This is a genomic window from Streptomyces sp. HNM0574 (assembly GCF_012726235.1).
Classification (GTDB): Bacteria; Actinomycetota; Actinomycetes; order Streptomycetales; family Streptomycetaceae; genus Streptomyces.
In genome coordinates this window covers 227,265-677,946 of record NZ_JAASAH010000002.1, presented here as the reverse complement: position 1 = coordinate 677,946, position 450,682 = coordinate 227,265, and the positions used below count along the sequence as shown (strand labels likewise).

At 72.2% G+C, this 450,682-nt stretch carries 427 protein-coding genes, 5 tRNA genes and 5 pseudogenes; 278 read left to right on the top strand and 159 right to left on the bottom strand.

Translation table 11 applies throughout. The features are described 5' to 3' along the window. Positions 1 to 257: 257 nt before the first annotated feature. A complete protein-coding gene (locus tag HCC30_RS06780) occupies positions 258 to 746 on the bottom strand; it encodes a YajQ family cyclic di-GMP-binding protein (RefSeq protein WP_169441346.1) in 489 nt (162 codons plus the stop codon). 204 nt (positions 747 to 950) lie between these two features. Here HCC30_RS06780 and HCC30_RS06775 point away from each other — a divergent pair. Both HCC30_RS06775 and HCC30_RS06770 read left to right on the top strand, forming a co-directional pair. After that, positions 951 to 1,032, top strand: a tRNA-Tyr gene (locus HCC30_RS06775). A gap of 78 nt (positions 1,033 to 1,110) precedes the next feature. After that, positions 1,111 to 2,106 (top strand): YihY/virulence factor BrkB family protein, encoded by a 996-nt coding sequence (locus HCC30_RS06770; RefSeq protein WP_169441344.1) that lies wholly within the window; start codon positions 1,111 to 1,113, stop codon positions 2,104 to 2,106. 81 nt (positions 2,107 to 2,187) lie between these two features. Here HCC30_RS06770 and HCC30_RS06765 read toward each other — a convergent pair whose 3' ends face one another. Next, positions 2,188 to 2,853: an NAD(P)H-binding protein gene (locus HCC30_RS06765; RefSeq protein ID WP_169441342.1), complete on the bottom strand. Its 666-nt coding sequence runs from the start codon at positions 2,851 to 2,853 to the stop codon at positions 2,188 to 2,190. A gap of 88 nt (positions 2,854 to 2,941) precedes the next feature. Beyond that, a complete protein-coding gene (locus tag HCC30_RS06760; protein WP_169441340.1) occupies positions 2,942 to 4,297 on the bottom strand; it encodes an amidohydrolase family protein in 1,356 nt (451 codons plus the stop codon). 223 nt (positions 4,298 to 4,520) lie between these two features. Between HCC30_RS06760 and HCC30_RS06755 the strand changes: the two genes are divergently transcribed. From HCC30_RS06755 to HCC30_RS06730, 6 genes are all read left to right on the top strand, one after another. Next, positions 4,521 to 4,593: transfer RNA gene (locus HCC30_RS06755), tRNA-Thr, on the top strand. Positions 4,594 to 4,638: 45 nt separating this feature from the next. Further along, positions 4,639 to 4,711: transfer RNA gene (locus HCC30_RS06750), tRNA-Met, on the top strand. A gap of 123 nt (positions 4,712 to 4,834) precedes the next feature. Next, positions 4,835 to 4,999: a 50S ribosomal protein L33 gene (gene rpmG, locus HCC30_RS06745; protein ID WP_169441338.1), complete on the top strand. Its 165-nt coding sequence runs from the start codon at positions 4,835 to 4,837 to the stop codon at positions 4,997 to 4,999. Positions 5,000 to 5,296: 297 nt separating this feature from the next. After that, entirely contained in the window at positions 5,297 to 5,749 is a 453-nt protein-coding gene (locus HCC30_RS06740) for a MaoC family dehydratase N-terminal domain-containing protein (protein WP_169441336.1), read from the top strand. A 5-nt stretch (positions 5,750 to 5,754) separates the two neighbouring features. Then, entirely contained in the window at positions 5,755 to 6,189 is a 435-nt protein-coding gene (locus HCC30_RS06735) for a MaoC family dehydratase (protein WP_169441334.1), read from the top strand. A gap of 77 nt (positions 6,190 to 6,266) precedes the next feature. Continuing rightward, the gene (locus tag HCC30_RS06730; protein WP_169441332.1) at positions 6,267 to 7,322 is read left to right on the top strand and encodes a UDP-N-acetylmuramate dehydrogenase; all 1,056 of its coding nucleotides are present in this window, start codon (positions 6,267 to 6,269) and stop codon (positions 7,320 to 7,322) included. A 16-nt stretch (positions 7,323 to 7,338) separates the two neighbouring features. Here the strand turns inward: HCC30_RS06730 and HCC30_RS06725 are convergent, their stop codons facing one another. After that, positions 7,339 to 7,974, bottom strand: a complete 636-nt coding sequence (locus HCC30_RS06725; protein ID WP_169441330.1) for an SDR family oxidoreductase — start codon at positions 7,972 to 7,974, stop codon at positions 7,339 to 7,341. Positions 7,975 to 8,060: 86 nt separating this feature from the next. Between HCC30_RS06725 and HCC30_RS06720 the strand changes: the two genes are divergently transcribed. Then, positions 8,061 to 8,663, top strand: a complete 603-nt coding sequence (locus HCC30_RS06720; protein ID WP_169441328.1) for a TetR/AcrR family transcriptional regulator — start codon at positions 8,061 to 8,063, stop codon at positions 8,661 to 8,663. On the opposite strand, the gene HCC30_RS06715 is transcribed toward HCC30_RS06720, so the two are convergent. Both HCC30_RS06715 and HCC30_RS06710 read right to left on the bottom strand, forming a co-directional pair. Next, positions 8,656 to 9,777, bottom strand: coding sequence for an adenosine deaminase (locus HCC30_RS06715; RefSeq protein ID WP_169441326.1), 1,122 nt, complete (start codon positions 9,775 to 9,777; stop codon positions 8,656 to 8,658). The two genes, HCC30_RS06720 and HCC30_RS06715, sit on opposite strands and share 8 nt — an antisense overlap. 141 nt (positions 9,778 to 9,918) lie before the next feature. Continuing rightward, the gene (locus HCC30_RS06710; RefSeq protein ID WP_169441324.1) at positions 9,919 to 11,166 is read right to left on the bottom strand and encodes a pyridoxal phosphate-dependent aminotransferase; all 1,248 of its coding nucleotides are present in this window, start codon (positions 11,164 to 11,166) and stop codon (positions 9,919 to 9,921) included. Positions 11,167 to 11,458: 292 nt separating this feature from the next. Here HCC30_RS06710 and HCC30_RS06705 point away from each other — a divergent pair. From HCC30_RS06705 to truA, 46 genes are all read left to right on the top strand, one after another. Further along, positions 11,459 to 11,531: transfer RNA gene (locus tag HCC30_RS06705), tRNA-Trp, on the top strand. A 106-nt stretch (positions 11,532 to 11,637) separates the two neighbouring features. Continuing rightward, complete coding sequence (gene secE / locus HCC30_RS28450; RefSeq protein ID WP_169441322.1) at positions 11,638 to 11,922, top strand: preprotein translocase subunit SecE; 285 nt, start codon at positions 11,638 to 11,640, stop codon at positions 11,920 to 11,922. 75 nt (positions 11,923 to 11,997) lie between these two features. Beyond that, entirely contained in the window at positions 11,998 to 12,858 is an 861-nt protein-coding gene (gene nusG / locus HCC30_RS06695; protein WP_169441320.1) for a transcription termination/antitermination protein NusG, read from the top strand. A gap of 181 nt (positions 12,859 to 13,039) precedes the next feature. After that, entirely contained in the window at positions 13,040 to 13,474 is a 435-nt protein-coding gene (gene rplK / locus HCC30_RS06690) for a 50S ribosomal protein L11 (RefSeq protein ID WP_169441318.1), read from the top strand. A gap of 130 nt (positions 13,475 to 13,604) precedes the next feature. Next, a complete protein-coding gene (rplA, locus tag HCC30_RS06685; protein ID WP_169441315.1) occupies positions 13,605 to 14,327 on the top strand; it encodes a 50S ribosomal protein L1 in 723 nt (240 codons plus the stop codon). A 163-nt stretch (positions 14,328 to 14,490) separates the two neighbouring features. Then, a complete protein-coding gene (locus tag HCC30_RS06680) occupies positions 14,491 to 15,372 on the top strand; it encodes a hypothetical protein (protein WP_346776513.1) in 882 nt (293 codons plus the stop codon). A 320-nt stretch (positions 15,373 to 15,692) separates the two neighbouring features. Continuing rightward, on the top strand, positions 15,693 to 16,256 hold the full coding sequence (gene rplJ, locus HCC30_RS06675; RefSeq protein WP_169441313.1) for a 50S ribosomal protein L10: 564 nt from the start codon (positions 15,693 to 15,695) through the stop codon (positions 16,254 to 16,256). 85 nt (positions 16,257 to 16,341) lie between these two features. Next, a complete protein-coding gene (rplL, locus tag HCC30_RS06670; protein WP_169441311.1) occupies positions 16,342 to 16,728 on the top strand; it encodes a 50S ribosomal protein L7/L12 in 387 nt (128 codons plus the stop codon). A 498-nt stretch (positions 16,729 to 17,226) separates the two neighbouring features. Next, entirely contained in the window at positions 17,227 to 20,712 is a 3,486-nt protein-coding gene (gene rpoB / locus HCC30_RS06665; protein ID WP_169441309.1) for a DNA-directed RNA polymerase subunit beta, read from the top strand. Positions 20,713 to 20,842: 130 nt separating this feature from the next. Further along, positions 20,843 to 24,742, top strand: a complete 3,900-nt coding sequence (locus HCC30_RS06660; protein WP_169441434.1) for a DNA-directed RNA polymerase subunit beta' — start codon at positions 20,843 to 20,845, stop codon at positions 24,740 to 24,742. A gap of 196 nt (positions 24,743 to 24,938) precedes the next feature. Beyond that, on the top strand, positions 24,939 to 25,424 hold the full coding sequence (locus tag HCC30_RS06655) for a DUF1707 and DUF4190 domain-containing protein (protein ID WP_169441307.1): 486 nt from the start codon (positions 24,939 to 24,941) through the stop codon (positions 25,422 to 25,424). 364 nt (positions 25,425 to 25,788) lie between these two features. Further along, positions 25,789 to 26,160, top strand: a complete 372-nt coding sequence (gene rpsL / locus HCC30_RS06650; RefSeq protein WP_003948652.1) for a 30S ribosomal protein S12 — start codon at positions 25,789 to 25,791, stop codon at positions 26,158 to 26,160. 2 nt (positions 26,161 to 26,162) lie between these two features. After that, positions 26,163 to 26,633, top strand: coding sequence for a 30S ribosomal protein S7 (gene rpsG, locus HCC30_RS06645; protein WP_169441305.1), 471 nt, complete (start codon positions 26,163 to 26,165; stop codon positions 26,631 to 26,633). 39 nt (positions 26,634 to 26,672) lie between these two features. Beyond that, a complete protein-coding gene (fusA, locus tag HCC30_RS06640; protein ID WP_169441303.1) occupies positions 26,673 to 28,796 on the top strand; it encodes an elongation factor G in 2,124 nt (707 codons plus the stop codon). 222 nt (positions 28,797 to 29,018) lie between these two features. Continuing rightward, positions 29,019 to 30,212 carry an elongation factor Tu gene (gene tuf / locus HCC30_RS06635; protein WP_169441301.1) on the top strand — a complete coding sequence of 398 codons (1,194 nt, stop codon included), beginning with the start codon at positions 29,019 to 29,021 and terminating at the stop codon, positions 30,210 to 30,212. Between the two features lie 473 nt (positions 30,213 to 30,685). Further along, entirely contained in the window at positions 30,686 to 30,994 is a 309-nt protein-coding gene (gene rpsJ, locus HCC30_RS06630; RefSeq protein ID WP_016909683.1) for a 30S ribosomal protein S10, read from the top strand. 14 nt (positions 30,995 to 31,008) lie between these two features. Next, positions 31,009 to 31,653, top strand: coding sequence for a 50S ribosomal protein L3 (rplC, locus tag HCC30_RS06625; RefSeq protein WP_169441299.1), 645 nt, complete (start codon positions 31,009 to 31,011; stop codon positions 31,651 to 31,653). 8 nt (positions 31,654 to 31,661) lie between these two features. Beyond that, on the top strand, positions 31,662 to 32,315 hold the full coding sequence (gene rplD / locus HCC30_RS06620; RefSeq protein WP_169441298.1) for a 50S ribosomal protein L4: 654 nt from the start codon (positions 31,662 to 31,664) through the stop codon (positions 32,313 to 32,315). After that, on the top strand, positions 32,315 to 32,644 hold the full coding sequence (gene rplW, locus HCC30_RS06615) for a 50S ribosomal protein L23 (RefSeq protein WP_169441297.1): 330 nt from the start codon (positions 32,315 to 32,317) through the stop codon (positions 32,642 to 32,644). Before rplD ends, rplW begins: the two co-directional genes overlap by 1 nt. A gap of 39 nt (positions 32,645 to 32,683) precedes the next feature. After that, positions 32,684 to 33,520, top strand: a complete 837-nt coding sequence (rplB, locus tag HCC30_RS06610; RefSeq protein WP_169441296.1) for a 50S ribosomal protein L2 — start codon at positions 32,684 to 32,686, stop codon at positions 33,518 to 33,520. Positions 33,521 to 33,534: 14 nt separating this feature from the next. Continuing rightward, a complete protein-coding gene (gene rpsS, locus HCC30_RS06605) occupies positions 33,535 to 33,816 on the top strand; it encodes a 30S ribosomal protein S19 (protein ID WP_169441295.1) in 282 nt (93 codons plus the stop codon). 43 nt (positions 33,817 to 33,859) lie between these two features. Then, positions 33,860 to 34,207 (top strand): 50S ribosomal protein L22, encoded by a 348-nt coding sequence (gene rplV, locus HCC30_RS06600; RefSeq protein WP_169441433.1) that lies wholly within the window; start codon positions 33,860 to 33,862, stop codon positions 34,205 to 34,207. Further along, positions 34,207 to 35,034 carry a 30S ribosomal protein S3 gene (gene rpsC, locus HCC30_RS06595; protein WP_169441293.1) on the top strand — a complete coding sequence of 276 codons (828 nt, stop codon included), beginning with the start codon at positions 34,207 to 34,209 and terminating at the stop codon, positions 35,032 to 35,034. Before rplV ends, rpsC begins: the two co-directional genes overlap by 1 nt. A 5-nt stretch (positions 35,035 to 35,039) precedes the next feature. Then, the gene (gene rplP / locus HCC30_RS06590) at positions 35,040 to 35,459 is read left to right on the top strand and encodes a 50S ribosomal protein L16 (RefSeq protein ID WP_169441290.1); all 420 of its coding nucleotides are present in this window, start codon (positions 35,040 to 35,042) and stop codon (positions 35,457 to 35,459) included. Further along, positions 35,459 to 35,683 (top strand): 50S ribosomal protein L29, encoded by a 225-nt coding sequence (rpmC, locus tag HCC30_RS06585; protein ID WP_169441289.1) that lies wholly within the window; start codon positions 35,459 to 35,461, stop codon positions 35,681 to 35,683. Before rplP ends, rpmC begins: the two co-directional genes overlap by 1 nt. Beyond that, positions 35,683 to 35,970: a 30S ribosomal protein S17 gene (gene rpsQ / locus HCC30_RS06580; protein WP_169441287.1), complete on the top strand. Its 288-nt coding sequence runs from the start codon at positions 35,683 to 35,685 to the stop codon at positions 35,968 to 35,970. Before rpmC ends, rpsQ begins: the two co-directional genes overlap by 1 nt. A 115-nt stretch (positions 35,971 to 36,085) precedes the next feature. Beyond that, positions 36,086 to 36,454: a 50S ribosomal protein L14 gene (gene rplN, locus HCC30_RS06575; RefSeq protein WP_027738919.1), complete on the top strand. Its 369-nt coding sequence runs from the start codon at positions 36,086 to 36,088 to the stop codon at positions 36,452 to 36,454. A 3-nt stretch (positions 36,455 to 36,457) separates the two neighbouring features. Next, the gene (gene rplX, locus HCC30_RS06570) at positions 36,458 to 36,781 is read left to right on the top strand and encodes a 50S ribosomal protein L24 (protein WP_169441285.1); all 324 of its coding nucleotides are present in this window, start codon (positions 36,458 to 36,460) and stop codon (positions 36,779 to 36,781) included. Beyond that, positions 36,781 to 37,341: a 50S ribosomal protein L5 gene (gene rplE / locus HCC30_RS06565; RefSeq protein ID WP_169441283.1), complete on the top strand. Its 561-nt coding sequence runs from the start codon at positions 36,781 to 36,783 to the stop codon at positions 37,339 to 37,341. The genes rplX and rplE overlap by 1 nt, the downstream gene beginning before the upstream one ends. Before the next feature lie 2 nt (positions 37,342 to 37,343). Then, positions 37,344 to 37,529 (top strand): type Z 30S ribosomal protein S14, encoded by a 186-nt coding sequence (locus tag HCC30_RS06560; protein ID WP_028433259.1) that lies wholly within the window; start codon positions 37,344 to 37,346, stop codon positions 37,527 to 37,529. A gap of 276 nt (positions 37,530 to 37,805) precedes the next feature. Further along, entirely contained in the window at positions 37,806 to 38,204 is a 399-nt protein-coding gene (gene rpsH, locus HCC30_RS06550) for a 30S ribosomal protein S8 (RefSeq protein ID WP_169441280.1), read from the top strand. A 23-nt stretch (positions 38,205 to 38,227) separates the two neighbouring features. Further along, entirely contained in the window at positions 38,228 to 38,767 is a 540-nt protein-coding gene (gene rplF, locus HCC30_RS06545; protein WP_169441278.1) for a 50S ribosomal protein L6, read from the top strand. Positions 38,768 to 38,770: 3 nt separating this feature from the next. Further along, on the top strand, positions 38,771 to 39,154 hold the full coding sequence (gene rplR / locus HCC30_RS06540) for a 50S ribosomal protein L18 (protein WP_169441277.1): 384 nt from the start codon (positions 38,771 to 38,773) through the stop codon (positions 39,152 to 39,154). A 43-nt stretch (positions 39,155 to 39,197) separates the two neighbouring features. Next, a complete protein-coding gene (rpsE, locus tag HCC30_RS06535; RefSeq protein WP_028433263.1) occupies positions 39,198 to 39,800 on the top strand; it encodes a 30S ribosomal protein S5 in 603 nt (200 codons plus the stop codon). Continuing rightward, a complete protein-coding gene (gene rpmD, locus HCC30_RS06530) occupies positions 39,800 to 39,982 on the top strand; it encodes a 50S ribosomal protein L30 (protein WP_169441275.1) in 183 nt (60 codons plus the stop codon). Before rpsE ends, rpmD begins: the two co-directional genes overlap by 1 nt. Before the next feature lies 1 nt (position 39,983). Beyond that, positions 39,984 to 40,436 (top strand): 50S ribosomal protein L15, encoded by a 453-nt coding sequence (gene rplO, locus HCC30_RS06525; RefSeq protein ID WP_169441274.1) that lies wholly within the window; start codon positions 39,984 to 39,986, stop codon positions 40,434 to 40,436. Positions 40,437 to 40,663: 227 nt separating this feature from the next. Beyond that, positions 40,664 to 41,977, top strand: a complete 1,314-nt coding sequence (gene secY, locus HCC30_RS06520) for a preprotein translocase subunit SecY (RefSeq protein ID WP_169441272.1) — start codon at positions 40,664 to 40,666, stop codon at positions 41,975 to 41,977. Beyond that, a complete protein-coding gene (locus tag HCC30_RS06515; RefSeq protein WP_169441271.1) occupies positions 41,977 to 42,627 on the top strand; it encodes an adenylate kinase in 651 nt (216 codons plus the stop codon). The genes secY and HCC30_RS06515 overlap by 1 nt, the downstream gene beginning before the upstream one ends. Positions 42,628 to 42,870: 243 nt before the next feature. Beyond that, on the top strand, positions 42,871 to 43,707 hold the full coding sequence (map, locus tag HCC30_RS06510; protein WP_169441269.1) for a type I methionyl aminopeptidase: 837 nt from the start codon (positions 42,871 to 42,873) through the stop codon (positions 43,705 to 43,707). 226 nt (positions 43,708 to 43,933) lie between these two features. Continuing rightward, positions 43,934 to 44,155, top strand: coding sequence for a translation initiation factor IF-1 (gene infA, locus HCC30_RS06505; RefSeq protein WP_003948620.1), 222 nt, complete (start codon positions 43,934 to 43,936; stop codon positions 44,153 to 44,155). 65 nt (positions 44,156 to 44,220) lie between these two features. Further along, positions 44,221 to 44,334 (top strand): 50S ribosomal protein L36, encoded by a 114-nt coding sequence (gene rpmJ / locus HCC30_RS06500; protein ID WP_003956441.1) that lies wholly within the window; start codon positions 44,221 to 44,223, stop codon positions 44,332 to 44,334. Between the two features lie 217 nt (positions 44,335 to 44,551). Continuing rightward, positions 44,552 to 44,932: a 30S ribosomal protein S13 gene (gene rpsM / locus HCC30_RS06495; protein WP_169441268.1), complete on the top strand. Its 381-nt coding sequence runs from the start codon at positions 44,552 to 44,554 to the stop codon at positions 44,930 to 44,932. A 66-nt stretch (positions 44,933 to 44,998) separates the two neighbouring features. Next, positions 44,999 to 45,403 (top strand): 30S ribosomal protein S11, encoded by a 405-nt coding sequence (rpsK, locus tag HCC30_RS06490; RefSeq protein WP_169441266.1) that lies wholly within the window; start codon positions 44,999 to 45,001, stop codon positions 45,401 to 45,403. A gap of 245 nt (positions 45,404 to 45,648) precedes the next feature. Beyond that, complete coding sequence (locus tag HCC30_RS06485; RefSeq protein WP_169441265.1) at positions 45,649 to 46,671, top strand: DNA-directed RNA polymerase subunit alpha; 1,023 nt, start codon at positions 45,649 to 45,651, stop codon at positions 46,669 to 46,671. A gap of 221 nt (positions 46,672 to 46,892) precedes the next feature. Beyond that, positions 46,893 to 47,366: a 50S ribosomal protein L17 gene (gene rplQ, locus HCC30_RS06480; RefSeq protein WP_169441264.1), complete on the top strand. Its 474-nt coding sequence runs from the start codon at positions 46,893 to 46,895 to the stop codon at positions 47,364 to 47,366. 101 nt (positions 47,367 to 47,467) lie between these two features. Continuing rightward, positions 47,468 to 48,319: a tRNA pseudouridine(38-40) synthase TruA gene (truA, locus tag HCC30_RS06475; RefSeq protein ID WP_169441262.1), complete on the top strand. Its 852-nt coding sequence runs from the start codon at positions 47,468 to 47,470 to the stop codon at positions 48,317 to 48,319. An 88-nt stretch (positions 48,320 to 48,407) separates the two neighbouring features. On the opposite strand, the gene HCC30_RS06470 is transcribed toward truA, so the two are convergent. Both HCC30_RS06470 and HCC30_RS06465 read right to left on the bottom strand, forming a co-directional pair. Continuing rightward, the gene (locus HCC30_RS06470) at positions 48,408 to 49,646 is read right to left on the bottom strand and encodes a glycerophosphoryl diester phosphodiesterase membrane domain-containing protein (RefSeq protein WP_169441261.1); all 1,239 of its coding nucleotides are present in this window, start codon (positions 49,644 to 49,646) and stop codon (positions 48,408 to 48,410) included. A 245-nt stretch (positions 49,647 to 49,891) separates the two neighbouring features. Next, positions 49,892 to 50,743, bottom strand: a complete 852-nt coding sequence (locus tag HCC30_RS06465; protein WP_206323388.1) for a hypothetical protein — start codon at positions 50,741 to 50,743, stop codon at positions 49,892 to 49,894. A gap of 55 nt (positions 50,744 to 50,798) precedes the next feature. Here HCC30_RS06465 and HCC30_RS06460 point away from each other — a divergent pair, with 55 nt between their 5' ends. From HCC30_RS06460 to glmM, 4 genes are all read left to right on the top strand, one after another. After that, on the top strand, positions 50,799 to 52,448 hold the full coding sequence (locus tag HCC30_RS06460; protein ID WP_169441259.1) for an ATP-binding cassette domain-containing protein: 1,650 nt from the start codon (positions 50,799 to 50,801) through the stop codon (positions 52,446 to 52,448). 265 nt (positions 52,449 to 52,713) lie between these two features. Beyond that, positions 52,714 to 53,157 (top strand): 50S ribosomal protein L13, encoded by a 444-nt coding sequence (gene rplM / locus HCC30_RS06455; protein ID WP_169441257.1) that lies wholly within the window; start codon positions 52,714 to 52,716, stop codon positions 53,155 to 53,157. Positions 53,158 to 53,200: 43 nt separating this feature from the next. Beyond that, positions 53,201 to 53,704: a 30S ribosomal protein S9 gene (rpsI, locus tag HCC30_RS06450; protein ID WP_169441254.1), complete on the top strand. Its 504-nt coding sequence runs from the start codon at positions 53,201 to 53,203 to the stop codon at positions 53,702 to 53,704. 202 nt (positions 53,705 to 53,906) lie between these two features. Further along, entirely contained in the window at positions 53,907 to 55,265 is a 1,359-nt protein-coding gene (gene glmM / locus HCC30_RS06445; protein WP_169441252.1) for a phosphoglucosamine mutase, read from the top strand. A gap of 198 nt (positions 55,266 to 55,463) precedes the next feature. Here the strand turns inward: glmM and coaA are convergent, their stop codons facing one another. Then, positions 55,464 to 56,417: a type I pantothenate kinase gene (gene coaA, locus HCC30_RS06440; protein ID WP_169441250.1), complete on the bottom strand. Its 954-nt coding sequence runs from the start codon at positions 56,415 to 56,417 to the stop codon at positions 55,464 to 55,466. A 103-nt stretch (positions 56,418 to 56,520) separates the two neighbouring features. On the opposite strand from coaA, the gene HCC30_RS06435 reads away from it, so the two are divergent. The 9 genes from HCC30_RS06435 to HCC30_RS06395 all read left to right on the top strand — a co-directional run bounded on the left by HCC30_RS06435 (position 56,521) and on the right by HCC30_RS06395 (position 64,984). Further along, a complete protein-coding gene (locus HCC30_RS06435; RefSeq protein ID WP_169440546.1) occupies positions 56,521 to 56,778 on the top strand; it encodes a hypothetical protein in 258 nt (85 codons plus the stop codon). Positions 56,779 to 56,909: 131 nt separating this feature from the next. Further along, complete coding sequence (locus HCC30_RS06430) at positions 56,910 to 57,599, top strand: excalibur calcium-binding domain-containing protein (RefSeq protein WP_346776512.1); 690 nt, start codon at positions 56,910 to 56,912, stop codon at positions 57,597 to 57,599. 51 nt (positions 57,600 to 57,650) lie between these two features. Next, positions 57,651 to 59,501, top strand: coding sequence for a glutamine--fructose-6-phosphate transaminase (isomerizing) (glmS, locus tag HCC30_RS06425; protein WP_169441246.1), 1,851 nt, complete (start codon positions 57,651 to 57,653; stop codon positions 59,499 to 59,501). A gap of 2 nt (positions 59,502 to 59,503) precedes the next feature. After that, entirely contained in the window at positions 59,504 to 59,875 is a 372-nt protein-coding gene (locus tag HCC30_RS06420) for a holo-ACP synthase (RefSeq protein WP_169441244.1), read from the top strand. A gap of 49 nt (positions 59,876 to 59,924) precedes the next feature. Continuing rightward, positions 59,925 to 61,370 (top strand): NAD(P)H-hydrate dehydratase, encoded by a 1,446-nt coding sequence (locus HCC30_RS06415; RefSeq protein WP_169441241.1) that lies wholly within the window; start codon positions 59,925 to 59,927, stop codon positions 61,368 to 61,370. Positions 61,371 to 61,523: 153 nt separating this feature from the next. Next, positions 61,524 to 62,720, top strand: a complete 1,197-nt coding sequence (alr, locus tag HCC30_RS06410; RefSeq protein WP_169441431.1) for an alanine racemase — start codon at positions 61,524 to 61,526, stop codon at positions 62,718 to 62,720. Between the two features lie 4 nt (positions 62,721 to 62,724). Then, on the top strand, positions 62,725 to 64,014 hold the full coding sequence (locus tag HCC30_RS06405; RefSeq protein ID WP_169441239.1) for an alpha/beta hydrolase: 1,290 nt from the start codon (positions 62,725 to 62,727) through the stop codon (positions 64,012 to 64,014). A gap of 54 nt (positions 64,015 to 64,068) precedes the next feature. After that, positions 64,069 to 64,617, top strand: coding sequence for a tRNA (adenosine(37)-N6)-threonylcarbamoyltransferase complex ATPase subunit type 1 TsaE (gene tsaE / locus HCC30_RS06400; RefSeq protein ID WP_169441237.1), 549 nt, complete (start codon positions 64,069 to 64,071; stop codon positions 64,615 to 64,617). A 166-nt stretch (positions 64,618 to 64,783) separates the two neighbouring features. After that, the gene (locus HCC30_RS06395) at positions 64,784 to 64,984 is read left to right on the top strand and encodes a hypothetical protein (RefSeq protein WP_169440545.1); all 201 of its coding nucleotides are present in this window, start codon (positions 64,784 to 64,786) and stop codon (positions 64,982 to 64,984) included. 33 nt (positions 64,985 to 65,017) lie between these two features. On the opposite strand, the gene HCC30_RS06390 is transcribed toward HCC30_RS06395, so the two are convergent. After that, positions 65,018 to 65,575 carry a L,D-transpeptidase gene (locus tag HCC30_RS06390; protein WP_169441235.1) on the bottom strand — a complete coding sequence of 186 codons (558 nt, stop codon included), beginning with the start codon at positions 65,573 to 65,575 and terminating at the stop codon, positions 65,018 to 65,020. Positions 65,576 to 65,866: 291 nt separating this feature from the next. Here HCC30_RS06390 and HCC30_RS06385 point away from each other — a divergent pair, with 291 nt between their 5' ends. From HCC30_RS06385 to HCC30_RS06355, 7 genes are all read left to right on the top strand, one after another. Next, positions 65,867 to 67,123, top strand: a complete 1,257-nt coding sequence (locus HCC30_RS06385; RefSeq protein ID WP_240979338.1) for a DUF2993 domain-containing protein — start codon at positions 65,867 to 65,869, stop codon at positions 67,121 to 67,123. A gap of 185 nt (positions 67,124 to 67,308) precedes the next feature. Then, positions 67,309 to 67,980, top strand: coding sequence for a tRNA (adenosine(37)-N6)-threonylcarbamoyltransferase complex dimerization subunit type 1 TsaB (gene tsaB / locus HCC30_RS06380; RefSeq protein ID WP_169441231.1), 672 nt, complete (start codon positions 67,309 to 67,311; stop codon positions 67,978 to 67,980). A gap of 47 nt (positions 67,981 to 68,027) precedes the next feature. Then, positions 68,028 to 68,546, top strand: a complete 519-nt coding sequence (gene rimI / locus HCC30_RS06375; RefSeq protein ID WP_169441430.1) for a ribosomal protein S18-alanine N-acetyltransferase — start codon at positions 68,028 to 68,030, stop codon at positions 68,544 to 68,546. Further along, on the top strand, positions 68,539 to 69,678 hold the full coding sequence (gene tsaD / locus HCC30_RS06370; protein ID WP_169441229.1) for a tRNA (adenosine(37)-N6)-threonylcarbamoyltransferase complex transferase subunit TsaD: 1,140 nt from the start codon (positions 68,539 to 68,541) through the stop codon (positions 69,676 to 69,678). Before rimI ends, tsaD begins: the two co-directional genes overlap by 8 nt. Continuing rightward, positions 69,678 to 69,926: a hypothetical protein gene (locus tag HCC30_RS06365; RefSeq protein WP_169441227.1), complete on the top strand. Its 249-nt coding sequence runs from the start codon at positions 69,678 to 69,680 to the stop codon at positions 69,924 to 69,926. The genes tsaD and HCC30_RS06365 overlap by 1 nt, the downstream gene beginning before the upstream one ends. 137 nt (positions 69,927 to 70,063) lie before the next feature. Next, complete coding sequence (locus tag HCC30_RS06360) at positions 70,064 to 72,160, top strand: hypothetical protein (protein WP_169441224.1); 2,097 nt, start codon at positions 70,064 to 70,066, stop codon at positions 72,158 to 72,160. Further along, positions 72,150 to 73,451 (top strand): hypothetical protein, encoded by a 1,302-nt coding sequence (locus HCC30_RS06355; RefSeq protein ID WP_169441222.1) that lies wholly within the window; start codon positions 72,150 to 72,152, stop codon positions 73,449 to 73,451. Before HCC30_RS06360 ends, HCC30_RS06355 begins: the two co-directional genes overlap by 11 nt. Positions 73,452 to 73,460: 9 nt before the next feature. Here HCC30_RS06355 and HCC30_RS06350 read toward each other — a convergent pair whose 3' ends face one another. Further along, positions 73,461 to 74,648 (bottom strand): class I SAM-dependent methyltransferase, encoded by a 1,188-nt coding sequence (locus tag HCC30_RS06350; RefSeq protein WP_169441220.1) that lies wholly within the window; start codon positions 74,646 to 74,648, stop codon positions 73,461 to 73,463. A gap of 251 nt (positions 74,649 to 74,899) precedes the next feature. Here HCC30_RS06350 and groES point away from each other — a divergent pair, with 251 nt between their 5' ends. After that, positions 74,900 to 75,208: a co-chaperone GroES gene (groES, locus tag HCC30_RS06345; RefSeq protein ID WP_169441218.1), complete on the top strand. Its 309-nt coding sequence runs from the start codon at positions 74,900 to 74,902 to the stop codon at positions 75,206 to 75,208. Between the two features lie 111 nt (positions 75,209 to 75,319). Continuing rightward, positions 75,320 to 76,945, top strand: a complete 1,626-nt coding sequence (gene groL / locus HCC30_RS06340) for a chaperonin GroEL (RefSeq protein WP_169441216.1) — start codon at positions 75,320 to 75,322, stop codon at positions 76,943 to 76,945. Positions 76,946 to 77,055: 110 nt separating this feature from the next. Here groL and HCC30_RS06335 read toward each other — a convergent pair whose 3' ends face one another. The 4 genes from HCC30_RS06335 to HCC30_RS06320 all read right to left on the bottom strand — a co-directional run bounded on the left by HCC30_RS06335 (position 77,056) and on the right by HCC30_RS06320 (position 79,960). Beyond that, positions 77,056 to 77,826 (bottom strand): SDR family oxidoreductase, encoded by a 771-nt coding sequence (locus HCC30_RS06335; RefSeq protein WP_169441214.1) that lies wholly within the window; start codon positions 77,824 to 77,826, stop codon positions 77,056 to 77,058. A gap of 58 nt (positions 77,827 to 77,884) precedes the next feature. Beyond that, positions 77,885 to 78,538, bottom strand: a complete 654-nt coding sequence (locus HCC30_RS06330) for an MOSC domain-containing protein (protein WP_169441212.1) — start codon at positions 78,536 to 78,538, stop codon at positions 77,885 to 77,887. 44 nt (positions 78,539 to 78,582) lie between these two features. Continuing rightward, positions 78,583 to 79,497, bottom strand: a complete 915-nt coding sequence (locus tag HCC30_RS06325) for a LysR family transcriptional regulator (protein ID WP_169441210.1) — start codon at positions 79,495 to 79,497, stop codon at positions 78,583 to 78,585. A gap of 148 nt (positions 79,498 to 79,645) precedes the next feature. Then, positions 79,646 to 79,960, bottom strand: coding sequence for a WhiB family transcriptional regulator (locus tag HCC30_RS06320; RefSeq protein ID WP_169441207.1), 315 nt, complete (start codon positions 79,958 to 79,960; stop codon positions 79,646 to 79,648). Positions 79,961 to 80,334: 374 nt separating this feature from the next. On the opposite strand from HCC30_RS06320, the gene HCC30_RS06315 reads away from it, so the two are divergent. The 4 genes from HCC30_RS06315 (at position 80,335) to HCC30_RS06300 (ending at position 84,709) form a co-directional block, all read left to right on the top strand. Beyond that, positions 80,335 to 80,946: a response regulator transcription factor gene (locus tag HCC30_RS06315; RefSeq protein ID WP_003948568.1), complete on the top strand. Its 612-nt coding sequence runs from the start codon at positions 80,335 to 80,337 to the stop codon at positions 80,944 to 80,946. 342 nt (positions 80,947 to 81,288) lie between these two features. After that, positions 81,289 to 81,873, top strand: a complete 585-nt coding sequence (locus tag HCC30_RS06310; protein ID WP_277347949.1) for a sigma-70 family RNA polymerase sigma factor — start codon at positions 81,289 to 81,291, stop codon at positions 81,871 to 81,873. Between the two features lie 81 nt (positions 81,874 to 81,954). Next, positions 81,955 to 83,466 (top strand): IMP dehydrogenase, encoded by a 1,512-nt coding sequence (guaB, locus tag HCC30_RS06305; protein ID WP_169441202.1) that lies wholly within the window; start codon positions 81,955 to 81,957, stop codon positions 83,464 to 83,466. 133 nt (positions 83,467 to 83,599) lie between these two features. Further along, positions 83,600 to 84,709 carry a GuaB3 family IMP dehydrogenase-related protein gene (locus HCC30_RS06300; RefSeq protein ID WP_169441200.1) on the top strand — a complete coding sequence of 370 codons (1,110 nt, stop codon included), beginning with the start codon at positions 83,600 to 83,602 and terminating at the stop codon, positions 84,707 to 84,709. A gap of 88 nt (positions 84,710 to 84,797) precedes the next feature. On the opposite strand, the gene HCC30_RS06295 is transcribed toward HCC30_RS06300, so the two are convergent. Beyond that, on the bottom strand, positions 84,798 to 86,060 hold the full coding sequence (locus HCC30_RS06295; RefSeq protein ID WP_169441198.1) for a nucleotide sugar dehydrogenase: 1,263 nt from the start codon (positions 86,058 to 86,060) through the stop codon (positions 84,798 to 84,800). A gap of 406 nt (positions 86,061 to 86,466) precedes the next feature. On the opposite strand from HCC30_RS06295, the gene HCC30_RS06290 reads away from it, so the two are divergent. From HCC30_RS06290 to HCC30_RS06265, 6 genes are all read left to right on the top strand, one after another. Further along, the gene (locus HCC30_RS06290; protein WP_169441196.1) at positions 86,467 to 88,173 is read left to right on the top strand and encodes a glycerol-3-phosphate dehydrogenase/oxidase; all 1,707 of its coding nucleotides are present in this window, start codon (positions 86,467 to 86,469) and stop codon (positions 88,171 to 88,173) included. 417 nt (positions 88,174 to 88,590) lie between these two features. After that, a complete protein-coding gene (locus tag HCC30_RS06285) occupies positions 88,591 to 90,636 on the top strand; it encodes a serine/threonine-protein kinase (RefSeq protein WP_169441194.1) in 2,046 nt (681 codons plus the stop codon). Between the two features lie 226 nt (positions 90,637 to 90,862). Beyond that, on the top strand, positions 90,863 to 93,526 hold the full coding sequence (locus HCC30_RS06280; protein ID WP_169441193.1) for a serine/threonine protein kinase: 2,664 nt from the start codon (positions 90,863 to 90,865) through the stop codon (positions 93,524 to 93,526). Between the two features lie 76 nt (positions 93,527 to 93,602). Further along, positions 93,603 to 95,642, top strand: a complete 2,040-nt coding sequence (locus HCC30_RS06275) for a serine/threonine-protein kinase (RefSeq protein WP_206323386.1) — start codon at positions 93,603 to 93,605, stop codon at positions 95,640 to 95,642. Positions 95,643 to 95,755: 113 nt separating this feature from the next. Beyond that, positions 95,756 to 97,399, top strand: coding sequence for a succinic semialdehyde dehydrogenase (locus HCC30_RS06270; RefSeq protein ID WP_169441191.1), 1,644 nt, complete (start codon positions 95,756 to 95,758; stop codon positions 97,397 to 97,399). Positions 97,400 to 97,565: 166 nt separating this feature from the next. After that, entirely contained in the window at positions 97,566 to 99,488 is a 1,923-nt protein-coding gene (locus HCC30_RS06265) for a GMC family oxidoreductase (RefSeq protein ID WP_169441188.1), read from the top strand. Between the two features lie 780 nt (positions 99,489 to 100,268). Here the strand turns inward: HCC30_RS06265 and HCC30_RS06260 are convergent. Next, on the bottom strand, positions 100,269 to 100,616 hold the full coding sequence (locus HCC30_RS06260; protein WP_277347948.1) for a chorismate mutase: 348 nt from the start codon (positions 100,614 to 100,616) through the stop codon (positions 100,269 to 100,271). Between the two features lie 243 nt (positions 100,617 to 100,859). On the opposite strand from HCC30_RS06260, the gene guaA reads away from it, so the two are divergent. The 3 genes from guaA (at position 100,860) to HCC30_RS06245 (ending at position 103,389) form a co-directional block, all read left to right on the top strand. Then, positions 100,860 to 102,455 carry a glutamine-hydrolyzing GMP synthase gene (gene guaA / locus HCC30_RS06255; protein ID WP_169441184.1) on the top strand — a complete coding sequence of 532 codons (1,596 nt, stop codon included), beginning with the start codon at positions 100,860 to 100,862 and terminating at the stop codon, positions 102,453 to 102,455. Between the two features lie 125 nt (positions 102,456 to 102,580). After that, the gene (locus tag HCC30_RS06250) at positions 102,581 to 102,844 is read left to right on the top strand and encodes a helix-turn-helix transcriptional regulator (RefSeq protein ID WP_169441181.1); all 264 of its coding nucleotides are present in this window, start codon (positions 102,581 to 102,583) and stop codon (positions 102,842 to 102,844) included. Continuing rightward, a complete protein-coding gene (locus tag HCC30_RS06245; protein WP_169441179.1) occupies positions 102,841 to 103,389 on the top strand; it encodes a hypothetical protein in 549 nt (182 codons plus the stop codon). Before HCC30_RS06250 ends, HCC30_RS06245 begins: the two co-directional genes overlap by 4 nt. A gap of 72 nt (positions 103,390 to 103,461) precedes the next feature. On the opposite strand, the gene HCC30_RS06240 is transcribed toward HCC30_RS06245, so the two are convergent. Then, positions 103,462 to 103,938: a MarR family transcriptional regulator gene (locus HCC30_RS06240; protein ID WP_169441177.1), complete on the bottom strand. Its 477-nt coding sequence runs from the start codon at positions 103,936 to 103,938 to the stop codon at positions 103,462 to 103,464. Between the two features lie 159 nt (positions 103,939 to 104,097). On the opposite strand from HCC30_RS06240, the gene HCC30_RS06235 reads away from it, so the two are divergent. The 4 genes from HCC30_RS06235 to HCC30_RS06220 all read left to right on the top strand — a co-directional run bounded on the left by HCC30_RS06235 (position 104,098) and on the right by HCC30_RS06220 (position 108,064). After that, on the top strand, positions 104,098 to 105,327 hold the full coding sequence (locus HCC30_RS06235) for an MFS transporter (RefSeq protein WP_169441174.1): 1,230 nt from the start codon (positions 104,098 to 104,100) through the stop codon (positions 105,325 to 105,327). Between the two features lie 81 nt (positions 105,328 to 105,408). After that, positions 105,409 to 106,239, top strand: a complete 831-nt coding sequence (locus HCC30_RS06230; protein WP_169441172.1) for an aldo/keto reductase — start codon at positions 105,409 to 105,411, stop codon at positions 106,237 to 106,239. 206 nt (positions 106,240 to 106,445) lie between these two features. Beyond that, positions 106,446 to 107,288 carry a GntR family transcriptional regulator gene (locus HCC30_RS06225; RefSeq protein WP_169441170.1) on the top strand — a complete coding sequence of 281 codons (843 nt, stop codon included), beginning with the start codon at positions 106,446 to 106,448 and terminating at the stop codon, positions 107,286 to 107,288. Continuing rightward, positions 107,288 to 108,064 carry a sulfite exporter TauE/SafE family protein gene (locus HCC30_RS06220; RefSeq protein WP_169441169.1) on the top strand — a complete coding sequence of 259 codons (777 nt, stop codon included), beginning with the start codon at positions 107,288 to 107,290 and terminating at the stop codon, positions 108,062 to 108,064. The genes HCC30_RS06225 and HCC30_RS06220 overlap by 1 nt, the downstream gene beginning before the upstream one ends. A gap of 402 nt (positions 108,065 to 108,466) precedes the next feature. On the opposite strand, the gene ctaD is transcribed toward HCC30_RS06220, so the two are convergent. From ctaD to HCC30_RS06195, 5 genes are all read right to left on the bottom strand, one after another. Next, positions 108,467 to 110,182: a cytochrome c oxidase subunit I gene (gene ctaD, locus HCC30_RS06215; RefSeq protein WP_169441166.1), complete on the bottom strand. Its 1,716-nt coding sequence runs from the start codon at positions 110,180 to 110,182 to the stop codon at positions 108,467 to 108,469. 65 nt (positions 110,183 to 110,247) lie between these two features. Further along, a complete protein-coding gene (locus HCC30_RS06210; RefSeq protein WP_346776511.1) occupies positions 110,248 to 111,207 on the bottom strand; it encodes a lysophospholipid acyltransferase family protein in 960 nt (319 codons plus the stop codon). Next, complete coding sequence (locus HCC30_RS06205) at positions 111,204 to 112,031, bottom strand: GNAT family N-acyltransferase (protein WP_240979337.1); 828 nt, start codon at positions 112,029 to 112,031, stop codon at positions 111,204 to 111,206. Before HCC30_RS06205 ends, HCC30_RS06210 begins: the two co-directional genes overlap by 4 nt. A gap of 172 nt (positions 112,032 to 112,203) precedes the next feature. After that, positions 112,204 to 112,929, bottom strand: a complete 726-nt coding sequence (locus HCC30_RS06200; RefSeq protein WP_169441164.1) for a response regulator transcription factor — start codon at positions 112,927 to 112,929, stop codon at positions 112,204 to 112,206. Then, positions 112,929 to 114,338, bottom strand: a complete 1,410-nt coding sequence (locus HCC30_RS06195) for an ATP-binding protein (protein WP_169441162.1) — start codon at positions 114,336 to 114,338, stop codon at positions 112,929 to 112,931. Before HCC30_RS06195 ends, HCC30_RS06200 begins: the two co-directional genes overlap by 1 nt. Positions 114,339 to 114,504: 166 nt before the next feature. Here HCC30_RS06195 and HCC30_RS06190 point away from each other — a divergent pair, with 166 nt between their 5' ends. Together HCC30_RS06190 and HCC30_RS06185 are read left to right on the top strand one after the other, a co-directional pair. Beyond that, a complete protein-coding gene (locus tag HCC30_RS06190; protein WP_240979336.1) occupies positions 114,505 to 116,142 on the top strand; it encodes a PspC domain-containing protein in 1,638 nt (545 codons plus the stop codon). Then, positions 116,139 to 116,387: a hypothetical protein gene (locus HCC30_RS06185; protein ID WP_169441158.1), complete on the top strand. Its 249-nt coding sequence runs from the start codon at positions 116,139 to 116,141 to the stop codon at positions 116,385 to 116,387. The genes HCC30_RS06190 and HCC30_RS06185 overlap by 4 nt, the downstream gene beginning before the upstream one ends. Here the strand turns inward: HCC30_RS06185 and HCC30_RS28215 are convergent. The 5 genes from HCC30_RS28215 to HCC30_RS06160 form a co-directional block, all read right to left on the bottom strand. After that, the gene (locus tag HCC30_RS28215; protein WP_206323385.1) at positions 116,381 to 116,566 is read right to left on the bottom strand and encodes a DUF6126 family protein; all 186 of its coding nucleotides are present in this window, start codon (positions 116,564 to 116,566) and stop codon (positions 116,381 to 116,383) included. The genes HCC30_RS06185 and HCC30_RS28215 overlap by 7 nt on opposite strands. 2 nt (positions 116,567 to 116,568) lie before the next feature. Continuing rightward, positions 116,569 to 117,192 carry an XRE family transcriptional regulator gene (locus tag HCC30_RS06175; RefSeq protein ID WP_169441156.1) on the bottom strand — a complete coding sequence of 208 codons (624 nt, stop codon included), beginning with the start codon at positions 117,190 to 117,192 and terminating at the stop codon, positions 116,569 to 116,571. A gap of 61 nt (positions 117,193 to 117,253) precedes the next feature. Beyond that, positions 117,254 to 117,817 (bottom strand): DoxX family membrane protein, encoded by a 564-nt coding sequence (locus HCC30_RS06170; RefSeq protein ID WP_169441154.1) that lies wholly within the window; start codon positions 117,815 to 117,817, stop codon positions 117,254 to 117,256. A gap of 170 nt (positions 117,818 to 117,987) precedes the next feature. Continuing rightward, the gene (locus tag HCC30_RS06165; RefSeq protein WP_206323470.1) at positions 117,988 to 119,130 is read right to left on the bottom strand and encodes a hypothetical protein; all 1,143 of its coding nucleotides are present in this window, start codon (positions 119,128 to 119,130) and stop codon (positions 117,988 to 117,990) included. A 324-nt stretch (positions 119,131 to 119,454) separates the two neighbouring features. Further along, positions 119,455 to 120,252: a class II aldolase/adducin family protein gene (locus HCC30_RS06160; RefSeq protein ID WP_169441152.1), complete on the bottom strand. Its 798-nt coding sequence runs from the start codon at positions 120,250 to 120,252 to the stop codon at positions 119,455 to 119,457. 181 nt (positions 120,253 to 120,433) lie between these two features. On the opposite strand from HCC30_RS06160, the gene HCC30_RS06155 reads away from it, so the two are divergent. The 3 genes from HCC30_RS06155 to HCC30_RS06145 all read left to right on the top strand — a co-directional run bounded on the left by HCC30_RS06155 (position 120,434) and on the right by HCC30_RS06145 (position 122,523). Next, positions 120,434 to 121,339 (top strand): hypothetical protein, encoded by a 906-nt coding sequence (locus HCC30_RS06155; protein ID WP_169441150.1) that lies wholly within the window; start codon positions 120,434 to 120,436, stop codon positions 121,337 to 121,339. 14 nt (positions 121,340 to 121,353) lie between these two features. Beyond that, a complete protein-coding gene (locus tag HCC30_RS06150) occupies positions 121,354 to 122,061 on the top strand; it encodes a tyrosine-protein phosphatase (RefSeq protein ID WP_169441148.1) in 708 nt (235 codons plus the stop codon). A gap of 108 nt (positions 122,062 to 122,169) precedes the next feature. Beyond that, positions 122,170 to 122,523, top strand: a complete 354-nt coding sequence (locus HCC30_RS06145; RefSeq protein WP_169441146.1) for a hypothetical protein — start codon at positions 122,170 to 122,172, stop codon at positions 122,521 to 122,523. 88 nt (positions 122,524 to 122,611) lie between these two features. Here HCC30_RS06145 and HCC30_RS06140 read toward each other — a convergent pair whose 3' ends face one another. Further along, positions 122,612 to 123,772, bottom strand: a complete 1,161-nt coding sequence (locus HCC30_RS06140; RefSeq protein WP_169441144.1) for a C40 family peptidase — start codon at positions 123,770 to 123,772, stop codon at positions 122,612 to 122,614. Between the two features lie 511 nt (positions 123,773 to 124,283). Between HCC30_RS06140 and pcrA the strand changes: the two genes are divergently transcribed. After that, positions 124,284 to 126,821 carry a DNA helicase PcrA gene (pcrA, locus tag HCC30_RS06135; RefSeq protein ID WP_169441142.1) on the top strand — a complete coding sequence of 846 codons (2,538 nt, stop codon included), beginning with the start codon at positions 124,284 to 124,286 and terminating at the stop codon, positions 126,819 to 126,821. Between the two features lie 220 nt (positions 126,822 to 127,041). Here the strand turns inward: pcrA and HCC30_RS06130 are convergent, their stop codons facing one another. Further along, entirely contained in the window at positions 127,042 to 129,075 is a 2,034-nt protein-coding gene (locus HCC30_RS06130) for a M23 family metallopeptidase (RefSeq protein ID WP_169441140.1), read from the bottom strand. A gap of 457 nt (positions 129,076 to 129,532) precedes the next feature. Here HCC30_RS06130 and HCC30_RS06125 point away from each other — a divergent pair, with 457 nt between their 5' ends. Further along, a complete protein-coding gene (locus HCC30_RS06125; protein WP_169441138.1) occupies positions 129,533 to 129,943 on the top strand; it encodes a cobalamin B12-binding domain-containing protein in 411 nt (136 codons plus the stop codon). A 15-nt stretch (positions 129,944 to 129,958) separates the two neighbouring features. Here HCC30_RS06125 and HCC30_RS06120 read toward each other — a convergent pair whose 3' ends face one another. Continuing rightward, complete coding sequence (locus tag HCC30_RS06120; protein WP_346776510.1) at positions 129,959 to 131,563, bottom strand: DUF5691 domain-containing protein; 1,605 nt, start codon at positions 131,561 to 131,563, stop codon at positions 129,959 to 129,961. Positions 131,564 to 131,881: 318 nt separating this feature from the next. Then, positions 131,882 to 133,267: an SWIM zinc finger family protein gene (locus tag HCC30_RS06115; protein WP_169441136.1), complete on the bottom strand. Its 1,386-nt coding sequence runs from the start codon at positions 133,265 to 133,267 to the stop codon at positions 131,882 to 131,884. A gap of 165 nt (positions 133,268 to 133,432) precedes the next feature. Between HCC30_RS06115 and HCC30_RS06110 the strand changes: the two genes are divergently transcribed. From HCC30_RS06110 to sucD, 8 genes are all read left to right on the top strand, one after another. After that, positions 133,433 to 134,566 carry an AAA family ATPase gene (locus HCC30_RS06110; protein WP_346776509.1) on the top strand — a complete coding sequence of 378 codons (1,134 nt, stop codon included), beginning with the start codon at positions 133,433 to 133,435 and terminating at the stop codon, positions 134,564 to 134,566. Next, the gene (locus HCC30_RS06105; RefSeq protein WP_169441131.1) at positions 134,563 to 136,932 is read left to right on the top strand and encodes a DUF5682 family protein; all 2,370 of its coding nucleotides are present in this window, start codon (positions 134,563 to 134,565) and stop codon (positions 136,930 to 136,932) included. Before HCC30_RS06110 ends, HCC30_RS06105 begins: the two co-directional genes overlap by 4 nt. Continuing rightward, positions 136,929 to 138,110, top strand: coding sequence for a VWA domain-containing protein (locus HCC30_RS06100; protein ID WP_169441128.1), 1,182 nt, complete (start codon positions 136,929 to 136,931; stop codon positions 138,108 to 138,110). The genes HCC30_RS06105 and HCC30_RS06100 overlap by 4 nt, the downstream gene beginning before the upstream one ends. A gap of 283 nt (positions 138,111 to 138,393) precedes the next feature. Then, complete coding sequence (locus HCC30_RS06095) at positions 138,394 to 139,296, top strand: hypothetical protein (RefSeq protein ID WP_169441127.1); 903 nt, start codon at positions 138,394 to 138,396, stop codon at positions 139,294 to 139,296. A 189-nt stretch (positions 139,297 to 139,485) separates the two neighbouring features. Next, positions 139,486 to 140,853 (top strand): hypothetical protein, encoded by a 1,368-nt coding sequence (locus HCC30_RS06090; protein ID WP_169441125.1) that lies wholly within the window; start codon positions 139,486 to 139,488, stop codon positions 140,851 to 140,853. Positions 140,854 to 141,124: 271 nt separating this feature from the next. Continuing rightward, on the top strand, positions 141,125 to 141,580 hold the full coding sequence (locus HCC30_RS06085; RefSeq protein WP_169441123.1) for a hypothetical protein: 456 nt from the start codon (positions 141,125 to 141,127) through the stop codon (positions 141,578 to 141,580). Between the two features lie 398 nt (positions 141,581 to 141,978). After that, a complete protein-coding gene (gene sucC, locus HCC30_RS06080; protein ID WP_169441121.1) occupies positions 141,979 to 143,151 on the top strand; it encodes an ADP-forming succinate--CoA ligase subunit beta in 1,173 nt (390 codons plus the stop codon). Between the two features lie 21 nt (positions 143,152 to 143,172). Beyond that, positions 143,173 to 144,057 (top strand): succinate--CoA ligase subunit alpha, encoded by an 885-nt coding sequence (gene sucD / locus HCC30_RS06075; protein WP_169441119.1) that lies wholly within the window; start codon positions 143,173 to 143,175, stop codon positions 144,055 to 144,057. A 98-nt stretch (positions 144,058 to 144,155) separates the two neighbouring features. Here the strand turns inward: sucD and HCC30_RS06070 are convergent, their stop codons facing one another. After that, positions 144,156 to 145,124, bottom strand: a complete 969-nt coding sequence (locus HCC30_RS06070; protein ID WP_169441117.1) for a sigma-70 family RNA polymerase sigma factor — start codon at positions 145,122 to 145,124, stop codon at positions 144,156 to 144,158. A gap of 385 nt (positions 145,125 to 145,509) precedes the next feature. Between HCC30_RS06070 and HCC30_RS06065 the strand changes: the two genes are divergently transcribed. Further along, the gene (locus HCC30_RS06065) at positions 145,510 to 147,285 is read left to right on the top strand and encodes a DUF6350 family protein (RefSeq protein WP_169441115.1); all 1,776 of its coding nucleotides are present in this window, start codon (positions 145,510 to 145,512) and stop codon (positions 147,283 to 147,285) included. A 68-nt stretch (positions 147,286 to 147,353) separates the two neighbouring features. On the opposite strand, the gene HCC30_RS06060 is transcribed toward HCC30_RS06065, so the two are convergent. Then, positions 147,354 to 148,229 (bottom strand): hypothetical protein, encoded by an 876-nt coding sequence (locus HCC30_RS06060; RefSeq protein ID WP_169441113.1) that lies wholly within the window; start codon positions 148,227 to 148,229, stop codon positions 147,354 to 147,356. Positions 148,230 to 148,549: 320 nt separating this feature from the next. Here HCC30_RS06060 and purN point away from each other — a divergent pair, with 320 nt between their 5' ends. Beyond that, the gene (purN, locus tag HCC30_RS06055; RefSeq protein ID WP_206323466.1) at positions 148,550 to 149,167 is read left to right on the top strand and encodes a phosphoribosylglycinamide formyltransferase; all 618 of its coding nucleotides are present in this window, start codon (positions 148,550 to 148,552) and stop codon (positions 149,165 to 149,167) included. Between the two features lie 7 nt (positions 149,168 to 149,174). Further along, positions 149,175 to 150,761, top strand: a complete 1,587-nt coding sequence (purH, locus tag HCC30_RS06050) for a bifunctional phosphoribosylaminoimidazolecarboxamide formyltransferase/IMP cyclohydrolase (protein ID WP_169441109.1) — start codon at positions 149,175 to 149,177, stop codon at positions 150,759 to 150,761. 90 nt (positions 150,762 to 150,851) lie between these two features. On the opposite strand, the gene HCC30_RS28440 is transcribed toward purH, so the two are convergent. The 5 genes from HCC30_RS28440 to HCC30_RS06025 form a co-directional block, all read right to left on the bottom strand. After that, positions 150,852 to 151,472 (bottom strand): hypothetical protein, encoded by a 621-nt coding sequence (locus tag HCC30_RS28440; RefSeq protein ID WP_169440544.1) that lies wholly within the window; start codon positions 151,470 to 151,472, stop codon positions 150,852 to 150,854. A 40-nt stretch (positions 151,473 to 151,512) separates the two neighbouring features. Further along, positions 151,513 to 152,109: a hypothetical protein gene (locus tag HCC30_RS06040; protein WP_169440543.1), complete on the bottom strand. Its 597-nt coding sequence runs from the start codon at positions 152,107 to 152,109 to the stop codon at positions 151,513 to 151,515. Between the two features lie 160 nt (positions 152,110 to 152,269). Then, positions 152,270 to 153,046, bottom strand: a complete 777-nt coding sequence (locus tag HCC30_RS06035) for an RDD family protein (RefSeq protein ID WP_346776508.1) — start codon at positions 153,044 to 153,046, stop codon at positions 152,270 to 152,272. A gap of 726 nt (positions 153,047 to 153,772) precedes the next feature. Next, on the bottom strand, positions 153,773 to 155,530 hold the full coding sequence (locus tag HCC30_RS06030) for a protein kinase (RefSeq protein ID WP_169441105.1): 1,758 nt from the start codon (positions 155,528 to 155,530) through the stop codon (positions 153,773 to 153,775). A 28-nt stretch (positions 155,531 to 155,558) separates the two neighbouring features. Beyond that, a complete protein-coding gene (locus tag HCC30_RS06025; protein ID WP_169441103.1) occupies positions 155,559 to 156,299 on the bottom strand; it encodes an FHA domain-containing protein in 741 nt (246 codons plus the stop codon). 109 nt (positions 156,300 to 156,408) lie between these two features. Between HCC30_RS06025 and HCC30_RS06020 the strand changes: the two genes are divergently transcribed. The 5 genes from HCC30_RS06020 (at position 156,409) to HCC30_RS06000 (ending at position 161,145) form a co-directional block, all read left to right on the top strand. After that, positions 156,409 to 157,275 (top strand): bifunctional methylenetetrahydrofolate dehydrogenase/methenyltetrahydrofolate cyclohydrolase, encoded by an 867-nt coding sequence (locus HCC30_RS06020; protein WP_169441101.1) that lies wholly within the window; start codon positions 156,409 to 156,411, stop codon positions 157,273 to 157,275. An 83-nt stretch (positions 157,276 to 157,358) separates the two neighbouring features. Further along, entirely contained in the window at positions 157,359 to 157,817 is a 459-nt protein-coding gene (locus tag HCC30_RS06015; protein ID WP_206323382.1) for a DUF3017 domain-containing protein, read from the top strand. Between the two features lie 357 nt (positions 157,818 to 158,174). Beyond that, positions 158,175 to 158,966, top strand: coding sequence for a peptidoglycan-binding protein (locus HCC30_RS06010; RefSeq protein WP_346776507.1), 792 nt, complete (start codon positions 158,175 to 158,177; stop codon positions 158,964 to 158,966). Next, positions 158,963 to 159,844 carry an XRE family transcriptional regulator gene (locus HCC30_RS06005; protein ID WP_169441097.1) on the top strand — a complete coding sequence of 294 codons (882 nt, stop codon included), beginning with the start codon at positions 158,963 to 158,965 and terminating at the stop codon, positions 159,842 to 159,844. The genes HCC30_RS06010 and HCC30_RS06005 overlap by 4 nt, the downstream gene beginning before the upstream one ends. Positions 159,845 to 160,155: 311 nt before the next feature. Continuing rightward, complete coding sequence (locus HCC30_RS06000) at positions 160,156 to 161,145, top strand: malate dehydrogenase (RefSeq protein ID WP_169441094.1); 990 nt, start codon at positions 160,156 to 160,158, stop codon at positions 161,143 to 161,145. A gap of 120 nt (positions 161,146 to 161,265) precedes the next feature. Here HCC30_RS06000 and HCC30_RS05995 read toward each other — a convergent pair whose 3' ends face one another. Further along, entirely contained in the window at positions 161,266 to 162,141 is an 876-nt protein-coding gene (locus HCC30_RS05995) for a hypothetical protein (RefSeq protein WP_169441092.1), read from the bottom strand. Between the two features lie 472 nt (positions 162,142 to 162,613). Here HCC30_RS05995 and HCC30_RS05990 point away from each other — a divergent pair, with 472 nt between their 5' ends. The 6 genes from HCC30_RS05990 to HCC30_RS05965 all read left to right on the top strand — a co-directional run bounded on the left by HCC30_RS05990 (position 162,614) and on the right by HCC30_RS05965 (position 171,375). Further along, on the top strand, positions 162,614 to 164,116 hold the full coding sequence (locus tag HCC30_RS05990; protein WP_169441090.1) for an aldehyde dehydrogenase family protein: 1,503 nt from the start codon (positions 162,614 to 162,616) through the stop codon (positions 164,114 to 164,116). Positions 164,117 to 164,234: 118 nt separating this feature from the next. Beyond that, positions 164,235 to 165,788: a GMC oxidoreductase gene (locus HCC30_RS05985; RefSeq protein ID WP_169441088.1), complete on the top strand. Its 1,554-nt coding sequence runs from the start codon at positions 164,235 to 164,237 to the stop codon at positions 165,786 to 165,788. Then, entirely contained in the window at positions 165,788 to 167,083 is a 1,296-nt protein-coding gene (locus tag HCC30_RS05980) for a glycine betaine/L-proline ABC transporter ATP-binding protein (protein ID WP_169441086.1), read from the top strand. Before HCC30_RS05985 ends, HCC30_RS05980 begins: the two co-directional genes overlap by 1 nt. After that, a complete protein-coding gene (locus tag HCC30_RS05975) occupies positions 167,080 to 169,164 on the top strand; it encodes an ABC transporter permease subunit (protein WP_169441084.1) in 2,085 nt (694 codons plus the stop codon). Before HCC30_RS05980 ends, HCC30_RS05975 begins: the two co-directional genes overlap by 4 nt. Positions 169,165 to 169,235: 71 nt before the next feature. Continuing rightward, positions 169,236 to 170,213, top strand: a complete 978-nt coding sequence (locus HCC30_RS05970; protein WP_169441082.1) for an ABC transporter substrate-binding protein — start codon at positions 169,236 to 169,238, stop codon at positions 170,211 to 170,213. 205 nt (positions 170,214 to 170,418) lie between these two features. Then, positions 170,419 to 171,375, top strand: coding sequence for a glycine betaine ABC transporter substrate-binding protein (locus HCC30_RS05965; RefSeq protein ID WP_169441080.1), 957 nt, complete (start codon positions 170,419 to 170,421; stop codon positions 171,373 to 171,375). A 275-nt stretch (positions 171,376 to 171,650) separates the two neighbouring features. Here HCC30_RS05965 and HCC30_RS05960 read toward each other — a convergent pair whose 3' ends face one another. Both HCC30_RS05960 and HCC30_RS05955 read right to left on the bottom strand, forming a co-directional pair. Then, positions 171,651 to 172,388, bottom strand: a complete 738-nt coding sequence (locus HCC30_RS05960; protein ID WP_169441078.1) for an isocitrate lyase/phosphoenolpyruvate mutase family protein — start codon at positions 172,386 to 172,388, stop codon at positions 171,651 to 171,653. Continuing rightward, the gene (locus tag HCC30_RS05955) at positions 172,385 to 172,867 is read right to left on the bottom strand and encodes a carboxymuconolactone decarboxylase family protein (protein WP_240979335.1); all 483 of its coding nucleotides are present in this window, start codon (positions 172,865 to 172,867) and stop codon (positions 172,385 to 172,387) included. Before HCC30_RS05955 ends, HCC30_RS05960 begins: the two co-directional genes overlap by 4 nt. Positions 172,868 to 172,914: 47 nt before the next feature. On the opposite strand from HCC30_RS05955, the gene HCC30_RS05950 reads away from it, so the two are divergent. Beyond that, positions 172,915 to 174,396 (top strand): PLP-dependent aminotransferase family protein, encoded by a 1,482-nt coding sequence (locus tag HCC30_RS05950; RefSeq protein ID WP_169441076.1) that lies wholly within the window; start codon positions 172,915 to 172,917, stop codon positions 174,394 to 174,396. Positions 174,397 to 174,405: 9 nt separating this feature from the next. Here the strand turns inward: HCC30_RS05950 and HCC30_RS05945 are convergent, their stop codons facing one another. Together HCC30_RS05945 and HCC30_RS05940 are read right to left on the bottom strand one after the other, a co-directional pair. Then, positions 174,406 to 175,746: a metallophosphoesterase gene (locus HCC30_RS05945; RefSeq protein WP_169441075.1), complete on the bottom strand. Its 1,341-nt coding sequence runs from the start codon at positions 175,744 to 175,746 to the stop codon at positions 174,406 to 174,408. A gap of 8 nt (positions 175,747 to 175,754) precedes the next feature. Next, a complete protein-coding gene (locus tag HCC30_RS05940; RefSeq protein WP_169441074.1) occupies positions 175,755 to 176,087 on the bottom strand; it encodes a hypothetical protein in 333 nt (110 codons plus the stop codon). Between the two features lie 92 nt (positions 176,088 to 176,179). Here HCC30_RS05940 and HCC30_RS05935 point away from each other — a divergent pair, with 92 nt between their 5' ends. Beyond that, positions 176,180 to 177,562: a D-alanyl-D-alanine carboxypeptidase gene (locus HCC30_RS05935; protein ID WP_169441073.1), complete on the top strand. Its 1,383-nt coding sequence runs from the start codon at positions 176,180 to 176,182 to the stop codon at positions 177,560 to 177,562. Between the two features lie 3 nt (positions 177,563 to 177,565). Here the strand turns inward: HCC30_RS05935 and HCC30_RS05930 are convergent, their stop codons facing one another. From HCC30_RS05930 to HCC30_RS05885, 10 genes are all read right to left on the bottom strand, one after another. Beyond that, positions 177,566 to 178,579 carry a YihY/virulence factor BrkB family protein gene (locus HCC30_RS05930; protein ID WP_169441072.1) on the bottom strand — a complete coding sequence of 338 codons (1,014 nt, stop codon included), beginning with the start codon at positions 178,577 to 178,579 and terminating at the stop codon, positions 177,566 to 177,568. Between the two features lie 167 nt (positions 178,580 to 178,746). Next, the gene (locus HCC30_RS05925) at positions 178,747 to 179,397 is read right to left on the bottom strand and encodes a 2'-5' RNA ligase family protein (RefSeq protein ID WP_169441071.1); all 651 of its coding nucleotides are present in this window, start codon (positions 179,395 to 179,397) and stop codon (positions 178,747 to 178,749) included. Positions 179,398 to 179,474: 77 nt separating this feature from the next. Then, positions 179,475 to 180,491, bottom strand: coding sequence for a tryptophan--tRNA ligase (trpS, locus tag HCC30_RS05920; protein ID WP_169441070.1), 1,017 nt, complete (start codon positions 180,489 to 180,491; stop codon positions 179,475 to 179,477). 194 nt (positions 180,492 to 180,685) lie between these two features. Next, the gene (locus tag HCC30_RS05915; RefSeq protein WP_346776506.1) at positions 180,686 to 182,074 is read right to left on the bottom strand and encodes an acyl-CoA thioesterase/bile acid-CoA:amino acid N-acyltransferase family protein; all 1,389 of its coding nucleotides are present in this window, start codon (positions 182,072 to 182,074) and stop codon (positions 180,686 to 180,688) included. A 114-nt stretch (positions 182,075 to 182,188) separates the two neighbouring features. Then, positions 182,189 to 183,172 (bottom strand): trypsin-like peptidase domain-containing protein, encoded by a 984-nt coding sequence (locus HCC30_RS05910; RefSeq protein WP_169441069.1) that lies wholly within the window; start codon positions 183,170 to 183,172, stop codon positions 182,189 to 182,191. Positions 183,173 to 183,380: 208 nt separating this feature from the next. Next, positions 183,381 to 184,139: a succinate dehydrogenase iron-sulfur subunit gene (locus HCC30_RS05905; RefSeq protein ID WP_169441068.1), complete on the bottom strand. Its 759-nt coding sequence runs from the start codon at positions 184,137 to 184,139 to the stop codon at positions 183,381 to 183,383. After that, positions 184,139 to 185,902, bottom strand: a complete 1,764-nt coding sequence (gene sdhA, locus HCC30_RS05900) for a succinate dehydrogenase flavoprotein subunit (protein ID WP_169441067.1) — start codon at positions 185,900 to 185,902, stop codon at positions 184,139 to 184,141. The genes HCC30_RS05905 and sdhA overlap by 1 nt, the downstream gene beginning before the upstream one ends. Positions 185,903 to 185,936: 34 nt before the next feature. Further along, on the bottom strand, positions 185,937 to 186,419 hold the full coding sequence (locus tag HCC30_RS05895; protein WP_169441066.1) for a succinate dehydrogenase hydrophobic membrane anchor subunit: 483 nt from the start codon (positions 186,417 to 186,419) through the stop codon (positions 185,937 to 185,939). A gap of 6 nt (positions 186,420 to 186,425) precedes the next feature. Continuing rightward, complete coding sequence (gene sdhC, locus HCC30_RS05890; RefSeq protein ID WP_169441064.1) at positions 186,426 to 186,806, bottom strand: succinate dehydrogenase, cytochrome b556 subunit; 381 nt, start codon at positions 186,804 to 186,806, stop codon at positions 186,426 to 186,428. 153 nt (positions 186,807 to 186,959) lie between these two features. Beyond that, complete coding sequence (locus tag HCC30_RS05885; protein WP_240979373.1) at positions 186,960 to 187,493, bottom strand: 2-oxo-4-hydroxy-4-carboxy-5-ureidoimidazoline decarboxylase; 534 nt, start codon at positions 187,491 to 187,493, stop codon at positions 186,960 to 186,962. 474 nt (positions 187,494 to 187,967) lie between these two features. Between HCC30_RS05885 and HCC30_RS05880 the strand changes: the two genes are divergently transcribed. From HCC30_RS05880 to HCC30_RS05870, 3 genes are all read left to right on the top strand, one after another. Continuing rightward, a complete protein-coding gene (locus tag HCC30_RS05880) occupies positions 187,968 to 189,581 on the top strand; it encodes a family 20 glycosylhydrolase (protein WP_169441059.1) in 1,614 nt (537 codons plus the stop codon). A gap of 508 nt (positions 189,582 to 190,089) precedes the next feature. After that, a complete protein-coding gene (locus HCC30_RS05875) occupies positions 190,090 to 190,779 on the top strand; it encodes an RNA polymerase sigma factor (RefSeq protein ID WP_169441057.1) in 690 nt (229 codons plus the stop codon). Beyond that, positions 190,779 to 192,206, top strand: coding sequence for a hypothetical protein (locus HCC30_RS05870; RefSeq protein ID WP_169441055.1), 1,428 nt, complete (start codon positions 190,779 to 190,781; stop codon positions 192,204 to 192,206). Before HCC30_RS05875 ends, HCC30_RS05870 begins: the two co-directional genes overlap by 1 nt. Before the next feature lie 321 nt (positions 192,207 to 192,527). Here HCC30_RS05870 and HCC30_RS05865 read toward each other — a convergent pair whose 3' ends face one another. Then, complete coding sequence (locus tag HCC30_RS05865) at positions 192,528 to 193,409, bottom strand: L,D-transpeptidase family protein (protein WP_240979372.1); 882 nt, start codon at positions 193,407 to 193,409, stop codon at positions 192,528 to 192,530. A 322-nt stretch (positions 193,410 to 193,731) separates the two neighbouring features. On the opposite strand from HCC30_RS05865, the gene HCC30_RS05860 reads away from it, so the two are divergent. Together HCC30_RS05860 and HCC30_RS05855 are read left to right on the top strand one after the other, a co-directional pair. Then, positions 193,732 to 195,321, top strand: coding sequence for a methylmalonyl-CoA mutase family protein (locus HCC30_RS05860; RefSeq protein WP_169441051.1), 1,590 nt, complete (start codon positions 193,732 to 193,734; stop codon positions 195,319 to 195,321). A gap of 155 nt (positions 195,322 to 195,476) precedes the next feature. After that, positions 195,477 to 196,928 carry an amidase gene (locus HCC30_RS05855; RefSeq protein ID WP_169441049.1) on the top strand — a complete coding sequence of 484 codons (1,452 nt, stop codon included), beginning with the start codon at positions 195,477 to 195,479 and terminating at the stop codon, positions 196,926 to 196,928. Positions 196,929 to 197,343: 415 nt separating this feature from the next. Here HCC30_RS05855 and HCC30_RS05850 read toward each other — a convergent pair whose 3' ends face one another. Next, positions 197,344 to 198,786, bottom strand: coding sequence for an FAD-dependent monooxygenase (locus HCC30_RS05850; protein ID WP_169441047.1), 1,443 nt, complete (start codon positions 198,784 to 198,786; stop codon positions 197,344 to 197,346). 38 nt (positions 198,787 to 198,824) lie between these two features. On the opposite strand from HCC30_RS05850, the gene HCC30_RS05845 reads away from it, so the two are divergent. Further along, positions 198,825 to 199,469, top strand: a complete 645-nt coding sequence (locus tag HCC30_RS05845) for a TetR/AcrR family transcriptional regulator C-terminal domain-containing protein (RefSeq protein ID WP_169441045.1) — start codon at positions 198,825 to 198,827, stop codon at positions 199,467 to 199,469. Between the two features lie 335 nt (positions 199,470 to 199,804). Here the strand turns inward: HCC30_RS05845 and HCC30_RS05840 are convergent, their stop codons facing one another. Further along, positions 199,805 to 200,518, bottom strand: a complete 714-nt coding sequence (locus tag HCC30_RS05840; RefSeq protein WP_169441420.1) for an FCD domain-containing protein — start codon at positions 200,516 to 200,518, stop codon at positions 199,805 to 199,807. Between the two features lie 213 nt (positions 200,519 to 200,731). Between HCC30_RS05840 and HCC30_RS05835 the strand changes: the two genes are divergently transcribed. Both HCC30_RS05835 and HCC30_RS05830 read left to right on the top strand, forming a co-directional pair. Further along, on the top strand, positions 200,732 to 201,301 hold the full coding sequence (locus HCC30_RS05835) for a gluconokinase (protein WP_169441043.1): 570 nt from the start codon (positions 200,732 to 200,734) through the stop codon (positions 201,299 to 201,301). A 245-nt stretch (positions 201,302 to 201,546) separates the two neighbouring features. Beyond that, on the top strand, positions 201,547 to 202,950 hold the full coding sequence (locus HCC30_RS05830; protein WP_169441041.1) for a gluconate:H+ symporter: 1,404 nt from the start codon (positions 201,547 to 201,549) through the stop codon (positions 202,948 to 202,950). Between the two features lie 73 nt (positions 202,951 to 203,023). On the opposite strand, the gene HCC30_RS05825 is transcribed toward HCC30_RS05830, so the two are convergent. From HCC30_RS05825 to HCC30_RS05800, 6 genes are all read right to left on the bottom strand, one after another. Continuing rightward, positions 203,024 to 203,977 carry a hypothetical protein gene (locus tag HCC30_RS05825; RefSeq protein ID WP_169441038.1) on the bottom strand — a complete coding sequence of 318 codons (954 nt, stop codon included), beginning with the start codon at positions 203,975 to 203,977 and terminating at the stop codon, positions 203,024 to 203,026. An 80-nt stretch (positions 203,978 to 204,057) separates the two neighbouring features. Beyond that, positions 204,058 to 204,426 carry a peptidase inhibitor family I36 protein gene (locus tag HCC30_RS05820; RefSeq protein ID WP_169441036.1) on the bottom strand — a complete coding sequence of 123 codons (369 nt, stop codon included), beginning with the start codon at positions 204,424 to 204,426 and terminating at the stop codon, positions 204,058 to 204,060. A 226-nt stretch (positions 204,427 to 204,652) separates the two neighbouring features. Continuing rightward, positions 204,653 to 205,141 (bottom strand): glutathione peroxidase, encoded by a 489-nt coding sequence (locus HCC30_RS05815; RefSeq protein WP_169441034.1) that lies wholly within the window; start codon positions 205,139 to 205,141, stop codon positions 204,653 to 204,655. A gap of 35 nt (positions 205,142 to 205,176) precedes the next feature. Further along, positions 205,177 to 206,340 carry an acyltransferase gene (locus HCC30_RS05810; protein ID WP_169441032.1) on the bottom strand — a complete coding sequence of 388 codons (1,164 nt, stop codon included), beginning with the start codon at positions 206,338 to 206,340 and terminating at the stop codon, positions 205,177 to 205,179. A gap of 13 nt (positions 206,341 to 206,353) precedes the next feature. Continuing rightward, positions 206,354 to 207,712 (bottom strand): polysialyltransferase family glycosyltransferase, encoded by a 1,359-nt coding sequence (locus tag HCC30_RS05805; protein ID WP_169441029.1) that lies wholly within the window; start codon positions 207,710 to 207,712, stop codon positions 206,354 to 206,356. Next, positions 207,712 to 208,716: a glycosyltransferase family 2 protein gene (locus HCC30_RS05800; RefSeq protein WP_169441027.1), complete on the bottom strand. Its 1,005-nt coding sequence runs from the start codon at positions 208,714 to 208,716 to the stop codon at positions 207,712 to 207,714. Before HCC30_RS05800 ends, HCC30_RS05805 begins: the two co-directional genes overlap by 1 nt. A 198-nt stretch (positions 208,717 to 208,914) precedes the next feature. Here HCC30_RS05800 and HCC30_RS05795 point away from each other — a divergent pair, with 198 nt between their 5' ends. From HCC30_RS05795 to HCC30_RS05775, 5 genes are all read left to right on the top strand, one after another. Continuing rightward, positions 208,915 to 210,288 carry a DUF6716 putative glycosyltransferase gene (locus HCC30_RS05795; protein ID WP_169441025.1) on the top strand — a complete coding sequence of 458 codons (1,374 nt, stop codon included), beginning with the start codon at positions 208,915 to 208,917 and terminating at the stop codon, positions 210,286 to 210,288. Between the two features lie 300 nt (positions 210,289 to 210,588). Further along, entirely contained in the window at positions 210,589 to 211,914 is a 1,326-nt protein-coding gene (locus HCC30_RS05790; protein WP_169441023.1) for an acylneuraminate cytidylyltransferase, read from the top strand. Positions 211,915 to 211,932: 18 nt separating this feature from the next. After that, positions 211,933 to 212,868 carry an N-acetylneuraminate synthase family protein gene (locus HCC30_RS05785; protein WP_169441021.1) on the top strand — a complete coding sequence of 312 codons (936 nt, stop codon included), beginning with the start codon at positions 211,933 to 211,935 and terminating at the stop codon, positions 212,866 to 212,868. An 88-nt stretch (positions 212,869 to 212,956) separates the two neighbouring features. Next, entirely contained in the window at positions 212,957 to 214,363 is a 1,407-nt protein-coding gene (locus HCC30_RS05780) for a hypothetical protein (RefSeq protein WP_240979334.1), read from the top strand. A gap of 169 nt (positions 214,364 to 214,532) precedes the next feature. After that, positions 214,533 to 215,807 (top strand): amidohydrolase, encoded by a 1,275-nt coding sequence (locus HCC30_RS05775; RefSeq protein WP_169441019.1) that lies wholly within the window; start codon positions 214,533 to 214,535, stop codon positions 215,805 to 215,807. A 5-nt stretch (positions 215,808 to 215,812) separates the two neighbouring features. Here the strand turns inward: HCC30_RS05775 and HCC30_RS05770 are convergent, their stop codons facing one another. Both HCC30_RS05770 and HCC30_RS05765 read right to left on the bottom strand, forming a co-directional pair. Continuing rightward, positions 215,813 to 216,151 (bottom strand): hypothetical protein, encoded by a 339-nt coding sequence (locus HCC30_RS05770; RefSeq protein WP_346776505.1) that lies wholly within the window; start codon positions 216,149 to 216,151, stop codon positions 215,813 to 215,815. Continuing rightward, positions 216,148 to 216,462 (bottom strand): hypothetical protein, encoded by a 315-nt coding sequence (locus HCC30_RS05765; RefSeq protein ID WP_169441017.1) that lies wholly within the window; start codon positions 216,460 to 216,462, stop codon positions 216,148 to 216,150. Before HCC30_RS05765 ends, HCC30_RS05770 begins: the two co-directional genes overlap by 4 nt. Before the next feature lie 182 nt (positions 216,463 to 216,644). On the opposite strand from HCC30_RS05765, the gene HCC30_RS05760 reads away from it, so the two are divergent. From HCC30_RS05760 to HCC30_RS05740, 5 genes are all read left to right on the top strand, one after another. Then, entirely contained in the window at positions 216,645 to 217,490 is an 846-nt protein-coding gene (locus tag HCC30_RS05760) for a helix-turn-helix transcriptional regulator (protein WP_169441015.1), read from the top strand. Further along, entirely contained in the window at positions 217,469 to 217,684 is a 216-nt protein-coding gene (locus HCC30_RS05755) for a DUF397 domain-containing protein (protein WP_169441013.1), read from the top strand. The genes HCC30_RS05760 and HCC30_RS05755 overlap by 22 nt, the downstream gene beginning before the upstream one ends. A gap of 83 nt (positions 217,685 to 217,767) precedes the next feature. Further along, the gene (locus tag HCC30_RS05750; protein ID WP_169441011.1) at positions 217,768 to 218,064 is read left to right on the top strand and encodes a DUF397 domain-containing protein; all 297 of its coding nucleotides are present in this window, start codon (positions 217,768 to 217,770) and stop codon (positions 218,062 to 218,064) included. Positions 218,065 to 218,266: 202 nt separating this feature from the next. Beyond that, the gene (locus HCC30_RS05745) at positions 218,267 to 219,589 is read left to right on the top strand and encodes a Mur ligase family protein (protein WP_169441009.1); all 1,323 of its coding nucleotides are present in this window, start codon (positions 218,267 to 218,269) and stop codon (positions 219,587 to 219,589) included. Between the two features lie 300 nt (positions 219,590 to 219,889). Next, the gene (locus HCC30_RS05740) at positions 219,890 to 220,639 is read left to right on the top strand and encodes a nucleotidyltransferase family protein (protein ID WP_240979333.1); all 750 of its coding nucleotides are present in this window, start codon (positions 219,890 to 219,892) and stop codon (positions 220,637 to 220,639) included. Positions 220,640 to 220,672: 33 nt separating this feature from the next. On the opposite strand, the gene HCC30_RS05735 is transcribed toward HCC30_RS05740, so the two are convergent. The 3 genes from HCC30_RS05735 to HCC30_RS05725 form a co-directional block, all read right to left on the bottom strand. Then, positions 220,673 to 221,233 (bottom strand): hypothetical protein, encoded by a 561-nt coding sequence (locus HCC30_RS05735; RefSeq protein WP_169441007.1) that lies wholly within the window; start codon positions 221,231 to 221,233, stop codon positions 220,673 to 220,675. 91 nt (positions 221,234 to 221,324) lie between these two features. Beyond that, complete coding sequence (locus tag HCC30_RS05730; protein ID WP_206323381.1) at positions 221,325 to 222,263, bottom strand: hypothetical protein; 939 nt, start codon at positions 222,261 to 222,263, stop codon at positions 221,325 to 221,327. Between the two features lie 81 nt (positions 222,264 to 222,344). After that, complete coding sequence (locus HCC30_RS05725; protein WP_169441005.1) at positions 222,345 to 223,262, bottom strand: amidohydrolase family protein; 918 nt, start codon at positions 223,260 to 223,262, stop codon at positions 222,345 to 222,347. 95 nt (positions 223,263 to 223,357) lie between these two features. Between HCC30_RS05725 and HCC30_RS05720 the strand changes: the two genes are divergently transcribed. Both HCC30_RS05720 and HCC30_RS05715 read left to right on the top strand, forming a co-directional pair. Beyond that, complete coding sequence (locus tag HCC30_RS05720) at positions 223,358 to 223,600, top strand: hypothetical protein (protein WP_169441003.1); 243 nt, start codon at positions 223,358 to 223,360, stop codon at positions 223,598 to 223,600. A 175-nt stretch (positions 223,601 to 223,775) separates the two neighbouring features. Next, positions 223,776 to 224,426 carry a hypothetical protein gene (locus HCC30_RS05715; protein WP_169441001.1) on the top strand — a complete coding sequence of 217 codons (651 nt, stop codon included), beginning with the start codon at positions 223,776 to 223,778 and terminating at the stop codon, positions 224,424 to 224,426. 137 nt (positions 224,427 to 224,563) lie between these two features. Here the strand turns inward: HCC30_RS05715 and HCC30_RS05710 are convergent, their stop codons facing one another. Next, positions 224,564 to 224,815, bottom strand: a complete 252-nt coding sequence (locus HCC30_RS05710) for a hypothetical protein (protein WP_169440999.1) — start codon at positions 224,813 to 224,815, stop codon at positions 224,564 to 224,566. 686 nt (positions 224,816 to 225,501) lie between these two features. Between HCC30_RS05710 and HCC30_RS05705 the strand changes: the two genes are divergently transcribed. The 7 genes from HCC30_RS05705 (at position 225,502) to HCC30_RS05675 (ending at position 232,843) form a co-directional block, all read left to right on the top strand. Then, positions 225,502 to 226,533 (top strand): BMP family ABC transporter substrate-binding protein, encoded by a 1,032-nt coding sequence (locus HCC30_RS05705; RefSeq protein ID WP_169440997.1) that lies wholly within the window; start codon positions 225,502 to 225,504, stop codon positions 226,531 to 226,533. Positions 226,534 to 226,698: 165 nt separating this feature from the next. After that, entirely contained in the window at positions 226,699 to 228,270 is a 1,572-nt protein-coding gene (locus HCC30_RS05700; RefSeq protein ID WP_346776523.1) for an ABC transporter ATP-binding protein, read from the top strand. Next, on the top strand, positions 228,267 to 229,376 hold the full coding sequence (locus HCC30_RS05695) for an ABC transporter permease (protein WP_169440993.1): 1,110 nt from the start codon (positions 228,267 to 228,269) through the stop codon (positions 229,374 to 229,376). Before HCC30_RS05700 ends, HCC30_RS05695 begins: the two co-directional genes overlap by 4 nt. Further along, on the top strand, positions 229,373 to 230,638 hold the full coding sequence (locus tag HCC30_RS05690; RefSeq protein WP_169440991.1) for an ABC transporter permease: 1,266 nt from the start codon (positions 229,373 to 229,375) through the stop codon (positions 230,636 to 230,638). Before HCC30_RS05695 ends, HCC30_RS05690 begins: the two co-directional genes overlap by 4 nt. Beyond that, positions 230,635 to 231,054, top strand: coding sequence for a cytidine deaminase (locus HCC30_RS05685; RefSeq protein ID WP_169440989.1), 420 nt, complete (start codon positions 230,635 to 230,637; stop codon positions 231,052 to 231,054). Before HCC30_RS05690 ends, HCC30_RS05685 begins: the two co-directional genes overlap by 4 nt. A 38-nt stretch (positions 231,055 to 231,092) precedes the next feature. Next, on the top strand, positions 231,093 to 232,373 hold the full coding sequence (locus tag HCC30_RS05680) for a thymidine phosphorylase (RefSeq protein ID WP_169440987.1): 1,281 nt from the start codon (positions 231,093 to 231,095) through the stop codon (positions 232,371 to 232,373). Beyond that, complete coding sequence (locus HCC30_RS05675; protein ID WP_169440985.1) at positions 232,370 to 232,843, top strand: GNAT family N-acetyltransferase; 474 nt, start codon at positions 232,370 to 232,372, stop codon at positions 232,841 to 232,843. The genes HCC30_RS05680 and HCC30_RS05675 overlap by 4 nt, the downstream gene beginning before the upstream one ends. Before the next feature lie 217 nt (positions 232,844 to 233,060). Here the strand turns inward: HCC30_RS05675 and HCC30_RS05670 are convergent, their stop codons facing one another. Further along, positions 233,061 to 233,705, bottom strand: a complete 645-nt coding sequence (locus HCC30_RS05670; protein WP_169440983.1) for a LysE family translocator — start codon at positions 233,703 to 233,705, stop codon at positions 233,061 to 233,063. A gap of 159 nt (positions 233,706 to 233,864) precedes the next feature. Between HCC30_RS05670 and HCC30_RS05665 the strand changes: the two genes are divergently transcribed. After that, positions 233,865 to 234,383, top strand: a complete 519-nt coding sequence (locus HCC30_RS05665) for a VanZ family protein (RefSeq protein WP_169440981.1) — start codon at positions 233,865 to 233,867, stop codon at positions 234,381 to 234,383. Here HCC30_RS05665 and HCC30_RS05660 read toward each other — a convergent pair. Continuing rightward, a pseudogene (locus HCC30_RS05660) lies at positions 234,380 to 235,169 on the bottom strand (GntR family transcriptional regulator). The gene HCC30_RS05665 and the pseudogene HCC30_RS05660 sit on opposite strands and share 4 nt — an antisense overlap. A gap of 110 nt (positions 235,170 to 235,279) precedes the next feature. Here HCC30_RS05660 and HCC30_RS05655 point away from each other — a divergent pair. After that, the gene (locus HCC30_RS05655) at positions 235,280 to 235,687 is read left to right on the top strand and encodes an NUDIX hydrolase (protein WP_169441416.1); all 408 of its coding nucleotides are present in this window, start codon (positions 235,280 to 235,282) and stop codon (positions 235,685 to 235,687) included. Positions 235,688 to 235,732: 45 nt separating this feature from the next. Then, positions 235,733 to 236,188, top strand: coding sequence for an ATP-binding protein (locus HCC30_RS05650; RefSeq protein ID WP_169440979.1), 456 nt, complete (start codon positions 235,733 to 235,735; stop codon positions 236,186 to 236,188). A gap of 200 nt (positions 236,189 to 236,388) precedes the next feature. Here the strand turns inward: HCC30_RS05650 and HCC30_RS05645 are convergent, their stop codons facing one another. Next, on the bottom strand, positions 236,389 to 236,979 hold the full coding sequence (locus HCC30_RS05645) for a DUF2165 domain-containing protein (RefSeq protein WP_169440977.1): 591 nt from the start codon (positions 236,977 to 236,979) through the stop codon (positions 236,389 to 236,391). A 170-nt stretch (positions 236,980 to 237,149) separates the two neighbouring features. Further along, positions 237,150 to 238,499, bottom strand: coding sequence for an MFS transporter (locus tag HCC30_RS05640; protein ID WP_169440975.1), 1,350 nt, complete (start codon positions 238,497 to 238,499; stop codon positions 237,150 to 237,152). A 92-nt stretch (positions 238,500 to 238,591) separates the two neighbouring features. On the opposite strand from HCC30_RS05640, the gene HCC30_RS05635 reads away from it, so the two are divergent. Beyond that, positions 238,592 to 239,533, top strand: a complete 942-nt coding sequence (locus tag HCC30_RS05635; RefSeq protein ID WP_169440973.1) for a LysR family transcriptional regulator — start codon at positions 238,592 to 238,594, stop codon at positions 239,531 to 239,533. 103 nt (positions 239,534 to 239,636) lie between these two features. After that, positions 239,637 to 240,548: a class I SAM-dependent methyltransferase gene (locus HCC30_RS05630; RefSeq protein WP_169440971.1), complete on the top strand. Its 912-nt coding sequence runs from the start codon at positions 239,637 to 239,639 to the stop codon at positions 240,546 to 240,548. A 278-nt stretch (positions 240,549 to 240,826) separates the two neighbouring features. Here HCC30_RS05630 and HCC30_RS05625 read toward each other — a convergent pair whose 3' ends face one another. Continuing rightward, positions 240,827 to 241,582, bottom strand: a complete 756-nt coding sequence (locus tag HCC30_RS05625) for an alpha/beta hydrolase (RefSeq protein ID WP_169440969.1) — start codon at positions 241,580 to 241,582, stop codon at positions 240,827 to 240,829. Positions 241,583 to 241,730: 148 nt separating this feature from the next. On the opposite strand from HCC30_RS05625, the gene HCC30_RS05620 reads away from it, so the two are divergent. Both HCC30_RS05620 and HCC30_RS05615 read left to right on the top strand, forming a co-directional pair. Continuing rightward, positions 241,731 to 242,897 carry an adenosine deaminase gene (locus HCC30_RS05620; RefSeq protein WP_169440967.1) on the top strand — a complete coding sequence of 389 codons (1,167 nt, stop codon included), beginning with the start codon at positions 241,731 to 241,733 and terminating at the stop codon, positions 242,895 to 242,897. A 160-nt stretch (positions 242,898 to 243,057) separates the two neighbouring features. Next, positions 243,058 to 243,369: an ATP-binding protein gene (locus tag HCC30_RS05615; protein ID WP_169440965.1), complete on the top strand. Its 312-nt coding sequence runs from the start codon at positions 243,058 to 243,060 to the stop codon at positions 243,367 to 243,369. A gap of 90 nt (positions 243,370 to 243,459) precedes the next feature. Here HCC30_RS05615 and HCC30_RS05610 read toward each other — a convergent pair whose 3' ends face one another. From HCC30_RS05610 to HCC30_RS05590, 5 genes are all read right to left on the bottom strand, one after another. Next, positions 243,460 to 243,660: a PspC domain-containing protein gene (locus tag HCC30_RS05610; RefSeq protein WP_169440963.1), complete on the bottom strand. Its 201-nt coding sequence runs from the start codon at positions 243,658 to 243,660 to the stop codon at positions 243,460 to 243,462. A gap of 96 nt (positions 243,661 to 243,756) precedes the next feature. Beyond that, entirely contained in the window at positions 243,757 to 244,305 is a 549-nt protein-coding gene (locus HCC30_RS05605) for a VanZ family protein (protein WP_169440961.1), read from the bottom strand. Positions 244,306 to 244,361: 56 nt separating this feature from the next. Continuing rightward, entirely contained in the window at positions 244,362 to 245,021 is a 660-nt protein-coding gene (locus tag HCC30_RS05600) for a hypothetical protein (RefSeq protein ID WP_169440959.1), read from the bottom strand. Further along, positions 245,018 to 246,784, bottom strand: coding sequence for a HAMP domain-containing sensor histidine kinase (locus HCC30_RS05595; protein WP_206323450.1), 1,767 nt, complete (start codon positions 246,782 to 246,784; stop codon positions 245,018 to 245,020). The genes HCC30_RS05600 and HCC30_RS05595 overlap by 4 nt, the downstream gene beginning before the upstream one ends. Then, positions 246,682 to 247,359 carry a response regulator transcription factor gene (locus HCC30_RS05590; protein ID WP_169440955.1) on the bottom strand — a complete coding sequence of 226 codons (678 nt, stop codon included), beginning with the start codon at positions 247,357 to 247,359 and terminating at the stop codon, positions 246,682 to 246,684. The genes HCC30_RS05595 and HCC30_RS05590 overlap by 103 nt, the downstream gene beginning before the upstream one ends. 348 nt (positions 247,360 to 247,707) lie before the next feature. Between HCC30_RS05590 and HCC30_RS05585 the strand changes: the two genes are divergently transcribed. Together HCC30_RS05585 and HCC30_RS05580 are read left to right on the top strand one after the other, a co-directional pair. After that, positions 247,708 to 248,490, top strand: a complete 783-nt coding sequence (locus HCC30_RS05585; RefSeq protein ID WP_169440953.1) for a SigE family RNA polymerase sigma factor — start codon at positions 247,708 to 247,710, stop codon at positions 248,488 to 248,490. 312 nt (positions 248,491 to 248,802) lie between these two features. Next, complete coding sequence (locus HCC30_RS05580) at positions 248,803 to 249,288, top strand: YfbM family protein (RefSeq protein WP_169440950.1); 486 nt, start codon at positions 248,803 to 248,805, stop codon at positions 249,286 to 249,288. Here the strand turns inward: HCC30_RS05580 and HCC30_RS05575 are convergent. Further along, positions 249,285 to 249,935 (bottom strand): ATP-binding protein, encoded by a 651-nt coding sequence (locus HCC30_RS05575; protein WP_169441415.1) that lies wholly within the window; start codon positions 249,933 to 249,935, stop codon positions 249,285 to 249,287. The genes HCC30_RS05580 and HCC30_RS05575 overlap by 4 nt on opposite strands. 127 nt (positions 249,936 to 250,062) lie before the next feature. After that, the gene (locus tag HCC30_RS05570) at positions 250,063 to 251,376 is read right to left on the bottom strand and encodes a pyridoxal phosphate-dependent aminotransferase (protein WP_169440948.1); all 1,314 of its coding nucleotides are present in this window, start codon (positions 251,374 to 251,376) and stop codon (positions 250,063 to 250,065) included. 89 nt (positions 251,377 to 251,465) lie between these two features. On the opposite strand from HCC30_RS05570, the gene HCC30_RS05565 reads away from it, so the two are divergent. After that, complete coding sequence (locus HCC30_RS05565) at positions 251,466 to 252,113, top strand: helix-turn-helix domain-containing protein (RefSeq protein WP_169440946.1); 648 nt, start codon at positions 251,466 to 251,468, stop codon at positions 252,111 to 252,113. A 122-nt stretch (positions 252,114 to 252,235) separates the two neighbouring features. Beyond that, a complete protein-coding gene (locus HCC30_RS05560) occupies positions 252,236 to 252,694 on the top strand; it encodes a hypothetical protein (protein ID WP_169440944.1) in 459 nt (152 codons plus the stop codon). Positions 252,695 to 252,760: 66 nt separating this feature from the next. On the opposite strand, the gene HCC30_RS05555 is transcribed toward HCC30_RS05560, so the two are convergent. From HCC30_RS05555 to deoC, 3 genes are read right to left on the bottom strand one after another with little or no spacing between them, the layout of a single operon-like run. Next, positions 252,761 to 253,678, bottom strand: a complete 918-nt coding sequence (locus HCC30_RS05555; RefSeq protein WP_169440941.1) for an aldehyde dehydrogenase family protein — start codon at positions 253,676 to 253,678, stop codon at positions 252,761 to 252,763. Beyond that, positions 253,671 to 255,113 carry an aldehyde dehydrogenase family protein gene (locus HCC30_RS05550; protein ID WP_169440939.1) on the bottom strand — a complete coding sequence of 481 codons (1,443 nt, stop codon included), beginning with the start codon at positions 255,111 to 255,113 and terminating at the stop codon, positions 253,671 to 253,673. The genes HCC30_RS05555 and HCC30_RS05550 overlap by 8 nt, the downstream gene beginning before the upstream one ends. A 6-nt stretch (positions 255,114 to 255,119) precedes the next feature. Beyond that, positions 255,120 to 256,112, bottom strand: a complete 993-nt coding sequence (deoC, locus tag HCC30_RS05545; protein ID WP_169441414.1) for a deoxyribose-phosphate aldolase — start codon at positions 256,110 to 256,112, stop codon at positions 255,120 to 255,122. A gap of 133 nt (positions 256,113 to 256,245) precedes the next feature. Between deoC and HCC30_RS05540 the strand changes: the two genes are divergently transcribed. Together HCC30_RS05540 and HCC30_RS05535 are read left to right on the top strand one after the other, a co-directional pair. Next, positions 256,246 to 256,938, top strand: a complete 693-nt coding sequence (locus HCC30_RS05540) for a PH domain-containing protein (protein ID WP_169440937.1) — start codon at positions 256,246 to 256,248, stop codon at positions 256,936 to 256,938. 81 nt (positions 256,939 to 257,019) lie between these two features. Beyond that, positions 257,020 to 257,352, top strand: coding sequence for a helix-turn-helix transcriptional regulator (locus HCC30_RS05535; protein WP_169440935.1), 333 nt, complete (start codon positions 257,020 to 257,022; stop codon positions 257,350 to 257,352). Here HCC30_RS05535 and HCC30_RS05530 read toward each other — a convergent pair. The 4 genes from HCC30_RS05530 to HCC30_RS05515 form a co-directional block, all read right to left on the bottom strand. Beyond that, the gene (locus HCC30_RS05530; RefSeq protein WP_169440933.1) at positions 257,336 to 257,575 is read right to left on the bottom strand and encodes a PhdYeFM domain-containing protein; all 240 of its coding nucleotides are present in this window, start codon (positions 257,573 to 257,575) and stop codon (positions 257,336 to 257,338) included. The genes HCC30_RS05535 and HCC30_RS05530 overlap by 17 nt on opposite strands. Before the next feature lie 50 nt (positions 257,576 to 257,625). After that, a complete protein-coding gene (locus HCC30_RS05525; RefSeq protein WP_346776504.1) occupies positions 257,626 to 259,338 on the bottom strand; it encodes a phospho-sugar mutase in 1,713 nt (570 codons plus the stop codon). A 70-nt stretch (positions 259,339 to 259,408) separates the two neighbouring features. After that, complete coding sequence (locus HCC30_RS05520; RefSeq protein WP_169440931.1) at positions 259,409 to 260,230, bottom strand: purine-nucleoside phosphorylase; 822 nt, start codon at positions 260,228 to 260,230, stop codon at positions 259,409 to 259,411. 97 nt (positions 260,231 to 260,327) lie between these two features. After that, positions 260,328 to 260,765, bottom strand: coding sequence for a gamma-glutamylcyclotransferase (locus tag HCC30_RS05515; RefSeq protein WP_169440929.1), 438 nt, complete (start codon positions 260,763 to 260,765; stop codon positions 260,328 to 260,330). Between the two features lie 105 nt (positions 260,766 to 260,870). On the opposite strand from HCC30_RS05515, the gene HCC30_RS05510 reads away from it, so the two are divergent. Together HCC30_RS05510 and HCC30_RS05505 are read left to right on the top strand one after the other, a co-directional pair. Further along, entirely contained in the window at positions 260,871 to 262,319 is a 1,449-nt protein-coding gene (locus HCC30_RS05510; protein WP_169440927.1) for an NAD(P)H-quinone dehydrogenase, read from the top strand. Between the two features lie 146 nt (positions 262,320 to 262,465). Continuing rightward, on the top strand, positions 262,466 to 263,521 hold the full coding sequence (locus HCC30_RS05505; protein WP_169440925.1) for a DeoR/GlpR family DNA-binding transcription regulator: 1,056 nt from the start codon (positions 262,466 to 262,468) through the stop codon (positions 263,519 to 263,521). A 64-nt stretch (positions 263,522 to 263,585) separates the two neighbouring features. Here the strand turns inward: HCC30_RS05505 and HCC30_RS05500 are convergent, their stop codons facing one another. Then, positions 263,586 to 263,846, bottom strand: a complete 261-nt coding sequence (locus tag HCC30_RS05500) for a hypothetical protein (protein ID WP_346776503.1) — start codon at positions 263,844 to 263,846, stop codon at positions 263,586 to 263,588. Between the two features lie 175 nt (positions 263,847 to 264,021). Between HCC30_RS05500 and HCC30_RS05495 the strand changes: the two genes are divergently transcribed. Together HCC30_RS05495 and HCC30_RS05490 are read left to right on the top strand one after the other, a co-directional pair. Further along, positions 264,022 to 264,864: a helix-turn-helix transcriptional regulator gene (locus tag HCC30_RS05495; RefSeq protein WP_169440923.1), complete on the top strand. Its 843-nt coding sequence runs from the start codon at positions 264,022 to 264,024 to the stop codon at positions 264,862 to 264,864. Beyond that, on the top strand, positions 264,846 to 265,046 hold the full coding sequence (locus HCC30_RS05490; RefSeq protein WP_169440921.1) for a DUF397 domain-containing protein: 201 nt from the start codon (positions 264,846 to 264,848) through the stop codon (positions 265,044 to 265,046). Before HCC30_RS05495 ends, HCC30_RS05490 begins: the two co-directional genes overlap by 19 nt. A 125-nt stretch (positions 265,047 to 265,171) precedes the next feature. Here HCC30_RS05490 and HCC30_RS05485 read toward each other — a convergent pair whose 3' ends face one another. Next, positions 265,172 to 266,956 (bottom strand): biotin carboxylase N-terminal domain-containing protein, encoded by a 1,785-nt coding sequence (locus HCC30_RS05485; protein WP_169440919.1) that lies wholly within the window; start codon positions 266,954 to 266,956, stop codon positions 265,172 to 265,174. Between the two features lie 427 nt (positions 266,957 to 267,383). Here HCC30_RS05485 and HCC30_RS05480 point away from each other — a divergent pair, with 427 nt between their 5' ends. Continuing rightward, entirely contained in the window at positions 267,384 to 267,824 is a 441-nt protein-coding gene (locus HCC30_RS05480; RefSeq protein WP_169440917.1) for a hypothetical protein, read from the top strand. Between the two features lie 368 nt (positions 267,825 to 268,192). Here HCC30_RS05480 and HCC30_RS05475 read toward each other — a convergent pair whose 3' ends face one another. The 6 genes from HCC30_RS05475 to HCC30_RS05455 all read right to left on the bottom strand — a co-directional run bounded on the left by HCC30_RS05475 (position 268,193) and on the right by HCC30_RS05455 (position 273,792). After that, positions 268,193 to 268,381 (bottom strand): YbdD/YjiX family protein, encoded by a 189-nt coding sequence (locus HCC30_RS05475; RefSeq protein WP_169441411.1) that lies wholly within the window; start codon positions 268,379 to 268,381, stop codon positions 268,193 to 268,195. A gap of 71 nt (positions 268,382 to 268,452) precedes the next feature. Then, complete coding sequence (locus HCC30_RS05470) at positions 268,453 to 270,612, bottom strand: carbon starvation CstA family protein (protein WP_346776522.1); 2,160 nt, start codon at positions 270,610 to 270,612, stop codon at positions 268,453 to 268,455. Between the two features lie 242 nt (positions 270,613 to 270,854). Further along, on the bottom strand, positions 270,855 to 271,490 hold the full coding sequence (locus tag HCC30_RS05465; protein ID WP_169440913.1) for a Maf family protein: 636 nt from the start codon (positions 271,488 to 271,490) through the stop codon (positions 270,855 to 270,857). Between the two features lie 37 nt (positions 271,491 to 271,527). Beyond that, the gene (locus tag HCC30_RS28965) at positions 271,528 to 271,659 is read right to left on the bottom strand and encodes a hypothetical protein (RefSeq protein ID WP_277347945.1); all 132 of its coding nucleotides are present in this window, start codon (positions 271,657 to 271,659) and stop codon (positions 271,528 to 271,530) included. Between the two features lie 145 nt (positions 271,660 to 271,804). Further along, positions 271,805 to 272,017 (bottom strand): acyl-CoA carboxylase epsilon subunit, encoded by a 213-nt coding sequence (locus tag HCC30_RS28435; RefSeq protein WP_346776521.1) that lies wholly within the window; start codon positions 272,015 to 272,017, stop codon positions 271,805 to 271,807. A 176-nt stretch (positions 272,018 to 272,193) separates the two neighbouring features. After that, positions 272,194 to 273,792, bottom strand: coding sequence for an acyl-CoA carboxylase subunit beta (locus tag HCC30_RS05455; protein WP_169440909.1), 1,599 nt, complete (start codon positions 273,790 to 273,792; stop codon positions 272,194 to 272,196). A 290-nt stretch (positions 273,793 to 274,082) separates the two neighbouring features. On the opposite strand from HCC30_RS05455, the gene HCC30_RS05450 reads away from it, so the two are divergent. The 4 genes from HCC30_RS05450 to HCC30_RS05435 all read left to right on the top strand — a co-directional run bounded on the left by HCC30_RS05450 (position 274,083) and on the right by HCC30_RS05435 (position 278,625). Next, positions 274,083 to 275,000, top strand: coding sequence for a biotin--[acetyl-CoA-carboxylase] ligase (locus HCC30_RS05450; protein ID WP_169440907.1), 918 nt, complete (start codon positions 274,083 to 274,085; stop codon positions 274,998 to 275,000). Positions 275,001 to 275,217: 217 nt separating this feature from the next. Then, positions 275,218 to 276,387, top strand: a complete 1,170-nt coding sequence (locus HCC30_RS05445) for an adenylate/guanylate cyclase domain-containing protein (protein WP_169440905.1) — start codon at positions 275,218 to 275,220, stop codon at positions 276,385 to 276,387. Positions 276,388 to 276,522: 135 nt separating this feature from the next. Beyond that, positions 276,523 to 277,326: an enoyl-CoA hydratase-related protein gene (locus HCC30_RS05440; protein ID WP_169440904.1), complete on the top strand. Its 804-nt coding sequence runs from the start codon at positions 276,523 to 276,525 to the stop codon at positions 277,324 to 277,326. 90 nt (positions 277,327 to 277,416) lie between these two features. Then, the gene (locus tag HCC30_RS05435; RefSeq protein ID WP_169440903.1) at positions 277,417 to 278,625 is read left to right on the top strand and encodes a diguanylate cyclase; all 1,209 of its coding nucleotides are present in this window, start codon (positions 277,417 to 277,419) and stop codon (positions 278,623 to 278,625) included. Positions 278,626 to 278,644: 19 nt separating this feature from the next. Here the strand turns inward: HCC30_RS05435 and HCC30_RS05430 are convergent, their stop codons facing one another. Beyond that, positions 278,645 to 279,016, bottom strand: a complete 372-nt coding sequence (locus tag HCC30_RS05430) for a hypothetical protein (RefSeq protein ID WP_346776502.1) — start codon at positions 279,014 to 279,016, stop codon at positions 278,645 to 278,647. A gap of 126 nt (positions 279,017 to 279,142) precedes the next feature. On the opposite strand from HCC30_RS05430, the gene HCC30_RS05425 reads away from it, so the two are divergent. After that, on the top strand, positions 279,143 to 279,514 hold the full coding sequence (locus tag HCC30_RS05425; RefSeq protein ID WP_169440899.1) for a hypothetical protein: 372 nt from the start codon (positions 279,143 to 279,145) through the stop codon (positions 279,512 to 279,514). A 251-nt stretch (positions 279,515 to 279,765) separates the two neighbouring features. Next, complete coding sequence (locus HCC30_RS05420; protein ID WP_169440897.1) at positions 279,766 to 281,013, top strand: Ig-like domain-containing protein; 1,248 nt, start codon at positions 279,766 to 279,768, stop codon at positions 281,011 to 281,013. 81 nt (positions 281,014 to 281,094) lie between these two features. Here the strand turns inward: HCC30_RS05420 and HCC30_RS05415 are convergent, their stop codons facing one another. Further along, the gene (locus HCC30_RS05415; protein WP_169440896.1) at positions 281,095 to 281,529 is read right to left on the bottom strand and encodes an acyl-CoA thioesterase; all 435 of its coding nucleotides are present in this window, start codon (positions 281,527 to 281,529) and stop codon (positions 281,095 to 281,097) included. 113 nt (positions 281,530 to 281,642) lie between these two features. Here HCC30_RS05415 and HCC30_RS05410 point away from each other — a divergent pair, with 113 nt between their 5' ends. Next, positions 281,643 to 282,164 (top strand): hypothetical protein, encoded by a 522-nt coding sequence (locus tag HCC30_RS05410; RefSeq protein WP_169440895.1) that lies wholly within the window; start codon positions 281,643 to 281,645, stop codon positions 282,162 to 282,164. An 80-nt stretch (positions 282,165 to 282,244) separates the two neighbouring features. Continuing rightward, positions 282,245 to 282,643 carry a DUF1330 domain-containing protein gene (locus HCC30_RS05405; RefSeq protein WP_169440894.1) on the top strand — a complete coding sequence of 133 codons (399 nt, stop codon included), beginning with the start codon at positions 282,245 to 282,247 and terminating at the stop codon, positions 282,641 to 282,643. Between the two features lie 22 nt (positions 282,644 to 282,665). Here HCC30_RS05405 and HCC30_RS05400 read toward each other — a convergent pair whose 3' ends face one another. After that, the gene (locus tag HCC30_RS05400) at positions 282,666 to 283,142 is read right to left on the bottom strand and encodes a thioredoxin domain-containing protein (protein WP_346776501.1); all 477 of its coding nucleotides are present in this window, start codon (positions 283,140 to 283,142) and stop codon (positions 282,666 to 282,668) included. A gap of 670 nt (positions 283,143 to 283,812) precedes the next feature. Next, entirely contained in the window at positions 283,813 to 285,033 is a 1,221-nt protein-coding gene (locus tag HCC30_RS05395) for a helix-turn-helix transcriptional regulator (RefSeq protein ID WP_169440893.1), read from the bottom strand. Positions 285,034 to 285,161: 128 nt separating this feature from the next. Here HCC30_RS05395 and HCC30_RS05390 point away from each other — a divergent pair, with 128 nt between their 5' ends. After that, a complete protein-coding gene (locus HCC30_RS05390) occupies positions 285,162 to 285,365 on the top strand; it encodes a DUF397 domain-containing protein (protein ID WP_169440892.1) in 204 nt (67 codons plus the stop codon). 64 nt (positions 285,366 to 285,429) lie between these two features. Here the strand turns inward: HCC30_RS05390 and msrA are convergent, their stop codons facing one another. The 3 genes and pseudogenes from msrA to mca all read right to left on the bottom strand — a co-directional run bounded on the left by msrA (position 285,430) and on the right by mca (position 287,449). Beyond that, positions 285,430 to 286,092 (bottom strand): peptide-methionine (S)-S-oxide reductase MsrA, encoded by a 663-nt coding sequence (gene msrA, locus HCC30_RS05385; protein WP_169440891.1) that lies wholly within the window; start codon positions 286,090 to 286,092, stop codon positions 285,430 to 285,432. A gap of 273 nt (positions 286,093 to 286,365) precedes the next feature. Next, positions 286,366 to 286,557 (bottom strand): annotated as a pseudogene (locus HCC30_RS29130) (hypothetical protein); the annotation flags it as partial. 13 nt (positions 286,558 to 286,570) lie between these two features. Continuing rightward, a complete protein-coding gene (mca, locus tag HCC30_RS05375) occupies positions 286,571 to 287,449 on the bottom strand; it encodes a mycothiol conjugate amidase Mca (protein WP_169440890.1) in 879 nt (292 codons plus the stop codon). A 97-nt stretch (positions 287,450 to 287,546) separates the two neighbouring features. Here mca and HCC30_RS05370 point away from each other — a divergent pair, with 97 nt between their 5' ends. Further along, a complete protein-coding gene (locus HCC30_RS05370) occupies positions 287,547 to 288,023 on the top strand; it encodes a DUF4307 domain-containing protein (RefSeq protein ID WP_169440889.1) in 477 nt (158 codons plus the stop codon). A gap of 154 nt (positions 288,024 to 288,177) precedes the next feature. After that, positions 288,178 to 288,675: a transcription elongation factor GreA gene (gene greA / locus HCC30_RS05365; protein ID WP_169440887.1), complete on the top strand. Its 498-nt coding sequence runs from the start codon at positions 288,178 to 288,180 to the stop codon at positions 288,673 to 288,675. A 112-nt stretch (positions 288,676 to 288,787) separates the two neighbouring features. Here greA and HCC30_RS05360 read toward each other — a convergent pair whose 3' ends face one another. From HCC30_RS05360 to ilvA, 3 genes are all read right to left on the bottom strand, one after another. After that, positions 288,788 to 289,564 (bottom strand): ABC transporter permease, encoded by a 777-nt coding sequence (locus HCC30_RS05360; protein WP_169441408.1) that lies wholly within the window; start codon positions 289,562 to 289,564, stop codon positions 288,788 to 288,790. Positions 289,565 to 289,668: 104 nt separating this feature from the next. After that, positions 289,669 to 290,769 (bottom strand): ATP-binding cassette domain-containing protein, encoded by a 1,101-nt coding sequence (locus HCC30_RS05355; RefSeq protein WP_169440886.1) that lies wholly within the window; start codon positions 290,767 to 290,769, stop codon positions 289,669 to 289,671. 125 nt (positions 290,770 to 290,894) lie between these two features. Continuing rightward, entirely contained in the window at positions 290,895 to 292,169 is a 1,275-nt protein-coding gene (gene ilvA, locus HCC30_RS05350) for a threonine ammonia-lyase (RefSeq protein WP_169440884.1), read from the bottom strand. Between the two features lie 374 nt (positions 292,170 to 292,543). Between ilvA and HCC30_RS05345 the strand changes: the two genes are divergently transcribed. Continuing rightward, positions 292,544 to 293,128 carry a MarR family transcriptional regulator gene (locus HCC30_RS05345; RefSeq protein ID WP_240979331.1) on the top strand — a complete coding sequence of 195 codons (585 nt, stop codon included), beginning with the start codon at positions 292,544 to 292,546 and terminating at the stop codon, positions 293,126 to 293,128. A gap of 89 nt (positions 293,129 to 293,217) precedes the next feature. Here the strand turns inward: HCC30_RS05345 and HCC30_RS05340 are convergent, their stop codons facing one another. After that, positions 293,218 to 294,432 (bottom strand): cystathionine gamma-synthase, encoded by a 1,215-nt coding sequence (locus HCC30_RS05340; protein WP_169440881.1) that lies wholly within the window; start codon positions 294,430 to 294,432, stop codon positions 293,218 to 293,220. 100 nt (positions 294,433 to 294,532) lie between these two features. Here HCC30_RS05340 and HCC30_RS05335 point away from each other — a divergent pair, with 100 nt between their 5' ends. The 20 genes from HCC30_RS05335 (at position 294,533) to HCC30_RS05240 (ending at position 320,099) form a co-directional block, all read left to right on the top strand. Beyond that, positions 294,533 to 295,717 carry a hypothetical protein gene (locus HCC30_RS05335; RefSeq protein WP_169440879.1) on the top strand — a complete coding sequence of 395 codons (1,185 nt, stop codon included), beginning with the start codon at positions 294,533 to 294,535 and terminating at the stop codon, positions 295,715 to 295,717. Between the two features lie 65 nt (positions 295,718 to 295,782). Next, complete coding sequence (locus HCC30_RS05330) at positions 295,783 to 296,067, top strand: hypothetical protein (protein WP_206323378.1); 285 nt, start codon at positions 295,783 to 295,785, stop codon at positions 296,065 to 296,067. After that, the gene (locus HCC30_RS05325) at positions 296,064 to 296,384 is read left to right on the top strand and encodes a type II toxin-antitoxin system PemK/MazF family toxin (protein WP_169440877.1); all 321 of its coding nucleotides are present in this window, start codon (positions 296,064 to 296,066) and stop codon (positions 296,382 to 296,384) included. The genes HCC30_RS05330 and HCC30_RS05325 overlap by 4 nt, the downstream gene beginning before the upstream one ends. 319 nt (positions 296,385 to 296,703) lie before the next feature. Next, positions 296,704 to 297,642 carry a hypothetical protein gene (locus HCC30_RS05320; protein WP_169440875.1) on the top strand — a complete coding sequence of 313 codons (939 nt, stop codon included), beginning with the start codon at positions 296,704 to 296,706 and terminating at the stop codon, positions 297,640 to 297,642. An 82-nt stretch (positions 297,643 to 297,724) separates the two neighbouring features. Then, positions 297,725 to 298,087 carry a type II toxin-antitoxin system RelE/ParE family toxin gene (locus HCC30_RS05315; protein WP_169440873.1) on the top strand — a complete coding sequence of 121 codons (363 nt, stop codon included), beginning with the start codon at positions 297,725 to 297,727 and terminating at the stop codon, positions 298,085 to 298,087. Next, positions 298,084 to 298,401 (top strand): helix-turn-helix transcriptional regulator, encoded by a 318-nt coding sequence (locus tag HCC30_RS05310; RefSeq protein ID WP_169440871.1) that lies wholly within the window; start codon positions 298,084 to 298,086, stop codon positions 298,399 to 298,401. Before HCC30_RS05315 ends, HCC30_RS05310 begins: the two co-directional genes overlap by 4 nt. A 273-nt stretch (positions 298,402 to 298,674) precedes the next feature. Continuing rightward, the gene (locus HCC30_RS05305; RefSeq protein WP_169440869.1) at positions 298,675 to 302,034 is read left to right on the top strand and encodes an Ig-like domain-containing protein; all 3,360 of its coding nucleotides are present in this window, start codon (positions 298,675 to 298,677) and stop codon (positions 302,032 to 302,034) included. 176 nt (positions 302,035 to 302,210) lie between these two features. Continuing rightward, positions 302,211 to 302,627 (top strand): SseB family protein, encoded by a 417-nt coding sequence (locus HCC30_RS05300; RefSeq protein WP_169440867.1) that lies wholly within the window; start codon positions 302,211 to 302,213, stop codon positions 302,625 to 302,627. Further along, complete coding sequence (locus tag HCC30_RS05295; RefSeq protein ID WP_169440866.1) at positions 302,627 to 303,232, top strand: hypothetical protein; 606 nt, start codon at positions 302,627 to 302,629, stop codon at positions 303,230 to 303,232. Before HCC30_RS05300 ends, HCC30_RS05295 begins: the two co-directional genes overlap by 1 nt. Beyond that, positions 303,232 to 307,902 carry a putative T7SS-secreted protein gene (locus HCC30_RS05290; protein WP_169440865.1) on the top strand — a complete coding sequence of 1,557 codons (4,671 nt, stop codon included), beginning with the start codon at positions 303,232 to 303,234 and terminating at the stop codon, positions 307,900 to 307,902. The genes HCC30_RS05295 and HCC30_RS05290 overlap by 1 nt, the downstream gene beginning before the upstream one ends. A 134-nt stretch (positions 307,903 to 308,036) precedes the next feature. After that, complete coding sequence (locus tag HCC30_RS05285; RefSeq protein WP_169440863.1) at positions 308,037 to 308,396, top strand: hypothetical protein; 360 nt, start codon at positions 308,037 to 308,039, stop codon at positions 308,394 to 308,396. 54 nt (positions 308,397 to 308,450) lie between these two features. Beyond that, positions 308,451 to 308,813 (top strand): hypothetical protein, encoded by a 363-nt coding sequence (locus HCC30_RS05280; protein WP_169440861.1) that lies wholly within the window; start codon positions 308,451 to 308,453, stop codon positions 308,811 to 308,813. Between the two features lie 227 nt (positions 308,814 to 309,040). Beyond that, positions 309,041 to 309,832, top strand: a complete 792-nt coding sequence (gene fabG / locus HCC30_RS05275) for a 3-oxoacyl-ACP reductase FabG (RefSeq protein WP_169440858.1) — start codon at positions 309,041 to 309,043, stop codon at positions 309,830 to 309,832. 111 nt (positions 309,833 to 309,943) lie between these two features. After that, positions 309,944 to 310,318, top strand: coding sequence for an SseB family protein (locus tag HCC30_RS05270; protein WP_240979330.1), 375 nt, complete (start codon positions 309,944 to 309,946; stop codon positions 310,316 to 310,318). Continuing rightward, positions 310,315 to 310,923 (top strand): hypothetical protein, encoded by a 609-nt coding sequence (locus HCC30_RS05265; RefSeq protein WP_169440856.1) that lies wholly within the window; start codon positions 310,315 to 310,317, stop codon positions 310,921 to 310,923. The genes HCC30_RS05270 and HCC30_RS05265 overlap by 4 nt, the downstream gene beginning before the upstream one ends. Before the next feature lie 2 nt (positions 310,924 to 310,925). Next, entirely contained in the window at positions 310,926 to 315,596 is a 4,671-nt protein-coding gene (locus HCC30_RS05260; protein ID WP_169440854.1) for a putative T7SS-secreted protein, read from the top strand. Positions 315,597 to 316,158: 562 nt separating this feature from the next. Beyond that, the gene (locus tag HCC30_RS05255; protein WP_169440852.1) at positions 316,159 to 316,662 is read left to right on the top strand and encodes a hypothetical protein; all 504 of its coding nucleotides are present in this window, start codon (positions 316,159 to 316,161) and stop codon (positions 316,660 to 316,662) included. After that, a complete protein-coding gene (locus HCC30_RS05250; protein WP_169440850.1) occupies positions 316,655 to 317,071 on the top strand; it encodes a cadherin repeat domain-containing protein in 417 nt (138 codons plus the stop codon). The genes HCC30_RS05255 and HCC30_RS05250 overlap by 8 nt, the downstream gene beginning before the upstream one ends. Before the next feature lie 186 nt (positions 317,072 to 317,257). Continuing rightward, positions 317,258 to 318,004, top strand: coding sequence for a hypothetical protein (locus HCC30_RS05245; RefSeq protein ID WP_169440848.1), 747 nt, complete (start codon positions 317,258 to 317,260; stop codon positions 318,002 to 318,004). 46 nt (positions 318,005 to 318,050) lie between these two features. Then, positions 318,051 to 320,099 (top strand): thioredoxin domain-containing protein, encoded by a 2,049-nt coding sequence (locus HCC30_RS05240; RefSeq protein ID WP_169440845.1) that lies wholly within the window; start codon positions 318,051 to 318,053, stop codon positions 320,097 to 320,099. 476 nt (positions 320,100 to 320,575) lie between these two features. Here HCC30_RS05240 and HCC30_RS05235 read toward each other — a convergent pair whose 3' ends face one another. After that, positions 320,576 to 321,301, bottom strand: a complete 726-nt coding sequence (locus tag HCC30_RS05235; RefSeq protein WP_169440843.1) for a TetR family transcriptional regulator — start codon at positions 321,299 to 321,301, stop codon at positions 320,576 to 320,578. A 26-nt stretch (positions 321,302 to 321,327) separates the two neighbouring features. Beyond that, complete coding sequence (locus HCC30_RS05230; protein WP_169441406.1) at positions 321,328 to 322,839, bottom strand: MFS transporter; 1,512 nt, start codon at positions 322,837 to 322,839, stop codon at positions 321,328 to 321,330. A gap of 363 nt (positions 322,840 to 323,202) precedes the next feature. Here HCC30_RS05230 and HCC30_RS05225 point away from each other — a divergent pair, with 363 nt between their 5' ends. Further along, the gene (locus HCC30_RS05225; RefSeq protein WP_169440841.1) at positions 323,203 to 324,414 is read left to right on the top strand and encodes a pyridoxal phosphate-dependent aminotransferase; all 1,212 of its coding nucleotides are present in this window, start codon (positions 323,203 to 323,205) and stop codon (positions 324,412 to 324,414) included. A gap of 87 nt (positions 324,415 to 324,501) precedes the next feature. After that, on the top strand, positions 324,502 to 324,912 hold the full coding sequence (locus HCC30_RS05220) for a hypothetical protein (protein WP_169440839.1): 411 nt from the start codon (positions 324,502 to 324,504) through the stop codon (positions 324,910 to 324,912). Between the two features lie 96 nt (positions 324,913 to 325,008). Here the strand turns inward: HCC30_RS05220 and HCC30_RS05215 are convergent, their stop codons facing one another. Then, complete coding sequence (locus tag HCC30_RS05215) at positions 325,009 to 326,838, bottom strand: phosphoenolpyruvate carboxykinase (GTP) (protein ID WP_169440835.1); 1,830 nt, start codon at positions 326,836 to 326,838, stop codon at positions 325,009 to 325,011. Between the two features lie 400 nt (positions 326,839 to 327,238). Between HCC30_RS05215 and HCC30_RS05210 the strand changes: the two genes are divergently transcribed. Together HCC30_RS05210 and HCC30_RS05205 are read left to right on the top strand one after the other, a co-directional pair. Continuing rightward, entirely contained in the window at positions 327,239 to 327,943 is a 705-nt protein-coding gene (locus tag HCC30_RS05210) for a hemolysin III family protein (protein WP_169440833.1), read from the top strand. A gap of 111 nt (positions 327,944 to 328,054) precedes the next feature. Next, on the top strand, positions 328,055 to 328,777 hold the full coding sequence (locus HCC30_RS05205) for a hypothetical protein (protein ID WP_169440542.1): 723 nt from the start codon (positions 328,055 to 328,057) through the stop codon (positions 328,775 to 328,777). A gap of 3 nt (positions 328,778 to 328,780) precedes the next feature. On the opposite strand, the gene HCC30_RS05200 is transcribed toward HCC30_RS05205, so the two are convergent. Then, the gene (locus HCC30_RS05200; protein WP_169440831.1) at positions 328,781 to 329,494 is read right to left on the bottom strand and encodes a DUF998 domain-containing protein; all 714 of its coding nucleotides are present in this window, start codon (positions 329,492 to 329,494) and stop codon (positions 328,781 to 328,783) included. A 159-nt stretch (positions 329,495 to 329,653) separates the two neighbouring features. Between HCC30_RS05200 and HCC30_RS05195 the strand changes: the two genes are divergently transcribed. Beyond that, complete coding sequence (locus HCC30_RS05195; protein ID WP_169440829.1) at positions 329,654 to 330,007, top strand: hypothetical protein; 354 nt, start codon at positions 329,654 to 329,656, stop codon at positions 330,005 to 330,007. Between the two features lie 49 nt (positions 330,008 to 330,056). Here HCC30_RS05195 and HCC30_RS05190 read toward each other — a convergent pair whose 3' ends face one another. Both HCC30_RS05190 and HCC30_RS05185 read right to left on the bottom strand, forming a co-directional pair. Next, the gene (locus tag HCC30_RS05190) at positions 330,057 to 331,733 is read right to left on the bottom strand and encodes a D-aminoacylase (protein ID WP_169440826.1); all 1,677 of its coding nucleotides are present in this window, start codon (positions 331,731 to 331,733) and stop codon (positions 330,057 to 330,059) included. Positions 331,734 to 331,867: 134 nt separating this feature from the next. Further along, positions 331,868 to 333,163, bottom strand: coding sequence for an amino acid deaminase (locus tag HCC30_RS05185; protein ID WP_169440824.1), 1,296 nt, complete (start codon positions 333,161 to 333,163; stop codon positions 331,868 to 331,870). Between the two features lie 139 nt (positions 333,164 to 333,302). Here HCC30_RS05185 and HCC30_RS05180 point away from each other — a divergent pair, with 139 nt between their 5' ends. From HCC30_RS05180 to HCC30_RS05160, 5 genes are all read left to right on the top strand, one after another. After that, complete coding sequence (locus HCC30_RS05180; RefSeq protein WP_169440822.1) at positions 333,303 to 334,454, top strand: sugar kinase; 1,152 nt, start codon at positions 333,303 to 333,305, stop codon at positions 334,452 to 334,454. Then, entirely contained in the window at positions 334,451 to 335,221 is a 771-nt protein-coding gene (locus HCC30_RS05175; protein WP_169440820.1) for an IclR family transcriptional regulator, read from the top strand. Before HCC30_RS05180 ends, HCC30_RS05175 begins: the two co-directional genes overlap by 4 nt. Before the next feature lie 15 nt (positions 335,222 to 335,236). After that, complete coding sequence (locus HCC30_RS05170; protein ID WP_169440818.1) at positions 335,237 to 335,650, top strand: RidA family protein; 414 nt, start codon at positions 335,237 to 335,239, stop codon at positions 335,648 to 335,650. Positions 335,651 to 336,169: 519 nt separating this feature from the next. Next, positions 336,170 to 337,642: a gluconate:H+ symporter gene (locus tag HCC30_RS05165; protein ID WP_169440816.1), complete on the top strand. Its 1,473-nt coding sequence runs from the start codon at positions 336,170 to 336,172 to the stop codon at positions 337,640 to 337,642. Positions 337,643 to 337,772: 130 nt separating this feature from the next. Then, positions 337,773 to 338,762: a hypothetical protein gene (locus HCC30_RS05160; protein WP_169440814.1), complete on the top strand. Its 990-nt coding sequence runs from the start codon at positions 337,773 to 337,775 to the stop codon at positions 338,760 to 338,762. 7 nt (positions 338,763 to 338,769) lie between these two features. Here the strand turns inward: HCC30_RS05160 and HCC30_RS05155 are convergent, their stop codons facing one another. Further along, positions 338,770 to 339,240: a hypothetical protein gene (locus HCC30_RS05155; RefSeq protein ID WP_169440812.1), complete on the bottom strand. Its 471-nt coding sequence runs from the start codon at positions 339,238 to 339,240 to the stop codon at positions 338,770 to 338,772. Positions 339,241 to 339,607: 367 nt separating this feature from the next. Here HCC30_RS05155 and HCC30_RS05150 point away from each other — a divergent pair, with 367 nt between their 5' ends. Genes HCC30_RS05150 through HCC30_RS05140 form a run of 3 tightly spaced genes read left to right on the top strand, consistent with a single transcriptional unit; the run spans position 339,608 to position 341,396 of the window. Further along, the gene (locus HCC30_RS05150) at positions 339,608 to 340,456 is read left to right on the top strand and encodes a helix-turn-helix transcriptional regulator (RefSeq protein WP_169440810.1); all 849 of its coding nucleotides are present in this window, start codon (positions 339,608 to 339,610) and stop codon (positions 340,454 to 340,456) included. Continuing rightward, positions 340,432 to 340,710 carry a DUF397 domain-containing protein gene (locus tag HCC30_RS05145; protein ID WP_169440808.1) on the top strand — a complete coding sequence of 93 codons (279 nt, stop codon included), beginning with the start codon at positions 340,432 to 340,434 and terminating at the stop codon, positions 340,708 to 340,710. Before HCC30_RS05150 ends, HCC30_RS05145 begins: the two co-directional genes overlap by 25 nt. 2 nt (positions 340,711 to 340,712) lie before the next feature. Beyond that, on the top strand, positions 340,713 to 341,396 hold the full coding sequence (locus HCC30_RS05140) for a hypothetical protein (RefSeq protein ID WP_169440806.1): 684 nt from the start codon (positions 340,713 to 340,715) through the stop codon (positions 341,394 to 341,396). An 18-nt stretch (positions 341,397 to 341,414) separates the two neighbouring features. On the opposite strand, the gene HCC30_RS05135 is transcribed toward HCC30_RS05140, so the two are convergent. Further along, positions 341,415 to 342,068 (bottom strand): hypothetical protein, encoded by a 654-nt coding sequence (locus HCC30_RS05135; protein ID WP_169440804.1) that lies wholly within the window; start codon positions 342,066 to 342,068, stop codon positions 341,415 to 341,417. Between the two features lie 261 nt (positions 342,069 to 342,329). Here HCC30_RS05135 and HCC30_RS05130 point away from each other — a divergent pair, with 261 nt between their 5' ends. Continuing rightward, the gene (locus tag HCC30_RS05130; protein WP_169440802.1) at positions 342,330 to 343,229 is read left to right on the top strand and encodes a serine protease; all 900 of its coding nucleotides are present in this window, start codon (positions 342,330 to 342,332) and stop codon (positions 343,227 to 343,229) included. 109 nt (positions 343,230 to 343,338) lie between these two features. Here the strand turns inward: HCC30_RS05130 and HCC30_RS05125 are convergent, their stop codons facing one another. After that, the gene (locus HCC30_RS05125; RefSeq protein WP_240979360.1) at positions 343,339 to 344,346 is read right to left on the bottom strand and encodes a chitinase; all 1,008 of its coding nucleotides are present in this window, start codon (positions 344,344 to 344,346) and stop codon (positions 343,339 to 343,341) included. 353 nt (positions 344,347 to 344,699) lie between these two features. Here HCC30_RS05125 and HCC30_RS05120 point away from each other — a divergent pair, with 353 nt between their 5' ends. The 7 genes and pseudogenes from HCC30_RS05120 (at position 344,700) to HCC30_RS05090 (ending at position 352,649) form a co-directional block, all read left to right on the top strand. Next, positions 344,700 to 346,043 (top strand): Nramp family divalent metal transporter, encoded by a 1,344-nt coding sequence (locus tag HCC30_RS05120; RefSeq protein WP_169440800.1) that lies wholly within the window; start codon positions 344,700 to 344,702, stop codon positions 346,041 to 346,043. A gap of 296 nt (positions 346,044 to 346,339) precedes the next feature. Further along, a complete protein-coding gene (locus HCC30_RS05115; protein ID WP_169440798.1) occupies positions 346,340 to 347,293 on the top strand; it encodes a hypothetical protein in 954 nt (317 codons plus the stop codon). Continuing rightward, positions 347,290 to 348,027: a Flp pilus assembly protein CpaB gene (cpaB, locus tag HCC30_RS05110; protein WP_169440796.1), complete on the top strand. Its 738-nt coding sequence runs from the start codon at positions 347,290 to 347,292 to the stop codon at positions 348,025 to 348,027. Before HCC30_RS05115 ends, cpaB begins: the two co-directional genes overlap by 4 nt. A gap of 14 nt (positions 348,028 to 348,041) precedes the next feature. Next, positions 348,042 to 349,256 (top strand): annotated as a pseudogene (locus tag HCC30_RS28425) (P-loop NTPase); the annotation flags it as partial. Positions 349,257 to 350,389: 1,133 nt separating this feature from the next. Then, complete coding sequence (locus HCC30_RS05100; protein ID WP_346776500.1) at positions 350,390 to 350,824, top strand: TadE/TadG family type IV pilus assembly protein; 435 nt, start codon at positions 350,390 to 350,392, stop codon at positions 350,822 to 350,824. A 4-nt stretch (positions 350,825 to 350,828) separates the two neighbouring features. Next, the gene (locus HCC30_RS05095) at positions 350,829 to 351,215 is read left to right on the top strand and encodes a TadE/TadG family type IV pilus assembly protein (protein WP_169440794.1); all 387 of its coding nucleotides are present in this window, start codon (positions 350,829 to 350,831) and stop codon (positions 351,213 to 351,215) included. A gap of 51 nt (positions 351,216 to 351,266) precedes the next feature. Beyond that, a complete protein-coding gene (locus tag HCC30_RS05090; protein WP_169440792.1) occupies positions 351,267 to 352,649 on the top strand; it encodes a CpaF family protein in 1,383 nt (460 codons plus the stop codon). A 26-nt stretch (positions 352,650 to 352,675) separates the two neighbouring features. On the opposite strand, the gene HCC30_RS05085 is transcribed toward HCC30_RS05090, so the two are convergent. Further along, positions 352,676 to 353,200 carry a HEAT repeat domain-containing protein gene (locus HCC30_RS05085; RefSeq protein ID WP_169440790.1) on the bottom strand — a complete coding sequence of 175 codons (525 nt, stop codon included), beginning with the start codon at positions 353,198 to 353,200 and terminating at the stop codon, positions 352,676 to 352,678. Positions 353,201 to 353,264: 64 nt separating this feature from the next. Between HCC30_RS05085 and HCC30_RS05080 the strand changes: the two genes are divergently transcribed. The 7 genes from HCC30_RS05080 to HCC30_RS05050 all read left to right on the top strand — a co-directional run bounded on the left by HCC30_RS05080 (position 353,265) and on the right by HCC30_RS05050 (position 358,363). Then, entirely contained in the window at positions 353,265 to 353,495 is a 231-nt protein-coding gene (locus tag HCC30_RS05080) for a hypothetical protein (RefSeq protein ID WP_169440788.1), read from the top strand. 170 nt (positions 353,496 to 353,665) lie between these two features. Next, complete coding sequence (locus HCC30_RS05075; protein ID WP_169440786.1) at positions 353,666 to 354,631, top strand: type II secretion system F family protein; 966 nt, start codon at positions 353,666 to 353,668, stop codon at positions 354,629 to 354,631. An 18-nt stretch (positions 354,632 to 354,649) separates the two neighbouring features. Next, positions 354,650 to 355,549 carry a DUF5936 domain-containing protein gene (locus HCC30_RS05070; RefSeq protein ID WP_169440783.1) on the top strand — a complete coding sequence of 300 codons (900 nt, stop codon included), beginning with the start codon at positions 354,650 to 354,652 and terminating at the stop codon, positions 355,547 to 355,549. A 670-nt stretch (positions 355,550 to 356,219) separates the two neighbouring features. After that, positions 356,220 to 356,432, top strand: coding sequence for a hypothetical protein (locus HCC30_RS05065; RefSeq protein ID WP_169440781.1), 213 nt, complete (start codon positions 356,220 to 356,222; stop codon positions 356,430 to 356,432). A gap of 56 nt (positions 356,433 to 356,488) precedes the next feature. Then, positions 356,489 to 357,016 carry a hypothetical protein gene (locus tag HCC30_RS05060; RefSeq protein ID WP_169440779.1) on the top strand — a complete coding sequence of 176 codons (528 nt, stop codon included), beginning with the start codon at positions 356,489 to 356,491 and terminating at the stop codon, positions 357,014 to 357,016. Between the two features lie 32 nt (positions 357,017 to 357,048). After that, a complete protein-coding gene (locus HCC30_RS05055; protein ID WP_169440777.1) occupies positions 357,049 to 357,627 on the top strand; it encodes a hypothetical protein in 579 nt (192 codons plus the stop codon). Positions 357,628 to 357,634: 7 nt separating this feature from the next. Beyond that, on the top strand, positions 357,635 to 358,363 hold the full coding sequence (locus HCC30_RS05050; protein ID WP_169440775.1) for an OmpA family protein: 729 nt from the start codon (positions 357,635 to 357,637) through the stop codon (positions 358,361 to 358,363). A 61-nt stretch (positions 358,364 to 358,424) separates the two neighbouring features. On the opposite strand, the gene HCC30_RS05045 is transcribed toward HCC30_RS05050, so the two are convergent. Continuing rightward, a complete protein-coding gene (locus tag HCC30_RS05045) occupies positions 358,425 to 358,601 on the bottom strand; it encodes a hypothetical protein (RefSeq protein WP_169440773.1) in 177 nt (58 codons plus the stop codon). A gap of 103 nt (positions 358,602 to 358,704) precedes the next feature. Between HCC30_RS05045 and HCC30_RS05040 the strand changes: the two genes are divergently transcribed. After that, the gene (locus HCC30_RS05040; protein WP_169440771.1) at positions 358,705 to 359,274 is read left to right on the top strand and encodes a hypothetical protein; all 570 of its coding nucleotides are present in this window, start codon (positions 358,705 to 358,707) and stop codon (positions 359,272 to 359,274) included. 93 nt (positions 359,275 to 359,367) lie between these two features. Here the strand turns inward: HCC30_RS05040 and HCC30_RS05035 are convergent, their stop codons facing one another. Both HCC30_RS05035 and HCC30_RS05030 read right to left on the bottom strand, forming a co-directional pair. Beyond that, positions 359,368 to 359,592 carry a hypothetical protein gene (locus tag HCC30_RS05035; protein ID WP_169440769.1) on the bottom strand — a complete coding sequence of 75 codons (225 nt, stop codon included), beginning with the start codon at positions 359,590 to 359,592 and terminating at the stop codon, positions 359,368 to 359,370. 190 nt (positions 359,593 to 359,782) lie between these two features. Then, positions 359,783 to 360,688 (bottom strand): hypothetical protein, encoded by a 906-nt coding sequence (locus HCC30_RS05030; RefSeq protein WP_169440768.1) that lies wholly within the window; start codon positions 360,686 to 360,688, stop codon positions 359,783 to 359,785. 180 nt (positions 360,689 to 360,868) lie between these two features. On the opposite strand from HCC30_RS05030, the gene HCC30_RS05025 reads away from it, so the two are divergent. Continuing rightward, positions 360,869 to 361,636: an A24 family peptidase gene (locus HCC30_RS05025; RefSeq protein ID WP_346776499.1), complete on the top strand. Its 768-nt coding sequence runs from the start codon at positions 360,869 to 360,871 to the stop codon at positions 361,634 to 361,636. A gap of 162 nt (positions 361,637 to 361,798) precedes the next feature. Here the strand turns inward: HCC30_RS05025 and mgrA are convergent, their stop codons facing one another. Further along, positions 361,799 to 362,845, bottom strand: coding sequence for an L-glyceraldehyde 3-phosphate reductase (gene mgrA / locus HCC30_RS05020; RefSeq protein ID WP_169440766.1), 1,047 nt, complete (start codon positions 362,843 to 362,845; stop codon positions 361,799 to 361,801). A gap of 157 nt (positions 362,846 to 363,002) precedes the next feature. On the opposite strand from mgrA, the gene HCC30_RS05015 reads away from it, so the two are divergent. From HCC30_RS05015 to HCC30_RS05000, 4 genes are all read left to right on the top strand, one after another. After that, complete coding sequence (locus HCC30_RS05015) at positions 363,003 to 363,764, top strand: isoprenyl transferase (protein ID WP_169440765.1); 762 nt, start codon at positions 363,003 to 363,005, stop codon at positions 363,762 to 363,764. Positions 363,765 to 364,177: 413 nt separating this feature from the next. Further along, complete coding sequence (locus HCC30_RS05010) at positions 364,178 to 365,500, top strand: PhoH family protein (protein WP_169440764.1); 1,323 nt, start codon at positions 364,178 to 364,180, stop codon at positions 365,498 to 365,500. Between the two features lie 648 nt (positions 365,501 to 366,148). After that, entirely contained in the window at positions 366,149 to 366,832 is a 684-nt protein-coding gene (locus tag HCC30_RS05005) for a transglycosylase SLT domain-containing protein (RefSeq protein WP_346776498.1), read from the top strand. Positions 366,833 to 367,203: 371 nt separating this feature from the next. Next, complete coding sequence (locus HCC30_RS05000) at positions 367,204 to 368,700, top strand: AI-2E family transporter (protein ID WP_206323375.1); 1,497 nt, start codon at positions 367,204 to 367,206, stop codon at positions 368,698 to 368,700. A 79-nt stretch (positions 368,701 to 368,779) separates the two neighbouring features. Here the strand turns inward: HCC30_RS05000 and HCC30_RS04995 are convergent, their stop codons facing one another. After that, positions 368,780 to 370,441: an alpha/beta hydrolase gene (locus tag HCC30_RS04995; protein ID WP_346776497.1), complete on the bottom strand. Its 1,662-nt coding sequence runs from the start codon at positions 370,439 to 370,441 to the stop codon at positions 368,780 to 368,782. A gap of 486 nt (positions 370,442 to 370,927) precedes the next feature. Between HCC30_RS04995 and HCC30_RS04990 the strand changes: the two genes are divergently transcribed. From HCC30_RS04990 to HCC30_RS04965, 6 genes are all read left to right on the top strand, one after another. Continuing rightward, positions 370,928 to 372,376, top strand: a complete 1,449-nt coding sequence (locus HCC30_RS04990; protein ID WP_169440761.1) for a catalase — start codon at positions 370,928 to 370,930, stop codon at positions 372,374 to 372,376. Positions 372,377 to 372,531: 155 nt separating this feature from the next. After that, complete coding sequence (locus HCC30_RS04985) at positions 372,532 to 373,056, top strand: PadR family transcriptional regulator (RefSeq protein WP_169440760.1); 525 nt, start codon at positions 372,532 to 372,534, stop codon at positions 373,054 to 373,056. After that, positions 373,053 to 373,826, top strand: coding sequence for an ABC transporter ATP-binding protein (locus HCC30_RS04980; RefSeq protein ID WP_169440759.1), 774 nt, complete (start codon positions 373,053 to 373,055; stop codon positions 373,824 to 373,826). Before HCC30_RS04985 ends, HCC30_RS04980 begins: the two co-directional genes overlap by 4 nt. Continuing rightward, positions 373,823 to 376,195: an ABC transporter permease gene (locus HCC30_RS04975; RefSeq protein ID WP_346776496.1), complete on the top strand. Its 2,373-nt coding sequence runs from the start codon at positions 373,823 to 373,825 to the stop codon at positions 376,193 to 376,195. The genes HCC30_RS04980 and HCC30_RS04975 overlap by 4 nt, the downstream gene beginning before the upstream one ends. 205 nt (positions 376,196 to 376,400) lie before the next feature. Continuing rightward, on the top strand, positions 376,401 to 377,357 hold the full coding sequence (locus HCC30_RS04970) for an SPFH domain-containing protein (RefSeq protein ID WP_169440758.1): 957 nt from the start codon (positions 376,401 to 376,403) through the stop codon (positions 377,355 to 377,357). Positions 377,358 to 377,506: 149 nt separating this feature from the next. Then, positions 377,507 to 377,722 carry a hypothetical protein gene (locus HCC30_RS04965; protein WP_169441402.1) on the top strand — a complete coding sequence of 72 codons (216 nt, stop codon included), beginning with the start codon at positions 377,507 to 377,509 and terminating at the stop codon, positions 377,720 to 377,722. 10 nt (positions 377,723 to 377,732) lie between these two features. On the opposite strand, the gene HCC30_RS04960 is transcribed toward HCC30_RS04965, so the two are convergent. Continuing rightward, entirely contained in the window at positions 377,733 to 378,719 is a 987-nt protein-coding gene (locus HCC30_RS04960; protein ID WP_169440757.1) for a LysR substrate-binding domain-containing protein, read from the bottom strand. 154 nt (positions 378,720 to 378,873) lie between these two features. On the opposite strand from HCC30_RS04960, the gene HCC30_RS04955 reads away from it, so the two are divergent. Together HCC30_RS04955 and HCC30_RS04950 are read left to right on the top strand one after the other, a co-directional pair. Then, complete coding sequence (locus HCC30_RS04955; RefSeq protein WP_169440756.1) at positions 378,874 to 379,428, top strand: peroxiredoxin; 555 nt, start codon at positions 378,874 to 378,876, stop codon at positions 379,426 to 379,428. A 6-nt stretch (positions 379,429 to 379,434) separates the two neighbouring features. Continuing rightward, positions 379,435 to 379,968: an alkyl hydroperoxide reductase gene (locus HCC30_RS04950; RefSeq protein ID WP_169440755.1), complete on the top strand. Its 534-nt coding sequence runs from the start codon at positions 379,435 to 379,437 to the stop codon at positions 379,966 to 379,968. A 90-nt stretch (positions 379,969 to 380,058) separates the two neighbouring features. Here the strand turns inward: HCC30_RS04950 and HCC30_RS04945 are convergent, their stop codons facing one another. The 8 genes and pseudogenes from HCC30_RS04945 to HCC30_RS04910 all read right to left on the bottom strand — a co-directional run bounded on the left by HCC30_RS04945 (position 380,059) and on the right by HCC30_RS04910 (position 389,025). Then, a complete protein-coding gene (locus HCC30_RS04945) occupies positions 380,059 to 382,239 on the bottom strand; it encodes a SpoIIE family protein phosphatase (protein ID WP_240979329.1) in 2,181 nt (726 codons plus the stop codon). Positions 382,240 to 382,542: 303 nt separating this feature from the next. Beyond that, the gene (locus HCC30_RS04940; protein WP_169440753.1) at positions 382,543 to 383,223 is read right to left on the bottom strand and encodes a class I SAM-dependent methyltransferase; all 681 of its coding nucleotides are present in this window, start codon (positions 383,221 to 383,223) and stop codon (positions 382,543 to 382,545) included. Between the two features lie 490 nt (positions 383,224 to 383,713). After that, positions 383,714 to 384,316, bottom strand: a pseudogene (locus tag HCC30_RS28420) (DUF402 domain-containing protein); the annotation flags it as partial. Positions 384,317 to 384,598: 282 nt separating this feature from the next. Further along, entirely contained in the window at positions 384,599 to 385,993 is a 1,395-nt protein-coding gene (locus tag HCC30_RS04930) for a class II fumarate hydratase (protein ID WP_169440751.1), read from the bottom strand. A gap of 84 nt (positions 385,994 to 386,077) precedes the next feature. Continuing rightward, the gene (locus HCC30_RS28200) at positions 386,078 to 386,443 is read right to left on the bottom strand and encodes a hypothetical protein (protein ID WP_206323373.1); all 366 of its coding nucleotides are present in this window, start codon (positions 386,441 to 386,443) and stop codon (positions 386,078 to 386,080) included. Then, positions 386,440 to 386,715, bottom strand: a complete 276-nt coding sequence (locus HCC30_RS28415) for a hypothetical protein (protein ID WP_169440750.1) — start codon at positions 386,713 to 386,715, stop codon at positions 386,440 to 386,442. The genes HCC30_RS28200 and HCC30_RS28415 overlap by 4 nt, the downstream gene beginning before the upstream one ends. A gap of 324 nt (positions 386,716 to 387,039) precedes the next feature. Further along, on the bottom strand, positions 387,040 to 387,210 hold the full coding sequence (locus HCC30_RS28410; protein ID WP_169440541.1) for a hypothetical protein: 171 nt from the start codon (positions 387,208 to 387,210) through the stop codon (positions 387,040 to 387,042). 120 nt (positions 387,211 to 387,330) lie between these two features. Continuing rightward, a complete protein-coding gene (locus HCC30_RS04910) occupies positions 387,331 to 389,025 on the bottom strand; it encodes a fumarate hydratase (RefSeq protein WP_169440749.1) in 1,695 nt (564 codons plus the stop codon). A 184-nt stretch (positions 389,026 to 389,209) separates the two neighbouring features. On the opposite strand from HCC30_RS04910, the gene HCC30_RS04905 reads away from it, so the two are divergent. Together HCC30_RS04905 and HCC30_RS04900 are read left to right on the top strand one after the other, a co-directional pair. After that, positions 389,210 to 389,881, top strand: coding sequence for a DUF1707 and DUF2154 domain-containing protein (locus HCC30_RS04905; protein WP_169440748.1), 672 nt, complete (start codon positions 389,210 to 389,212; stop codon positions 389,879 to 389,881). A 287-nt stretch (positions 389,882 to 390,168) separates the two neighbouring features. Beyond that, positions 390,169 to 390,546, top strand: a complete 378-nt coding sequence (locus tag HCC30_RS04900; protein ID WP_169440747.1) for a WhiB family transcriptional regulator — start codon at positions 390,169 to 390,171, stop codon at positions 390,544 to 390,546. Between the two features lie 86 nt (positions 390,547 to 390,632). Here HCC30_RS04900 and glpX read toward each other — a convergent pair whose 3' ends face one another. Further along, the gene (glpX, locus tag HCC30_RS04895) at positions 390,633 to 391,664 is read right to left on the bottom strand and encodes a class II fructose-bisphosphatase (protein ID WP_169440746.1); all 1,032 of its coding nucleotides are present in this window, start codon (positions 391,662 to 391,664) and stop codon (positions 390,633 to 390,635) included. Positions 391,665 to 391,823: 159 nt separating this feature from the next. On the opposite strand from glpX, the gene HCC30_RS04890 reads away from it, so the two are divergent. After that, positions 391,824 to 392,423, top strand: coding sequence for a DUF4245 domain-containing protein (locus tag HCC30_RS04890; RefSeq protein ID WP_346776495.1), 600 nt, complete (start codon positions 391,824 to 391,826; stop codon positions 392,421 to 392,423). Positions 392,424 to 392,490: 67 nt separating this feature from the next. On the opposite strand, the gene HCC30_RS04885 is transcribed toward HCC30_RS04890, so the two are convergent. The 4 genes from HCC30_RS04885 to HCC30_RS04870 form a co-directional block, all read right to left on the bottom strand. Continuing rightward, positions 392,491 to 393,084: a malonic semialdehyde reductase gene (locus HCC30_RS04885; RefSeq protein ID WP_169440745.1), complete on the bottom strand. Its 594-nt coding sequence runs from the start codon at positions 393,082 to 393,084 to the stop codon at positions 392,491 to 392,493. A 160-nt stretch (positions 393,085 to 393,244) separates the two neighbouring features. Then, positions 393,245 to 393,511 carry an exodeoxyribonuclease VII small subunit gene (locus HCC30_RS04880; protein WP_169441399.1) on the bottom strand — a complete coding sequence of 89 codons (267 nt, stop codon included), beginning with the start codon at positions 393,509 to 393,511 and terminating at the stop codon, positions 393,245 to 393,247. 81 nt (positions 393,512 to 393,592) lie between these two features. Next, positions 393,593 to 394,807, bottom strand: a complete 1,215-nt coding sequence (gene xseA, locus HCC30_RS04875; RefSeq protein ID WP_169440744.1) for an exodeoxyribonuclease VII large subunit — start codon at positions 394,805 to 394,807, stop codon at positions 393,593 to 393,595. A 50-nt stretch (positions 394,808 to 394,857) separates the two neighbouring features. Next, positions 394,858 to 396,306: an APC family permease gene (locus HCC30_RS04870; protein ID WP_169440743.1), complete on the bottom strand. Its 1,449-nt coding sequence runs from the start codon at positions 396,304 to 396,306 to the stop codon at positions 394,858 to 394,860. A gap of 110 nt (positions 396,307 to 396,416) precedes the next feature. On the opposite strand from HCC30_RS04870, the gene HCC30_RS04865 reads away from it, so the two are divergent. Continuing rightward, complete coding sequence (locus HCC30_RS04865) at positions 396,417 to 397,457, top strand: 4-hydroxy-3-methylbut-2-enyl diphosphate reductase (protein ID WP_169440742.1); 1,041 nt, start codon at positions 396,417 to 396,419, stop codon at positions 397,455 to 397,457. A 99-nt stretch (positions 397,458 to 397,556) separates the two neighbouring features. Here HCC30_RS04865 and HCC30_RS28405 read toward each other — a convergent pair whose 3' ends face one another. Further along, positions 397,557 to 398,312: a DUF6542 domain-containing protein gene (locus HCC30_RS28405; RefSeq protein WP_240979328.1), complete on the bottom strand. Its 756-nt coding sequence runs from the start codon at positions 398,310 to 398,312 to the stop codon at positions 397,557 to 397,559. A gap of 186 nt (positions 398,313 to 398,498) precedes the next feature. Between HCC30_RS28405 and ychF the strand changes: the two genes are divergently transcribed. After that, a complete protein-coding gene (ychF, locus tag HCC30_RS04855; RefSeq protein ID WP_169440741.1) occupies positions 398,499 to 399,587 on the top strand; it encodes a redox-regulated ATPase YchF in 1,089 nt (362 codons plus the stop codon). 528 nt (positions 399,588 to 400,115) lie between these two features. Here the strand turns inward: ychF and HCC30_RS04850 are convergent. Further along, positions 400,116 to 400,529, bottom strand: a complete 414-nt coding sequence (locus HCC30_RS04850) for an arsenate reductase ArsC (RefSeq protein ID WP_169440740.1) — start codon at positions 400,527 to 400,529, stop codon at positions 400,116 to 400,118. A 102-nt stretch (positions 400,530 to 400,631) separates the two neighbouring features. On the opposite strand from HCC30_RS04850, the gene HCC30_RS04845 reads away from it, so the two are divergent. The 3 genes from HCC30_RS04845 to HCC30_RS04835 are packed head-to-tail and all read left to right on the top strand — an operon-like array spanning position 400,632 to position 403,140. Continuing rightward, positions 400,632 to 400,964, top strand: coding sequence for a metalloregulator ArsR/SmtB family transcription factor (locus tag HCC30_RS04845; protein WP_169441397.1), 333 nt, complete (start codon positions 400,632 to 400,634; stop codon positions 400,962 to 400,964). A 59-nt stretch (positions 400,965 to 401,023) separates the two neighbouring features. Then, a complete protein-coding gene (arsB, locus tag HCC30_RS04840) occupies positions 401,024 to 402,076 on the top strand; it encodes an ACR3 family arsenite efflux transporter (protein ID WP_346776520.1) in 1,053 nt (350 codons plus the stop codon). After that, a complete protein-coding gene (locus tag HCC30_RS04835) occupies positions 402,073 to 403,140 on the top strand; it encodes an ArsO family NAD(P)H-dependent flavin-containing monooxygenase (protein ID WP_169440738.1) in 1,068 nt (355 codons plus the stop codon). Before arsB ends, HCC30_RS04835 begins: the two co-directional genes overlap by 4 nt. A gap of 21 nt (positions 403,141 to 403,161) precedes the next feature. On the opposite strand, the gene HCC30_RS04830 is transcribed toward HCC30_RS04835, so the two are convergent. Next, complete coding sequence (locus tag HCC30_RS04830; RefSeq protein WP_169440737.1) at positions 403,162 to 403,512, bottom strand: metalloregulator ArsR/SmtB family transcription factor; 351 nt, start codon at positions 403,510 to 403,512, stop codon at positions 403,162 to 403,164. 98 nt (positions 403,513 to 403,610) lie between these two features. Here HCC30_RS04830 and HCC30_RS04825 point away from each other — a divergent pair, with 98 nt between their 5' ends. Together HCC30_RS04825 and HCC30_RS04820 are read left to right on the top strand one after the other, a co-directional pair. Continuing rightward, a complete protein-coding gene (locus HCC30_RS04825; RefSeq protein WP_169440736.1) occupies positions 403,611 to 404,966 on the top strand; it encodes an NAD(P)-binding domain-containing protein in 1,356 nt (451 codons plus the stop codon). A 290-nt stretch (positions 404,967 to 405,256) separates the two neighbouring features. Next, positions 405,257 to 406,483, top strand: coding sequence for a hypothetical protein (locus HCC30_RS04820; RefSeq protein WP_169440735.1), 1,227 nt, complete (start codon positions 405,257 to 405,259; stop codon positions 406,481 to 406,483). Positions 406,484 to 406,490: 7 nt separating this feature from the next. On the opposite strand, the gene HCC30_RS04815 is transcribed toward HCC30_RS04820, so the two are convergent. Both HCC30_RS04815 and HCC30_RS04810 read right to left on the bottom strand, forming a co-directional pair. After that, on the bottom strand, positions 406,491 to 406,934 hold the full coding sequence (locus HCC30_RS04815) for a VOC family protein (RefSeq protein WP_169440734.1): 444 nt from the start codon (positions 406,932 to 406,934) through the stop codon (positions 406,491 to 406,493). Between the two features lie 97 nt (positions 406,935 to 407,031). Next, positions 407,032 to 407,634 carry a TetR family transcriptional regulator C-terminal domain-containing protein gene (locus HCC30_RS04810; protein ID WP_346776494.1) on the bottom strand — a complete coding sequence of 201 codons (603 nt, stop codon included), beginning with the start codon at positions 407,632 to 407,634 and terminating at the stop codon, positions 407,032 to 407,034. 234 nt (positions 407,635 to 407,868) lie between these two features. On the opposite strand from HCC30_RS04810, the gene HCC30_RS04805 reads away from it, so the two are divergent. Further along, positions 407,869 to 409,242 (top strand): cytosine permease, encoded by a 1,374-nt coding sequence (locus tag HCC30_RS04805; RefSeq protein WP_346776493.1) that lies wholly within the window; start codon positions 407,869 to 407,871, stop codon positions 409,240 to 409,242. A gap of 50 nt (positions 409,243 to 409,292) precedes the next feature. Beyond that, entirely contained in the window at positions 409,293 to 410,954 is a 1,662-nt protein-coding gene (locus tag HCC30_RS04800; protein ID WP_169440732.1) for an amidohydrolase, read from the top strand. Between the two features lie 28 nt (positions 410,955 to 410,982). On the opposite strand, the gene HCC30_RS04795 is transcribed toward HCC30_RS04800, so the two are convergent. Together HCC30_RS04795 and HCC30_RS04790 are read right to left on the bottom strand one after the other, a co-directional pair. Further along, a complete protein-coding gene (locus tag HCC30_RS04795) occupies positions 410,983 to 411,510 on the bottom strand; it encodes an FBP domain-containing protein (protein WP_169440731.1) in 528 nt (175 codons plus the stop codon). 61 nt (positions 411,511 to 411,571) lie between these two features. Next, on the bottom strand, positions 411,572 to 412,108 hold the full coding sequence (locus tag HCC30_RS04790; protein WP_206323371.1) for a helix-turn-helix domain-containing protein: 537 nt from the start codon (positions 412,106 to 412,108) through the stop codon (positions 411,572 to 411,574). Positions 412,109 to 412,225: 117 nt separating this feature from the next. On the opposite strand from HCC30_RS04790, the gene HCC30_RS04785 reads away from it, so the two are divergent. The 5 genes from HCC30_RS04785 to HCC30_RS04765 all read left to right on the top strand — a co-directional run bounded on the left by HCC30_RS04785 (position 412,226) and on the right by HCC30_RS04765 (position 419,754). Further along, positions 412,226 to 413,653: an MFS transporter gene (locus tag HCC30_RS04785; protein WP_346776492.1), complete on the top strand. Its 1,428-nt coding sequence runs from the start codon at positions 412,226 to 412,228 to the stop codon at positions 413,651 to 413,653. A gap of 293 nt (positions 413,654 to 413,946) precedes the next feature. Continuing rightward, the gene (locus HCC30_RS04780; RefSeq protein WP_169440729.1) at positions 413,947 to 414,699 is read left to right on the top strand and encodes a GntR family transcriptional regulator; all 753 of its coding nucleotides are present in this window, start codon (positions 413,947 to 413,949) and stop codon (positions 414,697 to 414,699) included. Between the two features lie 116 nt (positions 414,700 to 414,815). Beyond that, positions 414,816 to 415,025 carry an SPOR domain-containing protein gene (locus HCC30_RS04775; protein WP_169440728.1) on the top strand — a complete coding sequence of 70 codons (210 nt, stop codon included), beginning with the start codon at positions 414,816 to 414,818 and terminating at the stop codon, positions 415,023 to 415,025. 86 nt (positions 415,026 to 415,111) lie between these two features. After that, positions 415,112 to 417,598 carry a SpoIIE family protein phosphatase gene (locus HCC30_RS04770; protein WP_346776491.1) on the top strand — a complete coding sequence of 829 codons (2,487 nt, stop codon included), beginning with the start codon at positions 415,112 to 415,114 and terminating at the stop codon, positions 417,596 to 417,598. Positions 417,599 to 417,903: 305 nt separating this feature from the next. Beyond that, positions 417,904 to 419,754, top strand: a complete 1,851-nt coding sequence (locus HCC30_RS04765; protein WP_169440727.1) for a SpoIIE family protein phosphatase — start codon at positions 417,904 to 417,906, stop codon at positions 419,752 to 419,754. 18 nt (positions 419,755 to 419,772) lie between these two features. Here the strand turns inward: HCC30_RS04765 and HCC30_RS04760 are convergent, their stop codons facing one another. The 4 genes from HCC30_RS04760 to HCC30_RS04745 form a co-directional block, all read right to left on the bottom strand. Next, a complete protein-coding gene (locus HCC30_RS04760) occupies positions 419,773 to 420,585 on the bottom strand; it encodes a succinate dehydrogenase/fumarate reductase iron-sulfur subunit (protein ID WP_169440726.1) in 813 nt (270 codons plus the stop codon). Further along, the gene (locus tag HCC30_RS04755) at positions 420,582 to 422,534 is read right to left on the bottom strand and encodes a fumarate reductase/succinate dehydrogenase flavoprotein subunit (protein WP_169440725.1); all 1,953 of its coding nucleotides are present in this window, start codon (positions 422,532 to 422,534) and stop codon (positions 420,582 to 420,584) included. Before HCC30_RS04755 ends, HCC30_RS04760 begins: the two co-directional genes overlap by 4 nt. Before the next feature lie 55 nt (positions 422,535 to 422,589). After that, positions 422,590 to 423,348, bottom strand: coding sequence for a hypothetical protein (locus tag HCC30_RS04750; RefSeq protein ID WP_346776519.1), 759 nt, complete (start codon positions 423,346 to 423,348; stop codon positions 422,590 to 422,592). A gap of 167 nt (positions 423,349 to 423,515) precedes the next feature. Beyond that, positions 423,516 to 423,806, bottom strand: a complete 291-nt coding sequence (locus HCC30_RS04745) for a hypothetical protein (RefSeq protein ID WP_169441393.1) — start codon at positions 423,804 to 423,806, stop codon at positions 423,516 to 423,518. A gap of 305 nt (positions 423,807 to 424,111) precedes the next feature. Here HCC30_RS04745 and HCC30_RS04740 point away from each other — a divergent pair, with 305 nt between their 5' ends. Beyond that, positions 424,112 to 424,552 (top strand): protein phosphatase, encoded by a 441-nt coding sequence (locus HCC30_RS04740; RefSeq protein WP_169440723.1) that lies wholly within the window; start codon positions 424,112 to 424,114, stop codon positions 424,550 to 424,552. Between the two features lie 53 nt (positions 424,553 to 424,605). On the opposite strand, the gene HCC30_RS04735 is transcribed toward HCC30_RS04740, so the two are convergent. Further along, positions 424,606 to 424,680 (bottom strand) — tRNA-Cys (locus tag HCC30_RS04735). 127 nt (positions 424,681 to 424,807) lie between these two features. After that, positions 424,808 to 425,692, bottom strand: a complete 885-nt coding sequence (locus HCC30_RS04730) for an alpha/beta hydrolase (RefSeq protein WP_169440722.1) — start codon at positions 425,690 to 425,692, stop codon at positions 424,808 to 424,810. 139 nt (positions 425,693 to 425,831) lie between these two features. Between HCC30_RS04730 and HCC30_RS04725 the strand changes: the two genes are divergently transcribed. From HCC30_RS04725 to HCC30_RS04685, 9 genes are all read left to right on the top strand, one after another. Further along, on the top strand, positions 425,832 to 427,337 hold the full coding sequence (locus HCC30_RS04725; RefSeq protein ID WP_169440721.1) for an MFS transporter: 1,506 nt from the start codon (positions 425,832 to 425,834) through the stop codon (positions 427,335 to 427,337). 56 nt (positions 427,338 to 427,393) lie between these two features. Then, positions 427,394 to 427,597, top strand: a complete 204-nt coding sequence (locus HCC30_RS04720) for an Arc family DNA-binding protein (RefSeq protein ID WP_169441392.1) — start codon at positions 427,394 to 427,396, stop codon at positions 427,595 to 427,597. Beyond that, positions 427,594 to 428,001 carry a type II toxin-antitoxin system death-on-curing family toxin gene (locus HCC30_RS04715; protein WP_169440720.1) on the top strand — a complete coding sequence of 136 codons (408 nt, stop codon included), beginning with the start codon at positions 427,594 to 427,596 and terminating at the stop codon, positions 427,999 to 428,001. Before HCC30_RS04720 ends, HCC30_RS04715 begins: the two co-directional genes overlap by 4 nt. A gap of 59 nt (positions 428,002 to 428,060) precedes the next feature. After that, the gene (locus HCC30_RS04710) at positions 428,061 to 428,966 is read left to right on the top strand and encodes a LysR family transcriptional regulator (RefSeq protein ID WP_169440719.1); all 906 of its coding nucleotides are present in this window, start codon (positions 428,061 to 428,063) and stop codon (positions 428,964 to 428,966) included. 82 nt (positions 428,967 to 429,048) lie between these two features. Then, positions 429,049 to 429,624, top strand: a complete 576-nt coding sequence (locus HCC30_RS04705; RefSeq protein ID WP_169440718.1) for a cysteine dioxygenase family protein — start codon at positions 429,049 to 429,051, stop codon at positions 429,622 to 429,624. After that, positions 429,624 to 430,721 (top strand): putative sulfate exporter family transporter, encoded by a 1,098-nt coding sequence (locus tag HCC30_RS04700; RefSeq protein WP_169440717.1) that lies wholly within the window; start codon positions 429,624 to 429,626, stop codon positions 430,719 to 430,721. The genes HCC30_RS04705 and HCC30_RS04700 overlap by 1 nt, the downstream gene beginning before the upstream one ends. 239 nt (positions 430,722 to 430,960) lie before the next feature. Beyond that, complete coding sequence (locus HCC30_RS04695) at positions 430,961 to 432,751, top strand: DEAD/DEAH box helicase (protein ID WP_169440716.1); 1,791 nt, start codon at positions 430,961 to 430,963, stop codon at positions 432,749 to 432,751. Between the two features lie 283 nt (positions 432,752 to 433,034). Continuing rightward, on the top strand, positions 433,035 to 433,676 hold the full coding sequence (locus HCC30_RS04690) for a helix-turn-helix domain-containing protein (RefSeq protein ID WP_169440715.1): 642 nt from the start codon (positions 433,035 to 433,037) through the stop codon (positions 433,674 to 433,676). Positions 433,677 to 433,768: 92 nt separating this feature from the next. Beyond that, entirely contained in the window at positions 433,769 to 434,545 is a 777-nt protein-coding gene (locus HCC30_RS04685; protein ID WP_240979352.1) for a S16 family serine protease, read from the top strand. A 26-nt stretch (positions 434,546 to 434,571) separates the two neighbouring features. On the opposite strand, the gene HCC30_RS04680 is transcribed toward HCC30_RS04685, so the two are convergent. From HCC30_RS04680 to HCC30_RS04660, 5 genes are read right to left on the bottom strand one after another with little or no spacing between them, the layout of a single operon-like run. Next, positions 434,572 to 435,561 (bottom strand): glycine betaine ABC transporter substrate-binding protein, encoded by a 990-nt coding sequence (locus HCC30_RS04680; protein ID WP_169440714.1) that lies wholly within the window; start codon positions 435,559 to 435,561, stop codon positions 434,572 to 434,574. Further along, entirely contained in the window at positions 435,561 to 436,406 is an 846-nt protein-coding gene (locus HCC30_RS04675; RefSeq protein ID WP_169440713.1) for an ABC transporter permease, read from the bottom strand. The genes HCC30_RS04680 and HCC30_RS04675 overlap by 1 nt, the downstream gene beginning before the upstream one ends. Next, on the bottom strand, positions 436,403 to 437,665 hold the full coding sequence (locus HCC30_RS04670; protein ID WP_169440712.1) for a betaine/proline/choline family ABC transporter ATP-binding protein: 1,263 nt from the start codon (positions 437,663 to 437,665) through the stop codon (positions 436,403 to 436,405). The genes HCC30_RS04675 and HCC30_RS04670 overlap by 4 nt, the downstream gene beginning before the upstream one ends. Then, the gene (locus HCC30_RS04665; protein WP_169440711.1) at positions 437,658 to 438,305 is read right to left on the bottom strand and encodes an ABC transporter permease; all 648 of its coding nucleotides are present in this window, start codon (positions 438,303 to 438,305) and stop codon (positions 437,658 to 437,660) included. Before HCC30_RS04665 ends, HCC30_RS04670 begins: the two co-directional genes overlap by 8 nt. Positions 438,306 to 438,359: 54 nt before the next feature. Continuing rightward, complete coding sequence (locus HCC30_RS04660; RefSeq protein WP_169440710.1) at positions 438,360 to 438,914, bottom strand: Lrp/AsnC family transcriptional regulator; 555 nt, start codon at positions 438,912 to 438,914, stop codon at positions 438,360 to 438,362. 134 nt (positions 438,915 to 439,048) lie between these two features. Between HCC30_RS04660 and hppD the strand changes: the two genes are divergently transcribed. After that, on the top strand, positions 439,049 to 440,194 hold the full coding sequence (gene hppD, locus HCC30_RS04655; RefSeq protein ID WP_169440709.1) for a 4-hydroxyphenylpyruvate dioxygenase: 1,146 nt from the start codon (positions 439,049 to 439,051) through the stop codon (positions 440,192 to 440,194). Between the two features lie 82 nt (positions 440,195 to 440,276). Next, positions 440,277 to 441,644: an FAD-linked oxidase C-terminal domain-containing protein gene (locus HCC30_RS04650; RefSeq protein ID WP_169440708.1), complete on the top strand. Its 1,368-nt coding sequence runs from the start codon at positions 440,277 to 440,279 to the stop codon at positions 441,642 to 441,644. Between the two features lie 51 nt (positions 441,645 to 441,695). Here HCC30_RS04650 and HCC30_RS04645 read toward each other — a convergent pair whose 3' ends face one another. After that, complete coding sequence (locus tag HCC30_RS04645) at positions 441,696 to 442,199, bottom strand: hypothetical protein (protein WP_169440707.1); 504 nt, start codon at positions 442,197 to 442,199, stop codon at positions 441,696 to 441,698. Positions 442,200 to 442,344: 145 nt separating this feature from the next. Continuing rightward, entirely contained in the window at positions 442,345 to 442,821 is a 477-nt protein-coding gene (locus HCC30_RS04640) for an SsgA family sporulation/cell division regulator (RefSeq protein WP_169440706.1), read from the bottom strand. Positions 442,822 to 443,103: 282 nt separating this feature from the next. On the opposite strand from HCC30_RS04640, the gene HCC30_RS04635 reads away from it, so the two are divergent. After that, on the top strand, positions 443,104 to 444,618 hold the full coding sequence (locus HCC30_RS04635; protein WP_169440705.1) for an RDD family protein: 1,515 nt from the start codon (positions 443,104 to 443,106) through the stop codon (positions 444,616 to 444,618). 108 nt (positions 444,619 to 444,726) lie between these two features. Continuing rightward, entirely contained in the window at positions 444,727 to 445,386 is a 660-nt protein-coding gene (locus HCC30_RS04630) for an RDD family protein (protein WP_169440704.1), read from the top strand. A gap of 103 nt (positions 445,387 to 445,489) precedes the next feature. Here the strand turns inward: HCC30_RS04630 and HCC30_RS04625 are convergent, their stop codons facing one another. Continuing rightward, entirely contained in the window at positions 445,490 to 445,801 is a 312-nt protein-coding gene (locus HCC30_RS04625; RefSeq protein ID WP_169440703.1) for a hypothetical protein, read from the bottom strand. 1,280 nt (positions 445,802 to 447,081) lie between these two features. Here HCC30_RS04625 and HCC30_RS28400 point away from each other — a divergent pair. Further along, positions 447,082 to 447,321, top strand: a pseudogene (locus HCC30_RS28400) (hypothetical protein); the annotation flags it as partial. 75 nt (positions 447,322 to 447,396) lie between these two features. Here HCC30_RS28400 and HCC30_RS04615 read toward each other — a convergent pair. Then, positions 447,397 to 447,984, bottom strand: a complete 588-nt coding sequence (locus HCC30_RS04615; protein ID WP_169440701.1) for a nicotinamidase — start codon at positions 447,982 to 447,984, stop codon at positions 447,397 to 447,399. Positions 447,985 to 448,068: 84 nt separating this feature from the next. Continuing rightward, the gene (locus HCC30_RS04610) at positions 448,069 to 449,397 is read right to left on the bottom strand and encodes a nicotinate phosphoribosyltransferase (protein WP_169440700.1); all 1,329 of its coding nucleotides are present in this window, start codon (positions 449,395 to 449,397) and stop codon (positions 448,069 to 448,071) included. 123 nt (positions 449,398 to 449,520) lie between these two features. Here HCC30_RS04610 and clpS point away from each other — a divergent pair, with 123 nt between their 5' ends. Both clpS and HCC30_RS04600 read left to right on the top strand, forming a co-directional pair. Next, positions 449,521 to 449,832 carry an ATP-dependent Clp protease adapter ClpS gene (gene clpS, locus HCC30_RS04605; RefSeq protein ID WP_169440699.1) on the top strand — a complete coding sequence of 104 codons (312 nt, stop codon included), beginning with the start codon at positions 449,521 to 449,523 and terminating at the stop codon, positions 449,830 to 449,832. Further along, positions 449,832 to 450,431, top strand: a complete 600-nt coding sequence (locus HCC30_RS04600) for a DUF2017 domain-containing protein (RefSeq protein ID WP_169440698.1) — start codon at positions 449,832 to 449,834, stop codon at positions 450,429 to 450,431. Before clpS ends, HCC30_RS04600 begins: the two co-directional genes overlap by 1 nt. Positions 450,432 to 450,682: the final 251 nt, after the last annotated feature.

Here is a 450,682-nt window from a genome sequence, read left to right as displayed (position 1 = left end):
TCTGCAGCTGCGGACATTACCGGCTGTTGAACGCCCCTTTAAGAGCTCGTGGCAAAGCGCGTATGTGCCATATCCCACCCTGTCCCCCCGGCGAAGGCCGCGAACCCCCGCGAACGCCCCGCCCCACGCACAGACAGTACACAGACATCGCACAGCTACCACAAAAGCAGCACCCCTCCGTACCGCACGGGGAGCCGGCGGGGGAGGGGTGAGGCGGTGCGCCGCGGCGGCGGGCCGGTGGCCGAACCGGCGCCGGGTCAGCGGTAGTTGACGAACTGCAGGGCGAAGTCGAAGTCCTTGCCCTTCAGCAGCGCGATGACGTCCTGCAGGTGGTCCCGGCTCTTGGAGCTGACCCGCAGCTCGTCGCCCTGCACCTGCGCCTTGACGCCCTTCGGGCCCTCGTCACGGATGACCTTGGCCACCTTCTTGGCGTCGTCCTGCGAGATGCCCTCCTTCAGGACGGCCGAGAGCTTGTACTCCTTGCCGGACGCCTGCGGCTCGCCCGCGTCCAGCGACTTCAGCGAGATCCCGCGCTTGACCAGCTTGCCCTGGAAGATGTCGAGGACGGTCTTCACCCGCTCCTCGGAGTTGGCCCGCATCTCGATGCTCTCGCCCGACCACGCGATCGAGGCACCGACGCCCTTGAAGTCGTAACGCTGCGAGATCTCCTTGGCGGCCTGATTGAGGGCGTTGTCGACCTCCTGCCGCTCGACCTTCGAGACGATGTCGAAACTGGAGTCGGCCATGGTGAGTTGGCTCCTCGTACGTAGAAGGTTCAGAGACTGGGAAAAGAGCGGCCCGCTCGCGCGCGGCCGTACCGCCAGCCTAGCCACCGGGCCGCCCCCGGGGCGCTGATCAACCGAGTGGCGAAGCACCCCCCTGGATCAGGTATGGTTTACACCGTTGCCACGGCGCACCGGGAAAAACCGGCGCCCGAGGCGGCAAACCCTGGCGGTGTGCCCGAGCGGCCAAAGGGAGCAGACTGTAAATCTGCCGGCTCAGCCTTCCTAGGTTCGAATCCTAGCGCCGCCACAGGAAAGCGAGAGGCCCCTGACTGCGAGAGCAGTCAGGGGCCTCTCGCTGTCATGACTGGAAATGGGGGAGCGACGGATGTCCGAGGGACGCGCGACGGCCACCTCGGCCCCCGGCCACCGAAGCGAACGCGAGCCCCGGGGCGTACCGGCCCCCCGGCCGCACTCCGCCACCTCGCCCGCGGCCCGGGCGGCGCGCCGCCGCTCCCGCCGCACCGAGGCGTGGACGGCCCTGCGCCGCACGCCCGGCCGTATCTGGAACGACGACGTCATGGACTGGGCGGCCGCGCTCACCTACTACGCGGTGCTCGCGATCTTCCCCGCGCTGCTCGTCTCCGTCTCCACGGTCGGCATCGCGGGCAAGGACGCGACGCGGGAACTCATCGACCAGCTGCCCGTCCTCCTCCCGGCCGACGCGGGCGACGCGATGGCGGCCGTACTGAAGGACATGGCCGGGCAGCAGACGGCGGCCTGGCTGCTGGCCACCTTCGGCACGGTCGGGGCGCTGTGGTTCGCGTCCAGCTATCTGAGCGTCTTCCGGCGCGCGCTGCACTCCATGTACGGGGTGAAGGACCACCGGCCGGTCTGGCGGACCACGCCGCGGATCGTGCTGCGGGCGCTGGCGCTCCTCGCGATGCTCGTCTCCAGCGTGTGCGTGCTGGTGGTCAGCGCCGAGGCGGCCCGGACGGTGGGCGAGTTGCTCGGGGTGGGCGAGGCCGCGGTGGATGCCTGGAACACCGTCAAGTGGTCGCTGCTGCCGTTCCTGGTGGCCGTGCTCGTCCTCATCCTCTTCCGCACCGGACCGCCGGTCACCGGCGGCGTCCGGCTGCGGGTGGCCGGCGGCGCGCTGGCGGTGGTGCTGTGGCTCGTGGCCTCGGCCGGATTCGCGCTCTACACCTCGCACGTGCCGACGTACCACCGGCTGTACGGCTCGCTCGCGGGCGTCGTCGTCTTCCTGGTCTGGCTGTGGATGACGAACCTGGCCTTCCTCGTCGGCGCCCAGTTCAATGCCGAGGTCGTCCGCCTCCGCCGCCCGGTCCCCCCGGACGAGGACGGTACGGACGCCGGGACCTGACGGCGCACGGCAGCACGAAGGGGCCGCCGCACGGGGAACTCCCCCGCGCGACGGCCCCTTTGACGTGCTCCCGGCCCGGGTTCAGCGCGCCGCCGCCACGGCCTCGGCCACCGGCGTGGTCCCGCCGATGAGTTCGAGCGTGCGCCCGGCGGTGCGCGGCTCGTCCAGCAGGGCGGCGAGGACGGCGGCGACGTCGTCCCGCGTCACCTCGTCCCGCCCCGTCGACTCGGCCAGGCGGACGAGCCCGGTGCCCGCGCCGTCCGTCAGCCGGCCGGGGCGCAGCACCGTCCAGTCCAGCGCCGCCCGCGCCCGTACCGCGTCGTCGGCCGCGCCCTTGGCACGCAGGTACGCGGCGAAGACCGGGTCCATGCCGGCGGGCGGCCCGGCAAGAGAGGCGTCCGCCGCCATCGCGGAGACCACGAGGAACCGCCGTACGCTCGCGGCCTCGGCCGCGTCCGCGAGGAGCAGCGCCGCGTCGCGGTCCACCGTCTCCTTGCGTTCCGCGCCGCTGCCGGGCCCGGCGCCGGCCGCGAAGACGGTCGCGTCGGCCCCCTCCAGGTGCCGCGCGACGTCCTCCACGGTCGCCGACTCCAGGTCGCAGACGACCGGTTCGGCTCCCGCGGCGAGGAGGTCGCCGCTCTGTTCCGGCCTGCGGATGATGCCCGAGACCTCGTCCCCGCGCGCGGCGAGCAACCGCTCCAGCCGCAGCGCGATCTGACCGTGTCCACCAGCGATGACTGTGCGCATGCCCCGACCGTACGCCCGTCGCCCCGCCCGCCGTCGCCGCCGGTCCGCCGACTGCCGTACGCCACCCGCAGGTTGACCGGCGCCGGCGTCAGCCCTGCGACTGGCGGGGCAGCCCGAGTTCGGGAGAGGCCGAGGAGCCGCCCTGGCCGCCGGAACCACCGGTGCCGCCCGAGGGCCCGGCGGGACCGTCCGGCCCGGCGGGCCCCGTGGAGTCGCAGTACTCCCGCACGGCACTCGTCCGCGCCACCACCCGCCCCCGGTGCACGACCACCCGGCTGTACGCGAGGGACAGCGCGGCCGAGATCTCCGCCCCGCGCACGGCGAGCAGTTCGGCCGGGAACCCGGCCTCCACCCGCACCTCCGCGAGCCCCATCGTCGCCCGCGCGCGGGAACTCACCGCCGCGTAGGCCGCCTCGGGCCGCGCCTCCCCGTGCGAGGCCAGCAGATAGGCGGCCTCCAGCGGATCGCCCCGGCCCACCGGGTTGGCCACGTCCCGCAGCGCCCCGCTCCCGGCCGCCACCGAGACCCCGGCCGCCGTCAGCATCCGCACCGGCGTGACGTGCGAGGCCCGGGTGCGCGAAGGGCTCGCCAGCGCACCGCAGTTGCCCTGCGGCAGGCAGACCACGGTGACGCCGGCCGCCGCCAGCTGCTCCGCCGTACGCGCCGCCGTTTCGTACGGGAGCCGCGCCAGCCCGCCGCACGGGCCGACCGCGACGCCGGGCCGCAGCCCGCCCGCGGCCGAGGCCAGCCGGGACAGCCGCGCCGGGTCCTCGCCGCTGGTGTGCAGGTCGACGGCGCAGCCGTGCTCGGCGGCGACGTCCAGCGCGGTCTCGGTGTACCCGGCCGGGTCGGCGTCGAGGTCGGGGCAGCCGCCGACGACGGCGGCGCCCATCTTCACCGCGTCCCGCAGCAGCACCCGCCCGTCCGACCCGGCGCGGCCGGTGAGCAGCCGGGGGACGGCGACGGCGGTCAGCTCCACCAGCCCGCGCAGCGCCCGCCGGGCGCGCAACACCGCCTCCAGCGACCGGAGTCCGGCCACCCCGTCGATGTGCACATGCGTGCGCAGCGCCGTCGCGCCCTGGCTGAGCTGGAGCAGCGCGGCCTCCGTGGTGCGGCGCTGCACGTCCTCGGGGGCGCCGCCGGGCGGCCCGCCGCGTCCGGGCGCGGTCAGCGCGGTGTCGTAGTGCGCGTGCGGTTCGGCGGGCGCGGGGAGCAGCAGGTAGCCGGAGAGGTCGACGCAGGTGCCCTCGCGCGGGCTGCGGTCCCGGGTGAGGCTGCCTGCGGTGCCGACGGCCTCGATCCGCCCGCCGCCGATCCGGACGTCCACGGTGCGGCCGTCGGCGAGGCGGGCGCCGCCGAGGACGAGGGTGCGGGCCCGGGGGCCGGTGCCGCTCGTGCCGTCGTCTTCCCGGGGCCACGGCTCCTGCGGCTGGCTGTCGGCCATCGGGCTCCCCACGTCGGCAAACGGTCAAGATCGCGCAGCGTGACCGAGCGTAGGACGCCGGATGTGCGCCTTCGCGGAGGAGCTCAATAGTCGTACCGGCGTGGTGCCAGGGGCGGTTGAGGCGCACGTCGGCGCGGTGTTGCGGAGGGAAATGGCCGTCGGGCGGGGGCCGCGGATACGGATTTCACCTTTGGCTGCCGGACGTGTAATGTCTTCATCGCTCGCCCCAATAGCTCAGTCGGCAGAGCGTCTCCATGGTAAGGAGAAGGTCAGCGGTTCGATTCCGCTTTGGGGCTCTGATGTGGGACTCCCGTCAACCGGCGGGAGATTCTCAACATCACGGCGGTGTAGCTCAGTCGGTAGAGCAAGCGGCTCATAATCGCTGTGTCACCGGTTCAAGTCCGGTCACCGCTACTTCACCGACAGTAGCCGATTGTGGGCTCGGTCCTTCGATCGGCTACTCTCTTTTGCGTTGTAAAGCCCATCCTTCCCCTCGGGCGGGCGCCCGGGGGAGGCCCACGGTCAAGGAGCACTCACGTGGCTGCCACAGATGTCCGCCCGAAGATCACGCTGGCCTGCGTGGAGTGCAAGGAGCGGAACTACATCACCAAGAAGAACCGGCGTAACAACCCGGACCGCCTGGAGATGGCGAAGTACTGCCCGCGTTGCAACTCGCACACCGCGCACCGCGAGACGCGCTGAATCAGGCCCTGGCACGAGGCCGTCCCCGTTTTTCGGGGGCGGCCTCGTGCTGTGTTTCCCGTCCGGCTCCGTAGCCTGGTCCCGGTCCGTCCGTCCCTGAAGCGCCCCGGGCGCTTCAGCCGCTCCGGACGCGGGTCCTCCCGCGACCGGCCCCGGCCGGGACGGCCGGCTCCGCCGGACCCCGGCGGCGGGCGGCCCTCCGCCTGCCCGCGCCGCCCGGTGTCCGGCCCCGCCCCGCTTCGTGGCCGCTGCCGTCTCCCGGCCGCGGCCTGCCCAGCCGCAGGAGGTTCCGCACCCATGGCGCTCGATCAGTCCTTCGTCGGACGGAGCTATCCGCCCACCCGGCCCTACGAGGTCGGACGCGAGAAGATCCGCGAGTTCGCCGAGTCCATCGGCGACGCCAACCCGGCGTACACCGACCCCGAGGCGGCGGCCGCGCTCGGGCACCCCGACGTGATCGCCCCGCCGACCTTTGTGTTCTCCATCTCCTTCAAGGCCGCCGGCCAGGTCGTGGAGGACCCGCAGCTGGGCCTGGACTACAGCCGCGTGGTGCACGGGGACCAGAAGTTCGCCTACACCCGCCCCGTGCGCGCCGGGGACCGCCTGTCGGTGGTCTCGACGATCGAGGCGATCAAGTCGATGGCGGGCAACGACATCCTGGACGTGCGCGGCGAGGTCCTCGACGAGACCGGGGCGCACGTGGTGACCGCCTGGACGAAGCTGGTGGCACGCGCCGCCGAGGGAGAGTGACGCCGATGACTGCGAAGATCGCCTACGCGGACGTCGAGGCGGGCACCGAACTCCCCGCGCAGACCTTCCCCGTGGACCGCGCCACCCTCGTCAAGTACGCGGGCGCCTCCGGTGACTTCAACCCGATCCACTGGAACGAGCGCTTCGCCAAGGACGTCGGCCTGCCGGACGTCATCGCGCACGGCATGTTCACCATGGCCGAGGCGGCGCGCGTCGTCACGGACTGGACGCAGGACCCGGCGGCCGTCGTCGAGTACGGCGTCCGCTTCACCAAGCCCGTCGTCGTCCCGGACGACGACAAGGGCGCGACGATCGAGGTCACCGGCAAGGTCGCGGCCAAGCTGGACGACGAGGCCAGGACGGTCCGGGTGGACCTCACCGCCGTCAGCGACGGCCGCAAGGTGCTCGGCATGGCCCGCGCCGTCGTCCGCCTCGCCTGAGCGGTCGCGCCTCCGCCTGCCGGGTGGTCAGCGGGGCGTGGGAACCGGCGCCGCGCGGCTCTCGTACGCTTGAGCGCGTGCAGGAACTCCACGACGCCCCCCTGGCCCCGCTGACCACCTTTCGGCTCGGCGGCCCCGCATCCCGCCTCGTCACCGCCACCACGGACGACGAGGTGATCGCCGCCGTACGCGAAGCCGACGAGGCGGGCACCCCGCTGCTGCTCGTCGGCGGCGGAAGCAACCTCGTCATCGCCGACAAGGGCTTCGAGGGCACCGCCCTGCGCATCGCCACCCGGGGCTTCGCGCTCTCCGGCACCGCGCTCGAACTCGCCGCGGGGGAGAACTGGTCGGACGCCGTCGCCCGCGTCGCCGACGCCGGCCTCGCCGGGATCGAGTGCCTCGCGGGGATTCCCGGCTCGGCCGGGGCGACCCCGATCCAGAACGTCGGCGCGTACGGCCAGGAGGTTTCGGCCACCATCCGCGAGGTCGTGGCCTACGACCGGCGCGCGGACGAGACCGTCACCCTGAGCAACGCCGACTGCGGCTTCGCCTACCGGCACAGCCGCTTCAAGGCCGACCCGGACCGGTACGTCGTCCTCCGCGTCCGCTTCCACCTGGAGGACGCGGGCGGCATGTCGGCCCCCATCAAGTACGCGGAGACCGCCCGCGTCCTGGGCGTCGAGCCCGGCGACCGGGTGGAGGTCACCACGGCCCGCGAGACGGTGCTCGGGCTGCGCGCCGGCAAGGGCATGGTCCTCGACCCGGAGGACCACGACACCTGGTCGGCCGGCTCCTTCTTCACCAACCCGGTGCTGACGGACGCCGAGTTCGAGGCGTTCACCGAGCGCGTCGCCGAACACCTGGGCGACGACGTCGCCGCGCCCGCCTTCGCCGCGGGGGAGGGGCTCACCAAGACCTCCGCCGCCTGGCTCATCGACCGCGCGGGCTTCACCAAGGGCTACGGCACGGGCCCGGCCCGCATCTCGGGCAAGCACACCCTGGCGCTCACCAACCGCGGCGAGGCCACCACCGAGGACCTGCTCGCCCTCGCCCGCGAGGTGCGCGACGGGGTGCACGCGGCCTTCGGCGTGACCCTCGTCAACGAGCCCGTGACGGTCGGCTGCTCGCTCTGACGTCCGACGCCGCGGCTCAGGCCGCGACGCCGACGGCCCGGCGCACCGTCTCCGGGTCGTCCCGCATGGTCAGCATCGCGTGCGCCAGGTCGGCCCGCGTGATCTTGTGGCTACCGAGCACGTTGCCGTCCAGGACCCGCTGGTAGCGGCCCGTCCCGGCGCCGTCCGTCAGCTGCGGCGGGCGGACGACGGTCCAGTCGAGACCGCTGGCGGCGATCACTTCCTCCATCACCGCCAGGTCGGCGTACACCCCCCGCAGCGCGCGCTTGACCAGCGGGTTCAGCACCGTACGGAAGAACAGCGACTCGCCCTCGGGCGTCGGCCCGAGCGGGGCCGCGCTCACCGCGAGGAAGCGCGCGACGCCCTCGGCCTCCATCGCCCCGACGATCGCCCGCGTCCCCCGCGAGGCGATCCCGGCCCCCTTGTTGGTCGGCGAGCCGAGCCCGGAGAGCACCGCGTCCCGGCCGGCCACGGCGGGGCGCAGCACGTCCGGGCCGGTCAGCTCGGCCGTCACCACCTCCAGCCTGGCGTGCCGGAGGGGGAGCCGGGCCGGGTCGCGGACCACCGCGGTGACCTCGGCACCCTCCTCCAGCGCCTGCCGTACGAGCTGCTGTCCCGTACCGCCGGTGGCGCCGAAGACCGTGAAGCGCATGACCTTCTCCCGTTCGCTCGTCCCGCGCTCCCTCGTGAGGCGGGCAGGTGGGTAAGTGTTCACTCACTCAGGATTAGAGTGGGTGAATGCCCACGCCCACGTCAACGCGCTCCCGGATTCTCGACGCGGCCGAGCGCCTGATGCGCACCATCGGCCTGGCCCGCACCACGACGAAGGAGATCGCCCGCGAGGCAGGCTGCTCGGAGGCGGCGCTCTACAAGCACTTCACCAACAAGGAGGAGCTGTTCGTCCACGTCCTGTGGGAGCGGCTGCCCCGCCTCAACCCCCTGCTCGACGAGCTCAACGCGGAGGGCGCGGGCGCCTCCAGGCCGGTCGAGGACAGCCTCGTCGAGATCGCCCGGCAGGCCGCGCTGTTCTACGAGCGGAGCGTGCCGATAGCCGCGTCCCTGCACGCCGAACCCGCGCTCAAGCAGCGGCACTACGCGGCCCTGCGCGAACTGGGCGCCGGACCGCGGCTCCCGCTGGACGCCCTCTCCCGCTACCTGCGCACCCAGCGCGACGCGGGCCGGCTCCGCGCCGACGCGGACACCGACGCGGCCGCCGCCCTGCTCCTCGGCGCCTGCGCCCAGCGGGCCTTCCTCCACGACTTCTCGGCCGACGAGCCTCCGCAGCCCCTCGACGACTTCGCCCGCGCCCTCGCCCGCACGCTGCTGACCGGCCTCACCTGAGCCCGGCGGCGGCTGGCGCCACACGTCCCCGGCCCGCCGGAACCGCGGCCTCCGGGGAGCTGTCGAGCCAGCCGTCGATGTCGGCGAGGACGCGGCCGCGCACCTCGTCCGGCATCGCCGCGCCGCGCACGGACTGCCGGGCCAGCTCGGCGAGCTGGGCGTCGGTGAAGCCGTGCGTGCCGCGGGCCAGCTCGTACTGCGCGGCCAGCCGGGAACCGAACAGCAGTGGGTCGTCCGCGCCCAGCGCCATCGGGATGCCTGCGTCCCACAGGGTGCGCAGCGGCACGTCCTCGGCCCGCTCGTACACACCCAGCGCCACGTTCGAGGACGGGCACACCTCGCAGGTCACCCCGCGTTCCGCGAGCCGCGTCAGCAGCCGGGCGTCCTCGGCGGCCCGCACGCCGTGGCCGACCCGCGCCGCGCCCAGGTCGTCCAGGCAGTCCCGGACGCTCGACGGGCCGCACATCTCGCCGCCGTGCGGCGCGGCCAGCAGTCCGCCGTGCCGGGCGATGGTGAACGCGCGGTCGAAGTCCCGTGCGAAACCGCGCCGTTCGTCGTTCGACAGCCCGAAGCCGACGATCCCGCGGTCCCGGTAGCGCACGGCCAGCCGCGCGAGGGTCCGCGCGTCCAGCGGGTGCTTCATCCGGTTCGCGGCGACGAGCACGCGCATGCCGAGGCCGGTGTCCCGCGAGGCGCGGTCCACGGCGTCGAGGATGATCTCCAGCGCCGGGGTCAGCCCGCCGAGCCGGGGCGCGTACGAGGTGGGGTCGACCTGGATCTCCAGCCAGCGCGAACCGTCCCGCACATCCTCCTCGGCGGCCTCCCGCACCAGCCGCTGGATGTCCTCGGGGGAGCGCAGGCAGGAGCGCGCGATGTCGTACAGCCGCTGGAAGCGGAACCAGCCGCGCTCGTCCGTCGCCCGGAGCCGCGGGGGCTCGCCCCCGCTGAGCGCCTCCGGCAGGTGGACGCCGTACTTGTCGGCGAGCTCCAGCAGCGTCTCAGGACGCATCGAGCCGGTGAAGTGCAGATGCAGATGCGCCTTCGGCAGCGTGCGGACATCGCGGGCTGCCGTGTGCGCGGTGGACGGCGGGCGTTCCCCGGAAGACTGCTCCATCCCGAGATCCTGCCGCATCCCGGGCCCGGTCCGGTAGTCACTTCGGCCCACAGGCCCGTTCAGGTGCGCGCCCGAACACGAGAACGGCCCCCGCTCCGGTACCGGAGCGGGGGCCGCGGGAATTCCCGGCGGGGGCGGACGTCAGTCGCGCGCCTCGCCCAGCAGCTTCTGCACCCGCGAGACGCCCTCGACGAGGTCCTCGTCGCCGAGCGCGTAGGACAGCCGCAGGTAGCCCGGCGTGCCGAAGGCCTCGCCCGGGACGACCGCGACCTCGGCCTCCTCCAGGATCACCTCGGCCAGCTCGACGCTGCTGGCCGGACGGCGGCCCCGGATCTCCTTGCCCAGCAGGCCCTTCACGGACGGGTACGCGTAGAACGCGCCCTCCGGCTCGGGGCAGACGACGCCGTCGATCTCGTTCAGCATCCGCACGATCGTGCGACGCCGGCGGTCGAAGGCCTCGCGCATCTTGGCCACGGCGTCCAGGTCACCGGAGACGGCGGCCAGCGCGGCGGCCTGCGCGACGTTGCTCACGTTCGAGGTGGCGTGCGACTGCAGGTTCGTCGCGGCCTTCACCACGTCCTGCGGGCCGATGACCCAGCCCACACGCCAGCCGGTCATCGCGTACGTCTTGGCGACGCCGTTGACCACGACGCACTTCTCGCGCAGCTCGGGCACCACGGCGGGCAGCGAGGTGAACTCGGCGTCGCCGTAGACGAGGTGCTCGTAGATCTCGTCCGTCAGCACCCACAGGCCGTGCTCGGCGGCCCAGCGGCCCACCGCCTCGACCTGCTCACGGGAGTAGACGGCACCGGTCGGGTTGGACGGCGAGACGAAGACGACGACCTTGGTCCGCTCCGTGCGCGCCGCCTCCAGCTGCTCGACGGAGACGCGGTACCCGGTGGTCTCGTCGGCGACGACGGGGACCGGCACACCGCCCGCGAGCTGGATGGACTCGGGGTAGGTCGTCCAGTACGGCGCGGGGACGATGACCTCGTCGCCCGGGTCGACGATCGCGGCGAAGGCCTCGTAGATGGCCTGCTTGCCGCCGTTGGTGACGAGGACCTGGGAGGGCTCGATCTCGTAACCGGAGTCCCGGCGGGTCTTCTCGACGATCGCCGCCTTGAGCTCGGGCAGCCCGCCCGCCGGGGTGTACCGGTGGAACTTGGGGTTCCGGCATGCCTCCACAGCGGCCTCGACGATGTAGTCGGGCGTCGGGAAGTCCGGTTCACCGGCGCCGAAGCCGATCACCGGGCGGCCGGCCGCCTTGAGGGCCTTCGCCTTGGCGTCGACGGCCAGCGTCGCGGACTCGGAGATGGCCCCGATACGAGCGGAAACGCGCCGCTCGGTAGGACCTGAGGGGGACTGTGCGGGTGAGGTTCCAGCGGTCATAGAGGCATGTTCCCAGACCGTCTCTCCGCCGGGCACCCGGGTTTCACGGGCTGGTCGGGACCCGTTGGCACCGCGCTCCGGCCCCGTGACGGCCCGGTTCTCACCCCCTCGCCGGGGGCGGTCACGGAGGGTGGCGAGGGGAGCCGTTCGACCTGACGCCGGGAAACACGTAGACTTCTGCGTCGTTGGCTCCCGTCGACCGGACAAGCGGCGCGCATTTCCGCCCGTACGTCCGTGCGGATGTGCGCACTCAAAGCACTCACGCGGATGCGGTAGGTTGGGAGAACCACAAAGGGTCGTAGCTCAATTGGTAGAGCACTGGTCTCCAAAACCAGCGGTTGGGGGTTCAAGTCCCTCCGGCCCTGCTACACACATAGTCACCTAGGTGTGTGCTTGCGTACGTACTGAAATGCACCGCCGTGCGGCCGGGCCGGACGCCGTACGGCAACGACCCGGATCAGGTGAGGACGAGTGACGGAGATCACGGACACCACCGAGGTCCCCGAACCCGGAGGGTCGTCGGGCGCGGGCAAGAAGCCCCGTCGCGGAGGCAAGCGCGGACGCAAGGGCCCGCTCGGCCGGCTGGGTCTCTTCTACCGCCAGGTTGTCGCGGAGCTCCGCAAGGTCGTCTGGCCCACCCGGCATCAGCTCTCGACGTACACCACCGTCGTCATCGTTTTCGTCGTCATCATCATCGGTCTGGTGACCGTGATTGACTACGGGTTCACCGAACTCGTCAAGCGCGTCTTCGGCTGACCTCCGCGGAGGCCGCGCACGGCGTGGTCCCTTTCCGCATGTTCGACCCCTTGAAGCCAGGAAGAAGCAGCCACCGTGTCTGACCCGAACCTGAACGACGCCGTCGAGCCCCAGCTGGGCGATGACACCGAGCGCGACATCGTCGAGGCGGCGGACGACAGTGTCGACCGGGCGGCAGCTGCCGACGCCGCGGCGGGCGAGCCGGCCGAGGAGGCCGCGCTGCACGTCGAGACGGACGCCGTCGCGGAGACCGCCGAGGACGCGGACGCCGCGGACGAGCAGGCCGCCGAGGCCGAGGAAGAGGAGCAGGTCGACCCGATCGCGGCCCTCCGCGACGAGCTGCGCTTCCTCCCCGGCGAGTGGTACGTCATCCACACCTACGCGGGCTACGAGAACCGCGTGAAGACCAACCTCGAGCAGCGCGCCGTGTCGCTCAACGTCGAGGACTTCATCTTCCAGGCCGAGGTGCCGCAGGAAGAGGTCGTCCAGATCAAGAACGGCGACCGCCGCACCGTCCGGCAGAACAAGCTGCCCGGTTACGTGCTCGTCCGCATGGATCTGACGAACGAGTCCTGGGGCGTCGTCCGGAACACCCCCGGCGTCACCGGCTTCGTCGGCAACGCGTACGACCCGTACCCGCTGACGCTCGACGAGATCGTCAAGATGCTCGCCCCCGAGGCGGAGGAGAAGGCCGCCAAGGCCGCCGTCGCCGACGAGGAGGCCAAGCCCGCCGGCGGTCCCAGCCGCAAGGTCGAGGTCCAGGTGCTGGACTTCGAGGTGGGCGACGCGGTCACCGTCACCGACGGTCCGTTCGCGACCCTGCAGGCGACGATCAACGAGATCAACGCCGACTCGAAGAAGGTCAAGGGCCTCGTCGAGATCTTCGGTCGCGAGACCCCGGTCGAGCTGAGCTTCGACCAGATCCAGAAGAACTGAACAGCCGCTCCGCGAGGAGCGCGCGAGAAGACTTCCGAAGAGGTCAGACGGGCTGCACGAAAGCCCGTCTGACCTCGACGGTTTCAGAGCACACCGCGGTACGGGCTATCGTGGTGCGGTATGCCTCCATCCGGATGATGGATGGAGGACGAATCACCTCTCACTAGGACCCGGAGAGAGCATGCCTCCCAAGAAGAAGAAGGTCGCGGGGCTGATCAAGCTCCAGATCCAGGCCGGAGCCGCGAACCCGGCACCGCCGGTCGGCCCGGCGCTGGGTCAGCACGGCGTCAACATCATGGAGTTCTGCAAGGCCTACAACGCCGCGACCGAGTCGCAGCGTGGCTGGGTCATCCCGGTGGAGATCACGGTCTACGAGGACCGCTCCTTCACCTTCATCACCAAGACCCCGCCGGCCTCGAAGATGATCCTCAAGGCCGCCGGTGTGGAGAAGGGCTCGGGCGAGCCGCACGTCAACAAGGTCGCCAAGATCACCCGCGACCAGGTGCGTGAGATCGCGACGACGAAGATGCCCGACCTCAACGCCAACGACATGGACGCGGCGGAGAAGATCATCGCCGGTACCGCTCGTTCGATGGGCGTCACCGTCGAGGGCTGACCACCAGGTCACCGCCGGGCGACCGGCAAGCCCCGCACCACCCCGCGTGGAAGGGCCGGGCGCGGCCCGTACCACCACTCCATACCTGTCTCGCGGCTGACGTCGTGAGACGCCGAAACCAGGAGCAGAAGTGAAGCGCAGCAAGAATCTCCGCAGCGCCGACGCCAAGATCGACCGGGACCGGCTGTACGCCCCGCTCGAGGCCGTGCGTCTGGCCAAGGAGACCTCGACGTCCAAGTTCGACGCGACCGTCGAGGTCGCCATGCGTCTGGGTGTCGACCCGCGCAAGGCCGACCAGATGGTCCGCGGCACCGTGAACCTCCCGCACGGCACCGGTAAGACCGCCCGGGTCCTGGTCTTCGCGACCGGCGACCGTGCTGCAGCCGCGGAGGCCGCTGGCGCCGACATCGTCGGTGCCGACGAGCTGATCGCCGAGGTCGCCGGCGGCCGCCTGGACTTCGACGCCGTCGTCGCCACCCCGGACCTCATGGGCAAGGTCGGCCGCCTCGGCCGCGTGCTCGGTCCGCGTGGCCTGATGCCGAACCCGAAGACCGGCACCGTCACCCCCGATGTCGCCAAGGCTGTCAACGACATCAAGGGCGGCAAGATCGAGTTCCGTGTCGACAAGCACGCGAACCTGCACTTCATCATCGGCAAGGCGTCCTTCGACGAGAAGTCCCTCGTCGAGAACTACGCCGCCGCCCTCGAAGAGGTGCAGCGTCTGAAGCCGTCCGCCGCCAAGGGCCGCTACATCAAGAAGGCTTCGCTGACCACCACGATGGGCCCCGGCATCCCGATGGACGCCAACCGCACGCGGAACCTCCTCGTCGAAGAGGACCCCGCCGCCGTCTGAGTGCCGCTCACGGCGCGAGGTTGACGTACCTCCCGCAGCACAGAGCCGGGCCCCGCATCTGTTCAACAGGTGCGGGGCCCGGCTTCTTTGTACGGCGGCGGCGCGATCGGGATACTGTCGCCTCTGCTCATCAGCTCAAGCCGAATATCTCTGGGGGAAACCCGTGCACAGGACTCGTATCGTCGCGGCGGCTGCCGGTGTCGTTCTCATGGCGGGCCTGACGGCCTGCGGAGGCGGATCGAAGGGCGACGACGCCAACGCCGGGGGCGGGGCCGACGGCGCGCTCGCCGCGCTGAAGAAGGCGTCCGAGAGCACGGGGAAGGAGCAGTCGGCGAAGGTCCGGGGCACCCAGAAGCAGCCCATGCCGCAGGGCGAGATCGTCACCGAGACCGAGGGCGCGATCGACTGGTCCAGCGGCAGCACGACGGGCGAGATGCAGATCACCGCCAAGGGCAGCTCGGCGAAGGCCCAGCCCGGCGCCGGCAAGCCCACCACGGTCCGCTACACCGAGGACGCGATGTACTCGGAGACGGGCGACGCGGCCAAGGCCATGGGCGCCAAGGCCAAGCCGTGGATGAAGATCGACTACGACAAGCTCGCCGAGAAGTCCGGTGCCCAGGGCGCGCTCGTCAAGGACCAGGCGCAGAACAACAACCCGACGCGTTCGGTCGACATGCTGATCGCCAGCGGCCAGGTCGAGAAGGTCGGCACCGACACGGTGAACGGCGAGCAGGCCGACCACTACAGCGGCACGGTCAAGATCTCCGACATGACGCGCATGCAGTCCAAGAACCTCAGCAAGAAGGAACAGGAGGAGCTCGTCGCGACGATGGAGAAGCAGGGCCTGAAGACGCAGACCGTCGACGTCTGGATCAACGGCGACGACCTCCTGGTGAAGAAGCGCGAGAAGGCCAAGAGCAAGGCCGGCACGATGGACTCGACCGTGACGTACTCCGACTACGGCACCAAGGTCACCGTCGAGGAGCCCCCGGCCGGCGACACCATGGACTTCGAGGACGCCCTGGGCGGCGGCGTCCCGCAGTGACCCGCAGCGGGAGACCCCGCCGGACGGTGTGACGAGCGGCTCCACAGCACGATTTGGTGCTTGTGGGGCCGCTCGCGTACTCTCACTACGAAGCCAAAGACCGCTGGTCGTCGTCCTGCTCAATCCGAGAGCGGACGACCGAAGGATCCGCAAGCTGCGGACGGCCCGTGCAGGTGCCCTGAGCAACAGCTCTCCTGGATTGACGCACGCCTTCGTGCGCGCGCTCCCTGTGAAGCCACGCCCCATGCGCCTGCGCTGGGGCGTTTCGTTTGCCCGGCCCTTCCGAGCGGTCCTCATCACCCGGAAGGAGGCCGAGGCTCATGGCGAGGGAGCAGGTCGCACCCGACAAGATCGTCGCCGTTGAGGAGATGACGGACAAGTTCCGCGCTTCCAACGCTGCCGTGGTCACCGCGTACACCGGGCTCTCCGTGGCTCAGCTCCAGCAGCTGCGCCGCTCGCTCGGTGACAACGCTCAGTACCGTGTGGTGAAGAACACGCTGACCAAGATTGCGGCCAATGAGGCCGGGATCAACGAGCTGGACGAGTTCTTCACGGGCTCGTCGGCCGTCGCCTTCGTGACCGGTGACCCGGTCGAGGCGGCGAAGGGTCTTCGTGACTTCGCCAAGGACAACCCCGCCCTCGAGATCAAGGGCGGCATTGTCGACGGCGCGCAGTACAGCGCGGCCGATCTGCAGAAGCTCGCGGACCTCGAGTCCCGCGAGGTGCTGCTCTCCAAGCTGGCCGGCGCCATGAAGGGATCCATGGCCAAGGCCGCGGCGACCTTCGAGGCTCCGCTCACGAAGTTCGTCCGCACCGCGGACGCGCTGCGCAGCAAGGTCGAGCAGGGCGGTGCCGATACTTCGGCTCCCGCCGAGGCCGAGTAACAAGCACCACTCGGTCGCAGCGGGCCCGTAAGCCCGCCGATACGGATAACCCGGCACCTGCCGAATTAGTGGAAGGACCACCACCATGGCGAAGCTCAGCCAGGACGAGCTGCTCGAGCAGTTCAGCGAGATGACCCTCATCGAGCTCTCCGACTTCGTGAAGAAGTTCGAGGAGAAGTTCGACGTCGAGGCTGCCGCTCCGGCCGCCGCCGTTGTCGCCGCCCCCGCGCAGGGTGGCGGCGAGGAGGCCGCTGAGGAGCAGGACGAGTTCGACGTCGTCCTCACCGGCGCCGGCGACAAGAAGATCCAGGTCATCAAGGTCGTGCGTGAGCTGACCTCCCTGGGTCTGAAGGAGGCCAAGGAGGTTGTGGACAACACCCCGAAGCCGATCCTCGAGAAGGTCGCCAAGGACGCCGCGGAGAAGGCCAAGGAGGCCCTCGAGGGCGCCGGCGCCTCCGTCGAGGTCAAGTGACCCGCTGAGTCCCCGGACTCTTCAGCCAAGGGCGATCACCCACTCGGGTGGTCGCCCTTCGGCGTATCCACGACGGTTGCGTCGCTCGCCCGTGCGGACGGGTAGGGTGATCTTCGTTGACCCCCGGGGGCCTTGACGTACGGCACGCAGCGCGTAATTCTCGGGACGCGTCGTCACATCGGTCCGGGTACCGAGGCATGGATCGGTGACGAAGCGGGAAGTGTTGCGGCAAGCACACTCCGGTCCGGCGTACCGAGGCCGCCGGCCGGGGACCGTCGCGATGAAGAACAAGTTGGGGAGATCTCTTCCCGGAGGACGGATTGCCACCGGCAGGAGGCGGGGACGATAGCGATATCAAGGTCTCCGGAAATCTGCTCTGGACATCAGTGGGCCCAGTGGCTACACTGACCCTTTGCGCTGCCTGTTAGCTGCTCCCTGCCCGTCACCAGGGGCACCGGTATGCGCGTAGAGAGTCCGAGCCCTCGGAAGGACCCCCTCTTGGCCGCCTCGCGCACCGCCTCGACTGCCAATTCGAACAACGGCGCCAGCACCGCCCCGCTGCGTATCTCTTTTGCAAAGATCAAGGAGCCCCTCGAGGTTCCGAACCTTCTTGCGCTCCAGACCGAGAGTTTTGACTGGCTACTCGGCAACGACGCCTGGAAGCACCGGGTCGAGACCGCGCTGGAGAGCGGGCAGGACGTCCCCACGAAGTCCGGTCTGGAAGAGATCTTCGAGGAGATCTCCCCGATCGAGGACTTCTCCGGGTCGATGTCGCTGACGTTCCGCGACCACCGGTTCGAGCCCCCCAAGAACTCCATCGACGAGTGCAAGGAGCGCGACTTCACGTACGCGGCTCCGCTCTTCGTCACCGCCGAGTTCACGAACAACGAGACCGGCGAGATCAAGTCCCAGACGGTCTTCATGGGCGACTTCCCGCTCATGACGGACAAGGGCACCTTCTGCATCAACGGCACCGAGCGTGTCGTCGTCTCGCAGCTGGTCCGTTCTCCCGGTGTCTACTTCGACAGCTCCATCGACAAGACGTCCGACAAGGACATCTTCTCCGCCAAGATCATCCCGTCCCGGGGTGCCTGGCTGGAGATGGAGGTCGACAAGCGCGACATGGTCGGCGTCCGTATCGACCGCAAGCGCAAGCAGTCGGTCACCGTTCTGCTCAAGGCGCTCGGCTGGACGAACGAGCAGATCCTCGAGGAGTTCGGCCAGTACGAGTCGATGCGCGCGACCCTGGAGAAGGACCACACCCAGGGCCAGGACGACGCGCTGCTCGACATCTACCGCAAGCTGCGTCCGGGCGAGCCGCCGACGCGTGAGGCCGCGCAGACCCTGCTCGAGAACCTCTACTTCAACCCGAAGCGCTACGACCTGGCCAAGGTCGGCCGGTACAAGATCAACAAGAAGCTCGGCGGCGACGAGCCGCTGGACTCCGGCGTGCTCACCACCGCCGACATCATCGCCACGATCAAGTACCTGGTGAAGCTGCACGCGGGCGAGACCGAGTCGACCTCGGCCGAGGGCGATCTGATCGTCATCGAGACCGACGACATCGACCACTTCGGCAACCGCCGTCTGCGGAACGTCGGCGAGCTCATCCAGAACCAGGTCCGTACGGGTCTCGCCCGTATGGAGCGCGTCGTCCGTGAGCGGATGACCACCCAGGACGTCGAGGCGATCACGCCGCAGACCCTGATCAACATCCGGCCGGTCGTCGCCTCCATCAAGGAGTTCTTCGGCACCAGCCAGCTGTCGCAGTTCATGGACCAGACGAACCCGATCTCGGGTCTCACCCACAAGCGCCGTCTGTCGGCGCTGGGTCCGGGTGGTCTGAGCCGTGAGCGCGCGGGCTTCGAGGTCCGTGACGTGCACCCCTCGCACTACGGCCGCATGTGCCCGATTGAGACCCCTGAGGGCCCGAACATTGGTCTGATCGGTTCGCTCGCCTCGTACGGCCGGGTCAACGCCTTCGGCTTCGTCGAGACGCCGTACCGCAAGGTCATCGAGGGTGGCGTCACCGACGAGGTGCACTACCTGACGGCCGACGAAGAGGACCGCTTCGTCATCGCGCAGGCGAACGCCCCGCTGAACGACGACATGTTCTTCGCCGAGGACCGCGTCCTCGTCCGTCGTCGTGGCGGCGAGGTCGACCTCATCCCCGGCACCGACGTGGACTACATGGACGTCTCGCCGCGCCAGATGGTGTCGGTCGCGACCGCCATGATTCCGTTCCTCGAGCACGACGACGCCAACCGCGCGCTCATGGGCTCGAACATGATGAGGCAGGCCGTGCCGCTCATCAAGGCCGAGTCGCCGCTGGTCGGCACCGGCATGGAGTACCGCTGCGCGGTCGACGCCGGTGACGTCATCAAGGCCGAGAAGGACGGTGTCGTCCAGGAGGTCTCCGCCGACTACGTCACGGTGGCCAACGACGACGGCACCTACACGACGTACCGCGTCGCCAAGTTCACCCGCTCCAACCAGGGCACCTCCTTCAACCAGAAGGTGCTCGTGGACGACGGCGCCCGCGTCGTCGAGGGCCAGGTGCTGGCCGACGGCCCGTCCACCGACGAAGGTGAGATGGCGCTCGGCAAGAACCTGCTCGTGGCCTTCATGCCGTGGGAGGGCTACAACTACGAAGACGCGATCATCCTCAGCCAGCGGCTGGTTCAGGACGACGTCCTCTCCTCGATCCACATCGAGGAGCACGAGGTCGACGCCCGTGACACCAAGCTCGGCCCGGAGGAGATCACCCGGGACATCCCGAACGTCTCCGAGGAGGTCCTGGCCGACCTCGACGAGCGCGGCATCATCCGCATCGGCGCCGAGGTCGAGGCCGGCGACATCCTCGTCGGCAAGGTCACGCCCAAGGGTGAGACCGAGCTGACCCCCGAGGAGCGGCTGCTCCGCGCGATCTTCGGTGAGAAGGCGCGCGAGGTCCGTGACACCTCGCTCAAGGTGCCGCACGGTGAGACCGGCAAGGTCATCGGCGTCCGCGTCTTCGACCGCGAGGAGGGCGACGAGCTGCCCCCGGGCGTGAACCAGCTGGTCCGCGTCTACGTCGCGCAGAAGCGCAAGATCACCGACGGTGACAAGCTCGCCGGCCGTCACGGCAACAAGGGCGTCATCTCGAAGATCCTGCCGGTCGAGGACATGCCGTTCCTCGAGGACGGCACCCCGGTCGACATCATCCTCAACCCGCTGGGTGTCCCGTCCCGAATGAACCCGGGACAGGTCCTGGAGATCCACCTCGGCTGGCTCGCCAGCCGCGGCTGGAACGTCGAGGGCATCGACGAGGAATGGGCGAACCGCCTCTCCGCGATCGGCGCCAACGACGTCAAGCCGGGCACCAACGTCGCGACGCCGGTCTTCGACGGTGCGCGTGAGGACGAGATCGCCGGTCTGTTCAACGCCACGGTCCCGAACCGTGACGGTGACCGCCTGGTCCAGCCCTCCGGCAAGGCGCAGCTGTTCGACGGCCGATCCGGTGAGCCGTTCCCGGACCCGATCTCCGTCGGGTACATGTACATCCTGAAGCTGCACCACCTGGTCGACGACAAGCTGCACGCGCGCTCGACCGGCCCGTACAGCATGATCACCCAGCAGCCGCTGGGTGGTAAGGCCCAGTTCGGTGGCCAGCGATTCGGTGAGATGGAGGTGTGGGCCCTCGAGGCGTACGGCGCCGCGTACGCGCTGCAGGAGCTGCTCACCATCAAGTCCGACGACGTCACCGGCCGCGTGAAGGTCTACGAGGCCATCGTCAAGGGCGAGAACATCCCCGAGCCGGGCATCCCCGAGTCCTTCAAGGTGCTCATCAAGGAGATGCAGTCGCTCTGCCTGAACGTGGAGGTGCTGTCCTCGGACGGCATGTCCATCGAGATGCGTGACACCGACGAGGACGTCTTCCGCGCCGCGGAAGAGCTCGGCATCGACCTGTCCCGGCGCGAGCCGAGCAGCGTCGAAGAGGTCTGACGGAGCTGGCCGGGGTGCTGCCACCAAGCACCCCGGCCTCCCCCTCGGCCCTGGGGGCCTGGGAGGCGTCCCGCCTCCGCGACCCCGTTCAGACCATCGATTGACACGACCCTGAGAGGGATTGACGAGAGTGCTCGACGTCAACTTCTTCGACGAACTGCGGATTGGCCTGGCCACCACTGACAACATTCGTCAGTGGTCCCACGGTGAGGTCAAGAAGCCGGAGACCATCAACTACCGCACGCTCAAGCCCGAGAAGGACGGACTCTTCTGCGAGAAGATCTTCGGTCCGACCCGGGACTGGGAGTGCTACTGCGGCAAGTACAAGCGCGTCCGCTTCAAGGGCATCATCTGTGAGCGCTGTGGCGTCGAGGTCACGCGCGCCAAGGTGCGCCGTGAGCGGATGGGCCACATCGAGCTTGCCGCGCCCGTCACCCACATCTGGTACTTCAAGGGCGTTCCCTCGCGCCTGGGTTACCTGCTGGACCTGGCGCCGAAGGACCTCGAGAAGGTCATCTACTTCGCGGCGTACATGATCACGTACGTGGACGAGGAGCGTCGTACCCGCGACCTGCCCTCCCTCGAGGCCCACGTCGGCGTCGAGCGTCAGCAGATCGAGCAGCGCCGTGACTCCGACCTCGAGGCCCGCGCCAAGAAGCAGGAGACGGACCTCGCCGAGCTGGAGGCCGAGGGCGCCAAGGCCGACGTCCGCCGCAAGGTGCGCGAGGGCGCCGAGCGCGAGATGAAGCAGATCCGCGACCGCGCGCAGCGCGAGATCGACCGCCTCGACGAGGTGTGGAACCGCTTCAAGTCGCTCAAGGTCCAGGACCTCGAGGGCGACGAGCTGCTCTACCGCGAGCTGCGCGACCGCTTCGGCACCTACTTCGACGGCTCGATGGGCGCCGCTGCTCTGCAGAAGCGCCTGGAGACCTTCGACCTCGACGAGGAGGCCGAGCGCCTCCGCGAGATCATCCGCACCGGCAAGGGCCAGAAGAAGACCCGCGCGCTCAAGCGCCTCAAGGTCGTCTCCGCGTTCCTGCAGACGAGCAACAGCCCCAAGGGCATGGTGCTCGACTGCGTGCCGGTCATCCCGCCGGACCTGCGTCCGATGGTGCAGCTGGACGGTGGCCGCTTCGCGACCTCCGACCTGAACGACCTGTACCGCCGCGTGATCAACCGGAACAACCGTCTGAAGCGGCTTCTCGACCTCGGTGCCCCCGAGATCATCGTGAACAACGAGAAGCGGATGCTGCAGGAGGCCGTCGACGCGCTGTTCGACAACGGCCGCCGCGGCCGCCCGGTCACCGGTCCCGGTAACCGTCCGCTGAAGTCGCTGTCCGACATGCTCAAGGGCAAGCAGGGCCGCTTCCGTCAGAACCTGCTCGGTAAGCGCGTCGACTACTCGGCCCGTTCCGTCATCGTCGTCGGCCCGCAGCTGAAGCTGCACCAGTGCGGTCTGCCGAAGGCCATGGCGCTGGAGCTCTTCAAGCCGTTCGTGATGAAGCGCCTGGTGGACCTCAACCACGCGCAGAACATCAAGTCGGCGAAGCGCATGGTCGAGCGCGGCCGCACGGTCGTGTACGACGTGCTCGAAGAGGTCATCGCCGAGCACCCGGTGCTGCTGAACCGTGCGCCCACGCTGCACCGTCTGGGTATCCAGGCGTTCGAGCCGCAGCTGGTCGAGGGCAAGGCCATTCAGATCCACCCGCTCGTCTGCACCGCGTTCAACGCGGACTTCGACGGTGACCAGATGGCCGTGCACCTGCCGCTCTCCGCGGAGGCGCAGGCCGAGGCCCGCATCCTGATGCTGTCCTCGAACAACATCCTCAAGCCCGCCGACGGCCGTCCCGTGACGATGCCGACGCAGGACATGGTGCTGGGCCTGTTCTTCCTCTCCACGGACGAGGAGCAGCGGGAGACGATCGGCGACGGCCGCTCGTTCAACTCCACCGCCGAAGCGATCATGGCCTTCGACGCCGGCGAGCTCTCGCTCCAGGCGAAGGTCGACATCCGCTTCCCGGCCGGGACGACCCCGCCCGCGGGCTGGACGCCGCCGGAGCCGGCGGAGGGTGAGCCGGAGTGGCAGCCGGGCGACGGCTTCCGCCTGCACACCACCCTGGGCCGCGCGCTCTTCAACGAGCTGCTGCCCGAGGAGTACCCGTACGTCGAGTACACGGTGGGCAAGAAGCAGCTCTCCCAGATCGTCAACGACCTGGCCGAGCGCTACCCGAAGGTCGTCGTCGCCGCGGCGCTCGACAACCTGAAGTCGGCCGGTTACTACTGGGCGACCCGCTCGGGTGTGACCATCGCGTTCTCCGACATCGTCGGTCCGCCGGAGAAGCCGCAGATCCTGGAGAACTACGAGGCCCAGGCCCTCAAGGTTCAGAAGCAGTTCGAACGCGGTCTGATGACCAAGGACGAGCGGACCCAGGAACTGGTCGTCATTTGGAACAAGGCGACCAACGAGGTCTCCGAGGCGATGCAGAAGAGCTTCCCGCGCACCAACTCGATCTTCATCATGATCGAGTCCGGCGCGCGAGGAAACATGATGCAGATGCGTCAGATCGCCGGTATGCGTGGTCTGGTGGCGAACGCCAAGAACGAGACCATCCCGCGTCCGATCAAGGCGTCCTACCGCGACGGTCTGTCCGTGCTCGAGTACTTCATCGCCACCCACGGTGCGCGTAAGGGTCTCGCGGACACCGCTCTGCGTACCGCCGACTCCGGTTACCTGACGCGTCGTCTCGTCGACGTCTCGCAGGACGTGATCATCCGCGAGGAGGACTGCGGCACCGAGCGCGGTCTGAAGCTGACGATCGCCTCCAAGGGCGCCGACGGCGTGCTGCGCAAGGCCGAGGACGCCGAGACCAGCGTGTACGCGCGCTGCCTCGCCGAGGACGTCGTCGTCGACGGCAAGGTGCTGGCCCCGGCCGGCACCGACCTGGGCGACGTGCTCATCGACGAGCTCGTGCGGCACGGCGTCGAGACGGTCAAGACCCGCTCGGTCCTCACCTGCGAGTCGGTCGTCGGCACCTGCGCCATGTGCTACGGCCGTTCGCTGGCCACCGGCAAGCTGGTCGACATCGGCGAGGCCGTCGGCATCATCGCGGCCCAGTCCATCGGTGAGCCCGGTACCCAGCTGACGATGCGTACCTTCCACACCGGTGGTGTGGCGGGTGACGACATCACCCAGGGTCTGCCGCGTGTCGTCGAGCTCTTCGAGGCCCGTACGCCGAAGGGTGTCGCGCCGATCTCCGAGTCCGCGGGCCGTGCCCGTATCGAGGAGACGGAGAAGACCAAGAAGGTCGTCGTCACGCCGGACGACGGTTCGGACGAGACCTCCTACCCGGTCTCGAAGCGTGCCCGTCTGCTGGTGGGCGAGGGCGACCACGTCTCCGTCGGCCAGCCGCTGACGCAGGGTGCGGTCAACCCGCACGACGTGCTGCGGATCCTCGGTCAGCGTGCGGTCCAGGTCCACCTGGTCGGCGAGGTCCAGAAGGTCTACAACTCGCAGGGCGTGTCGATCCACGACAAGCACATCGAGATCATCATCCGGCAGATGCTGCGCCGCGTGACGATCATCGAGTCCGGTGACGCCGAGCTGCTGCCGGGTGAGCTCGTGGAGCGCACCAAGTTCGAGGGTGAGAACCGTCGGGTCGTGGCGGAGCGGGGCAACCCGGCCTCCGGCCGTCCGCAGCTGATGGGTATCACCAAGGCGTCGCTGGCCACCGAGTCGTGGCTGTCGGCGGCTTCCTTCCAGGAGACGACCAGGGTCCTGACCGACGCGGCGATCAACGCCAAGTCGGACTCCCTGATCGGCCTCAAGGAGAACGTCATCATCGGTAAGCTCATCCCGGCCGGTACGGGCCTGTCCCGCTACCGCAACATCCGGGTGGAGCCCACCGAGGAGGCGAAGGCCGCGATGTACTCGGCCGTCGGTTACGACGACATCGACTACTCGCCCTTCGGTACCGGCTCCGGCCAGGCGGTCCCGCTGGAGGACTACGACTACGGTCCGTACAGCGCCTGACCGGCTCCCGGCCGATCCGGCTCAGCTCACAGGGCGGTCACCCCTTCGGGGGTGGCCGCCCTGCGGCGTTTCCGCGCGCGGGCCCGCGCAGGGCTGTGCGCTGGGCCGTCGCGTGTCCGGAGCCGGTAACAGTCCACGCTGCGAGTTGGGAATTCAGCGGGGAGTCAGTGCAGTATTGCCGGGAGGGGTGATGCGGATGCTGGCTGCGAACGCGGACCGCGAGCGGGCGGCTGATGTGCTCAGGGCGGCGTACGCCGAGGGCAGGCTGACCAAGGAGGAGTACGACTACCGCGTGGGCAAGGCCATGTCGGCGCGGACGGTCGAGGAGCTCCAGCAGTTGACGGGGGACGTACCGCACGGGCCGATGCCGGGGCCGCCGCTGCCGCCGTCGTATCCGGGGCGGCCGGTGCCGTACCAGGGGAACGCGGTGGTGCCCTACAGCGCGCCGCCTCCGCCGGCGCGGCCGTACAACTCGGCGTCCGTGGCCTCGCTGGTGCTGGCGATCGGTTCCCCGTTCACCTGCGGGGTGACGTCGCTGCCCGCGGTGATCCTGGGGCACAAGGCGCGGGGGGACATCCGGAGGTCGGGGGACCAGGGGGACGGTCTGGCGATCGCGGGGCTCGCGCTGGGCTATTCGGCGATCGGCGTGGTATTGCTGTTCTTCCTGCTGGCGGTCGTCTAGCGTACGGGCTCGCAACTTCCGTGGGTCCGCGGGGAGTTGGAGGCGTCGGAGCAGGGTAGGTCTGGAGACGGTCGTCCGTGGGCGTGAGGGTTCCGCCGCGGACGGCGACCGCGTGGGCACTTGTTTTGACCGGGGACGACGCGGTAGGTACGCTCTGACCTTGTGCCTGGGGTATCCCCTGCGCTCCCGTAAAACGGCCAGCAGCTGCTCAGCCGCCCGGGATGCGAATGCAGGCGACGCCGAATATCCGCACGTTCCCCCGCCTTCGCGGGATGCTGCGGTCTTCGACACACCCGACCACGTGGGTCGGGGCTGTGGCCCGGGTTAGCTTTACCGAGATCGGCACACAGAAACCGGAGAAGTAGTGCCTACGATCCAGCAGCTGGTCCGGAAGGGCCGGCAGGACAAGGTCGAGAAGAACAAGACGCCCGCACTTGAGGGTTCCCCCCAGCGTCGTGGCGTCTGCACGCGTGTCTTCACCACCACCCCGAAGAAGCCGAACTCGGCCCTGCGTAAGGTCGCGCGTGTGCGTCTGACCAGCGGGATCGAGGTCACCGCGTACATTCCGGGTGAGGGCCACAACCTGCAGGAGCACTCCATCGTGCTCGTGCGCGGTGGTCGTGTGAAGGACCTGCCGGGTGTTCGCTACAAGATCATCCGCGGCTCCCTCGACACGCAGGGCGTCAAGAACCGCAAGCAGGCTCGCAGCCGCTACGGCGCCAAGAAGGAGAAGTAAGAATGCCTCGTAAGGGCCCCGCCCCGAAGCGCCCGGTCATCATCGACCCGGTTTACGGTTCTCCTCTGGTGACCTCCCTCATCAACAAGGTGCTGCTGAACGGCAAGCGCTCCACCGCCGAGCGCATCGTCTACGGCGCCATGGAGGGCCTGCGCGAGAAGACCGGCAACGACCCGGTCATCACGCTGAAGCGCGCGCTCGAGAACGTGAAGCCGACCCTGGAGGTCCGCTCCCGCCGCGTCGGCGGTGCGACGTACCAGGTTCCGATCGAGGTGCGCCCCGGCCGCTCTTCCACTCTCGCACTGCGCTGGATCGTGGGTTACTCCCGCGCCCGCCGCGAGAAGACTATGACCGAGCGTCTGATGAACGAGCTGCTCGACGCCTCCAACGGCCTCGGCGCTGCCGTGAAGAAGCGCGAGGACACCCACAAGATGGCCGAGTCCAACAAGGCCTTCGCGCACTACCGCTGGTAGTCGCTAACCCCATCGAGACCGAGAGAAGACTGAAGCCTTATGGCTACCACTTCACTTGACCTGGCCAAGGTCCGAAACATCGGGATCATGGCCCACATCGACGCGGGCAAGACGACGACCACCGAGCGGATCCTGTTCTACACCGGTCGTAGCTACAAGATCGGTGAGGTCCACGACGGCGCTGCCACGATGGACTGGATGGCCCAGGAGCAGGAGCGCGGCATCACGATCACGTCTGCCGCGACGACCACGCACTGGCCGCTCAACGACGTCGACTACACGATCAACATCATCGACACCCCGGGCCACGTCGACTTCACCGTCGAGGTGGAGCGTGCGCTGCGCGTGCTCGACGGTGCTGTGACGGTGTTCGACGGTGTGGCCGGCGTCGAGCCGCAGTCCGAGACTGTCTGGCGGCAGGCGGACCGCTACGGCGTTCCGCGCATCTGCTTCGTCAACAAGCTGGACCGCACCGGTGCCGAGTTCCACCGCTGCGTCGACATGATCGTCGACCGCCTCGGTGCGCAGCCGCTGGTCATGCAGCTGCCGATCGGCACGGAGTCCGACTTCCGTGGCGTCGTCGACCTCGTGACGATGAAGGCGTTCGTCTGGTCCGCCGAGACCAAGCTCGGCGAGGCCTACGACATCGTCGACATCCCGGACACGCACCTCGAGACCGCCGACGAGTGGCGCGGCAAGCTGCTCGAGGCCGTCGCCGAGAACGACGAGGAGATGATGGAGCTCTACCTCGAGGGCCAGGAGCCCACCGAGGAGCAGCTCTACACGGCGATCCGCCGCATCACCCTCGCCTCCACCGGCGCCGAGGGCACCACGACCGTCACCCCGGTGTTCTGCGGTACGGCGTTCAAGAACAAGGGCGTTCAGCCCCTGCTCGACGCGATCGCCCGTTACCTGCCGTCGCCGCTCGACGTCGAGGCCATCGAGGGCCAGTCGCCGAAGGACTCCGAGGAGATCCTGAAGCGCAAGCCCTCCGAGGACGAGCCGATGTCGGCGCTCGCCTTCAAGATCGCGAGCGACCCCCACCTGGGCAAGCTCACCTTCATCCGGGTCTACTCGGGCCGCCTGCACACGGGCACCCAGGTCCTGAACTCGGTGAAGGGCAAGAAGGAGCGCATCGGCAAGATCTACCGGATGCACGCGAACAAGCGTGAGGAGATCGAGTCGGTGGGTGCCGGTGACATCGTCGCCGTCATGGGTCTGAAGCAGACCACCACCGGTGAGACCCTCTCGGACGCGAGCAACCCGGTGATCCTGGAGTCCATGGAGTTCCCGGCCCCGGTGATCCAGGTCGCCATCGAGCCGAAGTCCAAGGGTGACCAGGAGAAGCTCGGTGTCGCGATCCAGCGGCTCGCCGAGGAGGACCCGTCCTTCCAGGTGAACACCGACGAGGAGACCGGCCAGACCATCATCTCCGGCATGGGCGAGCTGCACCTCGATGTGCTGGTCGACCGCATGAAGCGGGAGTTCAAGGTCGAGGCCAACGTCGGTAAGCCGCAGGTGGCCTACCGCGAGTCGCTTCGCAAGAAGGTCGAGAAGGTCGACTACACCCACAAGAAGCAGACCGGTGGTTCCGGTCAGTTCGCCAAGGTGCAGATCGACGTCGAGCCTCTTGAGGGCGACGGCTACGAGTTCGTCAACTCGGTCACCGGTGGCCGCATCCCGCGGGAGTACATCCCGTCCGTGGACGCGGGCTGCCAGGAGGCCATGGAGTTCGGCGTGCTCGCGGGTTACCCGCTGACCGGCGTCCGCGTGACGCTGCTGGACGGCCAGTTCCACGACGTCGACTCCTCGGAGATGGCGTTCAAGATCGCCGGTTCCATGGCGTTCAAGGAAGCCGCCCGGAAGGCGAGCCCGGCCCTGCTGGAGCCGATGATGAAGGTCGAGGTGACGACGCCCGAGGAGTACATGGGTGACGTCATCGGCGACATCAACTCGCGCCGTGGCCAGGTTCAGTCCATGGAGGACCGCAGCGGCGCCAAGCTGGTCACCGGTCTGGTCCCGCTGTCGGAGATGTTCGGCTACGTCGGCGATCTCCGCAGCAAGACCTCCGGTCGCGCGAACTACTCCATGCAGTTCGACTCCTATGCCGAGGTTCCCAAGAACGTCGCAGAGGAGATCATCGCGAAGGTCAAGGGCGAGTAACACCTCGTTGCTCACCCCTTAGGCTGGAGCAAAGGCATTCGGGGCGCTTCGGCGCACAGCGGTCAGGTCACCTGATTCCGTGCGCCGGGGCCCCCGCAGCCGGCCCCCAAAGCGAACAGGTCAAGGGCGTCCCCCTCGGGGTCCTGGCCGGTTCGGTACGACCACCTGAACCCCTCCGCACAACGTGGAGGGTGTACAGCACCAGTCCACAGGAGGACCCCAGTGGCGAAGGCGAAGTTCGAGCGGACTAAGCCGCACGTCAACATCGGCACCATCGGTCACATCGACCACGGTAAGACCACTCTTACCGCGGCGATCACCAAGGTGCTGCATGACAAGTACCCGGACCTCAACGAGGCCTCTGCCTTCGAGAACATCGACAAGGCGCCGGAAGAGCGCCAGCGCGGCATTACGATCTCCATCGCTCACGTTGAGTACCAGACGGAGAACCGCCACTACGCGCACGTCGACTGCCCGGGTCACGCGGACTACATCAAGAACATGATCACCGGTGCCGCCCAGATGGACGGCGCCATCCTCGTGGTCGCCGCCACCGACGGCCCGATGCCGCAGACCAAGGAGCACGTGCTCCTCGCGCGCCAGTCCGGCGTTCCGTACATCGTGGTCGCCCTCAACAAGGCGGACATGGTGGACGACGAGGAGATCATGGAGCTCGTCGAGCTCGAGGTCCGTGAGCTGCTCTCCGAGTACGAGTTCCCGGGCGACGACCTGCCGGTCATCAAGGTCTCCGCGCTCAAGGCGCTGGAGGGCGACGAGGACGCCGCTCAGGGCATCCTCAAGCTGATGGACGCTGTTGACGAGAACGTTCCGGCTCCGGACCGTGACACCGACAAGCCGTTCCTGATGCCCATCGAGGACGTCTTCACGATCACCGGTCGCGGCACGGTCGTCACCGGCCGTATCGAGCGCGGTGTCCTGAAGGTCAACGAGAACGTCGACATCATCGGTATCAAGGAGGAGAAGACCTCCACCACCGTTACCGGTATCGAGATGTTCCGTAAGCTCCTCGACGAGGGCCAGGCCGGTGAGAACGTCGGTCTGCTCCTCCGCGGCATCAAGCGCGAGGACGTCGAGCGCGGCCAGTGCATCATCAAGCCGGGTTCGGTCACGCCGCACACCGAGTTCGAGGCCACGGCCTACATCCTGTCGAAGGACGAGGGTGGTCGCCACACCCCGTTCTTCAACAACTACCGTCCGCAGTTCTACTTCCGGACGACCGACGTGACCGGCGTCGTGACCCTCCCCGAGGGCACCGAGATGGTCATGCCGGGCGACAACGCCTCCATGACCGTCCAGCTGATCCAGCCGGTCGCGATGGAGGAGGGCCTGCGCTTCACCATCCGTGAGGGCGGCCGCACCGTCGGCGCCGGCCAGGTCACCAAGATCATCAAGTAATTGTTGATCAGGGTCACTTGACCTTTCGGGAAACCCCACTCGCCACTCGTGGTGAGTGGGGTTTCCCTTGCCTGGCGGCGAGTTGGGGCGAGGGCTCAACCAGCCTCGCGCCGAGCCGCTATTGACAACTGCACCCGATTGGCCTTGCCGTGCTGGCCTGTGGCACACTGTCCAGGTTGCTCGGTTGAGTGCCGATGCCGCGCGCCTCCCGCCGGGAGGACTGGAAGCGAGTCCCAGGTATTCGTCACCCCTGATCAGGGGTGGAAGTACGGGAATCTTCCGGGAAGTGCGGGAGGGGCTTCCAGCCAGGCACCCGGTGGGCTCTCTCCCCCCAAATCCCTCTGTGGAAACTCCCTTTGGAGAATCTCGGGAGGATGACGACACGCCCGACCGCGTGGGTCGGTTCGAGTCGTGGGTGGAGCGGACGAGCCCGGGTTCCAGAGCGTTACGAGAGACAGGACTACGAAGTAGCCATGGCGGGACAGAAGATCCGCATCCGGCTCAAGGCCTACGACCACGAGGTCATCGACAACTCGGCGAAGAAGATCGTCGAGACGGTGACCCGCACTGGTGCGTCGGTCGCGGGCCCGGTGCCGCTGCCCACAGAAAAGAACGTGTACTGCGTCATCAAGTCGCCGCACAAGTACAAGGATGCGCGCGAGCACTTCGAGATGCGTACGCACAAGCGTCTGATCGACATCCTCGACCCGACGCCCAAGACCGTTGACTCGCTGATGCGCCTGGACCTCCCGGCCGGCGTCGACATCGAGATCAAGCTCTGAGGGGCGGGAAGAAGATGGCTAAGCAGATCAAGGGCGTCCTGGGCGAGAAGCTCGGCATGACTCAGGTCTGGGACGACGAGAACCGCGTCGTGCCCGTGACCGTCGTCAAGGCCGGTCCGAACGTCGTGACCCAGGTCCGCACCGCTGACAGGGACGGCTACGCCGCCGTCCAGATCGCCTTCGGCGAGATCGACCCGCGCAAGGTGAACAAGCCCCTCAAGGGTCACTTCGCCAAGGCCGACGTCACCCCGCGCCGTCACCTCGTGGAGCTGCGTACCACCGACGCCGGTGAGTACACGCTCGGCCAGGAGATCACCGCCGAGACCTTCGAGGCCGGCATCAAGGTCGACGTGACCGGCAAGTCCAAGGGCAAGGGCTTCGCGGGTGGCATGAAGCGCCACAACTTCCGCGGCGGCAAGGCTTCGCACGGTGCGCACCGCATCCACCGCAAGCCGGGCGCCATCGGTGGCTGCGCCACTCCGGGCCGTGTGTTCAAGGGCACGCGCATGGCCGGCCGTATGGGCAATGAGCGGGTCACCACACAGAACCTGACCGTCCATGCCGTTGACGCGGAGAAGGGCCTGCTGCTCATCAAGGGCGCAGTCCCCGGTCCGAACGGCGGCCTCGTCCTGGTCCGTACCGCGGCCAAGGGGGCCTGAGGTAACCGATGAGCACCATTGACATCCTTTCGCCGGCCGGCGACAAGACCGGGACCGTCGAGCTCCCCTCGGAGCTCTTCGACGCGCAGGTCAGCGTTCCGCTGATCCACCAGGTCGTTGTCGCCCAGCTGGCCGCTGCCCGTCAGGGCACGCACAAGACCAAGACGCGCGGCGAGGTCCGCGGCGGTGGCAAGAAGCCGTACCGCCAGAAGGGCACCGGCCGCGCCCGTCAGGGTTCGACCCGTGCGCCGCAGTTCGCCGGTGGTGGCGTCGTCCACGGCCCCGTGCCGCGTGACTACTCCCAGCGGACCCCGAAGAAGATGAAGGCCGCCGCCCTGCGCGGTGCCCTCTCCGACCGGGCCCGTCACGGCCGCGTCCACGTCGTCTCCGGCGTGGTCGAGGAGGCCGTCTCCACCAAGGCAGCCAAGACCCTCTTCGGCAAGATCAGCGAGCGCAAGAACGTGCTCCTGGTCGCCGAGCGCGCTGACGAGAACGCCTGGCTGTCGGCCCGTAACCTGCCGCAGGTCCACATCCTGGAGCCGGGGCAGCTGAACACGTACGACGTGCTCGTCTCCGACGACGTGGTCTTCACGAAGGCCGCCCTCGAGGCCTTCGTCGCTGGCCGGCAGGCCGGGGCTGAGCTCGAAGGGAGCGAAGCCTGATGAGCGAGGCAACCGCCACGGTCACCAGCAAGACGTTCACGGACCCCCGTGACATCTTGATCAAGCCGGTGGTCTCGGAGAAGAGCTACGCGCTGCTGGACGAGAACAAGTACACGTTCATCGTCGACCCGCGTGCCAACAAGACCCAGATCAAGCAGGCCGTCGAGACGGTCTTCTCGGTCAAGGTCACCGGGGTCAACACGATCAACCGGCAGGGCAAGCGCAAGCGCACCCGCACCGGTTACGGGAAGCGTGCCGACACGAAGCGCGCCATCGTGACCCTCGCTGAGGGCGACCGTATCGACATCTTCGGCGGCCCGGTCTCCTAACGGAGTCCGAGTCGTCCGATATCGGACGAGGACTGAGAAATGGGTATCCGCAAGTACAAGCCGACGACTCCTGGCCGTCGTGGCGCCAGCGTCGCCGACTTCGTCGAGGTCACGCGGTCCACGCCGGAGAAGTCGCTGGTCCGCCCGCTGCACAGCAAGGGCGGCCGTAACAACGCCGGTCGTGTGACCGCCCGTCACCAGGGTGGTGGCCACAAGCGCGCCTACCGCGTGATCGACTTCCGTCGTCACGACAAGGACGGCGTGCCGGCCAAGGTCGCGCACATCGAGTACGACCCGAACCGCACTGCGCGCATCGCGCTGCTCCACTACCGGGACGGCGAGAAGCGCTACATCCTGGCCCCCGCCGGCCTGAAGCAGGGCCACGTCGTCGAGAACGGGCCGAACGCGGACATCAAGCCGGGTAACAACCTGGCCCTCCGCAACATCCCGGTCGGTACGACGATCCACGCCATCGAGCTCCAGCCGGGCGGCGGCGCCAAGTTCGCCCGCTCCGCCGGTGCTTCGGTGCAGCTGCTCGCGAAGGAGGGCCGCATGGCCCACCTCCGCATGCCGTCCGGTGAGATCCGCCTGGTCGACGTCCGCTGCCGCGCCACTGTCGGCGAGGTCGGCAACGCCGAGCAGTCGAACATCAACTGGGGCAAGGCCGGCCGTATGCGCTGGAAGGGCGTCCGCCCGACCGTCCGTGGTGTGGTCATGAACCCGATCGACCACCCGCACGGTGGTGGTGAGGGTCGTACCTCCGGTGGCCGCCACCCGGTGTCGCCGTGGGGTCAGAAGGAGGGCCGTACGCGCTCGCCGAAGAAGGCCAGCAACAAGTACATCGTCCGCCGCCGCAAGACGAACAAGAAGCGCTAGGAGGCGGGTTTTAGATGCCGCGCAGTCTCAAGAAGGGACCCTTCGTCGACGACCACCTCATCAAGAAGGTGGACGTCCAGAACGACGCGGGTTCCAAGAACGTCATCAAGACCTGGTCTCGCCGCTCGATGATCGTCCCGGCCATGCTGGGCCACACGATCGCGGTGCACGACGGCCGCAAGCACGTCCCGGTGTTCGTCACCGAGTCGATGGTCGGCCACAAGCTCGGCGAGTTCGCGCCGTCCCGCACCTTCCGCGGCCACGTCAAGGACGACCGCAAGTCGCGTCGTCGCTGATGGCGGGGGTGTGAAGACTATGACTGACACCGAAGGGACAACCATGGAAGCCAGGGCCCAGGCGCGCTATGTGCGCGTCACGCCCATGAAGGCCCGCCGGGTGGTGGACCTTGTCCGTGGCATGGCCGCCACGGAGGCGCAGGCGGCCCTGCGTTTCGCTCCGCAGTCCGCGAGCGAGCCCGTGGGCAAGGTGCTCGACAGCGCCATCGCCAACGCCGCGCACAACTACGACCACACGGACGTCGACAGCCTCTACATCTCCGAGGCGTACGTCGACGAGGGCCCGACCCTGAAGCGGTTCCGGCCGCGCGCCCAGGGCCGTGCCTACCGGATCCGCAAGCGGACGAGCCACATCACCGTGGTCGTGAGCAGCAAGGAAGGAACCCGGTAATGGGCCAGAAGGTAAACCCGCACGGGTTCCGGCTCGGCGTCACCACCGACTTCAAGTCGCGCTGGTATGCCGACAAGCTGTACAAGGACTACGTCAAGGAAGACGTCGCGATCCGCAAGATGCTCACGCAGGGCATGGAGCGGGCCGGCATCTCCAAGGTCGAGATCGAGCGCACGCGTGACCGCGTCCGCGTCGACGTCCACACCGCCCGGCCGGGCATCGTCATCGGCCGCCGCGGCGCGGAGGCCGACCGTCTCCGGGGCAACCTGGAGAAGCTGACCGGCAAGCAGATCCAGTTCAACATCCTCGAGGTCAAGAACCCCGAGACGGATGCGCAGCTGGTGGCCCAGGCCGTTGCCGAGCAGCTGTCCTCCCGCGTCTCCTTCCGTCGCGCCATGCGCAAGAGCATGCAGACGACGATGAAGGCCGGCGCCAAGGGCATCAAGATCCAGTGTGGTGGCCGTCTCGGCGGCGCCGAGATGTCCCGCTCGGAGTTCTACCGCGAGGGCCGTGTGCCGCTGCACACCCTTCGCGCGAACGTCGACTACGGCTTCTTCGAGGCCAAGACCACCTTCGGCCGCATCGGCGTGAAGGTCTGGATCTACAAGGGCGACGTCAAGAACATCTCTGAGGTCCGCGCCGAGAACGCCGCGGCGCGTGCGGGCAACCGCCCCTCGCGCGGTGGCAACGACCGCCCCCGTCGTGGTGGCGAGCGTGGCGGCCGCGGTCGTAAGCCGCAGCAGTCGAACCAGAGCGCTGCCGCTGAGGCCCCCAAGGCCGAGGCCGCCGCCGCTCCGGCTGCTGAGAGCACCGGAACGGAGGCCTGACCACAATGCTGATCCCTCGCAGGGTCAAGCACCGTAAGCAGCACCACCCCAAGCGCAAGGGCATGGCCAAGGGTGGCACCGAAGTTGCTTTCGGTGAGTACGGCATCCAGGCCGTCACCGGCGCGTACGTGACGAACCGGCAGATCGAGGCAGCTCGTATCTCCATGACCCGTCACATCAAGCGCGGCGGCAAGGTCTGGATCAACATCTACCCGGACCGTCCGCTGACGAAGAAGCCCGCCGAGACCCGCATGGGTTCCGGTAAGGGTTCTCCGGAGTGGTGGATCGCGAACGTCAAGCCCGGGCGCGTGATGTTCGAACTGTCCTACCCGAACGAGAAGATTGCCAAGGAGGCGCTCACCCGCGCCGCCCACAAGCTTCCGATGAAGTGCCGCATTGTGCGGCGCGAGGCAGGTGACGCGTGATGGCGGCCGGAACCAAGGCGTCCGAGCTGCGCGAGCTGGGCAACGAGGAGCTTGTCGCCAAGCTTCGCGAGTCCAAGGAGGAGCTGTTCAACCTCCGCTTCCAGGCGGCGACGGGACAGCTCGAGAACCACGGCCGGCTGAAGGCCGTCCGTAAGGACATCGCCCGGATCTACACCCTGATGCGTGAGCGTGAGCTGGGCATCGAGACGGTGGAGAGCGCCTGATGAGCGAGACGAATGTGACTGAGACTGCAAAGCAGGAGCGCGGCTTCCGCAAGACCCGCGAGGGCCTCGTCGTCAGCGACAAGATGGACAAGACTGCCGTCGTCGCTGTCGAGGACCGCGTGAAGCACGCGCTGTACGGCAAGGTCATTCGCCGTACCGAGAAGCTCAAGGCGCACGACGAGCAGAACGCTGCGGGCGTCGGCGACCGCGTCCTCCTCATGGAGACCCGGCCGCTGTCCGCGACCAAGCGCTGGCGCATCGTCGAGATCCTCGAGAAGGCTAAGTAACCAATAGCTCCTGGAGGGCTTCCTTCAGGATGAGTTCCGCCAGGCTCGGCGGGGAGTTGACCACGCTCCGTGGCCAACTCCCCGCCGGGAACCGGCAGACGATCAGGAGATAGACGTGATCCAGCAGGAGTCTCGGCTTCGCGTCGCCGACAACACGGGTGCGAAGGAGATTCTCACCATCCGTGTGCTCGGCGGTTCGGGCCGGCGCTACGCGGGCGTCGGTGACGTCATCGTGGCCACCGTCAAGGATGCGATCCCCGGTGGCAACGTGAAGAAGGGCGACATCGTCAAGGCCGTCATCGTGCGCACCGTCAAGGAGCGCCGTCGGCCCGACGGTTCGTACATTCGCTTCGACGAGAACGCGGCCGTCATCCTCAAGAACGATGGCGACCCCCGCGGCACCCGTATCTTCGGCCCCGTGGGCCGTGAGCTGCGCGAGAAGAAGTTCATGAAGATCATCTCCCTCGCGCCGGAGGTGCTGTAACCGATGAAGATCAAGAAGGGTGACCTGGTCCAGGTCATCACCGGCAAGGACCGTGGCAAGCAGGGCAAGGTCATCGTGGCCTACCCCCGCGACAACCGCGTCCTCGTCGAGGGTGTCAACCGGGTCAAGAAGCACACGAAGGCCGGCCAGACCGCTCGCGGTTCGCAGACCGGCGGCATCGTGACGACCGAGGCCCCGATCCACGTGAGCAACGTTCAGCTCGTCGTGGAGAAGGACGGCAAGAAGGTCGTCACCCGCGTCGGGTACCGCTTCGATGACGAGGGCAACAAGATCCGCGTTGCCAAGCGGACCGGTGAGGACATCTGATGACTGCCACCACTGACGCACCGCGCCTCAAGCAGCGCTACCGCTCCGAGATCCAGGGCAAGATGCAGGACGAGTTCTCGTACGAGAACGTCATGCAGATCCCGGGTCTGACCAAGGTCGTGGTCAACATGGGTGTGGGCGACGCCGCCCGCGACTCCAAGTTGATCGAGGGGGCCATCAAGGACCTCACCACGATCACCGGCCAGAAGCCGGCCGTGACCAAGGCCCGCAAGTCCATCGCGCAGTTCAAGCTGCGTGAGGGCCAGCCGATCGGTGCCCACGTGACCCTGCGTGGCGACCGTATGTGGGAGTTCCTGGACCGCCTGGTGACGCTCGCGCTGCCGCGCATCCGCGACTTCCGCGGTCTGTCGCCGAAGCAGTTCGACGGCCGGGGCAACTACACCTTCGGTCTCACGGAGCAGGTCATGTTCCACGAGATCGACCAGGACAAGATCGACCGGGTCCGGGGCATGGACATCACCGTGGTCACCACGGCGACCACCGACGACGAGGGTCGCGCCCTTCTCCGTCACCTCGGCTTCCCGTTCAAGGAGAACTGATCATGGCGAAGAAGGCTCTGATCTCCAAGGCCAGCCGCAAGCCGAAGTTCGCGGTGCGTGCTTACACGCGCTGCCAGCGCTGCGGTCGTCCCCACTCCGTCTACCGCAAGTTCGGCCTGTGCCGCGTGTGCCTCCGTCAGATGGCGCACCGTGGCGAGCTGCCGGGCGTCACCAAGAGCTCCTGGTAATCCCGCTCTTCGCCCGGACCGCGTCCCGAGTGGCGCTGTCCGGGCGGGAGTTGGACCAGCCAGGACTCTCGGTAAGTACCGAGGCGAGCGGAGCCCGCACCACATGGCTTAGCCTTGTGGGGTTGGGCGCCGCCGCCCCGTGACCGCACGCGGGTCAAGCCCGCTCAAAGTCGCTTACTACGCCGTAGGTCCCCGCATCGCACCCGTCCCGGCACAGACCGGGGAGAGGGACGGAGCAGACAGGAAACCCCGGCGAGAGAGGCCGAAGGCCATCACATGACCATGACCGATCCGATCGCAGACATGCTGACGCGTCTGCGAAACGCGAACTCGGCATACCACGACTCCGTGTCGATGCCGCACAGCAAGATCAAGTCGCACATCGCGGAGATCCTCCAGCAGGAGGGTTACATCACCGGCTGGAAGACCGAGGACGCGAAGGTTGGCAAGAACCTCGTCCTCGAGCTGAAGTTCGGCCCGAACCGCGAGCGCTCGATCGCCGGCATCAAGCGGATTTCCAAGCCGGGCCTTCGGGTCTACGCGAAGTCCACCAACCTGCCGAAGGTGCTGGGCGGCCTGGGCGTGGCGATCATCTCCACGTCGTACGGGCTCCTCACCGACAAGCAGGCCAGCAAGAAGGGTGTGGGCGGGGAAGTCCTCGCCTACGTCTGGTAACGGAAGGGAACGGAGGCAAAGCAATGTCGCGTATCGGCAAGCTCCCCATCCAGGTTCCCGCCGGTGTGGACGTCACCATCGATGGCCAGACGGTCGCCGTGAAGGGCCCCAAGGGCAACCTCGCGCACACCGTTGCATCGCCCATCGAGGTCGCCAAGGACGAGGAGGGCGCAGTTGTCGTCACCCGTCCCAACGACGAGACACGGAACAAGGCCCTGCACGGTCTGTCCCGCACGCTGGTGGCGAACATGATCACTGGCGTGACCACGGGATTCACCAAGGACCTCGAGATCAACGGCGTGGGTTACCGCGTCCAGGCCAAGGGCTCCAACCTGGAGTTCTCCCTGGGCTACAGCCACCCGATCCTGATCGAGGCGCCGGAAGGCATCTCGTTCAAGGTCGAGTCGCCGACCAAGTTCACGGTCGAGGGCATCGACAAGCAGAAGGTCGGCGAGGTCGCCGCGAACATCCGCAAGCTGCGGAAGCCTGACCCGTACAAGGCGAAGGGCGTCAAGTACGCGGGCGAGACCATCCGCCGCAAGGTCGGAAAGGCTGGTAAGTAAGCCATGTCATACGGCGTGAAGATCGCCAAGGGCGACGCATACAAGCGTGCCGCCACCAAGCGCCGTCACATCCGCATCCGGAAGAAGGTCTCGGGTACGCCGGAGCGTCCCCGCCTTGTCGTGACGCGCTCGAACCGTGGGATCACGGCGCAGGTCATCGACGACGTCGCGGGCCACACGCTCGCGTCCGCGTCGCACCTGGACGCCTCCGTCCGCGGTGCCGAGGGTGGCAAGGGCGCCGCAGCGCAGAAGGTCGGCGAGCTGGTGGCCGAGCGTGCGAAGGCTGCGGGCGTCGAGACCGTCGTGTTCGACCGCGGTGGAAACAAGTACGCAGGGCGGATTGCCGCTCTGGCTGACGCCGCCCGTGAGGCCGGGCTCAAGTTCTGAGCCCGTCCCGAGCTAGCGGACGTAAACGAGAGAGGTAATTCCAATGGCTGGACCCCAGCGCCGCGGTGGCGGCGCCGGTGGCGGCGAGCGGCGGGACCGTAAGGGCCGGGACGGCGGCGCCGCCGCCGAGAAGACCGCATACGTTGAGCGCGTTGTCGCGATCAACCGTGTCGCCAAGGTTGTGAAGGGTGGTCGTCGCTTCAGCTTCACCGCGCTGGTCGTGGTGGGCGACGGTGACGGCACCGTGGGTGTCGGATACGGCAAGGCCAAGGAGGTGCCGGCCGCCATCGCCAAGGGCGTTGAGGAGGCCAAGAAGCACTTCTTCAAGGTCCCCCGCATCCAGGGCACCATTCCCCACCCGATCCAGGGTGAGGAGGCCGCGGGTGTGGTGCTGCTCAAGCCGGCTTCCCCGGGTACCGGTGTTATCGCCGGTGGTCCGGTGCGTGCCGTGCTGGAGTGCGCCGGCATTCACGACGTGCTGAGCAAGTCGCTCGGCTCGGCGAACCCGATCAACATCGTGCACGCCACGCGTGCGGCCCTGCAGGGACTTCAGCGTCCCGAGGAGATCGCCGCCCGTCGTGGTCTGCCGCTCGAGGACGTGGCGCCCGCCGCTCTGCTGCGGGCCCGTGCCGGGGTGAGTGCGTAATGGCTCGCATCAAGATCACGCAGGCTCGTTCCGTTATCGGGACGAAGCAGAACCACCGCGACACGCTGCGGACCCTGGGTCTCAAGCGTGTGAACGACGTGGCCGTTCGCGAGGACCGTCCCGAGGTGCGCGGCATGGTGCACACCGTGCGTCACCTCGTCACGGTCGAGGAGGTCGACTGAGATGGCGGACAATCCGCTGAAGGTCCACAACCTCCGGCCGGCTCCGGGCGCCAAGACCGCCAAGACCCGCGTGGGCCGTGGTGAGGCGTCCAAGGGCAAGACGGCCGGACGTGGCACCAAGGGCACGAAGGCCCGTTACCAGGTTCCCGCAGGCTTCGAGGGTGGGCAGATGCCGCTGCAGATGCGGCTGCCCAAGCTCAAGGGCTTCAAGAACCCCGCCCACAAGCACTTCCAGGTCGTGAACCTGGAGAAGCTGGCCGCGCTCTACCCGCAGGGTGGCGAGGTCACGGTGGCCGACCTGGTCGCCAAGGGCGCCGTTCGCAAGAACGAGCTCGTCAAGGTGCTCGGCGCCGGCGAGATCTCCGTGGCACTGCAGGTGACCGTCGACAAGGTCTCCGGCTCCGCCCAGGAGAAGATCACCGCAGCTGGCGGTACCGTCACTGAGCTCGTCTGAGTTCGTTGACTGACTGACCGGGGATGTCCCAACGGGGCATCCCCGGTCGGTCGTTCCACGGCTGGTCGTTTCTAGGGCGGTGCCGTCGCCGGTAAGGTGGCAGGCGCTGCCTGTGTCGTCGCGGGGCCCACCCGCGGCTCCAACCACCTGGCGGGCGGCCGGAATTAACTGTCGATCCTCAAGACCGTCACCTCTCGCGAGCCAACGCGGGGGGCGCAGGAGGCACCGTGCTCACCGCGTTCGCCCGGGCGTTTCAGACGCCCGACCTGCGCAAGAAGCTGCTTTTCACGCTCGGCATCATGGTGCTCTTCCGACTCGGGGCACACATCCCGGTGCCGGGCGTCAGCTTTGAGAACGTCAACCAGTGCATGAAGGACATGGAGGGCGGCCAGGGGCTGTTCGGGCTCGTCAACATGTTCAGCGGCGGTGCTCTGCTGCAGTTGACGATCTTCGCGCTCGGCATCATGCCCTACATCACGGCGAGCATCATCCTGCAGTTGCTGGTCGTGGTCATCCCGCGGCTGGAGGCCCTGAAGAAGGAAGGGCAGTCCGGGCAGGCGAAGATCACGCAGTACACGCGTTATCTGACGGTTGCCCTGGCGATCCTGCAGGCGACGGGTCTCGTCGCCACCGCGCGCAGCGGTTCGCTGTTCCAGGGCTGCCAGGTTGCCGACCAGATCGTTCCGGACCAGTCCATCTTCACCACCATCGTGATGGTCGTCACGATGACGGCCGGTACCTGTCTCATCATGTGGCTCGGTGAACTCGTCACCGACCGCGGTATCGGCAACGGCATGTCGATCCTGATGTTCGTCTCGATCGCCGCCGGGTTCCCCGGGGCCCTGTGGGCCATCAAGAACCAGGGCAAACTCGCGGGCGGCTGGATCGAGTTCGGCGCCGTCATCGTCTGCGGTCTCGCCATGGTGGCCCTCGTCGTCTTCGTCGAGCAGGCCCAGCGCCGCATCCCCGTGCAGTACGCGAAGCGCATGATCGGGCGCCGGAGTTACGGCGGTACGTCCACGTACATTCCGCTGAAGGTCAATCAGGCCGGTGTGATTCCCGTCATCTTCGCGTCCTCGCTGCTCTACATCCCGGCGCTGATCGTTCAGTTCAGCGGATCCCAGGCGGGATGGGCCCAGTGGATCCAGGCCCACTTCGTCAAGGGCGACCACCCGATCTACATCGCCACGTACTTCTTGCTGATCGTGTTCTTCGCGTTCTTCTACGTCGCCATCTCCTTCAACCCCGAAGAAGTTGCCGACAACATGAAGAAGTATGGTGGCTTCATCCCGGGCATCCGGGCTGGTCGTCCCACCGCGGAGTACCTGAGCTACGTGCTGAACCGCATCACGTGGCCCGGATCTCTGTATCTGGGTCTGATCGCCTTGGTGCCGACCGTCGCGCTGATTGCGTTCGGTGCTCAGCAGAACTTCCCGTTCGGCGGGACGTCCATCCTGATCATCGTGGGTGTTGGGCTCGAGACCGTGAAGCAGATCGAGAGCCAGCTTCAGCAGCGCAATTACGAAGGGTTCCTCCGTTGATGCGTATCGTCCTCGTCGGACCGCCTGGCGCGGGCAAGGGAACGCAGGCCGCGTTCCTCGCCGAGAATCTGTCGATCCCGCACATCTCCACGGGTGACCTCTTCCGTGCCAACATCAGCCAGGGCACTCCGCTGGGCAAGCAGGCCCAGGAGTACATGCGTGCCGGGCAGTTGGTGCCGGACGAGGTGACCATCGGGATGGCCAAGGACCGGATGTCCGCCCCGGACGCCGAGAGCGGTTTCCTGCTCGACGGCTTCCCGCGGAACCTCGCCCAGGCCCAGGCCCTCGACGGCGCGCTGAAGGAGGAGGGCCAGCAGCTCGACGCGGTCCTCGACCTGGAGGTGCCCGAGGACGAGGTGGTCAAGCGGATCGCCGGCCGCCGGATCTGCCGCGCGGACAGCAGCCACGTCTTCCACGTCGAGTACAGCGCCCCGAAGCAGGACGGCGTGTGCGACGTGTGCGGCGGCGAGCTGTACCAGCGCGACGACGACCGTGAGGAGACGGTGCGCAAGCGCCTCGCCGTCTACCACAGCGAGACCGAGCCGATCATCGACCACTACCGGGCCCAGGGCCTGGTGACGACGATCTCCGCGCTCGGCGAGGTGGCCGAGGTCACCGCACGCGCGATGCGCGCGCTCGGCCGCGACTGACGGTCGAGGGGCCGGTACGCGGGCGGCGCAGCCGCCGCCCGGTCCGCGAGCCGAATTCGTGACGGCCGCGGTGCTCTTCGGGGCACCGCGGCCGTATCGTTTGAAACAGCCTCTTCCGGCGCACCGCGTCCGGGGGAGACGGCCCGGGAGGCACGGACTCCCGGTGGGCCGAGCACAGCCGAGTACATCCGATTCACAGCCGAGCAGCAGCTAGCCGCACTGGGCAGGGAAGGCGTCGTCCGCATGGTGGAGATCAAGACTCCGGAGCAGATCGCAAAGATGCGCGAGGCCGGGCTGGTCGTCGCCGCCATGCACCGGGAGTGCGCCGCCGCCGCCGTGCCGGGAGCGACGACGAAGGATCTCGACGAGGTCGCCGCGAAGGTCCTCGCCGAGCACGGCGCGAAGCCGAACTTCCTCGGGTACGGCGGCTTCACGGGCAACATCTGCACGTCCGTGAACGAGGTCGTGGTGCACGGCATCCCCGGCACCGACACCGTGCTGAAGTCCGGCGACATCATCTCCATCGACGCCGGCGCCATCATCGACGGCTGGCACGGGGACGCCGCGCTGACGGTCTTCGTCGGCGAGGGCCACGCGCCCGAGCTGCACGAACTGAGCCGGGTCACCGAGGAGTCGATGTGGGCCGGCATCGCCGCGATGCGCAAGGGCAACCGGCTGGTCGACATCTCGAAGGCCGTCGAGGGCTACATCCGGCGGCAGCCCCGTCCGGCCTCCGGCAAGTACGGGATCATCGAGGACTATGGCGGCCACGGCATCGGCAGCCAGATGCACATGGACCCGCACCTGCTGAACTACGTCGAGCGCCGGCGCGGCCGCGGGCCGAAGCTGGTGCCGGGCATGTGCCTGGCGATCGAGCCGATGGTGAGCCTCGGCACGGCGAAGACGCACGTGCTGGACGACGAGTGGACGGTGCTGACCAACGACGGCACCTGGTCCAGCCACTGGGAGCACTCCGTCGCGCTGACCGAGGAGGGGCCGCTGGTGCTGACGGCGCCGGACGGCGGCAAGGCGAAGCTCGCCGAGCTCGGGGTGACCGCGGCGCCGGACCCGCTGGGCTGAGCCCGGCTCGTAAGCGGGGCCGGTTTTCGCCGTCGCGCGGCTTTCCTGCCGGGCCGGGACGCACCGGAAGGTGCCGGTTCCTGGCGTAAGGATCTTGAAAGTCGGGGATGCTCCACGGATTCGTCTTTCCGGGGTGGCGTCGCGTAGGATGGCTCGTCGGTCCCGGTGTACACGTATGCCTGGGACCACCCCAGGTAGCCGATCCCGGAAGGTGAAGCTCTAGAGCATGGCCAAAAAACAAGGGGCCATCGAGATCGAGGGCACCGTTGTCGAGTCTCTGCCGAACGCAATGTTCAAGGTGGAGCTCCAGAACGGGCACCAGGTCCTCGCGCACATCAGCGGCAAGATGCGGATGCACTACATCCGTATCCTTCCCGACGACCGGGTCGTGGTGGAGCTGTCTCCGTATGACCTCACGCGCGGGCGGATCGTCTACCGCTACAAGTAGATCGTCAGATCGCGCCGTGTCCTCGCTCCCGTGAGGTGCGGCCAGACCCGGAGAACCTCAATTCCATGAAGGTCAAGCCGAGCGTCAAGAAGATCTGCGACAAGTGCAAGGTGATCCGCCGTCACGGCCGGGTCATGGTGATCTGCGACAACCTGCGCCACAAGCAGCGCCAGGGCTGAAGTCCGTTCCGGACTTCCGCGTTTCACCAGCTTCGCACCTCGCAGACTTCGCGCGACGCAAGCGACAAGTACACAGCAGTCACCCGACCCCCCGCCGTGACCCGTCATGTCGGTGGGGACGACACCCCCGGTCGGAGGCCGGGGACCTGACCGTGCAGAGCACGGATCAGGGCAGGTGCTGCTGAAGACCTCCGATACAGCATCAGGAGCCACATCAATGGCACGCCTCGCAGGCGTCGACCTCCCGCGTGAGAAGCGCGTCGAGGTCGCCCTCACCTACGTCTTCGGCATCGGTCGCACCCTTGCCAAGCAGACCCTGAGTGAGACCGGGGTCAGCCCGGACACCCGCGTCCGTGATCTCGCCGAGGAAGACCTCGTCAAGATCCGTGAGTTCGTGGACAACAATCTCCAGGTCGAGGGTGACCTCCGCCGTGAGATTCAGGCCGACATCCGCCGCAAGGTCGAGATCGGCTGCTACGAGGGTCTGCGGCACCGCCGTGGTCTTCCCGTCCACGGCCAGCGCACCAAGACCAACGCTCGTACCCGCAAGGGTCCGCGTCGCGCGATCGCCGGCAAGAAGAAGCCGGGCAAGAAGTAGTCCTGACCGGACGCTTTTCAGCGGTCCGTGTTTCAGGACCGACCACCTCCACGGGAGTAGATCCATATGCCTCCGAAGGGCCGTACGGCGGGCGCCAAGAAGGTGCGCCGCAAGGACAAGAAGAACGTCCCCGCCGGGCACGCTCACATCAAGAGCACGTTCAACAACACCATCGTTTCGATCACCGACCCCACGGGCAACGTGATCTCCTGGGCCTCCGCCGGCCACGTCGGCTTCAAGGGCTCGCGCAAGTCGACGCCGTTCGCCGCGCAGATGGCCGCCGAGAACGCGGCCCGTCGTGCGCAGGAGCACGGCATGCGCAAGGTCGACGTCTACGTCAAGGGTCCCGGCTCCGGCCGTGAGACCGCGATCCGTTCCCTGCAGGCCACGGGCCTCGAGGTCGGCTCCATCCAGGACGTGACGCCCACGCCGCACAACGGCTGCCGTCCCCCGAAGCGCCGCCGGGTCTGACCCGCGTCCGGCCTCCGGCTGGTTTCGCCGCTCCCGCGGTCACGCGCCGCGTGGCCCGGGGGCGGCTCTCGCCCCGTTCCGTCCCGAAGTGGCGGAGCGGGGCGGTATGGGTCCTGCCGCACGGAAATTCCGTCCTCGACGGGGTGTGTCCGGTGGCGTCGCCCGTACCCTTGCAGTAGTGACACCGGGTCCGCCCGGTGGATCGGCATCAAATAGTGGTTGCCGAAGACTGGAGGAAAATCCCCATGCTGATCGCTCAGCGCCCCTCTCTGACCGAAGAGGTCGTCGACGAGTTCCGCTCCCGGTTCGTGATCGAGCCGCTGGAGCCGGGCTTCGGCTACACCCTCGGTAACTCCCTGCGTCGTACGCTCCTCTCCTCGATCCCCGGTGCGGCTGTGACCAGCATCCGGATCGACGGTGTCCTGCACGAGTTCTCCACCGTGCCGGGCGTCAAGGAGGACGTCACCGACCTCATCCTGAACATCAAGAGCCTGGTCGTCTCCTCCGAGCACGACGAGCCGGTCGTGATGTACCTGCGCAAGCAGGGCCCCGGCCTGGTGACCGCCGCCGACATCGCGCCGCCGGCCGGTGTCGAGGTGCACAACCCGGACCTCGTCCTCGCCACGCTGAACGGCAAGGGCAAGCTGGAGATGGAGCTCACGGTCGAGCGCGGCCGCGGCTACGTCTCCGCCGTCCAGAACAAGCAGGTGGGCCAGGAGATCGGCCGTATCCCGGTCGACTCCATCTACTCGCCGGTGCTCAAGGTCACGTACAAGGTCGAGGCGACCCGTGTCGAGCAGCGCACCGACTTCGACAAGCTGATCGTCGACGTCGAGACCAAGCAGGCCATGCGTCCGCGTGACGCGATGGCCTCCGCCGGTAAGACGCTGGTCGAGCTCTTCGGCCTGGCCCGGGAGCTGAACGTCGACGCCGAGGGCATCGACATGGGCCCGTCCCCGACGGACGCCGCGCTCGCCGCCGATCTGGCCCTGCCGATCGAGGAGCTGGAGCTCACGGTCCGCTCGTACAACTGCCTCAAGCGTGAGGGCATCCACTCGGTGGGCGAGCTCGTGGCCCGTTCCGAGGCGGACCTGCTCGACATCCGCAACTTCGGCGCGAAGTCCATCGACGAGGTCAAGGCCAAGCTGGCCGGCATGGGTCTGGCGCTCAAGGACAGCCCGCCCGGATTCGACCCGACCGCCGCCGCCGACGCGTTCGGCGCGGAGGACGACGTGGACGCGGGCTTCGTCGAGACCGAGCAGTACTGAGGGCTCGGCGCCCTGCAGTGCCGACAGCGCTGAGCATGTGCGCTGTGCTGTCGTAGGGGAGCTGCGGGCCGGCTGTGGCCGGTCGCGCAGTTCCCCGCGCCCCTGACGGGGCGCACCCCGTGCGGGCACCGGCCCGCCGCGGGAAGTACCCCGGTACCTGATACGGCCGGGACTGTTCCGGTACCTGATACGGCCGGTGCAGGAAACCCAAGGAGAGAGACATGCCCAAGCCCACCAAGGGTGCCCGTCTGGGCGGCAGCGCCGCGCACCAGAAGGCCATGCTGGGGAACCTGGCGACGGACCTTTTCGAGTACGGTCGCATCACCACCACCGAGGCCAAGGCCCGCCGCCTGCGCCCGGTCGCGGAGCGTCTGATCACCAAGGCGAAGAAGGGTGACCTTCACAACCGCCGCCAGGTCATGCGCACGATCCTGGACAAGAGCGTCGTCCACACGCTCTTCACCGAGATCGGCCCGCGCTACGAGAACCGCCCGGGTGGCTACACCCGCATCACCAAGATCGGTAACCGCCGTGGCGACAACGCCCCGATGGCGGTCATCGAGCTGGTCGAGGCCCTGACCGTGCAGCAGCAGGCTGTCGGCGAGGCCGAGGCGGCGACGAAGCGCACCGCCAAGGACGCCGAGGCCGCCGACGCCGCCGCGTCGGAGTCCGAGGGCGAGTCCAAGGACGCCTGAGGCTCTTCGAGCCTGGTGAGCGGGTCCGTTCCCTCCGGGGAGCGGGCCCGCTCTCGTTTTTCCGTGTACTGCTCCCAGCTGATCGTTTCGAGGAAGTCCTGATGAGTGATGCCCCTGAGCCCGGCTTCGTGCGGGTGCGGCTCGACCTGAGCTACGACGGCCGGGAGTTCTCCGGCTGGGCCAAGCAGCGCGGGCGGCGCACGGTGCAGGGGGACCTGGAGGACGCGCTGCGGGTGGTGCTGCGGCTGCCGGACCCGGTGGAGCTGACCGTCGCGGGGCGTACGGACGCGGGGGTGCACGCGCGCGGGCAGGTGGCGCACGTGGACCTGCCCGAGGAGGTGTGGGCCGAGCACGGGGACCAGCTGCTGCGGCGGCTGGCCGGGCGGCTGTCGATGGACGTGCGGGTGCACCGGGTCAGCCGCGCGCCCGAGCACTTCAACGCCCGTTTCTCCGCGATCTGGCGGCGTTACGCGTACCGGGTCTGCGACGATCCCGGCGGGGTCGACCCGCTGCTGCGCGGTCATGTGCTGTGGCACAACTGGCCGTTGGACGTCGACGCGATGAACGCGGCGGCCGTCGCGCTCGTCGGCGAGCACGACTTCGCCGCCTACTGCAAGAAGCGGGAGGGCGCCACCACGATCCGTACGCTGCAGCGGCTGCACTGGGTGCGTCGCGAGGACGGGGTGCTGGAGGCGACGGTGAAGGCGGACGCGTTCTGCCACAACATGGTGCGTTCGCTGGTCGGCGCGATGCTGTTCGTCGGGGACGGGCACCGTCCGCCTCAGTGGCCGGGACGGGTGCTGGCCGCGGGTGTCCGCGACTCGGCGGTGCACGTGGTGCGGCCGCACGGGCTGGTGCTGGAGGAGGTCGGCTACCCGGCGGACGAGGACCTGGCCGCCCGCAACCTCGCCTCGCGCAACAAGCGTTCGCTGCCGGGCGCCGGCTGCTGCTGAGGCGCGGCCCCTCAACGGCTTGGCCCGGCCCGTGAGTTGGGCCCCCGCTGCCCGGCCCGGGCGTGCTGCCCGGGCCGGGGCAGCGGTGTCAGGGGGCGACGGGGCGGTGCGGGGGAAGGCCCGCGGCGGCGGCGAGGTTGAGGTCGAAGCCCTCGTTCCTGATCCGCATGTCGACGTACAGCAGCGTGGCCGTGAGGTGGGAGAACGGCAGCGTCAGCACGGACACCACGGCGATTCCGCCGAAGAGCAGCGCCATGGCGACGACGGCCACGCCGAGGCTCGGTTCACCGTCCGGGCCCTGCGAGGCGGCCATGGACAGCATCGTCACGAGCATGATCGCGTACTGCAGCATCTGCTGGACGATCGCGACCAGGATGCCCATCAGCAGCGTGATGCCCAGGACCCGCCACCAGGAGCCGCGCACCAGCCGCCAGGAGCGGCCCATCGCCGTGGCGGGGCCGAGGCCCTCCAGGACGGCGGCGGGCGAGGAGATGCTGAGGCGGACGTAGAGGAAGGCGGCCGTGCAGGCGAGGGCGATGCCGACCAGCACGGCGACGAGCACGCCCAGTACGGTGCCGGCGCCGTCCCCGCCGCCGGCGACGGCCGCGAACACGGCCCCCGCCATCACGGCGTACCCGACGAGGACGATCCCGGCGATGATCAGGCCGGTCAGCAGCTGGGTGCCGATGACGGAGAGCACGCGGGGGCGGGCCTGCCGCCAGATCCGGCCGGCGTCGGCCCGTTCGCCGGTGACCGCGTGGGAGGCGGTGACGGCGTTGACGGCGTGCAGTGCCGCCGTCGTGTAGAGGCCGACGAGCATCCAGACGAGCAGGACGCCGATGCCGGTGGCGACGAGGACGCCGATCTGGCCGCCCGCGGCCCGCGGGTTGTCGATGTCGGCGAAGACCTCGCTCAGCGTGCCCCAGGCGATGGCGAGGCCGATGCCGGCGGCGATGGCGCAGACGAGCAGGGCGGAGCCGAGGACGGCGAGGGTGAGCCCGTAGATCTGCCGCCAGTAGCGGCCGATGGTGGTGAAGACGCCGCCGAGGATGTCACCGACGCCGAGCGGCGCCAGCGGGATGACGCCGGGCTTCGGGGGCGCCATGACCGGGGGCATGCCCGGCATCCCGTGCATGGCCGGTCCTGGCATCCCCGGCATCCCGGGGGGCTGTCCGGGGTGGCCGGGGTGTCCGCCTGGGTAGGGGCCGCCGTAGCCGGGCGCGTGGCCCGGTGGGGGCGGGGGTATGCCGGGTCCCGGGGTGCCCCAGCCCGTGGGCTGCTGTCTGTTGCCGTCGTCCGCGCCTTCGTGCGCGTCTCCTGCCGCCATGGCGGCTTCCCCCTCCGTCGTGGGCCCGGCGCGTGGTGCTCGCGCGCGGGGTTGGTGCTGGTCGTGGCCGCCGGTGCGCTGCGGCCCGGACGGCCGGGGTGGCCGGGGCGGCCGGGGTGGTCGGCCCCGTTCCGGTGGTTCTGCTGCCCGCTCCGGCCGTACCGGAACCGGAATCCGGCGGACCGGAACCCGGCACGGACCGGAACCTTACGGAACCGGTCCGGTGGACAGGGACGCGCGCCGCGTCAGCCCGAGTTGCGCTTCTCCGTCTGTGCGTCGACCCATTCCTGGGACTGGAGCTTGCCGCGCTGGAGGATGCGCGCGTAGGCGTAGTTCGAGCCGTCGAGCCCGGCCCGCGTCGCGGCCTTGTCCTGCTCCGTCGACTCCTTGCCGTCGGTGCGGCCCGAGATGGTGAAGTAGGCGTACCGCCCGAGGGAGTTGACGGTGGTGCGGCAGGAGACGGTGCGGCAGAAGTCGGGGACGCCGTTGCCCGGGAGGGCCTTGAGGTTCGGCTTGTACTGCGACTTCACCTTCGTCGCCGTCTCCGCGTCGTCGAAGACCGCGATGCCGACGGTGACGGCGAGGTCCTCGCGGGTGAAGGTGGCGCGGTAGAGGCCGTCGCAGCCGTTCTTCGTCAGGACGGGGCCGAGCCCGGAGTGCGCCCCGGAGGCGCACTTCTTCGCGGCGCTGACCGCGCCCTTCTTGTACGCGCGGCCGTTGATGGTGGCCTTGTCGCCGGGGAAGAGCGACTCCTGCGTGAGGGGCGCCTTGTCGCGTTCGGCGGTGGCGATGAAGTCGCGGGGCGGGGGCGGCGGCGGGGGCTCGTCGTTGAACGTCGGCTGGGGCTGGCCCGGGGTGCTCGACGGCAGGTCGGGGGAGGCGCCGCCGCCGGCGGACGGTTCGGAGCCGCCGCCCTGGCCGATCACCGCCGTCGCGACGATGCCCGCCACGACGACCGCGGCCAGCGCGCCGCCGCCGATCAGCCACCAGCGACGGCGGCGTCCGCGGTCGTGCTCGGCCTCGTCCGCGAGGGCCGACCAGTCGGGTGTCGAGGAACCTCCGGGACCCCAGTCGGGTCCCCCTTGCCCAAAGCTCATGGGGCGCATCTTATTCGGTTGTCCCTCGTTCGATGCCAGGGCGACAATCCCCGCCATGGGACACCTGGAGGCGGCGCATCTCGACCACTACCTTCCCGACGGCCGGCTGCTGCTGGCCGACGTCTCGTTCCGGGTCGGGGAAGGCACGTCGGCGGCGCTGGTCGGTCCCAACGGGGCGGGCAAGACGACCCTGTTGCGGCTGCTCACGGGTGAACTGACGCCGCACGGCGGCACGGTGACGGTCAGCGGCGGCCTCGGCGTCATGCCCCAGTTCATCGGCGTACGGGGAACGGGCGGGCAGGAGGCGGACGGTCCCGAGGAGGAGACCGTGCGGGATCTGCTGGTGTCCGTCGCCCCGCCGAAGATCCGCGAGGCGGCCCGCGCCGTGGACGCCGCCGAGCTGGCGATCATGGAGAACGACGACGAACGGGCCCAGCTGCGGTACGCGCAGGCCCTCGCCGACTGGGCCGAGGCCCGCGGGTACGAGGAGGAGACCCTCTGGGACATCTGCACCACGGCCGCGCTCGGCGTCCCGTACGAGAAGGCGCAGTGGCGGCGGCTGTCCACGCTGTCCGGGGGCGAGCAGAAGCGGCTGGTGCTGGAGGCGCTGCTGCGCGGCGGCGACGAGGTGCTGCTGCTGGACGAGCCGGACAACTTCCTGGACGTCCCCGGCAAGCGCTGGCTGGAGGAGCGGCTGCGGGAGACCCGCAAGACCGTGCTGTTCGTCTCGCACGACCGGGAGCTGCTGGCCCGCGCCGCGGACCGGCTGGTGAGCGTCGAGCCGAGCCCGGGCGGCAGCGACGTGTGGGTGCACGGCGGCGGGTTCGGCACGTACCACGAGGCGCGGCAGGAGCGCTTCGCCCGCTTCGAGGAGCTGCGCCGCCGCTGGGACGAGAAGCGGGCGCAGCTGAAGAAGCTGGTGCAGGACCTCCAGCAGTACGCGGCCCGCAGCGACGAGATGGCCTCCCGCTACCAGGCGGCGAGGACGCGGCTGCGGAAGTTCGAGGAGGCGGGCCCGCCGCCCGAGCCGCCGCGCAAGCAGCGGCTGACGATGCGGCTGCGCGGCGGGCGCACCGGCGTCCGCGCGGTGACCTGCGAGCGGCTGGAGCTCACGGGCCTGATGACCCCCTTCGACCTGGAGGTCTTCTACGGGGAGCGGGTCGCGGTCCTGGGCTCGAACGGCTCGGGCAAGTCGCACTTCCTGCGGCTGCTGACCGGTGAGGACGAGGTCGCGCACACGGGCGCGTGGCGGCTGGGCGCGCGGGTGGTGCCGGGGCACTTCGCGCAGACGCACGCGCACCCGGAGCTGCGCGGCCGGAAGCTGCTGGACGTGCTGTGGACGGAGCACGCGCGGGACCGGGGCGCGGCCATGTCGGCGCTGCGCCGGTACGAGCTGACGCACCAGGCCGAGCAGCCCTTCGACCGGCTCTCGGGCGGGCAGCAGGCGCGCTTCCAGATCCTGCTGCTGGAGCTGGCCGGTACGACGGCGCTGCTGCTGGACGAGCCGACGGACAACCTCGACCTGGAGTCGGCCGAGGCGCTCCAGGAGGGCCTGGAGGCGTACGAGGGGACGGTGCTGGCGGTGACGCACGACCGCTGGTTCGCCCGCTCCTTCGACCGTTTCGTCGTCTTCGGCGCCGACGGCACGGTGCGCGAGGTGCCGGAGCCGGTCTGGGACGAGGGGCGTGTGCTGCGGCAGCGCTGAGCGGGCGGTTCCCGGCGGAGACCGGACCCGGTTTTGACCCGTGTGGGGGCCCGCCGGTATTCTGCGAGGTCGTTGTGTGTATTGGCTTGCTCATTCTCACGTGAGGGGCCCTTACACCGGCTACCGACGATCACCAGTGACCAGCGGCGGGCCCGCGTCAGCCGCGCCGTGGTCGAGCTGATGTGTCGCCTCGGTGGCCTTGTCAGGACCCTTCCTCCGGTGCTCCGTGCCGGGGACATCCAATACTGAAGCGAAGGCTACGACCGTGCGTACGTACAGCCCCAAGCCCGGCGATGTTCAGCGCCAGTGGCACGTCATTGACGCGCAGGACGTCGTCCTGGGCCGTCTGGCCTCTACGGCTGCCTCCCTTCTCCGGGGCAAGCACAAGCCGGTTTACGCGCCTCACGTCGACACCGGTGACTTCGTCGTCATCATCAACGCCGACAAGGTGCACCTCTCCGGCAACAAGCGGATCCAGAAGATGGCCTACCGGCACTCCGGTTACCCGGGTGGTCTGCGCTCCGTCCGCTACGACGAGCTGCTGGAGAAGACCCCCGAGAAGGCCGTCGAGAAGGCCGTCAAGGGCATGCTCCCGAAGAACTCCCTGGGCCGTCAGATGCTCTCGAAGCTGAAGGTCTACGCGGGGGACCAGCACCCGCACGGCGCCCAGCAGCCGGTGCCGTACGAGATCAGCCAGGTCGCGCAGTAAGTCCGGCCACCCCGTAAAGACTGAAGAGAAGCTGAGGAGAATCGTGGCCGAGACCACCGCCGAGACCCCCGTCGAGGGCGTCGAGGAGTACACGACCGAGACCCCCGAGGCGCCGGAGGAGTACACCTCCGAGTCCCTCGCCTCCCGCTTCGGCGAGCCGCAGCCGGCCGCCGGCGTCGGTCGCCGCAAGAACGCCATCGCCCGCGTCCGGATCGTTCCGGGCAGCGGTCAGTGGAAGATCAACGGCCGCACCCTGGCCGGGTACTTCCCGAACAAGGTGCACCAGCAGGAAGTCAACGAGCCCTTCAAGGTGCTCGAGCTGGACGACCGTTACGACGTCATCGCCCGCATCTCCGGCGGCGGCATCTCGGGTCAGGCCGGCGCGCTGCGCCTGGGCGTCGCCCGTGCGCTGAACGAGGCGGACGTCGACAACAACCGTCCGTCCCTGAAGAAGGCCGGCTTCTTGACCCGTGACGCTCGCGCCGTCGAGCGCAAGAAGGCCGGTCTGAAGAAGGCTCGTAAGGGCACGCAGTACAGCAAGCGTTGATCTCGCCTGCTGGCTGAATCATTCAGCGGCGAATCGCCCCGGCGGCACAACCGTGCCGCCGGGGCGTTCGTCTACCAGGAGGAGCGGCCGGAGAGGCCGGTGAGGGAACCCGTCCCCGGGCGGGAATACTGCCGCAGATACGCCGGGGCCGAGGGCAGAGGGCTCCGGGGCGGCAATGCGCGGAATCTCGGAGGATGCACAAGTGGGACGACTCTTCGGTACCGACGGCGTACGCGGTGTCGCCAACGACGGCCTGACGGCGGAGATGGCGCTCGGCCTGTCGGTCGCGGCGGCTCATGTCCTGGGCGAGGCCGGTCAGTTGGACGACCACCGTCCGGTGGCGGTCGTCGGCCGGGATCCGCGGGCCTCGGGGGAGTTCCTGGAGGCGGCCGTGGTGGCGGGCCTCGCGAGCGCGGGTGTGGACGTGCTGCGCGTGGGCGTGCTGCCGACTCCGGCCGTCGCGTATCTGACCGGATCGCTGGGCGCCGACCTCGGCGTGATGCTCTCCGCGAGCCACAACCCGATGCCCGACAACGGCATCAAGTTCTTCGCGCGCGGCGGCCACAAGCTGGCCGACGAGCTGGAGGACCGGATCGAGTCGCTGTACTCCGGGCACCGCTCCGGCGAGGTCTGGGAGCGTCCGACCGGCGCCGGCGTCGGCCGGGTGCGGGACTACGACGAGGGCTTCGACAACTACGTCGCGCACCTCGTGGGCGTGCTGCCGAACCGGCTGGACGGGCTGAAGATCGTCATCGACGGTGCGCACGGCGCCGCGGCCCGTGTCTCGCCGGAGGCCTTCGCGCGCGCCGGGGCCGAGGTGTTCACCATCGGCACCGATCCCGACGGGCTCAACATCAACGAGGACTGCGGGTCCACGCACCTGGAGGGCCTGCGCGCCGCCGTCGTCGAGCACGGCGCGGACCTCGGCATCGCGCACGACGGGGACGCGGACCGCTGCCTCGCCGTCGACGCGCAGGGCAGGGAGATCGACGGCGACCAGATCCTGGCCGTCCTCGGTGTCGCGCTGAAGGAGGCCGGGCGGCTGCGGCAGGACACCGTCGTGGCCACCGTGATGTCGAACCTCGGCTTCAAGCTGGCCATGGAGCGCGAGGGGATCGCGCTGCAGCGCACGGCGGTCGGTGACCGGTACGTCCTGGAGGAGATGAAGCGCGGCGGCTACGCCCTCGGCGGCGAGCAGTCCGGGCACGTCATCGTCCTCGACCACGCGACGACCGGCGACGGCACGCTCACCGGTCTGATGCTGGCGGCGCGGGTCGCGGCGACGGGTGAGTCGCTGGCCGAACTGGCCGCCGTGATGGAGCGGTTGCCGCAGATCCTGGTGAACGTCCGGGACGTGGACAAGACGCGTGTCGACAGCGAGCCGGAGATCGCCGCCGCGGTCGCCGACGCCGAGCGGGAACTCGGGGAGACGGGGCGGGTTCTGCTGCGTTCCTCCGGTACGGAGCCGCTGGTGCGGGTCATGGTGGAGGCGGCGGACAGTGAGCAGGCGGGAGCTGTCGCGGGGCGGCTGGCGGATGTGGTGAAGAGCGTTCTGGGCTGACGCCCGGGCTGTGCTGGGGTCTGCGCCGTCAGGCGCAGGCCCGGGCCCCGGTGCGGGGTGCGCTTGTTGTTCGGGCTGCGGGGCTGTCGTGGCTGGTCGCGCCGTTCCCCGCGCCCCTTTTTTCGGGCGCTTTCGTGCGTCGTCAACCTGCGGCGCCGTCTTGGTTGTTCGCGCAGTTCCCCGCGCCCCTTTCGGGCGTTACAGCTTGCGGAGGGAGAGGCGTTCGACCGTGTGGTCGGGGCCCTTGTGGAGCTGGAGGGTCGCGCGGCCGCGGGTCGGGGCGATGTTCTGCTGCAGGTTGGGCTTGTTGATGGTGCGCCAAGTGTTCCTGCCGTACTCCAGCGCCTCCTCCTCGGACACCTTGGTGTACGGGTGGAAGTACGAGCGCGGGTCCTGGAACGCGGTCTCGCGGAGTTTGCGGAAGCGGCTCAGGTACCAGCGTTCGATGTCGTCGGTGCGCGCGTCGACGTACACCGAGAAGTCGAAGTAGTCCGCCACCCCGAGCCGGGTGCGGCCGTCCTTGCCCGGGAGCGCGGGCTGGAGGACGTTGAGACCCTCCACGATGAGGATGTCCGGGCGGTGCACGGTGAGCCGTTCGCCCGGGACGATGTCGTAGATCAGGTGTGAGTAGACGGGTGCCGTCACCTCGTCCTTGCCCGCTTTGACGTCGGCGACGAAGCGGGTCAGCGCGCGCCGGTCGTAGGACTCGGGGAAGCCCTTGCGGGACATCAGCCCGCGCTTGTGCAGTTCGGCCTTGGGCAGCAGGAAGCCGTCGGTGGTGACGAGTTCGACGCGCGGGTGCTCGGGCCAGCGGGAGAGCAGCTCCTTCAGCAGCCGGGAGACCGTCGACTTGCCGACGGCCACGCTGCCCGCGACGCCGATGATGAACGGTGTGCCGCGCTGCGCGCCGCCGCGGGAGCCCACGTCGCCGAGGAAGGTGTTGAGCGCGTTGCGCAGGCCGTGCGTCGCGCCGACGTAGAGATTCAGCAGCCGGGACAGCGGCAGGTAGATGTCGCGGACCTCGTCGAGGTCGATCACGTCGCCGAGCCCGCGGAGCCGCTCGACCTCGTCGGCGGTGAGGGGCAGGGGCGTGCGCTCCCGGAGGGCGCTCCACTCCGCGCGCGGGAGATCGACGTAGGGCTTCGTTGACACGGGGCCATTCTGCGCGGCGGCGCGAGGGCGCTCACGCCGGGGGTGGGGGAGCGCATGTGTCCGGCAGGTGTACGTGTCGTGTGTTTCCCGCTACATTCCCGTCATGTCGCATCGCACGAGCCGCATATCCCGCACTGGTCGTGGACGTTTCGGGCGGAAGCGTTCCGTACCGCCGCCGCTGACGGACATCCCGGGCCAGGTGCACAGCGCCCTCGCCGTCGACCTCCCGGACGAGGATCTGACGGAGGACCTCACGGACGCGCTGGAGCTGTACGTCATGGGCAGCAAACCGCGCTGCGAGGAGGCGGAGTACCTGGAGCTGATGGAGGACGCCATCGACCGGATAGCGCGCGAGAGCTGAACCGGCCCTTGACGGGGCCGCGTTGGGCACCGGGGCGTTCCCGGCCGGGGCCTGCGCCGGTGATCGACGGGCGCGGGGGACGGGGCGGGTGCACGGTCGAGGGGTGAGACCTGCCTCGTGAGGTGATGACGGTGAGTCGCCTTCTCCGTGCGCTGCTGTACGTGCTGCTGACGGCCGGGCTGGTGGCGGGGGTGGGCAGCTGTACGGGCGACCCGGACCCACCCGCGCCGACACGTACGGTCACCCAGACCGAGCCCTCGCCGGACGGGACGGAGAGCGAGGCGCCGCCGCCCAGCCCCGAGTCGCCGGAGGAGACCGAGGCGCCGGAGGAGCCGCCCGAGGAGGACTCGGCGGCGGCCGGCACCGTCCGTGCCTACTTCGCGGCGCTCAACGACCAGGACTACCGCCGGGCTTGGGAGCTCGGCGGCAAGAACCTCTCCGGCTCGTACGAGGAGTACGTGGACGGCTTCGACACCACCGAGCACACCGAGGTCGTGGTGCTGGGCACGGAGGGTGACACCGTCTCGGTCCAGCTGGCGGCCCTGCAGAGCGACGGGTCCGTGAAGGAGTTCAGCGGCACGTACACGGTCCGTGACGGGGAGATCGCGAGCGCGGACATCCAGGAGGGGCCGGGCGCGGAGCCGCCGGAGGACAGCGGGACGTCGCCGATGTACAAGAACTGCGCGGAGGTGCGGGAGGCGGGCAAGGACCCGCTGCTGCCCGGTGACCCCGGCTACTCCGACGAGCTCGACGCGGACAATGACGGCAAGGCATGCGAACCCCCGCCGCCCGGAGAGGGCGAGACCACCCCCGGCTCCTGACCGTCGCCGCAGTTCTGGGAGCCCGCCCCACCCCGGCGTAGGCTGCTGGGCATGTGCGGAATCGTCGGTTACGTGGGTGGGCGTTCGGCTCTCGATGTCGTCATCTCGGGGCTGCGGAGGCTGGAGTACCGGGGCTACGACTCGGCCGGTGTGGCCGTGCTCGCGGACGGCGGGCTGGCCTCGGTGAAGAAGGCGGGGAAGCTGGCGAACCTGGAGAAGGCGCTGGACGAGCATCCGGTGCCCGCCGGTCCGGCGGGGATCGGGCACACGCGGTGGGCCACGCACGGGGCTCCGAACGACGTCAACGCGCACCCGCACCTGGACTCCGCGGGCCGGGTGGCGCTGGTGCACAACGGCATCATCGAGAACTTCGCCCAGCTGCGCGCCGAGTTGGAGGAGCGCGGCCGGCACCTGTCCTCGGAGACGGACACCGAGGTGGTGTCGCATCTGCTGGCCGAGGCGTTCTCCTCCTGCGCCGATCTGGCCGAGGCGATGCGGCAGGTGTGCCGCCGGCTGGAGGGCGCGTTCACCCTGGTCGCGGTGCACGCGGACGAGCCGGACCTGGTCGTCGGCGCGCGCCGCAACTCGCCGCTGGTGGTGGGGATCGGGGACGGCGAGGCGTTCCTGGCCTCGGACGTCGCCGCGTTCATCGAGCACACCAGGGAGGCGGTGGAGCTCGGCCAGGACCAGGTCGTGGAGCTGCGCCGGGACGGGGTGTTGGTCACCGGCTTCGACGGCGTCCCGGCCGAGGACGTGCGCGCGTACCACGTGGACTGGGACGTCTCGGCCGCGGAGAAGGCCGGTTACGACTACTTCATGCTGAAGGAGATCGCCGAGCAGCCGCGTGCCGTGGCGGACACGCTGCTGGGCCGGATCGGCTCGGACGGCGCGCTGTCGCTGGACGAAGTCCGCATCCCCGCCGCGCAGTTGCGGGAGGTCGACAAGATCGTGGTGGTGGCCTGCGGCACGGCGTACCACGCGGGGATGATCGCCAAGTACGCGATCGAGCACTGGACGCGCATCCCCTGCGAGACGGAGCTGGCCAGCGAGTTCCGCTACCGGGACCCGATCCTGGACGGGCGCACGCTCGTCGTCGCGATCAGCCAGTCCGGGGAGACGATGGACACGCTGATGGCGCTGCGGCACGCGCGCGAGCAGGGCGCCAAGGTGCTGGCCGTGTGCAACACCAACGGTTCGACGATTCCCCGGGAGTCGGACGCGGTGCTGTACACGCACGCGGGTCCGGAGGTCGCGGTCGCCTCGACGAAGGCGTTCCTCACGCAGCTGGTGGCCTGCTATCTCGTGGCGCTCTACCTGGGCCAGGTGCGCGGCACGCAGTGGGGCGACGAGATCGCGACGGTGATCCGTGAACTGGCCGACATCGCCGGTGCGGTCGAGGACGTCCTCGGGACGATGGAACCGGTGCGGGAGCTGGCGCGCGGCCTGGCGGGGAAGAACACGGTGCTGTTCCTGGGACGGCACGTGGGCTACCCGGTGGCGCTCGAAGGGGCCCTGAAGCTCAAGGAGTTGGCGTACATGCACGCCGAGGGCTTCGCGGCGGGCGAGCTGAAGCACGGGCCGATCGCGCTGATCGAGGAGGACGTGCCGGTCGTGGTCGTGGTGCCCCCGCCGCGCGGGCGTTCGGTGCTGCACGACAAGATCGCCTCCAACATCCAGGAGATCCGGGCGCGGGGCGCGCGCACCATCGTCATCGCGGAGCGCGGGGACGAGGCCGTGCGCGCGTACGCGGACCATCTGATCGAGGTGCCGCCGACGCCGACGCTGCTCCAGCCGATGGTGGCGACGGTGCCGCTCCAGGTGTTCGCCTGCGAGCTGGCGACGGCGCGGGGCAACGAGGTCGACCAGCCGCGCAATCTCGCCAAGTCCGTGACGGTGGAGTGACCGTGGCGATCGTGGGAGTGGGGATCGACGTCGCGGGCATCGACCGGTTCGGGGAGGCGCTGGAGCGCACCCCGTCGCTCGCGGGGCGGCTGTTCACCGGCGGCGAGCTGTGGCTGGAGAGCGGGGAGCGGCGCGGCATCGCCTCGCTCGCCGCCCGCTTCGCCGCGAAGGAGGCCCTGGCCAAGGCGCTGGGCGCACCGGCCGGGCTGCACTGGACGGACGCGGAGGTGGTGACGGCGGGCACGGGGCAGCCCTCGCTGACGGTGCGGGGCACGGTCGAGGCGCGGGCGCACGAGCTGGGCGTCACGGGCTGGCACGTCTCGCTCTCGCACGACGCGGGCGTGGCCTCGGCCGTGGTCATCGCGGAGGGCTGACGGGCCGGTTGGCCGGGTGCGGGGCGCCGGTCTCCGTGAGACTGGGGGCATGAGGACTGCCTACGACGTGGAGACGGTACGGGCCGCCGAGCGGGAGCTGATGGCGCGGCTGCCCGAGGGTGCGTTGATGCGGCGGGCCGCGGCCGGGCTGGCCGCCGCCTGCTCCGGGATGCTGGGCCGCACCTCGGGCCGCCGGGTGGTGCTGCTCGTCGGCAGCGGGGACAACGGCGGGGACGCGCTGTACGCGGGGGCGAGGCTGGCCCGGCGCGGCGCGGGCGTCACGGCCGTGCTGCTCGCGCCCGCGCGGGCGCACGCCGGTGGGCTGCGCGCCCTGCGGAGCGCGGGCGGGCGCACCGTCCGGCACGACAGCGCCGACGCGGGGCCCGCCGTGGACGCGGCCCATCTGGTCGTGGACGGGATCGTCGGCATCGGCGGCAGCGGTGGACTGCGGCCCGACGCACGGGACTTGGTGCGCCGGGTGCGCGCGGCGGGCGTGCCCGTGGTGGCCGTCGACCTGCCCAGCGGCGTCGACGCCGACACCGGTGAGGTGGCGGGCGAGGCGGTCGTCGCGGACGCGACGGTGACCTTCGGGGTGTACAAGCCGGGGCTGCTGGTGGACCCGGCCCGGGAGCACGCCGGGGCGCTGCGGCTGGTCGACATCGGACTGGAGCCGGAGGGTCCGCCGGTGCTGGAGGCGCCGCAGCACGCGGACGTGGCGGCGCTGCTGCCCAGGCCGCAGGCGGAGAGCGACAAGTACCGGCGCGGTGTCGTCGGCGTCGTCGCGGGCTCGGGCCGCTACCCGGGGGCCGCCGTGCTGGCCGTCGCGGGCGCGCTGCGCGGGGGAGCGGGCGCGGTGCGGTACGTGGGGCCAGGCGCGGAGGCGGTCGTCGCGGCGTACCCGGAGACGCTGGTCTCGCCCGGTCCGCCCGGGAAGGCGGGGCGGGTGCAGGCGTGGGCGGTGGGGCCCGGCATCGGGGACGGCCGGGAGTCCCGCGAGGCGCTGGAGGAGGTGCTGGACTCCGAGGTCCCGGTACTGGTCGACGCGGACGGGCTGCGGCTGCTGGACCAGGACCGGCTGCGCGGCCGTACGGCGCCGACCGTGCTCACGCCGCACGCGGGCGAGGCCGCCGCGCTGCTCGGCCGCACCCGCGAGGACGTCGAGGCCCGCAGGCTCGACGCGGTGCGCGAACTGGCCGCGCGGACGGGGGCGACGGTGCTGCTGAAGGGCTCGACGACGCTGGTCGCCGACGGGCGGGAGCCGCGGCTGCCGGTGCGCGCCAATCCGACGGGTACGCCGTGGCTGGCGACGGCCGGCAGCGGGGACGTGCTCTCGGGGCTCGTCGGGTCGCTGCTCGCGGCGGGGCTGTCCGCGCGGGACGCGGCGGTCGCGGGGGCGTATGTGCACGGGCTCGCGGGGCGGTTGGCGGCGGAGCCGCCGGGGGCGTCGGACGTGGCGGGGGCGTTGGTCCGGGCCTGGAGGGATGTGGCGGGGTGAGGTGCTTTCGGGGGCGGGGCTTTGCGAGGTGAGGTGCTTTGCGGGGTGCGGGTCCGTCGGGGCTGGTCGCGCCGTTCCCCGCGCCCCTTCTCGGGCGCTCGTGGGGGCTTCGGGGTGGGGGCTGCGACACTGGACGCTGTGAACGATCAGGACATGCCGACCGCTTCCGGGGCCGCGCCGCGGCCGCACCGTGCCCGTGCCGAGATCGATCTCGGTGCGCTGCGCGCCAACGTCCGCTCGCTGCGGGCCCGGGCGAGCGGTGCCGAGCTGATGGCCGTGGTGAAGTCGGACGCGTACGGGCACGGCGCCGTGCGCTGCGGCCGCGCGGCCCGCGAGGCGGGGGCGAGCTGGCTGGGTACGGCCACGCCGGAGGAGGCCCTCGCGCTGCGCGCGGCCGGTGACCGGGGCCGGATCATGGCCTGGCTGTGGACGCCGGGCGGCCCCTGGCGGGAGGCGATCGAGGCGGACATCGACGTCTCGGCGAGCGGCCGCTGGGCGCTGGACGAGATCGTCGCCGCGGCCCGCGCCTGCGGCCGCACGGCCCGGGTGCAGCTCAAGGCCGACACGGGCCTGGGCCGCAACGGCTGCCAGCCCGCCGACTGGCCCGGGCTGGTCGCCGCGGCCAGGTCCGCCGAGGCGGAGGGCGCGCTCAAGGTGACGGGCGTCTGGTCGCACTTCGCCTGCGCCGACGAGCCGGGCCACCCCTCGATCGCGGCCCAGCTGCGCCGCTTCCACGAGGCGCTGGACGTCGCGGCCCGCGCCGGACTCGACCCCGAGGTGCGGCACCACGCCAACTCGCCCGCCACGCTGACCCTCCCCGAGGCACACTTCGACCTCGTCCGCACCGGCGTCTCGGTCTACGGCCTCTCGCCGTCCCCCGAGCTGGGCACCCCGGCGGACCTGGGGCTGCGTCCGGTGATGACGCTGTCGGCCTCGATCGCGCTGGTGAAGAACACTCCCGGCGGCCACGGCGTCGGCTACGGCCACACCTACCGCACGCCGGGCGAGACGACCCTCGCGCTGGTGCCGCTCGGCTACGCGGACGGCATCCCGCGTCACGCCTCGGGCACGGGCCCGGTGCTGGTCGCGGGGAAGTGGCGGACGATCGCGGGCCGGGTGGCGATGGACCAGTTCGTCGTCGACCTCGGCGGCGACGCCGCGCGGGTCGGTGAGGAGGCCGTGCTCTTCGGCCCCGGCGACCGCGGCGAGCCCACCGCCGAGGACTGGGCCCGCGCCGCCGGCACCATCGGCTACGAGATCGTCACCCGCATCAGCACCCGCGTCCCCCGCGTCTACCGCGATCCGGAACACGAGCCCGGCGGCGATGCGGAACCCGGCCCGGGGGAGTGACGCCATGGTGCGGGCGGGCGGGGCGAGTTGGGGCCGCAGGGCGGGTCTCGCGGGCGCCGCGATAGGGGCCGTCGCGGCGGGCGTCGCCGTCGAGCGGCTCACCGTGCAGCGGGGCGTCCGCCGCAGCGCCCGGCTCACCCTCGACGCGGCGGGCCCGTACGGGACGCTGCGCGGCACCCCCGCCACCGTCGAGGCCGAGGACGGCACGGCGCTGTACTACGAGACCGAGGAGCCCGCCGACGGCGAGCGGACCGCGGCGGCCGCGGGCGACGGCGTCGGGGGCCCGACCGTCGACCCGGTCCGCATCGGCGGTACCGGAACCGCCACCGCAGCCCGGGGCGGAAGCGGACGTGACGGCTCTGCCCCGGACCGGCTGCGGCGTCTGCTCAGGCTCCGCCGTGCCGCACCCCCGCAGTCCCCGGCCCCGACCGTCGTCTTCACCCACGGCTACTGCCTCGACCAGGACTCCTGGCACTTCCAGCGCGCCGCGTTCCGGGGCGCCGTCCGCTGCGTCTACTGGGACCAGCGCAGCCACGGCCGCTCCGGCCGCGGTCCCGTCGGCGAGGAGGTCTCCGTCGACGACCTCGGCCGGGACCTGAAGCGGGTGCTCGACGCGGCGGTGCCCGAGGGCCCCGTGGTGCTCGTCGGGCACTCGATGGGCGGCATGACGGTGATGGCGCTCGCCGCGCAGTACCCGGAGTACGTCGCGGAGCGGGTCACCGGCGTCGCGTTCCTCGACACCAGCGCGGGCGGGCTCGACGGGACGAGCTACGGCCTGCCGCTCCCCGCCGCCGGGGTGCGGGCGGTGCGCAGGGCGGTGCCGGGGGTGCTGAAGGCGCTGGTCGCGCAGGCCGAACTGGTCGAGCGGGGGCGGCGCGCGGCGGCCGACCTGTTCGCGGGCCTGGTCAAGCGGTACTCCTTCGGCAGCGTGCGCGAAGTCGACCCGGGGGTGGCCAGGTTCGCGGAGCGGATGATCGAGGCGGTGCCGGTCGACGTCGTCGCGGAGTTCTACCCGGCCTTCGAGGCGCACGAGAAGACGGCGGCGCTGGCCGCGTTCGACGGCGTCCCCGCACTCGTCCTCGCCGGCGACCGCGATCTGCTCACCCCGCACGCGCACAGCGAGACCATCGCCGCCGCGCTCCCCGCGTCCCGGCTGGTCACCCTGGAGCGCACCGGACACCTGGCCATGCTGGAGCGCCCGGCGGAGGTCAACGACGCGCTCGCGCACCTGATCACCCGTGCGGTCACCGGGGACGACGGGCCGCCCGACGAGGACCGGGACGAGCGCGCCTGAACCCGCGCTCCCGCCGGAGCGGACAGGCGGGGCATCCGCGTACCATCCGGACCCATGGAAGCACCACTGTCCTCCACCCTCGACGAACCCGTCCGGCACACCGTCACCGTCCCGGTGCCCGAGGAGATGCGGGAGGTGGGGCGGCGGCTGGCCGGGCTGCTGCGGCCCGGCGATCTCGTCCTGCTCACCGGTGAGTTGGGCGCCGGGAAGACGACGCTGACGCGCGGGCTCGGTGAGGGCCTCGGCGTGCGCGGGGCCGTGACCTCGCCGACCTTTGTGATCGCCCGCGTCCACCCGGCCCTCGACGCGGGGCCCGCGCTGGTGCACGTCGACGCGTACCGGCTGGGCGGCGGGCTCGACGAGATGGAGGACCTCGACCTGGACGTCTCGCTGCCCGAGTCGGTGGTGGTCGTCGAGTGGGGCGAGGGCAAGGTCGAGGAGCTGTCCGAGGACCGGCTGAGCATCGTCATCGAACGCGCCGTCGGCGGCGAGAGCACCGGTGGCGCGGAGGGCGAGGAGGAGAGCGACGTGCGGACGGTGACGGTGACGGGGCTGGGCGCCCGCTGGGCCGGTGCCGATCTCTCCGTGCTCTCCGTCGCGTAGGACCGGGCAGGTCAGACGGGCCGGGAGGGGCAGCGCCGCGCGGCCGCGCCGGTTCCGACAGCCTGTCGGGAAGATGTTGCGCTCGTCGTGCCGGGCATGGTCCTATGGAGGCCGAGACGTGGGTTAGGTGTACCTAACCACGCCCCAGGAGCCCCGGGAGGGACCCATGACGGCCCAAGAGCGTGAGCGGAAGCGGGGGACGGCGCAGTCCCCTCAGGTGGTGCCGATGCACGAGCTGCTGGCGTCCTGCGCCGCGGCGGACGCGGTGTCCAAGCCCCCGTCCGCGCCGGAGGCGGAGCAGGACGTCCCGCGCGTGCCCGGCGCCCAGGACGGCGAGGAGCCCCACCAGGAGCGGGACGCGGCCTGAGGGTCTGAGCGCGGGCCCGGCCGACCGGCCGGGTCAGGGGGCGACGACGACCTTGGTGCCGATCGGGGCGAAGAGCCACAGGGCCTCGCCGTCGGCGCGCTTCTCGCGGATGCCGCCGGTCTTGCGCGCCGGATCGCCCTCCGGCATCGAACCGTCCAGCGCGGCGCTGAACCCGATGGTGGTGCCGCCGACGGTGGTGAACCGTACGACGTTCTCGATCGGTATCCCGTCCGAGCCCGTGACGTGCGCGGCCCGCGAGGTCACCTGGTAGGTGCCGGGCTCGGGGCTGACGGTGCTGGGGCCGACCTCGTAGGTGCGCTTGACCTTCCCGGCCGCCGTCACCAGCCAGACGCGCTCGCGCTTCAGCGAGTACACGACGCGCTCGCCCTGGCCGGACTGCTTCGGCAGCGCCTCCAGCTGCCGCTGCCGCTCCTCGGCCGAGGGCTTCGAGGGGGCCGAGGCGGCGGGCTTGCGCTTCTCGGCGCGCTCCTGTGCGGCGTCGGCCTGGTAGGCGAGGAATCCGACGACGGCGAAAGCCGCCGCTGTCAGCCCGGTCACCACCACACCCGCGCTGCTGCCGCTCCGTGCCACCGTGCGCCGCCACCTCTCCTGATGTCCGCCCTGCGCTGCCGCCGACGGTAGCAGTCGCGGGCGTGACCGGGTCCCGCGGAGCAGGCCGGGGCCGCCCCGGAAGGCGCGACCTGGACGTCCGATCTGCCCGCCTGTGCGGGGGTTTTCCGGTCACGAACCCGTAACACCCGAGCTGTCCGGCAGGACTTGGAGAGAGCGCCGGGCCTGTGGTCGCATATGGCGATGACCCCCCACGGCTCATCGACAAGTTCCACACCTCACATACCTGGTACACGGAATCCTTACGAGGAGTTGGCCTCGCCCGAGGCGGCGGACCCCCACGAGCCGCCCCGGCCGAACCCCTACGAGGAGCTGGCGGCCGGCCCCGGGCCCGAGCCGTACGACACCCCCCGTGCCGGTGCGTACGACGGGCCCAGGGACGGAGACACCGGGCCGCTCGACGTGGTCGGCGCCGCGCTGCGCTCGGACTACGACGAGCCGGAGCAGGAGGAGTCGGCGGCCCGCGACCGGCTGGTGCGCCGGCGGCGCCGCTCCCGGCTGCGGCGGGGTGTGAAGGTGGGGGTGGCGCTCGTCGTCCTGCTGGCCTTCCTCGCGGTCGGTGACCGCTGGGCCGCGCTCTACGCGGAGAACAAGGCGGCCGAGCAGATCCAGAAGGCCGCCAAGCTGCACGCCGAACCCGAGGTGCACATCAGAGGGTTCCCCTTCCTCACGCAGCTCGCCTCGGAGCGCCTCGACAGCGTCGACGTGGCCATCCCGGACATGCCCGCGGGCCGGATCTCGGTCGCGCAGGTCAAGGGCACCGTCGAGGACGTGAAGATCGTGGGGGACGGGCCGACGTCGATCAAGGGCGCGGTGCTCGGCCGGATGCAGGGCGACGTCCTGCTGGACTTCGACGACCTGGACCGCGAACTGGGCACCTCCCAGGTGAAGTTCACCCACGGCGGCGCCAACACCGTGATGGCGGACGGCCGGCTGCCCGTCGCGGGCAAGGAGGTCAGGGTCAAGGCCAGGGCGCAGGTGGAGCGGATGAGCGACCACGGCGTCGGCACCACGGTCGACCGGATGAGCATCGAGGTGCCGGGGCTCTTCGCGTACGTTCCGGGCGAGGACGGCGGGCTGCGGCTGGCCCGTCCGATGGCCGAGCGGATCCAGCGGGACGCGGAGAAGGCGAAGGCGCTGTTCCGGGTCGGGTCCGTCGCGGAGCGTTTCGGGCTGACGCCCGAGCACGCGCAGCGGGTGCGGTCGAGCGAGGCGGAGCTGGCGCGGGTCACCGGCCAGCCGAAGTTCCTCGACCGGCTGATGCGGGTCAACATGCTGGACGTGGCGCTGGAGCACCCCTGGCTGCTGGAGAAGGTCGGCATCGACCCGTCCGTCGTCGACGGGATCAAGAACCTGCGGGTGCCGAAGCTCGCCGACAAGCTCTCGCTCGCGGTCAAGCTGCCGGAGATGCCGGGCGACGTCCGCCTGAAGCGGATCGAGGTCGAGAAGGAGGGCATCCGCGCCAAGATGACCGGCGCCGGCATCCCCTTCGGCGAGGCCGCGAAGTAGCGCCCGGAAGGGGCGCGGGGAACTGCGCGAGCAACCCGGCGCGCACCCGCGCTCCGCGACGTACCTGCTGGGGCACTCCCTCCCGGTATGCGTACCCCGCGCCGGGGTGCTGCGCTTGCCGGCCCTGCGCCTCGGCGCAGACCTCCCAAGCCCAGCGAGGTGCGCAGCACCCGTAGGCTTGGGGCGTGCTGCTGCTCGCTCTTGACACCGCAACCCCCGCCGTCACCGTCGCCCTGCACGACGCGGACGCGGACCGCACCCTGGCCGCCTCGGACCAGAACGACGCCCGCAGGCACGGCGAACTCCTGCTGCCGGCCGTCGACCGCGTCCTCGCCGAGGCGGGCCGGGCGCTGGCCGACGTCTCCGCCTTCGTCGTCGGCGTCGGCCCCGGCCCCTACACGGGGCTGCGCGTGGGCCTGGCGACGGCCGAAGCCTTCGGCGCCGCGCTCGGCACCCCGGTGTACGGACTGTGCACCCTCGACGGCATCGCGTACGCCTCCGGTCTGGACACCCCGTTCGTCGTCGCGACGGACGCCCGGCGCAAGGAGGTGTACTGGGCGCGGTACGCCGACTCCCGCACCCGCGAGGGCGAGCCCGCCGTCGACCGGCCGGCCGACCTCGCGGAGCAGGTCGCCGGCGTCCCCGCCGTCGGCGCGGGCGCCGTGCTCTACCGGGACACCTTCACGGGGCTGCGCGAGGAGCTCCCGGCCGACCAGTCGGCCACCTCGCTCGCGCGGCTCGCCGCCGAGACCCTCGCCGCCGAGGGCCCGGCCGGGTTCCTGCCGCCGCGTCCGCTCTACCTCCGCCGCCCGGACGCGCAGGTGCCCGCCAACTACAAGGTGGTCACCCCGAAGTGACCTCCCCGTCCGGTGCCCCGGCGCCCCCTCTGCCCCGGCTGCGCGAGATGCGCTGGTGGGACATCGAGGCGGTGCTCGGGCTCGAACACGAGCTGTTCCCCGAGGACGCCTGGACCGCGGGGCTGTTCTGGTCCGAACTCGCCCGCACCCGCGGCCCGTCGGCCACCCACCGCTACGTCGTCGCCGAGGCCGAGGACGGGCGCCTCGCCGGGTACGGCGGGCTCGCCACCACCGCGGGCACCGGCGACATCCAGACCATCGGCGTCCTCCCCGCGTACCGCGGCACCGGGCTCGCCGGACGGCTGATGGACGAACTCCTCGCCGCCGCCGTCCGGTTCGGCTGCCACGAGGTGCTGCTGGAGGTGCGCGTCGACAACGCCCCGGCCAAGCGGCTCTACGAGCGCTACGGCTTCCGCGCGATCGGCGTCCGCCGCGGCTACTACCAGCCGGGCAACGTCGACGCGCTCGTCATGCGCCGCGCACTCGACGACGGCGGCACCCCCGAGTCCTCTTCCTCCACGTCCCTCTCCACGCCCCCCGCTCAAGGAACGCACACCCATGGCTGACTCACGCGACGAGCCGCTCGTTCTCGGCATCGAGACCTCCTGCGACGAGACCGGCGTCGGTATCGTGCGCGGGCACACCCTGCTCGCGGACGCGGTCGCCTCCAGCGTCGACGCGCACGCCCGGTTCGGCGGCGTCGTCCCCGAGATCGCGAGCCGCGCCCACCTGGAGGCGATGGTCCCCACGATCGACCGCGCCCTGCGCGAGGCCGGCGTCTCCGCCCGCGACCTCGACGGGATCGCCGTCACCGCGGGCCCCGGGCTCGCCGGGGCGCTGCTCGTCGGCGTCTCCGCGGCGAAGGCGTACGCGTACGCGCTGGGCAAGCCGGTCTACGGCGTGAACCACCTGGCCTCGCACATCTGCGTCGACCAGCTCGAACACGGCGCGCTGCCCGAGCCGACCATGGCCCTGCTGGTCTCCGGCGGCCACTCCTCGCTGCTGCTCGCGCCCGACATCACCGCCGACGTGCGGCCGCTGGGCTCCACCATCGACGACGCGGCGGGCGAGGCGTTCGACAAGGTCGCCCGGGTCCTCAACCTCGGCTTCCCCGGCGGCCCCGTCATCGATCGGTACGCCCGCGAGGGCGACCCGGAGGCCATCGCCTTCCCGCGCGGGCTCACCGGGCCGCGGGACGCGCCGTACGACTTCTCCTTCTCCGGCCTGAAGACGGCCGTGGCCCGCTGGATCGAGGCGAAGCGGAACGCGGGCGAGGAGGTGCCGGTGCGGGACGTCGCCGCGTCCTTCCAGGAGGCGGTGACCGACGTGCTGACCCGCAAGGCCGTCCGCGCCTGCCGGGACGAGGGCGTGGACCACCTGATGATCGGCGGCGGCGTCGCCGCCAACTCGCGGCTGCGGGCGATGGCCGAGCGGCGCTGCGAGGACGCGGGCATCACGCTGCGCGTCCCCCGCCCGAAGCTGTGCACCGACAACGGCGCGATGGTCGCCGCGCTCGGCGCCGAGATGGTGGCCCGGAACCGGAACGCGTCCTCCTGGGACCTTCCGGCCGACTCCTCGCTGCCCGTCACCGAGCCGCACCTCCCGGCGGAGCCCGGCTGGGACGGCGGCCACGGGCACGGCCACTCCCACGATCACGACCACGTGCACGAGCTGAGCAGGAAGAACCTCTACGCCTGATGACCGTCGCCCTGATGTGGGAGGCCAAGTCGGCCCCCGGCCGCGGCCCCGAGCTCCTCGACTGGGCACGCGCCTGTGAGCTCGCACCAAAGCCGCTGCGCCGCGAGACCTTCTCGGCCCCCGGCGGCCGCGTCCTCGTCATCACCTGGTGGGACGCGGCCTACGACGCCGAGCTGCCCGAACTCCCCGACCCGGAAGCGGAATTGATCGCGCGGCCCGTGCACCGCTGGCGCTTCGAACAGGTCTGACGCCTCGCGCACCGCCCCGTAACGGGCCCTGGGGCGCGCGCTGTCAGTGGCACCGGGCAGGATGGTCGGACACCACAGCCACCGGCGCGGGCCCGTCACGGGCCGAGCAGCGCAGCACCGTTCTCGGGGGAGACGTCATGAGCCGTTCCGGCGCACAGCGCGGCGGGTTCCGCCGCGCCCCGGCCCGCGTGACCGCGGCCGTGGCCCTGCTGCTCGCGGCCCTCACCCTGCTCTCCTCGGGCGCCGCCACCGCGGCGCCCGGCGCGGGCCCGGACGAGAGCCAGACCGCCTATCTGGCCGAGCGGTTGCGCGAGAACCCGGTCTACGTCACCGACCAGGCCCCGCGCGTCACCCCGCGCTCCTCGGCCCCCGCCTTCGCCGAGCAGGCGAAGCGGACGGGCGTGCCCACGTACGTCATGGTGCTGCCCAGCGGCGTCACGGCGGGCCAGACCGATCTGCTGCCCGCCGTGCACGACCGGCTCGGCAAGGACGGCCTCTACCTGCTGCTCAACGACCGCGGGTACCAGACCGAGGCGGCCGCCTTCGGCGTCGACGTGCCGTACGAGGAGGCCGGCCGCGCCGCGCTCTACGAATCCCCGCACGACGCCACGTCGTTGGAGTACCTGACCCGCTTCGTCGACATCCTGCGGCTCGGCCCCGCCGGTGCCGAGGCCCGCGCCGAGAGCGCGGAGCGGAAGTACGGCGTCGACTCCGGCAACGAACCCGAGCGCGCCTACGTCACCGCCTGGGAGCGCGAGGAGCAGAGCAGGCTGACGGGGCTGCTGCTCGGCGGTGTGCCGGTGCTGGTCGTCGGCCTCGGCTGGTGCGTCCGACGGCGCGGCCGCCGGGTGCTGCACCCGCTGCTGCTGGTCGGCGTCGCCGGGGCCTCGGCGCTCGCCATCGGCTTCGGCGCCTCCGCCGCCTTCGACCAGAAGCGGGGCACCGGAGCGCCGCCCCCGACGGCGGAGGACATGCGGGCGCGGACCGACCGGGTGGTGGCCGGGCTGCGGGAGAGCCCGGTCTACGTCGATCCGGAGTCGCCCCGCCCGTTCTCCGGCGCCCAGTTGCGCACGCTGACCGCGCACGCGGAGAAGTCCCGCGTCCCGGTCCGCGTCGTGGTCGTGCCCTCCGCCTCGGACGATCCGGAGGGCGGCTCCGTCGAGTGGTTCGCCCGCGGTCTGCACCGGCAGCTGGCCGAGGACGGCGGCAGGGACGGCGCCGTGTATCTCCTGTCCGATCCGCGCCGGCCGCACGTCGAGATCGTCAACTTCGGCGTCCGGCTGGACGATTCGGGCCTCCAGAAGATCGACGACGCCGCCTTCGACGACGCCCAGCGGGAGTCCAGGAAGGCGGAAGCGGAGGGCGGCACCGGCGACGCCTCCGGCCTGTTCGCGCGGGTCGACGGCGTGATCGACGAGCTCGGCACCCTCGGTTCGGGCCCGCCGGGAGAGCCCTACCTGGGCCTCCCGCCCGAGACCCCGGACGAGGAGAACTACGTTCCCTCCCTCTTCTCCGGCGATCTGACGAGCGCCGCCTGGGAGGGCGCGGCCTGGGCCGCGGCGCTCAGCGGGCTGGTCGCGGCCGTGTCCGCGGGCGTCCGCAGGTCCCGCGCCGGGACGGGGGAGAAGCGGGGCCCGGCCGCCCCGAGCGGGCCCCGGGCGCCCGGCGCCGGATCGCTGCGCCGTACCGCGCGGCGTGAACTCGCCGAGCTGCGCGAGGAGTTCGACCGGCAGGGCGAGCACCTGCCGGACGCCGCGCGGGTGCGGGCCTGGGACTGCCTCGACGCGGCGTCCCTGCTGGCCGACCGCGACGCCGACGGCGCCGTCGACAAGGACGCCGACCAGCCCACCCTCATCGCCGCCGTCGCCCTCCTCCGCGTCGCCCGCGCCGCCCTGAGCACCAAGCCGTCCGACGAGGCCGCGCTCCCGCCGTACTTCTGCGGCGTCGACCCGCTGCACGGCCCGGCCACCGGCACCCGGAACGTTCGGCGTACGCGGGGCAAGCGGCGGGGGCAGCGGCGTCAGGTGTGCGCCGAGTGCGCGGCCCTGGCCGACGACCCGGGCACGGCCCGCACGCTGGGCGAGACCCGGCTGCTGCTGGTCGCGGACCCGGCGCGCGCGGGCAGGACGGTTCCGTACAACGCCGTTCCCGGGCCGCTGACCGGCAAGGGCGGCGCGTTCCTCGGTATCGACGAGGTCGTCAACAGCGTCCGGGAGGCCGCCGGTGTCCACTGATCCCCGCACGTCCCCGCCGGCCGCCCCGGCGTCCCGCGCGCTGACGCTGCTGCTCGCGGCGCTCCTCGCCTGGTGCCTCGCCGCCCCGGCGGCCGTCGCGGCGCCCGCCGAGAGCCCGGGGGAGCGGATCGCGAAGGCGCTGCGCGAGTCCCCGGTCTACGTCGACCCGGCGTACGAGAGCGTCGTACGCCCCGCCGAGCAGCGGGAGTTGGCGCAGCGGATCGAGCGGACGAAGATGCCGATCAAGGTGATCCTGGTGCCGCTCGCCACCGGCGACGAGTGGGGCGGCAAGTCGGACCAGCTCGCCGAGGCCGTACGCGACCGCCTCGGCGGGAAGGCGGGGTCCGGCGAGGAGGCCGCCTTCGTCACCATGAGCGACACCAGCGCCGACGCCCTGTCCGGCCACGACTGGCCGTTCGACAGGTTCCACGCGCTGGACGCCGTCGCCGCCGTCGACCACCAGCCCGACATGCGCGGCAAGCGGCTCGCCGCCCGCGTCGAACGCGCCGTCGACAACATCGCCTCCGGCGACGGCGACGCGATCTACGACAAGGCCACCGCCCACCTGGAGGACGGCACCGGCCGCGACGACGGCCCGGACGCGGGCAGCGGCTGGGCCCTGCCGCTCGCGCTGGGCGCCGCGCTCGTCGCCGTGCTCGGCACCGCCGGGTTCCTCCTGGTGCGCCGCCGCAGGTCGGCCGCGGCCGCGCCGTTCGCCGCGCCCCGGGCCGTGCTCGCGGCCGCGCGGGAGGCGGACGAGGCGAGCGTGCGGCGCCGCGCGCAGGAGGAAGTGGTCGCCTTCGGCGAGGAGTTGAGCACCGCGGAGACGGGCGACGGCGGCGATCCGGAGGCCCTGCGCCGGGCGCTCGACGCGTACACCGCGGCGGGCAGCGTGCTCGACCGCGCGGACGGTATCCCCGATCTCGCCGGTGTGCTCGCGCTGGTCGCCGAGGGGCGCGACGCGCTCGCCCGGGCGCCCCGCGCGTCGAGGAAGCGCCGCCCACTGCCGCTGTGCTTCTTCCACCCGCTGCACGGCCGCGCCCAGCGCCGCATCCGCTGGCGCCCCCTCGGCCGCCGGGACGCGCTGCACGTCGCCGTCTGCGCCGAGTGCCGCACGGCCGTCGCGGAGCGCCGGGCCCCCGCGGTCCTCACCGCACAGCACGAGGGCCGCGACGTCCCGTACTTCGAGGTCCCGGCCGAGCACAGCCTCTGGGCCGCGACGGGCTACGGCTCCCTCGGCGACGAACCGCTCGCGGACCGCGTGGCCCGCGGCGACTTCACCCGCGGCTGACGCTCGCGCTCACCGCAGCGGGTGCCCCAGCAGCATCGACGGGGCGCCCGCGACGCGGGTGAGGAAGACGGTGCACGCCTGCGGCCCGGACAGCTTGAGCTTCTTCCGCAGCTCCTCCGGCTCGACGGCCGAACCGCGCTTCTTCACCGTGACGACGCCGACCTCGCGCTCCCGCAGCAGTGCCCGCAGCTTCTTCACGTGGAAGGGCAGCACATCGGTGATCTCGTACCCGGTCGCGAACGGCGAGCTGCCCGGCTCGTCGGCCGTCACGTACGCGATGGTCGGGTCGATCAGCCGCCCGCCGAGCTCCTCGGCGACCTCCGCCACCAGATGCGCCCGGATCACCGCCCCGTCCGGCTCGTACAGGTACCGCCCCACGGGACCGGGCTCCGGATCGGGCAGCCCGCGCCCGGCCAGTGACCGCGGCCCGGGCAGCAGCGTCGCCCGCACGGCCCCGTCCGTGGCGCCGGAGCCGAACCAGAGCACCGCCTCCTTCACGTCCCCGCCGTCCGAGACCCACTCGGCCTCGGCGCCCTCCGGCACCGCCTCGTGCGGAATGCCGGGCGCCACCTTCAGCGCCGCACAGCGCGTCAGCCGGGCGGCGCCGACCGCCCAGGACAGCGGCGGCGAGTACGCCTCGGGGTCGAAGACCCTGCCCTTCCCGCCCCGCCGCGCCGGATCCACGAACACCGCGTCGTACCCGGTGACGTCGACGTCCGCGACCTCGGCGCGGCGCACCTCGATCAGCGAATCCAGGCCCAGCGCCCGCGCGTTGGCCTCCGCCACGGCGCAGGTCAGCGGGTCCCGGTCGACGGCCAGCACCCGGACTCCCGCGCGGGCCAGGGCGATCGCGTCCCCGCCGATCCCGCAGCACAGGTCGGCCAGGCTCCGTACGCCCAGCCCGTCCGCGAACCGTCCGGCGCGGTACGCGGCGACGCTCGCCCGCGTCGCCTGCTCGACGCCGTTCGGGGTGAAGTACATCCGGGCCGCGTCCTCGGCGCCGAACTTCGCCACCGCGCGCTGCCGCAGCCTGGCCTGGGCCAGTGCGGCCGTCACCAGCCCGGCGTCGTGCGAGCGCCGCAGCCGGGTGGCGACGGCCAGCTCCTGACCGGGGTCGTAGTCGTGCAGCGAGGCAAGCAGGGCCTGCCCCTCGTCGGTCAGCAGCCGGGAGAACGCGTCGAGATCCACGCGGCCCATTGTTCCCGCCCGGGTCCGCTCCCGGCGGGCGAGGGGCCCGTCACCGGAGGGGCTGACGCGGCGAACTGGCACTCTGGTTGACGGAGTGCTAACCGCGGCATAATGTCGACCCTGGCACTCTCCAGGTGGGAGTGCCAACCCTAGCGACGGGGCAGATCCGGCACCCGCGACGACGGATCTACCAGGTCGCCACCCCAGACATAAGACCCCGTGTTCCACGGATTGAGATCTCCGAAGGGGGAGGTCGGATCGTGACGACCGCCAGTTCCAAGGTTGCCATCAAGCCGCTCGAGGACCGCATCGTGGTCCAGCCGCTCGACGCCGAGGAGACCACGGCCTCCGGCCTGGTCATCCCGGACACCGCCAAGGAGAAGCCCCAGGAGGGCACCGTCCTGGCCGTGGGCCCGGGCCGGTTCGAGGACGGCCAGCGTCTGCCGCTCGACGTCAAGGTCGGCGACATCGTGCTGTACAGCAAGTACGGCGGCACCGAGGTGAAGTACAGCGGCGAGGAGTACCTCGTCCTCTCGGCTCGCGACGTTCTCGCGATCGTCGAGAAGTAAGTCACCGAAGCCGGAAGACATCTGCTTCTGTTCCGTGCCCCGTTCCCGCTGTGCATCTGTCAAGCAGCCGGGGCCGGGGCGCGGTTCGTTTGAGAGGACTTGAGCGCTCACATGGCGAAGATCCTGAAGTTTGACGAGGACGCCCGTCGCGCCCTCGAGCGGGGCGTCAACAGCCTTGCCGACACCGTCAAGGTCACCATCGGCCCCAAGGGCCGGAACGTGGTCATCGACAAGAAGTTCGGTGCCCCGACCATCACCAACGACGGCGTGACCATCGCCCGCGAGGTCGAGGCCGAGGACCCGTACGAGAACCTCGGCGCCCAGCTGGTGAAGGAGGTGGCGACCAAGACCAACGACATCGCGGGTGACGGCACCACCACCGCCACCGTGCTGGCCCAGGCCCTGGTCAAGGAGGGCCTGCGGAACGTCGCCGCCGGCGCCTCCCCGGCCGCCCTGAAGAAGGGCATCGACGCCGCGGTCAAGGCGATCTCGGACGAGCTGCTCTCCGCGGCCCGCCCGATCGACTCCAAGGAGGACATCGCCTCCGTCGCCGCCCTGTCCGCGCAGGACAAGCAGGTCGGCGAGCTCATCGCCGAGGCGATGGACAAGGTCGGCAAGGACGGTGTCATCACCGTCGAGGAGTCCCAGACCTTCGGCCTGGAGCTGGACTTCACCGAGGGCATGGCCTTCGACAAGGGCTACCTCTCGCCGTACATGGTGACCGACCAGGAGCGTATGGAGGCCGTCCTCGACGACCCGTACATCCTGATCCACCAGGGCAAGATCAGCTCCATCCAGGACCTGCTGCCGCTGCTCGAGAAGATCATGCAGTCCGGTGGCTCCAAGCCGCTGCTGATCATCGCCGAGGACGTCGAGGGCGAGGCGCTCTCCACCCTCGTGGTGAACAAGATCCGCGGCACCTTCAACGCCACCGCGGTCAAGGCCCCCGGCTTCGGTGACCGCCGCAAGGCGATGCTGCAGGACATGGCGACCCTCACCGGCGCCACCGTCATCGCCGAGGAGGTCGGCCTCAAGCTCGACCAGGCCGGTCTGGACGTGCTGGGCTCCGCCCGCCGCGTCACCATCACCAAGGACGACACCACGATCGTCGACGGTGCCGGCAAGGCCGACGAGGTCGAGGGCCGCGTCGCGCAGATCAAGGCCGAGATCGAGGCCACGGACTCCGACTGGGACCGCGAGAAGCTCCAGGAGCGTCTGGCCAAGCTCGCCGGCGGTGTCTGCGTGATCCGCGTCGGTGCCGCGACCGAGGTCGAGCTCAAGGAGAAGAAGCACCGTCTGGAGGACGCCATCTCCGCGACCCGCGCCGCGGTCGAGGAGGGCATCGTCTCCGGTGGTGGCTCCGCGCTCGTCCACGCGGGCAAGGTCCTCGACGGCTCCCTCGGCAAGCAGGACGACGAGGCCACCGGTGTCGCCGTCGTGCGCCGCGCGGTCGTCGAGCCGCTCCGCTGGATCGCCGAGAACGCGGGCCTCGAGGGCTACGTCATCACCTCGAAGGTGGCGGAGCAGGAGGCCGGCCACGGCTTCAACGCGGCCACCGGCGAGTACGTCGACCTGGTCAAGGCCGGCGTCATCGACCCGGTCAAGGTGACCCGCTCCGCGCTGGAGAACGCCGCCTCCATCGCCTCGCTGCTGCTCACGACCGAGACCCTGGTCGTCGAGAAGCCCGCCGAGGAGGAAGAGGCCGCCGCCGGTCACGGCCACGGCCACGCCCACTGAGGCACTCAGGCACGGAAGAGGCCCGGCACCCCCACGGGGGGAGCCGGGCCTCTCGGTTTTCCGGAGGGCGGGTGCGTGAACAGCCCGCCGCGCGGCCGCGGTTGGCCGCGCTAGTCCCGGAAGCGCCGCCCCGCCCCGTTCGAGGCCCGCGCGATGAGCGACGAGGGCACCAGCTTGGAGACCCCGGTCAGTGCCTTGTAGCGCGGGTCAGGCACGGACAGGTTCCGCCCGCGCGCCAGGTCCTTCATCGCCGCGTTCACCAGCTTGTCCGCGTCGAGCCACATCCAGCCCGGGATCGAGCCGGTGTCCATCTCGGCCCGCGAGTGGAACTCCGTCCGCACGAACCCGGGGCACAGCGCCATCAACCGCACGCCGGTGCCCGCCAGTTCCTGCGCGGCCCCCAGCGTGAACTGCACGACCCAGGACTTGCTCGCCCCGTACGTCCCGCGCGGCACGAAGGCCGCGACGGAGGAGACGTTCACGACGCCGCCCCGGCCGCGCTCGCGCATCACCTGGGCGGCCGCCGTGGTCAGCCGGAGCACGGCCTCGCAGTGGACCTTGAGCATCTTCAGCTCCTCGTCCATCGGCACGTCCGGATAGGTGCCCTTGTGCCCGAACCCGGCGTTGTTGACCAGCAGTTCGACGGGCCGCGCCGGGTCCCGCAGCCGGTCCTCGACGGCCTCGATGCCCGCGTCCGTGGCCAGGTCGGCGGCGAGCACCTGAGCCTCGATGCCGTGCCGGTCGTGCAGTTCCGTCGCCTGTTTCCGCAGCCGGTCCGCGTCCCGGGCGACGAGCACCACATCGTGTCCGTCGCGGGCCAGCCGCCGGGCGAACGCGGCGCCGATACCGGCGGTCGCTCCTGTGATCAACGCAGTCGTCATGGGGGGCACGGTATCGGGGCCGCACGCCCCCTCCCGACCCGGACCGACGCGAGGAGCCCTAGCCGCTCGTCCGGTTGCCGACCTTCCGCCACACCTCGGGATGCAACGCCTCCCGCCCGGCGGCGGCGACCCGGGGCAGCAGCCCCGGCTCGGTCGTCACCGCGCGGAAGACCAGCGCGACGGTGACGTCGTGCCCGGGCCGGTGCTCGACGGCGATCGCGTCCCCGGCGCGTACCTCGCCGGGCTCCAGCACCCGCAGGTACGCGCCGGGCAGCGCCGCCGCGGTGAACCGCTTCACCCAGCCGCGCTCGCCCAGCCGCCCCGCGAAGGTCCGGCAGGGCACCCGCGGCGAGGTGACCTCCAGCAGCACGTCGGCACCGATCCGCCAACGCTCCCCGACGAGGGCGCCGTTGACGTCGATTCCGGAGGTGGTGAGGTTCTCGCCGAAGAGGCCGGGCGCCAACTCCCGCCCCAGCGCCCGCTCCCATTCGTCCAGGTCCTCGCGGGCGTAGGCGTACACGGCCTGGTCGTCACCGCCGTGCCGGCGACGGTCCCCGATCGCGTCCGTCACCAGCCCGCTGCCGCCCTCGCCCTTCGGGCCGGGGGCCCGGACGGCGACGGGCCCGCCCGCGGGCCGCTTGTCGATCGCGGTGCGGGCATCGGCGTACGCCGGATCCCGTAACGGTCCGGTGTTCACGGAGACCAGCTGCATGCCTCCACGCTAGCCCCGGCCGTGCGCCGGCGGCAGCTCGCGGCTCAGGAAACTCCGGGCCCCGCGGCCGACTCCAGGTGCCCCAGCATCGCCCCGACCGCGGGCACCCGCTCCAGGTCGGGCAGCGTCAGCGCGACGACCTCGCGCCGCACCTCGGGCGCCAGCCGCACCGTCCGCGTCCCCTTCGGCCGCACCGACTCCACGGCCAGCTCGGGCAGGACGGCCACCCCGAGCCCGGCGCCGACGAGCCCGACGACGGCCGGGTAGTCGTCCGTCGCGAAGTCGATGCGTGGCGTGAACCCGGCCCGCTCGCACACCTCGACGAGATGCCGCCGGCACCGCGGGCACCCGGCGATCCACGGCTCCCCGGCGAACGTGCCGATGCCGATCCCGTCGCCCGCTTCGTCACCCCCGCCGTCCGCGAACGGGTGCCCCTCCGGCACGAGTCCGACGAGCCGGTCGGTGAGCAGCGGCCGGACCACCAGGTCGTCCCACTCGGGCGAGGCGTCGTAGCGGAAGGCCAGCGCGATCTCGCACTCGCCCTCGCGCAGCATGTCCACCGACCGCGGCGGCTCCGCCTCCACCAGCGAGACCCGGGTGCCGGGGCTCCCGGCGCGCATGGCGGCGACGGCGGTGGGCACGAGCGTGGAGCTGCCGCTGGGGAAGGAGACGAGCCGGACGCGTCCGGTGCGCAGCCCGGCGATCGCGGCGACCTCGTCCTCGGCCGCCGTCAGCCCCGCCAGAATCCCGGCCGCGTGCCGCACCAGCGCCTCACCGGCCTCCGTGAGCCGCAGCGCCCGCCCGGTACGCACCACCAGCGGCGTCCCCGCGGACTGCTCCAACGCCTTCATCTGCTGGCTGACCGCGGGCTGGGTACAGCCGAGCTCGCGGGCGGCGGCGGCGAAGGAGCCGCTCTGCGCGACGGCGCGGAGCACACGGAGATGGCGGGCCTCGAACATGCTTCGAGCATAAGCGGAGCTTGGGGGCAACCGGAAAATCCCGGCCACGACTTTGCCCGGAGCTCCGGACGCCCCACGCAGAACGCCGCCCCGGATACGGCCGGTTGGCCGGACCCGGGGCGGCGCCCTCCAGGGTGAACGTTTCTGCCTATCCGCCCGACGCGCTCTTGGCCGTCACCAGACGGCTGCGCGCGCGTCCCATGAGCTCCTCGCGTTCGTCCTCCGTGAGGCCGCCCCATACGCCGTACGGCTCCCGTACGGCCAGTGCGTGTGCCGCGCACTCGGCGCGGACCGGGCACCGCATGCACACCTCTTTCGCTGACGCCTCGCGCGCGCTGCGGGCCGCTCCCCGCTCTCCCTCGGGGTGGAAGAAGAGGGAGCTGTCCACGCCGCGGCAGGCAGCGAGCAGCTGCCAGTCCCACAGGTCGGCGTTGGGGCCCGGGAGGCGGGAGAAGTCTGCCATTGCGCGTCCTCTCGATGGCGTGCTGAGGCTCACGAGTCATGCGTACGTAAATATGACTCATTGCGAATCTAGTCACATGTGGAGCGAAACGGAAGGTTCTCCGGCTAATACGACCTAAATAGGGCAAATCGGTACAGGTGGGGAGTAGTGAAACCGAGTCCCGCGAGGTGGCTGAACTGTGTACGGCCAATCACGTAGAGTGCCGATCGCGACGGCTGAAAGCCGTAACTCTTTTGGGTGACCGTCGTTGAGAGTGCGTAGGCGGTTGGCGGAAACGGCTCGGAGCCCTGCCTCCGGAGCCCGCAATCGCCCAGGTGACGACTTGTAACAGCCTGGAGGCTCAAGGTGATGCGCAGCAGCTGCGGAGGGCGGTCATGACTTCCGTCCTCGTATGCGACGACTCCCCGCTTGCCCGAGAGGCGCTCCGCCGCGCGGTCGCGACCGTGCCCGGTGTCGAGCGTGTGACGACGGCGGCCAACGGCGAGGAAGTTCTCCGCCGCTGGGGTGCCGACCGTTCCGACCTGATCCTGATGGACGTACGGATGCCCGGCCTGGGAGGCGTGGAGACCGTGCGGCGGCTGCTGTCCGCCGACCCGGGCGCGCGCATCATCATGCTGACCGTCGCCGAGGATCTCGACGGGGTCGCGCTGGCCGTGGCCGCGGGCGCGCGCGGCTATCTCCACAAGGACGCCTCGCGGGCCGAGCTGCGCGCGACCGTCACGCAGGCCCTGGCCGACCCGACCTGGCGGCTCGCCCCCCGGCGGCTGCGTTCGGCCGAGATGGGCGCGGCCCCGACGCTCACGGCGCGCGAGATCCAGGTGCTGGAGGGCATGAGCCACGGCCGTTCCAACGCCGAGATCGGGCGCGAGCTGTTCCTCTCCGAGGACACCGTGAAGACGCACGCGCGGCGGCTGTTCAAGAAGCTGGGCGCTTCGGACCGTGCGCACGCCGTCGCACTCGGCTTCCGCTGGGGCCTCGTCCGCTGACGGCGGTCCGTCCGGTACCTCACATCCGCCGGCTGCCCGCCCGTTCCCCGGCCCGCCCCTCTTCCGGCTCGCGGAAGCCGTTCGGGCCCGTCATCACCGCGTCGCGTACGCGGGCGGGCCGCGGGGAATCCCGTGGGGAGGGCGGGATGGCGGAACCGGGCGACGGGCACACTAATCTCACGCGTGCCGCATGCTTGAGGTATGGAGTTCCTCGGGGACCGTTCGGTCAGGCGTGAGGGGAGGGCACGGGACATGGGGACCGGTGCACCTGCTCATAACGCTTCGGTGCACAACCACGGGAGTGGTGCGGCGGATCGTCGGACCTCGGTGCACCATGGACCGATGCGCGACGACGGGCAGGAGGGCAGGACGAGTGTGAGCGCCCTCGTGCAGCGTGCCGTCGAGGGCGACGAGCAGGCCACGCACGACCTCCTCGCGCATGTGCACCCGCTGGCGCTGCGCTACTGCCGCACCCGTCTGACCCGTCTCCCCGGTGACGCCCGCCACTTCGTCGACGACCTCGCGCAGGAAGTCTGCATCGCGGTGCTGTGCGCGCTGCCGCGCTACCGGGACACGGGCAAGCCGTTCGAGGCGTTCGTCGTCGCCATCGCCCAGCACAAGGTCGCCGACCTGCAGCGGGCCGCGATGCGCGGGCCCGGGAGCACCGCCGTCCCCTCGGACGAGATGCCCGAGCGGCCCGACGACTCACTGGGGCCCGAGGAGCGTGCGCTGCTCAGCAGCGACGCCGAGTGGGCGAAGAAGCTTCTGGCCAACCTTCCCGAGCACCAGCGTGAACTGGTGCTGCTGCGCGTCGCCGTCGGGCTGACCGCGGAGGAGACGGGGCAAATGCTCGGAATGTCCCCGGGGGCCGTGCGCGTTGCTCAGCACAGGGCGTTGAGTCGACTCAGGGCGCTGGCCGAGCAGTAGGGGCCGGCGGCTGATACGGAAGCAGTCTTTCCGGGCCGTTAGCATGGACGTCCGCGCCAGGGCAAGCATTGGAAAGGTGTCATGACAGCAGACAGCCTCGGGGCAGACGGACTGCCCGCCAAATTCGCCATGCTCGGGCTGACATACGACGATGTGCTGCTGCTGCCCGGCGAGTCGGACATGGCACCGCAGGACATCGACACCAGCTCGTACATCTCGCGGAACGTCCGTGTGAACGTGCCGCTGCTGTCGGCCGCCATGGACAAGGTCACCGAAGCCCGCATGGCGATCGCCATGGCCCGTCAGGGCGGCGTCGGTGTGCTCCACCGCAACAGCTCGATCGAGGACCAGGCCGCGCAGGTCGACCGCGTGAAGCGGTCCGAGTCCGGGATGGTCACCGACCCGATCACCATCCGTCCGGACGCGACGCTGCGTGAGGCCGACGAGCTGTGCGGGCGGTTCCGGATCAGTGGCGTGCCGGTCACCGACGGCGCGGGCAAGCTGCTCGGCATCGTCACCAACCGCGACATGGCCTTCGAGCTGGACCGCGGCCGTCAGGTGCGCGAGGTCATGACGCCGATGCCGCTGGTCACCGGCAAGGTCGGGATCTCGCGGGACGACGCGATGGAGCTGCTGCGGCGGCACAAGATCGAGAAGCTTCCGCTGGTCGACGACAGCGGCGTGATCAAGGGTCTGATCACGGTCAAGGACTTCGTGAAGGCCGAGCAGTACCCGCTGGCCGCCAAGGACAGCGAGGGCCGGCTGCTCGTCGGCGCGGCCGTCGGTGTCGCGGGCGACGCGTACGAGCGGGCCCAGGCGCTGGTCGAGGCCGGGGTGGACTTCATCGTCGTCGACACCGCGCACGGGCACTCGAAGCTCGTCGGGGACATGGTCGCCAAGATCAAGTCGAACGCCGCCGTCGACGTCATCGGCGGCAACATCGCCACCAGGGACGGCGCCAAGGCGCTCGTCGACTCGGGTGTGGACGGCATCAAGGTCGGCGTCGGCCCCGGCTCGATCTGCACCACCCGCGTCGTCGCCGGTATCGGCGTCCCGCAGGTCACGGCGATCTACGAGGCCGCGCAGGCCGCCAAGGACGCCGGGGTTCCGGTGATCGGCGACGGCGGTCTCCAGTACAGCGGCGACATCGCCAAGGCGCTCGTCGCCGGTGCGGACACGGTGATGCTCGGCAGCCTGCTCGCGGGCTGCGAGGAGTCGCCCGGTGAGCTGCTGTTCATCAACGGCAAGCAGTACAAGTCGTACCGGGGCATGGGCTCGCTGGGTGCGATGCAGACGCGCGGCGGCGCGAAGTCGTACAGCAAGGACCGCTACTTCCAGGAGCAGGTCAGCGGCGACGACAAGCTCATCCCGGAGGGCGTCGAGGGCCAGGTGCCCTACCGTGGTCCGGTGTCCGCGGTGGTGCACCAGCTGGTCGGCGGGCTGAAGCAGTCGATGTTCTACGTCGGCGGGCGGACCGTCCCCGAGATGAAGGACAACGGCCGCTTCGTGCGGATCACCTCGGCGGGGCTCAAGGAGAGCCACCCGCACGACATCCAGATGACCACCGAGGCACCCAACTACACGCGGCGCTGAGCGACCGCCTGGCATTCCGGACCCCGTCCGCCAGGTGCGGTGACGTGTCGGAGCCCGCGGCCGGACCCCCGGCCGCGGGCTCCGGCGTGTCGGCGATACTGGAGCGGCACACCACAGCGAAGGGCTTTCACACGTGACTGAGATCGAGATCGGGCGCGGCAAGCGCGGACGGCGGGCGTACGCCTTCGACGACATCGCCGTGGTGCCCAGCCGCCGTACGCGCGACCCGAAGGAGGTCTCGATCGCCTGGCAGATCGACGCCTACCGCTTCGACCTGCCGTTCCTCGCGGCCCCCATGGACTCCGTCGTCTCCCCGAAGACCGCCATCCGGATCGGTGAGCTGGGCGGACTCGGCGTGCTGAACCTCGAGGGCCTGTGGACCCGGTACGAGGACCCGGAGCCGCTGCTCGCGGAGATCGCCGAGCTGGACGACGAGACGGCGAACCGGCGGATGCAGGAGCTCTACGCCGAGCCGATCAAGGAAGAGCTGATCGGCCAGCGCATCCGTGAGGTGCGGGACGCCGGTGTCGTCACGGCGGCGGCGCTGTCGCCGCAGCGGACGGCCGAGTTCTCCAAGGCCGTCGTCGACGCGGGCGTGGACCTGTTCGTCATCCGCGGCACGACGGTCTCGGCCGAGCACGTCTCCGGTGCAGCCGAGCCGCTCAACCTCAAGCAGTTCATCTACGAGCTGGACGTCCCGGTGATCGTCGGCGGCTGCGCCACGTACACCGCCGCGCTGCACCTGATGCGTACCGGTGCCGCGGGTGTCCTCGTCGGCTTCGGCGGCGGTGCCGCGCACACCACGCGGAACGTGCTGGGCATCCAGGTGCCGATGGCCACCGCCGTCGCCGATGTCGCGGCGGCCCGCCGGGACTACATGGACGAGTCCGGCGGCCGGTACGTGCACGTCATCGCGGACGGCGGCGTGGGCTGGTCCGGCGACCTGCCGAAGGCCGTGGCCTGCGGTGCGGACGCCGTGATGATGGGCTCGCCGCTCGCCCGGGCGACGGACGCGCCGGGGCAGGGCTACCACTGGGGCATGGAGGCCGTGCACGCCGACGTGCCGCGCGGCAAGCGCGTGCACCTGGGCGTCGTCGGCTCCACCGAGGAGGTCCTGCTCGGCCCCTCGCACACCCCCGACGGTTCGATGAACTTCTTCGGCGCGCTGCGGCGGGCCATGGCCACGACGGGGTACTCGGAGCTCAAGGAGTTCCAGCGCGTCGAGGTCACCGTCACGCGCTGACCCCCGGCCCACCGGGAAACGCGGACGAGGGGCCCGCGGCGTACGTTCTCGCGTACGCCGCGGGCCCCTCGTCGTGTGCGGGTGCCCGTCAGAGCCGGTGGGCCGCGCCCGTGGGGCTGGCGCCGCGGGTGTCGAGCAGCAGCTGGGCCTTGGCGGCGAGACCCTGCAGGTCGTAGGTGCGGTGGTGCTGGAGGAGGACGGTCAGGTCGGCGGCCGCGGCGGCCTCGTAGAGCGAGTCGGCGCGGGGCACGGGCTGGTCGGCGACGTGCCACTGCATCACGTAGGGGTCGTGGTAGCCGAGCTGGGCGCCCAGTTCCTTGAGGCGGGTGGCGACCTCGCGGGCGGGGGCGCCCTGCTGGTCGGCCAGGTCCGGCTTGTAGGTGACGCCGAGCAGCAGGACGCGGGCGCCGCGCGCCGACTTGCCGTGCTCGTTGAGCAGCGCGGCCGCGCGCTGGGCCACGTAGCGGGGCATCCGGGAGTTGGCCTCCTGGGCGACCTCGACCATGCGCAGCGGGTAGCCGAGCGAACGGCTGCGGTACGCCAGGTAGTTGGGGTCGACGGGCTCGCCGTGGCCGCCGACGCCGGGTCCTGGGCGGAACGCCTGGAAGCCGAACGGTTTGGTCTCGGCGCAGCGGATCACGTCCCACAGGTCGACGCCGATGTCGTGGCAGAAGACCGCCATCTCGTTCACCAGCGCGATGTTGACCTGCCGGTAGTTGATCTCCAGCAGCTTCGTCGTCTCGGCCTCGCGCGGGCCGCGGGCGCGGACGACCTTGTCGGTGAGCCGCCCGTAGAAGGCCGCGGCCGCCTCGGTGCAGGCGGGGGTGAGGCCGCCGATGACCTTCGGGGTGTTGGCGTAGCCGTACCTGCGGCTGCCGGGGTCGGTGCGCGCGGGGGAGCAGGCGAGGTGGAAGTCGCGGCCGGCGCGCAGGCCGGAGCCGTCCTCCAGGATCGGGCGGAGCACGTCCTCGGTGCTGCCCGGGTAGACGGTCGATTCGAGGATCACCGTCGTACGCGGGCGCAGCCGGGAGGCGAGGGTGCGGGCCGCCGCGCGTACGGCGCCGAGGTCGAGGGCGCGGTCGGCGCCGAGCGGGGTGGGCGCGCAGATCACGGCGGTGCGGGAGCGGCCGAGGTGCGCCGGGTCGCTGGTGGCGCGGAAGCCGCGGGAGAGCATGCGGCGCAGTTCGGCGGCGGTCAGCGGGGCGTCGGCCGGCGGGCGGCCCGCGTTGAGCCCGGCGACGGTCTCCTCGTCGGGGTCGTACCCGAGGGTGCTGATGCCGGCGGCCACGGCTGCCTGCACCACCGGGAGACCCGAATGACCGAGTCCGTACACGGTGAGATCTGCGGGCATGACGGACATCCTTCTCCTAGCGCACCGAGGAGGGCTTCGCTCTGCGTCACCTGGGAGGCCCGGCCTCCCGTCCCCCGGGAAGCCCCGTCCGCGCGCCCGGTGGGGCGAGAGCGGTGCTCCCGGTGGGCGTCGCGAGTTGTGCGCGACGCGATTTCAGGTTAAGGGCCTATATGACAGTTATGCGGTATTGCGTCCCTGGCAGGGCCGACGCACGGCCAAAGTCGCGGGAATGGGGGACCATCGGCAGGGGAGCGGGTACGACGAGGGCACCGGCGACGGACGGGCAGCAGGACACCGGCGAGGGCGCGGCGGCGGGCACGGCCACGGAGCGTCCGGCGGCCACCGGGCCGCGGCGGCCGCGCCGGGACATCCGAGCAAGCGACACCACCCCGAGCAGGAGGCAGCGTTGAGGACACCGACACTGGGACCCGAGCAGCGTGCCGAGGCGCTGGCCCGGATGGCCGAGCGCGAGCTGGACGTGCTGGTCGTCGGCGGCGGAGTCGTCGGCGCGGGCATCGCCCTGGACGCGGCGACGCGCGGTCTGTCCACCGGAATCGTGGAGGCGCGGGACTGGGCCTCCGGCACCTCCAGCCGGTCCAGCAAGCTCATCCACGGTGGGCTGCGCTACCTGGAGATGCTCGACTTCGCGCTGGTACGCGAGGCGTTGAAGGAGCGCGGGCTGCTGCTCCAGCGGCTGGCCCCGCACCTGGTGCGTCCGGTGCCGTTCCTCTACCCGCTGGAGCACCGCGGCTGGGAGCGGCTGTACGCGGGCACGGGCGTGGCCATGTACGACGCGATGTCGGTCTCGTCCGGGCACGGGCGCGGGCTGCCGACGCACCGTCACCTCTCGCGCCGGCACGCCCTGCGCGTCGCGCCCTGTCTGCGCAAGGACGCGCTGGTCGGCGCGCTCCAGTACTACGACGCGCAGATGGACGACGCGCGGTACGTCACGACGCTGGTGCGGACCGCCGTCAGCTACGGCGCCGAGGCGGCGAACCGGGCGCGGGTCGTCGGCTTCCTCCGTGAGGGGGAGCGGGTCGTCGGCGCCGAGGTGGAGGACCTGGAGCAGGGCGGCCGGTTCGAGGTGCGCGCGAAGCAGGTCGTCAACGCCACCGGCGTGTGGACCGACGACACCCAGGGACTCATCGCGGAGCGCGGCCAGTTCCACGTCAAGGCGTCGAAGGGCATCCACCTCGTCGTACCGCGGGACCGGATCAACTCCACCACGGGTCTGATCCTGCGCACCGAGAAGAGCGTGCTGTTCGTGATCCCGTGGGGCAGGCACTGGATCATCGGGACGACCGACACCAGCTGGGAGCTCGACAAGGCGCACCCGGCGGCCTCCAGCGCCGACATCGACTACCTGCTCGACCACGTCAACTCGGTGCTGGCGGTGCCGCTGACGCGGGACGACGTCGAGGGCGTCTACGCGGGTCTGCGGCCGCTGCTGGCGGGGGAGTCGGACGCGACGAGCAAGCTCTCGCGGGAGCACACCGTCGCGCATCCCGTCCCCGGTCTGGTCGTCATCGCGGGCGGCAAGTACACGACGTACCGGGTGATGGCGAAGGACGCCGTCGACGAGGCGGTGCACGGGCTGGACCACCGGGTCGCCGAGTGCTGCACGGAGGACGTGCCGCTGGCGGGGGCCGAGGGGTATCCGGCGATGTGGAACGCGCGGGCCCGGATCGCCGCCAGGAACGGGCTGCACGTGGCGCGGGTCGAGCATCTGCTGGGCCGCTACGGCTCGTTGGCCGACGAGCTGCTGGAGCTGATCGCCGAGGACCCGAAGCTCGGCGAGCCGCTGCCGGCGGCGGACGACTACCTCAAGGCGGAGATCGTCTACGCCTGCACCCACGAGGGCGCCCGGCACCTGGACGACGTGCTGACCCGGCGGACGCGCATCTCCATCGAGACCTTCGACCGGGGCACGCGGAGCGCGCGGGAGTGCGCCGAGCTGATGGCGGGCGTCCTCGGCTGGACGGCGGACCAGGTGGACCGCGAAGTCGCGCACTACGAGAAGCGGGTGGAGGCCGAGCGCGAGTCGCAGCGGCAGCCCGACGACCTCACGGCCGACGCGGCACGACTGGGCGCGGAGGACATCGTTCCGCTGTAGCGCCGGATGTGCGGGGGTATGCGCGGTCCGGTGCGGACGCGTTCGTCACAGGTCTGTGACGGTGTCGGGCGCGTGACGGGCTTTCCGGGGCGCGGCGTGCGGGTGCGCGCGCCGGTGTGTGCGCGGCTCGACGTTGAACATGGCGGAAGTGTGGGCAAGTTGTGAACAGCGGCTCCGTCCGGGACCCTGTGGGGCGTCCCGGGCGGAGCCGTCCGGCGTCCCGTCGCGGACCGCCGGGGGCCCGCACCGACGGGCATCGGGAGGGGTGGGGGAGCACCCCTGTGTCTCCCGGTAACCACGGGCACGGATGTGGGGCAGCTGTGGAGCCCCCGTACGTGACTTGTCAGAGCCATAGTCCACAATGAAGGCTCTGCGAGGGCGGCTTGGGCTCGACGCAGAGGGGACACAAGGGGATTCATGAGCGAGGACGCAGGACGGCTGGTAGGGAAGCGCTATCGGCTCGGGGGTGTCCTCGGCCGCGGCGGTATGGGCACCGTGTGGCGTGCGGAGGACGAGATCCTCGGCCGCACGGTCGCGGTGAAGGAACTGCGTTTCCCGGCGAGCGTCGACGAGGACGAGAAGCAGCGCCTCGTGACGCGAACGCTCCGTGAGGCCAAGGCGATTGCCCGCATCCGCAGCGGCAGCGCCGTCACCGTCTTCGACGTCGTCGACGAGGACGGCCGCCCCTGGATCGTCATGGAACTCGTCGAGGGCCGCTCCCTCGCCGACCAGATACGGGAGGACGGTCCGCTGGAGCCGCAGCGCGCGGCCGAGGTCGGACTCGCCATCCTCGACGTGCTGCGCGCCGCGCACCGCGAGGGCATCCTCCACCGGGACGTCAAGCCGTCCAACGTGCTTCTGGAGGACGGCACCGGCCGGGTCGTCCTCACCGACTTCGGCATCGCGAAGGTCGAGGGCGACCCCTCCGTCACCAGCACCGGCATGCTCGTCGGCGCCCCCTCGTACATCTCGCCCGAGCGGGCGCGCGGCAAGCCGCCGGGCCCGCCCGCCGACCTGTGGTCCCTCGGTGGCCTGCTGTTCGCGGCGGTCGAGGGCCGTCCGCCGTACGACAAGGGCTCGGCGATCTCCACGCTGACGGCCGTGATGACCGAGCCCGTCCCCGAGCCCGAACGGGCCGGCGGGCTGCGCGAGGTCATCTTCGGGCTGCTCGCCAAGGACCCGGACGAGCGGCTGGACGTGGCCGCCGCGCAGGCGCTGCTGCGCCCCGTCGCCGCAGGGGAGAAGCCGGGCGACGCCGCCGGGGCCCCGGCGGACGCCACCCGCAGCATGCCGGTGCCGCCGGAGCCGGAGGGGGACGGTGCCTCGTCGGCAGGGGCCAAGGGGGGCTCGGCGAAGGGGAGTTCAGGCAAGAGCGGGGGCTCCCGGAGCGGGAAGAAGGGGGCCGCTGCGGCCGGGGTCGCCGCTGTCGCGGGTTCGGGCTCCGGTTCGGGCTCCGGTGGTTCGGGGGCCAAGTCCGGTGCTTCGGGGGCGGCTTCCTCGGGTTCCGGTTCGGGTTCCGCTTCCGGTGCGGGCAAGGGGAAGAGCGCCGGTGCCGCCGCGGTGAGTGGCGGGCTGCCCGCCGAGGCGCCCGCGGCTGCCGCCGGGACGTCCGGGGGCGGGACGGCCTCCGGCAAGGGTTCCGGTGCGGGAGCGTCCGGGGGTGGCGCGGCGGCCGTCGAGTCGGTGCGCGCCTTTGTGACGGGGCTGCCGCGCAGGGCGGTCGGGATCGCGGCCGCGGTCGTCGTGGCCGTCTGCGTGCTGGTCGGTGCCGTCGCGCTGTCGACGGCCGACGGTGACGACAAGGGCGGCAGCGCGCGGCAGGAGAGCGGCGCGGGCGGCGAGAAGCCCTCCGGCGCGAGCGGGAAGGGGGACGACGCGAAGGCCCCCGGCGACGGCGGCAAGGACGAGGACGCCTCCGGTTCCGACGACGCGGCCGAGCCCGCCCCCGAGAAGGACGACAAGGGGGAGAAGGACGAGAAGGAGGACAAGGGGGACGGCGGAGAGCTGCCGGAGGCGTACCGGAAGGTCACGGACAACCGGTTCCACTTCGCCCTGGGGATGCCCGACGGGTTCGAGCACGTCGGCATAGCGGGCCAGAACTCGGGTGCCCGGTACGCCGGTTCGGACGGGCTGCCCAAGATCCAGATCGACTTCAACGCCCGCCCGCTGTCGGACGCCGCCTCCGCCTGGCGCCAGCTGGAGCCCTCCGTCCGGGCGAGCAGCAACGGGTACCAGCGGCTCAGTCTGAAGTCGGTTGACTGGCGGGACTATCCGACCGTCGCCGACTGGCAGTTCCTCCGCGAGGAGGACGGCAAGAAGGTGCGGGTGCTCAACCGCGGCTTCAAGGTGGACGACTCGCACGGCTACGCGATCATGATCACCTGCGCGGCCGACAAGTGGGACGAGAAGGAGTGCAAGACGCTCCGCGAGACCGCCTTCAAGAGCTTCAAGCCGACCGACTGAGGTGACCGGACGGGTACGTCCGGGGCTGCCACGTCGAACTCACGGTCGGATCACGGGCGTTGGGAGCCCGGCGGAAAGGGGAAAGCTGCCCGAGGGGGCTCCGGTCGCCGGTGGGGCGGCGCGGGAACGCTCGGGCACGTATCGTGAATGAGTGTGGGCCGTATACGTCCGCAATGGTGCGGACGTAGCGAGGAATTGACGGCTCGCGCCGCTTTGGGGAGGCGTCGTGAACGACAACGCGGGCTACGGGGACCGCCTGCTCGCCGGTCGCTACCGCCTGCCTCCCCTCCTCCCCGGTGACTACGCCGGAGGTATCGCCTACGACACGGCCAGTGGGCAGGACGTGTCCGTGCGGCAGGTTCCGCTTCCCGAGGTCGTCGAGGCGGAGTTCCTCGACGGTGCCGCTCCTTCCGGGTACGGCGCGGACGGGCGCGGGCACGTCGATCCGGCCGTGGGGCGTGCGGTGGAGGCCGCGGCGGCCGCGTCCCGGATTCCCGACCATCCCCGTCTCGATCAGGTCTACGACGTCTTCGTCGAGGGCGACGGGCTGTGGATCGTCAGCGAACTGCTCCCGGCCCGGCCGCTCTCCGCGCACCTCGCGGAGCGGCCGCTGAGCGCGCACCGCGCCGCCGAGATCGCCGCCGACCTCCTCGCCGCGCTCCGGGTGGTGCACGCGTACGGCTGGACGCACCGCAACATCACCGCCGACTCCGTCTACCTCTGCGAGGACGGCCGCGCCATCCTGACCGGCCTCGCCCTGGGCGCGGCCCAGGAGACCCTGTGCGGTTACGCCGTCCTCCCGGGGACGGACCCGGGCCCGATACCCGAGGAAGACGGCGACGACCGTACTGCCGGGCCCGTAACGGAAGTCGAGCCCGAGCCCGAAGCGGACGACGGCGCCGGGACGGTGGCGATCCCGGGGCCGCGTGCGGGCGAGGAGCCGGGCGCGGCGGGGGAGTTGACCCCGGCGGGGCCCGGCGGGCTCCCCGCGTGGTCGGACATCCCGCTGCCCGAGGGCTTCTCCGCGGCGCGTACCGGCTCCGGTGACGACGGGCACGGGGCGCCGGACGCCGAGGCCGAGGCGCGGGCCGCCCGGCGCGGCGCCGTCGCCGCGTACCGGGACGGGGCCCGCCGCGCCGCCGCCGAGCGCGCCGGACGGCCGGCCCCCGGCGAGGCGGTCGCGGCCCCGGACGACGGCCGTACACAGGCGAGTTGGTGGTCCGCGCCCGGCGAGGAGCGGCCCCGGGACGGCGCGGCCCCCGGCGACGAGGTGGGCCCGGCGTCCCTCCCGGGCGCCCGCCGCCCCGACAGCCGCCCCGTACCGCTGACCTGGCCCGAGCACGACGAGGCCACCCCGCCCGCGACGGCGCCGGAGCACGCCGAGGGGGCCGCACCAACGGCCGACCCCGGAACCGGAACCAACACGGCACCCGGAACCGGAACCTCCCCCCGGACCGAACCCGCCCCCCACCACGACGCCTACCAGGGCCCCGCCAGCGCCCTGGCCGCGGAGCGGGCGCGGCAGGCCCGGATGACGGTGGTGGGCGCGGTGACGGAGCGCTGGGCTCCGGAGCAGGCGGGGCCGGTGTACGAGAACTGGCGGCTGGCGCCGCCGGTCGGCCCGGCGGCGGACCTGTGGGCGCTGGGCGCGCTGCTGTTCCGTTCCGTCCAGGGGCACTCGCCGTACCCCGAGGACGGGGTGGCCGAGCTGGTGGGCCTGGTGTGCGCGGAGCCGCCCGCGTTCGCGGAGGACTGCGGTCCGCTGCGTCCGGTCGTCGAGTCGCTGCTGCGCCAGGACCCCACGGAGCGGCCGGACTTCGAGGAGCTGCGCGGCTGGCTGCGTTCGCTGGTGCGCTCGGCGCCGGAGCCGGAGGTGGGGCGGCGTACCGTCCTCGGCCCGCCGGCCCTGGACCCGGGGGAGCGGTCCGACCCGCGGCGGCTGCCGATCCTGCGGCGCCGGGGCGAGCTCGTACGGCGCCGCCGTGCGGCGAAGCGCCCGCGCGGGGAGCGTACGGCCGGCGCCCCGCAGGCGGCACGCGCCGGGCGCACGCGTGAACGGAAGCGTCCGAAGGCGCCGCCCGCGCCGCCTCCACCACCTCCGCCCGCCCCGCCGGCCGAGAGCGTCACCCCGCACGCGGGAGCCGCCGCCGCGTCCTCGAAGCGGTCCGCCGCGCGGGAGCGGAAGGCCGGGAGCCCGCAGCGGCTGGGGCGCTGGCTGCTGGCGTGCGTGCTGCTGGGGCTGGGTGCGGCCGTGCTGTACGCGGTGCTGCTGATGCCGAAGGGCGGCGGCGTGGACGCCGGGGGCGAGCAGCGCCGGGGCGAGGTCGGCGCCGGCCCCGAGACGACCGCGCCGGACGGGGACGCCGCCGGGCGCCCGAAGGACCCGGGCAAGGGCGGCGACGCGGGAACGCGGCATCCGCAGACCTCCGCGCCGGCCGTCCCCGACGGATACAAGACGGCGAACGACCCGGCGGGCTTCACCGTCGCCGTGCCGGAGGAGTGGGACCGGCGGTCCACGCACGGGGCCCAGGTCCGGTACAACGGCGGGCAGGTGGAGATGGTCCTCGTGCCGGGCCGGGACACGGTGCGGAAGTACGGCAGGGACCCGATGTCCTACCAGAGCGACGACGAACCGGAGTTGAAGGCGTACCGCGCCTCGGACTGGGCCACCACCTCGGGCCTGCGCCGGATCGACGTCGGCGCCTCGGCGATGGCGGAGGGCACCTTCACCTGGCGCGACGGCGGCCGCGACGTCTACGCGCGGAACCGGGCGATGGTCCTCGACGGGCGGTACCACGTGCTGCTCGTGATGGGTTCTCAGGAGAAGCGGAAGGAGATCGACCGGCACTTCGAGGCGGTCGCCGACACCTACCGCGTGACCGGCGGCTGAGCCTCACGCAGAAGCGGAATGACGCGCACCGGCCTCCGCTCGCGGGCCGTACGCGGCGCTGCGGCATGATGTGCGCATGGCGGTCAACGGGGATCACGGGGAACAGCGCGCGCGCCCGCTCGGGGAGGTCCGCGAGGCGGAGCGCGGGGAGCCGGAGTACGCCGCGCCCGCGCAACGGGCCCGCGACGTGCGGGAGTTCGAGGAGCCGGAGTACGACGGCTTCAGCACCTCGGCGGAGCACGTACCGTACGCCGCCGACACCCCGGAGTACGGACCGCACGGTTTCGGCCGCTTCGGCGACTCCTGGCCCGGCGCGGCCGAGCGGGGTACGTACCTGCTGGCCGGGCGGTACCGGCTGGGCTCGCGGCTGGGCCGGGGCGGCATGGGCACCGTCTGGCGGGCCGAGGACGAGCTGCTCGGCCGGGAGGTCGCGGTCAAGGAGCTCCACCTGGACGAGGGCCTGTCCACGCAGGCGGCGCGCGGCCTGCGGGACCGTACGCTGCGCGAGGCCCGCACCGTGGCGCAGGTGGTGCACCCGCACATCCTCGTCGTCCACGACGTGGTGGAGGAGGACGAACGGCCCTGGATCGTCATGGAGTTGATCGAGGGGCGGTCGCTCTCGGACGTGATCGCCCACGACGGTCCGCTCGGCGCGCGGGAGGCCGCCCGCGTCGGTCTGGCGCTCACGGGCGCGCTGCGCGCCGCGCACGCGCGCGGGGTGCTGCACCGCGACCTCAAGCCCGCGAACGTGCTGCTGGAGTCGGGCACCGGCCGGGTCGTCCTGACGGACTTCGGGATCGCCCGGGTGCCGGGGGCGACGACGATCAGTGAGACGGGGGCCTTCGTCGGGTCGCCGGAGTACACGGCTCCGGAACGGATGGAGGGCAGGCCCTCGGACGGCGCCTCCGACCTGTGGTCGCTGGGCGTGCTGCTGTGCGCGGCGGTCGAGGGGACGACCCCGTTCTGGCGCGACAACCTCGCCGGGGTGCTGCACGCGGTCGCGCTGGCCGAAATCCGCCTGCCCGCCAGCGCGGAACCTCTCCGTCCGGTCGTCCGCGGCCTGTTGGAGCGCGATCCGGAACGCCGGATGCCGCTCACCGCCGCCGAACACCTGCTCCGCACCTACGCCGAGACGGGCACCATGCCGGAGGCCCCGGCGCCCGTCGCCGCCCCGTCCGCCCCCGCGCACGCCGCCGTCCACGAGGCGACGCCGACCACCAACAACCGCGCCACCCTCGACGGCCCGGGCTCCCACCCCGACGTCGACGCCCCGGCCCCCGCACCCCCGAAGCCGGAAGCCCCCGCCCCCGAGGAGCCCCCGACCCCGGAACCCGCCCCCGCCCCGCAGCCCGCCGAGCCCACCCCCGCCCCGCAGCCCCCCGAGTCCACCCCCAAGGAGCCGCTCGCGCGCCCCCGCCGCCCCGGCCGAGCCCGGCTGCGGCTGCTCGCCGCCGTGCTCGTGGCCGCGGTCGTGGGCGGCGGCGTGGCCGTCGCGGTGGTCCTCGGCACCGGCGGCAAGGGCGGGACGGACGGCCCGTCCGGCACCCGGAAGCAGGCGGACAGCGCGGCCGACAGCGGACGCACGGACCCCGGCAAGGACGCCGAGGCCTCCGGCAACTCCGGTACGGCGGAGGCCGGTTCGGCGACAGCCCCCGAGGGCTACCGCACCGTCCGGGACCCGGCGGGCTTCCGCCTCGCGGTGCCGCACGGCTTCACCCGCTCCTACGAGCCGCCGCGGGTCTACTACTACTCGCCGGGCAAGACCTACCGGATCGGCATCCATCTCCAGGAGCGCGAGCCCGGCGGCGCGGCGGCGGCGATGGGGGAGGCGCACGCCGAGGGCCCCGAGCAGTACTCGGGCTACCGGGACGGTTCGGTCCGCTCCCGGTCGTTCGAGGGCGCGCCGGGCGCGGTCTGGCAGTTCGCCTGGGACGGGACGGCGGCGGACGGCGGCCCCCGCTACACCTTCGACCAGAGCTGGGACGAGGGCGACACCATGTACGACGTGTGGGTCTCCGGCCCGGAGAGCCGCAAGGCCGTGGTCGAGGAGCAGTTCGACACCGCCCTCCGCACCTTCACCCGCACCTCCGCCGCCTCCCCGGCCCCGGCCCGCTGACACCGGGGCCGTGCCCGGGCGGGCCCGTCGCGCCAGCAATCACTGGCGGATTCCGTGAAAAGTGGTTACCGCTGGGTATGCGCGGGTGCACCCGCAGTCGTAGTCTCGGCGGCATGACGGACTCGCAGGACTCGCAGGCTCCGGTGCCCACCAAGGACAATTCCGGCGCCGCGGACGGAAATCCCATCGCCACCGCCCCCTCCGGGGTGCGTACCGCCGCCGACGTGGTCACCCGTGACCTCGTCGCCCGCCTCACCCAGGGGGTCACCGGCAGCGGGAAGACGGAAAACCACAGCCCCTTCACGGGGGAGCGGCTGGCCGAGCTTCCCGAGTCCACGCCCGAGGACGTCGAGACGGCCTTCGCGCAGGCGCGCGAGGCGCAGGCCGCCTGGGCCGCGACGCCGGTGCGGCAGCGCTCCGCCGTCCTGCTGCGCTTCCACGACCTGGTGCTGCGGCGGCAGAGCGAGATCCTCGACCTGATCCAGCTGGAGACGGGCAAGGCGCGGCTGCACGCGCACGAGGAGGTGCAGGCCGTCGCGATCGCCGCGCGGCACTACGGGCGCAAGGCGGCCTCGTACCTGCGCACCAAGCGGCACACCGGCGCGATACCGGTGCTGACGAAGGTGTCCGAACTGCGGCACCCGCGCGGGGTGATCGGGCAGATCGCCCCGTGGAACTACCCCTTCGAGCTCTCCGTCGGTGACGCGCTCCCCGCCTTCGTCGCGGGCAACGCCGTGGTGATGAAGCCCGACACCGAGACCGCGCTCAGCGCGCTGTGGGCCCGCAGGCTGCTCATCGAGGCCGGGCTGCCCGAGGGCGTGTGGCAGGTGGTGCTCGGCGAGGGCCCGGTCGTCGGCCCCGAGGTCGCCGAGCGCGGCGACTACGTCTCCTTCACCGGCTCGACCCGTACCGGACGCCAGGTCGCGCAGCAGGCCGCCGCCCGCCTGGTCGGCTGCTCGCTCGAACTCGGCGGCAAGAACGCCATGCTGGTGCTGCCCGACGCCGACCTGGACAAGGCGGCGGCCGGCGCGGTGCGCGGCGCGTTCTCCTCCGCGGGCCAACTGTGCATCTCCATCGAGCGGTTGTACGTGCACGAGGCCGTGGCCGAGGACTTCCTGGAGCGCTTCACCGCCCGGGTGAAGGCGATGCGGCTCGGCGCGAGCCTGGCCTACGGCGCCGACATGGGCTCCCTCGTCTCGCAGCGCCAGCTGGACACCGTCACCCAGCACGTCGAGGACGCCGTCGCCAAGGGCGCGAAGGTGCTCGCGGGCGGCCGCCCGCGCCCGGACATCGGCCCGCTGTTCTACGAGCCGACCGTGCTGGAGGGCGTCGAGTCGCCGATGTCGGTGTGCGGCGAGGAGACCTTCGGCCCCGTCGTCTCGGTCTACCGCTTCTCCGACGAGGACGAGGCCGTCTCCCTGGCCAACGCCACCCCGTACGGGCTCAACGCGAGCGTGTGGACGAAGGACGGCCGCCGGGGCCGCGCCGTCGCCGCCCGCCTGCACGCCGGCACCGTCAACGTCAACGAGGGCTACGCGGCGGCCTACGGCAGCGCGCAGTCCCCGATGGGCGGCATGGGCGACTCCGGGCTGGGCCGCAGGCACGGCTCGGAGGGCATCCTCAAGTACACCGAGCCGCAGACCGTCGCCCACCAGCGGGTGCTGCCCATGGCGCCCTCGTTCGGGATGACCGACGAGCAGTACGCGGCGTTCATGAGCACCTCGCTCAAGGCCCTGAAGCTGCTCCGCCTCCGCTGAACTCCCGCCGCGCGGCGGCCCGTTCGCAGCGCGGCCGGGGAGCGCCCCTCCCCGGCCGCGCGCCCTGTGGTGCACCCCTGCCGCACCACGCCCGTACCGCACGACCAGCCGCACCCGTGGCGCCCCTGACCTGAGCCGCCCGTCACCCACCGAACCGGAGGTCCCCGTGCCGCAGGAGAAGACTGCCCGGAAGCAGGACACGTCGCAGCGCTCCCCGGACGCGCCCGAGCAGGACTACGACTACGACGTGATCGTGATCGGCTCCGGCTTCGGCGGCTCGGTGTCGGCGCTGCGCCTGACGGAGAAGGGGTACCGGGTCGCGGTGCTGGAGGCGGGGCGCCGCTTCACCCGCGAGACGCTGCCCAAGAACTCCTGGGACATCAAGAACTACCTGTGGGCCCCGGCGCTCGGCCTCTACGGCATCCAGCGCATCCACCTGCTCAGCAATGTCATGATCCTGGCAGGCGCCGGCGTCGGCGGCGGCTCCCTGAACTACGCCAACACCCTCTACGTCCCGCCGCCCGCGTTCTTCCAGGACCGCCAGTGGGGCCACATCACCGACTGGCAGCGCGAACTGGCCCCCTTCTACGACCAGGCACAGCGCATGCTCGGCTCCCGCCTCAACCCGACGATGACGCCCTCGGACGTCCATCTGAAGGCCACGGCCGAGGAGATGGGCGTCGGCGACACCTTCCACATGGCCCCCGTCGGCGTCTTCTTCGGCGACGGCCGCGACGCGGTGCCCGGCCAGAACGACGCCTCCGAGGGCGAGTCCGGCACGGCCGACGGCCCGCGCGCCGAGCCGGGCGGCGAGGTGCCCGACCCGTACTTCGGCGGCGCCGGCCCCTCGCGGCGGGCCTGCGTCGAGTGCGGCGAGTGCATGACGGGCTGCCGCAGGGGCGCCAAGAACACCCTGAACGAGAACTACCTCTACCTCGCCGAGAAGGCGGGCGCCGTCGTCCACCCCATGTCAACGGTCGTCTCCCTGGAGGAACTTGAGGGGGACACGGACGAGGGCGTCGCCGTCGGCGTCGTCCGCACCGACCGGCGCAAGGCCGCACCGCGCCTCCTCCGCGCCCGCCGCGTCATCCTCGCGGCCGGCACGTACGGGACGCAGACGCTGCTGCACCGGATGCGCGACGCGGGCCGCCTGCCGCGCCTCTCGCCCCGGCTCGGCGAGCTGACCCGCACCAACTCCGAGGCGCTGGTGGGCGCGCAGACCGTCGACCGCCGCTACCGGCACAAGCAGGGAGCCGACGCGAAGCTCGACTTCACCCGCGGCGTCGCCATCACCTCGTCCATCCACCCCAACGACCACACGCACATCGAGCCCGTGCGCTACGGCAAGGGCTCGAACGCGATGAGCGCCCTCACCACGCTCCAGGTCAACCACGCCACCAAGCTGCCCAAGGGCCTCGGACACGTGCTGACCTGCCTGCGCCAGCCGGTGCTGTTCGCCCGCTCGCTCTCCGCGCGCAAGTGGTCCGAGCGCATCATCATCGGCCTGGTCATGCAGACCTCGGACAACTCCCTCACGACCTTCCGCAAGGACAAGGGCCTCGGCAAGGGCCTGCTCACCGCCAAGCAGGGCCACGGCGCCCCCAACCCCGTGCACATCCCCGAGGGCGCGGAGGCGGCGCGGATCCTCGCGGACGACATCAACGGCTTCGCCGGCACCAACATCGGTGAACTGATGGGCACTCCGCTGACCGCGCACTTCCTCGGCGGCTGCCCGATCGGCTCGGACGCGGACACCGGCGTCATCGACCCGTACCACCGGCTGTACGGTCACCCGGCGATCTCGGTGGTCGACGGCGCCGCCGTCTCGGCCAACCTCGGCGTCAACCCCTCGCTCACGATCACGGCGCAGGCGGAGCGCGCGATCGCGCTGTGGCCCAACAAGGGCGAGGCGGACACGCGTCCGGCCCAGGGCGAGGAGTACGCGCTGCTCTCGCCGGTCGCCCCGCGTCAACCCGCCGTCCCCGAGGGCGCGTTCGGCGCCCTCCGCCTGCCGGTCCTCCCGGTGCCGTCCGTCCCGCGCCGGCGCGCGGGCGAGGGCGCCGAGGACACCGAGTCGGCCGGGCGCTGAGGTCCCACTGCGAAGGGCCCCGGGGTGCCTGCCGGTGAACCGGCGGCGCCCGCGGGGCCCTTGGCGTTCAGCACGGACGTCAGGGCAGCGCCCGTACTGAGAGGCGGCGCCGGGGGGTAGCGCCGCGCGCATTGGTTGAACCAATGGCAGCGGGCGGGGTCACGTCCGTCACGGGGGACGACGGACGGGGCCCGTCGCCCGCTTCCTGTGTGCATCGTGGTGGATGCGACTCGTGCCGCGCAAGCGTTTCGACGTACTTCGGTCCGACTCGGGCACGCCGTGGCCCGCAGCGCCCCGAACCGGGCCCCACCTCGGGCAAATGGTTTCTGCGGAAGACCAGTTGACGCCCCGGTCCACCACTGAGAGCAACAGTGCGAGTACGGTACGGGTACGCTGGCTCCTGCCGAAGTGCGCGGCACCCCAGGGAGCCGCGGAGCGGCCGGTCCGGGCGTCCCCGGAACCGACCGCTGTCCCCCCGCCGTGACGGGAGGGAATCGTGACCGGGCTGCTGTCCCCTGCTGTCCGGTCACTCGCACCGGAGCGAGGTCCCACGACGCTTCCGCCTCCGCCGCCTCATGGGGGAGGCGGGCGTCTCATCGCTCCGGTGTCGCTGCCCCCTGGCCGCCTGGCGCCGTGCGGCATCGGGAACACCGGGTCCAACGAAGCCCTCCCTGGGCGGTCACGGGCCGTACGGGTGACCAGCCCTCGCGCACCCCGCGGACCGCCCCCTTCCGCACGCCTGCCCGCACCCGGCACGCGCGTACGGGCGGACCGGACGCCTCACAGCGTCCCGCGGCACAGGCCGAGCAGGGTCATGCCGAGCTGGGTGCCGTGCCGGCCCAGCGCCTCGCGGTAGTGGTCCAGGATCTCCATCTCGCGGGTCAGGTGGACGCGGCGTCCGCCGGAGCCGATCCGGGCGCGCTGGATGCTCTCGGAGACGGCCATCCGCTCCTGGACGAGCGCGATGATCCGGGCGTCGAGCGCGTCGATCCGCTCGCGCGCACCGGTGATCATCTCGGCGGCCGGTGCCTCGTCGGTACCGGTCGTGGTGCTGCTCATGTGATCTCTCCGTCCGTTTCGGGGATCACCAGGCGCTCCGCCCCGCCCCGGCCCGGGCGGCGCCGACAACAGCAGACGCCCCGGGCCGACCGGGCCCGGGGCGTCTGGTGAGGTCTGAAGATGTGTGGTTCAGGAACCACCGACGGACCCACAGCAGCCGGCCGGGCCGGTGCCATAGGTAAACCAGAAGGTGGTGTGCTGGAACATGCGGGTCAGTATGCACCAGCCCCGGACGACGTCCAAGCCGGGCATCCCCCGGAGCCCGTTAGAATCGGAAAACACACCCCCGCTCCACCGCCGGAAGGCAGCTTCGTGGTTTCAGTGCCCCCCGCCGCGCCGGACAACGCCCCGGACACCGTCCTCGTTGTCGACTTCGGCGCGCAGTACGCCCAGCTCATCGCACGCCGCGTGCGCGAGGCCCGGGTCTACAGCGAGATCGTCCCGTCCACCATGCCGGTGTCGGAGATGCTCGCGAAGAACCCGAAGGCCGTGATCCTCTCCGGCGGTCCCTCCTCGGTGTACGCGGAGGAGGCGCCCTCCCTGGACCGCTCCCTGTTCGAGGCCGGGGTCCCGGTCTTCGGCATGTGCTACGGCTTCCAGCTCATGGCGCAGCTCCTCGGCGGCACCGTCGACAACACCGGCAGCCGTGAGTACGGCCGCACGGACCTGACGGTCGGCAAGACCGACTCGACGCTCTTCGAGGGCACCCCGGCACAGCAGCAGGTGTGGATGTCGCACGGCGACGCCTGCTCGGCCGCGCCCGAGGGCTTCACCGTCACCGCGTCGACGGAGCTCGTCCCCGTCGCCGCCTTCGAGAACGACGAGCTGAAGCTGTACGGCGTCCAGCACCACCCCGAGGTGATGCACTCCACGCACGGCCAGCAGGTCCTGGAGCACTTCCTCTACCGCGGCGCGGGTCTGACCCCGTCGTGGACGACGGAGAGCATCGTCGACGAGCAGGTCGCGGCGATCCGCGAGCAGGTCGGCGACAAGCGCGCCATCTGCGCCCTCTCCGGGGGCGTCGACTCCGCGGTGGCGGCTGCGCTGGTGCAGAAGGCCATCGGCTCGCAGCTCACCTGCGTGTACGTCGACCACGGTCTGATGCGCAAGGGCGAGACCGAGCAGGTCGAGAAGGACTTCGTCGCGGCCACGGGCGTCCAGCTCAAGGTCGTCGACGCCGCCGAGCAGTTCCTCGTCGCGCTGAACGGGGTCTCCGACCCCGAGGAGAAGCGGAAGATCATCGGCCGCGAGTTCATCCGCGTCTTCGAGCAGGCGCAGGCCGAGCTCGTCGCGGAGGGCAGCGAGGCCGGCGCCGAGGTGCAGTTCCTCGTGCAGGGCACCCTCTACCCGGACGTCGTCGAGTCCGGCGGCGGCACCGGCACGGCGAACATCAAGTCGCACCACAACGTCGGCGGGCTCCCCGAGGACCTCGAGTTCGAGCTCGTCGAGCCGCTGCGCAAGCTCTTCAAGGACGAGGTCCGCCTCGTCGGCCAGGAGCTGGGCCTGCCGGACGAGATCGTCCAGCGCCAGCCCTTCCCCGGCCCCGGGCTCGGCATCCGGATCGTCGGCGAGGTCACGCGCGAGCGGCTCGACCTGCTGCGCGAGGCCGACGCCATCGCCCGCGAGGAGCTGACCAACGCGGGCCTGGACCGCGAGATCTGGCAGTGCCCCGTCGTGCTCCTCGCCGACGTGCGCTCGGTCGGCGTCCAGGGCGACGGCCGGACGTACGGCCACCCGATCGTGCTGCGTCCGGTCTCCTCCGAGGACGCGATGACGGCCGACTGGTCCCGCCTGCCGTACGACGTGCTCGGCCGGATCTCGACGCGCATCACCAACGAGGTCTCCGAGGTCAACCGCGTCACGCTGGACATCACGAGCAAGCCTCCGGGCACCATCGAGTGGGAGTGACCGCCGGGTCCTCCTGAGGCGTACCGCGCCGCCGCTCCCTTCGGGGAGGGGCGGCGCGGTTTTTTGTTCCCTGGCCGCTGCCCCCTGCGTTGCCAACCTGCTCTCGAATGTAGTACTTCTTATACATGAGCGAGCAGGTGCACAACAGGTTGGCCGTGGTGCGGGCGGAGCGGAAGGTGAGCCGTCAGCGCCTGGCGGAGGCGGTGGGCGTGCATTACCAGACCATCGGCTACATCGAGCGCGGCCAGTACAACCCCAGCCTCGACCTGGCCCTGCGGATCGCGGCGCACTTCGCGCTGCCGGTGGAGGCGCTCTTCTCGCTGGAGCCCTTCCCCTCGCTCACCGACGAGGTCTACGGAACCAGGCCGTCCACGGGGAGGACACGATGAACTCGACCGCGCAGCCCACGCGTTACGACCGCTGGATGTTCGGCACCATGAACGATCCGCGCGTCACCAAGGTCCACGCCACCCGCGGCAGGCGCCGTGCCCTCGTCGTCGCGCACATCGCGCTGACGGCGGTGATGGTCACCGGGTTCGTCGCGCTGTTCGTCACCGAGGGGCGCTGGTGGCTCGCCGCGCTGCTGGCGCCGATGGTCGCCTGGATTCCCGTCACGGGCGTGCTCAACGCGAGCACCCGCGGCCTGCTGGAGCTGCGCTCCCGGATGCTCGACGAGCGCCAGCTCGCCGAGCGCGGCGAGGTCTACACCCGGGCCCACCGGCTGACGCTGCGGGGGATGCTCCTCGCCCTGGCCGGCCTCTGGGCCGCCGGCCTCGCGGGCCTCACGGCGGACGGGATGCTCGCGCCGCTGGGTGCGGCGGCCTTCGCGCTGCTGGTGCTGCACTGGCTGGCGCCGCTGTGGATCGCGGCCCTGCGCGCCGCGCCGGACGCAGAACTGCACGCCGGTGACGAGGAGTTCGACGACGCCGGATAGCGGACGCGGGACGACGGTACGACGAGGCGGGCGGGCCACGGCCCCGCCCGCCTTTCGTGTGTGCTGCCCGGGTCAGTCGGAGGTGGCTGCGGGGGACTCGGCCTGGAGCGTCTCGACGGTGCTGACCAGCGGGGCGAGCTCGGGGACCTCGGCGGCGTCGTCCAGCGCCCCGCGCAGCGCCTCGTTGTTCGTCGGCCTGGACTCCTCCAGCAGCCGCATCCCGGCCTCGCTGACGTTGGTGTAGATCCCGCGCCGGTCGGTGGGGCACAGATAGCGCACCAGCAGGCCGCGGTCCTCGAGCCGGGTGACGAGCCGGGTCGTGGCGGACTGGCTGAGCACGACGGCGTCGGCCACCTGCTTCATCTGCAGGTGTCCGCCCTCGCCGTCGTGCTGCCTGCTCAGCACGTCCAGCAGGGAGTACTCGCGGACGCTCAGGCCGTGGTGCTTCTGCAGCTCCCGCTCCAGGTGCTGCTCGATCCTGCTGTGCAGCAACGACAGGGCGCACCAGCTCTGCGCGAGGGCGGTCATGGCCGGGTCCGTGGCAGTCATTCAGGGCCTCCTTGGGTGCGCCGCGGCGTCGGCGCCGGGTCCGGGTCTCCATGGTACGACGCACACACGAAAATCCGGCGCTTGCCATTATCGCGCGTCTGCAATTATTGTGAACGCACGCTACGCGCCACTGCACCCGTCCGGGAAGGTCAACCCCTCATGCCTCTCGCGCTCCTGGCCCTCGCCATCGGGGCCTTCGGGATCGGCACCACCGAGTTCGTGATCATGGGCCTGCTGCCCGAGGTCGCCGCGAGCTTCGACGTGTCGGTGCCGACCGCCGGATTCCTCGTCACGGGGTACGCGCTCGGCGTCATGGCCGGTGCGCCGCTCATGACGGTCCTGGGCACCAAGATCTCCCGCAAGCGGATGCTGATGCTCCTGATGGGGCTGTTCATCGCGGGCAATCTGCTCTCCGCGCTCGCCCCCGCCTTCGGCGTCATGCTCGCCGGACGGGTCGTCGCCTCGCTGGCGCACGGCGCGTTCTTCGGCATCGGCTCGGTCGTCGCGGCCGAGCTGGTCGCGCCGCAGAAGAAGGCGGCCGCGATATCGATGATGTTCACCGGCCTGACGGTCGCCAACGTCGTCGGGGTCCCGCTGGGCACCTTCGTCGGCCAGGCGGCGGGCTGGCGGGCCACGTTCTTCATCGTCGCGGCGCTCGGTGTGGTCGGCCTGGCCGGCATCGCCCGGCTCGTGCCGGAGGTGCCGAAGCCGGAGGGCGTCCGGCTGCGCCACGAACTGGCGGCCCTCCGGAACGTCCAGGTCGTCCTGGCCATGGCGATGACGGTGCTCGGCTTCGGCGGCGTCTTCGCGGCGATCACCTACATCGCGCCGATGATGACGGACGTCGCCGGGTACGCGGGCTCCTCGGTCACCTGGCTGCTGGTCCTGTTCGGCCTCGGCATGGTCCTCGGCAACCTCACGGGCGGGCGCTTCGCCGACCGCAGGCTGATGCCGATGCTGTTCGTCGCGCTCGGCTCGCTGACGGTCGTGCTGGCCGCCTTCACCGTCACCGCACACGACAAGACCGCCGCCGCCGTCACCGTCTTCCTGATCGGAGCGCTCGGCTTCGCCACGGTGCCGCCGCTCCAGAAGCGGGTCCTCGACCAGGCCGCGGGTGCCCCGACGCTCGCCTCCGCCCTGAACATCGGCGCCTTCAACCTCGGCAACGCGCTGGCCGCCTGGCTCGGCGGTCTCGTCATCGCCGCCGACCTCGGCTACACCTCGCCCAACTGGATCGGGGCCGCGCTGGCGGCCTCCGCGCTCGTCCTCGCCCTGTTCTCCGCAGCGCTGGAGCGCGGCGCCTCCCGGGGGAGCCGTGTCGTCACGGGTTCCGGGGCCGCAGACCCGGACGCGGGCGGGGTCACGGCCGGCGTCACCTCCGGCAGCTGACCGTTCCGCCCCAGGCCGCCCAGGCATCCGCGTCCGGCCCTCCCGGCCGAGCGTGCACACGAGAGAAAGAGCACAGACAGCATGAGCACCACCCCCGTCCCGAACGTCACCCTCAACAACGGCGTCACCATTCCGCAGCTCGGTTTCGGGGTCTTCCAGGTCCCGGACGAGGAGACCACCGCCGCGGTCGGCACGGCCTTGGAGTCCGGGTACCGCAGCATCGATACCGCCGCCGTCTACGGCAACGAGGCGGGTGTCGGCCGCGCCCTGGCCTCCTCCGGCGTCCCCCGCGAGGAGCTCTTCGTCACCACGAAGCTGTGGAACGACGACCAGGGGTGCGACGCGACCCTCGCCGCCTTCGACGCCTCGCTGGAGAAGCTGGGCCTGGAGTACGTCGACCTGTACCTCATCCACTGGCCCACCCCGGCCCGTGACCGGTACCTCGACACCTACCGGGCCATGGAGAAGCTGCTGGCCGACGGCCGGACCAGGGCGATCGGCGTCTCCAACTTCCAGCCCGCGCACCTGCGCAGGCTCCTGGACCACACCGGAATCGTCCCGGTGCTCAACCAGGTGGAGCTCCACCCGGGGCTCCAGCAGCGGGAGTTGCGCGCCTTCCACGCGGAGCACGGCATCGCCACCGAGGCGTGGAGCCCGCTGGCGCAGGGCGCCCTGCTGAAGGACGAGGCGATTGCGGGCATCGCCGAGCGGCACGGCAAGACCCCGGCCCAGGTGGTGCTCCGATGGCACCTCCAGGAGGGCACGATCGTCATCCCCAAGTCCGTGACCCCGGAGCGCATCCGGCAGAACCTCGACGTCTTCGGCTTCGCCCTCACGCAGGCCGACATGGACGCCGTGGCCGCCCTCGACAGCGGCATGCGCACCGGCCCGGACCCGGACACCCTCAACTGACCCCGGGCGGTCACCGGGGGGGGCGGGGCCGCCGGGGCGGCGGAGCTCCAGCGTTGTGCCGCGGGGTGGGGGCATCCGGGCTGGTCAAGCGTTTGCGCAGGTCAGGAGGTGTGGCGTAACTCTGGCGTAATGCTGGGCCGCTACCGTTCCGGGGACGGGCCGGGCGGTCCAGCCGCCCGCCGGAACCGGCTGGGAGAGGCGGATCGATGGGCGAGCACGGTCACCACGGGAGCGATACGGGGGACGACTCCGCGGGGGAGCGGGGCCGCTGGGTCTCGTCCTGGCCGAGGGCCGAGCGGGCCCGGCAGGTCGCGGACGTACTGCGGCAGCAGGTCGTCTCCGGCGCCTTCCCGGAGGGCACCCTGCCCGACGAGCGCGAGCTCGGCCGACGCCTCGGCGCCTCGCGCAACGCGGTACGGGAGGCGCTCGGCCTGCTCCGCGACGAGGGGCTGGTCGCCCGCCGGCGCGGCATCGGCACCACCATCGTCACACCCAAGTACGGGCACGGGCTGGACCGTCTGACGGGGCTCGCCGAAACCCTCACCGGCTACGGCGCCGTCACCAACGAGGTGCGCGCGGCCCGGATCGTCGCCCGCCCGCCCGGCGTCATCGCCGAGCGGCTCGGTCTGGCCGAGGGCACGGAGGCCGTCTACCTGGAACGGCTCCGCCGGCTCGGCGGCGAACCGCTGTCCGTCGACACCACCTGGCTCGCACCGGACATCGGCCGCCCCCTCCTCGACGCCGACCTCGCCCACCGCGACGTCTTCGCGCTCATCGAGGAGACCACCGGAGGGCCGCTCGGCAGCGCCGAGGTCACCGTCCACGCCGTCAACGCCGACGCGGACACCGCCGCGCTGCTCGGCATCGCCGACGGCGCGGCCGTGTTCGCCATCGACCGGCTGACGCGGCTGCCCGACGGCCGCCCCGTCGACGCCGAGTCCCTGCGCGTACGGGCCGACCGGCTCGCCCTGCACGCCTTCCTGCCCCGCGGCTCCGCCACGGCCACCGCGGACAGGACGGGCCGGGCGGGCGCGGAAGAGGAGCGGTGATGGACAGCGAGCCGGTCGTGCTGGTGCTGCTGGCCCTGTTCGGGCTCGCCGGGGGCATCGGCATTACCGCCGTCGGCCCCGGCGGCGTCCTGCCGACGATGGGGATGTTCCTGCTCACGGGCCTCTCCCCGGCGGGCGTCGCGGGCACCGCGATCGTCACCCACGTCGCCACCGGCATCGCGGGCACGGGGGTCTACGTCCGCTCGGGCCAGCTGCGCGAGCCGGCCACGCGCCGCACCGCCCTCGTCCTCGCGGGCACGGCGCTGGTGGGTACGCCGCTGGGCGTGCAGTTCAACACCGCTGTCAGCGGCCGGGTGTTCGGGCTGCTGCTCGCCGCCGCGGTCGCCGTCACGGGCCTGCTGGTGCTGCTCCGCGAGCGGCGCATCGCCCGTCGGGACGCGGCGGCGGACGGGGGCCGGGAGCCCGGGCCGCTGACGGCGGGGGCGGTCGGCCTCACCGTCTCGGTCGCCGCGGGGCTGTTCGGGCTGGGCGGCCCGATGCTGAGCGTCCCGCTGCTGGTCCTCTGCGGGCTGCCGCTGCTGCCCGCGCTGGCCGCCGCGCAGGCGCAGTCCGTCGTGATCGCGAGCGTGGGCACGCTCGGGTACGCGTGGCACGGCTCCGTCGACTGGATGCTCGCGCTGATCGTCGGCGTACCGGAGCTGGCGGGCGTGTTCATCGGCTGGCGCATCGCCCACGCCGTCCCCGTCCGCCACCTCAAGTACGCCCTGGCCGCCACCCTTCTCGCCCTCGCCCCGTACCTGGCCTTCCACAGCTGAGCGCCGCCGGGCGGCCCGGCCACCATCCCGGCGCAACCGGCTGTCGACGGACGCCTTCCGGGCCGTCGGCCGCAGCCGCGGGACGGCCGAACGGGCGGCCGCCGCGTCGCTCAACTTCGGGGTCTACGACGCGGCGGCCGCCCAGGTGGGATACGCCCGGGTGGTCACCGGCCACGCGACCTTCGCCTGGCTCTGCGACGTCAGCATCGCCCGCGGGCACCGCGGCGCGGGCCTCGGGTCGTGGGTGGCGCAGGTCGTGCGGGACACGCGCGCGCCGTACCGGCTCAAGCGGGTGCCGCTGTCGACGCTGGACGCGCACGGGGTACGAGAAGGCGGGCTTCGCCCCGTTCCCGGACCCGGGGAAGCTGATGACGCCGGCCTCCCCGCAGGGCTGAGCCCGGGTCAGGGGGCGACGGGGGCGTTCCGGGCGCGGTCGAGTTCCGCGATGCCGGGGTGCCGGTGGTCGAAGGCCGGCGACTCGGAGCGGATGCGGGGGAGGGCCGTGAAGTTGTGGCGCGGGGGCGGGCAGGAGGTGGCCCACTCCAGCGAACGCCCGTACCCCCAGGGGTCGTCCTCGTGCACGCGCGTGCCGTACTTCGCCGTCGTCCACACGTTGTAGAGGAACGGCAGCATCGAGGCGCCGAGCAGGAACGAGCCGAAGGTGGAGACGGTGTTGAGCGCGGTGAAGCCGTCGGCGGCGAGGTAGTCGGCGTACCGGCGGGGCATGCCCTCGGCGCCCAGCCAGTGCTGGACGAGGAAGGTGAGGTGGAATCCGGTGAAGAGCGTCCAGAAGTGCGTCTTGCCGAGCCGTTCGTCGAGCATTTTCCCGGTGAATTTCGGCCACCAGAAGTAGAACCCGGCGAACATCGCGAACACCACGGTTCCGAAGACCGTGTAGTGGAAGTGCGCGACGATGAAGTACGTGTCGGACACGTGGAAATCGAGCGGCGGGGACGCGATGAGGACGCCCGTCAGGCCGCCGAAGAGGAAGGTGACGAGAAAGCCGATCGACCACAGCATCGGCGTCTCGAAGGAGAGCGAACCGGTCCACATGGTGCCGATCCAGTTGAAGAACTTGACGCCCGTCGGAACGGCGATCAGGAACGACATCAGGGAGAAGAACGGGAGCAGGACCCCGCCCGTCACGAACATGTGGTGCGCCCAGACGACGACGGAAAGTCCGGCGATGGTGATGGTCGCGCCGACGAGTCCGATGTAGCCGAAGATGGGCTTTCTGGCGAAGACGGGGATGACTTCGGAGATGATGCCGAAGAAGGGCAGCGCGATGATGTAGACCTCGGGGTGCCCGAAGAACCAGAACAGGTGCTGCCAGAGCAGACCACCGCCGTTGGCCGCGTTGTAGACCTGGGAGCCGAATTTCCGGTCGGCCTCCAGCGCGAACAGCGCGGCGGCCAGGACGGGGAAGGCCAGCAGCACGAGCACGCCGGTGAGCAGCACGTTCCAGGTGAAGATCGGCATCCGGAACATCGTCATGCCGGGGGCGCGGAGGCAGATGATCGTCGTCAGGAAGTTGACCGACGAGAGAATCGTGCCGAATCCGGAGAGCGCAAGTCCCATGATCCACAGGTCTGTTCCCACGCCGGGGGAACGGACGGCGCTGTTGAGCGGGGAGTACGCCGTCCATCCGAAATCGGGGCCGCCCTGCGGGGTCAGCAGGGAGCCGACGACCATGAGGGAGCCGAAAAGGTAGAGCCAGTAGCCCAGCATGTTCAGCCGGGGGAACGCCACATCGGGGGAGCCGATCTGCAGCGGCATGATCCAGTTGGCGAATCCGTTGAAGAGCGGCGTCGCGAACACCAGCAGCATGATGGTGCCGTGCATGGTGAACGCCTGGTTGAACTGCTCGTTGGAGATCAGCTGCATTCCGGGGCGGGCGAGTTCCGCGCGGATCAGCAGGGCCATCACGCCGCCGATGAGGAAGAACGCGAACGACGTGATGATGTACATCGAGCCGATCGTCTTGTGATCGGTGGACGTCACCCAGCTGATGACCAGCCGGCCGCCGCGGTGGGGCCGCGGCCGCCGCGCCCATTCCGCGTCGGCGGCCGCTGTGCCGGATTCGGATGCGACGGTCTGCTCGTTACTGGCATCCCTCATGCCGACGCACCATTCCACGGGCCGCAGCGCCGACGCGGGGTGCCACGCCGACGGCCTGGGTGAACTCAGACCCCGCGCACACCCCGCTCCGGCCCGCCCGCGCGCGCCGCCCGAACCAGCCCCGGCGCGGTCCCCGGAACCGGACGCCGGACCGGAACCACCGCCGCGGCAGGCCCCGTTGGGACGGCAGCACCCGCCGCGCCGGAACGTACGGGTACCCGGCCCGCGGCCTCCGCGACCGCCTGCCGGGCCGCCGCGGCCAGGGCGCGGCGCCGCTGCGGCGCGGGGCCCGGCGGCGGGGCCGCCAGGAGCGGGCCCGTACGGACGTGCACCGTGAGCCCCTCCGTCCGGGCCACCCGGTGCAGGGACGGCAGGAAGGCGTCGTCGCCGACGAAGGCGGGCGCCGTGGTCGGCCGCCCGTCGCGGGTGTAGACGAGGGCGACGGGGCGGACGGGGGCGCCCGCGCGCAGCGCCGCCTCGAACGTGGCCCTCCGGAAGGCGCCGCCGGGCGCCGAGCACCACGTCGTGCCCTGCGGGAAGACCACCAGCGGGGCGCCGGTGCGCAGATGGTCCGTCACATCGGCGACGGTGCGGGGCAGCCGGCGCAGCCCGTCCCGGTCGATGAACCGGGTGCCCGCGCGCCGGGCCAGCGGGCCGACCACCGGCCAGTCGCCGACCTCGCGCTTGGCCAGCAGCGGCGCCGGGGCGACGGCGAGCAGTGCGACGACGTCCAGCCACGAGACGTGGTTCGCCACGATCAGCGTGCCGGGCGCGTCCGCGGCCCGGGGTTCCGGAAGCGGCTCGGGGGCGTCGAGGGTGACGGCGAGGGCTGCGAGGACGGCGCGGGCCGCCGCGCTCAGGCGTACGGGGTCGGTGTCCAGGCGCCCCGGGCGGGCCAGTACGCCGGCGACGGTGGCGGCGAACGCCGCGTACCGGCGCAGCACTTCGCGCGGGGACGCGCCGCCGGCGTCGGGGCCCAGGCAGCGGGTGGTGGTGCAGGGGGACGCCGGGGACCAGGCGTTCACCGGTCCTCGCCGAGGAAGTAGCGGCGGTAGCGGTCGTTCATGCGTTCCATGTCGAGCAGGACGAAGAAGTCGGCGTCGCCGAAGTCCCGTTCGTAGGCGGGCGGTCCGCAGAGCCAGGCGCCGACGCGCAGGTAGCCGCGCAGCAGCGGGGGCAGGTCGGCGTACCGGGGCGTGCCCTCCAGCGGGCCGGCGGGCAGCCACGGGTCGTGCGGGAGGACGCGGACGCCGGGCGGGGAGGCGTGCTTGCCCCGCGCCAGCAGCCAGGCGCTGACCGCGGCCCGCTCGTCGGCCCCGCCGTGCGCCGCGGCGAGCGGTACGGAGGCGCAGCCCGCCAGGTAGCGGTGGCCGGAGAGCAGGACGTAGCGGGCGAGGCCCGCCCACATCGCGTTGATCACCGCGCCCGAGCGGTGGTCCGGGTGGACGCAGGCGCGTCCGGCCTCGACCATCGACGCGCGGATGTCCGCCGGGAGGCCGCCGAGGTCGAACTCGCCGTCGGAGAAGAGGCGTTCGGTGCGTCCGGGCGGGGTGAGCCGGTAGGTGCCGACGACGGTGCCGTCCGTCCGGTCGGTGACGACGAGGTGGTCGGCGGTCTCGTCGAAGGCATCGACGTCGTGGCCCGCGACCGGGGTGTGCAGCCGGGCGCCGCGCTCCTCGGCGAAGACCCGGTGGCGCAGCCGCTGCGCGGCCCGGACGAGCTCCGGCGTGCTCGCGATCGAGGTGACGTACGCGCTGCCGGAAGCGGAAGCGGCTGGGGCGGCGGAACCGGAATCGGGGGCGGCGCGTGGGACGTCGGTGGTGCCGGGCATGCTGGGAACCGCGGACATGAGGGGTCTCCCTTCACGGTGCACAGGGCGTCGCCCGCGTGCGCCCGTGGTCGGCCGGGCTCCACGCGGGGCCGTGCAGCCATTGACGCGCCCCCTCATGTGCGGTGCGGAGCCGCCGAGTTACCGCTCGGCGGCCCTTGCGCGTCGGGACGGTGCCGCCCCGCGGCGGGCGTCAGACCAGGCGGCGGGCCGTCGCCCAGCGGGTGAGCTCGTGCCGGTTGGAGAGCTGGAGCTTGCGCAGCACGGCCGAGACGTGCGACTCGACGGTCTTGACCGAGATGAACAGCTGCTTGGCGACCTCCTTGTACGCGTAGCCGCGCGCGATGAGCCGCAGCACCTCGCGTTCGCGCTGCGTCAGGCGGTCGAGGTCCTCGTCGACGGGCGGCGCGTCGGTCGAGGCGAAGGCGTCCAGCACGAAGCCGGCGAGGCGGGGCGAGAAGACGGCGTCCCCGTCGCCGACCCGGAAGACCGCGCTGACCAGGTCGGGCCCCGTGATGCTCTTCGTGACGTAGCCGCGCGCGCCGCCCCGGATGACGCCGATGACGTCCTCCGCCGCGTCCGAGACCGACAGGGCCAGGAACCGCACCGGACGCTCCGGGTCGGCCGTCAACGCCGCGCTCCGGCGCAGCACTTCGACCCCGCCGCCGCCCGGGAGGTGGACGTCGAGGAGGACGACGTCCGGGCGGGTGGCGGTGATGACCTCGACCGCCTCGTCGACGTCACCGGCCTCCCCGACGACGTCGACGCCGGTCGTCTCCGTGCCGCCGATCTCGGCGCGCACGCCCGCGCGGAACATCCGGTGGTCGTCGACCAGGACGACCCGCGCCACCCGGCCGGTGCCCTCCGGGCTCTTGGGTGCCGCGCCCTCGTGCTCGTTCTCGTGTCCGTGCTGCGTCATCAGTCCGTCGTCCTCTTGTCGGCCCTGCCGGCTTCCCGCTCCATCTCCAGCTCCACCTCGGTCCCCTCGCCCGGTGCCGAACGCAGCCGCGCCGTCCCGCCGTTGCGGCGCATGCGGCCGATGATGGACTCGCGTACGCCCATCCGGTCCTCGGGCACGGTGTCCGGGTCGAAGCCGGGGCCGCGGTCCCGTACGGAGATGAAGACGCTCTCGCCCTCCACCTCGGCGTACACCTGTACGGTCCCGCCCTCGCCACCGTACTTGGCGGCGTTCACCATCGCCTCGCGTGCGGCCTGGACCTGGGCGCCGAGCTTCTCGTCGAGCGGGCAGTCGCCGACGGAGACCACCTCGACCGGCACCCCGTGGTAGTCCTCCACCTCGGCCGCCGTGCGGCGCACCGACTCGGCGAGCGTGGCCGGTTCCGCCTCGGCGTCCTCCGGGCCCGCGGCGGTGCCCGGCTTGTACAGCCAGGTGCGCAGCTCCCGCTCCTGCGCGCGGGCGAGCCGGGCGACCTCGCGGGGCGACTCGGCGTTCCGCTGGATCAGGGTGAGGGTGTGCAGCACCGAGTCGTGGACGTGCGCGGCCAGTTCGGCCCGCTCCTGCGCGCGGATGCGCATCAGCCGCTCCTCCGACAGGTCCTGCATCATCCGCACCAGGTACGGGCCGGAGAGCAGCGCGATGCCGACGACGATCGCCAGCGCGGCCTGGAGCGCGGGCCCCAGATGCCCCGCCGAGCCCTGGACCACGACGATCCCGGACACGCCCACGGCCACCAGCAGCACACCGACGGCGCTGCGCGCCAGCGGCAGCAGCCGGCTGCGGCGGGTGACCTCGGCCCAGTGGGCGCGGCGCGCGTCGTCCGCCTGGCGCCAGACGAGCGCCGCGCCGAGGCCGATGAGGAGCGCGGGCACGAGGTAGGTGTTGGCGCGCCCGAACTGGAAGTTGTCGGCGAAGACGAACATCGCCAGCAGCAGCGTCAGGAACGCGAAGACCTGGCCCTTGTCCGGCCGCCGCAGGCGTCCGCGCCGCCGCGCCCCGTCCGTGCCCTGGTCACCGCCGGTGTGCGGATGCGGGCGCAGGTGCGGCGCGGGGGCGGACGGCGGGGCGCCGACGCCGCCCGTACCGAGCGGCACGGTGATCCAGAACGCCGCGTAGAGCAGCACCCCGAGGCCGTTGGCCAGGGCCAGCGCGACGAAGACGGTGCGGACCCAGAAGACCGGCAGCCCCAGGTGTCCGGCGAGCCCGCGCGAGACGCCGCCGAGCAGCCGCCCCTCCGAGCTGCGGTAGAGCTTCCGCAGCGGCGGCTCCTCCCCGGGGTGCGGGGGCGCGGCGCCGGGGCCCGGGCCGGACGCTCCCGGGGAGCCGCCGCCCGCCGTCCGTGCGCTGTTCTCGGTGGGGGAGGCGGTCATGCTCCGATCGTCACACGGGTCCGGGGCGTCGGGCATCAGGGTCGGCCCCTGATGCTTCCCCCACCCGGGACGGGGCCGCGGGGGCCGGGGCGGGGCCGGATCTCAGGGTCGCTTCCGGGGCGGGCCCCGATGCCGGAGCGGGGTGCGGGAGGCGACGATGGAGCCCATGAGCGAGGAGAACCAGCCGCAGGGCACGTCCGGCCCGGGGGACGCGCGGCACCCCACCGGCGCGGACGACGGGCCCGCTCCTGCGGCGGGGCACGGAACCGGCACCGACGCGGACTCCGCCCGCTGGCCCCTGTGGGGACCCGACGAGGGTGCCGCCGAGCGGGGCGACGGCACCGAGCCGCGGCGGGTGCTGCGGAGCAGGCAGCACAAGGTGGTCGGCGGGGTGTGCGGCGGGCTCGGCCGGTACTTCGACCTGGACCCGGTGCTGTTCCGCGTCCCGCTGGGTGTGCTGTCCGTGGTGAGCGGCATCGGGCTGATCTTCTACGGGCTGGCCTGGCTGCTCATCCCCGCCGAGGGCGACCGGGAGAACGAGCTGCGGCGGCTGCTCTCCGGCCGGGTCGAGGGGGCTTCGCTCGCGGCCGTGCTGGTCGCGCTGGTCGGCTGCGGGCTGTTCCTGGCGTCGATGGGGACCCGGAGCACCTCCGTCTCGCTGGTCCTCGCGGGCGTGGTGACCGGCGCGGCGTACTGGTCGCAGCACCGGCGCAGGTCGGAGGCGGGCGAGGCGGCGGGGGTGCCGGCGGACCCGGCGACGGCGCACGCGGTCGCCGAAGCGCCCCCGGAGGCGCAGGCTCCGCCCGTGCCCTCGGGACCGTCCTGGTGGCGCGCCCCGCTCACGAAGGGTGAGCCCGGCCAACCGGCCGCCGGGGAGCCGTACTTGTGGGGACCCGACGACGCGGTCCTCACCGACGCCGAACGCGCGGCCAGGTACGCCTGGCCCGGACGTCCCCTCGGCGACCCGGGCGACGGCACGACGCCCCCGTCCGGAACCGGAACCGCGCCCGGCAGCGGGCGCCCGCGGAAGCGGCGGCCGGCGGCCGGGCCCGCGCTCGGCGGGCTGGTCTTCCTGTGCGCCCTCCTCGCGGGCGCGGCCGGGATCGCGCTCACCTGGGGCGACCAGCCGTTGCGGACGAGCCTGCTCACCGGCTTCGCCTGCGCCCTCGCCGTGTTCGGGACCGGGCTGCTGGTCAGCGCCTTCGTGGGACGTCTCGGGGTCGGCACGGTGCTGGCCGTGGTGCTGACGGCGCTGCTGCTCGCCGGGTCCTCGCTGGTACCGGCCGGGATCGGCACCGAGTGGAAGACCCGGACGTGGACGCCGTCCTCGGTCGCCGACACCAGACCGGCCTACCGGCTCGACAGCGGCGAGGCCGAACTGGACCTGCGCCGGCTCCGGTTGAAGGAGGGCCAGACCGTGCGGACCGGCGCCGAGCTGGGCGCGGGACGGCTCAAGGTCGTCGTCCCCCGCAACGCCACCGTCGAGCTGGAAGCGCGCTCCGACGTGGGCGACGTCCGCGTCCCCGTACGCACCGACGAGGACGGCCTCGTCGTCTTCTCCTCGTCCGGCGGCCTGGACCGGCGGATGCGGACGACGCTGGAGCCGTTCGGCGGCGCCGACGCGAAGGGCACCGTCCGGCTGGAGCTGGGGGTGGACGTCGGGCAGGTCGAGGTCGTCCGCCAGCTCCCGTCCGGCGAGCGCTCCGACGGGACCGGGCAGCGTGCCCCCGGCGGCTCGGGACCCCCTGGTCCTGAAGAGCACGCCCCCGACCGGCCCGCGTCCCACGAGGAGCCCGCACGATGAACGACGTCACCGACAACCCCGGTCCGGCCGGGCGGAAGCGGGGCTTCGCGCCCGCGCGGTTCGTGCTCGGGGCGGCGCTGCTGGTCGCGGCGCTGACGTACCTGATGGACGCGTACGGCGGGTGGCGGGTGCCGGTGTGGCTGCTGCTGGTGCTCGTGCCCCTCGCGCTGCTGCTGGGCGGGCTCACCTCGCTGACGGCGTCCTGCGTCCGCCGCCTCGGCCGGGCTCGCCCCGGGCCTCACTGACTCTCGGCGCCGAGCGCGAACAGCAGCCAGAGGAAGCCGGCGAAGACGTGTCCGACGACGAGGTAGACCACGAGGCGGATGACGAGCCCGCGCGGAATCCGCTCGGTCACGGAGGCGAGGGAGCGCCCAGTGCGCCCGCCGTCCTGCCGGGCGTGGTCGCTGGTCCGGTGGTCCGGCATGGTCAGGGCCGCCTTTCGTCGGGCACCGGGCGGGCGTCGCCCAGGCACATCTCGGACGCGGGGCTGCGCAGCAGCGTGTGGACGAACAGGAGCTCGGCCGGGGCGCTGCCGACGGCGGAGATGCGGTGCGCCGTCATGGAGTCGAAGTGCGCCGAGTCGCCGGGCTCCAGGACGTAGGAGCTCTCGCCGAGGTCGAGCGCGAGCCGTCCGGTCAGGACGTGCAGCCACTCCTCGCCCGGGTGCACCCGCACCAGGTTGTTCTGGGTGTCGCTCGGCACCCGCACGCGCAGCGCCTGCATGGCACGGCCGGGGTTCCCCGCGGGCCGGTACGTCCAGCCGCCGGCCCGCGCGGTCTCGCCCGCGCCGGCCCGTACGACGGGGGAGGCGGCGGGCGGGGTCTCGCCCAGCAGGTCGGAGACCGTCGTACCGTAGGAACGCGAGAGCGTGAGCAGCACCGGCAGGGACGGCTGCCGCTGTCCGGTCTCCAGCCGCGACAGGTGCGCGGGGGAGAGGCCGGTGCGGGCGGCCGCCGCCTCCAGGGTGAGGCCCACGGCGCGGCGCCGCTCACGGAGTTGAGGGGCGACGGAAGGGACGGCTTCCGCACCCTCGGGGGACGAGTTGGCCATGGGGCCATTAACGCCGGTCCTTGCCTCCCGGGCAACAAATTTGCCCCAGAGGCAAACCGGCTCAGCCGAAGATCTGCCGCCCCCGGCGCCGCCGCCGGAGCGCGAAGGCCGCGTCGAGGGAGTGGCTCGGCGTCCCCGCGAGCAGCAGCGGCACCCAGGCCATCAGGTACGGCAGATCGTTGCCGTAGTAGTACGGCGAGCTCGACCAGCTCACCGTCAGCCACAGGCACAGCGAGATCAGCAGCCCGCCCAGCGCCGCCAGCCGCCCGAGCAGACCCGCCAGCGTGCCGAGCCCGACGGCGATCTCCCCGGCGGCGAGGGCGATCCCGAAGCCCGTCGGTCCGGTCTGCGCCAGCTCGACCAGGGCCGGCAGGGCGGCGGACTGCCCTGCCCCGTCCAGGACTTGGGCCAGCGACCCCGGACCGTCCCCGGAGAGGAACGCGGGGTCGGTGAGCTTGTGGATGCCGGCGTACAGGAAGGTGCCGCCGAGGAAGAGCCGCAGCGGCAGCAGTGCGTGACGTGCGGCGGAGGCGCGCAGGCCGCCGCCCGCGCCCACCGGTCCCTCGAATCCGCCGACGGCGTGCGCTCCGCCGCCGACGCTGCCCGTGCGATCGCCGAGTGCCATGCGTGTCCCGCCTTCCGACCCGCCGTGAGCCGCCCGGGGGCGTCGTGGGTGCCCACGGCCGGGTCCGTGGGTGTGCGTGGGTGTCCGTGCCCGGGATTCTTCCCATCCGGGCGCGGTACCGGGCAAGTGCGGTGCCGCGATCGGGAGTTGCGCCGTCCTCCGCGGGCGGGTCAGTCGACGATGTCGACGGTGCAGCGGTTGGTCTCCACGCCCGCCGCCGTGACCACCTGGACGTCCACCCGCCCCGGTTCGACCTCCACCGGGACCGGGACCGTCAGCGTGTGGTCCGTCGGGCTGGCGAAGCCGCCGGGCCTCGGGACCAGCGGGACGTGCACGTACACCGTGCCGATCCGGACCACCATCCGGGCCAGCCGGTCCGGGGTGCCCGCGCCGGGCGGGACGAAGCCGGTGCCGCGGATCTCCAGGTCGTCGCCGGTGCGGACGGGCGCGTGCAGGTCGCCGATCTCGCGGGCCCGGACGACGGAGAGGATCACGGCCGGCCCGCCCTCGGCGAACTTGCCCGCGAGGTACGTCCCCGCCGAGACGGCCGCCAGCAGCGCCAGGCCCCAGGGCAGATCGGGCAGTTGCTCCGGCTGCCCGGCGAGCCGGACGGCGGCGAAGACCACGGCCACCGCGTGCACGACGACGTACTGCACATCCGTGAAGCTGCCGCGCCCCGCGTCGTCCGTGAGGAGATCGCGGGCCCGGGGACGGTCGGCCGGCACCTTCTGCAACCGCTGCGCCCGCACCCGCCGCGCCACGGTACGGCTCACCAGCGCCGCCACCGCACACGCCAGCGCGACCACCGTCACCAGCCCCGCGCCGCGCTGCAACTCCAGCCCCGCGAGCAGGACCCGGCGTTCCCCGGCGCCGCCCGCGCCCGCGAGCCGCAGCGCGAGGAGGAGCACGGCGTACGCGGCCAGGAGGACCCAGGCGGCGGCGACCGTGCGGGAGGTGGAGAGCCGGTTGTCCTCGCCGATGAACGGGGCCAGCGCGCCGCCGCGCCGCCGGTGCGCGTACGCCGCGGCCGAGACCGCCGCCGCGGTCACGACGGCCGCGAGCAGGCCCGCCGTACGCGCCGCGGTCCACCCCGCGCCGAGCGCGGTGACCAGCTGGAGCAGCAGCAGGACGCCGGCCGCCGACCAGGCGGCGGTCACGGTGTGCCGCCACAGGCCCGCGAGCCGGGCGGCGCCCTCCTCGCGGGCGCGGTCGGCCACCGTACGGGCGCAGAGGGCGAGTTCGTCGGAGATCCACTGGCGGGAGGCGCCGGCGGAGTGCGCCAGCGCGGCCGGGATCTCGTCGCCGGAGATCAGCGCCTCGCGGCGTTCGCGGAAGGCGGCGAGCGCCTGCCGGTGGCGTTCCCTGGCCGCCTGCGTCCGGCCGTCGTCGTGGGCTGCCGCCCCGGTGCCGGGTTTCGTCGCCGTCGCCGTTCCCGTCCGGGTTCCGCTTCCGGTCAGCGGCCTGCTGCCGCCGTCGTCTGTGCCGCCCACGCCGCGCTCCCCGGGGCGCGCCTCGCGCCGCCGTCCCCGAGCGGCTGCCGCGTGCGACCCCTCTCTTGCCGGCGTCCCGCCCGTTCCTCGTGCGGGACGCTCAACTGACTATCAGTGGAAGGGAATTGTGCCTCATCGGGGGCGGTCTCAGCGCATCAGGTCCGGTTCCTCCCGGACCACGGCGGAGTGCAGCGGCTGGTAGCTGATCCACGCGGCGAGATCGCCGCCGATCTGCTCGCGGATCGCGAGCGCCTCCTTGCGCCCGATCGGCACCGGCTTCCCCGCCGCCCGCGCCGCGAGCTGGATGCCGCAGGCGCGCTCCATCTGGTGGAACCACCAGGCGGCCGCGTCCACCGTCGTGCCGACCGTGAGCAGCCCGTGATTGCGCAGGACGAGACCCTTGTGCGGGCCCAAGGCCTCGGCGACGCGCCGCCCTTCGGCCGGGTCGACGGCCACGCCGGTGGCGGCGTCGAGCAGCGCGTGGTCCTCGTAGAAGGCGCAGGCCTCCTGGGTGATCGGTTCGAGCAGCTCGCCGAGCGCGGCGAGCGCGCGCCCGTGCGGGGTGTGCGCGTGCGCCACGGCCACGACGCCGGGGCGGGCCCGGTGCACAGCTGAGTGAACGGTGAACGCGGCCTGGTTGACGTGCCGCCGCCCCTCGACGACCCGGCCCTCGCCGTCGACGAGGATCAGGTCCCCGACGGTGACGTGCCGGAAGGGCACGCCGAAGGGGTTGGCCCAGTAGCAGTCGGTGAACTCCGGGTCCCGCGCCGTCAGATGGCCCTCCACCCCCTCGTCGTAGCCGAGGCGGCCGAACACGCGCAGCGCGGCGGCGAGCCGCTCCAGCCGGTGCCGGCGTTCCTCCTCGGGCGAGGTGTGCTCGGGCGGCAGGGGGAAGCGGAGCCGGTCTGCGGGGACCGGCGCGGGCGGCTGGGCGGGGTACGGCATCGGCTGCTCCTCGCGTCCGGGCCGACGGGTGGCGGGAGGCGGAAGCTACCTCCGCGTCCCGCAAGTGGCCAGGGTCATGAACAGCACGGGCCGTTGTCGGCGGGCCTCGTTATGCTTCCCGTCGATTCCCCCGGACCGAGCGCACCCGAAGCCGTACAGGCAGCAGAAGGAAGGCTGGATTGTGAGCAGCCGCCAGGTCAGCCAGATGCTCCAGGCCATGGCCACCCACCACGAGGTCACCGTCTCCGCGGTGTGGGCCCCGGTCACGAAGCTCGCCAAACTCACGCTCGTCGCCGAGCAGTTCGGCTTCATGTACGGCGACGCGAGGAGCGGCGGCCGCGACAACCGCTCGGTCGCCCTGCTCCAGCGCGACCCGTCCCCCGAGGCGCAGCAGCGCGCCGCCGCCACCTGGGCCCGGTACCCGCAGGCCGGCCAGGGCGGCGACCTGCCCGGGATGCGGCCCGGCGGCGGGCTCGAACCGCTGCCCGAGGCCGCCGCGCACCTCGAACTCCTCAAGGCCCGCATCAACTTCGACGTCACGGGCCCGCAGGCACAGAAGCGGATGGGCGTCGTCGCCGCCGGCCTCACCCTGCTGCTGATCTTCCAGCTGCTGGTCCGGGCGGACTCGCCCGCCGAGTACTACGGGTACGGCTCGTTCTACGCCCTGCTGATGCTGATCCTGGCGGGCGGCTTCCTCTGGACGCGCAACCGGAACGCGAAGGCCGCCGCCCTGCTGGAGAAGTCCGGCCTGGTCAGGTTCACCGACGACACCGGCCGCACCCGCTACCTCCCCCCGAACCACCCCGCCCTCACAGCCCCGCAGCAGCCGCACGCCCCCGGCCGGCCGGGCCCGTACGCTCAGCCCGGTCCGTACGCCCAGGCCGGTCCGTATGCTCAGCCCGGTCCGCAGGCCCAGCCCCAACAGCCCCCGCAGCCGGCCCCGTACGGCGCCCCGCAGCCGGGCCCCGGCGCCCCGGGCCCGTACCAGCCGCAGCCCCAGCCGTACGGGCAGCAGATGCCCCCGCAGCCGCACGCCTACGGCCAACACCCGCCGCAGCAGGGCGGTTTCGGTCCGGCCGGGCAGTGACGGGAGGGGCCGGGATGCGGCGCACGCTGGCCTGGGACGGCTGCTTCAACGTCCGTGACCTCGGCGGCATACCGACCCGGGACGGCGGCGCGCTGCGCACCGGCGCCCTCGTCAGGTCCGACGCCGTCGACCGGCTCACCCGGCGGGGCTGGGAGGCGCTGTGGGCCCACGGCGTCCGCACCGTCATCGACCTGCGCAACGACGACGAACTCCGGCCCGACGCGGCTCCCCGCCCGAGCGCCCTGACCACCCTCCACCTCCCGCTCGACGGCGTGGAGGACCGCGAGTTCTGGGACCACTGGGGCGACGGCAGGCACGGAACCCCGCTCTACTACCGCCCCTTCCTCGACCGCTTCCCCGAGCGCACGGCCCGGGTCGCCGAGGCCGTCGCGCACGCGGAGCCCGGCGGCGTCCTCTTCCACTGCCGCATCGGACGCGACCGCACGGGCCTGATCGCGCTGCTCCTGCTGCTGCTCGCCGGCGCCGGACCGGAGGCCGTGGCCGAGGACTTCGAGCGGAGCACCGGCCGCCTCGCCGCCTACTTCGCCGCGCAGGGCGTGCCCGACCAGGCCCCGGACGTGGCGGCCGCGCTGCGCAGGGCGGGCACCACGGCCAGGGAACAGATCCTCGCCCTGGCCACGGACTTCGACGCGGCGGCCCACCTGCGGCAGGGCGGCCTCGACGAGCACACCCTCCGGGCCCTGCGCGCCCGCCTGCGCTGACGCCTCCCCGCCCGGCCCGGCGAATCCGGGATTCTCTCACCCGCCGTGCACGGAACCGGGGCACCCTGGTGCACAGCGGGTGCGGGAGCCCCGGCTACGCTCCGGGCCATGCAGCTCCTCATCCACATCTTCGTCGCCCTGCACATCATCGGTATCGCGTCCCTGCTGGGCGGTTTCCTCGTCCAGGTGAAGTCGATGCGCACCGGCGAGGCCCGGATGGTGCCCGCGATGCTGCACGGCGCGCTGACCATGCTGGTGACGGGCGTGGCCCTGGTCGGCCTGAACCAGGCGGCCGGCAGCTCGGTCGACAACATCAAGATCGGTGTGAAGCTCGCGCTGCTGGTGGTGATCCTCGGCCTCGTCTACGTGAAGCGGGACGAGGAGAAGGTGGCCCCCGCCGTCTTCGGCACCGTCGGCCTGCTCACCACCGCCAACATCTTCATCGCCCTGCTCTGGACCTGAGCCGCGGCGGCACGAGACGCACGAGAGGGGCCCGGACGGGGGTGGTGTCCGGGCCCCTCCCGCATGCGCGGGGCGGCGGGGCCGCCCGTCAGGCGGGACGTACCGCCGAGTGGAACGGCATGTAGTCCACCGACTCGTACTTCACGTCGTCGCCCGGCTTCGAGGCGTGGATCATCTGCCCGTCGCCGACGTAGATGCCGACATGGCTGATGTCGTCGTAGAAGAAGACGAGATCGCCGGGGCGCATCGCCGACTTCTCGACCTTCGTACCGACCTTCACCTGGTCGTACGTCGTACGCGGCAGCGAGATCCCGGCCGCCTTCCAGGCGTCCTGGGTGAAGCCCGAGCAGTCGTAGGAGCTGGGCCCGGTGGCGCCCCAGACGTACGGCTTGCCCAACTGCTGCTCGGCGAAGGCGAGGACCTTCTCCACCTGGCCGCTGGGCGCGCCGCCCGAACCGGAACCCTGCCCGGCGCCCTGGTCCGCGTCCTCGCGCTGCCGGCGCTCCTGCTCGGCCTGCCGCCGCTCGGCCTCGGCCCGCTCCGCGCGCTCGGCCGCGACGCGGCGCGCCTCTGCCTCCTTCTGCCGCTCGATCGCGGCCAGCCGCGCCTTCTCCTCGGCCGTCAGCTGCGACAGCAGCTGCCGCGCCTCGGCCAGCTTGGCCTGCACGTCCCGCTTGTCGGCGCGCAGCGAGGACTGCGCCTCGGACAGCGCGGCGAGCTCCTTCGTGGCCTCGCGCCGCTGCCCGGCGGCGGCCCGCTGCTCCTCCTCGTACGCGGTGAGGGCGCGCTCCTGCCGTCCGGTCATCCGCTCCAGCAGGTGCGTCTGCCGGAAGAAGCCCTGCGGGTCCTGGGTGAGCAGCAGCGTCGCCGTCTGGGACATGCCGCCGGTGCGGTACTGGGCGGTGGCGTAGCTGCCGAGGACGCGGCGCGCGTCGTTGAGCTTCTCGGTACGCGCGGCGACCCGGCCGAGGATCTTCTCGACCTTGTCCCGCTGCGCTTCCGTCTTCTCCTTGGCCGCGTTGTACTGCTGGGTCGAACTGCCCGCCTCCCGGTAGAGCTTGTCGACCTGCGCCCTGACGTCCTCGACGGACGGTCTCCCGGCGCCGCCGGGGCCGTCCGCCGGCGCGGCGTTCGCGTTCTGGGAGAGCAGGGTGACCGAGGCGAGTGCCGCGGTGGTGACGGAGGCGGCACCGCGCCGGGTCGCGGCGGACCGGGACAGCGGGGTGCGCGGCTTGCGATGCGACGCCAAGACCGGCGGCTCCTTCCGTGGACCGCCTACCGAGGTGCCCCTTTGCCACAGGGGCGAGCCCACTGTCGGATTCGGGCGTCGGAAGGCTGCCCTACGGTCGGTGCGCCCGCCGCTCGGCATCCGCTGCCGGCGCGGCCGCACGTTCCGATTCACCCCGGGTGCGCACGCGGTGCGCGGTGTGGGTCCCGGCTCCGGCGCTTCGCGCGGTGTGCCTGCGCGGGGCCGGACTCGGCGGAGGCCGCCCGTGCCGGCGCTTTCGCCGACGGATCTGCGGGCCGCCCGGCACGCACCGTAGCGAAGCTGTGGTTCTCCTGTGAAGGCTGGTGTGCGATAGGTCCGATACGTGACGCCGCCGTCACACAGCAGCACAGGTCAGCGACGGGCAAGTGGCGTATGTCACGGGCCTGTTCGCCCCGCGCCCCGGCCGCCGCGGCCGTACCGGGCCCGTCCTTCCCCGGGTCCCGGCATCCGGCTCCCCGCTGTCGGCGCGGCCGCCTAGACTCGGACGACGATGAGCAGCCTCTTCGACGACAGCTTCCTGGCGAGCCTCGACCCCAAGGGCGGGCCCGGCCCCACGCCTGCCCCGGAGGAGGAACCTCCGCCCCCCGAGGCGTACGAGGAGCCCCGCCCCGAGGAGGACATCCCGGACGACCTGTTCGCCGGCACCTTCATGGGCGGCCCCGGCGCGGCGGGCGTCGCCCCGTCGTACCACCGGGACGGCGCCCCGCGCTCCGTCGTCGACACCGCCGCGCTGCTGGACGGGATGAACGAGCAGCAGCGCGCCGCCGTCGTGCACACCGGTTCGCCGCTGCTGATCGTCGCCGGCGCCGGCTCCGGCAAGACCCGCGTGCTCACGCACCGGATCGCGTACCTGCTGGGCGCCCGCGGGGTGCACCCGGGCCAGATCCTCGCGATCACCTTCACCAACAAGGCCGCGGCCGAGATGAAGGAGCGCGTCGAGCAGCTCGTCGGCCCCCGCGCGCAGGCGATGTGGGTGTCCACCTTCCACAGCGCGTGCGTGCGCATCCTGCGCCGCGAGAGCAAGAAGCTCGGTTTCACCTCGTCGTTCTCGATCTACGACGCGGCCGACTCCAAGCGCCTGATGGCCCTGGTCTGCAAGGACCTGGAGCTGGACCCGAAGAAGTTCCCGCCCAAGTCCTTCACCGCCAAGGTCTCGAACCTCAAGAACGAGCTGGTGGACCCGGAGGACTTCGCACAGCGCGCCGCCGACGGCTTCGAGAAGACCCTCGCCGAGGCGTACACGATGTACCAGGCCCGGCTGCGCGAGGCCAACGCGCTGGACTTCGACGACATCATCATGACGACGGTCCACCTGCTCCAGGCCTTCCCGGACGTCGCCGACCACTACCGCCGCCGCTTCCGGCACGTCCTCGTCGACGAGTACCAGGACACCAACCACGCCCAGTACACGCTCGTACGCGAACTCGTCGGCACCGGCGAGGAGGACGAGGAGTCCGGCCCCGTCCCGGAGCGCGGCGAGCTGTGCGTCGTCGGGGACGCGGACCAGTCCATCTACGCGTTCCGCGGCGCCACGATCCGCAACATCCTCCAGTTCGAGGAGGACTACCCGGACGCGACGACGATCCTGCTGGAGCAGAACTACCGCTCCACGCAGACCATCCTCAGCGCCGCCAACGCCGTCATCGAACGGAACGAGAACCGCCGCCCGAAGAACCTGTGGACGCAGGCCGGCACCGGCTCCCCGATCACCGGGTACGTCGCCGACACCGAGCACGACGAGGCCCAGTTCGTCGCCGACGAGATCGACCGGCTGACCGACGCGGGCGAGGCCCGCGCCGGTGACGTCGCCGTCTTCTACCGCACCAACGCCCAGTCCCGGGTGTTCGAAGAGGTCTTCATCCGCACCGGCCTGCCGTACAAGGTCGTCGGCGGCGTCCGCTTCTACGAGCGCCGCGAAGTCCGCGACGTCCTCGCCTACTTGCGCGTCCTGGCCAACCCCGAGGACGCGGTGCCGCTGCGCCGGATCATGAACGTCCCCAAGCGCGGCATCGGCGACCGCGCCGAGGCGATGATCGACGCGCTGGCCGCCCGCGAGAAGATCACCTTCCCGCAGGCCATGGTCCGCGTCGACGAGGCGTACGGCATGGCCGCGCGCTCCGCCAACGCCGTCCGCCGCTTCAACGTGCTGATGGACGACCTGCGGACGGTCGTCGACTCCGGCGCCGGACCGGCCACCATCCTGGAGGCCGTGCTGGAGCGCACCGGCTATCTCGCCGAACTCCAGGCGTCCACCGACCCGCAGGACGAGACCCGCATCGAAAACCTCCAGGAACTCGCCGCCGTGGCCCTGGAGTTCGAGCAGGAGCGCGGCGAGGACGAGCCGGGCACCCTCGCCGACTTCCTGGAACGCGTCGCGCTCGTCGCCGACTCCGACCAGATCCCGGACGAGGAGGAGGGTGACGACACCGGAGTCGTCACCCTCATGACCCTGCACACCGCCAAGGGCCTCGAATTCCCCGTCGTCTTCCTGACGGGCATGGAGGACGGCGTCTTCCCGCACCTGCGTGCGCTGGGGGACACCAAGGAGCTGGAGGAGGAGCGCCGCGTCGCCTACGTGGGCATCACCCGTGCCCGCGAACGGCTCTACCTCACCCGCTCCACCCTGCGCAGCGCCTGGGGCCAGCCCTCGTACAACCCGCCCTCCCGGTTCCTGGAGGAGATCCCGGACACCTACCTGGAGTGGAAGCGCACCGGCGCGTCCTCCGGCGCGGGCGCCGGCGGCACCAGCCGCGGCGGCATCGGTTCCGGTTTCGGCGGGGGCGGCTCGCTGGCCACCTCGGGCACCGCGGCGCGACGGAGCGGGCCGAGCGGCTTCGCGACGCGGCGCGGCGGGGACAAGCCCGTGGTCCCGCTCTCCGTGGGCGACCGCGTCACGCACGACAGCTTCGGCCTCGGCACGGTCGTCGGCGTCAAGGGCAGCGGGGACAACGCCGAGGCGACGATCGACTTCGGCGCCGAGAAGCCGAAGCGGCTGCTGCTGCGGTACGCGCCGGTCGAGAAGCTGTAGCCGCTGCGTTTCCCCCGCCGGGTGCGGGGCTGCGCCTATCGGGGTGCGTCGCCGGGTGCGGCGCCGTCGTGGCTGTTCGCGCAGTTCCCCGCGCCCCTTTTCGGGGTCGCAGCACCCCGGTGCGGGGTTCGTTCCCTTGCCGGGGTGCGGTGCTGTTGTCGGGTGCGGCGCCGTCGTGGCTGTTCGCGCAGTTCCCCGCGCCCCTTGAGGGGCGGGTCCGTCAGGTGGGGTCGAGGCCCTTGCCGCGGAACCAGGGGAGGGGGTCGACGGCGTCGCCGCCGCCGGGGCGCACCTCGAAGTGGAGGTGCGGGCCCGTGGAGTTGCCGGAGTTGCCGGAGTACCCGATGGTGTCGCCCGCCTTGACCTCACCGGAGCGGATCTTGGTGCTGCTCAGGTGGCAGTACCAGGTCTCGGTGCCGTCGGGCGCGGTGACCACGGCCATGTTGCCGTAGGAGATGTCCCACTTGGTGGTGATCGTCCCGTCGGTGGCGGCCATGACGGGGGTGCCGTAGCTGACGGGGAAGTCGATACCCGTGTGCACGGACATCCAGTTGACGCCCGCCGAGCCGAACTGGGCGCTCAGACCGTGCTGTTTGACCGGCAGCGCGAACTTCGGCCGCATGGCCTCCTTGCGCGCCGCCTCCTCGGCCTTCCGCTTCCGCTCCTCGGCCTGGCGCTTCTTCAGGTCGATGCGCTCCTGCGTACGGCTGGCGCGGTCGGCGAAGTCGTCGGCGTCGGCGGAGAGTCCGGCGAGCTGGGTGTCCAGCTTGCTGTTCGCCTTCGACGGCTTGACCGGCTGGCCCTCGCTCGCGCTGTCCGCTGCCTCGGTGGTCTTGTCGTCGTCCGTGCCGCTGCCCATCACCGAGGCGGCGGCCACACCCGTCACACCCAGCACGGCGACCGACGGCACCGCGACCGTCATCAGCGCCGAACGCCGCGGCTTGGGCGAACGCCGCCGCCCGCGCGAGGACGGCACCACGACGGACGGGGAGACTCCGGACGCGCCGGACCCCACACCCTCGTCGGCGGCCTCACCCGGGACGTCGTCCTGGTGCGCGGCGTACAGCGAGTCGAAGTCGGCGCCGGGCACGGCGGTCTCGCCGGGGACGGCCTCGAAGGCCGTCGTCTCGAAGGCGCCGGTCTCGAAGGTTCCGGTCTCGAAGGCGGCGGGGTCGAAGACGGAGGTCTCGTCCAGCGGGCCCTCGGCGGCGCCCTGTTCGGGAACGTTCGCGAGCGGCTGCTCGGTCAGCCCCGTGTCCCAGGCGCCCTGGTCCTGCGGCAGCCCGCCGTCCCACTGGCCCGTGTCCCAGGAGGCGCTGCTGAAGTCGTCACCGGTCTGCCACTGCGCCTCGCCGTACGAGGCGGCCCCGTCGAACCCGCCCGCGTAGGCGCCGGTGTCGAAGGCTCCCGTGTCGAACGAGCCGGTCTCGAACGCTCCGGTCTCGAAGCCGCCCGTCTCGAAGGAGTTGGCGTCCGGGGAGCCGGCGTCGAAGGTGCCGAAGCCGGAGGTGTCGGCCCCGGTGGTGTCGTAGGCGCCGGTCTCGAAGCCGGTGCCGAAGTCGTACGCGCCGGTGGCATAGGCACCGGTGTCGTAGCCGACCGTTCCGTACGTGCCGGTGTCGTAACCCGAATCGGCGTAAGCCGCCTCGCCGTAGCCGGAGTTGCCGTAGCCCTCCGGGCCGGAGGTGTCGAAGGCGGACGCGTCGAAGGTGCCGGTGTCGAAACCGGAGGTGTCGAACGAGCCCGTCTCCCAGGCGGATTGCCCGGCCGGGACGCCGTAGTCGGCCGCCTGCTCGGGGCCCGGCTGCGCCGGGATGCCGCCGGTGACGTCCGGGTAACCGGCGTATCCCGGCTCCGCGTACCCGGCCTGGGCCCAGGCACCGGTGGTGTCGTAGCCGGTGCCGCCCTGCGCGTACGCGTCGTACGACTCGGGGCCCGGGTACGCGTCGTGCGCGCCGTAGGCGTCGAAGGTGCCGCTCGCGTACGTGCCGGTGTCCTGTCCCGGACCCGGCATGCTGCCGAAGAGGGGGTCGCCGCCGCCGAAGGAGGCGGCGCCGTAGCCGTCGGCGAGGTTGTCGTAACCGCCGGAGGGGTAACCGTCGTACGAGGGCGCGTACATGGCCTCGGGGGCCTGCTGGGCATACGCGTCCGTGCCGTACGGGGACGCCTCGTACCCAGCGCCGTGGGATGCGTACGAGAAGTCCTGGGAGCTATCGGCCGGGTTCGTACTTCCCGACGGGTGACGGTCGTTCACCACCAACTTCTCTTTCGCCTCGACAGCAAGGGCGGAGCAGTTCGGCGACTGTACCCGGCGGTATGCGACGACGACAATCTTCAACAGGTTTTGCAACTCCGGGATCCGGGCAATCAGCCGTCTTTCGGCGGACTACGGACCGGTAGTTGGCCAGGCGTTCGAGAACTGTTCGACCTTGTGCAGATTTGCCGGAGATGCCGTCGCTCCGGAAGCAGGTGAAGAACCGTGTGCAGCCGTCCGGTTCGGGCCGGGGGGCGCCGTCATGCCCGCGCGGGGCCGCATGGCTGCGTACCGTGTGTGCGGCAGCTACCGGGTGTGATTTCCCCCTCCCTTCAGGACACGGAACGGTCGGGTGCGGGATGCTGTGGATAACGTTCGTTCACTCCGGCACTCGACGATGCCGGTCAGGCCGTCGCAGAGCACCGGCTCCACGGAGCCGCCGCGGATGGAGGCAGTGATGGGTGTGTCGGGTCCGATCCGAGTAGTGGTCGCCAAGCCGGGTCTCGACGGCCACGACCGGGGGGCGAAGGTCATCGCGCGGGCGCTGCGCGACGCCGGTATGGAGGTCATCTACACGGGGCTGCACCAGACCCCCGAGCAGATCGTGGACACCGCGATCCAGGAGGACGCCGACGCCATCGGCCTCTCCATCCTCTCCGGCGCGCACAACACGCTCTTCGTGAAGGTGCTGGAGCTGCTGCGGGAGAAGGACGCGGAGGACATCAAGGTCTTCGGCGGCGGCATCATCCCCGAGGACGACATCGAGCCGCTCAAGCGCCAGGGAGTCGCCGAGATCTTCACCCCCGGCGCCACGATGAACGAGGTCGTCGACTGGATCCGCACCCACGTACGCCAGCTCGCCGCCTGACCGATCCGGGCCGGCTCATCCGGCGGCCGCCGGGACGCCCAGTTCGGTGCGGATCTCGGCGCGCAGGCGCAGGGTCGCCACCAGGCGCTGGAACGCCTCCGCCCAGTACGCGCCCGCGCCGGGCGAGCCGTCTGCCGGTTCCTCGGGGACGGCCGCCAGCGGGGTGAGCCGCTCCGTCTCGGCCGGGTCGAGGCAGCGCTCCGCGAGGCCCATCACGCCGCTGAAGCTCCACGGGTAGTTGCCCGCGTCCCGGGCGATCTGCAAGGCGTCGACCACCGCCCGGCCCAGCGGCCGCGCCCACGGGACGGCGCACACCCCGAGCAGCCGGAACGCGTCCGACAGGCCGTGCGCCTCGATGAACTGTCCGGCCCAGCGGGCCCGTTCGTCCTCCGGCAGGACCGTCAGCAGCTTCGCCGGATCGCCGGGGCCCTCGGCGGGCTGGTCGCGCGGGGCGCCCAGCAGGGCACGGGCCCAGGCGGCGTCCCGCTGCCGGACGGCTGCCCGGCACCAGGCCGCGCGCAGGTCCCGCGCCCAGCCGTCGGCCACCGGCAGTGCCGTGATCTGGGCCGGGGTGCGGCCGCCGAGGCGGCTGGGCCAGACGGCCAGCGGAGCCGCCGCCACCAACTGGCCCAGCCACCACGACCGTTCGCCGTGCCCCTGCGGCGGCGTCGGCACGACGCCGTCCCGCCGCATCGCCGCGTCGCACGTCTGCGGGGCGTCCACGGTGAGGTACGCGGTGTCCGGCGCGGCGGCGAGGGTGACGTGCGCCGTGGCGCGGTCCGCCATCCTCGCCGCGAGCGCCGACCCGGGGAGCGTGGCGAGCAGCTCGGCCGCCGTCGCGCGGACGTTCCGGCTGCGGTCGGCGAGGGCCTGCTCCAGGAATGGCTCGTCCGCCGGGGAGAGCCCCTCGCGGAGGGTGTCCAGCAGCATCAGCCGGTCCTCGGCCCGCTCCGACGGCCAGGTGGAGGCCAGCAGCTCGCGGCCCTCGCCCGGGGAGCGCCGGCGCAGCTCCGTCAGCAGTGCCGCGCGCTCGGCGAAGAGGCCCTCCTGCCACAACTCCCGTACGGACGCCTGGCCGTGCACGGAGGCGTGGTTGTCGTCCCGGGAGGAGGCGCAGCGCGGGGCGGAGGAGCGGTTCGCGCCGCGGAGGGCGAACTTCCAGTCCGGGTTGAGCCGGGCGAGCCAGCGGGCGAGCGGGCCGCCGAAGGCCAGCGCGTCCTGCCGCAGGTCGGTACGGGCCCGGGCCGCGTCCAGCAGGGCCGGGACGAGGTCGGAGGGGGCGCGGTAGCCGGCGGCGCAGGCCAGGGTCAGCCACTGGGGCAGCAGTTCGGCGAGGTCGGGGGCGCTGCCGCGCCTGCCGCCCGCCGCGCCCGTGCCGCCGGACCGTCCGGCCAGCAGTGCCCGCAGCCGGGCCTCGGCAGCGGCGGGCAGCGGCGGGCGCCCGTCCTCGGCGGCCGGCTCGGGGCGCGGTGCGGCGGGTGCCGGGCGCAGTCCCGCGCGGCGGCGTACCGTCTCGGCCGCCGCGGCGTCGAGCAGCGCCGTGGTGCTGCCGCCGGGCGGCGTGCGCCGCTCGGCGCCGAGCAGCGCGGAGGTGACCAGCTCACTCCAGGATGCGTTCACCGTGTCCCCGTTCGTCGTGTGCGTGCGGTGCGTGCGGTGGATTCGGGTGCTGTGCGGGCGGTGGGTGTGGTGCGGGCGGTGGGTCGGGCTCTGGCGGGTGCGGTACGTCGTGCGGACGCCGGTGCTCCTGTCTGCTCGGGAATGGGACGTGGCCGGCCGTGCGGCGGGCCGTGGGGTGGTGCGTCGGTCATGGACGGGCGGCGCGGGGCCGAGGGCATGACGGGGTAGCGGGGCGGCCTGTGCGGTCCGGCCCGTTCGGGCGCCCTCGGTGCGGGGCGCGGTGCCGTCGTGGTGGGTTCGTGCGCGGGTGTCCGCGGTTCAGAGCGGGATGGTGTGGCCTTCGCGCCAGGTCGTGCAGGGGGTGAAGCCGCGGTGACCGCAGAGGCCGAACACGGTGACGGGCCTGCCGCCCGACACCGCGGCCAGCCGCCACAGCCGGGACGCTTCGCCCGGGGCCACCGGAAGGGCCGACTCGCCCTCGGCGTCCGCGAGTTGCCGTATCGCGCCGTCCTCGCCGGGGACGGGGAAGACGGAGGCCAGCACGGCCGGATGCCGTTCCAGCCACGGGTCCTCGCGCAGCGCCGCCGCGTACCCGGCGAGGGCGTCGGACGTCGTGCCGCCCTCGGGGACGAAGCCCGGCACGGGTGGCCGGTCCGGCGCCGGGGCCGCCGACGGGTCGTGCGGTGCGGTGTGGTGTTCGGCGACGAGGGCGCGCAGCGCCGGGGCGCCCGGGTAGAAGCAGAGCGTCGCGTCCAGCGCCGAGCCGACGGGCAGGGCGGTGCCGGGGGGCCGGCCCGCGGCGCCGAAGGACAGCAGCAGCGCGGGCCGGCCCGTGCGCCGTCCGTGCAGCCAGATCCGCCGGGCGGTCAACCGTCCCTCCTCCGTGTCGTGCTGGGCGAGGACGAGCCACTCGTCCCGCACCGGTGCCGGCGTCGCGGCCGTCTCCCCGGCGGCCAGTACGTCGGCCGTCCCGACGGTGAGGCCCGCGTGGGCGCGGACCGTCGAGGCGAGCGGCTCGGGCAGTGCGTCGAGCCGCAGCAGGGCGCGGTTGAGCAGGTGGAGCAGCGCGCACTCCTCCAGCAGACGCTCCGGCCAGCCGCTGCCCGAGAACGGTATGGCGCCCAACTCCCGTACCCGCGAGGCGAGTCCGGGCGCCTGGGCGTCGACCATGCGGGCCGCGATCTCGTCCCACTCCGTGTGCCCGGCGCGGTCGGCGCCGGCGAGGCCGCCGTGCAGCAGGTCGGCCAGGCGCTGTTCCAGCTCGGCGGCGCCCGCGGCCATCCGCCGCGCCCGCCGCTCCGCGCTGGACGTCCCGTCCCCGCCCGCGCCGGCCCGTCGCCTGCGGCCGGTCAGCCACTCCCGCGCCCACCCGGGCGGCTCCTGCGTCTCCGGGACGGCCGTGCGCGCGCCGGCGTCCGCGGCCCAGAGCAGCAGCAGGCCCAGCGCGTGCTTGCAGGGGAGCTTGCGGCTCGGGCAACTGCACCGGTATCCGGGCGCGTTGGCGTCCACCCCCTCCAGATCCACCACCGTCCGGTACGGCTCCCCGCCGCCGCCCTCGCAGCGGCCCCAGACCGCGCCGCCGCCCGTACCGGCCGCCGACCACGGACCGGGCGCCGCGAGCCTGCTCCCCGCCCGGCCCGACGCCGCGTCGGGCGCCAGGGCCAGCACCTCTTCCGCCGTCCAGCGGACCCCCACTCCAGTCATGCCGAAGACGTTACGAGGCACCACTGACAACGGCCGCCGCACAGCGCGTCGTTGCAGCTCACAGCGGTGTCCGGAGCGATTGTCAGTGCCGGGGTGCAGGCTGTTGCACACGTCGGAACCACCGGTCCCGGCGTGCGGAACCACCGCGTGTGGAGGGGGACACCTGTGACCGATTCCCGTACTGCCGAAGCAAGCGAGACCGCCGAAGTCGCCGCCGCCCCGCAGGCGTTGCGGCCGCACGCCGAGGAGAGCTTCGCCGGGGAGCTGCGGGCGCTGGCCGCCGTCGACGACCGTCCGCGGCCGGAGCGCTGGCGGCTGTCGCCGTGGGCCGTGGCCACGTATCTGCTGGGCGGCGAGCTCCCGGACGGCACCGTGATCACGCCGAAGTACATCGGCCCGCGCCGCGTCGTCGAGGTCGCCGTGGCGACCCTGGCGACGGACCGCGCCCTGCTGCTGCTCGGCGTCCCGGGCACGGCGAAGACCTGGGTCTCCGAGCATCTCGCCGCCGCCGTCAGCGGCGACTCGACGCTGCTCGTGCAGGGCACGGCCGGCACCGCCGAGGACGCCGTGCGGTACGGCTGGAACTACGCGCGGCTGCTGGCCGAGGGCCCCAGCCGGGACGCCCTCGTGCCCAGCCCCGTGATGCGCGCGATGGCCCGCGGCGCGACGGCCCGCGTCGAGGAGCTGACCCGGATGCCGGCCGAGGTGCAGGACAGCCTCATCACCGTCCTCTCGGAGAAGACGCTGCCCGTTCCCGAACTCGGCGAGGAGCAGCAGGCGGTGCGCGGCTTCAACCTCATCGCCACCGCCAACGACCGCGACCGCGGCGTCAACGACCTCTCCAGCGCCCTGCGCCGCCGGTTCAACACCGTCGTGCTGCCGCTGCCGGGCACGGCGGAGGAGGAGGTCGGCATCGTCGCCCGCCGCGTCGAGCAGATCGGCAGCTCGCTCGGCCTGCCCCCGGCGGCCGACGGCACGGACGAGATCCGCCGCGTCGTCACCGTCTTCCGCGAGCTGCGGGACGGTGTGACCGGTGACGGCCGGACGAAGGTCAAGTCCCCCTCGGGGACGCTCTCCACGGCCGAGGCGATCTCCGTCGTCACCGGCGGCACGGCGCTCGCCGCGCACTTCGGGGACGGGGTGCTGCGCGCGGGGGACGTCGCCGCCGGCATCCTCGGCGCCGTCGTCCGCGACCCGGCCACGGACGGCGTGGTCTGGAAGGAGTATCTGGAGACGGTCGTCCGCGAGCGCGACGGCTGGCAGGACTTCTACCGCGCCTGCCGCGAGGTCTCCGGATGAGCGCCGCGCCCGGACGTCCGGCCGGGCAGCCGCTGCTGCTCGGGGTGCGGCACCACGGCCCCGGCTCGGCGCGCGCGGTACGGGCGGCGCTCGCGGCGTACGAGCCGGGGGTGCTGCTCGTCGAGGGGCCGCCGGAGGCGGACGGCGTGGTCGCGCTCGCGGGCGAGGAGGAGATGCGCCCGCCGGTGGCGCTGCTCGCGCACGCGGTGGACGAGCCGGGCCGGGCCGCGTTCTGGCCGCTGGCGGCGTTCTCGCCGGAGTGGGTGGCGATCCGCTGGGCGCTGGAGCGGGACGTCCCCGTCCGCTTCATCGACCTGCCCGCGGCGCACACCCTGGCCATGACCGGAGAGGCAGAGGCGCAACCCGACGTCCGCACCGACCCGTTGGCCGTGCTCGCCGGGACCGCCGGGTACGACGACGCCGAGCGCTGGTGGGAGGACGCCGTCGAGCACCGCACCGGCTCCGGCGGCGGTCCGTACGCGCCGTTCGCCGCGCTCGCCGAGGCGATGACCGCCCTCCGCGAGAGCCAACCGGACGCCTCCGCCCGGGACTTGGTGCGCGAGGCGCACATGCGCCTGCGGCTGCGGGAGGCCCGCCGCGCGTACGGGGACGAGGCCGTGGCCGTCGTCTGCGGCGCCTGGCACGTACCGGCCCTGGCCGCCCGGTCCACCGTCACCGCCGACCGCGCCCTGCTCAAGGGCCTGCCCAGGGTGAAGACCGAGGTCACCTGGGTGCCGTGGACGCACCGCCGGCTCGCCCGGCGCAGCGGCTACGGCGCCGGCATCGACTCGCCCGGCTGGTACGGCCATCTGTTCGCCGCGCCGGACAGGCCCGTCGAGCGCTGGCTGACGAAAGTCGCGGGGCTCCTCCGCGCGGAGGACCACCCCGTCTCCTCGGCGCACGTCATCGAGGCCGTTCGGCTCGCCGGGGCGCTCGCCGCGCTGCGCGGCCGCCCGCTCCCCGGCCTGGGCGAGACGACGGACGCGGTGCGCGCCGTGATGTGCGGGGGCTCCGACGTACCGCTCGCGCTCGTGCGGGACGGGCTCGTCGTCGGGGACGTCCTCGGCGCCGTGCCCGAGGGCGCCCCGGCCGTCCCGCTCCAGCACGACCTGCACCGGCAGCAGCGCAGGCTGCGGCTGAAGCCCGCGGCGGCCGGGCGGGACCTGGAGCTGGATCTGCGCGGCACGAACGACGCGGCGCGCAGCCGGCTGCTGCACCGGCTGCGGCTGCTCGGCGTCGACTGGGGCGTCCCCGCCGTCTCGCGGACGCACAGCACGGGGACGTTCCGGGAGAGCTGGCGGCTGTGCTGGGAGCCGGAGCTGTCGGTGCGGGTCGCCGAGGCGGGGGTGTGGGGCACGACGGTGCTCGCCGCGGCGACGGCCCGGGCCGCCTCCGGCGCCGCGGAGGCGACGGCGCTGTCCGAGGTCACCGCGCTCGCCGAGCGCTGCCTGCTCGCCGAGCTGCCCGAGGCGCTGCCGGTGGTCCTGCGGGCACTCGCGGACCGGGCCGCGCTGGACACCGACGTCGGCCATCTCGCCGAGGCCTTCCCGGCGTTGGTGCGCTCGGTGCGGTACGGCGACGTACGCGGCACCGGCGCCGCCTCCCTCGCGGACGTCGCGGAGGGCCTCGCCGAGCGGATCTGCGTCGGCCTGCCGCCCGCCTGCTCCGGCCTCGACGCCGAGGGCGCCGCCCGGATGCGGGAGCACCTCGACGCCGTCCACCGCGCCACCACCCTCCTCGCGCACGGCCCCGGAGCGCACGGCCCCGGAGCGCACGGCTCCGATGCGCACGACCCCGGAGCGGGCGGCGGCGCGCGGGTGCGGGAGCGCTGGCAGCAGGTGCTGCGCACGCTCGCCGTACGGGAGCGCGCTCCGGGGCTGATCCGCGGCCGGTGCGCCCGACTCCTGCTGGACGACGGCCGGTTGGCCGCCGACGAGGCGGAGCGGCTGATGAGCCTGGCGCTCTCGCCGGGCACCGCACCGGCGGAGGCGGCTGCCTGGGTGGAGGGGTTCCTCTCCGGCGGCGGCATGCTGCTCGTGCACGACGAACGGCTGCTCGCGCTGATCGACGGCTGGCTCACGTCCGTCCCCGCAGAGGCCTTCACCGACGTCCTGCCCCTGCTGCGCCGCACCTTCGCCGAGTACGAGCCGGGCCTGCGCCGCACCCTCGGCGAACTGATCCGCCGCGGCCCCGGCCGGTACGCGGACGCCGGGGGCGGGGACGGCCGGCCGTCCCCCGGCTTCGGCCCCGGCCTCGACCTCGTACGCGCCGACGCCGTCCTCCCCACCCTCCACCTCCTGCTCGGCCCCGGGGCCCCCGGAGCCCCGAGGCCCGAACCGTCCGCGACCGAAGGAGCAGTGGCATGAACGCACCCTCCGCACAGCCGGCTTCGGCACCCGTGGACACCGGGGAACGGCTGCGCCGCTGGCGGCTCGTCCTCGGCGGCGGCCAGGACGTCGACGGCACCGGACGCGAACTCACCGGCACCGACGCCGAGATGGACCGCACCCTTCAAGCGCTGTACGGCGCGACGGAGGGGCGCCCGCGCGGCCGGGAGCGCGGCGCCGGCCTGGGCGGTTCCGCGCCGGAGGCGGCCCGCTGGCTCGGCGACATCCGCAGGTACTTCCCCTCGTCCGTCGTCCAGGTCATGCAGCGGGACGCCGTCGAACGGCTCGGGCTGTCCACGATGCTGCTGGAACCGGAGATGCTGGCGGCGGTGGAACCGGACGTCCATCTCGTCGGCACACTCCTCTCGTTGCAGGCCGCCATGCCCGAGACCAGCCGGGAGACGGCGCGGACGGTCGTGCGCAAGGTCGTCGCCGAGCTGGAGCGGAAGCTGGCGGAGCGCACCCGTTCCACGCTCACCGGCGCCCTGGACCGCTCGGCGACGGTGCGCCGTCCCCGGCACCAGGACATCGACTGGAACCGCACGATCCGGGCCAACCTCGGGAACTACCTGCCGGAGCACCGCACCGTCGTCCCCGAGCGCCTCATCGGCCACGGCCGCGCGGCCCGGGGCACGAGGAAGGACGTCGTCCTCTGCGTCGACCAGTCGGGCTCGATGGCCTCCTCCGTGGTGTACGCCTCGGTGTTCGGCGCCGTCCTGGCTTCTCTGCGGGCGCTGCACACCCGGATCGTCGTCTTCGACACCTCCGTCGTCGACCTCACCGAGGAGATCGACGACCCGGTGGACGTGCTGTTCGGCACCCGGCTCGGCGGCGGCACGGACATCAACAGGGCGCTGGCGTACTGCCAGTCGAGGATCACCCGCCCCGCGGAGACGGTCGTCGTCCTCGTCAGCGACCTCTACGAAGGCGGCATACGCGAGGAGATGCTCGGCCGGGTCGCCGCGATGAAGGCGGCGGGCGTGCAGTTCGTCACGCTGCTCGCGCTCTCCGACGAGGGCGCCCCGGCGTACGACCGCGAGCACGCGAGCGCCCTGGCCGCCCTCGGCGCCCCCGCCTTCGCCTGCACCCCCGACCACTTCCCCGAGGTGATGGCGGCCGCGATCGAGAAGCGCCCGCTGCCCGTACCGGAACCCTGATCCGCGCGCTCCGGCAGGCCGGAGGAGTGCTTGACCGGGATGCCGGAGTGCGCCCGTTTCCGCACCTCCCGGCGCCGCCGAGACGTCACGTGAACAGTTTGTGACGGGAGTTGCGCCGGGGGCAGGTCGTCGTGCAAGGATCAGAGCCATCGCCGAGAGGCGTGGCGCCGGCGCGGTGAACACACCCCTGCGCAGCCCCTCGGTTCCTTCCGGCAGGCCAATCGCCTGTCACCACCCTCGTGTTCGCACTCGTCGCTTCCGTTCCGTTCGGGAAGGTCCCCCCTTGTCCGCAGTGTTCGCTGTTCCCGCCGCCGTGCGCATGCCGCGCTCGGCCGGTGCGCGGCGCGCGCTGCTGACGGCGCTCTTCCTCGGCGCCCTCTTCGCGCTCGGCCTCCTCTTCGGCGGCAGCGCGCAGGCGGCCTCGACGACCTCGGCGCTCCCGGGGTCCGACGGCACGTCCCTGGTGGACACGGAGGCCGACACCGCGCCGCGGCAGGTACGTCCCGTGCAGGCGGTGCGCGAGGCCGACGAGCGGACCACGCGGGAGATCGGCGCGCACCGGCAGCGGTCGAGCGCCGCCGCGGGTGAGGCCGTCGACGAGGTCACCGAGCCGGTGACCGAACAGACGGACGGCGCCCGGCGCGTGACCCGTCCCGTGGGTGAGGCCGTCAACGGCGTCGTGGAGCGGGCTGACCTGGGCGAAACCGTCGACGGCGTCCTGCCCGGCGGCGACGCCGAGCACGCCGAAGGCGGCCACCGGGACGACCGGCACGACCGTGCCGCCAAGCCCGCGCACAAGGACGCACCGGACCGTTCCGCCGCCCACGACGGCGCGTTCGGCCCGCACGCCGGCGCGGACGCGGCCACCACCCTGCCCGCCTCCGCGCTCCCGGACGGCACCGCCGTCCAGGCGGTCGCGGACGACGGCCGGTCCGGTCCCGGCGGCCCGCTGCCCGGACCGCACCTGCCCTCCGGGCAGACCCCCTGCCTCCCCGGCCAGCTGTCCACCTCGTCCGGCCAGAGCGCCGGCGACGGGCACGGCGGCTCGCGGGGCGGCGTCGACCAGCTCGCCGCGTATCTCTCCGACAGCGAGCGTTTCGGCCTTCCGCAGCCCGGTGCTGTGCGGGCCGCCGACGGCACGCCGACGCGTGAGCGTGCCGCCGAGATCCTCGAATTCCCCGGCTAGGGCGGACCGTTCCCCCGGTTCGCGGTGACTGACGGCGCTTCGCGCCCGTACCGCCGCGACTGCTGCCGACTCCACCGCGCCGCACCGACGCGCGCTCCGTTCCGGCAGCACCGCTGTGACCTGCCACGCGGGGGTGGCCAGGTCCGCCCGTAGCCGAAACTCTTCCGAACTTCGAAGGATCCCCCTCCCATGCGCAAGAGCATCCGCCGTTCCGTCGCCGTCGCTGCCGCCGCCTCCGGCATCTGGGCGCTGGGCGCCGCCTCCGCCTCCGCCGCCGAGCTGCCCACCGACCTGGGCACCGGCACGGTCACCGACACCGTCGACAGCGTGCGCGGTACGGCGCAGGACACCACGCAGGACGTGACCGAGAAGCTGCCGACGAAGAGCGTTCCCGAGAAGCAGCTCCCGGTCGAGGACGTCACCGGCACCGTCACCGGCACCCTTGAGGGCGCCCAGGACCAGCTCCCCGCGACCGGCGACGTGACCGGCACCGTCGAGGGCGCGACCGGCAAGGTCCAGGGCGCCAAGGGCAAGATCGACGGCGTCACCGGCAAGGCCAAGGGCGTCGCGGGCAAGGCCAAGGGCGCCGTGCGGGACGCCGACGCCACCAAGGCCCTCGGCGACGTGCAGGAGACCGCCGGCAACACCCTGCCCGCCCTCCCGGGCGCCGGCCTCCCCACGGCCCCGCTCGTCGGCGCCGTCCCCGGCATCCCGAACCTCGACAGCATCTCGGCCGACCAGCTGCCCGTCTCCGCTGACCAGCTGCCGGTCTCGGCCGACCAGCTGCCGGTGTCCGCTGACCAGCTGCCGGTCTCGGCCGACGAGCTGCCGGTGTCCGCTGACCAGCTCCCGGTCTCGGCCGACGAGCTGCCGGTGTCCGCTGACCAGCTCCCGGTCTCCGCCGACCAGCTCCCCGTCTCCGCCGACCAGCTCCCGGTCTCGGCCGACCAGCTCCCGGTCTCCGCTGACCAGCTGCCCGTCTCGGCCGACCAGCTCCCGGTCTCCGCCGACCAGCTCCCCGCCGGTGTGAGCCCCGAGCAGGTCACCGGGCTGGTGCAGGACGGTGTCGCGCAGCGCACGCTCGCCGGCGCCGACGAGCGCACCGCCGCCGTGCAGCCGGTGCTCGCCCGGGCGACCGCCGGCACCCTGCCGCCCGTCGCGCAGAGCGTCGTCGGCAAGGTCCTGCCCGTCGCCGGTCAGGCCGGTGACGACGCGGCCGTGACGGTCGACAACGCCGCCGCCACCACCGCCCCGTACGCCGAGGGCGTCGCCCGGGAGACCTCCGCGCTCGGCCAGGGCGTGGCCACCGACGCGGTCGCCTACGGCTCGGGCCTCGGCCAGAGCGCCGTCCCGTTCGCGAGCGGCCTGGGCTCCGGCGCCGCCCGTGACGGCCAGGCCCTGGCGGGCAACGCGGTCTCCGGTCTGCAGAGCGCCGCGACCCTCCCGGGCACCGGCGACCTGACCGACGCCGCCAACATCCCGGCCCTGCCCGTCGCCTCCACCCTCCCGGCGACCAGCCTGCCGGTCTCCCTGCCCGCCGGCGTCCCGGCGGTCTGAGACCGGACGCGGAAGGGCGACGGCTGACCCGGCCCGCCGCTCCCGGCCGGCGGGCCGGGGCCGGGCCGGAGCGCCGTCCGGCATGAGGACCGTCCGGCAGGGGCGGCCGTCCACCAGGGACGGCCGCCCGGGGCCGGACAAGGGAGGTGCGGGGTGGCCTGCCGTGGGGGGCGAGCCACCCCGCACTCCCGACTCACCGTTCCCGAAGGGCTGTTGACGCCCTACCGTGCAACCGCGACCGACCGTTCACCGCAACCGAATCGAGGCAGCCATGCGCAGCAGCACGCGCTCACGCAGCAGCTCACGTACCCGCGCGCGGGTGACCGCGGGCGGCGTCCGCCGCGGAGCGGCCGTCGTCGCGGTGGCCGCCGGGCTGCTGGCCGCCGGTGCCGGTACGTCCCAGGCGGCCGGGACCGGCGCGGCCCACCAGGCCGCCGGTCAACGGGCACTCACGAACCACATCGAGGCAGCAGGCGATGGCAAGAAGGAAGCCGCGGAAGACGTGCCGGGGGCCGCGACTGGTGCTCCGCTCCCGTCCGTGGGCACCGTGCGCGGGCTCGCGCACGAGGCCCCCGTCACCCTGGCGCGGGCGCTGCCGGAGGACGGGGTGATCCCGGAGGGCACCGAGATCGGGGTTCCCGAGGTCGTGCCGGGCGTGCCGAGCGTCGGCGTCGTCCCGCTCGCCGTCCCGGAGCTCCCGGTGACCCCGACCGTCCCCGTCCCCTGACGCCACCGACCCCGTCCCCGGGGCCCCGAGTCCCGCCGCCACGCGGCCACTTGGGGCGGTACGGGGCCGCGGGCGGCGCGCGGCCACCGCTCGGCCGCGTCCGTACCCCGCCGCCCCGGCGCACGTGCTCCGCACGGTGCCCCGGCCCCGTACCACACACCGGCCCCCGCGCCCGTCGCACGCTCCCGAGGAGGAGCTGCGGCGGGGCGGGGGCTGCGGATTTCGCAGGGCGTTGTGACTGTTGTCACCGCTCCGGTGTGAGCTGCGATTTATGAAGCGCTCACGCACAGAGCTAACCTGCAAGGCGGACATGCCGCGCGTTACCGCCGACGCCGCGGCCACGCGGCACGCCCACGCTGACAACGACCGCGATACCACTGATTAAGGGGACGCAGCGCGTGGACCTGTTCGAGTACCAGGCGAGGGACATCTTCGCCAAGCATGACGTACCGGTGCTGGCCGGTGAAGTCATCGAGACGCCCGAGGCGGCGCGCGAGGTGACCGAGCGACTGGGTGGTCGCGCGGTCGTCAAGGCGCAGGTCAAGACCGGCGGCCGCGGCAAGGCCGGCGGCGTGAAGCTGGCCTCTGACCCGGCGGACGCTGTCGAGAAGGCCGACGCCATTCTGGGCATGGACATCAAGGGCCACACGGTCCACAAGGTGATGCTCGCCCAGACCGCGGACATCGAGGAGGAGTACTACGTCTCCTTCCTCCTGGACCGCACCAACCGCACCTTCCTGGCCATGGCCTCCGTCGAGGGCGGTGTCGAGATCGAGGAGGTCGCGGCCACCAAGCCCGAGGCCCTCGCCAAGATCTCCGTCGACGCCATCGAGGGCGTGACCGAGGCCAAGGCGCGCGAGATCGTCGAGGCCGCCAAGTTCCCGGCCGAGCTGCACGACCAGGTCGTCAACGTCCTGATCAAGCTGTGGGACGTCTTCATCAAGGAGGACGCCCTCCTCGTCGAGGTGAACCCGCTGGTCAAGACCGGCGAGGGCAAGGTCATCGCGCTGGACGGCAAGGTGTCCCTGGACGCCAACGCCGACTTCCGCCAGCCCGACCACGAGGCGCTCGAGGACAAGGCCGCGGCCGACCCGCTGGAGGCGGCGGCCAAGGCCAAGGGCCTCAACTACGTGAAGCTCGACGGCCAGGTCGGCATCATCGGCAACGGCGCGGGTCTGGTCATGTCCACCCTCGACGTCGTCGCGTACGCCGGTGAGGCGCACAGCAACGTCAAGCCCGCCAACTTCCTCGACATCGGTGGCGGTGCCTCCGCCGAGGTCATGGCGAACGGCCTGGAGATCATCCTCGGCGACCCGGACGTCAAGTCCGTCTTCGTCAACGTCTTCGGTGGCATCACCGCCTGCGACGCCGTCGCCAACGGCATCGTCCAGGCCCTGGAGCTGCTCAAGTCCAAGGGCGAGGACGTCAACAAGCCGCTGGTCGTGCGCCTGGACGGCAACAACGCGGAGCTGGGTCGCAAGATCCTGACCGACGCCGCCCACCCGCTCGTTCAGCAGGTGGACACCATGGACGGTGCGGCCGACCGTGCCGCCGAGCTGGCTGCGAAGTAAGGGACGAGGAACCGACACACCATGGCTATCTTCCTCACCAAGGAAAGCAAGGTCATCGTCCAGGGGATGACCGGCTCCGAGGGCCAGAAGCACACCAAGCGCATGCTGGCCTCCGGTACGAACATCGTCGGCGGCGTGAACCCGCGCAAGGCGGGCACGAACGTCGACTTCGACGGCACCGAGGTCCCGGTCTTCGGCAGCGTCAAGGAGGCCATGGAGGCCACCGGCGCTGACGCGACCGTCATCTTCGTCCCGCCGAAGTTCTGCAAGGACGCCGTCGTCGAGGCCGTCGACGCGGAGATCGGCCTCGCGGTCGTCATCACCGAGGGCATCGCGGTGCACGACACCGCCTACTTCTGGGACTACGCCTCCCAGAAGGGCAACAAGACCCGCATCGTCGGTCCGAACTGCCCCGGCCTGATCACCCCCGGCCAGTCGAACGCGGGCATCATCCCGTCCGACATCACCAAGCCGGGCCGCATCGGTCTGGTCTCCAAGTCCGGCACGCTGACGTACCAGATGATGTACGAGCTGCGGGACATCGGCTTCTCCACCTGCGTCGGCATCGGCGGTGACCCGGTCATCGGCACCACGCACATCGACGCGCTGAAGGCGTTCGAGGCCGACGCCGACACCGACCTGATCGTGATGATCGGCGAGATCGGCGGCGACGCCGAGGAGCGTGCCGCGGACTTCATCAAGGAGAACGTGTCGAAGCCGGTCGTCGGCTACGTCGCGGGCTTCACGGCGCCCGAGGGCAAGACCATGGGCCACGCCGGCGCCATCGTCTCCGGCTCCTCCGGCACCGCGCAGGCGAAGAAGGAGGCCCTCGAGGCCGCGGGCGTGAAGGTCGGCAAGACCCCGTCCGAGACCGCGCGTCTGGCGCGTGAGGTCCTGGGCGGCTGAACCCCGCCTCCGGCCGCCCGGCGGCCGAACGGCCGAGAACGAAGGGCCCGCTCCCCTGTCACGGGGGAGCGGGCCCTTCGGCGTTTCCCGGCGGGGTGTCACCACTGGCCCGGCGGCCCCGTCAGGTTGTCCTCCTTCTTGTCGACCCAGGTGAACTCGGCGAGCTCACGGTGCTCGTTGGCCGACCGCAGCATCGGCAGGTACGCGCTCTCGCCGTCCGTCGCGGCCCGGCCCGCGCTCATCGGCCCCGGCAGCGGCTGCCCGTCGGGCCCCGGCACGAACGTTCCGCCGTTGCCCGGCCGGCGGGGCGGGTCCGTCGGGTGATCGACGGTCAGCGCGGTGAGCGTGGTGGCCGTCGCGACGAGCGCGGTGAGCGCCACGGCCGCCTGCGTCCGCCGCCGCGTACCCCGCTCGCTGCCCTTGCGTACGGTCGCGGCCGCGGACACCGGCACCGGCTGCGCGGCCCCCAACTCCCGCAGCCTGCGCCCGATCCGCTCGCCTAGCAGCGCGGCCGGCACCTGGCGCAGCTCGTCCGCGCGCGCGGCGAGCGCCTCCCGCGCGTGCGCGAGCCGCCCCTCCGCCGCGGGCAGGCTGGCCTCGGTCTCCTCGGCGGTCTCGGACACGGAGAGCCCGAGCCCGTCGTGCAGCAGCAGCGTGGCCCGGTACGTACGCGGCAGCGCCGTCATCGCCTCGACGAGGGCGCGGTCGGCGGGCGGCCCCTGGTACGGCTCGGGCCGCCGTCGCCCGGGGTGCAGCCGGTGCCAGGGGGAGAGGGCGTAGGAGTAGGCCGCCGCGCGTACCCAGCCCGCCGGTTCGGGGGAGGTGGCGACCTCGGGCCACTTCTCCCAGGCGGAGTGGAAGGCGTACGCGACGGCGAGCCCGGCGGTGTCGCGGCGGCCGCTGAGCAGGAACGCCTGCCGGGTGAGCGAGCGCGCGTACCGCGCGTACAGCAGGTCGAAGGCCTGGCCGGGGGAGTCGGTGGTGTGCAGCGGGGTGCGCGCGGGACGCGGGGCGAAGGCGTCCGCGACGGCCGCCTCCCCGTCCTCCTCCGGCTCGTCGGCGGCCATCCGGCCGTCATCCGGTGGGCTGTCGTGCGCGGCTGACGGGCCGTCGGCGGGGGCGGGTCCGGGCGCCTGGGCGTGCTCGGGCTCCGGGGTCCGCGCTTCGGCGGGCTCGGCGGAAGGGGACGGTCCGGTGTGCTGGGGGAGGTGGGGCGGGCCGCCGCGCACCGGGGTCGAGCGGTGCGCCTTTCGCGGTCTGCGTGGGTGGCGCGCGGTGCGCGCGGCCTGTTTCCGCTTACCCGTCATCAGAGCTGCTTCCTCTCCGCACGGCGGGACGCGGGCGGAGTGACGTCGGCAATCCTGTGAAAAGGTGCAAATACGTATGTACTGCGACACAGCGACTATATGCGCGATACCCGGAGGAAACGGGTGTTGTTGGCAGCATGTCGACGTGAGCCAAGTGACGTATCGCAGCTGGACGTCGGACGTCGGCAGGACGCGTGCCCGGCACGGCGGACCCCCGGCACTCCCCGCGGCGGGCGCCTGGCTGCTCGGCGGGATGGTGGCGGCGGGTCTGGGGCTCGGGGCGCTGGCGGCGCTCGCGACGCTGCTGTGGATCACCTCCCCCTATCCCGACAGCGGCGCCGACGGAGCCCTGCACGTCGCGGCCGATCTGTGGCTGCTCGCGCACGGCGTCCAACTCGTGCGCAACGAGACGCTGTCCGGCGCCCCCGCGCCGCTCGGCATGACGCCGCTGCTGCTGTCCGTGCTGCCGGTCTGGCTGCTCTACCGCGCGGCGCAGCACGCCTTCGACGAGGCCGATCTCCGCGTCGACGACCGCGGCCGCGCCGCTGTCGCCGGGTGGGTGTGCGGCGGGTACCTGCTCGTCGGCGGACTCTCCGTCATCTACGCGGCCCGCGGCCGGGCGATCGGCGTGGACGTGCTCAGCGCCGCGTTCCAACTGCCGTTCACCGCCGCCTGCGTGACGGGCGTCGCCGTCTGGACCGCCTGCGAGCGTCCCGTCCCCGTCGGCGGGGCGTGGCTGTGGCGGGTGCTGACGCGGGCGCGGGTGCTGGCGGTGCTGCGGTCCTCGGGGCTGGCGCTGGCCGTGCTCCTGGTCGGCGGGAGCCTGCTGTTCGGGGCCGGGCTGCTGTGGCACGGGGACGCGGTGACCTCGGCGTTCCCGCAGCTGACGGCGGACTGGCCGGGGCGGTTCGCGCTGCTCCTGCTCGCCTTCGCGCTCGCGCCCAACGCCGTGGTCTGGGCCGCCTCGTACGGGCTCGGGCCCGGCTTCACGATCGGCGGCGGCAGCGTCGTCAGCCCGCTCGGTGCGCACGGCTACCCGCAGCTGCCGGACTTCCCGCTGCTGGCCGCCGTCCCCGGTGAGGGGCCCGGCGGGCCGGTGCTCTGGGGTGTCGCCGGGGTGTGGCCGGTGGCCACCGGTGCGGCGTGCGGCTGGTGCGTGGCGCGGGCCGCGGTGCCGGTGCGCGGGGAGCGCGCGGGGACGGCCGGGCCGCGCGGGACGGCGTTGACGGCGGGGCTCGCGGCGGGGGCGTGCGGCGCGGCGACGGCTTTCCTCGCCGCCTCGGCAGGGGGCGCGATGGGGACGGGCACCCTCGCCTGGTTCGGGCCGAGTTGGTGGCTGACGGGGCTGGCCGCGTTCGCCTGGACGGCGCTCGTCGGCGTCCCCGCGGCCCTGACCGTCCGCGCCTGGCGCCTGCGCGAGCGCCGCGTCCGCGAGGAGCCCGTCACGGAGCCCGCCCCGGAGCCGGACGGGACGGCGGAGGAGGCGGAGTCGCGGCGGGAGCGGCGGCGGAGGAAGCGGGCGGAGCGCCGGGCGGCGAAGGGCGGAACCGGAGCCGGGGCCTCCGTGCCGGGGCAGGCCGGGGCGCCGGACGGGGGCTCCGCGACGGGCGCGGAGCCGGAGGGGAAGCGGAGCCGGCGGAGCGAGCGGGCCGAGCGGAAGAGCGCGGCGAAGCTGGCGAAGGCCGAGCGGAAGGGCGCGAAGCAGCGCGAGAAGGCGGAGCGCAAGCGGCGGGACCGGGCGCCGGTGCACGTCGATCTCGCGCTGCCCGCCGAGTCCGACGGCGCCACCGGTACGGGGGACGGGCCCGGTCCGGACTGGCACTCCACCGGGGCCCGCCGCACCCGCTGGGCCGCGCTGAAGGAGTCCTCCGGCGACCTCATGGGCGACGTCGAACCCCCGGACCGGCCCGGCGGAAGGTGATCCGGAAGCACGGAGCCCCTCGGCGATCGGGATCGCCGAGGGGCTCCGTCGTGCGGGTGCGCCGGTGATTACTCGGGGGTGCGCTGTTCCAGCAGCGGGCGCAGGTTCTCGGGCAGCAGGTTCTCGCACTGGTCGCGCGAGGTCTGGGTGAGCGCGTCCTGGCGGCACGTGTAGTAGTCGCTGTAGACGAGCTGGACGGTGAAGGTCGCCGCGACGACCACGAGCCCGAGGCTCGCCGTGACGAGTCCGCTGATCGCCGCCGTGGCCTGGGCCTTCGCCGCCTGCGCCGGGGTGACGGCGACCTGCGCGGACAGCTGCTTGGCCGCCTCGCTGCGCTCGTCGGCCGCCGGGTGCGGGGCGCTCGTCGCGCTGCGGTCGCTGCCCGCGACGTCCTCGGCGGTGGCGCGGGTGCCGCCGCCGGACGCGCGGCCCTCGGTGCCGTCCTTGGCGCCGGCCGCGCCCGCGCGGTTCCGCGCGCGCAGCGAGGAGATGCCCCAGTACAGGGAGAGCGCGCCGAGCAGCAGCGCCACCGGGGGCAGGCTGAACAGGGCGAAGAACAGCGCCCAGATCCCGGAGTGCAGGGCGTACCGGGCGCGGCGCTGCATCGGGTCCGTCGGGTCCCAGCGCAGTCCGCGGCCGGGGCCGGGGCCGCCGGGGCCCTGGCCGTCGCCCTCGCCGCCGGGCCTGCCGAAGCCGCCGCTCTGGCGGCCCGGCTGGCGGCTGCTCCACTGGCTGCCCCAGGAGGAGCGGCCGTCGGAGCCCTCGCCGTCGTTGCCGTTTCCGCCGTCGCCGGAGCCGCCCGTGCCCTTGCCGCCGCCCTGGCCGTCGGCGGGACGGCGGGGCTGCCACGGCTGGTCCGGGGTCCCCTCGGGCGGTGGCGCGAAGGGGTTGTCCTCGCGCGCTGAGGTGTCGGAGGGGGCCGTGCGGCGGCGTCGGTCGGTCATGTGATGGGTGTCTTCCCCTGTTGTTGCCGTGGCACCTGCGGATCCGTTTCCCTGACGCTACCTTCCGCTTGTGCCCCCGTCCCGTGGGGGCCGTCCGAGGTGCCGGTATCGTTGCCGACGGTCGAGCGCTTCGTAGAGTTCCCCGGAAATCTCCGCTCCACGTACTCGTACGACCGCACAAATCCCGATCTCCCGTGAGAGAGAGCCTTGTCGTGGCCGCGCATTCGAGCCCACTCCCGTCCTCCGGTACTTCGGGTTCGCTCGATCCCGGCCCTGCGGGCTTCCCCGGCCGTGCGGAGCGCGGTGGCCGGCCCGCCCGGCTGGTGGTGCTCGTGTCCGGCTCGGGCACGAATCTGCAGGCGCTGCTCGACGCCGTCGAGGCCGGGGGCGTCGAGGGCTACGGCGCCCGGATCGTCGCCGTCGGCGCCGACCGCGCCGGTATCGAGGGGCTGGCCCGGGCCGAGCGGGCCGGGATTCCCACGTTCGTCCGGCGGGTGCCGGAGTACGCCTCGCGCGCGGAGTGGGATCTGGCGCTGACGGAGGCGACGGCGGCCTACGAGCCCGATCTGGTCGTCTCGGCGGGCTTCATGAAGATCGTGGGCCAGGAGTTCCTCGCCCGGTTCGGGGGGCGGCTGATCAACACGCACCCCGCACTCCTTCCCAGTTTTCCCGGGGCACACGGCGTGCGTGACGCGCTCGCGTACGGCGCCAAGGTCACCGGGTGCACCGTCCACTTCGTCGACGAGGGCGTCGACACGGGACCGGTCATCGCCCAGGGCGTGGTCGAGATCCTGGACGAGGACCACAACGACGGTGGTGCCGCTCTGCACGAGCGGATCAAAGAGGTCGAGCGACGGCTGCTCGTCGACGTCGTGGGCCGCCTCTCCCGCGACGGCTACCGCATCGAGGGGCGAAAGGTACGACTGCGAGATGAGTGAGGGCGGCATGAGCACCCCGGGAACGGACGACGTGGTGGCACCGGAGACGAAGCGGCCGCTGCGCCGCGCCCTGGTCAGCGTCTACGACAAGACCGGCCTTGAGGACCTGGCCCGCGGGCTGCACGCGGCGGGCGTCGAGCTCGTCTCGACCGGCTCCACGGCGAAGAAGATCACGGAGGCCGGGGTTCCGGTCACCCCCGTCGAGGAGCTGACCGGGTTCCCCGAGTGCCTCGACGGCCGGGTCAAGACCCTGCACCCGCGCGTCCACGCGGGCATCCTGGCCGACCAGCGGCTGGAGGCCCACCGGTCGCAGCTGGAGGAGCTCGGGGTCGCGCCGTTCGAGCTCGTCGTCGTCAACCTGTACCCGTTCGAGGACACGGTCGCCTCCGGTGCCGCGCCCGACGAGTGCGTGGAGCAGATCGACATCGGCGGCCCCTCGATGGTCCGCGCCGCGGCGAAGAACCACCCCTCGGTCGCGGTCGTCGTCGACCCGGAGCGGTACGAGGACGTGCTGAAGGCCGCCGCCGAGGGCGGGTTCGACCTGGCCACGCGGAAGCGGCTGGCCGCCGAGGCGTTCCAGCACACCGCCGCGTACGACGTGGCCGTCGCGGCCTGGTTCGCCTCCGGGTACGCGGCCGTCGACGAGAGCGAGTTCCCCGACTTCCTCGGCGTCACCTACCGGCGTGAGCAGGTGCTGCGCTACGGCGAGAACCCGCACCAGGCGGCCGCGCTCTACAGCGGCGGCTGCGGCGGGCTCGCCGGGGCCGAGCAGCTGCACGGCAAGGAGATGTCGTACAACAACTACACCGACACCGATGCCGCGCGGCGGGCCGCGTACGACCACGACGAGCCCTGCGTCGCGATCATCAAGCACGCCAACCCCTGTGGCATCGCGGTCGGTTCGGACGTCGCCGAGGCGCACCGCAAGGCGCACGAGTGCGACCCGCTGTCCGCCTTCGGCGGCGTCATCGCCGTCAACCGGCCGGTGTCGCGGGAGATGGCCGAGCAGGTCGCGGAGATCTTCACCGAGGTCGTCGTCGCCCCCGGTTACGAGGACGGCGCCGTCGAGGCGCTGACCAGGAAGAAGAACATCCGGGTGCTGCGCTGCCCCGAAGCGCCCTCGCTGCTGGCCGAGTTCAGGCCGATCGACGGCGGCGGCCTCGCGCAGATCTCCGACACCCTCCAGGCCGAGGGCGACGACCCGGCGCACTGGACGCTGGCCACCGGCGAGGCGCTGAGCGCGGACGAGCTCGCCGATCTGGCCTTCGCCTGGCGCGCCTCCCGTGCCGTGAAGTCGAACGCGATCCTGCTCGCCAAGGACGGCGCGACCGTCGGCGTCGGCATGGGCCAGGTCAACCGGGTCGACTCGGCGAAGCTCGCCGTGGAGCGGGCCGGTGCGGAGCGGGCGCGCGGTGCGTACGCCGCTTCCGACGCGTTCTTCCCGTTCCCGGACGGTCTGGAGGTGCTCACCGAGGCGGGCGTCAAGGCCGTGGTGCAGCCCGGCGGTTCGGTGCGGGACGAGGCCGTGGTCGAGGCGGCGAAGAAGGCCGGCGTGACGATGTACTTCACCGGCACGCGGCACTTCTTCCACTGAGCCGCGCCGGTCGGGTGCGGAACGGGCCGGGGCCCGGGCGGAGTTCTCCGTCCCGGGCCCCGGCCCGTTCCCGTACGTGCGTCAACTCCCTCAGGGGCGGGGGCGGTTGAACCAGGCGCCGGTCTCGCGCTGGGTCAGGAGCGCGATGACGGCGATGTAGACCGCGAGCCAGAGGCCGTTGACGACGATCGCCATCGGCAGGGCCGGCGGCATCGTGCCCATCGCGGCGCCGATGATCATGACCGAGGCCCAGACGATCGAGGACGCCCGCAGCGCGGCCTGGCCCTGGGGGAAGCGGACGGCCAGGAGTATGCCGGTGAGCGCCACGATGAACCAGAAGGCGGCGAGGAGATAGCGGTAGGCGAGGAAACCGACCGGGCCGTCGGAGAGTTCGCTCGTGACGCTGATCAGGCTGATCAGGGCCCACACCTGATTCAGCGCCTGCCCGATCCCGCCGACCAGTATCAGCAGCCGCGCCGCCTTCGCCTTCCCCGGCATCGGCGCCTGCGCACCCTGCGGCATCCCGGGCCCGCCGTACGGGCCGGGGGCCTGCTGCGGGAAGCCGTAACCCTGCGGCGGCCCTTGGGGCGCGCCCTGCTGCGGTGCGCCGTACGGCTGTTGCTGCGCGAACGGGTTCGGCGCCTGGCCCGGCTGCTGCCCGTAGGGCGGCGGCGCGGCGGGACCGGGGGAGCCCGGGGGCGGGTAACTCATGGCGTGTGTTCCGTTCTTGGGGCGTCGTGGGCGGTGGGCGTCAGTACCGCGGGCGGTTGAACCAGGCTTCGCCGTCCTTGTTCACCAGGAAGATGACGACCATGGTGCCGAGGGCCAGCGGGACGATGCCGACGAGGCTGAAGATGCTGATCAGGCCGCCCAGCGCCATCAGCGAGCCGTAGATGATGCCGCCGACGCGCACGCCGTTCCCGCCCTTGGGCACCTGCGCGCCGAGGACGAAGCCGGCGGCGGCGATGACGACCGCGATCAGGCCCTGCACGATGGCGACTCCGGTGGTCACGGCCATCGCGCCCGAGGTGTCGTACTCGGAGCGGCTCGCCGAGGCGTTCAGGAACACCGTCATGCCGATGACGAGGAGCAGCGTGAGGACGCCGAGCCCGCCCAGCACGAAGAGCATCACCCGGGCCGCCTTCACGGTGCTGGGCATCACCGTGGGCGCGGCGTGCTGCGGGGGATACCCGCCGGGCTGCTGCGCGTACGGGGACGGGGCCTGCTGCGGGTAGCCGTAGGGCTGCTGCTGCGCGTACGGGTTCGGCACCTGGCCCGGCTGCTGCGCGTACGGGTTGGGGCCGGGGGTGCCGGGGTTGCCGGGGCCGGGCGGCGGCGGGTAACTCATCTGTCTCTTCCGGGTCTTGTGGGTGGCGGGGCGGCTCGTACCACGACGAAGACCGCGCCTCCGTTCGGCCGGGGCGCGGTCTTCGTCGTGGTGCGGAGCGCTGGTGCGCCCCGGGTGCGATGTGTGGCGGGTGCGGCGGCGCGCGGCCCGCTTCGCGGGGTTACTTGGTCTTGATGACGACGGTGCTCGCCGCGCGGTCGTGCCAGCCCTGCGACTTGCCGCTGTTGTCGAAGAACGGCGACAGGTAGACGACGATGCCGAGGCCGCACACCAGGTTCGCGGCCATCGGGACCAGGTAGCGCAGGAAGCCGGAACCGGGGCCGGGAACGTTGCCGTCGGCCTCCTTGACCACGCGCAGGCCCATGGCCATCTTGCCGAAGGTCGCGCCCTTGAAGGAGATCATCAGCCACTCGTAGAGCAGCATGAAGACGGCGAAGGCCAGCAGCAGCATGAAGAAGCCGCCGACCATGCCGGAGGCGGCGTCCTGCTGCTCCTGGATGCAGCTGTTGTAGCCCGGGTCGGTGTAGGTGCCGCAGTCCTCGACGTCCGAGGCGATGCCCAGCGCGCTCGCCATGCCGAGGCCCATCAGGAGGCCCATGATGACGGAGGTGATCAGACCGTCGATCAGACGCGCGGCGAACCGCTGGCCCATGGTGGCGAGCAGCACGGGGCCGTGGTGGCCGATGCTGATGTAGCCGTTGTTGGCCTGGACCGTGCCGGGCGGCGGCTGCTGGCCCTGCTGCGGGTAGCCGTAACCCTGCTGGCCCGGGACCTGCTGGCCGTACGGGTTCTGCTGCGCCTGCTGCGGGTAGCCGTAGCCGGGCTGCTGCGGCTGCTGGCCCTGCTGCGGGTAGCCGTAGGGCTGCTGCGGGGGCTGCTGCGGCTGCTGCCCGTACGGGTTGTTCGGGTTCTGGCCGGGCGGCGGTGGGTAACTCACGAGCGGATTCCTCCGGGCGTTGCGCATGGACGGATGGGGACGGACGGGGCCGAAAGGCTCCGGGGCAGGGCGCATCCGATCCCGCGCATGCCGCACGCGGTCAGCGTGAGGTACGTCAGACGCACGGTGTTCCTCCCCCGATAGATCCGGCGCCGTACCGTCGGCCCTCCCGTACGGGCGCGGCGCCGCCGCACAATGGTGCGCGGTGCAGTGTGACTGTGTCCAGCCAAGATCCTCAAATGTGGCGAATCCGCAACGCGCGTACGGCGCCCCCACGCGGGGTGTGACGCGCTGATGCGCGAGGCGTGCGGGAACGGTGTCGGCGGGGTGTCGGCAGGGTGCCCGCGCCGAGTGGCCACCCCGGCAGGGGAGTTGACGGTCCGCCGTCAGGCCCCCGGACGCGCCGAGGCCCGCGACCGGTCGGTGACCGGTGCGGGCCTTGGCAGCGGCAGCCCGTGACCGGGGCCCCCGTTCCCCCGTGTCCCCCGTGCTTCCCCGGGGCTGCCCCTCGTCGGCACCGGCCGTCCGGTGGTGTCCTGTTCGGGACGGCCCGCCGGAACTGTGTGGCTGGTGCCGGGAGTTTCTGTATGGGTGTTGTTGTGCGTGCCCGCCGGGAGGTGCTCCGGCGGGCGGTACGGCCGGGCACCGCCTCGGTGGAGAGGGGTGCCCCGCCGATGTTCACTCTCGCCGAGGACGGGCCCGCGCGGAACCTGAAGATGTATAGGGTCACCGGGCCCCGGCGGGGGTGTACTCCTTGAGGTGCCGCTCGATGCGGTCCGCGTAGCCGCGGTGCCGGTCCGGAACTCCCCCCTCCCGGTTCACGGTCGTCGCCGATGTGCGGTACGAGGCGGCGATCAGGACGCGCGGGTCGCCGTCGAGTCCGGGCCGCAGGCGCGGCGCGATCTGGCACAGGTAGCGGCCGACGGCCGGGATCGAGACCTCGGGCGGGAACGGCGGTTTCGGCGGACCGCCGTTCGCGGGACGGTCCTTCTCGTCGAGGTAGTGGAGCAGCACGTGCGGGGACCAGCGGGCGATGCCGTACTCGCCGCTCCGGCCGGTGCCGGGATCGCTCAGGTGCGGGTCGAAGCCGCTCTCCGTCTTCAGGAGCGCGGCGATCAGCGCCGGGGTGACGTCCGGTTCGAGGCAGGAGTGTGCGGAGTCGACGATGAGCTTGCGGTAGCGGACGGGTACGCCCGCGTCCACGCGGAGTTCCGCGGCGCCGTAGCGCGGCCCGCCGCGGCCCTTCTCCGCCGGACCGCCCGTCGTGCCCGCGCTGTTGCCGCCCTCGCGCCCTTCAGGACCGAACAGGGCCGCCGGTCTCTCGCCCGCGACATAGCCGAGCGCCCCGGCGAGCACGGCGGCAGCGGCGGCCCCGGCCACCAGGACGTTCCGCCGCCGGTGCGGGCGGGCGGGCGGGGGCGCGGTGTCCTCGGACGGGGCGGACGGAGCGGCGGGAGTGGCCGGGGTGGCCGAAGGGGGCTGGGTGGGCGCGTCGTCGGTGCCGGGCCCGGCGGCGGTAAGGGTGCGGAGCGCGGCGAGGTGCCCGGGGTCGGGGCCGTCCTCGCCGGCGAGCGGGCGGAGGCGTTCCAGCAGCCGCGTCGCCTCGTGCGCGGCCCTCGGCGCGTGCGCGGGCGCCAGGCAGTCGGTGACGATCTGCTGCCAGGCGTCGGGCAGTTCGGGGGAGAGGCGGAGCGCGTCGGTGCCGCGCGCGTAGCGCAGCGCGGCGTCGCGGCGGGCCGAGGGGGTGCCGCCCGGCCAGGGCAGCGAGCCGGTCAGGACGAGGTGGGCGAGGACGCCGAACGCCCAGATGTCCGCCGTCGTCCGGATGCGCTGGCCGCGCTCGTCGATCTCGGACCAGAGGAGTTCGGGCGGGGTGTAGTCGGGGGTGGCGAAGGCGGGCGCGTACGCGTGGGTGCCCTCCAGTTCGGAGGCGAGGTTGAAGTCGCCGAGGCGCGCGCCGCCGTCCGGCATGAGCAGGACGTTGCTGGGCTTGAGGTCGCCGTGCACCCAGCCCGCGGTGTGCAGTTGGGCCAGCCCCTCGCAGATCTGCGCCAGCAGCGCCGGTCCGGCGGCGGGCGCGGGGGAGGCGGCGAGCAGCCGGTCCAGGGAGGTCTCGGCGCGTTCCAGGACCAGGACGGTGGAGCCGTCGAGCTCGGGCGAGGCCGCGTCGTCGACGGTCAGGGCCTCGAACATGCGGATCAGGCGCGGGCGCCGGAGCGTCCGGTGCAGCTGGAGTTCCCGCTCGGCGAGGTCGCGCAGGTGCCGGAGCTGGCGCGGGGTGCGGGTGCCGGTGGCGAGGAACTTCAGCGCGGCGACGTCCGGTACGTCCTCACGGCCCGCGCCGGGCACGCGGACCGCCTCGTACACGCTGCCGAACGCGCCCGAGGCGAGCGGCTGCCGCACCTCCCAGGGGCCCACCCGGTAGCCGTGCGGGACGCGTACGGCGAAGCCGTCGGTGGCGGGGCCGCCCGCCGCGTGGCTCATCCGGACCGCCTCCCGCCTGCGGTGGTCATCACAACTGTCCCTCCAGTACGGACAGTTGCTCCTCCCGTACCAGGTCAAAGCGGAGCGCGAGGGAGACCAGGGCCTCCTTCTTGCCGTTCAGCCGCTGCCCCGAACCGGCCGCTCCCGCCTCCTCCGGCGGTGGCTTGAGCCGGAGTTTGACGGCGAGGTAGTCGATGTTCCAGTACACGGCGGCCCGGTTGGCGGCGGGCCACTGCGGCCGGAGCCGCTCGATGAGCTGCTCGACGGTGGGCAGCGGCGCGTACGGGTCGCCGCGCAGGCGGGGTTCGCAGAGCGCGGCCAGGACGAGGAAGTACTTCTTGCCCCGGTCGAGCGGGAACGGCAGCGCGGTGGCCTCGCCGCCGATGTCCGGGCCCTCCAGGTAGTCGTGGCGCGGCGCCCAGACGTCGAAGCCGAGCAGGTCCCCGCCGGCGGGCAGGACCATCCGGGAGAACTCGAAGGGGACGGGCGCTTCGGCGCGGCCGGGCGCCACCTTGATGTGCTCGCCCGCGCCCTCCGGGTTCTCGATCACGTACGTCTGCCGGCGGCTGAGGTTGGTGACCGTCCAGAACGCGCCGGTGGCGGTGATCTCGCCCGCGGCGCGGGAGATTCCGGGGTGCGGGATGGTGAGCGTTGTCCGGGACGTCCCGGTCGTGGCCACACGTCCGAAACGGAGGGTTTCGCCCGGTTCGAGGCGGAACTGCCCGTCCGGGCCCCCGCAGTTGTCAGGCACCACGATCACGCTGAACACGCCACGCAGCGTACTGAGCCGCGGCGCACCCCCACAACGGCGGACGTGAGGAGCCCGTGACGGCCGGACGGATTGGAGACCACGCGCCCGCATCCGCGAGAATGACCGCATGACGGCCCAGATTCTCGATGGCAAGGCCACCGCAGCAGCGATCAAGTCCGACCTGAGGGAGCGTGTCGCCGCGCTCAAGGAGAGGGGGAGCACGCCCGGTCTCGGCACGCTGCTCGTCGGTGACGACGTCGGCAGCCAGAAGTACGTCGCGGGCAAGCACCGCGACAGCGAGCAGATCGGCATCCACTCGATCCAGCGCGAACTGCCGGCCACGGCCACGCAGGAGGAGATCGAGGCCGTCGTGCGCGAGCTGAACGAGGACCCGTCCTGCACGGGTTACATCGTCCAGCTGCCGCTGCCGAAGGGCATCGACACCAACCGCGTCCTGGAACTGATGGACCCGTCGAAGGACGCGGACGGCCTGCACCCCACCAATCTCGGCCGTCTGGTGCTCAACGAGCCCGCGCCGCTGCCCTGCACCCCGCAGGGCGTCGTCACGCTGCTCCGCCGGCACGGCGTGGAGATCAAGGGCGCGCACGTGGTCGTCGTCGGCCGGGGCGTCACCATCGGCCGTCCGCTGCCGCTGCTGCTGACCCGCCGCAGCGAGAACGCCACCGTGACCCAGTGCCACACCGGCACCCGCAACCTCCCGGAGATGCTGCGCCAGGCGGACATCGTCGTCGCCGCCGCCGGTGTCCCACACCTGGTCAAGCCGGAGGACGTCAAGCCGGGCGCGGCCGTGCTCGACGTCGGCGTCAGCCGCGACGAGAACGGCAAGATCGTCGGCGATGTGCACCCGCGGGTGCGGGACGTCGCGGCCTGGCTGTCGCCCAACCCCGGCGGCGTCGGCCCGATGACCCGGGCCCAGCTGCTGGTGAACGTCGTCGAGGCCGCCGAGCGCGCCGCGGGCATCACCGCGGGCTGACGCCCCCGGCGAGCGCCCCGGGGCCGGGCCGCGGGGCGCACCGGGCGAGACGCACAGCGCGACCAGGAAAGGGATTCGCCGACATGGGCGGAGAGAAGGGCACGGAGCGTATCCGGGGCGCGATCAGCCGCGCCGCGGACAGCGCCTCGGCCGGTGTGCGCAAGTCGCGCCGGTTCCCCACGTTCACGCGGGACACCGCGCGCCCCGAGGGCGGCGGGCGCGCGATGGGCGCCGACTACCCGGCGCCGTACCGGCAGTGGCCGCTGCTGGCGGTGTGCTGCGGGGTGCTGATCGGCCTGCTGGTCACCATCGGCGCGTTCCGCGCCGGGCTGCTGATCATCGGGCTGTCGCTGCTGGGCGGCGCGGTGCTGCGCTGGGCGCTGGTGTCCGTCGGCATGCTGGCCGTGCGCTCGCGGTTCACGGACATGCTGACGTACGGCATCCTCGGTTTCATGATCACGATGCTGGCGCTGATGGCGCAGCCGAAGCCGGTGATCAGCATCCCGTTCCTCGACGACATCATGCACTTCTTCGTGCGCTAGCGCGGGCGCCCGTACCGCGCGGGCCCTGTGCGTGCGGCCCGTCCTCTCCCCCGGGGAGGGCGGGCCGTCGTCGTGTGCGCGGTACGGGAGCGGGGACGGCGCGGGGTGGACCGCGCCGTCCCCGCCACCGACCATGCGCCCCGGAGTGCGCCCGGCGCCAGCGCGGCCCCCGGACACCGGCCCGCCTGGGACGTCCCCGCCCCCGACCTGCGGGGACGCGCGCGGGGGAGAGGCGGCGCGGGGACGGGGCGGTTGGCCGGAACGCTGCGGATGCCCCAACTCGTGCGCAAGCATGGAGAATCGAGGCGCTGTCGGTGACGACGGCAGGCGCCTGCGCGCCTCGCAAACCACACGCGTATGGGGTGGAACATGCCGCGTTGGAAAGAGCTGCCGGACACGGTCGATCACCGGGTCCGGCAACTGGTCGTGCATCTGCGAAGAATGAAGGACCACAGTGGGCTGAGCCTCGCCGCGCTGGCGGCGAAGACGACGTACAGCAAGTCGTCCTGGGAGCGGTATCTGAACGCCAAGACCCTGCCACCGCGCGGGGCCGTGGAGGAGCTGGCCCGGGTGGCGGGCGCCGACCCGACCCGCCTCCTCGCCCTGCACGAGGTCTGCGAGGCGGCCCGCGAGTCCGCACCGCCGGCCGACCCGGCCCTTCCCGAACCCGAAGTCCCGGGTTCCGAGGACGTGTTGGACGGTACGGGGGACGACGGCGGCCGGCGGTGGACCCGTGCCCGGCTGATCGCCGTCGGCGCGGGTGCCGTGGCGGTGCTGGGTGCCGCCGGGTTACTCCTCGCCCTCGCGCCCTGGTCGGACGAGGCCGAGCGGGACCCGCGCATCACGGCGCACGAGGGCCCGTACGTCTGGGAGCCGGGGACGACGTACCGGTGCGACATCCAGCGCCACGACGGGCGCACCTACGCCGGACACAGCGTCACCCGCACGGCGTTGATGGAGTACAACAGCACCACCTGGGACGTCGTCGAGGCGCAGTGCCTGCTGCGCGCGGCGGGCTACCAGCCGGGCGCGATAGACGGCGTCTACCGGAACGGCACCGAACGGGCCGTCAAGCGGCTCCAGTCGGACGCCGGCATCCCCGACGACGGCAAGGTCGGGCCCGACACCTGGAAGGTGCTGCGCCGATGAGCACGCCCGAACAGTCCCCCGAGGGCGCCCGACTGGTGGCGGCGCTGCGGGAGCTGCGCGGGCGCACCGGGCTCAGCCTGGTCGCCCTCGCGGGCCGGACGACGTACAGCAAGTCGTCCTGGGAGCGGTATCTGAACGGCAAGAAGCTTCCGCCGCGGGACGCCGTCGAGTCGCTCTGCCGGATCGCGGGCGAACCGCCGGGCCGCTGCCTCGCGCTGTGGGAACTGGCCGAACTCGACTGGAGCGGCCGGGCGGCCCGGCAGGGAGCGGGCGAGCACACCCGGCAGCACGGCACGACGACGCTCGACACCCGGCCGGCGGCGGGGACTTCGGGGGCGGCCACGGAGCAGGCGGCGGAGGCGTCCGAGGTCCCGTCGCCGTCCGAGGATCCGCCGGAACCGCCCCGTCGCGGCCGGCGCCGGGCCGTGGTGCTGGCCTCGGCCGTCGGCGCGGTGGTGTGCGCGGCGGCCGTGGCGGGGGCGCTGGTGTTCTGGCCGGGGGAGGGCGAGGCGGAGGAGGGGATCGCGCCGGGCTGCCGGGGCGCCAAGTGCACGGGCGAGTCACCGGAGTTGATGCACTGCGGCATCGACCCGCGCAGCGTCGTCACCACCCGGCCCCGCGAGGGCCTGCGCGTCGACCTGCGCTACGGGAAGCGGTGCGGGGCGAGTTGGGTGCGGACCTGGGGCCACGAGGTCGGCGACGTGTTCGAGGTCTCGGCCCCCGGCGTCCGGACGCAGAAGCTCCGGATCGCCGAGCAGTACGAGACGGAGTACTGGGGGACCAGCCCCATGGTCGCGGTGCGCGACCCGCGGGACGTCACCGTCTGCCATCTCCCGGCCGACGGCGGCGAACGCACCTGCTTCGACGGCGGCGCGTGACGTCAGCCCCGTATCCCCGTCGTCCCTCGTCCGGGAGACCTCGGGACTTACGGAGGCATGGCGGGGCGAATCCGGGGCAGGCGAAGGCCAGGTACCCCCCACGGGTGCGCGGCACCGCACCCGGCAGCCGCCCGCTCTCCCCCTCCTGGAGCGGGCGGCTGCCCACGTCCGAGGTGCGTCGGATAGCCTGACGCGGGGTCTCTTGATGTAGAGAGACTTCACACAAGGGCAGGGCCGCCCCGTGGCGCGGAGCCACCGCTCCGCCGGCGCGGGCGACCCTCTAGCCAACGTCAGGTATTACGGAGACCGCCATGACCCGCACTCCCGTCAACGTCACCGTCACCGGCGCGGCCGGTCAGATCGGCTACGCACTGCTCTTCCGCATCGCCTCCGGCCAGCTGCTCGGCGCGGATGTGCCGGTCAATCTCCGCCTGCTGGAGATCACCCCGGCCCTGAAGGCCGCCGAGGGCACCGCCATGGAGCTCGACGACTGCGCCTTCCCGCTGCTGCGCAACATCGAGATCTCCGACGACCCGAACGTCGCCTTCGACGGCGCCAACGTCGGTCTGCTCGTCGGTGCCCGGCCGCGGACGAAGGGCATGGAGCGCGGCGACCTGCTGGAGGCCAACGGCGGCATCTTCAAGCCGCAGGGCAAGGCCATCAACGACCACGCGGCGGACGACGTCAAGATCCTGGTCGTCGGCAACCCGGCCAACACCAACGCCCTGATCGCCCAGGCGTCGGCCCCGGACGTGCCCGCCGAGCGCTTCACCGCCATGACGCGCCTCGACCACAACCGCGCGCTGACCCAGCTGGCGAAGAAGACCGGCAGCCAGGTCTCGGACATCAAGAAGCTGACGATCTGGGGCAACCACTCGGCCACCCAGTACCCCGACATCTTCCACGCCGAGGTCGCGGGCAAGAACGCCGCCGAGGCCGTGAACGACGAGAAGTGGCTGGCCGACGAGTTCATCCCGACCGTCGCCAAGCGCGGTGCCGCGATCATCGAGGCCCGTGGCGCCTCCTCGGCCGCCTCCGCCGCGAACGCCGCCATCGACCACGTCCACACCTGGGTCAACGGCACCGAGGAGGGCAACTGGACCTCCATGGGCATCCCCTCGGACGGCTCCTACGGCGTGCCCGAGGGCATCATCTCCTCCTTCCCGGTCACCACGAAGGACGGGAAGTACGAGATCGTCCAGGGCCTGGAGATCAACGAGTTCTCCCGCACCCGCATCGACGCCTCCGTCCAGGAACTCGTCGAGGAGCGCGACGCCGTCCGCGGCCTCGGCCTCATCTGAGCGGTCTGACGCGACGCGTCCACGGGCCCGTACGCTCCTCCGCCTTCCGGGCGGGGACGGAGCGCACGGGCCCGTGGTGTGTCCAACTCCCGGGTGTGCGCGGGCGGTTGGGGCCTCGCGTCAGACGCTCTCGGCCGGCGGGGCCTTGAGGGCCTGCTCCAGTTCCGTGACGCCGATCGTCTGCGCGGCGGGTGGGGTGCCGGCGCTGACGGGCCTGTTGAAGTCGTCCAGTTCGAGCTCGTCCTGGCCGGCCTCGGCGGAGCGGGTCAGCTTCAGCGGGTACGGCTTGCCCTCGTCGGCGACCAGCACGCTGACCCGGCCCTCGGGCACGCTGCGGCTGACCTCGACGGCCGGTGTCCCGTGCACCTCCTGGGTCTCGCCGCGCTGCCACTCGCCGGGCTTCCGGGAACCGGGGTCGCCCTGTGCGCCGGGCTCGGAGCCGGAGGCGTCGGTCATGCTGCGGCGCAGGGTCTTCAAGTCACAGGTGGCGGCCATGCCGTTCATCAGGCCGTCGGCCGTGGTGCCCTTGATGTAGCGGCCGTCGACGAAGTCGGCCACGGAGGCGCCGCGTTCGCCGCCGATCTGGCTCTTCCAGAAGGCGCTGTCGGGCTTGAGCCACACCGTCCTGCCGTGCTTGACGAAGGTGACGGTGCCCTGCGCGCCGCTGCCGCCGTTCTTCTTGCCCGAGCCCAGGGCGGCCTTGCCCGCGCAGGTGCCCTTCTCGTCGAGCGCGAGGTGGAGCGTCATGCCGGGGGAGCGCATCGTCAGCCGCACCGACTGCATGGACCCGGCCTGGGCGCGGGCGCGGTCGGCGATCTCGGCCGCGGAGAGCCCGTCGAGGTCCCCGCTCGCCGTCGACGGGCCGGGCGGCGCCGCCGGGGTGGCGGCCGCGGCCGTGGGCGGCGCGGTCATGGCCACGGCGACGGCCGCGATGCCGAGGGTGCCTGCCGCGCCGTACCGCCGGCCCCCTCCACGCCCCCTGTGCTGAATCCGCATGACTCCGGACCACCTCCGGACATTCGGTGCGTTACGGGTCGTATTCCTCGATCACGGTACGGGTGCCCCTTCCGGCCCGCACGTCCGGCCCGCACGTCCACCCTCGTCGGCCCCCGCCACGCGGAACAACCCCGGGTAACTCTCCCGCAACCCCTTGCACACGTGCCCCCGCGCTTGTACGTACACCCCGTGTCCGTAAAACCGAGGCGCCGATGCCTCCCGCGCGTCCGCACGCCGCCACCCGTTCCGCGCGCCGAGAGGCGGGTGACGGGCCGTGTTTGGCCGTACATCAGGTCCGGTATGGACCTCTTCATCCCTGTTTTGCGCCGTTGACAGAAGCGGTTGCAGTGAGGAAGGCCACTTATTCGCCACCTACAGACATGCAATCGCGAAGACGGGGCAGGGACGTCAGTTGCTGTGTCCCCCGGTGGGACCGCAAGGAACATTTCGGTAATGGAAGGCAGTACCCAAGGTGTCCGTAATCGAGAGCATTCATGTAGACGGCGTGTGGCGGACGGCCACCGCCGGCGGCACGCGGGAAATCCTCGACCCGGCCGACGCCACCACTCTCGCCGTCGTCGCCGAGGGTGACGCGGCGGACACCGACGCGGCGATCGCCGCCGCGCGCCGGGCCTTCGACGAGGGTGAGTGGCCGCGTACCACGACGGCCGAGCGCGTCGCCGTGCTGCGCAAGGTCGCCGACCTCCTCCAGCGGGACCGCGAGGAGATCGCCCTGATGGAGTCCCGCGACGCGGGCAAGACCGTCGAGGAGGGCCGGGTCGACGTCGACGACGTCACCTCCGCCTTCCGGTACTTCGCCGACCTCGTCACCAACGAGTCCGGCGGCCGGGTCGTGGACGCGGGCAGCGCCGACGTGCACAGCGTCGTCGTGCACGAGCCCGTCGGCGTGTGCGCGATGATCACGCCCTGGAACTACCCGCTGCTCCAGGCCAGCTGGAAGATCGCGCCGGCGCTCGCCGCGGGCAACACCTTCGTGATCAAGCCCAGCGAGGTCACGCCGATGACCACGATCCACCTGGTCAAGCTGATCGTCGAGGCCGGTGTCCCGGCCGGTGTCGCGAACATCGTGACCGGCGCGGGCGACCCGGTCGGTGCCCGCTTCGGCACCCACCCCGACGTCGACCTCGTCTCCTTCACCGGTGGCCTCGTCTCCGGCACGAAGGTCGGCCAGGCGGCCGTCGCGCAGGCCAAGAAGGTCGCGCTGGAGCTGGGCGGCAAGAACCCCAACGTGGTCTTCGCCGACATCTGCGCGACCGAGGAGGGCTTCGACCTCGCCGTCGACCAGGCCCTGAACGCCGCGTTCATCCACAGCGGCCAGGTCTGCTCCGCCGGTTCGCGGCTCATCGTCGAGGAGTCCGTCAAGGACCGCTTCGTCGCCGAACTCGCCTCCCGCGCGCGGAAGATCCGCCTCGGCCGCGGCACCGAGGAAGGCGTCGAGTGCGGCCCGCTGGTCTCCGCCCCGCAGCTGGCGAAGACCGAGAAGTACGTGGCCGGTGCCGTCGAGCAGGGCGCGACCCTGGTCTGCGGCGGCGCGCGGCCCGAGCCGTCCGACGTCCGTCCGGAGAGCGGCTACTTCTACCTGCCGACCGTGCTGGACAACTGCCACCGCGACATGACGGTGATCCGCGAGGAGACCTTCGGTCCGATCCTCACGGTCGAGACGTTCACGACCGAGGACGAGGCCGTCGCCCTCGCGAACGACACCGAGTACGGCCTGGCCGGCGGCGTCTTCTCCGCCGACACCGCGCGCGCCCGCCGCGTCGCCTCCCGGCTGCGCCACGGCACGATCTGGATCAACGACTTCCACCCCTACCTGCCGCAGGCCGAGTGGGGCGGGTTCGGCAAGTCCGGCATCGGCCGCGAGCTGGGCCCGCACGGCCTGGCCGAGTACCGCGAGACCAAGCACGTGTACGAGAACCTGCGGCCCGAGCCGGTCCGCTGGTTCGCGGGCTGACCCGCGCCACAGCGCACGACCCGCACGACCCGCACGACACATCGAGAAGAGATCAAGCATCCCCGACTCGCGTCCCCGCGCGAGTGCTTGAGCGAAAACCCCGAGGAGCAACATCCCCATGAGTGCTTACGACTACGTCATCGTTGGTGGTGGCACGGCCGGGTCGGTCATCGCGTCCCGGCTCACCGAGGACCCCGGAATCCGCGTCGCCGTGATCGAGGGCGGCCCCTCCGACATCGACCGTCCCGAGGTGCTGACCCTGCGCCGCTGGCTCGGTCTGCTCGGCGGCGAGCTCGACTACGACTACCCGACGACCGAGCAGCCCCGCGGCAACAGCCACATCCGGCACAGCCGCGCCAAGGTGCTCGGCGGCTGCTCGTCGCACAACACCCTGATCTCCTTCAAGCCGCTGCCGTCCGACTGGGACGAGTGGGAGGCCAACGGGGCCACCGGCTGGGGCGCGTCCGAGATGGACCCGTACTTCCACAAGCTGCGCAACAACATCGTGCGCGTGGCGAAGAAGGACCAGAACCAGATCGCCACGGACTGGATCGAGGCCACGAAGGACGCGCTGGACGTCCCCGAGGTCGTCGGCTTCAACGACAAGCCGTTCGACGAGGGCGTCGGCTTCTTCGACCTCTCCTACCACCCGGAGAACAACAAGCGTTCCTCCGCCTCCGTCGCGTACCTGCACCCGCACATCGAGGCCGGTGACCGCCCGAACCTCGACATCCTGCTGGAGACCTGGGCGTACAAGCTGGAGTTCGGCGGCGCGGACGGCAAGACCGTCACCGGTGTGCACATCCGCCGCAAGGACGGCACCGAGGAGCTGCTGGAGGCCGGCCGCGAGGTGCTGGTCTGCGCCGGTGCCGTGGACACGCCCCGCCTGCTGATGCACTCCGGCATCGGTCCCGCGAAGGACCTGTCGGCGCTGGGGATTCCGGTCGTGCAGGACCTGCCGGGTGTCGGCGAGAACCTCATCGACCACCCCGAGTCGGTCATCGTCTGGGAGACGGACGAGCTGCCGGGCAACTCCGCGATGGACTCCGACGCGGGTCTGTTCGTCAAGCGGGACCCCGAACACGCGGGCCCCGACCTGATGTTCCACTTCTACCAGATCCCCTTCACCGACAACCCCGAGCGACTGGGCTACGAACGGCCCCCGCACGGCGTGTCGATGACCCCGAACATCCCCAAGTCCCGCAGCCGCGGCCGGGTTTACCTGACCTCCGCCGACCCCGAGGTCAAGCCCGCGCTGGACTTCAAGTACTTCGAGGACGAGGGCGACTACGACGGGCAGACGCTCGTCGACGGCATCAAGATCGCCCGGAAGATCGCGCAGGCCGAGCCCTTCGCCAAGTGGATCAAGCGTGAGGTCGCGCCGGGTCCCGAGGTCACCTCCGACGAGGAGATCAGCGAGTACGCCCGCAAGGTCGCGCACACCGTCTACCACCCCGCGGGCACCTGCAGGATGGGCGCCGAGGAGGACGAACTCGCCGTCGTCGACCCCGAGCTGCGCCTGCGCGGGCTGAAGGGCATCCGCATCGCGGACGCCTCCGTCTTCCCGACGATGCCCGCCGTGAACCCGATGATCGGCGTGCTGATGCTGGGCGAGAAGGCGGTCGATCTCATCCGGCCCGCCGAGTCCACTACCCAGGGGGGTGTTGCGTGATGTCCGAGACCCCCAAGAGCGCGGCGCAGGCCGAAGAGGCCGCCACCACCGCGCAGCAGAACGAGTCCGAGCAGACCGCAACCACCGCGAAGGCAGCCGACGCCGTGACGAGTGCCGAGAAGTCCGCCGACACCACCAAGGGCCAGGAGGCGGAGGGCACCCCGGTGTTCTCCGTCCGCAACCTGTGGAAGGTCTTCGGTCCGAAGGCCCACAAGGTCCCGGGCAACAAGGAACTGGAAGCACTCTCCGGCCCCGAGCTGACCAAGGCCACCGGCAACACGGCCGCCGTCCGCGACGTCTCCTTCGACGTCCGCAAGGGCGAGGTCTTCGTCGTCATGGGCCTCTCCGGCTCCGGCAAGTCGACGCTGGTGCGCTGCCTGACGCGGCTGATCGAGCCGACCTCCGGCACGCTGGAGATCGACGGCGAGGACGTCATAGGCATGGACCGCAAGCGGCTGCGTGAGCTGCGCCGCCGCCGGGCCGCCATGGTGTTCCAGAACTTCGGCCTGCTGCCGCACCGCACCGTTCTCGACAACATCGCCTACGGCCTGGAGATCCAGGGCATGCCGCGGGCCGAACGCCGCACCAAGGCGCGGGAGATGCTGGAGAAGGTCGGCCTCGCCGGTCTCGGCCAGCGCCGCCCCGGCCAGCTCTCCGGTGGCCAGCAGCAGCGCGTCGGCCTCGCCCGCGCCCTGGCCGTCGACCCCGAGGTGCTGCTCTTCGACGAGCCCTTCAGCGCCCTCGACCCGCTGATCCGCCGGGACATGCAGGAGGAGGTCGTCCGGCTGCACGAGGAAGAGGGCCGGACGATGATCTTCATCACCCACGACCTCAGCGAGGCCCTGCGCCTCGGCGACCGGATCGCGCTGATGCGCGGCGGCGAGGTCGTGCAGTGCGGCACCCCCGAGGAGATCGTCGCCTCGCCCGCGAACGACTACGTCCGCGACTTCGTCCGTGACATCCCGCGCGAGCAGGTCATCTCCGTGCGCCGCGCGATGCGTCCGGCCGAGCCGGGCGAGGCGGAGACCGGCATCGCGCTGAAGCCGAACACCGTCGTCGCCGACGCCGTCGAGGCCGTCGCGCGCAGCGGCGAGCACGCCCGCGTCGTCGAGAACGGCCGCACCGTCGGCATCGTCGACGGTCAGCAGCTGCTCGGCGTCGTCGCCGGCGTGGACGGCCCGGAGGAGAAGGACGCGGCGAAGGACGCCGAGTCCGAGGCCAAGGCCGAGGTTCCGGCGCAGTCCGCGAAGTCCGCCGAGGAGCAGCCGGAGGAGGAAGAGGTGGCTTCCGCATGAGCACCGCCACCCCCGACACCGCGCCCGCGGCGAAGTCCGCGCCCGCGGTCGAGTCCGGCAAGCCCGCGACGTCCCCGGCGGGACCGTCCGGCGGCGCCCCCTCCGGCGACGAGCCCTCGCGTCTGGCGACCCGGCTGGTCACCGGCAAGCTGCCGATCTTCCTGGCCGCGCTGCTGGTGGTCGTGGTCAGCGCCGTCGTCACCGGCAACGGCGCCTGGCCGAGCGGGCTCGTCTACGACGTGAAGACCCCGCTGGACGAGGTCAGCAACTGGCTCACCGACCAGCGTGACCAGCACTGGCTGTTCCTGTACTTCCTGCTGCACATCAGCAACTCGGCCGAGGCGCTCGTCGACAACATCTACATGGTGCTGTCGACCATCGGCTGGATCGGCGTCACCGGCCTGGCGACGCTGCTGTCCTGGTACGTCGCGGGCGGCGGGCTGCACCGCCGGTCGCTGCGCGTCGCCGGGATCACCGTCGGCACCTTCGCGGTGTGCGGCGTGCTGAACCTGTGGGACTACGCGATGGCGACGCTCTCGCTGATGATCGTCGCCGTGGCCGTCGCCGCCGTCGTCGGACTGCTCCTCGGCATGATCGCCGGACTGTCCGAACGGGGCGACCGCATCCTGCGCCCGGTGTTCGACACCATGCAGGTCATGCCGGCCTTCGCGTACCTGCTGCCGCTGGTGCTGCTGTTCGGCATCGGCTCCCCGGCCGCGCTCGTCGCCACGGTCATCTACGCGGCTCCGCCGATGGCCCGGCTCACCTCGCTCGGCCTGCGCAACGCCAACCCGGCCGCGCTGGAGGCCTCGGCCTCGCTGGGCGCCACGCCCTGGCAGCGGCTGCGGACGGCCCGGCTGCCGCTGGCCCGCAAGGAGATGCTGCTCGGCCTGAACCAGACGATCATGATGGCGCTGGGCATGGTCGTCCTCGCGTCGATGATCGGCGCGGGCGGTCTGGGCGACAAGGTCTACCAGGGCCTGTCCAAGGACAACTTCGGCATGTCGCTGATCGCGGGCGTCGCGATCGTCCTGATCGCCATCTGGCTCGACCGCGCCACGGCCGCCGCCGGTGAGCAGCTGGAGTCCCCGGCCGCGCTGAAGAACGGCTCCGCCGACCCGGGCCCGCTCTCCAGGCTCCGCGGCTGGCCCGCGTGGACCGGGCTCGTCGTGCTCGGCGTCGTCGCGTACCTGAGCGGCCCGATCGCGGGGCAGCGCTTCTGGCCCTCCGAGTGGACGGTGCGGATCTCCTCGCCGATCACCAAGGGCATGGGCTGGATCACCGACCACGTCGGCTCCGGCGTCCCCGTCGTCGGCGGCACGGACGTCTGGGCCGCGAACATGACCACCTGGGTGCTCAACCCGATGCGGGACGCGCTCCAGGCCACCCCGTGGTGGAGCCTGCTGCTGCTCGTCGCCGTCCTGGCCTGGCTCGCCGGTTCCTGGCGCGCCGCCGTGACGGGCGTGCTGTCGCTCGGCGTCATCGGCGTCATGGGCACCTGGCCCAAGTCGATGGACACCCTGGCGCAGGTCATCGTCGCGCTGGTGCTGACGCTGATCCTCGGCGTCGCCATCGGTACCGTCGCGGCCCGCTCGGAGCGGTTCATGCGGATCATCCGGCCGGTGCTGGACGTGATGCAGACGATGCCGCAGTTCGTGTACCTGGTGCCGGTCGTCGCCCTCGTCGGCGTCGGCCGTCCCGCCGCCATCGCGGCCGCCGTGGTGTACGCGCTGCCCGCCGTCGTCCGGATCACCGCGCAGGGTCTGCGCTCGGTGGACCCGGCCGCCATGGAGGCGTCCCGTTCGCTGGGTTCGACCACCTGGCAGCAGCTGCGCCAGGTGCAGCTGCCGCTGGCCCGCCGCTCGCTGCTGCTGGCGGTCAACCAGGGCGTCGTCCTGGTCCTCGCGATCGTCGTCATCGGCGGTCTCGTGGGCGGTGGCGCGCTCGGTTACGACGTGGTCTACGGGCTCCAGAAGAGCGACCTGGGTGTCGGTCTCACCGCCGGCATCTCGATCGTCTGCCTCGGCCTGATGCTGGACCGGCTGACGCAGTCCGCCGGTTCCGGCAAGAGCGGCAAGTGAGGGGGGACCGCAGCGTGATGACCATCCGTGGCGCGGTCCGAGGGACCGTCCGAGGCAAAAGGAAAGCACCCATGCACTCCCCCCGCAGCACCCGTCGCCGCCGTACGGCGCTGATGGCGGGCGCCGGCGCGCTGGCGCTGGTGACCACCCTCAGCGCCTGCGGCAAGGCCGACCCGTACTACAGCGGAAGCGACAAGACCGTCGTGCTCCCGACCGCCTCCTGGGCGGGCGCGGAGGCCAACACGGCGGTGGCGAAGCAGATCCTGGAGAAGGAGCTCGGCTACCGCGTCAAGGCCACGCAGATGGACGAGCCCGTCGCCTTCGACGCGCTCAACTCCGGCAAGGCCGACGCGCTGATGGAGGACTGGCGCGGCGTACCGAAGAAGGAAGAGAAGTACGTCGAGGAGAAGAAGACCGTCACGTACGAGGGCCCCATGGGCGTGACGGGGCACATCGGCTGGTTCGTGCCCCGGTACTACGCCGAGAAGCACCCCGAGGTGCTGACCTGGAAGGGCCTGAACAAGCTGGCGGACGACTTCAAGACGCCGGAGAGCGGCGGCAAGGGCCAGCTGCTGGAGGGCTCGCCCTCCTACAGCACCTACGACGACGCGATCATCAAGAACCTGGGTCTGAACTTCAAGACGGTCTACGCGGGCAGTGAGGCCGCGCAGATCAAGGAGATCCAGAAGAAGTACAAGGCCAAGCAGCCGTTCATCACCTACTGGTGGACGCCGCAGTGGCTGAACGAGCAGGTCGACATGGTCGAGGTGAAGCTGCCGAAGCGGACCCCCGGCTGTGACGCCGTCGCCGAGAAGGTCGACTGCGCCTACCCGCACACGAAGCTGGCGAAGTTCATGAACGCCGACTTCGCCAAGAACGGCGGGGACGCGGCCGAGTTCCTCAAGAAGTTCAAGTGGTCCACCGAGGACCAGACCCAGGTCGTGCGCTGGATGACCATCGAGAAGATGGACACCGACGAGGCGGCGGCCAAGTGGGTCGAGGAGAACAAGTCCACCTGGTCGAAGTGGATGCCGGACAAGAAGAAGTGACGACCGGTCCGACGGCCGGCCACCGCACCCCGTCCCACCTCGGGTAACCCGGCGTCACCTCGCCAACGGGCCCGGAACGCACCGGCGTTCCGGGCCCGCGGTGTGTCCGCCGGGGGGCCGGTTCTCGGTCTCCGCCCACAGAACCGTCGTCTAAGATCGTGCTCACTCCCCCACGACTCTCGCGAAACCACAGGTCAGCACTGCCATGCGCACACTCCGTATACGTAAGGGCAAGGCCTTCCTCGCCGCCACCTCGCTCCTGCTGCTCACCGCCTGCGGAGGGGGTGAGGCGAGCTCCGGCGCGGACAAATCCGTCGTGCTCACCGTCCCCACCTGGGCGGGCGGCGAGGCCAACGCGGCCGTGGCCAAGTACCTCCTGGAGCACGAGCTGGGGTACGACGTCACGCTGAAGAAGATGGACGAGGCCGACGCGTGGAAGGCGATCGGCACCGGCAAGGCGGACGCGATCCTGGAGGACTGGGGCCGCAAGGAGGAGCGCCGCACCTGGGTCGACAAGAAGGGCACCGTCGTCCCCGCCGGTTCGCTCGGTATCACCGGCAAGATGGGCTGGTACGTGCCGAGTTACCTCGCCGCCGAGCACAAGGACATCACGGACTGGAAGAAGCTCAACCGGTACGCGGAGCTCTTCGCCAAGGACGGCAGCGGCAAGGGTGAACTCCTGGAGGGCTCCCGCGAGTTCCTCACCCACGACGAGGAACTCATCGACAACCTCCGGCTCAACTACGAGCCGTCCTACGCGGGCAGCGAGAAGGCCCAGCTCAAGGAGATCCGCGAACGGGCCGCCAAGCGCGAGCCGTTCCTCGCCTACTGGTGGCAGCCGCACTGGATCGGCGCCGAGGTCGAACTCACCGAGGTCCGGCTGCCGGCGTACTACGACGGCTGCGCGGGCGAGGACGTCAAGAAGGTCACCTGCGGCTACCCCGAGGACGAGCTGAAGAAGTACCTCAACGCGGACTTCAGCAAGAACGGTGGCGACGCGGCGGAGATGCTGCGCAACTTCCAGTGGAGCGAGGACGACCAGAACAAGGTCGCCAAGCGCATCACCGACGACGGGATCACGCCGGAGGGTGCGGCCAAGGAGTGGGTCGAGGACAACCGCGGCACCTGGAAGATGTGGCTCTGGGGGCTCGACGGGGAGTGAGGGGGCCTCTCGGGCTGCGCTTTTCCTCGTGCGGTACGTCGCGGGGTGCGGGTGCGTTTCGGCCCGGGCTTTTCGCGCAGTTCCCCGCGCCCCTTTTCGGGGCACCCCGCTTCGCGGGCTCACCCCGCTTGGGAGGTCTGCGCTGAGGCGCAGGGCTGGCAAGCGCAGCGCCTCAGCCCCGGCGCGGGGTGCCCGATGCGTTCAACGGGCTGCCCCCGCACCGCCGTTGACGGCCGCCCACGCCGTCGTGGCTGTTCGCGCAGTTCCCCGCGCCCCTATCGGGTGCGGAGTTCGTGGGCCAGGTCGTCGACTGTGGCCAGGGTGCGGAAGGCCAGGGCGCCGCCGAAGGTGACGCGTGCGGCGCCGGCCCGGCCCAGGTCCGCCGGTGAACGCTCCGGCGCGCACAGGGCGTTGACCGGGACGTCCACCGCGTCGGCGATCGCCCGCAGGTCCTCCGGCGGCGCCTTGATCGGGTAGACGCAGTCGGCGCCCGCCGCCGCGTACCGCCGCGCCCGCTCGACGGCGTCCGCGAGCGGCCCGGGCGAGCCCGGGGGAGGCGGCCGCAGGTAGCTGTCGATCCGCGCGTTGACGAACAGCCCGTCGCCCGCCGCCTCCCGGACCGCCGCCAGCCACGCGGCCTGCCGCCCGGCGTCCACCCGGCCCGCGCCCCGGGCCGAGTCCTCCAGGTTGCAGCCGACGGCGCCCGCCTCGCGCAGCCGGGCGACCAGCTCCCGGGGCGGCAGCCCGTAGCCGTCCTCGACGTCGGCGGTGACGGGTACGTCCACCGCCGCGACGATCCGGGCGACGGCGGCGAACATCTCCTCCGCCGGGGTCTCCCCGTCCTCGTACCCGAGGGCGAGCGCGATGCCCTGGCTGGGCGTCGCCAGCGCGGGGAACCCGGCGCGGACGAAGGACCGCGCGCTCGCCGCGTCCCACGGCCCGGGCAGGACGAGCGGATCGCCCGCGGCCCGCCCGTGGTGCAGCGCCCGGAACGCCGCGGCGCGGCCCGTCACGCCTGCTCGCGGAGCGCGCGGCGGACGCCGGCCGGGACGGTGCGGCAGGTGACGTTGAACTGGTTCCACGCGTTGATCGCCACGATCTGCGCGATGAGCTGGGCGAGTTCGGCCTCGTCGAAGTGCGCGGCGGCCCGCTCGAAGACCTCGTCGGGGACGAAGCCGTCGGTGAGCACCGTGATCGCCTCGGCCAGCGCCAGCGCGGCCTGCTCCCGCTCGGTGAAGATGCCCGTGGCTTCCTGCCAGGTGGCGACGAGGTCCAGTCGCAGCTGGGACTCGCCCTGGTCGCGGGCCTCCGTGAGGTGCATGTCGAGGCAGTGGGCGCACTTGTTGATCTGCGAGCAACGGATCTTGATCAGCTCGGCCACGACCTTGTCCAGGCCCTTCGCCGCCGCCTGCTGAAAGGCGGACATGCCCTCGTACACGGCGGGGGCGGTCTTCCAGATGTTCATCCGCGGGGTCGTCGCATGTGTCGTCATGGCCCCGAGACTAGGCCGGTTTAGCCCAGGGAATATGGTCCATTCCCATGCCGGAAGAATGGGCCAAGTCTCAGCAGCCGAGCCACGGTTCGGGCCACGACCTGCACCTCGACCTCGGGAGCGCCCTCGACGCGCGCACCGGCGGCCTCCGCACCGCCCTCGTCCGCGCCCTGCGCGAGGCCGTCCGCACCGGCCGGCTGGCGCCCGGTACCCGGCTGCCCTCCTCCCGCCAGCTGGCCGCCGATCTCGGGATCGCCCGCAACACGGTGGCCGAGGCGTACAGCGAGCTCGTCGCCGAGGGCAGGCTCACCGCGGCCAGGGGCGCGGGCACCCGCGTCGCGCGCCGCGCCGAACCCCCGGGCCCGCGGCCCGGCCGGCCCGCCCCGTCCGGCCCGGAGGCCCCGTTGCGGACGCACACCCGGATGCCGGTGCGGCCCGCGCACGACCTGCGCACCGGGATACCCGACGTCTCCGCCTTCCCGCGTACCGCCTGGGCCGCCGCCTCCCGGCGGGCCCTGGCGGCCGCGCCGAGCGAGGCCCTGCGCAACGGCGACCTGCGCGGAAGCCCCGGACTGCGCCGCGCCCTGGCCGACTACCTCGCCCGCGCCCGCGGCGTACGCGCCGACCCCGAACGCATCCTGGTCGGCGCGGGATTCGCGCAGCTCCTCACCGTCCTGGCCCGGGTGCTGCCGGGCGAAGCGGCCGTCGAGACGTACGGACTGCCGTACCACCACCGGCTGTTGGCCGACGCGGGCGTGCGCAGCCGTCCGCTGCCCCTCGACGCGCACGGCGCCCGCACCGGAAGCCTGGCCGAGGCCGCCGGGGTGCGGGCCGTGCTGCTCACCCCGGCCCACCAGTTCCCCACCGGCGTCCCGCTGCACCCGGACCGCAGGGCCGCCGTCGTGGACTGGGCGCGGCGCGGGGACGGGCTGGTCGTCGAGGACGACTACGACGGGGAGTTCCGCTACGACCGCAAACCGGTCGGCGCGCTCCAGGGCCTCGACTCCGAACGCGTCGTGTACTGCGGCACCGCCAGCAAGGCGCTCTTCCCCGCGCTCCGGCTGGCCTGGGCGGTGCTGCCGTCCCACCTGCTCGGCCCGGCGCTGGCGGCGAAGGCCCCGGGCGAGTGGACCACCGGCGTCCTCGACCAGCTCACCCTGGCCGACTTCCTGGAGTCCGGCGGCTACGACCGGCACGTGCGGGCCATGCGCCAGCGCTACCGGCGCCGCCGCGACCGGCTCGTCGCCGCGCTGGAACGGCACGTTCCGCAGGCCAGGGTGACGGGCATCGCCGCGGGCCTGCACGCCATCGTCGAACTCCCGCCCGGCGCCGAGGAGTCCGCCGTCCTGGCCGAGGCGGACCGCCGCGGCATCGCGCTGGAGGGCCTCGCCGGGTTCCGCCACCCGGCCGCGGCCCCGGACGGGCCGCACGTGCAGGCCCTCGTCGTCGGCTACGGCGCCCCGCCCGAACACGCCTTCCCCGCGGCCCTGGACGCCCTGACCGGCCTGCTCACCGACACCGCGCGCTGAGCGCGCCGGTCAGGTCTGCCGGGAGGCGAGCCGGACGAGCGTCACGTCCGACTCCGCGCCCACGCGCACCGGCGGACCCCAGGCGCCCGCGCCGCGCGTCACGTACAACTGCGTGTCCCCGTACCGCTCCAGCCCCGCGACGGTGGGGTTGGCCAGGCCCGCGAGGTACTCGCCCGGCCACAACTGGCCGCCGTGGGTGTGCCCGGAGAGCTGGAGGTCCACGCCGTGGTCGACGGCCTCGTGGATCTGCACCGGCTGGTGCGCCAGCAGCACCGAGGCGCGCGAGGTGTCCCGGTCGCCGAGCGCCTTGCCGAAGTCGGGCCCCTCGCCCTGCTCCTCGCCCTGGACGTCGTTCACCCCGGCCAGGTCGAAGTACGGCATCTCCAGCCGCGCGTTCTCCAGCGGCCGCACCCCGAGCTCCCGGACGTGGTCGACCCACTCGCCCGCGTCGCCGAAGTACTCGTGGTTGCCGGTGACGAAGAACGAGCCGTGCCGCGAACGGAGTCCGCGCAGCGGCTCGGCCGCGGGCGCGAGATCCTCGACGGTGCCGTCGACGAGGTCGCCGACGATCGCGACCAGGTCCGGCTGCGCGCTGTTGATCGTGTCGACGATCCGCTGCGTGTGCGCCCGGCCCAGGATCGGCCCGAGGTGCACATCTGAGACGACCGCGATCCGGTACCCGTGCGCGGCCCGCGGCAGCTTCGTGAGCGGCACGGTGACGTGCTTCAGCGTCGGCCCGTTGAGCACCCCGTACGCGCCCGCGCCGACCGTGCCCGCACCGGCGACGCCCGCGCCGACCGCGAGCGTCCGCGCGAGGAACACCCGCCGCGAGGCGGCCGGCTTCGGCGCCTCGCCGCTCCCGGCCGGGGCCTCCTCGGCCTCGGCGGTCTCCTCGGCCGTGACCGTGGCCACCGCGCCGTCGTCACCGCCCGCCACGTCCCGCACGTGCCCGGCGGAACCCGCACCGGCACCCTCGCCTGCTCCGGCCTCGGTCTCCGCCTCCGCGTCCCCTCCGGCACCCGCCCGGCGCCGCTTCCGCACGTACAGCAGGGCCGCCCCGCGCAGCAGTTCACCCGCGACGAGGGCGAGCAGGAGGTACAGCATCAGCGCCAGCCACAGGTACCCGGGCCAGGCCAGGACCTGGGTGACGCCGAAGGGCACGCCCGCGCGCGAGAGCACGAAGTTGGCGACGGCGACGACGGGCAGCAGCACCGCCAGTACCGTCCCCGTACGCCGCCACGGCCCGCCGGGCACGGACACGTCCCGGACGAGCCGCTTCCACAAGTACCAGTGCACACAGCCGATCACGCCCAGCATCAGCAGGGCGACCAGGGCGAAGACCGCTCCCATGCGCGTCGTCACCCGGCCCGGGTGCCGGAGCCGGGATCACTCTCCGTGTCGTCGCCCCGGGCCCCGCGCAGCGCGCGCAGTCCGCGCAGTCCGATGACCCCGATCGCGGTGCCGAGCAGGAAGGAGGTGATGGCCAGCACCAGATGGACCCAGAAGTAGCCCGTCGGGTCCCCGGCGTCGTCGAAGGCGAGCCCGCTGCCGTCCTTGAACAGGTTCTTGACGAACGTGATCCAGACGAACCAGGACCACACGCCGAAGGCGAGCAGGAACCAGGAGACGGGACGGCTGAGCGTGAGCGGGGACGGCCGACGGCGCCCCTCGGCTGTGGAGGTCCGGTGCATGGTCCTCAGTATGGCTAGTTGGGGGATCGGGGTCGCCGGGAGGGGTTACCGTGCGGCCGGTTTGCGGCCCCCGCACTGTCCCGCTGGGGGCCATGGCGCTGTACGTTCGATTCGTGCCCACTTCTTCTCGTGCCTCTCGTGCTTCGCGCGCCTCCCGTCTCCTGCCTGTTCCCCGCCGTGGCGCCGGTGTTCGGACCGCGGCGGCGGCCGCCGGTGCCGCCGTGCTGCTGGTCCCCGTGCTGGGCGCCGCGCCCGCGATGGCGGCCGACCCGCCGGACGGGAAGGAGGAGAAGAAGAAGGCCGAGCCGCCCGCCCGCATGTCGACGGTCGGCGGCAGCCAACTCGGCCTGCCCGGCACGCAGGTGAGCCCGCGGAAGGGGGCGCCGGAGCTGCCGAAGAAGCTGAGCGCCCGCTCCTGGATCGTCTCGGACGCCGAGTCCGGCGAGGTCCTGGCCTCGCACAACGCGCACTGGAAGCTGGCCCCCGCCAGCACGCTCAAGATGCTCTTCGCGGACACCGTGCTGCCGAAGTTCCCGAAGTCGGCGGAGCGGAAGGTCACGCACGAGGACTTGAAGGACGTCGGCGAGGGCAGCAGCCTCGTCGGCGTGAAGGAGGGCCAGAGCTACAGCGTGCACGACCTGTGGCGGGGCGTGTTCCTCCGCTCCGGCAACGACGCCGTGCACGTCCTCGCCGCGATGAACGGCGGCGTCGAGAAGACCGTCGAGGAGATGAACGCACAGGCCGAGAAGCTGCACGCGGACGACACCCACGTCGTCAGCCCGGACGGCTACGACCAGCCGGGGCAGGTCTCCTCGGCGTACGACCTGACGCTGTTCGCGCGTTCCGGCATGCAGAAGAAGGACTTCCGGGAGTACGCGGCGACGGCCACGGCGAAGTTCCCCGGCGATTTCAAGAAGAAGAAGAAGGGCGCCGACGAGGGCGGGGAGAACGGCGACGACGGCAAGAACAGCCCGAAGGAACGCGAGTACTTCGAGATCCAGAACACCAACCGGCTGCTCACCGGCGACCTGGACCTCGACCCGTACCCGGGCATCGCCGGCGTGAAGAACGGCACGACCACCAACGCGGGAAGCACCTTCACCGGCGTCGCCGAACGCGACGGCCGCGTCCTGCTGGTGACCGTCATGCACCCCGAGAAGGACGCGTCCCTGGAGGTCTACAAGGAGACCGCGAAGCTCTTCGACTGGGGCTTCGAGGCGGCGGACAAGGTCCGCCCCGTCGGCCACCTCGTGGAGCCGGGCAGCGCCGGCGAGCACGCGCACTCGGCGGGCCAGGCCGGGGGAGCGGGCGAGCCCAAGGAGCAGAAGCCGAGGGACGCCGACGGCGGCGTCGGCATCGCCATCGGCGTCACGGGCGGCGCGCTGGTGCTGCTCGCGGTGGTCGGCTACGGCGTGCACCGCCGCTGGCCGCTCCCGGACCTGGCCCGCTCCCGCCGCCGCACCCCGCGCGACTGACCGTCAGCCCTTTCTCCCCGGCGGCCCGTCCGCCTCGGTCGCCCCCGGCGCGGGCTCCGCATCAGGAGCCCGCGCCGCCGCGTTCTCGTCCGACTCCGCCTCGGTCTCCGTCTCCGCCGATGCCGCCTCCTCCTCGGCGACGGCCTGTTCGGAGGCCGTGCGGCCGCCGCGCAGCGGCTCGGTGGCCGTCCAGGCGGAGCAGAACAGCAGCAGCTTGGCCATGAAGCTGATCCACAGCAGCAGCGCGATCGGCACGCCGAAGGCGCCGTACATGTTCTTCGCGGCGACGCCCTGGAGGTAGCCGCCCAGCAGCGCCTTCAGCAGCTCGAAGCCGACGGCGCCCATCAGCGCCGCCCACACCGTCGCGCGCCGGGGCGGGCTGACCCGGGGGAGCAGCGTCAACACGTAGCACAGCAGCACGAAGTCGACGGCGACGGCGGCCGCGTACCCGGCGAGCCGGAGCAGCACCGTGCCGACGCCGCCCTCGACGAGGCCCATCCGGCTCGCCGTCCAGTTCACCGCCGAGACCGCGAAGGTGGAACCGGCCATGGAGAGCAGCCCGATCGCGCCGAGCCCGACCAGCACGCCGAGGTCGCGGAGCTTCAGCACGACCGGGTTGCCCGGGTCCTCCTCCAGGTCCCACATGGCGCGCAGGCATTCGCGGAGCGTGCCCGCCCAGCCGACGCCCGTGACGAGCAGCAGCACACCGGCGACGACCCCGACGGTGCCCGCGTTGTCGACCAGCGACTGAAGGTCCAACTGGTCGGAGATCCCCGGGACTTGGTCGGCCATCCAGTCCTGCACCGTCTTCATCCGGGACGGGGTCAGGGTGGCGGCGCCGATCGCGGCGCCGACGGCGAGTATCGGGAACAGCGCGAGGAAGCTGGTGAAGGTCAGCGCGGCCGCGAGCCGGGTCCATTTGCGGGCGTCGAGGTGCAGGTAGACGTGCCACAGCCGGGTGCGGAAGAACCAGGCCGCGACGGGCCCGATCACCGGAAGTCTGGTGAGCCAGTCCATGGTCACCGCCTGCCCGGGGCAGCGTCGGCCGACGCCAGTGTGATCAGCATGGGGCGCAGCGTAAGACGGGTGGAGTACCCGGTGCACGCAGGCGGGTGACCCACGGCGCGCCGGTCACCGGGCCACGACGGGCTCAACCGGCCGTTCCCGTACGGCAGTTGGGGCCGTCAGGCGAGCGGGGCCACCGAGGGGGAGCTGCCGCCGCAGGCCGGCGAGCCCTGCGGGACCTGGCGCGGGACGGCCGACAGCGGTGGCGCCGCCTCCTCAGCCGCCGGCCCGGTAGGAGGGACGGCGGCGCCGCCGAAGGTGAAGTTCCGCCGCAGCCGCCAGACCTCGTCCTCGCCCTGCTCGTACAGCGCGAAGCCGGAGCACGTCCAGGCCGCCTCGAAACCGGCCAGCCCCGCCTGGGCCGCGTCCATCTCCGCCTCGGAGGTGTGGTGCGCGACCGTGACGTGCGGGTGGTACGGGAACTGGAGCTCGCGGACCAGCGGGCCGTCCTCCGCGCGCACCCGCTCCTGGAGCAGCGCGCACGCCTCGCCGCCCTCGGCGACGTTCACGAACACGACGGGCGACAGCGGCCGGAAGGTGTCCGTGCCGGAGAGCCGCACCGTGAACGGCCGGCCCTGCTCGGCGACCCGCGCCAGGTGCGCCTCGATGACGGGGCGCAGCGCCGGGTCCGACTCCGTCGGCGGGAGGAGCGTGATGTGGGTCGGGATCGCGTACGCCGCCGGGTCTCCGTAACCGGCACGCCGCTCCTGAAGGAGGCTGCCGTACGGTTCCGGGACCGCGATCGATACGCCCAGGGTGACGGACCCCACCTCGGTACTCCCTTCCGCGCTCCCGCGCTGCCTGCCCCGTCGCGTGCCGGGCCCGCCCTTCGGGCCCGGCCTTCTCGTCAGTGCTTCGCGGGCAGGAAACCCACCTTGTCGTACGCCTGCGCCAGGGTCTCCGCCGCGACGGACCGTGCCTTCTCCGCGCCCTTGGCCAGGAGCGAGTCCAGCGTCTCCGGGTCGTCGAGGTACTCCTGGGTGCGCTCCCGGAAGGGGCCCGCCCAGTCGGCGACGATCTCGGAGAGGTCGGTCTTCAGCGCACCGTAACCCTTGCCCTCGTACCGGGTCTCGAGTTCGGCGATCGAGGTGTCGGTGAGCGTGGAGTAGATCGTCAGCAGGTTGCTGATGCCGGGCTTCTCCTGCTCGTCGAAGCGGATCTCCGAACCGGTGTCCGTGACCGCGCTCTTGATCTTCTTCGCGGAGACCTTGGGCTCGTCGAGGAGGTTGATGATGCCCTTCGGCGTGGAGGCCGACTTGCTCATCTTGACCGACGGGTCCTGAAGGTCGTAGATCTTCGCCGTCTCCTTGAGGATGTACGGCTCGGGGACGGTGAACGCCTTGCCGTAGCGGCTGTTGAAGCGTTCCGCGAGGTTCCGCGTGAGCTCGATGTGCTGGCGCTGGTCCTCGCCCACCGGCACCTGGTCGGCCTGGTAGATGAGGATGTCGGAGACCATCAGCAGCGGGTAGGTGAACAGGCCGACGGAGGTGCGGTCCGAACCCTGCTTCGCCGACTTGTCCTTGAACTGCGTCATCCGGGACGCCTCGCCGAACCCGGCGATGCACTCCATGATCCAGCTGAGCTGGGTGTGTTCGGGGACGTGGCTCTGCAGGAAGATCGTGCAGCGCTCCGGGTCGAGCCCGGCGGCCAGCAGCTGGGCCGCGGCCTGACGGGTGTTGGCGCGCAGCTGCTCCGGCTCCTGCTGGATCGTGATCGCGTGCAGGTCGACGACCATGTAGAACGCGTCGTGGGTCTCCTGCATGGCAGACCACTGGCGCACGGCGCCGAGGTAGTTGCCGAGGTGGAACGAGCCGGAGGTCGGCTGGATACCGGAGAGCACACGAGGACGACGATCGTTGACCATGTCGTCATTGTCTCAGGTCCGCACCGCGCCCCGCGCCCGGTTTCGCAGTGACCTCGGGCACCGGATCACCCCTCCCGCACGGCTTCCCGGCCCTGCCCGGCGGCCCGCCGAAGCAATCCGGCCACGAACGGGAAATCCGGCGCGTACCGGCGTCATTCCATACGGTGACGCCGGTACGCGGTGCCGCCCGGTGGTCAGCGATCCAGCAGCTTCAGCACGCGCGGCCAGCTGTCCGCCCGTGCCCGCTGATCCGCTGCCGAGGTGGAGACGACGGCGCCGTCGGCCCCGCCCTCCTGCCCCGGCTGCCCGTACGGGAACCAGTTGACGTGGTGCCCGGCGCCCTCGTACGTCAGCTGCCGGTGCCGCTGGCCCGAGGCGCCGTGCTGGCCGGCGATGTCGCGGGCGGAGGCGGCCGAGCCCCACATCTTGTCGTTGTCCCCGGCGACGGCGAGGACGGTGCCGCGCACCTCGTCCAGCCGGATCGGCCCCTGCGGCACCGGCTTCCCGTGCTCGGCCCAGGCCCCGGGACCCGCCCCGTCGAGCGGGCCGTTGACCTTGGACGAGGGGGCGTACGCGATCACGTCGCGGACCAGTTCCGGGTGCCGCTGGCCCAGCAGCTGGGCGACCTCGCTGCCCCGCGAGTTGCCCATCACGGCGAGCTTGCGCGGGTCGGCGGAGGGCTCCTGGTTCAGCCGCTTCGCGGCGCGCGTGAAGTAGCCCAGGTCGATCATGTCGATGCCGTCCGGGCGGTCGGCGCCCTTGCCGTCCGAGGAGGTCCCGCCGCAGTCGAAGTAGCACAGGGACATCGCCGGGTGGCCGTGCGAGGCGAGCAGCGCGGCGGTGTACTCGCCGGAGTTGCCGCCCTCGGAGCCGCCGAAGACGAGCACCGGCGCCTTCTTCGGCGAGCCCTCCGGCGGGGTGTACAGCTCCCCGTCGATCTTGTCCTTGCCCAGCGTGAGCCGCTCGTGCCCGACACCGTCGGCCAGCCATTCCCGGGTGAGGCTACGGTCGGCCAGCTCCTCGCCGTCCTCCTTGCCGCCCTCGGCGGTCACCGTGAGCCGCACCGGGAAGGAGCGGTCGAGCGCGGGCGCCGGCGGGTGGTACGAGAAGGCGTCGCCGCTGCCGATCTTGCGGGCCGCGCGCGGGTCCTGCGGGAGCATCGACGAGACCAGGCCCATCCCGTCGGCCCGGGCGTACGGCTCGCCGCCGCGCGGCCCCTGCTCGCCGAGGTCGACGACGCCCTTCGCGTCCGCGGTGAACCGGCCGCTCGCGGACCAGGGCAGTCTCCGCTGGTCCTTCGCGCCGGCGGTGACCGTCACCTCCTGGTGCGGGCGCAGGCCCGTGACGCGGACGCCGGTCGGGCGGTCGGCGAGCGCCGTGCCGTGCTCGGCCTCGACCCGGACGCCCGCGCGGTCCCGGTCACCCGCGGGCGAGCCCGAGCCCGCCGGCGAACCGGAGGGGCCGGGCCCGGAACACGCGCCGGCCCCGGCCAGCACGGCGAGCGCGGCGGCCGCCGCCGCTGCCCGCCTGCGTACCGCTGGTGTGCTTCGTACCGTTCGTGCCTTGCGTGCCGTAGGTGCCACGCGCCGCACCCTACGCACCCGCGCACCGCGTACCCCAGCGCGCCGGACGAGACGACTCTCACCGGTGAGTCAGGCGCGGTGCGCGGGTAGGAGGGGCGGCCCCTCCGCGCCGGGTCAGGCGCTCTGGGCCTTCTCGTACAGGGCCTTGGCGTCGTCCCCGAAGTACGGGCCGAACATGGTGTCCGGCAGGAACACGTAGCCGAAGCTGTTCACCGAGGACTGGAGCCCCTTGCCGGTGGACTCGTCGAACTTCGTGAACCACGGCCCGCCGCTCGAACCGCCCGTCATGTCGCAGGACATGGCGTGGTCCTGGGTGAGCAGCACGTCCCGGAAGGTGGTGCCGCTGCAGTAGGTCAGCTTCTCCCCGTCGTACGGGTCGGCCGCGGGGAAGCCGAAGGCGTACATGTCCTGGCCGTAGCCGGAGTTGAACGCCAGGCCCTGGCCGCCGACGGCCTCGGTGAGCCGCTTGCCGTCCTGCGGCTGGACGACGGCCGCGCCCACGTCGTAGTTCATGTCCTCGCTCGCCTCCCACTGCGGGGTGGTGAGCGTCTTCGTGGCGGGCCACTTGCCGTGCGGGGCCTGGCCGTCGTGGTAACCGGGCACGAAGACCCAGTTCTTGTGCCAGCTGCCCTCCATCTTCACGCAGTGGCCCGCGGTGATGACGGTGCTGGCGTTGTCGCTGGTGACGGCGTTGCCCGAGCAGGACGCCTGCTTGCCCTGGTACTCGAAGAACACCCGGCCGGAGGTCTTCACGACCTCGCCGCCGCCCGTCCAGGAACCGCCGGTCTCGGGCAGCGCGTTGCCGATCCCCTTGCCCACCGAGGGCGGAACCGTCAGCTCCTCGCCGCCGGGCACGGCCTCGCGCACCTCGTCGACGGCCCGCTTGCCCACGTCGAGCAGGTCGAGCGGCTGGGCCGACCGCATCCGCTCCGCCGTCCAGAACTCCTTTGCCTGCGCGGGCCGTTGGACCGACGAGACGGGCGAGGGGGCGGGCTCGGCGGACGCCGGGCCCGCCGTGGCGAGGGCCGAGGCGAGCAGCGCGGTGGTGCCCGCGAGCGCGCCGAGCGCGGTGCGTATGCCGGATCTGGTACGTCTCACGCGAACTCCTGACGACGAGTGCCGCGCGGGCCCGCGCGGACAGCCGGACAGTGCGTGGTGCGGGGGCCCGTGGCGGGCCCGGTCACCCCATACCCCGGATGCGGCCGTCCCAACTCCCCCGGGCCGGGCGGCTGTTCGAGGGGGCGGACGCACCTCGCCCCCGCCGGAAGCATCCGGCGGGGGCGAGGCGGCGCTGGCTCGTCGGTCGTCAGAACCGGCGGGTGATCAGCGCCTTCTTGACCTCCTGGATGGCCTTCGTGACCTCGATACCGCGCGGGCAGGCGTCCGTGCAGTTGAAGGTCGTGCGGCAACGCCACACGCCGTCGCGGTCGTTGAGGATCTCCAGCCGCTGCTCACCGGCCTCGTCACGCGAGTCGAAGATGAAGCGGTGCGCGTTGACGATCGCCGCCGGGCCGAAGTACTGGCCGTCGTTCCAGAACACCGGGCACGAGGAGGTGCACGCGGCGCACAGGATGCACTTGGTGGTGTCGTCGAAGCGGGCGCGCTCCTCGTCGGACTGGTGACGCTCGCGCGTCGGCTCGTTGCCCGTGGTCACCAGGAACGGCATGACGTCCCGGTAGGCCTGGAAGAACGGGTCCATGTCGACCACGAGGTCCTTCAGCGGCGTGAGGCCCTTGATGGCCTCGACCGTGATCGGCTTCTCGGGGTTGATGTCCTTGATCAGCGTCTTGCACGCCAGCCGGTTCCGGCCGTTGATCCGCATCGCGTCCGAGCCGCAGATGCCGTGCGCGCAGGAGCGCCGGAAGGTCAGCGTCCCGTCCTTCTCCCACTTCAGCTGGTGCAGCGCGTCCAGGACCCGGTCCTTGGGGTCGATGTCCAGCGTGAAGTCGTCCCACCACGGCTCCTCCGCGATCTCCGGGTTGAACCGGCGGATCCGGAAGGTGACGGTGATCAGGTGCGAGGCGGGCGCTTCCGCTTCGCCCTTCTCCATGACAGCGGTGCTCATCAGTACTTACGCTCCATCGGCTGGTAGCGGGTCTGGACGACCGGCTTGTAGTCCAGCCGGATCGACTCCTTGCCGCTGTCGTCCGTCTCCCGGTACGCCATGGTGTGGCGCATGAAGTTGACGTCGTCGCGGTTGGGGTAGTCCTCGCGGTAGTGACCGCCGCGGGACTCCTTGCGGGCCAGCGCGGAGACCGCCATGACCTCGGCCAGGTCGAGCAGGTTGCCCAGCTCGATGGCCTCCAGCAGATCGGTGTTGAAGCGCTTGCCCTTGTCCTGGACGCTGATGTTCCGGTACCGCTTGCGCAGCTGGCCGATCTCCTCGACGGCCTCCTTCAGCGTCTGCTCCGTACGGAAGACCATGACGTTCTTGTCCATGGTCTCCTGGAGCGCCGTGCGGATCTCCACCACGCGCTCGCTGCCGGTGGCGTCCCGCAGGTTCTCGACCTCGTTCTCGACGAACTCGGCCGGGTTCTCCGGCAGTTCGACGAAGTCGGCGGTGGCCGAGTACTCGGCGGCGGCGATGCCGGCGCGGCGGCCGAAGACGTTGATGTCGAGCAGCGAGTTGGTGCCCAGACGGTTCGCGCCGTGCACGGAGACGCAGGCGACCTCGCCCGCCGCGTACAGGCCCGGGACCGGGGTGTCGTTGTCGCTGAGGACCTCGCCGAGCACGTTCGTCGGCATGCCGCCCATCGCGTAGTGCGCGGTCGGCTGGATCGGCACCGGGTCGGTGTACGGCTCGATGCCGAGGTACGTCCGCGCGAACTCGGTGATGTCCGGCAGCTTCGCGTCGAGCTGCTCCGGCGGCAGGTGCGTGAGGTCCAGGTAGACGTGGTCCTTGTTCGGACCGCAGCCGCGGCCCTCGCGGATCTCCGTGTAGATGGAGCGCGAGACGACGTCACGCGAGGCGAGGTCCTTCATGACGGGCGCGTACTTCTCCATGAAGCGCTCGCCGTCCTTGTTGCGGAGGATGCCGCCCTCACCGCGCGCACCCTCGGTGAGGAGGATGCCCATCTTGTAGATGCCGGTCGGGTGGAACTGGAAGAACTCCATGTCTTCCAGCGGCAGTCCGCGCCGGAAGGCGGCCGCCTGGCCGTCGCCGGTGAGGGTGTGCGCGTTGGACGTGACCTTGAAGAACTTGCCGTTGCCGCCGGAGGCGAACACGACGGCCTTGGCCTGGAAGATGTGGATCTCGCCGGTGGCCAGCTCGTAGGCCACGACGCCCGCGGTCTTCTTGCCACCCCCGTTGGCGGAGTCCTCGTTGAGCAGCAGGTCCAGGACGTAGAACTCGTTGTAGAACTCCACGCCCTCCTTCACGCAGTTCTGGTACAGCGTCTGAAGGATCATGTGGCCGGTGCGGTCGGCCGCGTAGCAGGACCGGCGCACGGGGGCCTCGCCGTGGTTACGGCTGTGCCCGCCGAAGCGGCGCTGGTCGATGGTGCCGTTCGGGGTCCGGTTGAACGGCAGGCCCATCTTCTCGAGGTCGAGGACCGAGTCGATGGCCTCCTTCGCCAGGATCTCGGCGGCGTCCTGGTCGACCAGGTAGTCGCCGCCCTTGACCGTGTCGAAGGTGTGCCACTCCCAGTTGTCCTCCTCGACGTTCGCGAGGGCGGCGGCCATGCCGCCCTGCGCGGCGCCGGTGTGGGAGCGGGTGGGGTAGAGCTTCGTCAGCACGGCCGTACGGCTGCGCTTGGTCGACTCGATGGCCGCGCGCATGCCCGCGCCGCCGGCGCCGACGATGACGGTGTCGTACTTGTGGATCTTCATGGGGTTTACCTCAGCTTCGTCCCCGGCGGGCCGGTCAGCGAATGTTCGGGTCGAAGGTGAAGATCACCAGCGTGCCCAGCAGGACGGTGAACACCGTGGCCGTGTACAGCAGCATCTTCAGCCAGAACCGGGTGTTGTCCCGCTGCGCGTAGTCGTTGATGACCGTGCGCAGGCCGTTGGCGCCGTGCAGCATCGCGAGCCACAGCATGATCAGGTCCCACGCCTGCCAGAAGGGCGAGGCCCAGCGGCCGGCGACGAAGGCGAAGCCGATCTTGCTCACGCCGCCGTCCAGCACCAGCTGGATCAGCAGGTGACCCAGGACGAGGACGACGAGCACGATGCCGGACAGCCGCATGAACAGCCAGCCGTACATCTCGAAGTTGGTCCGGGTGGCCTTCGGCGTCTTCGCGGTACGGGCCCGGGGCGGCTCGATCAGGGGAGCCGGATTGTCCACGTCGTACAGGCGCACGCCCTCGGTGCCTTCGGCGTTACCCGCGTTTGCAGTCTCCGTCGACATCTCTCATCAGCTCCCGAACAGCGAGCGCAGGGTGTGCTGCAGGATGGGGTAGAAGGCGCCGACCATCAGGACGGCCCAGATGCCCATCACGGTCCACAGCATCTGCTTCTGGTACTTGGCGCCCTTGGACCAGAAGTCCACGGCGATGACCCGCAGGCCGTTGAGCGCATGGAAGAGGATGGCGGCCACGAGGCCGTACTCCATGAGATTGACGAGCGGTGTCTTGTAGATCGCGACAGTGTCGTCGTACGCCTCGGGCGAGACGCGGACGAGTGCGGTGTCCAGGACGTGCACGAACAGGAAGAAGAAGATGAGGACACCGGTGACTCGATGAGCCACCCATGACCACATGCCTTCCCGGCCGCGATACAGCGTTCCAGCCGGCACGGTTTAACCCTCCGGGAGCGGATATCGGAGCCAGCCGCCCCCTGTCTCGGAAAGTCCAGCGGTGTCGGTCGGGCCCGGCCGGGTACGGTCCACCGGCCGCGGCCATCGTAGCGACGCCGTGTCGGGACGCGGGTGCCGGGTCGGGCGGTGTGATCAATCAGGCACGGACGGCCCAGTGATTCCGGGGGTTTCGGCCGTCCTCGGCTCGGCACCGCGGGAGACGAGACGGGCGAGTCTGCCGCGGGCGATCCGGCGCATCTCGTCCGCGGTGACGGCCCGTTCCTCGTCCACCTCGTGTCCGAGCCTGGCCCGGATGCCCGCGAGGGTCTGGTCCAGCAGCTCGCCGGGACGGTAGCCGTCGAGGCAGATCACGAAGGCGTGCCCGAAGCGGCTCTCGTACGCGGCGCTCGCGGCCCGCAGGGCGGTGTGCGCGGCGAGCACGCCCGGCTGGTCCACCTGCGGGTGCCGGGTCAGGGGCTGGTGGGCCGACTCGGCGGCGAGCGCCTCGGCGAGCTCGTCCTGCGTCAGGTCGTAGCTGGCCTCGTCGGCGGCGGCCAGCAGCGACTCGGCGTCCGGATACGGCCGGTGCTCGGCGATCCGCTCGGCCCAGCGGTGGCTGCCGCAGCAGCGGCGCAGCAGCGCCTCGGCCTCGATCGCGGGGAGCGTGTTCAGCCGGGGGAGCGGCATGCCGCCGCTGGTGCGCGGCTCGCCCGTGCGCGCCGGGTGGGCGGCGGCCGGGGAGTGCGCGGGGCGCGTCGCGGGGTGCGGGCGGCGCGGGGTGCTCGGGTGCTGCGGGCGCATGGACTCCTCGGATCCGTCGTCGGTGCGGGCGGGTTGGGCGCTGCTTCGGGGTGGTGCGGGTGGTTCGGGGGCGTCCGGCCGGTGAGCGGGCCGCGGGCCGGGGGGAGTTGGCTGTTCTCGCCGGGCTCCCGGATCTCCCGGATCGGGCCGCCCCGCCGCACGTCGTCTGGCAGTGTGCGGGGTGGGATCCGCGGCGCGCCGGATGTGACGTCCGATACGGCGGTGCCGGGCGGGATTCGGTCACCGTAACGAGGCGGCCGCCGAACCGTCCGACGGATGCGCGAATTTCACCCGCAAGGGAACGAGATCCGTGCTCATGTCTGGCGAACTTGGTCAGGAAAGGGGCAATACCGTATCCGTATGGGACGTAAGTGGCCAAAATCGTGGGTCGTCGCGGCGGCCGTCATCGCAGCGGGCGCCGTGGTGGTCCTGGCGCTGAATCTCCTTCCGTCCGGCTCGGGCGGTGACGCGGGCGAGACCGGAAGCACCGGCGACGCCGCCTCCGACGACCGCACCGCCGAGGCGAGTCCGGCGGGCCCCGCGCGGGTCGGCCCGGCCCCGACGTCGATCCCCGCCGTACGTGACTGGAAGGCCACCCGCGGCCCCGGCTGGAAGCCGGGGAAGACCACGCGCGTCGTCGCCGACCCGGAGGGCCCGCTCGCCGACGAGGCGAAGCTGCTCGCCGGTGAGCTGAAGGCGGACGCGGGCAAGGGCCCGGCCCGCGCCGGTGACGTCGAACTCGCCCTGGACAAGGGCGCGAAGACCGGCCGCGAGGGGTACGTCCTGGAGACCAAGGACGGCAAGGTGCGGATCACCGGTTCCACCGACGCCGGGGTCTTCTACGGAACCCGCACCCTGCTCCAGACCGTCCGGGACAAGGGCCGCTTCGCCGACGGCACCGTCCGGGACGCCCCGGACCGGGCACAGCGCGGCTTCCTGCTGGACATCGCGCGCAAGCACTACCCGGCCGAGTGGATCGAGGACCGCATCCGGGAGATGGGCGACCTGAAGTTGAACCAGCTCCAGCTGCACCTCTCCGACGACCAGGCGTTCCGCGTCGAGAGCAGCTCGCACCCGGAGATCGTGTCCGACCCGCACCTGACCAAGAAGGAGCTCGGCCGGATCGTGAAGCTGGCCGCCTCCCGGCACATCACCGTCATCCCGGAGATCGACTCCCCGGGGCACCTCGGTGCCGTGATCGACGAACACCCCGACCTCCAGCTGAAGGACGCCTCGGGGCAGCCGACGCCCGGCGCGATCGACATCGGCAAGCCGGAGTCGGCCCGCATCGTCGACGACCTCCTCCGCGAGTACGCCGGGCTCTTCCCCGGAAAGTACTGGCACCTGGGCGGCGACGAGTACCAGGCACTGATGAAGCAGGACCCCGAGGCGTCCTACCCGGGTCTCGCCGAGCTCGCCCGTGAGAAGTACGGCAGCGACGCCCGGGTCCAGGACCTGGCGACGGCCTGGCTGAACGACCGCGCGAAGACCGTCCGCAAGGAGGGCAAGACGCCCGAGGTCTGGAACGACGGGCTGCACAAGGACGGCACCGTACGCGCCAACCGCGACCGGCAGGTCGGCTACTGGACGGGTACCGAGTACGGGATGCGGGAGCCCACCGAGTACCTGAAGGAGGGCTGGAAGGTGGTCAACCTCAACGACGAGTACCTGTACTACGTGCTCGGCGAGCCCAACCAGTTCGAGTACCCGACCGGCGAGCGGATCTACAAGGAGTGGACCCCGGCCGTGGTGCGCGGCACCAAGCCGGTGCCGGAGTCCCTCTCCGGCAGCGACCGCATCCTCGGCGGCCGCTTCGCCGTCTGGGGCGACATCGCGGACGCGCAGACCACGCAGCAGGTGGCACGCGGCATCCGGCTGCCGCTCGCGGCGACGGCGCAGAAGCTGTGGGACCCGGAGAAGCCGAAGCGCAGCTGGAGCGAATTCCGCGCCCTCGCGGACCGGGTGGAGAAGTGACCCCGTAGCGCCGGAAGCGGCCCCGCGCCCGTGCCCGCACCCGCGGCACGGGCGCGGGTGTGTGCGGGGAAAGGGCGGCCGGAGATGCGAAGACGGCCGGAGTCGCCACCCCCCACAGGAGAGACTCCGGCCGCCGTCGAGTACGGGCGCACCACGCCAGCGGCAGCCCGTACCCTTCTCAGCGCCCGGGCCCCGTAAATTGTTACGCGGTCAACCGGCCGGTCAGTCGGCATGGACGTGGGAGCGCACTTGGCCTTAGCGTGCTTCCTCGCATCGCTGCTGGTGGCACCCGCAACGTCGCGGCAGTGGTACGACCGGCGCCGGGCACGACCGGCGCGAGCGCCGGGGCAGGAGCACGGCACGACAGCACAGGCAGTACGGCAGCACAGGCGGTACGGCAGCGGCGCACCGGCGACGGCGGGCCGCCCCGGCCCGCGAGTACGGCCGCAGGAACGGACCAGGACGCGGCCGGATCGTCGCGACGTCGCGGAGTGAGGCGAGACACAGCGTGCAGGGGGACGACGCGGAGCTGAGCGCTGCGGTGGACGCCGCGCAGCGCGGGGACGAGGCGGCCTTCCGTCTCGTCTACCGCTCCGTGCACCCGCGGCTGCTGGGCTACGTGCGGACGCTGGTCGCGGAGGCCGACGCCGAGGACGTCACCTCGGAGGCGTGGCTCCAGATAGCCCGCGATCTCTCGCGCTTCAAGGGGGACGCCGACCGCTTCCGCGGCTGGGCGGCACGAATCGCCCGTAACCGGGCACTTGACCATATACGTCAGCGGGGGCGGCGTCCCGTAGTCGGCGGGGACGAGAGCGAACTCACGGGGCTCCCGGGCGGCTCCGACACCGCGGACGAGGCACTGGAATCGCTCGGCACCGGGCGCACGATGCGGCTGATCTCGCGGCTGCCCCGGGACCAGGCCGAGGCGGTCGTGCTCCGCGCGGTCCTCGGCCTCGACGCCAAGAGCGCCGCCGAGGTGCTCGGCAAGCGGGCCGGAGCCGTACGGACGGCGGCCCACAGGGGGCTGCGGAAACTCGCCGAACTGCTCGACGAGACGGATGAGTCGGACGGGGTGGAGCCGGCCGTCACCGTCGACGGCGGCACTCCCGGCAACGCGGCCGAGGGGCAGGGAGCGGCACCGCGCGGCACGGGGCGCACTGTGACGCAGAAGGCCGCGCGAACGCTGAGGGAAACGTGATGGCGGACGACCGGTACAAGTGGCTGGACGACGACGCCGCGGAGCGCCTGCTGCGCGGTGTGCCGGTCGACGCGCGCGGTGACGCGCCGCGGATCAATGCGCGTAGCCCCGGGGCCTCGGCGTACCCCGGGTACGTGACCCCGGACGGGGGCGGAGCGGGCGCCGTCGTGGAGGCGGGTGCCTCCGCCGAGGACCGACTGGCCGCCGCGCTGGGGGAGTTGACCCCCCGGCTCGACGTGGCGGAGAGCGCCGGTGCCCCGGGCGCCTCGGGTGCCGAACTGCCCGGTGAGGACGCCGCGGTGGCCGCGTACCGGGCCGCGCACGTGGTGCCGGACGTGCCCGCCGCTGCGGTCGGCGGGCTGCGGGCCCGCGTGCACCGGCGCGGTGAGGCGCGCCGGCGGCCCTCGCTGGCCGGGCGTCCGCTGAAGGCCGGGTTCGCGATGGCCGTCGCCGGGTGTGCGCTCGGCGGGGTGGCGATGGCGGGCAGCGCCGGTGTGCTGCCCGCGCCGTTCGGCGGCAAGGGGAGACCTGCGAGCGTGTCCCCGCTGGCCAGCCCCGGCGCGACGGAGGAGGAGTCGGTGCTGGGCGACGCGAGTCTGCTGCCGGAGGACCCGGACGCCACGGACTCCCGCGACGGCTCCGACGGCGCCACCGGGCGCGGCAGAGGCGAGAGTTCGGGCACCGGCGATCCGGACCGTCGCGGGGGCGGCTCCGGTCGGGACGGGCAGGAATCCACCGGGCCCAGCGAGGACATCGCGGGCGGCGACCTGGGGCGCAGACCCGGCTCGCCCGGGTCGTCCACCGGCTCGGGCGAGAGTGACGACGGGCGGATACCCGGCGGCGACCGGACCGCGCTGGCGAAGGCCCTGTGCACGGCGTACGAGGAGGAGAAGCTCTCCGCCGAGCAGCGCAGGAAGCTCGAACAGGCCGCCGGCGGGCGGAAGTCGGTGAAGCGCTACTGCGCGGCGGTCGACAGCGGGAACGTTTCGACGGGGGGCACGACGGGCGGCTCGTCCTCGGGCGGCTCGTCCGGCGGGGGTTCGGGCAGCGGGGGCGGGCACGTCCCCGCACCCGGTGACAGCGGGGGCACGGGGGAGGCGCCCAGCACGGGCGGCGGGGGGTTCACCGACGGCGGCTCGGGCGGCGACACCGCCTCGGGCGGCTCGGGTTCGGGCTCCGGCGGTTCCGGAACCACCGGTTCCGGCTCGGGCGACTCCGGGACGAGCGACGGCGGCCACACCACGGACGGCGGCCGGGCACCGGACGACGGCGACGGGCAGCACCGCGACGGCGCAACGAGCGGCTCCGGAACGAGCGGTTCTGGAGCGGACAGCTCCGGAACGGACGGCGGGACCGAAGCGGGGCAGGGCGGAACCGGTGGCGGCACCGGTGGCGCCGACGAGAGCGGCGCCCGGGACGGCGCGTAGGACTCCGCGCGGGCCGGCGCGCGGGACGTCACCACAGGCCAACCCACGCACCGGCGGCGGCAGTTCGCCGCGTGCCCCGGCCACTCGTGACCCAGGTCAGCGCGCCACTGTGACCCAGCGCACGACAGCTTTCCGGGGTCGGGTGTGACACTTTGCGGGCTTCCGGCGCTGAGTGAAGTGAGCCGACTGGTCATCGGCTGCGCGACTTATCCCGGGGTTCCCCCCGTACCTCTGGGGTCGCGCGTTCGGCGCGGGCGGGGCACGTTCCCCCGGCCCCGCCCGCGCCCTTTCTTCCTCTCCTCCCGCCCCGGCGGCGGGAGGTCACTTGTAGACGATGACCTTGTCGCCCTTCTTCACCTGGGCGAAGACCGCCGCGAGCGCCTTCTTGTCCCGTACGTTCACGCAGCCGTGCGAGGCGCCGCTGTAGCCGGTGGCCTTGAAGTCGGCCGAGTAGTGCACCGCTTGGCCGCGGCTGAAGAACATCGCGTAGGGCATCGGGGTGTCGTAGAGCGTCGAGTGGTGGTGACGGCTCTTGAAGTCGACCTTGAACCGGCCCTCGCGGGTGGGCGTGTACGCGGAGCCGAAGCGGACGTCCATCGCCTCGCGGACCTTCCCGTCGACCATCCACGCCAGCGTCCTGCTGGTCTTGCTGATGCACAGGGCGCGGCCGGTGCGGCAGCGCGGGTCGGGGTCGTCGAGCGGGCGGAGCGTCGGCGGGTACAGCTCGGCGCGCGTGGGCTCGTGGGTACGGGCCTCCAGCGCGGTGCGCAGCCGGGCCGTGACGGTGCCGGTGCGCTTCTCGCCCCGCTTCTCCTGGAACAGCCGCACGGAGGCGGCGGTGACCTTGCCGTAGTAGCCGGTCGGGTTGAGCGCGAACAGCTTCAACTGCTGGAGCCGCGCCTGGAGTTCGCGTACGTCCCGGCCCTCGGCGCCCGGCTTCAGCACGACCCGGTCGGCGGGCGGCGCGGTACGGGACGGGCGCGGCGTCACCGGCCGTTTCGAGCCGACGGGGGACTGCGCCACCGGCGCCTCCGGCAGCCGGGACCGCACCGGCTCCTCGGGTCCGGGCCCGGGCTCGGTGGCGGCGGGTGCCTCCGGCAGCTTCGACACCCGGACGAGGGCGCCGTCGCCGGTCTCCGCCTTGCACCCCGCGAGCGCTCCCGCGCCCACCGTCAGCGCGGCGGCGAGGGCGAGCACGCGCAGCCGCCCGCCCCGGCGTCCCGGCGGTCCGGCCGCCGAACTGCCCCTGTACGTCGATGTGTTGGCGCCTTCCGGGGCGCTCCGTCTGCCCCGTGCGCTCTCGTGTCCCGGCGCGCGCCCGCGCGTGCCGCCCAGCCCCTCAGCCATCCCACACCCCCGGAACAGTCCCGGACTTCCCCACCCGATGCCGCCGGACTTCCCCACCCACTCTGCCCAGCGTGGCCCGCACCCGAACCTTCCCGGGCACGGGCATCCTGAGAGGCGGAAACCATGCGGCAGCGGCCGAAAACGGACGGCCGGCCGCGAGCGGCGGGAGGCGTGAGTGATGGCGGACGACGTCCGGCGCAGCGAGAGCGGATGGTCCATCCACCCCGTGTACGGGCCCGAGGACCTCCAGGAGTGGGACCCGGCACGGCAGTTGGGCGCACCGGGGGAGTACCCGTACACCCGCGGCATCCACCCCGGGATGTACACCCACAGGCCGTGGACGATGCGGCAGTACGCGGGCTTCGGCACGGCGGCCGAGTCGAACGCCCGCTACCGGCAGCTGATCGCGCACGGCACCACCGGCCTGTCCGTCGCCTTCGACCTGCCCACGCAGATGGGCCACGACTCGGACGCGCCGCTCGCGAGCGGCGAGGTCGGCAAGGTCGGCGTGGCCGTCGACTCGCTCGACGACATGCGCGTCCTCTTCGACGGCATCCCGCTGGAGTCGGTCTCCACCTCGATGACGATCAATGCGCCCGCCGCGCCGCTGCTGCTCCTGTACCAGCTCGTGGCCGAGGAGCAGGGCGCCGACACCGCGCGGCTGAGCGGCACCGTCCAGAACGACGTACTCAAGGAGTACATCGCGCGGGGGACGTACATCTTCCCGCCGCGGCCCTCGCTGCGGCTGGTCGCGGACATCTTCCGGTACTGCCGCGCCGAGCTGCCGAGATGGAACACCATCTCCATCTCCGGCTACCACATGGCGGAGGCCGGGGCCACGCCCGCGCAGGAGATCGCCTTCACGCTCAGCGACGGCATCGCGTACGTCCGCACCGCGCTGGAGGCGGGGATGGACGTCGACGAGTTCGCGCCACGGCTGTCGTTCTTCTTCGTCGCGCGGACGACGCTGCTGGAGGAGGTCGCCAAGTTCCGTGCCGCGCGGCGCATGTGGGCCCGGCTGATGCGCGAGGAGTTCGGCGCGCGCGACCCGCGCTCATGGAAGCTCCGCTTCCACACCCAGACCGCCGGGGTGCAGCTGACCGCCCAGCAGCCCGAGGTCAACATCGCGCGCGTCACCACCCAGGCGCTGGCCGCCGTCCTCGGCGGCACCCAGTCGCTGCACACCAACTCCTACGACGAGGCCCTCGCCCTGCCCACCGAGACCGCGGCCCGGATCGCCCTGCGCACCCAGCAGGTACTGGCCCACGAGAGCGACGTGGCCGCCACCGCCGACCCGTTCGCCGGTTCGTACGCCGTCGAGTCGATGACGGACGAAGTGGAGGCCGCGGCGCGGGAGTTGATGGACCGGGTGGAGCGGCGCGGCGGTGCCGTCGCGGCGATCGAGGCGGGCTACCAGAAGGAGGAGATCGAGCGCAGCGCGTACGCCGTCGCTCGGGAGCAGGACAGCGGGGAACGGGTCGTCGTCGGCGTCAACCGGTACCGGCTGGAGCGCGAGGAGCCGCAGCAGATGCTGCGCGTCGACCCCGCCCTGGAGCGGCAGCAGACCGAGCGCCTGGCCCGGCTGCGCGCCACCCGGGACGGCGCCGCCGTCGAGCGCGGGCTGGCCGGACTGCGCGCCGCCGCGACGGAGTCGGCGAACGTGCTGTACCCGATGAAGGAGGCGCTGCGCGCCCGCGCCACCCTCGGCGAGGTCTGCTCCACGCTGCGCGGCGTATGGGGCAGCTACGAACCGGCCGAACGGTTCTGAGCCGGCGGTCCGCTCCCCGGGGCGTTGCCGTCGGGGCCGAAGTGGCGCAGGATGCAGGGGTATTACCGGCGGGTACAGCAAGTGCTGACGTGCGCCCCGAGCTCGCGCGGGGGCGCGGGCGAGGGGCGGAGCGCCGTCCCGGCGAGGAGTGTTGGGTGACCCACGAGACTTCCGGACCCACGGACGACGCGGCACCCGGGGCCGGCGCGGAGCACGGCGCGCCCGAGGGGCTCGCGGCGCAGGCCCGCGCGCTGGCCGCCGGTGAGGTCACCTCGCGGGCGCTGACCGAACGCGCCCTCGGCCGGATCGCCCGCACCCAGCCCACGCTCAACGCCTTCCGCCGCGTCCGCGCCGAGGCCGCGCTCGCCGAAGCGGACGCCGCGGACGCCGAGTTGGCCCGCGGCGAGCGAAGGCCGCTGCTCGGCGTCCCCCTCGCCGTGAAGGACGACACCGACGTGACGGGCGAGCCGACCGCCTTCGGCTGCCCCGGCACCTTCCCGCCGAAGACCGCCGACAGCGAGGCCGTACGGCGGCTGCGCGCGGCCGGTGCCGTCGTCGTCGGCAAGACCAACAGCCCCGAGCTGGGCCAGTGGCCGTTCACCGAGGGGCCCGCCTTCGGTGACACCCGCAACGCCTGGAACCCGGAGCACACCCCCGGCGGCTCCTCCGGCGGCTCCGCGACGGCGGTCGCGGCCGGGCTCGTCCCCGCCGCGCTCGGCTCGGACGGCGCGGGCTCGGTGCGCATCCCGGCCGCCTGGAGCCACCTCGTCGGCGTCAAGCCGCAGCGCGGGCGGATCTCGACCTGGCCGGAGCCGGAGGCGTTCAACGGCATCACCGTCTTCGGCCCGCTCGCCCGCACCGTCGAGGACGCGGCGCTGCTCCTCGACGCCGCGTCCGGCAACGCCGACGGCGACCTGCACCGGCCGCCGCGGATCGACGCGCTGGCCGCCGTCCGACGCGACCCCGGGCGGCTCCGGATCGCCTTCTCGACCCGGATGCCCTTCACGGCCACCCCGAAGCGGCTCGACCCGGGCGTACGCGCCGCCGTCGCCGCCCTCGCCGAACGGCTCGCCGCCCTCGGCCACGAGGTGGAGGAGGCGGACCCCGAGTACGGGCCGATCGGACTCACCTTCGTCCCCCGTGCGACCGGAGGCGTACGCGCCTGGGCGGACCGCGTCCCCGAGCCGGCCCTCCTCGACCCGCGTACGCGCGGCGCGGCACGTACGGGGCGGCTGCTCGGCGGGCCGGTGCTGCGGGCCGCGCGGGCCGCCGAGGCGCCGTTGCGGCGCCGGGTCGGCCGCGTCTTCCGGCGCTACGACGTCGTCCTCGCGCCGACCACGGCCACGCCGCCGCCCCGCATCGGCGACCTGGCGCGGCTGGGGGCCTGGCAGACGGACCGGACGATGATCGCCCACTGCCCGTACGCCTGGCCCTGGAACGTCCTCGGCTGGCCCGCGGTGAACGTCCCCGCCGGCTTCACCCCCACCGGCCTCCCCCTCGGCGCCCAACTCCTCGGCCCCTACGCCTCCGAGCCCCTCCTCCTCTCCCTCACCGCCCAACTCCAGTCCGACCGATCCTGGCCCGAACGCTGGCCTGCGGCGCTGTAGGGGCGCGGGGAACGGCGCCCTCTTGGGGGCGCGGGGAACTGCGCGAACGGCCACGACGTACGGGGTGGTCCGGTGACGGCATGGAGCACCCCGCGCGTGGGTGACCGCGCTGCGCTTGCCAGCCCTGCGCCTAAGGCGCAGTTCTCCCAAGCGGGGTGAGCCCGCGATCAGGGGCGCGGGGAACTGCGCGAAGACCCGAGCCACGACGGCGCCGCGCCCGAACAAGGCGGGGCGGGCTCGCGATCAGGGGCGCGGGGAACTGCGCAAAACCCGAGCCACGACGGCGCCGCGCCCGGCGACGTACCGCACCCCGCGAGGAACGCACCCCGCGAGGAACGCGCCCCGCGAGGAACGCACCCCGCGAGGAACGCGCCCCGCGAGGAACGCACCCCGCGAGGAACGCACCCCCCGGCGCTCAGCCCGCGACCGCGACGTACCCGTCCGGACGGACGAGGTACGTGCCGGTGCCGTACGCCCCCTCCGCGTGCGGTTCCGTCGCGGCGACGACGCAGTGCCGGAGGCCCGTGGCGCGCGTGTACGAGGGGAGCGCCGGGAGCGGTGGCGCGCCGCCGAAGGTGAGCAGCGTGCAGTGCGGCCCGCGGAACGCGTCGAAGAGGCGGAAGACGGTGCCGTCCGGCGCCGTGCAGCGCGCGTCCGGCGCCCGGTCACCGGCGCGCAACTCCCCGGCGGGCGCGCCGTGTTGGCGGGTGAGCGCGCTGTCCCGGTAGTGCAGGTCGAGCTGCTGGGTGTCGCGCCCGCGCTGGAGCACCCGGCCGGCGACGGTCGCGCGGTGGATGCGGGTGCTCAGCCCGAGGACGTCGGCGGCGAGCGGGAGCCGTTCCGCCTCGTAGGTGTCGAGCAGCGGGTCCTGCGGCCCGTCGGCGGCGGCCAGCTTCCAGCCGAGGTTGTAGGCGTCCTGGATGCCGGTGTTGAGGCCCTGTCCGCCCGCGGGTGAGTGCAGGTGCGCCGCGTCGCCCGCGAGGAAGACCCGCCCGTCCCGGAAGCGTTCGGCCAGCGCGGTGCGGGCCCGGAACTCGGAGGCCCACAGCACCTCGTGGACGTCGGCGGCGTCCAGCACGGTGCGCGCGCCGATGAGGGCGCGGATGCCCTCGGGGCTGGTGTCGGGGCGGGCGTCCGGGTCGTCGTACTGGGCCTGGAGCTGGAAGTCCCCGGTGCCGCGCAGCGGGCAGAGCGTGGCGCCGCCGCCCTCGGCCTTGCGCCAGGCGTGCCAGTGCTCGCGGTCGAGGCCGGTGAGGCGTACGTCGGCGACGATCATCGGCCTGGGGTCGACGGTCTCGCCCTCCATGCCGATGCCCAGCTGCTTGCGTACGGCGCTGCGTCCGCCGTCGGCGCCCACCGCGTACCCGGCCCGGACGGTGAACTCGCCCTCGGGGCCGGTGAGTCGGACGGTCACGCCCTCGGCGTCCGGGGTCAGGCCGGTCAGCCGGGTGCCGAAGCGGACGTCGCCGCCGAGTTCCCGCAGCCGGTCCAGCAGCAGGCGCTGGGTGCGCCACTGGGGCAGCATCAGCGACTCGTGGTGCGGGACGCCGGGGCGCGGCGGCATGGGCTCGACCAGGTCGAAGGTCTCGCCGCGTACCGCGCCCTCCCAGTCGAGCACGCGCGGGTAGCGGCCGCCGGCGGCGAGGACGGCGTCGACCAGGCCGAGGTCGTCGAAGACCTCCAGGGTGCGGGGCTGGAGTCCCTTGCCGCGGGCGCCGGGGAACAGTTCGTCCTGCGCCTCGATCAGCAGGTGCGGGACGCCGCGGCGGGCGAGGTCGCAGGCGAGGGTGAGGCCGGTGGGTCCCGCACCGGCGACGAGTACCCGGGCCCGTTCCTTAACGTCGTTAAGTTCGCTCATGTCGACGAGCATGGGGTTAACGGTGTTAAGTTGTCAACATGGCGCGAGCGACACGACTGGACCGGGACCGGGTGGTGGCAACCGCCCTGCGGCTGCTCGACGAGGCCGGGCTGGAGGGCGTCACCCTCCGCAAGGTCGCCCAGGCCCTCGACGTCAAGGCCCCGGCGCTGTACTGGCACTTCGCCAACAAGCAGGCCCTGCTGGACGAGATGGCCACCGCGATGTTCCGCGCCATGCGCGAGGAGCCGCTGCCCGACACGGGGGACTGGCGCGAGGGGCTCGCCGAGGTGCACCGGCGGCTGCGGCGCGCGCTGCTCAAACACCGGGACGGCGCGAAGGTCTTCAGCGGTACGCGGCTGACCGACACCGATCACGCGGCGTGGATGGAGGAGCAGCTCGGGCGGCTCGTCGCCGCCGGCTTCGACCCGCACGCGGCGGCGCGGGCCGCGTTCATCGTCTACAGCTTCACCGAGGGCTTCGTCATCGAGGAGCAGGGCGTCCACCCGATGCCGGGGGAGCGGACGCCGGGCTTCGACACGGCCGAGCGGGCGCGGCGGATGGGTCCGGAGTATCCGCTCACCACTGCCACGGGCGACGATCTCTTCGACGGCTATGAGGAGCGGTTCGAGGAGGGGCTCCGGGCGGTCATCACGGGCGTGGCGGCGACGCTGGGGCCGGCGTGAGGGTTCGGCGCGGGGTGCGGGTGCGTCTCAACGGGCAGCCCCTGCACCGCCGTTCAGGGGTGCGGCGCCTGTCGTGGCTCGGGCTTTGCGCAGTTCCCCGCGCCCCTTTTTCGCGGGCCCGCCCCGCTTGGGAGAACTGCGCCGTAGGCGCAGGGCTGGCAAGCGCAGCGCCCGCCCCGGCGCGGGGTGCTCCATGCTGTCACCGGGCCACCCCGCCGCCGTGGCCGTTCGCGCAGTTCCCCGCGCCCCTTTTCGCGGGCTGCCCCCGCGCCGCCGTTGACGGTCACCCCGCCGCCGTGGCCTCTCGCGCAGTTCCCCGCGCCCCTGACGGGGTGCTACGGCGTCAGGACGTCGAGTTCCTGCATTGCGTCGACCGTGATGGTGCGCATCGTCTCCTCGGCGCGCGGTCCGTCCCCCTCGCGGATCGCCTCGGCGACGCGGACGTGCAGGGTGACGGCCTCCTGGCGCGGGTCGGTGAACATCACCTCGTGCTGGGTGCGTCCGGTGAGGACCGCGGCGACGACGTCGCCGAGCCGGGCGAACATCTCGTTGCGCGAGCCGCGCAGGATCGCGCGGTGGAAGGCCACGTCGTGGACGAGGTACTTCTCCAGCTGCTGGCCGCGCGAGGTCGCCACCATGCCCAGCGCCTGCTCGGTGATCTCGGCGCACTCCTCGGCCGAGGCGTGCTCGGCGGCGAGCCGGGCCGCCGCGGGCTCGACGGCGGAGCGCAGCACGGTGAGGGAGCGCAGCTGGCGCGGGCGATCGGTTCCGGCCAGCCGCCAGGTGATGACCTGCGGGTCGTAGACGTTCCACTGGTCCTGCGGCAGGACCGTCACGCCGACCCGGCGGCGCGATTCGACCAGGTGCATCGACTCCAGGACACGGACGGCCTCCCGGACGACGGTGCGGGAGACCTCGTACCGCTCGGCGAGTTCGTCGGCCCGCAGCACCGTGCCGGCCGGGTACTCGCCCGCGGTGATCGCGGGTCCGAGCCGCGCGAGCACCTGTGAGTGCAGGCCCATGCCCTGCTTCGGGCGTCCGCCCGGCATCCCCTCCGCCGCGGCCTCGCTCGCCAATGTCTCTCCCGTGGATTCCGTGCCCGCCCCTGTCATGACAACCCTACGTGGTCCGGTACGCGCGGACGTGGCTGGAATCACTCCCTATTAAGTATGACGATTTCATGTCCAGCTATTGAATACGTGTGACCTATGAGGTTGAGTGTGCTCGGCGCCGAGGTCGAAGAGGACAGCGAGGTGTGAGCGATGAGTGCCAATGCCGCACGGACGACCGACGTGGTGGTCGTCATGGGCGTAGCCGGAACCGGCAAGACGACGGTGGGCGAGCTCCTCGCCCGTGAACTCGGCGTCACCTACGCGGAGGCCGACGCCTTCCACCCCCCGGCGAACGTCGCCAAGATGTCCTCCGGCACCCCCCTCGACGACGCCGACCGCGCCCCCTGGCTCGACGCCATCGGCGCCTGGGCCCACGGCCGAGAGGGTCTCGGCGGGGTCGTGAGCTGCTCGGCGCTCAAGCGCTCCTACCGCGACCGGCTCCGCGCCGCGGCCCCCGGACTGTTCTTCGTGCACCTCACCGGCGACCGGGAGCTGATCGGCGAGCGGATGCGGCAGCGGACCGACCACTTCATGCCCACCGCGCTGCTCGACTCGCAGTTCGCCACCCTCGAACCGCTCCAGCCCGACGAGCGCGGCGCCCCCGTCCGCGTCGACGCCGACGAGCACACCGTCACCGCCCGCGCCGCCGAGGCCGTACGGGCCCACGCGCGCGAGCAGTCGGCGCGCGGTGCCGAGTACGCCGCGAGCGCCCGCGCGTGACCCGTCCCGCGGAGCCCCCGAACTCCGCGGGACTCCCGAGAACTCCCGTGCGTCCGGTCCTCCCCCGTCCGGACGCGCGGGCGGCTGACCGTACCCGGCGCCCGCCCGGAGCCCGGGACCGAAGCGTCCCGGGCCGCGTGCCGGCGAGCCGGTAGAACGGTCAGCGCGTACGGGTGGCCGTACCCCCCACGGCCGCCCGTACGCCCCCTCCCCAGGACCCCGCCCCCGCACCCGAAGGAAGAGCCGTGCGCCATCTCAGTGCCGAGATGCTGGCCGCAGGACCGGAGCCGGTCGACCCGATCACCTCCGCCGGCAGTGCCCAGCTGGGCATCGCCACCCTCGTCGGCATCGCCGTCATCGTCCTGCTCATCACCAAGTTCCGCGTCCACGCGTTCCTGTCGCTGACGATCGGCTCGCTGGTGCTCGGCGCCGTCGCCGCAGCACCGCTGGACAAGGTCATCGAGAGTTTCACCGCGGGCCTCGGCGACACCGTCGCCGGTGTCGGCGTCCTCATCGCGCTCGGCGCGATCCTCGGCAAGCTGCTCGCCGACTCCGGCGGCGCCGACCAAATCGTCGACACGATCCTGGCCAGGACCGGGCAGAAGGCCATGCCCTGGGCGATGGCCCTGATCGCGGGCATCGTCGGACTGCCGCTGTTCTTCGAGGTCGGCATCGTCCTGCTGATCCCCGTGGTGCTGCTCGTCGCCAAGCGCGGCAACTTCTCCCTGATGCGGATCGGCATCCCCGCGCTCGCGGGCCTGTCCGTGATGCACGGGCTGGTGCCGCCGCACCCCGGGCCGCTCGCCGCCATCGGCGCCCTCGACGCCAACCTGGGCATCACCCTCGCCCTCGGCGTCCTCGTCGGCATCCCGACGCTGATCATCTCGGGCCCGCTCTTCGGCCGTCTCGCCGGACGCTGGGTCGACGTCACCCCGCCCGAGGGGCTCATCCCGACGCGGCCCTCCGAGGAGCTGGAGCGCCGGCCCGGCTTCGGGGCCACGCTGACCACGGTGCTGCTGCCAGTCGTGCTGATGCTCGCCAAGGCGCTCGCCGACATCGTCGTGGACGATCCGGCCAGCCCCGTCCAGCGGGTGATGGACGTCGTCGGGTCGCCGATGATCGCGCTGCTCGCGGCCGTCGTCGTCGGCATGTTCACCCTCGGCCGGGCCGCGGGCTTCGGCAAGGAGCGGCTGACGCAGACCGTCGAGAAGTCGCTGGTGCCGATCGCGGGCATCCTGCTGATCGTCGGCGCGGGCGGCGGCTTCAAGCAGACGCTGATCGACGTCGGCGTCGGCGAGATGATCCTGGACTTCTCCAGGGACTGGAACATCTCCGCGCTGCTGCTCGGCTGGCTGATCGCCGTCGGCATCCGCCTCGCCACCGGCTCCGCGACCGTCGCGACGATCTCCGCCGCCGGTCTCGTCGCCCCGCTCGCGGCCGACATGAGCCAGGCGCACGTGGCCCTGCTGGTGCTGGCCGTCGGCGCCGGTTCGCTCTTCTTCAGCCATGTCAACGACGCGGGATTCTGGCTGGTGAAGGAGTACTTCGGGATGAGCGTCGGCCAGACGATCAAGACCTGGTCGGTGATGGAGACCCTGATCTCCGTCGTCTCGCTGATCTTCCTGCTGCTGCTCTCGCTGGTGCTCTAGCCCGCCCCTTCCGCCATCGGCCGCCCGTCCGCGAGGAGTTCGCGGGCGGGCGGCCGTGCGTGGGACGAGGGGCTCAGTCGCGGAGTGCCGCGCGCAGGGCGCGGGCGTAGTCCGCGATCAGCTCGCCGTGGGCGGCGAGAGCGGGCCGCTCGGCCTCCCGCTGCGCGGCCGTCACCGCCTCGCGCAGCCTGCTCTCGCGCTGGCAGCGGGCGTCCGCGCGGGCCGCGTCCAGCTCGGTACGGGCCACCCGTTCCAGCGCGGCGCCGTCCCCGCGGGCCGCGTCCAGCCGCTCCGCGACCCGTTCGCGCAGCCGCTCGGGCTTCCCCGGGCGGTGCCCCAGCTTCCCGAGGCCGGACTCCGTGACGCAGGCCGACCAGCGCGCGCGGGCCGCCGTCACCCCGGGCGCCCGGCCGGCCTCGGCGACGACCTCGTTGGCCAGGAACTGGTAGCCGTACAGCAGCCGGTCCCAGCCCTCGCCGTACAGCTCCTCGCCGCCGCGGAACCGGCAGCCGTCGGTGTTCCGGCTCACCGAGCCGCCGGTGGGCAGCCGGACGCTCTCGCGGTGCGCGTCCGTCCCGTCCATCGCCCGGTCCCACTCCGCCTCACCGGCCGAGGTCTCGCGTTCCGGTTCGCGGTCGGACGGCGGTTCGCCGCGCAGCACGGGGCTGGTGAGGCCGTACCCGTCCCGGTCCGCCAAGTCGTCGGTGAGCAGGGCGTACGGGTTCCACGCCGGGATCTCACGGCTGAGTGGGCCGGGTCGGGGCGGCTTCGCCGGGGCGACGTCGATGCCCTTCCGCTTCAGGCAGGCGTCGACCAGCCGGTTCTCCGCGCGGTCCAACCGCCGCTGCTCGCCGTCGGAGAGCGCGGGCACGGGCGGGGTGAACGGGACGGGCGTGCGCGCGACGGCGGCCGGGTGGGCCCGCGCGGCTCCCTCGGCGTGGCCGCCGCTCTCCGGCCGGGCGCAGGCAACGGTGCCGGCGGCCAGTACGGCGAGCAGCAGGGCTCCGGTGACGAACCGGGACGGCATGGCTTCCCCCTCGGACACGTACGGGAACGGGCGCCGGGGCGCGCGCCCGGCGGACCGGGTGCGCGCCCCCAACGGGCCGGTCAGCACCAGCGGTTGGAACCCGCACCGTTGCGCAGGACGCTGTTCTTCGTGTCGTGGAACTGGTAGCCGCGCTTGATCGTCACCGACTTGCCCGACATCCCCGTACCGGCCCAGACCTTCACGCTGCAGCTCTTGCCGTTGTTGTAGATAGAGCGTGAGGTGGCGAACTTGTGGTACTTGCGCAGGTTGGCGTTGTTCCCGGAGACCTTGCCCGGCTTGCCCTTGAAGTGGGTCGTGCTCCAGGAGCAGAGGTAGCCCTTGGGGCAGTCGCTCTTCGCCGCCTGCGCCGTCCCCGTGGTGCCCACGGCGGCGCCTCCCGCGACCACCAGCGTCGCCGCGGCCGTCGCGATTCCCTTGCGGAACTTCATGCTGCTTCCCCCTTGCGGTGTCCGCCCTGAACGGGCCGTGCCGGAACCGTCGTCCGGCACGACCACATCCTGGGCACCCGCCCCGGCGGACGGCAGCCCCGCGCCCGACCCAGCGGTACGGGCGGGACGGGGACGCGCCGACCTGCGGGGACGCCCTCCGGGACGAGGTCCGGGTGGGACGTCCCGGCGTACCGGAACGGGCCCGTGGGAAGCGGCGGTCGAGGGATCAGCCCGGGAGGACGGACTCGATCGCGGTGGTGACCTCCTCGGCGTCCGGGGCGGTGCGCGGGGAGAAGCGGGCGGTGACGGTGCCGTCGGGGGCGATGAGGAACTTCTCGAAGTTCCAGCGGACGTCCCCGCTGTGCCCGTCCGCGTCCGCGGTGCCGACCAGCTCCGCGTACAGCGGGTGCCGGCCGTCCCCGTTCACGTCCACCTTCTCCGTCAGCGGGAAGGAGACGCCGTACGTCGCCGAGCAGAACTCGGCGATCTCCCCGGCCGTGCCCGGCTCCTGGCCGGCGAACTGGTTGCAGGGCACGCCGAGGACGGTGAACCCCCGCTCCGCGTACCGCTTCTGGAGCTGCTCCAGCGCGGTGTACTGCGGGGTGAGGCCGCAGCGGGAGGCCACATTGACGACGAGGACGGCGGTGCCGCGGTACCCGTCGAGCCCGGCGGGACCGCCCTGGAGCGCTTCGATCTGTACATCGTGAACTGACATGGGCCAGACCCTAGAGGAACGCGGACGAGGAGCGGTCAGCGTGCCGACGGGGCCGTCAGGGCGCGCTTGAGGCGCGGGCCCAGGGTGCGTTCCACGCCGCGGTGCAGGAGCCAGGCGAGCAGGAGCATCGCGGCCGTCGTCAGGAGCAGCACCAGCCAGGAGGGCAGCGCGAGGCCGCGGTGCAGCAGGTGGATGGCGACCCAGCCGAGGTGTTCGTGCACCAGGTAGAACGGGTACGTCAGCGCGCCCGCCGTCGTCAGCCAGCGCCAGTCCGCCCAGTTGAGGGCGCCCAGCGCGACGGCGGCGACGGCCGCGAAGCCGAGGGTGACGACGGCGATGATGCCGAGCGAGGGGCGGTAGGAGAAGAACTCCGGGTCCGGCGGGTGCCACAGCTCCCGCACCGCGTAGTGCTGGCCGAGCAGCCAGCTGACGCCGACGATCGCCCAGGCGGTGGCGTCGTGCCCGTACCGGTGGACGAGGTAGAGGCCGACGCCGCCGGTGAAGAACGGTGCGTACTCCGGCATCAGGACCAGGTCCAGCAGCGCGGAGCCGGACGCCTCGGCGAGCGCGGTGCCCAGCAGCCACGCGGCGCAGAACAGCACCACCCGGCGGCGGCTGGGACCGGGCAGCACCACGCACAGCGCGAACAGCGCGTAGAAGCGGACCTCGGCCCACAGCGTCCAGCACACGCCCAGCACCCGGTCGACGCCCAGCGGTTGCTGGAGCATCGTGAGGTTGACCAGCACGTCGCTGGGCGAGACCGCCTCGTAGACCACGGGGGGCAGCGCGAAGACGAGGGTGACCAGCCCGATCGCCGCCCAGTACGCGGGCATCAGCCGGGTCACGCGGGAGACGGCGAAGCGGCGGAGCCGCGAGACGCCGTCGCCGGTGCCGGCCGCCCGCCAGCCCGTCATGCAGATGACGAAGCCGCTGATGACGAAGAAGACCTGCACGCCGAGGCAGCCGTAGGCGAACAGCGGGGACAGGGTGGGGAATTGCTCGGCCGGGGAGGTGCCCCAGGCCTCGCCGACCTCGCCGTCCCGGCCGCCGAAGTGGTACGCGGCGACCATCAGCGCGGCCAGCAGCCGCAGCCCGTCCAGCGCGCGCAGCCGCGCGGGACCGCGGGCGCGGGCCGGGGAGGGCGGGGGAGCGGGCGCCGCCTGGGGGAGCGGGCCGGCCGTCGTCGTGGGGGTGCTCATCGCCTGGCGCCCTTCAGCCGAGCGCGGCCCGCTTCAGGGCACGGGCGCGCCGCGCCACCCGCCGTACCGTCCGGTTGCGCGGGACGAAGGCGAACTGGCGGGGGACCGCGCCCGGGAGGCCCAGTGAGGTCAGCCGGCGCCGCTTGAAGTAGCGGCGGGTGTGCGCGTCGAGGTGCGCCGCGAGATAGCGCTCGGCCTCCTCGCGCAGCGACGGGTAGATTTTGGACTGCATGCAGTAGCCCACCGCCCGTACCAGCGGCGTGAGTTCACGTGCGACGGTCCGCTCGTCCGGCGCGCGCCAGTCCCCGACGGCCGAGGCGTCGCCGATCTCGGGGAGCGCCGCGTCCACCAGCGTCACCGGCATCCGGTTGCTGTTCTCGTACGGGGCGACCCGCTCCAGCAGCAGGTCCGTTCCGGTGCGGGCGACGCGGAGGCCGTAGAAGGCGGAGGCGGTCATCAGCGCGGTGGAGAAGCAGCCGACGACCAGCGAGGGGCGGGTCCGCTCGTACAGCACCTCGGCGAGCACCGGCGAGTCCAGGACGGTCAGTTCGACGCCCAGGCCGTCCGCCTCCTTCTCCAGCGCGCGGGAGAAGCGGGCCGGGGCGATGGGGTGCGGCTTGAACACCACGGCCTTGTGGCCGAGGCGGGCCGCGCCGCGCAGCATCCGCACGTGCAGCTCCTCCTCCTCGGCGTCGCTGAGGATGCCGAGGGCCGCCATGTACTGGCCGAGCAGCAGCGCCGCGCCCTCCGGAGCCTCGGACACGCTCCGCGGCACGTCCTTGGCGAGCTCGGCCAGTACGTCGGTGAAGGCCTCGGCGGGGATCGCCTCGGCCTCGACGCCGAACTCGGTGAGCAGCATGGGCCGCAGGCCCGGCAGCAGGTCGAGGTGGAGCAGCCGGCGGACGCGGGTGCCGACCAGCGGGTTGAGCTTGTTGCGGGTCGGCCCGTAGCTCATCAGGCCGTCGGCGTAGACGTCGAGCGGGGCGTCCGGGAACAGCCGGGCCAGCGCGAGCGCGGGCTCCACCTGGATGGACTCGACGGCGAGTTCGACCTCGTGCTCCGGGCCCTCGCCCAGGTTCCACAGCAGCCGCAGGTACCGCTCCCAGAGCGGGGCGTCGTCGGTGCGCGGCGACCAGGCGCCGGGGTGGAACGGGCGGATCGCCTCGTTCCAGGAGAGCACCTCGTCGAACCGGCCGCGCAGCCGCTCGAAGCCCGGCATCGCGTCCAGCGCGGGCGTCGTCTCGGGGCTCGCCGCGTTGTTGGAGACGAGCAGCACCCGGCGGTCGGCGGAGTCGAAGCGGCCCGCGTCGAGCGCGGCGGCCAGCGTCGCGGCGCCGTACAGGGTGGAGGCGAAGAAGATCTGCGTGCGCATCAGGCCGCCGCCCCCGCTCCCTGCGACGGGACGCCGGAGGCGACCGAGGCGGCGGGGCGGCGCCGCAGCCGCCGCAGCCGGTTGGCGCGCTCGGCGTCCATGGAGTCCAGGGCGCCGTCGAGGACGCCGGACGGGAGCCGCTTGAGGACGGCGGCGCTCATCGCGCGCAGCTTACGGGCCACTTGCGGTTCGAACCTTCCACTCGTGAGGTGGTGCGAGATGATCGCGCAGTACGTACGGACGGCCTTCGGCAGCAGCTCGTCCGCGTCCCGGTCCTTCGCGGTCTCCTCGACGACCTGGTCGAAGGCCCGGATGAAGTCCAGCTGGCGCACGTCGCCGATCTGGGTCAGCGAGGAGGCGACGCCGCGCCGGTAGAAGACGCCCAACAGGCCGACGGCGGCGAAGGATTCGGCCTCGCGGTGCAGCCGCCAGATCCACGGCCGGTCCTCGGCGGTGCGCAGCCCGTGCGTGAAGTGCAGCAGGCCCGCGTCGAGCAGTCTGCGGTGGTAGATCCCCGCCCAGGCGTACGCGTAGTCGACGGAGGTGCTGCGGTCGGCGGGGAGGATCGCCTCGCGCGGGTTCATCACCACGCCGCGCCGGCCGTGCGGGACCCGCGCGAGGGTGCGGGCGCGCGCGGTGCACTGCACATGGTCGGTACGCACGAAGTCGCAGCCCAGGCGCTCGATGGTGGCGAGCAGGTCCTCGTAGTACCCCGGGGCGATCCAGTCGTCGCCGTCGAGGAAGGCGAGGTACTCGCCGCGCGCCGCGTCGAGGCCGGTGTTCCGCGCCGTGGCGAGACCACCGTTCTGCGCGTGCCGCAGGAGAACGGCGCCGGGGAGGTCCCGCTCGGCACGTTCGAGGATCTCGGGGGTACCGTCGGAGGAACAGTCGTCGACGAGCAGGAATTCGATGTCGGAGCGGGCGTTCGCACGCAGGCTCCGCAGGGTTTCCGGCGCATAGGACTGCACGTTGTAGAACGGCACGATGACGGAGAGCTTTACCACCCGAGTGAGATTAGGGGGCTCTCCCGGATTCCGTCGTGACCTGCATTGTACGCAGGGGTGAACGCAATGTGGCGGTATGGTTAACGGGCTTGAATTCGCTGGTTTCGCGGGCCGGTTGGTTTTCCGTCGGCGCGCTGTTAACCGTCTGTTGTATTTGAGTTGGGCAGGGAATCGGAATCCCTTCTTAGCGTCTGTGACGTGCCCTCACGTACTTCTTCCGCACTGCGCACAGCAGTTCTCGCCGATTCCGATACGCGGTGGAAATGGGGTGCGCTGACCGCGCGCCGCCTCGCCCCCGACGCCAGGATCGACGGGATGCTGCTGCGCGGCCGGGCGACCCCCACTCCCCGGCAGCTCGCCGAGGTCGGGGTCAGCGTGGACTCGCTCACCGAGACCACCGGCGCCCGCTTCGTGCGCGCCGTCGCCGACCGCGGCCGGTACGACCTGGTCGTCCTCGCCTGCGTGGGCGGGGCCGTGCAGGCGATGCTGCACGGCATGGCCCACGCGACGGGGCCCAACGCCCCTGGTGCGGCCGGGAGTTCAGGCGTCCGGCGCCCCGTCGTCGCCACCGGCTACGTCGGCGTCGTCTACGAGAAGCTCGCCGACGGACTGCTGCTGCGGCACGGTGCCGACCTCGTCCTCGCCAACTCCCGCTACGACGCGGAGCGTTTCCGCGAGGTCTACACCGGCGCCGGCGCCGACGCCTCCTCCGTCACCGAGTGCGCCCTCCCCTTCCTCGACGGGGAGGCCGGGCGGCAGGGAGCGGACGCTCCCGCCGCCGGGCCCCGCCCCTTCACCGTCGTCTTCGCCGCGCAGCCCTCGGTGCCCGTCAGCCGGGCCGACCGGATGTACCTGCTGCGCCGCGCCGCCGGGCACGCCCGCGCGCACCCGGACCGCGAGGTCCTGGTGAAGCTGCGCAGCAGGCCGGGCGAGCACACCACGCACATCGAGGAGCAGCCCTACCAGCGGCTCGCCGAGCGGATTCCCGGCGGGCTGCCCGCCAACTGCCGCCTCGTCTACGGGCACATGGGCGAGATCCTCGACCGCAGCGACCTGCTCGTCACCGTCAGCTCGACGGCCGCGCTGGAGTCCCTGCACCGGGGTGTGCCCACCGCCGTCCTCACCGACCTCGGCATCCGCGAGGTGCTCGGCAACCACCACTTCCTCGGCTCCGGCTGCCTCGTCTCCTGGGACCAGCTGGACGCCGGAACCCTGCCCGAGGCCGACCCGGCCTGGACCGCGCGGCAGGGCGTCGGCCCCTGGCCCGAGGGCACCGGCTACGCGGACGCCTTCGACCCGGCGCGCGAACGCGTCGCCGCGCTCGCCGGGCAGGAGCGACTCCCGCCGCTCGCGCCCTACTACACGCCCGTCACCGCGCCCGGATACCTGCCCGGAATCCTCGGCCGCTACGGCTTCGGCCCGCACGGCGAGCCCCTCGCCACCGTCGCCGAGACGGACGAGTCCGGTCTGCGCCGCGTGGTCCGCGGGGCCGTACGGGACGCGGCCAGGGGCGCGTACCGGCACGGCGTCCAGCGCGTCGCCCCGGTCATCCGGCGGATGGGGCAGCTGTGAGCGGGGGCGCGGCGTCGCGCCGGAGGCGGAGCGCGGGGTGGCGCCTCGTGTGCGGCGCCGGGTGCGGGTGCGCCCCGGCCGAGCGCGCAGTTCCCCGCGCCCCTCAACTCCCGCACTGCGCTTGGGAGGTCTGCGCCGAGGCGCAGGGCTGGCAAGCGCAGCGCCCCCGTCGCCGGGTGCTCGGCGGATCTCGGGGTGCCCCTTCCTGTCCATCGTCGCGTGCGGGTGCGTTCGGGCCGTTCGCGCAGTTCCCCGCGCCCCTTTCGGGGCGCATCTCTCCCGACCCTTCGAGGAGCCGACATGACTGACTCGCACCCGGCGACAGCCCCGGGCTCGGCGCCCCGCGTCCTCGCGGTGATCCCCGCGCGCGGCGGCTCCAAGGGCGTGCCCGCGAAGAATCTCGCCCCGGTCGCGGGCGTCCCGCTGGTCACCCGTGCCGTCCGGGCCTGCCTGGAGGCCGGGCCCGTGACGGGCGTCGTCGTCTCCACCGACGACCCGGAGATCACCGAGGCGGCCCGCGCCGCAGGCGCCGGCGTCGTCGAGCGCCCGGCCGAGATCGCCGGCGACCTGGCCACCAGCGAGGCCGCCGTGCTGCACGCCATGGACGTCTACGAGGCCCGGCACGAGGAGGCCGTCGACGTCGTCCTGCTCGTCCAGTGCACCAGCCCCTTCCTCCGTCCCGAGGACGTGGCCGGGGTGGCCGACGCGGTCGCCCGGCAGGGCGCCGACAGCGCGCTGACCGTCGCGCCGTTCCACGGCTTCGTGTGGCGGGCCGACGACGGCACCGGCGGCACCGGCGGCGGCGTCGGCGTCAACCACGACAAGGCGTTCCGGCCGCGCCGCCAGGACCGCCCGCAGGACCTGCTGGAGACCGGCGCCGCGTACGCCATGGACGCCGCCGGCTTCCGGAAGGCAGGCCACCGCTTCTTCGGGCGCACCGAGCCGGTCCGTACCGACCCGGCCCGCGTCCTGGAGATCGACGATCCGCACGACCTCGACCGGGCTCGCGCCCTCGCGCCGCTGCTCGACGGCGCCCCGCTCTCCGCTGCCGAAGTCAACGGCCGCGGCGCGGAGTTCGACGGCCCGTCCGGCCGGGGCGTCCTGCCCGGACGGGACGACATCGACGCGATCGTCATGGACTTCGACGGCACCCAGACCGACGACAGGGTGCTCGTCGACGCCGATGGACGGGAGGTCGTCGCGGTCCACCGCGGCGACGGACTCGGCATCGCGGCGCTCCGCAGGGCGGAGCTCCCGCTGCTGATCCTGTCCACGGAAGTGAACCCGGTCGTCGCCGCACGGGCCAGGAAGCTCCAGGTCCCCGTGCTGCACGGCATCGACCGGAAGGACCTCGCCCTGAAGCAGTGGTGCGAGGAGCAGGGCATCGCGCCCGAGCGCGTGCTCTACGTCGGCAACGACGTCAACGACCTGCCGTGCTTCGGCCTCGTCGGCTGGCCGGTAGCGGTCGCGGGCGCGCACGACGTCGTCCGCGACGCCGCGCGCGCCGTCACCTCGGCGCCCGGCGGAGGGGGCGCGGTCCGCGAGATCGCCTCGTGGATTCTCGGCCCCTCCTTGCAGCAGCCCACGCAGCAGCCGGTGCAGCAGCCGCTGCAGCCCTCCCTCTAGCAGAAAGATCTTTTCTCCATGAGCACCAACCGCCTTCGCACCCTCGGCAGCCGTCTCGTCGGCCCCGGCCACCCCGTGTACGTCACCGGTGAAATCGGCATCAACCACAACGGTGAGCTGGAGAACGCCTTCGCGCTGATCGACGCCGCGGCCGAGGCCGGCTGCGACGCCGTCAAGTTCCAGAAGCGCACTCCCGAGGTCTGCACCCCGCGCGACCAGTGGGAGATCGAGCGCGACACCCCCTGGGGCCGGATGACGTACATCGACTACCGGCACCGCGTCGAGTTCGACGAGGACGGCTACCGGGCCATCGACGAGTACTGCAAGAAGCGCGGCGTCGACTGGTTCGCCTCCCCGTGGGACGTGGAGTCCGTCGCCTTCCTGGAGAAGTTCGACGTCCCCGCCTACAAGGTGGCCTCCGCCTCCCTCACCGACGACGAGCTGCTGCGCGCCATGCGCGCCACCGGCCGTACCGTCATCCTCTCCACGGGCATGTCCACCCCGAAGCAGATCCGGCACGCGGTGGAGGTCCTGGGCAGCGAGAACATCGTTCTCTGCCACGCCACTTCGACCTACCCGTCGAAGGCCGAGGAGCTCAACCTGCGGATGATCCACACCCTGCAGAACGAGTTCCCGAACGTGCCGATCGGCTACAGCGGCCACGAGACCGGTCTCCAGACCACCCTCGCCGCCGTCGCCCTCGGCTCCTGCTTCGTCGAGCGGCACATCACCCTCGACCGCGCGATGTGGGGCTCCGACCAGGCCGCCTCCGTCGAGCCGCAGGGCCTGGTGCGCCTGGTGCGGGACATCCGCACCATCGAGGAGTCCCTCGGTGACGGCGTGAAGAAGGTCTACGACAGCGAGCTGAAGCCGATGTCGAAGCTCCGCCGCGTCAAGGGCGTCGTCGCCGAGGCCGAGGAGGCCGAGCAGGCCGGCACCCCGGTCACGGTCTGACCCGCCGGAACGCTCTGCACGCTCTGAACGGCCCGCGGTCCCCCGGCGTTCCGGGGGCCCGCGGGCCAAGGGACCACGGAGTCACGCCTTGAGCAGATCCGAAGGGCCGCGCCCCGGCCCGACCGCCCCGGAGACGGCCGCGTCCGGCCGGGGCACCCGCCGCGGGGGCGGCGGGACACTCGCCTTCGTCGAGAGCCCCGTACAACTCCTGAACGTCCTGGAGTGGGCCTTCCAGGACCCGGCCGTCGCACGCGAGCGCCGGGCCCGGCGGGAGGCCACGGAGAGACGCGTCCCGGACACCGTGGCCGCCGGACTGGACCCCGGCCTCACCCCCGGAGCCGCCGTCCCCGACGAGGACGAGCCGCTCCCCGGCGAGCCGGAGGACACCGACACGGGCCCGCCCCTCCCGTACGAGGAGGGTGACGAGGGCGACCCGGTGCCGGACTGGGACGAGGACGAAACCGACCCCGCGGACCGCTACCGGATCGCGGGCGGCGCCCGCACCGGCCCCGATCTCACCGTCGTCGTCCTCGCCCCGCACGACCCGATGACCCGCGGCCAGCTCCGCCGCGTCGCCGAACTCGCCCGCGACGAGGGCCTCACCGTCGACTGGCAGGAGGCGCGGGACGGCGCCGCCGCGCCCGTGAAGACCATCGGCTCCCTCGCGGCCCCGCTCCGCAGGGCCCGCCGCATCGTCATCGGCGACCCCTTCTCCCGCTACGTGCAGCTGCTGCTCACGCTCACCTCGGCACCCGAGGTCGTGGTCGTCGACGACGGCACGGCCACCATGGAGTTCGCCGCCCAACTCGCCCGCAGCGAACGCTTCGTACGCTGGCACCGCAAGGGCGCCGGCGGCCCCCGCGCCGCCCTCTTCGCCCCCTTCTCGCAGCGCGCCCGCAGCCGCCTCACCCCGGGGCCCGGACGCCGGGTGGAGCTGTTCTCCTCGATGCCGGTCGAGGACTCCGTCGCGGATCTGGGCGTCGCCCTCACCCGGAACGCCTTCGCCTGGACCCGCTCCCGCTTCGGCCCGCCCCGGCTCACCCGCGGCACCGACCTGGTCGGCACCTCGCTCGTCGAGACCGGCGTCGTCGACATGGACCGCTACCTGGAGGCCGTCGCCGAACTCGCCCGCGCGCACGGCGCGACCCGCTACTTCGCGCACCGCCGCGAGAACGCCGAGAAGCTGGCGCAGGTCACCGCGGCCACCGGGCTGGAGATCGTCCGCCCCGACCTGCCGCTCGAACTCGTCGCCCGGCGCGGCCCCATCGGCCGCACCATCCTCAGCTTCCCCTCGACGGTCGTGCACACCCTGCCGCTCGCCCTGACGGGGACGCCGGTGACCGTCGCCGTCTGCGACATCGACCCGTCCTGGCTCACCGACGGGGCCTCCCCGCGCGCCGAGGGCTTCCTCTCCGGGGTGACGGGCACCGCGCGCGGCGCCCGCAGGCTGGGCTCGCCCGGAGCGCCGAGCGCCCCCGGCCCGTCCGTGACGTGACCGCCGCCGTGACGTAGATCGTCTACGCGGTGTCTACGGCAAAGCGCAGAGTTATACCCAGCGGCAACCGGACATAACCTCCGCCCGGCCCAGTTTTTCGTCCCCTGTGGGGCTGAACTTTCCCGGAACCGCTGTCAGTTGCTTGTGCGCTGCGCCTAATCTTCGCCCCATGAACGAACTCCTGTCCCCTGAGCCGGAGGTGGACCCGACCCGCCCGGCACCACGGAACGCTCCGCCCGAAGCGCTGCCCCAGCTCCCCGGAATCCTCACCGAGGAGCTGCGCGCCGAGCTGATCGCCTTCCGCAGAGATCTGCACATGCACCCCGAGCTGGGAAATCAGGAGTTCCGCACCACCGCGGCCCTCAAGGCCCGGCTGGAGCAGGCAGGACTGCGTCCCCGGGTCCTGCCGCTGGGCACCGGCCTCATCTGCGACGTGCACCCGGATCTGGCCCCCGAGGGGGAGGGCGTGCGGCCGCTGCTGGCGCTCCGCGCCGACATCGACGCGCTGCCCATCCCCGACGTGAAGAACGTGCCGTACCGCTCGACGGTCCCCGAGCGCGCGCACGCCTGCGGCCACGACGTGCACACCACCGTCGTCCTCGGCGCCGGGCTCGTCCTCGCCGAGCTCGCCCGCGCGGGTCAACTCCCGCACTCCGTCCGTCTGTTGTTCCAGCCCGCCGAGGAGCTGATGCCCGGCGGCGCCACCGACGCCATCGAGGGCCGCGTCCTGGAGGGCGTGGGCCGGGTGATCGCCGTGCACTGCGACCCGCGCGTCGACGTCGGAAAGATCGGCCTGCGTACCGGACCCATCACCTCCGCCTGCGACCGGCTGGAGGTCAAGCTCAGCGGCCCCGGCGGGCACAGCGCCCGCCCGCATCTGACCACCGACCTCGTCAACGCCGCCGCGAAGATCGTCACGGAGGTCCCCGCGCTGCTCTCCCGCCGCGTGGACGCCCGCAGCGGCATGAGCGTCACCTGGGGCCGCGTCGTCTCCGGCCACGCCTGCAACGTCATCCCGCAGGAGGCCGAACTCTCCGGCACGGTCCGCTGCCTGGACCTCCCCGCCTGGCGGCAGGCCCCCGATCTGGTGCACGCGGCGATCGACGAGGTCGCCACCCTGCACGGCGCCAAGTCCGAGGTGACGTACGTGCGCGGCGTCCCGCCCGTCGTCAACGAGGCCCGGGTGACGGAGCTGCTGCACGAGGCCATGACGGCCCGCGCCGGCGCGCACGCGGTCGAGCCGACCGAACAGAGCCTCGGCGGCGAGGACTTCTCCTGGTACCTCGAACACGTCACCGGCGCCATGGCCCGCCTCGGCGTCCGCACCCCCGGCGAACGCCGCGTCCGCGACCTGCACCAGGGCGACTTCGACGTCGACGAACGCGCCATCGGCATCGGCGTCGAACTCTTCACCGCCGCCGCCCTCCTGGACACCCGCGGCTGACGCCCTCACCCCTTCCACCGGGGCGCCCGGCCCTCCAGCCGCGCGCCCCGGCTCTCCGCGATCCGCAGCGCGTCCCCGAGCGCCTCGCACAGCCTTCCGGCCAGGTAGCGCAGCTCCCGCGCCTCCATCCCGGCCTCCTCGCAAGCCAACTCCCGTGCATACACCCGCAGTTCGGCGCCCATCCGCAACTGCACACGCTCCATCTCGTCCGCCGTCCTGGACACAGGGCCGGGCGTCTCCCCGCCGTCCAGGAAGCACGACTGCCCGCCCTCACCCGTCCACGGCAGCAGCCGCAGCGCCTCTCCGTCCTCCGTCGTGTGACGGCCCTGGCCGTGCCCCGTCACGCGACGGCCCCGTCCCGCTCCGCCTCGTGCGCGAGGACGTACGGCCGTACCAGCGCGCAGTCGTCTCCCGCGATGCGCCCCTCGTGCGGCCCGGGGCCGGGGACGTGCTCCGGCAGGGCGGGCGGGGCGAAGGCGCGGACGTACAGGGCGCGGCGTCGGCGGCGCGGGCGCGGGTCCGGCCTCGGCGCCGGGGCCGTTGCGACGTCGCTCCCGCCGCTCCGGTGACGTCCGCCGCCGTGCCGCCTGCGTCCCGTTCCCGGCCCGAACGCGGCCCGCAGTAACGCGGCACAACGGGTGATGAATGCGAACACCTCAGCGTATTCCCGTCTCTTATACGAAATCCCTGCGCGGCAGGGACCTCGCCAACTACGTTGCGTAGCAAGCAGCCTGGTACCGCCGGGTTGACCACAACAGAGGGTCGTCGTCCCAGCCGCGCGGTGGGACGAGAGCGGCCGTCCCAACCTCTCCGTGGGACGGCAAGGGATGTGGACACATGAGGTTCCAGTCGCAGTCACTCACCCCCGACAGGTCGACGCGCCACTTCTTCGGCAGCGAACTGCGCCGCCGCCGCGAGGAGGCGGGCCTGTCACTCCTCCAGCTCGCGAAGATCGTCAACTCCAGCAAGAGCACCCTCGCCCGCGTAGAAACGGCCGAGCTGATGCCCCCACCCGACCTCCCCCCGAAACTCGACCTGGCCCTGGGCCTGGACGGCTTCTTCGGCCGCCTGCACGCACTGGTGAAGCGGGAGGCACATCCGGATCAGTACCGGAGGTTCATGGACTTCGAGGCGAAGGCAACCGTCATCGAGGTCTACGAACCGCAGGTTGTCCCGGGCCTGCTCCAGACCGAGGACTATGCGAGGGCCTTCTTGAGCTGTCAGGAGCATTTGACGGCGGAGGAGGTGGAAGAGCTCGTCGCAGCGCGGTTGTCGCGCCAGGAGCCACGGACTTCAGGGGGTAATCCGCTGCGGTGGGCGATCCTGGACGAGTCCGTACTGTGGAGGCGGGTCGTCGGCCCGGAGCAGACGTATAACCAACTGGCAGTGCTCCTTGAGCAGGTGGATACTCCGGACAGTAAGGTTCAGGTGATGCCGTTCCGGTCTGGGCTGCACGCGTTGATGGGTGGCGCGCTCAACCTCCTCACACTCCCGAAGGGCGTCAGCGTCGCGTATGAAGAAGGCATCCAGGTGAGCCATCTCTATGAGGACGCCGCTGACGTCCGGGGCTGGCGGAGGCAGTACGACGTTCTGCGCGCCAACGCTCTCTCGCTCAGTGAGTCAGCGGAACTGATCAGAGAGGCTATGGAGGACTGCACGTCATGCGAGACGCCCGAGACTTGACCTCTGTCTGGCGAAAGTCCAGCTACAGCAACTCCAACGGGGGCAGCTGCCTCGAAGTGGCAGACGGGGCCGATGGCCTGGTCCCCGTCCGCGACAGCAAGGACGTGGCGCAAGGCGTACTGGTCTTCCCGGCCACTGCGTGGGCACCCTTCGTAGCGGGGGTCAAGCGCGGCGCACTGTCCCGCGACGCCTGACCCGACCGCAAGCATCTGCACCGAGCCCCGGCCCAACCAAGCCGGGGCTCGGCCCAGTTGGGGCTGCCGGAGGAGGACGCATCATGAAGGCGATCGAGGACCTGAGCACGGCCACGTGGTTCAAGTCGAGCCACAGCAACACCAACGGCGGGGACTGCCTTGAGGTCGCCCGTGACTTCGTCGGCGCGGCCACCTGGCGCAAGTCGAGACACAGCAACTCCAACGGGGGCAGCTGCCTCGAAGTGGCAGACGGGGCTGACAGCGTCGTCCCCGTCCGCGACAGCAAGGACCTGGCGCAAGGCGTACTGGTCTTCCCGGCCGCCGCGTGGGTGCCCTTCGTGTCGGAGGTCAAGGGCGGTTCGCTGTCCGGCGACGTCTGACGCGTCCGCAAGCACCTGCACGAGCCTCGGCCCGACCGGGCCGGGGCTCGGTGCGGTTGAGCCGACAGCGGAGGCTGCATCGAACGGTGGCGGCAAGGCCGTCCACATCCCTGTCGCGTCGCTGGGCCGGTTCGGCCATCGAGGCGCGCCTCGTGGGTGGTCCGGTTCTCGCGGGTTGGGTCCTCTGGCACAGTGTTGGCGCATGGAGGACCAGTTTTTCCGGGAGATTCTGGGGCGGTATCAGTACAACCGGGCGGGCGGTGACGCATTACCGCAGCTCTTGCAGGCGCTGGGCGACCCGGGGCGCGCCCTGCGGGGCATGACGGTTGCCGGAACCAACGGGAAGGGGTCCACGTGCGCGTTCGCGGTCTCCGTGCTCGCGGCGGCCGGAATGCGCGTGGGCAGCATGCCCAGCCCCCATCTTCAGCAGCTCACCGAGCGGATTCGCGTCAATGGCGGGCCCATCTCGGCCGCTGACTGTCGGCACGCGTACGAGCAGGTCGACCGCGCCATGCAGCGGATCGGCCGTACGGCCAACGCTCAGGCCCTGCACGCGGCCGCCGCAGTAGCCCATTTCGCACGCGAGGACGTGAACTTGGCCGTTCTGGAGGCCAACATCGGTGGGCTGCGTACCGCGGTCAACTGCTTTGACACCGGCGTGAAGGTCCTCACCGGCGTGGGCCTGGACCACCAGGAGTTGCTGGGGGACTCCCTGGCGGAGATCGCCCGGAACAAGGCGGGCATCGTCCGGGACGGAGACCACGTGGTCCTCGGCGCGCTGCCCGCCGAGGCGGCCGAGGCAGTCGGCGAGGTCCTGGAGCGCCGCACGGGGCTGACGGTGTGGCGTCTCCACAAGGACATCCTTGTGCGGCAGGACGCCCGGCAACGGAAGACAGAACACCCGTGCGGCCAGGCCGGGTTGGAGGTGTCCACTCCTCGTGCCCGGCACGTCGGACTACCCTGTCCACTTCCCGGGTCTCACCAGCACCGCAACCTGGCGCTTGCCGTCGCCGGCGTCGATGCGCTCATCGAACGCGGCGTGGTCCCCGCCATTCCGGACGAGACGCTGCGATCCGGCCTGGCCGCCACCCGCTGGCCCGGCCGCCTGGAACTGGTGAATCCGGCCCGGCTGGAACAGTGGCAGGGGCAGGTCCTGCTGGACTCGGCCAGCAACCCCCAAGGAGTGGCCACCGTGGCCCCCGAGATTCTTCGGCGGGCGCGTACGGCGGAAAGGGCGGCCGTCGTCTTCGGGACGGTACGGAACAAGGACGCGGCAGCCATGCTGGCTCCCCTGCCCGGGAACTGGCCCGTGGTCTTCACTCGCATCGGAGACGCCAACGAGGCCGACCCCGGGGAGCTGCGCCGTACGGTGGCACCGCGCGAGGGCTGCCACGTCGTGTCCGATACGGGCGAGGCCGTTCACCAGGCTGCCGAACTCGTGGGCCGGGGCGGGTTGATCACGGTGCTGGGCTTTCACTCACTGGTGGGGCGTGTCCGCGACATCCTGGGGCTGCCTTCCGGCTGACACCTGAGCGGTAAGGGGGCAACGTCCGGAACTCCGCAGGGTGTTGGCTGAACACTTCCCTGAGACCCTGCCCGCCGAGGAATTCGTCCCGCACTCATCAACAGCTGAAAGCCGCAGGTTACCCCGGTGTGCAAGGGGCAATAATGGAGTCATGGCGCACCTGGTGAGGAACCAAGAGCCGAGGAACTGGCGCATCGGAGTCGCCGGGACTCCACCACGGGACGGCCGCGTCACACGACCGTTTCGGTGGCCATGCGCCGAGGAACGGTGAGGTCGGTCTTGCCAGGCAGACACGGCCCCTTGCCTGCCGTACGGCAGGCAGTGATCCTCGCCGGGGGAATCGGCCGACGGTTACGGCCGCTGACGTATTCCCGGCCGAAGCCGATGGTGGAAGTGCGCGGCACACCGATTCTCCAGCACCAGATCGACTGGTTCGCCGAGCACGGTGTGGAGTACGTGGTCGTTTCGGCGGGATACAAGGCGGAGGTCATCACCGCGCACCTTGGGTCCCGACGTCAGCCGCTGCACACCCAGGTCGTGGTGGAGGAACGTCCGCTGGGTCGTGGCGGCGGGCTCAACAAGGCTGCCGGCGCGCTCCCTTGGCCATCCGAGCCCTGGTTTGCTCTCTACGGTGACATCTGGACCAGCTTCTGCCTCTCGTGCATGGTCAACCACCACCGGCGGCAGGACGGACTGGCGACCGTGGCGCTGGCACGGCCACGAGCAGGGGCCGGAACCGCGGTGTGCGACGCCGTGGGACGAGTCATCACCCTGAACCTGGCAGAGCCTTTGGCCGGCCGAGTGAACGCCGGGCTCTATCTGTTCGAGCCTTCCGTCACCGGACTGCTGCCGAAGGAGGGGGACCACCAGACCAGCACTCTCGCCCACTTGATCAGCACGCGGAACCTCGTGGGGTACCCGGTGGACGAACCGTGGACTGCCGTCAACACCCCGCAGGACCTGGACGAAGCTGCCCGCACCCCACACCGTGCCACGTACGTGCGAGAGCTGCCCTCCGATGAGGGGCGCAGAAGCCGGACCGTCACCTAGCTCCGGCCCGTCCACCCCGGCCGGAGGACGGCCCTACGGCTCCTCGCCGGGCGGGGTGACGCCCAGGTCGACGCGCATGAGGTGGCGCATGTTCCAGAGGGGGCCCCACAGCTCGTTCAGGCTCTCGCGGGCGGCTTCCAGGTGCTCTTCCCGCTCGGCGCGGCCTTCGTCGCAGCGCTTCAACAAGCCGTAGGCCGCGCCGAGATGGCGGTTGGCCGTGCTGGCCGCCTGCGACACGGGGTCGGGCAGCACCATCTGGGCCTCGGCGTGGCGGAGGCGGTGGTCGCGGCGGGTGCGGTCGAGTTCCGACCGGAGTTCGTCGGTCACCTCGTCCCGCTCCAGGGCGTGGAGGACGTGCGTCATCGCGTTGGCCAGGTCGCGGGTTCCGGCGCTGAGGGCCGCGTAGCAGGCGCGGCGGGCCTCCAGGTCGGCCTGGCGGGTGGCGTACTCGCGTTCGTCGCGCTGGAGTTGGCGGGCGTGCTCCAGTTCGCGGGCCCGGGCGCGGTCGGCGCCGCGCTGGGTGATCACGGCAGCGGCGAGGGTGCCCGCGATGCCCAGTACCGCGATGACGATCTGGCTGACCGAACTGTTCACGTCGCCCCCCCGGGTCGGCTCGCGGGGACTGTACCCGCTGCGCCTCGCGGCGCGTACGGGGCCGGAACGCGCGGATTCCCGGGCCGAGTTGCTAGGGCGCAGGCGGCGGGACCCGTGCCGCGTCCTGCGGGTCGGTTGACGGGCCTTCCGCCGGGGCGGGCGGCGACCCGGGCGGGCCCTGCGGGGCAGCTGACCGGCCTTCCGCCGGCGCAGGCGGCGGCCCCGGCCGCGTCACCCCGTCCTGTCCCCGTGCGCCCGGTGGCGGCCCCGGCGGCGGGACCCGAGCCGGCCCCCGCGCGCCCGGCGGCGTTTCCTCGTCATGGAGTTCGCCGCGCAGGGCCGCGAGGGCGAAGGCCGTCGTGGAGGCGAGGAGAAGGAGGGCGAGAGGGCCCCAGATCGCCGGGATCGACCAGAGGGGCCAGGAGTTGGAGCCCTGCGCGAAGAGCGTGAGGAAGCCCGTGAGGGCCAGGACGACGCCGTGCCACCGCAGGACGAGACCCGCGCGCGCGTGCCGGCGGTTGCCGCGGGCGAGGAGGGTCCACAGGCTTCCGGGGAGGGCGGTCAGACCGAAGGAGAGGCAGGCGAGGGCGCCGCCGAGCCGGTCCGCGGGCCAGCCCACGGGGCCGTCGGTGGTCTGCTGCGTCCGGCCGCCTTCCCGTACCTCGACGACCTGCCCGTGCCAGATCACGCCGGTGACCTTGTCGCCCGGCTCCAGCTCCGAGGCCACGGGATCGGTGGTCCGGAACGTCACCGGCCACGGCTTGCCGGAGGGCAGCAGCAGCCGCGCCTCGGGGGACGCGCTCCGCTCCCTGCGGTGCAGCTCCGCCTGCTGGACGGTGAAGTCCTGCCGCCACCGGCAGCCGGACGGCTCGACCGGCACGGAGGCGCACTCGGGGGCGGCCCGGTACGCCCGCTCCTCCTCCAGCGCCCCGCGGACCTCGGACGCGCTCGCCACCCCCGCGACCAGCGCCCCGGCCGCGAGCACCAGCCACATCACGGCCCCCGTCGCCCCGTTCCCCGGTGCCCCCACCGCGTCTCCCTCACCGTGTCCGAAAAAGTCCCCCTCGCACCGCTATTCGAACACGTCGCCCGGAGTTCTCCCGTTCCGGGCTCACAGTCCGAACAGCCGCGCCCCGTTGTCGTGGCAGACGGCGCGGAGCCAGGGCGTGCCGAGGCCCGTGTGCTCCAGGGTTTCCAGCTGGTGGGCGTAGGAGTAGGGGATGTTCGGGAAGTCGGTGCCGAGGAGGACGCGGTCGCCGAGGGCGGCGAGGCGGGGGAGGGCCTCGCGCGGGAAGGGGGCGTCGCGTTCGGCGAAGTCGGTGAAGGCCATCGTCGTGTCGAGCAGGACGCCGTCGTACCGTTCGGCGAGCGCCAGGAACTCGGCGTACTCCGGCATCCCCAGGTGGGCGACGACCAGGCGCAGGCGCGGGTGGCGTGCGAGCAGCGCCGCGATCGGCCCGGGGCCGGTGTGCTCGGTGGCGACGGGGCCCGAACCGCAGTGCGTGACGACGGGGACGCCGGCCTCGGCCAGCAGGCCCCAAGTGGCCTTCAGCAGCGGATCGTTGGGGTCGAAGGCGCCGACCTGTACGTGGCACTTGAACACCCGCGCGCCCTGCTCCAGCGCGCGCCGCACGTCGTCCTCGGCGCCCGGTTCGGCGTAGAAGGTGGCCGTGTGCAGGCAGTCGGGGGTGCGTGCGGCGAAGTCGGCGGACCAGTCGTTCAGCGAGCGGGCCATGCCGGGCTTGTGCGGGTACAGCATCGAGGTGAACGCGCGGACGCCGAAGCCGCGCAGCGTCGCCAGGCGCCGGTCCTCGTCCTCGCGGTACGTGATCGGCCAGGGCCGGCCGATGAGCGGGCCCGCCGCGTCGAAGTACGCCCACACCTTGTCCAGCAGCCGCTTCGGCATGAAGTGCGTGTGCACATCGACCAGTTGGTCCACCCCCACCCGGTCACGGAACGCGGCCACCCGCGCCCGCTCGTCCTCCCGCACCGGCCCGTTCCGCGTCCCCTGCTCCGTCGCGCTCGTCATGGGCGGAGGCTACTGGGGCGGCCCCGTGGTGAACCGTCCGGGCCGTCGCGCACGTCCCTGCTGGTGAAGTCGTCGTCCGCGAAGGAGAGTTGACCGTGACGGACAAGGACGCACCGCAGGGCAGGACGTCCCGCCGGGCGCACCTGGCGGCCTGGGGCGCCGTCGCCCTGGTCGCCCTCGGATCGGTCCTGGGCACGTGGACGTACTTCCGGCCCGAGGGCGACGCGGGCCTCCCGCTGATCGGGCTCCTGGGTGCCAAGATCCTCACCGTGGTGCTGGTGTTCGGCGGGGGTGCGCTGCTGAGCCTCGTGCGGGGGCGGGCGACGGACGGGGAATAGGTTCGTCCGGCCGTTTCCGAGTGACGTCAAGGGATGCGCAGTTCAGAGCATGTCTTGATGAGTTCGTTTTGTTTCCGGGCGGACGTGCGACGGCTTTCCGGCCGTCATCTTCGCTCGGGGAGACACGCCATCGGTGAGCGGCAATCCTCCGTAACGCTCTGCGTACGGTGGCGGAATGACCGAGACCACACGGGTAAACATCGAAGGTAAGCAGGAACTCCTCCGGAGTCTTCTCGACCACCACCTCACCCAAGGGCAGAACGTCCTCTCCGGAGGCGCCCGGCACCCTTACCCCCGCCGTGAAGAACTCGGGGAGTGGAAGCCGGGCGCCCTCCCTGAAGACGCCAAGCGGGCCCTGAAGGAATTCGTCGACTTCCACTCGAGCGGGCTCCGCGAATTGCGGGATGACATCGAGCGCGTCGAGCGAGGCCACAAGGGTGGGGAGCTCGCCGACGACGAAGCCGTCGCCCAGCTCAACGACGCCCGTCTCCGCCTCGGTGAAATGCACGCCGACTCCTACGCGAGGCTCGCCGAGGGCCTCAGCGGCAGCCTGTCCGGCGAAGACCACTACAACATTTTCGACGACGCGATCTCGGCCATCGGCAACGCGGCCAACGCCGTCGGGGATGCCGCCACCAGCGCCGTCCAAGGAGTCAAGCACTTCTTCGACACCGTCCCCGGCCAGATCGTCCAGAAGGGCGTCGAGGGGTGGAACGCCTTCTCGGGATCCTTCAACGACTGGATCGCCCTCGTCAAGATCAACATGTCCGCGGCACAGATTGCGGAACTCGAGGAGGCGCTCGCCGAGATGGAGAGCGCGGCATAAGAGCCTGACATCGGCGCACGTCTCCAGCGGGGTGTCTCCCTTCGGTCAGCGGCCGAAGGGAGACACCCCGCCCGCTTGAGCGGGCGGCCGCGTTTCGCTCGGCGGCACACCGCCGGTCCGAAAGCCCCGGGGCGCCCTCAGTCCTCCTCCAGCTCGAAGATGAAGTAGACGCTCAGCGTGTGCGGTTCGTCCTCGCCGTGCAGGTAGCTCCAGGACACGTCCGCCACCCGGACGTCCTGCTCCCTCAGCCACGCATGGGCCTTCTCGAAGGCGCCCGCGGCCGTCGAGGCGGGGAACAGTTTCCGGGCGATGGGATGCACCCCCGTCTCGTCCTCCGAGTCGTCGAAGCCCTCCGGAACGTCCAGACAGAATCCGGGGTCGATCGCCATGCAGTGCACCCATTCCCGTCGGTTGCCGGTACCTCTCGACAGAGGTCGCCCCTCTGCGTACGACACCGGGTAAGACGTCGGGGCTTGCCGCGGGGTTGCCTCTGGCGGCCACGCGGACTGCCCGCGTACTTGCGGACGACGTCATCGCCCCTGCTCACACCTGTTTGTCCGGCGATGCCACGAAGGCGTGAGAGGTCACGGTCGATCAAGTCGCGTGCCACGGCGTGCCGTTCACCGATGCGGCCGCAGTGCCCGGCCGGAACCCGGCTCATCGGGGGCGGGCACGGGTGAGGGCTCGCGAACAACGGCGACGTCCTGGACGCCTCGGCGCCTTCGGCGTGGAAGCAGAACGCCTGGGCCGCGAAGGCCCACGGCAGCGCCGCCGCTTACGCCCTCTGTCGCAGCTGATCCTCCTCGGTCCAGTACCGGAAGCCTGACGGGGCCCCGGCTCGGTCAAGTCCCCTCGCGGCGGACCGGGTTGGGGTCCGTGGTTCCGGCGTGCACAACCGGAACAACCCCCTCCGCCCATTTCCTGACGCCCCGCCAGGCCGCGATCGGGTAACGGCTTACGGAGATCGCGTGAGAGGGGTTTACCTGAAATCTACGCGCGTTATCTTTGCCGGAAGCCAGCGCCGGTTCCGCGGGTTCGCGTGCGGCGCGTCCAGACAGCCGAAGGGGACGTCCTCTTGCGCCGGGTAACAAAGCTTGCTGCCGCTGTCACCGCCACGGCGGCCCTCGCACTGACGACCGCCGCATGCGGCGAAAGTTCCACCGAGTCCGCCGGGGACAAGAACAAGGGCGTCGGCCTGGCGTACGACGTCGGCGGGCGGGACGACCACTCCTTCAACGAGGCCGCGGCGCGCGGCGCCGACCGGGCGAAGAAGGAACTCGGCGTCGGCATGAAGGAGATGTCGGCCGGTAACGACGAGACCGAATCCGTGCGGGAACAGCGCCTTTCCTCGCTGGCCAAGGCCGGTTTCAATCCCGTCATCGGAGTCGGGTTCGACTACGGGAAGTCCGTCAACAAGGTCGCGAAGGACTTCCCCGGAACCACCTTCGGCGTCGTCGACTCGCCCTCGAAGGCGAAGAACGTCGCGGGCCTCGTCTTCGCCGAGCACGAGGCGTCCTACCTGGCCGGGGTGGCCGCCGCGAAGAAGACGAAGAGCAAGAAGGTCGGGTTCATCGGCGGGGTGAACAACGCGCTGATCCAGAAGTTCCAGGCGGGCTTCGAGCAGGGCGTCAAGGACACCGACCCGAAGATCAAGACGACCTCGCAGTACCTGTACCCGACGAACACCAAGGGCTTCAACGACCCCGCGGCCGCCAAGGACAAGGCCAAGGGCATGCTCGACTCCGGGATCGACGTCATCTACTCGGCCGCCGGGCAGTCCGGCGTCGGGTCGATCGAGGAGGTCAGCAAGGAGAAGGGCGCCTGGGCGATCGGCGTCGACTCCGACCAGTACCGGCAGCCGGGGCTGGCGAAGTACAAGGACGCGATCCTCACCTCGGCCGTGAAGAACGTCGACGTGGCCGTGTTCGACCTGATCAAGAGCGTCGAGGACGGCAAGCCGATGCACGGCACGCACTCCTTCGACCTGAAGCAGGACGGCGTCTCGGTGGCCACCTCCGGCGGCTTCATCGACGACATCAAGGACGACATCGACGCGGCGAAGAAGGACATCGCCGACGGCAAGGTGAAGGTCGACGACCGCCCCTGACGGGGCAGTCGACCCACCCGAACCCGTCCCGTCGCCCCGCCACCGCACCCGGCCGGGCCCCGCCCTCCGCCGCCCGGCCACCACCCCCGGCCGAGGCGCAGCGCGGCCCGGTACCGGCGGGGCGGCGTGCGCTGTCCACCCGCCACCTCGCGAGGAGCGTGCGCCATCACCAGCCCGAACCCCTCACCAGCGCCACCGCCCGACGCCCCGTCCCGGGCCCCGGCCGTCGAACTGCGCGGGATCACCAAGCGGTTCCCCGGCGTCGTCGCCAACCACGACATCGACCTGACCGTGCGCGGCGGCACCGTGCACGCGCTCGTCGGGGAGAACGGCGCGGGCAAGTCCACCCTGATGAAGATCCTCTACGGGATGCAGAAGCCCGACGAGGGCACCGTCACCGTCGACGGCGAGCGGGTGTCCTTCGGCAGCCCCGGGGACGCGATCGCGCACGGCGTCGGCATGGTGCACCAGCACTTCATGCTCGCCGACAACCTGACCGTCCTGGAGAACACCGTCCTCGGCGCCGAGCACCGGCACGGCATCGGCACCCGCGCCCGCGCCCGCATCCGGGAACTCTCGGACGCGTACGGGCTCGGCATCCGCGCCGACGCGCTCGTCGAGGACCTCGGCGTCGCCGACCGGCAGCGCGTGGAGATCCTCAAGGTGCTCTACCGGGGCGCGCGCACGCTGATCCTCGACGAGCCGACGGCCGTGCTCGTCCCGCAGGAGGTCGAGGCGCTCTTCGACAACCTGCGGGAGCTCAAGTCCGAGGGTCTGACCGTGCTGTTCATCTCGCACAAGCTCGGCGAGGTGCTGGACGTGGCCGACGACATCACCGTCATCCGCCGGGGCACCACCGTCGCCTCGCTCCGGCCCGGCGAGACCAGCCCGCGGCAGCTCGCCGAGCTGATGGTCGGCGCCGAACTGCCCTCGCCGCAGACGCGGGAGTCCACCGTCACGGACGTGCCGATGCTCACCGTGGACGGGCTGCGGCTGACCCGTACCGACAGCGACGGCGACCGACGCGCGGTGCTCGACGGCATCGGCTTCACCATCCACCGGGGCGAGGTGCTGGGCGTCGCCGGGGTGGAGGGCAACGGGCAGGCGGAGCTCGTCGAGACCGTGATGGGCATGCGCGAGGCGGACGCCGGCACCGTCACCCTGGACGGCGAGGACCTCACCCACCGGCCCACCCGCGCCCGCCGCGAACGCGGCATCGGCTACGTGCCCGAGGACCGGCACCGGCACGGGCTGCTGCTGGACGGCACCCTGTGGGAGAACCGCATGCTGGGCCACGTCACCGAACCGCCCAACAGCAAGGGGCAGTTGCTCGACCTGGCCGGGGCCCGCGCCGACACCGCGCGGATCGTGGACGCGTACGACGTGCGCACCCCGGGGATCGAGGTCACGGCGGCTTCGCTGTCCGGCGGCAACCAGCAGAAGCTGATCGTCGGCCGGGAGATGAGCCACCGGCCGAAGCTGTTGATCGCCGCGCATCCCACCCGGGGCGTGGACGTCGGCGCCCAGGCGCAGGTCTGGGACCAGATCAAGGCGGCCCGCGCCGAGGGCCTCGCCGTGCTGCTGATCTCCGCCGACCTGGACGAACTCATCGGCCTCTCCGACACCTTGCGCGTGATGTACCGGGGCCGGCTCGTCGCCGACGCCGACCCGGCCACCGTCACCCCCGAGGAGCTGGGCTCCGCCATGACGGGCGCGGCGGGGGGCGGTGCGCGGTGAAGCTGCCCGACCGGGAGAAGATCGTGCTGGCGCTGGCCGCGCCGCTGCTGGCGATCGTCGCCGCGCTCGCGATCACCAGCGTCGTCATCGGCGCCACCGGCAAGGACCCCTTCCACGCCTTCTGGGTGATGGCCGACTTCGGCTCCAAGAGCGACAGCCAGGTGTGGATCATCAACCAGGCCACGCCGTACTACCTGTCCGCCGTCGCCGTGGCCATCGGCTTCCGGATGAACCTGTTCAACATCGGCGTCGACGGCCAGTACCGGGTGGCCGCCTTCGCCGCCGCCGTCGTCGGCGGGGCGCTGACGCTGCCGGGATTCGTGCAGATCCCGCTGATCATCCTGGTCGCGATGCTGGTGGGCGCCGTCTGGGCGGGCATCGCGGGGCTGCTGCGGACGACGCGCGGGGTCAGCGAGGTCATCACGACGATCATGCTGAACTCCATTGCCGCCTCGCTCATCGGCTACTTCCTCCAGGAGGGACGCCTCGCCGAGCGGGAGGGCAACCTCTTCCACACCCCCGATCTGCCGTCCTCCAGCCGCTTCTTCACCTTCCCCACCGACCCGGACCCGGTGTGGGGCTCGGTGCTCATCGCGCTCGCCGTCGGCCTCGCCTACTGGTTCGTCCTCGGCCGCACCCGCTTCGGCTTCGACCTGCGCACGGTGGGACGCTCCGAGTCCGCCGCCTCGGCGGGCGGCGTCGGCGTGAAGCGGATGGTGGTCACCTCGATGGTGCTCTCCGGCGCCGTCGCCGGACTGGTCGGACTGCCGACGCTGCTGAACAAGTCCTTCAACTACGGCACCGACTTCCCCGCCGGGATCGGCTTCACCGGCATCGCCATCGCCCTCCTCGGCCGCAACCACCCGGTCGGCATGCTGCTGGGCGCCCTGCTGTGGGGCTTCCTCGAACGCACCGGCACCCAGCTGGAGTTCGAGGAGTACGCGCAGGAGATCGTCGGCGTGATGCAGGGCGTCATCGTCCTCTGCGTCGTCATCGCCTACGAGGTCGTACGCCGCTACGGCCTCCGCAGACAGCAGCGCCGGGTGGGCGAGGAACTCGCCTCGCAGGCCCGGGGGAACGACGAGACGGCGGAGGTGGGGGCATGAGCACGGCCGTCAGGAACGGGATCGCGCGCGTGAAGAGCAGGCGCCTCAGCTACCCGGTGGTGCTGCTGATCATCGCGGGCGCGCTGGTCGCGTTCTCGCTGCTGCGCATCGTCACCGGCGCCAACCAACTGACCGCCAGCGGCCAGTACGCCAGCGCCCTCGCCGCCGCCGTGCCCATCGGGCTCGCCGGGCTCGGCGGGCTGTGGGCCGAACGCGCGGGCATCATCAACATCGGCCTCGAAGGCATGATGATGCTCGGCACCTTCGCCGCCGGCTGGGTCGGCTGGCAGCACGGGCCCTGGGCGGCGGCCCTCGCCGGCGTCGTCGGCGGCGCGCTCGGCGGGCTGCTGCACGCCGTCGCCACCGTCACCTTCGGCGTCGACCACATCGTCTCCGGCGTCGCGCTGAACATCCTCGCGCTCGGCGTCGTCCGCTACCTGGCCAAGCTGTGGTTCGGCGCCGAGGGCAGCGCCGCCGCGGCGGCGGGCGGCAACGACAAACAGTCCCCGCCGATGGCCGACATGCCGACGTTCACCGTCCCCGGCGTCGCCGACGCGCTCCGGTCCGTCGAGGCGCACCACTGGTTCCTCGTCTCCGACCTGGCCGGCATCCTCGGCGCGCTGGTCAGCAACGTCTCCTGGCTGACGCTGCTCGCCGCCGGGCTGTTCGTGGGCAGCTTCTTCGCGCTGTGGCGCTCCTCGTTCGGGCTGCGGCTGCGCTCCTGCGGCGAGAACCCGGCGGCCGCCGAGAGCCTCGGCGTCAACGTGTACCGGTACAAGTACGCGGCCGTCGTCGTCTCCGGGGCGCTCGCCGGGCTCGGCGGCGCCTTCCTCGCCATCGGCGTGCACATCTACCAGGACCAGCAGACCGGCGGCCGCGGCTACATCGGCCTCGCCACCATGATCTTCGGCAACTGGCGGCCCGGCGGAGTCGCCATGGGCGCGGGCCTGTTCGGCTTCATGGACGCGCTCCAGCTGCGCGCGGGCGGGCCCACCGTGCACGCGCTGCTGCTGCTCGCCTCGGTGCTGCTGGCCGGGTTCGCGCTGTGGCGGCTGCGTGGCGGCGGCCGCGTCCCCGCGCTCGTCGGTATGGTCGTCGCGGCCGGGCTGCTCGCGTGGTTCCTGACCACCGAGACGGTGCCGCTGGAGTTCGTCGAGATGAGCCCGTACGTCACCACGCTGCTGGTGCTCTCGCTCGCGGCCCAGCGATTGCGCCCGCCCAAGGCCGTCGGCAAGCCGTATCTGAGAGGCCAGGGCACATGAGCGCACCCCGTCCGCCGGACGGTCCTTCCGACGTCGGCTGGGAGGCGCTGCGGCAGCGGGCCAGGGACGCCATGTCCCGTGCCTACGCGCCCTATTCGCGCTTCCCCGTCGGCGCCGCCGCACTCGTCGACGACGGCCGCACCGTCACCGGCTGCAACGTCGAGAACGCCGCGTACGGGGTCACGCTCTGCGCCGAGTGCGGCCTGGTCTCCGCGCTCGTCGCCGGTGGCGGTGGCCGGCTCACCGCGTTCACCTGCGCCGACCGGCACGGCGACGTCCTCATGCCGTGCGGACGCTGCCGCCAGCTGCTGTGGGAGCACGGCGGCGCCGCCCTCCTGATGGACACGGCGCACGGCATCCGCACCCTCGCCGACCTGCTCCCCGACGCCTTCGGCCCCTCCGACCTCGACCGCTGACGGCCGCCCCCTTCGAGCACTTCGAGGAGTTCCCGTACATGGACGCCATCTCCGTCATCCGCACCAAGCGCGACGGCGGCACGCTCACCGACGCGCAGATCGACTGGGTCATCGAGTCCTACACGCGCGGCGACACCGTCGCCGACGAACAGATGTCCGCGCTGGCCATGGCCATCCTGCTGAACGGCATGTCCCGGGCGGAGACGGCCCGTTGGACCCGCGCGATGATCGCCTCCGGCACCCGGATGGACTTCTCCACCCTCCGCCGCCCCACCGTCGACAAGCACTCCACCGGCGGCGTCGGCGACAAGATCACGCTGCCGCTCGCACCGCTCGTCGCGGCCTGCGGCGCCGCCGTGCCCCAGCTGTCCGGGCGCGGGCTCGGCCACACCGGCGGCACCCTCGACAAGCTGGAGTCCGTCCCCGGCTGGCGCGCCTCGCTCGGCACCCCCGGGATGCTGCGCGTCCTCGACGAGGTCGGCGCCGTCATCTGCGCCGCGGGGGAGGGGCTCGCGCCCGCCGACAAGAAGCTGTACGCGCTGCGCGACGTCACCGGAACCGTCGAGTCGCTCCCGCTGATCGCCTCCTCCGTGATGAGCAAGAAGATCGCGGAGGGCACGGGCGCGCTCGTCCTCGACGTCAAGGCGGGCTCCGGCGCGTTCATGAAGACTCCCGCGCAGGCCCGTGAACTCGCCACCGCCATGGTCGAGTTGGGCACCGACCACGGTGTGCGCACCTCGGCCCTCATCACCGACATGTCCACCCCGCTCGGCCGCACCGCGGGCAACGCCCTCGAAGTGCGCGAGTCCGTCGAGGTCCTGGCGGGCGGCGGCCCCGAGGACGTCGTCGAGCTCACCCTCGCCCTGGCCCGCGAGATGCTCGACGCGGCGGGGCTGACGGACGCCGACCCCGCCAAGGCGCTCGCCGACGGCACCGCCATGGACCACTGGCGCCGCATGATCGAGGCCCAGGGCGGCGACCCCGCGGCGCCGCTCCCCGTCGCCCGCGAACAGCACGTCGTCCCCGCCCCCGCCAGCGGCACCCTCACCCGGCTCGACGCGTACGCCGTCGGCCTCGCCGCCTGGCGCCTCGGCGCGGGCCGCGCCCGCAAGGAGGACCCCGTCCAGGCCGGCGCCGGCATCGAACTCCACGCCAAACCCGGCGACCGCGTCACCGCGGGCGCCCCCCTCCTCACCCTCCACACCGACACCCCCGACCGCTTCACCTCCGCCCAGTCGGCCCTGGACGACGCGATCACCATCGGGGCCGGGGACGGGGGCGCGAGCGCGTCCATCGTCCTGGACCGGGTGCGGGCATGACACCAACTCGCCCTGGTGCGCCCGTTGTTGAGCGCGCTGGGGCGGGGGACGCCGACGCGCTCACGGCCCTCGTCCACGCCTCCCGCGCGTACGAGGGCCGCTACGCCTCGATCATCGCGGGCTACCGGGTGACCCCCGCGTACCTCACCCACGAGCAGGTGTGGAAGGCGGTGGAGCCCTCCTCGGGCCGTCTGTTCGGTTTCTGCTCCCTGCTGCTCGGCGCCGAACCCCCGGAACTCGACCTGGCCTTCGTCGCCGACGAGGCCCAGGGCCGCGGCATCGGCCGCCTCCTCCTCGACCACGTACGCGGCGTGGCCCGCGCCGCCGGCCACCCCGCGATCCGCATCGTCTCCCACCCGCCGGCGGAGGCGTTCTACCTCCGCGTCGGGGCGGAACGGGTGGGGACGGTCCCTGCGTCGCCGCCGCACATCCCTTGGGGGCGGCCGGAGTTGATGCTGGGGGCGGGGTGACGCGCGGACCCCGCGTGCTCGACCTGCACGCCGGCGCCTCCGGTCGGGGCGTCCGCGCCGCCGCCCCCGGCCGGCCGCGCCAGCCTGCCCGCCGGGCCGTCCGCCGGGGACGGGCGGCGGGGTGCAGTGCTGCGGGCTCCGGGTCGGGTGGAGGCGGGGTGCAGTGCCGCAGGCCCCGGGACGGGCGGCGGCGGGGCGCAGCGACGCGGGCCCCGGGTCAGGCGGAGGCCGGAGTCCGGGACAGTGCCGTGCGCAGGGCGAAGGCGCCGAGCAGGCCGCCTGCCGTGAACCGTTGGGCGGCCATCAGGCGGGGGCGGGCGGCGAGGAAGCCCGAGACCCGGGCCGCGCCCAGCATGATCAGGCCGTTCACGGCGACGCCCACGACGATCTGCACACCGCCGAGCTGGAGCAACTGCGCCCAGGCGGGGCCGCCCTGCGGGTCCAGGAACTGGGGCAGCAGCGCGGCGTACATCAGCGCGATCTTGGGGTTGAGCAGGTTCGTCAGCAGCCCCGTGGCGAACAGCCGGGCGTCGGAGACCGGGGGCAGGTCCCGGTCCGGCGCGAAGGGCGAGCGGCCGCCGGGCCTGAGCATGCCCCAGGCGAGGTAGGCCAGATACGCGGCCCCGGCCAGCTTGACCACCGTGAACGCCACCGGCACCGCGGCGAACAGCGCGGACAGCCCCGCGGCGGCGGCCAGCAGATAGCAGACGAACCCGACGGCGGTACCCCCGAGACTCACCAGCCCCGCCCTCCGCCCCTGCGCGATCGCCCGCGAGACGAGATGCACCATGTTCGGCCCCGGAGTCAGCACCATGCCCAACTCGATCAGAGCCACCCCGCCCACAGCGGCCAGAGTGATCACCGGTCAACCTCCTGTTCCCTGAAGACAGGCGTGTTGCGCACGGCACTGTGACGCATCGGAGCCATGAGACTACGCTCCTCCCCAACGGGCAGCACACAAAGGCCAGTTGACCCCGTCGGCACCCGGGACTCCTGCGCACCGCAGGCATAGATTGCCCGCATGCCCACCCCGACGCACAGCGCCGTCATGGCGGCCCTCACCCTGCTCCTCACCGTGGCAGCGGTACTCGCCCACCGCCCCCTGGCCCGCCGCACGGGCCGGTCACCGCGCACCACGCTCGCCCTCACCCTGGCGCTCGCGCTCTGCCTCGGCCTCACCCTCCCCGACCAGCTCGCCCCCGGCGTCACCGACCGCCTCACGGCCTGCCTGACCGGCAACTCCCACCGCACCCTCACCGGCGGCCCGGCCCACAACGCCGTCAACATCCTCCTCTGGCTCCCCGTCGGACTCCTGGGCACACTGACCACCCGCCGCCCCCTCATGGTCGCCCTCACGGGCTCGGCCCTGTGGGCCCTGGTCGAACTCCTCCAAACCCTCGACCCCACCCGCTCCTGCCAGCCCCTCGACTGGGCCAACAACACGGCGGGGGTGGGGGTGGGGGTGGTGGTGGGGTGGGTGGTGTGCCGGGGGCGTCCGGGGGCCCGTGCAGCTGCGATCACGTCCCCGAACGACCCCTAATCTGCGGGGAGTTGGTACGTCAGCACGTAGGCGTCCGCCGCCATGATCGTGTCGCAGACCTCCACGGCCCGCCCCTCGGTGTCGTACGCGGTGCGGATGAGCTGGATGACGGGGACGCCGGAGGAGAGGCGGAGCGTCTTGACCTCATCAGGTGCGGGCATCCGCGCGCGGATCTCCTCGTCGAAGTGGTCCAGGTGGTGGCCGAGTTCTTCGAGTCGGGCGTAGATGCCGCCGGGGCCGGGGTTGGGCTCGGCGATCTGGGTGTCCCGCGCGATGTCGTGCGGGAGGTACGAGACGGCGAACTCGACGGGCCGGCCGTCGAGGCAGGTACCGGCGACGACGAGCGAGGACCTTACGGGCAGAGCCAAGCCGCCCGGAGACCTCCGGCGAGGGGCGTTCCTCGCGCACGACCAGGCTGTCCACCTCGGGCTTGCTCCCCGCGGCTTCCGCTTCCACTGTGAAGGCGGCCTTGCCCTGCTCGCGGTGACGGCGGGCGAAACGGTCGGACGCCAGGCGGCGTACCGGCGGGCGGGTGCGGACGAAGACGCCCTTGCCGTGCTCGTGCAGCGTCAGCCCCTCGCTCTGGAGGATGGCGAGCGCGTTCCTTACCGTCATCCGGGTCTTGCCGAAGTGCTCGACGAGTTCCGACTCGGACGGCAACTTGGCGCCTTCCGCGAAGTGTCCCTTGTCGATCGCCTCCCTGATCCGGTCCGCGATCTGGCGGAACGCGGCACGGTCGCTGGTCGGGTCCAGTGAGCCGAGCGTGCCGGAGGGGATGCCCGCCATATGTACTCCTTTAGATGTCTAGACGAGATGGTGCGGTTCGTTGCTACGGTGTTGAGCCTAGCCAGCCGAGGGGACCGAGGAACGTGAGTACTGCAGAGCGCCCCCATTCCGTGAGCGTCGCCGGAGTCATCGTTGACGAGTGCGGCCGCGCCCTGCTGATCCAGCGCCGGGACAACGGCCGGTGGGAGCCGCCGGGCGGCGTCCTCGAAGCCGGGGAGACGGTCCCCGAGGCCCTGCAACGCGAGGTGCTCGAAGAGACCGGCCTGAAGATCGCCCTCCCGGCCACGCTGACCGGCGTCTACAAGAACATGACGGGTCTGATCGTCTCGCTGGTCTTCCGCTGCGAAGCGACGGATGGTGTCCCGACCACGGGTGACGAGACATACGCCCTGCGCTGGGCAACTCGCGACGAGATCTCCCAACTGGCCGACGAGGCGTACGCGGTCCGCGTCCTGGACGCCCTCGACGCCCCGTCCCCACCTGCCGTCCGCGCTCACGACGGCGTACGGCTCATCTAGCTCACATTTCCTACCCGTAGCTGTCACCAGCACAAAGGAACTCGTATGGACGAGTATATGAGTAGGGCCAGGGTCTGGGAGTTCACCTGTCCGGGACGCAGCGAGGAGGTCAGCCGAGTCCGCCGCTGGACGCGCGACATCCTCACGGGTAGCCCGCAGGCGGACGACGCCGCGCTGATCGTCACCGAGCTCGCCACGAACGCCTTGCTGCACAGCTCCAGCGGCCGGTGCGCCTTCCACGTCACGGTCACCCGCTCACCCCGCACGCTCGCCATCTCGGTCACGGACGCGGGCGGCAAGCCCGGCGCTCCTCGCGTGGAAGCACCGGACGAGACCGAGCCGCACGGTCGCGGCCTCGGCCTCGTCTCCGCCCTCGCCGACCGACTCCGTATCCGAGGCGACGAGAAGAGCGGCCACACCGTGACCGCTGAACTCCAAGTCGTCGCACCGGACTTGTCGCTGTCCGGGGCGAACCCGGCCACGGAGATCCCGGCATGCTGACGGCAGCCACCCCACGGCGCACACCGCTCCGATGCAAGGCAACCGCCTTCATCACCTCGGGCCCGCGCTACAACCTCGGCACCTACACGGCCCCAACCCCACGCCTCGCCCTGCGCTGGCTCCGCTCTCGCGCGCGGGACATCGCCGATCAGCAACACATGCGTGCGGACCACGAACCGGTCAAGAGGGACTCTTCCCCGTCACACTTCGCCCTCCCCGGCCTGGTTCCGGTGCGTGCTCCCCTCGTCCCGCACCGACACCTGCACCACCCCCCACCCCACCCCCGCCACCAGAAAGTTGCGCAGGGCCGAGTCGAGGCCGTTCCAGTCCTCGGACTGCCACATGGCGAACCACTCGCCGCCGAGGGTGAGGAAGCCGCCGCCGAAGAGGAGCATCACGGCGAGGAGGCCCAGGCTGCTGAGGCGGTGGGCGCGGGGGAGGGCCTCGCGGGCGCGGGGGCCGGGGCGGAGGGCGCGTACCCAGGTGAGGCAGGCGAGGGTGAGGAGGATGGCGGTCAGGGCTTCCCAGGCGATGATCAGCAGGTAGGCGGCGTCCTGGAGGGGGCGGGAGGCCACCGCGCGCCACATCAGGTCCGGGTCCTTGAAGGTGGTGTCCATCGACAGGACGTGCCGGACGAACTCCCGGTTGGTACCGAAGTCCGTGACGTTCCCGAACACGATGAGCACCATGTGCACCGCGACCATCCCCGTGAGCAGACCCGCGGCCAACCGGGACGGCACGACCCGTCCCCGGGCGCCCTCCTCCCGTCGGGACCAGAACGTGACGGTCATCGCCAACTCCCTTTCGTGGCCGGTGCGGTGCGGCGTACCCGCCGAGGATGACCGATATCCGTCCCTGGGGGAGACGGGTGCGGTGGCGGACGACTTCGGCCGCGTCTGACCGCCAACACCCGAAGCCCCCGGAGCCGAGCAGGCGCCGGGGGCTTCGAAGCGGGCGTGTGTCAGGCCGCCACCGCCCGCCGCTGCACCACGGCCCGGCGGGTCGCGTACAGGGTGACGCCTGCGGCGAGGGTCATGGCGGTGAGGGTGAGGGCGACCGTGGCGGACCAGCCCGCGGAGGCGAAGGCGGCCGCGCCGAGGGCGCCGCCGACGGAGCTGCCCAGGTAGTACGCCATCTGGTAGAGCGCGGACGCCTGGGCCTTGCCCTCGGTCGCGGTCTGGCTGACGGAGCCGGAGGCGACGGAGTGGCCCGCGAAGAAGCCCGCCGTGATGAGGACGAGGCCGAGGACGACGGCGGCCATGTTGTCGGCGAGGCTCAGCAGCAGTCCGGCGGAGGCGGTGCCGATGCCGAGGTAGAGCGTGCCGCGCCGGCCGAGCCAGCTGTTGAGGCGTCCCGCGGTGGCGGAGGCGGCGGTGCCGACGAGGTAGATCACGAAGATCGAGCCGACGAGGCCCTGGGAGAGGCCGAAGGGCTCGGCGACGAGGCGGTAGCCGATGGTGGTGTAGACGGCGCCGAAGACGGTCATGAACAGTCCGCCGATGACGTACAGCCGGACCAGCAGCGGGTTGCGCAGGTGCCGGCCGACGGTGCGGGCGACGGCGCGCGGGTTGAGCGGCGCGGGCGTGAAGTTGCGGGCCCGCGGTACGAGCAGCTGGTAGGCGACGAGCGCCAGCAGCGACGTCAGCGCGACGGCGGCGAGCCCGGCCCGCCAGCCCCATGCCTGCGTGACCCAGCCGGTGAGGATGCGGCCGCTCATGCCGCCGACGCTGTTGCCCGCGACGAAGAGCCCGATGGCGCCGACGAGGTGCCGGGAGCGGACCTCGTCCGAGAGGAAGGCCATGGCGGAGGCGGGGACGCCCGCGATCGCCGCGCCCTGGGCCGTGCGCAGCGCGATCAGCGCGCCGAGGCTCGGGGCGAACGGGATGACGAGGGCGAGCGCGACGGCCACCGTCATGGAGACGGTGAGCATGCGGCGCCTGCCGAAGCGTTCGGAGAGCGCGGCGAGCGGGAGCACGGCGACGGCGAGGCCGATGGTGGCGCCGGAGACCGTCCAGCTCGCCTGGTCCGGGGTGGCCCCCAGGGAGTGGGATATCTCGGGGAGGAGTGCCTGGGTGGAGTAGAGCAGCGCGAAGGTGGCGAGTCCTGCGGCGAAGAGCGCGAGCCGCATCCGCGAGTGCCCGGGGTCGCCGGGGCTGAGCTTGGTGGCCTCGGGGTCGGCGGGGCGTCCGGAGGCGGAGTCCGCGGAGGCGGCCGTCGTGGGGCTCGCGGGCTTCGCGGAGGGAGTGGAGGAGGGGGCCGGGTCAAAGGCGGCGTCCACCGTGGTGGACGCCTTGGTATCAACAGCAGGCATGTCAAGGAACGTACGGCCCCGGACCTCATGCGTCCAATGCACGAAACTGCGATAATCGATCCATCCATGCATCACCGCAGATGAGACGGGTCATGTCACGGTCAGGCAACGAAGAAGACATCTTGGTCACATCCAGCTGGGCCGCCTCGCTCGCCCCGCGGCTCGCGCAGTTCACGGCCGTCGCGCGGTACGAGCACGTGACGCGCGCCGCACACGAACTCGGCGTCCCGCAGTCCACGTTGAGCCGCGCGATGACCCGGCTGGAGTCGGATCTCGGCGTCGCGCTCTTCGCCCGGCACGGCCGCACGCTCTCCCTCACCCCCGCCGGACGCACCTTCCTCGCCTCCGCCGAGCGCGCCCTGGCCTCCGTCGAGCAGGCCGCCGAGTCGGTGCGGTCCGACGCCGACCCCGCGACGGGCAAGGTCGCCTTCGGCTTCCTGCACACCCTCGGCTGGGAGACCGTCCCCGGCCTGCTGCGCACCTTCCGCGCCGAGCATCCGCGGGTGCGGTTCGCGCTGGTGCAGAACTACGGCGAGGCGATGCTCGACCGGCTGCGCGCCGGGGAGCTCGACCTGTGCCTGACCTCGCCCGTACCCGAAGCGCCCGACCTCGTCGCGCGGCGGCTGGACGAGCAGCGGCTGAGCCTGGTCGTGCCGGACGACCACCGGCTCGCCTCGCGCAAGCGCATCCGGCTGGCGGAGGCGGCCGACGAGTCCTTCGTGACGCTGGAGCGCGGCTACGGCATGCGCCGCATCCTGGACGCGCTGTGCGCGCAGGCCGGGTTCACCCCGCGGATCGCTTTCGAGGGGGAGGAGGCGGAGACGATCCGCGGGCTGGTGGCCGCCGGTCTCGGGGTCGCCCTGCTGCCGCCGCCCGCGCTGCCGCGGCCCGGCGTACGGGAGTTGACGGTGACGGCGCCGCGGGCGGTGCGCGAGATCGGGCTGGCCTGGCAGGCGGGGCATCCGGACACCCCGCCGGTGGCGGCGTTCAAACAGTTCCTGCTGAGCCGGCGCGGCCAGCTCCTCTCGGGGTGAGCCGTGGCGCGGGGCGCATGACGGCCTCCCGCGCGCGGCACGTATGCCGGTGACGCACCGTAGGTACGAGTGACGGCCCGCCGGGCCGCGGAGCAGAGGGGTCATGCCGACGAACCCGCACCACCACCAGGGACACCACGCGCACCACAGCCACGACGACATCGACTGGGCCGAGATGGCGGCGCACCTCGAACGCGAGGCCGAACTGCGGCTGCCCTTCCTGGAGGAGGCCGCCGCCTGGGTCCGCGGCCTGCTGCTGGAGGGCGGCTGGGGCGCCGAGACCGTCGGCCGCGTACTGGACGTCGGCAGCGGTCCCGGCGTGGCGACGGCGGTGCTCGCGCACGCGTTCCCCACCGCCGAGACCGTCGCCGTCGACAGCACGCCCGGGCTGCTGGAGCGGGTGACCGTCCGCGCCGAACGGGAGGGCGTGCACGGCCGGGTGTCGACGCTGCACGCCGAACTCCCGGACGACTTCGGCGAGCTCGGCGCGGCCGACGTGATCTGGACGAGCCACGTCGTCCACCACATCGGCGACCAGCAGGCCGCGCTGGACGCCTTCGCCGCCTCGCTCACGCCCGGCGGGATGCTCGCCGTCGTCGAACGCGGCCTCGGCTCCCGCTGTCTGCCCCGCGACATCGGCCTCGGCCGGCCCGGGCTCCAGGTGCGGATGGAGGCGGCCTGGGAGGACTGGTTCACGCGGATGCGCGCGGAACTGCCCGGCGCCGTCGACACCGTCGAGGACTGGCCCGGCATGCTGATCCGCGCCGGACTGGAGCACTCCGGCACCCGCACCTTCCTGATCCAGGAACAGGCCCCGCTCAGCGAGGAGGACCGGGCCCACCTGCACGGTTACTTCGCCCGCGGCCGCGACATGCTCGCCGACGACCTCCCCGCCGAGGACCTCACCACCCTCGACACCCTCCTCGACGAGAACTCCCCCGACAGCATCCTCCACCGCCCCGACGCCTTCTACCTCGCCGCCAGCACCGTGCACACGGGACGACGGGCGGGGTAGGGGCGGAGCCCCGACCAGGGGGCGCGGGGAACTGCGCGAGCAACCCGCCACACACCGGCACCCCGCGACGTACGGAACGGGCACCCCGCGCCGGGGCGGGCGCTGCGCTTGCCAGCCCTGCGCCTACGCGCCGACCTCCCAAGCGGGGCGAGCGCGAAAAGGGGCGCGGGGAACTGCGGGAGCAACCCGCCACACACCGGCACCCCGCGACGCACGGAACGGGGCACCCCGAGCCCCGGCGGGTCCGCACCCCGCGACGCACGGAACGGGCCCGGAAGCTACCGCAACGACTTCCCGAACCCCGAAGCGAGCGGCATCCGGAGGCCCAGTGGCGGCGGGGCCGCCATCGCGTCGGCGACGGGGCGGGCGTAGTCGCGGCCGCAGAGGGAGCCGAGGACGAAGTCCTGGGCGAGGGCGCCGACTTCGGACTGGTGGCCGCGGAGCCCGTGGCCGTCGGTGTGGACCTCGAAGCGGCACACGTCCGGCGTGATCCGCTTGGCGCGTTCGGCCAGTTCGTAGCTGAGCTCGGGGTCGGTGCGCGCGTCGTCGGTGCCGTGCACGAGGAGGACGTGGCGTCCGGCGAGCTGTTCGACGGGCTCCTCGCCCGGCTTGTCCGGCAGCCAGGGGCCGAGCGCGACGACGGATTCCACCAGGTGGTGCCCGGCGGCACGGAGGGCCGCGCGGGCGCCGACGTCGACCCCGGCCAGGCAGACGGGCACGTCGCCGTAGCGCCGGACGACCTCGTCCAGCGCCCACTCGGCGTCCCCGGCGGGATGGGCGGCCTCGTCGTTCCAGCCACGGCAGCGGTAGTGGACGACGTGTGCCGCCAACTGCTCGTCCCGCGCGGCCCGTACGAGCCGGCGCGCCAGCGGCAGCACCGCGGCGGCGGGGACGGGGGAGGGGCGGCGGACGCTGCGGGCGACGCCTCCTCCGGGGAGCAGCAGGACGACGGCGTCGGGGGTGTGGCCGTCGGCGGTACCCATCGGCCGCCCGATCCGGGCCTGCCGCCGCTGTGGCAAAGCGTGTTGAGCCATGGGCAGAACGATGGCAGAAGCGGGGGTGTCCATACAGTGCCGGGGCGTCACCGGTTCTGCGGGGGCGTCCCGGAACCCGGTTGGGAGTGGCTGAAAAGCGTCAGTCCGGGGCGATGTGTTCTACGCGCGTAGCAGCTACAGTGCCGAAATGATGAGCCAGCCCATCCACACCGTTCCGGCGGAGCAGATCCGCCGCGCCCCCAAGGTGCTGCTGCACGACCACCTCGACGGCGGCCTCCGCCCCGGCACCATCGTCGACCTGGCCCGCGAGACGGGCTACACCGCGCTCCCCGAGACGGACGCCGACCGCCTGGACCGCTGGTTCAAGGAGGCCGCCAACTCCGGTTCCCTGGAGCGGTACTTGGAGACCTTCGCGCACACCGTCGGCGTGATGCAGACCCGCGAGGCCCTGTTCCGCGTCGCCGCCGAGTGCGCCGAGGACCTCGCGGCCGACGGCGTCGTCTACGCCGAGGTGCGCTACGCGCCCGAGCAGCACCTGGAGGGCGGCCTCGAACTGGAGGACGTCGTCGAGGCCGTCAGCGCGGGCTTCCGCGAGGGCGAGCGCCGCGCCCGCGAGGACGGCAACCGCATCCGCGTCGGCGCCCTGCTCACCGCGATGCGGCACGCGGCCCGCGCCCTGGAGATCGCCGAACTCGCCAACCGGCACCGCGACTCGGGCGTCGTCGGCTTCGACATCGCGGGCGCCGAGGCGGGCCACCCGCCGACCCGGCACCTGGACGCGTTCGAGTACCTCAAGCGCGAGAACAACCACTTCACCATCCACGCCGGTGAAGCCTTCGGGCTGCCCTCCATCTGGCAGGCCCTCCAATGGTGCGGCGCGGACCGGCTCGGGCACGGCGTCCGCATCATCGACGACATCGACGTCGCCGACGACGGCTCGGTGACGCTGGGGCGGCTCGCCAACTACGTGCGGGACAAGCGGATTCCGCTGGAGCTGTGCCCCAGCTCGAACCTCCAGACCGGCGCCGCCGCCTCGTACGAGGAGCACCCCATCGGGCTGCTGCGGAGGCTGCACTTCCGCGCCACGGTGAACACCGACAACCGGCTCATGAGCGGCACCACGATGAGCGGCGAATTCGAGCACCTGGTCCGGACGTTCGACTACACGCTCGACGACATGCAGTGGTTCACGGTCAATGCGATGAAGTCCGCGTTCATTCCTTTCGATGAACGTCTCGCCATGATCAACGAGGTGATCAAGCCCGGCTACGCCGAGCTCAAGGCCGAGTGGCTCTTCCGGGCCTCACCGCCCGACACCGCTGTGACCAGCGCATACCGCAACGGCAACGGCTGATCCTGGCACGCGGGGCCGCGCTCGCGGACGGCGCGGAGCGGCGGCGAAACGCCGCGCCGCGCCGACTCCCGGCCAAAGCCGGATGTTTGCGGCACGTCGGAATCCATGGCTACGTTCATCGGCGCTGCTCAAAAGCCCCCACATGAGGACGTAGTCACTGATGAAGCAGGTAACGAAGAAGACGCTCGGCGTCGCCGCCCTCTCCGCCGCATTCGCCGCCGCCGGCGGCGGGGTCGCCTCCGCCAACACCGCCCAGACGCTCGACGGCGCCACCAGCACCGCCGCCGGTGCCGTGGAGAGCGTCCCCGCGGAGAGCCTCGCCGCGAACCTGCCGGAGGGCACCGCCGAGACCCTCGGCGAGAGCCAGGACGTCGTGCGCCCCGCGGGCAAGATGCTCACGTCCGTCGCGGAGGAGGCGCTGTCCAAGGGCGCCAACCAGGGCGGTCTGCTGGGTGGCCTCCCCGTCGGCTGACGGACCCCCGCGCACGACAGTGGCGGGCCGCACCCCTCGCCGGGTGCGGCCCGCCACTGTCGTGCGTGAGCCCGTCGTCGCGCGCGGTGGTCACCAGGCCGTGCGCGCGCCCTCGTCGGGGAGCAGGATCCACAGCGCGAGGTACAGCAGGAACTGCGGCCCCGGCAGCAGGCAGGAGACCACGAACAGCATCCGCACGGTGTTCGGCTTCATGCCGAAGCGGCGGGCGATTCCCGCGCACACACCGCCGATCATCCGGTTGTCGCGGGGACGGACGAGTGGTGCGGCCATGGTGCGGCTCCTTCGCTCTTGACTCACGGGCGGGCGGTACGTCGCGGCCCCTCCGTGATTCCACGGTAGGTCCGCGCGGGCGCCCCGGCGTCGTCCTCAGGGAGCGATCCCGACCCTGGCCCTTCTCGGGGTCGCCCCCGAGCCCGCGGGCGGCTGCCCGGGCAGCCGCAGCGCGGCCGGGTGGCGGCGGCGCAGCACCGCGCGCACCGGCGGGAAGAGGAACAGGCAGCTCAGCGCGACGCCGGTGGCGTTCAGCAGCACCTTGTCGATGTTGACGACGTGCCCCGGCACCCCGGACTGCGCGAGCGCCAGCACCAGCGAGAGCATCGCCCCGGCCATGACGGTGCGCAGCCAGGTGCCCGTCAGGGAGCGGTGCAGCCGTCCCGTCGCCAGCGGCAGCAGGACGCCGAGCGGGGCGAGCAGCAGCAGCGCGTCGCCGAGCTGTGCGAACGCCTCGCGCGGGCCGTGCTCCAGCTCGGCGCTGATGGTGGCGAGCGGTTCGAGGTTCGCCGGGGCGACCCACGGTACGGACAGCGGACGCAGGGTCAGCCAGCCGACGATCGCCAGATGCGCGCTCAGCAGGAGGAGCCCGGTGAGACGGATGCGGGGAGTGGCGGATTCGCCGCCACGGCCATGGCGCTGCACTCCCCCTGGGACGCCGCCACCGGCGGCCGCGGTTCCGCCGGGGAACGGAGCGGCCCTCACACCGGCGTCCCGGCGGTCTTCGCGGCGTCCCCGTCGGTGCGCAGCTCGGTGTCGCAGGTGTAGCGGGCCGGGGCGGCGTCCGCGTCGTGCGCCTCGCCCGGTCCGGCGAGGACGACGGTGCGTTCGCTGCCGCCGAGCGGGCTGTCCGCGAAGGTGCACACCAGCTGCGCCAGCGCGAACGCGGGCAGCTCGCGCGGCGGGGCGCTCAGCCGCAGCGTCCGCTCCGGGTCGCCGGCGCGTGGCTTGGCGATCCGCAGGTCGCGCGGCACGTCCGTGGTGAAGCCGGCGGACTCCTCGCCGCTGTCCGGCGCGGCCTGGAGCGCGGTGAGCAACGTCCGTGCCGCGTCGGCCCGTTCGGCGGGCGAGCCGCCCTCCGGCAGGTCGACGTGGCGGTCGACGGCGGAGACGCGGCCGCTGCACACCAGGTAGACGTGCGCGCGCTCGGTGCCGGCGTTGGACGCGTCCTCGGCGCCGCCCTCCGGCAGCACGCAGGCCACCCGGGACGGCGCGGCGCCGGCGTCGACGGGCACCGAGGTGGCGCGCACGCCGCAGCCCGCCGTGAGCACGGCGAGCACCGCGCAGAGCGCCGCACCCGCGCGCGCCCGCGGGGCGGTACGGGTGCGCGGCGTCGCGTGATGTTCGGGCCGGGGGGTCATGCTTCGTCGTTCCTCCGGTCCGTGCTCCCGTGCTTCCGGCCGTCGTCGGCCGCGTCCCCGCGCTCCCCCTCGTACCCGTCGTCCTCCTCGTCCTCGTCGCGGGAGCGGGCGCCGACGTCGCGGGGGAGGCGCAGGGTGAAGACGGCGCCGCCCTCGGGGGCGTTGCGGGCCGAGATCGCGCCGCCGTGGATGTGCGCGTTCTCCTGCGCGATGGACAGCCCGAGCCCGCTGCCCTCCGAACGCGGCCTGGACGCGCTGGCCTTGTAGAACCGGTCGAAGACGTGCGGCAGCACCTGCTCGGGGATGCCGGGCCCGCGGTCGGCGACCTCGATGACGAGCTCGTCGCCCGCCGCGTCCCCCTCCGCGCCGCTCTCCGTACGCACCGAGACCCGCACCGGGGAGCCGCCGTGCTTGAGCGCGTTCCCGATCAGGTTGGCGAGGATGACGTCCAGGCGGCGCGGGTCCAGGCGGGCCGTCGTGCCGCGGTCGGCGTCGAGTTCGACGGCGTCCAGCCAGGCCCGCGCGTCCACGCAGGCCGTGACCTGGTCGGCGACGTCGACGTCGTCGAGCACCAGCTTCGCGGTGCCCGCGTCGAACCTGGTGACCTCCATCAGGTTCTCGACCAGGTCGTTCAGCCGCCGGGTCTCGCTGACGACGAGCTGGACCGCGGGGGCGATCATCGGGTCGAGGTTGTCCTGCTCCTCCTCCAGCACCTCGGTGACCGCCGAGATCGCCGTCATCGGCGTGCGCAGCTCGTGCGACATGTCGGCGACGAAGCGGCGCGAGGACTCCTCGCGCGCGCTCAGCTCCGCGACCCGCTGCTCCAGCGAGGCCGCCGCCTGGTTGAACGTCCGGGACAGCTCGGCCAGTTCGTCGGTGCCCGTCACCTTCAGCCGGGTGTCGAGCTTCCCCTCGCCGAGCCGCCGCGCCGCGTCGCCGAGGCGTCCGACGGGACGCAGCACCGTCGTCGCGGCGGCCTGCGCCAGCAGCATGGCGCCGATCAGCGCCAGCCCCGTGGCGATGCCCAGCGACCAGGCCAGCGAGTTGAGGTCGTCCTGCTCGGGCGCGAGGGACTTGAGCATGTACCCGGAGGGCGTGGGCTCCTCGCTCTCCTCGCCGATCAGCTTCGCGCCGCCGACGAGGTACGGCTCGTTGCCGCCGTTCCGGGTGATCCGCTGCCAGTACAGGTGGTACGGGAAGTCGTTGCCCTCGCCGACGGCCCGGCGCTTGACGACCGCGCGGGTCAGCTGCGGCGGCACGTCACCGGTGCCGAAGGAGTCCGGGTCGGAGGAGACGGTGCACTTCCTGCCGTCGTCCCCCTCGCCGATCAGCACCACCTCGTACTCCTGGGTGGTGTGCGCCATCTTCGCCGCGGTCTCGCGCAGCTGGCCGCAGGTGTAACCGCGGGGCAGGCTGCCGACGTTGTCCTCCATGGACTTGCGGAAGTCGTTCAGCGCCGCGTTCTGCGCGCGGGTCAGCGCGGCGTCGCGGTTCAGCCAGTAGGCGATGCCCGAGGCGGAGACGGCGGCGGTCAGCGCCACCAGCGCGAAGACGACGACGAGCCGCAGCCGCAGCGTCGGCAGCACCCCGGCCAGCCGCTCGCGCCAGCGCCCGGGAGCGGAGGTGCCCGGGCGGGGGCAGGCGGACGGGGGAGCCTCCGTCACTGCGGGGCGTCCAGCCGGTAACCGACCCCGCGCACCGTCCTGATCAGCTTCGGCGACGACGGGACGTCCTCGACCTTCGCGCGCAGCCGCTGCACGCAGGCGTCGACGAGCCGCGAGTCGCCCAGGTAGTCGTGCTCCCAGACCAGGCGCAGCAGCTGCTGCCGGGAGAGCGCCTGGCCCGGTCTGCGGCTCAGCTCCAGCAGCAACCGCAGCTCGGTCGGGGTGAGTTGGAGGTCCTCGCCGTCCTTCGTCACGGTCATCGCGGAACGGTCGATGACCAGGCTGCCGTACGTCGCCGAATCGCTCGACTCGCGCTCGCCGCGGCGCATCACCGCGCGGATGCGGGCGTCCAGCACCCGGCCCTGCACCGGCTTCACCACGTAGTCGTCGGCACCGGACTCCAGGCCGACCACGACGTCGATGTCGTCGCTGCGGGCCGTGAGCAGGATGATCGGCAGCTGGTCCGTGCGGCGGATGCGGCGGCAGACCTCGAAGCCGTCGATGCCCGGCAGCATCACGTCCAGCACGATGAGGTCGGGCCGCTGCTCCTTGAGCATGCGGAGGCCGTCCTCGCCGGACGGAGCGGTCACCACGCGGTGGCCCTGACGGGTCAGACCCATCTCCAGGGCGGTACGGACGGCGTCGTCGTCCTCGATCAGCAACAGGAAAGACACGCGCGCCATTCTGGCCCATGGCCCCCGCGGACTTCGACTGCCCGTCCGGGCGCACCCCCGGCCCCGCGCGGGGGACGGGCCCGTGCGCCACGCAGCGTGCGCGGGCGGCGGACAGCGGGTCACGGAGCGCCGTGACGGTGACGCGCCTCTCCCGGATTCCGCTTGTCCTGTCACGGGCCGCGATCACGCTTCTGGCCAGCGATTTCGCCGTCGGGGGTTACGGGTGCGGAGGGTGAAGAGCCGCCCTGTGACACCTCTGTGACAGTCGGGGGACTTGGCGATGAAACTGGCGCGGCAATGTGTACGTCATCGAGCAAGCGACCGGTTGGCTCCAGAAGGGGGCGCGAGATGAACACACTGCACCGCACCACCAACAGCACAGTTCTTCACACGCGCCTGCACACCCCGACGGTTCCCGCCCCGCGCGTTCCGGAGTCCGGCACGTTCGGCGGCGGCCGCGGCTGCCCCCGGGGCACCGCCCGCAAGCACGTGCCGTTCATCACCGCGGTCGACGCGGGCACGGTCGAGAAGCCGGAGACGGAGAGCCCGGCCCAGGAGCCGGTGACGGTCACGGAGTCCGCAGCGCCCGAACCCGCTTCTGAGCTCTCCTCCGAAGCGGAGTTCACCGCCTACGTCCGCGAGCGCCGCGCCTCCCTCTACGCCACCGCCTACCACCTCACCGGTGACCGGTTCGAGGCCGAGGACCTGCTGCAGAGCGCGCTGTTCTCCACGTACCGCGCCTGGGACCGGATCAGCGACAAGGCGGCCGTCGGCGGCTACCTGCGCCGCACCATGACGAACCTGCACATCAGCGCCTGGCGCCGCCGCAAGCTGAACGAGTACCCGACGGAGGAGCTGCCGGAGACGCCCGGCGAGCAGGACGCGATGCGCGGCACCGAGCTGCGCAACGTCCTGTGGCAGGCGCTCGCCCGGCTGCCCGAACTCCAGCGCACGATGCTGGTGCTGCGCTACTACGAGGGCCGCACCGACCCGGAGATCGCCGACATCCTGAACATCAGCGTCGGCACCGTGAAGAGCAGCATCTGGCGCTCGCTGCGCCGCCTGCGGGACGACGACGTGCTCAGCTTCGGCCGCAGCGAGGAGGAGTCCTTCGGCGAGCTCGTCGCCTGACGCGCGGCACCCGCCGGGGAGTTGGACCACGTACGTCCGGGCCCGCCCGGACGTACCGCCCGAAGGCCCGAGGGGCACAGGGGAAACGGGGGAAGCCGGGATCGGGGGATTCCGGCGCAAGGGGAAACGGGGGAACGGGGGAAGAGGAGAGCGGTACCGGCCGGCCGGGGGGTCTGGCCGGTACCGCTCTTCTCGCGTGTGCGGGTCCTCGTGCCTGCGCCGGGCCCGGTTGTCAGACCCGGGTGGAAGACTCAACGGCAGGGTTCGGCCGGGGAGTTGGCCGGGCCGTACGCCAACGGGGAGGGGCCATTCATGAGCGTGACCATTTCGTTCGTCAGCGCGACGCCGGAGGAGCTGGACCGGGCGGAGAAGGAACCGGACTGGGCCGACGAGTACGTCGACGCGTTGTACGACTTCGACGACCCTGAGGCGCCCGGCCGCCCCGACTGCGGCCCCGAGAAGGCGTGGGCCGGTCTCCAGTTCCTGTTCGACGAGGCGGAGGTGGATGTCGACCTCCTGATGGACGGGTTCACGATCCAGGAGGACGGCACCCTCTTCGGCTGGACTCCCGAACAGATCGCGAGCCTGGCACGGGATCTGCGGGCGACCCCGTGGCAGCAGCTGGCGGCTCACTACCACCCGGAGGAGATGACGAAGGAGGACGTCTACCCCAACATGTGGCGCTTCGACCCGGATTCCGAGCTGGAGTGGCTGAAGGACGCCTACGAGGAACTCGTCGCCTTCTGCACGGCGGCGGCCGAGCGCGGCTACGGCGCCTTCATGATGTTCAGCTTCTAGCCGGGGATTCCGCTTCCGGCGCGGAGGCGGGCGATGCGGGCCATCGCCTCGTCCCGCGCGCAGGGGTACGCGCCCAGCGCGCGGTGGCGTTCGACGATGGCGCCCTCGTCCCGCATCAGCCGCCAGCCCCGCCGCAGCAGGAAGGGGAGGGACTTGCGGCTCTCGCGCACGTCGCGGGCCAGCCGTCGCCGGAAGGTGGTGAAGGGGTGGCCGCGCAGGCAGACGGCGTCGGCGAGCAGGCCCAGGCCGCGGCAGCGGGCGGCGATGTCGGCGGCGAAGATCCCCTCGGCGACGAACAGCCGGGCGCCGTCCAGGTCCAGCCGGTCGGCGCCGACGCGGGCACTGACGGAGATGTCGTACACGGGGACGTCCGTGCCGCCCTCGCGGCACAGGGCGGTGACGGCCTCGACGGCGGCGTCCGCGTCCCAGGAGAGCGGGGAGTCCCAGTCGATGTCCTCGCTGCCCGGGACGAGCGGCAGCGTCGGGTCGCCGGCCTCCTTGTAGAAGTCGTCGAGCCGGAGGACGGGCAGCCCGCTGCGCGCGGACAGCCGCGTCTTGCCGGAACCGGAGGGTCCGGTCAGCAGGATCACCCGGGCCGGGCCGCGGGGAGGTTCCGTGCGGCCCGGCGTTCCGGGTGTGCCGGGTATGCCGGGGCCCGTCGAGCCGCCGTCCGGGGCGTCGGCGCTGAAGTCGTCGGTCACGGGCAGTCATTCTCGGCCATGCGGGCCCCGCGGCGCCCCCGGGTTGCCGAACCTGCCCGGGCCCGCCGCCGTGTCACTGGCGGTAGCCCTCCAGGAAGCGGCCGATGCGGCTGATGGCGGCCTCCAGGTCGTCCGCGTACGGGAGGGTGAGGATGCGGAAGTGGTCGGGCGCCGCCCAGTTGAAGCCGGTGCCCTGCACGACCTGGATCTTCTCGCGCAGCAGCAGGTCGAGGACGAACTTCTCGTCGTCGTGGATCCTGTGCACCTTCGGGTCGAGCCGGGGGAAGGCGTACAGCGCGCCCTTCGGCTTGACGCAGGAGACGCCGGGGATCTCGTTGAGCTTCTCCCAGGCGCGGTCGCGCTGTTCGCGCAGCCGGCCGCCGGGCAGGACGAGGTCCTTGATGCTCTGCCGTCCGCCGAGCGCGGCCTGGATGGCGTGCTGCGCGGGCGCGTTGGGGCACAGGCGCATGGAGGCGAGCATCGTCAGCCCCTCCAGGTAGTTCTTCGCCTTGTGCCGGGGCCCGGAGACGACGAGCCAGCCGGAGCGGAAGCCCGCGACCCGGTACGCCTTCGACAGCCCGCTGAAGGTGAGGACGACGAGGTCGGGGGCGAGCGTCGCGGCGGTGTGGTGGACGGCGTCGTCGTAGAGGATCTTGTCGTAGACCTCGTCGGCGAAGACCATCAGGTTGTGCCGGCGCGCGAGGTCCAGGATGCCCTGGAGGATCTCGGGCGGATAGACGGCGCCGGTGGGGTTGTTGGGGTTGATGATCACGACGGCCCTGGTCCGGTCGGTGATCTTCGCGGCCATGTCGTCGAGGTCGGGGTACCAGTCGGCGGACTCGTCGCAGACGTAGTGCACCGCCTTGCCGCCCGCCATCGTCGTCACGGCCGTCCACAGCGGGAAGTCCGGTGCGGGGATGAGGACTTCGTCGCCGTCCTCGACGAGCGCCTGCACGGACATCGAGACGAGCTCCGAGACGCCGTTGCCGAGGAAGACGTCCTCGACGCCGGTGTCCAGGCCGCGTTCCTGGTAGTGCTGCGCGACGGCGCGGCGCGCGGGGAGGATGCCGCGCGACTCGGTGTAGCCGTGCGCCTGGGGCAGCATCCGGATGATGTCCTGAAGTACCTCCTCCGGCGCCTCGAAGCCGAACAGCGCCGGGTTCCCGGTGTTGAGGCGCAGCACGCTGTGCCCCGCCTCCTCCAGCGCGTCGGCGTGCTCGATGACGGGTCCGCGGATCTCGTAGCAGACCTCGCTCAGCTTGTTCGACTGCCGGAATCCGGCCCACTCCGGCGGTGAACTCTCCTCCGCCGCGGCCGCGTTCCGGGTGGCGCCGGCGATCCCCGTGTCGATTCCGGTTCCGGTGTCGGTCGTGGTCTCGGTGCCCATGGGCTGCCTCCCGGTCGCTCCCCGATGATGTGCTTGGTTCTACCAAGCTGGGACTTGGAAAGTCCAACCACATGTCTACACTGAGCGTCATGTCACCACGCCGACCGCGCCGGAGTTACGACCAGTACTGCGCCCTCGCCCGCGGCCTCGACCTGGTCGGGGACCGCTGGACCCTGCTCGTCGTCCGCGAACTGCTCGCCGGTCCCCGCCGGTACACGGACCTGCACGCCGATCTCCCCGGCGTCAGCACGGACATGCTCGCCACCCGGCTGAAGGACATGGAACGCGACGGCCTCGCCGTACGCCGCCGCCTCCCGCCGCCCGGCGTCGCCCACGTCTACGAGCTGACCGAGCGCGGCCGCGAACTCCTGCCCGTACTCGGCGCGTTGAGCACCTGGGGCGCTGCCGAACTGGCCGAACCCCGTCCGACCGACGCCGTCCGCGCCCACTGGGCGGCGCTCCCGCTGCGCACCGTGCTCCGCCGGACCGCCGCGGAGGCCGGCGTCGACGGGACCGTCGACGTACGCCTGGACGAGGGCACCTTCCATCTCCGGCTCGACGGCATCCCGCCCTACGGCGAGGGCCCGTCCCCCGCCCCCGACGCCGTACTCGAACTCGACGCCACCACCGCCGCCCGCCTCACCGACGGCACCCTCACCCTCCCCGAGGCCCGGACCGGGTCCGCCCTCCACGTCCACGGCACCTCGGCGCTGGCGGGGGTGCTGCGGGGGGAGTGACGGCCCCTGCTCGGCTGCGGGTTCGTACGGGGGCCCGTACGGGGGAGTCGGGGGTGGCGGGGCGCGCGGAGGGACTACGCTGAGTCGCCGGTTTGTCACGTAGAGGTCTGGTAGGTGGATTCGTGAGCTCTCGTCCGCGTCACGCACGTCAGAAGGAATTCCCCCGCGTCCTGCGCGCCGCGGCACTGACGGTGACCGCCGCCGGGGCCGTCGTCACCGGAGCGGGAGGCAGCGCCGTGGCCGCCGACGGCGGCGGCCAGCAGGAGTACCGCGAGAAGACCCCCGTCGGCACGCTCGACACGACCGCGCTGCACGAACCGGTCGGCACCACCACCGACTCGCTCGGCACGGCGGCCGACTCCCTCGGCTACAGCGTCTCCGGCGCGCTCGGCCCCGTGAAGGACCTCCAGCTCAACCCGCTGGCCAAGACGGGAGTCGACCCGCTCGACAACGCGCTGGCCACCCAGGTCGCCGACTTCAAGCCGATCAGCACCGCGGCCGTCACAGGACCGCTCGCCGAGGGCGCCTCGCTCGACGAACTCCCGCTCGTCGGCCCCGTCACCGACGCTCTCCCGGGCTGAGGCGGGACGGCGAAGGGCCCGCCGGGGGCAACTCCCGGCGGGCCCTTCGGTGTTGCGGGGCCGGTCTCACATGCCCATCGGGTGCCAGACCGTCTTGGTCTCGACCCAGGCGAGCAGGCGGCCCGTGCCGGGGTCGGCCGTCCAGTCGGCGGGGACGGCCGGGCGGTGCACCCGCTTGACCGTCCCGGCGGCCGCGACCTCCAGCTCGGTGGCCAGCTCCGCGTCTCCGGCGGCACCGGCCAGGTCGAGCGCGTTGACGTCCTGGTGCGCGGCGAGGGTGGGCGCCATGTCGCGGGTGCGGCCGGAGAGGACGTTCACCACGCCGCCCGGCACGTCGGACGTCGCCAGCACCTCGGCCAGCGAGAGCGCGGGCAGCGGCCGGTCCTCGGAGGCGACCACGACGGCCGTGCAGCCCGTGGCCAGGACCGGCGCCAGCACCGAGACCAGGCCGAGCAGCGAGGACTCACGCGGTGCCAGCACGGCCACCACACCGGTCGGTTCGGGCGTGGAGAGGTTGAAGTACGGTCCCGACACCGGGTTCGCCGAACCCGCGATCTGCGCGACCTTGTCCGTCCAGCCCGCGTACCAGACCCAGCGGTCCACGGCGGCGTCCACCTGGGCCGCGGCCTCCTCGCGGGAGAGGCCCTCGGCGGCGGCCACCTCCTCGGCGAACTGCTCGCGGCGGCCCTCCAGCATCTCCGCGACCCGGTACAGCACCTGCCCGCGGTTGTACGCCGTCGCCCCCGACCAGCCGGGGAACGCCTTGCGCGCCGCGGCGACCGCGTCCCGCGCGTCCTTGCCCGACGCGAGCGGGGCGTTGGCCAGATGCGTACCCTGGGAGTCGGTCACCTCGGCCACCCGTCCGCTCTCGGACCGGGGGAACTTGCCCCCGACGTACAGCTTGTAGGTCTTCCACACGGCCAGCCGCGGCGCGGCGGCCTTGGCGTTCTTCGCGGCCCTGGGCTTCTTCGCGGTCTCAGACATCGAGGTAGGCCTCCAGACCGTGGCGGCCGCCCTCGCGGCCGTGTCCCGACTCCTTGTAGCCGCCGAAGGGCGACGTCGGGTCGAACTTGTTGAACGTGTTGGACCACACCACTCCGGCGCGGAGCTGCTGCGCGACCTGGAGCATCCGCGAGCCCTTCTCCGTCCAGATCCCGGCGGACAGCCCGTACGGCGTGTTGTTGGCCTTGGCCACCGCCTCGTCGGGGGTCCGGAAGGTGAGGACGGACAGGACCGGGCCGAAGATCTCCTCGGTCGCGATCCGGTGCGCCTGGGTGACGCCGCGGAAGACCGTCGGCGCGAACCAGTAGCCCTCGCCCGGGAGTTCGCAGGGCGCCGTCCAGCGCTCGGCGCCCTCCTCCTCGCCGGAGCGGACCAGCTCGGTGATCCGGGCGAGCTGCTCGGCGGAGTTGATCGCGCCGACGTCGGTGTTCTTGTCGAGGGGGTCGCCGACCCGGAGGGTGGCCAGCCGCCGCTTCAGCGCGTCCAGCACCTCCTCCTCGACGGACTCCTGGACGAGCAGCCGCGAACCGGCGCAGCAGACCTGGCCCTGGTTGAAGAAGATGCCGTTGACGATGCCCTCGACGGCCTGGTCGACGGGCGCGTCGTCGAAGACGATGTTGGCGCCCTTGCCGCCGAGTTCGAGGCTCAGCCGCTTGTCCGTACCGGCGACGGTGCGGGCGATCTCCTTGCCGACGGCCGTCGACCCGGTGAACGCGACCTTGTTCACGTCCGGGTGCGCGGCCAGCGCCGCGCCGGCCGCGCCGTCACCGGTGACGATGTTGACCACGCCGCGCGGCAGCCCGGCCTCGCGGCAGATGTCCGCGAAGAACAGCGCGGACAGCGGCGTCGTCTCGGCGGGCTTGAGGACCACGGTGTTGCCGGTGGCCAGCGCCGGGGCGACCTTCCACGCCAGCATCAGCAGCGGGAAGTTCCACGGGATGATCTGGCCCGCGACGCCCAGCGGCTTCGGATCCGGGCCGAAGCCCGCGTGACCCAGCTTGTCCGCCCAGCCCGCGTGGTAGAAGAAGTGCGCGGCGACCAGCGGCAGATCGGAGTCCCGGGACTCGCGGATCGGCTTGCCGTTGTCGAGGGTTTCCAGGACGGCCAGCTCACGGGCGCGCTCCTGGACGATCCGCGCGATGCGGAAGAGGTACTTGGCGCGTTCGGCGCCGGGCAGCGCGGACCACGGGCCGAAGGCGCGGCGGGCGGCCCGCACGGCCGCGTCGACGTCCTCGTCCCCGGCGCGGGCGACCTCGGAGAGGACCTCCTCGGTGGCCGGCGAGACGGTCTTGAGGACGGCGCCGCCGGCCGCCTCGCGGAACTCACCGTCGACGAACAGCCCGTAGGACGGGGCGATGTCCACGACCGAGCGCGACTGCGGCGCCGGCGCGTAGCTGAAGAGTGAACTCGTAGTCATGGGTGCTCAGTCCACCGTCACGTAGTCGGGGCCGGAGTAGTGGCCGGTGCGCAGCTTCTGGCGCTGCATCAGCAGGTCGTTGAGCAGGCTGGAGGCGCCGAAGCGGAACCAGTCGGGGCTGAGCCAGTCCGCGCCCGCCGTCTCGCCGACGACGACGAGGTACTTCATCGCGTCCTTGGTGTTCCGGATGCCGCCCGCGGGCTTCACACCGACGCGGGTGCCGGTGCCGGCGTGGAAGTCGCGCACCGCCTCCAGCATCAACAGGGTGTTCGGCAGCGTCGCGTTGACGGCGACCTTGCCCGTGGAGGTCTTGATGAAGTCGGCGCCCGCGAGCATCCCGAGCCAGCTGGCGCGGCGGATGTTGTCGTACGTCGCGAGCTCGCCCGTCTCGAAGATCACCTTGAGGTGGGCCGCGCCGCCGTCGGGACGTGCGCAGGCCTCCTTCACGGCGCGGATCTCCTCGAAGACCTGGAGGTACCGGCCGGCGAGGAAGGCGCCGCGGTCGATGACCATGTCGATCTCGTCGGCCCCGGCCGCCACCGCCTCCCTGGTGTCGGCGAGCTTGACGGCGAGCGAGGCGCGTCCGGCCGGGAAGGCGGTGGCGACGGAGGCCACCCGCAGCGCGGCGCCGCCGCTCGCGGCGAGGGCCTCGCGGGCCGTGGCCGCCATGTCGGGGTAGACGCAGACGGCGGCGACCTGCGGGGTGCCGCGGTCGGTCGGGTCGGGGTGGCATCCCTTGGCGCACAGGGCCCGGACCTTGCCCGGGGTGTCGGCGCCTTCCAGGGTGGTCAGGTCGATCATGGAGATGGCCAGATCGATGGCGTACGCCTTCGCCTCGGCCTTCACCGAACGGGTGCCGAGCGAGGCGGCACGGGCTTCGAGGCCGACCGCGTCGACGCCGGGAAGACCGTGCAGGAAGCGGCGCAGAGCCGCGTCGGAGGACGTCACGTCCGGCGGGGCGGGGGCTCCGGGAGCCGGGGGCTGCGGGGAGTTGGGCATGGTCACAAGACGAGCATATCTACACGCGTAGCGTCCGGGCCAGAGAGGGTTTTTCGCCGACGGTCCCCGGGACCGGAAGATCGATGCGGGAACGCAACGTCCGGCATCCGGACGGTCCGGCAGAATCGGTGACATGACGAGCGAGCAGCCGGAGCAGAACGAGAACGCGCACCCCGCCGAGCCCGCCCAGCGCCCCGCGTACGCCGAGCGCTGCTACCGCTCGCCCGCCGGGATGGCCGGCGGCGTCCTGCTGCTCGCGCTGGGGGTGTGGCTCGGCGTGGAGGCGGCGCTCACCGGCAGCGGCCGCACCCCGTGGATCGCGCTCGCGGGCCTGCTGTTCATGGCGCCGCTCGTCGTCGCGTACACCCTGCGCCCCGCCGTCCACGCCGGGGACGAACGGCTGCGCGTCCGCAACCCGTTCCGGACCGTCACCGTCCCGTGGGGCACCGTCGAGTCCGTACGCTCCGGCTACTCCAGCGAGGTCGTCGCGGACGGGACCAAGTACCAGCTGTGGGCGATCCCCGTCTCGCTGCGCGCCCGCAAGCGCGCGGCCCGGCACAACGAGCGCGTCGCCTCCGGCCGCCCGCCCGCGCGCGGCGGCGGCCTCTTCGGCCTCGGCGGCGCCCCCGCCGTCGCGACCCCCGAGGACACCGAGGAGAAGCGCGCCCCCTCCGACCGCACCATCGACGAACTCCGCGAACTCGCCGAACAGCACGCCGACTCACCCCCGGCCCAGGGCCACGTCACCGTCCGCTGGGCCTACGAGATCCTCGGGCCGGCGGCCCTGGGGGCCGCGGCTCTGGTGGTGCTGTACGTCATGCGCTGAGGGGCGTCACCCGTCGGCGATCGCCTCGTTCTCCCTCGCCGAGACCCGGTACGACGAGTACCGCGTGGCACAGGAGGAGCGATGAGCGGGTACAGCAGCTGGGCCGAGGTGAAGCGGCGCAGGCGGGAGCGGGAGCCGGAGGTCTCGGAAGCCGAGTGGGCCGAGCGGAAGCGTGAGGCCCGTCAGGCCACCGAGGCGTTCGCGCTGGGACACCATCTGCGGGAACTCCGCGAGCACTTGGGGCTGACGCAGCGGCACATGGCGACGGTGCTCGGGGTCTCGCAGGCGCGGGTGTCGCAGATCGAGAGCGGCGAGGTGCGCAGCCTGGAGACGCTGCGCGCGTACGCCGCCGCGCTCGGCGCCCGGATCTCCGTCTCGCTGGAGTACGAGGGGCGCGTCATCGGGGCGGCGTGAGCCGGTCCTCGTCGCCGAAGAAGGCGTCGGCCTCGGCGCGCATCCGGGCGGCGTCCACGTGTGGCAGGTCCCGCCATCTGCGCTGGAGTTCCTCGACGGGTACGAAGCGGCGAGGGCCTCCGGGCCGTGCCGCGTCCGTCGCACGCGAAGCCGTCCCGGACGCGAGAGCGGCCAGGACGGCTTCGTGGTGGGACCGGAGTTCCGGCCCGGTGATGCGGCGCATGGGCGGCAGTGTGCCCGCTACTGCCCCCGTACGTCCGGGAGTTGGCCCCCTCAGACCCCCGCCGCCCGGGAAACGTCCGTCTTGAGGGCCTTCAGGAACTCCGCCGCGCGGGTGCGGGCCGCCGGGAGGGCGTCGTGGGTGGGGACGGGGAGGACCGTTTCCAGGTAGCACTTCAGCTTCGGCTCGGTGCCGCTGGGGCGGACGACGACGCGGGCGCTCTCGATGCCGCGTTCCGTGTCGCCCGCGAGGCGGTAGCGCAGGCCGTCGGTGGGCGGCAGCGTGTCGGTGCCGCGGGTGAGGTCCTCGGCCGAGGCGACGGCGAGACCGGCGAGGGTGCGCGGCGGGGTGGTGCGCAGCCGGGTCATGGCGTCGGCGATGAGGGAGAGGTCCTCGACGCGGACGGAGAGCTGGTCGCTGGCGTGCAGGCCGTGCCGGACGGCGAGGTCGTCGAGGAGGTCGGTCAGGGTGCGGCCGTCGCGCTTGAGTCCGGCGGCGAGTTCGGCGACGAGGAGGGCGGCGGTGATGCCGTCCTTGTCGCGGACGCCGTCCGGGTCGGCGCAGTAGCCGAGCGCCTCCTCGTAGGCGTAAGCCAGGTTCTCCACGCGGGCCAGCCACTTGAAGCCGGTGAGCGTCTCCTCGTACGGGGTGCCGGCCGCCTCCGCGATCCGGGAGAGCAGCGAGGAGGAGACGATCGTCGTGGCGAAGGCGCCCTCGGCGCCCTTGGCGACGAGGTGGGTGGCGAGCAGGGCGCCGACCTCGTCGCCGTGCAGCATCCGCCAGCCGCCGTCGGCGTCGGGGACGGCGACGGCGCAGCGGTCGGCGTCGGGGTCGTTGGCGAGGACGAGATCGACGGGCTCGCCGCGCTCGGCCGCGGCCCGCGCCGCGGCGAAGGCCAGGTCCATGGCGCCGGGCTCTTCCGGGTTGGGGAAGGCGACGGTGGGGAAGTCCGGGTCGGGCGCGGCCTGTTCGGCCACCGGCAGCGGCGCGGGGAACCCGGCGCGGACGAAGGCGGCCTCGACGGTCTCCGCGCCGACGCCGTGCAGCGAGGTGTGCACCGTCCGCAGCCCGCGGGGCGAGCCGGGGGTGAGGGTGCCGGCGGCGCGCTCCAGGTACGCCTCGACGATCTCCTCGCCGAGCACGTCCCAGCCGCTCTCGGGCCTGGGCACGCCGGAGAGCGGGCCGACGGCGTCGATCTCGGCGGCGATCTCGCTGTCCGCTGGCTGCACGATCTGCGCGCCGCCCAGCGAGTCCGCGTCCGGGTAGCCCTTGCCGAGGTAGACCTTGTACCCGTTGTCGCGGGGCGGGTTGTGGCTGGCGGTGACCATGACGCCCGCGACGGCGCCCAGCTTCCGTACGGCGAAGGCCAGTACGGGCGTGGGCAGGGTGCGGGGCAGCAGCGCGGCGCGCAGGCCCGCGCCGGTCATCACGGCGGCGGTGTCGCGGGCGAACTCGGCGCTCTTGTACCGCGCGTCGTAGCCGATGACGACGAGCCCGGGCCCGTCCTGGCCGGTCTCGCGGCCGCGCAGGTACGCGGCGAGTCCGGCGGCTGCGCGGATGACCACGGAGCGGTTCATCCGCAGCGGGCCGCCGCCCAGTTCGCCGCGCAGCCCGGCCGTACCGAAGCGGAGCGTGCCGGAGAAGCGCGCGGAGAGCTCCTCCGTCTCACCCGCCTCCAGGAGCGCGGTGAGCTCCTTGCGGGTGTCCGGATCGGGGTCCTCCTCGATCCAGGAGCGGACGGTGGATGCGATCGCCTCGTCGTGCACGGGTGTCTGCCTCTCCGGTACGGCTACGGGCCTGCGGCTGATGGGTTCTCGGCTGCGGTCGGGACGCGGCTCAGATGCGGTCGAGCACGCTGGCGAGCAGGGTGCCCATCCGGGACGCGGACTCCTTGCCCGCCTGGAGGACTTCCTCGTGGTTCAGCGGCTCACCGGTGATGCCGGCGGCGAGGTTGGTGACCAGGGAGATGCCCAGCACCTCGGCCCCCGCCTCGCGCGCCGCGATGGCCTCCAGCGTGGTGGACATGCCCACCAGGTCGCCGCCGATGGCGCGGACCATGCCGATCTCGGCGGGCGTCTCGTAGTGCGGCCCGGGGAGCTGGACGTAGACGCCCTCCTCCAGGGTGGTGTCGACCTCTTGGCAGAGGCCGCGGAGCCGCTTGGAGTACAGGTCGGTCAGGTCGACGAAGTTGGCGCCGACGATGGGCGAGACGGCGGTCATGTTGATGTGGTCGCTGATCAGGACCGGCTGGCCGGGGCGCATGCCCTCGCGCAGGCCGCCGCAGCCGTTGGTGAGGATGACGGTGCCGCAGCCGGCCGCGACCGCGGTGCGGACGCCGTGCACGACGCTGGCGACGCCACGGCCCTCGTAGTAGTGGCTGCGCCCGAGGAAGACCAGGACGCGCTTGCCGCCCGCCAGGTACGAGCGGACGCGGCCCGCGTGCCCGGCGACGGCGGGCGCCGGGAAGCCGGGCAGCTCGGTGACGGGGAAGTCGTGCTCGGGGGTGCCGAGCGCGTCGGCGGCGGGCACCCAGCCGGAGCCCATGACGAGGACGGCGTCGAAGCTGTCCACCCCGGTGATCTCCCGGAGCTTGGCGGCTGCCTCGCGGGCGGAGGCGTAGGGGTCGGAGTCGAGATGAGCAGTGGGATTAGCGTTCACGCGACGAGCGTAGCCGCTCTTCGCCTACGCGCGTAGAGCGAGGTCGGTCACGAAAACATTCCGTGGCCGGACGGCCGCGCGCGGTACCGGAGTGCGCTCAGCAGGGGCGCTTGCGCAGTTCCGTCACGTAGTCGTGCGGTGCGCCCGCCGACTCGGCCGCGTCGGCCACGTCGCCGAGATAGCGCGGCGAGGGCAGGCCGCCCTCGTAGCCGTTGAGGACGTAGGTCCACGCGGGCAGGTCGCCGTCGAGGGTGTGCACCAGCAGTCGGGTGCGGCGGTAGATGCCCAGCGGGACGCCCTCCCAGCCGTCCAGCGGCTCCTCGTCCATGGGGGCGACGTCGTACAGCGCGACGAAGACCTGCGCCGACGGCTCCTCGGCGAGGGTGGCGAGGGCGCCGTCCCAGCCCATGTCCTCGCCGCCGAAGGCCAGTCGCCAGCCGGTGATCCAGCCGGTGCAGCGGAGCGGCGAGTGCGGGGCCCGGCGCGCCATCAGCCGCGCGTCGAGGTTGGCGGCGAACGCGGCGTAGAGCGACATGAGGCAGAGCGTACGGGAGGGGAGGGGCGGGACGAGGCGGACTCCGGCGGACATACGGCCCCATTGGAGGGGGCGAGGGCGTGCGACGGGGGCGTGTGCGCGACAATGAAGTATGTGACTCGGATCGTGATCATTGGTGGCGGACCTGGCGGCTACGAGGCGGCGCTGGTGGCCGCACAACTCGGTGCGGAGGTGACCGTCGTCGACTGCGACGGTCTGGGCGGGGCCTCGGTACTCACCGACTGCGTCCCGTCCAAGACGCTGATCGCCACCGCAGAGGTGATGACGAACTTCGACTCCTCGTACGAGGAGCTCGGCATCCGCGTCGAGGACAGCACCCACGACCCGGACGACCCGGCCCGCGTCGTCGGCGTCGACCTCGGCAAGGTCAACCGACGGGTGAAGCGGCTCGCGCTCGCCCAGTCCCACGACATCACCGCCTCCGTCACCCGCGCCGGTGCCCGGGTGATGCGCGGACGCGGCCGGCTGGAGCCCTCGCAGGCGCCGGACGGCTCCCGCGAGGTCGTCGTCACGGCGGCGGACGGCTCCGAGGAGCGGCTGACGGCCGACGCCGTGCTGGTCTCCACCGGCGGCCACCCGCGCGAGATCCCGGACGCGCAGCCGGACGGCGAGCGGATCTTCAACTGGAAGCAGCTGTACGACATGGACGAGCTCCCCGAGGAGCTCATCGTCGTCGGCTCCGGTGTCACGGGCGCCGAATTCGCGGGCGCCTACCAGGCGTTGGGCTCGCAGGTCACGCTGGTCTCCTCGCGGGACCGGGTGCTGCCGGGCGAGGACCCGGACGCGGCGGCCGTGCTGGAGGACGTCTTCCGGCGCCGCGGCATGAACGTGATGAGCCGCTCCCGCGCGGCCTCGGCCAAGCGCGTGGGCGACCGCGTCGAGGTGACGCTCCAGGACGGCCGCGTGATCAGCGGCTCGCACTGCCTGGTCGCGGTCGGCGCGGTGCCCAACACCGGTGACATGGGCCTCGAAGAGGCCGGCGTGAAGCTGAAGGACTCGGGCCACATCTGGACCGACAAGGTCTCCCGCACCACCGCCCCCGGCGTGTACGCGGCGGGCGACTGCACCGGCGTCTTCGCGCTCGCCTCGGTGGCCGCGATGCAGGGCCGGATCGCGATGTACCACTACCTCGGCGACGCGGTCACCCCGCTCAACCTCCGTACGGTGTCCGGCAACATCTTCACCGACCCGGAGATCGCGACGGTCGGCTTCACGCAGGCCGACATCGACAACGGGACGATCGACGCGCGCGTGGTGAAGCTGCCGCTGCTGCGCAACCCGCGCGCCAAGATGCAGGGCATCAGGGACGGTTTCGTGAAGCTGTTCTGCCGTCCCGGTACGGGCATCATCGTCGGCGGTGTGGTCGTCGCTCCCCGGGCGAGTGAGCTGATTCATCCGATCTCGATTGCTGTGGACAACAATCTGACCGTCGAGCAGATCGCCAACACGTTCACCGTGTACCCCTCGCTGACCGGCTCGATCGCCGAGGTCGCGCGCCAGCTGCACACCCGGAAGACGGCCGAGGAGAGCTGATTCCCGGCGCTCCCGGGGCTGTTGGCCCCGGGAGCGCCGGCCCGGGCGCGGGGCTTATACCACGTCGAGGGTTCCCATATGGACAACTTCCGTTAATCGACGGAAGCTGCTGAAAACAGACGGTCGTTGGGGTTACTGTCAGTTTCGTGTTCGCTGCAGAACGTCGCCAATTGATCCTCGAAATGGTGCGGGCCAACGGAGCCGTGTCGCTCCGCGAGCTCGCCCGCGTCGTCCAGACCTCCGAAGTCACCGTACGCAGAGACGTGCGGGCGCTGGAGGCGGAAGGGCTGCTCGACCGTCGGCACGGCGGGGCGGTGCTCCCGGGAGGCTTCACCCGGGAGTCCGGGTTCCCGCAGAAGTCCCACCACGCCACGGCGGAGAAGACCGCCATCGCCGACCTCGCCGCCGGACTCGTCGAGGAGGGCGAGGCCATCGTCGTCGGCGCGGGCACCACCACCCAGGAGCTGGCCCGCCGGCTGGCCCGGGTGCCGGGCCTGACCGTCGTCACCAACTCCCTGCTCGTCGCCCAGGCGTTGGCGCACGCCAACCGGGTCGAGGTCGTGATGACCGGCGGCACCCTGCGCGGCTCCAACTACGCCCTGGTGGGCAGCGGGGCCGAACAGTCCCTGCACGGGCTGCGGGTCTCCCGCGCCTTCCTCTCCGGCGCCGGGCTCACGGCCGAACGCGGGCTCTCCACGTCCAACATGCTCTCCGCCAGCGTCGACCGGGCCCTCGTCCAGGCCGCCGCCGAGGTCGTCGTCCTCGCCGACCACACCAAGCTCGGCACCGACACCATGTTCCAGACCGTCCCGACCGACATCATGACGCGCCTGGTCACCGACGAGCCCGCCACCCAGGACGAGCGCGCGGGCGCCGAACTCCAGGCGCTCGCCGACCAGGGCGTCCAGATCGCTGTCGCGGGCTCGGGGCCCGGCGGCGAGGGCCACCAGGGCCAGGCACCCGGGCAGGCCGCGCCGGGGCACGGGCACGGTCCGGGGCACGGCTCAGGGTCCGGCGGGCTCAACGGCGGCGCGGGGCACCAGAATCCGGCGGCCGGCCGGCCGCCGGAGGCGGGCCGCGGACAGCCGCCCGTACCGGGCCCGCGCCGCAACTACCCGCAGGGCGCCATGGGTTCACCCGGCGGCCCGGGACAGCTGCGCGGCGGCGCCGTCCCGGCCGAGCAGGGGGTACGGCGCCGCTGAGGCGCTCCGTCCCGTACCGTCCCGCCGCCCCGGGGCAGCCTGGGCCGCCCGTCGTGCTGCTTTGTCACCGGTCCGCGCCCCGCGCGATCACATCTGCCAGTGCGCGGGCGACGGGGGCCGAGCACACCCCGAGGTGCACGAGGGCGTGGCCCGTCTCGTCGGCCCACGGGGTACGGACGTCCATCGCGGGCAGCTGCACGCCCGCGCGGGTGAGCACCGCCGCGAGCGCGTCCCGGGCCGCGAGTGCCTCCCGGACCATGGCATCGACGGGAGACGAAGTGGGGCCGCTGAGGGCCTCGTTGGGGATGTGTCGTGGTGCCGTCATGGGGGTTCCTTCCGCTGTTCGCCGTTTCTCTGTGTGAGCCGCGCGCGGTGGATTACTGTGCGTGGCCCGAGCAGTACGAGCATGTACCCGGACAAGGCCCCCGACGCCGCCGACGGGCTCGGCTTCCCCGTCGCACAGCGTGAGTTCCACACCTTCCACGGAGGGAGGCCGCACCATGCCACCACGACGGGTCATCACCGGCCGCAGCCAGAGTCCACGCCAACGCTTCGCCGAGGAGCTGCGGTTGCTCCGCACGCAACGCGGCGAAACCCTGCGCCAGCTCGGCGAGAAGCTGGGCTGGGACTGGTCGCTCTTCGGCAAGATGGAGAAGGGCGAGACACTGGGCAGCCCCGAGGTCGCCCAGGCCCTCGACCACTACTACGGCACCCCGGGCCTGCTCCTGGCCTTATGGGAGCTGGCCGCGGGCGACAACACCCAGTTCCGCGAACGCTACCGCCGCTACATGGCGCTGGAGTCCCAGGCGCTCAGCCTCTGGCACTTCGCGGTGAGCGTCCTCCCGGGCCTGCTCCAGACCCCGGCGTACGCACGGGAGGTGCTGGCGGCGGGTGGCTACCGAGAGCCGGAACTCACTCAGCAGGTGGATGCGCGGGTAGGCCGAAGGCAGTTGCTGGAAGGCAACGATGCGCCGCCGTTCCGCGTGATTCTGTCCGAAGCCTCGCTCCGAACCCCGTTGCGGGACGTCGGTGAGTGGCGAGAACAGCTGGAGTACCTGTCCGAAGCGTGCGAGCGCCCTCATATGACGCTCCATGTGCTGCCCCATGATGCTGGGTTGCACGGGTTGGTGAGCACGGACGTGATGTTCCTCAGGCTTCTTGACGGGCGTACCGTGGCGTACACGGAGTACGCCTCCCAGGGCGAACTCATCGAAGAAAACAGGCGAGTTGAGCGGCTGCAACGTGCTTACGATGCGATGCGCGACCTGGCTCTGTCCCCTGCCGAGTCGCGGAAGTTCGTCCTGCGGATGTTGGAGGAAGTGCCGTGCGATCCATCGATCTGAGCGCCGCGACCTGGCGTAAGAGCAGCTACAGCAACCCGGACGGCGGGCAGTGCGTGGAGGTCTCCGACGACTTCGCCGCTGTGGTGCCGGTGCGTGACAGCAAGGCGCCGGGTGGTCCGGTGCTGGTGTTTCCGGCGGAGGGCTGGGCCTCGTTCGTGTCCGCTCTCCAGGTGCGCCGCTGAGCCCTTGACTTGTGCGCGACGCACTGACGGCCCTGTGCAGAGCTGGAGGCCGCCCCGCACACGACGAGGGCCGTGGCGTCCGGTTCGGGTGAACCGGACGCCACGGCCCTCGCGGTGTTTCGGTGTCAGTCCTTGATCTCGCAGATGACGGTGCCCGCCGAGAGCGAGCCGCCGATCTCCGCCTGCAGGTCCTTGACGGTGCCGGAGCGGTGCGCGTTCAGCGGCTGCTCCATCTTCATCGCCTCCAGGACGACGACGAGTTCGCCCTCCTCGACCTGCTGGCCCTCCTCGACCGCGACCTTGACGATCGTGCCCTGCATCGGCGAGGCGAGCGCGTCACCGGAGGCCGCCGAGCCGGACTTCTTGCCCGCCTTGCGCTTCGGCTTCCGCGCCGCGCCGGCAGCGGCGGCACCGGGCGCCGCCGTCACACCCAGCGACGAGGGCAGCGACACCTCCAGACGCTTGCCGCCGACCTCGACGACGACGGTCTCGCGGCCGCCCTCGCCGTCCTCCTCCTCGGCACCGCCGGCCGGGGCGAAGGGCTTGATGTCGTTGACGAACTCCGTCTCGATCCACCGGGTGTGGACGTCGAACGGGGCGTCGGGGCTGCCGTTCACCTCGGGCGCGAAGGCCTTGTCCGCGACCACCGTGCGGTGGAACGGGAGGGCCGTGGCCATGCCCTCGACGGTGAACTCCTCCAGCGCCCGCGCCGCCCGCTGAAGCGCCTGCTGCCGCGTCGCGCCGGTGACGATCAGCTTCGCGAGCAGCGAGTCCCAGGCGGGGCCGATGACCGAACCGGACTCGACGCCCGCGTCCAGCCGGACGCCGGGACCGGCCGGCGGGTCGAACTTGGTGACCGTGCCGGGGGCGGGAAGGAAGTTGCGTCCCGGGTCCTCGCCGTTGATCCGGAACTCGAAGGAGTGGCCGCGCAGTTGCGGGTCGTCGAAGCCGAGCTCCTCGCCGTCGGCGATCCGGAACATCTCGCGGACCAGGTCGATGCCGGTGATCTCCTCGGTCACCGGGTGCTCGACCTGGAGGCGGGTGTTGACCTCCAGGAAGGAGATCGTGCCGTCCTGGCCGACGAGGAACTCCACGGTGCCGGCGCCCGCGTAGCCCGCCTCGCGCAGGATCGCCTTGGACGCGCGGTACAGCTCCTCGTTCTGTTCCTGGCTCAGGAACGGCGCGGGCGCCTCCTCGACCAGCTTCTGGTGGCGGCGCTGGAGCGAGCAGTCACGGGTGGAGACCACGACGACGTTGCCGTGCTTGTCCGCGAGGCACTGCGTCTCCACGTGCCGCGGACGGTCCAGGTACCGCTCGACGAAGCACTCGCCGCGGCCGAACGCGGCCACCGCCTCGCGCACCGCCGAGTCGTACAGCTCGGGGACCTCCTCCAGCGTGCGGGCGACCTTCAGGCCGCGGCCGCCGCCGCCGAAGGCGGCCTTGATGGCGATGGGCAGGCCGTGCTCCTCGGCGAAGGCGACGACCTCCTCCGCGCCGGACACCGGGTCCTTGGTGCCCGCGACGAGCGGGGCGCCCGCGCGCTGCGCGATGTGCCGCGCGGCGACCTTGTCACCGAGGTCGCGGATGGCCTGCGGGGGCGGGCCGATCCAGGTGATGCCCGCGTCGATGACGGCCTGCGCGAAGTCGGAGTTCTCGGACAGGAATCCGTAACCGGGGTGGATGGCGTCCGCGCCCGAATCGGCCGCGGCCTTCAGCACCTTGTCGAAGTCCAGGTAGCTGGCGGCCGGGGTGTCACCGCCCAGTGCGAACGCCTCGTCGGCCACGCGGACATGCAGCGCGTCCCGGTCCGGCTCCGCGTAGACGGCGACGCTCGCGATGCCCGCGTCCCGGCAGGCCCGGGCGACACGGACGGCGATTTCGCCGCGATTAGCGATGAGCACCTTGCGCACGATGTCTCCCTACTTGGCGCTGCGCCGCAACAAATTACGAGGCGAGTTTAGGTACTGACGACACACACGCCGAGCTCGTATGGGGGGTGAGCTTGCCCACACAGAGTGTTACCCGAGTCCGCAGCGACCCCCGCCCTTCCTTGTCCCACCAAGGTACGCCGCCTTCGGTAATCCGCTGGTCATCATTCTGTGTGGTCAAGGTCTCTGTCCGGTCGGGGAGCTGAACCTCCCGCGTCTTTGTGGGAACCCTACGAACGCCGGACGGAATCTTTGCTTTCGGTCCGTCCTCTTGCCGGGGGTGATACCCGTAAGTAGCGTCGGTGCGCGCAGCGACGTACTTCCGGTAACGGGCGGCATTCCGCCGGGCTTCCGGCCGGACGTACGCGCGGACGGTGAGTCGGCCGCCGGGCCGGTGACGAGGAAGCAGGTGGGGCGGGTGGCAGTCAGACGCCCGGTGGCCGCGGTGGCGGCGCTGGTCCTGGTGGTCGAGGCGGTGGGGATCGTCTTCCTCAACCTCGTGCTGGGGCTGGTCGTCGACGACCAGGCGATGTCCCTCGCGGGGCTCGCGCCGCACGCGATGTCCGTCTCGACGTGGATCGCCGGCGCCCTCTTCGGCGCCTATCTGCTGCTCTGCGCGGCGGTTCTGCTCCGCACGGCCCTCACCGACAAGGCTCCCGCGGGCTTCTTCCGCATCCTGCTGATCAGCGCGGCGGTCGTGCACGGGCTGCTGGGCGCGGCGACGGTCGGCCTCGTCGGCTGGCTCGCCTTCCTCTTCATGATGCTGGTGCTGGGCGCGCTGGTCTGGACGCTGGTCTCTTACGGCGAGGGCCGGCCGGCCGCGGAGGAGACGCCGGCTGCGGCGAGTTGAGGTCCTGCGGGCCGCGTTGCGTTCGGTGCATCCCGGGGTGCGGGTGCGTCGTGGCTCGGGGTTCGCGCAGTTCCCCGCGCCCCTTTTCGCGGGCTCACCCCGCGCGGTGCCGTTGCGTTCAACGGGGTTGTTCTGCGCCGCCGTTGACGGGTGCGGCGCCGTCGTGGCTCGGGTCTTGCGCAGTTCCCCGCGCCCCTTTCCTGGGCTCACCCCGCTTGGGAGGTCTGCGCCGAGGCGTAGGGCCGGCAAGCGTAGGCCCGCCACGGTGCGGGGGACGTTTCGTCCAACGGGGTGCCCCTGTAGGTCCGTTGACGGGTGCGGCGCCGTCGGGCGCGGTCGCGCAGTTCCCCGCGTCCCTTTCGGGGCGCTCAGCAGCAGCGGCCGCCCTCTCGGGGGTCCTGGTCGCGGCGGTCCGTGCGGTGGTGTTCGAACTCGCGGCGGGTCATGACCCGGGTGTGCGGGTCCCGTTCGCGGGCGCGGGCCGCGTACCGCTCGTACGCGTGCTCGCCGTTGAGTTCGCGGACGTACCAGAGCAGCCAGGCGCCGGCGTGCCGCAGCCGCGCGGCGGCGCCGCCCCCCGCCCTGAGGCGGGGTGCGGCGCCGGGGTCGTGCGGAAGGGCGGCGCGGGTCACGGCGCGGCTCCGTCGGAGCCCGCGGTGGCCGCGGCCAGTTCGCGCTTCTCCTCGGCGGTGGCGATCAGCCCGGAGGGGGCCACCAGCTTCGATTCCACGTACTCGTCCTCCCGGGTGGGCAGCGATCCGCCCCCGCGGACCGCCTTGACGCACACGACGGCACAGGCCACGACGATGACGAGGGTCAGTACCGCGAACACCGCCGACAGTGTGCCGGTGACGGTTGAATTGTGGACCACGGTCCGCATCTCGTCGAGTGAACCTGCCGGGGCCAGCACCTTGCCCTGCTCCAGCGCGTCCTGGTACTTGCCGCGCTGCGCGAAGAAGCCGACGGTCGGGTCGGCGGAGAAGACCTTCTGCCAGCTCGCCGTCATCGTGACCGCGAGTGCCCAGAGCAGCGGAAGTCCCGTCACCCAGGCCCACTTGAGCCGCCCGGCCTTGATCAGCAGCGTGGTGGCGACGGCCAGCGCGATGGACGCGAGGAGCTGGTTCGCGGTGCCGAACAGCGGGAAGAGCTGGTTGATCCCGCCGAGCGGGTCGGTGACGCCGACCCACAGGAAGTAGCCCCAGGCGAGGACGACGAGGGCCGAGGTGATCCAGATGCCGGGCTTCCAGGTCTTGTCGCGGAAGCGGGGGATCATGTTGCCGAGGGTGTCCTGGAGCATGAAGCGGCCGACGCGGGTGGCGGCGTCGACGGCGGTCAGGATGAACAGCGCCTCGAACATGATGGCGAAGTGGTACCAGAAGGACATCATGCCCTCGCTGCCGAACGCCTTCGCGAGGATGACGGCCATGCCCACCGCGAGCGTCGGCGCCCCGCCCGTCCTGGCGACGAGGCTCTCCTCGCCCACCTGGTCGGCCATGGACTGGAGTTGGTCGGGCGTGATGTGGAAGCCGAAGCCCTGCACGGCCTGCGAGGCCGACTGGAGGCTGTCGCCGAGGACGCCCGCCGGGGCGTTCATCGCGTAGTACAGGCCCGGGTCGATGACGCAGGCGGCGACCAGCGCCATGATCGCGACGAAGGACTCCATCAGCATCGAGCCGTAGCCGATGAGCGGGACCTGGCTCTCCTTCTCGATCATCTTCGGGGTGGTGCCCGAGGAGATCAGCGCGTGGAAGCCGGAGAGCGCGCCGCAGGCGATGGTGATGAACGCGAAGGGGAACAGCGAACCGGCGAAGACCGGCCCGTTGCCCTGGGTGGCGAACTCGGTCAGCGAGGGCGCCGCCAGGTCGGGGTTGGCCAGCAGCACGCCGACGGCGAGCAGCACGATCGTGCCGACCTTCATGAACGTCGACAGGTAGTCGCGCGGCGCGAGCAGCATCCACACCGGCAGCACGGACGCGACGAACCCGTAGACCACCAGGCAGATCACCAGCGTCCTGGGGGAGAGGACGAACATCTCGCCCCACGGCGCCTCGGCGACCCAGCGGCCGCTGACGATCGCGAGCAGCAGCAGTCCGACCCCGATCAGGCTGATCTCGGCGACCCGGCCGGGGCGCAGATAGCGCAGGTAGACGCCCATGAAGAGGGCGATCGGGATGGTCATCGAGATCGAGAAGGTGCCCCAGGCGGACTCGGCCAGGGACTGCACGACGATCAGCGCGAGCACCGCGAGGATGATGATCATGATCGCGAACACGGCGATCAGCGCGGCGATTCCGCCGACCCGGCCGATCTCGTCCCGCGCGATCTGGCCCAGCGACTTGCCGTTCCGCCGCATCGAGAAGAAGAGAACGACCATGTCCTGCACGGCGCCGGCCAGGATCACGCCGACGATGATCCAGATCGTCCCCGGCAGATAGCCCATCTGCGCCGCGAGCACCGGGCCGACCAGCGGCCCCGCGCCCGCGATGGCGGCGAAGTGGTGGCCGAAGAGCACCCGCCGGTCCGTGGGGTGGAAGTCCACGCCGTCGTCGTGCCGTTCGGCCGGGGTGGCCCGGGTGTCGTCGGTGACGAGGACCTTGCGGGCGATGAAGCGGGCGTAGAACCGCTGCGCGATGAGGTACGAGCCGACGGCGGCGGCCACGATCCAGATCGCGGAGATCTTCTCGCCCCGCGACAGCGCGAGCGCCGCCCAGCCCGCCGCTCCGACGGCGGCCACGCAGATCCAGACGGCTGTGCGCGGGAGGGTGCGTCCGGTAGTACGCGGGGCTATGTCCGGTGGCGAGTTTCTGGACACTCCGTCGTGCCTTTCGATCGGTGGCCGCAGCACCGCGCGGAGGCCGCCCGGAACTGCGTGTGCGTTGCACGGGCGATGCTAATCAGGCACGACGGACCTGAAGATCTCGATTGAGCGACGTTTCTCCCGGTAAGCCCACCCCTCAACATCCGTTCCGGGACGGCGATTTCCGGCCGCCCGGAACATCGGGAGGAAACGGGCGGAGCCCGGCGTCCGACTCAGACCCAGAGGTCGGTGACCGGGGTGCCCAGCTCGCCGAGCAGCCTGCGCAGCAGGGGCAGCGACAGCCCGATGACGTTCCCGTGGTCGCCCTCGATCCGCTCGACGAACGGCGCGGAGCGCCCGTCCAGCGTGAACGCGCCCGCCACGTGCAGCGGTTCGCCCGAGGCCACGTACGCCGCGATCTCGGCGTCCGAGGGTTCGCCGAAGCACACCGTGGTGGAGGCGGTGGCCGAGGCGCGGTCGCCGCTGCGCGCGTCGATCACGCAGTGGCCGGTCTGGAGCACGCCGCTGCGCCCGCGCATCGCCTTCCAGCGGGCCGTCGCCTCCTCGGCGTCGGCGGGCTTGCCCAGCGCGGCGCCGTCCAGCTCCAGCACCGAGTCGCAGCCGATCACCAGCGCGTCCGCCGCCTCGGGGCGCCCGGCCACGGCCGCGGCCTTCGCCTCGGCCAGCAGCAGCGCCAGTTCGTGCGGGGTGCTCGCGGACAGCGCGTCCTCGTCGACGCCGCTGACGATCACCTCGGGCGCCATCCCGGCCTGCCGGAGCAGCCCGAGCCGGGCGGGTGAGGCGGAGGCGAGAACGAGACGGCGGGCCGGTCCTGCGGCGGGGGTGGTGTCCGTGGTCATGGCCGTCATCGTAGGGAACCCCCGGCGGCCGGACGATGCCGGGCGTTCAGTGGATGCCGGTGGTCAGCAGCAGGGCGAGCAGGGCGACGACGGGCAGCAGCCACCCCAGCCGGCGGAGCTTCGCCTCGGCGGCGCGCAGCTCCCGCGGCGGCTCGTCGCGTGGATCGGACCAGAGCATCAGTCCATCGTGCGCCGCCCCGCCGCGCCCGCGCCTGAGTACGCGTACTCAGGCCGCGCCCCGGTCCTGCCCGATGCCGGGCAGGACGGGGACGGTCCGTCACCGGACGGTCACCCCGGACCACCGGTGACGCGCAACTCCCGCCTCAGGCGGGCCAGTACGCCGTGCGCCAGGCCGTCGGGCCCGGGTGCGGCACACGGCGCGGGACCGTGCGGGCCGGGTCGGACCACTCGGTGTGGCGGGCGGCCGCGCCCGCCGCCCCGGCCAGGGCCGCCAGCTCACCGGCGGCCCTGGCCCGGACCACCGCCAGCGCGGCGGCCAGTTCCTCCGGGGTCGGATTGCCGCGCACGACCTTGATCGGCGGGATGGGCGGGTGCTCCCCGGGGCCCGGTGTCTGTGCGGATGCCTCGGTGGGCTCGTGGGTCTCGTGGGACTCCGGCATCGTGGACGCCTCCTCGCGGTCCTGCGGGCCTTGCGTCGGACTGCTCGACGTGCCCGCGCGCCGCTCGCTCGCGGTGCGCGGGCACGAGGTGCTTACAGCGGGATGTTGCCGTGCTTCTTCGGCGGCAGCTGCTCGCGCTTGGTGCGCAGCTGCCGTAGTCCGCGCGTGATGTGCCGCCGCGTCTCCGACGGCATGATCACGGCGTCCACATACCCGCGTTCGGCCGCGGTATACGGGTTGAGCAGCGTGTCCTCGTACTCCTGGGTGAGCTCGGCGCGCAGGTCCTCGCGCTCGTCCTCGGGGGCGGCGGCGAGGGTCTTGCGGTGCAGGATGTTGACCGCGCCCTGCGCGCCCATGACGGCGATCTGCGCCGTGGGCCAGGCGAAGTTGAGGTCGGCGCCCAGGTGCTTGGAGCCCATCACGTCGTACGCGCCGCCGAACGCCTTGCGGGTGATGACCGTGATCAGCGGGACGGTGGCCTCCGCGTACGCGTAGATCAGCTTGGCGCCGCGGCGGATGATGCCGTCGTACTCCTGGTCCGTGCCCGGCAGGAAGCCCGGCACGTCGACGAAGGTCAGCACCGGGATGTTGTACGCGTCGCAGGTGCGGACGAAGCGCGCGGCCTTCTCGCTCGCGTCGATGTTCAGGCACCCGGCGAACTGCATCGGCTGGTTGGCGACGACGCCGACCGACTGGCCCTCGACCCGGCCGAACCCGGTGATGATGTTCGGCGCCCACAGCGCCTGCGTCTCCAGGAACTCCCCGTCGTCCAGCACGCCTTCGATGGCGCTGTGCATGTCGTACGGCTGGTTCGCGGAGTCCGGGATGAGGACGTCCAGCTCGCGGTCCTCGTCCGAGGTCTCCAGATCGGCCTCCTCGGGGAAGACCGGCGGCTCGGACAGGTTGTTCGACGGCAGGTAGGACAGCAGGCCCTTGACGTACTCCACCGCGTCCTTCTCGTCACCCGCCATGTGGTGCGCGACGCCGGAGGTGGTGTTGTGCGTCCGGGCGCCGCCCAGCTCCTCGAAGCCGACGTCCTCGCCGGTGACGGTCTTGATGACGTCCGGGCCCGTGATGAACATGTGCGAGGTCTGGTCCACCATCACCGTGAAGTCCGTGATGGCCGGGGAGTAGACCGCGCCGCCCGCGCACGGGCCCATGATCAGGCTGATCTGCGGGACGACGCCGGAGGCGTGCACGTTCCGGCGGAAGATCTCGGCGAACAGGCCCAGCGCGACGACGCCTTCCTGGATGCGCGCGCCGCCGCCGTCGTTGATGCCGATGACCGGGCAGCCGGTCTTCAGCGCGAAGTCCATGACCTTGACGATCTTCTCGCCGTACACCTCGCCGAGCGAGCCGCCGAAGATCGTGAAGTCCTGCGAGTACACGCAGACGGGACGGCCGTCGACGGTGCCGTACCCGGTGACGACGCCGTCGCCGTAGGGGCGGTTCTTCTCCAGGCCGAAGTTGGTCGAACGGTGCCGGGCGAACTCGTCCAGCTCCGTGAACGAGCCCTCGTCGAGCAGGAGATCGATCCGCTCACGGGCCGTCAGCTTGCCCTTCGCGTGCTGCTTCTCCACCGCGCGCTCCGAGCCCGCGTGAGTCGCCTCGGCGGCACGGCGCTCGAAGTCCGCGATCTTGCCCGCGGTGGTGTGGATGTCGGGGCTGTGCTGTTCACGCGGCTCGGACATCAGCGTGCGGCTCCTACTCGTTCGTCGGGCGTGAGAGTGGTGCGTGAGGGGACCGGTCGGAACTGTCGTCGGACGGCTACGTGCGGCTACCGCCGATTACTGGTTCGTAGGCTATCGGCGCTGGGCCGATTCGGCGGTGCGGCGTTGGTCACGGTCCGACCCGCCCAATTCCCCACGCCCCCACCCTTCCCCCCTTTCTCGGACATCCCCTCCGGCGGCTCACCGGGGGCGGAACCCGGACGTCCGCATGGCTCGGCGGCGGGCGGCGACGGGCCGCCTACGCTGGCCCGATGACGCCGAACTCGCCGAACTCGCCCGACGGTCCCGGCAGCCAGGACGGCCCCGAGGACGCGGACCGCCCCGCGAGCCGCTGGACCGACCTCGACCGCCCGCCGCTCGACGCCGCCGCCCTGCGCCGCGCCCTGCTCCGCCCCGACGCGCTGTGGACCGCGCTGGAGGTGGTGCAGCGGACCGGCTCCACCAACACCGACCTCGCCGAGCGCCTCCGCGCCGGGGAGCGCCTGGACGAGGGCACCGTGCTCGTCGCCGAGGAGCAGACGGCCGCCCGGGGCCGGCTCGACCGGCAGTGGAGCGCCCCGCCCCGCTCCGGGCTGTTCGTCTCCTTCGTGCTCAAGCCCGCCGTCCCGCAGGACCGTTGGGGCTGGCTGCCGCTGCTCGCCGGGGTCGCCACGGCCTCCGCCGTCGCCCGCACGGCCGGGATCGACACCGCGCTGAAGTGGCCCAACGACCTGCTCGCCGACGTCGGGGGCGAGGAGCGCAAGGTCGGCGGCATCCTCGCCGAACAGGCGGGCGAGGGCACCGTCGTGCTCGGCCTCGGCCTGAACGTCTCCCTCAAGGCCGCCGAACTCCCCGTCCCCACGGCCGGTTCGCTGACCCTCGCGGGCGCGCACGCCGCCGACCGCGACCCCCTGCTCCGCGCCGTCCTCCGCTCCTTCGACGACTGGTACGGCCGCTGGACGGCGACCGGCGGCGACCCCACCGAGAGCCGTCTGCTGGAGGCCTACGCGGCGGGCTGCTCCACCCTCGGCCGGACGGTGCGGGCCGAACTCCCGGGCGGCGAGCACCTGACGGGCGAGGCCGTCGCGGTGGACGGGGACGGACGGCTCGTCCTCGCCACTGAGCAGGGAGTTCAGCGTCCGGTGGGGGCCGGGGACATCGTGCATCTCCGCCCGGCGCCGGGAGAGTGAGCCAGCCCACAGCTGCCGTATTGTGGACAGCCGGTGGGCGCGGTACGGGTTCGTACGGCGGTGCGGTTCGCCGCCCCGGCGGTACGGAAACGGCGCGCCTCCTCGGCGCGGTACGCGGGCCGGGGCGGCCCGGACGGGCAGGACCGCGAAGAACGCCGAGCACACAGAACGGAAGGGCAGTGCGCAGGGACGACCGGACCTCGCGGAGGGGCGGGCAGTGACCGTGGACGAACCGGACACCCCCGCCACCGGACCCGAGCCAGAGCCGACCGGACCGCAGCCGGCCGGCCGGGAAGCGGCGGAGCCCGCGGCCCCGGCGGAGCCCGCCGAACCGGCCGACGCACCCGCCCCCGGCGGCGCACGCAGGGGGACGGAGGACGACCCCAGCGCGCTCGGCATCGAGGAGCTGATCCTCGGCTCGGAGCGGCAGTACAACCCGTTCCAGGCGGCCCGCGCGGCGGGCGTCTCGATGGAGCTCGCCTCCCGCTTCTGGCGCGCGATGGGCTTCGCCGACGTCGGCCAGGAACGCGCGCTCACCGAGGCCGACGTCCTCGCCCTGCGCCGCCTCGCCGGTCTCGTCGAGGCGGGCCTGCTGAGCGAGGCGACGGCGGTGCAGGTCGCGCGCTCCACGGGCCAGACCACGGCCCGGCTCGCCGACTGGCAGATCGACTCCTTCCTGATGGGCCTCACCGAGCCCCCCGAGCCCGGCATGACGCGGAACGAGGTCGCCTACCCGCTGATCCAGCTGCTGCTGCCGGAGCTGCAGGAGTTCCTGGTCTACGTCTGGCGCCGGCAGCTGGCCGCGGCCACCGGACGCGTCGTGCAGGCGATGGACGACGAGGACACCGTGGACCGGCGGCAGGCCATCGGCTTCGCCGACCTCGTCGGCTTCACCCGGCTCACCCGCCGCCTGGAGGACGACGAACTCGGCGAACTGGTCGAGGCGTTCGAGACCACGGCCGCCGACCTGGTCGCCGCGCACGGCGGCAGGCTGATCAAGGCGCTCGGCGACGAGGTGCTCTACGTCGCCGAGGAGGCGGGCACGGCGGCCGAGATCGGGCTCCGCCTGATCGAGACGATGAGCAACGACGACACGATGCCGGAGCTCCGCGTCGGCATCGCCTTCGGCACCATGACGACCCGCATGGGCGACGTCTTCGGCAACACCGTCAACCTGGCCAGCAGGCTGACGTCGATAGCGCCGAAGGACACCGTGCTCGTCGACGGCGAGGTGCGGGCCGAGCTGATCGCGGCCGAGGAGGCGCCGGAGTCGGAGAAGGAGGCGGCCGAGGAGCCCGGCTTCCGGTTCGCGCTCCAGCCGCTCTACCAGCGCCCGGTCCGCGGCCTCGGCGTCGTCGAGCCGTGGATGCTCACCCGCCGCCCCTGAGCCGCCGCTGACCTGCACCGCCGCCCGTACGGCCGTCCCCCTGCCGGGAGTTGGTCCGCGATCACCCCTGCCCGGTGTCGGTGGCGGGACGTAGAGTGGGCGCCGATGTGAGCGAGCGTTAACCGGGAGGCCGAGATGGTCAGCGAAGAGCGGTACGGCGAGTGGGTGCTGGTCCGCAGGGACAGCGGGACGCATGTGGCGGAGCTCGTCCTCGACCGGCCCCGCGCGATGAACGCGGTCTCCACCGAGATGGCCCGCTGCATCAGCGACGCCTGCGCGGCCCTCGCCCAGGACAAGGACGTCCGCGCGACGGTCCTCACCTCCTCGAACGCGCGCGCCTTCTGCGTCGGCGCCGACCTGAAGGAACGCAACGCGCTGAGCGACGAGGAGCTGGCGCAGCAGCGCCCGTACACCCGCGCCGCGTACACCGGCGTGCTCGATCTGCCGATGCCCAGCATCGCCGCCGTGCACGGCTACGCGCTCGGCGGCGGCTTCGAACTCGCCCTCTCCTGCGACGTGATCGTCGCCGACCCGACGGCCGTGGTCGGGCTGCCCGAGGTGTCCGTCGGGGTCATCCCGGGCGGCGGCGGCACCCAGCTGCTGCCCCGCCGGGTCGGCGCCGCGCGCGCCGCCGAACTGGTCTTCACCGCGCGCCGGGTCGAGGCGGCCGAGGCGGCCGGCATCGGCCTCGTCGACCAGCTCGTCGAGGAGGGCGAGGACGGGGAGCAGGCGCTCGCCCTCGCCGCCCGGATCGCCGCGAACTCGCCGGTCGGGCTGCGCGCCGCCAAGCGGGCGCTGCGCACCGGCTGGGGCATGGCGCTGCCCGACGGGCTGGAGGCCGAGAACGAGGCGTGGCGCGAGGTCGCCTTCTCCGGGGACCGCGCGGAGGGCGTCGCCGCCTTCAACGAGAAGCGGAAGCCGGACTGGCCGGGGGAGTGAGCCCCGCGCCCGCGGCCGGCGAGCACGGGCGGTGACACAGGGTGAGGGGTGAGGCAGCGGTACGCGGCGCGGGCTCTTAGCCTTGGCCGTATGGGTGAGGACGCGCGGCTGCGGGCCGTGGTCGGGCTGGCGCAGGCGATGGCCGCCGCGCAGGCGGCGGCACGTCCCGCGTCCCCCGAGGGGCGGTCCGTGCCCCCGGGCGATCTGCTCGCCGACCGGCACCGGGACGTCGTGCACGCGGCGGCGCTGGGCGCCAGGTCCGCGCTGGACGGCTCCTTCGCCGCGGTGTCGGTGTGGGAGCGCGAGCGGGGCAGGCTGCGGGTCCTGACGAACGTGGGCGAGCTCGCCGGGGACGAGCGCGAGTTCCCCGAGGACGAGTCGTACCCGGTGCACGACTTCCCCGAGGTCACCGAGTTCCTGCACGAGCGCTGGGCCGGGGGTGTGCAGGAGCAGCGGGCCTGGGTCGAGACCCGCGAGGGCGCGCACGCGGGCACGGGCGCGTACTGCCACCAGCGGGTCGCCGCGCTGCGCCGCCGGGGCCGGGGCAGCTGTGTCGTCGCGCCGATCGTGCTGCACGCCCGCGCCTGGGGCGAGCTGTACGTCGCCCGGGGCGTGGACGCGCCCGTCTTCGGGCCGGAGGACGCCGACTTCGCGACGGTCCTCGCCGCGATCGTCGCCGCGGGCATCGCGCAGAACGAGCGGCTGGAGGAGGTGCGGCTGCTCGCCTTCACCGACCCGCTGACGGGCCTGGCCAACCGCCGCGCCGTCGACATACGGCTGGACGACGGCCTGGCCGAGCACCGCGTCGAGAACACCGTCGTCTCCCTCGCGGTCTGCGACGTCAACGGCCTGAAGCGGGTCAACGACACCTACGGGCACGAGGCGGGCGACCGGCTGCTGGAGCGCTTCGGCTCGGTGCTGTCGCTGTGCGCCGCGATGCTCCCCGGCACGCTCGCCGCCCGGCTCGGCGGCGACGAGTTCTGCCTGCTCGCGGTCGGGCCCACGGCCGATGAGATGGTCCGCGTCGCCGAGGAGGTGTGCCGCCGGGCGGCCGGGCCGGCCGGGAGCGAGGGCGTGGCCTGCGGCGTCGCGTCCACGGGCGACCCCGTCGGGGAGGTGCGCTCGGGGCGGCGGCTGTTCCGGCTGGCGGACGCGGCGCAGTACCGGGCGAAGTCGACGCGGGCCACGAAACCGGTGGTCGCGGGCCGGGACGGCGGCGTCTGGGACCCCGTCGTCCGCCTCGCCGACGCGCCCGCCGACCCGGGCACCGGCGAACGCCGCCGCTTCCGCGGCTCCTGAGCGCGCGCCGACGCGGCCGTCAGCGGCCGGACGGGCGGCGGGCGGCGCGGAGCAGCAGGGCGCCGCCGACGCAGACGAAGCCGAGTCCGCCCGCGACGTAGGGCGCCGTCTCGGCGCCGCCGGTGTCGGCGAGCCGCGTCGGCTGTGCCACGGCGTGCGTCGCGACGGCGGAGCCCTCGCCGACGGTGTAGTCCTGCGCCGGGCCGGGCGACGGAAGCCCGGGAGAGGCGGAAGCGGAATCTGTGGCTGAGGGTGTGGAGGGGATTCCTCGCTCCGGTGACGCCTTCGCCGTCGGGACGAACCAGAGAGCGAAGAGCACCGTTCCGGCGGCGGCTGCCGTCACGAGCGGGCGGCGGTGTGCGGACATGGCGGACTGTCCGGCTCCAGCCACAAAGAACCCCTTCCGAGTGCATCGCTCCTGCGCAGACGCAGTGAACTGGCGGCGTGGGCAACGATGTTACTGATTGGGGCGGGTCGCAGGGAAGTCGAGGCCGACGTGCCCCCTACTCTCCGTGGCATGACTTCTGACGAGACATCAAACGGACTTCCGCAGGTGCGTCTCCGGGTGGAACTGGTCGTCGAAATCGCCGATCCGGAAGCTCTCGCCCGAGCCGCGCTCGACCGCATCGACAGCGACGCGCTGCTCCCCGACGACGAGCGCGGGCACGCCAGGGAGATCGTCGGCAGGGACGCGGGCGAGGCCATCGCGTACCTCGTCGACCCCGTCGACCTGGTCTCCGAGCTCCCCGGCGTCGAGCTGTCCCACGCGACCTGGGGCAGCGAGGCCGCCGAGGTCGACCCGGAGTGGGACGACGAGGACGACGAGGACGACGAGAACGCGGCAGGTGAGGAGGTGTACGACGTGCCCGTCGGGGAACGCGCCTGGTGATCCGGGAGCGCGTCCGAGCCCTCGGCCGCCGCGTCGCCGACACGGCGCCGAACGCCGGGCCCTGTCCGGAGCGTCCCGCGTACGTCACTGCACGCATGTGCTGTACGTGTGCTACCCCACAGTTTTCCCGTGTGTGGAACCGACCATAGGAAGATTTGCGTTCTCTTGCGTAGAGCTGGGGTACGCATGTCCGGTTTCCACCGGTAGGGGGCGTACGCAGTGTTTCGGGGAGACATGGGGTTCCGACGTTGATGGAGAAGCCAGTGACAGCGCCGAGCAGGCACCGCAGGGGTATAGCGGCGACAGCCGTACTGCTGGGCGGAGTGCTGACGTTGAGTGGTTGCGGCCTTTTCGGCGGTGACGGCGACGGGGGCAGCGGCTCCGACGCCAAGTCCGAGATGTCCGAGAAGAATGAGTCGGTGGCCCGAATAAAGGTCGCGTCCAAGGACGGGTCCGACGGCGCCAGCATCAACACCGGCGGCAATGTCACCGTGAGCAAGGGGAAGCTCACCCAGGTGGACATGCGTACCGCCAAGGACGACACCGTCGTCGAGGGCTCCATATCCGAGGACGGGAAGTCCTGGAAGCCCAAGGAGCAGCTGGAGCGCGCCACTCAGTACAAGCTCACGGCCACGGCGAAGGACGGCGAGGGCCGCAAGGCCGTCGAGAACTCCGCCTTCACCACCGTGTCCCCCGACAACAGCTTCATCGGCACCTACGCCGGTGAGGACGGCCAGACCGTCGGTGCGGGAATGCCGGTGTCGATCAACTTCGACAAGGAGATCACCGACAAGAAGGCCGTCCAGTCCGCGATCAAGGTCAGCTCCAGCAGCGGCCAGGAGGTCGTCGGCCACTGGTTCGACGGCAAGCGGCTCGACTTCCGCCCCGAGGAGTACTGGAAGGCCGGATCGAAGGTCACGGTCGACCTCAACCTCGACGGGGTGAAGGGCGCCGAGGGGATCACCGGCGTCCAGGACAAGACCTTCCACTTCAACGTCGGCCGCCAGCAGGTGAGCACCGTCGACGTCAAGAACGCCACGATGACGGTCGTCCGCGACGGCGAGAAGATCAAGAGCATCCCGATCTCCGCCGGCAGCAAGAAGAACCCGACGTACAACGGCAAGATGGTGATCTCCGAGAAGCACAAGGAGACCCGGATGGACGGCCAGACCGTCGGCTTCGGCCGCAAGGGCGCCGAGGGCTACGACATCCCGGACGTCCCGCACGCCATGCGTCTCTCCACCTCCGGCACCTTCATCCACGGCAACTACTGGGGCGCCCCCTTCGGCACCGGCAACACCAGCCACGGCTGCGTCGGTCTGAAGGACACCAAGGGAGCCGGGAGCACCAGCACCGACGGCGGCTGGTTCTACGAGAACTCGATGATCGGCGACATCGTCGAGGTCAAGGGCTCGCCCGACAAGACCATCCAGCCCAACAACGGCCTCAACGGCTGGAACATGGACTGGGAGCAGTGGAAGGCCGGTTCGGCGGTCTGACGCCGGGCACACCACGCCACGTGTGAACGGGCGGGTACGGGAGTCGGCTCCCGTGCCCGCCCGTCGTGTTTCCCTGGCCGCTCAGAGGCCCAACAGTCCGGGGTGCGCGGCCAGTTCGCGGAGGGCCGCGCGGGGGTCGGCCACCGCCTTGCGCCGGTCCAGGTCGACCACCACCGCCGTGCCCGTGACCTCGGCGGCGACGGTGCCGTCCGCGCGGCGCAGCGTCTGCCGGGTGGTCATCGTCCGGCCCTCGCCCCATTCCACGACGCAGTCGACGTCCACCTCGTCCTCCGCGCGCAGCTCGTTCCGGTAGGAGAAGTGCAGCTCCAGCACCACCGGGCCGATGCGGGCCGCCAGCAGGTCCCGCTGCCGGATGCCGGCCTTCTCGAACAGTTTCCAGCGCGCGTGCTCGGCGTACTGCCCGTACACCGACGCGTTCACGTGCCCCAGCGCGTCCGTCTCGTAGCCGCGCACCTCGATGCGCACGCTGAACGGCTCCGTCGTCTCCTCGGCCATCTTCCGCCTTCCGTCGCCTCGCACGTCCGCGAGGCAAACTACCGTCGCCGCGGCCGCTGTTGGGGGTCAGGGCCCGGTCCGGTGCGGCGGGTGCGCGGGTAGGGTCGGGCGCCGTGAGTGCCGTCATCGCAGCCATGATCACCGCAGTCGTCGGCGTCCTGGGGACGCTCTTCGCGCCGCTCGTCGCGCAGCGCGCCACCGCGCGGCAGCAGGAACGGCAGCGTGAAGTGGACGGGCGGCGGCGGGAGTTCGAGGAACGCCGGGCCGCGTACACGGCGATGAACCGGGCCTCGCGCCAGTTCCACACGCTCCTCAAGGACGCCCTGCACCGCCTGCGCGACGGTGTCTACACCGACGAGGACCGCGCGCACCTGGAGGAGACCCGCCGTGACTACCGCGACCGGTACGCGGAGGCGCAGATGCTCGTCCCCGAGCACATCCTCGACGCCTCCCGGGACGTCAACGCGCTGCTGGCCGAGGCGGACGCCGCCGCCAAGCGCGTCGACCGGGGGCAGGCGCGGCCCGGCGAGACGCCGGACAGCGCGCTGGAGGCGCTGCGCGCCGTCACGCCCCGGCTCACCGCGATGCGCCGCCTGATGCGCGAGGACCTGGGGCTGCCGAGCGGGCCCTCTTGACCTCACGGGTCATCGCGCACGGCGGCGGTCCGGGGCAGCATCGTTCCCGTTGAACTGCCCCGCCCGACGGAGGAGTTGCCATGCCCGGACCGTCCACGTCCCCCGCGTACGCGATCGGCCACCTGCGCCCCGCGGCGCCGCACCCGGACCTCATCGCCTACGTCGAACGCATCCAGGCCACCCTCGACCCGTACGGCGGCCGCTTCCTCACACACGGCGGCCGGCAGGAGGTCCGCGAGGGCGCCGTCCCCGGGGCGCTCGTGCTGATCGCCTTCCCCGGCCTCGACGCGGCCCGCGCCTGGTACGAGTCGCCCGCGTACCAGGCGCTGGTGCCACTGCGCACCCGCCACATCGAGGGGGACGTGGTGCTCGTCGAGGGCGTCGGCCCGGACTACGACCCGGCCGCGAAGGCCGGGAGCTTCCGCGCCGCGCTCGCGGCGGGCGGGCCGCCGAACCCGCGGGCGCGCGAGGGCCGTTGAGCGGCCGCGGGTTCGACGGTGCTCAGACTCCGGCGCGGTTCAGCAGCTTGACGACGTCGGCCTTGCCGGACGGGCCGATGCGGGTGGCGACGATCTGGCCGTTCTTGAACACGTTCAGGGTCGGGACGGCGGTGACGTCGTACTTGGGGTGCGTTTCCGGCTCCCGGTCGATGTCGTGCCGGACGACCTTCGCGCGGCCCGCGTAGTCCCCGGCCACGTCCCGCAGGACCGGGTCGAGCATCCGGCACTGCTCTGCCCACTCGGCGCAGAAGGACACCAGAACCGGCTTGTCCGACTGGACCACCTCGCGGTCGAAGGAGGCGTCGGTGCTGTCGATGACCGTTCCGGCCGTCGCCGGGGCAGGGGCCGCGGCGGGAGCCGTCGCTCCGGTGACCGCCGGCGCGGCCTGCGCCGACACCCCCGAGGCCGCCAGCACCAGCGCCCCCGCCAGCGCCGCGACCGTCCGCCCCACGGCCTTCCCGCTCATCACCCTGCGCACGAATCCACTCTCCTCGTCTGTCCCACCGCCCCGGCCCGATCACCGTGGACGGAACCACGAACACCCCGGAAAACCCCGGGACTCCGGCGCACGCGCCGACCAGCGAGGGTTCCCCGTCAATGCGTCCCGGACAACAGATATCCGGCCAACTGCCCCTGTACTGGCCGATAGTTGCAGCAAATTCACTCTTCCGGGGAAAGGGGTGTTCGACCCCGCTGCCGCCGCACGCACGGCCCGCAGGCGTAGACGTGCCCGTCCCCCGACGGCGCGGAGACGTGCCCGATCCACTGCACCCACTGGTCGACGCAGTGACAGAACCAGCACAGGCCGACTTGCCAGGTCACGGCAAGCCCCACAACTCATCACCGGGGGAGGAGAGTTGGAGCGCCGGATACAGCCCGGGACGATGCACTGCATTCCGTCGGGCCCGAAGGGGCGGCGGAATGCGGGGGCGTCATTCTGGCGTGCGCGAGTGTTCATCGTCCTTGCCTGGCGGTGAATTCGCGGGTCGGGCCCCTTTCGGTCCGGGTGCCGTCAGCCCGGACGCGGTACGTCCGCAGCGTCATGCGTTTTTGTGCGCGCTCCTTCATGGCGGCGAAACTACGGAATCAGGGAGCAGGAAAACAGCGACGCCCTGTGCCACATTCGCGGGCGGGTGGGACGCCGCGTCCTAGCCGTCCAGCGCGAGCCGGTCCGCGAGCTCCGTGACGGGGGAGGCGCGCCGGCGCTCCCGGCTCCGCAGCTCGGTCACCAGGCGACGGGCCGTCCCGTGGTAGCGCATCCACTCGGGGGCGTCCTGTTCGGCGAGCAGGAGCGCGCGCGTGGCCCGGTCGTCCTGCCCCAGGTCCGTGTGGGCGAGGGCCCGGTCGAGGTGGAAGCGGGCCCGCCATGTGGGCGGCAGCGAGTGCAGGGAGGGAACGGAACGGGCCGAGGCGACGGCCTCCTCGCTTTTCGCCATCTCCACCAGAAAGTTGACGTTCGCCACCCCGGCGTTCGCCGGTCCGAAAGGGGTCGCGTAATCGAGGCGGTCCGTTCCGATGGCCGCCGCCGCGGCTGTGGCCATCCGCAACAGTTCTTTCACGCGGTCGTGCTGCTGTTCTCCCTGACGGACGGTGGCCGTCGCCGCGCGGAGGAGGAGAATTCCCCACAGGGACACGTCGGCCGGATCGGAACGGAATCCGGGTTCTTTCGCGTCCGCGTACCGGAGAGCGAGGTACCGCGCCTCCTCCAGGCGGCCCTGCTTGGTGAAGATCCAGGCGAGAGTGGAGGCGCCGACGGTTTCCAGCCGGGGGTCATCGGAATTCCGGGACGCTTCCGTGGCGCGTTCCATCGCCGTGAATGCCGCGTCCTCCTTGCCGAGAGCGGTGAGGGTCGTCGCCACGACCTGATACGCCTCGGCCAGCACGGCGTGTGCGGCCCGCCGTTCCGCGCCGTGCAGCGAACGCGCGGCCGCGCGGGCGTCGTTGATCAACTGCGGGAGCACGCTCCCGACGGCCCCGAGCCGCCCGTCGCGCCGGATTCCCTCGGTGGAACGCAACGCGTCCTGCAACGCCCCGAGGGAAGGCGGGTCTTCGGGGTCCGGCTCGTCCGGGAGGAGATCGCCGACGGGTGAGACGGCCCGGCGCAGGGCCAGAACGGACGGGGAGTCGCCGTCGTCGCGCCGGGCTTCGAAGGTCGCGGGCTGGCCGATGAGCAGGGACGTCTCCACGTCGAGGGCGTGCGCGAACCGGTTGAGGGTGGCGAGCCGGGCCGTCAGCCGCCGCCCCTGCTCCAGCTTCCGCACGGTGTCCACACACAGACCGGCCCGCTCCGCCAACTGCTCCTGCGTGAGCCCGCGTCGCTCCCGCAGCCGCCCGATCCGGTCACCGATGGTCTCGTGATCGTGGTACACGCGCGCACCTCCGCCAACTGGACGTACGCCCCACGCTACGCCGGACGCAGGTGTTCCCGTTCGCGCGCGGGCATGCTCGCTGAGCCCGTACGAGTCAGTGGCTCACCTCAACCGCATCAAGGATGACCATGAACGGCAAGCACGAGTGGATCAAGTCCAGCTACAGCGACGGCGAGGGGGGCCAGTGCGTCGAGTGGGCCCCGGTTCTGGCGTCCGGCGGCAGCGTTCCCGTCCGGGACAGTAAGGACCTCTCCCGGGCGCCGCTCAGCTTCTCCGCTGACGCGTGGTCGTCGTTCGTCTCCGCGGTGCGGGGGGACGGCTTCAGGGGCTGAGCCCCAGCGGGCCCCGTCACCGCACCTACGGCGACGGGGCCCGCTCACGGGGTGTGCGGGAGGCTCACTCCGCCGGGGCGATGCCCACCGGGCAGGAGACGCCCGTGCCGCCGATGCCGCAGTAGCCTGCCGGGTTCTTGTCCAGGTACTGCTGGTGGTAGGTCTCGGCGGGGTAGAAGGGGCGGTCCTCGGCGGGGAGGATCTCCGTGGTGATGGTGCCGTGGCCGGAGGCGGTGAGGGCGCGCTGGTAGTCGTCGCGGGACGCCTCGGCGGTGCGCTGCTGCTCGGGGGAGTGGGTGTAGATCGCCGAACGGTACTGCGTACCGCGGTCGTTGCCCTGGCGGAAGCCCTGGGTCGGGTCGTGGCTCTCCCAGAACAGCTTGAGCAGCGAGGCGTAGCTGATCTTCGACGGGTCGAAGACGACGCGGACCGCCTCGGTGTGACCCGTCAGGCCCGAACAGGCCTCCTCGTAGGTCGGGTTGGGCGTGATCCCGCCCTGGTAGCCGACGAGCGTGGTCCACACGCCCTCGGCCTGCCAGAAGATCCGCTCCGCGCCCCAGAAGCACCCCATGCCGACGTCCGCCACCTCCAGGCCCTCCGGGTACGGGCCGAGCAGCGGGTTACCGAGGACGGTGTGCCGCTCGGGCACCGCGTACGCGCGCTCCGGGCGGCCCTTGAGGGCCTCCTCGGGCGTGGGCAGCTGGTTGAGGTGGCGGCCGAACAGCATGGGGTTCTCCTGTCGGTTCGTGCCCGCCGTACCGGCCGGTTCACGCGGCCGTGCCGTACGGCGGGGTTCCTGCGGCGGGTTCGTACGGGGTTCCTGCGGCGTCCGTACGGCCCGGCCGGGTCAGGCTCCGGGGCCGGCCTTGCCGTCGGCCCCGGGCTCCTTCGCGTCGGACTGCTTCGCGTCCGGCGTGGCCTCGTCCGCCGTCCGCTCGGCCTTGCCGGGGGCGGACTCCTCGGTCCGCTCGGCGGTGGCCGCCTCGGTGGCGGAGCCGGGGCCCGTCGCGGGGGCCGGCTCGGTGAAGTCGACCTTGCCCATGTGGCGGTTCATCGACTTCATCAGCATCCACACCGCGACACCCATCACGGCGAAGACCGCGAAGCCGAGAACGCCGGGCGTGACCTTGTTCTCATCCAGCTCCTTCGCCAGGGGAAGGAGCTGGTAGGCGGTCGTCTGCGTCGCGCTCATGGCATCCATGCCGTCAATTGTCCCGGATGCCTGCGAAGAGGTCGTCCTCGGGGAGGGAGGTCTCGACGAGCGACTTGGCGAGCTCGTACTCCTCCGTCGGCCAGACCTTCCGCTGGAACTCCAGCGGGATGCGGAACCAGCCGCCCTCGGGGTCGATCTGCGTCGCGTGCGCGATCAGTGCCTTGTCGCGGATCTCGAAGTGGTCGCCGCAGGGCACGTAGGTGGTGAGGGTGCGCTCGTGGATGCCCATCTTCTCCCAGCGCTCCAGCCAGTCGCCGTACGGCGAGTCCATGCCGGCGTCCAGCAGCGCGTTGTGCAGCGCCTCGGTGCGGGAGCGGTTGAAGCCCTGGTTGTAGTACAGCTTCTGCGGCTGCCAGGCGGGCCCGAACTCGGACTCCGGGTACTTCTCCGTGTCCGCCGCGTGATCGAAGGCGACCATGGAGATCTTGTGGGTCATGATGTGGTCCGGGTGCGGGTACCCGCCGTTCTCGTCGTACGTCGTGACGACGTGCGGGCGGAACTCGCGGATCAGCTTCACCAGCGCACCGGCCGCCTCGTCGACGTCCTGGAGCGCGAAGCAGCCCTCGGGCAGCGGCGGCAGCGGGTCGCCCTCGGGCAGGCCGGAGTCGACGAAGCCGAGCCAGGACTGCTTGACGCCCAGGATCTCGCGTGCCTCGTCCATCTCCTTGCGGCGCACCTCGTGGATGTTCTCCTCGATGTAGGTGTCGCCCTTGAGTTTCGGGTTGAGGATGGAGCCGCGCTCGCCCCCCGTGCAGGTCGCGACCAGCACGTCCACCCCCTCGTCCACGTACTTGGCCATGGTCGCCGCGCCCTTGCTCGACTCGTCGTCGGGGTGGGCGTGCACGGCCATCAGTCGGAGCTGCTCAGTCAAGACTCGATCCTCGTTCACTCGTCGCGGCAGGCGGCTTCTATAGTGACCGAATCACCACTGCGTTGTATTCCCGACCACCCCTTGGATAGGACCCGCCATGGCTGACCTGCGGACCGGTTCGTCGTCGTCCGCCAACCCCTCGGCGGGGTCGGCCGGTTCGGGGCGGGCGGCCGTGCCGCCGGAGGGCCGGTACGGACGGGTCGCGCGCGGTGACGAGGCGCGTACGGACCGCAGGCTGAAGATCACCGGTGCGGTACTGGGCGCGCTGATGGTCGCGTTGATCGCCTGGATCGGCGCCGGGTACATCTCCTCGCAGGGCGTGAGCGGCGAACTCATCAAGTTCAAGGTCGTGTCGGACGAGGCCGTCGAGGCCCATCTCGAAGTCCGCAAGGACAAGGACGCGTCGGGCGTGTGCACCCTACGGACGCAGGAGGAGAGCGGCGCCGAGGTCGGCCGGAAGGCCGTGCGCGTGAAGAGCGGTGAGGAGCGGATCGACTCCGTCGTGACGGTCCGGACGACCGCCCGCGCCACCAGTGCTGAGCTGGTCGGCTGCGAAGTCACCAGCGGTGACTGACTCGTAGCCCAGCGCTTTACCTTCTTCCCTTTTCCCCCGGAATTGTTAGGCTCGTAGTTTCCGCCCGCCCTTACAGGCGCAGCCTGTGGGTAGGGCGTTGCTTGTATCACGACCTGATCACGTACCGAAAAACCAGTACCGACGAGGAGCACCTGTGACCCAGACCAGCGACAACGTCACCTGGCTGACCCAGGAGGCGTACGACCAGCTCAAGGCCGAGCTGGAGTACCTGTCGGGTCCTGCACGCACGGAGATCTCCAAGAAGATCGAGGCGGCTCGCGAAGAGGGTGACCTCCGCGAGAACGGCGGGTACCACGCGGCCAAGGAGGAACAGGGCAAGCAGGAGCTGCGCGTGCGTCAGCTCCAGCAGCTCCTGCTGAACGCGAAGGTGGGTGAGGCGCCCGCGGACGACGGCATCGTCGAGCCCGGCATGGTCGTCACGGTCGCGTTCGACGGCGACGAGGACGACACCATCACCTTCCTGCTGGCCTCCCGCGAGTACGCGAGCGCGGACATCGAGACCTACTCCCCGCAGTCCCCGCTGGGCACGGGCGTGAACGGCCACAAGGTCGGTGACGAGTGCGAGTACGAGCTGCCGAACGGCAAGATGGCCTCGGTCACCGTCCTGGAGGCCAAGCCGTACCGGAGCTGAGCGCCGCCGGCGCGTGAGCGCCGAGGCAGCCGCCCGTACGGGAAGGGCACATACGCGGGAGGGCCCCGCCGGAGATCTCCGGCGGGGCCCTCCCGCGTTCCGCGGGCGCGGGTCAGGCGGCGGCGGACTTGTACTTGCGGACCGCGAGGGTGCGGAACAGGGCGATGATGACGAGCGACCACAGCAGCGAGGCGATCGCCGGGTGCTGCATCGGCCAGGCGTCGGGCACGGGATAGCCGGGCGGGATGTTGCCGAACAGTTCGCGGCAGGCCTGCACCGTGGCGCTGAAGGGGTTCCAGTCGGCGATGTGGCGCAGCACCGACGGCATGTTCTGCGAGGGCACGAAGGCGTTGGAGATGAACGTCAGCGGGAAGAGCCAGATCAGGCCGCCCGAGGTGGCCGCCTCCGGGGTGCGCACCGTCAGGCCGATGAGCGCGCCGATCCAGGTGAAGGCGTAGCCGAGGAGCAGCAGCAGGCCGAAACCGGCCAGGATCTTCAGCGCGTTCTCGTGCGTGCGCCAGCCGACGAGGAGGGCGACGCCCGCGAGGACGACGAGGGTGAGCGCGGTCTGCGCGAGGTCCGCGAGGGTGCGACCGGTGAGGACGGCGCCGCGGGCCATGGGCAGTGAGCGGAAGCGGTCCACGAGGCCCTTGTGCATGTCCTCGGCGATACCCGCGCCCGCTCCCGCGGTGGCGAAGGTGACGGTCTGCGCGAAGATGCCCGCCATCAGGAACTCGCGGTAGCTGTCGGCGTCGATCCCGGCTCCGGGGAGCGTGATGGAGCCGCCGAAGACGTAGCTGAAGAGCACCACGAACATGACGGGCTGGATCAGGCCGAAGATCACGACCTCGGGGATGCGTGCCATCCGGATGAGGTTCCGCTTGGCCATGATCAGCGAGTCGGAGACGGACTGTGCGATGCCGCCCCTGGCCGGGGGTGCCGCCGGGCCGGGGACGCCGCTTCCGCCCGAGCCTCTCGGGTCCGTGGTGATGGTCACCGGGCGGCCTCCTTCCGCTTGCCGTTCCGCTTCCGTCGGCGGCCGGGGCCGTCCGGGGTCGAGCCCGTGGACGGGGCGCCGGGGTCCTCCGGGTCCGTCTCCGGGCCGGGTTCCCCGGCGTCCTCCGCCTCGGCCGCGTGGCCGGTGAGGGAGATGAAGACGTCGTCGAGGGTGGGGCGGCGCAGGCCGATGTCGTCGATCTCGACGCCCTGGCCGTCCAGTTCGCGGATGACCTCGGCGAGCAGCTTCGCGCCGCCGGCGACCGGGACGGTCAGCTTGCGGGTGTGCTCCTCGACGGCCACGGCCGCCAGGCCGTCCCCCTCGCCGGAGCGCGCGGGCAGGCTGTGCCGGGCGAGGATGCCGCGTACGGTGCCGATGTCCTCGCGGAGGTGGGCGACGACCTCGACGCGTTCGCCGCCGGTCTGCTCCTTGAGCTGGTCCGAGGTGCCGCGCGCGATGACCCGGCCGTGGTCGACGACGGCGATGTCGTGCGCCAGCCGGTCGGCCTCCTCCAGGTACTGGGTGGTGAGCAGCAGCGTCGTACCGCCGGAGACCAGCTCCTCGATGACCTCCCACAGGCCCTGCCGGTTGCGCGGGTCGAGCCCGGTGGTCGGCTCGTCCATGAACATCACCGGCGGGCTGACGACGAGCGCGGCCGCGAGGTCGAGCCGCCTGCGCATGCCGCCCGAGTACGTCTTGGCCGTACGGTCCGCGGCGTCGGCGAGGTGGAAGCGCTCCAGCAGCTCGTCGGCCCGGCGCTTCGCGTCCCGCGCGGACAGCTGGTAGAGCTGCCCGACCATCCGGAGGTTCTCGCGGCCGGTCAAGTACTCGTCGACGGCGGCGAATTGGCCGGAGAGCCCGATCGAGCGCCGCACCTCGTTGGGGTGCCTGACGACGTCGAGCCCGGCGACGACGGCCCGGCCGCCGTCCGGCTGGAGCAGGGTGGTGAGGACGCGTACGGCGGTGGTCTTGCCCGCGCCGTTCGGGCCGAGCAGGCCCAGCACGGTGCCCTCCGGAACGTCGAGGTCGACGCCGTCCAGCGCCCTGACCTCCCCGAAGGTCTTCACGAGCCCCTCGGCATGAATGGCGTCTGGCATCAGCGGACCCCCGTCACGTGGTCTGGTCGTCGCCCGACCGCTCGATTCTATTTTCGGCCACGCCGGGCGGCATCAGGGGCACTTTCCGGAAACCCGCGGGGACGGCCGGTGACGGGAGCGGGGGCTCAGCTCATGACCTTGTAGCCCGCCGCGCGCAGCACCGAGGTGACCTCGACGCAGTGCTCCGGCCCCTTCGTCTCCAGGTGCAGCTCGACCTCGGCCTCGTCCAGGCCCAGCCGCGGGTCGGTGCGGACGTGGCCGACGTCCAGCACGTTCGCGTCCGCCACCGTCAGCTCTCGCAGCAGCGCGGCGAGCGCGCCGGGGCTGTCCGTCAGGCGCAGCCGCAGCGACAGGTACCGGCCGGCGGCCGCCATGCCGTGCCGCAGGGTGCGCTGGAGCACGAGCGGGTCGACGTTGCCGCCGGAGAGCACGGCGACGACCGGGCCCTCGAAGGCCGCCGGGTCGGCCAGCAGCGCGGCGACCGGGCTGGCGCCCGCGGGCTCGACGACCAGCTTGGCCCGCTCCAGGCACAGCAGCAGCGCGCTGGAGAGGGCGTCCTCGGAGACCGTGCGCACCTCGTCGACCAGGTCCTCCACCAGCGCGAACGGCACGTCGCCCGGGCGTCCCACCTTGATGCCGTCCGCCATCGTGGACAGCTTCTCCAGCACCACCGGCTTCCCGGCCTCCAGCGAGGGCGGGTACGCGGCGGCGCCCGCCGCCTGCACGCCCACCACCCGTACGTCGGGCCGCAGCGCCTTCACCGCGAGCGCGACGCCCGCCGCGAGACCGCCGCCGCCCACGCCGACGACGATCGTCCGCACCTCCGGGCACTGCTCCAGGATCTCCAGGCCCAGGGTGCCCTGGCCGGCGACCACGTCCGGGTGGTCGAAGGGGTGGATGAAGACGGCGCCGGTCTCGCGCGCGCAGTCCTGCGCGGCCCGCAGCGTCTCGTCCACGACCTGGCCGCGCAGCCGCACCTGCGCCCCGTAGTCCCGGGTGGCGGCGACCTTCGGCAGCGGGGCGCCCTCCGGCATGAAGACCGTCGAGCGGACGCCCAGCAGCGAGGCGGCCAGCGCGACGCCCTGCGCGTGGTTGCCCGCGCTCGCGGCGACGACGCCGCGCGCCCGCTCGGCCGGGGACAGCCCGGCGATCCGCACGTACGCGCCGCGCAGCTTGAACGAGCCGGTGCGCTGGAGGTTCTCGCACTTGAAGTGCACCGGGGAGCCGAGCAGGGAGGAGAGGTGACGGCTGCCCTCCAGCGCCGTCGTCCGCACGACACCGGAGAGCGTTTTCTGCGCGTGCCGCACGTCCTCGACCGTCGGCGCGGGAAGGGCGGCGGGATCGTGCGCGGGGCCGGACGCCGCGGTGGGTCCGGACGGCTGGGCAGGACTGGCGACCATGCGGCAAGTGTCGCAGCACGGTGGCCGGATGGGGCCCCACGCGTCAGGAAAAACGGTGCCCGCCGTCCGGAATGCGGTGCACTCCGGTCCGGTTCCTGCGGGGCCGTCCCGGAACCGTTCGTTCCGGGCGTAACGGGGGTTCCCGCCGGGGCCCGTACGGTCCCTCCCGGTTCGGCGGGCCGGGGAGGCGGGCCTTTCCGGGGCCGACGGGCCCGTTCCGGCTCCTCACCGGTTGATATCGGTTCGGGCAGCGCCGGTCCGGTTCCGGGCAGGGCCGCGTACCCTTTGCCGCAGATCCCGTCGCGCCCGCGCGGCCCCACGGACCCCGGTACATCCCAAAGAAGCGAGCACCCGCCATGCCCACACACCCGGACATGACGACCGACAGCGGCGCCACCGAAGGCCGCGCCACCACGCCGGGCACTGCCCCCCACCCGGCCGGCCACGCCGCGGATTCCGCACCCGATCCCGACGGAGGCGCGGGGGCGCCCGAGGTCGAGGGCGTGCTCGACGTGCTCCAGCACCAGGTCGCCGTGTTCGCGCGGCGTGCCGAGCAGACCCGCCTCGGCGGCGTCGGCCAGGCGCGCAACTCCATGGACCGCGCCGCCTACCTGCTGCTCAACCGGCTCGACAAGCAGGGCCCGATGGGCGTCAAGGCGCTGGCCGCGGGCATGGGCATCGACTCCTCCACCGTCACCCGCCAGGTCGCGCCGCTCGTCGACGCCGGGCTCGTCAGCCGCACCTCGCACCCGGAGGACGGCCGCGCCGTCGTGCTCAGCCTGTCCGAGCGGGGCATGTCCCGCCTGGAGGAGGTGCGTTCCTCGCGGCGCGAGCTGATGGGCCTGCTGACCGCCGAGTGGAACGAGGAGGACCGCGACGCGTTCTGCGCGCTCCTCACCCGCTTCAACTCCGCGCTGCTCGGCATCCAGCCGGGAGGCGGGCCGGGCGAATCCGCCTGAGCCGCTGAGCACACGAGAGGGCGGGCGGCGGGGAGTCGCGCGGGATTCCGCGAACTCCCCGCCGCCCGCCCGTCGTCGGGCGCCGTCCGTCAGCCGTCGGCGAGCGCGTACCGGAGGTCGGTGAGCAGGTCCTCGGCCGCCTCCAGGCCGACGGAGAGCCGCACCAGGTCGGCGGGGACCTCCAGCTGGGAACCGGCCGTCGAGGCGTGCGTCATCCGGCCCGGGTGCTCGATCAGCGACTCCACGCCGCCCAGGGACTCACCGAGGGTGAACAGCCGGGCGCGTTCGCACACCCGCACCGCCGCCTCCTCGCCGCCCGCGACGCGGAACGAGACCATCCCGCCGAAGCCCCGCATCTGCTTCGCCGCCGTCTCGTGCCCGGGGTGCGAGGGCAGCCCCGGGTAGTAGACCTGCGCGACGCGGGGGTGCGAGGTCAGCATCTCGGTGATCCGCTCCGCGTTCGCGTTGTGCCGGTCCATGCGGACCGGGAGGGTCTTCGCGCCGCGCAGCACCAGCCAGGAGTCGAACGGCCCGGCCACGGCGCCCATCGCGTTCTGGTGGAAGGCGAGTTCCTCGCCCAGCGCCGGGTCCCGCACGACGAGCGCGCCCCCGACGACGTCCGAGTGGCCGCCCATGTACTTCGTCGTCGAGTGCACGACGACGTCCGCGCCGAGCGCCAGCGGCTGCTGCAGGTACGGGCTGGCGAAGGTGTTGTCCACCACCAGCCGCAGGCCCGCGCCGCCCGCCACCTCGGCGACGGCCGCGATGTCCGTGATGCCGAGCAGCGGGTTCGAGGGCGTCTCGACCCACACGGCCTTCGTGTTCTCGCGCACGGCCGCGCGGACCGCCGCCGGGTCCGAGGTGTCCGCCACCGACCACTGCACGCCCCACCGCTCGGCGACCTTCGAGAAGAGCCGGAAGGTGCCGCCGTACGCGTCGTTCGGGATCACCACGTGGTCGCCGGGCGCGAGCAGCGTGCGCAGCAGGCAGTCCTCGGCGGCCATGCCGGAGGCGAAGGCGAGGCCGCGCCGCCCGCCCTCCAGCGCCGCGAGGTTCTCCTCCAGCGCGGTACGCGTCGGATTGCCCGAGCGGCTGTACTCGTAGCCGCCCCGCAGCCCGCCCACGCCGTCCTGCTTGTACGTGGACACCTGGTGGATCGGCGGGACCACGGCACCGGTGGCCGGGTCGGCCTCGTTCCCCGCGTGGATGGCGAGGGTCTCGAAGCTGTGCTTCCCGGGCTGATCGCCCGTGCGGTCGTGCTGGTCGCTGTGGCTGTCGCTGTGGATGTCGCGCTGCTCACTCATGGGGCGAGAGTAATGCGCCGTACGGTGTAGGCAGGGCGTGCTCGGCCAATCCGGGCCGCCCGGAGCCCGAGTCGCCGTCCCCGGGGGAGAGCCGCAAGCCATGGAAGTACTGCTGTTCCTGATCGCCGTCACCGCCATCGTCGGCGTGCTGGCCCGCCCCGCGATGCGCCGGCGCAAGCTGCGGCAGGAGGGGCGGGCCGGGCTGACGGCCGCCGTCGACCCCACCGCCGGGTACGGGCTGGTCCCCGCCGCGCAGCTGGACGTCCGGCTGCCGGGCCCCGACCAGGAGCTCGTCGACGCGCTGGAGGAGACCCAGCGCACCCAGGACTGGCACCCGGTCGCCCGGCTGCTGGCCTTCACCGGGGACGAGTGGGAGCTGCGCTGGCAGCGCGTGCAGTCCCTCGCGGGTGCGGCGGCGATGGAGCTGGCCCAGGCCGGCGGCTCCTCGGCCGTCGGCGTGGACGGCGGCCGCGGCGAGGCGGCGGACGGCGCGCTCTCCCTCAGCAAGGGCCCGAAGGCGCAGGACGCGCGCTGGCTGCGGAACTGGCGCACGGCCCGCCCCGACGACGCGGGCGGCGCCCAGGTGTACGCCCAGTTCCTGGTCTGGCAGGCGCTCGCGGACACCGGCTCGGCCGACCACCGGATCATCCTCGAAGAGGCGCGGAACGTCTGCCACGACGCCGCGAAGCTCGCCCCCGAGGACCCGACGCCGCACATCACCGAGCTGTTCGTCGCCCGTCATCTCAGCTACCGCAAGGCCGACTTCGAGGCCCTGTGGTCCCAGGTGCGCCGCCTCGCGCCGCACCACATGGGCGCGCACCTGGCGGCCCTGCCGTACTGGTCGGCCAAGTGGAGCGGCTCCCGCGAGGACGCCGACGCCTTCGCCCGCACCGCCGCGGCCCAGGCCCCCGAGGGCACCCTGCTGGCGGCCCTCCCGCTCTTCGCGCTCCACGACCACCTCCCCGAGGTGAACATGGTGCGCAGCCTGTACCAGGGCGCCGAGATCCGGGACGCGATCGAGGCCGCCGAGTACGCCGTCGACCAGGTCGAGGACGACCACCCGGTGCGCCCGCACGTCCTGCACCTGCTCGTCTGCTTCCTCGTCCGCGCCGAACGGTACGAGGAGGCCGTCTCCGCCGTGCAGGCCGTCGACGGCTACGTCGGCGCCGTCCCCTGGGCCGACTCCGCGGACCCCGCCGCCGAGTACGCCGGCTACCGCGCCCTCGCCGTCGCGGGCTGGGAAGCCGCGGGCGGCCGGGCGGCGAAGCAGCCGCCGGGGCAGTGAGCGCAGAATCGTTGCACGTGACCCCCTGTTTGACAACTGTCAAACAGGGGGTCACTGTGGTGGGTATGAGTAAGCAGGTCGCGTTCAGGCCCACGGAAGAGGATGCCCGCATCCTCGGCGAGCAGCAGGCGGAGGGCGAATCCCAGAGTGACGTTCTGCGTCGCGCGCTGCGCCTGCTGGAGCAGAAGGCGTGGACGGAGAAGGCCCATCTGGACATGTACCGGCTCAAGCGCGAAGACCTCAGCGACGAGCCCGACGACTGGGGCTACGGCCCCGAGGGCGAAATCGTCGACCTCCGGGGCAGCGAGGCGCACCGGCGCTTCTCCTCCCTCCCGCCCGGTGCGCAGTGATCAGGGGGGCCGTCTACCGGATCGACCTCGGTGACGCGAAGCGCGGTCGTGAGCAGCGAGGCAAACGGCTGGGGCTGGTGCTGAGCATTCAGCGCGACGACTGGAGCGTCGTGACGGTCGTGCCGACCTCGACGAGCGCCCAGCCCTCCGTGCTGCGGCCGGAGTTGGAGATCGCCGGGCGGCCCACACGGCTCCTGGTCGACCAGATCCGCACCATCGACACCGAGTACGTGGTCGGCGATCCCGTGGATTACCTCCCCCGCGAGGAAATGGCGGAGGTGGAGACCGTCGTCAGCCGTTATCTCGGCCTCGTGTGACCGTCGCGGTGGGTGAGCGCCCGATCGCGGCATCGGCCTCGGTCCGCCGTCGTCGCTGAGATCCCGCTCACCGCCCGCGAGTTCGCGGAATCCGTGGTGGTGGGTGAGGGGTTCGGTGGCCCGTGCATCGAGTCTCCGGCAACGTGCCTGCCCGGGGTGGGGTTCCGGGGTGGCGCGGATACCGTCGGGTGCTGTCCGGGATGTGCGGTGTGCCGGATTTCCGTCGCGGGCACGAGCGTTGCGGTCGCGTGGCGGGCGGGGCTAGCGTCCCGGCACCCATTGTCTACGCGCGTCACGATGAGCGCCCGGGGAGTTACCCATGCACCGCAAGACCCTGCTCACGTCCGCACTCGCCGGAGTCGCAGCCACCGCGGCGGTCACGCTCACCGTGGGAGCCGGAACGGCCAACGGGGCCGGGGGTGACTGGCAGCCGATCGGCAAGGGCATGACCGGCGGCGCCAGCGGCATATCCGTCACCAAGGCGGACAAGGACGGCGACGCCTTCACCGCCCTCGTCGTCCGCGACAGCAAGAAGGCGGGCGAGAGCCGCCTCGCCGAGGTCGCGTACGAGAAGGGCGAGCAGCCCCGCGTCCAGGAGCTGACCTGGCAGGGCGAGCAGCCCGTCGACCTGGAGGCCATCGACGACGTGCCGGGCAGGACCGGCGGGGCCGCCGAGTACGTAGCCGTCACCAGCGACGGCACCGGCTACCACTTCCGCCTCGCCGGCGGCACGGCCAAGGTGCTCGGCACCTTCGCCCTCCCCGCGAAGGTGAAGGACGACAACTACGAGAACTTCGCCCTCGCCCCCGCCGGCGACGGCCTCGTCGCCGCCTGGGGCAACCGCGGCGACGACGCCACCCCCACCACCCTCCGTGCGGCGTCCGTCGACTTCGCGGGCAAGGGTGCCCGGTTCGGCGACGTCGAGACGGCCGAGGTCGAGGCCCCGTACCCGTCGAAGAACATCCGCCACGCCTCCGACCTGAAGATCACCAACTCCGGTGACCTGCTGGTCAGTTCCGCCTCCGACCCGGGCGACGACGGCCCCTTCGACTCCGGCGTCTACGCGGCGGGCCACCTCTCGGCCGACTCCGGCAAGCTCACCCTGAAGGCGGAGAAGAAGCCCGAACTCCTCAAGAAGTTCGAGGGCCACAAGATCGAGGCCCTCGACTGCCTCCCGAACACCCACCGCGCGGTCCTCGCCACCGACGACGAGAACGGGGGTGGGGCAGTGCGGACGGCTTCGGGGGTGTGCGGGTGACGCGATTCCGGTCCCGTTGTTTCTGTCGGCCCTCTGGTCCGTCGACCCGACGGTCGGTATAGCTTTCGCTATACTTCACCGTGTGGACGGTGAGTGGCAGATCCTGTTGGTCGACGAAGTGCGGGACTGGATTGATGGCCTGGACGACCAGATGCACGCTCGAGTGGTGCAAGCACTCGATGCGCTGGCCGAAAGCGGGCCTGGCCTGGGGCGTCCACTGGTGGACACCCTGAGCGGCACTTCGATGGCGAATCTCAAGGAGTTACGGCCGGGGACGGCGCGGATCCTGTTCGCCTTCGACCCATGGCGCTCGAGCATCCTGTTGGTCGCGGGTGACAAGTCCGGGCGGTGGAACGCGTGGTACCAAGAAGCGATTCCGCTGGCCGAGCAGCGCTACGAGATCTATCTGAAGGAACGTGCTCGGGATATGGGAGGACGACCGTGAGTGAGTACACGCGCTGGCAGGACATCCGAGCCGAACACGTCGCCCGAGCCGGAGGCGAGGAGGCCGTGCGGGCCGGCAAGGAGGAGTTGCTTGCCGAGGTAACCGGGCGCCGGCTCGCGGAGCTGAGGAAGGCCCGGGGGTTGACGCAGCAGGAGGTGGCCCAGCGTATGGGGGTCACCAAGGGGCGAGTGTCGCAGATCGAGCGAGGCCACCTCTCCGGCCAGGATGTGCTCGCTCGCTTCGCCGCCGCATTGGGGGGCCGCCTTCACCAGGCCATCTATTTCGACGACGGTGATATCGCGGCCATCGCCTGAGCTCAGGGGTGATACGGAGCCCCTCGCTCCGTCTTGCTTCCCGCGTGAGGAGCCTGAAGTCCCGCTGCCGACTGAGGAGTTGGCGGCGGGGCTTCGTCGTGTGCGGGGATGCGCGCCCCGTCGAGTCGCTGCCCGGGTGAGTTCGCGTCAGCGTCCGGGGCTCGCTCGCTCGTCCGGGTCGTCCCGTGCGGGGTGGTCGTGTGGCGGGGGCGAGGTGGGTACGGAGGGTGACGGATTGAGCCGTGTTGGCAACTCACCGTGAGGAGTGTGGCGATGGCCGTGGCAACCGCAGAGGCGCCCGTGACGGGGCAGACGCCGAAGAGCATCGACGTCGCGGATGTGCTGATGCACGACGTCGTGGAGTCGGCGGGAATCCCCGTGGCGAAGGAGTGCGGGCGGCCGATCGCGCCGTTCCGGCACCCGTACAAGGGGCGGGTCTGGGACCACTGGGGCTACAAGTGGGTGGAGGGGAACAGGCTCGAATGCCTGGTCATCAGCGGCGACTCCGGCGCGCGCGAGGTGATCCACCTCGTCAACGACCCGTCGGAGCCGCACGGTTGGCGCACCTCCCGGCCGTTCCCGGGGCGCCGCCCGACGCACATCGCGGTGCTGCGTCACGGTGGGGGACTGCTCTGCGTGATGATCGAGGACGGGAAGCTGCTGTGGTCGAGTCACCGCAGCGACGACACCTGGACCGAACCGATCGGGTACGGAAGCGCCGGTGACGGGTGCAACGGCCTGGACGTCGGCTACGTGCGCGACCGCCCGCTCGTCGTCGTCGCGCGGGAGAGCAGGGGGCCGTACTGCTTCACCCTGAACCAGTACGGGGGCTGGGTGGAGAGCGGGGCGCCCGCGATGCGCCGCTGGAGCCTGATGTCGGCACTGCCGTACGGCGAGAAGACGTACGCCGTCAGCGCCTTCCTCGACGAGGAGAACAGGCGCCGGGTCTACTTCGACTGGACCGAGTTCGGCGGCTGGGAGCCGAGGGGGCCCCAGTGCGCCGACGCGGAGAAGGACATCGCCGAGGTGCTGGCCGTGCGCGGGAACGACGTCCTCCTGCTGAACGCCGACGGGACCCTGGCGACGCTGGTGGGAACGTGCCGGCTCTACGTCCCGATCTCCGTCCGTCAGCTCGGGTCCGCCGTCCCCGCGGAGTGCCGCTTCGACCGCGTGGTCAGCCGGACGTGCAAGGAGAAGGCGGGGGAGTTCTGGGACCTGTACGCGCACGACACCGAACAGCGGCTGTGGGTCATCCGCCAGGACCGTAGCGAACCGAGGGGCGAGGACGGGCACCCGAATTTCTGTCCGCCAGTCCCCGTCGACACCGGCGTCGGGGACATGGATGTCAGCCACGACATGTGGGAGGAGTCCCTGCTCTTCTCCTACGGCGCACAGGACCGCCGGCTCCGCCTGGAGGTCCAGGACATGCGCACGCGGATGTGGCGTGAAGTCGACGTCCTGCCGCCCACCGGCGGGGTGCTGCTGGAGAAGACGGTGCACCGGGTCGAGGCCGTCGTCCGGGACCAGCGCGGCGCCCCCGTACCGCACGCCGAGGTCGGCATCAGCGCCCCCGAGGGAGCGGCCGACTGCGAGATCTACTGGAGGGACCCGCGCCCGGCGAGCAAGCAGACCCACCCGCGGATGCTGACCGTCACCCACGGCGGAGCCACGGTGTACGCCGACGACGCCGGCCGGGTGGTCTTCACCCTCTCCGCCGGAGGTGGACTGACCGCACGTGAACTGGACCTGAAAGCGGGGTCGTTCATCGTGACGGCCCGCCCCGGCCAGAAGGTGCTGTCCTACCTCAAGGGGACGGGCACCCTCCGCGAGACGGATCCGCGCGGGCCGCTCCCGCAGTTCGACGAGGGCGGGGAGGCGCTCAAGCACCTCAACTCGGAGGCGGAGGAGCAGACCAGGAAGGACGCCGCGCACTGGATGCGCCAGGCGGCCGCGGCCGGACTCGGGACCGAGCCGCAGGGCATCGTGACCGTCGCCGCTCCCGAGGAGGGGGACGGTGCGGAGGCGCAGGGCTGGTGGGACTCGTTCACCCACTGGGCCGGGGACGTCTGGCGCAGCGTCTCCCGGGGGGTGGCGACGGCCGCGAAGTGGGTGGTGCAGGAGTCCCAGGTGGTCCTGGACGGGGTGAAGTGGCTCGGTCAGGAGTTCGTCAAGGGCGGCAAGCTCGTGATCGCCGGAATCCAGCAGGCGTGCCACGCCGTCGTCACCCTGTTCCAGAAGATCGTGGACACCGTCGGGAAGGCGATCGAGTGGCTCAAGGCGCTGCTCGACTTCCCGGCGATGTGGCGTACCAAGTGCGCGTTCACCGAGGGCATGGACCTGGCGTTCGGGCAGGCCCAGAAGCAGGTCACCGGTATGAAGCAGGCCGCCGACACTTGGCTGGACAACGAACGCGACGCACTGCGCCGGGCCGTGAAGCAGGCGCGGAGCACGTACGGGCACCATCCGCTGAGCACAGGGACGGGGCCCGGCAGCGAGGGCGGGAAGCTGAGGGAGCACACCCAGGACCCGACGGCGAACTGGCTGTACGACAAGGTCAGGGCCACCCCGCCCGGCGAGCTCCAACTGGGCGGACACAGCGCGCTGGAGACCGCCTGGAACGACTTCCGGCAGAACCTCGACAGCTTCACGAACGACGGCAAGAAGATCGGCAACGATCTCCTGGCACTCGGCGGCGACCTGATCACCAACCCTTCGTCCGACAAGACCGTCGGCGACCTGCTCGGCCTCGCGGGCGACATCGAGGACGCGCTGCTGGTCGTGATCAAGGGCTTCGTGGACGGGGTGGCCGACCTCGTGGACGTCGGAATCGGTGCGCTGGACGACGTGCTCCGGGCCGAACTCCCCGTCCCCGACGGGCTGAGGACACTGTGGAGGTGGGTGGTCGCCGCGGGCGGCGGCGACCCGGACAACGAACCGCTGAACCTGGCCAACCTGATCGCGCTGCTCGCGGCCGTCCCCGTCACCGTCGTGTACAAACTGGCCCACGGCAACGCCGAGCCCTTCCCGGGCGGCACGCTGCCCGAGCTCAACTCCCTTGACGCGGACGGCGGTTCCGACGCCGCCAAGCTCTGCCTGTTCGTCTCCGGCCTCCTCACGGCGTTCTCCGTACTCCCCGCCGTCGCCTCCGACTGGATGGGCGACGCCACGCCGACCTGGCTTTCGGCGGGCAGCCTGGTGCTGACCGTGCTGACGCTCGGGCTCGCCAACTACGAGTACGTCAAGGGCGCGGTGAGCGTACTGCGGGACCCGGTCGCGGCGATCTGCGCGGCGCACGTCGTCGAGTTCGTCATCTGCGTCGTCCTGGTCTCCCTCAGCCGCATCCAGGCCGCGTACGAGCTCGTCAAGAGGTTCACCCCGTGGCTGACCACGGGCCTCGGGGTCCTCGGCCTCCTCTACTACGGCTACAAGGCGGGCCGGAACGCCTTCCCGAACGTCGCGACCACCGCCTCCGGCGCCCTCGCCACTCTCAGCCCCTGCACGGCCTTCCTCAACTCCGAGTCCTTCCGCGAGAGCGAGTACGCCCTCCCCGCGAAACTCGCCGTCGACACCATCGGCCTCGTCGGCAGCGGCACCCTGGTGGCGGTCAACGCTTCGCCGCTGGCGGGGGAGTGAACGGCTGCCACTACCCGACGGCCCCGGACGGTACGGCGTCCGGGGCCCGTGTCCGTCGCCACGAACTCCCAAAGCCGCTCTGAGCTGCACGTCCCCCGCCGGAATCCGGGGTGGCTGTCACCGGTCGCCGTTAGGGTGACCGACTGATCGTGTGTACGGCCTGGGGGGTGGGACAGATGCCGGTGGGGGAACTGGCGGAGGGCCTCGCGGCACTGTCGGGCGGGGACGAGTCGGTCGATCTGCGCGCGCTGGTGGGGGAGTTCCGGCGCAGCGTGGTGCTCGTGCCGACGCTGGACGACTCCCTGCTGACGGTGGAGTCCGAGGGCCTGCGCTGGCTGTTCGCCTTCACCGGCGAGGAACCCCTGGCGGACTTCGCGCGGGCGCGCGGGCTGGGGGACGACTCCAGAGCCGCGTACCTGACGATGCGCGGCGCCCGGCTGCTGGACGTCGTCGTACCGGCCGTGCCAGGACCGGCCGGCGTCGCGGTGGACGCGGGTTCCGGAGCGGGCATGCTGCTGCCGCCCGTGCGCGGCGTGGTCCCGGACGAGGCGGCCGTCGACGCGAGCGCCGTCCAAGGGGAGGGGAACGGCTGATGGCAGGCGGTTACCGGCTCGATCCGGACGCGCTGAGGAAGGTCGAGAAGGGCATCAACGACGCCATGGAGGAGCTGAAGGAGTTCGGCTTCGACATCAGCGCCAACCTCGGACACGGCTTCTCCGACATGGAATTGAAGGGCCTGGAGGTCGGCGACGCGGAACTGACCGACGCCTTCGCCGGGTTCTGCGACCGCTGGGGGTGGGGCGTGCACGGCCTGATGCAGGACGCGAACGACATCGCCATGGCCCTGAACCTCAACGCCGGCATGTACCACGAGCAGGAGCAGTACGTGTCCGGCACGTTGAAGACGGTCGTGTCCTCGGCGATGGGTGACCCGGGCCTGAGTCAGGAGGAGATCGAGGGCCGCTCCTGGAAGGAGACCCTGGGCGACAACGCCTACACACAGGCCCGGGACGCCGACTACTCGACCGACTCCCTGCTGCGGGGCGCCAGTGACGCGCTCGGTTCCTGGGGCCAGACCGTCGAGGACGTCAAGAGCTCACCCCTGGGCGCCGGCCCCGGCTACACCGACCGCGTGGACTGGCAGTGGGACGGGGAGCCGGAGGCCGGAGGAAGCGGCAGTGACGGGGGGAAGGGCTGATGGGAGTCGGGGGATTCCTCAACGACCTCGGCGAGGGCGCGGAAGCGGCCCTCGACAAGGGCAAGGAGGCCGTCGGCGAGGGCATCGAACGCGCGGGCGGTGCGACGGCGGGTGCCCTCGACGCCGTCGGCTGGAAGTCGGGCGCCGAAGCCGTCCGGGACGGCAGCGAATCCGTCGCCAACCGCATGGGCGCGGACGTCGCCGAGCGGGAACTGGGCGAGACGGAGGACCCGAAGGAGCTGATCCACGGCAGCCCGGACAAGCTGGAGGAGCGCGCCGGGAACCTCAAGCGGTTCTCCGGCGCCTTCGAACGGGTCGGGCAGGGCATGCGCGGCCTGGACGCCGGTGACTGGCAAGGCGAGGCGGCGGACCGGTTCCGGGAGAAGTTCGAGGTCCAGCCGAAGCAGTGGCTGAAGGCCGCGGACGCCTGCGAGGACGCGAGCCGGGCGCTGAAGACCTATGCGGCGACGGTCAGTTGGGCGCAGGGGCAGGCGCGGGAGGCGATCGACCGCTGGAAGGAGGCCGAGAAGCGCTCCGAGCAGGCGCGCAACAGCCACAACGCCGACGTCGACGCGTACAACGCCAAGGCGGAGGAGTACAACGCCGCGTCCGAGGCCGGGAAGGACCCCGGCCCGAAGCCCACGAAGCCCGGCGACTTCACCGACCCGGGCAACGAGGGCCGCGAGGCCGCCCGGCACCTGCTCGCCGAGGCACGCACACAGCGCGGGTCGGCGGCCCAGGACGCGGCCCGCGCGGTGGCCGAGGCCCGCGAACAGGCCCCGGCGAAGCCCTCGTTCCTGGACCGCGGGCAGCAGCTGGCCCTGGACGGGGTCGTGTCGTCCCAGCTGGGGCAGATGCATCTGGCGGGCGGCTTCGTCAAGGGCCTCGCGGACGTGGGCAAGCTGGTCCGGACGGTCAACCCGATGGACCCGTACAACCTCACGCACCCCGGCCAGTGGCTCTCGAACTCCCAGATGGTGCTCTCCGGCCTGGTCTCCACGGCCGCGCATCCGGAACGCCTGCCGAAGGCGATCATCGGCTCCGGCTGGGGCAGCGATCCGCACGAGGCGACGGGCACGCTGCTGTCCAACCTCGTCGGCGCCAAGGGAGCCGGCGGTGTGGCCAAGGGCGCGGCCAGATCCGGGGCACGCGCCGGGGCCAAGGGCGCGGCGCGCAACTCCCTCGACGGCATCCGGAACACGCTCGACAAGATCCGCGAGTCCCTGCGCAAGGACACCTGCCAGGACCCGGTCGACGTCGCGACGGGACGCATGATCCTGCCGCAGACGGACGTCCGGCTGCCCGCGCTGCTCCCGCTCGACTTCTCCCGTACGTTCGAGTCCTCGTACCGCTCGGGCGGCTGGTTCGGGCAGTGCTGGGCCTCGACGGTGGACCAGCGGCTGGAGATCGACGCGGAGGGCGTCGTCCTCGTCGCCGAGGACGGCAGCCTGCTGCCCTTCCCGCACCCGGCGGTGGGCGTCCCGACCCTGCCGGAGGAGGGGCGCCGCCGCTGGCGGCTGGAGCTCTCCGCGCACGGCGACTACACGGTCACCGACCCGGAGTCCGGCCGCGTGTGGCACTTCGACCCGCCTGCCGCCGACCTCGGCGGCGACGGCGTCGCGCCGCTCTCCCAGATCACCGACCGCACCACCCAGTGGCTCACCTTCGAACGCGACGCACAGGGTGTGCCGCTCGCGGTCGAGCACAGCGCGGGCTACCGCCTGGAGTTCGACACCGACGAGAACCGGAACCGGATCACGGCACTCCGCCTGGCCGGAGTCCCCGAGCCGCTGGTCCGGTACGGCTACGACGACAACGGCCACCTGGCCTCGGTCACCAACTCCTCCGGCAGGCCGACCGAGTTCACGAACGACACCGAAGGCCGCATGCTGGCCTGGCGGGACAGCAACGGCTCCGCCTTCTCGTACGTGTACGACGAACAGCACCGCTGCACCTACCAGTCGGGTCAGGACGGCCACCTGCGCAGCACCTTCCGCTACGAGGAGCTGGCGGACGGCCAGCGGGCCACGGCCGTCACCGACTCCCTCGGCCACACCACCCGGTACCTCACGGACCTCCGCTGCCGCCTCGTCGAACAGACCGACCCGACCGGCGCCACCACCCGCACCACCTACGACGAGCACGACCGCCCCCTGACGGTCACCGACCCGCTGGGCCGCGTCACCTCGTACGCCTACGACGAGGCGGGCCGCCCCGTCATGGTCGTCCGCCCCGACGGGCACTACACCAGCGTCGGCCGGGACGGCGAGGGCCGGCCGGTGATCGTCGCCGGTCCCGAGGGCGTGCAGGCCCGGCTGGAGTGGGACGCGCACGGCAACCGCACCGCCGTCACGGACGCCTCCGGCGCCACGACCCGCTTCACCTACACCGCGACGGGTCATCTGGCCGCCGTCACCGACGCGTTGGGCCACGCCACGACGGTGACGACGGACCGCGCGGGGCTCCCGCTGACGATCACCGACCCGCTCGGAGCCACCACGACGTACCAGCGGGACGCCTTCGGCCGCCCCGTCCGCCTGACCGACCCGCTCGGCCACGTCACCGCCCTCACCTGGACCCCGGAGGGCAAGCCCGCCTCCCGTACGGGCCCGGACGGCGCCACGGAGCGCTGGGAGTACGACGGCGAGGGCAACTGCCTCCGCCACACCGACCCGCTCGGCGCGGTGACGGCGTACGAGTACACCCACTTCGACCTGCTCGCCGCCCGCACCGACCCGGACGGCGTACGCCACGAGTTCCGCCACGACACCGAACTCCGACTCACCCAGGTCACCAACCCCCAGGGCCTGCACTGGAGTTACACCTACGACCCGGCCGGCCGCCTAGTCGGCGAGACCGACTTCGACGACCGCACGGTCTCCTACGAGCTGGACGCGGCCGGAGCGCTGCGCACCCGCACCGACGCCCTCGGCCTGACCATCGGCTTCGACCGCGACGCACTCGGCCGCGTCACCCGCCAGAACGCCGACGGCGCGGTGACGACGTACACCTACGACCTCACCGGCGCGCTCGTCCGGGCAGCCGGCCCCGAGGCCACGGTCGACCTCGAACGGGACGCCGCCGGCCGCGTCCTGCGGGAGACCACCGACGGACGCGCCCTCCTCCACGAGTACGACATCCTCGGCCGCCGAATACGCCGCGTCACCCCGTCCGGCGCGGAGACGACGTACGCGTACGACGCCGCCGGCAACCGCACCGGGCTGACCACCAACGGCCGCGCCCTCGACTTCACCCACGACGCGGCGGGGCGGGAGACGGGGCGCCGGGTGGGGGCCTCGGTGTCCATGGCCCAGCTGTGGGACCCGGCGGGCCGCCTCGCCGAACAGACCGTCCAGGCAGCGGCGGGCCCCGTCCAGCACCGGGCCTACACCTACCGCGCCGACGGCGCCCTCACCGGCCTGACCGACCGGCTCAACGGCCCCAGCAGCTTCGACCTCGACGCCGCCGGCCGCGTCACCACCGTCCGCGCCCGCGACTGGACCGAGTCCTACGCCTACGACGAGGCCGGCAACCAGACCCGCGCCGACTGGCCCGACCGGCACGCCGCCTCCGCCGCCCGCGGCGAACGCACCTACACCGGCACCCGCATCGGCTCGGCCGGCCGCATCCGCTACGAACACGACGCCGCGGGCCGCATGGTCCTCCGCCAGAAGACCCGCCTGTCCGCCAAGCCCGACACCTGGCGCTACGAGTGGGACGCCGAGGACCGGCTGTGCGCCGTCACCACCCCCGACGGCACCCGCTGGCGCTACGTCTACGACCCCCTCGGCCGCCGCACCGCCAAGCTGCGCCTGGCGCCCGACGGCACTACCGTCACCGAACGGACCGACTTCACCTGGGACGGCCCCACTCTCGTCGAACAGACCGACACCAGCACCGGCATCACCCTGACCTGGGACCACGACGGCTTCACCCCGCTCACCCAGACCGAACGCGTCACCGACACCACCACCCAGGCGGAGATCGACTCCCGCTTCTTCGCCATCGTCACCGACCTCGTCGGCACCCCCACCGAACTCCTCGACGAACAGGGCGACATCGCCTGGCGCACCCGCACCACCCTCTGGGGCACCACCACCTGGACCGCCGACGCCACGGCCCACACCCCCCTCCGCTTCCCCGGCCAGTACCACGACCCCGAATCCGGCCTCCACTACAACCTCAACCGGCATTACGACCCGACGACGGGGCGGTACGTTTCGCCGGACCCGCTGGGGCTCTTGCCTTCGCCGAATCCGGTCGCGTATGTGAGCAATCCGCAGGGGTGGGTTGATCCGCTGGGGTTGGCGGCTTGTCGGTCCGGAACTGTTTGGGATGACATCAAGGGCACACAGCCCAATTATCCTGGCACGGACCTCCCCAAATCTTTTGAAATGCAAGCAGGTGATGCCAGAGTATGGGTCCATGGAAATGCAACGAAGCATATGGATGAATATGCGCGAGGGCGGATGAATGAGCTAGTTGGCCCTGACCATGTTCGCCAGATCAACCAACAGCAGCTGCGGAGTCTCCAGTCCGCTGTTGCGGAGGCCTCAAGGGATGGCGTTCCACTGGGTAGGATGGTTGAAGTGGGCGGGTGGGAGTTGAAGTTCAGTCAGCGCCCCGAGGATCCACTTCCTGCTTTGATTCACGGGCTGTACAAGGGGTGAAGACAGTGTTGAAGGTCGTAGGGGTGAAGGGCTGCGAGACAGGAACGGCGGAGTCCGACCCCTGGATCCCCTTTTCGGCGTCTTGGGGTTCCGGGAGTGGTCAACGGCCCCTTTATTTGCGTATCACTGGCTCTGTGTCCGGAGAGGTCGAGGTCAAGGTGGACCCCCAGGACGGCGCCTTGTTGCAGTTCATTGTGATCGAGGCGCCCTCGTCCGCCGCCATGCGCGGCGGGCAGTTCATCGAGGAGGCTGTGTCAGGGGTTCCGATTGTTGACTGCTCGCCCTGGGGTCGGCAGGACAACCCGGATTATTCTATGCCGAGAGACAGTGTTGTCTCTGTAGTGGCAGAGCTCTTCTGTCATGCTGATTCGGGTGTTTATAGGATAGAGTTTGGCACCTCTGCTTCCAGGTGCTCTGTGAGGTGCGGGGACATTTCCGTGGAGTATGCAGGTGATGGTGATATTACGGCTGTGGAAGCTCTTATTGGCCTGTGACGTCACGGCGTCTGCATGGTTTGCAGGTGCGCGTCGGAACTTAAAGCCGAACTCATGCCTGAAAAGTTCGCTGTCAACGTTCAGGTCGCGGGGAAGGAAGAGGAGTGGCTTCTGAGCGTTTGCGAGGGTGAGTACTTCTGCGTGATTCTCGCGTCTGCACGTCGTAGCGATGAGTTCTCAGCGCTCGGCGTGAACGCTTTCGGTGCCTTACGGAACCTTCGGAAGGAGCTCGATCCCAGAGGGATGCCCCCTTCCATGCCGGCCTCCGTGGAAGAACAGGATGCCTGCTGGGCGCGCCACCTCAAGCGCAGGAAGAGCTGGGTGAACTTCGTCAACCCGCTCTGGTGGGGCTACTTTTCATGGCTTCCCGGGGAGCTCCGCAGAATGTGGATCCATATGGGCCGACACCTGCGGTGAACGAAGAGTAGCTTCTGAGGCCCGCCTGCGCTGGGCGCGACCCCCGGCCCCCGAACTCCCGGTAACCCCACCCGTCTTCCGCCCACCCCCATCACCTTCCGGCCATCCACGCGCGCCCGCACCCCTCCGCCCCCGCACACCCCCTAGCGTGACGCCCGCCCCACGCCGAACCGGCGATGCGCGCGTACTGCGTGAGGGGTGGAACGGTGAGAGGGAGTGAGGCGGGGATGACGGTGACCAACTGGCGGGAGCGGTCCGTGATCGTGACCGGGGGGACGCGGGGGATCGGGCGTGGGGTCGCCGAGTTGTTCGCCGCGCGGGGTGCGGCGGTTGTGGTGACGGGGCGGGACGAGGCGGTGGCGCGGAAGTCCGCCGTCGAGCTGGCCGCGCGTACCGGTGGGCGGGTGCACGGGATCGGGGTCGATCTGCGGGATCCGCAGGCGGTGGAGGCGATGGCGGCGGAGGCGGAGGAGCGGCACGGTCATGTCGACCTGGTCTGCGCGAACGCCGGGATCTTCCCCGAGAAGCCGTTGCGCGAGATGACGGCGGCGGACATCGACGAGGTGCTGGAGGTCAACCTGCGGGGCACGATGCTCACGGTGAAGAGCTGCCTGCCCCTGCTGGAGCGCGCCGGGCACGGCCGGATCGTGCTGACGTCGTCCGTCACCGGGCCCACCACCGGGTACTCCGGCTGGTCCCACTACGGCGCGAGCAAGGCGGGTCAGCTCGGCTTCCTGCGCAGCGCGGCGCTCGAACTCGCGCCGCAGGGCATCACCGTCAACGCCGTCCTCCCCGGGAACGTCCGTACCGAGGGGCTGGCCGGTCTGGGGGAGGAGTACCTGAGGACGATGTCGGCCGCGATCCCGCTCGGCCGGCTCGGCGAGACCGAGGACATCGCCCACACCGTCCTGTTCCTCGCCTCCGACGAGGCCGCCTACATCACCGGCCAGACCCTCACCGTCGACGGCGGCCAGACGCTTCCCGAGTCCCTGGACGCCTTCAGCTCCCCCGGCGCCTGACCCGGCCACCAGCTCCGGGAGCCCTCACCTGCCCCGTACAGACATGCTGGTCCGGGCCCTTACGGCTCCTCTACGCTTGTATGCCTGGTTCGAGCGGGGGTTGGGGGCGCGATGCTGTCGGGGGAGACCGAGGGTCCGGATGAGGCGCTGGCCGAAGTGCGGGCGCTGGTGGGGGAGTTCCGGCGTTCGCTGGTGCTGGTTCCGCTGCGGGACGGCGGGATCATGACGGGGGATCTGGGCGGCGTGCGGTGGATCTACGCCTTCACCGATACGGACACGCTGACGGCGTTCGCGCGGTCACGGGGCGAGGGAGGCCAGTGGCCGTTCCGCCGGGTGTACGGGGCGCGGCTGCTGGACGAGACGGTCGGGGAGGTCGACGGCCCCTGCGGCGTCGCCGTCGACGTCGGCAGCGAGGGCGCGTTCGTGCTGCCGCCGGTGGAGGGGATCGTGGCCGGTCACGCGGTGGTCGAGGGGGCGTCCTCATGAGCAGCGGGTACTCGTTCGATCCGGAGGCGGCCAAGCAGGTCGAGAAGGGGCTGCGGGACGCGCAGGCGGAGCTGGAGGCGACGGGCTACTTCTCCGTCACGGCGCAGCAGGGGCACGGGTTCCAGTTCATGCTGATGTCCGGGATGGACATGGGTTCCGGTGAACTCGCGGACGTCTTCGGGCAGTTCTGCGGCCGCTGGGGGATGGCGATCCACGGCAAGATGCAGCAGCTGAACGACATCGCGTACAAGCTGGATCTGTCGGCGGGGCTGTACCACGAGCAGGAGCAGTACGTGAACGACAGCCTCAAGGAGGTCGTGACCTCGGCGTTCTCGCACAACCCGGCCGAGGGCATGGCCAATGCCGAAACGGCGGGCGAGAGGTCCTGGGGCGAGGTGTGGGACGAGTCGCTGAAGCCGAAGCCCGAGATTGACACCTCGCAGCCGGACTGGGGCGCGATGGGCGACCAGTGGAAGCAGACCGGGGAGGACTTCTCGACCTCCCCGTGGCAGGACGTCGCCGGCCCCGACCGGTGGGACGACTCCGACTGGCAGTGGGACGGCGCTCCCGAGGAGCAGCAGGGCAAGGGCGACGGGGGTAGCTGACGATGGGGCTGGGGGAGGCGTTCAACGAGGTCGTCGGCGCCGTCGACAAGGGCAGCGAGGCCCTGGGCAACGGCCTTGAGTGGGCTGGTGACACGGCCGCCGACGGGCTGGACCACGTCGGCTTGGAGGATGCCGCCGAAGGGGTGAGGGACGCCGGGGAGTGGACGGCGGACAAGCTCGGCGCCGAGGTCTCCGAACGCCAGTTGGGCGAGACGGAGGACCCGAAGGAGATCATCCACGGTGACGTGGAGAAGCTGACCGAACGGGCCGAGCATCTGCGGGACTTCTTCAAGGCGTTCGACAACCTCGGCTCCGGTCTCAAGCGGCTGGACGTGCACGGCTGGGAGGGCGAGGCGGGGGACGCCTTCCGGGCCGAGTTCGAGCCGCAGCCGAAGTTCTGGACGGGCGCCGCGGACGCCTGCGAGGCGGCGGCGAAGACGCTGGTCGAGTACGCCTCGACGGTGCAGTGGGCGCAGGGCGAGGCGAAGGAGGCCGTCGCGCTGTACAAGGAGTCCAAGGCGGCCTCGGACAAGGCGGTCAAGGAGTACAACGACACCGCCGACGAGTGGAACCACAAGAACGAGGCCGGGCAGGACCCGGGCCCGAAGCCGCCGCCGTTCCAGGACCCGGGCAAGGCGGGCCTGGAGCGGGCCCAGCACATGGTCACCGAGGCGCGGCACCAGCGGGACGACGCCGCCCGCAGGTCCGCCGACGCGGTCAAGGGGCTGGTGGAGCAGGCGCCGGAGATGCCCGGCGGCTGGGAGATGCTCAAGTCCGCCGGCCGGGACATGGCCGAGGGGATGGCGCTCAACAGCGTGCACCTGCTCGGTGGTGCGCTGAAGGGCCTGGGCGAGACGGTCGGCCTGGTGCGGATGCTCAACCCGACCGACCCGTACAACCTGACCCACCCGGGCCAGTACCTGACCAACCTCAACGGAGTCGTCACCGGCCTGGCGTCCACCGTCGCCCACCCCGAACGTCTCGTCGGCATCGTCAAGAACCAGAACTGGCGTGATCCGTCCGAGGCGTTGGGCGGCATCCTCGTCGAGGTCGTCGGCGGCAAGGGCGCGGGCGGCGTGGTCAAGGGCGGGATCAAGGGCGGCATCAAGGGGGGTGCGAAGGAAGCGGTCGAGCAGGGCGTGAAACAGGGCGCCCGCAGGTCCGTCAAGGAACGCCTGGACGATCTGGCCCGCGACCTGAACTGCAAGGTCCTGCGGAACGAGCCGGTCGACATGGCCACCGGCCGCATGGTCCTCCCGCAGACGGACGTGACCCTGCCGGGCACCTTCCCGCTGGAGTTCACCCGCACCTTCGAGTCCGCCTACCGCAACGGCGGCTGGTTCGGCCCGGCTTGGGCCTCCACCGTCGACGAACGGCTCGAAATCGACGCCGAGGGCGTGTGTCACGTCGCGGCGGACGGCAGCGTCCGCGCCTACCCGCACCCGGCCCCCGGCCTGCCCGTCACCCCGCTCAAGGGCGTCCCGTGGGCCCTGGAGCGCGAACCGGACGGCTCCTACCGGCTGTTCGACCCGGTCACGCGCCTGACCCGCACCTTCGAATCGCCGGCGGGCGTCGAACCCGGCGGCGACGGCATCGCCCGACTCGTCTCCACAGCCGACGCCCAGGACAACTGGCTCTCCGTGGAATGGGAGTTGGGCCGGCCCCACTCCATATCCCACTCCGGCGGCTACGAACTCCTCTTCACCTGCACCGAGGGCCGCATCACGGGCCTCGCCCTCGCCACCCCCGAAGGCCCGGTCACCCTCCGCACCTACGGCTATGACGACCGCGGCTTCCTCACCTCCGTGGCCGACGCGGAAGACCGCCCCACGGTCTACGACGTGGACGACCGCGGTCGTATCACCAAGTGGACCGACAGCAACGGCAGTTCGTTCTCCTACGTCTACGACGACGAAGACCGCTGCATCAGCCACGAGGGGGAGGCGGGCCACCTCGCCGCCCGCTTCGAGTACGCCCTGGAGAGCCCCGAACCGGGCTGCACCCTCACCCGCGTCACCGACTCCCTCGGCCACACCTCCCACTTCACCGTCGACGACCGACTGCGCATCATCACCGAACGCGACCGCGCCGGCCGTCTTACCCGCACGACGTACGACGACGACCACCGCCCCCTGACGGTCACCGACCCGCTGGGCGCCACGACGACGTACACCTACGACCCCCACGGCCGCCCCCTGACCGTCCAACGCCCGGACGGCACCACCGCCTCCGTCACCTACGACGACGCGGGCAACCCGACCGAACTACACGACCCGGACGGGGCGGTGACCCGGAGGGAGTACGACGGGGCGGGGCGGCTTCTCGGGGTGACCCGTCCGGACGGCACGACGACGCTGCTCGGACACGACAGCAGCGGCCGGCTCGCCTCCGTGACCGACCCGCTCGGACAGGTCACGCGCGTGGAGAGTGATCCGGCCGGGCTGCCTTTCCGCGTCACGGACCCGCTGGGTGCCACGACGACGTACCACCGGGACGCCTTCGGCCGTCCGACGGCGGTGACCGACCCGTTGGGCAACTCCACGCACATGCACTGGACCCCCGACGGCAAACTCACCCGTCGCACCGGCCCGGACGGCGCCGTTGAGTCGTGGCAGTGGGACGGCGAAGGCAACCTCCTGCGCCACACGGACCCGGCAGGCGGCGTCACCCAGTACACCTACACCCACTTCGACTTGCTGCAGGCCCGCACCGATCCGGACGGGGCAAGCCACGCCTTCGCGTACGACACCGAGCTGCGGCTGCGACAGGTCACCAACCCGCAGGGGTTGACCTGGGAGTACGAGTACGACGCCACAGGACTCGTCATCGGCGAACAGGACTTCGACGGACGTCGTCTGTACTACACGCACGACGACGCGGGCCGACTGAGCATGTACTCGAACATGGCGGGCCAGTCCGTCAGTTACCAGTACGACCTGCTCGGCCTGATGACATGCAAGAACGTCGACGGTGACGAGACGCGGTACACCTACGATCCGGCGGGGCGCCTGGTCACCGCGGCAACGCTGGATTCCGAACTGGTGCTGCAACGCGACCGGATGGGACGCCTGCGCACGGAGATGTACGAGGGCCGGGTGCTGGCCTTCGAGCGGGACGAGCTCGGCCGTCCTGTCCGGCGCACCACCCCCGCCGGTGCCGTGACCGCCTATGCGTATGACGCCGCGGGAAACCGGGTCGGCCTGGACCTGGACGGTCACGCCCTCGACTCCACCTTCGACATCGTGGGCCGGGAAACCAGCCGCCAGGTCGACACCGCGCTGAACTGGGTGAACCGGTGGGACACGGCAGGGCGTCTCGTCGCCCAGAGCGTGACCGCCGACAGTGGCGCCAGCGATCCGCGTGTCGCCGGCGGCACCGGAGGGGTGGTGCAGCAGCGCAGCTACGAGTACCGTCCGGACGGCTACCTCACCGGCCTCACCGACCGCCTCAACGGCTCCCGCCGCTTCCGTCTCGACCGCGCGGGCCGCGTCACCCAGGTCACCGGTCAGGACTGGAGCGAGACCTACGCCTACGACACCGCGGGCAACCTTGCGCAAGCCGCCTGGCCCGCCTCTCACGGCGAATCCGCCACCGGCCTCCGCGAGTACACCGGCACCCGTGTGACCAGGGCAGGCCGGTGGACCTACGTTCACGATGAGGCCGGCCGTGTCGTCGAACGTCGCAAGACCCGGCTGTCCCGCAAGCCGGACGTGTGGCGCTACGAGTGGGACGCCGAAGACCACCTGACCACCTGCACCACGCCCGACGGCGCGGTCTGGCGGTACCGCTACGACCCACTTGGCCGCCGCAGTGCCAAGCAGCGCCTCGACGCCGACTGTCAGGTGATCGAGGAAACCGTCTTCAGCTGGGACGGCACACAGGTCATCGAGCAGTGCACCACCGGTGCCGCTTCGGAGCGACCGATCGCTCTCACTTGGGAGTACAACGGCCTCGCCGCAATTGCCCAGACCGAGCGCGCGCTGGACCCGGACAGCCAACAGGCTGTCGACGCTCGCTTCTTCGCGATCATCACCGACCTGGTCGGCACCCCGACGGAACTGGTCGCCCCTGACGGCGACTTGGCCTGGCGTACCCGCAGCACCTTGTGGGGCACCACGGCCGTGGCACGCGGCAGCACCGCCCACACCCCGCTCCGCCACCCCGGCCAGTACGCCGACCCGGAGACCGGACTTCACTACAACCTCAAGCGTCACTACGACCCTCTGACGGCCCGGTACGCAAGCCCCGACCCGCTGGGGCTCGCACCACACCCGAATCCGGTTGCGTGGGTACACAATCCGCACGGGTGGACTGACCCGCTGGGGCTGACGCCGTGCAAGAAGGCAACCGAAGACCTTAATTGGAACGAGAAGAGCCGGCCCACCTTTGGGCACACGTTCAGTCAGCACGGGGCAGGAGAGCGGAACACTCAAAGCCTGATCGACCGGGCGCGCAGTACAGGTAATGACCAGGGGCAGTGGCTCGACAACAGCAAGGCTGCCGAGTTCCTGAAATCTCAGCATGACCCCGATGGCGGGGTTCGAGATATCCCCATCCCCAAGGGGATGGGGCAGGTGATCAGGTCGGATGGTGAAATCGTTGAGCCTACCCATGCTCGCTTGGTTCCCAAGAAGGATGGAACCTATAAGACGGCCTTCCCTATTGTGAAATGAGAAGAACGTGAACCTTTACATGTCCATCACTCCTCCTTCTGGGCAAGTGGCCACGGATGCGGTACCTGACTCCTCGCTCGATTACGAGTCCTTGGTCATGGATGCGTGCCAGCTCCTTGCAGAGACGGACTGCCAGTTCCATGTGGGTGGATTTGGGCAGGATGGTTGGCCGGTCGACGTCCCTTACGATTTGTCCACTGTGATCGAGCAGGCCCCTGAAGCGATTCATGCTGTGCAGTGCGGTGAGCAGGCGGTCATCGATTTCTATGGACAGGGGGTCGAAAGGTGTCTAACCTTCACGCCCGACCTCGATGTTGTTGTCGTGCGGTGTTCGTCGCGTACTCAATGGGGGCCGAGCCCTGAGGTGGAGCTTGCATCGCGAGATGATGTCATGTTCCTACTCCGGGGCCTTACTGGAGAGTTCAAACGGGCACTGGAGCTCGGGTGCCCGAACTTTGCCACTGTGCAGCCTTTCGCAAGTTGGTGATCAGGTAACTTTGAATGGTCCGCATCGAGCCCGAATGGCCCGCTGAAAGGTCCCCGACGGTCAACTTCGGGTCCCATGAGCCCTGTTGAAGACCTGCTGGCCGATTCCTGCGTGGATCTGAGCCGGACAGCCGACCTTTCGGAGGATCCCCGAACGGTCGAAGACGTGTTGCAGGAGGTTCAACTCGTCGATACACGCGTCCATTCCTTTTCGGGGACGGCGGGATTGCTCTTCGACCTGCGCACTGCGCTGCAGTTCGACGATGGTGAGGCCGGCTTGCTGGTCGTACATGGTTTGCGGGAACTTCACATCTGGTCTGCGGAGCCGGAGGAGAGCAGGGTCTGGACTGTGATGTCGAGCTCCCCGCGTACGTCACCTGACGAGTTCGCCATGGAGCTGGGGCTCAACTCGCGCATTGCTCTGCGGGTTGCCGGGGCACGGGCCCGCTTCTTCACCCTCCGCATTCCAGGGATCAGTGTGGCTCCGCCGGATTCCTCGGGGGGCGAACGGCCTGGGGCCGCCAAGGACTTGGTGGCGTGGTCCTCGCCCTGCTCTGTCCTCCAGTACTTCAGTGGCTGATGGGGCCGCTTCGGGAAGGGCGTGCATCGGCGTGAGAAAGCGTGTCCGTGTCATCGGTATCACGGAAGAGGAAGTCACCCTCAAATTGGTTCCGGAGCAAGGTGCCTTGATCCGGGAGTGTCTGTACTTTCTCCATGAGGCTCCCGAGGACGCGTTGTGCTTCTTCGTGGATGCCTCGTCCGGCGAAATTCTGCAACTGGCGAGGAGGTTCGACCGAGAGGAAAGCCGTGAGTACGTCCTCGGGGTTCGAGGCCTGCGGCTTGCCTACCTCTCCCTCTCTCATGCGCTCAGCCAGTTCTCGCGGGAGGAGGATTTCCACACTCGGATCGGCTGGTACCGGGACGACGCCCGTGACCTGGCTGCTGCGCTATGGGTAGCGCTTGCCGACAATTCTGTTGACGGGTGCTGATCGTCTTCACGGTGGAGCGGACATCGTGCCCCGGGTCGAGGCTCTTTGCGCCTCAACGTGCAAACTCGGGAGCTCTGTTGGTTCCCCAGCCTGGCGCGGTTCGTCAAGCGTGGGCGTGGTGGCCGGTCGGATTGCCCGAGGGTCTGAGCTGCGGTTGAAGTGAACGGTAATGAAGGGCACACTCCGATGAAGCTCTACCTGACCCCCACCACCGCCGCGCGGATCACTGACGAACCCCTCGGCCACCTCCCGCGCTTCGCCTTCTCCGGACCGCACGTGACCGTCGGGCCGTACGTGAACGCCGCTGACCGGGAGCGCGGATTCGCCGACACCTTCGGCAGTATGCAGTGGCTCTGGTCGGAGACCGATGACGTCCGGTTTCGCGAGCAGGACCGGAAGCTGTGCGGCCTGGTGCTGTACGCGCCCGAGGCAGCGGACCCTGCGCCCGAGGTCAGCCGGTCGTGGACAGCATGCCCTGTGGTCACGGGCGGGCTGCGGGCCGTGAGCGCATCCGGGTTCGACCTGCCGCAGGCGGTGACGCGGTGGTCCGACGCGGAGGCCGGGCATCTCGTGTGTCTGGGGGAGGACCGGCCGCAGGGGGAAAGGTTCAGGTTGCGCGTCGCTCCCGATACCGACCTGCTCTTCCGGGAGCGCCGCCTGGTCGGCTGGATGCTCACCGATCCGGCGCGGTACCTGTCGTCGGGCTGGGAGAGCCCGGATCCGCACCCGCCCGAGACGTCCACCCGCTCGCTGCTGGCCGAGTGCCTAGCACTCACGTCGGACCCGCTGGTGGAGGACGTGATGGATGGTGACGACTCCGCGTGGCATCGCCTGCGCGGAGTGGTGTGTGCCCTGAGCCGGCAGGAGACCGACCGCGCCCGGGCCGCGATCCTCGCCGAGACGATGGATCACCTCTTCGACTCCTATGCGTAGAGGCGCCCCGCACCCCACCCCCACCCCCGTGCGAGACCATGGACGTATGGCGAACCGACTCGTGGATGAGACGTCCCCCTACCTGCTTCAGCACGCCGAGAACCCCGTCGACTGGTGGCCGTGGTCGGAGGCGGCGTTCGGGGAGGCGCGGCGGCGGGATGTGCCCGTGCTGTTGTCGGTTGGCTACTCTGCGTGTCACTGGTGTCATGTGATGGCGCACGAGAGTTTCGAGGACGCGGAGACCGCGGCGTATCTGAACGAGCACTTCGTGTCGGTGAAGGTCGACCGGGAGGAGCGGCCCGACGTCGACGCCGTCTACATGGAGGCCGTGCAGGCGGCGACGGGGCAGGGCGGCTGGCCGATGACGGTGTTCCTCACGCCGGAGGCCGAACCGTTCTACTTCGGCACCTACTTCCCGCCCGTCCCGAAGCACGGCATGCCCTCGTTCCGGCAGGTGCTGGAGGGTGTCACGGCGGCGTGGGCGGACCGGCGGGACGAGGTCGCGGAGGTCGCGGGGCGGATCGTGCACGATCTGGCCGGGCGCGGCATCCGGTACGACGAGCCGCGGCCGCCCGGTGAGCAGGAGCTGGGTGCCGCGCTGCTGGGGCTGACCCGTGAATTCGACGCGCAGCGGGGCGGGTTCGGCGGGGCGCCGAAGTTCCCGCCGTCCATGGCGCTGGAGTTCCTGCTGCGGCACCACGCGCGGACGGGTTCGGACGGGGCGCTGGACATGGTGCGGCAGACCTGCGACGCGATGGCGCGCGGCGGGATCTACGACCAGTTGGGCGGCGGCTTCGCGCGGTACTCGGTCGACGCCTCGTGGACGGTGCCGCACTTCGAGAAGATGCTGTACGACAACGCGCTGCTGTGCCGCCTGTACGCGCACGCCTGGCGGGCCACCGGCACGGAGCTGGACCGGCGGGTGGCGCTGGAGACCGCCGACTTCCTGGTGCGCGAACTCCGCACCGAGCAGGGCGGGTTCGCCTCCGCGCTGGACGCCGACAGCGACGACGGCACCGGCAGGCACCGCGAGGGCGCGTTCTACGTGTGGACTCCCGGGGAGCTCACCGAGGTACTCGGGGAGGACGACGGGGCCTTCGCCGCGCGGTACTTCGGGGTGACGGACGAGGGCACCTTCGAGGAGGGCGCCTCCGTCCTCCAACTTCCGGGGGAGGGCACGCGGGCGGACGACGCGGACGAGGAGCGGATCGCGTCCGTCCGCGCGCGGCTGCTGGCGGCGCGGGAGCGGCGGGTCCGGCCCGAGCGGGACGAGAAGGTCGTCGCCGCGTGGAACGGGCTGGCCGTGGCGGCGCTGGCCGAGACGGGCGCGTACTTCGAGCGGCCCGATCTCGTCGAAGCCGCCGTCTCCGCCGGGGAGTTGATCGCGGGGCTCCACACCGGGGAGGACGGGCGGCTGGCCCGTACCTCGCGGGACGGAGCGGCCGGGCCGAGCGCCGGAGTCCTGGAGGACTACGCGGACGTCGCCGAGGGGTACCAGGCGCTGTACTCCGTCACCGGGGACGCGGTGTGGCTGGAGCGGGCCGGGGTGCTGCTGGAGGTGGTGCTGACCCACTTCACGGCCGCCGACGGCACGCTCTACGACACCGCCGACGACGCCGAGCGCCTCATCCGCCGCCCGCAGGACCCGACCGACAACGCCACCCCGTCCGGCTGGACCGCGGCGGCGCACGCGCTGCTCACGTACGCCGCGCTCACCGGCAGCGGACGCCACCGGGACGCGGCGGAGGGCGCGTTGGGCATCGTCCGCGCGCTGGCCTCGCGCGCCCCGCGCTTCATCGGCTGGGGGCTCGCCGCGGCCGAGGCGTGCCTCGACGGGCCGCGCGAGGTCGCGGTCCTCGGCGCACCGGACGACCCGGCGCGCGCCACGCTGCACCGCACGGCCCTGCTGGCGACGGCCCCCGGCGCGGTCGTCGCCCTCGGCGCCCCCGACACCGACCGGAGCGCCGCCGCCGTACCCCTGCTCCGCGACCGCCCCCTCCTGGACGGCCGCGCCACGGCCTACGTCTGCCGCCACTTCACCTGCGACGCCCCCACCGCCGACCCGGACCTGCTGGAACGCTCACTCCGGGGCTGAACGGCACCCTCAGAGGCGCGGGGAACTGCGCGAGCAACCGGGATGCGCCTGCACTCGCCGACGTGCGGGGAAGGGGCACCCCGTGCAGCGCCGCACCCCGTGCCGGGGGCTGCGCTTGCCAGCCCTGCGCCTCGGCGCAGTTCTCCCAAGCGGGGCGGGCGCTTACAGGGGCGCGGGGAACTGCGCGAGCGACCGGATCGCGCCTGCACTCGCCGACGTGCGGGGAAGGGGCACCCCGTGAAGCCCCGCACCCCGTGCCGGGGTTGCGCTTGCCAGCCCTGCGCCTCGGCGCAGTTCTCCCAAGCGCCGCAGGCGGTTACAGGGGCGCGGGGAACTGCGCGAAAACCTGAGCCACGATGGCGCCGCACCCGAAAAGGCGGGGTGAGCCCGAGGCAAGGGGCGCGGGGAACTGCGCGAAAACCTGAGCCACGACGGCGCCGCACCCGAAAAGGCGCCGCGAGCCCGAGAAGGGGCGCTCAACGTCCGCCGTGTCGGGCGGAAGGCGTCCCGAGGCCCGGAAGGGCGGCCTCCAGGGTGGTGAGCGCACGTTCCAGGGTGGTGAGGAGCGGGGCCTGTTCCGGGTGGGCGGCCCAGTGGAACATCGCCTGGGTGAGCGCTCCGGTGACGGCGCCGGTGAGGACGCGGAGGGTGAGGTCGTCGGGGGTGCGGCCGGTGCGTTCGGCGAGGGCGTGGGCGAGGGTGGCGCCGGCGACGCAGGTGGACTCGGTCATCCGGGCGCGGACGGCGGGGACTTCGACGGCGAGGCGGATGCGCAGCTCGGCCTCCTCGTGGTCCTCCCGAAGTGCCTGTGCGACGACGTCGAGGAGCGCATGCCGCAGCGCGGTGACGGGTGGTTCGGCCGCGGGGCGGGCGAGCAGGGCGCCGGCGAGGAGCTCGTCGTAGTCGTCGAGGAGGACCATGTCCTCCTTGGTGGGGAAGTAGCGGAAGACGGTGCTGGGGGAGACCTCGGCCTCCTCGGCGATCCGGTCGACGGAGGTGGCCTCGTACCCGTGCTCGGTGAAGAGCCGGAAGGCCGCGGTGCGGATGTCCCGGCGGGTCCGGATCTTCTTCCGCTCGCGAAGTCCGGGGCGCGGCACCGCCGTTGGGCCCTCGCCGCCGGGGCCGGGCCGCGCGGGGGCCGCGAAGGGGGTGCGTTTCTCCGGGCGGGCGGGTTCGCCGGGGGCGGTGCGTGCGCTGGCCATGGCCTCATTCTCGGCCATCGGCCTGGTCAGGGGCCATGGCCGGAACCGGAGCGGCTCGATCCGGAGGGCGCCGTGCCGGGAGAGGGTCCGCGCTTCTCCCGGCCGGGGAGCAGCAGTGCGCAGGCCAGCGCCGCGGCGAGCGCGGTGCCGCCGCAGAGGGTGAGCACCAGCGTCATGCCGTCGACGAAGGCGGCGTCGGCCGCGGCGGCCAGCCGGGGCGAGCCGGTGCGTCCGGCGACGAGGTGGGCGCCGACGACCGAGTCGCGGGCCGCCTCGGCGGCGCCGTCCGGCAGCGTCCCGGTGTCCAGCCGCGCGGCGTAGCGCCCGGAGTGCAGGCTGCCGACCAGGGCGACGCCGACGGCCGCGCCGGTCTGCCGCACGGTCATCAGCAGCCCGGAGCCGCTGCCGGAGCGTTCGGGCGGGAGCGCGGCGAGGGCGCCGTCCATGGCGGGCAGCATCGCGAAGCCGACGCCGAAGCCGGTGACGGTGAGCCAGGCGGCGGTGGGCGCGTACCCGTCGTGCACGTCCGTGCCCGCGCCGAGGAAGGCCGCGCAGGCGAGCAGCGCGAGGCCGCCGGCCACGACGGTCCTGGGCCCGGCCAGCGCGGCGAGCGGTCCCGCGGTGCGGGCGGCGGTCAGCAGCCCGGCCGTCATCGGCAGCAGGCGCAGACCGGTGCCGAGCGCGTCGTACCCGAGGACGGTCTGGAGGTACTGGGGGAGGACGAACAGGAGTCCGGCCATGACGAGGGTGACGAAGGAGGCCGCGACGGTGGGCCACAGGAACGCCCGGTGCCGCAGCAGCGCCAGGTCGAGCATGGGGCGCGCGCCGGGCGCGCGGCGCGCCCGTACGGTCTCCCGCGCGACGAGCCCCGCGAGGAGCAGGCCCCCGGCGGCGAAGGCGGCCAGGACGAGCGGGTCGCGCCAGCCGCGTTCGGGGCCCTCGATGACGGCGAGGACGAGGGTGCCGAGCCCGGTGACGGTCAGCAGGGTGCCGAGGGGGTCGACGCGGGGCGCGGACGGGTCCCGGGTCTCGGGCAGGAACAGCAGGCAGGCGGCGATGCCGAGCGCGGCGAGCGGCACGTTGACCAGGAAGACCGAGCCCCACCAGAAGTGGTCGAGCAGCCAGCCGCCGAGGATCGGCCCGAGCGGCATCCCGGCCGCCATCGCCGCGCTGATCAGGCCGATGGCCCGGGTGCGTTCGGCGGCGGAGGAGAACAGCGAGGGGACGACGGACAGCGCGAGGGGCGTGACGAGCGCGCCGCCGAGGCCCATGCCGGCGCGGGCGGCGATGACCTGGGCCGGGCTGCCGGCGAGGGTGCCGAGCAGCGAGCAGAGCAGGAACACCGCGAGCCCGGCGATCAGCAGCCGGCGCCGTCCGAAGCGGTCCCCGAGCAGCCCGGCGGGCAGCATCGTCGCGGCGAAGACGACGACGTACGCGTCGACGATCCACTGCATCTGGCCGGTGTCGGCGCGGAGTTCGGCGGCCATGCCGGGCAGCGCGATGTTGAGGATGGTCAGGTCGAAGCCGAGGACGAGCATGCAGACGCCGAGCGCGGTCAGCGCCCACCAGCGGCGCGGGTGCGCCCCGGTGTCGTCCGCCGCGTTCTCCGGCGGGGAGGCGGCGGGAGAGGGGGGCCAGGGCGAGGCGGGACGGGCTGCGGGCACGGGCGGACTCCCTCGATGACCCTGGGTGGTGTTGCCGCCTCTGACGGTAACCACCGGAGTGTGACGAGAGTCAACCTCCCGGGCGGGTGACGGTGTTGGGGGTGAAGCGGCCCTGCGGCCTGCGGTTGACCGGCCGGAAGGGCGCTCGGCCACGGATTCCGCAGTGCGTTCGGAGAGGGTCCCGGAGGTGGCGCAAAACACGCGGCGGGCCCGGTTCCACGCCCGTATGGTGGCGATATGCAGGTGATCCAATCGACCAAGCTCGCCAATGTCTGCTACGAGATCCGTGGCCCGGTTCTTGAGGAGGCGATGCGGCTCGAGGCGGCAGGTCACCGCATTCTCAAGCTCAACACCGGCAACCCGGCCGCCTTCGGCTTCGAGTGCCCGCCCGAAATTCTTGAGGACATGCTCAGGAACGTCGGCGAGGCGCACGGCTACGGCGACGCCAAGGGCCTCCTCTCCGCCCGCCGTGCCGTGGTCCAGCACTACGAGACCCGCGGCATCCCGCTGACCGTCGAGGACGTGTATCTGGGCAACGGCGTCTCGGAGTTGATCCAGATGTCGATGCAGGCGCTGCTCGACGACGGCGACGAGGTGCTCGTCCCCGCCCCCGACTACCCCCTGTGGACGGCGTCCGTCTCCCTCTCCGGGGGGACGGCGGTGCACTACCGCTGCGATGAGCAGTCGGACTGGATGCCGGACCTCGCGGACATCGAGCGCAAGATCACCGACCGCACCAAGGCGCTCGTCATCATCAACCCGAACAACCCGACGGGCGCGGTCTACGACGAGGAGATGCTGCGCGGGCTCACCGACATCGCCCGCCGGCACGGCCTGGTGGTCTGCTCCGACGAGATCTACGACAAGATCCTCTACGACGGCGCGACGCACACCCCGACCTCGGTGATCGCCCCCGACCTGCTGACGCTCACCTTCAACGGCCTCTCGAAGGCGTACCGGATCGCGGGCTACCGCAGCGGTTGGCTCGCGGTCTGCGGCCCGAAGGCGCACGCGAGCAGCTACATCGAGGGGCTCACGATCCTCGCGAACATGCGGCTGTGCGCCAACATGCCCGCACAGCACGCCGTCGCGGCGGCCCTCGGCGGCAAGCAGACGATCAACGAACTGACGCTCCCCGGCGGGCGGCTGCGCGAGCAGCGGGACGTGGCGTACGAGCTGCTGACGCAGATCCCCGGGGTCACCTGTGTGAAGCCGAAGGGCGCGATCTACGCGTTCCCCCGGCTCGACCCCAAGGTGTACAAGGTGAAGGACGACCGGCAGCTCGTCCTCGACCTGCTGCGCGACGAGAAGATCATGATCGTGCACGGCACCGGCTTCAACTGGCCGGAGCCGGACCACTTCCGCCTGGTCAACCTCCCGCCAGTGGAGGACCTGCGGGACGCCGTGACCCGGATCGGCAACTTCCTGGAGGGGTACAGCCAGCCCTGACCAGGGGTCCAGCAGTCGACCAAGAACAACTTTAGACATTGTCCAATCTGGGATAGACTCCTGTGTACACCACGCAGGAGGTCTTCCATGTACGAACCGATCCGCACCAAGTCGGTCCACTCCATGGCCGGCCCCGAGATCCCGCAGCGCTCGCGCACCGAGGAGCTGGACATCCGGCTCGGCGGTCACCTCACCGCGCTGCTGACCGTGACGGACGAGCTGCGCGCGCTGACGCCGGACGCCACCCTCGACGACGCCGCGCAGCGGCTCGCCGAGCACGCCGCCCGGCTCGACGGCGGCCGGGCCCCGCTGCGCGCGGAGCCCTCCGCCCGCAGCGCCGCCCGGGAGCACCTGCTCTCGCTGCACCGGCGGGCGCACAGGCTCGCCGGGAACGCACTGGTCATCGCCACGTCCCGGCAGGACAGGACGGCGATGGCGCTCGCCGCCGAGCGCATGGAGGCGCACGCGCAGCAGCTGCGTCCCGACCTGGTGAGCTGATCCGGCTCCGGGCCGCGGCGCCGCAGGGGTACGAGGGGTACGACACGCACGCGGCCCCCGCGACGGAAACCGTCGCGGGGGCCGCTGTGGTGCCGGTCAGCCCAGGCGCTCGACCAGCGCGCGGTACTCGTCCCACAGTTCCTTCGGGGTGTGGTCACCGAAGGTGTTGAGGTGCTCGGGCACGAGGGCCGCCTCGTCCCGCCAGACCTCCTTGTCGACGGAGAGGATGAAGTCCATCTCCTCGTCGCTCAGTTGGAGACCGCTGGTGTCCAGGGCCTCCTTCGGCGGCACGTGGCCGATCGGCGTCTCGACGGCCTCGGCCTCGCCGTTGAGGCGCTCCACGATCCACTTCAGGACGCGGCTGTTCTCGCCGAAGCCGGGCCAGACGAACTTGCCGGCGTCGTTCTTCTTGAACCAGTTGACGTAGTAGATCTTCGGCAGCTTCGTCTCGTCGGCCTTCTTGCCGATGTTGATCCAGTGCGCGAAGTAGTCGCCCATGTTGTAGCCGCAGAAGGGCAGCATCGCGAACGGGTCGCGGCGCAGCTCGCCGACCTTGCCCTCGGCGGCGGCGGTCTTCTCGCTGGCGACGTTGGCGCCGAGGAAGACGCCGTGCTGCCAGTCGAAGGACTCCGTCACCAGCGGCACGGCCGTGGCGCGGCGGCCGCCGAAGAGGATCGCCGAGATCGGCACGCCCCGCGGGTCCTCCCACTCGGGCGCGATGATCGGGCACTGCCCGGCGGGCACGGTGAAGCGGGCGTTGGGGTGGGCGGCCGGGGTGCCGGACTCGGGCGTCCAGTCGTTGCCCTTCCAGTCCGTGAGGTGGGCGGGCTTCTCCTCGGTCATGCCCTCCCACCACACGTCGCCGTCGTCGGTGAGCGCGACGTTGGTGAAGACGGAGTTGCCCCAGAGGGTCTTCATGGCGTTGGCGTTGGTGTCCTCGCCGGTGCCGGGGGCGACGCCGAAGAAGCCGGCCTCCGGGTTGATGGCGTAGAGCCGCCCGTCCTCGCCGAAGCGCATCCAGGCGATGTCGTCGCCGATGGTCTCGACCGTCCAGCCCGGAACGGTCGGCTCCAGCATCGCGAGGTTGGTCTTGCCGCAGGCGGACGGGAAGGCGGCCGCCACGTACTTGGACTCACCGCGCGGCGGGGTCAGCTTGAGGATGAGCATGTGCTCGGCGAGCCAGCCCTCGTCCCGCGCCATGACGGAGGCGATACGCAGGGCGTAGCACTTCTTGCCGAGCAGCGCGTTGCCGCCGTAGCCGGAGCCGAAGGACCAGATCTCGCGGGACTCGGGGAAGTGCGAGATGTACTTGGTGCTGTTGCAGGGCCACGGCACGTCCGCCTCGCCCTCGGCGAGCGGGGCGCCGACGCTGTGCACGGCCTTGACGAAGAAGCCGTCCTCGCCGAGCTCGTCCAGCACCGGCTGTCCCATGCGGGTCATCGTGCGCATCGCGACGGCGACGTAGGCGGAGTCGGTGATCTCGACGCCCAGTGCGGACAGCGGGGAGCCCAGCGGGCCCATGCAGAAGGGGACGACGTACATCGTGCGGCCGCGCATGGAGCCGCGGAAGATGCCCTTCTCGCCGGCGAAGAGCTCACGCATCTCCGCGGGGGCCTTCCAGTGGTTGGTCGGCCCGGCGTCCTCCTCCTTCTCGGAGCAGATGAAGGTCCGGTCCTCGACGCGGGCGACGTCGGTCGGGTCGGAGGCGGCGTAGTACGAGTTCGGGCGCTTGACGGGGTCGAGTTTCCGGAAGGTGCCGTTCTCGACCAGCTCCTCGCAGAGCCGCTCGTACTCCGCTTCGGAGCCGTCGCACCAGACGACGCGGTCCGGCTCGGTGAGGGCCGCGATCTCGTCGACCCAGGAGATCAGTTCCTGGTGACGGGTCGGTGCGGGGGTGTTGATGGGAGCCGCAGTACTGCGCGCCACGATCGCTCCAGACGTTGTGAGGGTTTTTGCGGACAGGTGCACCTGTATCCGCTTCTTCGTGTTGTTTTCCTCAGTACCCCTTGGGGGCCGCGACCCGGATGCGTTCGTGGCTGGAACTTCCGTGCTCATCCGGTGTCGCTCTTGCTCATCTGATCATGCGAGCGTAGAGCCTCGCTGTCCAGATGGAAATGGTGTGGCGGCCACCACTCACTGTGTTCGGGACGGCTTCGCACGTGTTGAATGGGACAACGACCAGGAGCCGTCCGGGTGCCGTGGAAACACGTCCGGGCCGCGTTCCCGGCGCCCTCGGCGTGTCTGCGGGGCCGGGTGCTCGCGGCCGGGTAGTGGGCCCCGGCGGGGGTGGTGCCGGAACCTACGGTTGCGTAGGTACGATGCCCGCATGACTGCCGACGCGCCTCCCACGCTGGAGCGGACGCCCAACTCAGCCCACCCCGCCTCGATTCCGCAGTTCATCAAGCCCCGGCTGCGCGGCTGGCTGCACGCGGGGATGTTCCCGGCGGTCCTCGCCGCGGGGATATTCCTGACCGCGCTCGCGGGCAGCACCCGCGGCCGCATCGCCTGCGCCGTCTACACGCTCAGCGCCTGCCTGCTCTTCGGTATCAGCGCGCTGTACCACCGGGGCGACTGGAGCGCCCGCACCGGCGCCGTCCTGCGCCGGCTCGACCACGCGAACATCTTCCTGATCATCGCGGGCACCTACACCCCGCTGACGATCCTGCTGCTGCCCGAGGGACGCGGGGACCTGCTGCTGTGGGGCATCTGGATCGCCGCCGCGCTCGGCATCGCGTTCCGCGTCTTCTGGGTCGGCGCCCCGCGCTGGCTCTACACGCCCTGCTACATCGCCATGGGCTGGGCCGCGGTCTTCTTCCTGCCCGACTTCCTGCGCGCGGGCGGCGTCGCCGTCCTCGTCCTGGTGATCGTCGGCGGGTTGCTCTACAGCGCGGGCGGGGTCATCTACGGCATCAAGCGCCCGAACCCCTCGCCGCGCTGGTTCGGCTTCCACGAGGTCTTCCACTCCCTCACCCTGGCGGCCTTCGTCGTCCACTACGTGGGCATCTCGCTGGTCGCGTACCAGCACCACTGACGGGCCCGCTCCCGGCGGTACATCCGGTGCGCCGGGCGGCCCCGGGTGTGCAACGATCGGTGCCCCCGTGGGTCAACCACGGGAGGGCGCCGATGAGTTGGGGGACGTGCGGTGAGGGGACGGTCTGGCGGTACGCGTGGTCCCGGTGAGCCGGAGGGACTGCCGGACGGGGAGGACGCGGCGGGCGCCGGGGCCGTGCCCCCGGACGCGCGCAGCTACAGCCGCGCGCAGATGATCGCCGCCATCAGCGCCGTGGGCACGCTGCTCGCAGGGGTGGGCGCCGTCCTCGCCACGGTCATCCCGAAGGACTCCGGCGGCTCCGACGGTACGGCCGGGCCCGCGCCGACGGTCACGGTCACCGAGACCGCCCCCGCCGCACCCGGCGGCACCGAGGACGAGGGCGGCCCCGAGTCGCCGTCCGGACCCTCGGCGGGCGCGGGCGGCACGGCGCTCACCAAGGACGTGGAGATCCAGGGCCAGCAGGCGGTCAAGGTCACGGACGCCTCGTTCGAGGTGCACAAGAGCTACGCGCTGGAGGGCGACATCGCGTACGACCCCGTCTCGGACGAGCTGGCCTCGCCGTCCACCGAGGTCGTCTTCGCCCGCGTCGGACCCGGCGAGAAGCCCGGCGCGGGGCTGTGCCGGGAAAGCGCGAAGTACACGGAGACGATCCCGCTGGCCGAGACCGAGCCCGAGGGCAAGGGCTACTGCGTCAAGTCCCCCGACTCGGCGGACTTCCTCGGCTACTTCCGCATCGAGCAGGCCGAACCGGACGGCGGCATGGACGACTCCGTCGCCCTCAAGCTCACCATCTGGTCCCACACGAAGAAGTGAACGTCAGAGCGTGCCGGTCTCCTGGACCCCGCGGCGCGAGCGGCGCCAGGCGACGAGCAGCACCACCGCCACGACCGTCTTCCACGCCTCGAACGGGTACCCGGCGAGCCGCTCCGCGAGCCCGATGCCGATGCCGGAATCCGGGCTTCCGGTGAGGACGAGCCCCGTCAGGCCGACCAGCACCGTCAGCCCTGTGTACGCGGCGAGCCACGGCTTCCTCCGCCGCAGCACCAGCGCGAGCAGCAGCATGCCGATATTGGACAGGGGAACCGCCAACAGGGCGCCGAGCAGGTGCAGTTCCAGGTTCACGTCCTCGGGGAACAGCCCCGCGATGATCGCGCCCACTCCGGCCAGGCCGACGAGTACGACACCGCTCGTCGCCGCCCGCCCCCTGGGCCAGGCCGCCCGTCCCGCGAGCGCGCCGGTCAGGGCCAGCAGGCCGACGGTGATGTACGCGCCGTTCATCAGCGGATGCAGCGGCGAGCAGACGTACGCCTCGTAGGTCTGCGCCGTCTCGATGGTCACCGTGCCGCAGTGGGCGGCGCCCAGGTCGCTGATGTAGTTCTCCGCCGTGCTGTACGGCGTGGTCCACGCGGCCCGCGTGATCCCCTCCGCGACGAAGAACAGCGGCGACAGCACCCAGCACCAGGCGGCGAACACCACCCGCCCCGACAACGACGCCGGGAACTCCCCGGACGCGGAAAGGCTCTTCGCCATGATCATCCCCCTTGGTCCCCATGATGCAGGGGGCCGCATCATGACATGCCCACGGGGCACGGGGGCCAGGGCGAGGGCAACGGCGACGTGAACGACTCGCACGGTGCCCACGGGAGCGTCCTACGCTGGGGGCAGACCGCGCGACCGCAGGAGGATCTCGTGAACAGGAGCGCACTCATCCGCGCCTGGCACGACCTGGAGGTCCCCGACGGCCTGCGCGTGGAACTGCTCGACGGGGAGCTCGTGGTGCAGGCCAACCCCGGTCACGTGCACGGCACCCCCGGGCGGAGCCTGGTCAGGCACACGCCGGAGCCGTTCGAGGCGTGGAACGAGCGGGGGCTGCTCATCGCGGACGGCCGTCAAGCGGGACCGGGAGGGCAAGCGGCTCCGGTGCGCGGGCGCCGGCATCCCCGTCTGCCTGACCGTCGATCCGCACGACGCGGGCAGGAGATCCGGATGCCGGAGCCGATGGGGTTCGCGGTGCGGACCTCCGGCTGGCGCCCCTACAAGTAGGCGCGGGCGGGCACCGGCCCCTCCCCGGAGGAAGGGGCCGGTGCCCCCGTCAGCGGCCCTCGGACGCCGACGGGGTGCGGCGGACGGAGCGGCCCGCGAGGGTGCTGGTGCGGCGGCCGTCCTCGATGACGAAGCGGCCGTCGATCAGGACGTGCGGGAGGCCCGTGGGGAGGACGCGTGGGTTCTCGAAGGTGGAGCCGGCCGCGACCGTCGCCGGGTCGAAGAGGGCGAGGTCGGCGCGGTAGCCCTCGCGGACGAGGCCGCGGTCGGGCAGGCGCAGCCGTGCGGCGGCCCGCGAGGTGAGGTGGGCGACGCACTCCTCCAGCGAGAGCACGCCCAACTCCCGTACGTACCGGCCGAGGTACTGCGGGAAGGTGCCGTAGGCGCGGGGGTGCGGCTTGGCGCCCTGGAGGATGCCGTCGCTGCCGCCGGTGTGCACGCGGTGGCGCATGATCCGCCGCACGTTGTCCTCGTGGCCGACGTGCTGGAGGATCGTCGAGCCGAGCCGGTCCTCGATCAGCAGGCGGCGGGCGGTGACGAAGGGCTCCTCGCCGCGCTCGGCGGCGGAGGCGGCGACGGTCTTGCCGACGTAGTCGCTCAGCGCCGGGTTGCTCGTCCCGGAGATCTCGATGGCGTCCCACTCGATGGGGACGCCGTGGCAGCCGTCGGCGCCCTCGACCTCCATCACGTGCCGGATGCGGGCGCAGGTCTCGTCGTCGGCGAGCCGGTCGAGGACGGCCTCGGGGCCGCCCGCGTTGGCCCAGCTCGGCAGCATGGCGACCAGGGTCGTGCAGCCGGGGGTGTAGGGGTAGGTGTCGAGGGTGATGTCGGCGCCGTCGTCCAGCGCGCGGTCGAGGAGGGCCAGCAGGTCGGGCGCCTTGCCCTCGTTGACGCTGAAGTTCATGGTGGCGTGCGCGAGATGGAGCGCGCAGCCCGCCTCGTGGCTGAGGTCGACCATCTCCTCGTACGCCTGGAGTGCCCCCGCGCCGTAGGACCTGTGGTGGGGACAGTAGTAGCCGTCGTAGGCGGCGACGGTGCGGCACAGCTCGGTGATCTCGGCGTCGGAGGCGTACATCCCGGGCGTGTAGGTGAGCCCGGACGACATGCCGACGGCGCCCTGTTCCAGGCCCTCGGCGACCAACTGCCGCATCCGCGCGACCTCTTCGGGCGTCGCCGGGCGGTCGTCCCAGCCGACGGCGAGCATCCGCACGGTGCCCTGCGGGATCAGGTACGCGGCGTTGACGGCGGTGCCGTGGCCGCCGTGTGCGGTGTCGATGCGGTCGAGGTACTCGCCGACGGTGCGCCAGTCGAAGTCGACCGAGGTGTCGCCGGGGGCGCCGCCGTTCCAGCCGGTGATGGCGCTGCGCACGGCGGCGAGGGTGGCGTCGTCGACGGGCGCGTAGGACAGGCCGTCCTGGCCGATGACCTCCAGGGTGACGCCCTGCGCGGCCTTCGCCGAGTGGTCCGGGTCGCGGAGCAGCGCCAGGTCGGAGTGCGCGTGCATGTCGATGAAGCCGGGGGAGAGGGCCAGCCCGTCGGCGTCGACGACGCGGGCGCCGCCGGGCCGGGGCACACCGCCCCCCTCGGGGGCGATCACGGCGATCCGCCCGTCGCGGAGGGCGACGTCGGCCCGGTACGCGGGGCCGCCGCTGCCGTCGACGACATCGGCGCCGCGGAGGACGAGATCGTGGGTGTGCGCGGACTGGGGGGAGCCGGTGGTGCCCATGGGGGCGGCTGCCTTTCGTGAGAGGGCCGGGGCCGGACGCCGCACGGGGGAGTTGGCGTCCGGCCCCGGCGCGCGGGGTCCTTCCGGGGGAGGGGAAGGCCCCGCGGCCTTGGGGGAGTGGTACCTGAGGCGGATCAGAAGTAGGTGCGGATGTACTCCGTCACCGTGCCGTCCTCCTGGACGACCGGGATGAGCTGCCACTTGTCGAAGATCGTGCAGGGGTGGGACATGCCGAGCGCCACCCGGTCCCCGACCTCCAGCGTCACGTCCTCCTCGGTGCGTACCCAGGCGTGCTGGTCGGAGAGCGAGACGACGTGCACGCCGTCGGCCGCGCGCTCGGGGCCGCCGTCGGCGGGGCGTACCGCGCGGGCCTGCGGGAGGTGCAGGTCGTAGGCGGCGTCCCGCTTGCCCGCGTTGAGGAACGCCTGGCCGGGCTCGGGGCGGGAGACGACCTGCGACCAGAGGGTGAAGGCCGAGCGCAGACTGCCCTCCTGGGGCACCCGGTTGAACGGCGTCACCTTCCGGTACTGGCCCTCGTCGTGCGAGACGTACGCGCCGGAGCGGAGCAGCTTGAGCGTGGGGCGTGACAGCTCGGGCAGTTCGGCGAAGACCTCGGCGACGGCGTCGAACCAGGCGCTGCCGCCCGCGCTGACGACGATCTCGTCCAGGTCGGCGAACCGGCCGGCCTTGTCGAACTCGACGGCGAGCGAGGTGAGCCGGCGCAGCCAGGCCGTCACTCGTGCGTGGTCGGCCTGGGGTACCTCGCCCTCGTAGCCCGCGATGCCGACGAGGCGGAGGGTGTCGGCGGCGGCGACGAGGTCGGCGATCTCATACGCCTCCGCCTCGGTGCGGACGCCGGTGCGGGCGCCGTCGCCCGCGCCGAGCTCGATGACGACGTCGACGGGGCGGGTGGCGCCGGCCTCGGTGAGCGCGGCGTGCATCAGCTCGACGCCGCGCGGCGAGTCGGCGTAGCAGATGAAGCGGAAGGCGGGGTCGGCGTCGAGCTCGGCGGCGATCCAGCGCAGCGCGGCCGCGTCGACCAGCTCGTTGGCGAGGAAGATCCTGGGGACGCCGAACTCCCGGGCGACGCGCACCTGGTGGGGCACGGCGAGGGTGACGCCCCAGGCGCCGTGGTCCAGCTGGCGGGCGAAGAGCTGCGGGGCCATGGAGGTCTTGCCGTGCGGTGCGAAGGCGAGGCCGTGCCGCTCGGTGTAGGTCTCCATGAGCGCGAGGTTGTGCGCCAGGTGTTCGGCGGAGAGCGTCATGACGGGGGTGGTGAAGCCGCCGGTGTGGAGGTTGCGCCGCTCGGCCGCGAGCTCCCCGACCGTCTTCCCGGCCGCGTCCGGCGGCAGTCCCTTGAAGCGGTGGTCGACGATCTCGCTGTCGAGTCCGCCGAGGCGGGCCGTGACGGGGTTGTCGGGGGTGGACATGGCGACTCCGTTGGCAGACCGATGAATCCCTGTGTGCAGATCGCGGTTGCAGATCATGCAACACCCATTGCGTATAACGCTTAATGCTGTCTAGCATCCCGGCGAAGACCAGGTCAATGGATGAGGAGTCGTACCGATCGTGACCAGCACCCCGCATACCGACGTCGTCTGCCTGGGCGAGTCCATGGTCACGTTCCTGCCGTCGCGGCCGGGGCGCCTCGCCGATGTGCCCTCCTTCGAGCGGGCGATCGGCGGCGCCGAGTCCAACGTCGCCTGCGCCCTCGCCCGCACCGGGCACACCGCCCGCTGGCTCAGCCGCGTCGGCACCGACGGCTTCGGCGACCACCTGCTGCGCGGCATCGCGGAGCACGGCGTCGACGTCACGGCCGTCGGCCGCGACCCGCACCGCCCCACCGGCATCTACTTCCGTACCGAGGGCGAGCGCGCCACCACCCTCGAAGCGGACGACGACCCCGAACCGGTCGCCGAGGTCGCCTACTACCGCGCCGGATCGGCCGCCTCCGCCATGTCCCCCGGCACCGTCTCCCTCGACGACGCCGACTCCGGCCGGATGCTGCACCTCAGCGGCATCACCGCGGCCCTCTCCGCCGACTGCCTCGCCCTGCTGCGCCGCCTGCTCGCCCCGCGCGCCGGCCGCCCGCTGGTCTCCTTCGACGTCAACTACCGCGTCGGCCTGTGGCAGCGGACGGACGCCGGCCCCGAGGTGCTGCTCGACCTGGCGCGCGGCGCCGACCTCGTCTTCGTCGGCCTGGACGAGGCCGAGGCCGCCTGGGGCGTGACGGGCGGCGCCGCCGCCGTCCGCGCCGCGCTGCCCGAGCCCGCCGTCCTCGTCGTCAAGGACGGCAGCACCGGCGCCACCGCCTGGGCGCGCGGCCCCGAGGGCACCGACGAGGAGGTGACGGTGCCCGCGCTGCGGGTCGACGTCGTCACCCCCGTCGGCGCGGGCGACGCCTTCGCCGCCGGCTTCCTCTCCGCCACCCTGCGCGGGCTGCCGCTCGCGGACCGCCTCCGGCACGGCCACCTCACCGCGGCCGCCGCGCTCACCGAACCCGGCGACGTCGCCGAACCCCCGGCCCGCGCCCTCGCCGACCGGCTCGCCGCGCTCCCCGCCCCCGACTGGACCGCGCTCCGCCTCGGCCCCGGCTGGACGGCGGGGGACGCGGGGACGAGCGGGGCGGCCCCCGGGTCCCCGGACCCGGCAGGCGAGACTGTCAGCTCAGGTGAGCCCGGGGTATCCGGCCAGACAGCGACGAATGCGAGCGCACCATGAGCCAGACCGTCGACCGCGCACTGAGCATCCTCCCGCTCCTCGCGGAGGGCCCGGCCAACCTCGAACAGGTGGCCAAGCGGCTGGACGTGCACAAGTCCACCGCGCTGCGGCTGCTGCGCACGCTGCACGAGCACGGCATGGTGCACCGCCAGCCCGACCAGCGCTACCGCCTCGGCGCGCGCCTCTTCGCCCTCGCGCAGGAGGCCGTCGAGAATCTCGACGTGCGCGAGATCGCCCACTCCCACCTCCTCGAACTCAACGAGAAGACCGGCCACACGGTGCATCTCGCGGTCTACGAGGAGAACGAGGTCCTCTACATCGACAAGGTCGAGAGCCGCTACCCGGTGCGGATGTACTCCCGCATCGGCAAGCCCGTCGCGATCACCGTCGCGGCCGTGGCCAAGCTGCTGCTCGCCGACCTGACCGAGTTCGAGCGGCGCTCCGTCGCCGAGAAGCTCGACTACCCCATGTACACGCCCCGTTCGACGCCGAACGCCTCCGCCTTCCTCGGCGAACTGGCGAAGGTGCGCGAACAGGGCTGGGCCACCGACCTCGGTGGCCACGAGGAGTCCATCAACTGCGTCGCGGCGCCCATCCGCGGGGCCGACGGACGCACTGTCGCCGCCATGTCGGTCTCCGCGCCGAACGTCGTCGTCAGCGCCGACGAACTCCTCCGGCTCCTCCCGCTGGTGCGCCGCACCGCCGACGCCATCAGCGCCGAGTACTCCGGCACTTCGCCGAGCACCACCCCCTCCAAGGAAAGTTAAGGACAGGTCCGCACCATGAGCGACAAGCTGACCAAGACCGCCATCACCCCGGCGACCCACACCACCCCGCCCGCGAAGTTCTCGCACGGCGTGAAGAAGGGCAACATCCTCCAGGTCGCCGGTCAGGTCGGCTTCGGCCCGGCCGTCGAGGGCCAGGCCCCCACGCCCGTCGGCCCGGGCCTGCGCGAGCAGACCCTGCAGACCCTCGCCAACGTCGAGGCCATCCTGAAGGAGGGCGGCGCGAGCTGGGAGGACGTGATGATGATGCGCGTCTACCTCACCGACACCGACCACTTCGCCGAGCTCAACGCGATCTACAACGAGTACTTCGCCGACCTGGCCGAGGCCCCCTCCGCGCGCACCACCGTGTACGTCGGCCTCCCCGCCGGCCTGCTCGTCGAGATCGACGCGCTCGCCGTCCTCGGCTGAGGTCCGGCCCAACCCGCCGTCGCCCCGGGCGAGTTCGCCCGTCGGCGCGCAGGCTCGTGGGCTCCCCGCGGGGAGCCCACGAGCGGCGTCACCCCGGCCCGCACCCCCTGTGGCCCGCGTCATAGGGCGTACGGGACGAACGACGCATACTGAACAAAAATTCAGAATCCCGCAGTACCGCACATCCCGCCCGCCCGTTCACCGCAGCGCGCTGACGCCCGTACCCGACGCGTCCGCACCGGCCAGGTGAACCCGGCGGACCCGGAACCCGGACCCCCTCCCGCCCGTCACCCCGGGCCCGGAGTCCGGAGTGCCCAGGGCCCGGCCGCCCGAGCACGCTCAGCAGTCCGAGCCCGCTGAGCCGCCCCCAACGCTCAGCCCCCACCCCCCTCACGGCGCACTCGCGCCACCGCTCAGCCCCGGCGCGGAAGCCACCCGTCCGTGCCGCGGCACCCCCTACGCGAAAACTCCGCGTACCTCCCCCAACCCCGACACCGCACGGAAACAACGAGGTTCTCCATGCTGCTCGCCGCTTCCCCCACCCAGGAGGCGCCACCGCACACCGGTGGACTGCTGGCGCTCATACCGGGCACAGCCGGCCTGCTCACGGTCGCCGCGCTCGGCATCGTGCTGCTGCTCGTCCTGATCATCAAGTTCCGGCTCCAGCCCTTCGTGGCGCTGCTCGCCGTGTCCATCGCGGTGGGTCTCGGCGCGGGCCTCTCCGTGACCGAACTCTTCGGCACCGTCCAGAAGTCGGACGCCGTCTCCCTCATCGAGGACGGCATGGGCGGCATCCTCGGACACGTCGCCATCATCATCGGCCTGGGCACCATGCTCGGCTCCATCCTTGAGGTCAGCGGCGGCGCCGAGGCGCTCTCCAACCGGCTGCTCAACCTCTTCGGAGAGAAGCGCGCCCCGCTGGCCATGGGCCTCACCGGCCTCATCTTCGGCATCCCCGTCTTCTTCGACGTCGGCATCTTCGTGCTCGCGCCGATCGTCTACGCGGCCGCCAAGCGCTCCGGCAAGTCGATCCTGCTGTACGCGATGCCGCTGCTCGCGGGCCTGTCCATGACCCACGCCTTCCTGCCGCCGCACCCGGGCCCGGTCGCCGCGGCCGGACTGCTCAAGGTCGACCTGGGCTGGGTCATCCTCATGGGCGTCGTCTGCGGCATCCCCGCCGTGCTCGCCGCCTGGGCGTACTCCGCGTGGATCGGCAAGCGCGTCTTCGTGCCCGTCCCGCAGGACATGGTCGAGGCCACCGAGGACGCCAAGAAGGCCATCCGCGCCGAGCAGGAAGCCTCCGGGATCACCCGGAGCGAGAAGCCCGTCGCCCTCGGGACGGTCTTCACGATCATCGGTACGCCGCTGTTCCTGATCCTGCTGGCGACCTTCTCCTCGATCGCGCTGGGCGAATCGACGCTGCGCTCGGTCATCGAGTTCTTCGGCCACCCCTTCGTGGCGCTGACCATCGCGCTCTTCCTCGCCTACTGGCTGCTCGGCATCCGCCGCGGCTGGTCCCGCAAGTCGCTGGAGACGGTCTCGACGGCCTCGCTCAAGCCGATCGGCAACATCCTGCTGGTCGTCGGTGCGGGCGGCATCTTCGGCGCCGTCCTCCAGGGCAGCGGCGTCGCCCAGGCGCTGGCCGACACCTTCAGCGACGCGGGCCTGCCCGTCATCCTCCTCGCCTGGCTGATCTCCGTCGTGCTGCGCGTCGCGCAGGGCTCGGCGACGGTCGCGATCGTCACCACGGCGGGCATCGTCGCGCCGCTGCTGTCCGCGGGCGACTTCTCGCAGGCCGCCGTCGCGCTCGTCATCATGGCGATCTCGGCGGGCTCGATCTTCGCCTCGCACGTCAACGACGGCGGCTTCTGGATGGTCGCCAAGTACTTCGGCATCTCCGAGCGGGACACCCTGAAGTCCTGGACGGTCCTCGAATCCGTGCTCTCCGTCGCGGGCTTCGCGGTGGCCGCACTGGTGAGCCTGTTCGTGTAGCGCCGCACCCCGCCGCCCCGGTACCGGTTCCTCCGTGCCGGGGCGGCGGAATTTCGCGTTCCTGTGCCAACCCGTAGCAGAAAGCGGGAAGTCGGGGCGTGCTGTCGGCCCCCTTCCCTACCGTGTCCGCATGAGCCGATCTGCACTGGACCACGAAGAGGCCGAACGCCTGCTGAGCCACTGGATCACCGGCATGCCGGAGCAGCTCCGCGAGATGCGCGCCGAACTGCTCGACGACGACTTCCCGTTCGACTTCAGCGCCGACTCGCTGGCCGCCCTCGAAGCGCACCTGCTGACCGAGTACGCCCCCGGCGAGGAGGTCAGAGCGGACTTCCGCCCCACCCTGTGCAGCATGCTCTACCTCGGCGAGGCCCTGCTCTCCGTCGCCGGCGGCTCCTGGGGCTGGACGGGCCGCGAGGCCCCCGGCGCCCCCGGCGGCCAGCCCGTCGTCTGCCCCGACCCCGAGCTCGGCCTCAGCCCCCTCGCCCCCTTCCTGCTCATCGCCTACGCCGTCCGCACCCGCACCGGCGACGCCTTCACCCGCGAGGCCGAACGGCTGCGCGCCGCCGTCGACGGGCTGCGCGAGCACCGCCCCGGCTGGCAGCCGGCCACCGACCTGCACCCCGTCGAGGCGGAACGCCGCTCCGGCGCCGACCACCCCGAACTCGCCCGCTGGCTCGACGCGCGGCAACGCGCCTTCCCCGCCTGGGCGGAGGGCTCCGGCGCCGCCGACCGCTGGGACTTCACCCCCGCGTCCCTCACCCTCCTCGAGGACGTCGTACGCCGCGGCTTCGGCAGCGACGACGAGGTGCTCGCCGCCAAGAACACCCCGTTCCTCCAGGGCGCCGTCTGGTACATCGGCGAGGTCGTCCGGCACACCCGCCCCGACGTGACCTGGCAGTACCGCCCCCAGTCCCTGCACGCCGACGAACCGTCCCCGCTGTTCGACCCCCACGAACCCAGCGTCCTCAACACCCCCCACCTCGGCCAGCCCACCCTCCGCCACGGCGGCGCCGCCTACCCCCTCGGCGCCCTCAACGTCCTCTTCTGGAAAACCGACGAACTCGACAACCCGATAGAGCCCCAACTGACGGACATTCTGGGGTACTTCGCGGGGTGAGGGGGCCTCACAGATACAGCTGACGCCCGCAGCCCGCGCAGTACGCCGTTCCGGCGCGCCGCTCCACCTTCGCGTGCTCGCAGGCGTCCGGGAGGGGAGCGGGGGCCGCGGGCGTCCGCCCGTCCGCCCGCCACGGGAGGACGCGGGGCGCCCGCAGCCCCTCGCGCCGCCTCCGCCTGCGGCGCGACCGCTCCCCGTGTTCCGGGTCGTCCCTGGCCCGCAGCTGCTCGCCCACCAGCTGGTTCAGCTCACCGACGCAGAGCGCGCACGCGTACAGCGCACCGATGCCCGCCGGTGCGTGCACGGGCCCAAGCCACCGGACGCGCACGTCCTCGCGCCGGCAGAAGAGCATGCACGGGCCGGGCAGCCACGCGCACCCGCCCTCCGGTACCGGCTCCGGCCAGGACTCCCGCCAGGCACGGAAGTTCACCGAGGGGGAGAAGTCCACCGTCCGCGTCGTGACGACGTACGGCCTCACCGGCCTTCCCCGTCCCGACTCCCCGCCGGCGTCAGGTGCCGCGGGTGCGTCGTCCACTCCCGTCCGCCCCCGACGGGACGGAGGAAGGCGACCTGGTGCTCCCCGCGCGTCGCCGGATCGTGCCACGGTCCGAGATCCATCAACTGCCCCGTGCGCCCGGTCCGCCCGTCCCGCACCAGCTGGCCGATCCGCCACCCCAACTCGGTGTCCGTAGAAGTCAGTTGATTTGCCATTAACCCGCCCTTTTCCGCTTCCGGTGCCCTACGGTGTCGAGCATTCAGCACCGGGACGCCGTCTCCGGCGAGCTGGGCGAGTACAGCCACGCGGTGAGCCGGTAACCCCACAAAACCCACAGAGGGAGACCGAGATGCCTCCACGACGGCCGGTGTCCGGCCGTAGCCAGACCGCACGCGCCCGCTACGCCGAGGAACTGTCCGACCTCCGCCGCGAGAAGGGCATTTCCCTCCGCTTCCTCGGCGACGCCGTACGCGCCGACCACAGCCACCTCGGCCACATGGAACACGGCACCAGCCTCGGCGGCCCCGAACTGGCCCGCGAACTCGACCGCTTCTACGGAACGACGCACCTGATCGTCCTGTGGGAACTCGCCTTACGGGACACGTCGCAGTTCAGGGAGCGGTACCGGCATTACATGGGCTTGGAGGCGCAGGCTACGGGGTTGCAGAAGTACGCGCTGAGCGTCGTTCCCGGGATGCTCCAGACCTCCGCGTACGCCCGGGTGCTGCTCAGGGCGGCCGGTCCGATAGATGAAGACGAGTTGGAGGACCAGGTTGAGGCCCGAGCAGGCAGGAAGGAGTTTCTCAGTCGAGCAGAGGGGCCACAATTCCGCGCGATCCTCGACGAGGCGGTCCTGCGGCGCCCGCTACCGGACGCGGGGGAGTGGCGGGCCCAGCTTGAGCATCTGCTCCGCATGGGCGAGCTGCCGAACGTCACGATCCAGGTGGTGCGTGCCTCTGTCGGTCTCCATCGCCTGACCCAGACCGACACCATGTTCCTATGGCTTCCGGACGGCCGTACCGTGGCATACGTCGAGACGGGATACTCGGGCGAGCTGATCGAGAGAACGCAGGACGTCGACCGACTGCGGTTCGCATACGATCAGTTGCGGGATCTTGCGCTGTCCCCGCGAGAGTCCCGTGAGGTGATCTCTCAGCTGATGGAGGATGTCCCGTGCGAGCTGTCCGAGTCGACGTGACTGCCGCGTCCTGGCGCAAGTCCAGTTACAGCAACCAGGACGGCGGCGAATGCCTTGAGGTGGCGGACGGCGTCGTGACCGCCATGTCCTGGCGCAAGTCCACCTACAGCAACCAGGACGGCGGTGAATGCCTCGAGGTGGCCGACGGCTTCTCCCGCGTCGTCCCCGTCCGGGACAGCAAGGTGCCCTCGGGCCCGGTCCTGGTCTTCGAGCAGTCATCCTGGTCGGCCTTCATCGCCTCGGTCCGAGACTGACCGTGCCCTCCCGTACGCCCCGCAGCCCCGCCAACTCGCCCGCGAGTGACGGGGCTTCGGCGCCCCTGTGTGCCATCCCTGAGACCTCGCCCGACGCGCTGGACCCGGGTCCGGTGCTGCGGAGCAGCTCCCTGCTCCTGGCCCTCCGTTTCGGGGCGCGTATCGCGGCCTTCGGGTTCCTGGCGCTCCTCCCCGTCGTCCTGACCGGACTCGGCGCACCGAACTCCTTCTGGACGGTGCTGCCCGCGGCGCCGGGCGTCATCGGGATCGTCTTCACGCTCTACACCTTCTCGACGTACCCGTTCCGTCTCCGCAGGTGCCGGAAGGTGCTGGCCGAGTACCCCTTGGAACCCGCCGCGTACGCCCGGCACAGCAAGTCCGCCAACAGCATCCACGGGACGCTCTCCACCCTTCACGTGAAGCGGCGCAAGGGTGCCGAGCGCCGCGAAATGGTGGCCTCGGAGGTCCAGGACCGCGGCTCTTGGCCCGAGGGCGCGAAGGAAGGCGTCTGGATCGCCGGCGACCTGCCCTTCGGCGGCGTGGCCACCATCCCCACCCGCAACGCCCTCCTCCTGATGCGCCCGGCGGACTGGGACGCGACAGCCGCCGAACGCCGGCAAGCAGACGGCGCCCGCCTCGCCCGAGCCGAGCGCGCGGGGCTGGAGCGCAAGCGGGGGCTGTTGTGATCAACCGGGCCTGACGGCTCAGTGCTTCGGCAGATGCTCCAGGAGTTGTTGCCAGCCCGGGCCCAGGCCGTTCGCGCTGATGTCGCCCCAGGAGGCGTCCGCGAAGTGGAAGCGGACGACGGATCGCGGGACGCCGGGCTTCCTGGCCCAGGTCTCGTACTCGACTCCGGTCAGCTGCTCGCGCGGTACGGACCAGGCCAGTTCGGCCGCCTCGGGGCCTACGTGGACGAGGGCGAGGAGGCGGTCGCCGACGACGAGTGCCTGGTGGTCGGCGGGGCGGGTCTTGCTCACCAGCCCGCCGGCGTGACTGTTCCAGCCGCCCTTGAGGTGCTTGAGCTTGTAGCGGCGCTTGGGGGTGCGGAACAGCCAGAAGATGCCGTCCGCGATCTTGTCGCCGATCCAGTAGAAGGGGAGCGTCACGTAGTGGTAGACGGAGAGGACCGCGACCAGCGGGTACTCCCACCAGGGGATGCGGCGGGGCTCGACCGGGGGCTTGGGCGGGAAGACCGCCGGCTGCGGACGAAGCCGCTTCGGCACCGTCCGGCCGAGCGCGTCGATCTGCTGCACCGGATGGAGCGCCACCACGCGGTCGCTGCCGCGCAGCACCCCCTCCACCATGGCCTGCGTGCGCTCCTCGGACGGCACCGGGTAGTGCGGCTTGCGTGTACTCACGCCCAACTGCTCCTGACCTTCCGCTGGTTGGCCCTACCGCTGCTTGCGGCGCTTCCCCCGCATGATGCATCAGGGGCCTGTGAGCGCGGCGGCGCCCGGGACCCGCCAGTCACACCCGCTTCACCCAAGGTTCACGCGTTCGGGTGGGGGTTTGATCAACTCCCCGCTCTCGTCGCGGTCTTGTGGCCGACCGCCCCGCCCCCAAGAATGCTGCGCGTCATGCTCAACCCCATGCTCTTCAAGGGAGAGGAACCCCCCACCATGAACAGACCTCTCGTCGGGACGCTGGCCGGTGCGCTCTTCGGGGCCGCCGCCCTCGCCGGGATCGCGGGCGGGCCCGCTGTGGCTCAGGAGGCGGGCGGCCAGGCGGAGTTCGGGAGTATCGCGCGGGCCGGGCAGGCGCCGCAGCAGGGGCCCGCGCAGCAGGCCGCGCCGGACTTCGCGGGGACGGTCGCGCTCAGCAACTGTTCCGGCTCGCTGGTGCGGATGCCGGACTCCAAGCCGGGTGACCCGGGGCTGGTGCTGTCCAACGGCCACTGCCTGGAGGAGGGCATGCCGAAGCCGGACCAGGTCATCACGGACCAGCCCTCCAGCCGCGGCTTCACGCTGCTGGACGCCAAGGGCGGCGAGGCGGCGCAGCTGAAGGCGACGAAGCTGGCGTACGCGACGATGACGGACACCGACGTCTCGCTGTACGAACTCGACTCCACGTACGAGGAGATAGAGAAGGAGAGCGGCATAGCCCCGCTCGACGTGCAGGCCGAGCACCCGGAGAAGGGTAAGGCCATCACCGTCGTCTCCGGCTACTGGAAGGAGACCTTCTCCTGCTCCCTCGACGGTTTCGTGCCGGAGCTGCGCGAGGCCGACTGGACGATGAAGGACTCGCTCCGCTACACCGCCGACTGCAAGACCAAGGGCGGCACCTCGGGCTCCCCGGTGGTGGACGACGCCAGCGGCAAGGTCGTCGGCGTCAACAACACCCGGAACGAGGACGGTGCCGAGTGCACCATGAACAACCCCTGCGAGGTGGACAAGGACGGCAAGGTGACGGTCCGGCACGGGATCGCCTACGGCCAGCAGACGTACACGCTCACGCAGTGCGTCGGTGAGGGCAACAAGGTCGACCTCTCCCTCCCGGACTGCGCCCTGCCCAAGCCGTGACGCGCCGGCCGGCATGACGCGAGGCGACGCCCCCGTCCCGGGCTCTCCGGGCGGGGGCGTCGCACGTGTACGGAGCGGTGGGGACACTCCGTACCGGTATGGGGGCCGGTTACGGCAGCTTGTCGACGTGCGGGCCGACGGTGCTGGACCACTTGTTGCCCGCGGTGGCGTCCCAGTTGGTGGACCAGGTCATCGCGCCGCGGATGCCGGGATAGGTCTTGTCCGGCTTGAAGGTGCCGCAGTTGGTGCCCTTGGCAAGGCAGTCCAGCGCGTTGTTGACGACGGCGGGGTCGACGTAGCCGCCGCCGGCCGCGCGCGGGGAGGCGGGGGTGCCGATGCCGACCTGGGACGGGTCGAGGCCGTTCTTCAGCTGGATGCAGGCGAGGGAGGTCAGGAAGTCGACGCTGCCCTGGCTGACGACGTTGCCGTCGCAGCCGTTCATCGAACCGCTGTTGTAGTACTGCATGTTGACGACGGTGAGGAAGCTCTTGATGTTCAGCGCCGTCTTGAAGTACTCGTTCTGCGGCGACTGCATGTCGATGGTCTGCGGCGCCATCGTCACCACGACGTTGGGTTTCGCGGCGTGGATCGACTTCAGGGCCTGCGTCATGTACGTCGCGTTGAGGCCGTTCTCCAGGTCGATGTCGACGCCGTCGAAGCCGTACTTGTCCATCAGGCCGGTGATGGATTTCGCGAAGGCGTCGGCCGCGGCGCCGCTGCCGACGCTGACCGCACCTTTCTCGCCGCCGACCGAGATGATCACCGATTTGCCCTTCTTGTGCAGGGCGTCGATGTCGGCCTTGAAGTCGGCCTCGGAGGCGTAGCCGAGGGCCGGGTCGAGCTTGAAGTCGACCTGTCCCGGCTTGCCGGTCGCGTCGGCGAAGGCGACGGCGACGATGTCGTAGTCGTCCGGCACCTCGGCGAGCTTCTGGACCTTGGCGCCGTTGTCGAAGTTCTGCCAGTAGCCGGTGACGGCGTGCTTCGGCACGGCCGAGGCGCCGACGGCGGGCTGCTGGGACGAGGCGGACGTCCCGGTGCCGGTCTCGCCCGCGTTGGCGGTGCCGGCCAGGGCGATGCCGCCGGTGGCGAGCACGGCGGCGGTGACGCCGGCGAGCATCCGGGAGCGCCGGGGCCGGGGGGAGGTGAAGGGGGTTCTGGAACCAGGGGATGCCACAACTGCCTCCGCTGAAGGGGAGCTTGGGGGACGGTGAGGGGGTGCCATGCGGTGCGGTTCGGCGCGGGCCCGGCGCTGTTCAACAACGTGGTCCAGACCAATGCCGTTGTCAATACTCCACACATGAAGGACCGTTCACTCGCTGTCCGGCGCGCGGCCCCACCGCCGTCGCCGGGACGCCGGATGCGGACCGGTTCCGGATCGTGAGGGGAGAGTTATCCACAGGCGTTGTGCGGGCCGTCGCCCCGGGGTTTGATACGCGGGCACGACAGGGCACGGACAGAGGGCGGTCGCGTATGACAACCGAGAACACCACAGGCGGCGGTGCGGCCGGCGCTCCCGAGGCGCCCGCGCCCGCACTGCGCAAGGCCAGCTGGAAACGCGTCGGGCCCGGCATCGTCGTGGCGGCGACGGGCGTCGGCGCCGGCGATCTCGTCGCCACGCTCATCGCGGGCAGCAAGTTCGGGTACACGCTGCTGTGGGCGGCCGTCATCGGCTGCATCGTCAAGATCGCACTCGCCGAGGCCACCGGCCGCTGGCATCTCGCCACCGGGCGCACCCTCTTCCACGGCTGGCGCGCCCTCGGCTCCTGGACGACGGTCTACTTCGCCGTGTACGTCGTCATCTGGGGCTTCGTCTACGGCGCGACGGCGATGTCCGCCTCCGGGCTGCCGCTGGCCGCGCTCTTCCCCGACGTCCTCAACCTCCGTGCCTGGGCGATCATTTCGGGCCTGGTCGGCCTGGTCTTCGTCTGGTTCAACCGGTACGCGGTGTTCGAGAAGGTCATGACGGTCCTGATCGGCGTCATGTTCGTCGTCACCGTCTATCTCGCCGTCCGCGTCGCGCCCGACATCGGCGACGCCTTCGCCGGGCTGGTGCCCGTCCTCCCGGACGGCTCGCTGCTGTACACGCTCGGGCTCGTCGGCGGCGTCGGCGGCACCATCACCATGGCCGCCTACGGGTACTGGGTGAACGCGAAGGGCTGGACCGACAGCAGCTGGATGAAGATGATGCGGCTCGACAACCGCGTCGCCTACATCACCACCGGCGTCTTCGTCGTCGCCATGCTCTTCGTCGGCGCCGAGCTGCTGAGCGCCTCGCACGCCTCGATCACCGAGGGCGACAAGGGCCTGGTCGACCTCGGCGGCATCCTGGAGGACAGGTTCGGCAGCGTCACCGCGAATCTCTTCCTCGTCGGCTTCTTCGCCGCCTCCTTCTCCTCCCTGATCGGCGTGTGGCAGGGCGTGAGCCTGATGTTCGCCGACTTCTGCGCACGCCTGCGCGCCGCGCGGGACGCCAAGGCGACGGCGGAGGCCGGGGGTTCGGAGGAGCCGGAGGCCGACGCTGTCGCGCGCGGCGAGCGCGAGCGCTCCTGGCCGTACAAGGCGTACCTGCTGTGGCTGACGTTCCCGCCGATGACGCTGCTCTTCCTCGACCAGCCCTTCGGACTCGTCGTCGGGTACGGCGTGCTCGGCGCGTTCTTCATGCCGTTCCTCGCGCTCACTCTCGTCTGGCTGCTCAACTCCCGCCACACGCCCCGCGAGTGGCGCAACGGCGTCCTCAGCAACGTCCTGCTCATAGCCTCCGGGCTGCTGTTCATCGTGCTGTGCGTCCAGCAGATCCGCGAACTCCCCTGGTAGCGGCGGTACATGACCTGCCGCCCGAAGCGTGGGCACGCGGTGCGTACGCGTGCTCACGGGGCGGGACGGACCGGGGCTTCGGGATTGGCCGGGCGGGCGGCGGGGGTATGGCTTCCAGATGCGGCGGAGACGGTCGGCGCGCGGCACCGCGCCCGCCGGCTCCGGCGGCCGTCCACCTGCCGAAGGGGATCGCGGTGTCGCGATTCCCTGGCGCGGGCCGCACCGATGCGGTGTGATGGCCCCGGATCTGCTGCGCGACGGGATACGTGCGACCGGCTGAGGGGGCTCGGGGCGGGATGTCTACTGCGGTGGCGGTCACCGGCCACGGCCACGTGCTGGCCCCGGCCGACGGCCGGTTCACGCCGGACGCGCAGGTCTTCGGCCCGCCCGGCGAACAGCCCCTGGACGCCGCGCTCACCGCCATGCACGAACTCCTCCGGCAGCACGGCCACGTCGTCCTGCTCCACCCCGCGACGCTCCCCACCCCGCACCTGCACCGGCTGCACGCCGTGCGCTCGGTGCTGGAGAGCGACCGGATCGCGCTGCTCCCCGTCGCCCTCCCACCGCTGGGCACGGCCGTACTGGTGCGGCAGCTGCGCCAGTTGTCGCTGTGCGGCTTCAGCCCCGGAGTGCTCGGCGCGGCCGCCCGGCTCCTCACGCACTACATCTACGCGGGTGGTGTCCTCGCCTCCGTCGCCAAGCTGGACTCCGGCACCCAGATCCCCGTCTCGCTGACCGCCCACGCCGCCTCCTGGATGCCCGGCACGCACTTCGCCGTGCTCGCCGCGCCCACCCCCCGGCTCGTCCGCATCCAGGGCGGCTCCTCCGCCGAGGAGGACGGCCTCGACGGGCCGCCCTTCACCACCGAAATCACCCTCGCCCGCGGCCCGTTGGACTCCGACTGGGTCTCCCGCCACCTCGCCCGCAGATGGCGCGCCGGCGCCGTCCGGGAAGCCGAGCTGCCGGAGGACTCGCCGCGCTGGTGGGGCACGGGCAGGCTCACCGAGTTCGCCGCCGCGATCCCCGACGCCTCCGTGCTGTACCAGCTCGTCGCCTCCGTACGCCGGGACTCCTGCTCCTGGTGCGGGCTCGAACTCATCGGCGACCGCTGCGTGTTCTGCGCCGCCCCCGCCACCCCCAACCGCCCCGCCGTCACGCAGGGCCCCGCCACCACCGAACCACCCGCACCGCCGCACGCCGCCCTGCCAGGTTCCGCCGTCATAGCCAGTCCACGAGGTCTTCGTCCATGAATTCACGCCAGCGCCGTGGCGTCATCCTGCTGCTCGTCTCCGTGCTCTGCGCCATAGCCGCCTTCGCCGGGGTGCTGGCACTGATCCGGAACGTCGAGTCCAAGGTCGGTCCCGAGACCACGGCGTACGAGCTGAAACAGGACGTCCCGGCGTACAAGCCGCTGACCGAGGCGCAGCTCACCAAGGTCTCCGTGCCGGAACGCTGGCTCTCCGAGACCGCCGTCACCGACCCGGCACAGCTGCGCGGCAAGATCGCCCTCAACCCGCTCCGCGAGGGTTCCCTCCTCCAGACGGACATGCTCGCCGAGCGGCCCGAACTGAAGGAGGGCGAGCAGGAGATCGCCATCATGATCGACGCGGAGACCGGCGTCGCCGGAAAGATCAACCCGGGGAGCCGGGTGAACATCTTCGCCACCTTCGAGGGTGAACGGCAGAGCGGCGGCGGCAAGGGCGGCGCGGCCCCGAACACCTCACAGGTGATCGTCCCCGGCGCCCGGGTCCTCGACGTCGGCGAACTCACCCCGCTCGACAAGCGCGACGAGCAGGACGACCGCGCCCGCCAGCGTGAGGCCGAGGGCGTACCGATCACCTTCGCGCTGTCCACGGCCGACGCCCAGCGCGTCGCCTACGCCGAGTCGTTCGCCGAGCACGTCCGGCTGGCGCTCGTCGCACCCGGGGACGACACCCGCGTCCCCGAGAGCGAACGCACGTACACCCTCTCCGGGGACGAGTGAGGCAGGAGAGTCCCATGGCCACCCGCATCCAGCCCGCCGTCGGCGACCCCGAGGCGGCCAGGTCCCTCGCCGCGCTCCTCGGGCAGCTGCCGGACTGCCGGGCCGCCGAGCCCGTGACGGGCTCGGCGCAGCTGCTGGACGTCCTCGCCCGGCAGGCGGCGGAATCCGCCGACACCCTCCCCGAGGTCGTCCTCGTCCACGAACTCATCGGCCCGCAGCCCGCGTTGGAGCTCATCCGGGACATCGCCCAGCGCTTCCCCGCCGTCGCCGTGGTGCTCCTCACCCGGGACACCGGCGCCTCCCTCTACTCCGCCGCGATGGACGCGGGCGCACGCGGCGTCGTCGGCCTCCCCGCGACGTACGAGGAACTCGCCGCCCGCATCGGCCCCGCCGCGGGCTGGGCCACCGGCGTACGCCGCCACCTCGCGGGCGCGGGCGCCGGCGTCCCCGGGCTCCCGCACCACCCGGGCGCGCAGGGCCGCGGCAGCGGGCGGCTCGTCGCCGTCGCCGGGGCCAAGGGCGGCGTCGGCACCACCCTGACCGCCGTCCAACTCGCCCTGGCGGCCCAGGCGTCCGGGCGGAGCACGGCCCTGGTCGACATGGACCTCCAGTCCGGCGACGTCGCCTCCTACCTGGACGTGCAGTTCCGCCGCTCCGTCGCCGACCTCGCGGGCATCGCCGACATCTCGCCCCGCGTCCTCGACGACGCGGTCTACCCGCACGAGACCGGCCTCGCCCTGCTCCTCGCCCCCGGCGACGGCGAACGCGGCGAGGAGGTCGACGACCGCGCGGCCCGGCAGGTCCTCGCCGCCGTACGGGCCCGCTACGAGGTCGTCGTCGTCGACTGCGGCACCCAGATGCACGCGGGCAACACGGCCGCCGTCGAGACCGCCGACCGCGCCGTCCTCGTCACCACCCCCGACGTGGTCTGCGTCCGCGCCGCCAAGCGCATGGTGCGGCTGTGGGACCGGCTCAGGGTCCGCACGGCGGACGACACGACGGTCCTGGTCAACCGCGCCTCCCGGACGGCCGAGATCCAGCCGCCGCTGGTCGCCCGCATCGTCGGCACGGCCGTCGCGCGCTCGACCGTCCCCTCGCACTTCAAGGAACTCCAGACCGCCCTCGACGCGGGCCGCGTCCAGGACCTCGACGCACGCGGCACCGTCAAACAGGCCCTGTGGTCCCTGGCAGGCGAACTCGGCCTCGTGGCAGGCCAGCCGGACGCCCCCACCGACACGGACACTCGGGGCAGCGCCCGAGGCGGCTGGCGCCTCGGGAGCAAACAACGCAAACCGGGCCGCCAGAGCACGGCGAGCACGGACTCGACCGGCGGCGGGGGCCCGGCGCTCCCTCCGGGCGCGGTCCCGCCGCCGCAGGCGCTGCCGCCGGGGGCGACTTCCGTGGGCGGTCCGGGGCAGGTGCCTGGGTCTGCGTCGGGTGGCGTTCCGGGGGCGTCCCCCGGTGCTGTTGCCGGTTCGCCGGCCGGCGGCCCCGCGTCGGACCCGGGTGCGCCTGGTGGCGCGGGGCCGTACGGTCCCGCATCCACGGCGCAGGACGGCCCCGGCTCGGGTCCGGTGGCGTACTCGGGGTCGGTGCCGGGTTCGGTCCCGGGGCCCGTACCCAGCTCGGCGCCGGTGCCCGGTCCGGGCTTCGTCCCCGGCTCCGTGTCGAGTTCGGCGGCTGGTTCTGGCCCGGGCCCAGTTCCGGGCGCCGTTTCCGGTTCGGTGTCGGGTCCGGCGTCTGGTTCTGCCTCGGGTTCTGGGCCGGGTGCGGTTTCCGGTTCGGTGCCGAGTTCGGCGGCTGGTTCTGGCCCGGGTTCTGTTCCGGGCCCCGTTGCCAACTCGGTGTCGGGTCCGGCGTCTGGTTCTGCCTCGGGTTCTGGGCCGGGTGTGGTCTCCGGTTCGGTGCCGGGTCCGGCGTCTGGTTCTGGCCCGGGTTCTGGGCCGGGTGTGGTCTCCGGCTCCGTACCGAGTTCGGCTCCTGGTTCTGCCCCGGGTTCTGGGCCGGGTGCGGTCTCCGGCTCCGTGTCGAGTTCGGCGTCTGGTTCTGGCCCGGGCCCAGTTCCGGGCTCCGTTGCCAACTCGGTGCCGGGTCCGGCCCCTGGCCCAGCCCCGGGTTCTGGGCCGGGCGCGGTCTCCGGCCCCGCGCCGGGTCCGGCGGCTGGCCCAGCCCCGGGCCCTGTCCCAGGCGCGGTCTCCGGCCCCATGCCGAATCCGGCGCCTGGCCCCGTTTCAGGCCCTGCCCCGGGCCCCGCCCCCAACCTCACGCCGGAACCCCCCTCCGCACCACCGCCCCACCCCCCGCTCCAACACGCACACCCCACCCCCACCACCCCCTGGCCGGACGGCACAGGAGGCCAGGGGTGAGACCCGTACGAACGGCCCGCGAGAAGGCCCCCAACGGGCACGGGGGCACCCGCACCCCCCGCCTGCGCGGCCAACAAGGCGCTGCCACCGTCGAGTTCGTGGGGACGGCGCCGGTGGTGCTGGCCGTGGCCGCTGTGCTGTGGCAGTGCGTGCTGCTGGGGTACACCTTCTCGCTCGCGGGCAACTCCGCCGACGAGGCCGCCCGCGCCGCGACCGCGGCCGCCGCCGACGGCGACCCGCAGGGCGCCTGCCGCGCGGCGGCGACGGAGCACCTGCCGCAGGCGTGGGCGTCCGGCGCGGCCGTGAGCTGCACCCGTACGGGCGGGCTGTGGAAGGCCGAGGTCGGCCTGAGCGCCCCCGTCCTCTTCCCCGGCGCCGCCCAGCTGCCCTTCCGCATCACCGGCAGCGCGGGCGCGGCGGAGGAGGGCTGACCCGATGACCCGGACGACCCCCACGACCACCCCGCCCCGCACCCGAGGCGACCGCGGCGCCTCCAGCCTCGAATTCGCCGGTGTGCTCCCGCTGTTGCTGCTGGTCGCGGTGGCGGCGATCCAGCTCGGGGTGGCGGGGTACGCCGTGCAGCAGGCCGGTACGGGGGCCCGCGCGGCGGCCCGTACGGCGAGTCAGGAGGACGTGGCGGACGGGTACGAGTCCACGGGGCGGGCGGCGATGTCCGGCTGGACGGCCTCGCGCAGCACGTTCACGCTGGGCGGCTCGGACGAGGAGGTCACCGTCACCACACGGGTGACCATCCCCTCCCTGGTGCCGGGCGTCGACGACTTCGGCGAGGCGTCCCGTACCGCGACGATGCCCCGTGACTGACCAGGACCGAAACCCCGACCGCACCCCCGCCGCACCGAGAGGAGGCCGGGCATGAGCCTGCGCTCCCGCGTCACCGGACCCGGCAATCCCGCCGACCCGACCACCGCCGCCCACCAGCCCGGCCCCAACACCCCTGACGAGGCCCGGAGTCCGGCCGCCGAGCCGGCGGACAGCGTCGGCCACCTCGTCCCCGCCTACCGCACCAAGCTGCTGGAGGAGATCGACCTCGCCGAGATGTCGGCGCTCGCCCCGGCCGAGCGGCGGGACCGGCTGGAGCGGGTGCTCGGGCACCTGATCAGCCGCGAGGGGCCCGTCCTCGCCACGCACGACCGGGCCCTGCTGATCCGCCGGGTCGTGGACGAGGCGCTGGGCCTCGGCGTCCTCGAACCGCTGCTGGAGGACCCGACCGTCACCGAGATCATGGTCAACGGGCCCGAGCAGATCTACGTCGAACGCGCGGGCCGCGTCGAGCGCGTACCCGTCCGCTTCGCCTCCGACGAGCAGCTGATGCAGACCATCGAGCGGATCGTCTCGACGGTCAACCGGCGGGTGGACGAGTCCAATCCGATGGTCGACGCGCGACTGCCGACCGGCGAACGCGTCAACGTCGTCATCCCCCCGCTCTCCCTCACCGGCCCCACCCTCACCATCCGCCGCTTCCCCCGCGCCTACACGCTCGGCGAACTGATCGGCCTCGGCACGCTGGACGAGCACATCCTCGCGCTGCTCTCCGCCTTCATCCGCGCCCGCTTCAACGTGATCGTCTCCGGCGGCACGGGCAGCGGGAAGACCACGCTGCTCAACGCCCTGTCCGGCCTGCTGCCCGGGCACGAGCGGATCATCACCGTGGAGGACGCCGCCGAACTCCAGCTCCAGCAGCAGCACGTCATCCGCCTGGAGACCCGGCCGCCGAACGTCGAGGGCAAGGGCCGCGTCACCGTCCGCGACCTGGTCCGCAACTCGCTGCGGATGCGGCCCGACCGCATCATCGTCGGCGAGGTGCGCGGCGGCGAGACCCTCGACATGCTCCAGGCCATGTCCACCGGGCACGACGGTTCGCTCGCCACCGTGCACGCCAACTCGGCCGAGGACGCGCTGATGCGGCTCCAGACGCTCGCGTCCATGTCGGAGGTGGAGATCCCGTTCGCGGCGCTCCAGGACCAGATCAACTCCGCCGTCGACGTCCTCGTCCAGCTGGCCCGCATGGCCGACGGGTCCCGCCGCATCGTCGAGATCGCCCTCCTCGCCTCGCACGGCCGCGAACCCTTCCGCCTCGCCACCCTCTCCCGCTTCGAGGCCCGCCCCATGACCGCCTCCGGCACCGTCCACGGCGACTTCCTGCACCACCCCGTCCCCCGCCGCACGGCCAGCCGCCTCGCCATGTCCGCCGAACCCGTACCCCCGGCCTTCGGGGTGGAGGAGGGGGAGGGGTGAGGGGCGCGGCCGCGGCGCCCCGGCGCTCAGGGACAGACGTCCATCTCCTCCTCGTCGAAGCCGAGTTCGTCCTCGATGCCCAGCTCCACCGCCGCGTTCCAGCGGAGGGGATCCGGACCGTCCCCCTCCGCCATCTCCCGCAGAGCCCGCCGGGCCCGCTCGCCGCCGATCGCGCCCAGTGACCGGACGCACTTCAGGCTCAGCCACCGGTACGGGTCCCGCGGCCACTCGCGGAGCAGCTGCGCCAGGACGGGGACGGCCTGCGGGGTCTCCAGCTCGCCGAGAATCTCCACGAGATCCTCGACGTCCAGCCCCGGCGGCCGCTCCGCCAGCACCGCGACGAGCAGCTCACCCAGCCCCGCGGGACGCAGCCACGCCGCGAGGTTGGCCAGCCGGAGGAACCGGCTCCAGTCGCCCGAGTCCCGGGCCGCCCCCAGGTGTTCGAGAATCCGCGCGGCGAACCCGGGAGCGCGCTCCCGTACGGCCCGGGCCTGCTCGGCCCCGATGTACCCGGTCCCGAGCAACTCCCGTACCCCTGCCCACTCGTCCACGCCGTGCCGCCTCTCACCCGTACCGTTCCCCTGGACCGCAGCACGCAACAAAACAGGAGTTCGCATGATCCACAAGGTTCGTCCCGTGCAGGTGTTCGCGGGGGAACACCAGCTGACGTGCCCGCTCTGCCGGAACGACGCGTTTCTGGAGCGGCCCATCAAGCTCAACACCACGGGCATGTCCTTCCTCAACCTGGACTGGGCGAACCGGGACGCCGACGGCTTCATCTGCACCGAGTGCGGCCGGATCGAGTGGTTCCTGAACAACGGCAGCCTGCGCGTCACCAAGCTCTGAGACGGCCCGTAACGGTTCGGCTTCGGACGCGCCGCCGTGCATGAAGGTGGCGCCCCGAGGGGTAGGGCGGGGAATGCCGCACGCGTGTACGCGTACGCCCGCGCGCGGCCGCCCTGTACGCGCCTGCCGGCGGCGCACGGGGCACAGGGGAGGGAAGGGAAGGCCCGCGCATGACCACCGCCGCACAACTCGCCCTCGGCGCCACGCTGTTGGCGCTCGCGCTGGCGACCGCAGGGGCGCTCACGTACGCCGCCGGGCGCTCCCGGCACCGCGCCCTGATCGACCGGCTCACCGCGGGCGGCGGCGGCAGCGAGGGCTACGCCCCGCCGCCCGACGCCACCGGCCTGCGCAGGCGCCGCTTCGCCCCCGTCGACCGGCGGCTGCGCGGCACCCGCGCGGGCCGCCGCCTCCAGCTGAAGCTGGACGCGACGGGACTGGACGTGACCCCGGGCGAGTTCACGGTGTGGCTGGTGGCCGGCGTCGCGGGACTGTGGCTGCTGGCCGCCTCCGTGCTCGCGCCGTTCTTCGGGCCGCTGGCCGGCGTCATCGGCGTCCTGTCCGCGAACGCCTTCCTGAACCACCAACGCCAGCGCCGCACCGAGCAGTTCATCAACCAGCTGCCCGAACTCTCCCGCATCCTCGCCAACGCCACCTCCGCCGGACTGGCGCTCCGCACCGCGCTCGGCATGGCGGCCGAGGAGCTGGACGCGCCCGCCGGCGACGAACTGACCCGCGTGGCGCACCAGCTGGCCGTCGGCCGCTCCGTCGAGGACGCGCTCGGGGAGCTCGCGGAGCGGCTGCCCTCGCGCGAACTCGTCGTCCTCGTCACCACCCTCGTCCTCGCCAACCGCGCGGGCGGCACGATCGTCGGCTCGCTCCGCAACCTGACCACCACCCTGGAGGAGCGCAAGGAGACCCGGCGCGAGGTGCGCACCATGCTCGCCGAGGTCAACGCGACGGCGTTCACCGTGCCGCTGCTCGGCCTCGGCGCCGCGCTCATGGTGAACGGGATGATGCCGGGGGCGCTGGAGAAGGTCACGGGCTCGGTCGTCGGCCAGATCACCGTGGTCGTCGCCGTCGGGCTCTTCGCCGCCGGTTTCCTCGTCATCCGCCGCCTCGGCCGGATCGAAGTCTGAGGCCGGGAGGCGGAGTTGATGTCGTCCTGGATGCCCCTGCTGCTCGCCGCGCTGGCCGCGCTCGCCGTGCTCGGCGCCCTCACCGGGCTCCGCATGTACCGCGCCGAGACCCGGCTGCCCGAGGACCTCGCCGTCGCCCTGGAGGTCGGCGCGACCCGCACCACCCGCCCCGAGGCCGCCGTCGACCGGCTCGGTATGCGCTTCGCGCCGCTCGTCCTGCGCCTGATGGGCCCCACCGGTTCCGCACGCAAACGCCGCGCCATCGACCGGGCCGGCAACCCCGGCGGCCTCACCCTGGAGCGGTACGCGGCCCGCCGCGCCGTGTACGGACTGTTCGGGCTGCTCATGGCACTCGTCGGGATCGCCACCGACAGCTGGCTGTTCACCGCTCTCGTGCTCGCCTTCGGTGCCTGCGCCGCCGACCTCGCCATCCGCCAGGCGGTACGGGAACGCAAACGCGTCATCGAGCGCACCCTCCCCGACTTCCTCGACGTCCTCGCCGTCGTCGTCTCCGCCGGACTCGGCTTCCGCCAGGCGCTGGAACGCGTCGCCGAGCGGTACGAGGGCCCCTGGGCGGACGAACTGCGCATCACCCTGCGCCAGATGGACATGGGCGTCAGCCGCCGCGAAGCCTTCGACGAGCTGCGCAAACGGAACCGGAGCGAGCAGGTCGACCAGTTCGTCAGCGCGCTCCAGCAGGGCGAGGAACTCGGCGCGCCGATCGCCGACACACTCGTCCAGATCGCCACCGACATGCGCCGCACCGACGCGCAGAACGCCCGCCGCCAGGCCGCCAAGACCGTCCCCAAGGCGACCATGGCCACCATCGTCTTCCTGCTGCCGGGCGCGCTGATCCTCATCGTCGCGACCTTCGTCCTCGGCTCCGACACCGACTTCGGCTCGGTACTGGGCGGTTGACGGTGCGAGGGATTACCGGCCCGCACCCGGGGGATGTCCCGGGAGGGCCCGCGAACACCGGCCGGGGGAGCGGCACCGGGCCCCGGCCCCGCCCGTCCCGCCCGTCCCCGCCGTCACCCGCCGGCCCGAGGAGACCCGCCGTGCCCACCGCGCGACCCGCAGCACCGGCACCCGCCGTGCCGGTGGCGCCTGTGCGCGCGGACGGCTGTCAACCCCCTTGCACCGGCGGGACTTTCCGTACTCGCCCTCGCCGGACCCCCGCCGTGTGGCACAGTCGGCGTCCATACGGCACCGGCGGGCCATGGGCGCGGTCCGCCACCGCCGCACGCCCCGACGCACCTCCCGGGGCGGCAACAGCACCGCCACCCGGGCCGCGGACCCGCGCGCGCCGCACGGGCGGGGGCGGCGGTACGGGCCGGGGCAGCGGCACGTACCGGCCAGGCCGTACGCGCGGGACGAGGAACAGGAGCGGGAGGGACGCCACCGTGTGTCTGACAGCGATCACCACGGTCGCGGCGTTCCCCGCGGAAGGCGCGGCCCGTCATGCGTGACACCCCCGACGCCCCGCCGCCCCGCCCCGGCCGTCCCCCCAGCACCAAGCGCCCCGCACCGGCCCGCCGTTGGGCCCCGCGGGAGTACGCGGAGTCACCCGCCAACGGAGGAGAACACGATGTCCAAGGCCGTGCGCCACGTCCGCACCTGGTACCACCGGGCGACCCGCCACACCCGCGGCCCCGACGCCGACCGCGGCGCCAGCCTGATCGAGTACGTCGGCCTGATCATCATCGTCGCGGCCATCATCCTGGCGGTGCGGGCGCTGAACCTCGACACCGCGATCGCCACGGCGATCCAGGGCGCGGTCAACAACATCATCGGCGGCTGACCCGTCGCCGCCTGCACGGCGACGGCGGCCAGACGCTGCTGCTGTGCACGGCCCTGATGACCGGAATCCTCTTCCTGGCCTTCGCGTTCCTCACCGTCGCCCAGGCGGGAACCGTACGCAACGGCGGGCAGTCGGCGGCGGACGCGGCAGCGCTCGCGGCGGCCCAGGACGACCGGGACGAGCTCTTCGACGGCTTCCTGGACGCGGTCGAGGAGGACGATTCCTGGCAGGACTGGCTGGACGGCATCGGCGACATCACCGGCGACGGCTGCGGCGAGGCCGAGTACTTCGCCGGAAAGAACCGTTCCGACGTCCTCAGCTGCGAGCAGATCACGCGCTCCGGTGACGACGGCTACACCGTCGAGATCGAGACGCGCTTCGACACCGGCGACACGATCGTGCCCGGGGCGGGGAACAAGAAGGGCCGGGCCTCGGCGACGGCCGTCATCACCCCGCGCTGCACCGCCGACGAGGACGCCGGAGCCGTCGAACTCACCTGCGACGGCGAGGACTTCACCATCGACCCCGACGAGGACACCGACCTGGAGCCGTCCGACCTCTTCTCCGTGGTCCTGGTCGAATGACGAGCCAACGACTGATGAAAGACGAGCGATCCATGATGATTCGGCGCGGCACGGTGCCCCGCAGCGCGACGACCGCCGTGGCGGTCGCGGCCGGTCTGGTTCTCACGCTGGCCGGCTGCAGCAGTGACGATTCCGGCGGCGGCCAGAGCAGGACGCCGAATCCCGCGGGCCAGGACGGCAAGGACGAGGCCGGAGCCGGCCCGGACGACAGCACCCCGCTGGCCGAGGTCAAGGGCGGCGACGGGATCACGCTGACCGTGGACTCCGCCACGCGCGAGAAGGGCGGTTTCGTCACCGTCTCCGGAACCGTCACCAACGGTTCGGGAAGCACCTGGGTCGCCCCGGGCTGGCAGGGCGACGAGTCCGAACTGGCCAAGAACAGCAGCTCCATGGCCGGGGCCAAGCTCGTCGACAAGGAGGGGAAGAAGCGCTACTTCATCCTCCGCGACACCGAAGGCCGCTGCCTGTGCACGAAGTTCAGCACCGGATTCCAGCCGGGCGACAAGAAGCCCTGGTACGCGCAGTTCCCGGCACCGCCAGAGGACCGCAACCAGGTCGACTTCCAGATCGGCGACATGCCTCCGGCCAACTTCAAGATCTCGGAAGAGTGAGGTGGGAATGAGACGCCCTCGCCAGCACGCGATGCGGTTCGCGGCCTGTACCTCGGCCTGCGCGCTGCTCCTGACCGTCGCCGTCGCGACCACCGCCCAGGCGGACCCGACACCCCTGCCGGACGCCCCGCTCCCCGGCTCCGACGACCCCACCACCATCCCCACCGGCGGCCCCTCGCTGCCGGGGGAGGGCGGGGCGCCCGCGCCGAAGTACAGCGAGGCGCCGGACAACATCGGGGACTCCAAGCCGCCGGTGAAGCTCGACACGCAGGCGGCGGGGCTGCGGCTCGCCGACGGGGCGAAGCTGGCGCCGTCGAAGGTGCTCGACATCAAGTTCGTCACCGAGGACCTGGCCGGTGAGGAGCGCCGCGAGGACAGCACGCAGAAGACGAAGTTCACGCTCCAGGCGGAGGTCCTCTTCCCCAAGGACAGCGCGAAGCTGAACGACAGCGCGCACAGCCGCATCCGGGAGATCGCCGAGGAGGTCGGCACGCAGGGCGCCAAGGAGCTGAACGTCTTCGGCTTCACCGACGACCTGGGCAGCTACGAGCACGGCCGGAAGCTGTCCCGGAACCGGGCGGCCGCCGTCCAGGAGGAGCTCGCCAAGGTCCTGGACTCGGGCATCAGCTTCAACGTCCGCGGCTACAGCGAGGATTACCCGGTGGCGGACAACGCGACGGAGCAGGGCCGCGAGAAGAACCGCCGGGTCGAGGTGTCCTTCCCCCGCCAGAACTGACCGCGTCCGGCGCGCGGTGGGGCCCCGCCACCGTCCGGCGTGGCGGGGCGGGAACCGGTTCTCAGGCGGCGCTGACTATCTCGGAACGGACCGCGCGCTGCCATGCGGCGCGCAGCCGGTCGAGTTCGGCGAGGTCGGCCTGCGTCCACATGGTGCGGCCCGCGACGAAGCGGCGGATCGCGTCGTTGGCCTCGGCGGCGGAGGGGCCCTCGGCGGCGTGCTGTGGAGTGACGAGCATGCCACCAACAGTAAGGCCTGCCACCGACAACTGCCCCCGCATAAACCGGAGTCGGGCGTGACGCGCGGGGGTAGACAGCCCCCGACGTACGTCGGTGAACCGTGTGACGAAGGGGGCGGAGGTGCCCGCGCGGGACGAGCGAACACCGGAACCGGAGGTGCCCCCGGCGGCCCGCCGACGCGCCATCGGCTGGGCGACCGGCGTCCCGCACGCCCTCGGAGCGGCCCTGCTCGTGGCGAGCGAAGCCGTCCGCGGCGACCTGGGTGACCTGGGCGGACCGCCACCCGCCCGTCCGCCGTCCTACGCGGAGGACTTCGCGCGGCTGCACGACACCCTCGCCGAGCACCTGTGGTTCCGCGCCGCCGAGTGGCTGCGCGACGGCGGCTGGTGGGACGAGCCCCGGCTGCTGCTCTGGGCGGCGGTCTTCGCGGCCCTCGTCGTACGCCTCAACCGGGACGGCCCGCCGCGGGTCCAGCTCGCGCTGTCCGTGGCCGCCGCCGTGTACTGCGTGCCCGCCGCGGCGGCCGGAATCCCGTACTTCGCGCTGGCCGAGGGCTACGCGCTGCCGTTCCTGCTGACCTGCGGCGCGGTCGCGGTCGCCGCCGCGACCCGCCCCGCCCGCCGCCGCACCCCCGTGAGACCCGGGGCCCGGCACACGAACGGCGGGGGCTGACCGTACCTTCCGGTACGGCCGGCCCCCGCCGTGCGGGCCGTTGCGGTCCTCACTCCTCCCGTGCGGGACGGGGCGGACCTGTCGGCTGTGCGGTCAGTCCGTTTCCACGGAGGAGAAGCCGCCGGCCGCGCCGCAGGCGGCGCCACCGGTGCTGATCCCGTTCGGGCCGCCCACGTTGTGGCCGCTGCCCGCGCAGCCGATGAAGCCGTGGCCGCGGTCGATGTCGTAGTCGTGTGCCGTGGCCACGCCGCTCATCGGGGCGAGGGCGCCGAGGCCGAGGGCGAGAGTGGCGGCGGCACGTGCGACATTCCTGCGCATGGTCATACCTCCATGAAGGTCGGTGAGAGCCGATGACTCGTACCTCCCATACGTGACCCCTGCCGCGCGGCACCGAATCAGGCTGGGCCGACGTGTGACCCCGGCGGTCTAACGGAAACCGCCGTACCGGTGTCCGCGCGTCGGCCATCCGCGTGCCGCCCGGAGCCGACGGCCGGCGCGACGGCGCTGGTCAGCGCGCGGTGGTGGTGCAGACGACGGTGTCGCCCGCGCCGACCCGCCAGGCCCGTCCGCGGCCGCCGTCCCGCCCGTCCGCGCAGAAGCCGGACGGCAGGGTGCGGGGTGCGTCCTGGTGGATGCCGGTGACGGTCAGCACGCGGTCGTAGGGCTGGGGGAGGGCCCGCAGCCCGCAGTCGGGCGCCGACATCAGATCGGCGCGCACACCCCCGGAACCGGAGCCGGAATCCGGCCCTGTTCCGGAACCCGTTCCGGAATCCGCACCGGGCCGACGCGCCCGGTCCGCCTCGGCCTCCCCGCGTTCCGCGCCCGCCGGTGCGGCCAACAGGCAGTCGTCCTGCCGGAATTGGCGCGTCAGGCACAGCGCGGCGCCGGAGGTCCCGGCGGCCCGCCAGGCGTCCCGGCCCCTCCCCGTGGGGCAGTCCCCGGGCTTCTCGCGTACGGCGGTGACGCGGACCCGGGCGTCGGCCGCGTTGCAGGGCACGCGGGTGGTGGCGGCCGGGGCCCGGGTGTTCCAGCCGGTGCCCTCGTCGGAGTGGTGCGCGGACAGGCAGTCCCCGGCCCGTACGGCCCGGCCGCGGCCGGTCGCCGAGGGCTCCGGGGCGGCCGAACCGGCGGTCGGCGCCGGGGAGCCGGAACGCGTACCGGGGGACGGGGAGCCCTCGGAAGCGGAGGGGCGTGGTGTGGCGGGGGCCGCCGTCGAGTGGCTCTCGGGGCCGACGATCCGGGGGAGGACGACGGTCGCGAACAGCACGGCCGCGATGATCAGCCACCAGCGTCCGCGCCGTGCGCGGTCGGCCGGGGTGTCGGCCAACTCGCCCCGCAGCTCTGCCTCGACGGCCTCCTCCAGGGTGAGTTCCCCTTCGTCCGCCTCCCGCCTGCGGTGCTTCCCTCTGCTCACTGCTGCACCCCCGACCGGCTGAGTGTCCGACGCGGCACCATGCTGACGCACCACCCGTCCGAGAGCGAGAGCCCGAAACCCCGACAAGCCCCGACATCACCGTCCCGCGCCCAACCACCCCTCCCGCACGGCGCGTTGACGCCCTGCCCGTTGTCGTACCCGGCACGTAGTCTCGCCCGCGTGTTGCTCGCGCCGCTGCTCCTCGTCTGCGCGGCGGCCGCGTACGGGATCGCGGCCGGCGCGCTCCTCCCGCGTCCCCTCTACCGGTTCGCGGTGCCGCCGGGGGAGCCGGCGCGTGCGGCCTGCCCGCAGGGCCATCCGCTGACGGGGCCCGGCCGCGGCTGGCTCGGCCCGGCGCGCTGCCCCCGCTGCCCCCGCCCCCGCGCGTACGGGCTCGGGCGGGGCGAGCTGCTGTTCCCGCTGGTGTCCGGGGCCTGCTGCGGGGGGCTCGCGGCGGCCACGGGATGGCGGCCCGAACTGGCGGCGTGGCTGCTCGCGGTGCCCGTCGGCCTGCTGCTGGCGGCCGTCGACGGCTGGGTGCGACGCCTGCCGGACGTCCTGACGCTGCCGCTGGCGGGCGCCCTCGCGACGCTGCTCGGTGTGGCCGCGCTGCTGCCCGCGGCGGCCGGAAGCTGGCCGCGGGCGCTGCTGGGCGGGGTGGTGCTGGGCGCCGTCTTCTGTGTCCTGCACCTCATCAGCCCGCGCGGAATGGCCTTCGGAGACGTCAAGCTCGCGCCCGCCGTCGGGGTCGCTCTTGGGTGGTACGGCTGGGACGCGCTGTTCGCCGGCGCCTTCCTCGGCTTCGTACTGTCCTTCGTCTGGGGCGTGACGATGCTGGTCAGAGGCCGTCTGCGAAGAGTCGCGGGCCGGGGAACGGAACTGCCGTTCGGCCCGTTCCTGCTGCTCGGCGGTTTCCTCGCGGTGCTGGCCGGAGCACTCAGCGTGTGAGCGCTGTCGCCGCGTGTGGCCGGGTGAGGCGTACGCGACACGGCCCGGAAAGTAGTTGATGCACGAAGCACTCCCGTGAAGGGGCTAAGGTGGAAACCCCCCCTCGGGCCGGTCCGTATCCCCCCACGGACCGGCCCGCTTTTTTGTGCCCGGGCGCCGGGGTCAGGAGTTGCTGCTGCGGGCCCAGATGTTCGTGCCGGGCTCGGACACCGCGAACGAGTCGATCTCGCGCAGCTCCTCGTCCGTCAGCTCCGGCGCCCCCAGCGCGGCCACGTTCGCCTCCAGCTGGGCCACGCTGCTCGCGCCGATGAGCGCCGAGGTCATCCGCTCGTCCCGCAGCACCCAGCTGAGCGCCAGCTGCGCGAGGCTCTGGCCGCGCCGCTCCGCGATGGCGTTCAGGCCGCGCAGCCGCCGCACCACCTCGTCGGTCAGCAGCCCCGCGTCGAGCGAGGTGCCCTTCGCGGCACGGGAGCCCTCGGGGACGCCGTCGAGGTACTTGTCGGTGAGCAGGCCCTGCGCGAGCGGCGCGAAGGAGATGCAGCCCATGCCCTGCTCCTCCAGCGTGTCCAGCAGGGCGTCCTCCTCCGTCCAGCGGTTGAGCATCGAGTAGGACGGCTGGTGGATGAGCGCGGGCACGCCCATCTCCCGGAGGATCCCCGCCGCCTCCCGCGTCCGCCGCGCGTTGTACGAGGAGACGCCGACGTACAGCGCCTTGCCCTGCCGCACCGCGGAGGCGAGGGCGCCCATCGTCTCCTCGAGCGGGGTGTCGGGGTCGAAGCGGTGCGAGTAGAAGATGTCGACGTAGTCGATGCCCATCCGCTTCAGCGAGGCGTCGAGCGAGGACATCAGGTACTTGCGGGAGCCCCACTCGCCGTACGGGCCGGGGTGCATCAGGTACCCGGCCTTGGTGGAGATGACGAGTTCGTCACGGTACGAACGGAAGTCCTGGCCGAGGATCTTGCCGAAGTTCAGCTCGGCCGAGCCGGGCGGCGGACCGTAGTTGTTGGCCAGGTCGAAGTGGGTGACGCCGAGGTCGAAGGCGCGGCGCAGAATGGCGCGCTGGGTGCCGAGCGCGCGGTCGTCGCCGAAGTTGTGCCACAGGCCGAGCGAGATGGCGGGAAGCTTGAGCCCGGAGCGGCCGGTACGGCGGTACTCCATGGCGTCGTACCGCGTCTGAGCTGCCAGGTAAGGGGGAACGTCGCGATCCATGTCCCCTTTCTTATCAAGCGGCCCCATCCGCGCTCTTTTCCGTGCGGTCCCTCCGCCGTGGCCCGGGTCACCGGCCACGGCCCGGCTTCGTTCCACGGGTCGCCCGGCAGTAAGGTGCTGGGATTCCGGACTCGGCATGAAGGGGCTGGCCTTACCGATGAAGCTTCGCGACCTGGTGTACAAGCTCTATGCGCGCCGGGTGGAGGACCGTCTCGACCACTCGCAGGTGCCCAAGCACATCGGTGTCATCCTCGACGGGAACCGCCGCTGGGCACGCGCCGCGGGCGGCAGTCCGGAAGAGGGGCACAAGGCCGGCGCCAGCAAGATCAACGAACTGCTGGGCTGGTGTGACGAGACCGACGTCGAGGTCGTCACGCTCTGGATGCTCTCCACGGACAACCTCACGCGCCCGGACAAGGAACTCCTCCCGCTGCTCGGCATCATCGAGGACACCGTCCGCGACCTGGCGGCCGACGGCCGCTGGCGCGTGCACCACGTCGGCCAGCTCGACCTGCTCCCCGACCGCACCCGCAAGGTGCTCAAGGAGGCCGAGGAGAAGGCGGGCAACATCGACGGGATAACCGTCAACGTCGCCGTCGGCTACGGCGGCCGCCAGGAGATCGCCGACGCGGTGCGCTCGCTGCTCGCCGACCGCGCCCTCTCCGGCGCCTCGCTCGACGAGCTGGCCGAGAACCTCTCGGTGGAGGACATCTCGGAGCACCTCTACACCCGCGGCCAGCCCGACCCGGACCTCGTCATCCGCACCAGCGGTGAACAGCGGCTCTCCGGCTTCATGCTGTGGCAGAGCGCGCACTCGGAGTACTACTTCTGCGAGGTCTTCTGGCCCGCGTTCCGGAAGGTCGACTTCCTCCGCGCCCTCCGCGACTACGCCTACCGCCACCGCCGCTACGGCGGCTGACCACCCCGGGCCCCACCCCCCCCGAGGCGCTTCGAAGCGCCCCGCCGGCGCGGGCGAACTGGCGTGCGCGGGGCGTACGAACAGGCGGGCCGGTGCGGGGAGATGGCGCAGGAAGGCGGTACCGCGCGCCGGTACGCGCCCCGTCGCCGGCGTTCGCACGCCGGATGGTTCCGCGTCATATGCCGTTGCATGGTCGGGTACTTGCGGGGGAATACCCTCCCCAGATCGAGGCCCGCCACGGGTCTCGACCGCCGGGAGGCCCGATTGCAGACCACGGACGCCGCAGCACATGTGCGGACGACGCGGGTGACACGCAGGGCCGGTGACCGGTCCGCGCTGCGCGGGTACCCACACCGGCTCTTCCCCCGCGACGCCGTCGCTCCCCGACCTCATCCGAGGGGGTACGTCCACCCGTGGTGATCAGCAAGAAGCGCACCGAGTCCGACCGGCGCACGTATGTCATCGACACCAGCGTGCTGCTCGCCGACCCGACGGCAATGGACCGTTTCGACGAGCACGAGGTCGTGCTGCCCGTCGTCGTCGTGACCGAGCTGGAGGCCAAACGTCACCATCCCGAACTCGGTTACTTCGCCAGGCAGGCCCTCCGCAGGCTGGACGAGTACCGGGTCCGGTACGGCAGGCTCGACGCGGCGATCCCCATCGGGGAGTTGGGCGGGACCCTCCGGGTCGAGCTCAACCACTCCGACACCACCGTTCTCCCCGCGGGCTTCCGGCTCGGGGACAACGACTCGCGGATCCTCGCCGTCGCCAGAAACCTCCAGGCGGAGGGGTACGACGTCACGGTCGTCTCCAAGGACCTGCCGCTGCGCATCAAGGCGTCGTCGGTCGGCCTGCTCGCCGAGGAGTACCGGGCCGAGCTGGCCGTCACCGAGTCCGGATGCACCGGGATGTCCGAACTCACCCTCCCGGGCGAGGACATCGACGAACTCTTCGCCGCCGAGAGCCTCTTCGTCCCCGAGGCGGCCGAACTGCCCGTCCACACCGGTCTGGTGCTCCAGTCCGAGAAGGGCAAGGCCCTCGGCCGCGTCACCCCCGACCGGCGCGTGAAGCTCGTACGGGGTGACCGCGAGGCGTTCGGCATCAAGGGGCGCAGCGCCGAACAGCGCATCGCGCTCGACCTGCTGCTCGACCCGGACGTCGGCATCCTCTCCATGGGCGGCCGGGCCGGCACGGGCAAGAGCGCGCTCGCGCTCTGCGCGGGCCTTGAGGCGGTGCTGGAGCGCAGGCAGCACAGCAAGGTGATGGTCTTCCGTCCGCTGTACGCGGTCGGCGGCCAGGAACTGGGCTACCTGCCGGGCACCGAGGCCGAGAAGATGAACCCCTGGGCCCAGGCGGTCTTCGACACCCTCGGGGCCGTCGCCGGACGGGAGATCATCGAAGAGGTCGTCGCGCGCGGGATGCTGGAGGTCCTGCCGCTCACGCACATCCGCGGCCGCTCGCTGCACGACGCGTTCGTCATCGTCGACGAGGCACAGTCCCTGGAGCGGAACGTGCTGCTGACGGTGCTCTCCCGAATCGGCTCCGGTTCACGGGTCGTTCTCACCCATGACGTGGCACAACGGGACAACCTGCGGGTCGGCCGGTACGACGGTGTGGTGGCGGTCGTCGAGAAGCTGAAGGGGCACCCGCTCTTCTCGCACATCACGCTTACGCGGTCCGAACGGTCCCCGATCGCGGCCCTGGTGACCGAAATGCTGGAGGACGGCAGGATCTGACCGCTATCGGCGAAACGCTCAATCATTCGGTGCCGGTCGCTCATCCGGGCGACCGGCACCTCGCGTGTCGGGGCCGCGTCGCGATTCCACGGACCTCGACGTGCTCCCGTGCGCCCCGCCCGGCAACGTGCGCGCCCCTTCGCGCCGATGGGGCGCACCGGGGTGATGTATCGTGGCAACGGCCTTGACCTGCGGCGACGGTGCGGTGGAGTGACACCCCGTCAGGAGGCCCGCGGAGAAGGTCCAGCAGCCTAGCGACACCCGGCGCTCGGCGCGCGTCTTTCCGGAATTCCGGGGGGCAAACCCCCTGTGAGCTTTCCCACCCATGATGGAATTGCCACCACGCCCGAGCGTCCGGCAGGGTGTGGCTCTGTCAGGCCCCGCATACGGCACAACAGCACCACCAACGGTGCGACACAGCACAGCAGTACAGAACTGAACAGCAGTCACGTCGTATGCCGCCCGAAGCACCACGCGGGTCGTCGCCCCCCGGGTTTCCCGGAGGTGGCACCCGTACCGGGCCCGCGCCTCCGGTGACCGAAGTTCCGAGGAGGCCAGCGCCAGGGGCACGATTGCGCCCGCGTGGTCACCCAAGCGGGCACGTTGGAAGGAAACCGTGTGACTCGGATTTCGGTCCGGGGATTCGCCGTGGCGTCCGCCACTGCGGTCACCACCGTCGGCGCCGTCGTCGGTGTTGCCTCAGGCAGCCAGCAGGGGCAGGCGACGTCTACCGACGTCGAGGCAACTGCGGCTGACGCGACGCTCCTCGCAGACATACCAGCCGGTCAGCAGACCGAGGTGCAGACCGCATCCCTGACGCAGCAGGCGGACACGGCGTCCACCGCTGCCGACGCGGAAGCGCGCAAGTCCGCGGAGGAAGCAGCCCGCAAGCAAGCCGCCGAGGACGCGGCCGCCAAGAAGGAGGCCGCCGAGCAGGCGGCAGCCGAAAAGGCGGCCAAGGAGCGGGAGGAGGCCGAGGCCGCAGCCAGCCGCTCCGAGGAGCGCGGTGCGCTCGGCGACCTCGTCCAGCAGAGCTCCTACAGCGTTTCCGACGTCAAGGCCATGGCCCAGCAGATCGTGGGCGGTGGACAGTTCCAGTGCTTCTCCGAGATCGTCGAGCGCGAGTCGGGCTGGAACTACCAGGCGAGCAACCCGTCCTCGGGTGCGTACGGTCTCGTACAGGCACTGCCCGGCACCAAGATGGCCTCGGCGGGCGCGGACTGGAAGACCAACCCGGCCACCCAGATCAAGTGGGGCCTGAACTACATGAACGACCGGTACGGCAGCCCCTGCGGTGCCTGGGACTTCTGGCAGGCCAACAACTGGTACTGAGCCGGTGAGCGGTGACGGAACCGGGGCGCCCGCCAGGCGCCTCCGGCCGCGGCACCACAGCCACACAGTTTCATAGCCGCCGTCCGTCCGGTGGCCCACGGCCGCACGACGGAAAGCGGACACAGCTTCAGCGGTGCCCCCGCCCGGTTCCCCCGGGCGGGGGCACCGTGCTGTCCGCGTCCGGGGCCGCCGGAAGCGGGCCGGGGCCGGGCGGAGGGCCCCGCGGGTGCGGCGTGCGTCGCGCATTCGGCGATCAGGCAACCTCCGGCGCCGGTAACGTCGTCCCCCAGAGGTACGAGGTACGACGACGTACACCGAACAGCAGGTACGAGGCAGGACGTCCGGGGTCCCGGGGGCGGAGGAAGCGGCACATGACGAGCAGGGTGGACAGGCTGCGCACCAGCCTGACGCGCTGGGCGGCGAGAATCGCCGAACGGCGTGCGGAGGACGCGGTCGGGTCCGAGGTGCCCCCCGAACCGGCGCGGTCGCCGGACACGGCCGGAACAGGACCGTCCGCGCAGTCGCCGCAGCCCGCTCCCGGTGCTGCCGGTGCGGGGGAGACGGGTGTGACGCCGGAGGGCGGCGGTGCCGCTTCCGGTGGTGCGGGCTCCTCCGGGCGTTCCGGGTCCTCCGCGGGCGGTGGCGCGGGGGCCGCCGGAGCCGCGCGGGTGCCCGCGCCGCCGGACTACGCGCCCGCGGTGACCGCACGGCCCGAGCCCGCGACGGTCGTGCCCTGGGGCATGCGGGTCGCGGCCGAGGCCGGGTGGCGGCTGCTGGTACTGGCGGGCGTCATCTGGGTGCTCATCCAGATCATCAGCAGCATCAGCCTGCTCATCCTCGCCTTCTCGGCCGGACTGCTGATCACGGCGCTGCTCCAGCCCACGGTCGCCCGGCTGCGGCGGCTCGGGCTCGGCAGAGGGCTGGCCACCGCCGTCACCTTCATCAGCGGCTTCATCATCATGGGGCTGGTCGGCTGGTTCGTCGTCGCGCAGGTGATGGAGAACCTGCCGACGCTGACCGACCGGGTGCAGGACGGTATCGAGGAGCTCAAGACCTGGGCGGTCAGCGGGCCGTTCCACGTGTCCGAGGACCAGATCAGCGACATCGCGAAGAACGTCAGCGACTGGCTCGGCGACAACAGCAACGAGGTCACGACCGCCGGACTGGAGGGCGTCACCGTCGTCTTCGAGTTCCTCTCGGGCGCGCTGCTGTCGATGTTCGTGACCCTGTTCCTGCTCTACGACGGCCGCAAGATCTGGAACTGGACGCTCAACTTCGTCCCGTCCGCGGCCCGCGAGGGCGTCTCGGGCGCCGGCCCGCGCGCGTGGATCACGCTCACCGGCTATGTGCGCGGCACGCTGATAGTGGCCTTCATCGACGCCGTGTTCATCGGCATCGGCCTCTACATCCTCGACGTTCCGCTGGCCGTTCCGCTGGCCGTGTTCATCTTCCTGTTCGCCTTCATCCCGATCGTCGGTGCGGTCATCTCGGGTGCGCTGGCCGTCCTCGTCGCCCTCGTCACCAACGGTGTCGTCACGGCGCTGCTCGCGCTGGCGGTGGTGCTGGCCGTGCAGCAGATCGAGAGCCATGTGCTCCAGCCGTTCATCCTCGGCAGGCTGGTCCGCGTCCACCCGCTCGCGGTGGTCCTGGCCGTCACGGGCGGCAGCCTCATCGCGGGCATCCCGGGCGCGGTCGTCTCGGTGCCGCTGGTGGCGGTGCTCAACACGGTGGTCGGCTATCTGCGCGCGTACGCCAACGAACAGGCCGTACGCAAGGGGCAGGGGCACGGCGAGGACGGGCCTCCGGAGGACGAGGCGGGCGGGCCGGCGCCCGGTGCCACGGCGGTGAAGCCGGCGACGGAGGGCTGAACGGAACCCTCCGGAACGGCGATCCGGAATCCGCGTCGCGAGCGGGGCGCCCTGTCGGAGGACGGGGCGCCCCGCTCGCTCAGTACGGGGCCTCGCGCGCGTCCATGTGCCGCTTGAGCCGGCGGGTGTCCTCGTCCGTCCAGTCGTCGGGCGGCAGCACGGACGTCCACGCCTCGACGGAGCCCGTGCCGTACCGGTGGCCGTGCGGTGCCTCCACCCCGTACGAGACGGCCATGTCGACCGTCGTCTGCCAGAAGGTGACGAACGGGAACCAGTTGACCTCGTCCGTGATGTCCGGACCCAGCGGCTGCCGCAGCCATTCGGGGCGGTGCAGGGCGAGTTCGGGGGACCACCACACGACGGCGTCCGAGGCGTTCTGGAGATGGACGACGCGTGGATACCGCCACGCGCCCTCGGGTCTGGCGAGGTCCTTTTCCGGCCACTGCGCGAAGCGGAAGTGCCGGCCGTCCGCGTACTCGGGGCGCCAGACGGGAGTGCCGGGGTCGCGGCCCGCGGTGAGTTCGCGGCGGATGGGCGCGAAGTCGGGGGAGCCGGCCAGCACCGCGCCGTCCACCTTGCGCAGCAGGTCGTCCGGGCCGTCGAAGGCCGCCTCGATGCCGTACGCGCCGAGACTCTCACCGAAGACGACCAGTTTCGGCCGTTCGTCGGGCGGTTCCGCCAGCAGGCGTGCGCGGACGGCCTCGACCAGCGCGCGGTTCGCGCGCCCCGCCTGCTCCTTGTCGACCAGGAACGACAGCCAGCTCGGCAGGTACGAGTACTGCATGGCGACGATCGCGGTGTCCCCGCCGTGCAGGAACTCCAGCGGTTCGGCGTCCGTCGAGTTCACCCAGCCCCTGCCGGTGGTGCCCGCGACGGCGAGGACGTCCCGGTCGAAGGCGCCGGTGCGCTCCAGTTCGGCGACGGCCAGCCGGGCGCCCTCCGCGAAACCGTCCGCGCTCTGCGCGCCCACGTACACCCGGACCGGCTCCCGCGCCGGACGGTGCGTGACCTGCTCGATCGTCCGCGCGGAGAGCGCCGAACCGGCGAAGTTGCGCCCCTCGTAGCCGAGATCCTCCCAGCGGACCAGCGACTCGGGGCCGCCCGAGACGAGCCGCGAGGACGGCCGCCGCATCCCCTCCTTGGTGTCCTGATTCGTGCTCTCCGCGATCCGTGACGCGACGTCGACGACCCCGCGCCCGAAGACGACGTCCCGCGAGCCGACCACCACGGCCGTCGCGCTGACCAGCAGTGCCACGGCCACCGCCAGCGGGCGGGGCACGAACCGGCAGAGGACGCGTATCAGTGCGCGGGTGCCCAGCCGGACCGTCCTGGCGATCAGGACCAGGGCCGCGGCGACGGCGAGCGCGAGCAGGCTGATCATCAGCGAGTGCCAGGTCAGCGTCTCCGGCAGCTCCTGGAGCGCCCGCAGCTCCCGCTGCATCCGGGCGCTCTCGGACAGGGCGACGACGGTGAGCGCGACCGCGGCGACGTAGTAGCCGAGCCAGCCGCGCGCCCGCAGCCGTTGGGCGCGCCGCCGGGCGTCCGGGCGCGGCCGGAGCGCGGTGACCGCCAGGCGGATCAGCCAGTGGGCCAGCGCGCCCAGCGCGTACCCGATGGCCGCGGTGATCCCGCCGATCACGCCCTGCAGGTACCAGGGGCGGGGGACCAGCGACGGGGTGAGGGAGAGCCAGAAGAACACCGTGGCGACGCAGGTCGCGGTGAGCCCGGGCCAGCGCCGCACCAGCCAGTCCGTACGGGGCCGCTGCCAGTACGGGCGACGGCAGAACCGGAGGAGGAGCCGCCGGGTCCGCGGGAAACGGGGCGGAACCTCCGCCTCCGGGCAGGGGCCGGCCGCGTCGGGGCCCGGGGTGGGTACGGCTGTGGGACCGGGCGACCGCGTGGGGTCTCCGTACGGCATCCGCTTCGTCTCCGGGCTGTCTCCGTCGCCGCCGTGAGGGGGACCCACGGCCGGTGTTCCGCCGCCTGCGCTCAGGCGCCGGTGACAGGGACGCGGTCCGGGCCGCGAAGGTTGTCCGCTGGTCGCCTTCGATGCCCCGGAGAGGCGGAAACGTCCGGACGGGCCGGGGTGCGGGGTGCCGGTCTGGGCCCATCGAACGAGTTCGCGGCACGTCGGTCGCGGTTCGGTTGCCGACACTTCGTCGGCGGGTTTTCCTGGGAAAGGCTGCGCCCCACCGCAGTCCCACCCTCGCGCACTCGGAGGCGCTCGATGAGCGACTACACGACCAACAACGCCGGGATTCCGGTGGAGAGCGACGAGCACTCGCTCACCGTCGGACCCGACGGGCCGATCCTGCTCCAGGATCACTACACGATCGAGAAGATGGCCCAGTTCAACCGTGAGCGGGTCCCCGAGCGGGTCGTGCACGCCAAGGGCAGTGGCGCGTACGGCATCTTCGAGGTCACCAACGACGTCAGCCAGTTCACCAAGGCCGCGCTCTTCCAGCCGGGCAAACGGACGGAGATGCTCGCCCGTTTCTCGACGGTGGCCGGGGAGCAGGGCAGCCCCGACACCTGGCGCGATCCGCGCGGTTTCGCGCTGAAGTTCTACACCGAGGACGGCAACTACGACCTGGTCGGTAACAACACGCCGGTCTTCTTCGTACGGGACACCATCAAGTTCCAGGACTTCATCCGCAGCCAGAAGCGCCGGATCGACACGGGCCTGCGGGACAACGACATGCAGTGGGACTTCTGGACGCTGTCCCCCGAGTCCGCGCACCAGGTCACCTGGCTGATGGGCGACCGCGGCATCCCCAGCTCGTACCGGCACATGAACGGCTACGGCTCGCACACCTACATGTGGGTCAACGCCGCCGGCCAGAAGTTCTGGGTCAAGTACCACTTCAAGACCGACCAGGGCATCGACTTCCTCACCCAGGACGAGGCCGACCGCCTGGCGGGCGAGGACGCGGACCTGCACCGCCGCGACCTGTCGCAGGCGATCGAGCGGGGCGAGTTCCCCTCCTGGACGCTGAAGGTGCAGATCATGCCCTTCGAGGACGCGCCGGACTACCGCTTCAACCCCTTCGACCTCACCAAGGTGTGGCCGCACGGCGACTACCCCTTGATCGAGGTCGGCCGGATGACGCTCAACCGGAATCCGGAGGACTTCTTCATCCACATCGAACAGGCGGCGTTCGAACCGTCGAACCTCGTGCCCGGCATTGCCCCGTCGCCGGACAAGATGCTGCTCGGCCGGCTCTTCTCGTACCCGGACACGCACCGCTACCGGATCGGGCCCAACTACACGCAGCTGCCGCCCAACCGCCCGCACGCGCCGGTGCACTCGTACGCCAAGGACGGGCCGATGCGGTACGACTCGCCGAACGTGGCCAGGCCGTACGCGCCCAACTCCTACGGCGGCCCGGCGGCCGACCCGACCCGCGCGGGGGAGCCGGTGGGCTGGACCGTGGAGGACAGCGAGATGGTCCGGAACGCCTACACCCTGCGGCGTGACGACGACGACTGGGGCCAGGCGGGAACGATGGTCCGCGAGGTGCTGGACGACGCGGCGCGCGAGCGGCTCGTCAACAACATCTCGGGTCACCTGCTGGGCGGCGTCAGCAAGCCCGTGCTGTCGCGGGCCGTGCAGTACTGGCGGAACGTCGACAAGACGCTCGGCGACCGGGTGGCCGCCAAGGTCAACGGGGACTGACCTGGAAGGGCCGGGCCCGGAGGCCGGCCCCCGGCGGAAACGGAACCCGTACGGCGCCCCGGAGCGAACTGCTCCGGGGCGCCGTTCCGTGCGTGCCCGGGTGAGTTTTCCACAGGTATACACACGATGTATACGCGTGGTGTAGAGTCCGCGGCATGTCGATCAGTCACACGCTGCTCGGGCTCCTGGAGTCCGGGCCCCGCCACGGGTACGACCTCAAGCGCGCCTTCGACGAACGCTTCGGCCACGACCGTCCGCTGCACTACGGCCAGGTGTATTCGACGATGTCCCGCCTGCTCAAGAACGGCCTCGTCGAGGTCGACGGGGTGGAGTCGGGCAGCGGCCCCGAGCGCAAGCGGTACGCGATCACCGACGCCGGGGTCACCGACGTCGCCGACTGGCTCGGCCGGCCCGAGAAGCCCGAGCCCTATCTGCAGAGCACGCTCTACACCAAGGTCGTTCTCGCTCTGCTCACCGAACGGGACGCCGCCGAGCTGCTCGACACCCAGCGCGCCGAGCACCTGCGCCTGATGCGCGAGCTGACCCGCCGCAAGCAGAGCGGCGAGCTCGCCGACCAACTCATCTGCGACCACGCCCTGTTCCACCTGGAGGCCGACCTGCGCTGGCTCGAACTGGCCGCGGCACGCCTCGACAAGCTCGCCTCGGAGGTACGCGCATGACACTCGCCGACACCGGCCCCGGCCTCGGGGGCGTACCCGGTCCGGCTCGCGGGGAGTCGGCCGGGGCGGTGGCCGACGGCGCGGGCGAGGGCTCCGGCGGGCTGCTGGTGGCCCGTGGCCTGCGCAAGTCCTACGGCTCCGCCACGGCGCTCGACGGCGCGGACTTCTCGATCCGTCCGGGCGAGGTCGTCGCCGTCATGGGTCCCTCCGGCTCCGGCAAGTCCACGCTGCTGCACTGCCTCGCCGGGATCGTGCCGCCCGACGAGGGCAGCGTCAGCTACCGCGGGCAGGAACTGCCGGCCCTGTCCGACGCGGCGCGCAGCGCGATCCGCCGCTCGGACTTCGGATTCGTCTTCCAGTTCGGCCAGTTGGTGCCGGAGCTGACCTGCCTGGAGAACGCGGCGCTGCCGCTCCGGCTCGCCGGCGCCCGCCGCAAGGACGCCGAGGCCAGGGCCGCGTCCTGGCTGGAGCGGCTGGAGGTGGAGGACATCCGGCACCACCGTCCCGGCCAGGTGTCCGGCGGCCAGGGGCAGCGCGTCGCGGTGGCCCGCGCCCTCGCCGGCGGGCCGCGCGTGATCTTCGCCGACGAGCCGACCGGTGCGCTCGACACGCTCAACGGCGAGCGCGTCATGGAGCTGCTGACCGGGGCGGCGCGGGAGACGGGCGCCGCGGTCGTTCTCGTCACCCACGAATCCCGCGTCGCCGCCTACTCGGACCGCGAGATCGTCGTACGCGACGGCCGCGCCCGGGACATGGCGGGTGCCCGGTGAGCGCGGGGGTGCGCGCGGACGCCGCGGTCGGCCCGAGCGGCGCCCGGGTGTGGGTCCGTGACCTGCTCATGGGGGCCAGGTTCGCCGTCGGCGGCGGCCGCCAGGGGTGGACCCGCAGCGTGCTCACGGCCGTCGGGGTCGGCCTGGGCGTGGCGATGCTGCTGCTGGCCTCCTCGGTGCCGACCCTCAGTGAGGAGCACGGGCACCGGACCCAGGCGCGCGAGGCGGTGCAGAACTACGAGGAGAAGCAACCGGCCCCGAGTGACCACTCGGTGCTGACGCAGGACGCCAACAACCGCTACCGGGGCGAGGAGCTGTACGGGAGGCTGCTCCAGCCCGAGGGGAGCGTTCCGCCTCTGCCGCCGGGCGTCCAGCGGATGCCGGAGCCGGGCGAGATGGTGGTCTCCCCGGCCCTGGAGCGGCTGCTCGAATCGGACCACGGCAAGGAGCTGGGCCAACGGCTCGACGCCCGCGTCGTCGGCACCATCGGCGACGAAGGGCTGCTCGGGCCCGCGGAGTTGGCGTTCTACAAGGGCACGGACCAGCTCGAACCGGGCGCCGACGCCAGCATCCGCACGGAGAGCTTCGGCACCCCCGAGACGGACCGGGAGCAGGACGCGACGCTGCTCCTCCTGGTCGTCGTGGCCTGCGCGGTGCTGCTGATGCCGATCGCCGTCTTCATCGCGACGGCCGTGCGGTTCGGCGGGGAGCGGCGGGACCGGCGGCTGGCCGCGATCCGGCTCGTCGGCGCCGACGGGGCGACGACCCGGCGGATGGCGGCGGGGGAGTCGCTGGTGGGCGCGCTGCTGGGGCTCTTGCTCGGCGGCTGGTTCTTCCTGCTGGGCCGGGTCTTCATCGGCAAGGTGTCGCTGTTCGGGCTGAGCGTGTTCCCCTCGGACGTCACCCCGGGGCCGGCGCTCGCGACGCTGATCGTGGTGGCCGTTCCGGTGGCGGCGGTGCTGGTGTCCCTCTTCGCGCTGCGGGGCATCGTGATCGAACCGCTCGGCGTGATGCGGGAGTCCACACCGCGGCCCAGGCGGCTGTGGTGGCGGCTGCTGCCGCCGGTCCTCGGCCTGCTCCTGCTGCTGCCCCTCGCGGGTTCGGTGACGCGGACGGACACGTCCATAGGCGAGCTCCAAGTGGTGGCCGGCGTCGCCCTGTTGCTGAGCGGGGTGGCGGTGCTGCTGCCGTGGGTGGTGGAGCTGCTCGTCCGGCGGCTGCGCGGCGGCCCCGTCTCCTGGCAGCTCGCCGTCCGCCGGCTCCAGCTCAACAGCGGCAACGCCACCCGCGCGGTCACCGGCATCACGATCGCCGTCGCGGGCGCGATAGCCCTGCAACTGCTCCTCTCGTCGGTCGAGCAGTTGCAGACCAGGCCGACGGGGCAGAACCCGGCCCCGGCCGAGCTGACCGTCTGGGGCGCCCCGGGAACGGCGCAGCAGGCCGGCGAGCTGGACAAGGAGCTGGCGCGGACGAAGGGGGTGCGGAGCGCGACGGTCTACGCCGGTGCCTACGCGGAGTTGAAGGGCTCGAAGTCGGAGGAGGGCACCGGCATGGTGGTGGCCGAGTGCGCCACCCTGCGGAAGCTGGCGCGGATTCCCGACTGCCGGGAGGGCGGGAGCTACTTCGCCGCCGGGCCGGGGGCCGAACTGCGGCAGCCGCGTCCCGGTGAGGTCTTCGATCTCCAGTCGGAGGCGGAGCAGGCCCCGGGCGGCAAGGGCGGGGGCGACCGACTGTGGCGGGTCCCCCGTGGCGTCGAGAAGGTCCGGGCGGCCGAGGTTCCGGACGGGGTGGACCCGTGGGGCCTGCTCGTCACGCCCTCGGCCCTGGGCAAGTCCGCGCCGCCGCCCGCCTATTACGAGGGCTGGATGCACCTCGAACCCGGCGACGGGGAGGCACTGGAGCGGGCGCGTACCGCTGTCTTCCAGGCGAATCCGGCCATCTCGCTCACGCAGTCGCGGGCGACGGTGACGTCCGGAGAGTTCCAGGGGGTGCAGCGCGGCATCCTGGCCGCCGCGGTCGGGGTCCTGCTGTTGATCGGCGCCAGCATGGCCGTCACGACGCTGGAGCAACTGCGGGAGCGGAAGCGGCAGTTGTCGGTGCTCGTCGCCTTCGGCGTCCAGCGGCGCACGCTCGCCTGGTCGGTGTTCTGGCAGACGGCGATCCCGGTCGCGCTGGGGATGGTGCTCGCGGTGGTCTTCGGGCTCGGGCTGGGGCGTGCGCTGCTGGCCCTGATCTCCCGCCCCGTGGCGGACTGGTTCGTCTTCCTACCGATCACCGGTGTCGGCCTCGCGCTGATCGCGCTGGTGACGTTGCTCAGCCTGCCGTCCCTGTGGCGGGTGATGCGCTCGGAGGGGCTGCGTACCGAGTAGGCGAGGCGTCGGGCGAATCCCGGGCCGGGTGGTCTCCGCGCTCGGCCCGGGAGCCGGGTCCGGTAAAAGTGATAGCACCTTGCTAGGTAAGTGCGATACAGTCGGCGTACCGCGAGGATGGCGGCGGCCCGGTGCGCCGATGCCCGGTGTGCCGTGCGCCGCGTCCTCCGCAGACCGACCGACACCGGAGAAGACGGGGGGCCTCATGCCTGACCACAGCCCAGCGGACCGCACGCCGGACGCGACCGACCTGCCCGAGATGCCGAAGGCACAGGTGCGGGAGAACACCGCCAACAGCATCCCGGGCGGGGTCGCCCTGCTGCTCGGACTGATCGGCGTCCTCGCCGGCGTCGGCGGAATCGTCCTCGGCGGCACCCAGTTGAAGAGCGGCGCGAGCGGCATCGGGGCCACGCTGCTGGTCGTCGGCATCGTCGTGCTGATCGGCTCGCTGTTCGCGATGGCCGGGCTCAACATGGTCGCCCCGGGCGAGGCCCGCGTCGTGCAGCTCTTCGGCCGGTACACGGGGACGATCCGCACCGACGGCCTGCGCTGGGTCAACCCGCTGACCACGCGGACGAAGATCTCGACCCGGGTCCGGAACCACGAGACCGCGATCCTCAAGGTCAACGACGCGTACGGGAACCCGATCGAGCTGGCCGCCGTCGTGGTCTGGCAGGTCGCCGACACCGCGCAGGCCACGTTCTCCGTGGACGACTACGTCGAGTTCGTCTCGACGCAGACCGAGGCCGCCGTCCGGCACATCGCCATCGAGTACCCGTACGACGCGCACGACGAGGACGCTCTCTCGCTGCGCGGCAACGCCGAGGAGATCACCGAGAAGCTCGCGGTCGAACTCACCGCCCGCGTCCAGGCCGCCGGCGTGACGATCGTCGAGTCGCGCTTCACGCACCTCGCGTATGCGCCGGAGATCGCGTCCGCGATGCTCCAGCGTCAGCAGGCCGGTGCCGTGGTCGCGGCGCGGAAGACGATCGTCGAAGGCGCCTGCGGGATGGTCGAGGACGCGGTCACCCGCATCAGCGAGCAGGACTTCGTCGAACTGGACGAGGAGCGCAGGGCGACGATGGTCAGCAACCTGCTCGTCGTCCTCTGCGGTGACCGTTCGCCCCAGCCCGTCATGAACACCGGTTCGCTCTACCAGTGACGGAACAGAACAGCCCCGGAACGCCGGGAGACCCCGACGCCCCCGACGCCGCTGACGCCCCCGGTTCCCCGGAGCCGGGGGCGCCCGGCGAGTCCGACACGTCCGACGGCGCACCCCGGAAGCGGAAGCCGCGGCAGCAGCGGAAGCAGGTGCTGCTGCGGCTCGACCCGGCCATGCACGACGCGCTGGCCCGCTGGGCGGCGGACGAACTGCGGTCCACCAACGCGCAGATCGACTTCCTGCTCCGCAAGGCCCTGGGCGACGCGGGCCGCCTCCCCCGAGAGGCCCGCCCCCACCCCCGCCGCGGCCGCCCGCCCAAGTCCCCGGAGACGGAACCGGAAGCGGGCACCCCGGAGGAGCCGTAGGGCGGCCCGCTCACTCCGTGATCGTGACGGGGAGCGAACGCAGCTCCTCCCGCAGCGAGTTCGCGAAGGTCCGGAACTCGCTCTCCCGTGCCGTGCCGGTCCGCATCGCCAGTGCGACCCGGCGGGACGGGGCGGGGTCGGCGAAGTAGCCGGTGCCCAGCTCCTCGTTGCGGGCCGTCTCGACCCGCAGCGCCGTGCGCGGCAGCAGCGTGACGCCCATGCCGCCCGCGACGAGCTGCACCAGCGTCGACAGCCCGGCCGCGCTCGTCGTCACGGGCGCCCCGGCGCCGGCCCCCGTACCGGACGAACCCGCCCGGGCGGCCTCCGCGCGCCCCGCCTCCCGGCAGATGTCCAGCGCCTGGTCGCGCAGGCAGTGCCCCTCGTCGAGCAGCAGCAGGTCGAGATCGCGCAGGGCGGACTTCGGCAGCCCCTCGCGCCCGGCGTACTCGTGCTCGCTCGGCGCGACGAGCACGAAGTCCTCGTCGAAGAGCGGCAGTTCGGTGACCCCCGTCGCCCCGAGCGGCACCGCGAGCAGCAGCAGGTCGAGCCGCCCCCGCAGCAGTCCGTCCATGAGCGAGGCGGTCTGCTCCTCGTGCACCTGGAGGTCGAGCTGCGGGTACTCCTTGCGGACGAGCCGCAGCACCGTCGGCAGCAGATACGGCGCGACGGTGGGGATCACGCCGAGCCGGACCACACCCGTGAAGGGTGCGCGGGCGGCCTCCGCCTCCTCCATGAGGTCACTCACCGTGTCCAGTACCCGCCGGGCGCGGGCCGCCACCCGCTCCCCCGCGGGGGAGAGCAGGACCTTGCGTGTCGTACGCTCCAGCAGCTGCACCCCGAGGGTGTCCTCCAGTGCCGAGACGGCCCCGGAGAGGGCCGGCTGGCTCATGCCTATGGAGCCGGCGGCTTCCCGGAAGTGAAGATGTTCGGCGACGGCGGCGAAGGCTCTCAACTGCGAGAGGCTCGGCTGTCTGGTGCGGGACGTGTGCGAGGACACAGGGGGAGTGACGGGCGTCACTGATAACCACCTCCGATCAACACCAGCAAGGGTAGCTATTTCTGCGATCAATGAGGGGTGTGGCAGTGTGGCCTTCGTCCAACCCCGAGGAAGGCCCCCGCAAGGGGATCTCCCGCCTTGCAAGGAGTGCGTGTTGCTCACTGTCGGTGACAAGTTCCCCGAGTTCGACCTGACTGCCTGTGTCTCCCTGGAGAAGGGCAAGGAGTTCGAGCAGATCGACCACAAGACCTACGAGGGCAAGTGGAAGGTCGTCTTCTTCTGGCCGAAGGACTTCACCTTCGTCTGCCCCACCGAGATCGCCGCGTTCGGCAAGCTGAACGACGAGTTCGCCGACCGTGACGCGCAGATCCTCGGCGTCTCCGGCGACTCCGAGTTCGTGCACCACGCCTGGCGCAAGGACCACGACGACCTGCGTGACCTGCCCTTCCCGATGCTGGCCGACTCCAAGCACGACCTGATGCGGGACTGCGGCGTCGAGGGCGAGGACGGCTTCGCGCAGCGTGCCGTCTTCATCGTGGACCAGAACAACGAGATCCAGTTCACGATGGTGACCGCCGGTTCCGTCGGCCGTAACCCGAAGGAGGTCCTCCGGGTCCTCGACGCGCTGCAGACCGACGAGCTGTGCCCCTGCAACTGGACCTCCGGCGAGGACACCCTCGACCCGGTCGCGCTCCTGGCCGGTGAGTGATCACCCATGGCTCTCGATGACCTGAAGTCGGCGCTGCCCGACTACGCCAAGGACCTGAAGCTCAACCTCGGTTCCGTCATAGGCAACTCGGACCTCCCCAAGCAGCAGCTCTGGGGCTCCGTCCTCGCCTGTGCCCTCGCGTCCCGCTCCGGCATCGTGCTCCGCGCGCTGGAGCCGGAGGCGAAGGAGAACCTGAGCGAAGAGGCGTACACCGCGGCCAAGTCCGCCGCCGCCATCATGGCGATGAACAACGTCTTCTACCGCACGCGTCACCTGCTCTCGGACCCCGAGTACGGGACGATGCGCGCCGGCCTGCGGATGAACGTCATCGGCAACCCGGGCGTCGACAAGACGGACTTCGAACTGTGGTCCCTCGCCGTCTCCGCCATCAACGGCTGCGGTATGTGCCTCGACTCGCACGAGCAGGTGCTCCGCAAGGCCGGTGTCGACCGCGACACGATCCAGGAGGCGTTCAAGATCGCCTCGGTGATCCAGGCCGTCGGCGCGACGCTGGAGTCGGAAGCTCAGCTCGCGGGCTGAAGCATCTGAAGCATCGCACGTGGGGCGGCTTCCCGGTCTCGTACCGGGAAGCCGCCCCACGTCGTGTGTGCCCTGGACGGGCGGCGGGCGTCACTCGTGTAAGGGAAGCCCCAGCTCGAACCAGACGACCTTGCCCGTCGACAGCCGGGTCGCGCCCCAGCGGCGCGCCATCCGGTTCACCAGGTACAGGCCGCGCCCGCCCTCGTCCGTCGCGCGCGCCTGCCGCAGCCGGGGCAGCTGCGGCACGTCGTCCCCGACCTCGCAGCGCAGCGTGTCCGTCCGCAACAGCCGCAGGGTGATGGGGCGTTCGGCATACCGCACGGCGTTCGTCACCACCTCGCTGACGAGCAGCTCCACCGAATCGCTGAGCTCTTCCAGCCCCCAGCGGGTCAGCGCCCGCCGCGCGAGCCGGCGAGCCTGCCCGGCCGTCTGCGCGCGCGGGTCCAGGTACCAGTACGCGACGTCGCTCGGCGGGATGCCGTCGAAGCGGGCGGCGAGCAGCGCGATGTCGTCGTCCCGGTCGCCGGGGCCGAGGATGTCCAGCACCTCGTCGCACAGCGGCTCCAGCGGTGCGGAGGCGCCGGGGCGGGTCAACTGCGCGGTCGCCGTGAGCTTTTCCCGCAGGTGCTCGATCCCGGTCCACACGTCCCGCTGCCGGGACTCCACCAGGCCGTCCGTGTACAGCATCAGCGTCGCGCCCGCCGGGGCGTCCAGCTCGACGGCCTCGAAGTCGACGCCGCCCACGCCGATCGGCGCACCGGCCGGTATACGCAACACCTCGGCCCGGCCGCCGCGATGGAGCATCACGGGCGGCGGATGTCCGGCGTTGGCGATCACGATGCGGTGCGCGACCGGGTCGTAGACCGCGTACAGGCAGGTCGCCATGCGGTCGCTGCCGAGCCGCTGGGCCTGCTCGTCCAGGTGGTGCAGCACCTCCTGCGGCGGCAGGTCGAGCCCGGCGAGGGTCTGCGCCGTCGTACGCAGCTGGCCCATGATCGCGGCGGAGGTCATGGAGTGGCCCATGACGTCGCCCACGACCAGCGCCACCCGGCTGCCGGGCAGCGGGATCGCGTCGTACCAGTCCCCGCCGACCCGGGCCGTCTCGGCGGCCGGCAGATAGCGGCTCGCGAGCTGGCAGCCGGTGGGCTGCGGCAGCTCGTCGGGAAGCATGGTGCGCTGCAACTCGTCCGCGATGTACGCCTCACGGCCGTACAGCACCGCCTTGTCGACGCCCAGCGCGGTGTGTGTGGCCAGCTGGCCCGCGATGAGCAGATCGTCGGCGGCGAAGGGCGGACGCTCGGGCCGCCGCAGGAACACCGCGGCGCCGATCACTCTTCGGCGTCCCCGCAACGGGGCCAGGATCGCGCGGTTGCCCTCGGGGATCTGCCGCTGCGGGCCCAGCAGTTCGGGGAACGCGGCCCGCGCGGCACCGGTGTCCGCGAACACCGGACGGACGCCGCGGAGCACCTCGGCCAGCGGTCCGCCGGGCTCCACCTCCGCGTACTCGGCCGCCGTGGAGCTGCCGTCCGCGAGCGTCGACAGCAGCGACAGGCCCTGACCGGCCGACGTCGTCCGCTCCGTCCCCGCCTCCGCCTGCTGCGCCTGCCGGACCGCCTCGGGGTCGGCCTGCGGGCGCTGGTAGGGGTGCGGGTCCTCCGGGATGCGGTCGGAGCGGCGCAGCCGCAACACGAAGGGCTCGGCGGGCCGTTCGTCGCCGACGGGCAGCGGATCGCGCAGGTAGACGAGGATCGCGTCGGAGTACGCGGGCACGCTCGCCCGGCACAGCCCGAGCACCGTCTCGTCGAGGTCTATGCCGCGGGCGATCCGGCGGGTGGCCGCGCCGACGAACCGGAGCCGGTCGCCGCCGCGCCGTTCCCGCTCGGCGTCGCTCTCCTCCACCCGGACGGTGCCCGCGGGCTGACCCGGAAACCCGCCCGGACTCCCTGCCGGCCGCCCCCGGCCGTCCTCCGGAGCGGCCCGGCCCACCTCCGGGTGGTCCGAACCGCCCTCCCGCGGCGCGGAGTCGGGGCCCGCCTGGCGCGGCACGGGAGCCCCGCCCGCACCCGCGGGACCCGCGGACGCGCAGCCGCCGGGAGCGGCCGGTGCCGAGGCCCCCTCGGCGCCCGGCGGGCGGGGGCGGGCACGGCGGCGCGCCCGCGCCTCGCCGTCGCCGGACGGCGGGTCGGTGTCGTACGGGGTGCCCGACGGGCCGGTGCCGTGGGGGCCTTCGGCACCCTCGTCACGCGGGTCGGGGGTCGCGGCATGCGCCATGGTGGCTCGGTCCGTATGGTCTGCTCGGCCTGCCGCGGGGTGACCCGCGGTCGGGGATGGCGACGAGGGCGTGCTCGTCGCGGGCGATTCGTGCTCCGTCACGCGTTCGGTTTCCATCCATCCGGGGCTGCGCGTCGAGCGCTCCGTGCCTGCGTCCCAGTGCCTGACGTCCGGACCGGGGCCGGTTCACCGGACCCCGTTCCGCTTCCCCGGACGAGGCCGGGGACACCCCGTGCCCGGCACCGGAATCCTCCGTCGGCCGATGCCGGAACGCGTTCCCCCGGTGTTCCGGCACGGACGGGACTACGGGAGCCGGCGACAGCGCAGGAACAGCTGGATCTCGGGCGGCACGTCCGTGCTCGCTGGTGCGTACGCATAGACATCCTCCCCGACGATCTCAAAACCGGCGTCACGCACGGTGGTACGCAAGTCGTCCCGCAGATAGCCGGATACCCGGATCGTGTGACCCAAGAACGGAATCGAGAAGTCATTGATATCCGCTTCCACCATCGAGAAGGCCAACAGGCCCGACGGGCGCAGCCTGCCGTGCAGCATCCGCAGCGCGACGGGGATCTCCTGTCGCGGGAGCATCAGCAACGAGAAGAACGCGGCGATGCCGTCGAATGGCCCGAGGCCGTGCTGTTCCAGGTCCGCCAGGTCCAGCCGATGGAATTCCGCTTCGGGAACGTTGTCACGTGACAGCTTCAGCATGCCCGAGGACAGGTCCACCCCCGTCACATGATGTCCCTCGTCCGTCAACTGCCGTGCGGTGGGCAGGCCCGTACCGCACCCGACGTCCAGGATGCGGGAACCGGGCGGGAGTTCGCGCGCCAGCCACGCCCCGTCCGCTATCTGCCCTTCCTTGTGCGGAAACGCGTCGTCATAGCGGTCGCTGATGGCGTCGAAGGCCTCGGCCTGCCCGGTCCGGTCGATTCCGGACCGGCCGAAGTCTTTGTACGCCCCTGACCGGTCATTGCTGCTCACGACGAGGCTCCTCTCTGGCCGCGCGCCAAGTTCCCCGACGGGAAAAGGAATTGTGCAGCAGTGTGCTTACGGAGGTTGATCCTACGTTTGCAGTATGGGGGCTCTTCAAGAGGGAACGTCAGGCCGGGCCGGTCACAATGTGAACAAACAGCGTCACGCCCCGCCGGGCCCCGGCGCGCGGAAGCGGCCGCCGCCGGCACGTCACCGGCGCCGCCGCCCGCACCGGCATCCGGGCCGTACCGCTCCGTTGAGCCGCTCCCGGCGCCGATTCCGCTGCCGGTCACCGGGCAGGTCACCGGGCGCGTCATGAAGCGGAACGGGAAGCGGGGCCCGAAACGGAACCCCGCGCGGGGGCGTCCCGGACGGTCTCGCCCGTGTGACCGGTGGGCCAACTGTGCGAAGAGTCACGGCTGTTGGCGCCCTCGTCGGGGCCCTCCTCGCCGTCCTCCGCGGAACGCGACGTTCCGCCCGCAGGGGTGCCCGCCGGTACGGGTGTGCGATCCCAGTCGTCCGGCAGCGCGGGCACGGGCCAGCCCTCGCGCGGGCGCCAGTTCTCCCAGCCCTCGCAGAAGGGCGGCCCCCACTCCCGGATCACCTCGACGGCCCGCCGGCCCGCCGCGTGCACACGCTCCGCCAGCCCGGCGTCCATCAGCCCGTCACGCTGCGCCTGCGCGAACTCGTCCTCGTCGTGCCAGCGCCAACTGCCGTCCGGGGCCACGGTGATGTCCAGGAAGTGGTCCTCCGAATCGACGCCACCCGCCCAGCGGGTATGCGGCTCCTCGAGGTTGACGTACCAGTTCTTGAACTGCCAGCCGCGCTGCCAGAACAGCCACACCGACCACGGCTCCCCGGGACGCGCCAGCTTCAGCACCCCCGTTCCGGCCCACTGCGCGCGAGCGGTGGTGCGCGGGCTGGTGTAGCGGGTGGCCAGCGGCTCGCGGTGCAGCGGCCTGCCGTCGGCCAGCACGGGCTTCACGCACTCGGTGCCCGGGGCCATCCACACCGCCAGCCGCTCGGGGGAGTCCTCGACAACGGTCACCGGGCGGCAGATGTGCGGGTACGGGCGGCCGTTGGCGCGGTACCGCCACAGAATCTGGTCGCCGGGCCGCCAGCCGACGGCGCCGTCTCCGCCGTCCCGTCCCCGTGCGGCCCCTGCGGCCCCTTGCCCCGCCGGCGTGGCGGCCGTGCTCGGCGTGGCCGCTCCCGCCGGATTTCCTGCCGATTCCGCTGTCATGCGCAGATCTTAGAGGTGGCGCCTGTGCCCTGCCGTGAGCTGTACCGCACGGGTGGGAGGCGCCCGGGGCAGGCGCGAAGGGCCGGGCCCGCCGGAGCCGCCCCCTTCCGAACGGGGGCGGCACGGCAGGGAGTTCGAGCGCTAGGGACGCGTCATGCTCAGGACGTCCAGCGCCTCGTCCAGCTGTTCCAGCGTGAGGTCCCCCCGCTCCACGTGACCGGACTCCAGCACCGCCTCGCGGATGGTCTTCCGCTCGGCCAGCGCCTTCTTGGCGACGGCCGCCGCGCTCTCGTACCCGATGTACCTGTTGAGCGGCGTGACCACCGAGGGCGAGGACTCGGCGTACTCCCGGGCCCGTTCGGCGTCGGCCGTGATCCCGTCGACCGTACGGTCCGCGAGCAGGCGGGCGGCGTTGCTCAGCAGCCGGACCGACTCCAGCAGGTTCTTCGCGATGACCGGCAGCATCACGTTCAGCTCGAAGTTGCCGGAGGCGCCGGCCGTGGCGACCGTCGCGTCGTTCCCCGTCACCTGTGCGGCCACCATCAGCACCGCCTCGGGGACCACCGGATTCACCTTGCCCGGCATGATCGAGGAGCCCGGCTGAAGGTCGGGCAGCGCGATCTCGGCCAGCCCCGTACGCGGCCCCGAGGCCATCCAGCGCAGGTCGTTGCAGATCTTCGTCAGCCCGACGGCGATCGTACGGAGCTGGCCCGAGGTCTCCACGAGCCCGTCCCGCGCGCCCTGCGCCTCGAAGTGGTCCCGCGCCTCGGTCAGCGGCAGCCCCGTCGACTCCGCCACCGCGTCGATCACCGCGGCGGGGAAACCGGGCGGGGTGTTGATGCCGGTGCCCACCGCCGTTCCGCCCAGGGGTAGTTCGGCCAGCCGCGGCAGCGAGGCACGCAGCCGCTCGACGCCGTACCGCACCTGCGCCGCGTACCCGCCGAACTCCTGCCCGAGGGTGACGGGCGTCGCGTCCATCAGATGCGTACGCCCCGACTTCACCACCGGCGCGAACTCCTCCGCCTTGCGGGAGAGCGCCGCCTCCAGGTGTTCCAGCGCGGGGATGAGATCCGCCGTCACCGCCGCCGTGGCCGCGATGTGGATGGAGGACGGGAAGACGTCGTTGGACGACTGGCTCGCGTTCACATGGTCGTTGGGGTGGACGGGCGAACCCAGCCGCTCCGTCGCCAGCGTGGCCACGACCTCGTTCATGTTCATGTTCGACGAGGTGCCGGAGCCCGTCTGGAAGACGTCCACCGGGAACTCGTCGTCCCAGCGGCCCGAGGCGACCTCCTCGGCCGCGCCCCGCACCGCCTCCGCCATGTCCGCTTCCAGCACGCCCAGCTCGCCGTTGACCACGGCGGCCGCCGCCTTGATCCGGGCCAGCGCCTCGATGTGCGCGCGCTCCAGACGCTGCCCGCTGAGCGGGAAGTTCTCCACCGCACGCTGCGTCTGTGCCCGCCACTTGGCGTGTGCGGGCACCCGCACCTCACCCATCGAGTCGTGCTCGGTCCGGTATTCCGTACTCTCGGTCATCAGCCTTCGCACCTCCGTAGAGCACAGCGTCCCGCACCCCGACCCGCATTCCGGCACAGGCACACCCGGACCGGCGCCCCGTGCTCAGCCTCCCGCGACCCTGTCGACCGCCGCCTCGTCCTCCTCCGCGAACACCTCGTCGAGGGTGGTGGCGGTGAGGGCACGGCGGAACCAGCGGTCGAGGGCCGCGCTGTCCCGACAGGATGTGATGCGTTTGCGTTCGGCGTCGGGCAGGGGGATCTGGCGGGCTTCCAGGACGGCAAGCAGATTCGCGATGCACTGCTCGATCCGTCCTCGAATCCAGGACGCCAGATACTCGCCGGGGTTTCCCCGGCGCTGCCCTTCGAGCAGCGCCTCCTCGTACTCCTGTCTGGTCTCTCTGTCCGGCATGCAACGGATGAGGAAGTACAGCGTCGCCACGTCCATGCCGGGGCTCGGCCGGGCGTTCATGTGCTGGGGCCCTCCGGCTTCGGCTCTCCGGAGTCTCCCTGCTCCTCCCCGAACACCTCGTCGAGGGTGGTGGCGGTGAGGGCGCGGCGGAACCAGCGGTCGAGGGCGTCGTTGTCCCGGCAGGTGGTGATGCGCTCGCGCGCGGCGTCGGTCAGCGTGAAGGGGCGGGCCTGGAGGACGACGAGCAGATTCGCGATTCCCTTTCGCAGTTCCCCCTGGTCCCGCAGCCCCTCCGCGACGAAGCCGTTGAGCGAGAAGAGTCCCGTGCCCATGAGTTTCCTCCAGATCTCGGCCGAGGGGGAGGTCCGCCGCGGCGGTGTCGATGTCCGCGATCACCGGGACGTTCTCCGGGCCCAGGACGAACGGGGTGACGAAGAGGTTGGGTTGCGCGGTGTGCCCGACGCGGAACGGGCCCGCGGCCCAGTCGGCGGTCTTCCCGTCCCGGCACACCACGAGCAGCACCGGGTCGTACGACGGGTACTTGTTCGCGAGACAGCTGAGGTAATAGGCCCAACTCCGGGCCTTGTCCGGGTCCTTCTTCGTCTGGGCCTCGACGATCAGCAGATACGTGCGACCGCTCTCGCAGTCCAGCCTCATCAGGGTGTCGATGCGGCGCTCGACCGCTTGAGCTCGGTGACGTCGCAGTTGAGTTCGGTGGCGGACGCCGGGCCCGGGTCGGGTAACCCGAGCAGGCGGAAGGCGCGGCTGAAGAGTTCCGGGATCTCCTGGAACGCCCGATGGTGCGCCTCGTGCGGGGAATTGACCATGCCCGGGACGCTACGGACGGCCCGTCGGCGGACGACAGGGTTCCGGTGGGGAGTCATCCGTTCGGGCGGCGCACGCTCTTTCGAGGTGCGCCGCCCGGTGCTGCCGGCGCGCGGGAGGGGTCAGCCCTGGGTGCGGACCGGGATGGAGGTGACGAAGGGCTGGGACGGGCCCGGGTCGGTGAAGAAGTCGTTGCCCTTGTCGTCCATCACGATGAACGCCGGGAAGTCCTCGACCTCGATCCGCCAGACCGCCTCCATGCCGAGCTCCTCGTACTCCAGGACCTCGACCTTCTTGATGCAGTCCTGCGCCAGCCGGGCCGCGGGACCGCCGATGGAGCCCAGGTAGAAGCCGCCGTGCGCGGCGCACGCGTCGGTGACCTGCTTGCTGCGGTTGCCCTTGGCCAGCATCACCTTGGAGCCGCCGGCCGCCTGGAACTGCTCGACGTACGCGTCCATCCGGCCCGCCGTCGTCGGCCCGAAGGAGCCGGACGCGTAGCCCTCCGGCGTCTTCGCGGGGCCCGCGTAGTAGACCGGGTGGTCCTTGAGGTACTGGGGCATCTCCTCGCCCGCGTCCAGCCGCTCCTTGATCTTCGCGTGCGCGATGTCGCGGGCGACGACGAGGGTGCCGGTGAGCGAGAGGCGGGTCTTGACCGGGTGCTTGGTCAGCTCGCCCAGGATCTCGTCCATGGGGCGGGTGAGGTCGACCTTGACGGCGTCGAGGTCGGCGCCCGCGCCCTCGGTCAGCTCGTCCTCGGTGGTCTCCGGGAGGAAGCGGGCCGGGTCCTTCTCCAGCTGCTCCAGGAAGACGCCCTCGGCCGTGATCTTCGCCTTGGCCTGCCGGTCGGCGGAGCAGGAGACGGCGATGGCGACGGGGCAGGAGGCGCCGTGCCGGGGGAGGCGGACCACGCGCACGTCGTGGCAGAAGTACTTGCCGCCGAACTGGGCGCCGATGCCGATCTTCTGGGTCAGCTCGAAGACCTGCTCCTCCAACTGCTTGTCCCGGAAGCCGTGACCGGCCGGGGAGCCCTCCTCGGGCAGCTCGTCGAGGTAGTGCGCGGAGGCGTACTTGGCGGTCTTGAGCGCGTACTCGGCGCTGGTGCCGCCGACGACGATCGCCAGGTGGTACGGCGGGCAGGCGGCCGTGCCCAGCGAACGGATCTTCTCCTCCAGGAACTTCATCATGGAGGCCTCGTTCAGGACGGCCTTGGTCTCCTGGAAGAGGAAGGACTTGTTGGCGCTGCCGCCGCCCTTGGCCATGAACAGGAACTTGTACGCGTCACCGTCGTTGGCGTACAGCTCGATCTGGGCCGGGAGGTTGGTGCCGGTGTTCTTCTCGTCCCACATGGTCAGCGGGGCCATCTGGGAGTAGCGCAGGTTGAGTTCGGTGTAGGCGTCGAAGATGCCGCGCGAGAGGGCCTCCTCGTCGCCGCCCTCGGTGAGCACCTGCTGGCCGCGCTTGCCCATCACGATGGCGGTGCCGGTGTCCTGGCACATGGGCAGCACGCCGGCCGCCGCGATGTTGGCGTTCTTCAGCAGGTCCAGGGCCACGAAGCGGTCGTTGGCGCTGGCCTCCGGGTCGTCGAGGATGCGCCGCAGCTGGGCGAGGTGCTCGGGGCGGAGGTAGTGCGAGATGTCCTTCATGGCCTCGGCGGCGAGCTTCCGCAGCGCCTCCGGCTCGACCTTGAGGAAGGTCCGTCCGTCCGCCTCGAAGGTGCTCACGCCCTCCGCGGTGACGAGGCGGTACGGCGTGGGATCGTCGCCGGTCGGCAGCAGATCCGTGTAGGTGAACGCCGGGGACGGTTTCGAGCTGGACATCGGTGTGGCTCTTCCTCTCGCTGTGGCTCTCGCCTGGTCTCTCGACGATGCGTTCCACAGCGTAGAACGCGGCCGGCGGGCGGGGACGGTGAGGTTGCACTCACCTGCCCACGGGCCCGTGCTGCCGGGCCGGAGCCCTCTCGGACGCCTGGTCGCGATCTATCGCGTTCGCTAGTCTGGGCCCGTGACTGACTCCCCGCCCGAGAAGAAGCCGGCCGCCGCCGAGGTCTCCGTGCGTGCGTCGGACGCCGACCGTGACCGGGTCGCCGACATCCTGCGGGAAGCCCTCGCCGAGGGGCGGCTGGACGCGGCGGAGCACTCGGAGCGGCTGGACACGGTGTACGCGGCCAAGACCGTCGGCGAGCTGGAGCCCGTCGTACGGGACCTGCCCGCCGGTGCCCGGACGCCGGAGGCGCCCTCGCAGGCCCCCGGTTCGGCCACGTTCGCGTACGGGGAGGCGGACGCGCGGGCGGGCGCGAAGGACGACGTCGCCGCGATCTTCAGCTCCGCGACGCGGAAGGGCCGGTGGCGCGTCCCGGGCAAGGTGAACGCCACGGCGATCTTCGGCAGTGTCGAGATCGACCTGACGCAGGCCGTGTTCACCCAGCAGCACGTCCAGCTGAACGCGAACGCGATCTTCGGCAGCGTCGAGATCCTGGTGCCGGAGAACGTCACGCTCCAGCAGAAGGGTGCGGGCATCTTCGGCTCGTTCGAGGTGCGCACCATGGAGTCGGACGAGGCCGCGGCCCCCGTGGTGCTGGTCGAGGGGTCGGCGATCTTCGGCAGCGTGGAGGCGAAGCCGAAGCCCGGAAAGTGGCTGCGCGACCTCCGCGACAAGTTCCGCAAGGACGTCTGAGCCGCGCCCGGAGTCTTTGCGTTCCCGAACACCCCGTCCGCCGACCGTGGTTGGGCCGTGCCTCGGCGGGCGCACGCGTGGGGATGGTGCGCCGTGGGGAGGCTCCTGGGGCGCACGGACGGGGAGTGCGGCGAGGGAAGGCTGGGGCAGAGCGCCACGGTATGCATACCGGTACGCACAGCGGGTAGGGCTCGGGCATCGTCTCTCGTACGGCCCCAGGAGCACGAACTGCCGTGCGCAGCAAGGCGGATGAAGGTGAATCACCGTCGTCTCGTCAGGAGCAGACCGTGCTGCAACCGCCGCATCAGTCCCCGCAGGCTGCCGCTACTGTCCCCGCCCAGCGAATGCCGGCGCGTGACGACCAGGCGGGGCCATGGCATTCCGAGGCGGCCTGCCGCCGGGACGAGGCGGGACTCTTCTTCGCCCCCTCGAAGGAGCCGACGGCCGCACGCCTCGCGCGCGAGCAGGCGGCGAAGCGGGTCTGCGCCCGCTGTCCCGTGCTGGTGGAGTGCCGGGAGCACGCGCTGATGCTGCCCGAGCCGTACGGGGTGTGGGGCGGGCTGACCGCCGCCGAGCGCCGGGTCGTCCTCGCCAGACGCCGGCGCAGGGACGCGGTGGCACCGGCCGCCGCGAGCGAGCCCCAGCAGATCCCCCGTATCGCCTGAACCGGACGCCACGGGCCCCGCACGGCGCCAACTGCCGTACGGGGCCCGTCCGTTCTGTCCCGGTGTTCCGCTGACCGCCCCGGGGGTCAGCGGGCGCGGTCGAAGTCGACGGCGCTGTAGGCCCGCAGCTTGGACAGCTTGTGGGTGGACTCGATCTGCCGGATCGTTCCCGAGCGCGAACGCATCACCAGCGACTGGGTGTACGCGCGCTCGCCGCGGTAGTGCACGCCGCGCAGCAGGTCGCCGTCGGTGATGCCGGTCGCGACGAAGAAGACGTTCTCGCCGCCGACCAGGTCCTCGGTCTGGAGCACCCGGTCCAGGTCGTGCCCGGCGTCCAGCGCGCGCTGCCGCTCGGTCTCGTCCTTCGGCCACAGCTTGCCCTGGATCGTGCCGCCGAGGCACTTTATGGCGCAGGCCGCGATGATCCCCTCGGGGGTGCCGCCGACGCCGAGCAGCATGTCGACGCCGGTGCCCTCGCGCACGGCCATGATCGCGCCCGCGACGTCGCCGTCCGAGATGAACTTGATCCGCGCCCCGGCCTCGCGGATCTCCTTGACGATCCCGTCGTGCCGCGGCCGGTCGAGGACGACGACGGTGACGTCGTCGGGCGTGCAGCCCTTGGCCTTGGCGACGCGGCGGATGTTGACCGCGGGCGGTGCGGTGATGTCGACGAACTCCGCCGCCTCCGGGCCGGTGACGAGCTTGTCCATGTAGAAGACCGCGCTCGGGTCGAACATGGTGCCGCGTTCGGCGACCGCGAGGACGGACACGGCGTTCCCCATGCCCTTCGCGGTGAGGGTCGTCCCGTCGACGGGGTCGACGGCGACGTCGCACTCGGCGCCCGTGCCGTCACCGACGCGCTCGCCGTTGTAGAGCATCGGCGCCTCGTCCTTCTCGCCCTCGCCGATGACGACGACGCCGTTCATCGAGACGGTGGAGACGAGCGAGCGCATGGCCTTCACGGCCGCGCCGTCGGCGCCGTTCTTGTCGCCCCGGCCGACCCAGCGGCCGGAAGCCATGGCTCCGGCCTCGGTGACGCGGACGAGTTCGAGCGCGAGGTTGCGGTCCGGCGCCTCCGGGCTGACTTCCAGCGGGGACGGGAGATGGTGGTCTGACATCACCAGACACCTTTCTGCTCGGCGGCGGCCGGGCGGCTGAGGGTTGGTGACGACTTTACCGAGCGCCCGGCAGGGTGAGCAGAGGGCCCCACGGATGAGCGCGCTGCGGGCCCCGGACCCGGGGCCGGTGTGGCCTGGGGCATAGGGGACGATGGGAACGTGGCAGCAGACAAGCAGCGTGGCAAGCAGTCGGTGCGGGACATGGTGATCTCGCTCGCGGTGATCGTTCTCGCCGCGTGGGTCATCTACATCTTCGTCCCGCACGACGACGGCGAGGACCCGGTCAAGCCCGTCAGCTACCAGGTGGAGCTGCAGTCGGCCCAGCGCGCGGCGCCCTACCCCGTCGCCGCCCCGAAGGGCCTGTCGAAGGAGTGGCGCGCGACCTCCGTGACGTACGAGGCCGACGGCCCGCAGGGTTCGGCCTGGCACCTGGGCTTCATGGCGCCGGGGAACGAGTACGCGGCCGTGGAGCAGAGCGACGACAAGCCGGCCGACACCTACGTCGGCAAGGTCACCCAGGGCGCGAAGAAGACGGACAAGACCATGCGCGTGGGCGACGAGGAGTGGCAGCGCTGGGAGGGCGAGAAGTACGACGCGCTCGTCCGCGTCGCTCCGGAGGAAGAGTCCGGCGCCGCGACCACCGTCGTCACCGGGACCGCCTCCTTCCAGCAGCTCGCCCGGCTCGCGGAGGCCCTCGAGGAGGGCGGCGAGGCGAAGACCGGCGGCGAGGCGAAGCCCGAAGAGGCCGCGAAGAGCTGACCGCCCGCACACAACGGTGGCCCGGAAGCGTCGGCTTCCGGGCCACCGTTGTGTGCGGGCGTGGGGATCAGACCGTGGTGACGGCGTCCTCGTAGGACAGGCGCGGGGAGCGGGGGCTGTAGGCGCCCTCGCCCGGCTTGCCGATGTTCACGACCATCAGGACCTTCTGCTTGCCGTCGCCGAAGAACTCCTTGTTGACGCCGTCCGCGTCGTAGCCCGTCATCGGGCCGGCGGCGAGACCGGCGGCGCGGACGCCGAGGACGAAGTACCCGGCCTGGAGCGTGGCGTTGAAGGTGCCGGCGGCCTCGCGCGGGGCGGCCTCGGAGAAGAAGGCGTCCTTGATGTGCGGGGCGTGCGGGAAGAGCTCGGGCAGCCGCTCGTGGAAGTCGAGGTCCACGGAGAGGATCGCGGTCAGCGGCGCCGACGAGGTCTTGGGGCGGTTGCCCTCGGCCATCTGCGCGACGAGCCGCTCGCGGGCCTCGGGGGAGCGGACCAGGGTGACGCGCAGCGGCGACTGGTTGAACGCGGTGGGCGCGAACTTCACCAGGTCGTAGACCGCCTGTATCTGCTCTTCCGTCACCGGCTCGTCGGTGAAGGTGTTGGCCGTGTGGGCCTCGCGGAACAGCAGGTCCTGGGCGGCGGGGTCGAGGGCGAGAGCCATGAAGGTGCCTTGCCTTTGCGGTGGGAGTTCGATCGGTACGAGACACCATAAAGCCGACATACTTAAAAGCTCAACCAAATGGTGATGTCTCGCTCGTCACCCCCTCGGGGGGCCGCTCCCCTCAAGCGTCCCCGGCCTCCGGTTATTCCGGCCGGGCCGGTCAGTCCTCTTCGCCGAGCTCCTCGCCGGACTCCGCTTCCGCGCCCTCCTCGGCGCGCAGCACCGCGTCGAGGCGGGCGCGGGCGCCCTCCAGCCAGCCGCGGCACACCCCGGCCAGCTCCTCGCCGCGCTCCCAGAGCGCCAGCGACTCCTCCAGCGTCGAGCCGCCCGTCTCCAACTGCTGGACCACGCGCACCAGTTCGGCGCGCGCCTCCTCGTAGCTCAGCGAGGAGAGCTCCTCGCCCGGGCCGTCCGTCCCGTCCGTCACACCCGTCCCCGCCGTCGATCCGCTGCTCACGTCCGTGCTCACGCCTGTACTCCCGCCCGCGCCGTAGCCATGCGCTCCAGCCTAAGCGCGGGGTGAGACAGTCACGCCGAACTCACCCTCCGCGACCCTCGCCCGCAGCCCGGCGCCCTCCGGGGCCTCCTCGGCGGAGCGGACGACGTGGCCGTCCTCGCGCTGGAGCACGGCGTACCCCCGGCGCAGCGTCGCCGCGGGGGAGAGGGCGACCACGCGGGCGCGGGTGTGCTCCAGCTCGTCCTCCGCGCGGTCCAGCCGGTGCCCGAGGGTGCGCCGGGCGCGCTGGGCGAGGAAGGCGACGTCCTCCTCGCGCTCCTCCACCATCGCGTACGGGTCGGCCATCGCCGGACGGCTCATCGCCTCGGTGACCCCGCGCTCCTCGCGGTCCAGGAAGCCGTTGACCACGCGCCAGGCGCGGGCCCGCAACTCCCGTACCCGCTCGCGCTCCTCGCCGACGTCCGGGACGGTGTCCTTCGCGGCGTGCGTCGGGGTGCGCGAGCGCAGGTCGGCGACGAGGTCGAGCAGCGGGGTGTCCGCCTCGTGCCCGATCGCGGAGACCACCGGGGTGGTGCAGGCGGCGACGGTGCGGACGAGCCGCTCGTCGGAGAAGGGCAGCAGGTCCTCCATGCTGCCGCCGCCCCGGGTCACGATGATCACGTCCACGTCCGGATCGGCGTCCAGCTCCCGTACCGCCTCGATGACCTGCGGCACCGCCTTCACGCCCTGCACCGCGGTGTGGCGCACGGTGAAGCTGACCGCGGGCCAGCGCTCCCGCGCGGTGTGCAGGACGTCCCGCTCGGCGTCCGAGGCGCGGCCCGTGACGAGCCCTATGCGGTGCGGCAGGAACGGGAGCGGACGCTTCCGCTCCTGCGCGAACAGCCCCTCGGTCGCCAGCGTCTTCTTCAACTGCTCCAGCCGCGCCAGCAGTTCACCCATGCCGACCGGACGGATCTCCGCGGCCCGCAGCGACAGCGAACCGCCCCGTTCGAACCACACCGGCTTCGCGTGCACCACCACACGGGAGCCCTCGGCGACGACGTCCTTGACCCGGTCGAAGACCTGGCGGTAGCAGGTGACGCTGATCGAGACGTCCCGCGAGGGGTCGCGCAGCGTGATGAAGGCCATCCCGGCGCCGGGGCGGGGCGAGAGCTGGATGATCTGCCCCTCCACCCACACCGCGCCGAGCCGGTCGATCCACCCGCCGATCAGCCGGGACACCTCGTGCACGGGAATCGGTGCTTCCGCGGACGTCTTCAGAGCCATACGGGGAGGCTAGCGTCTGGCACCGACACCAGGCCCCGACGCCCGCGCGGTCAGCGGGAGTCCGCCCCGTCCGCCTCCGCGGCGGGCTCCCCCGTCGCAGGACCGGGCCCGCCGTCCCGGCGGTACAGGAGGGCCAGCACCAGGAGGCCCGCGGCCAGCCAGGCGAGCCCCACCAGGTGGGCGTCGTGGTGCGCCGTCACGATCACGGCGACGGTGATGCCCAGGCCGACGAGCGGCAGGACCCAGTCCCGCAACGGGTGCGGCGTACCGCCCAGGCGGCGCACCCCGTAGTAGCCGATGACGGAGAGGTGCAGCAGGCCGAACGCGGTCAGGGCGCCGATGTTGACGACCGAGACCAGCCGGTCCAGGCCGTCCGCGGTGCGGGCCGCCCAGACCGCGGCACACGCCGTGATCACGGCCGTGAGCAGCAGCGTCCGGCGCGGGACGCCGCTGCCCGGGTCCACCCGCGACAGCGCCTTCGGCAGCCGCCGGTCCCGGGCCATGGCGAACAGCAGCCGCCCGGCCGCGGCCTGCCCGGCCAGCGCCGCGAAGGCCGCGCCGATCGCCTTGCTCACCGCGATCGTCGTCTGCAGCCAGCCGCCGACCGCCGACTCCGTGCTCGTGTAGAACGCCTCGCCCTGGGTGGCCGGATGCTCCGCGAAGTGGGCCGAGGGCTCGGCCGTCAGCAGCGCCGCCAGGTACGTCTGCAGCAGGAAGAGCACCCCGGCGAGCAGCAGGCAGCCCAGCAGCGCCCGGGAGACCGTCGCCGCGCCCCGCGCCGTGCCGCCGACGGTCTCCTCCGCGAAGTTCGCGATCGCGTCGAAGCCGAGGAAGGACAGCACCGCGACCGAGACCGCGCTGAGCACCGCCACCGCCGAGAACGTCCGGTCACCGGTGAACGGCGAAAACCAGTCACGTTGTGGTCCGTCCTGAGCCAGAACCACCACCGCCGCGACGACGAAGACGAGCAGCACCACGATCTCCATGGCCAGCACCACGAAGCCGACGACGGCCGCGCGGTGCACCCCCGAGAGGTTCAGCCCCGTGGTGACGACGACGGCGGCCGCCGTCCAGATCCACTGGTCGACGGCCGGCACGAGTTGGTTCATCGCGATGCCGGAGAAGAGGTAGCCCACGGCCGGGATGAGCAGGTAGTCGAGCATCGCCATCCACCCGGCGACGAAGCCCGCGCCCCGCCCCAGGCCGGCACTCGCGTAGGAGTAGACCGAGCCGGCGCGCGGCACGGCCCGCACCATCCGCATGTAGGAGTACGCCGTGAAGGCCATCGCGATCGTGGCCACCACGTACACCAGGGGGACGACGCCGTGGCTGCGCGCGTCCAGCGAGCCGAAGACGCCGACCGGGGCCATGGGCGCGATGAACAGCAGCCCGTAGACGATCAGGTCGCGCAGGCCCAGGGTGTGCTTCAGCCGCCCGCCCGCGCCGGGCGCCGCCCGGGTCAGGTGCGAGGAGGAATCAGGGGCTCCGGAGTCAGCCATGGCCCTTAGCTTGCCGCACGTCCACCGCCCCTTCCGGGAGATCCGGCCGGTGGACGGGGGCCCGTCCGCGGGCGGCGAGCGCGCTTGCTCCGCGCCTTTACGATGGGGGCATGTCTGCAACGCCCTCCAGCCCGACTCCTGCCGCCGCCCCGGGTGGAGACGCTGCCGCCGCCGGACAGCGCCGCTCCGACCGCCGGGTCCTCCTCGCCGCGCCGCGCGGCTACTGCGCGGGCGTGGACCGTGCCGTGATCGCCGTCGAGAAGGCCATCGAACAGTACGGTGCGCCGGTCTACGTGCGGCACGAGATCGTGCACAACAAGTACGTCGTCCAGACCCTGGAGAAAAAGGGCGCGATCTTCGTCGACGAGACGACGGAGGTCCCCGAGGGCGAGATCGTGATCTTCTCCGCGCACGGCGTCGCCCCCGTCGTCCACGAGGAGGCCGAGCGCGGCAAGCTCGCCACCATCGACGCGACCTGCCCGCTGGTCACCAAGGTCCACAAGGAAGCCGTCCGGTACGCCAAGGAGGACTACGACATCCTCCTCATCGGACACGAGGGCCACGAGGAGGTCATCGGCACCAGCGGCGAGGCCCCGGAGCACATCACCCTCGTCGACGGCCCGGAGGACGTGAAGAACGTCGAGGTCCGCGACCCCGAGAAGGTCGTCTGGCTCTCCCAGACCACGCTCTCCGTCGACGAGACGATGGAGACGGTCGACGCGCTCCAGGGCAAGTACCCCAACCTGCTCTCCCCGCCCAGCGACGACATCTGCTACGCCACGCAGAACCGCCAGACCGCCATCAAGCAGGTCGCGGCCGAGTCCGACCTGGTGCTGGTCGTGGGTTCGCAGAACTCCTCCAACTCCGTCCGCCTCGTCGAGACCGCGCTCACCCACGGCGCCAAGGCCGGCCACCTCGTGGACAACGCGAGCGAGCTGGACGAGGCCTGGCTGGAGGGCGTCACCACGATCGGCCTCTCCTCCGGCGCCTCGGTGCCCGAGGTCCTGGTCGACGGCGTCCTGGAGTGGCTGGCCGGGCACGGTTGGGAGGACGTCGAGATCGTCAAGCCGGTCGACGAGCACATGCAGTTCTCGCTGCCCAAGGAGCTGCGCCGCGACCTGCGCGCGGAGGCCGCCGACAAGGTCAAGTGACCCACGGGCCCACGCCCGCCGTACGAAGGCCCCGGTGACGGCCGGGATCCCACCGGGATCCCCGCACCCGTCACCGGGGCCTTCGCGTGTGTCCTGCGGTCAGGAGGCGGTGTGCCCCGAGGGTCTCCGCGACCCCGCGACCACCCGGCCGGTACGCCGCGCCTCCCTGCGGGCCCGCACCCGCGCCCGCGCGACCTGCGCGATCAGTACCGCCTTGCGGGCGGTCACGATCACGGCCGCCGCCAGCGTGCCCCCGTACAGCCAGCCGGCCTCCAGCGCGAGCGTCGAGAACAGCCCCATCAACTGGCCGCCGAAGCCCGGGGTGCCGCCGCTGATGAAGAACAGCCCCGCGCCGAACGCCAGCGGCACCGCGACCGGCGCCGCGATCAGCTCCGAGGGCCGCACCCACGAGGCCACCGCCAGGCACACCAGCACGAAGAACACCCCGTACACCACGGGCTCCCCGTCCAGCAGCAGTGCGTCCAGGCCGCCGACCAGCAGCATCGCGAGGACGGCGAGCACCCCGGCCCCCAGCCCCGTCAGCTTCGGCCGCGGCAGCCTGGCGGCGAACCGGGACACCGCGCGCGGTACGGGCGCGATCCGGACGGCGGCCTGGTGCACGGTCGCGGTCTCGCGGGAGTGGCCGGACGAAGCGGAACGGGACCGTCCGGCGGCCTCGTCCGGCCGGTCACGGGGGCCGCGCCGTTCGCCGGGGCTTCGGGGCTGTGCCCTGCCGCCGCGGGTCGGGCGCGGCAGCCGCGCCCCCGTCGAGGACGGGCCGTCCCCGGACGGGGCGGAGTGCGCCTCCGGGGCGCCGGGGCCAGGGGGACTCGTACGCGCACTGTGCTGCTCCACCGTCCCAAAGTAGGCCGCGGGCGGCCCCGGCGTACGGCACGGACACGCATCGGGGCCCGAACGCCGGAGCCCGTAGACTGGTGGATCGGCCCGGGGCGCCCGCAGGGGTCCGCAGGAGCCGGGCCGTTCCGGCCCACCAGGATCGCCAGGATCACCGCCCCAACACTCGTAACGGGAAGTCGCCACGTGTCGCTCACGATCGGAATCGTCGGTCTGCCCAATGTCGGCAAGTCGACCCTTTTCAACGCCCTGACCAAGAACGACGTGCTGGCGGCCAACTATCCGTTCGCCACCATCGAGCCGAACGTCGGCGTCGTCGGCGTCCCCGACCCGCGGCTGGCGAAGCTGGCCGAGATCTTCACCTCGGAGAAGGTCCTCCCGGCCACCGTCGACTTCGTCGACATCGCGGGCATCGTGCGCGGCGCCAGCGAGGGCGAGGGCCTGGGCAACAAGTTCCTGCACAACATCCGTGAGTCCGACGCGATCTGCCAGGTCATCCGGGCGTTCCAGGACGACAACGTGGTGCACGTCGACGGGAAGATCTCGCCGAAGAGCGACATCGAGACGATCAACACCGAGCTGATCCTCGCCGACCTGCAGACCATCGAGAAGGTCCTGCCGCGGCTGGAGAAGGAAGCCCGGGTCAAGAAGGACAAGCAGCCCGAGCTCAAGGCCGTCCAGGAGGCCAGGACGATCCTGGAGGAGGGCCGCACCCTCTTCGCCGCCGGTATCGCCCAGGGCACCGAGGCCGCCGAGCCGCTGCACGACCTGCACCTGCTGACGACCAAGCCCTTCATCTACGTCTTCAACGTCGACGAGGACGAGCTCACCGACGAGGACTTCAAGGCCGAGCAGCGCTCCCTGGTCGCCCCCGCCGAGGCCGTCTTCCTCAACGCCAAGCTGGAGGCCGACCTCGTCGAGCTGGACGAGGAGGAGGCGCTCGAACTCCTCCAGACCGTCGGCCAGGAGGAGCCCGGCCTCGCCACCCTCGCCCGCGTCGGCTTCGACACCCTCGGCCTGCAGACGTACCTCACGGCGGGCCCGAAGGAGGCGCGCGCCTGGACGATCAAGAAGCGCGCCACCGCCCCCGAGGCCGCCGGTGTCATCCACACCGACTTCCAGAAGGGCTTCATCAAGGCGGAGATCATCTCCTTCGACGACCTCGTCGAGACCGGCTCCGTCGCCGAGGCCCGCGCCAAGGGCAAGGCCCGCATGGAGGGCAAGGACTACGTGATGCAGGACGGCGACGTGGTGGAGTTCCGCTTCAACGTCTGAGTCTCGGGTCAAGAGGCGGTCTGGCCTGCGGCGGAGTGCTTGTGCGGCGCTCGCGGCCCGCGAGGAGTCCGCAGGAGTGGCGCCGTGGCTCAACGCAACGGGCGTGCTCAGGCCGCCTCTTCCGGACTCCGTGCCGGATCTGGACGCGCGCTTCCCCCGCGCGGCAGTTCCGGGGCCGGTACTCCAACTCCCCGGTCTCAGCCGGAAACTGACGTACCGGGTCATCCGGGCGAGCGATGATGACGCGGAGGCGCCGCCCGTAACTCACCTGCTGCGCAACGCTGTTGTGCATGATCACTAGCGAACACCTGCGGCCTGTCGTCCGCGGTGACATCCCCCCCGGCCTCGTTACGGACGAGCCCGCGGCCCCGGAGGGCGCACTGCGCCGTCACCGCCCGCTTCCACGCCGAGCCGGCGTACTGGGATGCGGTGGCGTGGCTCAGTGAGAAGCACCGCGGCGAGGGGCCGACCGCAAGCTCCCGTGAAAGCCCCGCCCGTGACGGCTGGTGACCCCGCGGGTGCCTGGAATCAGTTGGCCGGCTCCGGGGCGATCTCGGTGATCAGGTCCTCGATGCGGGTGCGGATCTCGTCGCGGATGGGGCGTACGGCGTCGATGCCCTGGCCGGCCGGGTCCGTCAGCGTCCAGTCGAGGTAGCGCTTGCCGGGGAAGACGGGGCAGGCGTCGCCGCAGCCCATGGTGATCACGACGTCGGATGCCTGGACGGTGTCGACGGTGAGCACCTTGGGGGTCTCGGCGGCGATGTCGATGCCCGTCTCGCGCATGGCCTCGACGACGGCGGGGTTGACGGCGTCGGCCGGGGCGGAACCGGCGGAGCGGACCTCGACGCGGTCTCCCGCCAGGTGGGTCAGCCAGGCGGCGGCCATCTGGGAGCGGCCCGCGTTGTGCACGCAGACGAACAGGACGGAGAGCTTGTCGGACATGACCGGGGATCTCTTTCGTCGAGGGCGGCGTCTCGCGCCACCATCAGGGATGTCAGCCCTGGCTGGCATCAGCAGGCAGTGATGTGACAGTATCAGCGCATGATGACGTCAGCCAAACCTGAAGTGACGCCGGAAGGTGTCGACCTGATCCGGGTCATCGCCGACCCGCTCAGGTTCCGGATCGTGACGCTGCTCGCGCGGGAAACGCTGTGTACCACGCACCTGGTGGAGGAGACGGGCGCCCGGCAGACGAACCTCTCCAACCACCTGCGGGTCCTGCGCGAGGCCGGGGTGGTGGAGACCGAGCCCTGCGGCCGGTACACGTACTACAGGCTGCGGCCCGACGTCCTCACCGCCCTCGCCGGCTCCTTCGCGGAGCTGGCCGAGACCGCCCGTACGACCATCGAGACAGACCGAAAGAGAGCCTGCCCGTGACCAGGACCGAAACCGGCACCCCCGCGGAGCCCGCCGGGGGAGATCCCGCCGAGGCCGGGATCGTCGGCAAGCTCTCCACCCTCGACCGCTTCCTCGCGGTGTGGATCCTGATCGCCATGGGCGTCGGCCTCGGCCTGGGGCGGGCGATACCGGGGCTGGGTGACGCGCTGAGCAAGGTCGAGATCGGCGGGATCTCGCTGCCGATCGCGCTCGGCCTGCTGATCATGATGTACCCGGTGCTCGCGAAGGTCCGCTACGACCGGCTCGACACCGTCACCGGCGACCGGAAGCTGCTGGTCTCCTCGCTGGTCATCAACTGGGTCCTGGGCCCGGCCGTGATGTTCGCGCTGGCCTGGACCTTCCTGCCCGACCTGCCGGAGTACCGCACCGGCCTCATCATCGTCGGCCTCGCCCGCTGCATCGCCATGGTGATCATCTGGAACGACCTCGCCTGCGGCGACCGCGAGGCCGGAGCTGTGCTCGTCGCCCTCAACTCCGTCTTCCAGGTCCTCGCCTTCGGCCTGCTCGGCTGGTTCTACCTGGACCTGCTGCCGCAGTGGCTCGGCCTCGGCAATGGCCAGGGCCTGGACGTCCCCGTGTGGCACATCGCGCTGAACGTGATCGTCTTCCTCGGCATCCCGCTGCTGGGCGGATACCTCACCCGCCGCCTGGGCGAGAAGAGGATGGGCCGGGAGGCCTACGAGCAGAAGTTCCTGCCGAAGATCGGCCCCTGGGCGCTGTACGGCCTGCTGTTCACGATCGTGGTCCTCTTCGCCCTCCAGGGGAAGACGATCACCTCGCAGCCGATGGACGTCGTCCGCATCGCGCTGCCGCTGCTGGCCTACTTCGCGGTGATGTTCTTCGGCTCCTTCGCCCTCGGCAAGGCCATCGGCCTGCCCTACGACCGCACCGCCACGCTCGCCTTCACCGCCGCCGGCAACAACTTCGAGCTGGCCATCGCGGTCGCCATCGCCACCTTCGGCGTCACCAGCGGCCAGGCCCTCTCCGGCGTGGTCGGCCCGCTCATCGAGGTCCCGGTGCTGATCGCGTTGGTGTACGTATCGCTCGCCTGGCGCCGCAAGTTCAGCGCCCAGAGCCTCACCGGCGCGTGAGCGGGCCCCGTACGACGGATGTGGTGGTGATCGGCGGCGGCCAGTCCGGGCTCGCCGCCGGTTACCACCTGCGTCGCGCCGGGGTGGACTTCGCCGTCCTCGACGCCGACGCCCAACCGGGCGGCGCGTGGCGGCACATGTGGGAGAGCCTCCGCCTCTTCTCCCCGGCCCCGTACTCCTCGCTCCCCGGCCGGCTCATGCCCGTCCAGCGGGGCGAGGAGTACCCGGAGGCGGCCCACGTGGTGCGGTACCTGACCGAGTACGAGCAGCGCTACGGCCTGCCGGTGGAACGCTCCGTCCGCGTGCGGGGCGTGCACGGCGAGGGCGGGTTCCTGCGTGTGGAGAGCGACTCCGGTACCTGGCGGGCCCGGGCCGTCGTCAGCGCCACCGGCAGCTGGAGGCGCCCCTTCGTTCCGGCCGTCCCCGGGCAGGCCGACTTCCGGGGCCGTCAGGTGCACACCGCCGGGTACCGCTCTCCGAAGGATTTCGCCGGGCAGCGGGTGACGGTGGTCGGCGGCGGCAACTCCGGGGCACAGATCGCCGCCGACCTCGCCGCACACGACGGCATCGACCTGACCTGGGCGACCCGCCGTCCGCCCCGCTACCTGCCCGACGACATCGACGGCCGCGCCCTCTTCGACACCGCCACGGCCCGCCGTCGTGCCCTGGACGCCGGCCGGGAGGACACCGGCGGAGTGGCCTCCCTGGGCGACATCGTGGCCGTGCCGTCGGTGCGCGCCGCGCGCGACAGCGGACTCCTCGCCCCACGGCCGATGTTCGCCCGCCTGGACAGCAACGGCCCGGTGTGGCCTGACGGTTCGCGGCAGGAGGCGGACGCCGTCATCTGGTGCACCGGCTTCCGTCCCGCCCTGGCCCACCTCGCACCGCTCGGACTCCGGAGTGCCCGCGGCCACGTCCCCACGGCCGGCACCCGTGCCGTCCGCGAGCCCGGCCTGCACCTCCTCGGCTACGGCGACTGGACCGGCCCGGCCTCCGCCACCCTCGTCGGCGTCGGCCGCCCGGCCCGCGATGCCGTTCGCGAGATCACCGCGCTCCTCGGCTGACGCCGTCCCCCGGCGGGGACCTCAGCGCGTGATGGTCTTCATGCGGGCGAGTACTCCGGGCGCGACGCGGTAGTAGACCCAGGTGCCGCGCCGCTCGGAGGTCACGAGGCCGGCGTCGCGGAGCTTCTTGAGGTGGTGGGAGACGGTCGGCTGCGAGACGCCGAGATCTCCCAGGTCGCACACGCACACCTCGCCGTCCGGATGTGAGGCGACCCGGGAGAAGAGCAGCACGCGGACCGGGTCGCCGAGGGCCTTGAACATCGTGGCCATCGTCTGCGCGTCCTCTGCCGCCAGGTCGGGAGAGTCGAGCGGCGGGCAGCACGGCACGACCTCCTCGGGGCGCTCCTCGTCCTCCCCTGCGGTGCGATCCATCAGATTCGACATTCTTCTATATTGACACTTGTCAATGCCGGATGCACACTCGCAGTACTGAATCGATATCCATCAAAGCAGTGGCGAGGGGATTCCTCATGACCGAGCAGCAGTCCGCACTTCCCGTGGCCGTCATCGGCGCCGGGCCGGTCGGCCTGGCAGCCGCCGCATCCCTGCTGGAGCGCGGCCTGGAGCCGCTGGTGCTGGAGGCAGGTGCGGAAGCGGGCACCGCGGTGCGCGAGTGGGGCCACGTTCGCCTGTTCTCGACCTGGGACGAGGTGATCGCCCCGGCGGCCGAGAAGCTGCTGGCCCCCACGGGCTGGCAGCGCCCGGAGGGCAGCACGTACCCGTCCGGCAGGGACTGGGCCGAGCAGTACCTCCAGCCGCTCGCCGACGCCCTCGGCGAGCGCGTGCGCTACGGCGTCCGCGTCACCGGTGTCTCCCGAGCCGGGCGGGACCGCGTGGTCGACGCCGGCCGCGACAAGCAGCCCTTCACCCTGCAGGTGACCACACCCGAAGGCGGCGAGGAGCGCATCCTCGCCCGGGCCGTCATCGACGCCTCGGGCACCTGGAACACCCCGAACCCGCTCGGCGGCAACGGCCTCCCCGCACTCGGCGAGCGGGCCGCCGCTGACCGCATCAGCTACCGCGTCCCCGACCTGAACGACCCCGTCGTACGGGCCCGTTACGCGGGCAGGCGCACCGCCGTCGTCGGCTCCGGCGCCTCCGCCTTCACCGTCCTGGCCGGGCTCGCCGCCCTGGCCGAGGAAGTGCCGGGCACGCACGCCACCTGGGTACTGCGGCGCGGCATCAGCGACGACACCTTCGGCGGCGGCGAAGCCGACCAGCTGCCCGCACGCGGCGCCCTCGGTCTGCGCGCCAAGGCCGCCGTCGACGCCGGCCACGCCACCGCCGTCACCGGCTTCCGCACGGAGAGCGTCACCCGGGAGGGCACCGGGGTCGTCCTGACCGACGAGGGCGGCCGCCACCTCGACCCGGTGGACGAGGTCATCGTCCTCACCGGCCTCCGGCCCGACCTGACGCACCTGACCGAACTGCGCCTCGGCCTGGACGAACGCCTCCAGGCCCCCGTGGAGGTCGCCCCGCTCATCGACCCGAACGTCCACTCCTGCGGCACCGTCTACCCCCACGGCGCCAAGGAACTGTCCCACCCCGAGCCCGACGCGTACCTCCTGGGCATGAAGAGCTACGGCCGCGCCCCCACCTTCCTCGCCATGACCGGCTACGAGCAGGCCCGCTCCGTCGCCGCCGCCCTCGCCGGAGACCACGAGGCCGCCGCCCGCGTCGAGTTGATCCTCGCCGAGACCGGCGTCTGCGGCGGCTCCGGACTCTTCGACGAACCCGGCACCGCTGACGGCGCTCAGGGGGAAGGCGGTTGCTGCGCCGCACCGGCCACCGTCCAGATCGGCGGACCCGCCACCGGCGGCTGCTGAACGAGCCGGCCGCGACCGGCACTGAAGACCGGCCGTCGGGCCGCACGGCCGGGCTCACCGGTCGCCGCTTGTGGCCGCATACGCGGGGCGGCCTTTGGCGTCACGGGGCTGTCACCGGGTGGTTCGGGTGGTGTTCCGGTGCCGGGGACGGGAGTTCGAGGCGGGCGGCGGTGGCCTACGTTGAGGGGGCACGGACCATGCCGGGGGCGGCGCGGGGTGAACCGGGCCTGGGGGCAGGGGAGTTCGGCGTGCCCGGCCGGCGATGACTCGACCGGAATCGGGGAACAGCAATGCAGTACCAGCCGTCCGTCCCGTTCGCCTCGCGCCGTCGGCTGCTGGGGGTGTCCGGCGCCGTTCTGCTCGCGTCGGCCTGCGGCCCCACGGGAGGCCGCTCCTCGGGCGGGGACGCGAAGAGCGAGGAGCGGGTGCGGAAGCAGAGTGCGGGGGAGGCGCCGGACGGGGCGCTGGGGGTGAACTTCAACGAGGACCCGTCCGACATGAGCCTCGGCCAGGTCGAGGCGCTCTCGACGTCCTGGGTGCGCGGTTTCGTGCCGATGACGGCGGACCTCGACGCCGGTGACCCGGCCCGGCAGCGGGCCGTCGCCAAGCTGCTCGACGCGGGCGGCAAGAACTTCCGGACGATCCTCTCGCTGAAGTTCCCCTTCCGGGACCTCAAGCAGTCGCTCCCCGAGGCGGGCAGCAAGGAGATGGAGGTCCAACTGCGCCGGGTGGACCGGGTGCTGGACGCCGTCCTGGGCAAGGTCGACATCCTCACCGTCGGCAACGAGCCGTTCCTGGAGACCCTGGAGGACGAGCGCGACCGGCGGCTCAACGTGTTCTACGAGCACGTCGCCGAGCACGTCATCGCCCGCCGCGCGAAGAGCGTCCAGGGACGCGGGACCCGGCTGTACATGGGGGCCCTCAACCACCTGGACCGGGAGGACGGACGTACGCCCGCCACCGAGCGCTGGGTCGCCTTCGTCAACCGGAAGCCGGAGATCGAGGGGCTCGACATCCACCCGCACGTCGACTCGCTGCGCGCCGCCGGGGTGTACGTGCAGTACGTGGCCTCGCGTCTGGAGCGGGGGAAGAAGTTCCTGGCCACGGAGTTCTCGCTGGTGCTGCACTGGGAGAAGCACATGCGGGACGCGGTGCCGGCGGCCTACGCCGAGAAGTACCGGGTGCCCCGGGAGAGGCGGGTGTGGGAGGAGATCGGCGCCGCCCTGGAGAAGCCCTTCCCACAGCGGCGGTGGGACGACTTCCTCGCGATGAGCCCGTGGTTCGCCTCGCACAAGGACTATCTGACGCGCCAGGTAGGGATGTTCCGGGACACCGGGAAGCTCGCCGTGGCGACGTACGGGGTGGCGCAGATCCGGTCCATGCGGACGGGCTGGGGGCCGGACAAGAAGCCGTGGATCCTCAACCCGCTGTACGCGAACCGCACGGTCGAGGGGAGCGGCCAGGCGGGGCGGACGAGCGTCTGGTTCGACTCCTTCCGCGCCCTCCAGGGTTCCTGACCCGTCCTCAGTCCGCCGCCTGCGGCGGGTCCTCGGGGAAGATCCACGGCGCCAGCACGACCTGCCAGCCGTCCGGGTCCTCGTAGAGGACGGCGTCGTGGCCCGGCCAGTACGGGTTCGCGGCGGGGACGGGGCGGTGGCCGCGGGACTCCATGCGGCGGACGGCGGCGTCGCGGGCCCCGGTGCCGTGCAGGTAGAGGACGAGCTGGTTCTCGGGGCTCGCCTCGGGGACGTGCGGCGGGTGGCCGTGCTGGGTCAGCTCCATGTGGACCGGGGTGCCGGGCAGGCCGAAGACGACGCCGTCGTAGCCGTCGTGGTCCCGCCACTGGGCGAGCACGGGGAGCCCGAGGTCGTCGCGGTAGAAGGTGAGGGCCTCGTCGTACCTGCCGGTCGGCCGGGCGAACCGGACGGCGCCGACGGAGAGATGGTCCGGCCAGCTGTGACTGCTCATCCGCTCACGGTGCCACGCGCGCGGCCCCCGGCACCTCGGGCGCGCGGCCGCCCGGGGCTCGGCTCATCGGCGTAGGACGGAGGGCGGAGCCCCCGGGCTACGCGTCCGGTACGAGGCGGGCCGCGGCGGAGCGGGCGGCGGCGAGGGCCTGGGCGCGGCCGGTGCCGCGCTGGCCGAGTACGGTGCGGGTGCTCAGCCCGTCGAGGAGCGCGAGGAGTTCGACGGCGCGTTCGGTGACGTCCATGGGGGCGAAGGCGGCGCGGTCGACGCCCTTGGCGAGCAGACTCTCCAGGTCCCGCTGCCAGGCGGCGTCGAGCTCCTCCTGGGCGGCGAGGAGTTCGGCGTTGGCCGGGGTGCGGGCCCACAGCTCGATCCAGAGCATCCAGCGCGGGTCGCGGGTGCCCCGGGGCAGGTACAGCTGGAGGAACAGGTCGAGCCTGCGCCGCGGGGTGACGCGGCGGGTGAGCAGGGAGCCGCGCTCCTCGGCGAGGGCCTGCTCGCTCCAGCGCAGCGCCTCCAGCAGCAACTGCTCCTTGTTGCCGAAGTAGTAGAGGATGTGGCCGCCGCTCGTGCCGAGCCGCCGGGCGAGCGCGGCCATGGTGAGCGCGGCGAGGCCGCCCTCGGCGATGGCCGTCATGGCCTCCTCGAGCATGCGGGCGCGGGAGTCGAGCCCGTCGCGCCGCCGTATCGCCCTGGTCACCGGTGCCGCCCTCCGTCGTGCCGAGTCCGCCGGGGAACGACCCTAGCCGGGCCGATCCGGTCCGGGGTCTTGACCCGGGGGCCGTCGGCCAGCATCTTGAATGGCACTCAAAGAGTTTGAACGCTGTTCTAGATCGTACGGCGGCCCCTTCGCGGCCGCCCGGCCGGCGGGAGCGGGATGACACAGCAGCGCACGACGACAGGTCCGGGGCCGGGCGCCGGGGGTGCCACCCCCGTGGAAGTCCGCCCGGCCGACGAGGTGTTCCAGGTCGAGCGGCACGGCATCGACCCCATCCCGGACGAGGAGCGGCACGGCGGGGCGAAGGACCTCTTCTGGCTCTGGTTCGGCTCCAACCTCACCTTCACCTACGTCATCAACGGCGCCCTCGCCGTCTCCTTCGGGCTCAGCTTCTGGCAGGCCGTGGCCGTCGTCGTGATCGGCGGGCTGTCGTTCCTCGCGATCAGCGCGGCCGGACTCAGCGGCGTACGGACGGGCACCGCCACGCTCGTCATCTCCCGGGCCGCCTTCGGCGTGCGCGGCAACTGGCCGGCGGGGCTGCTGAACTGGGTCGTCAGCATCGGCTACACGATCGTCAACACCGTCGTGGGCGCGCTGGCGCTGACCGCCTTCCTGGCCGACCTCGGCTGGCACGGGCCCACGGCACGCGCCCTCGGGCTGCTGGTCACGCTCGCGCTGACCTTCGTCGTCGCGCTGTGGGGCCACGCCACCGTGCAGTACGCGGAACGCAAGCTGGCCTACGCGCTCGCCCTCGGCTTCGCCGCGCTGGTGGTCCTGCTGCTGCCGGGTACGGACACCGGCCCGGTGCCGGACGGGGGCGGTGCGGCCGCCTGGTCGCTGGCGCTGGTGGTGACGCTGGCCGGGCCGTTCTCCTACCTGCCCATGCCCGCCGACTACACCCGCTACCTGCCGCGCACGACCCGGCTGGGCCCGCTCACCCTCAGCGGCGCGCTGGGCGGCTTCGTCTCGTCCGTGGCGCTGGGCGTCGCGGGCGCGGCGGCGGCGACGCAGGCGGACATGACGGACGCGGTCGCGGGCACGGAGGGTCTGCTGCCCGGCTGGTTCCAGCCACTCTTCCTCGCGCTGGTACTGGGCGGTTCCGTGACGAACTCGATCATCACGCTCTACTCGTCCAGCCTCAACCTCCAGGTACTGGGCATCCCGTGGAGCCGGTCCAAGGCGATCCTCATCAGCGCGGCCGTCACCGCGCTCGGTGCGGCGGGGGCGCTGTTCCTCACCGACTTCACGGAGTCGCTGCTCAGCTTCCTCTCCCTGCTGATCGTCGTCTTCGCGCCCTGGGGCGGCGTCTTCCTCGCCGACATGCTGCTGCGCCGGTGCCGGTACGACACCGGCGCGCTGCACGCGGGCCCGGACGGCGCGTACTGGTACCGCGCCGGATACCACCCGGCGGGCGTGACGGCCCTGCTGGCCGGAATGGTCTTCTCCGCGCTGACCTGCTCCAGCGAGGTGTGGACCGGGCCGCTGGTGGCACCGCTCGGCGGTACCGACCTCTCGTCGGCCGGCTCCGTGATCGCCGCGCTCGCCTACTGGGTCCTCGTCCGGCGGGAGGCGCTCACCGCCCCGCGCTGACCCTCGACCCGACTCCCCGCACCACCGCAACAGTTCAGGAGCACGTACGTATGACCCGCACCCCCGACCGCGCGGCGCCCGCCGATCTCGTCGTGCGCGGCGCCCGCGTCCACACCGTCGACCCCGAGCTGCCCGAGGCCCAGGCGCTGGCCGTGCGCGACGGCCGGCTCGTCTGGCTCGGCCGGGACGACGGCGCCGCCGCCTGGACCGGCCCGGAAACCCGGGTGATCGAGGCGGGCGGGCGGCTGGTGCTGCCCGGCTTCATCGACGCGCACAACCACGTACGGCTCGGCTCCGACGACGCCTGCGTCCAGCTCGCGGGCGCCGGCTCGCTGGAGGCCGTGCACGAGCGCATCCGCGCCTGGCGCGCGGAGCACCCGGACGCCGAGTGGATCGAGGGCGAGGCCTTCGACTACTCGGCGATCGCGGGCGGGCGGATGCCCCGCGCCGAGGACCTCGACCCCGTCACCGGCGACACCCCCGCCTTCGTGCTCAGCTACGACGTGCACACCGCGTGGCTCAACACCGCGGCGCTGCGCCGGCTGGGGGTGACCGCCGCGCGTACCGAGCTGCCGTTCGGCACGGCGCGGACCGACCCGGAGACCGGCGAACCCACCGGTTTCGTCACGGACTTCGCCGTGCGCGGCCTCTCCAGGGACGGCCACCGGGCGCTGCGCGAGCTCGGGGTGCCGTGGGCCTCGCCGGCACGGCAGTACGGGCGGCTCGCGAAGTCCCTGGACGACGCCGTCCGGTACGGGATCACCACCGTCGTCGAGCCGCAGAACTCCCTCGACGACCTGGCCCTGTTCGACCGCGCGCGGTCCGAGGGCCGGCTGCGTTCGCGGCTCGTCGCGGCGCTGTTCCACCCGCGTGGGACGACGAAGGAGGACCTGGAGGAGTTCGCCCGGGCCGCCGAGCGGTACACCGGCGACCGGATGCGGGTCGGCCCGCTGAAGCTGTACATCGACGACGTCGTCGAGCCCCGTACCGCCGCGCTGCTCGCCCCGTACGCGGGCTGCGGGCAGCACCGGGGCGAGACGTTCTACCCGCCGGAGGAGTTCGCCTCGCTGCTGACGGAGCTGGACGCGCGCGGCTTCCAGTGCTTCGTGCACGCCACCGGCGACCGGGGCATCCGCACCGTCCTCGACGCCGTCGACCACGCCCGCGCCGTCAACGGGCCGCGGGACGCGCGGCATCAGGTCGTGCACGTCGAGTGCCTCGACCCCGCCGACGTCGGACGGTTCGCCGAACTGGGCGTGGTCGCCTGCATGCAGCCCCGGCACTGTGCGCCCGAGATCGCGGGCCCCGGGCAGGACTGGGCGGTGAACGTGGGTGAGGAGCGCTGGCACAAGGCGTGGCCGATGCGCAGCCTGCGCGAGGCGGGCGCGACGCTGGCCTTCTCCAGCGACTGGAACGTCGCCGAGATGGACCCGATGGTCGGTATCTACACGGCGGTGACGCGCCGTTCGCTCGACGGGGGAGAGGCGTGGATGCCGTCCGAGACCGTCGACGTGGAGACCGCGGTGCACGGCTACACGATGGGCTCCGCGTACGCCAACTTCCTTGAGGACGAGCGGGGTTCGCTGACCGTCGGGAAGCTGGCCGACTTCACCGTCCTCTCCCGCGACATCCTCCGCTGCCCGCCCGGGGACATCCCCGGCACGGTCGCGGAGGCCGTGGTCGTGGGCGGCGAGGTCGTCCACACGGTCTGAGCTCCCCTCCGGTTCCCCGGCCGTGGCCTCAGGCCGCGGCGGGGACGGGCCGGGGGTCGGGGACGCCGACCTGCTGGAGGAAGCCGCGCAGGTTGCCGCGCAGCCGCTCGGCCCGTTCGGCGGCGGTCAGCGTCTCCTGGTGGCGCTGCGAGGCGGCGATCCGCTTCCGGCCGCGGATGTAGAGCGAGCAGGCCAGGTCGGAGCAGACGTACGCGCCGACGGTGTTGCCCTGCCGCCCGGCCTGGCCCGTCCTCGGTGCGGCGAGCAGCGCGACGCCCGTACCGGGGTGGCCCGTCAGGCACAGGCTGCAGACGTTGGTCTTGGTGAAGCTGCGGTGCACGTTCTGCGGGGCGCGCAGGGTGACGCCGACGAGCGCGTCCTCCAGCTCGGCGACGAGATAGCGCCGGTCCGGCGCCCCCGGGTCGCGCCAGCCGAGGAAGTCCAGCTCGGACCATGGCCGTTCGGCCAGGTCGCGGGGGACGGCGAGCCGGCGGCTCTCGCCCTTGGAGCAGTTGACGAAGGACGCGCGGACGTCCCCCTCGGTGAGCGGTTTCATGGCGGTCGAAGCTAACAAGCTCCCACCGGGCGTGGCATCCGGTTTTCCGCGGGTGCGCTGCTCAGGCCGTGGTGTCCAGCGGTTCCAGGAGGCGGTGGGGGCGCAGCAGGGCCCGGCTGACCGGGTCGGAGCGCTCGTGGTCCCGGGCGCCCGGGCCGGGGTGGACGTCGATCTCGGCGGGCGGCATCGCGGACCGGCCGCAGGTCTCGCAGCCGCCCGCGGTGGTGAGCGGGGAGCCGCAGAGCGCGTGCACGAACTCGCGGTGCCGGGTGCGGTAGTCGGTGGCGTGCAGGTTTCCCCAGGTGAGGAGGGCGTGGAGGGCCGGCCACAGGGCTTCGCCCTTGTCGGTGAGCACGTACTCGTCGCGCGGCGGGGACTCGGCGTACCGGCGCTTGTCGAGGATGCCCGCCTCGGTCAGGGTCCGCAGCCGGGTGGAGAGGACGGCGCGGGGGATGTCGAGGTGGGCGAGGAAGTCGCTGTAGCGGCGGACGCCGTAGAAGGTGTCCCGGACGACGAGCATCGTCCAGCGTTCGCCGACGAGTTCGAGCGTGCGGGCCAGTGCGCAGTCCTGCGTCGCGTACTCCTTCTTGAGCGCCATGACGCCCACCCTAACCGATGTGGGTTCAGTGAATGAACCAGAGCTGCTACGGTGCTCCGGACTCGGGGGTTCATTCACCGAACCCTGTTCGTTCAGTGAACTGAGGAGGTGGGGGGAGTGACGACGGTGCAGACGCCGGCGGCGCCCTCGGAGGTGGCGGAGGCCGGGGCAGCGGGGCGGCGGGCGGTGCTCGCCGCGACGGGCACGGCCACCTTCGTGGCGCTGATGAACTACACCGCGCCGATGCTGACCCTGCCCGGGATGGGCGCCTCCTTCGGCGCCGGCCCCTCGGGCCAGGCGTGGCTGATCAACGGCATCGCCCTCGGGCTCGCCGCCGTCCTCCTCGTCGCGGGCGGCCTCGCCGACGACCACGGGCGCAAGCGCGTCTTCGTCACCGGCGCCTTCGGGCTCGCGGTGACGGCGGCGCTCGGCGCGGCCGCCGGGAGCACCCTCGCCTTCACGCTGGCCCGGGTCGCCCAGGGCGCCGCCAGCGCCGCGCTGATCGCCAGCAGCCTCGGACTCATCGCGCACGCCTTCCCGGCAGGACCCGGCCGGAACCGGGCCACCGGGATCTGGGGCGCGGCACTCAGCGGCGGCATAGCCTTCGGCCCCGTCGCCGCCGCCGGCCTGGCCGCCGTCGACTGGCGGCTGGTCTACGCCGTGTACGCCGCGGCCATGCTCGCCGTCGGCGGCTACGCGGCCCGCGCGCTCACCGAGTCGCGCGGCGCACCCGGCGCGCGCGGCCGCCCCGACCTGGGCGGTGCGCTGCTGCTCGGGCTGTCCGCCGCCGCCCTGCTCGCCGCGCTGACGCTCGGGCGGGACGGCTGGCTCCGGCCCGCGGTCGGCGTGCTGCTGCTGGCGGGGGCCGTGCTCGGCGCGGGCTTCGTCCTCGTCGAACGCCGGGTCTCCGCGCCGCTGTTGGACCTCGCGCTGTTCCGCCGTCCGTCGTTCCTGGTGGCCACGAGCGGGGCGCTGTTCACGGGGCTGGGGGTGATCGGCCTGTTCAGCTACCTGCCCGCGCTGCTGCGGCAGACCATGGGGCTGCCGGCGCTCGGCTCCGCCTGGCTGCTGTGCCTCTGGTCGGCGACGGCGCTGCTCGTCGCGCTCCAGGTGCGGCGGCTCCCGGCCGCGTTCACCGCCCGCCGCCAGCTCGCGCTCGGCTTCGCGCTCGCCGCCGCCGGCACGCTGACCATGCTCGGGGTGCCGGGCTCCGGCTCCTGGCCGGCGCTGCTGCCCGGCTTCCTGCTCGCGGGCGCGGGCAGCGGGCTGCTGAACGCGGCGCTGCCGCGGCTCGCCGTCGAGAGCGTGCCGGCCGACCGCGCCTCCATGGGCTCGGGCGCCAACAACACGGCGCGGTACATCGGTTCGGCGATGGGCGTCTCCCTGGCGATGGTCGTGGCCTCCTCGGCGCACGGCACGGACCCGGCGGCGCTCGCGCAGGGCACCGACCGGGCGCTGCTGACGGGCGCGGCGCTGATGGTGCTCGGCGCGGTCACCGCGCTCGCGCTGCGGGGGCGCGCATCCGCAGCCGTACGGCAGGACTGAACGGGCCCCGGAGGCACGGGAGTTCGGCCGGACGTCAGTTCGGCGGCGCGGCGGCGGTCCCGGCGTCCCCGGTACGCGCCACCCCTCGCTCACCTGCCTCTCGCGTCCCCGCCGGGGGTGTGCGGAGGGGGCGCGGGGGCGTGCGTGGGGCGTGACGTTTGTGCGGGGCGTGAGCAGCAACTCATCACATCAGGTGAAACCTTGGCCGGATGTTGCGGCCAACAACACTGAGTTGCCAAGCTGTTGCTCGCTGTCAACCTTGTTGGATCGGGCTGGAACGGGGAGGGGTGCTCGTGCCGTTCGGTGAGCAGCCTGCGTATCTGCGAGTGGCCGGAGATCTGCGGCAGAAGATCGTGGACGGTCACATGCCGCCGCACACCCGCCTCCCGTCGCAGGCCCGCATCCGCGAGGAGTACGGGGTCTCCGACACCGTCGCGCTGGAGGCGCGGAAGGTGCTCATGGCGGAGGGCCTGGTCGAGGGCCGCTCCGGCTCGGGCACGTACGTGCGCGAGCATCCGCTGCCGCGCCGGGTGGCCCGTACGGGATACCGCGGGCTCGGTGACGCGACGCCCTTCCGTCAGGAGCAGTCCGACGAGGGCGTGAAGGGCACCTGGGAGTCGGAGAGCGCGCAGGAGGACGCCTGCCCGGCCACGGCCGAGCGGCTGCGGATCGCTCCGGGCGAGCGGGTCATGCGCACGCGCTACCTCTTCCGCTCCGAGGGTGAGCCGGTGATGTGCTCCACCTCCTGGGAGCCGCTGTCCCTGACGGGGCGGACGCCGGTGATGCTGCCGGAGGAGGGTCCGCTCGGCGGCAAGGGCGTCGTGGAGCGGATGGCCGCGATCGACCTCGTCGTCGACAACGTCACCGAGGAGGTCGGCGCCCGGCCCGGGCTGGCGGAGGAGATGTCCGCGCTGGGCGGGGTGCCGGGGCACGTGGTGATGGTGGTGGCGCGCACGTTCTTCGCGGGCGGCCGGCCCGTCGAGACGGCGGACGTGGTGATTCCGGCGGACCGGTACCGGGTCGCGTACCACCTTCCGGTGAAGTAGCCGGGCGGTCTTCCGGTGGGGTCTTCGGGGCCGCTCGTTCCGGCCGTGGCCGAAAATGCTGCCCGAGTGTGAAAAACCGAACGCTGAGGGTGAAGGCCGGGCGTAGGCTTCGGCATATGCGAAGCGTGGGCGGTGGTGACAGCAACGTCGTTCTTCCCTGGCATGTCATACGCCGGGACGTGGGCGGCGGCCGCTATCGCGTGGGCAGTTACGCCACCCGGTCCGAGGCGCAGGAGATCGCCGAGCGGCTCAAGGGCACGGCGGACGGGTCCACGGGCGACTATCTGGTCGAGCGCATGGACTCCGGGAGCGGTGCCCAGGGCTGACCGCCGACACAATCGGGTATACGGACAGATAGTCCGGTTTGCCCGGAAAATCCCGGGCGAGCGTACCCGAGCAGGGACGTGGCGGTGTGAACGAAGACCTGGGCGACGGAGCCGACGGCGGTGTGCCCGTCGAACCCCGCACGGCCTCGCTGCTCGACATCCTCCGCGTGGGCACCGTCATGCTCGACGACGACGGCCGCATCCTCCTGTGGAGCCCCACCACCGAGGAGATCCTCGGCTGGGAGGCCGGGCAGACCATGGGGCGCCCGATCACCGAGTTCCTCGCACCCGGCGAGGACGTCGCCATCCGGCACGAGCTGCGGCACGCCCTGCGCTGGCGCGGCATCCTGCACGTCCACCACCGGCAGGGGCACGTCGTCGAGGTCGAGGGGCGGGCCTCGGTGCTCACCGACACCGAGTCGCACCCCTTCGTCCTCGCCGACATCGTCGAGACCAGCCGCATCCGCGCCGTCGAGCACGACCTCGCCGCGCTCGACGCCCTCTTCGTCTCCTCGCCGCTCGGCATCGCCTTCTTCGACACCGACAAGCGGTACGTCCGCGTCAACGAGGCCCTCGCACGGCTGCACGGCGGCCCGGCCGACAGCTACCCCGGCAAGAGCGTCCACGAGGTGCTGCCGCCGGCCATGGCCGCCGAGGTCGCCGCCGTCCAGGCGTCCGTGCTCAAGACCGGCAGGCCCGTCGTCGACCGGCTGGTCCGCGCGCCCGACGGGGTCGGCGCCCGCTCCGTCTCCTACAGCAGGCTCGCCGACCACGACGGGACGGTGCTCGGCGTCAGCTGCACCGTGATGGACATGACCGAGCGGCGCGACGCGCTCCGCAAGGCCGAGTCCGCGCGCGAGCGGCTGGCGCTGCTCGACGACGTCGGCGTCGCGCTCGCCGACCTGCTCGACGTGCACGCCGTCTCGCAGGCGCTCGCCGCCGCGCTCGTCCCGCGCTTCGCCGACTACGCCGGGGTGATGCTCGCCGCGCCGCTCGCCGAGGGCGGCGAACTGCCCGGCGCCGACGCGGAACCCGTGCCCGGCACACCGCTGATGCAGGCCGGCTACGCGGCACGGGACGCCGGGCCGGTCGTCGACGAGCTCTTCCACGTCACGCAGGAGGCCGCGTACCTGCCCGGCACGCTGTTCGGCCGGGTCCTGCACACCGGCGCCCCGCTGCTGACCACGACCTGGGAGGAGATCACCGAGGCCGCCGACCCGGACGACCCCAAGCTGGACATCGCGCGCGAGCTGGGCATCCACTCGCTGCTCGCGGTGCCGCTGCGGGCGCGGGGCATCGTCCTCGGCGTCCTGATCATCAGCCGGGCCAAGGGACGCGACGCCTTCGGCGCCGAGGACGTCGGCCTCGCCATGGAGCTCAGCGACCGGGCCGGCATCTCCCTCGACAACGCCCGGCTCTACGCGCGCGAGCGCGAGGGCGCCCTCATGCTCCAGCGCAGCCTGCTGCCGCAGCGCGTGCCCGAGGCGCCCGGCATCGAGGTCGCCTACCGCTATCTGCCCGCGAGCAGCGGCATCGAGGTCGGCGGCGACTGGTTCGACGTCATCCCGCTCGCGGGCGGCCGGGTCGCGCTCGTCGTCGGCGACGTGACGGGGCACGGGCTGCGCTCCGCCGTCACCATGGGGCAGATGCGCACCGCCGTGCGCACCCTCGCCGCGCTCGACCTGCCGCCCGACGAGCTGCTCCGCCGGATCAACGACCTCGCCGACGGCCTCGCCGAGGGCGGGCCCGACGGCACCCTCGTCGCCACCTGCCTCTACGCCGTCTACGACCCCTCGACCCGCCGCTGCGCGCTGAGCACGGCCGGGCACGTGCCGCCGCTGCTGCTCACCCGGAGCGGGGACGCGCCGGACGCCGGCTGGCGGGCGCGGGCGCTCGACCTGCCCACCGGCGCTCCGCTCGGGGTCGGCGGCGTCCCGTTCGAGACCACCGAAATCGACGTCGAGGACGGCTCGGTGCTCGTCCTCTACACCGACGGGCTCGTCGAGTCGCGGGGCGAGGACATCACCGAGGGCCTGGAGCGTCTGCGCACGCTGCTGACCCGGGCCCCGGCCCGGCACGACGGCCCCGCGCCCCGCCTGGAGGGGCTCTGCGACGAGCTGCTCGCCGACCTGACCAGCCGCAACGGGGCCGAGGCGGCCGACGACGTCGCGCTGCTGATGGCCCGGCTCGGCGGGCTGCCGGAGGGCAGTGCGGCCTCGTGGACCTTCGCGGCCGAGCGGTACGCGGTGCGGCACGCGCGCCGGGTGGTGCGGGCGGCGCTGCACGAGTGGGGGCTGTCCGCGCTGGAGGACACGGCGGTGCTGCTGGTCAGCGAGCTGGTGACCAACTCGCAGCGGTACGCGCACGGTCCGATCGGCGTGCGCATGGTGCGCGGGAGTTCGCTGCTCGTGGAGGTCTCCGACCCGCTGCCCGACCCGCCCCGTGAACGCTCCGTCACCACCGACGACGAGGGCGGCCGCGGCATCCAGCTCGTCGCCCGCGAGGCCAGGCGCTGGGGGACCCGGCACGGGCCGATGGGAAAGACCGTCTGGTTCGAACTCGCCCTGCCCTGAACCCCCTCGGGGCCGTCCCGCGCGGCCCGCGTCACCCGGCGTCCTCCGCGGTTCACGAGATCGTGCCGGTGACGTGGGCGTGATCGTCGTCCGAGCGAGGTTCACGCGCGTCCTGGCTGGTTAGGAGTCAGGGGTGACCCCCGGTGGACAGACGGGGGAGCCCGCACAGTGATGTGTGCGGCGACGGAGTTTTGTCGTAACCGGCAGAAAATCGTGCAGCGATCGGAAAGAGCATTCTCCCGTGGGGCGTTGACCTGCGACACTGCTCGGACCGGGACACTCACGGGTCGCGGGAAGGGGCGGCATTGAGCGACATCCCAGTTGAGGCGGCGGGCAAGCCGGACGACGTGCGGCGTGCCCTGGCCCTGCTCAACGCCGCCGGAGCGCGCATCGGGAACTCCCTCGACCTGGAGACGACGGCGCGCGAACTCCTCGACGTGGCCGTACCGCAGTTCTGCGACCTCGCCTCCGTCGACCTCTACCGCGACGTCCTCGCCGGGGACGAACCGCGCCCCGCCGGGCCGGGGGACAGCAGCGGCGAGCTCCGCCGTGTCGCCTACGCGAGCGCTGTCGCCGACGCCCCGTTGACGCTGCTGCCGGGCCAGAACGGGCACGCACCCGACGACCACGGGCCGGCCGGTCACGCGCCGCCCGGGCACGGCATGGGCGGGCTGGACGGGCGCAGCCCCGTCAGCGTCGGCGCCACGCACTGCTACGCCTTCGGCTCCTCCTGCGCGACGGCCCTGCGTACGGGCCGGGTTCAGCACATTCCGGGCCAAGGGGCCGGGGCCGCCGACGCGTTCGGCTCGGTCGTCCAGTCCACGCTGGCCGTGCCGATGACGGCGCGCGGGCGGGTGCTGGGCCTCGCGCAGTTCTCCCGGGCCAAGGGCAGCGAGCCGTTCGGCGAGCGGGACGCCGCGCTCGCGGCAGAGCTCGCCTCCCGCGCCGCCGTCTGCATCGACAACGCGCGCCTCTACCGCCGCGAACACGAGCGCGCCCTGATACTGCAACGCAGCCTGCTGCCGCCGGACGACCCGGAGGCCGCGGGGCTCGACATCGCCTGCCGCTACCTGCCGGGCAACTCCGCGACCGAGGTCGGCGGAGACTGGTTCGACGTCATCGAACTCCCGGGCCACCGCACGGCCGTCGTCGTCGGCGACGTGATGGGCCGCGGCCTGCGCGCGGCCGTCGCCATGGGCGAACTCCGCACCGCCGTACGGACGCTGGCGCAGACCACCGACATGGAACCGGCCGAGGTCATCGGCGCGCTGGACGAGATCGCGCGCGGGCTGAGCGGCCCGCCCCGCTCCCAGCGCGGCGGCACCGACCTCTCCGAGGTGTACCTCGCGACCTGCATCTTCGCCGTCTACGACCCGGTCACCCGGCGCTGCACCATCGCCAACGCCGGACACCTGCCGCCCATCGTCGTCGAACCCGGCGAACCCGCCCTGCTGTTGGAGGTCCCCAAGGGGGTGCCGCTCGGGGTGGGCGGCGAACCCTTCGAGGAGATCGAGGTCGAGCTGCCGGACGGAGCCATGCTCGCGCTCTACACCGACGGGCTCGTCGAGTCCCGCGAACACCCGCTCGACGAGGGCCTGGACGCCTTCCGTGCCGCGCTCACCGACTCCACCGAACCGCTGGAGGACGTCGCCGACCGGGTGCTGAACACCCTCAACGTGCACCACGGCGAGGACGACATCGCCCTGCTCATGGCCCGCGTCCAGGGCCTGCCCGCGGAGTCCGTCGGCGACTGGACGCTGCCCGCCGAGCCGCGCTCCGTCGCCCGCGCCCGCGAGCACGCCCGCGAACAGCTGGGCGCCTGGGACCTGGACGGACTGGCCGACACCACCGAACTGCTGGTCAGCGAGCTGGTGACGAACGCGCTGCGGCACGGCGAGGGCGACATCCGGGTCCGGCTGCTGCTCGACCGCACCCTGGTGTGCGAGGTGTGGGACGGCGGCCTGGTGCAGCCGCGCCGCCGCCGCGCGCACGACACCGACGAGGGCGGGCGCGGGCTGCAACTGGTGGGGCTGCTCAGCATGGGCTGGGGGAGCAGGCGGACGCCGAAGGGCAAGACCGTCTGGTTCGAACTGGCCCTGCCCGACGGCGACACGAAACCCTCCGACCCGACGGACGCGCTGCTCAGCCTCTTCTGAACGCCGGGCCCCGGCAGCTCAGTCGGACGCGCCCCGGCGGCGGATCTTGTTGCCCAGCCACACCAGCGGGTCGTACTTCCGGTCGGCGGCACGCTCCTTGAGCGGGATCAGCGCGTTGTCGGTGATCCGGATGCCCTCGGGGCACACCTCGGTGCAGCACTTGGTGATGTTGCAGTAGCCGAGGCCGTGTTCGTCCTGCGCGGTGGACCTGCGGTCCAGGCCCCTGTCCTCGGCCGCGTCCAGCGGGTGCATGTCCAGCTCGGCGATCCGCATCAGGAAGCGGGGCCCGGCGAACGCCTCCTTGTTCTCCTCGTGGTCGCGGACCACGTGGCAGGTGTCCTGGCACAGGAAGCACTCGATGCACTTGCGGAACTCCTGCGAGCGCCCCACGTCCTCCTGTTGCATCCGGTACTCGCCGGGCCCGAGCCCCTCCGGCGGCACGAACGCGGGTACCTCGCGGGCCTTGGTGTAGTTGAAGCCGACGTCGGTGACCAGGTCCCGTACGACGGGGAAGGCGCGCAGCGGGGTGACCGTGACCGTCTCCGCGCGGTCGAAGACCGACATCCGGGTCATGCACAGCAGCCGGGGCCTGCCGTTGACCTCGGCGCTGCACGAACCGCACTTGCCCGCCTTGCAGTTCCACCGCACGGCCAGGTCGGGGGCCCGGGTGGCCTGGATGCGGTGCACGATGTCGAGGACGACCTCGCCTTCGTTGACCTCGACCCGGAAGTCCTCCAGGCCGCCGCCCTCCACGTCGCCGCGCCAGACCCGGAACCGGCCCTCGTAGCTGCCGGAGTCCGCCGCCTGCGTGCCCGTCTCCGCCGTCGTCATGCGAGTCCCAGCTCCTCGTCCGTCAGGTACTTCCTCAGCTCGTCCTTCTCGAACAGCTCCAGCAGGTCGGCGCGGATCGGCGGCATCTCGCGGCGCCGCAGCGCGATCCGGCCGGGCGTGGCGGCCGCCGCGTCCCCGTCGTCCGCCGTCCCCGGTGAACTCCGCAGCGTGCAGACGAGGTTGGCGCGGCGCCACTCGCGGACCATCTCCGGGTGGTCGTCGCGGGTGTGGCCGCCGCGCGACTCCGTACGGTTCAGCGCGGCGCGGGCCACGCACTCGCTGACCAGCAGCATGTTCCGCAGGTCGAGGGCCAGGTGCCAGCCCGGGTTGAACTGGCGGTGCCCCTCCACCCCGGCCCGCTCCGCGCGCTCGCGCAGCCCGGCCAGCACCGTGAGCGCACCGGCCATCTCCTCCTCGCGGCGGATGATGCCGACCAGGTCGTTCATCGTCCGCTGGAGCTCCTGGTGCAGCGTGTACGGGTTCTCCGCCTCAGGTCCCCCGGCCGCGTCCTCCGCCGCGCTGAACGGGTGCAGCGCCTCGGCGGCCGCCGCGGCCAGTTCCGCCTCGCCGACCGCCGGGCGCCCGTCCGCCGCGTACCCGGCGGCGTACTCGGCCGCGTGCAGGCCCGCGCGGCGGCCGAAGACCAGCAGGTCGGAGAGGGAGTTGCCGCCGAGCCGGTTGCTGCCGTGCATGCCGCCGGCGACCTCGCCCGCCGCGTACAGCCCGGGCACGCCGACGGCGGCCGCGGTGTCCGGGTCGACGTCGACGCCGCCCATCACGTAGTGGCAGGTCGGGCCGACCTCCATCGGCTCGGCGGTGATGTCGACGTCGGCGAGTTCCTTGAACTGGTGGTGCATGGACGGCAGCCGGCGGGCGATGACCTCGGCCGGCATCCGGCTGGAGACGTCCAGGTACACCCCGCCGTGCGGGGAGCCGCGGCCCGCCTTGACCTCGGCGTTGATGGCGCGGGCCACCTCGTCGCGGGGCAGCAGTTCGGGCGGCCTGCGGTGGTGGTCGGGGTCGTCGTACCAGCCGTCGCCCTCGGCCTCCGTCTCGGCGTACTTCTCGCGGAAGACCTCGGGGATGTAGTCGAACATGAAGCGTCTGCCGTCGGCGTTGCGCAGCACCCCGCCGTCGCCGCGCACCGATTCGGTGACCAGGATGCCCTTGACCGACGGCGGCCAGACCATGCCCGTGGGGTGGAACTGCACGAACTCCATGTTGACCAGCGAGGCGCCCGCGAGCAGCGCGAGCGCGTGCCCGTCGCCGGTGTACTCCCAGGAGTTGGACGTCACCTTGAACGACTTGCCGATGCCGCCCGTCGCCAGTACCACGGCGGGCGCCTCCAGCACGAAGAACCGGCCGGACTCGCGCTCGTAGCAGAACACCCCGGAGACCCGGCCCGCCTCGTCCTTGAGGACCCGGGTGACGGTGCACTCCTGGTAGACCTTCAGCCGGGCCTCGTGGTCCCCGCTCAGCCTGTGGTCCTCCTGCTGGAGGGCGACGGTCTTCTGCTGGAGGGTGCGGATCAGCTCCAGGCCGGTACGGTCGCCGACGTGCGCGAGGCGCGGGTACTCGTGGCCGCCGAAGTTGCGCTGCGAGATCCGGCCGTCGGCCGTGCGGTCGAACAGCGCGCCCCAGGTCTCCAGTTCCCACACCCGCTCGGGCGCCTCCCTGGCGTGCAGCTCGGCCATCCGCCAGTGGTTGAGGAACTTGCCGCCGCGCATGGTGTCCCGGAAGTGCACCTTCCAGTTGTCGCCGTCGTTGACGTTGCCCATGCTGGCGGCGATGCCGCCCTCGGCCATCACCGTGTGGGCCTTGCCGAACAGGGACTTGCAGATGACGGCGGTGCGCATACCCGCCTCGCGCGCCTCGATCGCGGCCCGCAGCCCGGCTCCCCCGGCACCGACGATCACGACGTCCCACTGCCGGCGTTCCACGTGCGTCATGTCTGGTGAATCCCTCTCGGACGGGACGGACGGTGCGGACGGTGCGGTGCGCGTCTCAGAACAGCCGGGGGTCGGTGAAGGTGCCCGTCGCCAGCAGGTAGACGTAGAAGTCCGCCAGCGCGACGCTGATCAGGGAGGCCCAGGCCAGCAGCATGTGGTGCTGGTTGAGCCGGCCCACCCAGCCCCACAGCCGGTAGCGCACCGGGTGCTGGGAGAAGTGCCGAAGGCGGCCGCCGACGATGTGCCGGCAGGAGTGGCAGGAGAGCGTGTACGCCCAGATCAGCACGATGTTGACGAGGAACACGACGGTCCCCAGGCCCATGTGCCCCCAGGCGTACTCCGCGTCCCGGAAGCCCAGCACGGTGTCCCAGGTCAGGACGAGGGCGACCAGCAGCGCCGCGTAGAAGAAGTACCGGTGCAGGTTCTGCAGGATCAGCGGGAAGCGGGTCTCGCCCGAGTAGCGCCGGTGCGGCTCGGCGACGGCGCAGGCCGGGGGCGAGGCCCAGAACCCGCGGTAGTACGCCTTGCGGTAGTAGTAGCAGGTCAGCCGGAAGCCCAGCGGGAAGACCAGGATGATCAGCGCGGGCGAGAGGCCCCACCACTCCCCGAACAGCGGCAGGTTGGGGCCGCCCTTCATCTCCGCGCAGTTCGCCGCGAAGCAGGGCGAGTAGAACGGGGAGACGTAGGGCGCCGCGTAGTAGTCCGCGTTCGCGAAGGCCCGCCAGGACGAGTAGACGACGAAGGCCAGCAGCCCGAGGGCGGTCAGCGCGGGGGAGAGCCACCAGCGGTCGCGGCGCAGGTGCGGCTCGGGGATCGCGGCCCGCGACCCGGAGCGTACGCCGCGTGCACGCGGTCCTGGGTCCGGTCTGGAGGACGGTGACGGGTCGGGGGAGGGCGGCGGTTGTCCGGTGTCGGTGGCCAACGGGAACTCTCCGTACGACGAGGGCGGTTCGGGCCTGGCGGGGTCGGGCGCCGGTCCGGTCAGGGCGCGCGCCGGTCCCGGGAGCCGAGGCCCTCGTCGTCGGCGTCGGCCCACAGGGCGTAGTCGTAGGGCTGGTCCGGGATGGCGACCATCTCGGGGGTGGGCGGCGCGGGGCGGTCCGGGTCCTCGGGGGACGCGGCGCGCAGCAGCGAGAGGGACTCCCGCAGGTGCTCGGTGTCGCTGCGCAGCCGCCGCACCTCCAGACCGCTGCCGACGCGCTGCTCCAGCCGGCAGACGCTGCGGGTCAGGTCGTCCAGCAGCCGTTGGGCGGCGGCCAGTTCGGCGGTCAGGGCCGTGTCCGGGGGTGCGTGCTGCGAGGGGGTGCGCGGGGTCGTGGGGCCGGTGGGGCTGGTGTGCGGTGACGTGTCGGGCGACATGGCGTGCCACCTCCGCGAGGGGTGCGGTCGGCTCGGGGCCCGGCCCGGCTCCGGTTGCGGGGCCGGCGCGTGCGGCCTGTGCGTGGCGAGAGTGTTGCGCGTCACACTCCGCTTGTGAAGGCCGCGGTACGCCATTACGCCCGCGCGACGTACCCCGGCTCGAACTCGCCTGCCCGCGACAGGGGTTCGCCGCGCCCCGGCACGGCTACGGTGACCTGATGAGCGAGCCCGCGAAGACCTGGCCGGCGGACGGCCCCGGCGTCCTGGTGCTCCCCTCCGGGCGGCTGGTGCGCGGGCGCGGGCTGCGCGCGCCCCAACCGCCCGGCCCGGAGCCGGAGTTCGGGGTGTACCTGCTGGGCGGCCCGCCTCCGGCGAAGCCCTGGGAGGCGCGGTGGCTGCGGTGGCCGGATTTCCGCCTGCCGGCCGACCGGGCCGAGGCGCGCGCCGTCCTCGGCGAGGTGTGGGAGCGGGCCGCCGCCGAACGCGTCGAACTCGCCTGCGCCGGCGGCCGCGGCCGCACCGGCACGGCCCTCGCCCTCCTCGCCGTACTGGACGGCGTCCCCGCGGGCGAGGCGGTCGCGTACGTGCGCCGCGGCTACGACCAGCGCGCGGTCGAGACCCCGTGGCAGAAGCGGTACGTACGGCGGTTCACGGTCTGAGGGGGCGTGCGGCTGGCCGGGGGCGCCCCGCTGGTGCGGAGCGCCCCCGGTCGTGGAGGCCGTGGCGGGAATCGAACCCGCGTAACCGGCTTTGCAGGCCGGCCCCTCAGCCACTCGGGCACACGGCCCCGGTGCGGTGCCGCGCCGTCTCCGGCTGCGGTCCGCACACCACGACTCTCGCCGCCGCGCGCCGCCCGGGCAAGGGGCCGCCGGTCCCTGTCGCGGGAGTGCAACACGCCGTTCACACGGGGGAGTTCACGCCCCCTCCGAGGTCCCCCGCAGGAAGTCCGCCACGAGGGGGACGAAGGTCTGCGGCGCGTCCACCCACGGGTAGTGCCCCACCTCCGGAAGGCGGACCACGCGCGCCTCGGGGAAGCACTCCGCGACGTACTCGCCGCCGCGCACCCCGGTGATCGCGTCCAGTGCGCCGGTGACGACCAGCACCGGCGCCTCGACGGCCGCCAGTCCGGCCACGATCGCGTCGCCCGCCGCCTCGTCGACGCCCTGCCAGAAGGCCGCGCGCGGAACGGGGTTGAGCTGCTCGCCCTCGGCCAGCGCGTGCTCCTGCTGCGGCCCCTCCCATCTGGCGTACGCCATGGGTGCCGCACGCAGCAGCAGGTCGCGGATCTCGTCCAGGTCGTCGGCGTGCTGGAGCAGCTGGACGGCGACGTAGGCGTCCTCCCACCAGTCCTCGTCGGCCGCCCGCGACTCGAAGATCTCGCGCGCGTCGTGCGGCAGCCGGCCCTGGAGCCTGGACCCGGGGTTGAGCAGCACCAGGGAGCTCAGCCGCTCCGGGTGCGCCGCCGCGTACGCCTGCGCCGTCGCGGCCGCCGCGTCGTGCGCGAGCAGCGCGAACCGGTCCAGGCCCAGGTGCGCGCGGAGCGCCTCGACGTCCTCGGCGAGCCGGGGGAAGGCGTACCCGGCGGGGTCGGCGGCGGTCGGCGAGGCGCCGGTGCCGCGCGCGTCGGGGACGACGAGCGGGACGCGGGCGTCGAGTCCGCCGAGCCCGCCGAGGTAGGCGGCGTCCCGCGCGGGCCCGCCCGCGAGGCAGACCACCGGTGCCCCGCCCGGGCCGGGGTCCCGGTGGCCCAGGACCCGGTAGGCGAGCTGTGCTCCGTCGTACGAGGTGAAGTGCGGCATGGCTCCAGCCTGCCCGAAAGGGCGCCGGTGCCGCCCGCGCCCGGCTCCTCCGGCACCCGCGCCCTAGGCCGGACGGCCGACCCGGCAACGGCCGAAAGACAGGCGCGCGCCCGGGTGTTGGGCCCGTACCTTGGCGCCCATGAGCGCTTTCGACGACGTGGGCGAGCCCGCGACGCGGCCCGCGCGGACGGCCGGTTCCGAGCCGGAGGCCCCGGCGACCGCGCCCGCCGGCTCCGTGCTCTCCCGCCCGTACCGGGCACTGACGCTCGGCATCGTCTCCGTCGTCCTGCTGATCGCCTTCGAGGCGACCGCGGTCGGCACCGCGATGCCGGTCGCGGTGAGCGAGCTGAACGGCGTGTCCGAGTACGCCTTCGCCTTCTCCGCCTACTTCACGACCTGCCTGCTCGGCATGGTCGGCTCGGGGATCTGGTGCGACCGGCGCGGGCCCGTCGTCCCGCTGGGCGTGGGCATCGCGGCCTTCGGCGCGGGGCTGGTGCTGTCCGGGACGGCGGCGGCCATGTGGGTCTTCGTCCTGGGCCGCGCGGTGCAGGGCGTCGGCGGGGGACTGGTGATCGTCGCGCTGTACGTCACCGTCAGCCGGGCCTACCCCGAGCGGCTGCGGCCGACGGTGCTGGCCGCCTTCGCCGCCTCCTGGGTGATCCCCTCCGTCGTGGGGCCGCTGGTCTCCGGCACGGTCACCGAACAGCTGGGCTGGCGCTGGGTGTTCCTCGGCATCCCGTTGCTCGTGCTCGGCCCGCTCGCGGCGATGCTGCCGCCGCTGACCCGCGCCGCCTCGGGCCCGCCCCCGCGCGCCCGCGACGTCCCGGGGCCCGGCGAGGAGGGGCGGCGTGCGGAGGAGCGGGGGCGGCTACGGACGGCGGTGGTGCTCGCGGTGGGCGCCGGGCTGCTCCAGTACGCGGGCCAGGAACTGCGCCCGCTCTCCCTCGTCCCCGCCGTGCTCGGCGCCGCGCTGCTCGTCCCGTCCGCGCTCCGGCTGCTGCCGCGCGGGACCTACCGGGCGGCGCGCGGGCTGCCGGCGGTGGTGCTGCTGCGCGGGCTGGCGGCGGGCTCGTTCATCGTCGCGGAGAGCTTCGTCCCGCTGATGCTGGTGACCCAGCGCGGGGTGCCGGTGACGCTGGCCGGGCTGACCCTGGCCGCGGGCGGCGTGACCTGGGCGCTCGGCTCCTGGACGCAGTCGCGCCCCCGGATGGAACCGCACCGGGTACGCCTGGTGCGGGGCGGAATGCTGCTGGTCACGGGCGGGATCGCGTACATCCCCGTGGTGCTGCTCCCGGCGGTACCGGTGTGGACGCTGGCCGTCGCGATGGCGCTGGCCTGCTTCGGGATGGGGCTGGTCATCTCCTCGGTGAGCGTGCTGCTGCTCCGGCTGTCCGAACCGGAGGAGACCGGCCGGAACTCGGCCGCGCTCCAGATGTCCGACAGCCTCTCGAACGTCGTCCTCCTCGCCGCGACGGGTGCCGTCTTCGCCGCCCTCGGCGGCGGCTCCGTCTCCGCGTCGTCCCACGTCAGCACGGCCCAGCCCACCTCCACCGACCGCCCCCTCGCCTTCCTCGCGGTCTACACCGTCTCCGCCGCGACAGCCGCCCTGGCCACGGCGGCGGCGGGGAGGCTGCGGGCGGAGTGAGGGGCCCGCGCGTGGTACCACTTTGGGGTCACCGGCGGTATCTTTCTGGTATGGCTATGAATCTGAGACTGCCGGAAGATGTTCAGGACTCCCTCAAGGAGCGGGCGGAGCTGGAGGGGCGCAGCATGCACGCGGTGGTGCTTCAGGCGGTCGAGCGGTATCTCGTCGAGGAGGCTGACCGGGAGACCGTCCGCAAGCTGGGTGCCAAGTACGCCACGCGCCATGCCGACCTGCTGCGCAGGCTGGGTGAGGGTGCGTGAAGTACCTGACGGTGCAGGAAGCGCTCGACCTTGCGCAGCTCGCGTGTTCCGAGCAGGAGGTCGCGGTGCGGGACCTGGGGCTCCTGGACTCCGCCATGGCGCGACCGCGGTCGCAGATGTTCGGCGTCGAGGCATATCCGGGCCTGTTCGAGAAGGCGGCGGCGCTGTTGCACTCGCTGACGTGCAACCACCCTCTGCTGGACGGGAACAAACGCACCGCCTGGATGTGCGCCGTCGTCTTCCTGGACTTCAACGGGGCGGACATGGTGGGCGTCGACCAGGACCGTGCGTTCGCCCTCGTGATGGACATCGCCGCGGGCAAGGTCGAGGAGACGTCCTCGATTGCCCGGGTCCTTCGTGATCTGCATGAGGAGCAGCCCGGGTCGGCGGCCCCCCGCCCCTGATCCAGAAGCCGCCGAGGCCCCCTGTCCCGCGATCCCAAATTCTGCTTATGGTTGCGGGCATGTTCGATTCCCGGCACATCAAGACGTTCCACACGGTGGTCCGCTGCGGTTCGTACACGGCGGCGGCGCGGGAGCTGGGGTACACGCAGCCGGCGATCACGCAGCAGATGAAGGGGCTCGAACGGGCCGTCGGGAGCCCGCTGTTCGTCCGGGCCGGGCGGCGGATGCGGCTGACCGAGGCCGGTGAGGCGCTGGCCCGGCACGCGGGCGTCATCCTCGACTCGATCGCGACGGCCGAGCGTCAGATGTCCGCGCTGACCGGGCTGCGCGAGGGCCGCGTACGGGTCTGCGCCTTCCCCAGCGCGGGCGCGACGCTGATGCCCGAGGCGCTGGCCGGGCTCGCGTCCGCGCACCCCGGGATACGGGTCGAGCTCCAGGAGCAGGAGCCGCCCGAGTCGCTGGAGCGCGTGGTGCGCGGCGAGTGCGACATCACGCTCGCCTTCACCTACCCGGGCCTGCGCGAACAGGTGCCCGAGGAACTGGTCGCCATCCCGCTGATGGAGGACCAGCTGACGGTGCTGATGCCGACGGGCCACCCGATGGCCGGGCGGCGCGCGGTGCGGCTGGAGGAGCTGTCGGGGGAGCGGTGGATCGCGGGCTGCCTGCGCTGCCGGGCCAACTTCCTGCACGAGTGCGCCGAACTGGGCTTCGCCCCGGACATCGCGTTCACCACGGACGACAACCTCGTCGTGCAGAGCCTCGTCGCCGAGGGGCTGGGGATCGCGATGATGCCGGGCCTGGTGCTCTCCTTCCTCACGCACAACAAGGTCACCGGCCGCGCGCTGGACCCGGCCTCGCGTCGGCAGGTGTCGGCGTACGTCCTCCGCGAGCACCTGGAGATCCCCGCGACGGCGCTGGTGCTGGAGGAGCTGCGCCGGGTGGCCGCCAACCGCGTCGGCTGCTGAGCGGCATCCATAAGCCGGCCCGAGCGGAGGGCCAACAAACCGTCGTTGGACGCCTGTTCGTGCCCCCGCGACGCTGCCGGACATGGCCCCTCCGCTTTCGGCAGCCGCCGCTCCCACGACCCGTACCGCCCGGCTCGACGCCCTGGTCGCCGACGTCCGCGAGGCCGTCGGCCGGGGACTGGCACCCGACGTCACCGCCTACCTCGTCGGCGAGAAGCTCGCCCCGCACCTCGGCGCCCGCGACCTGCTGACGCCCGCGCAGACCGAGGGCGACCCCGAGCGCTACCGCCAGCACCTGCTGCACGCGGAGGACGACGGCAGCTTCTCCGTCGTCGCGCTGGTCTGGTTGCCCGGGCAGGCCACCTCCGTGCACGACCACGTCTCCTGGTGCGTCACCGGCGTCCACCGGGGCGAGGAGCACGAGCGGCGCTACCGGCTGCTGCCCGCCGGCGCCGTCGGGGAGCGCGCGACGCTCGTGGCGACCGAGGACGTCACCAACCCGCAGGGCTCCGTCTGCGGCTTCGCGCCGCCCGGCGACATCCACCGGGTGTGGAACGGCTGCGGGGAGAAGGCCGTCTCGCTGCACCTCTACGGCGCCGACATCTCCCGCCTGGGCACCAGCGTCCGCCGCGTCTACGACCTTCCGGCCGACCGCTGATGGCGCTGCTGGGGACCCGGCCGTCCACGAAGCCGCACGGCCCGCGCGGAACCGGCGCCCCCGCCCCGCGCGGGCCCGGCGCGCTGCCCGGGCTGGCGCTCGCGGTGTCCGGGGTCGCGGTGGCGGCGGGCGTCCATCTGCTGCTGCCCGCCGTGCCGTTGCTGACGGCGGCGGTGCTGCTCGGCATCCTCGCCGCGCACCTGCCGGGCGCGCGCGGACTGGTGAACGGCGCCTGCCGTCCGGGGCTGTCGCTGGCGGGGAAGCGGCTGATGCGGGCCGGAATCGTGCTGCTCGGGCTGAAGCTGAGCGTCGGGGACGTGCTGGGGATCGGCTGGGCGACGGTGCTGATGGTGTGCGCCGTCGTCGCGGCGACGTTCGCCGGCACCGTGTGGCTGGGGCGCCGCCTCGGACTGCCCGGCGACCAGCCGCTGCTGATCGCCACCGGCTACTCGATCTGCGGCGCCTCCGCGATCGGCGCCGTCGCCGAGGTGCGCCGCGGCGGCGACCCGGCCGCCGACCGCGAGCTGGAGCGGGACACCGCGACCTCGGTCGCGCTCGTCACCCTGTGCGGCACCCTCGCGATCGCCGTGCTGCCGCTGCTCCAGCACCCGCTGGGCCTGGACGACGGCCAGTTCGGACGCTGGGTCGGCGCCGGGGTGCACGACGTCGGCCAGGTCGTGGCCACCGCGCAGACCGCGGGGGAGCACGCGCTCGGCCAGGCCGTGCTGGTGAAGCTGATGCGGGTCGCGCTGCTGGCCCCGCTCGTCGCCGCCGTCGCGCTGTCCGTACGGCGCAGGCGGGCGCACGCGGGCTCCGCCGCGTCCGCGCGGACGCGGCGGCCGCCGCTGGTGCCGCTGTTCGTCCTCGGCTTCCTCGCCATGGTGCTGCTGCGCACCACCGGGCTGCTGCCCGCCGCCGCCCTCGACGCGGCCGGAACCGCGCAGGAACTGCTGCTCGCCGCGGCCCTGTTCGGCCTCGGCAGCGCCGTGCACCTGCCGTCCCTGGCCCGCACCGGGGGCCGGGTCGCGCTGCTCGGGCTGTGCTCCTGGGTGGTGATCGCGGGCGTCGGCTACGCGGGCGTGCTGCTCACCACGTGACGCCCCGCGTCCGCCCCGGCCGCCCCGTGTGAGCTAGCTCGCACCCTGCCCGCGGTACGGGGCGGAGTCCGCCGAAGGGTCACCCGGCGCGGGTAGGCTGACGCGGTTGCTTCGACCGCTCGTGCGCGAGCCGCTCCCGCGACCCGTGCACGAGACGAGCCCGCGAGTCCGCCGTGCCCCGCGCACGGTACGCACGCGGAGCGCGACCCCGCGAACAGGTGCCGACCCCGACGGAGACCGTGAGTACCGCCACCACCTCCAACAATCACCTCTCGCCCGCCTTCCCCGGCCGGGCCCCCTGGGGCACGGCCAGCAAGCTGCGTGCCTGGCAGCAGGCGGCGATGGACTCGTACATCGAGGCGCAGCCGCGTGACTTCCTCGCGGTCGCGACCCCGGGCGCGGGCAAGACCACGTTCGCGCTGACGCTGGCGTCCTGGCTGCTGCACCACCACATCGTGCAGCAGGTCACGGTCGTCGCCCCGACCGAGCACCTGAAGAAGCAGTGGGCCGAGGCGGCGGCCCGGCTCGGCATCAAGCTGGACCCGGAGTACAGCGCGGGCCCGCTCGGCAAGGAGTACCACGGGGTGGTGCTGACCTACGCCGGTGTCGGCGTCCGCCCGATGCTGCACCGCAACCGCGTCGAGCAGCGCAAGACCCTGGTCATCCTGGACGAGATCCACCACGCGGGAGACAGCCGCTCCTGGGGCGAGGCGTGCCAGGAGGCGTTCGAACCGGCGACGCGGCGGCTCGCCCTCACGGGTACGCCGTTCCGCTCGGACACCAACCCGATCCCCTTCGTCGACTACGCGGAGGACGCCGAGGGCATCCGCCGCTCCGTCGCGGACTACACCTACGGCTACGGCAGCGCGCTCGACGACGGCGTCGTCCGCCCCGTGATCTTCCTGTCGTACAGCGGCAACATGCGCTGGCGCACCAAGGCGGGCGACGAGATCGAGGCGCGGCTCGGCGAGCCGATGACCAAGGACGCGATCTCGCAGGCGTGGCGCACGGCGCTCGACCCGCAGGGCGAGTGGATGCCGTCCGTGCTGCGCGCCGCCGACCAGCGGCTGACCGAGGTGCGCAAGGCCGTCCCCGACGCGGGCGGCCTGGTCATCGCCAGCGACCAGGACTCGGCGCGCTCCTACGCCAAGCTCATCCGCAAGATCACCGGGCAGGCGGCGACGGTCGTGCTCTCCGACGACACCGGCGCCTCGCAGCGGATCGAGGACTTCCGGCAGTCGCAGGACCGGTGGATGGTCGCCGTCCGGATGGTCTCCGAGGGCGTCGACGTCCCGCGCCTGGCCGTCGGGGTGTACGCGACGACGATCTCGACGCCGCTGTTCTTCGCGCAGGCCGTCGGCCGCTTCGTGCGGTCCAGGCGGCGCGGCGAGACGGCCTCGGTGTTCCTGCCGACGATCCCCTCGCTGCTGACCTTCGCCAACGAGATGGAGGTCGAGCGCGACCACGTCCTCGACAAGCCGAAGAAGGACAGCGAGGACGACCCGTACGCCGAGGAGGCCGACCTCCTCAAGGAGGCGGAGAAGGAGCAGGACGAAGACACCGGGGAGCAGGACCAACTCCCCTTCGAGGCGCTGGAGTCGGACGCGGTCTTCGACCGGGTGATGTACGACGGCGCCGAGTTCGGGATGCAGGCGCACCCGGGCAGCGAGGAGGAGCAGGACTACCTCGGCATCCCGGGGCTGCTGGAGCCGGACCAGGTGCAACTGCTGCTCCAGAAGCGGCAGGCGCGGCAGATCTCGCACAGCAGGAAGCGGCCGGACGAGGAGGCCGACCTGCTGGAGATGCCCGCCGAGCGGCGTCCCGTCGTCACGCACAAGGAACTGCTGGGCCTGCGCAAGCAGCTCAACACCCTCGTCGGCGCGTACGTGCACCAGAGCGGGAAGCCGCACGGCGTCATCCACAACGAGCTGCGGCGGGCCTGCGGCGGGCCGCCGAGCGCGGAGGCCACGGCCGGGCAGCTGGAGGCGCGGATCGAGAAGGTCCGCGAGTGGGCCACCCGCATGAAGTGATCCCGCCCCTCCCCGAACTCGCCGCCGTACGGGGCGAGTTGGGGAGCGTACGCGGGGCTCCGGGACAAAGCGGCAGGTGAGCGCGGGGGTGCCGGGGACGGCTGTCCGCCGCCTGCCCGGATAGTGGACAGGGCCTTCCGGAGGGCGGTGCCGGGTGCTTAAGTGTGCCGTCACATCCGCCCCGTGGCAGGAATGCCGCGGAGCGCAGCCGGTGCCACCGTGACCGGCGACTTCCGGCACCCCACGCCGGGGCGCCGCCATTTCGGATGGAGGTAGGGGCGTCGTGACCGCGGAGACCTCCCAGACGCTCGACCGGGGACTGCGCGTCCTGAAACTGCTCGCCGACACCGACCACGGCCTGACCGTGACGGAACTCGCGGGCAAGCTCGACGTGAACCGCACCGTCGTCTACCGGCTGCTCGCCACTCTGGAGCAGCACGCGCTGGTGCGCCGGGACGCCGGAGGCCGGGCCCGCGTCGGACTCGGGGTGCTGCGCCTGGGCAGACAGCTGCAGCCGCTCGTCCGCGAGGCGGCGCTGCCCGCGCTCCGCTCCCTCGCCGAGGAGGTCGGCGCCACGGCCCATCTCACCCTGGTCGACGGCAGCGAGGCACTGGCCGTCGCCGTCGTCGAACCGAGCTGGACGGATTACCACGTCGCCTACCGCACCGGCTTCCGGCACCCCCTGGACCGGGGCGCCGCCGGACGCGCCATCCTCGCGGCCCGCGCCCCCGGGCCGGGCGGGCCCGGGGTGCAACTGACGTACGGCGAGCTGGAGGCGGGCGCCAGCGGTGCGGCCGCGCCGCTGCTCGGGGTGACGGGCATCGAGGGCAGCGTCGGCGTCGTGATGCTCGCGGACTCGGTTCCGCCGCAGGTGGGGGAGCGGGTGGTCGGCGCGGCGCGGGAGGTGGCCGAAGCCCTTCGGTGACGGTCGTCTAGATTGCGGGGGTGACCTCTGCGCGCCAGTCCCCCGACAAGCCGACGTCCGCCCCGTCCTCCGCCACCGGTTTCCTCCGTGGCCTGGTCCACGACTCCCGCCGCCGCACGATCGCCCTCTGCTTCCTGCCGCTGGTGGCGCTGCTCGCGGTGGCCGCCTTCGCGCCGCTGCCGATGTCCCTCGCGCAGCCCGGCATCACCGCCGACGTGCTCGGCAGCAACCGGGGCAAGCCGGTGATCAGTGTCGAGGGCACGTCGGGGGAGCGGAGCGACCCGGCCGACGGGGGGCTGCTGATGACCACGATCGCGGCCACCCCGCCGGAGGCGACGGTCCGGCTGCCCGACGTGGTGCGCGGCTGGTTCCGTACCGACCGCGCGGTGATGCCGCGGGACGCGGTGTACCCGGTCGGAGGCAGCACCGAGGAGATCAAGAAGCACAACGCGGACGAGATGAAGCAGTCGCAGGACGACGCGGTGCGCGCCGCGCAGCGCGCGCTGCACACGTCCGATCTGGACGTGAGCCTGCGGCTGGCCGACGTCGGAGGCCCCAGCGCCGGGCTGCTGTTCACCCTCGGGATCATCAGCAAGGCCGGCGGCGAGGACCTCACCGGCGGCGAGACCGTCGCCGGTACCGGCACCATCGCGGAGGACGGCAAGGTCGGCCCGGTCGGCGGGGTGCCGCTGAAGACGAAGGCGGCGAAGCGGGACGGCGCGACGGCCTTCCTCGTCCCGCGGGCCGAGTGCTCCGACGCGCAGAGCAACCTGCCCGACGGGCTCCGGCTGATCCCGGTCAAGACGCTGGACGGCGCGCTGGACGCGCTCCGCGAGCTGAAGAAGGACGGCGACGTACCGAGCTGCTGATCCGCCGCCGTCCCTGGAGGTTCCGCTCAGTCCGCGCGGATCAGGCCCTTGTCGACGAGCCACTCCTCGGCGACCGTGTGCGGGTCCTCGCCGTCCACGTCGACCCTGGCGTTCAGCTTCTGCGCCTCCTCGTTGTTCAGCGCGCGGGTGACCGGAGCCAGCACCTCGGCGATCTCCGGGTGCTTGCGCAGGGTGGCCGCGTGGATCTCGGGGGCGGCGTCGTAGTTGGGGAAGAAGTGCCGGTCGTCCTCCAGGACATGGAGGTTCATCGCCTTGATCCGGCCGTCGGTGGTGAAGACCTCGCCGAAGGTACAGGGGGAGCCCTTCGCGGTCTGCGTGTAGACGAGGCCGCCGCTCATCCTGTGCAGGTTCGCGGGCCGCAGCTTCATGCCGTAGCGCTTCACCATGCCGTTGAGACCGTCGTCGCGGGAGGCGAACTCGTTCTCCACGCACACCGTCATCGCCTCCGGCTTCTTCCGGGAGAGCGCGGCGACGTCGGAGAGCGTCTCCAGGCCGTACTTCTTCCGCGCCTTCTGGTTCACGGCCAGCGCGTAGGTGTTGTTCAGGGTGGAGGGCTCCAGCCAGCTGATGCCCTCCTTCCGGTCCTCGGCACGTACGGCCTCGAACTGCTCGCGCCGGTCGGTGACCGGCTTCGCGTGCCCGAGGTAGGTGATCCAACTGGTGCCGGTGTACTCGTACATGGCGTCCGCGGCGCCGGACCTGACGGCCTCGCGGGCGCCGATCGAGCCCTGGATGCTGGTGCGGTCCACGACCTCGGCACCGGCGGCCCGGAACACCAGGCCCATGATCTGGCCGAGGATGATCTGCTCGGTGAACTCCTTGGAGGTGACGGTCAGTTGAGCGCCCTCCAGCGGACGGTTCGCCGCGCCGCCGGCGGCCGCGCTGCCGGGCCGTACCTCGTCGGTCATGGGGCTGCCGCTGACCAGCCCGCAGCCGCCGAGGACGAGCGCGAGCGCGCCCGCGGCGAGCGCGCGGACGGATGTGTGCTTCCGCATCAGGGCGATCCCTCCAGGCCGCGGGGGCGCAGCAGCAGTTCGGCGAGCGAGGCGAGCCAGTCGACGAGCAGGGCCAGCGCGACGGTCAGCACGGAGCCGAGGAAGAGGACCGGCATCCGCTGGCTGGTGATGCCGGCGGCGATCAGGTCGCCGAGCCCGCCGCCGCCGATGAACGTGGCGAGCGTCGCCGTGCCGACGTTCAGCACGAGCGCGTTGCGCACCCCGGCGAGGATCAGCGGGACGGCGAGCGGCAGTTCGACCTTGGTGAGCACCCCGAGCGGGGACATCCCGATGCCCTTGGCGGCCTCGACCAGCCCCGGCTCGATGGCCCGCAGCCCGGCGACGGTGTTGGCCAGCACGGGCAGCACCGCGTAGATCACCATGCCGGTGACGGCCGTGCCGGGGCCGACGCCGATCCAGAACACCAGCAGCACCAGCAGGCCCAGCGAGGGCACCGCCTGCCCGAGGTTGGCCACGGCCATCGCGAAGGGCGTGACCCCGCGCAGCCGCTTCCGGGTCAGCGCGATGCCCAGCGGGATCGCGATGACCAGCACGAAGAAGGTGGACAGCGCCGTCAGTTCGACGTGCTCCCACAGCCGCAGCGGCACATTGCCCGAGACGATCGCGTTCCGCGCGATCGAGTCCAGCTCGGCGTCGCGGAACCACAGCCAGGTGCCGAGCAGCGCCAGCGCGACGACGGACGGGACGAGGGTGAGCCGGGGCCAGGTCAGCCGGCCGAGCGGGCCCCGGGCGCCGCCCGTCTCCGGCTCGCGCTCGCCGGGGGCCTCCTCCGCGTACGGGTCGCGCGCGTCCAGGTCCGCGCGTTCCTGCGTCCGTTCGCTCACGCGGGGTCCTCCTGGGAGGAGGTGCCGCCGTGCTGCGCTTCGGCGAGGCGGTGCTGGTGCTCGGCGGCGTCCATCCGGTCCGCGTCGAGGAGTTCGTGCACCGAGTTCATCAGCGTCTCCATGTCGACGACGCCGGTGTACTCGCCGCGCCTGCCGGTGACGGCGACGCGTCCGGCGTTGTCGGTCAGCACCGCCTCCAGGGCGTCCCGGAGCGTCGCGTCCCGGGTGACGGTGTCGTGCACCAGGGCGCCGGCGCGGGCGAGCGAGCCCTTGGCGCGCATCACGTCGCCGCGGCGCAGCCACTTGTAGGGGCGCCGGTTCCGGTCGAGCAGCAGCACCTCGTTGGTGGAGCCGGAGCGCAGCGTCTCGAAGATCTCGGCCAGCGGCTGGTCGACGGAGGCGGTGGGGAAGTCGACGACGGCGACGTCCCGTACGCGGCTGAGGTTGAGCCGCTTCAGGGCCGCGCCCGCGCCGACGAAGCCGGAGACGAAGTCGTCGGCCGGGTTGGTGAGGATCGCCTCGGGGGTGTCGAACTGGGCGATGTGCGAGCGCTCGCGGAGGACGGCGATGCGGTCGCCGAGCTTGATCGCCTCGTCGAAGTCGTGCGTGACGAAGACGATGGTCTTGCGCAACTCCCGCTGGAGTCGGATCAGTTCGTCCTGGAGGTGGTCGCGGGTGATCGGGTCGACGGCGCCGAAGGGCTCGTCCATCAGCAGCACCGGAGGGTCGGCGGCGAGCGCGCGGGCCACGCCGACGCGCTGCTGCTGGCCGCCGGAGAGCTGGCGCGGGTAGCGGCCGGTGAACTCGGCCGGGTCGAGGCCGACGAGGTCGAGCATCTCGGCGACGCGTTCCTTCGTCCGCTGCTTGGACCATCCGGTCATCCTCGGCACCAGCGCGATGTTCTGGCCGACCGTCATGTGCGGGAACAGGCCCGAGGACTGGATCGCGTACCCGATCTTGCGGCGCAGCTTCACCGCGTCCATGTCGGTGACGTCCTCGTCGTCGATCCGGATGCGGCCCGAGGTGGGCTCGATCAGCCGGTTGATCATCTTCAGCGTGGTGGACTTGCCGCAGCCCGAGGGGCCGACGAAGACGACGGTCTCGCCCGCCTCGATCTCCATGGAGACGTCGTCCACGGCGGGTGCCGCGCTGCCGGGGTACCGCTTGGTCAGCCCCTCCAGCCGGATGGTGGCGCCGGTGGTCAGCGAACCGGCGGGCGTATGCGGAGAGTCGGGCTCGTGGCTCGGTGCGTCAGGCACGGATCCCCCTCGGGATGGTCAGGCGTCCGATGAGGACGTACAGGGCGTCGAAGAGCAGGGCGAGGACGACGATGCCGAGCGTCCCCGCGAGCACCTGGTTCAGCGCGTTGGCGCTGCCGAGCGAGGCGATGCCGCGGAAGATGAGGTTGCCGAGCCCGGGGCCCGAGGCGAAGGCGGCGATCGCCGCGATGCCCATCAGCATCTGCGTGGAGACCCGGATGCCGGTGAGGATCGGCGGCCAGGCGAGCGGCAGTTCGACCCGGAGCAGCCGCGCGGCCCTGGACATGCCGATGCCCCGCGCCGCGTCCACCAGCGCCGGATCGACGCCGCGGAGCCCGACGATCGCGTTCCGCACCACCGGCAGCAGCCCGTAGAGCGTCAGCGCGACCACCGTGGGCAGCACGCCGAGGCCGACGACGGGGATCAGCAGCCCGATCAGGGCGAGGGAGGGGACGGTCAGGATCGTCGCCGTGGTGGCGGTGGCGAGGCTGCCCGCCCATTCGCTGCGGTAGGTGAGCACGCCGAGCAGGACGCCGATGACGGTGGCCGCGGCCATGCATTGCAGGACCGCGCTCGCGTGCTGGAGCGAATCCGTCAGCAACTGGGCATGCCGGTCGCCGAGATATTCCCAGAAACTCAAGCGGCTCTCTCTTCTCGGATGTTCGGTGGTGGCGGACCCCGTCCCGGCCTCGGGTCACTCCGGCGCTTCGTCGTCCGGCTCGTGGAGCGGCCCGTGCGGCGGGGGTGCCACGGGGGGCGCCCCGGGGAAGGGGCCCTCGTCGGCCAGGCGCGCGGCCTGCCGGACGAGCGGGACGATCCGCAGCGGGACGGGGTTCTCCATGACGATCGCCGTGGAGGCGCGCATGATCCCCTCGAAGCCGACGACGCGGTCGATGACCCGCTGGAGGTCGGCGTTGGAGCGGGCGACGAGGCGGCACAGCATGTCGCCGTGGCCGGTGGTGGTGTGCAGCTCCAGGACCTCGGGCACCGTCGCCAGATGCGCCCGGACGTCCGGGCCCTGCCCCTGCCGGATCTCCAGGGTGGCGAAGGCGGTGACCGGATAGCCGATCGCCGCCGGGTCGACGTCCGGGCCGAAGCCGCGGATCACTCCGGTGGCTTTAAGCCGGTCCAGCCGGGCCTGGACGGTGCCGCGGGCGACCCCGAGCCTGCGGGACGCCTCCAGCACCCCGATCCGTGGGGCGTCCGCGAGGAGTTCGAGTAGTCGTGCATCGAGCCGATCAATACCCAAGGGTTGCCCTCCAGTAACCAACTTTGTGCGCAGCTTGTACAGATCGCTCGGCCCATTCCAGGGTCTGCTGTGCAAGGTGTCCAGTGGATGCGCAAAGTATTGCGCACCTTGTGGAAGCGGGGGAGCCTGCGACTATGACTGAGACCACGCACGAGACCCCCGGTACCGCACGGCAGGCAGACCCCTTCCCGGTCAAGGGGATGGACGCGGTCGTCTTCGCCGTCGGCAACGCCAAGCAGGCCGCCCACTACTACTCCACGGCGTTCGGCATGAAGCTCGTCGCCTACTCGGGGCCGGAGAACGGCAGCCGGGAGACGGCCAGTTACGTCCTCGAATCCGGCTCCGCCCGGTTCGTCCTCACCTCCGTCATCAAACCCGCCACCGACTGGGGCCGGTTCCTCGCCGAGCACGTCGCCGAGCACGGCGACGGCGTCGTCGACCTCGCCATCGAGGTCCCGGACGCCCGCGCCGCCTACGAGTACGCCGTCGAGCACGGCGCCACCGGCGTCGCCGAGCCGTACGAGCTGAAGGACGAGCACGGCACCGTCGTCCTCGCCGCCATCGGCACCTACGGGGCCGTCCGGCACACGCTCGTCGAGCGCACCGGCTACGACGGGCCCTACCTGCCCGGCTTCACCGCGGCGAAGCCGATCGTCGCGCCGCCGGCCCGCCGCACCTTCCAGGCCATCGACCACTGCGTCGGCAACGTCGAACTCGGCAAGATGAACGAGTGGGTGGCCTTCTACAACAAGGTGATGGGCTTCACCAACATGAAGGAGTTCGTCGGTGACGACATCGCCACCGAGTACAGCGCGCTGATGTCGAAGGTCGTCGCGGACGGCACCAAGAAGGTCAAGTTCCCCATCAACGAGCCCGCGATCGCGAAGAAGAAGTCGCAGATCGACGAGTACCTGGAGTTCTACAACGGCCCCGGCGTCCAGCACATGGCGCTCGCCACCAACGACATCGTCGAGACGGTACGGACCATGCGCGCCGCCGGCGTGCAGTTCCTCGACGTGCCCGACTCGTACTACGACACCCTCGGCGAGTGGGTCGGCGACACCCGGGTGCCGATCGACACCCTGCGCGAGCTGAAGATCCTCGCCGACCGGGACGAGGACGGCTACCTGCTGCAGATCTTCACCAAGCCGGTCCAGGACCGGCCGACGGTGTTCTTCGAGATGATCGAGCGGCACGGCTCCATGGGCTTCGGCAAGGGCAACTTCAAGGCCCTCTTCGAGGCGATCGAGCGCGAGCAGGACAAGCGCGGCAACCTCTGATCCGTCACGGTCAACGCCCGTGCCCACCGCGGGCGTTGACCGTGATCTTCCGCAAGCCCCGAGCCGGTGCGAGGGTGTGGGCATGAGCGAGCTGATCGAGGCGCTGCGCGAAGAACTGCCCGCCGACGCCGTCCTCACCGACCCCGACGTCACCCGGTCCTACGCCCACGACATGGCCAGCTTCTGCGAGGCCGGAACCCCCGCCGCGGTCGTCCTCCCCCGTACCGTCGACCAGGTGCGGCACGTGATGCGCACCGCGACGGCGCTCCGCGTCCCCGTCGTCCCGCAGGGCGCCCGCACCGGCCTCTCCGGCGCGGCCAACGCCGGCGAGGGCTGCGTCGTCCTCTCCCTCGTCCGCATGGACCGCATCCTGGAGATCGACCCCGTCAACCGCACCGCGGTCGTCGAGCCCGGGGTCGTCAACGCCGTCCTCTCCCGCGCCGTGAACGAGTACGGGCTCTCCTACCCGCCGGACCCCTCCAGCTGGGAGGAGTGCACCATCGGCGGCAACATCGGCACCGGCTCCGGCGGCCTGTGCTGCGTCAAGTACGGCGTCACCGCCGAGTACGTGCTCGGGCTCGACGTGGTGCTCCCCGACGGGCGCCTGATGTCCACCGGGCGCAGCACCGCCAAGGGCGTCGCCGGGTACGACCTGACCCGGCTGTTCGTCGGCGCCGAGGGCAGCCTCGGCATCGTCGTCCGCGCGGTGCTCGCGCTCAAGCCCGTACCGCCGCAACAGCTCGCGCTGGCCGCCGAGTTCCCCTCCACCGACGCCGCCTGCGAGGCGGTCTGCCGGATCATGGAGAGCGGCCACGTGCCCTCGCTGCTCGAACTCATGGACAACACCACCCTCCGCGCCGTCAACGACCTGACGAAGATGGGCCTCCCGGACACCACCGAGGCCCTGCTGCTCGCCGCCTTCGACACCGCGGACCCGGCGGCCGACCTGGCCGCGGTCGGCGCACTGTGCGCGGCGGCGGGCGCGAGCGAGGTGGTACCGGCCGAGGGGCACGCGGAGTCCGAACTGCTGCTCCAGGCGCGGCGCAGCGCGCTCGTCGCCCTGGAGGCGGTGACGGGGACGACGATGATCGACGACGTCTGCGTCCCGCGCTCGAAGCTCGCCGACCTGCTCAAGGGGACGGCCGCCATCGCCGAGAAGCACGGCCTGACCATCGGCGTCTGCGCGCACGCGGGGGACGGCAACACCCACCCCACCGTCTGCTTCGACCCGACGGACGAGGAGGAGTCGCGGCACGCCCGCGAGTCCTTCGACGAGATCATGGCGCTCGGCCTCGAACTGGGCGGCACCATCACGGGGGAGCACGGCGTCGGCATTCTGAAGAAGGAGTGGCTCGCCCGCGAACTCGGCCCGGTGAACGTGGAGATGCAGCGCGGCATCAAGCAGGTCTTCGACCCGCTGGGCCTGCTGAACCCGGGCAAGCTCTTCTGACGGCGGCGCGCTCGCGTCCGTCCGCGGGCGCGGGCCCCCGCCGGTCCGGGCTCAGGCGCGGCTCCGGCGGGCGCGGTCCGGGGGACGTTCCCCGTCGGAGCCCGCGACGGCGAGATCGCTGACGACGTGCTCGGCGGGAACCCCGGCCTTCTCCAGCAGCCGGACCAGCTCCCGCTGCAACTCCGGGGTGTACAGGGCGCGTTCGGCGGGCGTCATCTCGACGTCGACCTGCTGGTTGCGCTGCGCGAAGGCCCGCCCCAGGCCACCCATGATCTTCAGGAACAGGGTGAAGGTGTCGGGGTCGAGCCGCTCCGCCAGATCGGCGAGATGCATCCCGACGCTCAGCCGGACGCCGTCCCCGTCCCGGATCAACTCGTCCTCCGCGCCGGGCTGTTCCCCGACCGGCAGCGGTCCTTCGGGGGACCCGGCGGACAGGGGTCCCCCGGAGGCCGGGTCCGTCCCGGGCTCCCACGCGCGCTCGCGCATCACGTCACCCTCTTCAACGGCCGTACCGGCGGACCCCGTTGTCCGCTGCGGGTGCTGGTCGTGTGGCATGGCTGAAATGGTGGCGGATTTTCGTCTCTCTCGCCCGGGAATCCATGGATTCTTCATCGATACGAGTGGCTCGTCCCGTGATCTTCCTGTGTGCCGGTGCCGTGCCGCGTCCGGGGCGGCGGCCCCGCGTGCGCGGTGCGGCACCTCAGCCCTGCGTCTCGCCGGTCTCGTCGGACGGCCACGGGTCCCGCAGGTAGAGGTCGTCGCTCGGGGTGGGCGTGAGCAGCTTGCCCAACGCCTCGTCGATTCCCAGCCGTTCGTGCTCCGTGCCGGGGGCCACGATCCGCAGCGTGCGCTCCAGCCAGGCCGAGACCGCGCCGGCCGGCGCCTCCAGCAGGGCGTCGCCGTCGGGGGAGGAGAGCGCCACGCAGATGATGCTGCGCGAGCCGGACTTCGTCGGCCACACCCGCACGTCCCCCTGGCCGCAGGGCCGGAAGACCCCCTCGACGAGCAACTCCCGCGCGAACGTCCAGTGGACGGGCGCCTCGGAGCCGACGTGGAAGGCGATGTGGACGGCGTAGGGGTCCTCGGGGCGGTAGGTGAGCCGGGCCGGCACGGGGATGCTGCGCTCCGGCGAGAGCACCAGCTGGATCTCCAGCTCACGTTCGATGACGGTGTGCATGTGCTGCGCTCCTTCACGGACTTCCGTTCCGCCAACGGCGGCGTACACAGGGGGAGAGCGCGTTGTCGGCACTTCCTTACACACCTTTCGGCAGATTTCTTTTCGCGTTGAAGTACGCGTGCGTGCGACAGAGGCGGGCAAGCTGTCGCCGCCGTCTGGTAGATGTGGACCCTTGCGCCACACGGTGGTGTTCCGACCCCGCCGCGCTGCCGCTGCCCCCACGCACCTCATACCGATACAAACGCCGACACCACGGTCGAACAGATACGGGACCCGGACATCATGAGCGCGCCATCCTCAGGATCCGCCAGCGGAAGCCCCACTGCCGGTTACTATCCGGACCCTTCCATTCCCGGATACATCCGCTACTGGAACGGTTCGGCCTGGGTGCCCGGTACGAGCCGGCCCGAGCCCCGTGAGGGCGAGGAGCTGCCCCCGCCGCCCTCGGCCGCCGCTTCGGCCGCGGCGCCCCCGGCCCCCACCGCCGCCGAACCGGCCCCCGCCGAGGAGACAGGTCCCGTCTTCCTCGACGAGGTCGCGGGCCAGGCGGCGGGACAGGGCGCGTCCGTACCGCAGCAGTCCACCGGCGCTCCCGCGGGCCAGGCGCCGGCGCAGCCCGACGGTTCGGCACCGGCCTGGCAGGCCGACGCCAACCGCCAGGCGGGCCTGCCGGGCCAGGGCGGCAACCGCGTCTCCTGGGGCCAGGACGGCCGGCCCGAGGGCCAGGGCGCCCCGGCCGAGGAGGCGCAGCAGGGCGGCCGCGCGGCCCGGGACGGCACGTTCCAGATGCGCGCGGTGAGCCCCGCGGCGCTCAAGGGCGAGGCGGAGGGCGGCCGTTCGGAGGGTGGCGCCTCCGCCGTGCCCGACCACACCGTCGGCCTCCGCCGCACCGACCTGCCGCCCCGGCAGTCCGGCCCCCCGGCGGCCCCGCAGAACTTCCAGGACCCGCAGCCGCTCCCCAACTCGGGGCAGGCGCCGCAGCAGCCGCAGCCCGGCGCCCCCGGTGTGCCGGGCCAGGCCCAGCCCGCGCCGGGGCTTCCCGGGCAGCAGGGGCCGGGGCAGCCGGGCCTGCCGGCTCAGCACCAGCCGGGCCCCGGTCACCCCGGGCCGCAGCAGGGCGTGCCGGAGCAGTCGCCCGGCTGGGCCCAGCAGGTGCACGACCTGGCGCAGGGCCCGGGGGCAGGCGGCTTCCCGGGCGGGCAGGGCGGTCCCGGTCCGGAGGGCGCGGTTCCGTGGCGTCCGCCGGTCTCCGACCCGTTCCTGGAGGCGGCGAGCAGGCAGGAACGTCCCGCCGGGCTCGGCAAGCGCTTCGCGGCCCGGCTGGTGGACGCGGTGATCACCTCGGCCGTCGCCGGCGCCGTCGCCTTCCCGCTCGTCACGGCCGGGATGGAGCACATCGAGCAGAAGATGCGCGCCGTCGAGCTGTCCGGCGAGACCGAGCAGGTCTGGCTGATCGACGGCACGACGGGCGGCTACCTCGCCGTCGTCCTCGGCGTCCTGCTCGTCTTCGGCCTGCTCTACGAGGTGCTGCCGACGGCCCGTTGGGGCCGCACGCTCGGCAAGAAGCTCTTCGGGCTGCGGGTGCTGAGCGTCGAGGCGCAGGACAAGCCGGAGTTCGTCCCGGCGCTGCTGCGCTGGCTGGTGTACGGCGGGCTCTCGCTCGTCGTCGTCGGCGTGGTGAACGCCGCCTGGTGCCTCTTCGACCGGCCGTGGCGCCAGTGCTGGCACGACAAGGTGGCCAAGACCTTCGTGGCCACCGACAGCGGCGGCCCGTCCCCGGGCGGCCTCGGCCTCTGACGTCCGGCAGCGCCCCGTCCGCCCCGCCCGTGGGCCGGACGGGGCAGCGGGTCGCTCCAACGGCACACGCGACGTGCGAGGTCCCCTGCCCCGCGCTCCACTCGGGCCATGAGTACGGAGCAGCCCGAGAACGACCCCTTCCGGAAGCCAGGCCACTCGGAACCGCCGCCCTCCGGCAGCGGCTCGCCCTACGGCAGCGCCCCGCCGCCCCCGCCGCCCGGCGGCGACCCCTACGGCGGCGGCCCACCGCCCCCGGGCGGCGGCCCGTACGGCGGCGGGCCCTACGACAACCCGTACGGGGACCGGGGCGGCGCGGCCGACCCGCTCGCCGGCATGCCGCCGCTCGCCTCGCGCGGCAAGCGGCTGCTCGCCCGCATCATCGACGCGCTGATCATCGGCATCCCGGTCGGCATCGTGATGGGCCTGATCCAGGGCGGCTACGACTGGAACGACACCGACGACTCGGCGGCCCAGGGCGGCGTCTACACCCTCGTCTACCTCATCTACGAGGGCATCATGCTGACCCGCGACGGCCAGACGCTCGGCAAGAAGGCGATGCGCATCCGGGTCGCGATGCTCTCCAACGGGGCTGTACCGCAGGGGAGTCCGGGCTGGGTCCGGGCCGTCGTCTACCAGGTGCCGCCGCTGGTCCCGTGCATCGGCTTCCTCTTCTGGCTGGTCAACGTCCTCTTCTGCACCTGGGACAAGCCGTACCAGCAGTGCGTCCACGACAAGGCCGCGAAGACGGTGGTCGTCGCCACGCCCTGACGGCTCCCGGGCAGCACGAGGGCGGTGCCACTCCGGTCGACCGGAGTGGCACCGCCCTCGTGCGTGCTCCAACTCGCGGTGACCGCTGGGCTGTTGGCCGCGCTCAGTGATGCAGCGTCGCCTCGGGGACGCGGCGGGGCGCCTCGGGGCCGGCGGCACTCGGCGCGGGCGCCGTGACGGTGGCCTGGGCGCGGTACGGGGCCCTGGCCGCGGCGGGGCGCGGGGCGGGCGTCGAGCGGGCGGCACGGAGGCGGGGTACGCCGAGCGCGGTGCCCAGGCCGAGCGCCAGCGCCACGCAGGCGATCGCCACGACGCCGGGGCCCGACTGTGTCTCCGTGAGCAGCAGCATGGCCAGTGCCGAACAGATGACGGTGGCCGAACCGTAGGCGAGCTGTGCAGGAGTCGGACGCGGCATGGCGGAATCCGTCCTCAGAGATGTGGTCGGTGGTGAGCTGGTCGATCGACTCGGTACAAACCGTGCGCCATCGAACGACTCTACGGTGCGGAATGCCCGGGCGAAAACCACGGTAAGCGTGAGCTGCCGCACGGCTCAGGTGCACAGGGGGCGCACAGTCGCACACGACCCCTCACGCCGCCGTCCTGTCCCAACTGGCGGACACCACAGGTGACTTGAGCGCGGCGCGCACCACCCGCACCACTCGTCCCTTGGGTGATCGCCGGTGATCTCCGGGGCGGGGTCGGGGAGTTCGCGACGCAGAATCGATTGTTCGCAACCGCGATGCGACGGGCGGCGCACCCGGCCACGGAGAGCCGCGCGGCCCGATGCGCGCGCCGGTGCGCCCCCGCCGGGCCCCGGGGGTCAACTCCGGTGCGGGGGAGGGGCGATGGGCCCCACGCGAGCCCGTCTCAGAGGCGCCGAGGGCGGACGGGGCATCGCCCCTCCGTGCCCAAGTGCCGCCCTCCGCCCCGTCGTTGGCCCCGCAGCCGGAACGCACCCGTCCGTCCCGCCGCCACGTCGCCCCGAACCGCTCCCCGCCGGGCCGGACGCACCCCACCGCCACCCCTGTGACGGCGCTCACGGGCCTCGTCGGAAGGCCGCACGGAGCCGGACGCCCCACCGCCTCCGGGCGCCCGAACTCGCCCCGCCTTCCGGGCGGTTGACGCATAGCACCTATAAGACGCGGACAGGGAAATAAGGTGCAAGAACGGCAATCCGGGCGTCAGGAGTCAGCTCCCCGGACGGTCATGTCACAGCCGGTGAGATGACGAGTACCGGGCATACGATCACTCATCAGGTGAACCCGGGAAGGAATTAATTTGCATCGTTGCAGGTCAAAACATGATCGGCCGTTACCCCCCTGGCGGTCGACGCGTCGGCGGGTTTAGATGCCTCTTGCGGGTCTTTCCGTCGGCCCGTCAGCTACCAGTCTCGCGGGGGAGATGTTGATCATGACCAGAGGTGGATTCGTCCAGCTTCCGGACGGCAGCGTGATCGTCGCGCTGACCATCCCGAGGCCCTACGCCGAGGTGGCGGGCGCGACCGGCCCGACGCCCGGCCGCATGACCAGCGGCATCGGCAGGGGCCTGTTCCCGGGCCCGGACCGCCCACGACCAGCGCGTTCCCGCCGGGCCGAGGAGGCGTACGCGCCACGGCGCTGGTCCGCGCACGCGGACGAGGCACACACCGTCCGCGCCGCCGGCGCCTGCCGCCGCGGCGCCGACGAGCCGCCGCGCGTACGCGTCCTGGTGCACGCGCTCAACCGGGCGCGCGCCCTCACCCGGATCCGGAACCTGGGCCTGCGTTCCGTCTATCTCAACGGGAACACCGAGCCGCCGACCGCGGACGAGGTGACCGCCGTCCTGCACCACCCCGAGGGGCTGGTGTGGCGCGCGGTACCGCTCGACGACCGCGAGTCCTGGCGTCCCATCGCCGCACTCCTGCATCCCGGGGGCCCTCGCGCCCGCACCGCGTGACCGGTAGCTGAGCACGACAGCGGCGCCCCGGACGGTCCGATCCGTCCGGGGCGCCGCTGCGTCGTCCGGTCCGCCTCAGCCCGTCGCCGGGGTGCCCGAGGTCCGGACCCCGGCCTCGGCGAACTGCTCCAGCGCCCGCCGCGTCGTCTCCTCCGCGACGCCCGCCGTGAGCGAGAGCAGGACGTGGGTGCGGAAGCCCTCGCGTACGGCGTCCAGCGCCGTCTCGCGTACGCAGTGGTCGGTGGCGATGCCGACCACGTCGACCTCCTGCACGTCGTGCCGGCGCAGCCACTCGGCGAGCGGGGTGCCCGACTCGTCCGTGCCCTCGAAGCCGCTGTACGCGGCCGTGTACGCGCCCTTGTCGAAGACCGCGTCGACCGCGCCCGCGGTGATGACCGGCGCGAAGTTCGGGTGGAATCCCACGCCTTCGGTCCCCGCGACGCAGTGCGGCGGCCAGGAGCGCACGAAGTCCGGCTCGGCGGCGAAGTGCTCCCCGGGGTCGATGTGGCGGTCGCGGGTCGCGACGACATGGCGGTACCCGGCGGAGGCGTCGCCGATCAGCTCGGTGATCTCGGCGGCGACCTCGGCCCCGCCCGTGACGGCCATGGAGCCGCCTTCACAGAAGTCGTTCTGCACGTCTACGACGATCAGTGCCCGGTGCATGGCGCGCGCCCTTCGGCGGTGAGGGATCTCGGTGGTGGTTCTCGGTCGGTCCGGCGTTCGACGCCTGAGTACCCGCGCGTCCCCTCAGGCATACTCCGTCGGCAGCACCGGCTCCCCGCGGGAGAGCTGCGTCGCCGACATGGGCAGGCCCGCGAGGGCGCGCGCGTGCCGGTCGCGCGCCGCCTCCAGCGGCTCGCGGCCGACGATCTCCCCGCCGCGCACGAGCTCCACCAGCAGCTGCCGCGAGGTGAGTTCGTCCGGCACGGGGCCCGTGCCGACGACCTCCGCCTCGGCGACGCCGTCCGCGTCCACCCGCCGCGCGGCCCACTTGGCGCCGCCCACGGACAGCTTGCCGCCCATCGACTTCTTGGCCACCGACTCCAGCGGCGCCCCGGGCTCGTCCGAGCGGGCGCGGGCGACGAGCTTGTAGACCATCGAGCAGGTCGGGTGCCCGCTGCCGGTCACCAGCTGGGTGCCGACGCCGTACGCGTCGACGGGCGCGGCGGCGAGCGAGGCGATGGCGTACTCGTCCAGGTCGCTGGTCACCACGATCTTCGTGCCGTGCGCGCCGAGTTCGTCCAGCTGCTGGCGCACCCGGTGGGCGAGGAGCAGCAGGTCGCCGGAGTCGATCCGGACGGCGCCGAGGTCGGGGCCCGCGACCTCGACGGCGGTGCGGACGGCCTCGGTGACGTCGAAGGTGTCGACGAGCAGGGTGGTGCCGCCGCCCAGCGAGTCGACCTGCGCGGTGAAGGCGTCCCGCTCGCTGTCGTGGAGCAGGGTGAACGCGTGCGCGCTGGTGCCGACGGTGGGGATGCCGTAGCGGTAGCCGGCGGCGAGGTCGGAGGTGGTGGCGAAGCCGCCGACGTAGGCGGCGCGGGAGGCGGCGACGGCGGAGAGCTCGTGGGTGCGCCGGGCGCCCATCTCCATCAGCGGGCGGCCCCCGGCCGCGTGCGCCATGCGGGAGGCTGCGGCGGCGACGGCGGAGTCGTGGTTGAGGATCGACAGGATGACCGTCTCCAGCAGCACGCAGTCGGCGAAGCTGCCCTCGACGCGCAGGATCGGCGAGCCGGGGAAGTAGACCTCGCCCTCCGGGTAGCCGTAGATGTCGCCGCCGAAGCGGTAGTCGGCCAGCCACTCCAGGGTGGGTTCGTCGACGATGCCCTGCGCGCGGAGGAAGCCCAGGATCTGCGCGTCGAAGCGGAAGTTCTCGACGGCGTCGAGCACCCGCCCGGTGCCGCCGACCACCCCGTAGCGGCGGCCGTTGGGCAGCCGCCGGGTGAAGACCTCGAAGACCGAGGCCCGGCCCGCGGTGCCCCCGCGCAGCGCGGCCTGCAGCATCGTGAGCTCGTACTGGTCGGTGAAGAGCGCCGTGGAGGGCACGTCCACCGGCAGTCCCGTGTCGCCTGTGTTCATACGGATGAGCGTACCCCAGATCTCGTCAAGTTGACGATATTCGGGGTGGGCGGCCGCGGCACCGGGGCGCGTGCCGCCGTACGGTCCGGGCCGTTTGCGCGACGTGCCACCGGTGGTGGCAGCATGGGACCTGTGAGTGTCGCGCCCTCTGAGATGGAACGCCTGGAGTCCGCCGAGGAACCCGTGGAGGTTCCCGAGCCGGACGTGCCCTGGGCGACGATCGTCCACAACGACCCGGTCAATCTCATGAGCTACGTGACCTACGTGTTCCAGGCGTATTTCGGCTACTCGAAGGACAAGGCCAAGAAGCTGATGCTGGACGTCCACCACAAGGGCCGCGCGGTCGTCTCCACCGGCAGTCGCGAGGAGATGGAACGCGACGTCCAGGCCATGCACGGCTACGGCCTGTGGGCGACCCTTCAGCAGGACCGCTGATGGCGGGGCACTTCGAGGCGACGGGCGACGGCGGAGCGGCGATCGCGCTGGACGAGGTCGAGATCTCGATCCTGCGCAGCCTCGCCGTCCAGCTCCTGGAGCTCATCGGTCCAGGACCCGAGCCAGCCGAGGGCGAGGACCCGCTGGCCGCGCTGTTCGCCGAGGGCCCGAGCGAGCCCCCGTCCGACCCGGTGCTGGCCCGGCTCTTCCCGGACGCGTACGGCGAGGGTCCCGCGGCGGGCCCGGGGAACGAGGACGGGGAGGCGCTCAGCGCGTCCTCCGAGTTCCGCCGCTACACCGAGAACGACCTGCGCGCGGGCAAGCGCGAGAACGGCCTCGCCGTGGTGCGCGCGCTGGACTCGCTCACGCCCGCGGGCGACCGGGGCGCGGTGCTCACGCTCACGTCCGAGCAGTCGCACCAGTGGCTGACGGCGCTCAACGACCTCCGGCTCGCCATCGGCACCCGGCTCGGGGTCAGCGACGACGATGACGACGAGCTCTACCGGCTCCCCGACTCCGACTCCCGCAAGCCGATGGTCATGGCGTACCTCTGGCTCGGCGGGCTCCAGGAGACCCTCGTCGAGACGCTGATTCCCTGACCCGTCCCGCTGTGTGACGGGTGCCCGCACGCGTCTCGCCATCCGGGCGGGGTGGCCGGTAATCTCCCCCGTCGAACGGCCGCTCTCGTCCCGTTTCTCTGCCTTCCGGCGCCGTCGGCGCCGCGTCGTGACCGCATTCCGCCGTCTTCACGCACGGTTGTGACGCGGTGACAGCTGTTCGTTATACGGACGGCAAAGACCGGTTAACGAAAGCATCACGACCGTCGTGACTTTGCGCACTCCGGGGCCCG

Bases quoted from the DNA above. Each gene is read 5' to 3' on its own strand.
- HCC30_RS06515 (WP_169441271.1), top strand. From the start codon at position 41,977: ATGCGTATCGTCCTCGTCGGACCGCCTGGCGCGGGCAAGGGAACGCAG.
- tsaD (WP_169441229.1), top strand. From the start codon at position 68,539: ATGGCTGACTCACGCGACGAGCCGCTCGTTCTCGGCATCGAGACCTCC.
- HCC30_RS06325 (WP_169441210.1), bottom strand. From the start codon at position 79,497: ATGTTCGAGGCCCGCCATCTCCGTGTGCTCCGCGCCGTCGCGCAGAGC.
- HCC30_RS05255 (WP_169440852.1), top strand. From the start codon at position 316,159: ATGAGCCCTGTTGAAGACCTGCTGGCCGATTCCTGCGTGGATCTGAGC.
- HCC30_RS06760 (WP_169441340.1), bottom strand. From the start codon at position 4,297: ATGGCCGACAGCCAGCCGCAGGAGCCGTGGCCCCGGGAAGACGACGGC.
- xseA (WP_169440744.1), bottom strand. From the start codon at position 394,807: ATGGCTCTGAAGACGTCCGCGGAAGCACCGATTCCCGTGCACGAGGTG.
- HCC30_RS06725 (WP_169441330.1), bottom strand. From the start codon at position 7,974: ATGCGCTTCACGGTCTTCGGCGCCACCGGCGGTACGGGACAGCAGCTC.
- HCC30_RS05580 (WP_169440950.1), top strand. From the start codon at position 248,803: ATGAGCGTGACCATTTCGTTCGTCAGCGCGACGCCGGAGGAGCTGGAC.
- HCC30_RS05260 (WP_169440854.1), top strand. From the start codon at position 310,926: ATGGGGCTGGGGGAGGCGTTCAACGAGGTCGTCGGCGCCGTCGACAAG.
- HCC30_RS05665 (WP_169440981.1), top strand. From the start codon at position 233,865: ATGCCCACCCCGACGCACAGCGCCGTCATGGCGGCCCTCACCCTGCTC.
- HCC30_RS28415 (WP_169440750.1), bottom strand. From the start codon at position 386,715: ATGGGCACGGGACTCTTCTCGCTCAACGGCTTCGTCGCGGAGGGGCTG.
- HCC30_RS05065 (WP_169440781.1), top strand. From the start codon at position 356,220: ATGTCCAAGGCCGTGCGCCACGTCCGCACCTGGTACCACCGGGCGACC.
- alr (WP_169441431.1), top strand. From the start codon at position 61,524: ATGCCGACCGCTTCCGGGGCCGCGCCGCGGCCGCACCGTGCCCGTGCC.
- HCC30_RS06175 (WP_169441156.1), bottom strand. From the start codon at position 117,192: ATGGCCAACTCGTCCCCCGAGGGTGCGGAAGCCGTCCCTTCCGTCGCC.
- ilvA (WP_169440884.1), bottom strand. From the start codon at position 292,169: ATGGTCGCCAGTCCTGCCCAGCCGTCCGGACCCACCGCGGCGTCCGGC.
- HCC30_RS05570 (WP_169440948.1), bottom strand. From the start codon at position 251,376: ATGGGCACCGAGACCACGACCGACACCGGAACCGGAATCGACACGGGG.
- HCC30_RS05355 (WP_169440886.1), bottom strand. From the start codon at position 290,769: ATGCCAGACGCCATTCATGCCGAGGGGCTCGTGAAGACCTTCGGGGAG.
- HCC30_RS05935 (WP_169441073.1), top strand. From the start codon at position 176,180: ATGGCGCTGTACGTTCGATTCGTGCCCACTTCTTCTCGTGCCTCTCGT.
- HCC30_RS05995 (WP_169441092.1), bottom strand. From the start codon at position 162,141: ATGCGGATTCAGCACAGGGGGCGTGGAGGGGGCCGGCGGTACGGCGCG.
- rplQ (WP_169441264.1), top strand. From the start codon at position 46,893: ATGCCCAAGCCCACCAAGGGTGCCCGTCTGGGCGGCAGCGCCGCGCAC.
- HCC30_RS06000 (WP_169441094.1), top strand. From the start codon at position 160,156: ATGACCCGCACTCCCGTCAACGTCACCGTCACCGGCGCGGCCGGTCAG.
- HCC30_RS28215 (WP_206323385.1), bottom strand. From the start codon at position 116,566: ATGCCGGACCACCGGACCAGCGACCACGCCCGGCAGGACGGCGGGCGC.
- rpsG (WP_169441305.1), top strand. From the start codon at position 26,163: ATGCCTCGTAAGGGCCCCGCCCCGAAGCGCCCGGTCATCATCGACCCG.
- HCC30_RS05840 (WP_169441420.1), bottom strand. From the start codon at position 200,518: ATGCCGGGCGGACGCCCGAAGCAGGGCATGGGCCTGCACTCACAGGTG.
- HCC30_RS06195 (WP_169441162.1), bottom strand. From the start codon at position 114,338: ATGACCGCCTCCCCCACCGAGAACAGCGCACGGACGGCGGGCGGCGGC.
- HCC30_RS06770 (WP_169441344.1), top strand. From the start codon at position 1,111: ATGTCCGAGGGACGCGCGACGGCCACCTCGGCCCCCGGCCACCGAAGC.
- HCC30_RS05465 (WP_169440913.1), bottom strand. From the start codon at position 271,490: ATGACGGCCATGACCACGGACACCACCCCCGCCGCAGGACCGGCCCGC.
- HCC30_RS05270 (WP_240979330.1), top strand. From the start codon at position 309,944: ATGCTGTCGGGGGAGACCGAGGGTCCGGATGAGGCGCTGGCCGAAGTG.
- HCC30_RS04650 (WP_169440708.1), top strand. From the start codon at position 440,277: ATGAGCGAGCTGATCGAGGCGCTGCGCGAAGAACTGCCCGCCGACGCC.
- HCC30_RS05985 (WP_169441088.1), top strand. From the start codon at position 164,235: ATGAGTGCTTACGACTACGTCATCGTTGGTGGTGGCACGGCCGGGTCG.
- HCC30_RS06270 (WP_169441191.1), top strand. From the start codon at position 95,756: ATGACGGACTCGCAGGACTCGCAGGCTCCGGTGCCCACCAAGGACAAT.
- glpX (WP_169440746.1), bottom strand. From the start codon at position 391,664: ATGTCAGACCACCATCTCCCGTCCCCGCTGGAAGTCAGCCCGGAGGCG.
- HCC30_RS05360 (WP_169441408.1), bottom strand. From the start codon at position 289,564: ATGGCCAAGCGGAACCTCATCCGGATGGCACGCATCCCCGAGGTCGTG.
- HCC30_RS05435 (WP_169440903.1), top strand. From the start codon at position 277,417: ATGGGTGAGGACGCGCGGCTGCGGGCCGTGGTCGGGCTGGCGCAGGCG.
- HCC30_RS05450 (WP_169440907.1), top strand. From the start codon at position 274,083: ATGACGCCGAACTCGCCGAACTCGCCCGACGGTCCCGGCAGCCAGGAC.
- HCC30_RS06060 (WP_169441113.1), bottom strand. From the start codon at position 148,229: ATGACCGACCGACGCCGCCGCACGGCCCCCTCCGACACCTCAGCGCGC.
- HCC30_RS05685 (WP_169440989.1), top strand. From the start codon at position 230,635: ATGAGCGCACCCCGTCCGCCGGACGGTCCTTCCGACGTCGGCTGGGAG.
- HCC30_RS05860 (WP_169441051.1), top strand. From the start codon at position 193,732: ATGGCGGACGACGTCCGGCGCAGCGAGAGCGGATGGTCCATCCACCCC.
- HCC30_RS04600 (WP_169440698.1), top strand. From the start codon at position 449,832: ATGGCGGGGCACTTCGAGGCGACGGGCGACGGCGGAGCGGCGATCGCG.
- rpsE (WP_028433263.1), top strand. From the start codon at position 39,198: ATGGCTGGACCCCAGCGCCGCGGTGGCGGCGCCGGTGGCGGCGAGCGG.
- rpsK (WP_169441266.1), top strand. From the start codon at position 44,999: ATGCCTCCGAAGGGCCGTACGGCGGGCGCCAAGAAGGTGCGCCGCAAG.
- HCC30_RS06240 (WP_169441177.1), bottom strand. From the start codon at position 103,938: ATGACTGCCACGGACCCGGCCATGACCGCCCTCGCGCAGAGCTGGTGC.
- HCC30_RS05090 (WP_169440792.1), top strand. From the start codon at position 351,267: ATGAGCCTGCGCTCCCGCGTCACCGGACCCGGCAATCCCGCCGACCCG.
- HCC30_RS06295 (WP_169441198.1), bottom strand. From the start codon at position 86,060: ATGCCCGCAGATCTCACCGTGTACGGACTCGGTCATTCGGGTCTCCCG.
- HCC30_RS06335 (WP_169441214.1), bottom strand. From the start codon at position 77,826: ATGACGACTGCGTTGATCACAGGAGCGACCGCCGGTATCGGCGCCGCG.
- fabG (WP_169440858.1), top strand. From the start codon at position 309,041: ATGACGGTGACCAACTGGCGGGAGCGGTCCGTGATCGTGACCGGGGGG.
- HCC30_RS05715 (WP_169441001.1), top strand. From the start codon at position 223,776: ATGACCGAGACCACACGGGTAAACATCGAAGGTAAGCAGGAACTCCTC.
- HCC30_RS05510 (WP_169440927.1), top strand. From the start codon at position 260,871: ATGAAGTATGTGACTCGGATCGTGATCATTGGTGGCGGACCTGGCGGC.
- HCC30_RS06090 (WP_169441125.1), top strand. From the start codon at position 139,486: ATGCGCAAGAGCATCCGCCGTTCCGTCGCCGTCGCTGCCGCCGCCTCC.
- rplF (WP_169441278.1), top strand. From the start codon at position 38,228: ATGTCGCGTATCGGCAAGCTCCCCATCCAGGTTCCCGCCGGTGTGGAC.
- HCC30_RS05540 (WP_169440937.1), top strand. From the start codon at position 256,246: ATGACGAGCGAGCAGCCGGAGCAGAACGAGAACGCGCACCCCGCCGAG.
- HCC30_RS05725 (WP_169441005.1), bottom strand. From the start codon at position 223,262: ATGACGAGCGCGACGGAGCAGGGGACGCGGAACGGGCCGGTGCGGGAG.
- HCC30_RS05970 (WP_169441082.1), top strand. From the start codon at position 169,236: ATGCACTCCCCCCGCAGCACCCGTCGCCGCCGTACGGCGCTGATGGCG.
- HCC30_RS06780 (WP_169441346.1), bottom strand. From the start codon at position 746: ATGGCCGACTCCAGTTTCGACATCGTCTCGAAGGTCGAGCGGCAGGAG.
- sucD (WP_169441119.1), top strand. From the start codon at position 143,173: ATGGCTATCTTCCTCACCAAGGAAAGCAAGGTCATCGTCCAGGGGATG.
- HCC30_RS05390 (WP_169440892.1), top strand. From the start codon at position 285,162: ATGAACGGCAAGCACGAGTGGATCAAGTCCAGCTACAGCGACGGCGAG.
- HCC30_RS06395 (WP_169440545.1), top strand. From the start codon at position 64,784: ATGACGGCCCAAGAGCGTGAGCGGAAGCGGGGGACGGCGCAGTCCCCT.
- HCC30_RS06360 (WP_169441224.1), top strand. From the start codon at position 70,064: ATGAGCCGTTCCGGCGCACAGCGCGGCGGGTTCCGCCGCGCCCCGGCC.
- HCC30_RS05000 (WP_206323375.1), top strand. From the start codon at position 367,204: ATGACGAGCAGGGTGGACAGGCTGCGCACCAGCCTGACGCGCTGGGCG.
- deoC (WP_169441414.1), bottom strand. From the start codon at position 256,112: ATGCCCAACTCCCCGCAGCCCCCGGCTCCCGGAGCCCCCGCCCCGCCG.
- HCC30_RS05535 (WP_169440935.1), top strand. From the start codon at position 257,020: ATGAGCGGGTACAGCAGCTGGGCCGAGGTGAAGCGGCGCAGGCGGGAG.
- HCC30_RS05845 (WP_169441045.1), top strand. From the start codon at position 198,825: ATGGCGCGAGCGACACGACTGGACCGGGACCGGGTGGTGGCAACCGCC.
- HCC30_RS04755 (WP_169440725.1), bottom strand. From the start codon at position 422,534: ATGACGCACGTGGAACGCCGGCAGTGGGACGTCGTGATCGTCGGTGCC.
- HCC30_RS06310 (WP_277347949.1), top strand. From the start codon at position 81,289: ATGCGCGACGACGGGCAGGAGGGCAGGACGAGTGTGAGCGCCCTCGTG.
- HCC30_RS05755 (WP_169441013.1), top strand. From the start codon at position 217,469: ATGCGAGACGCCCGAGACTTGACCTCTGTCTGGCGAAAGTCCAGCTAC.
- HCC30_RS04705 (WP_169440718.1), top strand. From the start codon at position 429,049: ATGGCCCCTCCGCTTTCGGCAGCCGCCGCTCCCACGACCCGTACCGCC.
- HCC30_RS28440 (WP_169440544.1), bottom strand. From the start codon at position 151,472: ATGAGTTACCCGCCCCCGGGCTCCCCCGGTCCCGCCGCGCCGCCGCCC.
- HCC30_RS05120 (WP_169440800.1), top strand. From the start codon at position 344,700: ATGACAACCGAGAACACCACAGGCGGCGGTGCGGCCGGCGCTCCCGAG.
- purH (WP_169441109.1), top strand. From the start codon at position 149,175: ATGAGCACCCCGGGAACGGACGACGTGGTGGCACCGGAGACGAAGCGG.
- HCC30_RS06720 (WP_169441328.1), top strand. From the start codon at position 8,061: ATGCCCACGCCCACGTCAACGCGCTCCCGGATTCTCGACGCGGCCGAG.
- HCC30_RS05295 (WP_169440866.1), top strand. From the start codon at position 302,627: ATGGCAGGCGGTTACCGGCTCGATCCGGACGCGCTGAGGAAGGTCGAG.
- HCC30_RS06470 (WP_169441261.1), bottom strand. From the start codon at position 49,646: ATGGCGGCAGGAGACGCGCACGAAGGCGCGGACGACGGCAACAGACAG.
- HCC30_RS05320 (WP_169440875.1), top strand. From the start codon at position 296,704: ATGCACCGCAAGACCCTGCTCACGTCCGCACTCGCCGGAGTCGCAGCC.
- HCC30_RS04980 (WP_169440759.1), top strand. From the start codon at position 373,053: ATGACACTCGCCGACACCGGCCCCGGCCTCGGGGGCGTACCCGGTCCG.
- HCC30_RS06250 (WP_169441181.1), top strand. From the start codon at position 102,581: ATGAGCGAGCAGGTGCACAACAGGTTGGCCGTGGTGCGGGCGGAGCGG.
- pcrA (WP_169441142.1), top strand. From the start codon at position 124,284: ATGAGCAGCCTCTTCGACGACAGCTTCCTGGCGAGCCTCGACCCCAAG.
- HCC30_RS05290 (WP_169440865.1), top strand. From the start codon at position 303,232: ATGGGAGTCGGGGGATTCCTCAACGACCTCGGCGAGGGCGCGGAAGCG.
- HCC30_RS06125 (WP_169441138.1), top strand. From the start codon at position 129,533: ATGGGTGTGTCGGGTCCGATCCGAGTAGTGGTCGCCAAGCCGGGTCTC.
- HCC30_RS04700 (WP_169440717.1), top strand. From the start codon at position 429,624: ATGGCGCTGCTGGGGACCCGGCCGTCCACGAAGCCGCACGGCCCGCGC.
- HCC30_RS05125 (WP_240979360.1), bottom strand. From the start codon at position 344,346: ATGCTCGCCGGCGTCACCGCCGCCGTGCTCGCCACCGGCGGCATCGCC.
- HCC30_RS05585 (WP_169440953.1), top strand. From the start codon at position 247,708: ATGAACACACTGCACCGCACCACCAACAGCACAGTTCTTCACACGCGC.
- HCC30_RS06105 (WP_169441131.1), top strand. From the start codon at position 134,563: ATGAGCGCCGCGCCCGGACGTCCGGCCGGGCAGCCGCTGCTGCTCGGG.
- HCC30_RS05330 (WP_206323378.1), top strand. From the start codon at position 295,783: ATGAGTAAGCAGGTCGCGTTCAGGCCCACGGAAGAGGATGCCCGCATC.
- HCC30_RS05340 (WP_169440881.1), bottom strand. From the start codon at position 294,432: ATGAGTGAGCAGCGCGACATCCACAGCGACAGCCACAGCGACCAGCAC.
- rplB (WP_169441296.1), top strand. From the start codon at position 32,684: ATGGGTATCCGCAAGTACAAGCCGACGACTCCTGGCCGTCGTGGCGCC.
- HCC30_RS06170 (WP_169441154.1), bottom strand. From the start codon at position 117,817: ATGGCACTCGGCGATCGCACGGGCAGCGTCGGCGGCGGAGCGCACGCC.
- HCC30_RS05775 (WP_169441019.1), top strand. From the start codon at position 214,533: ATGAACGAACTCCTGTCCCCTGAGCCGGAGGTGGACCCGACCCGCCCG.
- rpmD (WP_169441275.1), top strand. From the start codon at position 39,800: ATGGCTCGCATCAAGATCACGCAGGCTCGTTCCGTTATCGGGACGAAG.
- HCC30_RS04990 (WP_169440761.1), top strand. From the start codon at position 370,928: ATGAGCGACTACACGACCAACAACGCCGGGATTCCGGTGGAGAGCGAC.
- HCC30_RS06100 (WP_169441128.1), top strand. From the start codon at position 136,929: ATGAACGCACCCTCCGCACAGCCGGCTTCGGCACCCGTGGACACCGGG.
- rpmJ (WP_003956441.1), top strand. From the start codon at position 44,221: ATGAAGGTCAAGCCGAGCGTCAAGAAGATCTGCGACAAGTGCAAGGTG.
- HCC30_RS05515 (WP_169440929.1), bottom strand. From the start codon at position 260,765: ATGTCGCTCTACGCCGCGTTCGCCGCCAACCTCGACGCGCGGCTGATG.
- HCC30_RS04615 (WP_169440701.1), bottom strand. From the start codon at position 447,984: ATGCACCGGGCACTGATCGTCGTAGACGTGCAGAACGACTTCTGTGAA.
- HCC30_RS05440 (WP_169440904.1), top strand. From the start codon at position 276,523: ATGGTCAGCGAAGAGCGGTACGGCGAGTGGGTGCTGGTCCGCAGGGAC.
- HCC30_RS04825 (WP_169440736.1), top strand. From the start codon at position 403,611: ATGACCGAGCAGCAGTCCGCACTTCCCGTGGCCGTCATCGGCGCCGGG.
- HCC30_RS05905 (WP_169441068.1), bottom strand. From the start codon at position 184,139: ATGAGCACCGCTGTCATGGAGAAGGGCGAAGCGGAAGCGCCCGCCTCG.
- rplJ (WP_169441313.1), top strand. From the start codon at position 15,693: ATGGCGAGGGAGCAGGTCGCACCCGACAAGATCGTCGCCGTTGAGGAG.
- HCC30_RS05885 (WP_240979373.1), bottom strand. From the start codon at position 187,493: ATGCCGCTCCCCCGGCTGAACACGCTCCCCGCGATCGAGGCCGAGGCG.
- HCC30_RS06320 (WP_169441207.1), bottom strand. From the start codon at position 79,960: ATGGCAGACTTCTCCCGCCTCCCGGGCCCCAACGCCGACCTGTGGGAC.
- HCC30_RS05690 (WP_169440991.1), top strand. From the start codon at position 229,373: ATGAGCACGGCCGTCAGGAACGGGATCGCGCGCGTGAAGAGCAGGCGC.
- HCC30_RS04720 (WP_169441392.1), top strand. From the start codon at position 427,394: ATGAATCTGAGACTGCCGGAAGATGTTCAGGACTCCCTCAAGGAGCGG.
- HCC30_RS06710 (WP_169441324.1), bottom strand. From the start codon at position 11,166: ATGACCGCTGGAACCTCACCCGCACAGTCCCCCTCAGGTCCTACCGAG.
- HCC30_RS05615 (WP_169440965.1), top strand. From the start codon at position 243,058: ATGAAGCAGGTAACGAAGAAGACGCTCGGCGTCGCCGCCCTCTCCGCC.
- HCC30_RS06485 (WP_169441265.1), top strand. From the start codon at position 45,649: ATGCTGATCGCTCAGCGCCCCTCTCTGACCGAAGAGGTCGTCGACGAG.
- HCC30_RS05930 (WP_169441072.1), bottom strand. From the start codon at position 178,579: ATGGACTGGCTCACCAGACTTCCGGTGATCGGGCCCGTCGCGGCCTGG.
- HCC30_RS05190 (WP_169440826.1), bottom strand. From the start codon at position 331,733: ATGGGCACCACCGGCTCCCCCCAGTCCGCGCACACCCACGATCTCGTC.
- HCC30_RS06740 (WP_169441336.1), top strand. From the start codon at position 5,297: ATGGCGCTCGATCAGTCCTTCGTCGGACGGAGCTATCCGCCCACCCGG.
- HCC30_RS06070 (WP_169441117.1), bottom strand. From the start codon at position 145,124: ATGGCCGCCGACGAGCCGGAGGAGGACGGGGAGGCGGCCGTCGCGGAC.
- HCC30_RS04630 (WP_169440704.1), top strand. From the start codon at position 444,727: ATGAGTACGGAGCAGCCCGAGAACGACCCCTTCCGGAAGCCAGGCCAC.
- HCC30_RS05750 (WP_169441011.1), top strand. From the start codon at position 217,768: ATGAAGGCGATCGAGGACCTGAGCACGGCCACGTGGTTCAAGTCGAGC.
- HCC30_RS05815 (WP_169441034.1), bottom strand. From the start codon at position 205,141: ATGTCAGTTCACGATGTACAGATCGAAGCGCTCCAGGGCGGTCCCGCC.
- HCC30_RS06225 (WP_169441170.1), top strand. From the start codon at position 106,446: ATGGGCGAGCACGGTCACCACGGGAGCGATACGGGGGACGACTCCGCG.
- HCC30_RS05530 (WP_169440933.1), bottom strand. From the start codon at position 257,575: ATGCGCCGCATCACCGGGCCGGAACTCCGGTCCCACCACGAAGCCGTC.
- HCC30_RS04830 (WP_169440737.1), bottom strand. From the start codon at position 403,512: ATGGATCGCACCGCAGGGGAGGACGAGGAGCGCCCCGAGGAGGTCGTG.
- HCC30_RS06405 (WP_169441239.1), top strand. From the start codon at position 62,725: ATGGTGCGGGCGGGCGGGGCGAGTTGGGGCCGCAGGGCGGGTCTCGCG.
- HCC30_RS06190 (WP_240979336.1), top strand. From the start codon at position 114,505: ATGAGCGAGGAGAACCAGCCGCAGGGCACGTCCGGCCCGGGGGACGCG.
- HCC30_RS05055 (WP_169440777.1), top strand. From the start codon at position 357,049: ATGATGATTCGGCGCGGCACGGTGCCCCGCAGCGCGACGACCGCCGTG.
- rplK (WP_169441318.1), top strand. From the start codon at position 13,040: ATGCCTCCCAAGAAGAAGAAGGTCGCGGGGCTGATCAAGCTCCAGATC.
- HCC30_RS05345 (WP_240979331.1), top strand. From the start codon at position 292,544: ATGACGACCGACAGCGGCGCCACCGAAGGCCGCGCCACCACGCCGGGC.
- HCC30_RS06145 (WP_169441146.1), top strand. From the start codon at position 122,170: ATGCAGCTCCTCATCCACATCTTCGTCGCCCTGCACATCATCGGTATC.
- rplE (WP_169441283.1), top strand. From the start codon at position 36,781: ATGACTGCCACCACTGACGCACCGCGCCTCAAGCAGCGCTACCGCTCC.
- HCC30_RS05880 (WP_169441059.1), top strand. From the start codon at position 187,968: ATGGGACGTAAGTGGCCAAAATCGTGGGTCGTCGCGGCGGCCGTCATC.
- HCC30_RS05745 (WP_169441009.1), top strand. From the start codon at position 218,267: ATGGAGGACCAGTTTTTCCGGGAGATTCTGGGGCGGTATCAGTACAAC.
- HCC30_RS05680 (WP_169440987.1), top strand. From the start codon at position 231,093: ATGGACGCCATCTCCGTCATCCGCACCAAGCGCGACGGCGGCACGCTC.
- rplC (WP_169441299.1), top strand. From the start codon at position 31,009: ATGGCTAAGCAGATCAAGGGCGTCCTGGGCGAGAAGCTCGGCATGACT.
- HCC30_RS06115 (WP_169441136.1), bottom strand. From the start codon at position 133,267: ATGACTGGAGTGGGGGTCCGCTGGACGGCGGAAGAGGTGCTGGCCCTG.
- fusA (WP_169441303.1), top strand. From the start codon at position 26,673: ATGGCTACCACTTCACTTGACCTGGCCAAGGTCCGAAACATCGGGATC.
- HCC30_RS04710 (WP_169440719.1), top strand. From the start codon at position 428,061: ATGTTCGATTCCCGGCACATCAAGACGTTCCACACGGTGGTCCGCTGC.
- HCC30_RS05225 (WP_169440841.1), top strand. From the start codon at position 323,203: ATGCAGGTGATCCAATCGACCAAGCTCGCCAATGTCTGCTACGAGATC.
- HCC30_RS05500 (WP_346776503.1), bottom strand. From the start codon at position 263,846: ATGACGGCACCACGACACATCCCCAACGAGGCCCTCAGCGGCCCCACT.
- HCC30_RS28965 (WP_277347945.1), bottom strand. From the start codon at position 271,659: ATGCTCTGGTCCGATCCACGCGACGAGCCGCCGCGGGAGCTGCGCGCC.
- HCC30_RS05130 (WP_169440802.1), top strand. From the start codon at position 342,330: ATGAACAGACCTCTCGTCGGGACGCTGGCCGGTGCGCTCTTCGGGGCC.
- HCC30_RS04800 (WP_169440732.1), top strand. From the start codon at position 409,293: ATGACCCGCACCCCCGACCGCGCGGCGCCCGCCGATCTCGTCGTGCGC.
- truA (WP_169441262.1), top strand. From the start codon at position 47,468: ATGAGTGATGCCCCTGAGCCCGGCTTCGTGCGGGTGCGGCTCGACCTG.
- HCC30_RS05975 (WP_169441084.1), top strand. From the start codon at position 167,080: ATGAGCACCGCCACCCCCGACACCGCGCCCGCGGCGAAGTCCGCGCCC.
- rpsQ (WP_169441287.1), top strand. From the start codon at position 35,683: ATGAGCGAGACGAATGTGACTGAGACTGCAAAGCAGGAGCGCGGCTTC.
- HCC30_RS05870 (WP_169441055.1), top strand. From the start codon at position 190,779: ATGGCGGACGACCGGTACAAGTGGCTGGACGACGACGCCGCGGAGCGC.
- HCC30_RS06230 (WP_169441172.1), top strand. From the start codon at position 105,409: ATGAGCACCACCCCCGTCCCGAACGTCACCCTCAACAACGGCGTCACC.
- HCC30_RS05555 (WP_169440941.1), bottom strand. From the start codon at position 253,678: ATGTCTGAGACCGCGAAGAAGCCCAGGGCCGCGAAGAACGCCAAGGCC.
- HCC30_RS05600 (WP_169440959.1), bottom strand. From the start codon at position 245,021: ATGACCCCCCGGCCCGAACATCACGCGACGCCGCGCACCCGTACCGCC.
- HCC30_RS06350 (WP_169441220.1), bottom strand. From the start codon at position 74,648: ATGGGCCGCGTGGATCTCGACGCGTTCTCCCGGCTGCTGACCGACGAG.
- HCC30_RS04730 (WP_169440722.1), bottom strand. From the start codon at position 425,692: ATGCCGCACTTCACCTCGTACGACGGAGCACAGCTCGCCTACCGGGTC.
- cpaB (WP_169440796.1), top strand. From the start codon at position 347,290: ATGAATTCACGCCAGCGCCGTGGCGTCATCCTGCTGCTCGTCTCCGTG.
- ctaD (WP_169441166.1), bottom strand. From the start codon at position 110,182: ATGAGGGATGCCAGTAACGAGCAGACCGTCGCATCCGAATCCGGCACA.
- HCC30_RS05820 (WP_169441036.1), bottom strand. From the start codon at position 204,426: ATGAAGTTCCGCAAGGGAATCGCGACGGCCGCGGCGACGCTGGTGGTC.
- HCC30_RS06150 (WP_169441148.1), top strand. From the start codon at position 121,354: ATGCGGCGCACGCTGGCCTGGGACGGCTGCTTCAACGTCCGTGACCTC.
- HCC30_RS06655 (WP_169441307.1), top strand. From the start codon at position 24,939: ATGCTGGCTGCGAACGCGGACCGCGAGCGGGCGGCTGATGTGCTCAGG.
- rpsM (WP_169441268.1), top strand. From the start codon at position 44,552: ATGGCACGCCTCGCAGGCGTCGACCTCCCGCGTGAGAAGCGCGTCGAG.
- HCC30_RS06010 (WP_346776507.1), top strand. From the start codon at position 158,175: ATGGGGTGGAACATGCCGCGTTGGAAAGAGCTGCCGGACACGGTCGAT.
- HCC30_RS06160 (WP_169441152.1), bottom strand. From the start codon at position 120,252: ATGCCGTACCCCGCCCAGCCGCCCGCGCCGGTCCCCGCAGACCGGCTC.
- HCC30_RS05980 (WP_169441086.1), top strand. From the start codon at position 165,788: ATGTCCGAGACCCCCAAGAGCGCGGCGCAGGCCGAAGAGGCCGCCACC.
- HCC30_RS06005 (WP_169441097.1), top strand. From the start codon at position 158,963: ATGAGCACGCCCGAACAGTCCCCCGAGGGCGCCCGACTGGTGGCGGCG.
- HCC30_RS05425 (WP_169440899.1), top strand. From the start codon at position 279,143: ATGACTTCTGACGAGACATCAAACGGACTTCCGCAGGTGCGTCTCCGG.
- HCC30_RS05965 (WP_169441080.1), top strand. From the start codon at position 170,419: ATGCGCACACTCCGTATACGTAAGGGCAAGGCCTTCCTCGCCGCCACC.
- HCC30_RS05645 (WP_169440977.1), bottom strand. From the start codon at position 236,979: ATGACCGTCACGTTCTGGTCCCGACGGGAGGAGGGCGCCCGGGGACGG.
- rplX (WP_169441285.1), top strand. From the start codon at position 36,458: ATGAAGATCAAGAAGGGTGACCTGGTCCAGGTCATCACCGGCAAGGAC.
- HCC30_RS04930 (WP_169440751.1), bottom strand. From the start codon at position 385,993: ATGACCGAGAGTACGGAATACCGGACCGAGCACGACTCGATGGGTGAG.
- HCC30_RS04795 (WP_169440731.1), bottom strand. From the start codon at position 411,510: ATGAAACCGCTCACCGAGGGGGACGTCCGCGCGTCCTTCGTCAACTGC.
- HCC30_RS06735 (WP_169441334.1), top strand. From the start codon at position 5,755: ATGACTGCGAAGATCGCCTACGCGGACGTCGAGGCGGGCACCGAACTC.
- HCC30_RS06435 (WP_169440546.1), top strand. From the start codon at position 56,521: ATGTCGCATCGCACGAGCCGCATATCCCGCACTGGTCGTGGACGTTTC.
- rplW (WP_169441297.1), top strand. From the start codon at position 32,315: ATGAGCGAGGCAACCGCCACGGTCACCAGCAAGACGTTCACGGACCCC.
- HCC30_RS06185 (WP_169441158.1), top strand. From the start codon at position 116,139: ATGAACGACGTCACCGACAACCCCGGTCCGGCCGGGCGGAAGCGGGGC.
- HCC30_RS05370 (WP_169440889.1), top strand. From the start codon at position 287,547: ATGGCTGACCTGCGGACCGGTTCGTCGTCGTCCGCCAACCCCTCGGCG.
- HCC30_RS28410 (WP_169440541.1), bottom strand. From the start codon at position 387,210: ATGGTCAATTCCCCGCACGAGGCGCACCATCGGGCGTTCCAGGAGATC.
- HCC30_RS04885 (WP_169440745.1), bottom strand. From the start codon at position 393,084: ATGGCTCTCGCCCTCGACCCCGCCGCCCAGGACCTGCTGTTCCGCGAG.
- HCC30_RS05150 (WP_169440810.1), top strand. From the start codon at position 339,608: ATGCCTCCACGACGGCCGGTGTCCGGCCGTAGCCAGACCGCACGCGCC.
- HCC30_RS04775 (WP_169440728.1), top strand. From the start codon at position 414,816: ATGCGAAGCGTGGGCGGTGGTGACAGCAACGTCGTTCTTCCCTGGCAT.
- HCC30_RS05070 (WP_169440783.1), top strand. From the start codon at position 354,650: ATGTCGTCCTGGATGCCCCTGCTGCTCGCCGCGCTGGCCGCGCTCGCC.
- HCC30_RS05245 (WP_169440848.1), top strand. From the start codon at position 317,258: ATGAAGCTCTACCTGACCCCCACCACCGCCGCGCGGATCACTGACGAA.
- HCC30_RS05710 (WP_169440999.1), bottom strand. From the start codon at position 224,815: ATGGCGATCGACCCCGGATTCTGTCTGGACGTTCCGGAGGGCTTCGAC.
- HCC30_RS04820 (WP_169440735.1), top strand. From the start codon at position 405,257: ATGCAGTACCAGCCGTCCGTCCCGTTCGCCTCGCGCCGTCGGCTGCTG.
- HCC30_RS06020 (WP_169441101.1), top strand. From the start codon at position 156,409: ATGACGGCCCAGATTCTCGATGGCAAGGCCACCGCAGCAGCGATCAAG.
- HCC30_RS05415 (WP_169440896.1), bottom strand. From the start codon at position 281,529: ATGGCCGAGGAGACGACGGAGCCGTTCAGCGTGCGCATCGAGGTGCGC.
- HCC30_RS05955 (WP_240979335.1), bottom strand. From the start codon at position 172,867: ATGACGACACATGCGACGACCCCGCGGATGAACATCTGGAAGACCGCC.
- HCC30_RS06200 (WP_169441164.1), bottom strand. From the start codon at position 112,929: ATGACGCAGCACGGACACGAGAACGAGCACGAGGGCGCGGCACCCAAG.
- rplR (WP_169441277.1), top strand. From the start codon at position 38,771: ATGTCATACGGCGTGAAGATCGCCAAGGGCGACGCATACAAGCGTGCC.
- HCC30_RS05185 (WP_169440824.1), bottom strand. From the start codon at position 333,163: ATGTCCACCCCCGACAACCCCGTCACGGCCCGCCTCGGCGGACTCGAC.
- rplD (WP_169441298.1), top strand. From the start codon at position 31,662: ATGAGCACCATTGACATCCTTTCGCCGGCCGGCGACAAGACCGGGACC.
- mgrA (WP_169440766.1), bottom strand. From the start codon at position 362,845: ATGGATCGCGACGTTCCCCCTTACCTGGCAGCTCAGACGCGGTACGAC.
- tsaE (WP_169441237.1), top strand. From the start codon at position 64,069: ATGGAAGCACCACTGTCCTCCACCCTCGACGAACCCGTCCGGCACACC.
- rplV (WP_169441433.1), top strand. From the start codon at position 33,860: ATGGAAGCCAGGGCCCAGGCGCGCTATGTGCGCGTCACGCCCATGAAG.
- HCC30_RS05405 (WP_169440894.1), top strand. From the start codon at position 282,245: ATGCCCGGACCGTCCACGTCCCCCGCGTACGCGATCGGCCACCTGCGC.
- rpsJ (WP_016909683.1), top strand. From the start codon at position 30,686: ATGGCGGGACAGAAGATCCGCATCCGGCTCAAGGCCTACGACCACGAG.
- HCC30_RS05200 (WP_169440831.1), bottom strand. From the start codon at position 329,494: ATGGCGAAGAGCCTTTCCGCGTCCGGGGAGTTCCCGGCGTCGTTGTCG.
- rplO (WP_169441274.1), top strand. From the start codon at position 39,984: ATGGCGGACAATCCGCTGAAGGTCCACAACCTCCGGCCGGCTCCGGGC.
- HCC30_RS05170 (WP_169440818.1), top strand. From the start codon at position 335,237: ATGAGCGACAAGCTGACCAAGACCGCCATCACCCCGGCGACCCACACC.
- HCC30_RS05785 (WP_169441021.1), top strand. From the start codon at position 211,933: ATGAGCACCAACCGCCTTCGCACCCTCGGCAGCCGTCTCGTCGGCCCC.
- HCC30_RS05675 (WP_169440985.1), top strand. From the start codon at position 232,370: ATGACACCAACTCGCCCTGGTGCGCCCGTTGTTGAGCGCGCTGGGGCG.
- sdhA (WP_169441067.1), bottom strand. From the start codon at position 185,902: ATGAAGATCCACAAGTACGACACCGTCATCGTCGGCGCCGGCGGCGCG.
- HCC30_RS04645 (WP_169440707.1), bottom strand. From the start codon at position 442,199: ATGCCACACGACCAGCACCCGCAGCGGACAACGGGGTCCGCCGGTACG.
- HCC30_RS06460 (WP_169441259.1), top strand. From the start codon at position 50,799: ATGGGACACCTGGAGGCGGCGCATCTCGACCACTACCTTCCCGACGGC.
- HCC30_RS05850 (WP_169441047.1), bottom strand. From the start codon at position 198,786: ATGAGCGAACTTAACGACGTTAAGGAACGGGCCCGGGTACTCGTCGCC.
- HCC30_RS04725 (WP_169440721.1), top strand. From the start codon at position 425,832: ATGAGCGCTTTCGACGACGTGGGCGAGCCCGCGACGCGGCCCGCGCGG.
- rpsS (WP_169441295.1), top strand. From the start codon at position 33,535: ATGCCGCGCAGTCTCAAGAAGGGACCCTTCGTCGACGACCACCTCATC.
- HCC30_RS05630 (WP_169440971.1), top strand. From the start codon at position 239,637: ATGCCGACGAACCCGCACCACCACCAGGGACACCACGCGCACCACAGC.
- HCC30_RS05210 (WP_169440833.1), top strand. From the start codon at position 327,239: ATGACTGCCGACGCGCCTCCCACGCTGGAGCGGACGCCCAACTCAGCC.
- rplP (WP_169441290.1), top strand. From the start codon at position 35,040: ATGCTGATCCCTCGCAGGGTCAAGCACCGTAAGCAGCACCACCCCAAG.
- HCC30_RS04850 (WP_169440740.1), bottom strand. From the start codon at position 400,529: ATGTCCGACAAGCTCTCCGTCCTGTTCGTCTGCGTGCACAACGCGGGC.
- HCC30_RS06330 (WP_169441212.1), bottom strand. From the start codon at position 78,538: ATGCAGCTGGTCTCCGTGAACACCGGACCGTTACGGGATCCGGCGTAC.
- HCC30_RS04870 (WP_169440743.1), bottom strand. From the start codon at position 396,306: ATGGCTGACTCCGGAGCCCCTGATTCCTCCTCGCACCTGACCCGGGCG.
- HCC30_RS05620 (WP_169440967.1), top strand. From the start codon at position 241,731: ATGATGAGCCAGCCCATCCACACCGTTCCGGCGGAGCAGATCCGCCGC.
- HCC30_RS06365 (WP_169441227.1), top strand. From the start codon at position 69,678: ATGACCGTCGCCCTGATGTGGGAGGCCAAGTCGGCCCCCGGCCGCGGC.
- HCC30_RS05945 (WP_169441075.1), bottom strand. From the start codon at position 175,746: ATGGGAGCGGTCTTCGCCCTGGTCGCCCTGCTGATGCTGGGCGTGATC.
- guaB (WP_169441202.1), top strand. From the start codon at position 81,955: ATGACAGCAGACAGCCTCGGGGCAGACGGACTGCCCGCCAAATTCGCC.
- HCC30_RS04760 (WP_169440726.1), bottom strand. From the start codon at position 420,585: ATGACGACGGCGGAGACGGGCACGCAGGCGGCGGACTCCGGCAGCTAC.
- HCC30_RS05565 (WP_169440946.1), top strand. From the start codon at position 251,466: ATGTCACCACGCCGACCGCGCCGGAGTTACGACCAGTACTGCGCCCTC.
- HCC30_RS05080 (WP_169440788.1), top strand. From the start codon at position 353,265: ATGATCCACAAGGTTCGTCCCGTGCAGGTGTTCGCGGGGGAACACCAG.
- HCC30_RS05610 (WP_169440963.1), bottom strand. From the start codon at position 243,660: ATGGCCGCACCACTCGTCCGTCCCCGCGACAACCGGATGATCGGCGGT.
- map (WP_169441269.1), top strand. From the start codon at position 42,871: ATGGTGGAGATCAAGACTCCGGAGCAGATCGCAAAGATGCGCGAGGCC.
- HCC30_RS05075 (WP_169440786.1), top strand. From the start codon at position 353,666: ATGACCACCGCCGCACAACTCGCCCTCGGCGCCACGCTGTTGGCGCTC.
- HCC30_RS06030 (WP_169441105.1), bottom strand. From the start codon at position 155,530: ATGAGCCACGCGGCGGGCGGCCCCGCCACCGACGGCTTCGCCGTACGC.
- glmS (WP_169441246.1), top strand. From the start codon at position 57,651: ATGTGCGGAATCGTCGGTTACGTGGGTGGGCGTTCGGCTCTCGATGTC.
- HCC30_RS05015 (WP_169440765.1), top strand. From the start codon at position 363,003: ATGAAGCTTCGCGACCTGGTGTACAAGCTCTATGCGCGCCGGGTGGAG.
- HCC30_RS05760 (WP_169441015.1), top strand. From the start codon at position 216,645: ATGAGGTTCCAGTCGCAGTCACTCACCCCCGACAGGTCGACGCGCCAC.
- HCC30_RS05825 (WP_169441038.1), bottom strand. From the start codon at position 203,977: ATGCCGTCCCGGTTCGTCACCGGAGCCCTGCTGCTCGCCGTACTGGCC.
- HCC30_RS05650 (WP_169440979.1), top strand. From the start codon at position 235,733: ATGGACGAGTATATGAGTAGGGCCAGGGTCTGGGAGTTCACCTGTCCG.
- infA (WP_003948620.1), top strand. From the start codon at position 43,934: ATGGCCAAAAAACAAGGGGCCATCGAGATCGAGGGCACCGTTGTCGAG.
- HCC30_RS05240 (WP_169440845.1), top strand. From the start codon at position 318,051: ATGGCGAACCGACTCGTGGATGAGACGTCCCCCTACCTGCTTCAGCAC.
- rpsC (WP_169441293.1), top strand. From the start codon at position 34,207: ATGGGCCAGAAGGTAAACCCGCACGGGTTCCGGCTCGGCGTCACCACC.
- HCC30_RS05095 (WP_169440794.1), top strand. From the start codon at position 350,829: ATGACCCGGACGACCCCCACGACCACCCCGCCCCGCACCCGAGGCGAC.
- HCC30_RS05050 (WP_169440775.1), top strand. From the start codon at position 357,635: ATGAGACGCCCTCGCCAGCACGCGATGCGGTTCGCGGCCTGTACCTCG.
- HCC30_RS28200 (WP_206323373.1), bottom strand. From the start codon at position 386,443: ATGAACGCCCGGCCGAGCCCCGGCATGGACGTGGCGACGCTGTACTTC.
- HCC30_RS04640 (WP_169440706.1), bottom strand. From the start codon at position 442,821: ATGCACACCGTCATCGAACGTGAGCTGGAGATCCAGCTGGTGCTCTCG.
- HCC30_RS04610 (WP_169440700.1), bottom strand. From the start codon at position 449,397: ATGAACACAGGCGACACGGGACTGCCGGTGGACGTGCCCTCCACGGCG.
- HCC30_RS05160 (WP_169440814.1), top strand. From the start codon at position 337,773: ATGAGCCGATCTGCACTGGACCACGAAGAGGCCGAACGCCTGCTGAGC.
- HCC30_RS06220 (WP_169441169.1), top strand. From the start codon at position 107,288: ATGGACAGCGAGCCGGTCGTGCTGGTGCTGCTGGCCCTGTTCGGGCTC.
- HCC30_RS04635 (WP_169440705.1), top strand. From the start codon at position 443,104: ATGAGCGCGCCATCCTCAGGATCCGCCAGCGGAAGCCCCACTGCCGGT.
- HCC30_RS04910 (WP_169440749.1), bottom strand. From the start codon at position 389,025: ATGTCCAGCTCGAAACCGTCCCCGGCGTTCACCTACACGGATCTGCTG.
- HCC30_RS04790 (WP_206323371.1), bottom strand. From the start codon at position 412,108: ATGGCGCTCAAGAAGGAGTACGCGACGCAGGACTGCGCACTGGCCCGC.
- rplL (WP_169441311.1), top strand. From the start codon at position 16,342: ATGGCGAAGCTCAGCCAGGACGAGCTGCTCGAGCAGTTCAGCGAGATG.
- HCC30_RS04680 (WP_169440714.1), bottom strand. From the start codon at position 435,561: ATGCGGAAGCACACATCCGTCCGCGCGCTCGCCGCGGGCGCGCTCGCG.
- HCC30_RS05550 (WP_169440939.1), bottom strand. From the start codon at position 255,113: ATGACTACGAGTTCACTCTTCAGCTACGCGCCGGCGCCGCAGTCGCGC.
- HCC30_RS05060 (WP_169440779.1), top strand. From the start codon at position 356,489: ATGACCGGAATCCTCTTCCTGGCCTTCGCGTTCCTCACCGTCGCCCAG.
- HCC30_RS04945 (WP_240979329.1), bottom strand. From the start codon at position 382,239: ATGGCGCATGCCGCGACCCCCGACCCGCGTGACGAGGGTGCCGAAGGC.
- HCC30_RS05495 (WP_169440923.1), top strand. From the start codon at position 264,022: ATGCCACCACGACGGGTCATCACCGGCCGCAGCCAGAGTCCACGCCAA.
- HCC30_RS06205 (WP_240979337.1), bottom strand. From the start codon at position 112,031: ATGTCCGCGGTTCCCAGCATGCCCGGCACCACCGACGTCCCACGCGCC.
- HCC30_RS05810 (WP_169441032.1), bottom strand. From the start codon at position 206,340: ATGAGCACCCCCACGACGACGGCCGGCCCGCTCCCCCAGGCGGCGCCC.
- HCC30_RS05635 (WP_169440973.1), top strand. From the start codon at position 238,592: ATGTCACGGTCAGGCAACGAAGAAGACATCTTGGTCACATCCAGCTGG.
- HCC30_RS05895 (WP_169441066.1), bottom strand. From the start codon at position 186,419: ATGTCGACGGAGACTGCAAACGCGGGTAACGCCGAAGGCACCGAGGGC.
- HCC30_RS05230 (WP_169441406.1), bottom strand. From the start codon at position 322,839: ATGCTCGTCCTCGGCTTCGACCTGACCATCCTCAACATCGCGCTGCCC.
- HCC30_RS04625 (WP_169440703.1), bottom strand. From the start codon at position 445,801: ATGCCGCGTCCGACTCCTGCACAGCTCGCCTACGGTTCGGCCACCGTC.
- HCC30_RS06275 (WP_206323386.1), top strand. From the start codon at position 93,603: ATGGCGGTCAACGGGGATCACGGGGAACAGCGCGCGCGCCCGCTCGGG.
- HCC30_RS06285 (WP_169441194.1), top strand. From the start codon at position 88,591: ATGAGCGAGGACGCAGGACGGCTGGTAGGGAAGCGCTATCGGCTCGGG.
- HCC30_RS06245 (WP_169441179.1), top strand. From the start codon at position 102,841: ATGAACTCGACCGCGCAGCCCACGCGTTACGACCGCTGGATGTTCGGC.
- HCC30_RS04815 (WP_169440734.1), bottom strand. From the start codon at position 406,934: ATGAGCAGTCACAGCTGGCCGGACCATCTCTCCGTCGGCGCCGTCCGG.
- HCC30_RS05165 (WP_169440816.1), top strand. From the start codon at position 336,170: ATGCTGCTCGCCGCTTCCCCCACCCAGGAGGCGCCACCGCACACCGGT.
- HCC30_RS04985 (WP_169440760.1), top strand. From the start codon at position 372,532: ATGTCGATCAGTCACACGCTGCTCGGGCTCCTGGAGTCCGGGCCCCGC.
- HCC30_RS06040 (WP_169440543.1), bottom strand. From the start codon at position 152,109: ATGAGTTACCCGCCGCCGCCCGGCCCCGGCAACCCCGGCACCCCCGGC.
- msrA (WP_169440891.1), bottom strand. From the start codon at position 286,092: ATGCTGTTCGGCCGCCACCTCAACCAGCTGCCCACGCCCGAGGAGGCC.
- rpsH (WP_169441280.1), top strand. From the start codon at position 37,806: ATGACCATGACCGATCCGATCGCAGACATGCTGACGCGTCTGCGAAAC.
- HCC30_RS05805 (WP_169441029.1), bottom strand. From the start codon at position 207,712: ATGCGCACGCAGATCTTCTTCGCCTCCACCCTGTACGGCGCCGCGACG.
- HCC30_RS05625 (WP_169440969.1), bottom strand. From the start codon at position 241,582: ATGGCTCAACACGCTTTGCCACAGCGGCGGCAGGCCCGGATCGGGCGG.
- hppD (WP_169440709.1), top strand. From the start codon at position 439,049: ATGACTGAGACCACGCACGAGACCCCCGGTACCGCACGGCAGGCAGAC.
- HCC30_RS06560 (WP_028433259.1), top strand. From the start codon at position 37,344: ATGGCGAAGAAGGCTCTGATCTCCAAGGCCAGCCGCAAGCCGAAGTTC.
- HCC30_RS04740 (WP_169440723.1), top strand. From the start codon at position 424,112: ATGAGCGAGCCCGCGAAGACCTGGCCGGCGGACGGCCCCGGCGTCCTG.
- HCC30_RS05455 (WP_169440909.1), bottom strand. From the start codon at position 273,792: ATGTCCGAGCCGCGTGAACAGCACAGCCCCGACATCCACACCACCGCG.
- HCC30_RS04970 (WP_169440758.1), top strand. From the start codon at position 376,401: ATGCCTGACCACAGCCCAGCGGACCGCACGCCGGACGCGACCGACCTG.
- HCC30_RS05640 (WP_169440975.1), bottom strand. From the start codon at position 238,499: ATGCCTGCTGTTGATACCAAGGCGTCCACCACGGTGGACGCCGCCTTT.
- HCC30_RS05300 (WP_169440867.1), top strand. From the start codon at position 302,211: ATGCCGGTGGGGGAACTGGCGGAGGGCCTCGCGGCACTGTCGGGCGGG.
- HCC30_RS05115 (WP_169440798.1), top strand. From the start codon at position 346,340: ATGTCTACTGCGGTGGCGGTCACCGGCCACGGCCACGTGCTGGCCCCG.
- HCC30_RS05280 (WP_169440861.1), top strand. From the start codon at position 308,451: ATGCCTGAAAAGTTCGCTGTCAACGTTCAGGTCGCGGGGAAGGAAGAG.
- HCC30_RS04845 (WP_169441397.1), top strand. From the start codon at position 400,632: ATGACGTCAGCCAAACCTGAAGTGACGCCGGAAGGTGTCGACCTGATC.
- HCC30_RS05305 (WP_169440869.1), top strand. From the start codon at position 298,675: ATGGCCGTGGCAACCGCAGAGGCGCCCGTGACGGGGCAGACGCCGAAG.
- HCC30_RS05175 (WP_169440820.1), top strand. From the start codon at position 334,451: ATGAGCCAGACCGTCGACCGCGCACTGAGCATCCTCCCGCTCCTCGCG.
- HCC30_RS06415 (WP_169441241.1), top strand. From the start codon at position 59,925: ATGAGGACTGCCTACGACGTGGAGACGGTACGGGCCGCCGAGCGGGAG.
- HCC30_RS05950 (WP_169441076.1), top strand. From the start codon at position 172,915: ATGCCGGAAGAATGGGCCAAGTCTCAGCAGCCGAGCCACGGTTCGGGC.
- HCC30_RS06315 (WP_003948568.1), top strand. From the start codon at position 80,335: ATGACTTCCGTCCTCGTATGCGACGACTCCCCGCTTGCCCGAGAGGCG.
- HCC30_RS05335 (WP_169440879.1), top strand. From the start codon at position 294,533: ATGGAAGTACTGCTGTTCCTGATCGCCGTCACCGCCATCGTCGGCGTG.
- rimI (WP_169441430.1), top strand. From the start codon at position 68,028: ATGCGCTGGTGGGACATCGAGGCGGTGCTCGGGCTCGAACACGAGCTG.
- HCC30_RS05035 (WP_169440769.1), bottom strand. From the start codon at position 359,592: ATGCGCAGGAATGTCGCACGTGCCGCCGCCACTCTCGCCCTCGGCCTC.
- HCC30_RS04950 (WP_169440755.1), top strand. From the start codon at position 379,435: ATGGCTCTCGATGACCTGAAGTCGGCGCTGCCCGACTACGCCAAGGAC.
- HCC30_RS06015 (WP_206323382.1), top strand. From the start codon at position 157,359: ATGGGCGGAGAGAAGGGCACGGAGCGTATCCGGGGCGCGATCAGCCGC.
- trpS (WP_169441070.1), bottom strand. From the start codon at position 180,491: ATGGTCAACGATCGTCGTCCTCGTGTGCTCTCCGGTATCCAGCCGACC.
- HCC30_RS06085 (WP_169441123.1), top strand. From the start codon at position 141,125: ATGCGCAGCAGCACGCGCTCACGCAGCAGCTCACGTACCCGCGCGCGG.
- HCC30_RS05940 (WP_169441074.1), bottom strand. From the start codon at position 176,087: ATGCACCGGACCTCCACAGCCGAGGGGCGCCGTCGGCCGTCCCCGCTC.
- HCC30_RS06235 (WP_169441174.1), top strand. From the start codon at position 104,098: ATGCCTCTCGCGCTCCTGGCCCTCGCCATCGGGGCCTTCGGGATCGGC.
- HCC30_RS06715 (WP_169441326.1), bottom strand. From the start codon at position 9,777: ATGGAGCAGTCTTCCGGGGAACGCCCGCCGTCCACCGCGCACACGGCA.
- HCC30_RS05235 (WP_169440843.1), bottom strand. From the start codon at position 321,301: ATGGCCAGCGCACGCACCGCCCCCGGCGAACCCGCCCGCCCGGAGAAA.
- HCC30_RS05420 (WP_169440897.1), top strand. From the start codon at position 279,766: ATGGAGAAGCCAGTGACAGCGCCGAGCAGGCACCGCAGGGGTATAGCG.
- HCC30_RS05045 (WP_169440773.1), bottom strand. From the start codon at position 358,601: ATGCTCGTCACTCCACAGCACGCCGCCGAGGGCCCCTCCGCCGCCGAG.
- rpmC (WP_169441289.1), top strand. From the start codon at position 35,459: ATGGCGGCCGGAACCAAGGCGTCCGAGCTGCGCGAGCTGGGCAACGAG.
- HCC30_RS05220 (WP_169440839.1), top strand. From the start codon at position 324,502: ATGTACGAACCGATCCGCACCAAGTCGGTCCACTCCATGGCCGGCCCC.
- HCC30_RS05790 (WP_169441023.1), top strand. From the start codon at position 210,589: ATGACTGACTCGCACCCGGCGACAGCCCCGGGCTCGGCGCCCCGCGTC.
- HCC30_RS06765 (WP_169441342.1), bottom strand. From the start codon at position 2,853: ATGCGCACAGTCATCGCTGGTGGACACGGTCAGATCGCGCTGCGGCTG.
- HCC30_RS06465 (WP_206323388.1), bottom strand. From the start codon at position 50,743: ATGAGCTTTGGGCAAGGGGGACCCGACTGGGGTCCCGGAGGTTCCTCG.
- HCC30_RS04865 (WP_169440742.1), top strand. From the start codon at position 396,417: ATGTCTGCAACGCCCTCCAGCCCGACTCCTGCCGCCGCCCCGGGTGGA.
- clpS (WP_169440699.1), top strand. From the start codon at position 449,521: ATGGGACCTGTGAGTGTCGCGCCCTCTGAGATGGAACGCCTGGAGTCC.
- HCC30_RS05835 (WP_169441043.1), top strand. From the start codon at position 200,732: ATGAGTGCCAATGCCGCACGGACGACCGACGTGGTGGTCGTCATGGGC.
- groL (WP_169441216.1), top strand. From the start codon at position 75,320: ATGGCGAAGATCCTGAAGTTTGACGAGGACGCCCGTCGCGCCCTCGAG.
- HCC30_RS05265 (WP_169440856.1), top strand. From the start codon at position 310,315: ATGAGCAGCGGGTACTCGTTCGATCCGGAGGCGGCCAAGCAGGTCGAG.